Raw genomic sequence first — 454133 nt, forward strand, 5'->3', positions numbered from 1 at the left:
CAGAGCGCCCCGCCGCGCACGGCCCTGTCAGCGTTGCGTCTGGGGGTTGTCACGCAGCTGGCGAACCCGAAACCTGCCGTGTTGTTCAGTGCGATCTTTCTGGGCACGGTGCCGCAAGGCACTGGCGCAATCGCCTATGCGGCAATTCTGCTGGCGGTATTTCTGAACGAAACCTTGTGGAATATCGCGGTGGCGCGGATATTCTCGCTCAACCGCACCCGGCGGGGCTATATCAGCCTCAAATCGCTGATCGACCGCGCATTCGGGGCCACGCTCGCCCTGCTCGGACTCAAGATCGCCGCAACCTAATTGAATGACAGGACCATATGATGACCGACCGCCTGCCGCATGAAAAAGGCTTTCACATCTCCTGGGACCAGATCCACCGCGACAGCCGGGCGCTGGCCTGGCGGCTGGACGGGCACGGCCCCGATGACGGCAACTGGCGCGCTGTGGTCGCGATCACCCGTGGCGGCATGGCGCCAGCAATGATCGTCGCGCGCGAGCTGGATATCCGCACCGTCGATACGATCAGCGTGAAAAGCTACGACCATCAGGCCCAGTCCGAGGCCCGCGTACTCAAAGCCCCTGACGCCGCGCTGATGGGCGATGGCACCGGCATCCTGATCGTCGATGACCTTGTCGACAGCGGCAAGACGCTGGAACTGGTGCGCAGCCTTTATCCGAAGGCGCATTTCGCCACCGTCTACGCCAAGCCCAAAGGCCGCCCGCAGGTCCAGACCTTCATCACCGAAGTGTCACAGGACACATGGATCTTTTTCCCGTGGGACATGGCACTGCAATATGTCGAACCCTATCGCGGCAAGGACTGATCACCGCATCGTTCGAGCCCAAATATCCCCGCCGGAGGCCTAAAAGTTTTTCGGCGCAACCTGTCTGGACCGCCCATGACCCGATCCCGCACCGCCGCCACTTTCACGCCGCCCGTGATGGCGGCGCGGCGCTGGCTTGATGGCGTCACGCATCCGGCGGACAGGCCCCTGATCAACGTCAGCCAAGCCGCCCCCGTTGACGCCCCGCCGCTGGCCCTGCGCCAAGCCATCGCCGAGATCGCGGTAAACGAGCCCGAGGCACATCTTTACGGCCCCGTCCTTGGCCTACCGGCCCTGCGCGCTGAAATCGCCGCGCAATGGTCGGCGTCCTATGGCGGGCAGATCGATCCCGCGCAGGTCGGCATCACCTCGGGCTGCAATCAGGCTTTCGCTGCCGCCATCGCCGCGCTGTGCGGTGAAGGGGACGAGGTGATCCTGCCGATCCCCTATTATTTCAACCACCGCATGTGGCTCGATATGGCGGGTGTCGCCACGGTGCCGCTGGTCTGTGGTGCGGATATGGTGCCGACAGCGGACGCGGCGGCGGCGCTCATCACCGACCGCACCCGCGCCATCGTACTGGTCACTCCCAACAACCCCTGCGGTGTCGAATATCCCGCCGCGACCCTGCGCGCCTTTATGGACCTTGCCCGCAATCGGGGAATCGCGCTGATCGTGGATGAAACCTACCGCGATTTCGACAGCCGCACAGGTGCACCGCATGACCTGTTCAGCGATCCCGCATGGGACGACACGCTGATCCAGCTTTATTCCTTTTCCAAGGCCTACCGGCTGACTGGCCACCGTGTCGGTGCGATCCTGACCAACCCTGCCCGCATGGCCGAGATCGAGAAATTCCTTGATACCGTCGCGATCTGCCCCAACCAGATCGGCCAGCGTGCGGCCCTTTGGGGGATGCGGAACCTCGCGCAATGGTTGGCGGGAGAACGGGCCGAAATCCTCGACCGGCGCGCGGCGATAACCGACCATTTCCCGCAGCTCGGCGCGCAAGGCTGGAAACTTCTCGGCGTCGGGGCCTATTTCGCCTATCTGGAACACCCGTTTGCGCTGTCATCCACCGATCTGGCGCAGCGGCTGGTGGCCGAGGCGGGCATCCTGCTTTTGCCCGGCACGATGTTCATGCCCGAGGATATGGCAGACGGCGCGCGGCAGCTGCGCATTGCCTTTGCCAATATCGACCGCACAGGGATTGCCACGCTCTTTGACAGGCTCGCGAAGGTGACCGTCTGACCCTTGCACCCAAGGGCGCAGCCCCGTATTCATGCGCGACAAATTCAGGGCGGGACGGCTTCATGGCACAGAAGAAAAAAACACGGATTGGCGCATGGGTAATCGTCGGCGTCGTGCTGGTCGGGCTTGCGGGCTTTGGCACGGGCGGGCTGACCGGCACGATCCGCACGCTGGGCAGCGCGGGTGACAAGGACATCACCGTTGCCGCCTATCAGCGCGCATTGAATGACCAGATCCGTGCGCTGTCCGCGCAGTTCGGCAGCCAGATTTCATTCCAGCAGGCGCAGGCCTTCGGGATCGACCGCCAAGCGCTGAGCCAGGTCGTGCTGACCCGCACGCTGGACAACGAAGCCGCACAAATGGGCATTTCCGCCGGTGATATGGCCGTGTTCGAACGGATCAGCGCCATTCAGGCGTTTCAGGGTGCAGGCGGGTTCAACCGCGACACCTACCGCCTTGTGCTGCAACAATCCGGCCAGAGCGAATCCGAATTCGAGGCTGAAATCCGCGAGGATCTGGCGCGCACCCTGCTGCAAGCCGCTGTTGTCGCCGGTGTGCCGGGCGCTGCGGCGCCTGCCGATGCGCTGGTGCGCTATGTCTCCGAAGCCCGCGACGTGACCTTGCTGCGCGTCACACCCGAGATGCTGACAGCCCCCGTTCCGGGTGCCACGGACGAAGATATCGCCGCCTATTACGAGGCCAACCCCGACGAATTCATGCTGCCCGAAGCGCGCGAGATCACCTATGTCTGGATGACTCCGTCGATGATCGTGGACCAGATGGAAGTCACCGATCTGGCGATCGAGACGCTTTATCAGGACCGGATCGCGGATTTCGTGCAGCCAGAACGCCGCCTTGTCGAAAGGCTGATCTACACCGACCCTGCCAATGCGCAGGCCGCAGCCGACCGGATCGCCGCCGATGAGGTGACATTCGACGCGCTGGTCACCGAACGCGGGCTGACGCTGGCCGATGTGGACCTTGGGGATCTGGGCCGTGATGAACTTCCCGCCGAGACCGCCGATGCGGTGTTCACCGCCACACCCGGCACTGTTGTGGGGCCGTTTCAAACCCCGCTGGGCGCCGCCCTGTTTCGCGTGAATGCCGTGCTGGCCGCGCAGGAAACAACGCTCGAAGAAGCCGCCGTTGATTTGCGCGCCGAACTTGCCGCCGAAGCAGCACGCAGCGTCATCAACGATGATTTCAACCGGATCACCGACCTTCTGGCGGGGGGTGCCGCGCTCGAGGATCTGGTCCAGCAGACCGATCTGCAACTCGGCACGATCAGCTGGATGCCCGATATGACCGATGGCATTGCCGCCTACGAAACTTTCCGCAACGCTGCCGCAGCAGCGACCGAAAGTGCCTTTCCCGAGCTTCAAGTTCTGTCCGATGGCGGCGTCTTTGCGCTGCGTCTGGACAGCGTGACGCCCGCCAGCGTCCCCCCGCTCGATGATATCCGCGATGATGTCGCCGCCGCATGGCAGGTGCAGGCGCAGCAGGATGCCGTCCTTGCCCGCGCGGCGGAAATCGCGGCTGAATGGACAGCCGAGACCGATCTGGCCGCCTTGGGCCTCACGCCGCGCGTAGAAGCCGGCCTGACGCGCCGCAGCTTTGTCGAAGGCGCACCGCAAGGGTTTAACCAGACCCTGTTCGATCTGGCCACAGGCGAGGCCCGCGTCGTGGATGCAGGCGACAGCGCGCTGATCGTGCGGCTCGATGCCGTGACCGAGGCCGACCCCGCCGCCACCGATCAGGCCGCACAGCGCGAGGCGATTTCGGAATCAATCGCTGCGGGTGTCGCACAGGACCTCTTTGACGCCTTTGCCGTCTCCGTCCAGCAGAACACCCGCGTCACCATCAACCAGGCCACCGTTGACGCGGTCAACGCCCAGCTGCAATAGGTGCGCCATGGCATTATCGCCGGAGTATGACAGCTTTGCCCGCGGCTATGACGCGGGCCAAAATCAGGTGGTCTATACACGGATCGCCGCCGATCTGGACACGCCGGTATCCTTGATGCTCAAGCTGTCCGAGGCGGGCACCAATGCCTTCATGCTCGAAAGCGTGACGGGCGGCGAAATCCGCGGTCGCTATTCGATCATCGGGATGAACCCCGATCTGGTCTGGGACTGCCGTGGCACCACGTCGCGCGTCAACCGGTCTGCCCGTTTCGACCCCGACGCCTTCGAGGCGATGGAGGGCGATCCGCTGGCGGCGCTGCGCGCGATTTTGGCCGAATCGCGGATTGACCTGCCTGCCGGTCTGCCTGCGGCGTCTGCGGGGCTGTTCGGTTACCTGGGCTATGACATGATCCGGCTGGTGGAACATCTGCCCGATGTGAATCCCGACCCGCTTGGCCTGCCCGATGCGATCATGCTGCGGCCTTCGGTTGTTGCGGTGCTCGACGGCGTGAAAGGCGATGTGATCCTTGTGGCTCCCGCCTATGTGCGGTCCGGCCTGTCCGCCAAGGCCGCCTATGCGCAGGCCGCCGAACGGGTGATGGATGCGCAGCGCGCGCTGGACCGGTCCCTGCCCCAGCACAGCCGCGCTTTGGCCGATCCCGCACCTGTCGCGCCGCCTGTGTCGAATTTCACCCATGACGGCTATCTGGCGGCGGTGGAAAAGGCCAAGGAGTATATCCGCGCGGGCGATATCTTTCAGGTGGTGCCGTCGCAGCGCTGGACGCAGGAATTCCGCGAACCACCCTTCGCGCTCTACCGCTCCTTGCGGCGCACGAACCCGTCGCCGTTCATGTTCTTTTTCAACTTCGGTGGCTTTCAGGTGATCGGGGCAAGCCCCGAAATCCTTGTGCGGGTCTTTGGTAGCGAGGTCACGATCCGCCCTATCGCAGGGACCCGTCCGCGCGGTGCCACCCCCGCCGAGGATGACGCGAACGAAGCTGATCTGCTGGCCGATCAAAAGGAACTGGCCGAGCATCTGATGCTGCTTGATCTGGGGCGCAACGACACCGGCAAGGTCAGCAAGATCGGCACCGTACGCCCGACCGAGCAATTCATTGTCGAACGCTACAGCCATGTGATGCATATCGTGTCCAACGTCGTGGGCGAACTGGCCGAGGATCAGGACGCGCTGAGTGCCTTTTTCGCAGGCATGCCCGCAGGCACCGTCTCAGGCGCGCCCAAGGTCCGCGCCATGCAGATCATCGACGAGCTGGAGCCCGAAAAGCGCGGCGTTTACGGCGGCGGCTGCGGCTATTTCAGCGCGGGTGGCGATATGGACATGTGCATCGCGCTGCGCACGGCCGTGTTGCAGGACGAAAAGCTTTATATTCAAGCCGGGGGCGGTGTCGTTTATGATAGCGACCCAGAGGCCGAATATCAGGAAACCGTCCATAAATCGAACGCCATCCGCAAGGCGGCGGCCGATGCGCGCATGTTCAAGGGCGGCGGAAACTGACGGCTATTCCGGCATCTGTGCCTGCAGGATCGCAGACACAGGTGCCAGCGAAATCTGCGCCGGATCGCTGCGTGCCGCCCAGTTGCGGATCGCGGCCAGCGTGTCGGGTGTCGCCCGCCCCAGCAGGATAACATTGCCCGACTGGCGCGCCCGCAACGCCGCCTGTTGCAGCCCGCGCTCGATCGCGTCGCGGCTTTCGCCTGCGCCATCTAGCTCGCGCGCGATATTCGCGATCGGCACGCCATTTGCCGCGACATTGCGGAACGCCCCACCCAGCCCGCGCGGCAGGGTGACAAAACCGCGCCCTTCATCACCGACCAGTCGCAAAGCCTGATCGGCAAGCACACGGTCGGTTACTTCCGGCCCTGTGCCGTCGGAAAAGATCGCAATCGCCTCGGGGACAAGACCGAAGGCCGCGATATACGTCGTCTCGAGATCGGCAGGCTGCGCGCCTTGCGGCAGATCGGCCTGCAACAGAACCTCGATCCCTGCATCGCGATAGGCCCGCATCCGTGCGGTGACGTCAGGCGCAGATGCGTTCAGCACGATAGTCGGCACGAAAGGCAGACCGCTCAGGACCGCGGGCGCATCAATGATCATGGCGTTGTCGAGCAGGACCACCGCGATCATCGGCAGATCGGCGGCATAGTCGAAATCGGCGGCATAGCGCACCAGCGGGGACAGATCGTCGGTTTCAGGTGTAGCGTCAGGGGCATCTTCGGCCGCTTCCGGTGTTGTACCCGGACGATTGACGCGGACGGAAGGGGCTGATTGCGGCAGCGCCGTCGTGGTTTCTTGCGCCGGGGCAGGCATGGTGTCGACCTCGGGTTGCGGCAGGATGATGTCGTCTGTGATCTGCGGCAATTCGGGGGCTGGTGCTGACTCTGGCTGCAGCATTGGCATCGGCTCTGGTTCTTGGGCTGGCGCAGGCTGATCGACCGGCACTTCGGCCAGTTCAACTGGCGCTGCAGGAGCAGGTGCCGGGCGCGTCTCGATCAAAACATCAGGCTCCTGCGCGGGCATCGCGGGCGCCTGTGCGGCTTGTCGCGGCGATACCGGCGCATCGGTGGCCACGGCGGACGGAAGATCAAAGATCACATCGGGTGCTGCCAATGCTTCGGCAAGAATCGTGGCCTGGGGCGGTGCGCTATTGGCAGCGACGGCTGCAGGCTCTGCCGCTTCGGCCTCGGCGTCTTCAGATATAGGCACGGTTTCGGCCAAAGCTGGTGCCTCGGGGGCCGGTGTTGGTTCGGCCTCTGGCTCTGGCTCTGGCTGGACCGGTGCGACGGGGTCGGCCTCGACAGGATCAGGCGCAACAACAGGTTCAGGCGCGACTGCCTCGGACAACGCCTCCACAGGCGCGGTCGGCTGCACCTCTGCAAGCTCAGGCGGCGGCATATCGGACGGCTGGCGTCGCTCCGGTTGATCCACCAAGACCGATGTCGTGACGAGCGCGCCGCCCCCGATCAAGATAGCCCAGAAACCGCCTGCCAGAAATGCCCGCATATGACTGCCATCCTTGTTATCAATGTGCTCGCCGCCTTCGGCCTTGACGCGGCAATGCCCGTCGGCCCATGTATGGCCGTGCTTATACCGTCAGCTTTGCCCTCGGCGGTAGCCCCAAATTTCTTGTCCACGGGACTTATCCATGCTGCTTCTGATCGATAACTACGACAGCTTCACCTACAACCTCGTGCATTACTTGGGTGAATTAGGTGCTGATGTGGTCGTGCGCCGCAATGATGCGCTGGATGTGCAACAGGCGATGGCGATGAACCCGTCCGCCATCGTGCTGTCCCCCGGCCCCTGTGATCCCGCACAGGCGGGCATCTGCCTGCCGCTGGTCCATGCGGCCGCTGAAACCGGCATGCCGCTCTTGGGCGTCTGTCTAGGCCATCAGGCGATTGGCGAGGCGTTTGGCGGCAATGTCGTGCGCTGCCATGAGATCGTACATGGCAAGATGGGCCAGATGCGGCACACGGGTCAGGGCCTGTTCGCGGGCCTGCCCAGCCCCTTTGCCGCGACGCGCTATCATTCGCTGGTCGTGGACCGCGCCACCCTGCCCGATTGTCTGGAGATCACCGCCGATCTGGAGGATGGCACCATCATGGGCCTGCAGCACAGAACCCTGCCGATCCACGGCGTGCAGTTTCACCCTGAAAGCATCCGGTCCGAACATGGGCACGCCTTGCTGCGCAATTTCCTTGATCTGGCAAAGGTGCCCGCATGACCGAGGCGATGAAACCGCTGATCTATGCCGCCTCCGAAGGGCCGTTGTCGCGTGCGCAGGCCGAGGAGGCGTTCGGCTATCTGTTCGCGGGCGAGGCGACGCCTGCCCAGATCGGCGGCTTGCTGATGGCGCTGCGCGCACGCGGAGAGGCTGTGTCCGAATATGCCGCCGCCGCCGCCGTGATGCGCGCGCATTGTGTTCCTGTTAAAGCGCCAGAGGGAGCAATGGATATCGTCGGCACAGGCGGTGATGGCAAACATACGCTGAACATCTCGACCGCGACGGCCTTTGTCGTCGCGGGCGCGGGCGTGCCGGTGGCCAAACACGGCAACCGCAACCTGTCTTCGAAATCCGGCACGGCGGATGTTCAAGGCGCACTTGGCATCAACGTCAATGTCACGCCCGATGTGGTGGAACGCGCGATTGCCGAGGCGGGCATCGGGTTCATGATGGCGCCGCTGCATCATCCTGCGATGCGCCATGTCGGCCCCGTGCGGTTGCAACTTGGATGCAAAACGATCTTCAACATATTGGGACCATTGACGAATCCGGCAGGTGTGAAACGCCAGCTGACAGGGGCCTTTGCCATCGACCTGATTTTTCCGATGGCCGAAACCTTGCAACAGCTGGGCACCGAAAAGGCGTGGCTGGTCCACGGCGGCGATGGCACCGACGAGATCAGCATCAGCGGCCCGACCTCTGTTGCGGTGCTGGCGGATGGCAAGATCACCAGCCGCCAGATCCACCCCGAGGATGCAGGCCTGCCCGAACATGCCTTCCGCGACATCATCGGTGGCTCGCCGGAGGAGAACGCACAGGCGCTCCGTGCGCTGCTCGACGCTGCACCCGGTGCCTACCGCGACGCGGTGCTGTTCAATGCCGCCGCCGCCTTGGTCGTGGCGGACAAGGCTAGCACCCTGCCCGAAGGGGTGGAGATTGCCCGCGACAGCATCGACAGCGGCAAGGCCAAAGCTGCGCTGGCCGCATTGGTGCGCGTCACAAACGGGTGATGTTCGATCTTTCCCGCCTTGGCGATTGGCGCGACCTGCCGTTCTTTGCCGACGATCTGCCAAAGCTTGCGAACAGGATCGGCCGCGATGTCCTGCCGCCGCCCGCGCTGGCCTTTGCCGCGCTGGAACGCTGCCAGCCGGCTGCAATCAAGGTCGTGATCCTTGGACAAGACCCCTATCACACGCCCGACAAGGCCGACGGGCTGGCCTTTTCGATCAACCCCGCCTTTGCGGGCAATCTGGCAAGCCTTGGCAATATCTTCAAGGAAATACAAAGCGATACTGGCCAAAGCCGCAGCAAAACCAACCTGCATGACTGGGCCGATCAAGGCGTGCTGCTGCTGAACACGGCACTTAGCGTCGCACCCGGACAGGCGGGCGCACATAGCAAACTGGGCTGGGACGTGCTGGTGGGCCAAGTGCTGGCGCGACTTAACCCCGCCCCGCGTGCTTTCATCCTCTGGGGCGCGCAGGCGCAGAAATACGCAGGCCCGCTGGCCGCGCATCACCTGATCCTGACCTCCGCCCATCCGTCGCCCCTGTCAGCGCATCGGGGGTTTTTCGGGTCGCGCCCATTTTCAAAGGTGAACGACTGGCTTAAGGATCGGGGGGACATTCCAATCAACTGGGCGGACCCATGACCGACATCCTTGCCAAGATCAAAGACTACAAGCTGGCGGATGTGGCAGCGCGCAAAGCCGCCCTGCCCTTGGCCGAAGTCGAGGCACAGGCGCGCGCCGCCAGCCCCGTGCGCGGTTTCGCTGATGCGCTCGCCGATGCCAGCCGCGAAGGCTATGGCCTGATCGCCGAGATCAAGAAAGCCAGCCCCTCCAAAGGCCTGATCCGCGCCGATTTCGACCCTGCCGCCTTGGCACAAGCCTACGCACAAGGCGGCGCCACCTGCCTGTCGGTGCTGACGGACGCGCCGTCCTTTCAAGGCGACGACAGCTATCTGGTCGCCGCGCGCGACGCCTGCGCGCTGCCCGCTTTGCGCAAGGATTTCCTTTACGACCCATGGCAGGTCGCGGAATCCCGCGCCCTGGGCGCGGATTGCATCCTGATCATCATGGCCTCGGTCAGTGACGCGCAGGCGCAGGAACTGGAACAGGCCGCCATCGACTGGCAGATGGATGTGCTGATCGAGGTCCACGATCAGGCCGAACTTGAACGCGCGACGCTGCTGAAATCGCCGCTGATCGGGATCAACAACCGCAACCTCAAAACCTTCGAGGTGACGCTGGATACCACGCGCATCCTGTCCAAACGCGTGCCCGAAGACCGGCGCATCGTCTGCGAAAGCGGGCTGTTCACCCCCGAAGATCTGGCCGATATGGCCCGTTATGGTGCGCGTGCCTTCCTCATCGGCGAAAGCCTGATGCGGCAGGAGGATGTCGCCAGCGCCACCGCCCGCCTGCTGGCCAACCCCTCGACAGGGGCGATGCTGTGACGGGGCTCACCCATTTCGACGCGGACGGTCAGGCGCATATGGTCGATGTGTCGGACAAACCCGTCACCTCCCGGATCGCCGTGGCCGAGGCGCATGTCGTAATGACCGCGGCGACACTAGCGCTGATCACCGAAGGGCGCGCGAAAAAGGGCGACGTGCTGGGCATCGCGCGGATCGCGGGCATCATGGCGGCCAAGAAAACCGCCGATCTGATCCCGCTCTGCCACCCTTTGCCGATCACCAAGGTCAGCATCGACCTGACCCCTGACCCTGCCCTGCCCGGTGTGCGCATCAGCGCCACGGTCAAGACCAGCGGCCAGACCGGGGTCGAGATGGAAGCACTGACCGCGGCCAGCACCGCCGCCCTGACCGTCTATGACATGGTCAAGGCCGTGCAAAAGGACATGGTTATCGGCGGTTTGCGCGTCACACTGAAAGACGGCGGCAAATCGGGCCGGTTCGCGGCGCCATGATCACCGTCGAAGAGGCCCTGCGCGCCCTCTTCGCGCTTGTCACCCCGCTGCCGTCCGAAGAGGTGCCGCTGCGCCATGCCGCCCACCGCGTGCTGGCCCGCGATGTGACCGCCCGCCGCGACCAGCCGCCTTTTGAAGCCTCGGCCATGGATGGCTATGCGATCCATGCTGCCGATCACTGGCAGGGAGCGACGCTGACCGTGATCGGCGAATCCGCCGCCGGCCACGGCTGGCGGGGCACATTGGCGCAGGGTCAGGCTTTGCGCATCTTCACCGGCGCGCCGGTCCCGGACGGGGCCGGCCAAGTCGTGATTCAGGAAAACGTCACCCGCCACGGCGACCGGATCACGATCACCGATGCACAGGACAGCGGCAGCAACATCCGCCCCAAGGGGGGCGATTTCACGCAAGGCACGGCGATCACAGCGCCCCGCCGCCTGACGCCAACCGATATCGCCCTGCTCGCGGCGATGAACATCGCCCGTCTGCCTGTCACCCGCAAAACCGTCGTCGCGATCATCGCGACTGGTGACGAACTGGTCCAGCCCGGCGACAGCCCCGGCCCTGACCAGATCATCGCCTCCAACAGCTATGGCCTTGCCGCTCTGGTGGAGGCAGAGGGCGCGATCGCCCGCCTTCTCCCGATCGCGCGCGATACGGTGGCATCGCTGGAACAGACCTTTGCGCTGGCACAAGGCGCCGATCTGATCGTCACCATCGGCGGCGCCTCTGTGGGCGATCACGATCTGGTCGGACAGGTGGCGCAAAGCCTTGGCATGGACCGCAGTTTCTACAAGGTCGCGATGCGGCCCGGAAAGCCGCTGATGGCAGGCAGGCTCGGCAAGGCGGCGATGATCGGCCTGCCGGGAAATCCGGTCTCGGCCATGGTCTGCGGCCATGTTTTCCTGCTGCCCGTGATCCGCAAGATGCTGGGCCTTGGCGCGCATCCCGCACCGCTGCAAACCGCCACCCTTGCCCACGACATCGGCGCAAACGGCCCGCGCGCCCATTACATGCGCGCAAGCCTGACCGCCGCCGGTGTCACGATCTTTGACCGGCAGGACAGCAGCCTGCTGACCGTGCTGGCGCAGGCGAACTGCCTTGCCCTGCGCCCGCCACACGACCCCGCACGCAAGGCTGGCGAGAATGTGCAGGTCCTGCCGCTCTGACATCTTCTTTTTTCCAAAAATACTCCCGCGCGGCGCGCGTCAATCGCAAGGCGATTGACACAAAAGGGGAACATCGGTAGAACATAAGCAAAACCAGCCCAAGGATTTCGCTATGTTGACCAAAAAACAGCTCGACCTTCTGGCCTTCATCCACACGCGGGTGCAGCGCGACGGCGTGCCCCCCAGTTTCGACGAAATGAAAGAGGCGCTCGATCTGCGGTCGAAATCCGGCATCCACCGGCTGATCACGGCGCTGGAGGAACGCGGTTTCATCCGCAGGCTCGCGCATCGTGCCCGTGCGCTGGAAATCGTCAAACTGCCTGACAGTATGCTGGGCAGCGGGTTCCAGCCCCGCGTGATCGAGGGTGACAAACCCGCGCGCATACCCCCCGCCGCGATGATGGTCGAAGGGGGCTCCATGTCGCTGCCTGTGATGGGCCGCATCGCCGCCGGTGTCCCGATCGAGGCGATTTCCGAAGTCTCGCACCACGTCCATGTCCCGCAGAGCATGCTGGGCAAAGGCGAACATTACGCGCTCGAGGTCAAAGGCGATTCCATGATCGAGGCGGGGATCAACGACGGTGATGTCGTCGTGATCCGCGAAACATCGGTCGCCAACAACGGCGATATCGTTGTCGCTCTGGTCGAAGGGCAGGAAGCCACGCTCAAACGGTTCCGTCGCACCGGCAGCGCGATTGCGCTAGAGGCCGCGAACCCCGCCTATGAAACGCGCGTGTTCCGCGACGATCAGGTCAAGGTGCAGGGCCGTCTGGTCGGGCTGATCCGCACCTATTGACGCGATAGCATAACGACGTCATCGGGCGCACCGCTGCGCCCGTTCCACGGCCTGTTGCCGGCATGCGCCTTTGCCGTGTCGATGCGCAGATCGCCCGCCTCGGTCTGCCCCAGTGCCAGCGCGCCCGTATCGCGCAGCCGGACCATATCATAGACCAGACAGGGGCGCGGCACGTCATCCGCCTGATTGACAACCAGCACATCCGCGCCGCCACAGCCTTGCAAATCGGCCAGCGCGGTCTTGCCCGACACCTGCATGATGCGCCAGTCGCCCAAGCGGGCCGTTACAATGCGGCCTTCGCGCTGCAACCCTTCGCGCGCGGCGGCGATGTCTTGGGCGACAGGCGCGCCATCATTCTCGAGCCAGATCCCCGCCACGAAACTGCCGCCCGCGGGTTTCGACAGGCTGCGCCCTTCGGGCCCCATCAGGCCCATCAGCGCACCATCATCGGCGACCAGCAGATCTGGCCGCGTCCCCTGCTGCCAGATCACAAACGGCAGCACGGCCACCGCAAGCCCCGCAAACCGCGCCCGCCCCCGCCACAGGATCAGCCAGAGCAGCGCCAGCGTCAGCAGCGGCAGGACCGCATCGGGAGGCGCGATCACATGGCTGAGCGCGTTGGGTTGCGCGGCTGTCGTCTCGGCCACGAAGAGGATCCAGCGCAGCCCCGGTTCCATCAGCGCAAAACCGATCCATTCCAGCCCGATGGGCGCAAGACAGGCGGCCAGCACCGCCGCAGGCATGACGAGCACCCCCATCAAGGGTACGCTGACCAGATTGGCGATCAGCCCGTAATGCGACACAAGGTTGAAATGCGCCGCCGCATAGGGGGCCGTCGCCAGCCCCGCCACCAGCGAGGACATAAAGACCGACACCACGGGGCGCGTCCAGCGTGGCAATCGGTATAGATCGACGCCGCGCAAGGCCCGAAACACCGCCACAAGCGCGACCGTGGCCGAAAACGACATCTGGAACCCCGGTCCTGTCAGGGCATCGGGTTGCCAGACCAGCACGATGATCGCGGCAATGGCGACCGCCCGCAACGTCAACGCGCGCCGCCCCAAGAGCACCGCCACCAACATCACCGCCACCATGATAAAGGCCCGTTCGGTCGCCACATTCCCTCCCGACAAGGCCAGATAGAAGGCACCGACGATCAGCGCCGCGACAGCCGCGATCTTTTCCGTGGGCCAACGCAGGGCGACAAAAGGCACAAGGGCCAGCCCGTAGCGGACCACAGCAAAGACAAACCCCGTCAGAAGCCCCATATGCAGCCCTGAAATGGCCAAAAGATGCGCAAGGTTCGAGGCGCGCAGCGCATCCAGACTGGCCTGCCCCATGCCCGACCGATCGCCCGTCATGATCGCGGCGGCAAAGGCCCCCGGCTCTCCGGGGATTGCCTCCTGCACGGCGCGTGAAATGGCCATGCGCATTGCGAAAATCCGCATCATGGCATCGGGCACATCGGGCTGCGCCAGCCGCAGGACAGGTGTGCGGGTATAGCCGACCGCGCCCAACCCCAAAAACCACGCGTGGCGTTGAAAATCGAAACCGCCCGGTTCGGCAGGGCCTGCCGGGGGTGACAGATGGCCGGTCATGATCAGCACCTCGCCCGGGCGATAGTCGGTCAGCATCTGATCGCCATGGACCGATACGCGCACGCGGGCGGGTGTGCGGTCGGGTGCCATCCGTTCAAGCACCACGCGGTCCAGCGTCAGGCGCACAGCGTCACTGGCCGAGCGGTCGATATTGACCACGCGCCCTTCGATCGCACCGTAATAGCGGAATGTCAGCGCGGGGGCGGCGACCGCTTCGGTACGGTATTTGGCGACACCGGCCCCGATCAGCGCGATGATCAGCGCCAGAATGACAGGGCGCCAAGCGACACCGACAAAGCGAAAGGCCAACAGCAGCGCAAGAGCGACAGCCCCGCCTGCTACCAGCCCCGCTTGGGTGGGTTCCTGCATCTGTGCGAAATACCACCCGATCCCCAGCCCGAGACAAACCGGCACCCAGCACAACAGCCCCCCGCGCTGCGCCAAAAGCGCGTCTTCGACCAAGGCTCGCACTTGTTCTTCGTCCTTCGGCTGGCTATCCCCAAGGGGCACCGACAGATTATCCCAAAGTTGGTGAACGAAAGGTTAAAGCTCCTCATGTCCCGTCCCGTCGTCACACGTTTCGCCCCTTCGCCCACGGGTGCCCTGCATATCGGGGGCGCGCGCACGGCCCTTTTCAACTGGCTTTACGCGCGCGGGCGCGGCGGCAAATTCCTGCTGCGGATCGAGGATACCGACCGCGCGCGATCCACACCCGAAAACGCGCAGGCGATTTTGGACGGGCTGACATGGCTGGGGCTGGACTGGGATGGTGAGCCTGTCAGCCAGTTCGACAGCGCCGCGCGCCACGCACAGGTGGCGCATGAATTGCTGGCAGCGGGCAAGGCCTACAAGTGCTTCAGCACGCAGGACGAAATCGAGGCGTTCCGCGAAGAGGCCCGCGAACAGAAAACCTCGACGCTGTTCCGCTCGCCCTGGCGCGATGTGCCTGCGGCCGATCACCCCGACCTGCCTTTCGTCATCCGCATCAAGGCTGCGCGCGAAGGGACGACGACCCTGCATGACGAGGTGCAGGGCGATGTCACATGGTCGAACGACCAGCTTGACGACATGATCCTGCTACGCTCCGACGGCAGCCCTGTTTATATGCTGGCTGTGGTGGTCGACGATCACGACATGGGTGTGACCCATGTGATCCGCGGCGACGACCATCTGGCCAATGCCTTTCGCCAGAACCTGATCTATGAGGCAATGGGCTGGCCCAAGCCCGTGCTCGCGCATATCCCGCTGATCTATGGCCCTGATGGCAAAAAACTGTCCAAACGCCACGGCGCGACGGGGGCTGCGGAGTATCAGGCGCTGGGGTATCCGGCGGCGGGCATGCGCAATTATCTGGCCCGTCTGGGCTGGTCGCACGGTGACGCGGAATTCTTTACCGATGCGCAGGCGCGCGAGTGGTTCGATCTGGACGGGATCGGCAAATCACCGGCACGGTTCGACACGGCTAAGCTGGAACATCTGTGCGGCCAGCATATCGCTGTGGCCGAGGATGCTGCGCTGCTGCATGAATTGCAGGGCTACCTTGCGGCAACCGGCGCTGATCCGTTGAATGATACACAAAAAGACGGGCTACTGCGCGGCATGTACTGCCTGAAAGAACGTGCCAAGACCTTTCCAGAACTGATTGAAAAGGCGCATTTTATCCTGACCAGCCGCCCTATCGTCCCGGACGAGAAAGCCGCCGTGCAACTTACCGATGTATCCCGTGGTATACTGTCGGAATTGACGCCGCAGTTGCAAAATGCTAGCTGGACCAGAGATACTCTGGAAAGCATCGTCGCGACCACTGCCGAGGCACATGACACCAAGCTTGGCAAACTGGCGGGACCGCTGCGCGCAGCCTTGGCCGGGCGTTCGGTTTCCCCCAGCGTGTTCGATATGATGCTAGTTCTGGGGCAGTCCGAGACGATTGGCCGCCTGTCGGATGCCAGCGAATAAACCTGATCGTCACATGCTGTGATTATCCGGTAGTATGGAACAAGCACGCGCTGCGCGAATTGACGATGCGCCGCAGATGAGGGGAAGCACGATGGCTGAACAGACAGATACCGCGACACTGACGATCAAGGGCAAGTCCTACGACCTGCCGATCTATTCCCCGACCACCGGGCCGGATGTTCTCGACATCCGCAAGCTTTATGCGCAGGCCGATGTGTTCACCTATGACCCCGGTTTCACCTCGACCGCGGCCTGTGACAGCACGATCACCTTTATCGACGGCGACAAGGGCGAATTGCTGCACCGTGGCTATCCCATCGACCAACTGGCCAGCCAGTCGCACTATCTCGAAGTGTGCTATCTGCTGCTGTACGGCGAACTGCCGTCGGCGGCTGAACTGGAAAAGTTCGAATCCCTCGTGACCAATCACACGATGATCCACGAACAGATGCACAACTTTTTCCGCGGGTTCCGCCGCGATGCGCATCCGATGGCGACGATGGTGGGCGTGGTCGGCGCGATGTCGGCGTTCTACCACGACAGCACCGACATCAACGACGAACACCAGCGCGAGGTCGCATCCATCCGCCTGATCGCCAAGATGCCGACAATTGCTGCGATGGCCTATAAATATTCCATCGGCCAGCCTTTCGTCTATCCGCGCAACGATCTCGATTATGCGGCGAATTTCCTGCATATGTGCTTTGCCGTGCCTGCGGAAACCTATCATGTGAACCCGATCCTTGCCCGCGCGATGGACCGGATTTTCACGCTGCATGCCGATCACGAACAGAACGCATCCACCTCGACCGTGCGTCTGGCGTCGTCGTCGGGTGCGAACCCATTCGCCTGTATCGCTGCGGGCATCGCCTGCCTCTGGGGGCCTGCACATGGCGGGGCCAATCAGGCCTGTCTGGAAATGCTCAAGGAAATTGGCACGCCCGATCGCATCCCCGAATTCATCGCCCGCGCCAAGGACAAGAACGATCCTTACCGCCTGATGGGTTTCGGCCACCGCGTGTACAAGAACTTCGACCCCCGCGCGACCGTGATGAAACAGTCCGCGGACGAGGTGCTGGATCTGCTGGGCGTGGAAAACAACCCGATCCTGCAGGTCGCCAAGGAGTTGGAGCGTCAGGCACTGGCCGACCCCTATTTCGCCGAGAAAAAGCTGTTCCCCAACGTCGATTTCTATTCGGGCATCATCCTCGAAGCGATGGGTTTCCCGACCTCGATGTTCACGCCGATCTTTGCGCTGGCGCGCACCGTGGGCTGGATTTCGCAGTGGAAAGAACAGCTGGCCGATCCACAGCTGAAAATCGGCCGCCCACGGCAGCTTTATCTGGGCTCGACCGCCCGCGATTACGTCGATATCGAAAACCGCTAACCAAGCAAGGGCCGCCGCAAGCGGCCCTTTTGCTATCGCGCCTACAAGCCCGCGATCGATAGCAGACACCAGCCTGTATTAGCGTTTAACGCCGCCAAACTCTGTGCTGCGCAGTTTCCTCTTGTAATTGATCAAGAATGACCGCTGTAGTTCGACACAAATCGTTTTATCGCGGGTAAACCATTCAAATGTTGGACAAAGCTTCAGTATCTGCGGAAGCTTTGGCGCATGTGCTTGACCAAAGCATCGACTGCGTCAAACTTCTTGGGCTGGATGGCACATTGCGCTGGATGAACTCTAACGGGTTATGTGCGATGGAGATTGATGATTTCGCTTCTGTTGCAGGACAGCAATGGGGCAGCCTGTGGCCGGATAATATGCAAAAGCAGATTGCGGAATCGCTTGTTTCTGCAAGCGCAGGTCAGGATGTGAAATTTGACGCTTTTTGCCCGACTGCCAAAGGCACGCCGCGCTGGTGGTCTGTAACGGTGACCGCCGTTACAGGGATGGACGGGCAAGGTGCCGGATTTCTGTCAATTTCGCGCGACGTATCAGAGGCTGAAAACCAGCGCCGCGCACTGTCGATCGCCGCTGAAGAAATGCGCCACCGCTTGCGCAACACCTATGCGATGGTCGGCAGCCTGCTGAAGGGTTTTGCGCGCGGCAATGACGGCCACGAAGTATTCGCCCGCGACATGCAATCACGCCTGATCGCGCTGAGCGCCGCACAATCGCTATCCGCCACCGAAGACATGCCATGCGACGTTGCTGCGCTGTTACCGGCCCTGATTGATCCGTTTATCACGCCGCATTGCACGGTTTCGACCGACCGGATCGGTGACTTTTCCGTCCCACAAGGGCAGGCAGATGCCATTGCACTGGTGGTTGGGGAACTGGCGGTCAATTCAGCCAAACACGGCGCGCTGGCCAACGGCGGGTCAGTCGCGATCAGCGCGGAACTCGTGGACGGGCAGATCGTGATTGTCTGGACCGAACAATCCGCCATTGCTGTGACCGCAACGCACCGGTCGGGCGGTCAGGGACTTAACCTGATCACGCGCATTGTCGAAATCAGGCGTGGCACGGTTGACACAAACTGGCAGTCGCACGGGCCGACCGTCACGCTAACCTTCCCGCGCTACGACAACTGAGCCTGCCGCGCACGCATTTGGACTTGCCCGGTGCGCCGCTGGCGGGGTATCGTGGCCATGGTCATCAGTTCACCAAGGCGTCGCCGGTTCAAATGAACCTCGCTAAACCTGAGATTGGCACAACGATCCGCTGACCTTTCCAGCTGGACGACAAGGGCGACTATCGCACCCCGTTACGGGTCCGGCATCCAGACAAAGGCCAGATCATGCCACGCGATATTCATGCCATCACCATTGCCGACCTGTCGGCATTCACCAAGACGCTGCGCGCGGAACTGCTGCGTGCAGAGGCGATCCCCGGCCATGCCGCCATGCTGGGGATTGTCGCAAAGGCCGCAGGTTATGCCAATTTTCAGCATCTGAAAGCCGCGCCCAAACCCGCCACCTTCAAACCTTCGCGCCAGCTTGACCGCGCCTTGCGCGCATTCGACAGCGGCATCATGACCCGCTGGCCGCAGCAGACGGCAGTGCAGGGTCTGTGCCTCTGGGTGTTCTGGGCGCGCCTGCCCGCGCGGCAGGACCTGACCGAAAAGGACGTGAACGCGGTCCTGAAGGCCGGACATAGCTTTGGCGATCATGTCCTGCTACGCAGGTCGCTGATCGACCACCGGCTTGTTACGCGCACAATTGACGGCAAAACCTACCGGCGGATCGAACAGGCCCCACCGTCCGAGGCGCTGGCCCTGCTGTCAGCCGTTCAGCGCCCTTCGTAGACCGGCTTGCGCTTTTCGAGGAAAGCCACGACGCCTTCCTGAAAATCGCGGGTCTGGCCGCAGCGCCCTTGCAACCGCGCCTCCAGCGCAAGCTGTTCGTCGAGCGAGTTCTCGAATGATCCCCGGATCGCTTTTTTCAACTGCCGGTAAGCGACGGTCGGCCCTTGTGCCAGATGCGCGGCACGCGTCTCGATATGATCGGCAAAACCGGCGTCGGGCGCGGTTTCATAGATCATGCCCCAGTCGCTTGCTTGCTGTGCTGTGATCTTGTCGGCGAACAGGGCCGCCCCCATCGCCTTGGCCGCACCCACCTGACGCGGCAGCCAATAGGTGCCGCCCGCGTCGGGGATCAGCCCGATGCGGGTGAAAGCCTGCACGAAATAGGCGGATTCAGCAGCGATCACCACGTCGCAGGCCAGCGCAAGGTTGGCCCCCGCCCCTGCCGCAGGCCCGTTCACGGCGGCGATGGTCGGGATGCGGCAATCGAATATCGCCTTGAGCATCGGCACATATTCATCGCGCAAAGTACGTTCGAGGTCGAGCGAGGCCGCAGACCCGCCATCGCCAAGATCCTGCCCCGAACAGAACGACTTGCCCGCGCCGGTCATGACCAGCACGCGCGCATCCTTCTCGGCAGCTTTCACGGCATGGGCGATTTCGGCGCGCATCTGTGTGTTCAATGCGTTCATCACCGCCGGACGGTTCAGCGTCAGCGTGGCGACTGCATTGCGGATGGTAAGAGTGATGGCCTGATAATCCATTGCGCTGTTCCTGTGCGATTTGCCTGCCAGATTACGGAACCAAGTGGTTCACGAAAGCACGACATCACGTCAGGAGCGCAAAATCTTTTGCAACTCGGCTTTTTCAGCCTCGCTCAGGTCCTCAGGTGCCGCGGCAGGCCGCCGGATTACGGTCCAGCCGATGCCAAGCGCGATCAGCAGCATGACGGGGGCCGCATACCACAACACCACGTTGATGCCGCTGTTGTCAGGGCGCAGCAGGACGAACTCGCCATAGCGGGCGACAAGGAAATCCACGGCTTCCTGATCGGTGTCGCCATCGACCAAGCGTTCGCGCAGCAGGATGCGCAATTCGCGCGACAGTTCGGCGTTTGATTCGTCGATGCTTTCGTTGCGGCAGACGGGGCAGCGCAGACCCTGTGACAGATCGCGCGCGCGCTGTTCCAGCACCGGATCGTCCAGCACCTCGTCGGGCTGGACGGCAAAGGCAGCCGAGGCCACCAGCAGAAAGATCGCGACCAGCCGGATCATTCCGCAGGCACCGCGCGGCTGCGTGCAGGCTTGGCCGAGGCAGCACCCACCCGCAAACGGCGGTCCGACAGCGAGAAGATTCCGCCAAGCGCCATCAGGATGCAGCCCCCCCAGATCCAGTTGGCGAACGGCTTGTCATAGGTCCGCACGGCCCAGCCGCCGTTCACCTGCGGATCACCGATCACGACATAGACGTCACGGATGAACCCGTTGCTGATCGCGGCTTCGGTCGTGGGCATGTTGGCCACGGGATAGAACCGCTTTTCGGGCTGCAGGGTATAAAGTTCGCGGTCGCCGCGCCAGACCGACAGATCGGCCATCGTGGTCACATAATTCGGCCCCTGCAACTGGTTGACGGCGTCAAGCTGCACTTGAAACGCGCCCATGTCCCAACGGTCGCCGATATCGGCGATGCGGATATCCTCTTTTTCCCACGCCAGCATCGCGGCGACGGCAAAAACGGTGACACCCATGCCGATATGCGCCGTGGCTTTGCCCCAGTCAGCGCGCGGCAGGTTGCGGATGCGGCGCAGGCGCGTGCGCAGATCGTCGCGACCTGCGCGCAGCCACAGATCGGCAATCGCACCACCCACAACCCAGACACCCAGTGCCACACCCACAGGGCCAAGTGCGGAGTTGCCGCTTTGCACCGCATAGGCAAGGGCGGCAAGGGCGACAGCCAGGATCAGCCAGCCCGCCATTGCCTTGGACATCCGCTCCAGCGTGCCGCGCTTCCATGCCAGCATCGACCCCAGCGGCAAGGCAATCGCCAGCGCCACCATGAACGGCGTGAAGGCCGCGTCAAAGAAAGGCGGGCCGACTGACAGAGTCCGGTCGAACAGCATTTCCGCGACCAGCGGCCACATCGTCCCGATGAACACGACAAAGCAGCTGACGGCGAGCAGAATATTGTTCAGCACCAATGCGCTTTCGCGGCTGACGGTCGAGAAAACGCCTTTGGACTGCATGGCCGAGGCGCGGAACGCAAACAGCGTCAGCGACCCGCCAAGGAAGATGCCAAGGATGATCAACAGCAGGATGCCGCGTTCGGGATCCACGGCAAAAGCATGGACCGAGATCAGCACGCCTGACCGGACGATAAACGCGCCCAGAAGCGAGAAGCCGAAGGCAAGGATCGCCAGCAGGATGGTCCAGCTTTTCAGCGCTTCGCGCTTTTCCACGACGATGGCCGAATGCAACAGGGCGGCGGCGATCAGCCATGGCATCAGGCTTGCGTTCTCGACAGGGTCCCAGAACCAGAACCCGCCCCAGCCCAATTCGTAATAGGCCCACCATGACCCCAGCGCGATGCCCACGGTCAGGAACATCCACGCGGCAAGCGTCCAAGGGCGCACCCAGCGGCCCCATGCGGCATCGACGCGGCCTTCGATCAGGGCGGCGACAGCGAAAGAAAACGCCATGCTCAGCCCGACATAGCCGAGGTAAAGAAACGGCGGATGAAACGCGAGGCCGGGGTCCTGCAACAGTGGATTGAGGTCGCGCCCGTTCAAGGGTGGTACGTCAAGCCGCAAAAACGGGTTCGAGGTGAAGATCACGAAAGCCAGAAAGGCCACGCTGATCGAGCCTTGGACCGCCAGCACCCGCGCGCGCAGGCGCATTGGCAGGTTCTCTCCGAACCAGCCCGCACAGGCCCCGAACAGCGCAAGGATCAGCACCCAAAGCAGCATGGAACCTTCGTGATTGCCCCAGACGCCGGTGATCTTATAGATCATCGGCTTGTCGGTATGCGAATTCATATAGACCAGCTGCAGCGAGAAATCCGACACGACGAAGGCCCATGTCAATGCTGCAAAGGAAAACGCCAGCAGCAGGAACTGGATCGTGGCGGCGGGTTCGGCCAGGCTCATCCAGCCGACATTGCCACGCTGGGCGCCAATCAAAGGGACGATCATCTGGACGATGGCAACGCCAAAGGCCAGAATCAGGGCAAAATGCGCGAGTTCATTCAACATGGGCGAACAGATACCCTATCGCCCGCCCTGTTGGAACAACCACCTGCATCACATCACCGGTACAAATTGGCGCAGCTACAGCGTAAAACCGCCCTGCACCGCATAGCTGACAGCGGCCATCAGCATCCCCCCGATGATCAGCCGCACCAGCCATTTCAGCGTATCCTCGATCGCGCCAAGGCGGGTGGCCACGTTGTCGCGGTGGACCGCATCCACCGCATTGCGGGTTTCCAGAAGGCGTAGGCGCGATTCCAGCCGTTCCACGACGCTAGCTTCCATTTTGGGCCTGCCAGTCACGCAGGGCGGGGTTGGTGTCATCAGGTGCGGGGTCGGGCTTGCGCGCCACGACGGCGGCGGCCAGCACGCGCTGGAACTCTTGTTCCTTGGCCTGATGGCGCGCGCCGAAATAAAAGCTGACAATCGCCCCCATCAACCACCAGAGCGGCTCGGGCACCAGCGCCAGCCCCGTCATTCCGGCGGCGAACGCGTCAGGGTCGGCCATCGCCATGACGAACAACCAGATCGTCCCCAGCGCCAGCATCGGGCGCGGCAGACGGTTCAGCGCATCGACCATCCGGTCGAACAGCCCTTGGCGGGCATGGACGAATTCGGCGGCGAATTGTTGCAGGCTTTCGCTTTTGGCATCCGCGTCGCGCACGGCGGCTTGTTCGGCATTGGGCCTGAACACCTGCGCGGTTTCCACCAGCACATTGCGCCCGCTGCCAAAGAAAAAGCCCATGATCCCCGAAATCAACCCCATGCTGCTGTCCTTTGCTGATGCTGCGCCGCGCTCAGGTGATAGCGCGGTGAAATGAATTCCTCGGCCCGTGTGATCCAGCCGCCTTTGCCGCCGTCGCGCCTGCGGGCGAATTTGCGGCTGGCGGGGCGGCGATCCGCCAGATCATAGTAATAATTGCGCCGCGCGATCCCGTAGGCATCAGCCAGATGGTCGGGGGCCGCCGCGGCCGCGCGGGCGGCGGCGGCAATGGTCTGCGGCCCGATCACGCCATCGACGGTGACGGGGATGCGCATATCGACCAGCAGCCGTTGCAAGATGCGCACGGCATTGGCACCGGCGTTGACATACATGTCGAACACGCTCGACTGGATCACCTGCGGCAATCGGTCGATGCGGGGGCGCTGGTAGTAATGTTCTACAAAGATCGCCACCGCCTGCGCGCGGTCCAGCCGCTGCACGTCGGACGCATCGACCTTGCCGTCGCCGTTCAGGTCCAGGCCAAGCCTGCGCATCGTGTGGATGGTCACGCCGTATTTCGTGGCCCCGCCCGGATCATCGGGGTCGTGCACGTAACCGCCTTCGCGGGCGACGATTTCAGCGGCGATATCGGTGATGCTTTGCATGTCCTGCCCTCACTTGGGTGAGAGGACAGGCTATCAATGCAAGGTTAATACGAGATGCGGGCACCGTCCGGGTCGACATAGACCCCTTGCGCCTTCAGCGCGTCAAGCACCTCGGTCGGCATGTAGGTTTCGTCGTGTTTTGCAAGGATTTCAACGGCTTCAAAGCGGCCATCAATCAGGTTGCCTTGAGCAACAACGCCTTCGCCTTCGGAAAAGAGGTCCGGCAGGATGCCCGCATAGACGACAGGGATCGAGGCACCGCCATCGGTCACGGCAAAGGTGATTTCCTGCCCTTGCCCACGCACCAAGGTGCCGCGCTCCACCAGACCACCAAGGCGGAACCGTTCATTGGGCATGGGCGGCGCTTCTGCCACCTCGGAAGGTGAGCGGAAGAACTGGAAGCTATCCGCAGGCAGGAACCACAACAGCACCAGCACCAGACCGACGCAGGCCCCGGCAATCGACACCACCTGCACGCGGCGGCGTTTCTTGAGGTTTTTCAATCCGCTCATGGGAAAACCGGCACCAGCATCAGACCATCCGTTTCATTCAGACCCAGCATCAGGTTGGCGTTCTGCACGGCCTGCCCTGACGACCCCTTACATAGGTTGTCGAGGGTGGCCACGACAAGGGCGCGGCCCGAAATGCGGTCCGATGTCACACCGATATGACAGAAATTCGACCCCATCACATGGCCGGTGCCGGGACATTGGCCTAAAGGCAGGACATGGATGAACGGCTCGTCCGCATAGGCCGCTGTCAAGGCGGCATGGATCGCCTGCGCATCACCGCGCAGATAGCAGCTGGCCAGAATGCCACGGCTGATCGGCACCAGATGCGGGGTGAACTGGATTTCGACCTTGCGTCCGGCGAGGGCGCTGAATTCCTGATCGAATTCACCCAGATGCCGGTGCTTGCCGCCTTGGGCATAGCCCTGTGCATCGGTGCTGCGTTCGGTGAAGAGCATGTTTTCCTTGAGCGACCGCCCTGCCCCCGAAATCCCGTTTTTCAGATCGCAGATGATGTCATCAAGGTCGATCAGCTGTGCGGCAATCAACGGGCGCAGCGCAAATTGCACGGTGGCCGCGTTGCAACCCGTGCCAGCGACCAGCCGCGCGGATGTGATTTCGTCGCGGTAGAACTCGGTCAGACCGTAAACGGCGGTTTTCTGCAATTCGGTCGCGACATGGGCCGCGCCATACCATTTTTCATAGGCCGCAGGGTCTCGCAGCCGGAAATCGGCACCCAGATCGACGACTTTCACAGTCTCGGGCAGATCGCGTACCAGCGCCTGCGACAAGCCGTGCGGCAAGGCGGCGAACACCAGATCGATGCCGGAAAAGTCGATATCCTCCATCTTGACCAGCACAGGCAGGTCCAGATGGCGCAGATGCGGGAATACGTCGGCCATCTGCTGGCCGGCCTTGCGGTCGGCGGACAGGGCCGCAATCCGCAGATGCGGATGGGTGGCGATCAGGCGGACAAGTTCGGCACCGGTATAGCCGGACGCGCCCAGAATGGCGATATTGTAGGTCATGGCGAAGCCTTCCTCAGGCGGCAGTAAAGGTGATCTGGCGGCGCAGGAATTGCGTCGCGCGGGCTGACACGCGGGCCGGATCGCCCGTGGTCAGAAAGGCACTATCGCGGCCTGTGCCGATCATCTCTGGTCGTCGGGTCAGGTAATCGGCAAGGCTTTCGGCGACCAGATTGGCTTGGGAAAACACCTTTACCTGAGGCCCCAGCGCGTCCTGAAACGCCTTTTCCATCAACGGATAATGCGTGCAGCCCAGCACGGCGGCGTCGGGGTCCGGCATCTTGCGCTTGAGCGCATCGACATGGCTGCGCACCAATGCCTCGGCTAGGATCATGTCGCCGTCCTCGATCGCATCGACGACACCGCCGCAGGCTTGTGCTTCGACATCGACGCCGATGGCGCGGAAGGCCAGTTCACGCTGGAAAGCGCGGCTCGACACGGTCGCAGGGGTCGCGAACAGCGCCACATGCTTTACGGCCACCTCGCGGGGGGGGGAATTGTCGCCCCATTGCCGTTCGGTCAACGCCTCGATCAGCGGCACAAAGACGCCCAGCACGCGTTTGCCGGGCGGCACCCAGCCTTCCTGCATCCGGCGCAGGGCGGCGGCGCTGGCGGTGTTGCAGGCAAGGATTACCAGATCGCAGCCCGCATCGAACAGGCGCTGTGTCGCGGCGGTGGTCAGGTTGTAGATATCGTCAGGCGTGCGCACGCCGTAGGGCGCATGGGCGCTGTCACCCAGATAGACCAGCGGGACATCCGGCAGCCGTCTGGCCACCGCATCCAGCACGGTCAAACCACCCAATCCGCTATCGAATATCCCTACGGCCATCGCGCACCTTGTACCTGTCTTCGAATTCATGCCCGATCGCGGTCGGATCGAGCGGCTCGAGACTTAACTCATAGGTGGCTTTGCGCAGGAAATCCATGCATGCTTTGGGGTCTTTTTTCAGCCCCGCCAGCACATCGGCGGCAATAGGCTTGCCGATGACGACGCGCACGGGCTTGTTGATGCGCGCTTTGAATTCGCGGATCAGAAGGCCCATCCGCAGGGTGTAATGCAGGTGGCTGGCCAACTGGAACAGTCGGCTGTTGCGGCCTTCAAAGAAAATCGGGACAACCACAGCATCGGATTTTGCGATCATCTTGGCGGTGAAATTGCGCCAGCTTGGGTCCATCGGCTGCGAGAACATGCGCGCGGATGTGGACACCGTGCCGCCCGGGAAAATCCCGATTGCCCCGCCTGCCCCCAGATAGCGCACGGCCTCGGCGCGGGTTTCAAGGTTCAGCTTGGCGGCTTCTTTGGTTTCATCGAACGAAATCGGCAGGATCACCTTTTCCAGATCGGGCGAGGCGCGGAATATCCGGTGTGCCAGCACCTTGAAATCGCCGCCGCGCCGCTGCGACAGGATCAGCCCCATCATCAGCCCGTCCAGAATACCGTAAGGATGGTTGGACACCACGATCAGCGGGCCAGAGCTGGGGATATCGTCCAGCGATCCGCCAGCGATCTGCAAATCAAGACCGTAGCGCGCGGTCATCACCTGCCAGAAATCGGCCCCCTGTGCGACGTCGAGGTCGTAGCCACGCGCCTTTTTTATCAGGCGCAGACGGCCCGTCGCGTTTTCCATCACGCGGATCAGCGCACGGCCCCCGCGCCCTTTGGCCGATGTGGCATAGGTGATATCCCGCGCCACTTGCCGATCTTTCCCCATCGCTTACCCCTGCACCGCACTCGGGCGGATCTTTAGCAGGGTCATGCGAAGTTTAAATGACAAAGCTGTGCGCCCGCGCAATCACTCTGCCGCCTGCTGCATCGGTGCCGCACGCAGGCTGGCCAGCAGTTCCTCGCGCCGCTTGGCCGCCTTGCGGGCGTTCGCCTCCTTGACGGGGCCAAAGCCGCGAATGTCGAGCGACAGGCGCGCCAATGCCACAGCAGCATCACGCGTATCAGGGCGCAGGATGCGCAGCACTTCGGCCATGTCGCTCTCGTATTCCGCGATCAACGCACGCTCCATGCGCCGCTCGGGGTTGCGGCCAAAGGGGTCAAGAACGGTACCGCGCAGAAACTTGAACCGCGCCAGTTTCGGAAAGGCCCAGCCCATCCGCGCGCCGAATTCCCGCTTTACAGGCCGCCCGTCGCTCCCGGTTTTGGAAATGATTGGCGGCGCCAGATGATAGGTCAGCTTCAGATCGCCGTCGAATTCGGCGGCGGCCTTTGCGCGGGTCTGTGTCAGCAGGCGCGCCACCTCGTATTCATCCTTGTAGGACAAGAGCTTGTGATAACCTATCGCCACCGCTTCGCGCAAAGGCTGGTCCTGAAACTGGTCGACGAATTTGCGATACCGTTTCGCCAACCGTGCGCTTTGGTACTTGGTCAGGTGGTCCATGCGAAAGGCGATCTTGTCCTCCAGCGTCTGCGGGAAGGCCACGACATTGGGCGCAAGGATCGCCGCCGCATCCGCCGGATGCAAATAGGCCCAGCGACCCAATTCGAACGCGCGAATGTTCCGGTTGACCGCCGCGCCGTTCAGTTCAATCGCGCCCAAAATCGCCTCATAGCTAAGCGGAATCGCCCCCATCTGCCAGACTGCGCCAAAGATCATCATGTTAGAATAGATGCTGTCACCCAAGAGCGCCTTGGCCAGATCGGAGGCATCGAACAGGGTCACGCCATCGCCCAACCGCGCCTCGAGCGACAGGCGCAACGCATCGGCGGGCAGTTTGAATTCGGTGTTGCGGGTGAAATCGCCGGTGATGATCTCGTGGCTGTTGACCACGCCGCGGGTGCGGCCCGTTTTCATCAGGCCCAGTGTCTTGGCCCCCGCCGACACCACCAGATCACCGCCGATCAGCGTGTCGCATTCGCCGGTGGCGACACGGATCGCGCTGATATCGCGCGGGTTTTCGGCAATCCGGCAATGGATATGCACAGCCCCGCCTTTCTGGGCGAGCCCCGCCATTTCCATCATGCCGGCACCCTTGCCGTCGATATGCGCGGCCATGGCCATGACCGCACCGATGGTCACAACGCCCGTGCCACCCACGCCGGTGATGACGGTGTTATGCGTGCCTTGGATCGTCGGCAGAACAGGGTCCGGCATATCGGGCAGATCGACAGCGGCGGTCGCTTCCTTGCGGATCTTCGCCCCTTCAATGGTGACAAATGACGGGCAGAACCCTTTGACGCAGGAAAAATCCTTGTTGCAGGACGATTGGTCAATCGCGCGCTTGCGCCCCAGTTCGGTGTCCACCGGCACGATGCTGACGCAGTTGGACTGCACACCGCAATCACCGCAGCCCTCGCAGATATCGGTATTGATGAACACGCGCTTGTCGGGGTCGGGGAATTGCCCGCGCTTGCGGCGACGGCGCTTTTCGGCGGCGCAGGTCTGGACGTAAACGATGGCCGACACGCCTTTGTATTTGCTGAACTTCTCTTGCACGGCTTGGAAATCGGCGCGTTCGTTGATGTCCAATCCTTTGGGGAAAACCGACAGGTCCAGTTCCTCTTTCGCGTCATGGACCAGCGCGATGTTGCGCACCCCCATCGCCTGCAATTCGCGGCAGATCTGGTAGGCGGTCAGCCCGCCGTCGTTGCCTTGCCCGCCGGTCATGGCGACCGCGTCGTTATAAAGGATCTTGTAGGTGATATTGGTCCCCGCCATTAGCGCAAAGCGGATCGCCTGCACGCCCGAATGGTTGTAGGTGCCGTCGCCCAAGTTCTGGAACACATGGTCGCGGGTGGAAAACGGCGCCTCGCCGACCCAGTTGGCACCCTCACCGCCCATCTGGGTGAACCCGACCGTGTCGCGGTCCATCCATTGCACCATGTAGTGACAGCCGATGCCAGCATAGGCGCGCGATCCTTCGGGCACCTTGGTCGATGAATTATGCGGGCAGCCCGAACAGAAATAGGGCAGACGTGCCGCCAGTTCGGGCGCATTGTCGGCGCGCCGTGCCTCGGCCAGGGCGGCCATGCCCGCGCTGATCCCGTCCGATCCGCAGCCTTCCTCGACCAGTATCCCGCCAATTTTCTCGGCGATCCAGATTGGGTCGAGGGCCGCACGGGTCGGGAAAATCTCCTCGCGCCGCCCTTCGGAATGCTCGTCGCCCTTGTGCCAGCCGTAAACGCGGGTGCGGGTGTCGTCGAACAGGGCTTCTTTGACCTGCACTTCGATCAGCTTGCGCTTTTCTTCGACCACCACAACCAGATCAAGCCCCGCCGCCCATTCATGGAACGACGCCATATCCAGCGGCCAGACCTGCCCGATCTTGTAGGTGGTGATGCCAAGGCGTTCGGCGTCGCCTTCGGTGATATTCAGCAGTGCCAGCGCATGTTGCAGATCAAGCCAGTTCTTGCCCGCCGCGACAAAACCGATGCGCGCGCCTGCCTTGCCCCATTTGCGCTGGTCCATCTTGTTGGCGCGGCTGAATGCCTCGGCGGCGAAACGTTTGTAGTCGATCATCCGCGCCTCTTGCAGCTGCGGGGTATCGACCAGACGGATGTTCAACCCGCCTTCGGGCAGGGCCATGTCGGGAATGACGAAATCGGCGCGGAATGGATCGGCGTCGACGACGGATGTGACCTCGATCGTGTCCTTCATCGTCTTGAGGCCCACCCAAACCCCCGCATAGCGCGACAAAGCCCAGGCATAGAGGCCATAATCCAAGATTTCCTGCACGCCCGCAGGTGAGACGATCGGCATATAGGCATCGACCATCGCCCAGTCGGACTGGTGCAAGGTGGTCGAGCTTTCGCCGGTATGGTCATCGCCCATCGCCATGATGACGCCGCCGTGGGGCGACGTGCCCGCCATATTGGCATGGCGCATCACATCGCCCGACCGGTCCACGCCGGGGCCTTTGCCGTACCAAAGACCGAACACGCCATCGAACTTGCCTTCGCCGCGCAGTTCCGCCTGCTGGCTGCCCCATAGGGCGGTCGCGGCCAGATCTTCATTCAGGCCAAGCTGGAACACGATATCGGCAGGTTCCAGCACATTCTTGGCTCGAGTCATCTGCTGGTCGACCGCCCCCAAAGGCGATCCACGATAGCCTGTCACATAGCCCGCCGTGTTCAGCCCTGCCCTTGCATCGCGCGCCTTTTGCATCAGCATCAGCCGGACCAGCGCCTGCGTCCCGTTCAGCAGGACCGGCGATTTGTCCAGATCGTAACGGTCGTTGAGTGTGATTTCATGGCGGCTCATCTGACACCCTCCCAAGCGCTGACAGGATCAGTATAGGTCACAATTGCTGACCTACAAAGAACAAAATAATCTAAATCGTCGCCTGCAACCTTTTGCTGCGCGCGCAGCATAATTAGTATATGTCAGCGGTAACATGGGCAACGAAAGCAACAGATGGACTGGGACAAGCTAAGAATCTTTCACGCAGTCGCTGATGCGGGGTCGCTGACCCATGCGGGCGATACGCTGCATCTGTCGCAATCCGCCGTCAGCCGCCAGATCCGCGCGCTGGAAGAAGCGTTGAACACCACACTGTTCCACCGCCACGCGCGGGGGCTGATTCTGACCGAACAGGGCGAATTGCTGTTCGATGCCACCAAATCGATGAACAAGCGGCTTGAAACCGCGTCCGCCCGCATCCGCGACAGCGAAGAAGAAGTGTTCGGCGACCTGCGCGTGACCACCACAACGGGTTTCGGCACGCTCTGGCTGGCCCCGCGCCTGCCCAAACTGTTCGAAGCCTATCCCGACCTCAAGATCGACCTGATGCTGGAAGAACGCGTGCTGGACCTGCCCATGCGCGAGGCTGACGTGGCGATCCGCATGAAGGAGCCGTCGCAGGCCGATCTGATCCGCAAGCGGTTGATGTCGGTGCGGATGCGGCTTTATGCGTCGCCCTCCTATCTGGAAATGAACGGCACACCGGAATCGCTGGCCGATCTATCGGACCACCGCCTTGTGTGCCAAAGCCTGAATTCCATTCAAGTCTCGGCAGGGGCCACGCTGGTCCAGCATTTGCTGACCAGCGATATCCAGCACCTGTTCACGGTCAACAACTACTTTGGCGTGCTACAGGGTGTGCTGAACAATATCGGGATCGGCGTGCTGCCCGACTATGTGATCGAGGATTTCCCCGCCCTCGTGCGGGTATTGCCCGAGCTCGAAAGCGGCGAAGTCCCCGTGTTTCTGGCCTATCCAGAGGAATTGCGCCAATCCAAACGGATCGCGGCCTTCCGCGACTTTGTGCAGGAAGAGATTTTCGCCCATCGGCGCAAGATCCGTGAAACCGTCCCGCAATAGGGGCTGGCATTTGAGCTGATTTCGTAAAATTTGAATGGAATTTGTGAAATTCGGGCGGGTGCGACCGGTTCCCAAAGGCTGTATTTTGTAAATTTAATCAAGCACCAACGGACAAAACACTGCAACCTGCCGATGGGCAGGGACGGCCTGCCTACCGCCCAAAAATTTACCAATGTGTTAAGGACTGTCTCCCCCCATGGGGTTGCGCCAGCTATGACCTAACATAGCCGACCTGCGGGTCGCAGTGTCCTTTTTTGCGAGTGTTCATCATGGTGCTGTTGAAGATTGCCGTCATGGCTGTGGCCATGGCATTTGGAACTGTTGCGCAGGCTGATCGCCCGGGTCCCGACCGGATCACGATGCCGCTGGCCACCAACCACCTCAACAGTGCCGCGCGGCACCGGATGAACGAAACCAACCCCGGCCTTGCGCTGACCTGGGACGCGGCCCCCCTTGATGTGACGGTCGGTGTGGTGCGCAACAGCTTTTCCGAACCCGCCCCGTTTATCACTTTGTCGCGCGATTTTTGGCGCGGCGAGACCTGTCGTGCGGCGGCGTTCATCGGCACGGCGCATTATCCATCGCTGCGAAACCGCACCAGTTATGACATCAAAGGCTGGATCCCGCTGGGGGGGTTGCACCTCGAATGTGGCTTTGCCTTTGTGCAGATTATGCCGGGCAGCAGTTTCATGGACAAAGCCCCGAACGACAGCCATGCCGACGCGATCCTTGTGTTCGGCCTCACCTTCGACCTGTCCGATTGAAGAGAGCCATGCATACAACACATAGCGGCAATGCATAAGCGGCTGACATTTTTTCTTGAACGGCCAAAAAACGCGCCCTATCTGTCGTCTTGAAGGCAGATTGTGCAATCGCGCATCGCTTTCACCTCCCTGTTGGACTTCGCCGGGCCTTGTGCCCGGCTTTTTTTTTTGCCCGCGCCAGATGTTGGCGTCGGGGCGGCAGTGGCACGGTCATCACGATTGACGACACTGCACGCCCCGCCACAGATGCGCTGCCCTCTTGCGTTTTGCGTCTTTCACCTAAAGGCCTGCCTCTGTATGACAGGCGCAGGACCGAGGGGACACCATGACAGAGCCAGCCATCACGCCCGATCTTATCGCAGCCCACGGGCTGAAACCCGACGAATACCAGCGCATCCTCGACATCATCGGACGCACGCCGACCTTTACCGAGCTTGGTATCTTCTCGGCGATGTGGAACGAACATTGTTCGTACAAGTCGTCCAAGAAATGGCTGCGCACCCTGCCCACCACGGGTCCACAGGTCATCTGCGGCCCCGGTGAAAACGCGGGCGTTGTCGATATCGGGGACGGTCAGGCCGTGGTGTTCAAAATGGAAAGCCACAACCACCCCAGCTATATCGAGCCCTATCAGGGGGCCGCGACCGGCGTGGGCGGCATTCTGCGTGATGTTTTCACCATGGGCGCCCGCCCGATTGCAGCAATGAATGCGCTGTCGTTCGGCGAACCCGGCCACCCCAAGACACGGTCTTTGGTCAACGGCGTCGTGGCCGGTGTGGGCGGTTACGGCAACGCGTTCGGCGTGCCCACCGTGGGCGGCGAGGTGCGGTTCCATGCCGCTTATAACGGCAACTGCCTTGTGAATGCTTTTGCCGCAGGACTGGCGGATGCCGACAAGATTTTCTATTCCGCCGCCTCCGGCGTGGGCATGCCCGTCGTCTATCTGGGTGCCAAGACAGGCCGCGACGGTGTCGGCGGCGCAACGATGGCCAGCGCCGAATTCGACGACAGCATCGAGGAAAAGCGCCCCACCGTGCAGGTGGGCGATCCGTTCACTGAAAAGCGTCTGATGGAAGCGACGCTCGAACTGATGGCCACGGGTGCCGTGATTTCCATTCAGGACATGGGGGCTGCTGGCCTGACCTGTTCGGCCGTGGAAATGGGCGACAAAGGCGGGCTTGGCGTGCGGCTGAACCTTGATGCTGTCCCGCAGCGCGAAACCGGCATGACCGCCTACGAGATGATGCTGTCGGAAAGCCAGGAACGCATGCTGATGGTCCTTCGGCCAGAATTGGAAGCCGAGGCGCGAGCCGTGTTCGTCAAATGGGACCTCGATTTCGCTATCGTCGGCGAAACCATCCCCGAGGACCGCTTTATCGTCGTCCACAAAGGCGAGGTGAAGGCCGACCTGCCGCTGGCCACCCTGTCGGGTTCCGCCCCCGAATACGACCGGCCTTGGGTGCCGACCCCGCCACAGGCGCCTTTGGGCGATGTCGTAGGCGTCAACCCGATCGACGGGCTCAAGGCGCTGATCGGCAGCCCCAATTACGCGGGCAAGCAATGGGTCTATGAACAATATGATGCCCAGGTGATGGGCGACACCGCCCGCACGCCCGGTCTGGATGCGGGCATCGTGCGGGTGCATGGCACGGACAAGGCGCTGGCCTTCACCTCTGACGTCACGCCACGCTATGTCATGGCCGACCCTGTGGAAGGCGGCAAACAGGCCGTCGCCGAAGCCTACCGCAACCTGACCGCCGTGGGGGCAAAACCGCTGGCCACTACCGACAACATGAACTTCGGCAATCCCGAAAAACCCGAAATCATGGGGCAGTTCGTCGGTGCAATTCAGGGCATCGGTGAAGCGGTCAAAGCGCTCGACATGCCTATCGTGTCGGGCAACGTGTCGCTTTATAACGAAACCGACGGCAAGGGCATCCTGCCGACCCCCACCATCGGGGCTGTCGGCATCATCACCCATCCCGACCAGATCATCCGCGGCCATCTGCGCGACGGCCATGTGCTGCTGCTGGTCGGTGAAACGACTGGTCATCTGGGGCAATCCGCGCTGCTGGCCGAGGTCTATCATCGGGCCGAAGGGCCGCCGCCCCCTGTCGATCTCGACGCCGAGCGGCGCCATGGCGATTTCATCCGCGCCAATTGCGCGCTCATCACCGCCTGCACCGATCTGGGCGACGGCGGTCTGGCGCTGGCCGCGTTCGAACTGGCTGAATCCGCAGGTGTGGGCATCGCGCTTGATGCAGGCGACACGCCCACACTCTTCGGCGAGGATCAGGCGCGCTATCTGATCGGTTGCAATTTCGATCAGGCCGAGGCGCTGATGGTCGCCGCAGGGCAAGCCGGCGTGCCGCTTGCCACAGTGGGCAAGGCCGGCGGCGACATGGTCAGTCTGGGCGGCGAGAGCGCGCCTTTGGCCGACCTCGCCATGATCTTCCGCACCAGCTTTGAAAAAGCGCTGGCCTGATGGCTTCTTTTTTCCAAAAATACTCCCGCCGGAGGCAGCGCCTTGCTTGCCGCCCGCATCACACCTAACTTGTACATGACACGCCCGAAAAGGACCGCAAATGCCCATCACCGCCCATGAGATCGAAACGCTGTTGCGCGAAAGTTTCCCGCAAGCCCGGATCAGCGTGCAGGGCGATGACGGCGCGCATTTCGCGGCCGAGGTTATCGACGAAAGCTTTCGTGGCCTCAACCGCGTGCAGCAACAACGCGCGGTCTATGCCGCGCTCAAGGGCCGGATGGACGGCAGTCAGGGCGAATTGCACGCGCTGGCGCTGACCACCAAAGCGCCCGACTGAAACAGTTTCTCAAAGGACATGACACATGACCGCTAAAGATCAGATTCAAGAAACAATATCCTCGAATGATGTGGTATTGTTCATGAAGGGCACAAAATCCATGCCGCAATGCGGCTTCTCGTCCCGTGTGGCGGGCGTTCTGAATTTCATGGGCGTGGACTTCAAGGACGTGAACGTGCTGGCCGATGAAGAGGTCCGTCAGGGCATCAAGGATTTCTCCGACTGGCCAACGATCCCGCAGCTTTACGTCAAGGGCGAATTTGTCGGCGGTTGCGACATCATTACCGAAATGACTCTGTCAGGCGAGCTTGACACACTCTTCGCGGACAAAGGCGTGACCTTCGACAAGGACGCCGCCGACAAGATCCGTGAAGCCAACGCCTGATCAGGCCAGTTTCGCATCCACATGATCTGCCAGGGCTTCGGCTCTGGCAGCAAGTTCCGCCAGCGTTTCCACGACATCGGCAGGCACCACAGGCACTTCGATCCGCTGGGCCTCGGGGCGCGGGGCGGATTGCAGACGGTCAAGCTTGGCGCGCAGTTCCACCGCTTCGACCTGCGCCTCGCGCAGCTTGTCTTCCAACCCGGCCGTCTTGTCGGCCAGCAGCAGCCCTGCCATCAGCAGCATCCGCGCTTCGGGCAGACGGCCGATCTGTTCGGCCAGCGTCGCAGCCTCGGCATCCAGCATGGCGGCGGCGGAATGCAGGAAATGCTCCTCGCCTTCCTGACAGGCGACCTCGAAGGTTCGACCCCCGATAAAAATCTCAACCTGCGGCATGGGCGGCCTCCTCGATCAGGGGTTTGAGTTCGGCAAGGATGGCATCAACCTCGGCGGCGTCGGCGGCGCGCAAGGCCTGCAACGCCTCGACCTCGGCGGCGAGTGCTGTGTCGATCAGTGCAGGGTCAAGCCCCGCTGTCAGCGCATGGCGCAATTGCCCGTTCAGATCGCGCAGCTGCTGGGTCGCGGCGCGCAACCGTTGCAGATGGCCATCCATCGCCTGCAATTGCGCGGCCTGGGTTTCCACACGGCGTGTCAGGTCAACGGTGCCCGCACCTTGCGCATCCTGCAATTGCCGGATCTGGGCGGTCAGCGCAGCGGTCTGCGCCCGTTCGGCCTGCAAAGCGTCAAACAGGGACGCTTCTGCCGCATCGGCCTTGGCCTGCGCCTCGACACCTTGCCTGATCCGGTCAAGCGCCACCGTGATCCGATGACCGAGTTCCAGCACATCACTCATTGCCCGCCCTTTCACACATTCTAAACGCCGGATTGCCCTGATCCGGGCCTGAACTTCAACCCGTTCCGTCGTCCGGCGGCGGCGAAATTCCGCCTTGCCCCCGAATCGATCCGGCGTTTTCAAAGCCTATGCCATCGGCAGCAGCGCGGCAAACGCGATGACGCCAGCGATCAGAACAGCTTAGCTGTCGCGCTTGATCTTGGGGGCGACCCTGATATGACGCAGGCAAGAGAATTCAATCCCTTTGCCTGAAGGACTGCCCCCTTGGATATTGCCGCCCTGCGTTCCGCGCACCCCGATCACTGGAAAAAAGCCACCGCCATCCGCACCCTGACACTGGATGCGGTCGCCGCTGCCAATTCCGGCCATTCCGGCATGCCGATGGGCATGGCTGATGTGGCGACCGTCCTGTTCGAAAAGCACCTGAAATTCGACCCCAAGGCCCCCGCATGGCCCGACCGCGACCGGTTCATCCTGTCGGCAGGGCATGGGTCGATGCTGCTTTATGCGCTGATGTATCTGACCGGCTACGAGGATATCACGCTCCAGCAGATCAAGGATTTCCGCCAGTGGGGCGCGAAAACCGCAGGCCACCCCGAATACGGCCATGCCCGCGGCATTGAAACCACCACCGGCCCCTTGGGTCAGGGCATCGCCAATTCGGTGGGCTTCGCCATCGCCGAGGAAATCCAGCGCGCCCATTGGGGCGCCAAGATCGTCGATCACCACACCTATGTCATCGCCGGTGACGGCTGCCTGATGGAAGGTGTCAGCCAAGAGGCCATCGGCCTCGCAGGCATGCAGAAACTGGGGCATCTGGTCGTGTTCTGGGACAACAACAACATCACCATCGACGGCACAGTCGATATTGCCGATATCACCGACCAGCCTGCGCGCTTTGCGGCGTCCGGTTGGCATGTGCAGGAAATCGACGGCCATGATCCGGTCGCTATCGATGCAGCGATTGCCGCCGCCAAGGCCGATCCCCGCCCGTCGATGATTGCCTGCAAGACCCATATCGCACTGGGCCATGCTGCGCAGGACACGTCCAAAGGCCATGGCGCTTTGACCAATGCCGACCAACTTGCTGCCGCAAAAACCGCCTATGGCGCGCCAATGGGCGCGTTCGAAGTGGCCGCCGACGTGCTGGACGCATGGAAAGCCATCGGCGCACGTGGTGCCGCGACCCGTGCGGCATGGGAGGCGCGCTTTGCCGCGCTGTCGCCCGCAAAACAGGCCGAATTCACCCGCGCCTATGCAGGTGACGCGCCCAAGAAACTGGCCGCCACGATCCGCGCGCTGAAAAAGCAGATCTCCGAGGCCGCACCATCGGTCGCGACGCGCAAATCCTCCGAAATGACGCTAGAAGTCATCAACCCGATCATGCCGGAAACCATCGGTGGCTCTGCCGACCTGACAGGGTCGAATAACACCAAGACCGGTGATCTGGGCGTGTTCCACCCCGACACCCGCAAGGGCCGCTATATCTATTACGGCATCCGCGAACATGGCATGGCCGCCGCGATGAACGGCATGGCGCTGCACGGCGGCGCGCGCGCTTATGGCGGCACGTTCATGTGCTTCACCGATTACGCACGCGGCGCGATGCGCCTGTCCGCACTGATGGGCGTACCGGTCACCTATGTGATGACGCATGACAGTATCGGTCTGGGCGAGGATGGCCCGACCCACCAGCCGGTCGAGCATCTTGCGATGCTGCGCGCCACGCCGAACATGCACGTGTTCCGGCCCGCCGATACAATCGAGACAGCGGAAGCCTGGGAAATGGCGCTGACCAGCAAGACCACGCCATCGGTGCTGGCCCTGTCGCGCCAGAACCTGCCCACCGTGCGCAAGACCCACACCAACAAGAACCTGACCGCGCAAGGCGGCTATGTGTTGGCGGATGCCGAAGGCAAGCGGCAGGCGATCATCATGGCGACAGGGTCCGAGGTGGAAATCGCCCTTGCCGCGCGTGACCTGCTGCAGGCCGAAGGGATCGGCACACGCGTTGTGTCTATGCCCTGCTGGGAACTCTTCGAGGAACAGGACGACAGCTACCGCCGCAAGGTTCTGCCCGCAGGCCCCGTGCGCGTCGCGGTCGAGGCGGGGATCCGTTTCGGCTGGGACCGCTGGTTGTTCGGCGAAGGCGGCAAGCGCGAGAAATCGGGCTTTGTCGGCATGCACGGCTTCGGTGCCTCCGCCCCGGCGGAACGGCTTTACGAGGAATTCGGCATCACAGCGCAGGCTGTCGCCGCCAAGGTCAAATCCCTTATCAAGTAAAACACTGCGTAAGGTGGGTTCAAACCCACCTTACCCATCCGCCCGAATGTTGGCGCAAACGTTTAGCGGTAACAGCGGAAAAATCCGCATGTTACCGTTAACACCCTGACAAAGCGTCACTTTTTTCTGGACACCACGGCATACAATCTGCAGGACATCCCCAAACAGGGGGATGCCACATGACAATCACCATCGGGATCAACGGGTTTGGCCGCATCGGGCGCTGCACGCTCGCGCATATCACCGAAGCCGCGCGCAACGACGTGCAGGTCGTCAAGATCAACGCCACGGGGCCGATTGCCACCAATGCGCATCTGCTGAAATACGACTCTGTGCATGGCAGGTTCGGGCATCCGGTGACGGTCAAGGGCAACACGCTCGACCTCGGGCGCGGCCCGATCGACGTGATGTCGAGCTATGATCCCGCCACGCTGGATTGGGAGGGCGTCGATGTCGTGCTGGAATGCACCGGCAAGTTCAACGATGGTCACCGTGCCGCCGTGCATCTGGAGCGCGGCGCGCGCAAGGTGCTGATCTCGGCCCCTGCCAAGAACGTCGACCGCACCGTGGTTTACGGCGTCAACCACCGCGACCTGCGCTCGACCGAACGGCTGGTGTCGAACGGGTCCTGCACCACGAATTGCCTTGCGCCACTGGCCAAGGTGCTCAACGACGCCATCGGGATCGAAGCGGGGATCATGACGACGATCCACAGCTACACCGGCGACCAGCCCACGCTGGACCGGCGGCACGACGATCTCTACCGCGCGCGGGCAGCTGCCATGGCGATGATTCCCACATCGACGGGGGCGGCGAAGGCCTTGGGCGAGGTGCTGCCGGAACTGGCAGGCAAGCTCGACGGCACCGCGATGCGGGTCCCTACCCCCAACGTCAGTGCCGTGGACCTGACGTTTCAAGCGGGCAAATCCGTGACCGTGGCCGAGGTGAACGCCATCGTGAAAGAGGCGGCCAGCGGCTATATGGGCATGGTCATGGCCTATGACGCCGAGGCCAAGGTCAGTATCGACTTTAACCACACGACGCAAAGCTGCATCTTCGCCCCCGACCAGACCAAGGTTGTCGGCCGCATGGTGCGGGTGCTGGCATGGTATGACAACGAATGGGGCTTTTCGGCGCGCATGGCCGATGTCGCCGCCACCATGGGGCGCTTGCATTAAACGCAAGCGTCGCTAGACCATTGCCATGACGAATGGCATCGCGATATTCCTTCTTGTGCTGATCGGGGCGGCGCTGGCCTATGACGGGCTGGCGAACGACTGGCGGGCTTTCCTGTTCACGATGCGCAAATTCGTCGATCTGATCGAATATCTGGCGTTCTGGCGCTGACGCGTCCGGCATCGACGGTTGACCTTTTGCAATAAATCGCAATGTTAGCGCCAACATTCATCCCCAAGGAGGATCAAGCATGGCCGTCAAAGTAGCAATCAACGGATTTGGCCGGATCGGCCGCAACATCTTGCGCGCCATCATCGAATCCGGCCGCACCGATATCGAGGTGGTGGCGATCAATGACCTTGGGCCGGTGGAAACCAACGCGCATCTGCTGCGCTTCGATTCGGTGCATGGCCGTTTCCCCGGCACCGTGACCACGACCGAGGACAGCATCGACGCAGGCCGCGGCCCGATCAAGGTGACTGCGATCCGCAATCCTGCTGACCTGCCGTGGGGCGATGTTGATATCGTGCTGGAATGCACGGGTATCTTCACCAGCAAGGACGCCTGTCAGGCGCATCTGTCCACAGGTGCCAAGCGCGTGCTGATCTCCGCCCCCGGCACCAATGCCGACAAAACCGTCGTGTTCGGCGTCAACCACCAGTCGCTGACCAAGGACGATGTCGTCGTGTCGAACGCGTCCTGCACCACGAACTGCCTGTCACCCGTCGCCAAGGTGCTGAACGACGCCGTGGGGATCACCAAAGGTTTCATGACCACGATCCACAGCTACACCGGCGACCAGCCGACCCTGGACACGATGCACAAGGACCTTTACCGCGCACGCGCTGCTGCCTTGTCGATGATCCCGACTTCGACCGGGGCTGCCAAGGCCGTGGGTCTGGTGCTGCCGGAACTCAACGGCAAGCTTGACGGTGTCGCGATCCGCGTGCCCACGCCCAATGTGTCGGTCGTGGACCTGACATTCGAAGCCAGCCGCGCCACCAATGTCGAAGAGATCAACAACGCCATCATCGCCGCCGCCGATGGCCCGTTGAAAGGTATCCTTGGCTATACCGCCCTGCCGATGGTCAGCTCTGATTTCAACCACGATCCGCATTCGTCGATCTTCCATCTGGACCAGACCAAGGTGCTCGACGGCAACATGGTGCGCATCCTGTCGTGGTATGACAACGAATGGGGCTTTTCCAACCGCATGGCAGATACTGCCGTGGCGATGGGCAAGCTGCTGTAATCACACTCCTTTCAAAGCAGAAGACCGGTCCCTTGCGGGGCCGGTCTTTTTTTTGTGCATCCGGCAAACCCCGCCATGCAGCGAATGCATATCCGCTAGCGCTAACTGTCAGTTGTTCTGCGCCGCAGCATTGCTATTTGTAGGTCAAGACCAACGAAGCGAGAGCAAAAGGAGCACGCATATGACCGTCTTGACCAAAGTCCGCTCCGCCGTGCAGAAACGCGCCACCTATCTGCGTCTGAAGAACGAACTGGCCAGCATGCCGCAGGATGTGGCAATCGATCTGGGTATGTTCCGCGAGGACGCCGCCAAGATCGCAGCCAAGGCGATTTACGGCTAAACCCGCCGCTGCACGACCACCAAGCCGCGCCTTCGGGGGCGGCTTTTGCGTGTCTAGCCGCGCAACCGCGCGATCAATGCGGCATTGACGGCGGGGGTGACGAATTTCGACACATCGCCATCCAGCCGCGCGATTTCCTTGACCAGTTTGGACGCGATTGCCTGATGTTCAGCCTCGGCCATCAGAAACACCGTTTCGATCGAATCGTCCAGAATGCGGTTCATGCCGACCATCTGGTATTCATATTCGAAATCCGCGACCGCGCGCAGACCGCGGATGATGACATTGGCCCCAACGTCATGGGCACAGTTAATCAACAGGTTTTCGAACGGATGCACGACAATCTCGCAGCCGACGTCGCGACCTAGAGGCACACATTCCGCCTCGACCATGGCGACGCGTTCTTCCAGCGTGAATAGCGGGCCTTTGTCGCGGTTGATCGCCACGCCGATGACCAACCGGTCCACCAGTGTCGCGGCACGCCGCACGATATCAAGATGCCCCAGCGTGACCGGATCGAAGGTTCCGGGATAAAGACCTACGCGCATGACGCACCTCTTGAAATATTATTGCGCGCAAACAACAACATCGCGCGCAGGAATGCAACGGGGCTAGTGCCCCATAATCATCCCGGCCAGCGCGTCTTTTTCCATCGACAGCTCCGACAGCCGCGCTTTGACGACGTCGCCGATGGAAATCAGGCCGATCATCTTGCCGTTATCCATGACGGGCAGATGGCGGAACCGCCCTTCGGTCATCATTTCCAGCACCTGATCGGCGCTGTCGGCGGTGGTGCAGGTGGTCAGTTTGCTGGTCATCATCTCTGAGACGGGCGCCATCAGGCAGGACACGCCGCGCTTGCCCAATTCGCGCACGATGTCGCGCTCGGACAGGATACCGTCCAGCGTTTGCCCGTCGGAGGAGACAACAACCGTCCCGATCCGGTTCTGCGACAACAGAGCGACAGCCGCGGTCACCGTATCGGTCGGCTTGACCGAGACAACGCCCATATCGGCTTTGGATTTCAGGATTTGTCCGACGATCATGATGTATCTCCCCCCACGCGTTGGCGATGGTTCAGCCTGTCAAACCGCAGGCGTATCTGTCAAGCACGCGATACGTTCCAGCCGCGCGACCTCGGCCGTCAGCCCCGCGCTGATCGCGGCGGCGACACGCGTCAGCCGGTCCGATTGCCGCGCCGATTTGTGCCGCACCAGATAGAATGTCCGCGTCAGGGCCACTTTGTCGGTCAGCACGCGGCGCAGTTCAGGCGCAAAAGGGAGTGCGAAATCATGCACGATTCCGACACCCGCCGCGCGGATCATCTGCAACTGCACGGCGACCGAGTTGGAGGCAAGCTGCACGCCCCTTGCCCCCAAGGCCCCCAGATAATCCAGTTCCTTGTCGAAAATCATGTCGGGGATATAGCCCACGACAGGCCGCCCGCGCAGATCCTCCAGCGTGGCGACGGCGGGCGCATCGGCGCGCATGGCCAGGTGCAGCTGGTAATCAGTGATCTTCTGCACGATCAGTTGCCCCGCTGCGGGCGGGCTGACGGTGATCGCCATATCGGCCTCTCGCCGCGACAGGTTGACGACGCGGGGCAAGGCCAGCACCTGCATTTCCAGATCGGGGTTGTCGCGTTGCAAGGCGGCACAGACCTGCGGCAGCAGGAAATTCGCCACACCGTCAGGCGCACCGATACGGATTTGCCCTGTCAGCGCCGTGGCACCCCCGCGCGATTCCTCGACCGCCAGCGCGAATTGCGTTTCCGCATCGGCGGCGCGGTCGCGCAACCTCTCTCCCAGATCTGTCAAGGCATAACCCTGCGGCGATTTCACGAACAAAGCCGCCCCAAGGCTGCGTTCCAGCCGCGCGATCCGGCGGCCAAGGGTGGCAGGGTCCATCTTGGTCAAGGGCGCTGCGGCAGACAGGCTTTCGGTGCGCGCCACGGCCAGAAACACGCGCATGTCGTCCCAGTTGTCCATCTGCGTCCTGCGTTTATGCAAAATGATTTTGGCATATTGCCGCTTTTACCTGCAAAAACGCAAGCCTATAGTCCCCCCAACCCAATGGAGGATGCTATGCAGGAACTGACCCATTACATCGGCGGCGCACATGTCAAAGGCACGTCCGGCCGTTTTGCGGATGTGTACAACCCCGCCACCGGCGAGGTGCAGGCGCGTGTGCCGCTGGCCAATGCCGCCGAACTGGACAAGGCCGTCGAAATCGCCGCCAAGGCGCAGCCCGCTTGGGCCGCCGTGAACCCGCAGCGCCGCGCGCGGGTGATGATGGCGTTTGTCGGCCTTTTGAACCGCGACATGGACAAGCTGGCCGAGGCTTTGTCCCGCGAACATGGCAAAACCATCCCCGACGCCAAAGGCGATGTGGTCCGCGGGCTGGAGGTCGTCGAATATTGCATCGGCGCGCCGCAATTGCTGAAAGGTGAATTCACTGACAGCGCCGGCCCCGGCATCGACATGTATTCGATGAAACAGCCGCTGGGTGTCACCGCCGGCATCACGCCCTTCAACTTTCCCGCCATGATCCCGATGTGGATGTTCGCCCCCGCCATCGCCTGCGGCAATGCCTTCATCCTCAAGCCCTCCGAACGTGACCCCTCCGTGCCCCTGATGCTGGCCGAACTCATGGAAGAAGCGGGCTTGCCCAAAGGCATCCTGCAGGTCGTCAACGGGGACAAGGAAGCGGTGGATGCGATCCTCGACCATGACGTGATCCAGTCGATCGGCTTTGTAGGATCGACGCCGATTGCGGAATACATCTATGGCCGCGGCTGTGCCAACGGCAAGCGTGTGCAATGTTTCGGCGGTGCCAAGAACCACATGATCATCATGCCCGATGCGGACATGGACCAAGCCGCCGATGCGCTGATCGGCGCGGGCTATGGTGCCGCTGGCGAACGCTGCATGGCGATTTCGGTCGCGGTGCCGGTGGGCGAGGAAACCGCCGACCGCCTGATCGAAAAGCTGGTGCCGCGCATCGAAAAACTGAAAGTCGGCCCCTATACATCTGGCAATGACGTCGATTACGGCCCTGTCGTGACCGCCGCCGCCAAGGCAAATATCCTCAAACTGATTGAAAGCGGTGTAGCCCAAGGCGCCAATCTGGTCGTCGACGGCCGCGATTTCAAATTGCAGGGCTACGAGGACGGTTTCTTTGTCGGCCCGCATCTGTTCGACCGCGTGACCAAAGATATGGACATCTACACAAAGGAAATCTTTGGTCCTGTCCTGTCGGTTGTGCGCGCCAAGACCTATGAAGAAGCGCTGGGTCTGGCGATGGACCACGAATACGGCAACGGCACCGCGATCTTTACCCGCGACGGCGACGCCGCACGCGATTTCGCCAACCGGATCAATATCGGCATGGTTGGGATCAACGTGCCGATCCCCGTGCCTTTGGCCTATCACACCTTCGGCGGCTGGAAGAAATCCATGTTCGGCGACCTCAACCAGCACGGGCCGGATGCGTTCAAGTTCTATACACGCACCAAGACGATCACCTCGCGCTGGCCCTCGGGCATCAAGGACGGCAGCGCGTTCTCTATCCCGCTGATGGAGTAACACGAACGGCAAGGGCGCAAGCCGCCCTTGCCAAACCGCCCGCAGGCGCGCAATAATTAAACAGATGTTCATTTCTTGCTGGGGGGAGGCATCATGGACTTTGCGCTGACCGAAGAACAATCCGCGATTTTCGACATGGCGCTGGCCTTCGGGCAAGAGCATATAGCGCCTTTCGCGCGGGCTTGGGAAAGCGACGGCACCATCCCCAAAGACCTCTGGCCGAAACTGGCAGAGCTTGGTTTCGGCGGGCTTTACGTCTCCGAGGATAGCGGCGGCGCGGGCCTTTCGCGCCTAGACGCAACCTTGGTGTTCGAGGCTTTGTCATATTCCTGCGCGTCCGTGGCGGCATTTTTGTCAATCCACAACATGTGCGCGCGGATGATCGACAGCTATGGCTCGGATGATCTGAAGGCGCGTATCCTGCCGCGTGCTTTGTCGATGGACCTGATCCTGTCCTATTGCCTGACCGAACCCGGATCCGGTTCCGACGCCGCAGCACTGAAAACCCGCGCCAGCCGCAGCAATGAAAATTACCTGCTGACCGGCACCAAAGCCTTCATTTCCGGCGGTGGCTATTCTGACGCCTACATCGTCATGGCCCGCACCGGCGACGCAGGTCCCAAGGGGATCAGCGCGATCCTGATCGAGGCGGGCGCCCCCGGTCTGTCGTTCGGCGGGCTCGAGGACAAGATGGGCTGGCGGTCGCAACCCACCCGTCAGGTGCAGCTGGACGATTGCGCCACACCGCTGGCGAACCTTCTGGGCACCGAAGGCCAGGGGTTCAGCTATGCGATGGCGGGGCTGGATGGCGGGCGGCTCAACATCGCCGCCTGTTCCATCGGGGCGGCGCAATGCGCGCTGGAACAGACGCTGGCCTATATGAAAGACCGCAAGGCTTTCGGCCAATCGCTCGACCAGTTCCAAGGCCTGCAATTCCGGCTGGCGGATGCCGAAATCGCGCTGCAAGCGGCGCGGACCTTTCTGCGGCAGGCGGCATGGAAACTTGACACCGGAGCGCCAGACGCGACCAAATTCTGCGCAATGGCGAAAAAGCTTTGCACCGAAACCGGCAGCATGGTGGCCGATCAATGCCTGCAACTGCACGGCGGCTACGGCTATCTGGCGGATTACGGGATCGAAAAGATCGTGCGCGACCTACGGGTGCATCAGATCCTCGAAGGCACGAACGAGATCATGCGCCTGATCACCGCGCGTCAGATGATCCGATGAGCGATATCATCATCCGCAAGGACGGCCGCGCGGGGCTCATCACGCTCAACCGCCCCAAGGCGCTGAACGCGCTGACATGGGACATGTGTCTGGCGATCGAGGCGGCGCTCGACGACTGGCGCAGCGACCATCAGGTTGACCTGATCCTGATCGACGGCGCGGGCGAGCGTGCCTTTTGTTCGGGCGGCGACATTGCGGATATGTACGCCAGCGCGCAGCGCCGCGATTTCAGCTATGGGCAGCGGTTCTGGCGCGACGAATACCGTCTGAACCGGAAAATCCACCATTACCCCAAACCCATCGTCACCTTCCTGCACGGCTTCACCATGGGCGGCGGCGTCGGTATCGGCTGCCATGCCAGCCACCGGATCGTGTGTGAGGAAAGCCGCATCGCCATGCCGGAATGCAGCATCGGGCTGGTGCCGGATGTAGGCGGCTCGCTGATCCTCGCGCGTGCGCCGGGATATCTGGGGACCTATCTTGGCCTGACCGGTGACCGGATGGATGCAGGCGACGCGATCCACGCAGGTTTTGCCGACCATTTCATCCCCGCAGCCTATTGGGAGGCGCTGAAATCGGTCCTGATCACAACCGGCACTGTCGCCGCGATCAAGGCAGGCCCGCCACCGCCCAGCCGCCTGAAAGACTGGCAAAGCGCCATCGACGCCGCCTTCTGCGCGCCCGATGTGCCCGAAATCCGCGCACGGCTGGTGGCGCAGGATGGCCCGCTCACCGCGCATGCCCTGCCGCTTCTGGACTACAACGCCCCGCTTGCCATGGCAGTTGCGGCACGGATCATCGCGGCGGTCAGGCACGACCCGCGGATCGAAACAGCGCTGGATCATGAATTCCGCTACACATTCCGCTGCGCCGAACAGGGCGATTTCATCGAAGGCATCCGCGCCGCGATCATCGACCGCGACCGCGCCCCCCGCTGGCGGCCTCATACCATCGACGACATCACGGCAATGACCGCCCCCTTGGGCAAGGACGCACTGATCTGGGAGGATGAGACATGAAGATCGGCTTTATCGGGCTTGGCAATATGGGCGCGCCGATGGCCGCCAACCTTGCGCGCGACCATGATGTGACAGGCTTCGATCCGGTGGCGCGCCCTGACGGCCTGACACTCGCCAAAAGCGCGCAAGAGGCGGTGCAGACCGCCGATGTGGTCATCACCATGCTGCCCGATGGCGCGATCCTGCGCGCGGTCGCGGCTGACATCCATCCGGCGATGAAACCGGGGGCTATTCACCTCGATTGTTCGACCGTCGATGTGGACAGCGCGCGGCAGGTGGCCGCAGCGGCAGCGGCCCACGGGCTGCAGGCCATCGACGCGCCTGTGTCAGGCGGCATCGGCGGTGCGACAAACGGCACGCTGACCTTCATGGCGGGCGGGCCTCTGCCCGCCTTCGAGGCCGTCCAACCGCTTTTCGCCATCATGGGGCAAAAGGCCGTGCATTGCGGGGCTGCGGGCAACGGGCAGGCGGCCAAAATCTGCAACAACATGATCCTCGGCGTCACGATGATCGCCACTTGCGAAGCGTTTGCCCTGGCCGACAAGCTGGGCCTTGACCGGCAGGCGATGTTCGATGTCGTCAGCACCTCGTCGGGCGCGTCATGGTCGATGACCAGCTACTGCCCTGCCCCCGGTATCGGCCCAGTCAGCCCCGCCGACAACGGCTACACACCTGGCTTCGCCGCCGAACTGATGCTCAAGGACCTGCGCCTCAGCCAGCAAGCGGCAGAAGCCGCCCGTACCGACACGCCACTGGGCCAAGCCGCAACGGCACTCTACGCGCAATTCGTGGAAACCGAAGACGGGCGCGGCCGCGATTTCTCGGCCATGCTGCCACGTTTCGAGAAACGCCAGCGCCCCTGACTTCTTTTTTCCAAAAATACTCCCGCCGGAGGCCAGCGCCATCCCCAAGGATGGCGCTGTCACTACTCCGCCGCGACCTTGCGCGGCACCAGCATCGGCTTGAGATACCGCCCCGTATGACTTTCCGCCACCTCGGCCACCTCTTCTGGCGTGCCGACAGCGACGATCCGGCCACCGCCATCGCCGCCCTCGGGGCCAATGTCGATGATATGATCGGCGGTTTTCACCACATCCAGGTTGTGTTCGATCACGATCACAGAATTGCCCTGATCGACCAGTTCATGCAGCACTTCCAAGAGCTTGCGCACATCCTCGAAATGCAGGCCCGTCGTCGGTTCATCCAGAATATAAAGCGTGCGCCCCGTCGACCGTTTGGCCAGCTCCTTGGACAGTTTCACGCGCTGCGCCTCGCCACCTGACAGCGTCGTCGCCTGCTGGCCGACCTTGATATAGCCCAGCCCCACGCGCATCAGCGCATCCATCTTTTCGCGGATGGATGGCACGGCGGTGAAAAACTCCTGCGCATCTTCCACAGTCATATCAAGCACATCGGCGATGCTCTTGCCCTTGAACTTCACCTCCAGCGTTTCGCGGTTATAGCGCGCGCCCTTACAGGTCTCGCAGGTCACATAGACATCGGGCAGGAAATGCATCTCGATCTTGATGACGCCGTCGCCCTGACAGGCCTCGCAACGGCCGCCCTTGACGTTGAACGAAAACCGCCCTGGCTTATAGCCGCGCGCCTTGGCCTCGGGCAGGCCCGCGAACCAGTCGCGGATCGGGGTGAAGGCACCGGTATAGGTCGCAGGGTTCGACCGTGGCGTGCGCCCGATGGGGCGTTGGTCAATGTCGATCACCTTGTCCAGATGTTCGAACCCCTTGATCGTCTCGCAGGGTGCAGGCGTCTGGCGCGCGCCGTTGAGTTTCTGCGACGCGTTCTTGAACAGGGTTTCAATCGTCAGCGTGGATTTGCCACCGCCCGACACGCCCGTCACGCAGACGAACATGCCCAGAGGGAAATCCGCTGTCACGTCCTGCAGGTTGTTGCCCGTCGCCTTGACCACGGTCAGCTTCTTGCCTTTCCCCTTGCGGCGGGTCTTGGGCACGGCGATCTCGCGCTTGCCGGTCAGGTACATGCCGGTGATCGAGTTCTCATTGGCCATGATCTCGGCCGGTGTCCCTTTGGCAACCACCTGCCCGCCATGCACACCCGCACCGGGGCCGATGTCAAAGACGTAATCCGCCTCGCGGATCGCTTCTTCGTCATGTTCGACGACGATCACGGTATTGCCCTGATCGCGCAGGTTTTTCAGCGTGGTCAGCAAGCGGTCATTGTCGCGCTGGTGCAACCCGATACTGGGCTCGTCCAGCACGTAAAGCACGCCTTGCAACCCCGATCCGATCTGGCTGGCCAGCCGGATGCGCTGGCTTTCCCCACCCGACAGGGTGCCGGAATTGCGCGCAAGCGTCAGATATTCCAGCCCCACATTGTTCAGGAACCCCAGCCGTTCGCGGATTTCCTTGAGGATCGCGACGGCGATTTCATTCTTTTGCTTGCTCAGGCTGTCGGGGACGGTCAGGCACCAGTCATAGGCTTCCTTGATCGACATCTGCACGACCTGCCCGACATGCTGGCCACCGATTTTCACGGCCAGCGCCTCTTGCCGCAAGCGATAGCCGCCGCAGGTGCCGCAGGGGCGGTTGTTCTGATAGGCCTCGAATTCCTCGCGGATCCAGTTGCTGTCAGTTTCGCGATAGCGGCGTTCCATATTGGGGATCACGCCTTCGAAGGGGCGTTCCACCTGATAGACCCGCCCGCCTTCGTCATAGCGGAACTTGATTTCGTCGCTGCCGGAGCCGCGCAGGAACACCTCTTGCACCTTCGGGTCGAGGTCTTTCCAGCGGGCGTTCTTGTTGAACCCGTAATGTTTGGCGATGGCTTCGATGGTTTGCAGGAAATAGGGCGACTTGCCCTTGCGCCACGGGGCCAAGGCACCGTCCGCGATTTTCAGTGTCACATCGGGGACAACCAGTTGTTCGTCAAAGAACAGCTCTACCCCCAGCCCGTCGCAATCGGGGCAAGCGCCAAAAGGCGCATTGAACGAAAACAGGCGCGGTTCGATTTCAGGGATCGTGAACCCAGACACCGGACAGGCGAATTTTTCCGAGAATGTGATGCGTTCGGGTTCACCCTCCCCCTCGCCCGGCGCGGTTTCCAGCACGGTGATCCCGTCGGCAAGGTCGAGTGCCGTGCGGAAACTGTCGGCCAGCCGCGTTTCCAGCCCTGCACGCACGACAATCCGGTCGACGACCACGTCGATATCGTGGCGAAATTTCTTGTCGAGCGTGGGTGGCTCGTCCAACTCATAGAACTGCCCGTCCACCTTCACCCGCTGAAAGCCCTGCTTACGCAGGTCCAGAAATTCCTTGCGGTATTCGCCTTTGCGGTCGCGGATGATCGGGGCCAACAGATAGCCGCGCGTGCCTTCGGGCATCGCCATCACGCGGTCGACCATATCCTGCACCTGCTGCGCCTCGATCGGCAGGCCGGTGGCGGGGCTGTAGGGCGTGCCGGCGCGAGCAAACAGCAGGCGCAGGTAATCGTAAATCTCGGTGATCGTGCCGACGGTGGAGCGCGGGTTCTTGCTGGTGGTCTTCTGTTCGATGGAAATGGCAGGGCTCAACCCGCTGATGTGATCGACATCGGGCTTTTCCATCATATCGAGGAACTGGCGGGCATAGGCCGACAGCGATTCCACATAGCGGCGCTGCCCTTCGGCATAGATCGTGTCAAAGGCGAGCGACGATTTCCCCGACCCCGACAGGCCGGTGATGACCACAAGCTGATCGCGCGGAATATCCACGTCGATGTTCTTGAGGTTATGTTCGCGCGCGCCGCGCACTTCGATATGTTTCAGCTCAGCCATACGGACCCCCAGGGCAACGGTCTTTACATAGCGACGGTTACCGACACTGCCAGTGCGTATCTAGAACATTAACAGAACATTGGCAAAATAAATGCGCAGCCGCAGCGCGCCGGTTTGCGGCGCACGCAGAAGGATCATCGCTATACACGGATGTAGGCAGGTAATAGTTTCGCTATCACATTAAGTTTTAAACCGTTTACAAACAATAACTTAAGTCACACTTGTAAGAGCATCAAAGGCACATTGCCACACTCTTGAACAAGGACGCGACGATGAAAACCACCCTGATTTCCGCCACCGCCATTGCCCTGCTGGGCGCCCCCGTTTTTGCCGACGGCCACGGCCAGCCTGTGACCGGCTACGCGCTTGGCGCGGACGGTACCAGCCTTGTCACGCTGCCCGGCCTGATGGAAACCGGCGAAACCGTTACCTTGTCGGGCATTCTGGCCGCCATCGCCTATCGCCCTGTGACGGGTGAACTGATCGGGATCGCGCCGAATGCCGCTGTCTACACGATCGACACCGAAACAGGTGAACTGACGGCAACCGACAACCTGATCGGTGAAAACGTCGGGATTTCCGAAGGTGCGATGGTCGGTTTCGACTTCAACAACAATATCGACGCGATCCGCATCGTGGCGACAGACGGGTCCAACCACGTCTATTTCCCCGCAGGTTTCGGTGACAATGACGAGCGAGCCAATTCCGTGCGCCGCTTTACCGACCTGTTCTATGCCGATGGTGATGCCAACGCCGGTGCAACGCCTGCTGTCTTTGCCAGCGCCTATACCAACGCCATCAACGGCGCGACAGCGTCCGAGACCCTGCAATATGTGCTGGATGCCGAGACCGATTCCCTGCTGACCCTTGCCAATAACGAAGGCACGCTGACCACCGTCGCAGCCCTGACACTGGACGGCGCACCTGTGGACATCAGCGCAATGGGCGATCTCGAAATCGTATCCCCTGCCGAGGGCGAGAACATGGCCTATGCCGTGCTTATGATGGAAGGCGCCGATACTTCGGGCCTTTACGCCGTCGATCTGGAAACCGGCGCGCTGACCATGCAGGCCGATCTGGGAGCGATGGGCTTCAACGGCTTTGCCGCAATGCTGGCAGACTAAGTCCCCCCACCCGGTCTGTCTGTCCCCAGAACCGGGGGAAAATGGCCGCGCCGAGGCGCGGCCATTTTTTTCACATGTGGATCACACGGTCGTAGGCGTCCAGCACGCTTTCATGCATCATTTCCGACAGGGTCGGATGCGGGAAAACGGTGTTCATCAGGTCTTCTTCGGTGGTCTCCAACTGCCGCCCGATCACATAGCCCTGGATCAGCTCGGTCACTTCCGCGCCGACCATATGTGCGCCCAGCAGTTCGCCTGTCTTGGCGTCGAATACGGTCTTGATCAGCCCTTCGGGTTCGCCCAAGGCCACGGCCTTGCCGTTGCCGATGAACGGAAACTTGCCGACCTTGACGGTATAGCCGAGTTCCTTGGCCTTCGCTTCGGTATAACCAACCGATGCGACCTGCGGGTGGCAATAGGTGCAGCCTGCGATGCTTTCGGGTTTGACGGGATGGGCGTGCTTGCCTGCGATCAGTTCAGCGACCATGACACCTTCGTGGCTGGCCTTATGCGCCAGCCATGGCGCGCCCGCGATATCGCCGATGGCGTAAAGCCCTTCGACCCCGGTGCGGCAATATTCGTCTGTCACCACATGGGTGCGGTCGATCTTGACGCCCAAGGCTTCCAGCCCCAGCCCTTCGACATTGCCGACGATGCCGACGGCGCTGATGACGGTGTCAAAGTCACGCTTCTCGACTTTGCCGCCGCTTTCGATATGGGCGGTGACCTTGTCCTTGGCGCGGTCGAGCTGCTTGACCGTGGCCTTTTCCATGATCGTCATGCCCTGCTTGACGAACTGCTTTTTCGCAAATGCGCTGATTTCGGCATCCTCGACAGGCAGCACGCGGTCCATCACCTCCACCACGGTCGTCTCGGCACCCAGCGTGTTATAGAAGCTTGCAAACTCGATCCCGATGGCACCCGAACCGATCACCAGCAATTTCTTTGGCATATGTGGCGGGACCAGCGCGTGACGGTAGGACCAGACCCGTTCGCCATCCGCCTCGAGCCCGGGCAGGTTGCGGGCGCGCGCGCCTGTGGCCAGCACGATATTCTTGGCGGTTAATTCCTCGGTGCCGGCATCGGTCTTGACAGTGACCTTGCCCTTGGCGGGAATCGTCGCCTCGCCCATGATGACGGTGACCTTGTTTTTCTTCAGCAGATGCTTGACGCCGCCTTCCATCTGCTTGGCCACCCCGCGCGAGCGCTTGACCACAGCGTCCAGATCATAGCTGACCTTGTCCACGCTCAGGCCGAATTCCTTGGCGCGGTGCATCAGGTGGAACACTTCCGAGGACCGCAGCATCGCCTTGGTCGGGATGCAGCCCCAGTTCAGACAGATGCCGCCCAGATTTTCGCGTTCGATCACAACGACATTCATTCCCAGCTGTGACGCACGGATCGCAGCCACATAACCGCCGGGGCCTGCCCCGATGACGATCAGATCAAAGTTTTTCGCAGCCATCTGGCCCTCCCTGTTCAGAATTAGTTGAACGTTAAACTAATTTGACGGCGATCTCCAGTGACCTTGGGTCATATCAGCTATCGCGCGTATGCAAGGCAGGTCAGGCGGGCTTGTCCTGAAGGGATTTCAACGCGAAGCCATACCCGCCCGCGTCAAGAAACGCCTGTTCGGCAGGGCTGGTGCGCCGTCCGAGTGCATCGTTGCGGTAGGGAAAGCGCCCGAAATCGCGGATGATCCGGCGGTGCGCGCGGGCGTGGTCGCGGTTGTTATGGCCGGTATCGGGCATCCGCGCGTGGATCAGCCGCACGGCACGGTCCTGATCGGACAGCGTTTCGGAATGCATCAGCGGCAGATAGAAGAACTGCCGCGCGGGTTCGGCGATCTTCATGTCCCAGTTGCGGTCAATCGCCATCTTGGCGGCCGCAAGCCCCAGAAGGTCCGTCGAAAACGCCTTGGCAGAGCCGCGGAACATGTTGCGCGGGAACTGGTCCGTCAGGATGATATAGGCCAACGTGCCGGAGGCATGTGTCAGCCACAGCCCCAGCGACCCTTCGGTCGCGGCGACCCATGTATCCTCGAAACGGTCACGGATCAGGGCGTCGAACTCCGGTTCGGATTTGTACCAATCCGCCGGGGAACATTCATCCAGCCAAAAGGCCAGCACATCGTCTGCACGCACCACTGCCCCGATCCTCCCCGTGGGTTGTCCTTGGGTCAAAGGAACAGACAAAGCCTGACGTGACAAGAGCTTCATGTCAGCTTTGGCCGGATTTCGCACGGGTCTAATCGACGCGGGGCGCCGCTTCATCGGTGACGGCGTCCAGATAAACCTCTTGCGCGACGCCAACCGCGATCGCAGAGGACCCTGCCGAAACAGGCGCATAAGGCACCTGATCCAGATCCATCGCGCCGCGGTCGCGCTGCGTGGCGCGGACGATCCCGAAAACACCGACCCCCAGCATCAGAACAGCCGTGAACAGCCAGAACCCGTTGTCTCCGATCAGGTCCATCATCAGACCCACGATCAGCGGCCCCATGATCGCGCCCAGCCCGTTGATGAACAACAGCCCGCCAGAGGCGGCGGCCATATCCTCTTTTTCGAGATAGTCGTTGGTATAGGCGATCAACAGCGCATAAAGCGGGTTCGATGTGCCGCCGACGATGGCCCCGCTGAGAATGATCAACACAAAATAACCAGGGATCAGAAAGGCGATCAGCGACCCGATGCCGCCCAGCATGGCGATCCAGATGATCAGCACACGGCGGTCCATCCGGTCGGACAGCCAGCCGATGGGATATTGCAGCACCAACGCGGACACATAGATCGCCGAGATGAAGAAAGAGATTTCGCCCACGCTCAGCCCCACGCGGCTGCCGTAAACCGCCGACATGCCGAATTGCGCGGCAAAGACGCCCCCCAGCAGAAACATGCCCGCGCAGCCCAAAGGCGAAGTCTTGATCAGCGCGCGGATCTTCATCGGCTTGGTGGCCGAAAAGGCAGGCATCGGGCGCGCCGACAGCAAGACGGGTGCAAAGGCGAGCGAGACCAGCACCGAAGGGATGATGAAGATCACATAGCCCGACACATCCCCGATGCTGACGATATACTGCGCAAACACGATCCCCGCCATTTGCACGATCATGTAAAGCGACAGGGCCTTGCCACGGTTGGCATTGCTCGACGCATCGTTCAGCCAGCTTTCGGCCGTGATATAAACGCCGCAGAAACAGAACCCGATCACGATCCGTCCGATGGTCCATGCGATCGGATCCACCAAGGTAGGGTACAGGATCAGCACCGCCGAAATCATCGACCCCATCGCGGCAAAGACCCGCACATGCCCGACGCGCCGGATCAGTTCAGGGGTGAATCGCGACGAAAACAGGAAACCAAGGAAATAGGCCGACATCACGACCGACAAAGCCAGCGTGCTGAAGCCTTCCAGTTCGCCGCGCAGGCCAAGCAGCGTGCCTTGCAGCCCGTTGCCCACCATCAACAGGAACATCCCCAGAAAGAGAGCCCATGATCCTGTCAGTACCTGAAACATCCTGTCCCCCTTTCAGGGTTTGGTCCAAGCCCGTCGTCTGACCTGTTCATAACCGGATTGCAATGCAACCGGCCCGACAATCACGCGCGGTCAGGGATCAAAAGCGACGCATCACCGTATGAAAAGAACCTGTAGCGTTCCGCGATAGCATGGGCATAGATCGCCTTGACCCTGTCCATGCCCATCAGGGCCGATACCAGCATCATCAGCGTCGATTTTGGCAGGTGGAAATTGGTCATCAGCCCGTCCGCGATCTGGAACGCAAACCCCGGCGTGATGAAGATATCCGTGGGTCCGGTCCAAGGCTGCATCTGCCCGCCCGATGCGGCACTTTCGATCAGCCGCAGCGCGGTGGTGCCCACGGGGATCACGCGTTTGCCTGCGGCCTTGGTCGCGTTGATCTCGGCCGCGGCTTTCGCTGTCACCTCGCCCCATTCGGCATGCATCTTGTGGTCGCGCACATCGTCGACCTTGACCGGCAGAAAGGTGCCCGCGCCCACATGCAGCGTGACATAGGACATGGTCACACCGCGCGCGGCCAGCGCCTGCAAGAGCGGGCCGTCGAAATGCAGCGATGCGGTGGGCGCGGCCACAGCGCCTGCGTGCTTGGCCCAATAGGTCTGGTAATCATCCTTGTCGGCGGCATCCGCCGCGCGTTTGGCCTCGATATAAGGCGGCAGCGGCATGGCCCCCACGGCATTCAGCGCAGCATCGAAATCATCGCCCGCCAGATTGAACGCAAGCCGCGCCTGCCCGTCCGCGCGGCTGACCACGGTCGCAGACAGATCGGGGGAAAACACGATAACCTCGCCGTCGCGCACCTTTTTCAGCGGCTTGACCAATGCGGTCCAGTCGCCACCTGCCTGCGGTTCGAGCAAGGTCACCTCGACCTTCGCAGTCGTATCGCCTGCTTCGCCCGACCGCGCGCGGGTGCCGGTCAGGCGCGCGGGAATGACCTTGGTGTCGTTCAGCACCAGCCGGTCGCCCGGTTGCAATATCTCCACCAGATCGGTGACGATCCGGTCCGCAATATGATCGCCCTGCGCCAGCAACAGCCGCGCCGAGGATCGCGGACGCGCGGGGCGCGTGGCGATCAGGGCGTCGGGCAGGTCAAAATCGAAATCGCTCAGCTTCATTGTGTCAGCTCCGGTGGGGGTCGGCGGAAAATCTCGCGGAACATGCCGGGCGTCAGCGCGGACAGCGGGTTGACGCTGACACGCGGCGCATCCGACGTGCCCGCGATGGTGAAATTGAAGCCGATCAGCCCCTCGCCCTTGCGGGTCAGGAACGCGCCGATGCTGTTAACCAGATAGAACGGAGACACGACACCCTGCAAATCAAACCCCTTGCTGGCGAGCGTGTAAATCCCGTCGACCGAGATGCCAAGCCCCGGACCGACCGCACTGGCCTGCGTCACGATGACCTGATCGGGGGTCAGGCGGAACTGGGCATCGACTTCATCAAAGGCCAGCCCCTGCCCGTCGAGTTGCTGCAGCAAACCGACAACGCTGATCGCGTCGAGCAATCCCGCAATCGTCGGGGCATCACGGACCCGCAATGACCGTACTGCAAGCGTGCCATCAAACGTGCCTTCGCCCCCTGCGGGCAGCAAGGTCAAATCAAGCGTGCCACCAATCGCCGTGCGAAAGAACCCTGCCGCCTGCAAAACACTGCCCGCATCATCGCTACGAAGGCGCACGGCGGACCGCCCGTCGCGCGGTGCGACTGTTCCGGTCACCGCAGCCGCCCCGTTGATCGCGCCGCTGAACTGGCCGGTGAACCCTGCAACAGTCGTGAAATCACCGCGAAAGCTGTTCAGCGTTATGCCCCCCGTCACGACCAGACGGTCCAGTCTGATCTGCACAGGTCCGCCGCCAGCACCACCGCCGCCGCCGAACCGCGCGCGGCGCAAATCGATCATGCCGCCGCCAACCTCGACCCCAAGCGCCTGACCTGCCCCGCGCCCGCGCAGGGTAATCGGCGCATCCAGCCAGTCACCGATCCGGACGCGCGAAAACACCGCCTGCGTGAGACCACCCCCCGGCGCCAGATCTAGCCGCCCTTCGGCCTGCAGACCGCCGCCGCTGATCGTCAGGCGCGATATCTCGGGCACGGGGCCAAGCGTGCCTTCGACGCGCAGATCGCCGGTGGTGCCGGGGGCCTTGGCCCAGCCGATTGCAGGCACCGCGACACGCAGTCCTGCCAGATCCGAGGTCAGCACGAACCGCGGCGGCGCCCCCGCCTGTAGATCGACCTGCAACTGCCCGCGCCCCTGCCCGCTGATCATGCCGGGCGGAAGTGCGATATCAAATGCGCGCAGGGCCTCTTCGGAAAGCGTCACCTCGGCCAGCAGGCGGCTTGCGGTCTCGCCCGGTGCAAAGGCGCGCGTCCAGTTCGCGTCCGCCGCCACACCGTCAAGCTGCACAGGCCCGCTGATCGACAGCCCCGCGTCATCGACCGCGACCTGCATCGCCGCCGCCGTCAGGATACGGCCCGGCAAAAGCAGATCGCTGCGCACCTCTGCCAGATCGACGTCAACGTCAAAGCGGACTGCCTCGCGCGGGGCGCGCGGCTGCAGCGGCCATGTCACCGTGCCCGTCGCGCGCGCTGTGCCTTCGGCGATGGTGACGGGCAGATTGGCGCGGTCCATGAAGGTGAACGGCGGCTGGTTGATGACCGACAGCAAGTCCGGCAGGCTGCTTTGCGATTGCAGCATCAGTGTCGCGGGGCTGGGATCTTGGCGCAGATCCTCGATTGCAAAAGCCGTGCCATCCATCGCGACGGGACCCCCATGGGGGGCGGTCATCGTGCCTTCATCCACCGCGATCACAAAGCGGTGCTCGATCAAATGACCGGTCCCGCGCGCCTGCGCTACGGGTGGCAGATCCCGCATGACAAGGACGGACGCCTCGTCGAAACTGAAATGGCCCGCGACATCGGCGGGCAGGCCCGGCACAAGGCGCAGACCAAAATGCAGGTCGGTCAACTGTCCTGCCCGCACGTTGTTGGTGAACCAGTCCCGCGTGCCGGGCCGGAACCCGTTTGGCCAAAGCGCACGCAGCCGGGCGGGCGATATCTGGTCGATCACAGTATCGACACCCATCTGCCAGCCAGCATCGGTCGCCGCGATCCGGCCCTGCGCCATCATCCGCGAGGCGCCATCCATCACGACGGCCTGCCCGATATCGACGACAAAAGGATCAAGCCGCAGCCGCAGATCAACGCTTGCTGCGTCGATGAGGGGGGGCACGTCGAACAGGCCCGGCGGGTTCAGCGCTACATCGCTGAGCTGGAATTGCGCCAGCAAAGCGCGCGGCAGACCATCGGCAAAGTCCCGCAGATAGGCGTCACCGCGGGCGTGCAGGCTACCCCATTCGCTTTGCACCGCGATATCGCTGAACCGGATCAGATCGCGGATAGGGTCATAGCTGAGATCGGCACTGGCCGCCGAAAACGCCACCGGAGCCGCCGCAGGGGTCGGTTGTAGCACACCCGCCCCGATTTCGAGCCGCGCCTGCAACGGGCCGAGTGCGCCCGCCTCGTCCAGTTCGGTGCGTAACTCTGCCGACAGCGGTGCGGTCACATCGCGCAGCCAGTTCAGCGCGGGGGATTGGGCGGCGATGTCGCTCGCCTCGATATTGGTAATGCTGACGGCAAGTTCGGCCGCACGGCTGTCGCGCGGGCTGGCATAGGACAACAGCGCCGTCGTCACGTCGGCGCGGCCTGACAGAAGCGCAAGCTCGGCCTGCACCGTCACCTGCCTGCCGCGCATATCGAGCGCCACCTGTCCGCCATCCACCGTCCAGTTGCGCCGCGCGCGGGCGTCGTCGTAGTTGACGATCAGGCCGCTGACCTGCGCCGAGCGAAGCGCATCGAACACGGGGCGGTCAAGGAACAGGTCGATCTCGTCCAGCCATTCGGGCAGGGTCCGTGTGCGCCCTTCGGTGCCCGCCCCCAGCGCCAGCCGCAGGCTGCCGTCACGTGCACGGCGCAGGTTGATCTGCGCACCGATGATGCGCACATGCTGCACCAGCACATCGCGCTGAAAGATAACCCCGCGCGGGGACACATCCGCCTCGATCACGGGTATCCGCGTCACCAGCGCCCCGTTGCGGTCGATGAGCTGCGTGTCGATCAACCGGACCGTCGGGTGCAGGTCGCGCCCGATCCGCACCGAGATCGCGGCAAACCGCAGCCTGCCACCGTCCAGAACCTCGGTCCCGCGATCCTGCACCAGATCGGTGACCCAGCTGGGCGCGGTGATGTCGCGGTCGATGACCATGATCGCCGCCGCAAGGGCAAAGACAAGCGGCATCAGGCAAACAAGCAGCACGCCCCGCACCACCAGCCAACCACGGCGCAGACGCCGCTTTGGTCGGACAGGGGCTGCGCCCTCCGGCTGGTCTTGGGTTGGCTCTGGCAAGGATTCTCCGCCCTCGGGGTCACTGGTCCCTTTAACTTTGATACTATGGGACTAAAACAAGGCAATCAAAACCTCAGCGGAGATCAACAAGCCATGACCCACCCTGCGATCGGCGAAACCGCGCCTGCGATCAGCCTGCCCCGCGACGGCGGCGAAACCGTCAATCTGTCCGATTTTTCGGGCAAGAAAGTCGTTTTGTATTTCTACCCCAAGGACGACACCCCCGGCTGCACGACCGAAGCCATCGGTTTCACCGAGCACGCGGGTGATTTCGCCGCCGCAGGTGCCGTGGTGCTGGGCGTGTCCAAGGATTCCGTCAAGAAACACGACAAATTCGTCGCCAAGCACGATCTGAAAATCGCGCTGTTGTCGGATGAAAACGGCGATGTCTGCGAACGCTACGGCACTTGGGTGGAAAAGAGCATGTATGGCAAGACATACATGGGCATCGAACGCGCCACCTTCCTGATCGGGACGGATGGCAAGATCGCGCAGGTCTGGCCCAAGGTCAAAGTGCCGGGCCATGTCGACGAGGTGCTGGCGGCGGTGCGGGCGCTGTGACGCGCTTTGTTGGTGGCGCAGCAACGCCACCAACACGGCACAATAGACCCAGCTTGATGCCTTTCGGCGGAACTTTGCGCGTTCCGGCGCGTTTTAACCGATCCGCAAAAAAACCGGGCATTCGGTGTTGCGACATGGCGCTTGTCTGGCTAACACAGGCGAGCACTGTTTTTCTGGGTAAAGAACACGCAGTGCTGGTAGCCAAGCAAGGTGGATAACTGGTGCGTTCAAGACTGATGAAGCCGATCCATGCCACGCTCGAGCGTTGGTTCCCCGAACGGCGTCTTTTTCTGAGATCCGATACCGAAACACGGTTCATCCGCCTGACCTCTGAAACACAGCTGGTCGCCTGGGTCGGCAGCACCATCGTTGTGGGCTGGACCATCGTGGCCACTGCGATCCTGCTGATGGACAGCATCGGGGCGGGCAATTTCCGTGCACAGGCGCAGCGCGACCAGATGACCTATGAACAGCGGCTCAACATCCTGTCGTCGGACCGCGACACCAGCGCCGCCGAAGCCGCATCCGCGCATGCGCGGTTTGAAATGGCGCTGGAACAGATCTCGATCATGCAGTCCGAACTGCTGGCCACCGAGGAAAAGCGCCGCGAACTCGAAACCGGGCTGGAGGTGGTGCAGACCACCCTGCGCAACACGATGAAAGCCCGCGAAGAAGCCCGCCAACAGGTCGCCACCCTCACAGAAAACGGCGAGGACGGCACCCCGCTGTCGATGCCCGAAGAAGCGGTCGGCACCGTCAACCTGCTGGCCAGCGCCTTGGCCGAAACCGCCGCCGAACGCGACCAGATCGCCGAAGATGCGGGCATGGCCATCGAACAGGCCGCCGAGATGCAGCTTGAATTGCGCCTGCTACAGGAACGCAACGACCAGATTTTCCGCCAGCTGGAAGAGGCGATGCTGGTCTCTGTCGAACCGCTCGACAACGTGTTCCGCGCGGCGGGCATGGACCCAGAAACACTGATCGAACAGGTCCGGCGCGGCTATTCCGGCACCGGCGGCCCGCTTGCGCCGATCCGCTTTACCACCGCCACGGGCGAGCCTGACCCCGACAGTCTGCGCGCGAATGCAATTCTTGCGTCGATGGACCGGATCAATCTGTACCGTCTGGCTGCCAACAAACTGCCTTTGGCCATGCCGGTGCGGTCGAATTACCGCCTGACCTCGGGCTTTGGGCAACGCTGGGGGCGGCTGCATGCGGGCACCGATTTTGCAGGCCCTGTTGGCACACCGATCTATGCCACTGCCGATGGTGTCGTGGTGCAGGCTGGCTGGCAGTCAAGCTATGGCCGCCTGATCACCATCCGCCACGAGTTTGGCCTCGAGACCCGCTACGCCCATCTAAACACGATTGACGTGCGCGTGGGCCAAAGGGTATCGCGTGGCGACAGAATTGGTGCTATGGGGAATTCTGGTCGCTCGACCGGGCCCCACCTTCACTACGAGGTGCGCGTCAATGGCAACCCCGTCAATCCGATGACTTATATAAGAGCTGGACAGAATGTTTTCTAAATCCAAAATCAATGAGCCCGGGCCAAAGGTGGCCGACACTCCTGCACCCGCGACAGCGGATGCGAGCAAGACCGGCAGCCCGGTTCCTGATTTCAAGACATCCCCGCCCAAGGCCAAGCCACCGGCGTCTGTCCTGTCCTCGGATCTTCACATCACCGGCAACCTGAAAACGACCGGCGATATCCAGATCGAAGGTCAGGTCGATGGCGACATCCGCGCCCATCTGCTGACCGTCGGCGAAGGCGCCACCGTCAAAGGCGAAGTCATCGCCGATGACGTCGTGGTAAACGGCCGCGTGATCGGCCGTGTGCGCGGCCTCAAGGTGCGCCTGACCTCGACCGCGCGCGTCGAAGGCGACATCATCCACAAAACCATCGCTATCGAATCCGGCGCGCATTTCGAAGGCTCCGTGCAGCGTCAGGACGACCCGCTGTCTGCAGGCGGCAAGAAGATGCCCATCCTGCCCGCGCCCGACGCAGACACACCGGCCTAAGCACACGTCTGCTGGCTTTTTACACAAGCGCCCCGTTTCGGGGCGCTTTTTGTTTCTAAATGCTCTGCTTGATCAACACGCAGCGGGCGTTCTCCAAAATGCCCGACTATCGCCTCAATTGTCACCAAAATCGTGGATGATGTTCGCTCTAGCGAATTAAAACGCTCATTTTAGCGGAGAATCCGATGACAGTGATACAACCTTCCAAGGCCGGCGCTGCGTTTGGCGCAGCAGCGGCACTTGTTGCTTTTGGGGCAACCATGTCGCCCGCCCAGACAGGTCCGGTTTGCGGAACCACCTATAGAGTCGTCAGCGGCGATTCACTTTCCGTCATCGCTGCGCAGGTATACGGGTCTGCTGCGGCGTTCCAGTTCATCTACAGCGCCAATGCCGAAAAGATCGGTAGCAATCCCGGTCTGATCACAGCGGGGCTGGAACTGGACATTCCCTGTCTGGATGAAACCGGCACATCGGTCGCGGATGCCTCCGCGATCCGCAACGTCCAGACCACCGAACAATTACCAGCCCCCACCCCCGTCGCGATCCGCGTTGTGACGGCAACCGATTGGGCACCCTACTTTGACCAGCAGCAGGAACAGGGCGGCATGTTGACCGAACTGACCAATATCGCGCTGGCCGCTGCCGATGGCAGCCCCGATTACAAAATCGACTTCATCAATGACTGGGGCTCGCATCTGCAGCCATTGTTGACCGATCACGCCTATGACTTTGCGACAGCCTGGTATGAACCGAATTGTGACTTGTTCGATATTCTGGGTGAAGATGCGCAGTTCCGCTGCAGCAATTTCGTCTGGGCTGACCCGATGTTTGAAATCCTGTTGGGGTATTTCAGCCGTGCGGGCGAACCATTGCCGACGACGCATGCAGAGTTGGCAGGCAAAAGCATCTGCCGCCCCGCAGGTTACGAGACTTTCGTCCTTGAAGAGGACGGGCTGGTTGAACCGGTGATTTCATTCGGGCAGGAAATGCTGGTGACCGGCTGTATGGAAGGTCTGATGAATGGCACCTATGATGTCGTCGTCATCGCAGTTGACGTGGGTCAGGGCGCGATTCTCGAGCTCGATTCGCGTGATCGGATCATGCTGAACGAGCCCCTGACCAAAGTGATGAACATTTCCCCGATCATTGCCAAATCGCATCCCCAGCGCGACGAAATGTTGGCGATGATGAATAGCGGAATTGCGACAATCAAAGACAACGGCCAGTGGTTCAGCGTGATCAGCCGCCATCTGTCCGAACATCGCGCACAAACGCAGTAACACAGTCACAAAGGCGCCCTACGGGGCGCCTTTATGCTTCACTCCGGCTGCAGGTCGACAAAGATGCCATGTGGCCTGCCCCGACAGGGCAGCGGCGATGTGTGAACGCGGTTATTCGCGCTGCCGATCACTCGCCCTCTCTCTCCCATTTTCCGTTCGGTTTGGATGGATCCGTATAGGAACTGCGCTTGCCGCCAGGCCAGTCGATCCACGTGTACAAACCATCGTCATCCCGTTTCAAAGACTTGCGCCGCACCTTGTCGCGATGTCGGCTAAAGACGATTGCGGCGGCGATCACTGCAATCCCCATCAGCGGATAATGCAATTTCATTGCAAATAGCTGTTCCATGTCCAGCAGGCTCCAATCCGACAACAGGCGAACGTAGTGCTATCGAAACATCTGGCTGAACACCTTTGTCAACAGCGTTCGAAAGACCAGAGGTCGTCACACAATCCGGTATTCGGTTGGCGACTACCCCAACGCCCGCCGATACAAGTGCCATGTCGCGTGTCCCAGCACGGGCAGCACCACGATCAGCCCCAGAAACCACGGCAGCAGCGCCACCAGCGTCAGGGCGGCGATCAGGCCGGCCCAGCAGAGCATCACGACCATATTCTGCCGCACGACGGCAAGGCTTGTCAGCATCGCGGTGACGAAATCAACCTCGCGGTCCAGCACCAAAGGCAGGCTGACCACCGTCAGCGCAAAAAGCAGGAACGCCAGCACCGCGCCCACTGCCAGCTCGACCGCGATCATGGTCAGGCCGGTGGGGGTCAGGAACACCTCCCAGCTGTCTGACACGTTGGTCATCGTGCTGAGGCCCATGAACAGCGCAAAGATCATATGCGCGAGAAACGTCCAGAACAGGAAATAGATCACGATGATCGCGCCCAGCCACGGCAATTGCCGCGTGCGTTCCTGCCAGACGATGCCCAGCACCGCGCGCCATGTCAGGGGCTGGCCCATCTCGATGCGGCGGCTGACCTCGTACAGCCCTGCGGCGGCGAAAGGGGCGATCAGCGGAAAGCCCAAGGATGTGGCCAGTGTCCATGTCACATGCCCTGCCCCGAGCCAGAGCATCCCGAACCCGCCCAGCACATAAACCGCGCTGAAGAACAGGCCGAATTGCGGGGTTTTGCGAAAATCGGCAAGACCGGCACGCAGCGCCGCACGCAAATCCGCCAAGGCCAGGTCACGGACCTGCGGCGGGGCGGCGGCGATGATCGTCTCTGTCTGGGTCATGCGCAAAGCTTGCGCCCAAGGGCGGCTTTTGGCAAGCCCGCCTTATCAATCCGCGTTGGCCGCGTCGCGCCCTTTGCCGGACATATCCAGCGCCAGCGTCGCCCCCATGAACCCGTCGAGGTCCCCATCGAGCACGCCTTTGGTGTCGGAGGTTTCATAGCCCGTGCGCAGGTCCTTCACCATCTGGTAGGGCTGCAGCACATAAGACCGGATCTGGTTGCCCCAGCCTGCGTCGCCTGCGTTCTCATGCGCCTCGTTGACCAGCGCGGACCGCTTGTCGAGCTCCATCTGGTAAAGCCGCGATTTCAGCGCCTTCATCGCGATGTCGCGGTTCTGGTGCTGCGATTTCTCCGATGACGTGACCACGATGCCGGTGGGAAAGTGGGTAATCCGCACGGCGGAATCGGTCGTGTTGACGTGCTGGCCTCCGGCGCCGGACGACCGGTAGGTATCAAGGCGGATATCGCTGGGGTTCACCTCGATCTCGATATTGTCGTCGACAACGGGGTAGACCTTGACCGATGTGAAGGACGTGTGGCGTTTCGCGGCGCTGTCGAAGGGCGAGATGCGGACCAGCCGGTGCACGCCGCTTTCGGATTTCAACCAGCCATAGGCGTTGTGCCCCATGATCTTGTAGGTGACGGATTTGATCCCCGCCTCGTCGCCCGATTGCATGGATTGCAATTCAACCTTGTAGCCCTTTTTCTCGGCCCAGCGGACATACATGCGCGACAGCATATTGGCCCAGTCGCAGCTTTCAGTGCCGCCAGCACCAGCGTTGACTTCAAGGAAGGTGTCATTGGCATCTGCCTCGCCATCCAGCAGCGCCTCGAGTTCCTTTTGCGCTGCCGTTTCGCGCAGCGCTTTCAGCGCCGCTTCGGCCTCGGTGATGATGTCGGCATCGCCTTCCATCTCGCCCATCTCAATCAGCTCGATATTGTCGGCCAGTTCCTGCTTGATCCCGTCATGCATCGTCAGCGCATCGACCAGCACCTGCCGTTCGCGCATCAGCTTTTGCGCGGCTTCGGGGTCGTCCCACAGCGTCGGGTCTTCGACACGGGCGTCGAATTCTTCCAGGCGGTAGCGCGCGGTTTCGTAATCCATCCGCTGCGCGAGCAGGTTCAACGATTTCTGGATCGCATCGACATTGTTCTGCGTTTCAGCGCGCATGGGACACCCGTTCAGATTGGTTTTGTGGGGTCTTACAACCCGCACCCGCCAGCGGCAAGGCGGTCAGTAAAGACCGCCCGTCGACAACGTGCCGAATGTCGCGCGTTCGCCGACCGTGGCGGTGCCACCCGTTGACGTCGTCACCTCGCGCGATGCGCGCGGCACTTCGTCGTAAAGCGGCAGATCGGCGGCCATCGCGAAACCGCCGTCATACATGATGCCAAAGATCGGTTCCTCGCCTGCGCGGAAACATTCCGACACCACATTGTCGCCAGTGGCATCGTTGGACAGACGCGCACCGCTGAAGCGGTCGATCTTGATGAACTGGCACCCGCTCGGGACCGTGAAATTGGGTGCGCCGTACACGTCGATGGCTTCGCGCATGAAGCGGTTGAAGACCGGACCGCAGAACCCACCGCCCGACGCGCCGGACCCAAGGCTGCGTGGCGTGTCATACCCGATATAGCACCCCGCCACGATATTTGACGAAAAGCCTACGAACCACACGTCCTTGCTGTCATTCGTCGTGCCAGTCTTGCCTGCGATCTGCGCGGGCAGGTTCACCGACCCCGACGCCGTGCCGCGATCGACGACGCCCTGCATCATGGATGTCAGCTGATAGGCCGTGACTTCGTTCATCACACGGGTGCGATTGGACACGATTTCAGGGGCCTGTCCGGCGGGCAGGTTCGGATTGGCACAATCAGGACATTGGCGGTTGTCATGCAAATAAACGGTATTGCCGAAACGGTCCTGCACGCGGTCTACCAATGTCGGTTCGACCCGTTCGCCGCCATTGGCAAACATCGCATAGGCCGCGACCATCTTGAACAGGGTGGTTTCGTCCGACCCCAGAGAGGCCGCCAGCACAGGGTTCATCCGGTCATAGACGCCAAAGCGTTCGGCATATTCGGCAACACGGTCGATCCCGACCTCTTGGGCAAGACGGATCGTCATCAGGTTGCGCGACCGCTCGATCCCGGTGCGCAAGGGTGTCGGCCCGTAGAACTGGTTGGAGGCATTGGTCGGCCGCCAGAGCCCCTGCGGTGTCATGATCTCGATAGGCGCATCGACAACGATGGTCGCGGGCGAATAGCCACTGTCAAGAGCTGCCGCATAGACGAAAGGCTTGAACGACGACCCCGGCTGGCGCTGTGCCTGCGTGGCGCGGTTGAATACCGACGCCTGATAGCTGAACCCGCCCTGCATCGCGATAACGCGGCCTGTGTCCACATCCATCGCCATGAAGGCACCCTGCACTTCTGGCACTTGGCGCAGGCTCCAGCGGATGAACGCGCCGTCGCTGTCCTGCATCATGCGGCGGACATGGACGATATCGCCGGGGGTAAAATTGTCGAAGAAGTTGCCGCGCATCCATGCGATATCGTTGCGCGGCACGACATGGGGTTCGGCCTCTGTTTCGGTGACGCCTTCGATCCCGACGCGCAATTCGTTCTCGGCCACGTCCAGCACGACCGCCGGATACCATTGCGACTCCAGCGTCACATCGCGCGCAACCTCGGCAGCCCGCAGGGCGGCGCGCCATGCACCCTCATCGGCCAACGCCTCTTCTGGGATGGTCAGGCCTGTGCCGCGCCAGACGCCCGTATTGCGGTCGAATTCTTCCAAAGCCCGTTGCAACGAATGGGCAGCCACCTCTTGCAGATCGGGGTCAACGGTGGCGCGGATCGACAAACCGCCGGAAAAGAATTCCTCCTGCCCGAAGTCCTGGCTCAGCTGGCGGCGGATTTCGTCGGTGAAATAGTCGCGGTCGGGCAGGGTCGTGCGGAAATCCTCGTAATCGCCGCCCTGCACCGACAACAGCGGTGCGGCGGTTTCAGCTTCGAGCGTGGCATCGTCGATATAGCCGTTCTGATGCATCAGGCGCAAAGTGTTGTTGCGCCAGAAAATCGCCGCCTCGCGGTCGCGCACCGGATGACGGTTGCTGGGCGATTTCGGCAAGGAGGCAAGATAGGCCGCCTCGCCCGCCGTCAGCTCTGTCAGGGGCTTGTTGAAATAGGTCAGCGCCGCAGCTGTCACGCCAAAGGAGTTCTGGCCAAGGAAAATCTCGTTGAGGTAAAGTTCAAGGATACGCTCCTTGGACATCGCCTGTTCGATACGCACGGCAAGGATAATTTCCTTGATCTTTCGCTCCACCGAGCGCGACCCGTCGAGCAAAAAGTTCTTCATCACCTGCTGGGTGATCGTGGACGCCCCGCGCAGATCCTCGCCGCGCGACTGCACCGCGTCGATCACGGCGGACACCATGCTGGTCGCATCAAACCCTTGATGGGTATAGAAATTCTTGTCCTCGGCGGAAATGAACGCCTGTTTCACCAGATCGGGAATATCCTCGGCCGGGGTGAAAAGACGCCGTTCGACGGCGAATTCATCGATGATGCGGCCTTCGCGCGAATAGATGCGGCTGATCGTCTTGGGGGTATATTGCGACAGCGTCTCGTAGCTCGGCAGATCGCGGCCGTAGAGAAAGATGACACCCCCCAGACCCAGCGCAGCCATCACCAGCCCCAGCGTCAGGAACGTGAAGATACCGCCGAAGAAAGAGAGGATGAAGCGCAGCACGGTCTGGATGGTCCTTTCAGGATTCCTCGCGCTTATACGCGCTGCCCGACAAATGGTCAAAACCGCAAATGCCCCTGCCGCCGCCGTGGCAGGCACGACCGATCACAATCGGCTGATCCGGTCTATTGCAGCTCCGCGCGATACTGCGCCACGGCTGTTGCAATCGCGGCGACGAGCCGCGCGCGGCTGTCGGGATTGGTCAGGTTCTCGCGGTCGCGTGCGTTCGACAAGAACCCCGCCTCGATCAGCACACTGGGGAAATCGGCGGCCAGCAGCACCGAAAAGCGCCCCGCGCGGCGCGGTTTGGAATTCAGCCGCACGCCTTGCTGTTCCATCTCCAAGATAACGCTATCCGCAAAAGACGCCGCGCGCGGCGCTGTTGTCCGCCGTGCAAGGTCCATCAATACGCCTGTCACCCTGTCGTCTGTGACCGACAGATCGACCCCCGCCAACAGATCGCCGCGTTCATGCCGCTCGACCAGCCTGTCGACCGCCATGTCGCCGCTGTCCTCGGACAGGGTATAGACGGACGCCCCCCAGGCGTCGTCCTCTTCCAGCGCATCCGCGTGGAGCGAGATGAACAGGTCAGCCCCTGCCGCACGTGCAATGCTCATCCGCGCGAATAGCGGCACAAAGCTGTCATCGGTCCGTGTCAGCACCACCGCCACACCGTCCTGCGCGCGCAGGCTGGCCGCAATCTCTTGCGCGAATTCCAGCATCAGATGCGCCTCGGTGATCCCGCCGCGTTCGGCACCGGGGTCAATACCGCCGTGACCGGGGTCAAGCACGACGACGAACGCATCGCCAGCCTGCCGGTCCAGTCCCGAAAGCGCCTGTGCGGTCAGTGCATCCCAGCCCTGATCGGGCGGCGCACCGGCGGCGGCGGCGAAATCATCCGCCGAGGTGCGCGTCAGACGCAGCGTCAACCGCGCACCTTGCGCATCGCGCGTCATTCCCGCCTCGGCCAGCGTCAAAGGCTCGGCCAGATCCAGCACCATCCGCGTCCAGCCGGGGCGGTAGGGGCCGAAACGCACATCGGTGACACGCCGCGCCGCGTTGATCGGCGCGGCATCGGCACCGCCTGTGTCCAGACCTTGAAAATCGAGCACCAGACGGCGCGGATCATCCAGCGTGAAAATCCGGTACGGCACGATTTCCGACAGGCCAAGCACGATCTCGACTGACCGCCAGCCATCGCTGATCCCGGACCGGTCAGGGTCGAAGCGCGCCTCGGCACTGGCCGTCATGGCCGACAGGCAAAACAGCACGATCCAGCGGATCATGCTGCGCGCGCCTGCATGAATCGCGCGATCCGGGTCAGCCCTTCGGTGATATCGGCGGTGCTGCGCGCATAGGAAAACCGCAGCCAGTGATGCCCGCGTGCCGCGTCGAAATCGAGCCCCGGTGTCACGGCGACACCTGCCTCATCAAGGATCTGGGCGGCAAAGGCGCGGGCGTCGTCCGTATAGGCGGAGACATCGACATAGATGTAGAACGCGCCGTCAGGTGGCGCAAAGGCCCCCAGCCCCGCCGCGCGCAAGCCATCCATCATCAGGGCGCGGTTCGCGGCATAGACCGCTTTGTTGGCGTCCAGCTCGTCAGGGCAATCCATCGCATGCAGGGCCAGCCTTTGGGCGGCATGGGGCGCGCAGATGAACATGTTCTGCGCTAGCCGTTCGATCCGGCGGACATGGTCGTCCGGCACGACCATCCAGCCTACGCGCCAGCCGGTCATGGAGAAATACTTGGAAAAGGAATTGACGACATAGACCTCGTCCGTGACCTCGAGCGCGGACACAGGGCGCAGGTCATAGTCGATCCCGTGGTAGATTTCATCCGAGATGAAGGCGGCATCGCGGGCGGCACAGGCGTCGGCCAATGCGGATAGCTGCGATTTGTCCAGCATCGTGCCTGTGGGGTTGGCGGGCGAGGCGACGATCAGCCCCGCCAGATCATGCTGGGCCACATGCTGCGGCTGCGGCTGGAACCGGTCGGCAAGGCTTGTCGGGATATCGACGGGCGTCAGGCCCACGGCGCGCAAAATCTGGCGGTAGGACGGATAACAAGGCGTGCCCAGCCCGACACGTTCGCCATTGTCGAACAGCGCCGAGAACGCCAGTAGAAACGCCCCCGACGCGCCCGAGGTGATGACAACACGGGCGGGGTCAAGGTCCAGCCCGTACCAGTCGCCGTAATGGCGCGCGATGCGGGCGCGCAAGGCAGGCAGGCCAAGGCCCACGGTATAGCCCAAAGGGTCGGCCATATCCGCAATAAGCTTGGCACGCGCAGCGGCGGGGGCGCCGGTGCCGGGCTGGCCCACTTCCATGTGGATGACATGGCTGCCTGCGGCCTCGGCCTGACGGGCGGCCTCCATCACATCCATGACGATGAAAGGGTCCACGTCACCGCGGGTTGCGTGTCGCATTGTCTGCCTCTTGATAGGTTTTGTCAGGTGGACTGAAGTCCACCCTACTCGGCGGCCAGATCGCCTGCGGCTTCGATTTCGGCGGCGCGGCGTTCGACCTGTTCGACGATATGGTCGATCATGCCTTCATTCGACAGCTTGTGGCTTTGCTTGCCCGCCAGATAGACCATGCCCGACCCTGCCCCGCCGCCGGTGAAACCGACATCGGTCATCAGCGCCTCGCCCGGGCCATTCACCACGCAGCCAATGATCGACAGCGACATCGGCGTCTTGATATGTTCCAGACGCTTTTCCAGTGCCTCGACCGTCTTGATCACGTCAAAGCCCTGCCGCGCGCAGGACGGGCAGGAAATGATGTTCACCCCGCGATGGCGCAGGCCAAGGGATTTGAGGATCTCGAACCCCATCTTGACCTCTTCCACCGGATCGGCGGACAGGCTGACGCGGATCGTGTCGCCGATCCCCATCCAAAGCAGATTGCCCATCCCGATGGCAGATTTCACGGTCCCGCTGATCAGACCGCCCGCCTCTGTGATACCCAGATGGATCGGTGCATCGGTCGCTTCGGCGAGTTGCTGATAGGCGGCGGCGGCCATGAACACGTCGGACGCCTTGCAGGAAATCTTGAATTCGTGGAAATCGTTGTCCTGCAGGATCTTGATGTGATCGAGCCCGCTTTCGACCATCGCGTCGGGGCAAGGCTCGCCGTATTTGTCCAGCAGGTGCTTTTCCAGCGATCCTGCGTTCACGCCGATGCGGATCGAGCAATTGTGGTCGCGTGCGGCCTTGATGACCTCTTTCACGCGCGCCTCGTCGCCGATGTTGCCGGGGTTGATGCGCAGACAGGCGGCCCCCGCCTCGGCCGCTTCGATGCCGCGTTTGTAGTGGAAATGGATATCGGCCACGATGGGCACAGAAACATTGCGCACGATCTCGCGCAGCGCCTTGGATGATGCTTCGTCCGGCACTGACACCCGCACGATATCGGCACCGGCATCCGCAGCGGCCTGCACCTGCGCAATGGTGCCTTTGATATCGGTGGTCAGCGTGTTGGTCATGGTCTGCACCGAAATCGGCGCATCGCCACCGACAGGCACATTGCCCACCATGATCTGACGGGATTTGCGGCGGTAGATGTTCCGCCAAGGGCGGATGTGGTTCAGGGACATCGGATCGCTTTCACGAGACTGGCGTTCGCGGCCAACCTAAGCGTCCCCGCCCCTGTCGGCAAGCGGCTGCGGCTATTGGTCGGTGACGGCTTCGGCCACGCGGACGATTTCCGCCAGATCATTGTCGCGGCTCAGATCGGCCAAGGCATAAGTCTCGGTCAGGTTGTCAGCGGACAGGACGACATTCGACGTCACCACGCCACGTTGCCCGACAGGCCCGTAATGCACGCCGTTGACGGCGAAATACATCGCGCCGCTTTCGCCGACCCGCAGGCGTGCGGGTTCTTCGGTGGCGGGCACCACGAAATTCTGGCCGGGTTCCATGATGCCTTCGAACAGGATCACACCATCGGCGGCCTGCACGCGGACCCATGCGGGACGGGCTGCAACCAACTGCACCTCTGGCACTGGCGGTTCAACGACCTGAATGGCAGGCGCGGTCAGATCGCCCAACAAGTCAGTGCCAAGATCACCAACGATCTGCGTGGTTTCCAAATCTTGGGTTTCCGAAACTAGCGCACCGATCATCCGTGGCGTTAGCGTCGAAATCGGGGTGTCACGGGCGACCATCACCGGCACGTCCAGCGCCTGCGGGCGGTAGAGCCTGTCCAGCGCCTCGGGCGAGGGCAGCGTCATATCGGCAAGGGCATCATCCACGTCGATGGCATTCGACCCACCGGCCAATGGGTCAAGGTCGGACACCACGACGGGGGCCTGTTCCACCGGCGCAAACTGCACGCGCTGCACCTCTTGCAGGACGGTCCAGCCGCCAAAACCAAGCCCGCCGATCATGGCGACCAGCACAAGCACCGACCCCACGGCGCGTAGCTCGACCTGCGCAAAGAAGGATTCTTTCGCCGGAACAAACGGCGTGCGCGACGACAGGAAAATGTCCTTGCCCACAGGCGCACGGCTTGGGTCGGCGACACGGTTGCGCAACGAGGAGGCTTCTTCGGACATGCCATGCGCGGTGGCGAAACCGCTTTCCTTGCAGAAAGTAGCGAAAGCTTCGTCCGGGTTCATCCCCAGATAACGGGCGTAGGATCGCACATAGCCTGCGATGAAACCGGGCGTGTCAAAGGCAGAAGGGTCGGCGTTCTCGATCGCGGCGATATAGGCCGCCTTGATCTTCAGCTCGCGCTGTACATCCAGAAGGCTTTTGCCAAGGGTCGCGCGTTCGCCGCGCATAAGATCGCCAAGACGCAGGTCGTAGTCGTCAAACCCTTTGGTCTGAACGTCCTCCGCTGCGCTGGCACGCCTGAAGGTCTTTCCGATCATCGACTGTCCCGCCGCTCTCTGCCCCTAAGCGCGACCGGCCGAATCAATCGGTCAGGAACGCCTTTGAAACCAGTAGCATATCAGTGCCGCAGATGCACATCGACAATAGGCGTCAACCCGCCAATTCGGCACGGTTCAGCGCACAATGTGACCACAAACCATCCAAAGCGCCGACAAGCGCATTCATTTCGCGCGGTCCATGCACCGGCGACGGGGTGAACCGCAGCCGTTCGGTGCCACGCGGCACGGTCGGAAAGTTGATCGGCTGCACGTAGATTCCGAATTCGGACAGCAGCATGTCAGACAGTTTCTTGGTGTGTTTGGGGTCGCCCACGATCAGCGGCACGATATGGCTACCATGGTCGATGATCGGCAGGCCCAGCCCTTTCAGGCGCAGTTTCAGGATCTTCGCCTGCGTCTGGTGCTTGTCCCGCAATGCCTGATCGGTCTTGAGATGCGCAACCGATGCCGCCGCAGCCGCCGCCACCGCAGGCGGCAGGCTGGTGGTGAAAATGAACCCCGGCGCATAGGACCGCACGGCATCGCACATCTTGGGCGAGGCCGCGATATAGCCGCCCATCACGCCGTAAGCCTTGGCCAACGTGCCGTTGATGATATCGATGCGGTGCATGACGCCGTCACGTTCCGCCACCCCTGCCCCGCGCGGGCCGTACATGCCGACAGCATGGACTTCGTCGCAATAGGTCAGTGCGCCGAATTCTTCGGCCAAATCGCAAAAAGCCGCGATCGGCCCGAAATCGCCGTCCATCGAATAGATCGATTCAAAGGCGATCAGCTTGGGCGCTGCCGGATCGTCGGCCATCAGCAATTCGCGCAGATGCGCCACGTCGTTGTGCCGGAAAATCCGCTTGGCCCCGCCGTTGCGGCGCACGCCTTCGATCATGGACGCATGGTTTAGCGCATCGGAATAGATGATGAGCCCGGGAAACAGTTTGGGCAGCGTGCTGAGCGTGGCGTCATTGGCGATATAAGCGCTGGTGAACAGCAGCGCCGCCCCCTTGCCATGCAAATCGGCCAACTCGGCCTCGAGCCGCTTGTGATAGACGGTGGTGCCGGAAATATTCCGCGTACCGCCCGACCCTGCACCGGTCGCGTCAATTGCCTCGTGCATTGCGGCAAGCACAACAGGGTGCTGGCCCATGCCAAGGTAGTCGTTGCCGCACCACACCGTCACGGGCATTTCGGACCCGTCGGGTTTCATCCATGTCGCATGCGGGAACTGCCCGCGTTTGCGTTCGATGTCGATAAAGGTGCGGTAGCGGCCTTCGTCGTGCAAGCGGTTGATTGCGGTATCCAGTTGGGCGTTATAATCCACCAATCCGTCCTTCTTGTCGTATCAAAACACTCTCCTTTGGGGTGCCTTGAATCGTTCTAAGCTGCATATAGGGCAGAAACCGCCCGGACAAGACGCTACAAACTGTCGCCCCTTGCCGCCCTCCAGACCTAGGACGGCAGGCAGGGGCCGACCATGATCTGGATCAATAAACCCCAGTGCGGTCAATTTGTCCAACCGCAGGCGGTGCCACGTCGGCCATTGACCTCTGTTCCGATAGCGACAACGTTGCGTCAAAATACACAAGAAAGGCTGAACCCATGTCCCTTGATCCCGTTCTCGACCGTATCGACGCCGACCTGCCGCAGGCAGTCGAGCGCCTGAAGGAATTGCTGCGCATCCCGTCGATTTCGACCGATCCGGCCTATAAAGCCGACTGCGACACCGCCGCCGACTGGCTGGTGGCGGATCTGCTGGCGATGGGATTCACCGCGTCCAAACGGGCGACACCGGGGCATCCGATGGTGGTGGCCCATTCGGGCGGCGACGGGCCGCATGTTTTGTTCTACGGCCATTACGATGTGCAGCCCGTCGATCCGCTGCATCTGTGGGACCGCGACCCGTTCGATCCTCAGGTCGAGGAGACACCCCACGGCAAAGTGATCCGCGGCCGCGGCACATCCGACGACAAAGGCCAGCTGATGACCTTTGTCGAAGCCTGCCGCGCATGGATCGCGGTGCATGGGTCGCTGCCCGCCAACATCACCCTGTTTTTCGAGGGTGAGGAGGAATCAGGCTCGCCCTCGCTGGTCCCGTTCATGAAAGAGAACGCCAAGGAACTGACCGCCGATATCGCGCTGATCTGCGACACGGGGCTTTATGGCGACAGTACGCCTGCCATCATCACCCAGCTGCGTGGGCTTTTGGGCGAGGAGATCACCATCACCGGGCCCAACAAGGACCTGCATTCGGGCATGTATGGCGGTCTTGCCATGAACCCTGCCCGCGTGCTGGCCCGCGTGATCGCGGCGCTGCATGACGAGGACGGGCGCATCACCGTCCCCGGTTTCTATGACGGCGTGCCGGAGCTGTCGAACGAGCTTGCCGCCGCATGGGATGACCTGCGCTTTGACGAAAAGGCCTTCCTAGGCGATGTCGGCCTGTCGATCCCCGCTGGCGAAAAGGGGCGCCGCCCGCTGGAGATGATCTGGTCGCGCCCGACATGCGAAGTGAACGGCATGTGGTCGGGCTATACCGGCGACGGGTTCAAGACGGTGCTGCCCTCGCAGGCGCATGCCAAGATTTCGTTCCGCCTTGTCGGCACGCAGGACCCGCTGGCCATCCGCGAGGCGTTCCGCAAGATGGTGCAGGACATGATCCCCGCCGATTGCAGCGTGACGTTTCATCCGCATGGTGCCAGCGCCGCCGGCCAGATGACGACCACCCACCCCGCCTTTGACCAGGCGCGCAAGGCGCTGTCCGACGAATGGCCCAATGCGGCGGCCTATGTGGGCTGCGGCGGGTCGATTCCGATTGCCGCCTATTTCAAGAACATCCTCGACATGGACGCCATGCTGATCGGGTTTGGCAAAGACGACGACCAGATCCATTCGCCCAACGAGAAATACGACCTGTCGTCGTTCCACAAGGGAATCCGGTCATGGGCGCGGATTTTGCATGAGATGACTGTGAAGGGCTGAGGGGAGGTTACGCCGAAAGCCGGCCTTCGTGCGCTCTGGCGCGAAGGTCGGCTTCGAGCCCAGAGTGACCTATGCTGCGAGCGTGACGAATGACTGCATTCTCTGCGTTGATGGGAAACTGACGAAGCAAAATGATTACTTTTTTGCCTACCCAATTTGCTAAAATCGATAAGTAGATGTTGTTGGGTGGAGCACAATGAGCGGCAAGGTTTCTAAGGCAAGTTGGGACAGAGTTTTCATGTGCTCGCGAGAGCTTTGGAACAGGTTCGATCCTATCGGAGTGGCCGATCGGGTTTGCGACGAATATGATTTCTATGCAGGCGAAGCTGCGCTACTGGCGACAAGGTTTTCGGCAAGGGAAGAATTCTTGGCGAGTGCGAAGACCTCAGTTTATCAAAGAATGGGATTGAGTACGCCTATTGCATTGGTTGAGGATTTTGGCATTCTATTGCACCGAGAACTGTCTGAAGTTGTGCGTGAGATTTCAGACCATGGCGAGCTGTTCGACGAGTGAAAGTCTTTCGTTACGAACGCAGATAGCCGACATTAACGCATCCGCAGCGAAATGGCGCTCTGTCCGCATACCCGTCATTCAACATCCTTGCAGCCAATGTCAGCTCTACAAGCATCGCAAACCCACACGATCCGTGCGAGTCTCACTTCATCCTACTTGGGAAAATGGCGCGGTTGACGGGGCTCGAACCCGCGACCCCCGGCGTGACAGGCCGGTACTCTAACCGACTGAGCTACAACCGCGCGTAAGCGGCGGGATAATGCGGCCAAGGCGGGGCGTCAACGGCAAAAAGACGACGAGCCGCGCTTTTTGGCGCGGCGTTTCAGGTCGTCATCTGGAAGGGAAAGGCAGTGGCGCGGTTGACGGGGCTCGAACCCGCGACCCCCGGCGTGACAGGCCGGTACTCTAACCGACTGAGCTACAACCGCGCATCTGCATTCCCAGCATCGCTGCCGGTGTGGTGCTTCTAAGTGCGGTGCTGGGCGTCGTCAAGCGGTCTTACGGCTTGTCCGAAAATATCTTTGATCGGCGCGGCAAGCCAAGTTTGCGGCAGAAACTTTGAAACAAAATGGGGTCTCGCTGGTTTAGGCACCGTAGAGCCAATTCTACCAAACGGCAGCCCCGTGCTGCCTCAGAATGGAGAGACCCTTATGAAATGCGACTTCCGCCCGTTGATCGGTGCAGCCATCATCACATCCTTCGGCACGATGACCGTGGCCCAGACTGTTTTTTCCGGCACGAACGTGGCTGAAGACCGGTTCGAGGATCTGGTCGAGGATATCGAGGATGACGCCGACCGCGACCTTGACCGTTTCGGCAACGAAGGCCGTCCGCAGGGCTTTACCGGGTCCATCGCCGCGCGCGGCGAGTTCAATTCCGGCAACACCGACAATGCCACAGTGGGCATCGGGACCGACCTGAACTATGTGCAGGGCGTCAACGGCTACCAGCTGCTGCTGAGCTATACCTACGGCGCATCCGATGGCATGACGGACGAGGAAAGCCTGTTCTACGGGCTGGAATACACCCGTGATCTGTCGCCGACACTCTACGGCTTTGCCAAGCTGCAAGGGTCGATCGACGAATTCTCGTCCTTCCAGACGGACACATTCGCAAGCTTCGGCGCGGGCTACCGCATCATCAATGACGCCGATCACCAGTGGTCGGTGCAGGCCGGACCAGGATACCGCTTTGCCGAATTCAACGATGTCACATCGGGTGATATCAGCGAAGTCGCCTTCGGTGTCGGATCGGATTATTCGATCCGCCTGACGCCCACCACCGTGCTGACGAACGACACCGATCTCATCACGTCGGAATCGGATACGGTGATCTACAATGATCTGGCCGTCAGCGTCTCGGTCACCGATACGCTTGCGCTGCGCACAAGCCTGCTGACGGAATACCACACCGACCCCGAACCGGGGTTCAAGGATACCGACAATTCGCTTGGCATCTCGATGGTCTACAACCTGAACTGAGCCTGAACAACAGCGCCGCGTTGCAAAGCGCGGCGCTTTTTTGGCTGGAGATGAGGAAGTTGTGCGCCCTCGAAAGCGCGCATTCCCCACATCCTCGCGTCAGACGCGGCGGTCTGCACGCGAGACCTCTTCGTCTCGTTCTCTTTGTGTTCAAATGTCTTTTTACACCTTCTGTTCTTGTCCGATCAGGTCATCGCATAAGCGTCCGGCCCGTCGAATTCTTGCCGAACAAGGCATATCCTAGCTGACATGCCATACCTTCCAGTCGACAGTGTTCAAGCCGCAGCATGTCAGCGACCGACAAGCGATGGCCTCTACTACCAGTTGGTAGTTTCACGGGCGGTCGCGAACAAGCACACCGAGTTCAGGCTGGACCTTACCAAGCCTAACCGATGTTTAAGTGACAGGACCTCGCATGACAGCAAAAGTAATAAAAACCGTCTCGGTACTCGGCGTGGCGGCAACTCTTTCAGCCTGCGGTGGCAGCGGATCAACTGGCGGCGTGCCACAAGCTCCACAAAGTTTCGAACAGCTCGAAGCACAATCCGCTGCACTACTCAACAAGTACAGAATAGACTCGATTAACGATCCATCAACACTCCGCGTAACTGGTTCGTCGGACTACGCCGGAGTGATGACGCTCCATGGTGAAGATGCACGCCAGTTCAGGGTATCCGGCCAGATGAATCTGAACGTGAATTTTGCCACCAACGCTGTGGCCGGCACTGTGAGCAACTTCGTCGACCTGCAAGAGACGCGCTATACGGGAACCCTTGCCATCGGACGGGGCTCGATCGATCGCGCGTCAAATCCTGACGATGCGGAACCGACCTTTTCAGCGGCGCTGAATGGGGTCCTTACATCCGAGACTACTTCGCTCGACATCGACGGACTGATGAGAGGCTATTTTCAGGGCGAAGATGCAGCGGCGGTCCAGGGATTCTTGTCAGGCGACCTGAGCGTCGGCAGTGCCACCGTGCCTCTGTTTGGCGGGTTCATTGGCGAGCGCTAATCGCCCTGCCCGTTTCCAAGACTGAAATCTGCCGAGATTGCAAATCTGTCAAAAAGATTGGTGGGTGATGAGAGGCTCGAACTCCCGACATTTTCCGTGTAAACAATGCGGCCCCCACGCAACCTATTGAAATACAGTGTTGTGCGCGCTTTTTATTCCGTCTTGAAATGCCGTTTTCACCGTCTGTTCGCGTTCGGACAGGTTCAATGAACTGCCGCACGCTTCGTTGATTTGCGATCAATCACTTGGTCGTACCGTCGACGCTTTCACCCTAGCTGCTTGTCATCGAAGGTTTCGGGCCCTTGGCTAAACTAGTGATGTTTGGTCAATAAGATCCTGTCTCAGAGAGCGAGGTTCAACGACACAAGCGGGATCTGCCTCGACTAGTCACTGACTGGCGATCCCACGAGGACCACCATTTTTGTAGATTAAGAAACAAAAATTGCCGCAAATCTCAAAAACACCAGTTACCGGATATCAAGTGGTTGGCGAGAGCAATGCAAACGGTTTAACCCGCTCAAACCTGAGATGATCGCCAGACCAGAAGGCAGGGACCAGGCGGGCTCACCACCTCGAATGATCTGGCAATTTGATGGCCCAACAAGACTCGACATACAAAAAAGTCTCGCATAGGTAGAATGTCATCACGTACGGGACTTGTCTTATGTTCAAACTCTTCAGTGCTCGTTCTGAATTTCAAACAAAAGATGCGTCGCCCGCCGCAACCGCTTCAAGCCCGAGCCGTTTGGTGCGTCGCCCGGAACGAATTGCGGGTCAAGATGTCTGCTTGTTCTCGATTTATGCGCCCGGTGGCAAGATTTCACGTGCAACCGCTGCGTACATGGAGAGCTTAGCAGAAAACGGTTTCAACGTGATCGCCTGTGTTGCCTTGGATAATCCCGAGGGCGAGTTTGATTTGGAGAGCCTAGCTTCGGCAGCGGGTGTCGCAGTTCATAAAAATGGTGGTATGGACTTTGCCGCCTGGGCGGGAGCCTTGCGCCTTTTGCCGGACTGCTGGTCCGCATCGCGCCTGGTGTTCGCTAACGACAGCGTTTTGATGCTTCCAAACTTGATGGGTCCTTTTTTTGAAAGGCTACGCTTGGAGACTGCAGACTTTGTGGGAATCACAGATTCGCTTGAAATCGTCCCACACGTACAGACTTATCTCTTTCAGTTTCAGGGGGCTGCCCTATCAAATCCAAAGCTGCAAGAATTCTGGGCCTCTGTCCAAGTGTTTAAAGATAAGCAAGACATCATCAAAACATATGAAATCAAGCTGCTGCAGCATGTGACAGAGAACTGTGGTCTGACAAGCAGTGTAATGTTTTCGCTCAAGAAAGTATTGCCTTTAGCTTATGCCGACGATTGCAAAAGCTTTAACATCACCCATGCGTACTGGGATCACTTGGTCAGTCTTGGCATGCCCTTCGTTAAGGTCGAGCTACTTCGCGACAATCCGTTGCAAATGCACATTCTGCATTGGCGTTCTGTGTTTCGTGCGTATGGTGCGAGCGTCGAAATTGCCGAAGAACACATGCAAATCCGCAAAGGTATATCTACTAGTTCATCAGCGATGATGCCGCAGGATAGGTCAGAGTTGCGCATGATCTTAAAAGACATTAACCGCGTTCGCTTGAATTCTCGTAGACGGCGACAAGCGCGTAGCGTTGCTGACGCAGACAAAATCTAGGGTCAGGACCCATTGAAGCCAGCTCTTGAGCGTGATTCATCGTGCGAAACGGAGCGGTGAAACATCTAATCTTTTCTGGCTGATCGATGCGCAGATGGCGCGTCTGACGCACTACTTCTCGATGTCCCACGGCAAACCACGGGTGGATGACCGGCGTGTGTTGATCTGAATTTTCTTACTAAATCAAAATGGCTTGCGGTGGCGCGATGCCCCTCGGGAATACGAGCCGCACAAGACGCTCGACAACCTATGGAAGCGATGGATGGTTAGAGGTGTCTTTGCAAGGATCATAACCAGTCTGGCCACCGAGCATGGCGAGAGAAATACTGTGATGATTGGCTATGAGCCCTGCCCCTAGAAAGCCATTAGTTTCGATTTCTTCAAATGAGGAAACCGCTGAATCCTATCGATATAACCGTGATTAAATTCTATTTTACTTGCCAAGCTGATCACTTACCGGAACCGCATTGTGTAATGATTGATACTCTCGGCTGCTCATCCACAAGTGGAACGCGGCCCGTGGGCGCCCATCCGGCAACAGCACCCATTTCCGAAAAACGTCACGCGGCTTTCCGCTTTTATGAAAAAGTATCCGCCGAAATGCCTTTTTCGGCTTGCCAGATGGCCGAAAGATGGCTTTTGCCCAAAGCGGTCTAGACTGCAGTTGGACCACAACGGGCGGCAAAGATGTACTGTCATTGGCATCACCGGCGTCCGCTTGGAGTATGGGCAGAGCGTCGGCATCGGCAATCCACGCAGCCTTTCCAGCAGTGATTGCAGCAAGCTCGGCATTCAGCCTTGACAGGGTCCTGCCTTGCGAGATGTTCACCTCGATGAACGCGGCGACTTCCGCGGTGAGTATGTCGCGCTCGTTCCCGATGCTGTCCCGCTCGTCCCGCAGTCTACCCAACTCCGCATTTAGTGCCTCAATCGTCGCAATTTTCTCGGCTTCACGGGCGGCGAGGCTGTCTTTTTCATGACGCAGCGTATCCAGCGCCACCTTCATGCTTTCAATCTCAGTCAGACGATCGGCGTCTTGCGCCGCCAAGTTATCCCGCTCATCGGCCAGGGCGTTCATATTCGCGATTTGCGCATCGATCGTCATCTCGCGCTGCTTTAAGCTATGCGACAGAGTTTCCAGTCTTTCTGCGGTGACGCGTGCAGCTTTATATTTGCCCGAAAGCCCCACCACAGAACCGGCGAACAGCGCCGCTGAGGCGTCAAATTCGGTTGCGATGCGATCAAGTGTTGCGCGACCCGGCTCATCCTCTCCTTCACCTGCCCAACGCTCCATCACCTCAAGGCATTGTTTAATCAACTTTGGCACTGATGGATCTTGCCTCGGATCTTTGGCGGACGCGTCGTGATGCCGAAGGCTACGGTCGATCATGTCGCTCATCAGGTCGTGACGTACATTCCTTGCTACCGGCCAAGTAAAACCGAAAGCATCCTCAGCTCGGTCGGAAAACTCGGTCCAGTCCGAGAGCAACCGCACATAGCTGGTGAATATACGCGGCAGCCCCCTACTGCCGGCCTCAGCGTCAAGAATATGCCGCAACCACAAAAGCAGACCCACTTCTGGTTCGACGATAATCTCTTCTCTGGCTGCCAGTGACTGCAGAACCTCCAGTGGGTTGCGATACGTGTGAATACAGACGGGGGCATAGCCGGATTCAACCAGAGCCTCCCGCCAGATTGGGATCAGCCGACAAATCCGTGGATCTTTGAGATAGATCAGCGATGCATCGCCATACTCCGCAGCCATGGTCGTTTCTATGCGTTCGCGAAATTCGACGAAGCGAGGGAAGTCCTGCCAACCGTTCTCCAACTGCTGCCAGTCATCCCACCGCGACCCCAGCGCATCGAGGATCGCGTCATTCAGCTTCATGACTTCGAGAGATTCGAAGTAACCTTTCGAATTGTCGTCATTCGGGGGCATCGGCGATTTTGGCCGGCCGCAACCCAACCGGTCGAGCACGCCGCCCAGCATGGATGTTCCGGAACGGTGCATGCCCAAGACCAGGACGGCGACCTTCTGTCGGGATTTCTGTCTTTGGCTGCGGTTATTGGTCATGATCTTTCCGTCTGTGATGCTGATTGGTTGCGCGGAACGGATGCTCATGCAGCAGCCGCGTTCTTAGTGCGCTCGGCCTCAAGAAGTTTTTGTCGTTCATCGAGGCGGCGTTGAATTGCCCCACGATATATTGGGCGCGCCATGCGGAGCGCGCTTTGCCGTATCGCAATCGCCTGCTCGTGCCGTTCGATGGCACTTGCTCCGGTCCAAACACTTGTACTGTTCAGACGATAGGTCGACATCACCTCCGGGATGTACCCAATGCTCCCTATCCGGTCTAGATAGAAGGCAAGAGTGATCTCGTTCAGCCTTGGGCTGTAAACGGCGTCTGGAAGTCCTTTGGCTATGTCGCTGCGCATCATACAGCTTGAAAAATTGGCGATCACGTTAAGGTTCGCGTCTTCCGAGAAATGCTTTCCGGTAATGATCTTCGGCAAGCCGTCTTGGCGTTTCAACAACCGCCGCTTATGGGACTGCATGTCCAGCAATTCGATACGCGACATAACCATTTTGGCGTCAGGGTGTTCACGCAGAAACCGTGCTTGTTTGATGAGCTTCTCCGGATCGGTCCAGTAATCATCCCCTTCCAGAACGGCCACGAACTCGCCTTGCGCCTCTGCAAAGCAGTGGCGATAGCTCTCGGAAATGCCAAAGTTGCCACCGCGGCTTATGTTCCGGATGTTGGCTGGGTATTTTTGAACGTAATGTGCTATAATGCGGGCGGTGCCGTCGGTGGAACCGTCGTCAGACAGGAGGATTTCATGATGAAAGTCACCCTTTTGCGCCAAAGCGCTTTCGATCGCTTCGACAATAAACTCGAGGTGGTTATAACTCAGGATGACAGTCGAGATGGTCGGCTTCGGGCTGTGCTTACGCCTAATCTGCATCTCAGCTTTTAGAAACGACTCGCGCTTCGATATCCTGCTTTCACTTTCATCATCATAATCTAAAACAACCCAGCGAAGATAGGCTGGCGGGGCATGTTTTACCGCTCTGATACACATATCCCAGTCAACAAGACGACGCATTTTATCATCGAACCCCCCGACGGTGTTTACCAGATCACGCTTATGTGAGAATGTACCAATATCGATATAATTTGCATCCAGTAGATCTTCAATTTTGAAAGATCTACCGAGTACTTCACCTGACCCAAGATTTAAAATTCGACCATACGCTGAATGAAATTTCGGATCTTGAACTGTGATGTTGGAAGATAATGCCAAATAAAACGGACGTAGCTCATTGTCTGTGTCGGCGTAAGCAACCCAGTCAGCTTTTGCATACATTAATCCGATGTTTCGGGCCTTGCAGACTCCGACATTCTTTTCAAGCCGTACATAGACGATGCGCCCTGATTTGATATCATCAGGAAACCTACGGCGCACCTCACTCTCCGTACCGTCGGTCGACCCGTCATCAACTATAATCAGCTCGAAGTTCCTATGCGTCTGTGCTAACACCCCGCGAATAGCTCGGCTGATACACCATGCCCGATTATGGGTCGGCATAATAAACGAATATCTGATCTTGGATGCGTTTCTAGACTTAACAAGATCAAAATTCGTCGAGATCGCTTCAAATATCCGTGGGTCATTTTTCTCTAGCCAATCGACTGTTAAACTAGAACCATTCAAGTTTGTCCAAGGAGATATGAGCGCTTTGACCTTTAAAAGCGGCAATCCTGCTTCCATGAGGTAGATTGGGTATATTGAGATATTCCGATAAATTGAATCATTTTCACTAAGGCTGAGAAAGTTATTTGGCACCATTGCACCCGAACTGAAGCCCGCCTTCACCAACGTCTGAGTCATACCAATTTCGTATTTCATGATGACTTCCTGCACATTCGGCTGCTTTTCGATCCCGCTAATGAACCTTTGGAAATCGGCGGAAGAAAACACCTTGCGGGTCAGAACGACGAAATAGCTTTGCAGATGATAGGCAAACTCATCGCTGTCAGTGGCGCCCCAGAAATCGAGGGCCTTAGCCTCCATTTTTGCGAACATCGGCTCAAATGATCCGATTGGGCCATAGCAACTATCATTGCACAGGATCAGGTCGTCAGCTGACGTCATCAGACCGGCCTGTTCCAGCCAGACAACACCCCGTTTGTAGGAACCGAAATCATATTCACCGTGACGTCCCGTAATGACGTGCGCAGCGAGCCCAGAAAGCTTTTCCACCTCGCCCGGTTGCAGTTCGTTGTCGCAAACGACGACAATAGCCTCGGTCAAGTCCTGCAATCCCTCAAGATAAGGAAGCACTTGCGGCGGCAGGATTCCATCGCCCGTATATGATGCAAAAACAGCGACACGGCGGCGCGCTGCGGGCTGTGCTTTCGTGGCACGACGATAGGGCTTGATAAACAGATTGACCGCAAGCGGGCTCAAAATCTGAGCGATGTGCCGGGATTTTCGTGGCATGTCCGATGGAAAACCTGTTTCGCTCTCGGGCAGCCGCTCTACGAAACGGAGATCCTGTAACAGAATTGTGCCGTCGCACAAGGCGACCGCAAGGCCGAACATCCGTTCGGCAGCAAAGGTGAGTAAGCCATCGGCTGCGTCATCAGCAACAGGGAAATCGACGGCGCACGCGGCCATATCCAGCAGGATAGAAGTGCGTATCCAGAAACAGGTGCCTGCAATGAAGCCCCAGTCGCGCGTCTGCACGTCGAAATCGCCGATCAGCCGTGCATAGCTCGCAGCCAGCGTTTCGGCATTAGACTCCAGATAGGCTGGGCCATAGACGAACAGCTGCCGCGCCCCAGCAAGCATGACCTGCGGATCCGCCCGGAAGCGCGCTACGATATGATCCACCTGCCCTTGCGACCCCAGCACACCGTCGAGCAGCGCACGGCGCCATTCGTCGGGCATGAATGGGCCTTTTTTCGTGTGGATCTTGCAGATAAAATCATAGCTACCTAGGTCGACTTTCTGCATAAGTTGAAACAGCGCGCCAACGTCTTGTCCGCAATTTTCGACCGCGACGATCCGTGCCTTGGGGAAAGCAGCGGTTACACGGTCATGCTGTTCCTGCCCAAATGACGCGGGCAGCGTCACAAACTGGTCGGCGTCCTTGTGCAGGTATTGCAGCGCATCGGTCAGGTCATCAAGCACGTCCAGATGCCAGACATGAATAACGGCGGCGTAATCGATCGGCTGATCCACAGGATATGGCTCCAAGTCAATTCTACTTCTGAGTGCAGTAGCCGATTTTTAAGTTCGTGGCTATGTTACAAACTTAGCGTCAATCACCCTCTTGATCCAAGTGGCAGTTTTCAAAGTTCATATTGATGTTGATGACAGTTAGGGTCTCATGGGTTTTCATGGATCTTGTGCAACGGCATCGCCTACTCATTCAAAGCCAGCAGCCCATCAGCCAAAGGTCGCTGCATCGACTTTGCCACCTGCCATTCTGCGCACAGCCACATCTCCAAATCAGCTTCATCAGTAAGTATCACAGGCATTGCCTTTGGATGGATGGGCGCAACGACGCCGTTCGGCTCGCAGGTCAAAAAAGCAAACAGGTCATCGGTGGTCTCGCCGTCTTTCAGCTTCCGCATGCTGCGCCATTCGGGAACCCAGATTCCTGCAAAGAATGCCGGCTGATCTGTCTGTACCCTAAACCAGGCATTGCCTGCACCTTGGCCAACGCGTGGTTCAGCGAACCGATCCAATGGCACCAAGCACCGGTGCTGCGGCCCAAGCCAGCGCCGCCAGTGCGGTGAGCCTGTGTTGCGGACATTCGTGACGCCTCGGTCGATCCCGCTCTTGGTGTGAAACTGTGGCGGTGAGGGCAGGCCCCAGCGTGCCTTTCGCAGGACATGGCCCTGTCCGGCCCGCATAACGATCGGAGCAACGCGATCAGGGTAAACATCACCGCTCTCGATGTTGCCGGCGCGATTCTCCAGATCGATGAAGATCTGGCGCATCGCTTCGACTGCGGTCGTGTGATTATAGAGGTTGCACATCGCTCTGCCCGTCACTGCACTGGCGGAAACACCCGCTCGATGTGCCATCCCATCGAGCCTTTGTGCGGGCATTTCTTGCAGCGCATGCTGCGTTCCAGCTCTATGATTGGCATGAGCGCAGGGAAGCGCGCAAGGGACTCGTGCGGCGCGACCGAGAACGGATGCTCGCAAGACGGACAGCGATTGCGTAAAGCATCCAATGCCTCGAGGTGCGACAGACGGAGACCGAACTTTAGGCTGTGGACATGCGGGCGGTATGGCAAAGTGAGAGAATATGCTCACGCCTGTTGGTTTATTTTAATGCTCGCAACGTCACCTTTGCACCGCCTTGATCGCCCCCACGCCTGAGCCGACATAGAAGAGCCACTGGATCATGTCGCCCGCCCATTGCTGCATCTGTGGTGTCGGCAGGTCTGCGACACGCCAGCCGAACAGAAAGATGCTGTCGAGGATCACGGCCGCCCACCAAATGGCGAGCGGTACGACGAACATGGCTGCCATGATCCAAAACCACGGGAATGACAGCTTGGCTTTGTTGAATTCGGTCATGATCCGAGCCTCCTCCACGGCCGCACGCGCCAGCTCGGCCGTCGTCTGCGCATGGATGGCGGCCCGATCATTCGACGCAGCCGCGCGCGTCTCGATCAGCCTGATCGCACGGTCGGCCATACCGCCGAAACCGATGCGGATCAGGAAGGCCAGAAGCGCGCTCATGTCCAACCTGCCAGGCACAGCGCCTGCTCCTCTGTGCGGCGGTTCACCAGCCCGCGGATGACGCGCCCGCCTGCCTTGTTCCACCAGGTCAGCGCCTCGCAGGCGCCGGTGATGTCGCCCGCGTTCAACCGGCGCACGGCCGTCGATCCGCTGGCAGCGCTGACACCGACGTTGTAGGCGAGGCTGACGAAGGCCACATCGCGCAGCGGGGCGAGGTGCGCAGCCCGCGCCTCGGGCGTGATGGCCGGATGCAGTGCGCGCCGGTAGCTGAGCAGCTCGCGCGCCAGCATGGCGTCGCATTCCGCGCGGGTGTAGCTGTCCCCTACCCGCACACCCTTGGTCTCGCCATAGCAGACGGTCAGCACACCGACGATGTCGCGATAGGCCGTCAGCGACAGCCCTTCCCACTTCCCGACGAACGGGACGGCTACGGTCAGGAATTCCGCCTCGGGCACCGGTAGCATGCCTGATGGGCTGGCGATCTGCGCCGGTACATTGATCGACACATCCCCACCGCGGTCGCGCCAGTCGCCGGTCCCGATCGCGATCACCGCCACCAGCAACACCAGACCCACCGCCCAGGGGCTTTGCATCTTGTCAGTGTCGATCGCCTGGTCCTTCAGCCGGCCACAGATGCCATAGATCAGCAGCGCCAGCGCGAGGATCCACCACAGCCGCGGCGACGTGTCGATGCCGACCGCAAGGTAGATCGCGTCAGGCGCGATCAGCGCCACGACGCTCAGATAGAATGCCCACATCGAATGCGCGCGGCAGGCAATGTCGCGCCAGTTCTTCACAAGTTTCATGATCGGATGCTCCAATACAAAAAGCCCGCACAAAGCGGGCCGGTCAGGGTGGAATGTCGGTAGTGGTTAGGGTCGCGGGGCGAGGCGGTTGAGCGCGGCCTTGATCTCGTCGATCCCCGCCTGGATGGCGCGCAGGTCGCTGGACTGGCTGGCCTGCGCCACCTCGAGCGAGCGCAGCCGCGCGTCGACCGCTGCCGCCCGCGCATTGCTTTCCTGCACCTTCTCGCGGTGTGCCGTCTCCAGCATCTCCATGCGGCGCTCGAGCGCTTCCTGCCGCGCCTCAATGGTAGCCCAACCGATGGAAAGACCGACGACCATTGCGCCGATTGTCAGCAGGTTGCCCATCGTGACTCGATTGTCGAATGTAACGGCCATAGGTGTGCCTTTGCTTTTGGGGCCGATCTTGGCCCGCAGTGGGGTGTCGCGATCAGCGGGTGATCAGGTGGATGGTGGCAGGCGGTCGTCTCGGTCTGATCCCGGAACGCTTTGGCCACCTTTCTGACTTGCGAATGTGCGTCGAGGAACTCGACCTAGCGGTTTGTCGGGGCGTAGATCAGGACCACCACTTGTCATCTGTGATGTCATCAGGGACGGGGTCCATGGCCAGCAGAATGGTTGCCGCAGCCATGATCTGCCCTGTCGCGGTCGCAAAGACCGCGTTCAGGTCAAGTACGCGATCAGCCATCTGATCAACCGTGAGGCCGCGTGCCGCGGCAAGATGCGAAAGCATCGGTGTGACGGCGTCCGGATCGGCCTTTATCGCCTTCGCTTCCTCTACCTGCACCGGCCATGTCTCCCGCTCGATCGGGCTGTAGCCGCTGGCTATAGCGCTCATTCGCCTGTCGCGCTCTGCGATGATTGCTGCCATCCTGGCGGCGTGTTCCTCGGTGGCATCAGGCACGACCTTGACCCATTCGACGCCGTCCCATTCGTGGGTGCTGGACAGCTTGAGCGGAACTTCAACCGTGCCGTCTGGATAGCCATCAAGAATATCCTGCGGTGGCTGGTTCGTCGTCTGCCAGTACCCGCGATCAGGGTGGAAATATCCGTGTTCCATTAGCGCAGTTCCTGCCATGAATTGATGTTGCCGAGATACCGATACCAGTGGCCATGAGGCACGATGGCTCGATTTGTGCTGATCATTCCGGCGGCCAGACCGGATTGCGACGCCCGCACGGTGGCGGGATTAGATGGACCCACACGCAGTTCGTGGTTCCCCGACACTCCATTGGTGGTGACTGATACCTCGATCGGCTTACCTGTCGTGTTCTGGTAGTTTGTACCGCTCGATCGCGATGCCGTGACATCCTGCCATGTCTGGCCGACGCCGATTTCTGACAGCAGCGCAGGTACCTGCGCTGCAATCGTACCATCCACAAAAGTCTTGATTGTCCCCCGACGTGCGTACGAGTTTTCGTCAACAGTGAAGTTGGTGTTAAGCGAAGGTGTCAGTACCTGATTGAAAATACCCGAAACAGCTCTGACAGCGCCATCAGGATTGACCAAGTCGAGCGATCCAGTGCCAGTGTTTGTGATCTGGAAGCCGCCGTGCGCGCCCGCTAAGCGCAAGATGCGCGCAGAGAAATCACCAGAATCGTCGCTTGCATGAAAATCGTGGAAGACAGAGCGATTACCAGACAAAGCCTGCCCTTGCTCAATTCCCGTCACGTTTGTCAGCAATAACTGACCATCTAGGGCGGCACGTCCCGCTTCGGGACTAGTAGCCGTGAATACCGATGCGCCGACGGTCGTTGCACCCAACGCTGCCCGCGCGCCCGCCTGACTCGCCGCTGTGAATACCGCCCGCCCCGTCGTGGTACCGCCGAGGTTGGTCAGCGCCGTGGTGGTGTTCAACAGGCCCGCCAGATTGCCACTTTTCGGCAGGAACCCTGTCTGGATGGCCGCGACGGCATTGACCAAGGTTTCGCTGCCAGCAAGAGCAGCGTCGATAAAGTCGATCGCATCCTCGCTATAGCCCAGCAGATCGTCAAGATTGTTGAAACCCGGCCCTGTGACCCACGTCCAAAACAACGGTGTCCGCTCCGCCCAAGTGGCGGGGTTGTTCACGTCGGGCAATTGATGGGTATAGGGCGTGAGGTTCGGCGTGGGAGGTCTGGGCATTACTGCACCCCTTCTGTTTCAAGCGAGAAAAAATAGCCCGAGGGCATGCTGATCGGGACCGAGATATCGCGCACGATGCCAACGCCGGTCGTCACCGCGCGCCCGCGTTGGGCTTCGTAGACGATCCGGTCGCCAGACAGTTGGCGCAGTTGCCCCCAGAGCGTGTCGATAAACGCGCGCTCGCCGTAGATCTCGAAGGTCGAGTTCACACGGCTGGGGCGCTTGACGTAGCGGGGCACCCCGAATTCGTCGTCTTCATAGATCGACCGACTGGCGACACGGATTGTCGTGCCGTAAAGCGCACTGCCGACGTTATATCCGGTATCGACAATCGCGACCTCGCCAAGGCGGGTTGAATCCCCCCCGATCGTGACCCTGACCCAAACGCTGCTCACCGGAAAACTGTCAAAGATGTGGTTCGATTTACCAGAGGTAGGCTGGGTGAAAAGCCAGTCGTAATAGCTGTTCAGATTGAAGCCGAGGACATTGATCGTTTGGGTGTCCACCAGTACATCGGAAGCGTTGTAGAACTCGGCCGTCGCCGTGGCACCGAAGGCGTCGAAGATCGCAACGCCCGCGATGTTTGCGAAATTGCGGATCGTGAAGACGATGTTGCCGTTCGGGTTCTCGGTCAGCGTGGACAGCACCCCATCGACGGCCGCATATGCGTTGGTCGGGCCTTTGACCTGCCAATACTGCGGCGTCTGAAACCTGCTGGAAAACAAATCAGGCCGTCGATTGATGGTCCCATCGATCAGGCAGCCATAGATCACGTGGTCGTAGAGGACTTCATTGCCGATGACATAGGTCGTGGCCGGGTTATAGGCTGGTGCCTCCGTTTCCGGCAGGTTGGACGTCACGTCTGCCAGATCGAGCGTCTTGATCGAACCGATAAACATCAGACACCCTCCCCGTACAACCGCATGTCCCGCGTCTCACGCCGCAGTTCCTCGAGCGCGAGGCGCATGAGTTTGAGTTCGGTCAGCTGCGCGCTTTCGGCCTCTTGCTGGACCAGTTCGCGCCGATCCTGTGCAGCTTGCATGGTGGCGCTGAACCGGTCGGTGAACCGGTCACTGTTCAGGGCAAGCGGCGACCGGAACAGGTCCATCGTGCGCTGAACTGCGGCGTTGCCGGCGGCGGCTTGTTCTCCGGCACGACGTGCAGCCTCAGCAGCATCTTCCAGCGCGAATATCTGCTGCAGGATGGCTCGATTGACTTCGCTGACACCGTCCAGTTCCCGCGCCCGCAGTGCGACTGTGTCGCCCTGCAATTGGAGCAACCGGCCCTCGAGACCGAAACGCTCTTCCGCCACCCGCATCGCGGCGGCGGCTGCCGCCGCTGCCCGCTCCGATGCCTCCTGCGCCGCCTGCATCGCATCTTCGAGCGCGAAAATCTGTTCCAGGACGGCTATGTTGTACTCGTGGACGCCGTCCAATTCGCGCGCACGCAACGCAGCGGTGTCGCCCTGTAATTGCAGCAACCGGCCTTCCAGGTCGAAACGCTGCGCCATGACAGCGTTCAGTTCCTGCATGCTGTTGATTTGCGGAATGAGCGCCGCGAAGGTGTCACCCATCTTGGAGAGCTCGCCGTTGATCTTTTCCATCGCCTGCTCTTCGGACAGGCCCTTGAGCGAAAGGTTCAGCTCGTAAGAAAAGTCATCGAACGCCCCACCGGCGACGTTCAGCGCTTTGGCTGCATCCATGACGCTTGTCTGCATCTGTGTGACTGCGGCCTGGATGGGATCGGCAATCGCTGCTGATGCGGCACCGGTCTGCGTGCTGGTTCTGCGGCTTAGCCCGAAGAACCTTGATGTCTGCGTCCGGCTGAAGGTTGACACCGTCGCGGTCATACCATCGACCGCAACCTTGATGCCGCTGTCCAGCTCGGTCGTTTTCTTGCGCAGCGCACCAAAGGCCAGTGCGACGGCACCGATGACGGGGATCGCCGCACCCAAGGCGGTGCCAAGGCCCGCCGCGCCGCCCATGCCCAACCCGCCGCTGATGGCACCACCCATTGCCGTTGCAGCGCCCGAGAACCCGCCAGCAGCAAAGCCGCTGCCAACCACGGACAGCCCGGTGCCGACCGATGACCCGAAGGTCCCGAGCGCGCCCAGCTTGCCGCCCATCCCGCTGAGACTGCCCATCAAGCCTGTGCCCGCCGATGCTGCCGTGCCAGCAACCGATCCGCCGAAACCGAGGCTCAGCATGATACGGTTGCGTGCCGCCGCGACAACCATCTGTCGGATCATGTCCGTGAAGCTCGACAAAATGCTGTCGGTGAAGGATTTGAAATCGCTGAACCCGCGCATGACCAGATCCCCGAAGGCATCCGCGACGCCACCGACGCCGGAGGACAGTGGCCCTGACATCGTCTTGCCCAACTCTTCTGCCGCCTTGTCCAGATCCTCCATCGCGCCGCGCGCGGCACCGCCGATTGCGCTGGTCGCAAGATTGGCGGCCGTCTCGACATCGCCGAAGATCACCTCGCCCCGGTCGCCGAGGGTGATCAGGCTATCGCCCATGACGACGACATCACCGGTTGCGCTGGCAAGCGCATCTTCAAGGCGCTTGATCTGACGGCCGGCCTCTTCATAGGCGTCCGTCTCGATCTCAGCACCGGACAGCAAAGCCTCTTGCTCAAGTCTCGCGCGACGCAACACCTCTGCTGTTTGGGCAATGCTCTCGCGATATTCGTTCGGGATCGGCGCAAATTGCCCCCCGGCCATGCGCTGCGCCTGGTTGCGGTTCTCCGCCAAGGCTTCATTGGCGAGGTCAACTTCGACACCAAGGCTGCGGAACTCGGACGACGACAGAACCGCCTGACGCGCTTCCTGTCTTGCCGCTTCGATCTTGGCATAGATGGCGCTGGCCTCGCGCAGCTTTCCCTCGGCGGCGCGCCGGCTCAACTCGATACCCGGCGGCAAGGCTTGCGTCACCGCAGCGATCGCGGAGACCTCGTCAGCCAGCGACAGAACGATATTGTCGACGGCCTTCGACGTTGCTGATTGCGTCTCGCCGAACCCGACGAAAACGCTGATGTTGTTGGCGATCATCTGCGCAACAGCCGAGACCCCATTCACGAGATCCGTGATGCCGCCGACCAGGACCGTGACAAACCGGATCACGCCCCGAATGGCATCTGTCAGCCCTGCATCGCCAAACGCAAGGATCAGGCCGGAAACCGTCGATTGCAGCGTGGTGAGGTCGCCTCCGAGGTTGTCACGCATGGTGTTCGCCATGTCGGATGCTGCGCCATCGACGTTGCGCAGCTCGTTGCCGAATTCGGCAACCCGCGCCGCGCCATCAATCAACACCAACGCGCCAGACGCGGCCTCGCGCCCAAAGATTGTCATTGCGTCAGCCGTTGAAAGTCCGCGCTCACCAAGGGTCTGCATGACATCGGCAAGCCCGTTCGTGGCGGGATCAACGTCCTTCACCGTCAGTCCATAGTTGGACAGAGCCTCTTGCGCCGCCGCCGTTGGGCCGGCCAAAGCAGCCAGGATACCACGAAGCGCGGTACCGGCCCGTTCACCTTGGATACCCGCGTCGGACATCACACCGATTGCTGCGGCGGTGTCCTCCAGCCCGATGCCAAGGGCCGCGGAGATGGGCGCGACCGTGGACATGGCCTGCCCCAGCTGGCTGACATTTGTGTTCGCGCGGCTCGATGCAGCAGCCAGAACGTCAGACACATTCGCCGCATTGCCGGCCTCGATCCCGAAGCCGGACATGATGTTGGACGCAATGTCAGCGGTGCTGGCCAGGTCCATGCCAGACGCCGTGGCAAGGTCGAGAACGGACGGGATCGCGGCCAAAGCCTCTTTCGCGTTGAATCCCGCCATTGCCAGGAAGCCCAGACCGTCGGCGGCTTGCGCCGCCGAGAACTCGGTCGTCGCGCCCAACGTCCGGGCCGTGTCGCGCAGCGCCCGCAACTGGCTCTCGGTCGCACCACTGATCGCTGCGACCTTCGACATCGAGGCTTCAAATGTCGATATTTGCTGAACCAGTTGGCCGATCGAAAAGGCACCAGCTGCGGCAATCGCGAGGCCGCCAAGCGCCCGCGTGATCCCCCGTGTCGCTTTGACAGCGCTACTTTCCATGCGGGTGAGAGAGTTGGAAAAATCGCCCTGCTTGCGCTGCGCCTGCGACAGCCCGCGCGTGAATTCGGCACTGTCCAGCCCGAGGTTCACCCGCAGCGAACCGATGACACTTTTGCTCATTTTATGTCCTCATTGACTCACTGCATATGCACGAATAGCGTGTGAAGGCTTTGTAAAAGGGATATTCATGGCTCGAATTGCAATTTGCGCTTTTGCACTGTCAGTAATGATAGCCTGCGGGCCACCACCACCACCGACAGCCACGATGCTGATGAGACAGTCGCCGATCGCGCTTTGTCAAAGCTACTCAGCTGCGCGCGCGAACAACTGGGCCTCAGGCCGTCAGGCCGTTTTGGCCGAAATAGAGCGGCGGCAGCTGTTTAGTGCAGAAGAAATGCAAATGATCCTTCGCGGCCCATTAAAGATTGGCGCAAGCGAACTTGTAGCTATTTGCTCTTGGGGTCCTTATTTCGACGTCAATACAACGACGACATCCTCTGGTGTGAATAAACAGTATGTCATGGGGCAATTTGGCCCTTACGTTTACACACAAAACGGATTGGTCACTGCTCTACAACGGTAAGCAATCAAAACGTTAGCTGTGACGACAATGCTCATCTTTTACGCCGCAACGCCATCCCGATGAAAAACCCACGCACTTGCGCCTGATCCGCTTCGTCCGATTTTACTTTGCCTGCATCCGAACCCGCGCCGGCGACCGTCTGCTCGAACTTTGGCATCTTCTTGGGGTCGTGCTGCGCATAGATCAGCCAATGCGCCAGCTCATAGTTCCGGATCCGCGCATGATCGTGCTGGCTGATATGGCGCTTGTGCTCGCCTTCAAGCACCAGCAGGATTTCCGAGATCGTCAGCGGCCAGAACCGTTCGTACTGCAGGCCAGCGGCGCACCACTGGCCCAGCAGTTCCCTGATCGGGTCTACTTCTTCGAGAGGGACTTGTTCGCTGCCCCCGCGCCGTTTCCCACTGCATCCGCTGCAGCCTTGGGATAGGCAGCGGCGACGGCTTCGGACAGTTTGCCGATGGCCACCTCGATCCCCAGTTCGTCCATGATGTCACCGGCTGCATCTTCGGTCAGCCCGTCAACATGCGACAAGGCCGCCCAGATCAGGCGGCGCAGGCGCTCGGTGTCGGATGGGCTTTTCTCAATTGCTGCAAGGCCAGTGAGAAAGGTCTCGCCCGCAGCCCGTTGGTAGCGCACCTGCGCGTTGGTGCTGATCCGCATGGTTTGGACCTTGCCATCCAGTTCGAATTCGACGCTGCCGATCATGCTGCGGTCCCTTTCGTCCATTCCACATCGCCAGTGGTGCGGATGCTGATGGACATGCCGACCAGTTCGCCAAGCGCGCCGGTTTCCAGCATCGGGGTTGGAAAGCCCTTGAACTCGAAGATGTCGCCCGTCGTCTGCCCCACCGCCGCTTTCATCGTGGTGCGGTAGAAGATCGGCGCCTCCTCCGCTTGGTCTGCCAGCTGCTGCTCGTAGCCGTCCGCCGTATAGCCGCAGGGCACGCTGATCACGCCGGCATCCTTCATGCCTTTGACGTATTCGCGAAAGCCGTTCGGGCTGTCGAGGGACGTGGCGTCGAGATACTCGGTCTCGACCACCGGCACGGCGACGCCTTTGCATTCGGGGATCTTCTCCCAGGTCACGCCGTCGTTGGAACGCTCTACGGTTGCCCCGTAGGCGATGATTTGTTTGCTCATATGAGCCTCCGTCAGGTTGGGTTGTAGTGGGTGATGAAGTCGAGCGAGACGCGATAAGGCCGTTCGGCCTCGTTTGATCCGCCCTCGCGTGTGTCCCGCGACAGCGCGTGGAAAACACCTTGGAACCCGTCGCCCGCATATCCGTCGAGAACGGCACGCACAGCGCGGGAAAGCAGTTTGGCCTCGCCATAGGACAGGGCATAGCAATCGACCTGGACGCGGCCGACGGAGTGACCGTCCGGCCCGTCGAGGTTGTGGCCTTCGGCGTCGTCGATCGTGAACATCACGATCCGCGGATAGCGCGCGCCTTGGACATTGGCGCCGAAGTTGATCCGGTCACCCGCCATGTCAGTGACGGCCGCCGAGGCGGCGAGGATCGCGAGGATTGACTCTTCCATTTCGTCAGCCTTTCAGCGCCTTGCGACGGGCACGCCTAACGGCCTTGGTCACCTCGCCCGCCAGTTCCTCGCCCAACCGGTCGACCAGCGGCCCCGCATCTTGGTCGAAGGCTGGCCGCAGATAGGGCTGCGGTCCGTGATTGATGTTGCCGAACTCCTGCTGGATCGCCTGCGGCAACGGGCCGGGGCCGACAAAGACCTCGACCGAAGCGCGATCATCGCGGAACATCCTGCGGTGCGCCTTGGTCTGGGCGCGCGACAGCTTGGTGCCAGCGATGATCGAGGTCTTGAGATCGAAGCCGCCTGTGTTGGGATCGTCGGGCGCGTAGCTTTTCGCCAGGGCCGCCATCGGCTGTGCCGCGCTCAGGAGTGCGCGCCGCAACACGCCCTTGCCTGCCGCCCTGCTCAGTTCGCCAAGCGCGTCATCAAGTTCCTTGAACCCTTCAGTCTTCATCCGCATGGGCATCCACCTTTGCTGCTGTTGTGATCTCGAGCCACTGGCGGCGGCCCATCGGTTCCTTGATGCCGGTGATCTCGTAGGTGACGCCGCCGCAGACCAGCTGGTCGGTCGGGCGCAGCGCGGCCGTGAAGGCGGACCACCGCACGACGAACCGCGTGGTGATCTGGGCCGAGACTTCGCCCGCCCGCCACCGCTCGCCGTCCGAGAAATCCTGCTTGCTTGCCCAGACCGGAGATCCATGATCGGCGAATACACCTTCACGCGGGCCGAATGCCGTCGGGATCGTCGCCGCGCGCCGGAACTGCACCAGCCAATCGAGACTGGCCGCCATCAGCCATGCCCCCATTCCGCCGGCCGCTTGTACCGGTTCTGCTTGATCAGCCGCTCGACACCGAAGGAGACCTTGATCTCCGCTGTCTGCTCGACCGCGATGCCGGCGTCGTACCATTCCTTGGTCAGCATGATGATCGCCTGGCACATGCCCTTGCGCAGCGCGCCTGCGGGATACCCGACAGACGCCGTCACACGGACCGGCGCGCCGTCCCGCACACCGGCCAGTGTCGCCTCGCCGAACAGGATCTTCGGTTCATCGAAGGCGGATGCCAGCACGACATCGTCAGTGTCGCGCTCGGCCCAAGTCCCGTCACGTTCCAGCACCTCGATCCCCGTCAGCGCCTGGACAGGCGCCACTGGAAACCACCAGCAGGATCCGCCCTGGTATCGGGTCTCGATGATCACGTCGCGGGGCAGCAACGGGCGGCGGCAGGCGGTCTCGACCACCTCCTGCGCCGCAGCCAGATAGGCCTCGATCAGCGGATCCTCTGCCGCTTCGGTAATATGGACGGCACGGCGGACCTCTTCCGCCGTCACCGCCAGGCCGATCTCGCTTGTCGCTCTCATGCCGCTGCCCCGCGTTCGTGTTCAGTTATTGCCGATCAGCTGGTCGCTTCCTTGGTTTTGCCCTGCTGCGGCAGTGCGGCACCGCCAGCGGGCTTGGCATTAGCCAGCGCCGCCTCGCGGGCCGCCAGATCGGCTTCCTTAGCGGCCAGGGCTTGTTCGCGGGCGTCGAGGTCAGCCGTGGACGTGGTCGCCGCCTTGGCGATCTTGGCCTCGGCCTTGGCGTCATAGGCCACGGCCACAGCATTTTCGCCGGAGGTCAGGCGCTTGGCGACGTCAGCCTCGAACCCTGCGATGTCGCCGGGATTGTAGCGGTCATAGTGCCTGGTGAACTTGATTGCGGTTTTCATAGGGGTGTCTCCGTCAGAGATTATTGAAAGGGTCACGCCCCCGCGTCATGCGGAGGCGTCGGGTTTCATGGGTTGGGTCAGAGCGACCAGCCCGCGCCACGAAAGCCAGCAATCGCCGCGTCATGCGCGGGTGCCAGATCGTGCTCGGCGACCGTGCGCATCAGCGTCTGGTCCTTCTGGAATGCCGACTTCGTCTCGCCGCCTTCGACATAGGCCGCCTCGGTCGAGCTGCTGATGGTGACGACAAGGCTGTCACCGATCATGATCTCGTCGAAGTCGGCAAATATGACTTCGGTCTCGTCGGTGCCGACACCGAGGTTGTTGGGCAGTTGCGTCGTGGTCTGGATCGCAAAGCCGCGCAGCGTGCCGTTCTGGTCGATGCTGGGGAACAGCAGATTACCGTTCGCATCGCGCAGGTTCGCGAGCCAGTTCTTGGCCGATGGCCGCATGATCCAGCCCGGACGCACCATGGCGACATTGCCTTCCTCGACGCGGTCAACGGCGCGGCGCACGGCTGCTTCGGCGGCTGCCGCCGTGGCCGCGACACCCGTCTCGAAGTTCGCAGCCGGCATCCAGGACAGCAGACCTTTGGGCAGATCGCCGGTCCCGTCATTGCGCAGAAAGGCCAGATCCTCGCGCAGCGCCATAACGCGCAGCATGTCGTCGCGCACCAGCATCGCCATGGCCACACTGGACTGGCGCAGCAGGGTGTTCGAGATCGGCACCAGGCTGGTCAGCTTCTTGAAGTTCTGCTGGACGGCATCAAAGCCAGGCTGGCTTGGCGCGCTCGGCGCGAGCTCCGCGCCATAGGATGCGGTCGCGGCCGAGGACTGCCGCGCATGGCGCAGCTGACCGGCGGGCATGTCGATAGTCCGCGCACCCGAGGCGCGAACCGTCACGCGGGCGCGCAGCAGGCCAATGATGTCGGTCGCCTGCGCGCGCGGGATCGTCACGCCGCCTGCCCCTTCGGTCGCGCCGCTGAGCGAGGCACTGATCCCGCTATGCCCGTCCTTTTCAAGTTGCTTGACCGCCTTGTCCTTGTCACCCTTGGTGTTGGCGAGAGCCGACATCATGAAGCCGATCTCGATCCCCGCATGTTCAGGGTTTTTCGCTGTGGCGGCAGGACGTGGTGCTGGCGGGTCCTGCACGTCACCATCACCGGCAGCGGCGGCCTGTGCCGCCTCGACGGCTTCCGCACGGGCAACGCGGGCGCTGACATCTTTGAACGCGGCTTCCGCGGTTTCGAACTCCGCGACAGCCGCTGCGATCGCGGTGGCATCGGGCTTTTCCGCCGCCTCGAGTGTGGCGATCTTATCGGCGCAGGTCTGCATGGCTGCGGCGGCAGCTTTCCGGTCGCGGCGCAGGTCGTTGAGGTCTTTAGGCATGGTGGCTTCTCCATTGAAATGGCCCGCTCTCGCGCGGCACGACAAAAACCCCGCCGGATGGCAGGGCCGATAAACACGCGGGCGGCGTGGTTCAGGTAAGGGCGAGTGCGGCGGATGCGGCCGCGCGGGCTGCAAAAGCGCTTCTGGCTTGGCCCTTCGGGGCGGGCGCGTGTGCGGACATCACGCGGTCGTAAAATGCGGCGCGGGTTTCCTGGCTGTCGGCAAGGCCGCGCGTGATGGCCTCTTCGGCATAAAAGATCGCACCGCCATCCGCCGGATCATCGGTGACCGACAGCTGCGCGGTCAGCGCCGCCGGATCAATGCCACGGCCCGCCGCGACATTCGCATGGAACCGCGCCTCGCTTTCATCCAAGGAACGCGCAATCTCGCGCTTGCCCGCTTCAGTCGTCGGGTTCGGCCATTTGGCGCGGGCATGGGTGGACAGATCGATCGACCATGCCTCGCCGTATATGTCCGGCTGCACCGGCCAAGACCCCGCGCGCACCACGCCGATCGATCCGACCACGCCGCCCGGTGCTACCGTGATCGAGGTGCATTGGCTGGCGATGTGATAGGCGGCGGAAGCGGCCAGCGGGTTCACCATCGCGTAGACCGGCTTGACCTTTGCCAAGGCAGCGACCGCCGCAACCGCCGCGTCCATGCCGATGACCAGACCGCCGGGGCTGTCGAATTCCAGCACCACGGCTGCGACCTCGTCGGACGCCGCCAGTAGCGCCGCCGTGTCCTCGATCCCCACATAGGTGGACCAGCCAAGATACCGCTCGAGGATCTCGGAGTTCGGCGTCAACATCCCGCGCACCGGCATGACACCGACCCCCCGCGAGACCGCAAAGCGTTCGCCGCGCTGGATCGTGACGCCAGCGGCGCTGAAGGCCGCGACGGGAACCTCCGCCGTGGGCAGCGCCATGCCCAGAAGGCCGGTGCCGAACCCGACATCGACCGCCATCGCCTGCGCGCCGATATAGCTTGCAATCGTGTTTCTCATGTCTCGCCTTCCTCTTTTGTGTCGTCGTCCCGCGTCATGTTGGGCGGCGGATAGGGCGTCTCGCCCGCGGGCAGTTCGGGAAGCCCGTCGAGTTCGCGCGCTTCCTTCCAAGTCATAAAGGGGCCGCCCACCGCCTTGATCAGCGCGTCGTAGCGTTCCTTGGTCGTCGACTGCAGCAGCGCGTTGAAGTCGTGCCGAAAGAACAGACCGCTGCGCCGCTCGGCCTCGGTCAGCAGTCCCATGCGCATCTGGCCTTCGATGAAGCCTGCCCAGTGCAGCAGACAGTCCGACTTGTAATCGATCGCCTGCTGCTGGCCGTTGGCTTTGACGCCATGCTCCAGGAGCTGCAGTTTCGACGGCGGCACGCGGTAGATCGCCGCGATCTGTTCGCGGTCGAACTTGCGCGACGACAGCAGCTCCTGATCGGCGGCCGACAGATCGAGGCTCGTGATGTCATCGCCCGACCCGATGATCGGGATCCCGTTCGCCTCAGGATCGTTCAGCGCATTGCGGACCCGCAGCGCGTTGCGGCGGAAATCCTCGTCGTCCTCGTAGACATCTTCCATTTTCAGAAAGGCGCGCATCTGCGTGCCCGATGCCGCCCGCGCCGCCGCCTCCTGCCCCGCCAGCGCCAGCCCCATGCTTTCGGCCGCGACCTCGAGCGGGCTGCGCCCTGTCCAGCCATCCTCGGCCATGTAGCGCATATGCAGCATCGACCGGCTGGGTGCGCGACGCTGGATGCCGTCGCCATCCTCGAAGTCGTAAAACCAGCTGCGGCCATAGTTCAGCTCGGCAACCTTCTGCTGCTTGATCGTGTCGATCATCACCAGCTCGCCCGCACCGTCGCGCGGCGCAAAGGCATAGGCCCGCCCGCGCAGGCAGAAGGCATAGTTCAGCGCGAACCGCGCCGTGATCGCCGCAACGCCGGGGCTGCTTTCGACGTTCAGCAGATAGGCGGCCGGATGCTCGCGCACCCGCGTTTCCTTGCCGTCCAGATCGCGCTGGTAGAGCTTGACCGGCACCTTGGACATGTCGCCCGCGATGATGTTGCAGCAGGCAAAGACCGTCGCGTGCCGCTGCATGATGTCGGGCGAGACATGCGGCAGCGATTTGACACGGCTCTGCCCGCCGAACCCGGTGTTGCGCAGCCAGGTCTCGGGCTGGGCCGTGCCGGATACTGGCGTGGCCGAGGCCGACAGCTGCGGCTCGATCCGGGCGACGGGCCGCTCTTGCGCGCGCGCCGTGCGTCCGGTGATGCGGTCGAGGATCTTCATACCGTTTCAATCTCCCGCGCCTTGCGCTTGCCTTCGTTTGCTTCAGCCCGCCCGACCGCCATGATGGCCGCGACCGCGGCGTCGATCCGTCCGCTGGAGCGTTTCTTGTTCGGTTTCACGTTCTCGGCCGCATCCTCGTCGCGATGCACATTGCCGACCTGCCAGGCCAGCACCGGATTGCCGCCATGCCGGATCCGGTTCTGCGCGACGCGTTCTTCGAAACGCTTCATCGGGTTCGACATCGAGGCATAGCCCTGCCGGTGCTCGACCATCGGAAAGCGCCGCTTGTCGAGCTGCTGCGCCAGATATTTCATGCCCCAAGGGTCATAGGCCACTTCTTGCAGGTCGAACTTCTGCCGGATCATCTCGAGCCGGTTGACCAGCTGCTGCTCGTCGATGCTGCCGCCGGTGTGGATCTCGAGCCAGCCATCGTCGCGCCAGCCGACATATTCGCGCTTTTCCGACTGCGCCCGCGCGATGAACCCCTTCGGGCCTTCGGGCAGGAACGTGTAGGCGATCAGGTAGATCAGCCCGTCCACCGGCACCGCCACCACGATCGCCGTGGTGTCGACCTTGTTCGACAAATCCAGCCCGACCCACGCCTTGCGACCATAGAGCATTTCGACATCGAAGGGTGCGGCCGCCAGCCCCTGGTCCCATACATCCCGCGCGATCCAGCTTTCCGCGCCTTCGGTCCAGAGGTTCAGGTGGAACCGCCGGAAGTTCGGCATCTGCCCCTGAATCGCCAGCGCCCGGTTAAGGCTCTTTTCCATCGCACCCCGCTGCTTGCTCACACCGAGGTTCGGATTGCCCATTGCCCAGGAGCGCGGATCCGTCGGATCGCAATCCGCAGGCGGCTCCGCGATATAGGCAAAGAAGCTGTCATCCTTCACATCGCCGCGCAGGACGCTTTCGCCATAGCCGCGCAGCTCGCCACAGAGCGATCCGCGATCATGGCCCGCCGTCGTGATAACCCAGTCGATCGGTTGCGCCCGCGCGATCATCGATTCCACAATCGTCTCGGCCAGCTCGCGGTCGGTCCAGCGGTGCATCTCGTCGCGCGCCAGAAACGACGGGTTGATTCCGTCCGAACTGTCGCCCTCGCGCGAGAGACAGGCGATCTGCCCGTCGAACTTCGGCGTGACAATCGAGGTCCGCCAGACCTTCATCATCGCGCCCAAGAACGGCGAGCGGCGGATGATCCGCTTGATGCCCTTGAAGAGCAGCCCCGCCTGGTCGCGCGTGGTCGCTGCGCAATAGCCTTCCGGCGCTTCCTCGCCGTCAAAGAGCTGCGTGAAGATCATCGGCACTGCCGTGTCAGTGGTCTTGCCGTTCTTCTTGCCCACCTGGTGATAGGTGGACTGGAACCGCCGAAGCCCGGTCTCCGCGTGCTTCCACCCGAAGACCGAGCCATGCCGGAACACTTGCCATGGTTCGAGGTGCAGCGGCTTGCCTGCCATCGGCCCTGCCGTGTGCTGCAGCATCGAGGCAAAGCGCGTGACCATCGTGGCCGCATTGCAATCAAAGTAGAGGCCCCGGTCCTTGGCGGTTTCCAGATCCAGCAGATGCCGCTCGCAGGCCATGCGCACTAGATCGCCTGCGATGATGTCGCCCGCCACCACGCCGGTGGCGTAGCGCGAGACGGGGTGATCAATCGGTTCCATTCTTCAACTGGTCCAGCACATCGGCGAAGAGGTCCCCCTGCGCGCCGGATTTGAGACGGGCATCATCGACAGGCGACAGCCCGAACAGCGCCCCGTTCTGGCGCATCGTCGCCATCGCCCCTTCCTGCAGCCTGCTGGCCGCAGTGATCTTCTGCTGCTTTCCGTTGCGGGTGATCGTGTCGTAATACATCCCCTCGCAGGCCAGCGCATGGGTCGCCGCGATGAAGTTCGACACGCTCTCGCAATAGGCCGCGAACTGGTAGACGTGGTGCGGCTCGAGCCGGTCCTTCATGACCATGACGGGTGCCAGCTCTTCCCAAACCTTGCGGCCCTGCTCGCTGAGGAATTCGGGCGCCTCGGGCGCATGGCGCGGTGCGGCCCCTTTCATCGGGATCACGTTGCTTGGTTGTGGCTTGCGACCCTTCATCTTGCTGCCTCCTCTGGCTTATTCCTTGTGGCTTTTTCTCCCAATTTCGCGGCCGTGAAAGAAAAGGTAACCCCGCCGGTCTTCTGTTTGCCGCCCTGATTTTTCGACCACCCCCCTCTTGGGCGGCGGTCGCATTGGTCAGCCTTTCGCCGTGCTGCGCAGCACTTCGCCAGCCGTCTTGCGGCTGTGGCAGGACTTGCAAAGCCCTTGCCAGTTGGTCCGGTCCCAGAACTTCACCGGATCGCCACGGTGCGGCACGATGTGATCGACCTCGCGCGCCTCGACCAAGGCACCAAGCTCCTCGCAGTCGCGGCACAGCGGATGACGCCGCAGATGCGCCTTGGCCGCCTCGCGCCACCGCTCGGTGCGATAAAGCGCGATGCCGGCCCGCGCGACCTCTGAACCTTTCGCTGCCTTGCGACTGGCCGCGAGCTTGGCCTGCCGCGCAGCCTCGTGCTCCTCGCAATGCGCGAGATCAGGCACCGCCATGTCATCGCAGCCAGGTGCTGCGCAGACCTTGCGGATCGCCATGGCGGCCCCTTCCGGATGAAGCGGGTGCAGCCGGCCTAAAGCAGACCGGTCCGCACCTCGCGGTTGATGATGATCAGCTCGGACGCTTCTGTCGCACCCTTGGACGAGACCGTGTAGCGCAGCGTCACCTCGTGCATCTCCAACCCATCGAACAGCGCGCGCACCTCGGGCCGGTCGTTGATCGACACGATGGCTGCACCCTTCATGTCACGTAAGGATTGCGCGATGCGGCCGAACTGGTCGCGGTCGAACAGGCCTTTGCCATAGTCGTTCTCGCCGCCCAAATAGGGTGGGTCGAGATAGAACAGCGTCTGGTCTGTGTCGTAACGCGCGATGACGTCGCACCAGTCGAGGTTCTCGAACACCACACCGTCGAGGCGCGCATGCGCCGCATCAAGTAGCGGCTCGAGCTTTGCCAGGCTGAACCGCGGCGCGGTGCTTGGCGCGACACCGAACACCCCGTTGACCTGCCCGCCGAAGGCCAGCCGTTGCAGAACCAGGAACCGCGCGGCCCGCTCCAGATCGGTCAGCATGGACGGATCGGTCTCGCGCAGCCGTTCGAAGTCACGCCGCGAGGCGATCTGGTATTTCATCACGTCGATGAACTGCGGATAGTGCCGCTGCAGGATCCGGAAGAGATTGGTGATCTCTCCGTTGCGGTCATTGGCGACCTCGAGGCGGGGCTGCCAGGTGCGGCGCAGGAAAACGCCGCCCATGCCCACGAACGGTTCCACATAGGTCTGATGCGGAATGGCGTCGATGAATTGAATGATCTTCTGATGCAGTGCTTTCTTGCCACCAAGCCATGCGGCCACCGGGGCGGCGGCCCGGACTTTAGTCATTGTCATAGGTTCTGATTCCAGAATAGCAGGGCGCCACTCTCGCGAGAGTCGGGCGACATATTCTGAACACGATGTCGGCGCAGCTGGGTTCCAATCACGCTGCGTGGTGGTGGTCAAACGCCACCCCCGCCCGAACGGGACGGGCAGTTGCGCAGGGCCTTCCCCTGCCTGGTGCATGCGGCACTCCATCGATGTCGGGTAGATCAAACACAAACGCCCGCAGCGGTGTGATCCGGCGGGCGCAACTTAAGATGATGACAATAGATGTAGTTTCTGTGGACTGCTTTTGTCAACTACATCTTGTACACTGATGCTTGGAAATAATCTGTCAAACGAAGGTAAAGATCATGTCAAAGAAAGAGCCGACAAAAGCACCAGGCTGGGATTTAATGTTTGAGGCGGTTAGCGACGTATATGATGCGCAGCGTGCGCGTAGGGCGTTAGAATCGGAACTCGAAGAACTTGAGTTGTCGGAGCCAAGTGCAGAAACAGGTGCAAGCGAAGAGCAGTTGGAAAGATACGAAGCTAAACGCCAGGAACTCTTAAAGGCACTGGACGTCGCTAAACAAAACGAAAAAATAGCGCACGAACGTTCAAACGCCGCGAAAAAAATATACGATGACCTCGGCCGAGAGGACGCGCAAAAAGAACGCCTCATGGAACAGTTCCTGAAAGATCGGCAAAAATGGGCAGAAACCCGTGCCAAGTCGTTTAAAGTCCCGATCAGGCACTGATCTCAGACCTACCAATAGCCGAGAACGGAAACATTGATCATCATTCGTCAAGGTATCCTTGCATCCTGTCCAGCGCAGCACACAGACCTGTCCTTGCGGCTTTGACCGCAGCGGGAGTTCGCGGCCATCCGTACCTGTTCAAGGTTTGGCTGATCGTGAGGTTTTCGACGCAGACAGCGAGCACCAGATCCGACGCACGCACAACCCGGCGACCGCGATCAGCTTGCGCCTGCGCGCCGCGGGGCGACAACACTACCTCATTGCCAACTGAGCGATCGAGCGCGGCAAGACGACGACTGTCTCGGATCACGGCATCAATGAATGACCCTTGCCCGCCACCGCCGCCCAGTGCTTCGACCGAGGAACAGCGAACGCCAGCTGCAGCGCACCGCTCATGCAGCGCGGCATAGTCACGGCCCGCGCTGATCTGGCCAGCTGTGAATAGTGGCGGAGCATCCTTGCCAGCACGTCCCCGCGCTTTCTCCATCATCACGTCGAAGGCGTCGCCACGGCGCAGCGCGTCATGCCCGTTATGCCCCGATCGCGTGACCCGAACATTCCCCGCCTCGGTCATCACCACTTCACGCGGCTGGAAGCGCTGCACCGGCCCGCGCGCCGGCGCGACATCGACGATCTCGGGGCCACAGCCATCTGGCCGAGCCGACCGCGCCTTGATCTGGGCGATGCGGTCTACTTCGTCCGCCAGATAGCTGCGAACAACGGCGCTCTCCTTGCGCTGCGCACTCATGCCACCACCTCGCCATCCGTGTGCCCACGCTTGGCCCGTTCGCTGCGCATCAGCGCCTCGCACCGCGCCTGCTGGTCGCGGTACCAGCGTTCAAATTCCAGCTCACCCGCGTCGATCGCCATCTCGGCCGCGCGGCGCTCGGCGATGATCTGCAGGCGGCGGGCATTCTCGGCAGCCTTGGACGCCACCTGCCGACGCGCGCCGTCGGTGACGGGCGGCATCTTGCGGTCGGCGATGAACAGGAACGTCTCGACCAGAATGCCCTGCATCGCAGCGCGCGGCCCCTCGATCGAGCCGAACCAGCTGGACAGCGCGGGCAGGTCCTCGATCGGGCGGCGCTGGATGACCTCGGCAAAGCCGATGAAGGTGGCATGATCCGGCCAGAAGTTCCGTGAGGATCCTTCGCCTTTGGTCCGCATGATGTCGCGCAACGCGGTCAGGCTCGCATCGCTCAGATAGGCCAGATCATCGGCGATCCGGTTCAGCGCCTTCTTGGCGGCCTCCGCATCGATGAAGCGTGGAAACCGGAAGCCCAGCGGATCGAACAGCAGCCACCGCACCCGGTCACGGTTGTTCTGCGCCACGCCGCCCTCATTGTCCGGTACCGGCCCCTTCTGGCCCGCCACCTGTTCGCTCTCTGTCACTGTCGTCTGCATCTGCCCACCTTCCTTTTTCTCAGCCTGACCCGCTCTCTGTCAGGCGCTACACCAGCCATCGTTCTGTTCCGTTCTGTGTTCTTTCTTTTGATTTTCTTTTCTTTTCTTTTCTTTATGCAGAACTGTTCCAAACTGTGTAAAACTCAGTTGGAACTGTTCTGGAACAGATCAAAGTATGGAAAATCAACGCGTTATCGCGTGGCCCCGGACCCTCCAAACCATTGCATCTTTGATGCGTGCAAAATTGCAGCGTCATATGCAGGCCGGCGGCGCTGGCCTTTGACGTTCTCGAGCATCCAGGCATCGATCCGCTCGACCAGTCGGTCATCACGGATCACGTCCTTGGACAGGCCCATGTCCCGCATCGCGCTGCGCAGGCGTTGTAGCCGCTGATAGACGGCCTTTTCGGCATTGCTAGCCTCGCGCGCCTCGCGCCGGCCGAGCGCCTGCAACAGGACCTCGGTCACGACAGGATGCATCAGCCTGATTTCGTCGCCGCACCGGCAGCGTCGCCACTTGTGCAGAGGGCTGAGCACCCGCGCGCGCAGGTCCTTCCAGAGCTGAAGGTCAATCCGCAGCAGGCGGGCGAGGATAGCGTTGTTATCCGGCAGCGTGCCGACAGGCGTCTGCTTTTGAGCAATGAAAAACAGGTTCAACGCACAGGCTTGCACCTCGAGCGAGCCAGTCAGATGCAGCTCACTGTTCAGCCAGCGGTCGTGATAGAACGTGGTGAAGTAATGCGCTGCCATGCTGGCATCCGTGTCGATCGGATAGTCCGGCAGGTCAGCCACATCGACCACCTGCAATGCGGGTGCAGCCACCATCACATCCTCCCCAGCCGCGTCTTGTCGATGTTCTTGTGCATCAGCATGCGCATGACTTCGGGCCGCCTCTCAGGATCTGACAGCCGCTCGGCGCAGGCGGGACCGTCGAGGCCGGCCAGGGCACACATCGTGTAAAAGTCCCTGCTCCGGAACCATGCCGTTGACCGCAGGCGGGCGTCGTTCTGGCCATAGCGGCGGGTGTACTCGCCATCGATGCCGAGGGCTGTCTTGATGCAGGCTGTCAGGGCAGCGGCCCAAAGCGCGCGGCAGGCGGCGATCTGGCCGCTGTCGGTGGTCTCGAACCAGTCTTTCGGCCAAGGCAGGCGGTCCGACTGATCCGCATGCTGTTCCGCGATCATCGATCGCAGCTTTGGCCGCGGCGCGTCAAAGCCTGTGGTGTCATGTTTCATGCAGCACTCCCCAGTTTGCCTGTCTCGTTGCCCCAAGCAGCCCAGCCCGTGCGCGTGGTGCGGCTGAACAGCTCCAGCCTGCGCGCATGCGGCATCAGCGCCTCGCAGGCGGCGAAGCCTTCCTCAGGCTTTTCTGAATGCGCGCGCACGCGCCCCTCGATCGTGATCGATCCGGCCGGCCAGTCGCTACCCTCGGCCAAGGAATGGAACCCGTCGTCATAGGTCGGCAAGGTAGATCTGGTCGCGCGGGTGGTCTTCGGCGCGCCGCGCGTGGCGATCAGGAAAGGCTCGTTCGATGACCGCAGGATGTAGCCCATGCCGAAGGCATCCTTGCCCCGCGTCGTGCGCTTGACCCATGTGCCGGCCGTCTTGAAGGTAAAGCCCCAGGCATCGACGCAGGCTAGCGCCTCGGGCAGCATCGGGTTCGTGGCCCAGAGCCACAGCAGGCAGTCAGGTGCTGCCAGCGCAGACACTGGCAACGCCTTGATCCAGTCGATCCCTTCGCAGCCATAATGCGCTGTTGCGTTCTTCTCCTCGCCTGCCTCGGACCAGTTGTCAAAGCGCCAGGGCGGGTCCGCCATGATAAGATCAAATCCGCCCGAAGGGCGCAGTTCGATGAAGGATTGCAGGACGGTCATGCGGCCACCCCCGAAAAGACGGGGACAGGCACCGCCCGCCCCCGCAGTTCAACAGGGAGGTCGGGGGGCACATCACAGGGCCAACCACGCCCCCCCGGTATGGCCATCCAGGGGAAAGGATCAGACCCCGGCCCGATGTTCAAAAAAGCGGGTCCAACCGATAAGGTCGGACCCGCAGGTGGCCGCGCGGCGGTGGCGGCGCGACGGACAGAACCGGACGCGCCGCCTCGGAAAGAGGAAGGGCGCCGGTTATTGGTGATCCCGATCGGGGCAGTCATCACCGGCCCCCACCCTGAACTCTCTCGGAAAGTTTTCTCAGCCGACGGGCTGCAGATGCAGCCCACCAGTCGCCGACGGTGCCAAGATGCATCGCCGCCAGCAGTTCGATCCGCGTGATCGCGCGCAACATGGCCCACATCAGGACCCCCGCAACATGGCCACGGCCCTGTCCTGAAACTCGACAATGGCAAGGCCAACGACGAACCCGCTGGGCGAATGACTGCCCGCCCACCATTTCTTGGCCGTCGTGCCATCAACGCCAAACAGCGCCGCGGCTTCCTCGGGCGAGGCGAACTCCTCATGCAGAAAATCCGCCCACCGGCGGGCAAAGTGTTCGCGGTACGTCAGCGCGCGCGTGCGGCTGGAAAACTTTCGTGGAGACATTCCTGATTTCCGATCCCATGTTTCACCTTGTGAGAGCGAACATGGAATCGAAGCAGCACATGAAAGGCAGGGGGACGCGGTCATGCCGCGTCCTCTTGGGTTTGGGCACCTTCGACACCAGCGGTTTCTGCTTCTATCCAAGATGCAGCCATAATCGATCCCGAGGTCTGCCGCTCAATCGCTACAGCAAGATCAAGACTTGGACGCATGGTGCGCCCTACCAATCGCGAGATGATGCTTGGGTCGACGCCAACGCTGCGTGCAAACGCTCGCTGACTGATCTGCCGCTCTCTCAGGTACTCAAGAAGTTCGCTCATAGCCGCATCTGTTGCACATCATGCAACAAGCCGTCAACTGACTTGTTGCACATCACGAATTTGCCAGACGACTTTGCCTGTTGCACACTGTGAATATGAACTTGGCAAGAATTCGAGAATTGCGCGGACTGACCCAGAGGGAACTCGGGGAGATGGTGGGGCTATCGGCCGCAACTATTCAAAGAGCTGAGGTTGGCGCTGCGACAGCAAAGCTAGAGACCTATAAAAAATGCGCTGAGGCGCTAAAAGTGTCACTTTCAGACATCTTTAGTGAAGATATGACGCCGGTTGAACGAGAGCTTATTCAGATATTTCGTCAGATTCCCGCGAGCAAGCACGCTCAGCTTCTGGGCCTTCTCGAGTTAGCTCAGGAAGGTGATCTCGCAAGAGACTGAGGAAGGCATCCATCTGCTGAGGCGTCAGAACTCGGATTTTTCTTATGAATTCACCCTCGGTCATCACACCTCACAATTGAATATTTAGAACGTAACCAGAACATCCGCCTTTTTCCAGAGCAAATCGGCCCTCCCTCGCGCCGTCTGGAGGCTCTTGCCCAGCCCGCTTAAAACGCGCAAAAATTCAGGTACTTAGATTGAAGACGGTTTACAGAGGTCGGAGACTGAGCATGGCTTGTTGCACAAAGTGCAATAACTATATTGACCGCATGTTGCACATTGTGAAACAGATTGCCCCATCAGCCACCTGATGGAGCGTCACAATGTCGAACCTCTGCCCTTTCCCCCAGCACGCGGCCCGCGTCTCCGACGCTGCCGCTGTCGTCCTGTCCCCCGGTGAATACACCCGCCAGCAGCGCCTTTTTGCTTGGGCCTGCCTGAAGACAGCCCGCGGCCAGACGATGCATCAATCCCGCGTCGCTGCGATGGCGCCGCAGGAGCGTGATGCCGCTGCGATCTACCACCCTGCACTGATCGGCGGTGCCGCATGATCGGCGCGATCGATCTGGTGCTGATTGGCGCGCTGGCGCTCGTCATCGCGCATGGGCGCAAAGGTGGTGACGTATGAGGGCCCGCACCGATACAATGCCCGCCCGCTTTTCCAACCTGCGCAGCGAACTCGATAAGCGCGACCGGCGCGACAGGATGTGGTCTCGCGCAGGTCACGCGGCCCTGTTCGCCAGCGGCTTCCTGATTGGCGTCGCCTATGCCGGCGCATCCGACCTTGCCACAGTGTGCGCACAGATCGGCGGTGCAGCATGGTGATCCTGCCTGCAAATGCCGACGCCGCCTTTATCGCGCACCTGACCCAGACCAGCCCCATCGTCGCAGCCCGCTTCCGCGCCCAGATCATGGAACTGCTGCTCAGCGCCAAGCCCGATCAGGCCGAAACGATCATCCGCAACGCAGTCGTCGGCTTCGGCGGCACATTGATCGAACCGTCGCGCATCGATGCCGAAGGCGGGCGCATTTCGAACTGGGGTCCTGCCGACTATCAGCTCGACATGCTGCAATGCTCCGCCACCGGTGCGACATTCGACGAGCTGGCCGCGGACTGGGCCAAGGCTGCGTGGCGGATGACGCCTGCCGATGCCTTGGCCGCTGAGTGACCGAGGTAGGTAATCAGCCTCGACAGCAATCGGAGCCTGAAACACAGGATGGATAACATGCCAGAAGTGACGATGACCCTGACCACGCCCGATGGCCAGACGAAGCCGCCATTCACGATGGAGATGCTCGGGAAGGTGGTCGACCAGGTGAAAGACAAGAAAGGCCGGATGAAGGAAACAGCCGCCGACGAAGCCGTACGCGATCAGGCGACGTCTGTCGCCGCCGAAGAGTTGCGGCAATTCATCGAGCGCTTCGAGCGCCTCGAGGCCGAAAAGAAGGACATCACCGACGGACAAAAAGAGGTCATGGCCGAAGCGAAAGGCCGTGGCTACGACACGAAGGTCCTGCGCAAGATCATCGCCATTCGCAAGCGCGACGCTAACGATCTGGCCGAAGAGCAGGCCGTGATGGATCTCTACATGACCGCACTGGGGATGGCATGATGCAACAGCCCAAACGCATTCAGTTGCGCCGCACCGTCGGATGGCGCAAGCCCGAGGGCGCTGTCGTCGTGACGCGCGGATCGGGCAGCCGGCCTTTTGCCAACCCCTACCAGGGCGACGGCGCCAACCCTGACCACGCCTATCTGGTGCAGCTCTACCGCGCTTATCTGGCACGCCCCGAACGGGCCGAACTGGTGAAGCGTATCAAGCGCGAGCTGCGCGGCAAGGATCTCTGCTGCTGGTGCGCCCTCGATAAGCCATGCCATGCCGATGTGCTGTTGGCGATCGCGAACGCAGAACGCACACCCCGCGAACGCGGCATTTTCACAGGAGGCGTGTGATGACCCAACAACGTCCCTTCACACCCGAAACCCTTGCCATGCGGTGGGAAGTCAGCGCTACTACGATCCGCAACATGTGCCAGGCGGGCGAGCTTGCGCATTTCAGGCCGGGGGGGCGGCTATATCGCATACCGGCACAAGAAGTGGAAAGGATCGAAGCATGCCAGAAATCAGCATCGGAAGGCTGCGAGGCGGCTTCTGCGCCTATTGGCGCGTTGATGGAAAACGCACACGTCATCAGCTTAAGGCACGCACCCGAGAGGAAGCAGGGCCAGAGGCGCTAGATCTCTATCGGCGACATACCTTCACGCCCGGCCTCTGCCGTGTGTCCGAGATTTGGGAAGCCTATCGCCTCGATCTGGGTTCCAAACCGATGGCGACGACGATGAGCTATACCGGAAAGGCGATTCTGCCGGTTTTCGGACAATATCGGCCCGACCAGATCACGCGCGAAATGTGCCGTGACTATGATCGCAAACGTCGCGCGGCGGGGAAATCACAAGGGACGGTGCACACAGAGTTGGGCCATCTGCGTGGCGCATTGAATTTCGCTGTAAAGGTTTCGATGCTTGAGAAGGCTCCTGCCATTTGGCGACCAGAGAAGCCCCAGACGGATATGCGGATCCTTACGCCTGCCGAGATGAACAAACTTGTCGACGGCTGCCATGATCCGCACGTGCGGCTGGCTGTGATCCTGCTTCTCGGCACAGCTGCGCGGGTCGGCGCGATCCTCGATCTCACTTGGGATCGGGTGGACATTGAGGGTGGAATCATAAACCTGCGCCTGGGAGACAGTGTCACCCGCAAGGGCCGCGCTGTGCTGCCAATGAACGGTTCTACCCGAGCAGCGCTGGCGACGGCGCGCGAGGTGGCGTTGACGGACTATGTGATCGAGTACCAAGGCGGGCCGATCAAATGCATTCGTAAGGGCTTCACGGCCGCGCTGGAAAGATCAGGAATCGGCCACATGCGGATCCACGACTGCCGGCACACTGCGGCTGTTACAATGTTGGCTGCCGGGGTCCCAATGCAGAAGATTGCCCAGGTGCTTGGGCACAGCAACACGTCTACAACCGAGCAGGTCTATGGGCGGTTCAGGCCAGAACATATGCAAGACGCGGTCAATGTGCTGGATTTCATCACGCTAAAAGCTGTGTACAACTCACCTAAATAGAACTGATCAGCACATAACCGATTTACAATCAGCTTAAAACTTAAGACTGCTAGTATCTGCGGCAGATCTTGTGCAACCGTACGCCGTAAATTCTGTCAGTTCGAATCGCGGGTGTATTAATTTGCCAATTTTAAAAATCGACCTCGCTACAAGGGTGCTTGACGACCATATGGAGGTCAACTTAATTCACCCAGGGGCTCGGTATGCATTTTACGAAGATGTAAGTCAGCGTTCGCTTCTTCCTGTCGATTTGCCTTTTTTGGACGTTCCTGACGGGCAAGGTCTGCCTGAAGCCGATCAGATCGCGGCCATGCTTGAGAGAGCAAGGGTTATGCGAAGATGGGCAAAACGACCAAAGTCTAAGGCTCGGGCACCACGCCCGCCCGAAAATTTGGATCACTACCGAACGGGTCAAGATTTTGAGGCTGGGGCACAAGGTGCGCGGACGAGGCTTAGAAACGCCGCGAATGAAATCCTCTGGGAGTTGCCAGAAGATAGCTTGGTTGTAATTCCCGAGAGGGCGATCACGGGTAAAGCAGTTTTAGCTGAACTTGGTTCAAGAACTGCTAACAGGGTCCGCGTTCAAGGCCGTGGGCACTATACTGGACTAAATTTCCTTTCTCGCCCGGTCAAAATTGTCAGCAAGGTTCCTATGTTGACCCTCCCTGCTGATGTCGTTGCTGCAGCTCGGTCGACAAGCGCGATACAGGCTATTGGGGGGCATTCAGAAGACAGGATACTTCGCCTCGCGTATGGCGATTACCAGCGAGACAAAGACTTCGTGGCGGGCGTGATGGCAAACACGGCTGACTTTGACGCCCTTGTCTTAGGTCAGATGATTGACCTACACATAGCTATTGAGCATTTTCTTGAGACAGGCGAAGTTCTCGAGCCTGGGCGCGTCACATGGGCGCGACGAGTGAAAAACGCACCATATCTTCATGCAACGATCAACAGCCCTGATGGTCGCGCATCTCTCGAGTCTAGGGGCCTTGCAACTTTCAGCGTCAAATTGCTCGGGATCGTGGCGGCCAGCGGCATTTCCCTTGCGACTGCTGGCAGTCTGATCGCTCAAGGCTATGTTGATGTCGCAAACAGCAAAGAACCAAGTGGAAATACGGAGATTATTCAGGCCAGCGCAACCGCACTGACAGATTTTTTCGCGACATCTGGATATCCGAGCTATAGTGAGTATCTAGAGGGGCTTCAGGACGGCCTCCAACGGAACCAGACAAAACCACAAGGAACAGCTCGTATTTTGCAATGACACCCATGGCAACTGAACAGCAGCAAGACCTAACAAAAAAGTACTCTGCCGCATGGCGGTGGATCCAAGGGACTTGGCTATTTCGTTGGGTCGTCTGGGCTAGGTGGATACTGAGCATAAGCCTTACAGTTGCGGCGTTGCTCTGGTCAGCGTATGTTTTAGGTCAAGACATCAGTGAAAATTTGACTAGAGATTACAATAACTTACAGAATGCGCAAGGAACTCTCTTACAAGACGCTCAACAATTTAGGGACTCACTCTTAAATCCAAACACTCCTATGGTTTTGGACGAAGAGTTGGGAGCATTAAGACTTAAGGCTCAACAGGCGATTTCGTCATTAGCTGGTCTGCGCTCACCTAGCAATCGTATCGAAAACGCAAAGCATGAGTATCGTGAAGCTCTAGAAGGTCTCATCGCCGTGACGAATCGTCTCTCACGCGGCGAGATCGAGGATATGTCTATACCTCTCCACAATGCCTTGCAGTCGGTGGCAAACGAAGGTGGAGAGTTTAATGCTGAGGTGAGTTACTTCCAAGGAGGTATGTGGCCTCAGCTTCAAGCTGCTATTTTTTAATAATTAGTGATGAAACGAGTGTTGCTCAGTGCACCGATGTCAAAAGCACATTCGTAGAATGTGAAGCTGGCCATGATTGACAAGGCTTCTGCGATGTAGCGATTGGAGAAGCCCGAGCCGGTTATGAGAATTCTGACGCCGGCTGTGACCAACAAGCCTGTCGGTGGCTATAAAGACCAGCATGTGTGGCTAGCAGACATCCTGATCCTCGGCAACTCTGCGCGGATCGGCGCGATCCTCGACCTGATTTGGGACCGATGCGACATAAAGAAGGGGTGATCAGCCTGCGCTCCGACGATAGCCTCACCCTCAAAGAACGCGCTGTGCGACAGATGAACAGCTCTACCCGTGCTGCACTCACTACAGAGCGCAAAATGCCTCTTACCGACTAAGTGATCGAGTACCAAGGCGGGCAGATAAAATGCATTCGTAAGGGCTTCATGGTCGCGCTGGAAAGATCAGTAATCGGTCACATGCGGATCCACTACTGACAGTACACTGCGCCTGTCACAATGCTGGCTACCGGCATCCTGATGCAGAAGATTGCCCAGGTGCTTAGCCACAACTATACGTCGACTACTTAGAAATTCTATGAGCGGTTCGAGCGAAAGCTCACGTAGGGTGCAGTCAATTTGTTGAATTTTGTAAGGGCACGAGGTGTCCGGTCATGAACGCTAGCTGATGCGAGACGAGTAAAGTTTCCTGACGTTCGAGTTAACAAAACTGTTTAGTCCTCGGCCTTCTTTTGCGAGTCGGAACATGGTTTCTAGATTAAGCATCCCCACTGACATCGATGTATAACGGTAGGTGGCACCACCCGTGAACCGGACATCGATATGGTGATCACCAGTTTCGTATGCCACGATATTTGAGGAACCAGTCAAATTTTTGTAAGGCGTCATGTCAAGTGCAAAGCCTTCCCTGAGCTTGCTAGGTCCGACTGGCAGAAGGTGATCTGGGCCGCAACGCACGCAAAAGATTGGCGAGTTGCACACCAGCGTCAAATGATGCAACCTTACCTAGAATATTGATGCCTTGCCTACCCGGTTCATCACAAGTTTCGAAAACGAAGAAGCCGTCAAAACCGAGATGCTCCGCCTCACACTCAATGATGGCCTGCCTCGACAAGCTGGCTATGTGAAGAGATCGGCCGTCGCCAATTTTTTTTGTCGTCAGAAAGTCATCCATGTCAAAGCCTCCCAAAATTTCCGCTAACGAGCTTGCCCGATTTCTGGTTTCTAAGCCCACCACGCAAATCAGCATCGTCAAAAATGCGAAGCACCCGCAAAAATCACCGATTATTCGTTATAGTGACGCGCGGCGAGCAATTGTCGAGCACCTCTGCGATCTGACACGGTCCAATGCGCCACTTATTGCTGCAGAGCAAATGCTAATGCAGCGATCAGCTGATCCCGCCGAAAGTTCCCTACGTCAAGATGACGCGGTGAAATCGATCGAGGTCATGCAATCTCTTCAAGGTATGTCAAATCAGACAAGCGGGTATCTCTTCTTAGCAGCGCCGTCAAAGCAGCTGAAGCTGTTGATCGGCGGAGTTGAAGTGTCTGTTTATGCGGACATGCTAGTCCATGGACATGAGAAAGGTTCTGACCAAATTGGAGCCGCAATACTGCGCATGACCCAAGACGACTCTGCGACTGAGGCAGCGAAAGAAAAGCGGCGAAACATGGGCCTGTATGTCGCTACTCTCTTAATACTGCACATTGATCAGAATTTAAAGGGGTTGCGAGAGCCAGCAAACCGGCTTTGCATGTCGATTGATGTCCAACATGGTGAAGTATTCATAGCCCCCAAAGCAATGACTCAGCGCGCAAAGGACATTAAATCGGCTTGCCAAGTCATCTCAGCGCTCTGGTCAACGGTGTAGGGTTTGAGGCATAGGTTCAAAGAACCGCTGCACACTTAGCCCATTGACGCTAACATATTGAAAATACTGGTGGGTGATGAGAGGCTCGAACTCCCGACATCTTCCGTGTAAAGGAAGCGCTCTACCAACTGAGCTAATCACCCGTCCGCGATCCTTTAAAAGATCGTTTCCGCCGATGCAAGTGGCCTCGGGGGCCAGCCCCCGGACCGCCGGGATATTTAGGCTCAAGCGATGGGGCAAAGCCCCGTCTCAGGCGTCGAGCAGGGTCTGCACGCCGTTCTGGATATGGTAGACATGCCCCTGTCCGCCATGCGCGGCGGGCACGGCGATGGCCGCGTCACCGGCAAGGATGCGCCGCAGCACGCGGCTGGTGATCCCGTGGGTGACCAGAACCGCAGGACCGCGCAGATCGGCCAGAAAGGCCTCGCAGCGCGCCTCGAGCGCTATGAAACCTTCCCCGTTCGGGGCCATCGCATATTGCGCTGCCACCGGATCGGGACCGTCCGGCTGTGGCAGCGTATCGCGCAAAAGCCCTGCCCAATCGCCCACGCCGATTTCGCGCAACCGGTCGTCGGTGCGGATATGTGCCGCGATCCGGCCGAGTGCGATGCCCGCCGTCTGCACCGCACGTCCCTGCGGGCTGCACCAGAACTGGAAACCGGCCAAATCGCGGCGGGCGAGGATCGCGGCCTGCCGCGCAGCATCCGCCTCGCCCTTGGGCGTCAGCGGCGAGTTGAGTGCGCCCTGCATCCGGTTTTCGGCGTTCCATTCGGTTTCGCCGTGACGAAGGATGTAGATTTCGGGAAATGTCATAGGGGGCCTGTGGAGCTGGACCTGTGCAGTGCTGTCAGGCCGGAACCATATCAATTGCAGGGAAATGGTGGGTGATAAGAGATTTGAACTCCTGACATCTTCGATGTGAACGAAGCGCTCTACCACTGAGCTAATCACCCTCTGCGGTGTGATTTAGACGTCCTCGGCATCAGTTGCAAGACCGGTTTTGCCGCTTTGTGACGCATCTTTTCCGCGGCGCAGTTTCAATGTCAGAAGCTGCGCGCCCTCGCCCAGATCCTTGGCCTTGACCACGCGTATCTTGCCAAGCGGGGGCAGGATCAGGTCGTCGCCGCGGGCCAGCGCCTCGCCGATCAGGGCAAGGGCAGCGTCAAGCGCGGGTTTGGCGTCGCGTTTCTTGATTGGCCCGCGAGCGACCATCTGGTCGAGCAGATCGGGCTTTTTCAGCTGTGTTGCGGCCGGCGATGCGGGGGTGTCGGAAGAAGCGGCGGTTTTGCGGGCCATGATCTGTCCTCTTGCTGTCGCGCGCAGTCTAGCGGATTGCGCAGGCGACGCCAGCGCCTTGCCACGCAAAAGGCGCGCCCCTTGCGGGACGCGCCTTTCGTTTTTCTCTTGCACGGGATCAGTGCGCGCGCGCGGCCTCTGGTGCCGTGCCTGATTTGATCGCGGCGGCGGCTGCAGCCTCTTCGGCGGCCTCGTCCCATTCGATCGGTTCGGGTTTACGCACAAGCGCGTGTTCGAGCACCTCGGACACGTGGGTCACCGGGATGATAGTCAGCCCTTCTTTCACGTTGTCGGGAATCTCGGCCATATCCTTGAGGTTTTCCTGCGGGATCAGCACGGTTGTGATGCCGCCGCGCAAGGCTGCCAGCAGCTTTTCCTTCAACCCTCCGATCGGCATGGCATTGCCGCGCAGTGACACCTCGCCTGTCATGGCGATATCGCGGCGCACGGGGATCTGCGTCAGCACCGACACGATGGAGGTGACCATCGCGAGGCCAGCTGAAGGCCCGTCTTTCGGTGTTGCCCCGTCGGGGACGTGAACGTGGATGTCGATCGTGTCGAATTTCGGCGGTTTCACCCCGATTTCCGGCGCGATGGAGCGGACATAGCTGGACGCCGCATCGATCGATTCCTTCATTACATCGCCCAGTTTGCCGGTCGTCTTCATCCGGCCTTTGCCCGGCAGGCGCAGGGCTTCGATGTTCAAAAGCTCACCGCCCACCGATGTCCAGGCCAGACCCGTCACGACACCGATCTGGTCGGTTTCTTCGGCAAGCCCGAAGCGGTGTTTTTCCACGCCAAGGAAATCGGACAGGTTGGCCGCAGTCACGGTCACCACTTCGGCCTCTTTCTTGACGATCTGGGTCACCGCCTTGCGCGCAACCTTGGCCAGTTCGCGTTCAAGGTTCCGCACGCCCGCCTCGCGGGTATAGACGCGCACCATCGCCAGCAGCGCGTCATCGGCCACGCTGAATTCGCGCGCTTTCAGCCCGTGGTTCTGCATGACCTTGGGCAGCAGGTGCTGTTTGGCGATCTCGACCTTTTCATCTTCGGTATAACCCGAGAGCGAAATGATCTCCATCCGATCCAGAAGCGGCCCCGGCATGTTGTAGCTGTTGGCGGTCGTCAGGAACATCACGTTCGACAGGTCGTATTCGACCTCCAGATAGTGATCGACGAAGGTCGCGTTCTGTTCGGGATCGAGCACCTCGAGCATTGCCGATGCGGGATCACCACGGAAATCCTGCCCCATCTTGTCGATTTCATCGAGCAGGATCAGCGGGTTGGTGGTTTTCGCCTTTTTCAGCGCCTGAATGATCTTGCCGGGCATGGAGCCGATATAGGTCCGACGGTGGCCGCGGATTTCAGATTCGTCACGCACGCCGCCAAGCGAAATGCGGATGAATTCGCGTCCTGTCGCTTTCGCCACGGATTTGCCAAGGCTGGTCTTGCCCACGCCGGGAGGGCCGACCAAGCACATGATCGGGCCTTTCAGCTTGGCCGAGCGCTGCTGCACGGCCAGATATTCGACGATCCGTTCCTTGACCTTTTCCAAACCGTAATGGTCGGCGTCCAAGATCGCCTGCGCTTTATGCAGGTCTTTCTTGGTGCGCGATTTCACGTTCCACGGCAGGCCCAGAATCCAGTCCATGTAGTTGCGCACCACGGTCGCCTCGGCGCTCATGGGGGACATGGATTTCAGCTTCTTCAGTTCGGCATCGACCTTTTCGCGAGCCTCTTTCGACAGCTTGGTCTCGGCGATCCGCGCTTCCAGCTCGGCGACCTCGTTCTGGCCATCCTCGCCGTCGCCCAACTCCTTCTGGATCGCCTTCATCTGTTCGTTCAGATAGTATTCGCGCTGTGTGCGTTCCATCTGTGATTTGACGCGGGTCTTGATCTTGCGTTCGACCTGAAGCACGGACATTTCGCCCTGCATCATGCCGTAAACCTTTTCCAGTCGTTCCGCGACGGACAGCGTTTCCAGCAGGCCCTGTTTCTGTGCGACTTCAATGCCCAGATGCCCTGCCACCAGATCGGCAAGCTTCGCAGGCTCGGTCGCGTCGCTGACGGCGGCCATGGCTTCTTCGGGGATGTTTTTCTTGACCTTGGCGTAACGCTCGAATTCGGCGGCGACGTTGCGCACCAAGGCTTCCACCTCGGTCGGATCGCCGGGCTCTTCGGTCAGGTATTCGGCGCTGGCCTCGAAGAACGAGTCGTTGGGCACAAAACCTGTGATCCGCACACGGCTGCGCCCTTCGACCAGCACCTTTACGGTGCCATCGGGCAGTTTCAGCAGTTGCAGCACATTGGCCAGTACGCCGGATTTGTAGATGCCGTCCTGATCGGGGTCGTCCTGACCGGGGTCGATCTGGCTGGACAGCAGAATCTGCTTGTCGTCCTGCATGACTTCTTCCAGCGCGCGCACGGATTTGTCGCGGCCCACGAAGAGCGGCACGATCATATGCGGGAACACCACGATGTCACGCAACGGCAGGACGGGATAAGACGAACTCAATGGTTCTTGCATGGAATTTTCCTTTTCTGGCAGAACGCCCCGGCCCCGGTCCATCGGCAGCATGGCGCGTCCCCTCTTGGAGACTACAAATGGGGCCGACCTAGAGGGCTGTCAACTGGCCAGCGTTCACAGCGGGTCGATATCGCCCTGCGCGCGCTGGCTGTGGAATTCTGCTTCCCAATCGGCAAAGGTGCCTGCGGAAATGGCGGCGCGCATCTCGGCCATGATCTGCTGGAAGTAATGCAGGTTGTGCCATGTAAGCAGCATGCCCGAAATCATCTCGTTCGCGCGGAACACATGATGCAGATAGGCGCGCGAATAGCCACGGCAGGCGGGGCAAGTGCAGGCCTCGTCCAAGGGGCGCGGGTCATCCTGATGGCGGGCGTTCTTGATGTTCACGACACCGTGCCGCGTGAAGGCCTGACCCGTCCGGCCGGACCGTGACGGCAGCACGCAATCCATCATGTCGATGCCGCGCTTGACCGCGCCCACGATGTCATCAGGCTTGCCCACGCCCATCAGGTAGCGGGGTTTGTCCACGGGCAACTGGTCGGGCGCATAGTCGAGCACGCCGAACATCGCCTCCTGCCCTTCGCCCACAGCCAGTCCGCCCACGGCATAGCCGTCAAATTCGATGGCCTGCAGCGCTTGCGCAGATTCTTCGCGCAGGTCCTGTTCCAGCCCGCCTTGCTGGATACCGAAAAGTGCGTGGCCGGGCCGGTCGCCAAAGGCATCGCGTGATCTTTGCGCCCACCGCATCGACAGATCCATGCTGGATTTGATCCGGTCGCGGTCGGCGGGCAGCGCGGGGCATTCATCAAAACACATCACGATGTCGGACCCGAGCAGCGCCTGAATTTCCATCGACCGTTCCGGCGACAGATGGTGGCGCGATCCGTCGATATGGCTTTTGAAGGTCACGCCTTCCTCGGTCAGTTTGCGCAATCCGGCCAGCGACATGACCTGAAACCCGCCGCTGTCGGTCAGGATCGGCTTGTCCCAGTTCATGAATCTGTGCAGCCCGCCCAGACGCGCGATCCGTTCCGCCGTGGGGCGCAGCATCAGGTGATAGGTATTGCCCAGCAGGATATCCGCGCCTGTTGCCGCCACGCTTTCGGGCAACATCGCCTTGACCGTGGCGGCGGTGCCCACGGGCATGAAGGCGGGGGTGCGGATTTCGCCGCGCGGCGTGTTGATCGCCCCCGTGCGGGCCTTGCCATCGGTGGCATCCAGTCGAAACGAAAAACGGTCGGTCATCGGGTTTCCTCTTGCTGGCAAGGCATATGCCGCAAGGGCGCGGGATTGGAAAGACCACCCTGCCCCTCGCCCCCTTTACGCCCCCTGCGGCAAACCCTATATGTTCTATCAGGAATGCAGGAACCGATCACATGACAGATGCAAACGCTCAATTGGAAGGCGCGCCCTTGATCGCGCCATCGACGACGGATCATCCGTTGTACGAAGATGTCGTTCAGGCGTGCCGGTCGGTCTATGACCCTGAAATTCCGGTGAATATCTACGACCTTGGCCTGATCTACACGATCGACATCAAAGAAGATAATGCGGTCAACATCGTCATGACGCTGACAGCCCCCGGTTGCCCCGTCGCGGGCGAGATGCCCGGTTGGGTGGCAGACGCCATTGAACCTCTGCCCGGCGTCAAACAGGTGGATGTCGAAATGACGTTCGAGCCGCAATGGGGCATGGACATGATGTCCGACGAAGCGCGGCTGGAACTGGGGTTCATGTAAGCACTGCGCTTGTGCCGCGCGGTTGCCTGACCTATCTTGATACCAGCACAAGGAGCATGACATGTTCGGCATTCCCGGCAAACAAGCCGTCACGATCACCGACAAGGCCGCCGCACAGATCGCGCGCCTGATGGAGAAGGACGGCCATCAGGGTTTGCGGATCGGCGTCAAAAAAGGCGGCTGTGCGGGCATGGAATATACCATGGCCTATGTCACCGAAGTCGATCCGCTGGACGAGGTGGTCGAACAGGATGGTGCGCGGGTGATGATCGCCCCCATGGCACAGATGTTCCTGTTCGGGACCGTCATCGACTATGAGACATCCTTGCTCGAATCCGGCTTCAAGTTCCGCAATCCCAATGTGGTTGATGCCTGCGGTTGCGGGGAATCGATCAAATTCGCGGATAACATCGCGTCCCGCTGACGCGCATCAAAGGACATCCCATGCGACGCAAACTTGCCGCCGGCAATTGGAAGATGAACGGCCTGCGCGCTGATCTGGCCGAGCTTGGCACACTTGCCGAACAGCGCGGCTCTGATGTCGATGTGCTGATCTGCCTGCCCGCGACCCTGATCGGGTCCTGCGCCGGACTGCCTATTGCCATCGGCGGGCAGGATTGCCACGCCGCCACGCATGGCGCGCATACAGGCGACATTTCGGCAAAAATGCTGGCCGATGTGGGGGCAACCTACGTCATCACCGGCCATTCCGAGCGCCGCCATGACCATGGGGAAACCGACGCCACCGTCGCCGCCAAATCCCGAACTGCCCATGACGCGGGCTTGACCACGATCATCTGCATCGGCGAGACGCTGGCACAGCGCGAGGATGGCACAACGCTTGACGTGATCGACGCACAACTGGCCGGATCGGTGCCCGATTGTGCGACCGCCGATAACACCGTGATCGCCTATGAACCCGTCTGGGCCATCGGCACGGGCAAGGTGCCTACGACGGACCAGATCGCCGAAGTCCACGCCCATATCCGCGCGCGTCTCGCCGCTCGCTTTTCCGACGGGGCAGAATTCGGCATTCTCTACGGTGGGTCGGTCAAGGCCGACAATGCGGCGGCGATTTTTGCCGTCCCGCATGTGACCGGCGCTCTGGTTGGCGGGGCCAGCCTGAAGGCGGCCGATTTCACCCCGATCATCGCGGCCCTTGCCGCCAGCTAGGGCTGGACGGGGCCAAGGACCTTGCGCAGCGTCTCGACCGCGGTGTCGAGGTCGGGCATCACGGCCTCTGCGCCCACCAGTTGCAGAATGTCGGGATGGTGGTCAAGGATACTGCCCGCCACGATGATATGCGCAAGCGGTTGCGTAATCCGCAGCGCAAGGCTGAGACGCGTCAGGGGTTCCAGCATCCGGTCGGAATTGGCGACCAGCACAATCGCCTCGTAATGATGCTCGTCGGCTTCGGCGATCAGCGTGTCATGGTCGAGCCCCACCAGCAAATCGATATCCCAGCCTTCGCGACGGAAATGGTCTGCTGCAATCTCGATCCCCAGCGTATGGGTTTCGCCCGGTACAAGCGCAAAGACGGCGGGCCGCATTTCGCGGCCTTGGGTGATCTGGGGAGCCAGCACATGGCGCAGGCCACGGATGATGCCGTACAGCTTGCCGCAGGCCAGCGTCACGTCGACGAATGAAATGCGGTCGTCATCCCACATCTGGCCCAGTTTGCGGGCAGCGCCTGCGACATAGCCGCGGCTGATGGCTCCGATATCGACACCGTCGCGACGGGCGGCAAGGATGAACTTGTCCGCTGCCGTGTCATCCGCCGACAGCAAGGCCGCGCAGAGCAGGTCGATGTCGGACTGCGTAGGCAAATCCGCCGCATTCTCGTGGCGCGGCATGCGGAACGCAAGGCGGCGCACGACCTCGCGTGCAAGGCTGGACACCGCGTTTTGCGGCAGTTCCGTTTCGACCAGACGCAATTGCCGCGTTGCGTTCTGATACGCCGAACGGTCGAACAATCCGTCGTCCAAAGACGATTTCGCCATGAACACCCCTCCCCCGTTGGCTGATTGGCGACCGATTGACGACTCTGTGGCCTGCCTGCGGTATCCAATCGCATGCAGCCTAACACAGCGGCACGGCGCTGTGCCGCGTCAGAACGTCGCGGTTTCGTGATCGGATGTGTCAGGCCCCCATTGCAAAGATTGCGGCGGCGCGGCAAAGCTGCGCCATGCAACATCTGAGCCAGTCCCCCACCGACCCCGCCTTTGTCCAGAACCCCTATCCGTTCTATGACCGTGCCCGCCAGACGGGCGATTTTTTCTGGTGGGACGATTACGCCATGCCCTGTGCCGTGTCGCACAAGGCGGTCCATGCCGTGCTGCGCGACCGCCGCATGGGGCGCGAATGCCCGCCCGAACTGGCGCCCGCGATCCCCGACAGGCTGCGCCCGTTCTATGACATCGAGGCGCATTCGATGCTGGAACTGGAACCGCCGCGCCACACCCGCCTGCGCGCACTTGTCCTGCGCGCCTTCACCAGCCGCACCATCGCAGCCCTTGCCCCGCAGATCACGCAGCTTTGCCACGACCTGATCGACCGCTTTCCATCCGAGCCTTTCGATCTGCTGACGGCCTATGCCCAACCCGTGCCGGTGATCACCATCGCCCGCCTGCTGGGCGTGCCAGAGGACCGCGCCGACGATCTGTTGCGCTGGTCGAACGCCATGGTCGCCATGTATCAGGCCCGCCGCACGCCGGAAATCGAGGCTGCGGCCATCGCGGCATCGACGGATTTTGCCGACTTCATGCGCGGCTATATCGAAACCCGCCGCAAGACACCCGCGACCGACCTGATCTCGACCCTGATCGCGGCCGAGGAACAGGGCGAAAAGCTGACGACCGACGAGCTGATCACCACCTGTATCCTGCTGCTGAACGCAGGCCACGAGGCGACAGTGCATACTTTGGGCAACGGTACCAAAACGCTGCTCGAACAGAATATCCGCGGGATCACAGATGCTTGCGTCGAGGAAATCATCCGCCACGACCCGCCGCTGCATATGTTCACCCGCTGGGTTTACGAGGATGTGCAGATCGGCGACCAGCCGTTCAAACGCGGCGACCAGATCGCCTGCCTTCTGGGGGCGGCGAACCGCGACCCTGCGGTTTATGCCGACCCCGCGCGGTTCGACCCTGCCCGCAGCGGCCCGCAGAACACCAGCTTCGGCGGCGGCATCCATTTCTGCGTCGGCGCGCCGCTGGCGCGACTGGAGTTGAAGATCGCGCTCGATGTGCTGTTCGCGCGCTGCCCCGAACTGCGTCTGACAGCGCTGCCCGGCTATGGCGATGTTTATCATTTCCACGGGCTGACGCGTCTGATGGTGTCCACGCGCTAGGCCCGTGTTTCCGCCGGTATAAGCCCGTTTGCGTTGTCAGAGCGGTAGTTGTGCCCTATCTGGACGGCATGTTCGACAAAAAAGCCGCCTCTGCGCCCCGTACCGCCTTGCTGACGACCCTTTGGTCGGTGGCCTTCGTCGTGATGACTTCGGCTTTGCCCGCGCTTGCACAGGACCAGGTGCAGGATTGGGTGCCTGCCGAATTGAAGATGCCCGCAGATTTCGAGGTTTTGACCGACCGCGAGATCGGATCATCCTTGCGGATGTTTTCATTCCGCACCGAGGAGGATGTCGACACGCTGTTGAACGAATGGGAAGCCGCGCTACAAGCTGCAGGCTATACGATCCTTCAAGGTGAAGGCGATCTGCTCGAGCGTGCGATCGAATTTTCGGGTCAGGGGATCAGCAACGCCAAGATCGCCGTGGCCCCAGCGTCAGCCGACGACAGCAAGGTGATCGAGATCGATGCAACGCTGCAATAGCCTGTGACTGCGCAGCAAAAGGCCCGCCGCAGATGAACCGCGGCGGGCTTTGTCGTTGGTGAGGTGGTTACTGTTCCAGCCGTTCGACGATCTGGGCTGTCAGCGCGGGGTCAGCCTGTGCCAGCGTCAGGATCTCGACATAGCGGTCCACGTCGATCCCGTCTGTCGCCTCGACCGCTTGAACCTTGGCGATCTGGGCCTCTTCCAGCAGCAGTTGCTGCGCCTGCGGATCGGCGGCCTGTTCCATCTGTGGCGCATATTTCGCGTCGATCGCGATCACGCTTTCATAGGCGGCGGCAAAGGCGTCCAGCTCTTCGCTCGAAACCTCTTGCGTCATCGGCGCAGGTGCGGCCTGCGCGATGACGGCGGCAGGGGCGGTTGCGGCAAGCAGGGCGGCCAGTGTGATGGCGCCGATCTTGGTGGGACGGGTCATTTCAGTCTCCTTCGGTTTGTCTGGCCACGCGGGTGTCCACGCGGTCAGACGTCACCTAAGCTCCCGCCCCGCATCTGCCAAAACCACCGGCGAGGCCTTGCCGAAACGCGGGTTCCTGTCGGCAGCATCCTGCTGGCCTAGAACCGGACAAAGCGGTCGGGTGTGATGCGATAGACCTCGGCGGCAAGGTCATGGCTTTGCATGAACCGCGCGATCGACCCGAATGTCGCGGTTGCCACCTGCGGGCCATGATCCACCGTGGTCAACGCCTGCGAGGCGGCGGGCGCGAACAGGCGCTGCAAAGCGTTCAAGCGCACAGGCTGCGGGGTGAAATGGGCCGCGATATTGGCCTTGATCTGCGCAGGATCGGAGGTGTCGTAAAGGGCCGCCATCAGCACATCAAGCGTGTGTTCGGTGCAGTTCTGGAACTGCGACGTGGCGGGATTGGCCAGCACCGAATAGGTCGGGTTGTGCAGTGCCGCATAAGTCGGGCTGGCGATCACTTCGAGCAGTTTTTGCTGCAGGCGCGGATCGGGGATGATGACACCGGCATCAAGGCTATGGGCGGCGGCAAAGAAATCCGCAGGCATATCGCGCACCAGATCGCTGCGCGTCAGATCGCCGTTGCGCTGGTAAAGGTTATAGACCTGATACCCCATCCCCACCGACCCGTCCGCGCGGGTGATGCGCGAATAGACCCAGAAGGCCACATGGGTATAGTCGATGCCTTCGGGCAAAAGCGAAGGATCACGCCCGACCCGCGCCACGATGGCGACATTGGCGCCCCGCGCTGCAAGATCCTGCTGCACGCGGTTGGAAAAGGCCGCGACCTGATCGACAGGCAGGATCGCGTCAGCGGCGGCACTGCTACCCGCATGGACAGGCGCGGACATCAGCGCGGTCAGCGACAGCGCGGCGATGGCAAGAAAGCGTTTCATCGGTCTGACTCCTATTGCAAACGCGGTGCGGGGCCAGCGACCACGCAAGGGGCAGCTGCCCTGCCCGGCTGGACAGTGCAAGGCGCGGCAGTCCCGCTCAGCACGGTTGCGGCGGCGGCGACCGATCCGGTGCCAACCTCTTCCAGCGCGGCACCGGACACGGCCAGAACAGCCCCTGTCGCCATGACAGGCACGGCCGCAACGCTGACGGCGCCATGCGCTACGGCGGCGGACCCGTGGGCCGAGGCATTGGCGCTATGGCCGACCGCCTGCCCCGAATGCTGTGCGGCAGGGCTGGCGCAGGCAGCGAGCGTTGCAGCGGCGGCAATCAAGGTCGTGATCTTGAGAATGTTCATCGGAAATCTCCATTCGTGAACGTTGCTCACGTTTGGTAGACCCAGCCAGATCATCCGTCAAGGATTATTTTGAACATCGTTCATAACTACAGCGGCAACGCCACCGTCGACTTGATTTCCTCCATCGACAAAAGCGCTGTCACGTTGTGCACCTTCACCTCGGAAATCAGCGCCTGATAGAAGGTGTCATAGGCGCGCGCGTTCTTGACCCGCACTTTCAGGATATAGTCGATATCGCCCGCCAGACGGTGCGCCTCTTGCACTTCGGGGCGTGATTTCAACGCCTTGAGGAAACGCGCCTGCCAGTCCTTGTCATGTTCGGACGTACGGATCAGGACGAAAAAACACGCCTCGAACCCCAGCTTTTCGGCGTCCAGAATGACGGTCTGATGACCGATCACGCCCGCCTCTTTCAGCTTGCGGATGCGATTCCACACAGGCGTCTTGGACGACCCCACCGCCTTGGCGATATCGTCAAGAGATTGGGCCGCATCCGCTTGCAGGGCCGCTAAAATCTTCCGGTCGGTCGCATCAATCCGCAAAGCCATTCCTGTTTTCCGATCATTCGAGGACATACGGTCTGTTTTCGGGACACCATGGAACATACGTCCTTTAATGCCGCTTGGGGGCAGCAAATAGCAGAATAATGTTCTATGTTGAAGGCAAGAAATCAAAAGGTGCGCCATGCAACATTTTCCCATCTTCCTTGCTGTCGCCGGTCGGCGGATCGTGCTTTCGGGTGGCGGCGATGCGGCCATGGCCAAATTGCGCCTGCTGATGAAGACCGAGGCACATCTGACCGTGATCGCCCCCGAGGTCACCCCCGAAATCGCGGCTTGGGCCGCGGCCGGCAAGCTGCGCATCATCGCGCGGCCGATGGAACCGGGCGATACGCTTTGCGCAGCACTTTTCTATGCCGCCAATGAAGACGATGCCGAGGATGCCCGCGTCGCCTCCATCGCCCATGCGGATGGTGCGCTGGTCAATATCGTGGACAATCTGGCCGACAGTCAGTTCATCACCCCCGCCATCGTCGACCGCGACCCTGTCGTCGTGGCCATCGGCACCGAAGGGGCCGCACCTGTGCTGGCCCGCGCGATCAAGGCCGATATCGAAGAACGCCTGCCCGTGTCGCTGGGCGTGTTGGCGCGGATCGGCAAGACATTCCGCCATGCGGTCGATGTGCTGCCGATGGGCCGCAAGCGGCGCGATTTCTGGGCCGATTTCTATTTCCAGCGTGGCCCCAAGGCGATGGGTGCCGCTGGCGAAGCCGGGATCATCCCCGCGCTGGAAGCCCTGCTTGATGACCACATCACCGCGCGCAGCAAGGCGGGCCATGTCGATCTGGTCGGCGCAGGCCCCGGCGACCCCGAACTCTTGACGCTGAAGGCTCGGAACGCGCTCGACAAGGCCGATGTCGTGATCCACGACAACCTTGTGACGGCTGAAATCCTCGAGCTCGCCCGCCGCGAGGCGATCATCATCGACGCAGGAAAGCAGGGTTTCGGCCGTGCGATGCCGCAGGACGAGATCAACGCGCTGATCGTGCAGCATGCGCTGGACGGACACCATGTCGTGCGGCTGAAAGCGGGCGATCCGACCGTTTTTGGCCGACTGGACGAGGAAATCAGCGCCATCATCGACGCCGGCGTCAGCTATACGATCGTGCCGGGGATCACCGCTGCCTCTGCCGCTGTCGCCGCCATCGGGCAAAGCCTGACGCAGCGTGGGCGCAATTCGGCGGTGCGGTTCATCACCGGCCACGACACCAAGGGCTACGCCGATCACGACTGGCGCGCGCTGGCCGCCCCCGGTGAAGTCGCGGCGATCTATATGGGCAAGCGCGCCGCGCGGTTCATCCAAGGCCGGTTGCTGATGCACGGGGCCGACCCCGCAACGCCCGTGACCATCATCGAAAACGTCAGCCGCGCCGACCAGCGCGTGATCGCCACTTGTCTGGCGGAACTCGAACCCACCCTGACCCGCGCGGCTCTGTCCGGCCCTGTCATCACTTTCTACGGCCTCGCCTCGCGCGCGGCCTTGGCGGAAGCCATCAAGATCAAGGAGTTTGCATAATGCCCCCGCGTTTCACCCCGAAGGTTGTAACAGCCAACGCGCTTCTCAACGGTGACGCCGTGTGGCTGACCGAGGATGACCGCTGGTCGCCGCTGATGTCGGAAGCAGAGCTTATCACCGACGAGGCGCATGCCGATCTGCGACTGCTGCAGGCCAAGGCGCGGGCGGCGGAAATCGCAGGTGTCTATCTAGCCGACGCCAAGCCCGGCGCGGACGGACCGGAACCCGTGCATTTCCGCGAAGCATTCCGCACGCGCGGCCCGTCCAACTATCCCCACGGGAAACAAACAGAGACCCCGTCCCGGACCTGATCCGGGACCTCCACGCCACCCAAGAGGTCCCGGATCATATCCGGGACGGCGACAGGACAAAGCAGATGTATGTATACAACGATTTCGACGAAACCTTCGTGCGCGCCCGCGTCGCGCAATTCCGTGGTCAGGTGGAACGCCGGATCGATGGGTCCTTGACCGAGGATGAATTCAAGCCCTTGCGCCTGATGAACGGCCTTTATCTGCAACTGCATGCCTATATGCTGCGCGTGGCGGTGCCTTATGGCACGCTGAACCCCGCGCAGATGCGCCAACTCGCATATATCGCCGACCGCTGGGACAAGGGGTACGGCCATTTCACGACCCGTCAGAACATCCAGTACAACTGGCCCAAACTGGGTGATGTGCCCGATATGCTGGAGGCTTTGGCCGATGTGGGCATGCATGCGATTCAGACCAGTGGCAACACGATCCGCAACGTGACCGCCGACCATTTCGCCGGTGCCGCCGAGGACGAGATCGAAGACCCCCGCGCCATTGCCGAGCTTTTGCGCCAATGGTCCACAGACCACCCCGAATTCCAGTTCCTGCCGCGCAAGTTCAAGATCGCCGTGACAGGGGCCGCCGCCGACCGTGCCGTCACCCGCGCCCATGACATCGGGCTGGTCGTGGTGCGCAATGACGCGGGCGAGATCGGGTATCAGGTCATCGTCGGCGGTGGTCTTGGCCGCACGCCGATGGTGGGCAAGGTCTTGCGCGATTTCGTGTCCAAGGCGGAACTGCTGCCTTACGTCGAGGCGATTGTCAGCGTGTACAACCTGCTGGGCCGCCGCGACAACAAGTACAAAGCGCGCATCAAGATCACGCTGCATGAAAACGGGATCGAAACCATCAAAGCGATGGTCGAAGATCGGTTTGAAGCGATCCGCGCAGGCTTTGGCGGCTATGACCAGAGGCTGCTGGCCGAGATCGAGACATCCTTTGCCCCGCCCGCCTTTGTCACCAAAGCCACCGACGGGTATGAGGCCGCGCGTCTGGCCAACCCCGCTTTCCGGTCATGGACCGACACCAATCTGTCCGCGCACAAGGCGCCCGGCTATGCCATCGTGTCGATCAGCATCAAGAAACATGGCGCGACACCCGGTGACGCGACCTCCGACCAGATGCGCGTCATGGCTGATCTGGCGGAAACCTATGGCCACGGCGAATTGCGCATCAGCCACGAACAGAACGTGATCTTGCCGCATGTCCACCAGTCCGACCTGCCTGCCGTCTATGCCGCCTTGCGCAATGCCGATCTGGCGACGGCGAATATCGGGCTTGCGTCCGATATCATCGCCTGCCCCGGCATGGATTACTGCGCGCTGGCCACGGCCCGGTCGATCCCTATCGCCCAACAAATCGCCACGCGGTTTGACGAATTGAAGATCGAGCATGACGTTGGCCCGCTCAAGATCAAGATCTCCGGCTGCATCAATGCCTGCGGGCATCACCATGTCGGCCATATCGGGATTTTGGGCCTCGATCGCGCGGGCGTCGAAAACTATCAGATCACGCTGGGCGGCGACGGCACCGAAACGACGACCATTGGCGAACGCGCAGGCCCCGGTTTCAGCGCGGAAGAGATCGTGCCTGCCATCGAACGGCTGGTCATGGGTTATCTCGACCTGCGCAGCGACCCGTCCGAGACGTTCTTGCAAACCTATCGCCGTCTGGGGCTCGCCCCGTTCAAAGCCGTTCTTTACCGCGAGGATAAAGCCGATGCCGCGTAACGATCTCGTCGCCCTCAGCAACGCGCTCCACCACGACTCGGATGCGCTGACCGTGCTGGATCATGCATTGAACACAACCGCGCTTGGTCCAGTGGCGCTGGTGTCGTCGTTCGGTGCCGAAAGTGTTGTGCTGCTGCATCTGGCCGCCCAAGTGAACCCCGCTGTGCCGGTGATCTTTCTGGACACCGAAATGCTGTTTCCGGAATCTTTGGCCTATCAGCGCGAGGTGGCCGAGGCCTTGGGCCTGCGTGATGTGCGCGTCATCACCCCCGACCGCAATGCCGTGCTGCGCGAGGATGTGGACGGCCTGCTCCATCAGGCCGATACCGACGCATGCTGCGATCTGCGCAAAACACGGCCGTTGGAACAAGCGCTGCAAGGCTTCGGCGGCTGGATCACCGGGCGCAAGCAATTCCAAAACGGCCAGCGTGCCAGCCTGCCTTTGTTCGAGGCGGACGGCGCGCGTATCAAGATCAATCCGCTGGCGCAGTGGTCTTCCGACGATCTGCGCGGCTACATGGCAGACCACAACCTGCCGCGTCATCCGCTGGTGGCCCAAGGGTACCCTTCCATCGGCTGCATGCCCTGCACGACCCGCGTCGGCGCAGGTGAGGACCCCCGCGCAGGCCGTTGGCGTGGCAGTGAAAAAACCGAATGCGGTATCCATTTTGAAAACGGGCGCATGGTCCGGGAAGGCAAGGCAGCATGAGTATCATCGTCACCGACAAAGGCTTTGCCGCCGACGACTGGACCGGCCCGTTCCGCGATGCCGCACAGGCGATTGCCAATGATTCCGCCTACGCGGTGGATCTTGCCTCCGACACCGACCCCGCCACACTGGCCCGCCTGACCAATGCGCCGATGATCCGCATCGATTTCCCCAGCTTTGCGGACGGGCGCGGTTTCACCCTGGCCGCGATGCTGCGGCGCGCGGGCTTCAAGGGCCGGTTGCGCGCGCGCGGTCACGTAATTGCCGATCAATACGCCATGGCCCGCCGGTCCGGTTTCGACGAGGTCGAGATTGACGACGCCTTGGCCGCCCGCCAGCCGCAGGACCAGTGGCTTGCCCGTGCCGACTGGCAGCAGAGCCACTATCAGGCCCGTTTGCGCGGCTGACCCTTTCCCTGACCCAGATCAAAGACTAGACAGAGGATGGCCCCTAGGGTCACAGATGAACCTATGACAGAGCAGACAGCCGTGAACCACGCCAGCGCCAAGATCGTCCCGCAATTGCCCGACATGCAGACCGTGACGGAGGTAAAGCACTACACCGACCGTCTGTTTTCGTTCCGCGTGACGCGGCCTGCCAGCCTGCGGTTCCGGTCGGGCGAATTCGTCATGATCGGGCTGATGGGCGACGAGGACCCCGAGACGGGCAAACGCAAACCGATCATGCGCGCCTATTCCATCGCCTCGCCGTCGTGGGACGAGGAATTGGAATTCTATTCGATCAAGGTGCAGGACGGTCCGCTGACATCAAAGTTGCAACATATCCAGCCCGGCGACAGTCTGATCCTGCGGCCCAAGCCCGTAGGCACGTTGGTGCATGACGCGCTTTTGCCCGGCAAGCGCCTGTGGTTTTTTGCGACCGGCACCGGCTTTGCGCCGTTTGCCAGCCTACTGCGCGAACCGCAGACCTATGAGGATTACGACGAGATCATCATCACTCACACCTGCCGCGAGGCGGGCGAGTTGACCTATGGCCGCGACCTGATCGAAGGGCTGAAAACCGATGAGCTTCTGAACGAGGTGATCGGCGAAGGGTTCTGGAAAAAGATCAAATACTACCCGACCACCACCCGCGAAGAGAGCCCCAAGATGGGCCGCATCACCGACCTGATGCGCAGCGGAGAGGCGTTCACCGACCTTGGCGTGCCGCCCCTGTCGCCCGAAACCGACCGCGCGATGATCTGTGGCAATCTGGCATTCAATCTGGAACTGAAGGAAATGCTGGAAAGCTACGGGTTGAACGAAGGGGCCAATTCCAATCCGCAGCAATATGTTGTGGAAAAGGCGTTTCTGGACTGATCTTGCGATCCCCCTGAATCAAAAAGGCCGCCCTGACAGGGCGGCCTTTGTCGTTTCTGCGGGGCCTTATTCGCCCAGCAACTGGTTCACGCGCTCCAGCACCGGCTGCAACAGTGCGGGGCTGTTCTGGGCGGCGGTCACGGCGGAAATCAGCGTGGTCTTTTCCTCGGCTGCCAGATCAGAGCCTTCGATCAGCGCGATAACCTGATCGGCGTTGAAGCCGTCAACGGTCAGCAGATCGGCGGTCGATGTAACAACGCTCTCGACGGCATCAGATGCGGCATCGGCCGCTTCGGTTGCCGCATCTTCAACAACTTGTGCAGCTTCGGCAGCAGCAGCTTCAACAGCAGCAGCAGCTTCGGCAGCGGCAGCTTCGGCAGCAGCGGCTTCGGCAGCGGCAGCTTCGGCAGCAGCGGCTTCGGCGGCGGCAGCTTCTGCGGCAGCGGCTTCTGCGGCAGCAGCTTCAGCAGCGGCAGCTTCTGCGGCAGCGGCTTCGGCAGCAGCAGCTTCAGCAGCGGCGGCCTCTGCGGCAGCAGCAGCTTCGGCTTCAGCGGCGGCGGTCGCCCCTGTCAGCACACCGATCGCGGCATTGGGGCCGCGGCCTTCAACGGCATACTGGTAGCCGAAAAAGCCGGCAACGGCGAGGATGATCAAGATTGCAAGCGCTCTCATAAGCGTGGTCCTTCATTGAAAACTCGGGCGGTTGTTGGCCCTCGCCGCGCGATATGTCAGAAATATGACCAAAGGGAAAGACCCAAGCGTCCCCGAAAATACCTGCGAAACTGCGTGATAGCGGGTTGAAGCGCGGCCCAAGCAGGTTTAGTTTCCGCTGCAGCATTACGCAACAAACAAAGGATCAAGACCATAGGACGCAGACCCCACAACGCGCCACCCCAGCGCGAAACCGGCCCTCGGATCAACGAACGGATCAGGGCAGCCGAAATCCGGCTTATCGGTGCAGACGGCGAAAACGTAGGCGTTGTATCGCCGGACCGGGCAATGCAGATGGCCGAAGAGGCCGGGCTTGACCTTGTCGAGATTTCGCCCAACGCCGTTCCTCCGGTCTGCAAGATCATGGACTTCGGCAAGTTCAAATACGAAACCCAGAAAAAAGAAGCCGAAGCGCGCAAGAAGCAGAAGATCATCGAGATCAAGGAAATCAAGTTCCGTCCGAACACCGATTCCCACGATTACGAAGTCAAGATGCGCAGCGTCTTCAAGTTTCTGGAAAACGGCGACAAGGTGAAGGTCACCCTGCGTTTCCGTGGCCGCGAGATGGCGCACCAGGAACTGGGGCGCAAACTGCTGGAACGCGTGGCCGAGGATACCAAGGAAGCCGGCAAGGTCGAAAACTTCCCCAAAATGGAAGGCCGCCAGATGGTCATGCTGATCGGGCCATTGTCGAAGTGATATGTCCGTAGGATGGGTGATCTCACCCATCCTGCCAACGGCAAAAGGGCGGCTCGATGAGCCGCCCTTTTTTGTTGATGCACCGAGGATCGTTACCGCAGCAGTGATGACACGTTGCGGATCGCGACGCGGCGGTTGGCGCGTTCGGCCTCCAGCGTCGGCACTTTCAAGAAGCGCTCGCCATAGCCTTGCGTGATCAGGTTTTCCGGTGGCACACCAAAGAACTCTGTCAATGCAAGGGCGACCGTTTCGGCGCGACGGTCCGACAGCGCAAGGTTGAAGGCCGCACTGCCCACCGCATCTGTATGCCCTTCGACAAGGAACACCTGCGACGGATCGTTGTTGACGATGGCCGCAATCGCAAGGCCAAGATCGGTCAGCGCCGCCGTTTGCGTCTGGTCAATTGCCGCCGACCCGCTTGCGAATGTCAGCGTGTCAAGATCGACCGCAGGCGCCAGATTGCGCACCTCGGGGATGGTCCGGATCTGGTTGAGAGAGAACGTGCGCCCGATCTCGGACCGGTCACGCGCGGCCAGTGCCTCGCGCAGGGTCGCCACATTGGCGCCGCTGGCCCCTTGTGCAAAGAACACAGGCGCAGGTGGCAGTTCGGACACAATGACCGGCGCGCTGCCGACAGTGTCGTTGAACAGTTCGATCTGCGTGCCATCCGCCAGCACACGCGCACGGCGCTGGACAGTGCCATCCGCACCGCGGATCGTGATGACGCGCGTGCCGTCTTCACGCGTGACGATGGTACGGGTCGAGCCGTCATTGAAGGTCTGGGTTTCAACCTGCGATCCGGGCTGGCGCAGCAGAACGTCGTCATCTTTCAGCACAACGAAGTTGTCGCCGCGCTGCACGACCACGCGGTCACCCGAGTTCGAAACGACCTGATCGCCATTGCGCAGAACCGAACCGACAACCACAGCGCCAAGCCCGACAAGCAGCGCCTTTTGGAAGTTCGACAATCCATCGCGATCATTCGACCCCGCCACCAGGGGGGCAGGTTCCGCGTTCACGCGGTTGTCGAAATCCTCGGTGCTGGAACGCACGTCTTCGACGGTGACGGTTTCCTGTTCGACGACCACATCGTCGGCGGTAGGCTCGCCTTCGAGGTCAGCCAGCGCTGCGGCGGATTCCACGGGGGCTTCCTCTGCTGTCTCTGCAGGCGTCTGTTCACGGGCAAGCTGTTCTTCGACGGTTGTTGCTTCGCTAATGATGGGGGCAGGCTCGGCCACAGGCTCTGCGGTCTCATCGCTCGTGATGGCGTCGGCTGGTGCTTCGGCCTCCTCGGCGGCGGCAGCTGCAGCGGCTTCTTCTTCGGCTGCAGCTTGTGCGGCTGCCTCGGCCGCAGCGGCATCAGCAGCGGCGGCTTGCGCGTCGGCGGCAGCGGCTTCGTCTGCGGCGGCTTGCGCGGCGGCGGCAGCAGCTTCATCTGCGGCAGCAGCTTCTGCATCGGCAGCAGCTTGTGCATCAGCGGCAGCGCGTGCCTCTTCTTCCGCGGCGGCTTCTGCATCGGCAGCGGCTTGTGCGTCAGCGGCAGCTGCAGCTTCTGCGGCGGCTTGCGCTTCTGCGGCAGCGCGTGCTTCTTCTTCAGCGGCAGCTTGTGCAGCGGCCTCTTCGGCGGCTGCTTGTGCTTCGGCTTCAGCAGCAGCCTGTGCTTCGGCGGCAGCAGCCGCGCGGGCCTCTTCTTCAGCGGCAGCTTGAGCGGCAGCCATTGCCTCTGCTTCAGCGGCTTCGGCGGCAGCAGCGGCTTCGGCGGCAGCGGCGGCTTCGGCGGCAGCGGCTTCAGCAGCCAAAGCCGCATCAATCTCGGCCTGACGCGCAGCCATGTCGGCTTCTTGCTGGACCCTGTCAAAGGCAGCGCGATCCTCGATCAGCTCGCCTTCGATGCTCAGGCAGGGGAATTCCGGCGCATCGCCGCAGGCCTGCAGGTCGGCCTCTTGTGCAAACACAGGGGCCGTGACCATCGCCAGACTGACAACGAGCGACGTGGTATTCTTGAATTTCGAGTGACGCATTTTTAACCTCTTGGAAACAGCCGCCCGACAGGACGATGTTGACGTCTATAACAGCCCAGAGGTAGGAATGTTCCGCCCGACAACAAGGTCGGGCGGAAATGTGCCGAGCGTATCAGGCCGCGCTGACTGCCCGTCCGGTCATCACTTTTACGAGATGCGCCCGGTAGTCCGGCGTGCCATGCAGATCGCCGATCATGCCGTCCGCATCGACGGACAGACCGTCCAGCGCCTTGGCCGAGAAATCAGCCGACAATGCGGCTTCAGCCTCGGACCAGCGGAATACACCGTCTTCGGATGCGCCCGTCACGGCGACCCGCACGCCGTCTGCGTATTTCGCCACGAAAACGCCCACCAGCGCGAAACGGGACGCGGGCTGGACGAATTTCATGTAATGCGATTTCTGCGGGATGGGGAAACGGACCTCGGTGATGACCTCGCCACCATGCAGCGCGGTGGTGAACATCCCCTGAAAGTAGTCATCCGCCGCGATCTGGCGGGTGTTGGTGATGATCACAGCCCCCGTGCCCAGCGCTGCCGCCGGATAGCAGGCCGCGGGGTCGTTGTTGGCGAGCGATCCGCCGATTGTGCCACGGTTGCGCACGGCGGGGTCGCCGATATGGCTGGCCAGATGCGCCAGCCCCGGGAAATGCGCCGCTGCCTCGCGGGCGACGGTGGCATGGGTCGTGGCCGCCCCGATGCAGAGCATCCCGTCATCGGACAGGCAGACGCCCTTCATCTCGCCTATGCCTGTCAGGCTGACCAGCACATCGGGCGCGGCAAGGCGCGCCTTCAGCGTCGGGATCAGCGTCTGCCCGCCGCCCAAGGCCTGCGCCCCGTCATGTTCCATGGCCTTGACCGCATCCGCGATGGTGGTGGGCCGTTCGATTTCAAAAGCATACATGACAGCTCTCCCTTACGCGTTCTGCATGGCTTCCCAGACGCGCAGCGGCGTCAGGGGCATGTCGATATGGGTGACGTTCTTGCCTGCCGATTGCAGCGCATCGACGACAGCGTTGACGATTGTGGGTGGCGACCCGATTGCCCCCGCCTCGCCACAGCCTTTCACACCCAGCGGATTGTGCGTGCAAGGCGTGCCATTGGCGTGGTCCACGGTGTAGAACGGCAGGTCATCCGCGCGCGGCATGGTGTAATCCATGTAGCTCGCCGACAAAAGCTGGCCGTCATCATCGTAGCGCGCGCCTTCCAGCAGCGCCTGACCGATGCCTTGGCCAAGCCCGCCATGCACCTGCCCCGTGACGATCATCGGGTTCATGATGTTGCCGAAGTCGTCCACCGCGACGAACCGGTCCACGCGCACCTTGCCGGTGTCAGGGTCCACCTCGACCTCGCAGGCATAGGCACCCGATGGATAGGTAAAGTTGGCCGGATCGTAGAACGCCGTTTCCTCAAGCCCCGGTTCGATATCCTCGATGGGGAAGTTGTGGGGGATATAGGCCTTGAGCGCGACCTCGCCGAAGCTGACGGATTTGTCAGTGCCTTTGACGGTGAACTGGCCATCCTTGAAATCCACGTCATCGGCGGAGGCTTCCAGCATATGCGCGGCGATCTTCTTGGCCTTGGCGATGATCTTTTCCGTGGCCCGCACCATAGCCGATCCGCAGACCGCCAAGGACCGCGACCCGTAGGTGCCCATCCCGAAGGGGATTTTCGACGTATCGCCATGCACGATGTCGATGCTTTGCGGATCAATCCCCAGCATTTCGCCCACGATCTGGGGAAACACAGTCTCATGCCCCTGCCCGTGACTATGCGCGCCGACCATGACGCTCAGGTTGCCGGTGGCATTCACCCGCACGGTGGCCGCGTCATAAAGGCCTACACGGCTGCCCAGCACACCCACAAGGTTCGACGGCGCGATGCCGCAAGCCTCGATATAGGCGTTCAGGCCCAGACCGCGCAGCATGCCACGGGCTTCGCTTTCCTTGCGCCGCGCCTCGAAACCTTTGCGGTCGATGTGCTTTTCCAGCGTGTCCATCAGCGCGTCGTAATTACCGGAATCGTATTGCAGACCGGCAGCACTGGTGAACGGATACTGGTCCGGCTTGACGAAGTTCTTGCGACGGATGGCAATCGGGTCGATCCCCAATTCGCGCGCCGCCTTGTCGATGACGCGTTCGATGGAATAGGTCGCCTCTGGCCGGCCCGCGCCACGATAGGCATCAACCGGGGCGGTGTTGGTGAACACGGCTTTCACGTTCACATAGACGTTGGGGACGGTGTAGTTCCCCGCCATCAGCGTGCCATGCAGGAAGGTCGGCGTCGCGGTCGAGAAGTTCGACAGATACGCGCCCACATTCGCCATGGTTTCCGTACGGAAGGCGATGAAGGTGCCGTCCTTTTCACAGGCCAGTTCGATCTTGGTCACATGGTCGCGGCCATGCGCATCGGTCAGGAACGCCTCGGTCCGGTCAGCGGTCCATTTCACCGGGCGGCCGATCTTGCGCGCGGCGGCGAGCACAAGGGCTTCTTCGCCATAGTGATAGATCTTGGACCCGAAACCGCCACCCACATCGGGGGCGATCACAGTCAGCTTGTTTTCGGGAATGCCCATGACGAAGGCCGAAATGAGCAGGCGCGTCAGATGCGGGTTCTGCGATGTGGTCTGCAAGACGTAGGAATCATTGCCCGCATCGTAGTTCCCGATGGAACAGCGCGGCTCCATCGCATTGGGCACCAGACGGTTGTTGACCAGCTCCAGCGTCGTCACATGCGGTGCGGCCTTGATCGCGGCATCGGTGGCGGCGCGGTTATCCTCGATCCAGCCCCAGTCGAAACACTGGTTGGTGCCGATCTCGTCATGCACGAAGGCATCACCTGCCAAGGCTGCGGCCATATCGACGATGGCGGGCAGTTCCTCGATCTCGGCCACAATCGCCTCGGCCGCGTTGCGCGCCTGCAATTCGGTTTCCGCGATCACGGCGGCATAGGCGTCACCGACATGGCGCACCTTGCCATGCGCGAGCACGGGGCGTTTGGGTTCCTTCATCGGCGTGCCGTCGCGGCTGTTGATCAGCCAGCCCGCAGGGTTGCCGCCCACATCGGCGAAATCGGCCCCCGTGAACACGGCCAGCACGCCGGGCATGTTTTCCGCGCGCGATGTGTCGATGGATTTGATGATCCCGTGCGCCACGGTCGAGCGGCAAAAGATCGCCGTGGTCGCGCCGTAATGCTTGATGTCGTCGGTGTAATGCCCTGCCCCCGTCAGAAAGCGGACATCTTCGCGGCGCTTGTCACTGGCGCCGATTCCATGGTCTTTTGGCATTGAAATTCCTCCCGGTTGGGACGGCGGCAGGATAGCTGCGTCCCGTTGCTCCCTGAATTCTTATTCGGCGGCGATGGCTGCTACGTCCTGACCGGATGCGGCCATGATCGCCTTGACGATATTGTGGTAACCCGTGCAGCGGCAGATATTCCCCTCCAGATAACTGCGCACTTCGGCCTCGGTCGGCTTGGGGTTCTCCTTCAACAGCGCCGCCGCCGACATCACCATGCCGGGCGTGCAGAACCCGCATTGCAGGCCGTGGTGATCCTGAAACGCCTGCTGGATCACGTTGAGCGATCCGTCCTTGTTGGCCTGCCCTTCGATAGTGGCAACCTCTGCCCCGTCCAGTTCGACCGCAAAGACCGTACAGGCCTTGACCGCCTCGCCGTTCACATGCACCACGCAGGCTCCGCATTGCGATGTATCGCAGCCGACATGCGTGCCTGTCAGGCGCAGGTCATTGCGCAGGAAATCCACCAGAAGCGTGCGGCCTTCCACCTCCCTCGTGACGGATTTTCCGTTCACGACCATTGCTACAGATGCCATTCGTTCCTCCCGATACATCGTTGCTATGGAATGAGTTAAGCACGGCTGAAACCACTTGAGAACAACGATCTTTCGCTGCTTTGCAGCATCAGCCAATCTCGCGGCGCGGTTGGGGGCGGTCGGGGATTTCCTTGAGCAGGCCACCCACACCCATCGCGGCGAAATCGGAAGGCGCAGGCGTGCGTCCGCAAATCACCCGTTCCAGCACCCAATCGGCGCCGTTGAGCGCGGGCGAGCGCGCACAGCCCGGCAGGCCGATGACAGGTCTGCCGCGCAACTCACCCAGAAACAGCAGATTGCCGGGATCGACAGGCATGCCGAATTGGCTGACCGTGCCGCCCGCAGCGCGTACGGCAGCGGGGCCGACATCGTCGATATCGGATGTGGCCGAGGCGGTCAGGATAAAGATCACCTCGCCCTTTGCATTATCAAGTGCAGCAGACAAGCCGCTGATTTCATGAGATGAAAGGCAGCGTTCATCAAGAGCGATATCAAAGCGCCCAAGCCGCTTGGCCAGCGCCTCGCGTCCTTTCTCGGACGGCACCTCGCCCAGTTGCGTCTCGATCAGCGTGGCCGTGTGATACAAAGGCGGCAGGACGCGCAGCGCAGCCCCGATGCTTGCCGCACGGTCCACATCGGCCCCCGGCACGGCATAGGAAATGATCTTGATTGTCGCGATCATATTGCCTGCCGCGATGCGGGCATATTGCGGCAGGGTCGCCACAGTGATCATCGGATTGACCGCATTGAAGCGTCCGATGGCCGCAGCATCCAAACAGACGATCCCTGCTGCATCTGCAAACAGGTTGACGCGACCCGTCGCCGCAGCACTGACGGAGACGTGATTGCCCGCCAGACTGCGGGCGAGTTTTGCTGCGGCTGCATTCTCGTCCAGATCGCTGGCATCGAGCTGTGCGACAGTCACCTGCGGCACGCATGCCCCTTGCAAGGCCGCGATATCGGCGGCGGTCAGCATCTGGCCTTTGCGCAGCACCTTGCCGCCCGCCTGCACCGCATGGGCAAGGATCGCACCCAACGCCTCTGCCACGGGAACGGGGCCGAATTTCATCTGGCTTGCCGCAGGACTTGCGTGATCTGCGCCATGATGCTGAGCGCGATTTCCGCAGGCTGGCGGCCACCTATATCAAGGCCGACGGGGGCATGGATGCGCGCGATCTGGCCTTCGGTGAACCCCGCCGCCTGCAAGCGCGCGACGCGTTTGGCATGGGTGCGGGTGGACCCCAGACAGCCCAGATAGAACACATCGCTGCCCAAGGCCGCCATGATCGCGGGATCGTCGAGCTTGGGATCATGCGTCAGCGTCACGATGGCGGTGCGGGCGTCTGGTTTCAGCGCGGCCAGCGCCTCGTCCGGCCAATCCTCGACAATCGTCTCGCCCGGAAACCGTGCGGCAGAGCCGAAGGCTCCGCGCGGATCGATCAGCACCGGCGCATATCCGCAAGCGCGTGCCATACCCACCAGCGGCTGCGCGATATGGACAGCCCCCACGATGATCAGGCGCAAGGGGGGATTCTGCAGGGTGATGAAGGTGCCATCCTCCTCCAGCCCCGCACGGTCGAGGCGGAAACGGTCGGGCGCATCCTCAGCGGTAATGATCCGGCTGCTACCGGTCGCAAGATCGGTGGCCAGCCCAATGGGGCGGGCGGCGGCGCGGGCCTCGGCCAAGGCTTGCAGGGTCGCAAGCGTCAGGCCGTCGCCCACAGGCTGCACCAGCACGCGGATTTGCCCGCCGCATGCAAGGCCCACGGCAAACGCCTCGTCATCGCTCACGCCGAAATCAAGAATTGCGTGTTTGCCCGCTGCGATGGCGTCGATGGCCGCGACGACGACAGCGCCTTCGACGCAACCGCCCGAAACCGACCCTTCCATCGCGCCATCTGCGTCGATGACCAACTGGCTGCCGACACCGCGCGGGGCGGACCCCCATGTTTCGACCACAGTGGCCAGCGCCACCTTGCGGCCTGCCTGCGCCCAGTCAAGCGCCAGTTGCGCGGGTTGCGTTGTCATGTCCGTGATCCCCCCTGCAAGGCCGCCAGCATCCGCCGTTTTTCGCCGCCGTCATCGGGGCGCGTCAGGGCCTCGGCCAGTCCTGCCAATGATGCCACGTTATGGGCGGCACGGAAACTGGTGCAATGCGGCAGCATCTGTGCGATTCCACGCGCAAGCGGCGCAAATCCGTCCCAGCGCAAAAGCGGGTTGAGCCAGATCACTTGGCTGAAGGTCAGCTGCATCCGCTCCATCTCGCGCCCCAGATCATGGGTGGCGTCGCGGTCAAGGCCATCGGTGATCAGCAGGACAACCGCGCCCTGCCCCGCAACCCGCCGCGCCCAGTCGCGGTTGAAATCATGCAGGCAGGCGCCAATCCGCGTCCCGCCTTCCCAATCCTGCGCCTGCGCGCCTGCCGCCGCCAGTGCGGCATCCACATCGCGCCTGCGCATGTGGCGGGTGATATTGGTCAGCCGCGTCCCGAAGGTAAAGGCATGGACCTGCGCCCAGCCCTGGCCTTCGCGGTTGGCGACAGCATGCACGAAATGCAGCACGGCGCGCGAATAGGAGGACATGGAGCCCGAGATATCACAGAGCACCACAAGGTTGGGATAGCAGATGCGCTTGCGCGCGGTCGCAAGCTTGCCAATCTCGCCCCCCTGCCGCGCGGCGCGGCGCATGGTCTGTTTCCAGTCCGCCAGAGGCCCCGGCAAAGCCTGCCTGCGCCGCGTCAGGATGGGTGGGACCGGCAGGCGCAAGTCAGCCAGCATCCGCGTGGCGGCGGCCATTTCGGCCGTGCTCATCTGTTCGAAATCGAGCTGGCGCAGGCGTTCCTCGGCCGATGCGGTGTGGCTTGCGTCGATGTCGATCTCGACCTCGTCCTCGCGGGCCTGTGCCTCTGGCGCGGGCGGTTCGCGCCCGTCAAGCAAGGCTTGGGCCGCGCGTTTTTCCGCCGCCTCTGCTGTGCGATCCTCTTGCACGCCGTGGACCATCGGGGTCAGCAGCGACATCATCTGTTCCATATATTGCGGGTCGCGCCAGTAGAGCCGGAACAGCTGCGCGAAAACGGCGCTGTCCTCGGGTTTCGAGACGAAACAGGCATGCAGCGTCCAATAGAAATCGGCGCGCTGCGTGAATCCCACCGCCTGCACCGCATTGATCGCGTCGATCACCCGTCCGGGGCCGAGTTTCACGCCCGCCTTGCGCAAGGCGCGAGCGAAATGGGTGATGTTGCCTGCCAGCTTTGGGTCATCGGGTAAGAGCAGCGGGGCGTAAGCTGGGGATTTCACATCCCCAGACCCCTGTGGGATATTTACACTCGGAAGATGGGAGGTCATGGGGTCAGGCTGGCACGGGCGTCGTCGAGGATGCGTTTGGCCTGTGCGTTCTGCAGTTTCTGGATGTCGTCCTGATATTTCAGCAATGCACCCAACGTGTCGCTGATGACCTCGGGCGAGAGGTTGACGACGTCAAGCGCCAGCAGGCATTTTGCCCAGTCGATGGTTTCAGCCACGCCGGGTTTCTTATAGAGATCCTCGTCGCGCAGGCGCTGGACGAAGGCCACGACTTCAGCCGACAGCGCGGCGCTGGCTTCGGGGGCGCGGGCGTGCAGGATCGCGATTTCGCGGTCGAAATCGGGGTAGTCGACCCAGTGGTACAGGCAGCGGCGCTTCAGAGCGTCGTGGACTTCGCGCGTGCGGTTCGAGGTCAGGATCACGATGGGGGGCTCAGTTGCCTTGATCGTGCCGAGTTCGGGGATCGTCACCTGAAAATCCGAGAGCGCCTCGAGCAGAAAGGCCTCAAACGGGGCGTCGGTGCGGTCAAGCTCGTCGATCAGCAAAACAGGCGCGCCGCCGGGCTGCGGGCGCATGGCCTGCAAAAGCGGGCGTTCGATCAGGTAGTCTTCGGTGAAAAGTTCCGATTTGAGCGCGTCGCGGTCGGCGCCGCCTGTCGCCTCGGCGGTGCGGATCGCGATCATCTGTTCGGCGAAGTTCCATTCATAGACCGCAGAGGAGGCATCAAGCCCTTCGTAGCATTGCAGCCGGATCAGGCGGCGACCCAAGGCGGCAGCGAGCGCCTTGGCGATCTCGGTTTTGCCGGTGCCGGCCTCGCCTTCGAGAAACAACGGGCGGCCAAGGCGCAGCGCAAGGAATACCACGGTGGCGAGCGGCCTGCCGCAGATATAGCCTTCATCGCCCAAGGCGGCCTGCACCGCGTCGATTGTGTCAAATGCCATGTGATCCTCCCCGTCGGCCTATAGCTGCATTCGCCGCGCCCTGCGTCAAGGCATGCATTGCCCCCGTGCCTGCCGCGGCCTAGACTTGGACCAACAAGGAGACTGCGCCATGAATCAGAATGCCCCCATCACCGCCACAGGCTTTGGCCCCGATCTTGGACCGTTCGACTGGGCCGATCCGCTGCGCCTCGAGGATCAGCTGACCGAGGATGAACGCATGTTGCGCGATGCCGCGCGCCAGTTTGCCCAAGGCACGTTGCAGCCGCGGGTGACCGCCGCCTATCGCGATGCGCTGGTCGAGCCCGAGATTTTCAGCCTGATGGGCGAGGCCGGATTGCTGGGCCTGACGATCCCCGAGGAATACGGCGGATTGGGCGCGGGCTATGTCACCTACGGCCTTGTCGCGCGCGAGATCGAGCGCGTGGACAGCGGCTATCGGTCGATGATGTCGGTGCAATCGTCCTTGGTGATGTATCCGATCCATGCCTACGGGTCCGATGCGCAGCGTGCGAAATATCTGCCGGGGCTGGCGGCGGGCACGCTCATTGGCTGTTTCGGGCTGACCGAACCCGATGCGGGGTCCGACCCTGCGGGGATGAAAACCACGGCGAAAAAGACTGCCGGTGGCTATGTGCTGAACGGGTCCAAGATGTGGATCAGCAATGCGCCGATTGCCGATGTGTTCGTGGTCTGGGCCAAGTCCGAGGCGCATGGCGGCAAGATCCGCGGGTTCGTTCTGGACAAGGGCACCAAGGGGCTGAGCGCGCCGAAAGTGGGCGGCAAGCTGAGCCTGCGGGCGTCTGTGACGGGCGAGATCGTGATGGACAATGTCGAGGTCGGCGAGGACGCGCTTTTGCCCGGCGTGCAGGGGTTGAAAGGGCCGTTCGGCTGTCTGAACCGTGCGCGATACGGCATCGCCTGGGGTGTCATGGGGGCGGCTGAAGCCTGCTGGCATGCGGCGCGGCAATATGGCCTTGATCGCAAGCAGTTCGGCAAGCCTTTGGCGCAGACGCAACTGTTCCAAAAAAAGCTCGCCGATATGCAGACCGAGATCGCGCTTGGCACGCAAGCCGCCCTGCAACTGGGCCGTCTGATGGAGACGGGGCGCGCCGCGCCCGAGATGATCAGCCTGATGAAGCGCAACAACTGCGGCAAGGCACTCGATATCGCGCGGGCGTCGCGTGATATGCACGGCGGCAACGGCATTTCGGAGGATTTCCAGATCATGCGCCATATGGTCAATCTGGAAACGGTCAACACCTATGAAGGCACGCATGATGTGCATGCGCTGATCCTTGGCCGCGCGCAGACGGGATTGCAGGCGTTTTTCTAGGCCGCAGGAAAGGGATGGTCAGCGCAATCGCGATTGTGTAATTGCTCTGCCATGCCTGATAAAAACCTGACCAGCCTCACGATCCGCCGCCCAGACGACTGGCATCTGCATCTGCGCGATGGGGCCATGCTGCGCGCGGTCCTGCCGGAAACCGCGCGTCATTTCGCCCGCGCGATCGTGATGCCCAATCTGGTGCCGCCTGTGGTGACGGCTGCGCAGGCCGCTGCCTATCGCGACCGGATCATGGCGGCGCTGCCCGATGGGATGACATTCACGCCGCTCATGACGCTCTATCTGACCGAGGCGACGGACCCCGAGGATGTGCGCGCGGCCCATGCGGCCGGGATCGCCACGGCGCTCAAGCTTTATCCCGCAGGGGCCACGACCAATTCGGCGTCCGGTGTGCGCGATTTTGAAAAGGTCCGCCCTGTGCTGGAGGCGATGGCCGAAATCGGGATGCCGCTGTGTGTGCATGGCGAGGTCACCAACCACGATATCGACATTTTCGACCGCGAGGCGGTGTTTATCGACAAGATCCTGAACCCACTGCGCAAGAGGGTGCCGGACCTGAAGGTCGTGATGGAACATGTCACCACGCAGGATGCGGTCGATTATGTCCGCGACAACCCCAAAAACCTTGCCGCCACGATCACCACGCATCACCTGATTATCAACCGCAACCATATTCTGGCAGGCGGGATCAAGCCGCATTTCTATTGCCTGCCCGTCGCCAAGCGTGAAACGCACCGGATTGCCTTGGTGCAGGCGGCCGTGTCGGGGGACAAGCGGTTTTTCCTTGGTACGGATTCGGCACCCCATACAGATGGCGCGAAACTGCAAAGCTGCGGCTGCGCGGGGATATTCACCGCGACCAACACCATGTCCTGTCTGGCGGAAGTGTTCGATGTCGCGGGCGCGTTAAAGAAACTCGAGGCGTTCACTTCTCTCAACGGGCCGATGTTCTATGGCCTGCCTGCGAACGAGGCGACGATCACCCTGACCAAGGGCGATCCTGTCCCCTATCCCGACAGGATCGACACCGGCGACGGTCCCGTGACCCTGTTTAACCCCGGGTTCGATCTGCACTGGCGCGTGACGGGCTGACGCCCGGCGCTCCGCGCGGGGGATATTTATACTCGAACGATAAGAAAGCGACTGCCATGATCCCCTCCTCCTATCCTGACAAGGCTGAAATCGCGCGGTTGAGCGCGGGCATGTTGCTCGAAATCGGTGCCATCACCTTCAACGCGCGCGAGCCTTTCACCCATGCCTCGGGCAAGAAGGCGCCGACCTATGTGGATTGCCGCAAGCTGATTTCCTATCCGCGCATCCGGTCCACGCTGATGGATTTTCTGAGCGTCACCATCATGCGCGAGGCGGGGTTCGAGGCGTTCGACAATATCGCAGGCGGCGAGACGGCGGGCATTCCCTTTGCCGCACTGGTTGCTGAACGGCTGGCGCTGCCGATGACCTATGTGCGCAAAAAACCAAAAGGTTACGGGCGCAATGCCCGCATCGAAGGCGTGATGACCGAAGGCCAGCGTGTGCTCTTGGTCGAGGACCTGACCACGGATGGCGGATCGAAACTGTCCTTTGTCGATGCTATCCGCGAGACGGGGGCGACCTGTTCGGCAACGGCGGTGATCTTCTATTACGGCATTTTCGAAGGTGTCGAGAAAACGCTGGCCGATCATGGCGTGCAACTGCTGCATCTGTGCACCTGGTGGGACGTGCTGGCCGAGGCCAAGGCGCGCGGTGCCTATGACGCCGAAACGCTGGCCGCAGTCGAGGCTTACCTGCGCGATCCGGCAGTGTGGCAGGCTTCCGCCTGATCTTATCCACAGGCAGGCGGGGAAGAATCGCGCGCGCCCGATATCTGGGGAACACCACTGCGGCACCTGCCCCATCTGGTAGGCAGAGGCTGGGCTGCGGGTTTTTGCACGGGCTTATCCCGCCGTTCGTCCACAGAGTTATACAAGGTGAAGTCCTCGCCAAGGCCTGCTATGACACTGCGACATGCGAGGTAAGTGATGAACGAAATAGCGACCTTCAACGCGTCCGGTACGACCGAGACAAGTGTCGATCTGATGCCGCATTCCATCGAGGCTGAACAACAGCTTCTGGGGGCGATCCTGACCAACAACGATATCTTCGACCGTGTGGCGGCGATCATCGGGCCGAAACACTTCTATGACCCCGTTCATGCCCGCATCTTCGAGACGGCGGCGACGCGGATTTCCAAGAATGCGCTGGCCAGTCCCGTGACGCTGAAAACCTTTCTGGAGGATGACGAGGGGCTCAAGGAACTGGGCGGGCCCGCCTATCTGGCGCGTCTGGCGGGGGCTGCGATTTCGGCCTTTGCCGCGCGCGATTACGCGCAGATGATCTATGATCTGGCGGTGCGGCGTGAACTGATCCAGGTGGGCCGCAACATCGCCGACAAGGCCGCCAAGGTCGATGTGGACAGCGAACCCAAGGACCAGATCGTCGAGGCTGAACAGGCGCTTTATGCGCTGGCCGAACAGGGCACGACCGATCAGGGGTTTCAGTCCTTCCTGCGCGCCGTCACCGATGCCGTCAACGTGGCCAATGCCGCCTATCAGCGCGAGGGGGGTCTTGCGGGTGTCTCAACGGGGCTGATCGATCTCGACAAGAAGCTGGGGGGGTTGCACAAATCCGACCTTCTGATCCTTGCGGGGCGTCCGTCGATGGGCAAAACCTCGCTTGCGACGAACATCGCGTTCAATATCGCCAAAGCCTATAAGAAAGGCATTCTGCCCGATGGCAGCGAAGGGGCGGTCGATGGCGGCGTCGTGGGGTTCTATTCGCTCGAGATGAGCGCCGAACAGCTGGCAGCCCGTATCCTGTCGGAAGCCGCCGAAGTGCCGTCCGAACAGATCCGCCGTGGCGACATGACCGAAACCGAATTCCGCCGCTTCGTCGATGCCGCCAAATCGCTGGAAGCCTGTCCCCTGTTCATCGACGACACGCCTGCCCTGCCGATTGCGCAGCTGGCGGCGCGCGCGCGCAGGCTCAAGCGGACGCATGGGCTTGATGTGCTGATGGTGGACTATCTGCAACTGGTGCGCGGCACGGGACGGTCTGAAAACCGTGTGAACGAAATTTCCGAGATCACGATGGGCCTGAAGGCTATCGCCAAGGAACTCAACATCCCCGTGGTCGCCCTGTCGCAGCTGTCGCGTCAGGTCGAAAGCCGAGAGGACAAGCGCCCACAGCTGTCGGACCTGCGCGAATCCGGGTCGATCGAGCAAGACGCCGACGTGGTGATGTTCGTGTTCCGCGAGGAGTATTACAAGGAACGCGAAAAGCCCGGCGATCACGAGATGGAAAAGATGGCCGCATGGCAGGAAGAGATGGAACGCCTGCATGGCAAGGCCGAGGTCGTCATCGGCAAACAGCGGCACGGGCCGATCGGGACGGTAGAGCTGAGCTTTGAGGGCCGCTTCACGCGCTTTGGCAACCTTGTCAAACCGTGGCAGCAAGGCGCGGAGGATCAGTATTGATCCGCCTGACCTCTCAGTGCCTCGCCATGGCCTTGCTGGCCGCTCCGGTCGCCGCGCAAGAGATCATGCGCTTTGACGGCGGTGGTCTGGGCTTTGACCTGCCCGTTTCGGGTGTTCAGGCCGAACCGATGCAGGCGGAAGAGGGTGACAAGCGGCTGGCACTGGCGATGGATGGCGACAACCGTCGCGGCTTTGCCGCGTTTTCCGCACAGGTTGTCGGGCAGGATATCACGGCGACCTTATGCGGGCACCAGATCGTGGCTGCACGCGTGCAAATCCCCATCGAAAGCGGCTATATCATGTCGGCACCGCTGGCGCCTGCTTTGGCGCAGGAACTGGCCGATGTGGTCAACGGCTTGCGCGATTGCGCTGATTGACCTTGCCGCCTCTTGCTGCTGCTGCCAAAAGGACCCCCATGAGCACCGGACGCCTGACCATCGACCTTGACGCCGTCGTCGCCAACTGGCGCGCGCTGGACGCCATGACCAATTGCAAGACCGCCGCCGTGATCAAGGCCAATGGCTATGGTCTGGGGTCGGTCAATGTCGCCAAGGCACTGTTCAAGGCAGGCGTGCGCCAGTTTTTTGTCGCCGTCGCCGAAGAGGCAGCACCTATCCGCGAAGAACTGGGCCCGCGCCCCGAGATCAACGTGTTTTCAGGGCATATGAAAGGCGACACGGGGCTGATCCGCGATCTGAACCTGACGCCCATGCTCAATTCCGTGGAACAGGTGACGCATCATTTCGAAACCCTGCCCGGCCATCCGTTCGGCATCCAGCTTGATACCGGCATGAACCGGCTGGGGCTCGAAATGCAGGAATGGGCGGCGATTGCGGGTCTGGCGCTGGAACAGAACCCAACGCTGGTGATGAGCCATCTGGCCTGTGCGGATGAACCCGACCACCCGATGAACCCGCACCAGCTCGCGAATTTCCACCTGATGACTGACGGGATCGGAGTGCCACGGTCCTTGTCCGCGACGGGCGGTATCCTGCTGGGTCCCGATTATCATTTCGATCTGACCCGTACGGGGATCGGGCTATATGGTGCGGAACCTTTCGCCCAAGGCACGCCTGCCATCGAGCTGGAATTTCCCGTCGTCCAGATCCGCGATGTCGCACAGGGCGAGGTCGTGGGTTACGGCAACAGCTGGCAGGCCGAGCGCCCTTCGCGTATCGCCACGATTTCGGGCGGCTATGCCGATGGCATCATCCGGTCGCTGTCGGACCGCGCGATTTTCTATCACGGCAAGACGCCGTGCAAACTGGTGGGCCGCGTGTCAATGGACCTGATGACTGTCGATGTGACCGACCTGCCCGAGGACCCCAAGGCCCTGTCGCTGATCTGCGCCGAACAAAGCGTCGATGATGTCGCCCGCCGCGCAGGCACCATCGGGTATGAACTGCTGACGCAGCTTGGCGGGCGCTATACCCGCCGGACCTATGGCAAGTGATGCAGCGGGCGCTGGTTTACGCCAACCTGTCGCTGCTGATCCTGTTTCCTGTTGCATGGTTCGCACCGCTGATGCGCGCGGGGCTGTTGCCGCTGTTCGGGCTGTCTGAGATTTCGGTCGTGACGGGTCTGCAATCGCTCTGGGGGAGTGACATTGCATTGGCGCTGCTTGTCACGATGCTGGCGGTTTTCGTGCCCTATCTGAAAACCATCGGGTTGGCGTTGGTGCATTTCGGGCTGCTGGCCGACCGGACGCTGCCCGTGCTGGCATGGCTGGGTAAGCTCGCAATGGCGGATGTGTTCCTGATCGCGCTTTACGTCGTCGTGTTCAAAAGCATGGGGCTGGGGCGGGTGGAAACGGCTTGGGGGCTTTATCTGTTCACCGCCTGTATTCTGGCGTCGATCCTGATCTCGGGGCTGACGGCGCGGGACGGGTTGCATGGCACCTCCGATAAGTCCAAAAGGTGAACATGGCAAAAGACCTTTCCTTCACCTGTTCCGAATGCGGTGCCGCCTATTCCAAATGGTCGGGCCAGTGCGATGCCTGCCAGTCGTGGAATACCATCCACGAAACCAAGGCCTTGGCCAGCGGTCCTAAAGGCAAGTCTTTAGGTGCCCTGCGCGGCAAACCGATCCCGCTGATTGATCTGGACACGCACGAACCCGAACCGCCGCGTACGCAGGCCGGTGTGGCCGAACTTGACCGCGTGCTGGGCGGCGGGCTGGTCAAGGCCTCGGCCCTGCTGGTGGGTGGCGATCCAGGGATCGGGAAATCCACGTTGCTGTTGCAGGCCGCGGCACGGTTCGCGCGCAACGGGCTGAAGGTGATCTATATCTCGGGCGAGGAATCGACCGCACAGGTGCAGATGCGCGCCCGCCGTCTGGGGCTGGAGAAAAGCCCCGTCAGGCTGGCCGCTGAAACCAACCTGCGCGACATCCTGACCACGCTGGAGGCGGAAAAACCCGATCTGGCCATCATCGATTCGATCCAGACGATGTGGGCGGATAACGTCGACTCTGCCCCCGGCAGCGTGTCTCAAGTGCGGTCGTCGGCGCATGAACTGACGACATTCGCCAAACGCAACGGTATGTCGGTCATCATGGTCGGCCATGTCACCAAGGACGGCAGCATCGCAGGCCCACGCGTTGTGGAACATATGGTCGATACCGTGCTGTATTTCGAAGGCGAGCGTGGCCACCAGTTCCGCATCCTGCGCGCGGTGAAAAACCGCTTTGGCCCCGCCGACGAGATCGGCGTGTTCGAGATGACCGGCAAGGGCTTGGCCGAGGTCAAAAACCCCTCGGCGCTGTTTTTGTCCGAACGTGGCGCCCCTGCCCCCGGATCGGTCGTGTTCGCGGGCATCGAAGGCACCCGTCCGATGCTGTGCGAGATTCAGGCGCTTGTTGCTCCATCGCCACACAGCCAGCCGCGCCGGTCGGTCGTCGGTTGGGACGGCGGGCGGCTGGCGATGATCCTTGCCGTGCTCGAATCGCGCTGCGGTGTGCCGTTCACCGGATTGGACGTTTACCTTAACGTCGCAGGGGGTTTGCGCATCTCGGAACCTGCTGCTGACCTTGCAGTTGCAGCCGCCCTCGTGTCTGCACGCGAAGACGCGGCCGTGCCGTCCGAGGCGGTTATTTTCGGGGAAATCAGCCTGTCGGGTGCGCTGCGTCCGGTGGTCCAGACAGAAAATAGATTGAAAGAAGCCGAGAAACTTGGTTTTACCTCTGCGATCACGCCGCGTCAGGCCAAGCAGGTCGCGGTCAAGGGGATAAATTTGCGCCAATCACATGATTTGGCCGCATTTGTAGAAGACGTATTCGGCGCGCGCTAAAGCGTCACTGGCAGGAGAGACGGAGCATGGACGGTTTCACACTCGTCGACGCAGGCGTGGCAATCATTGTGTTGCTTTCGGGGGTGCTGGCCTACAGCCGTGGCCTTGTGCGCGAGGCGATGGCGATCCTCGGCTGGATCGGGGCGGCGATTGTCGCCTTTATTTTCGCGCCACAGGTCGAACCGCTGGTGCGGCAGATCCCGATTGTCGGCGATTTTATCGGCGACAGTTGCGAACTGGCGATCATCGCGGCCTTTGCGGCGGTCTTTGCGCTGGCGCTGGTAATCGTGTCGATCTTCACGCCGCTGTTTTCCAGCGTGGTGCAACGCTCGGCCCTTGGCGGCGTGGATCAGGGGCTAGGGTTCTTCTTTGGCGTGCTGCGCGGCATCCTGCTGATCGCGGTCGCGTTCTTTGTCTATGACACGATCTTTGCGACGCAGGCGATCGCGCAAATTGATGACAGCCGGTCGGCAGGTGTTTTCGCCCAGTTGACCGCGCGGATCGAGGCGCAGAACCCCGAACAGGCGCTGGGCTGGATCACCCAGCAGTATCAGGATCTGGTCGGCAACTGCGGCGCGCCCGCAACTGAAATCACCCCGATCACAGACCCCGCACCCGTCACCGAGTAAACGGTCGGTCAATGCAAACGAACAAAGCCACCGCAGCCTTGCGGTGGCTTTTTCATTGCCGGATGCGCTTTGATGCAGATCATCATGATCGTTTCGTGACACCTGCGCCGACAGCGACTAAGTAGAAGCAAATCGCCCTCCCACGGATTCGGAGCAGCCCATTGTCTTGCAAAGACCTTCCCGCCCATCCCTTTGACGACGACAAACTGCGCGAGGAATGCGGCGTCTTCGGTGTCGTGGGTGTCACCGATGCGTCGAACTTTGTGGCCCTTGGCCTGCATGCGCTGCAACATCGCGGACAAGAAGCGGGCGGCATCGTCACCCATGATCCCGCCACAGGGTTCAATCAGGCCCGCCGCATGGGGCTGGTGCGCGACAATTTCACCAACCAGAAAGTCATGGAAACCCTGCCCGGCACCATCGGGATCGGGCATGTGCGCTATTCCACCGCCGGATCGAAAGGCCAGACCGCGATCCGCGACGTGCAGCCGTTCTTTGGCGAATTCTCGATGGGCGGTGCGGCCATCGCGCATAACGGCAATCTGACCAATGCCCGCGCCCTGCGCAAAGAGCTGATCGAACGCGGTTCGATCTTCCAAAGCTCGTCGGACAGCGAATGCATCATCCATCTGATGGCACGCTCCATGGGCCGCAACATCCCCGACCGCATGGAAGAAGCCCTGCGCAAGGTCGAAGGCGCGTTTTCCATCGTTGCCATGACCCGCACGAAACTGATCGGCTGCCGCGACCCGCTGGGCGTGCGCCCGCTGGTGCTGGGGCAATTGGGCGATGGCTGGGTGCTGAGTTCGGAGACCTGCGCGCTCGATATCATCGGGGCCGAGTTCATCCGCGAGATCAAGCCGGGCGAAATGGTCGTCATCACCGAAAAGGGCGTGCAAAGCCATTTCCCCTTCCGCCCTGCCAAGTCGCGGTTCTGTATCTTCGAACATGTCTATTTCAGCCGCCCTGATTCGATACTTGGTGACCGGTCGGTCTATGAAACCCGCGAAAACATCGGCCGCGAGCTGGCCAAAGAGGCCCCTGTCGAGGCTGATCTGGTCTGCCCCGTACCTGACAGCGGCACGCCGGCGGCCATCGGCTACAGCCTGCAATCGGGGATTCCTTACGCGATGGGGATCATCCGCAACCAGTATATGGGCCGGACCTTCATCGAACCCTCCGAGCAGATCCGCAACATGGGCGTGCGGCTGAAACTGAACGTCAACCGTGCGCTGGTGCGCGGCAAGCGGATCATTCTGGTCGATGACAGCGTGGTGCGCGGCACCACCAGCCAAAAGATCAAGGACATGATCCTTGATGCGGGTGCCGCCGAGGTGCATTTCCGCATCGCCAGCCCGCCCACCGCCTGGCCGTGTTTCTACGGGGTCGATACACCACAGCGCGACAAGCTGCTGGCCGCGACCATGACCGAAGAGGAAATGCGCGTGCATATCGGTGTGGACAGCCTGAAATTCATCTCGCTCGACGGGCTTTACCGCGCCGTGGGCCAGAAGAACGGCCGCGACCCTGCCTCGCCTGCCTATTGCGACGCGTGTTTTTCGGGGGAATATCCCGTGGCCCCATCCGACATGATCGAACAGGGGTTCCAGACCAAGACGGCGGCGGAATAACGCCCGTCACGCGGTCTGCGCGGTTTTGACCCCGGCTTTCGGGTTTCATCGGCTTGTGTTCTGTGGCACCCCGACGCCAACAAGAGCAAGCAAAGATGACCCATGTCCCAACCTGACACGTCCCCTGCCGCAGTACAGGCCACCACTCCTGATGCGCTGGCGCTCGACCGGCTGACGCTGATCGGGCTGTTCAGCACCACCGAAGGTCCTGCCGCCCTGCTCCGTGCCGCAGACGGTCAGGTCGCGCGGATTGTGCCGGGGATGCAGACCATGGGGCTGACGGTGACCGCCATCGGCGATACGCAAGTGTTGATCACGGACAGTGCCGGTGTCACCTTTGCCATGCAACTGCCCCCGCGCGACTGATCCCTCTTGACGTGGGCCTGCGTTCGTCGGACAGACGCGCCATGACACAGATTGCTTTGATCACCGGCGCATCGCGCGGCTTGGGCGCGGCCCTTGCCCGCCAATTGGCACCAACCCATCACATCATCGCCGTGGCGAAAACCGTCGGCGCGCTCGAGGAACTCGACGATGCGGTGCAGGCCATTGGCGGGGCTGCGACGCTGGCGCCGATGGATATCACCGTCGATGCCGCCATGCAGCAACTGTGCCGCGGGATTTTCGATCGCTGGGGCAAGCTTGATCTTTGGCTGCACACGGCCGTGCATGCCGCCCCCTTGGCCCCTGCGGGGCACATCGGCCCCAAGGACCTGAGCAAATCCATGACGATCAACGTCGAGGCGACCGCCCGCCTGATCGCCTATGTCAGCCCACTATTGGGCCAGACCGGCAAGGCCGTGTTCTTTGACGACCCACGCGGCGGACAGCAGTTTTTCGGCGCCTATGGCGCAACCAAGGCTGCACAAATCGCTCTGGCGCAAAGCTGGCAGGCGGAATCGGTCAAGACCGGCCCGCGCGTCCAGATCCTGACCCCCGCGCCGATGCCAACCGCGACCCGCGCGCGGTTCTACCCCGGCGAGGACCGCAGCACGCTTGCCGATCCGGCAACAGAGGCGGCCCGTCTATTGCCGCTGATCCTGGGTCACTGATCCGGCGCAGCGATCATGTCGATCAGTCGCAGCACGGCCGTGACCGGATCGTCATCCGTGGTCAGCGACAGATGTTCCAGACCCAGATGGGCGGCATAGATCAGCGCGGCATCCTGCGGCTGTGACGGCCCCATGTCCGCAAGACAGGCGCGCAGGAAATCCATGCGCTGCGCATCCACGCGCATGACGGCCTCGCGCGCGGGGGCATAGGCCTGCGCCCAGCCACGGATTGCGGCATCTTCCCAATAGGTCAGCATCGCGGTTTTCAGATCGGCAAGGTCCTTGAAACGCCATTAGAACGACCCTTCGGTCATCCCCAGATCCGTGGCGATGGGTTCCACCCCCAGCCCCTGCGCACCCTTCGCCACCAAGGCGTGAAAGCCCGCGTCGATCCATTCCTGCCGCCAGAGGCGCTGTGTCTTCTTTGCCATCCGCAAACCATACGCCAGCGTATTGACTGCTGCAATGTGCGGCACCATACGGTTGCGTATAGAAAAATGGAGCCTCGCATGAACTTCCCTCTTATGGTCGCGACCGTCGTGATGGGCCTGACGGTCCTGCTGCATATCTTCGGTGGCGGCCCGCAATATCACGACGCCTATCAGCAGGTGCTGACCTCGCCCGAGCTTGCCGCGATGGCGGCGGTGTTGTGGCATGCGGTGACGGTCTGCCTGATCGTCTTTGCCGTCGCTTTGGCCTGGCTTGCGCGCCACCCGAACAGACCGCTGGCTATCGCCCTTTCGGCCTTGCAATTCGGCTGGGCCGTCTTGTTCGTGTTCTACGGGATCACGATGCTGGGAACGTTGTGGATCATGCCTCAATGGGTGATCTTTTGTGCGATACCGTTGCTGACTCTCTACGGTAGCCGACAACCTCGCACCACATGACCACATGCGCTTGCCGCGCCGCCCCTGCTCGCTTAGGTACGGGCAGGGATAAAAATGGCGGCACATGCGTATTCTGATCACCAATGACGACGGCATCAACGCCCCCGGCCTGCAGGTTCTGACACGGATCGCGCAGGATATCGCAGGCCCGAAAGGCGAGGTCTGGACCGTGGCCCCCGCGTTCGAGCAATCAGGCGTTGGCCATTGCATCAGCTATACCCATCCCACGATGATCGCCGAACTGGCTCCCCGCCGCTTTGCCGCCGAAGGCTCGCCCGCCGATTGCGTGATCGCAGGCATCTATGACGTGATGATCGACGCGCGGCCCGATCTGGTGCTGTCGGGGGTGAACCGCGGCAACAATGCCGCTGAAAACACGCTCTATTCCGGCACGATCGGCGGCGCGATGGAAGCGGCGCTGCAGGGCATTCCCGCCATCGCCCTGTCGCAATACTATGGCCCCCACAACCGCGATCTGGACGATCCTTTCGATGCCGCAGCCACGCATGGTGCCGATGTCATCCGCAAATTGATGGCGCGCGATCTGTGGGATGACGCCGATTACCGGCTGTTCTATAACGTGAATTTCCCCCCCGTTGCCGGATCAGCCGTCAAGGGGATCAAGGCCGCCGCCCAAGGTTTCCGGCGCGGCACGCATTTCTCGGCCGAGGCGCAGACATCACCCAGTGGACGGCGGTTCCTGTGGGTGCGGGGCGGCGCGCAGGATGTGGCGACCGAACCCGGCACTGACGCCGCCGTCAATCTGGACGGCTATATCTCGGTCACGCCGATGCGGGCGGATCTGACCGACCGCGCGATGCTGGCCACCCTGCAAGAGGCGCTGGCGTGAGCTTTGACGCGGATACCAAGATGCAATTCCTCTATGCCCTGCGCAGCAAGGGTGTCACCGATACCCGCGTCCTGACCGCGATGGAACAGGTGGACCGCGCGGCCTTTGTGCGGGGCCTTTTCGCGGACCGCGCCTATGAGGACATGCCGCTGCCCATCGCCTGCGGGCAGACCATATCGCAACCCTCTGTCGTGGGGCTGATGACGCAGGCGTTGCAGGTCAATCCGCGTGACAAGGTGCTCGAGATCGGGACCGGCTCGGGCTATCAGGCCGCGATCCTGAGCAAGCTTGCGCGGCGGGTATATACCATCGACCGCTACCGCAGTCTTGTCGAGGATGCGCGCGCGATCTTCGCCCACCAGCAGATCGCCAATATCACGACCTTCACCGCCGACGGCAGCTTCGGCCTGCCCGATCAGGCCCCGTTCGACCGCATCCTGCTGACCGCCGCCGCCGAGGACCCGCCGGGACCGCTGCTGGCGCAACTGCGCGTGGGCGGCATAATGGTGCTGCCGGTCGGACAATCAGACGCTGTGCAAAGCCTGATCCGCGTGACAAGGCTTGACACCGGCTATGATTACGACGAATTGCGCGCTGTCCGGTTTGTGCCCTTGCTAGAAGGGCTCGGACAAGAGTAAACTGCCACAAAATATGGTATCGTCGAGGGAACAAGCGACGACCCGGCACAAGGAGCGGTAGAATGGCCCAAGGACAAAGCACCATCAGGACGGTACTGCTGGCCGGCGTGGCCTTCACAGCCTTGGCGGCATGCGACACCATGGATTCCGATCTGCGCGATCTGGGTAACGGGTTCAGCACAGCGGGTGCCGTGCAGGAACTGCCCAACCGCCCCCGCCCCGATGATCGTGGCGTGATTTCCTATCCGACCTATCAGGTTGTGGTCGCCCGGCAGGACGATACAATCCGCGGTATCGCCATCCGGCTGGGTCTGGATGCCAACGAGCTTGCACGGTTCAACGGGATCGAACCCGATACGATCCTGCGGCGCGACGAAATCGTAGCCCTGCCAAACCGGCTGCCCGATGGCACCGTCGCGCCCGGTGGGCCTGCGACGCAACAGCCCTTTGATGTGGCCGCTGTTGCGACATCGGCGCTGGACCGTGCGGATGCCGCAGGCGGACCGATCACGGCGTCTGAATTGCCGCCTGCGGGTGGTGGGATCGTGCCTGCGTCAGCCCCCCCCGCCCCTGTCGCCGCGACACCCGCGCCCGGTGCGGAACCGATCCGCCATCAGGTCGCGCGCGGAGAGACCGCGTTTTCGATCTCGCGGCTATACAACGTGCCGGTAACGTCAATCGCGGAATGGAACGGGCTGAATGCGCAGTTCACGATACGTGAAGGCCAGTTCCTGCTGATCCCCCAAGGCGGGGCCGCCCCTCAGCGCACAGCCGCTCCCGCCGTGACCGCACCCGGTGCCGGCAGCGAGACACCCGTCCCGCCAAGTGCCGCCACGCCGCTGCCCGCGCCCCCAGCACCCGTTGCAGCGCCCGCAGCGCCCGATATCGGCACACCTGCCCCACCTCCGCCACCTGCTGCCAGCGCCAGCAGGCTTGCCGCCCCTGTCCAAGGCAGCATCATCCGCGCCTATGCGCCCGGCACCAATGAAGGCGTCGATTTCGGCGTACCAGCGGGCACGGATGTGCGCGCTGCCGATGCTGGCACCGTTGCTGCCGTCACGACCGACACGTCGGGCGGATCCATCGTTGTGATCCGGCACGCGGACGGACTGCTGACGGTCTATACCCAGATGGACAATCTGACTGTGCAGAAGGATGCAAGCGTCAGCCGTGGCCAGGTCATCGGCAAGGTGCGCGCAGGCAACCCGAGCTTTTTGCATTTCGAGGTGCGCCGCGGACTGCAAAGCGTCGATCCGATGGATTTCCTGCCGTAAAGATTACGGCAGGCGCACGCCCTGCCGTCCTGCCAGATCGGTGAAATACTGCCAGGCCACGCGGCCTGACCGGCTCCCGCGCGTCGCCTGCCATTCGATCGCCTCGGCGCGCAGGGTGGCATCGTCGATGGTCACGCCATAAGCATCGCAATAGCCGCGGATCATCGCGAGGTATTCATCCTGATCGCAGGGATGAAACCCGAGCCACAGCCCGAACCTGTCCGATAGCGACACTTTTTCCTCGACCGCCTCGGAGGGCGAAATGGCACTCGAACGTTCGTTCTCGATCATGTCGCGCGGCATCAGGTGACGGCGGTTCGATGTGGCGTAAAGCACCACGTTGTCGGGCCGCCCTTCGATCCCGCCATCCAACACCGCCTTGAGCGACTTGTAATGCGCATCGTCATGGCCAAACGACAGATCATCACAGAACAGGATGAACCGCGCGTCGGATTTGCGCAGCAGGTTCAGGCAGCGGTTGATGCTGGGCAGATCCTCGCGCTGGACCTCGACCAGTTTCAGCGCCGGATGATCCGCCTGAACAGCGCCGTGGATCGCCTTGACAAGGCTCGATTTCCCCATGCCCCGCGCGCCCCAGAGAAGGGCGTTGTTCGCAGGCAAACCCGCCGCAAAGCGCTGGGTATTGGCCAGCAGCGTATCGCGCGACCGGTTCACGCCGACCAGCAGCGCCACGTCGATCCGGTTGATCCGCGCTACGGGTTCCAGCCGGTCAGGCTGCGTATGCCAGACAAAGGCCGCAGCGGCGCCGAAATCGGGTGCTTTCTGCGGCGCGGGATGCATCCGTTCCAGCGCGCGGGCGATCCGTTTCAGCGTGTCCTTGGTCATGCCTTTGGCTCGTCGTCCATCGCGGCATCGCCGTGCAGGTCGTCATCCCACAGCCCTTCGGCGCGCAGCTTTGCCTCGCGCTTGCGCTCGACGCGGGCGACCAGCTGGATCGACACCTCGTAAAGACCGTAGACCACCACGAACAGGATGACCTGCGAAATCACATCCGGCGGTGTCGCAAGGGCCGCAACGATCAGGATGCCGACGACCGCATATTTACGTGTTGCCCGCAGACCGCGTGCCGAAACCAGCCCCGCCTTGCCCATCAGCGTAAGCAGGACCGGCAACTGAAAGCACAGACCGAAGGCCACGATGAACTTGATCGTCAGGCTCAGATAGGCCTTGGCCGAACCTTGGAACAGGATACCTGCCGCCTGCGTGCTGCCTTCGGTGCCCGTCATCAGGGTGCCGGGTTGCTGGAAGCCAAGGAAGAACCCAAAGGCCAGCGGCGTAATGATGTAATAGGCAAAGGCCGCGCCCAGAAAGAACATGAACGGCGAGGCGACAAGAAACGGCAAGAACGCCCCTTGTTCGCTTTTGTAAAGCCCGGGCGCCACAAAGCGCCACAACTGGTAGGAAATGATCGGAAAACCTAAAATCAAGCCGCCCAGAAGCGAGATCGAAATCGCGACGAAGAAGCCTTCTTCGAGCGCGATGAACTGCAAATCACACGACTGGTCGCGCGCGACCAGCGCGTCGCACAAAGGCAGCGTCAAGAAGTTGAACAACGGGTTCCACATCGTGAAGCTGATGATCATGCCGACGATAAAGGCCAGCACCGACCGGATCAGCCGGGTACGCAGTTCCGCCAGATGTTCGATCAACGGGGCGGAACTGTCGTCGATCTCGTCAGGGTGGCTCATGCCTTGTCCTCGGGTTTGTCAGCCACGGGTTTGGGAGGGGCGGCCTTGCGCGGCGCCGGCTTTTTCGCAGGTGCCTTAGCTGTTTCCGGCTTGGCAGGGGCGGCTTTGACAGCGGCGCGGGCCGCTGTTTCAGCTTGGGTCTTGGCCAGATCATCCGTCATTTTGGCCTTGGCGGCCTTGCGCTGTGCCGCCAGTTCCTGCGTCGCCGGTCCTTTGGAAAAGCTTGTGGCATCCTTCAGCGCGTCTGCACCGAATTTCTTGGGATCGGACGCAGCACGGATCGTGTTGGACATTTCCTTGATCCCGGATTCGTCTGCGGCCGCTTCCATCGCACGGGAAAATTCGCGCGCCATACCACGGGCCTTGCCGGTGAACTGGCCCAAGGCACGGAACATGCCGGGCAGGTCCTTTGGCCCGATCACGATCAGGGCCACGATGCCGATCAGCACCATTTCGCTCATGCCGAGACCAAACATGGCTGGCTATCCCTTCGGGGTGTTGATCAGACTTTGTCTTTGGTTTTTTCGTCTTCGGGCGTCACGTCGCGTGCCTCGGCAAGACTGTCGTCGAGTTCTTTCTTGCTGTCATCGACGCCGCGCTTGAAGGCGGTAATACCTTTGCCAACCTCGCCCATGAGGCTGGAAATCTTGCCGCGCCCGAACAGGACCAGCACGACAACGGCGATCAAAATAAGGCCGGGAAGGCCGATGTTATTGAGCATGTCTCTCTCCTCTGGCGGGATGCGCCTATATCTGTGTCCCCATCATCTATGCCGATAGAACGCCCGAGGAAAGGGATCATTCCAAAGATTTGTTCCTGCCTCGCCCCTTTTTTCTATGACAATTTGCCAATTTGTGCCAAAAAACTGTCAGTTGCCAGAAAACTGGCAAAATCACGCCGACCAACAGGGAATCATCATGCGCCGTGCCGACAGACTGATGCAGCTGGTCCAGATCCTGCGCGATGGCAGCCTGCACCGTGCGCAGGACCTTGCAGATGCAGTGGGCGTATCGTTGCGCAGCATCTACCGCGATATGGAAACGCTCGCCGCCTCGGGCGTGCCGATTTCGGGCGAACGCGGGGTCGGCTATCATGTGACGGCGGCGATCACCCTGCCCCCGTTGAACCTGACCCTGACCGAGGTCGAGGCACTGCATCTGGGCCTGTCCGCCGTGGGCGAAGCCGAGGATGCAGACCTAGCGCAAGCCGCGCGCCAGCTTTTGGCGAAACTGGATGCGGTGATGCCCGAAAACCCCGCCAGCACGCCCGTGCAGGGGTTCGCAATCTACCCCTTTGCGGATGCCGCGCGCGGGTTCCAGCACCTGCCCCGCCTGCGGCAGGCCGTGCGCACACGCCAGAAACTGGAACTGACCTTGCAAGGCGAGGTCCGCACCGTGCGCCCGTTGCAGCTGGATTACTGGGGGCGGCTGTGGACCTGCGTCGTCTGGTGCGAAAAACGGCGTGATTTCGACGTGATCCGCGTGGATCAGGTGACCGCCCTGCGCGTCTTGCCCAGCCTTTTCGTGGCCGAAGCGGGCAAATCGCTGGATGATTACAAGGCGCGCCGGAAAGACGGCGACAGCCAGTCCGCAACAGCCCCCAGCGGGCGGAAATAGGCGACCTTGCGGCATTGATCGGTGATCGCCGCATCCCAAGGTGCCACACCGTGCAGCAGGTGCCGGTCAAGGATCACGACCTGCCCTGGCAGCGCCGTCACCGCAACCTGCGGGCAGGTGGCAAATACCCGGCGTCGCGCCTCTTGATAGGTGGCGGCGACATCGACATCGCCCCATGCCTCAGGCGGCACGCCGTGATAGCAGGCAGCAAAGGCTGCGCGCATCACGGCATGACTGCCCGCCCAGACGACCAGCGGACTTGCCGCACTGGCATTCAGCGGCAGGCCGAGGATAAAGGCGTGCGGTTCGCGCAAATGGCGGCGCTGTGGGGTGCCTTCGGCATGCAGCCCGTCAACATGCGCGGCGCAGCGGGTCACGCGATAGGCATGGGCCGCATCGGTGTCGCCCGCATCCTGCGCGGGATAGCCCGGAAACACGACCGACAGCTGTGCGCGGTGCCAGTGGTCGGGCAGTGGCACCAGATCGCGCCATGCGCCGCCAAGCGGGACACCATCCACCGACCCGTCGGGTGCATTGTCCAGCGCATCGACACCCACGCACCATGTCCCGCCATGGCGCAACGGCGGGCCGTTTTGCAGCATCCGGTCGCAGGCAGCATTGGCAGCAGCGGCCCAACGTGCGACCGCCGGATCATGGGGCAGCACAGCGAACCCGTCGCGGTGCAGAGCCTGTGTCACCAGCCGACAGCCTTGCGCAGCATGTTCAGCGCCACAAGGATCAGGAACACGCCAAAGATGCGTTTCAGCGGGCCGGGGTCCATCCGGTGCGCCAGTGCCGCCCCCCAAGGGGCCGTGATCAGCGTCATCGCGATGACCAGTACAAAGGCCACAAGGTTGATCGCCCCGATTGTGAAAGGCGGGGCAACCGCCATGTCAACAAACAGGAAGCCTGCGACAGATGGCACCGCGATGATGACGCCAAAGCCCGCCGCCGTCGCCACCGCGCGGTGAATCGGCACGTTGAACAGGGTCATCGTCGGCACGCCGAACGACCCGCCCCCGATGCCCATCAGCACCGACAAAAACCCGATCATCGGCGACAGGACCGCACGCAGCACGCCGCCCGGCATGAAAGCACCCAACCGCCAGTGGCTTTTGCCAAAGGTCATGTAGATCGCGACGATCGCCGCCAGAATCCCGAAGATCGCCTGCAAGGTCCCAGACCGCAGGGACGACGCCACCAGCACCCCGATCACCGCGCCAATGGCGATCCCGGGGGCCCATGTCTTGAGGATCGCCCAATCCACGGCCCCCTTGCGCTGATGGGCGAGCATGGACCGCGCCGAGGTCACGATGATCGTGGCCAGTGAGGTTGCCAGACACATCTGCATCAGCTGCGGGCTATCAAAGCCCAGCGCCGAAAAGACGTAGAAAAAAGCAGGCACCAGCACGATGCCCCCACCGACGCCCAGCAATCCGGCCAGAACCCCCGCAAAGGCCCCGATCACCAGCAGGAACACGGCCATCTGGACCAACAACATCGTCTCGGGCATTGCGCGCTCTCCCGCCTGATTTGGCGCTATCGCTACACCCCGCTTTGGGGAATGACCAGAGGTCAGGCGGCCTCTTGCGTCACATGCGCAAGCGCTGCCAGCACGGTCTGCGGCCCTGCCCCGTCCTGATGCGCATGTTCGGACAAATGCCGCCGCCACGCCTTGGCACCCGGACGCCCTTGGAACATGCCCAGCATATGCCGCGTGACCTGCCCCAACCGCCCGCCGTTTTGCAGATGGTCCGCAATATAGGGCAGCATCAGATGCACGACCTCTTCGGCACTGCGCCCCATAGGGTTGCCGTAGATGCGGGCATCGGCGTCAAGCAGGATATCGCAAGGCGTATGATAGGCCGCGCGCCCTATCATCACGCCATCAAGCCCCCGATCAAGGAATTCCTGCGCCTGATCCAGCGATGTGATCCCGCCATTCACTGACAGGTGCAGATGCGGAAACAGCGCCTTCATCGCGATCGCAAGGTCGTAGTCGAGCGGTGGAACATCGCGGTTTTCCTTGGGGCTGAGCCCCTGCAACCACGCCTTACGCGCATGAATCGAAAAACGGTCCACCCCCGCCGCCGAGACGCGCGCGATGAAATCGGGCAGCACGTCCTCTGGCGTCTGGTCATCCACTCCGATCCGGCATTTGACGGTTACAGGAATATCGACCGCCGCGATCATGGCCGCCACACAATCGGCAACAAGGGCGGGATTTTCCATCAGGACGGCCCCGAAGAACCCCGATTGCACGCGGTCGGACGGGCAGCCGCAGTTCAGATTCACCTCGTCATAGCCCATATCCACCGCGATCCGCGCCGCCTGCGCAAGCAACGCAGGATCGGACCCCCCGAGTTGCAGCGCCACGGGATGTTCCGCCGGATGATACCCGATAAGCCGGTCACGATCCCCGTGGATCACGGCAGGTGCCGTGACCATTTCGGAATAAAGGAGCACATGACGCGACATCAGCCGATGCAGATAGCGGCAATGACGATCGGTCCAATCCATCATGGGTGCCACAGACAGGCGCGCGGCTTTTGTGGCTGCATCATATGGCATGCAATACTCTCTCCTCGGGGTCGGTCGTATTCGTAACCGTCCTGCACGGCGTATCATATACGCACGACACCTGGTCTGCCAGCCTGCCAAGACGCGCTGTGATCCTCTGCATGGGCAACAAACGGTCAGGGTCCGCGCACCGCGTATTTGCCAGAAATTCAGTCGACCAAATGGGTCTGCCATCCATTTCAAAAGCCAATCCGCAGGGTGCGATTTTTCAGGCTCAGTCATGTCCGAAAGACCAGATCGTCGCTTTATCTGCTTTCACAAGCACAGCATCCGCAGTAGGCATCCCAATCTTTGACCGTCTGGAACACGTCATGGCGCAAAATGCCACCATCTACAAAGTTGAACTTTCCGTCTCTGACATGGATCGTCACTATTACGAGACCCATAAACTGACGGTTGCCAAGCATCCTTCAGAGACGGATGAACGGCTGATGGTGCGCCTTGTCGCTTATGCACTGAATGCGCATGAGCATCTGGAAATGACCAAGGGCCTGTCCACCGACGACGAGCCCGACATCTGGCAAAAAAGCCTGAGCGGAGAACTTGACGTCTGGGTGGCGCTGGGGCTTCCCAGCGAAAAAGTGGTCCGGCAATCCTGTGGCAAAGCCAAAAAAGTGGTTGTCTATGCTTACGGAGGCAGACCAGCCGAGATGTGGTGGGACAAGATCAAAAACAGCGTCACCCGATTTGACAATCTGCAAGTCAGCGGTTTTTCCGAAACAGACACAGGCGCGCTGGCGCAACTGGCAAGCCGCGCGATGAAGCTGCAGATCAATATACAAGACGACGAAGTGATGGTCGGTCTTGGTGACAGCATCGTCTACCTGACCCCGCTGGCGTGGAAGACGTCGGCGTAACACACAGGTCTGCGCGCCAAGATGATGGCTTGCGCCTGACCCGTGGTCTTGCGCCTCCTCGCTGGAGCGCGCCCTAACGCACAACTAACGGTAGTTGATTCACAAAGGGCCCTGAGACAGTATCAGGGCACTTCGGCAGTTCATGTACCTTTATCGCAACCTGGGGCCCGACGGGGGCAAGACGAGCAGTGCAGCGCATCGTCCTTTGCCGGATCGGTCGGTGTCTTCCTCCAGGCTTGGGGAGTGTGGTCCTATGGCGTCTTCGTCACCATCAAAACCGCTGTTACATCTGTATCTGATCGGCCCGATGCGCATCACCGACGCCGATGGCCGCAAGATCGTCATCCGTGGTCGCAAGGCGCTGGCGCTTCTGGCGCTGACGGCGCTGGGGCCACAGATGCAACGCAGCCGCGCATGGCTGCGCGACAAACTCTGGAGCGGATCGGACGAAATCCGTGCGGCCACATCGTTGCGCCAATCGCTTTTCGAATTGCGCCGCGATCTGGGCGCTCTTGGCGAACAGGTGCTTGAGATTACCGCGGATGCCATCGCCCTTGATCCGGCACGGGTCTGGGTGGACCAGATCGCACTGGCGGGCGATGCCGCGCTGTTTCGCAGGCTGGGCCTGACCGAGGACAGCGACCTGCTTGAAGGCTTCGACATCAACGATCCCGAATTCGAGGATTGGCTGCAAGCGGCGCGGATGCAATGGGCCGATCAGGCCGAAGACCTTGCCGCTTGCCAGCCCGCGCGACTGATGCCGTCGACCAGCGCATCGCATGACCCCGTCCGGCTGGCGCTTTTGCGCAGCGTCACCCACGGCGGCGACGAACTGACAGCGCATCTGTCGGACCATCTGATCGAGCGCTTCAGCGACAACCTGTGCGAGATCATGCCCCTGCGGGTCCATGACCTGCGCCATGCCGCAGCCCCGATCGAGGAACTGGCCCAAGCCGCCGAAGCGCAGTTCTTTTGCCGGATGCGCGTGCTTTGCGTGGGCAAATCGGTCACGCTGACCTTCTTGCTGTATCGGGCCGCTGAACTGACGCTGGAATGGAGCCAGTCGATCCAGTGCAGCATCGACGAATTGCGCAACGGGGACTCGCTGGTGCTGCTGGGGTTTGTGGCGCAAAACGTGGACCGCAGCGCAAAGACACTGGCCGCCGCCAGCGCGCTTTCCGCCACGCCCATGCCCTCGCAGATGGCGGGATATGCGGCGATGAACCTGATTTTCCGTCTGGACGATGGCGCATTGGACAAGGCGTTGGCGCTGTTGGCACGCGCCAGCGGCGATCCGGCAAACAGCACGCCTGGACATTCGGTGTTTCACGCCTTGCGCGCCTATACCGCCTCTTTTGCTGTGGGCGAGAATCTGGGCGTTCTTGGCCAGCAGGATCGCGCCAAGCTGCGGCAGGAAATCACCACGGCGCTGTCCGAAAACCCGTTCAATGCGGTGGCGCTGGCCTGCTACGGCCATGTGCTGGGCTATGTGTTTCATGAACATGCGCTGGCGGGCAAAGTGCTGGAACGTGCGGTGGCGCAAAACCCCTCGCAGGCGTTTGCATGGGATCATCTGGCGCTGCACAAGCTCTATTGCGGCCAGTATGATACGGCGCTGCGCTATGCGCAAAAGGCGACCCAACTCGGCGCTTATAGCCCGCTGTCGTATAGCTATGACACTACGCTTGCGATGACCGCGACCCTAGCGGGCGATTTCGGCCGTGCGACGCAGGCAGGCCAGAGTGCGGTGCAAAAACAGCCCCGGTTCAAGGCCGCGCTGCGCTATCTGATGGTCGCGCAAGCAGCCACGGGGCGGCGCGATGCGGCCGAACAGACCCGCGACCGGCTTTTGCTGGTCGACCCCGAATTCATCCAGCCCGACGTGCGGTTGATGCGTTTTGGCATCCGCGACGCCAAGTCCGGGCACCCGCTTTTGTCCCATTTAAAAAACCTGATGGAGTAATGCCGAAATGGCCGATTTTTCGATCCTGCGATCTTTTTCTTTCATGGTCAGCGCCGATGATCTCGACCTTGTCGAACGCGAACAGATGCCGCTGGCAAGCGCGATGTCGGCTATGTCCGCGATGTCGGTCATGTCGGCGCGCACCGCGCTGAACCGCAATCGCAACAGGAACCGCAACCGGAACAGAAATCGCAACAGGAACCGTAACCGTAACCGCAACGACACCGCCAACGCAGCGGCGACTGGTGGTATTCTGGAACCCTGGGAAGAACGCGCCGCGCTTTACGCCCTGCGCGATGAATGGATGAACCTACCTCTGGCGCTACCGCCGTCCTTGCCCGAACTGCGCACACAGGCCGTGGAACTGCTGCATAAACAGGTGCTGCTGGCGCAGGCCCCGCATGCGATCCGCCGTGAGGAGATCCTGATCGAGGCCGAACTGGAACTGTCGCGCTATCTGCGGCCTTACGGCATCGAAACCCATGGCGGCTATGATGCGACGATCGCGCTGATGCTGACCGTTCTGGCGCTGACCGACGAGATCGGGCTTTATTACAAGGCCCGCTGGAACGTGCCACGGCCCAATCAGGTCGAACCACGGTTGCGCCCGTTCCTGCCCGCGCCCGCCCATGCAAGCTACCCCAGCAACCACGCGTTTCAATCTTTCGCCGTGGCTTTTGTGATGTCGCGGATCATTCCCGAACATCCTGGCAGCAGTGAATTGTTCCAATCCGCGCGCCGGATCGCGGAAAACCGTGAATGGGCGGGGGTGCATTACGCCTGCGATACTGCGGCGGGTCACAGCCTTGCGCGAATGATCCTGCCGGTTCTGGAAAAGGTGCTGGAGCGGCAGATGCTGGCCGCGCAGGCCGAATGGTTGTGAAAAGGAGACTGCAAATGACCGAGACACGCTATGACAGCCTGTGGCATCTGGTAGCACTGGGGGTGCTGACACCCGACCATGACCCCGACGGCTGGTGGCCGGATGATGTGACGCGGCCCTCGCGGGTGGTGATGATCGACACTTCGGTGGCGATGGACCATCCCAATCTGCAAGGCGCGATCAACCGCGATCTGGCATTCGATCTGTTTTCGACACGGCTTGGCGCTTTTGCCGGCCTGCGCGACGCGGACCGGATCGGCGATCTGAGCTTTGGCAATGCCACGGCGCTGGTCGCGGGCTTGCCCGGCTGCGAAGCGCTGCTGGCGGAACTGATGCAGCGCCTGTGCCCCGACCAGCCGCCTTTGGTCGACGGGGTGCAACCGGCCACCGGCCCGGTGTTTTCCGCCCATGGTACGGCTATCGCCGGGCTGATCGGCGCGCGTCCCGCGGTCGTCGACCGCGCCGCCGCGCATCTGGAGGATGATGACGATCCGACAGTCCCGCTGCCCTATTGCGGGATCGATCCGACCTGCGAGATCGTGCCCGTTTCGACCAATTTCGACGATGATCCCGAACAGCTGATCCTTGCCTTTCTCTATGCCGATCTGGTGCGGGCGGATGTGATCGTGCTGCCCCGCGGGATCCCCGACCCGTTCCGGCGCACACCCGAACTGTTTGCGACCGACCTTGGCAGCGCAACTTTGGGGCAGATGGTTCTGCCTTGCCCTGTGCCGGACCGCGACCGCGCGCTTTGGGCGGAACTGGCGGAACTGATTGTCAAACTGTCCTTGCGCCGCCCCATCGTCTGCGCCGCCGGCAACGAGAACGAGGACTACGGTATCTATCCTGCCAGCCTCGCCTCTGACGACAATGGCGTGATCGCGGTGGGCGCGGTCAATGCCAAAGGCTGGCCTTGCAGCTATTCGCCCGGATCGGGGCTGACGGTCTGGGCCCCCAGCAGCGACGGCACCCGTTTTGACAGCGCCGAAGTGCGACTGGACCCCACAGAGTCGCGGTATGACGACCACGGGATACCGGCCACCCATCAGAATGCCCGCTTTTCGCATTATCAGATCATCTCGACCGATGTGCCGGGGCAAGGGGGCTATGCCGCCTCGCCTTATACCGGGCCGGAACCGGAGGATGGTGTGCGCGAATACGGATCCTATTTCTGCCGCTTTGGCGGCACATCGGCGGCGTCTGCGATTGTCGCAGGGCTGATTTCGCTGGCGCGCGGACTGGGCCAGATCGCTGGCAACGCCGACGGGGTCGAGGCGAAGGCATGGCTCTTGGCGCAGGCACAGGCACCCAACCCCGCCTATCCCAACCTGCTGGTGCCCAGCCTTGGCGGGCGCGGCTATCAGGCGGTGGGCCAATAACCAAAGGCCGGACAGTCACCTGTCCGGCCTTTTTGCGCAATAGCATGGGTATCACGCCAAGGCGCGTGCCAAAGCATCCGAGACAGCGCGCAACTGCGCGACAAGCCCCTCTTCAGCGCGCGAGGCATCCCCCCAGACCGGCAGGCCATGCCCTTGATAGGGCCGCGGCAGACCAATATCGGTGCAACGCGCCAACAGCGCAGATTTGACTGCCTGCACCCGTCCTTGCCCGCGCGGCAGCGCCTGCAGATCAGGGCGCGTCGCCAGCAGACGCGCGACAAAGCCCGCGACATAGGGCGATGCCATCGAGGTGCCGCTCATCGCGGCGTAGTCCTTGTTGGTGGCGGATGGCACCGCAGAGATCACCGCGACACCGGGGCCGGCCACGTCGATTTCAGGGCCAAAGCAGGTAAAGGCGGCACTGAAAAAATCCCCCGCACGATGCGGGCCGATATGCGCGGTCTCTGGGCTGGTGGCGGGAAAACTGCCGGTCTTGCCGATCGCCGCGACGGCGATCACCTCGGGGTAGGCTGCGGGATACATTACCGGCCGCGCGGCATTGCCTGCGGCGGCGACCAGCGTGATCCCTGCCGCCACGGCGCGGATCACGGCCTGATGCAGCGCATTGGTGCCCTGCGCGCTGCCAAGGCTCATGTTCACAACGTCGATCTGGTGCGTGACGCACCAGTCCAGCGCGGAAATCAGGCTGCTGGCGCGGCCACCGGGAAAGACCGACAGGCCATAGACCTGCGCCTCTGGCCCTGCAGCACCACAGATACCGCGCCCGTCGAACCGCGCCGCGCAGGTGCCCGCGACATGCGTGCCGTGACCGCTCAGATCGTCGCGCCATGCATTGGCAGGATCACCGCGATTGGTGAAATCATGCCCGCCTGCGGGGTCAAGATCGTCGTGGCTGGCCGACAGACCGGAATCGATCACAGCGATCCGCACCGGCTGTGCGGCAGGGGTCGGCTGGTCGAGCTGCATGGCGCGATACCCCCAGACATCGGTTTCCCCGTTGGCCAAGCTGATCGGCGTCAGCGTCAGCGCCAGTTGCGCCACCTTGCGGGTCACCGGCACACCCGACAGATCGGGCCGCTTGATGACAAGGCCCCAATAGCCCGCCGAGGGTTTGACCTTGATCTCGCGCAGGCTGTCGGAGGTTTCGCCATAAAGTGTCAACCGGGCCTTGCCGCGTGCGTCGGTCACGGCCTGTGCGATACCGTAGATCTGACTGCCCTGCGCTGTCACTTCGGCGCGTGGCACGGGGGTGCCATCGCTGCCGGTAAGCGTGACGTCGATGACCAGTTCGCCCTCTGCTGCGGCAAAAAAATTCAGCGGGGACATCGCGGTCGTGGCAAAGGCCGTATCGAACAGGTCCAGCTCGATATCGGGTTCGATCACGATTGCATCGCCATAGCGGGCCGCCAGCGCCGCGCGGTCGTCATCGGACAGCGTGACCAGCAGCGTGTGCGGATCATCCGCAGCAACCCCCAGCGTTTCGATCACAGGATCATCGGCGGGCCCATCCGCCATCATGCGCAAACTGCCGGCCTGCGCGGTGATGGTTGCTGCGACGTCCTGCAAGGTGACGGCGGGGTCCGACAGCGTGGCGATATGGTCAGGATTGAGCGTCACCAGAAAAGAGGCGGGGCGGGAGGGAATATCAGGCATGGAACTTTCTCCTTCAAAAGGGCGGGTTAGCCGCCTGTGGCAGGGAAATGCGGGGCGATCAGGTCAATTGCCTGATCGATCAGCGCTTTGGCGCGGGCGAGGTCCGCTTTGCGCCCTGCCGGTGCTGGCGGGTCGGGCAGTACCTCTGGTGCCGCGGGCGGGGTCGGCGCAGGGTCAAGCGTTCTGACGAAATCTTCGAGCGCACGGATCTGATCGTCGATCGACGCGCCCGCATCGGTCAGGGCATCAAAGTCGGGCATGGGATCATCCTTTCATGGGAAAGCGGGCGGCAGCGCATGGCCCTGCCGCCCGTGACTGGGCTGCCCTAGCGGGCACAGCTGCGGAAACAGGCCACCGCCTGAATCCCCGAAACGATCGCCTGGGGATATTTGCCTGCCTTGAACAAGGCGGCGGTCTTGGCGACCAGCAGGATGCACTTGGGGCAGTTGCGATAGCGTTTGGCCAGCTTGACCAGATCCTGCAGGATGCGGCGGGCGCGGTTCTTGATGATGTTGAAGATCAGCTCTTCCATCATCGGATCGCCGTCGACATCCAGCATCGACATCAGGCTGGTTTCGGGGCCGAAGCCGAATTCGGTGCCGTCCAGTTCGGCCGACAGTGCGGCGAAAGCCTCTGTGCTGCCGTCCTCGCCAGTATCAAAGGCCAGTTCGCCCAGGATTGCGTCGAGTTCTGCGTTGAATGTGTCTTTTTCGGTTGGCATGGTTATTCTCCTTGAAGGGGTTGGTTGCAGGGCCAAGGTCTGTTTGCCTTGGTGCCCTGACCCTAGGAGCCAGCCGTCTGCCCGCTGTTACCCCCGCCCCACAGCGCAAGGGTGCCTGCCATCATGTTGATCGGGTTGGGTGTTTTGCAGGAGCAATCACGGGTCCTAACGCGAATCCGCCGCGCGGCAGGGCGCGAATTGACGTAAGGGTAACGCACGGCGCAACGCAGATGCCGCTGGGCGCGTCCCGTTGTTTTGCGCAGATTTGTATGAAGGCGGCCCTTGGCGCAGGGCCGCGCGCGAACCGCCGGTCTTAGCCCCGACCAGCGGCCTCAAGGCCGGAGATCGCCTGAATGAGGTTGTCTTCGGTCACTTCCTCGGAGGTGAATTCACGCATCACCCGACCCGCAAACATCGCGACGATCCGGTCCGAGACATGCAGCACCTCCGGCATTTCCGAACTGATCACGATCACGGCAAAGCCCTGTGCCGCCAGATCGCGGATCAGGTTGTGGATTTCGGATTTGGACCCGACATCGATGCCGCGCGTGGGTTCATCCACGATCAGCACCTCGGGATGCATCGACAGCCATTTGCCGATCACGATCTTCTGCTGGTTGCCCCCCGACAGGTTGCCCACCGCCTGCCGCCAGCCCGGCGTGCGGATATCAAGCTTTTCGCGGTACTTGTCGAAAATCGCGATCTCTGCACCGTGGCTGACAAATGGCCCCTTGGTCAGACGGCCCACCTGCGGCAAGGACATGTTGTCCTTACAGTTCATCCCTAGCACCAGCCCCTGATCCTTGCGATCCTCGGGTACCAGCGAAATGCCAAGGCGGATGGCCTCGATGGGGGACGTGATCTCCACCTCCTGCCCGTTCAGCAATATCTGTCCGGCAGAGGGCGTGCGCAGGCCAAAGATGGTTTCGGCAATCTCGGTCCGGCCTGCACCGACAAGGCCGTAAAAGCCCAACACCTCACCTTTGCGGACGGTAAAGCTGACATCCTCGAACAGGCGCCCGCAGCTGAGGCCCCGCACCTCCAGTGCCGTGTCACCCATCTGGTGGTGGCTGGCGTTGCGCGACAGATCAAGGCTGCGCCCGATCATCAGCTGCGTCACCTCATCCTCGTTGGTTTCGGACGTGATCAGGGTGCCGCGATACTGCCCGTCGCGCAGCACGCTGATCCGGTCGGTGATCTTGAAGATCTCCTCCATCCGGTGGGAAATATAGATGATCCCGACACCGCGCGCCTGCAGATCGGCGATCACCTTGAACAGCACAACCTTTTCGGCATCGGTCAGCGACGCGGTGGGTTCGTCAAAGATCACAGCGCGGGGGTTCACCGTCAGGGCGCGCCCGATTTCGACCATCTGCTGGTTGGCGATGGACAGATCACCGACACGGGTTCTGGCGTCAAACCCGACATTCAGGGTTTCAAGGATACGGTCGGTCGCAGCATAGAGTTTGGCCCAATCGACGCGGCCAAAGGATTTCAGCGGCAGTTCCCCCAGAAAGATATTCTCGGCCACGCTGAGTTCGCCCGCAAGGCTGAGTTCCTGATGGATGAACATCACCCCCATCGCCTTGGCTTGTTTGGGTGATGTCATCACGACCGGATCATCCCCGATGAAAATCTGGCCTTCGTTCGGGGCAAGCACCCCGCCCAGTACCTTCATCAAGGTGGATTTGCCGGCACCGTTTTCGCCCATCAGGGCATGCACCTCGCCGGGGCGGACATCGAAGGACACACCATCCAGCGCGCGCACACCGGGAAAGGTCTTGACGATGCCTTCCAGCCGCAGGGCGGGTTTGGGACCGGTCATATCTTCAGCTCCTCTTTGCCCTGCCGGTTCAGCTGGCGGTCCAGCACCAGCACCGCGATCAGGATCAGGCCGATCACAAGGTTCACGGTCTGGGTATCGGCCCCGATATGGCCCAAGCCCTTGCGCAACAGCTGGATCGCGATGACCCCGCCAAGGGTGCCGATGATCGACCCGTATCCCCCCGCCAGCTTGGTCCCGCCCAGCACGACGGCGGTGATTGCCCAGAGTTCGTACAGCATCCCGTCATTGGGGTTTACCGATCCGCTTTCGGAATAGAAAACGACGGCGGATAGGGCGGCCAGAAACCCGATCAGCATGAAATTCCACATGATATGCGGTCCGACACGGATGCCCGCATTGACAGCCGCATCGCGGTTGTTGCCGATGGCATAGGCATTGCGGCCATGATTGGTGCGTGTCGTGACCCACCACAGCACAAGGGCGGTGCCCAGCAAGAACCATGTGGCGGTGTGCAGGCCCAGAAACTGTGCCTCGGCGAAATCGACAAGGGTCCAGTTGAGATGGCTGGTCGGCTGTTCGCCGTTGTACATGAACACAAGCCCGCGAAAGCCCAGCATCGACCCCAGCGTGACGATGAAGGCATCGACACCGGTCTTCCACACGATCAGCCCGTTGATGGCCCCCAGCACGATCCCCGTCATCAGCGCAAAGCCCCAGGCCAGCGGGATCGCCCAGTCGCCAAGGTTCTGCATGAAGGGCCATGTCATACTGTCGAGCAGCACAATGGCGGCAAGCGCAAAGGTCGCCCCCACGCTCAGGTCGATATTGCCGTTGATCATGATAATCGTCATGCCCAGCGCGATGATCCCGATGGGGGCCGATTGCTTGAGCAACAACAGCATGTTGTCAAAATCCATGAAGGCCTGGCTGGACGCCGACAGGTAATTGCCCGCGATGGAAAAGAACGCGAGTTCCACGGCGATAAAGACCCAGATGCCGCCCTGCTTAATCAGGTCCCTGCGGTTTTGGCTTGTCATAGCAGCCGCTCCTTACGCGATGGGGGACCACAGACGGCCCCGCTTGGCCGCGACATCCAGCCAGACGGCCAGAATGATGATCGCCCATGTGACCATGTATTGAACGTAGAAATCGAGCCCCATCAGCAGCAGCCCATTCTGGATAAACCCAAGGATCAGCACACCGATCACCGTCTTGAACACGGTGCCGGACCCGCCCAGCAAGGACGCGCCCCCCAGAATGACTGCCGCCAACACAACCAGTTCCTGCCCCTGGCCCACGGTGTTCTGGCTGCCAAGGCTGCGGCTGGCCTGCAACAGCCCCGCCACCGCCACGCAAAAGGCCGACACCAGATAGGTCATGAACACGATCCGCGCGCGCGGGATGCCCGAAAACGTCGCCGCCTGCCCGTTGCCGCCGACCGCATAGACCTGCCTGCCAAAGGCGGTCTTGGACAAAAGCATGTGCAGCAGCACGGCAAGCAGCGCAAAGATCAGGATCGGCACGGGGATGCCCAGCACGCGGTCCTGACCGAAAAACGAAAACCAAGTGCCGGATTTGTCGGCAATATCCATGTTCTTGCCCCCCGACCAAGTCAGCGTCAGACCGTGAATGGCCGACAACATGCCCAGGGTGACGATCAGGGAATTGAGCTTCAGATAGCCCACCAGAAACCCGATGAAGGCGCCCAAAAGCAGCGTCAGCGCGAACATCGCGGGGATCGCCATCGCGGGGCCGATCTTGTCATGCAGGTCGAGCACGACAATGGTGGAAAACGACATCATCGACCCCACCGACAGATCGAGATTGCCGCCGATCACAACAAAGGTGACGCCCAGCGCCATCACTCCGATGATCGCGGATGACCGCACCACGCCAAGGATATTGTCCATCGCGATAAAGCGCTGGTTGGCAATGGCAAAGACGATCATGAACAGCACAAAGGCCACCAGAATGCCTTGCTTGGCCAGAAAAGTGCCGACATTCTGTCTTGTCATACTGGACATCATTTCCCCTCCCGTAACGGTGGTCGCGACAGGCGGGACGGGATATGTCCCGTGTCTCTGCCTGCAAAAGGTATCACATAAAGCGCGCAGGGCAGGCAAACCCGCCCCGCGCCGTCTCTGGGGGAGAGATCAGAACACCGGCTTAGTGAAATCGCCCATGTTGTCCTGTGTGATTTTGGGTGTGTCAAAGTAGTTCAGGAACGGCACCTCTTCGCCGTTCAGGATGTCGATGGCGGTTTGCAGCGCCGCTTCGGCATCATCGACGGGGGACTGATAGATCGAGCCCCAGTAATCGCCTTCGGTCATTGCGTCATAGCCCACGGCAAAGTTGGTGGCGCCAACAAAGACTATCCCTTCGCGGCCAGCCGCACGCGCCGCGTTCAGCGCGCCGATACCCATATTGTCGTCACCGGAATAGACGCCATCGATGTCGTCATACTTGATCAGGAAGGCTTCCATCACCTGCTGCGATTTTTCACGGTTCCAGTCGCCCGGCTGGGTTTCGACCAGCGTCACGTTCGGGCAGACCTCTGGCAGGCGGTCATCGAACCCCTGCTGGCGTTCGATCGCGGTGGTGTAGCCGGGCTGGCCGGAAATCTGCACCACGCGGGCTTCGTCCTGAATGCCCATCGCGGTAAACCGCTCGCACATGATTTCCGCCGCACGCGATCCTTGGGTCACGTTGTCGGGGCCGGAAAACGACCGGATGAAATCGAACCCCTGTTCGGCAATGTTGGAATTGGTCACGACGACCGGGATGCCCGCGTTATGCGCACGGCGGACGGCAGGGATCACAGCCTCGCCATTGGTGGGCCAGATGATGATGGCATCAACCTGCTGCTGGATCAGGTCTTCCATCTGCGCAAGCTGCCGGGCGACATCGCCGCCGGCATCCAGCACGATGGCGTTGACATCGGGGTTGGCCTCGGCAGCGGCGATAAAGGCGCGCTCATAGGTTGTCTGATAGCTGTCGACGCCGACGTTGTTCTGGGTGATGCCGATTGTCATCGTCTGGGCAGCGGCAGCCGCACCGAACATGGCGGTCGAACAGGCAAGCGCTGCGGTGATTGTCATTTTCATTTTTAAATCCTCCCGTGGATCAATGTGTTCCGACTAAAGGCAACCTCCCTGCCCCGGGACTGTGCCCCGTCTAGCCGACCCCGTCAAAAAGCGTGATTCCGAGGCGAAAAGGCCCCGAAATAATATCTAAAGCGGATATAATTTTATCCATTATGGATTTTATGCCAATATCCCCCCTAACCATTTTGGCTAATTTGCAAAGGGAACACCATGAAGCAATCGAACAGGCGGTCCGCCGCCCCTCAAAACCCAGGTCCAATGCAACAGAGCATCGCACGAAATATCCAGTCCGGACATACGGCCCCCTCGGGGCCCGCGATCCTGTCAGGCATGATGCCAGCCGCCGATCTGGACCGTGTGACGCAGTTTTTATCCAATCTGACGATGGAGATCGACAACGCGATCGATCCCAATACCGCCAACCCGCATCTGAACATGATCCTGCATCTGCTGCAAAGCCATTCGGCGGGGCGGATCGTCTCACCCTCGTCGATGGTATCGGCGGCGGGTGTGCCCTATGCGACCGCGACGCGCAAACTGGCCGAGATCCAGGATGCCGGGCTGATCGAACGGCGCGCGCGGACCAAGACTGGCAAAAGCTTCTCTTTGCATCCCAGTTCCGATCTGCTGGAAGGGTTCAGCCAGCTCGCCGACCGGATTGACCGGCTGGTGCGGGCGTCGTTCGAGGTGACGGACCCGTCGCCCGAAACCACCGACTATTATTTCGGGGGCTCTTACCAGCCGGGGCGCGCCGCGATCCCGCCGCTCAGCGCCCTACCCCAGCCGCTGAAGCTGGCGGGTGGTTTGCGTATTCTTGTGCATGGCGACCCGACTTTCATGGTCATGGAGGGCCTCAAGCGCCAGTTCGAACAGATCGTCGGCACCAATATCCACCAGCGCGCCTTTTCCATCGACCGGCTGCGCGAAGAGGCTTTGCGCAATGCCGAACGCCCCAAAAGCCGCTATGACCTGATCGCCATCGACCTGCCCTGGGTCGGGGAATTTGTCGAAAAAGGCGTGATCCGGCCCTTGGACGAGGTCATGGATATCGCCCGCCTTGATCCGGCGGATTTCCACACCGCAGGCTGGCGTGCTGCACATTGGGACGGGCGCCCTTACGGTGTGCCCAGCCAGACGACTCCGGAGCTGTTGTTCTACCGCAAGGACTGGTTCGCCACCGACAATATCGAACCGCCGACCACGACCGCCGCTGTCATCGACGCCGCCCGCCATTTCCACAATCCGCAGCGTGGACGGTACGGCGTGGCATGGAACGCCGCACGCGGCACCGCGCTTGGGCATACATTCATGATGACCTGCGCGGCCTTCGGCCAGCCGATTATCGACATCCCCAAGATCGCGGGCGGGTTCGACACCGACAACCTCGCCAAGGGCGGGTTCACGCCGACGCTGAATACCGACCGCGCGCTGGAGGCGGCCGATTACCTGATGCAGCTGTTGGATTATTCGCCCCCCGATATCCTGTCGATGTCGTGGTACGAACGGGTGCGCCCCTACGGCGCGGGCCATGTGGCGATGGCCTACGGATATACCCTGCTCGCCCCCTATTTCGAGCTGGACCCGAACAGCCCCGCGCATGGCAACACCGGCTATCTGCCGCATCCGCACGGACCACAAGGCGCGCCGATTGCGCCGGTGGGCGGCTATGTGCTTTGCGTGCCGACCAACCTGCCCGATGACCGCATCGACGACACGGTCGAGGCGCTGGTGACCTTCACCTCGCCCGGTGCGCAAAAACTTTACGCCCAGAACGGCAGCCGGACCGAACCGCGTTATTCCGTCGGTGCCGACCCCGAAGTGCGGCGGCTGTCACCGATCTTTGGCCTGCTCGACCAGATGTCTTGGCGCGACGAGCTGCAATTCTGGCCGCGCCCGCCGATCCCGCAGGTGTCGGAGATCATCAACATCTGCGGCCATGAATTGCACGACATGCTGCGCGGGATCGTCAGCCCGCGTCACGCGCTCGACCGGGTGCAGGCCCGCGCCGAACAGATCTTACGACTTTAGAACACCCAAGGGAGGAAACCATGGACCCCAATCGCCTCGAAGGCAAAAACATCCTGATCACCGGTGCCGGTCGCGGCATGGGTGCCGCCAATGCCGAAAGCTTTGCTGCCCAAGGCGCGAATATCTGCCTTGGCGATCTGGATCTGGACGCCGCACAAGCCGTCGCCGACAAGATCAACGCGGCCGGCAATGGCCGCGCAATCGCCGTGCGCATGGATGTGACCAAGCGCGAAGACAATGCCGCCGCCGTTGCAGCCACGGTAAACGCCTTCGGGTCGATCAATGTGGGTGTTTTCAACGCCGGTCTGAACAAACCCCGTTTCTTCATGGATATCGATGAGGATAACTGGGACCTGATCATGAACGTCAATACAAAGGCGATGTGGCTGGGCATGCAGGAAACCGCCCGCCAGATGATCGCGCAAGGGCCGATGCCGGATCATCCCTACAAGCTGATCAACGTGGGTTCCATCGCGTCGCGCAAACCGCTGGTCGATGTGACGGTCTATTGCACCAGCAAATACGGCTGCCTGGCGCTGACCCATTGCGGGGCCATTGGCCTCGCCGAACACAACATCACCGTCAACGGCTATGCGCCGGGTGTGGTGGTCACGCCGCTCTGGGAACAGCTCGACAAGGATCTGGTCGAGATCGGTTTCAAGGATCACGAAGGGCAGGCCTATGACGATATCGTGCGCGACGCGCTGCATATCAAACGCGTCTCGTATCCCCGCGACATCACCGGCACCGCGTCTTTCCTTGTCAGCGACGACAGCGATTACATGACCGGTCAGATGATCCATATCGATGGCGGCTGGTGCATCCAGTAACCTGATTTTAATACATTTTTTCAACCGCATTGGTGCGCATCCCGCACCATGAAGGAGTAAGCCATGTCGCGCGCATTAATGCCCAACCTGCTGACACCACAAGACCTTGAACCCAACTGGGAATGGCGCGAACGCATCCCCGCCTGGGGCCATACCACGGTGGATTTCGAACGCCGCATCGACCACGACCGCCTGCGCCGCTATCGCCTTGCCCGCACGCGGCAGGCGTTGCAGGCGTCCAACGCAGGCACGCTGTTGCTGTTCGATGTGAACAACATCCGTTATGTGTCCGCCACCAAGATCGGCGAATGGGAACGGGACAAGATGTGCCGCTTCTGCCTGCTGACCGGCGACGACAGCCCCTATGTCTGGGATTTCGGATCGGCGGCGATGCACCACAAGCGGCACGCCGACTGGCTGGAGCCGGATCATTGTCTGGCCGGTGTCGTCGGCATGCGCGGCACGATCCCGCCAGAATTCGGGCTGATGCAGAAATACGCCAAGCAGATCGCCGGACTGATCCGCGATGCGGGCATGGCCGATATGCCCGTGGGTGTGGACTACGCCGAAACCGCAATGTTCCATGCGCTGAAGGAAGAAGGCATCAATGTCGTCGATGGGCAGCAGATCATGCTGGCTGCGCGCGAGATCAAGAACTGGGATGAAATCCAGCTTCTGACGCAGGCGGCAGCGATGGTCGATGGCGTCTATCACATGATCTATGAAGAGCTGAAACCCGGCGTGCGCGAGAATGACATCGTCGCACTCTCGAACAAGATGCTCTATGAAATGGGATCGGACGATGTCGAGGCGATCAACGCGATCTCAGGCGAACGCTGCAACCCGCATCCGCATAACTTTACCGACCGGCTGATCCGGCCCGGCGATCAGGCGTTTTTCGACATCCTGCAAAGCTATCAGGGCTATCGCACCTGTTATTACCGCACCTTCAACGTGGGCCGCGCGACCCCGTCGCAGACCGACGCCTATACCAAGGCGCGCGAATGGATCGACGCCTCGATCGCGATGATCAAACCGGGGGTGACCACCGACAAGGTCGCCGCCGTCTGGCCCACCGCCGAAAGCCTTGGCTTTGCCAATGAAGATCAGGCCTTCGGGCTGCAATTCGGCCATGGTCTGGGGCTGGCACTGCATGAACGCCCGATCATCAGCCGCGCGATCAGCATGGATCACCCGATGGAAATCAAGACCGGCATGGTCTTTGCGCTGGAAACCTATTGCCCCGCCACCGACGGCTATTCCGCCGCCCGGATCGAGGAAGAAGTGGTCGTGACCGAAACCGGCTGCGAGGTGATCAGCCTGTTCCCCGCCGAAGAACTGCCCATCGCCAACCGATATTGAACATGGGTGAAATCACCCATCCTACGCCGCACTGTAGGATGGGTGCTTTGCACCCATCTTGATTGGAGACCTTTCCATGACCAAAACCAACACCGAAGATTACCTGCGCATGTACCGCCAGATGGTCCGCATCCGCACGTTCGAGGATAACGCCAACCAGCTGTACCTGTCCGCCAAGATGCCAGGCCTGACGCATATGTATTCCGGCGAAGAGGCCGTGGCAGTGGGTATCTGCGAGGCGCTGACCGACGACGACCGCATCACATCCACCCACCGCGGCCACGGGCATTGCGTCGCCAAAGGTGCCAATTTCAAAGAAATGTTCTGCGAACTTCTGGGCAAGGAAGAAGGCTATTGTCGCGGCAAGGGTGGGTCGATGCACATCGCCGACCAAAGCCACGGCAATCTGGGCGCCAATGCCATCGTCGGCGGGTCGATGGGCATCGCCACAGGCTCTGCCCTGCGGGCAAAACTGCTAGGCCAGAACGATGTCACCGTCTGTTTCTTCGGTGACGGGGCCACAGCGCAGGGCCTGCTTTACGAGGTGATGAACATGGCCGCCCTTTGGCATCTGCCCGTCATCTATGCCTGCGAAAACAACGGCTATTCAGAATACACCAAGACCGAGGAAATCGCCGCAGGCTCCATCACCGCCCGCGCCGAAGCCTTCGGGATCGAGGCGTTCAAGATCGACGGGCAGGACGTGCTGGCCGTCAATGAATTGACCCAAACGCTGGTCGCCCGCTGCCGCAAGGGCGAAGGGCCGTTCTTCATCGAATTGATGACCTACCGCTATCACGGCCACCATGTCGGCGACATCAACCGCGAATATTACCGGTCCAAAGACGAAGAAAAGGACTGGAAGGAAAACCGCGACCCTATCGTGCGGTTCCGCGCATGGCTGGTCCACCAAGGCATCGCCACCGAGGCCGAGATCGAGGCGATGAACGCCGAGATCGAAGAAGATGCGGCCGCCGCCGTCGCCTATGCCGAGGCTGCCAAATACCCAGATGTGTCCGAAGTGGACATGCACGTTTACGCGGATTGAGGAGACACCATCATGCGCGAAATCACCCTGTCCCAAGCCGTCAACGAGGCCATCGCCGAAGAAATGCGCCGCGATCCGACCGTGTTCATCATGGGCGAGGACGTGGCCGAGGCGGGCACCCCCTTCAAGGTACTGTCCGGTCTGGTCGAGGAGTTCGGCACATCCCGCGTCATCGACACGCCTATCTCCGAACCCGGCTTTGTCGGTCTGGCCGTGGGTGCCGCCATGACCGGCGCGCGGCCCATCGTCGATCTGATGTTCGGCGATTTCATCTATCTGGTCATGGACCAGCTCTGCAATCAGGCCGCCAAACAGCATTACATGTCAGGCGGCAAACTGAAGGTGCCGATGGTCCTACGAACCAATATGGGGGCCACCCGCCGGTCCGCAGCACAACACAGCCAGTCCTTGCAGGCTTTGGTCGCGCATATTCCGGGCCTGAAGGTGGCGATGCCGTCATCGGCTTACGAGGCCAAAGGCCTGATGAAAACCGCGATCCGCGACAACAACCCGGTCGTGATTTTCGAAGACAAGCTGATGTATCAGGACAAGGCCCCCGTGCCGGAGGAAGAATACCTGATCCCCTTCGGCGTGGCGAACATCAAACGCGAAGGGACAGACATCACCTTCATCGCCACGTCCTCGATGGTGCAGGTCGCCGAAAAAGCCGCCGACATTCTGGCCAAGGAAGGGATCAGCGTCGAGGTCATCGACCCCCGCACCATCGTGCCTTTGGACGAGGAAACACTGCTCGCCAGCGTGCGCAAGACCAGCCGCGCCATCGTGATCGACGAAGGGCACCAGAGCTATGGTGTGACCGCGGAAATCGCCAGCCGCCTGAATGAAAAGGCGTTCTATCACCTCGATGCCCCTGTCTTGCGCATGGGCGCGATGGACGTGCCGGTCCCCTTCTCGCCCGCACTCGAAGATGTCACCGTCCCTACCCCCGAAACCGTCGCCGCCAACGCCCGCAGGCTTTGCGCGGGGGAGATGATAGATGCCGCGTGATGTGACAATGCCCCAGCTTGGCATGGCGCAGGACGCGGGCAAGATCGTCGCCTGGCTGAAAGCGCCGGGCGATGCCGTGACCAAAGGCGATGCCTTGTTCGAGGTGGAAACCGACAAAGCCACGATGGAGGTCGAGGCGCAGGCCAGCGGCTTTCTGACAGGTGTAACAGCGGGCGAAGGCGAGGATGTGCCTGTCGGTGCCGTGATCGCGCAGATTTCCGACAGCGCCGATGATGACACCCCTGCCCTGCAGCCAGCCCCCGCCAACAGCGACGACCTGCCCACCGGCAAATCCGTCACCATGCCGCAACTTGGCATGGCGCAGGACACGGGCCTCTTGGTCAACTGGCTGAAATCCCCCGGCGATGCGGTGGCCGCCGACGATCTGCTGTTCGAGGTGGAAACCGATAAATCCACGATGGAAGTCACCGCCGGTTTCGACGGCTATCTGGCCGCCACCTTGGCCGAGGCCGGCCAAGAGGTGCCGGTCGGGGCGCAGGTTGCGATCATCAGTGCTGACAAGCCCGCCAATCCGGTCGCCAGATCGGTGCAAGCTACGGCCGCAGCTGCACCTGCGCCGGAACCAGTTGCCGAAAAACCGGCCTCTCAGCCGGCAGAGAAGAAACCCACACCACCGCCCACCGCCGCGACTGGCGGACGCATCCTCGCCTCGCCCAAGGCGCGCAGGCTGGCGCTGGAACAGGGGCTTGATCTGGCGCTTCTCGTCAAGGCGGGCCATCCGCAGCCGTTCCATGTCGCCGATCTGGACACATTGCGCGCGATTCCCACGGAAACGCCGGTTGCGACAGCCGCCGCCGCAGCCATGTCCTTGACCGCCGAGATTGCCAGCGACGGTTTCACCGACTTCGCAGCTTGGGCCGCCACAAACGGCCTGATCGACGCCGATGCCCTGTTGGCGGGGCTCGCCGGTGCCAGCATGACCGCGCGTTGCGTCATCGGGATCGACCGTTCCGGTCAGCCACGCCACTTTGCCGTACCTGCGGGGCGGTCGCTATCAAGTGTGACGCAAACAGACGCCACCCCCGACCTGATCCTGCGCGATCTGCGCGGCACAGCTTTGCGCAGCGTCTCGCTTGGCGCGACCGATACGCCGGTTCTGACGCTGATGGCCGGCGCGCAAGGCCTGACGCTCACGCTCGAATGCACACACGCGCAAATGGACGGCCCTACCGCGATCCACCTTTTGACCACTTTCGCAGACCGGATGGAACATCCGCTGCATCACCTGCTCTGACCCTTGGGGGGACACATGGACCACACCGATCTTTACATCAACGGCACATGGCACAAGACCGCTGACCGTTTCGACGTCATCAATCCCGCGACCGAACAGGTGATCGCCTCTGTCGCCAGCGCCGATATTGCCGATGCGGACAAGGCGCTGGACGCAGCCGAGGCCGCGATGGCCGAATGGGCTGCCCGAACCCCGCGCGCGCGGTCCGAAGTCTTGCGCAAAGCGTGGGAGCTGATGACCGCACGGCTGGATGAATTCGCCCATCTGATCACGCTGGAAAACGGTAAGGCCAGCAGCGACGCCAAGGGCGAGGCCGCCTATGCCGCCGAATTCTTTCGCTGGTTCGCGGAAGAAGCCGTGCGCGCCGACGGCATGATCACCCACGCCCCCGCATCGGGCGCGCGGATCATGGTGCAGCATAAACCGGCAGGCCTCGCCGTGCTGATCACGCCGTGGAACTATCCCGCCGCGATGGGCACCCGCAAGATCGCACCCGCCTTGGCCGCAGGCTGCGGCGTCATCATCAAACCAGCCTCCGAAACGCCGCTGACGATGCTCGCGCTGATGCCGCTGCTAGAAGAGGCAGGCGTGCCGCCCGGGCTGGTCAATGTCCTGCCATCGCGCAAAACGGGCGCTTTGGTCGATCACCTGCTGCACGATCCGCGCGTGCGGGTGGTCAGTTTCACCGGATCAACCGGCGTTGGCCGCAAGCTCTTGAAATCCGCCGCCGATCAGGTGCTGAAACCTGCGATGGAACTGGGCGGCAACGCCCCCGTCATCGTGTTCGACGATGCGGATATGGACACCGCGATCAACGGCACCATGCAAGCCAAGATGCGCAATCTGGGCGAGGCCTGCACCGCCGCCAACCGGATTTACGTGCATGAAACCATCGCAGCCGAATTCACCAAGCGATTGACCGCGCGAATGGCCGCGTTGAAAGTCGGCGACGGCACCGATCCAAGCGTCGACGTGGGCCCCTTGGTCAACGCCGACACCCGCGACAAGGTGGCCGCTTTCGTCGCCGATGCCGTGGCAAAGGGCGCAAAGGTGGAATGTGGCGGGGTCACGCCTGATGGCACCGGCTATTTCTATCCGCCCACTGTCCTGTCAAACGTGTCAGAGGACGCCGATTGCGTGCATGACGAAATCTTCGGACCCGTCGCCGCGATCCAGACCTTCACAGATCAGGACGATGTCATCCGGCGCGCCAATGCCACCGAATACGGGCTGGTCGCCTATGTTTTCTCGGGTGATTTCAAACGCGCCCTGCAGGTCTGCGAAAGGCTTGACTACGGCATGGTCGGTCTGAACCGCGGCCTTGTCAGCGACCCCGCCGCCCCTTTCGGCGGCACCAAGCAATCGGGGCTGGGGCGTGAAGGCGGGCATGAAGGCATGCTGGAATTCATGGAAACACAGTATATTTCGGCAAGTTGGTAGGAGTGAGGAAATGACAGAGATTATCGCCAGCCCCTCGACCCGCCGCATGGCCCGTGACCAACAGGTCGATCTCGACGATCTGGCGAAAAAGCTGGGGCGCACCACCATCGGACCAGAGGATATCAGCGCCAAGGCCCCTGCCCCCGCCGCTGGCGACACCGACTATTGGAATGTGGATCACAGCCAATACGGGCCGGTCACGACCGAGCCGATGTCCCGCTTTGCCCAAGTCGCAGCCCGCAACATGGCGGCGGCGCAATCGTTGATCCCCGCCGTGACCCACCACGACCGCGCCGATATCCGCGCCATTGAAGGGCTGCGCGCCAGCCTGAAACCGCAGGCACAAGCGCGTGGTGTCAAGCTGACCGCACTGGCGTTCCATGTTGCCGCCCTTGCGCGGGCTTTGCGCAAGTTTCCCCGCTTCAACGCGTCGCTGTCGGCGGACGGGCAGACACTGGTCCTCAAGGACTACGTCCATATCGGGATCGCGGTGGATACCCCGCACGGGCTGATGGTGCCGGTGATCCGCGATGCGGACCGCAAGGGCCTGTGGGATATCGCGGCGCAAATCGCGGATCTCGCATCGCGCGCGCAGGCCCGCAAGATCGGGCCTGACCAGATGGGCGGCGCGTCGATGACGATCACCAATCTGGGCGGGATCGGCGGCACCGCCTTTACCCCCATCGTGAACCCGCCGGAGGTCGCGATCCTTGGCATCACGCGCACCGAAACCGTCACAGTCTGGGATGGCGGCACCCCGCAGCCGGTGCCGATGGTGCCGCTGGATTTGTCTTACGATCACCGCGTGATCAACGGCGCGGATGCGGCGCGGTTCATGGCGCATTACTGCGCCCTGCTCGGCGATCCACGGCACATGCTGCTTTAGGGGGTCATGTCGCCTGCAGCGCGTGCATGACCCCGCGCAATTCGGCCAGCCCGCGCAGCCGCCCGATCAGCGGATAGCCAGGCACAAGGTCGCGGTCGAAATCCGACAAGAGCACATGGCCGTGGTCCGGCCGGAACGGGATCAGATGATCGGGGCGGCCTGTCGCGCGGCGGTGGGCCTCTTCGTCCAGCAGCACGCGGATCAGCGCGACCATATCGGTGTCACCTTCCAGATGGGCGGCTTCTTCAAAGCTGCCGTCTGGAAACTTGCGCACGTTGCGCAGATGCACGAAATGGATACGCGCGGCCACCATCCGCGCGATCGCGGGCACATCATTGGCAGGATTGGCCCCGAGCGAGCCTGAACACAGCGTGAAGCCATTAGCCGGATCATCATAGGCCTGCGCGATCCACTCTAGATCGTCCCCATCCGACACGATCCGCGGCAGCCCCAGAATATCGCGCGGCGGATCGTCGGGATGTACGCACATGCGGATACCAAGATCGGCGGCGGCAGGGACCACCTCGGACAAAAAGCGCTGGTAGTTGGCGCGCAGGGCCGTGCGGTCGATCCCGTCATAAGCCCGCAGCGCGCGCCGCAGCCCGTCGATATCATAGCGGTCGAACGCCCCCGGCAGACCGGACATGATCGCCTTGAGCAGGTCGTCGCGATCCTGCTGGCTGGCCTGCTGGAACCAGGCCGCGGCCTTGGCGCGGACATCGTCGGGGTAATCATCCGCAGCGGCTGCGCGCCCCAGCATATGCAACTCGAACGCGGCCATGCGGTCGGCCGAGAACCGCAGGCAGGTGCCGCCGCGCGCCACGGGAGCGGCCAGTTCGGTGCGGGTCCAGTCCAGCAAAGGCATGAAATTGTAGCAGACCACCTGCACGCCTTCAGCGGCCAGATTGGCCAGAGACTGGCGGTAATTGGCGAAAAGCCGTGGCAGATCGCCGGTTCCGCGCTTGATATCCTCGTGTACGGGCAGGCTTTCGACGACGGACCATGCGAAACCGGCCTCCATGATCTGTGCCTTGCGCGCGGCGATGGCGTCGCGCGGCCAGACCTCGCCATAGGGGATTTCGTGCAGCGCCGTGACGATGCCTGCCGCCCCTGTCTGGGCGACCTCGGGCAGGGTGATCCCGTCGAATTGCCCGTACCACCGCCATGTTTCAAGCATGTCTCACCTGTGTCTTGTTCTTTTGCATTACATCACCGCGCCAATCTGCCACGGCAGGAATTCGTTATCGCCAAGCCCCAGCGTCTCGGATTTGCTGGGCGTGCCAGAGGCGGTGGCGATGATCAGATCAAGGATCTCCGCGCCTTTTTGCGACAGGCTGACGCCACGCGACACCACATCGCCGCAGTTCATATCCATGTCGTCCGTCATGCTGGCGAACAGCTGGTCATTTGTCGCGAGCTTGATCGTCGGCGCAGGTTTGGACCCGAAGGCAGACCCCCGCCCGGTGGTAAAGACGATGATCTGCGCACCCCCCGCGATCTGGCCGGTGGCAGACACCGGGTCATAGCCGGGGGTATCCATGAACACGAAACCGGGGGCGGTCACCTGTTCGGCGTAATCATAGACCGCCGTCAGCGGCGTGGCGCCCGCCTTGGCCACCGCGCCCAAGGATTTTTCAAGGATCGTCGTGATCCCGCCCTGCTTGTTGCCGGGGGACGGGTTGTTGTCCATCGACCCGCCGCCTTGGGCTGCGTAGTCTTCCCACCAGCGCAACTGGCCGATCAGTTTGCGTGCCACCGCATCGCTGCTGGCGCGGCGCAGCAACAATTGTTCCGCGCCGTAGATCTCGGGGGTTTCCGACAGGATCGCCGTGCCACCCAGCCCGACCAGCAGGTCCGAGGCCACCCCGAGTGCCGGATTGGCCGTGATCGCAGAAAACCCGTCCGACCCGCCGCATTGCAGCCCGATACGCAGGCTTGCGACAGGACAGGGGCTGCGCCGCGCCTGATTGACCTGCGGCAGGATCGACAGCACATGCGCCTTGATCCGGTCGATCGTGGCACGGGTGCCGCCGCTGTCCTGAATGGTCAGCGCATGGAACCTGTCGGTGCCGTCATCGCCCGCCTTGGCGCGCATCCGCGCGATCTGCATCACCTCGCAGCCCAGCCCGACAAAGACGGCGGCGCCCACATTGGGATGGGTCGCATACCCCCAGAGCACGCGGTCCAAGATATCGAACCCTGTCCCCGCGGCGGCCATGCCGCACCCTGTCCCATGCGCGAGCGCAATCACCCCGTCGATATTGGCGTAACCGCGCAAGCCGCCTTCGGCCTCGATTTCAGCAGCGGCACGCCGGATGACGGTGGCTGAACAATTCACCGTAGCGAGAATGGCGATATAATTGCGCGTGCCGACCCGCCCGTCCGCGCGGCGGTAGCCGTCAAAGCTGCGGGGCGCGCAAACCGGCACAGAGGCCTGCGCCGCCGCCAGATCGGCACCGACCGCATAATCCTGATCATGGGCGGAAAAGGCGCAATTGTGGCTATGCACATGATCGCCCAAGGCGATATCGGCGGTCGCCTGCCCGATCACCTGCCCGAATTTCAGAACCGACGCCCCCTGCGGGATCGCCTGCGCAGCCAGCTTGTGGCCCGCCGCGATGGAGGCAGGCAGCGGCTGGCCGCACCCCAGCGGATCAGCGCCCGCCACCGCGCGCGCCGTCAGGACCGCAACATTGTCCGAAGGGTGCAGGCGCAGGACCGGTGCTGCGGGTGTCATGCCACTACACTTTGCGCAAATGCGGCCACCGCCCGCTTTGCCCCGTGCCGCGCGAGGTCTTCGGCGGCAGCGACCACAGGGCCCTCGATCCGCGCGGCGAGCGTTGCGGGAAACACCGCCCTGACCGCCAGCAACCCGCGCACCCTGTCTGCCACGCTGTCCGCGGCATCGCAGATCGCGCGCAGTTCGGCGGCAAGCGGGTCTTTCACCTCAATCGCTGCGCCCTGTTCGTCCTTGCCCGCCACATAGTGCATCCAGCCTGCCACAGCGAGGCAGAGGCCGGGTGCCGCGCGGCCCGCCTCCAGATTGGCGGCCAACGTGCCCAATATCCGCTGCGGCAGTTTCTGGCTGCCATCCATCGCGATCTGCCACGTCCGGTGCCGGATCGCGGGGTTGGCGTAACGGTCGAAAAGCGCATCCGCGTAATCGGGCAGGCTGACACCCACGGGGGCCTCGACGACAGGTGCGATTTCATCCGTCCACAAGGCGCGCACGAAAGCCGCAAAATCGGGGTCCGCCACGGTTTGCGCAATCGTTTCATGGCCCGCCAGATAGCCCAGATAGGCCAGCGCCGAATGGGTGCCGTTCAGCATGCGCAGTTTCATATGTTCATGCGCGGTCACATCCGCCACAAGTTCGGCCCCTGCGGCAGCGAAATCGGGGCGGGCGCCACCGACGAAATCATCCTCGATCGCCCATTGGCGGAAATCTTCGTGCAGCACAGGGGCGGCGTCATGGCGGCCCGTAAGGCTTGCCACGCGCGCGATGTCGTCTTGTGTTGTCGCAGGGGTGATCCGGTCCACCATCGTCGCCGGAAACCGCCCCTGTTGCGCGATCCAGTCTGCCAATGCCGGATCAATCCGGCGTGCCAAATCCAGCACGACACCGCGCACCAGCTTGCCGTTTTCGGGCAGGTTGTCACAGGTCAGCACGGTAAAAGGCGCATGCCCCGCCATCCGCCGCAATTGCAGCGCGCGCACGATATAGCCCGGTGCAGAGCGCGGCAGATCATGGGCCAGATCATGCACGATATCGGGATGATCGGGGTTCAGCGCACCGCTGACGGGCGCATGGCAATAGCCCTTTTCGGTCACCGTCAGCGACACGATCCGCACGGCAGGGTCCACCATCGCGCGTAACACGGCGGCGGGGTCTTCAGGGGCGACCAGCACATGGTCCAGCACTTCGATGACTTGCGTGGCCTCGCCTGCGGGGCGCAAAGTGACAGAAGTATAGGCCCAGTCCTGCGGGGCCAGCGCATCGCGGGTGCCGGGGCTTTGCAGCGATACGCCGATCACACCCCAATCACCGCCCGAGGCCCGCATCGCCTCGGCAACATAGATCGCGCCAAAAGCACGATAGAACGCGCCCAGCCCCAGATGGACGATGCCGACACCGGGGCGCGGGGTTTTGCTGCGGGTCAGACGGTCAACGGGCAAGCCAGCCTCCATCGACGTTCAGAACGGCACCATGGACATAAGCGGCAGCAGGCGTGCACAGATAGACCGCCGCCCCCGCGATATCGGCAGGGTCGCCCCAGCGTCCGGCGGGTATCCGGTCAAGGATCGCCTTGTTGCGGTCGGGATCGGTGCGCAAAGCCTCGGTGTTGTTGGTTGCGATATAGCCGGGGGCGACGGCATTCACGTTGATGCCCTTGGCGGCCCATTCATTGGCCAACAGCTTGGTCAGCCCTGCGACCCCGTGTTTGGACGCGGTATAGGACGGCACGCGGATGCCCCCCTGAAACGACAAAAGCGAGGCGATGTTGACCACCCTGCCCGTCGCCTTGCGTGCCAACAGGTCGCGCGCAAAGGCTTGGGTGGTGAAAAACAGCGCCTTGAGGTTGACGTCCATCACCGCGTCCCAGTCATCTTCGGAAAAATCGACCGCATCGGCGCGGCGGATGATGCCCGCATTGTTGATCAGGATGTCATAGCCTTGGCCCGCGAACAGGCCTTGGCCCGCCATCGGATCGGTGAAATCGACCAGCACCGACGACGCGTTGCCGCCTGCGGCCGCGATCAGCGCTTCGGTTTCGTCACAGGAGCGGCGGCCTGCGCAGACAACCTCGGCCCCCGCCTGCGCCAGCCCCACTGCGATGGCCTGCCCGATGCCGGTATTGGCCCCCGTTACCAGCGCGCGTCGGCCCATCAGGGAAAACGCCCCGGTCACAGCAGGGCCTCGGCGGGCAGCATGTCCATATCTTTGTAGTCGATATTGTCGCCCGCCATCGCCCAGATGAAGGTGTAGGACCCGATCCCCGCCCCCGCATGGATCGACCAAGGCGGCGACAGCGCGCCCTGTTCATTGGCGATGAACAGGTGGCGGGTCTCGGTCGGAGCGCCCATCAAGTGCAGCACGCGCGCCTCGGGCGTCATGCCGAAGTAAAGGTAGGCCTCCATCCGGCGGTCATGGACATGGGCGGGCATCGTGTTCCAGACCGACCCGTCGAGCAATGTGGTATAGCCCAGCACCAGCTGGCAACTTTCCATCACCAGCGGATGGATGAACTGGCGGATCGTGCGCTTGTTGGATGTTTCGGTCGCGCCCAGATTGACCTCGACCGCGTCATCCACGGTGATCAGGCGGGTCGGACAGGTCCGGTGCGCCGGTGCCGAGGTAATGTAGAACCGCCCCTGCCCGCCAAAGGTCACGGGACCAGCGCCCATGCCCAGATAAAGCACATCGCCTTTGTTCATCGCATGGGTCTGGCCAGCGGCGGTGACGGTGCCCGTCTCGCCGATATTGACGATGCCCATCTCGCGGCGGTCCAGAAACGACGGCGTGCGGGTTTCATCGACATGATCCAGTGTCAGATCACTGCCATCCGGCACGGCACCACCCATGACGAAACGGTCGTAGTGGGTATAGACCAGCCGGATCTGGCCTTGCAGGAACATATCCGAGGTCAGGAAGTGCTGGCGCAGCGTGGCCGTATCCATGCCTTTCGCGTGGTCTTGGTGGATGGCGTGGCGGGTCTCGACATGCAGCATGGGCTAGGTCCTTTACAGAAAATCGTCGCGGCGGGGGGTGAAGCTGTCGATCAGCGCGCCGGGGTCAAGACAGACGACCCCGTGCAACGCATCCGACGGGATGATGAAACTGTCGCCGGGGCCAACCTCGGTCACCCTGTCGTCGATCGTGAACCGGAACCGGCCAGAGGCGACATATGTGGCCTGCACATGCGGGTGCCGGTGCAGCGCGCCCGTGGCACCGGCCTTGGCAAAACGGAAGGCGACCACCATCAGATCGGGCGCATCGGCCAGCACCTGTCGGGTCACGTCTGCGCCTGTCGGGATCACGGGATAGGGCATCGTCTTTCCTTCAGCGGAACAGCGCGGGCAGCCAGAGCGACAGCGCGGGGATATAGGTGACCAGCATCAGCGTGACGAAAGCCGCCAGATAGAACGGCCAGATCGTGCGCACCGCGTCCCAGATCGAGATCCGGCCAACGGCACAGCCCACAAACAGCACGGCCCCCACAGGCGGTGTGCACAGGCCGATGCCAAGGTTCAGGATCATGATGATCCCGAAATGCACCGGATCGACACCGAACGCCTGCGCCACCGGCAGAAAGATCGGCGTAGTGATGACGATCAGCGGCGACATGTCCATGAAAGTACCCAGCACCAAGAGCGCGAGATTGATCATCAGCAAGATCAGGATCGGGTTGTCCGACACACCCTGCATAAAGGTCACGATGGCCGCAGGCACCTGCAGATAGGCTAGAAGCCACGCAAAGGACGCCGCACAGCCGATGACCAGCAGCACCATTGCGGTCGTGCGCACGGCCCCCATGGTGGCGGCGACAAACTCGCTCCACGGCAGGGACCGATAGACAAAGATCGTGATGAACAGCGCATAGACAACCGCGATGTTGGAGCTTTCGGATGCGGTGAACACCCCCGACCGGACCCCGCCAAAGATGATCGCTACAAGGATCAGCCCCGGCAGTGCCGCCACCAGCAGCACCCCGACCATCCGCAGACCGGGGAAAGGCTCGGTCGGGTAGCCGCGCTTGCGTGCCACGATCCATGCTGCCACCATCAGCGACAGCGCCAGCAGCAGGCCCGGAATGATCCCCGCCGTGAACAGATCCGCGATGGACAAGCGCCCGCCCGCAGAGATCGAATAGATGATCAGGTTATGCGACGGCGGCAACATCAACGCGATGATAGATGAAACGACCGTGATATTCACAGCATAATCAGCGCCATAGCCACGTTCCTTCATCTGCGGCACCATCAGGCCGCCCACGGCAGATGCATCGGCCGCCGCCGACCCCGAAATGCCGCCAAACATGACGGAAGCTACGATATTCACCTGCCCCAGCCCGCCGCGCAGATGTCCGATTAGCGCGCCCGCCAGCGCCACGAGCCGACGCGCGATATCCCCGCGCACCATCAGATCGCCCGCATAGATGAAGAACGGGATCGCCATCAGCGCAAAGACCGAAATGCCGGAATTGAGCCGCTGGAACACCACTAGCGGCGGCAGCCCCATATAGACGACCGTGGCGAAAGACGACACACCCAGACAAAAGGCGACCGGCGTGCCGATCAGCAAAAGAAAGACGAATGTGCCAAACAGGACGTAAAGTTCCATCGTCTATTCCTCTGTCACTTCATCGCCGAAACGCGCGGTCTTGAGCCCCGCCGCGCGGCGCGCCAGCCTTTCGGCGGAAAAAATCACGATCAGCACACCGCTCAGCGTCAGGGGGATGAAGGCGACACCCCCGGGCAGGCCCAACGTGGGCATCCCCGCTGTCCATGTCCGGGACACAAGTTCGAAACCGTACCAGGCCATCCCCGCTCCGAAACCGCCGACGACGACATCGGACACCGAATGCAGGACCAATACGATGCGCTGCGGAAGAACCATCAGCAGCACGTCAAAGCTGAGATGATAGCCTTCGCGGGTGCCGACAGCCGCGCCAAGCAGGATGAACCAGCCCATCAGCAGGATCGACATCGGTTCGGTCCACGTCAACGGCGACCCGACCACATACCGCGCAAAGACCTGTGCGGCGACCAGCGCCGTCATCGCCACCAGCGCAATGCCCGCGACCCACAGCGCAAGCCGCGCCAAAAGGCCAAGCACGACCGCGACGCCTAGCAACCGTTGCTGCATGACGCGGCCCCCCTGAAAGCGATGTGATGATGGACCATCCTGAGGAAACCCTGTCTGCCCGCGCCGCACCTGTCGGCCCTGTTGTTGTCCGGCACGAACGGGTCAGCGCCCGTGCCGGAACCTTGTCTGCTTGCTTGCGCGTTATTCGGTCGCCTGAATCCGCTCGACCAGATTACGCAATTCGTCGGTGGTCACATGCTTTTCATAGACAGGAACCATCGCTTCGATGAACGGGGTCTTGTCGATGTCGGTAATGATCTGCACACCGGCAGCGCGCACCTGTTCTTCCGACTGACGCTCGCGCTCGACCCACATCTCGCGCATCACCGGCACGGAATCGCGGGCCGCCTGACGGACAAGTGCCTGATCCTCGGCGGACAGACCGTCCCAGCTTTGCTTGGACATGACCAGCACTTCGGGCACGATCAGGTGTTCGTTCAGCGTGTAATAGCCCGCAACCTCATAATGCCCCGAGGATTCGAACGACGGCCAGTTGTTTTCCGCCCCGTCGATGACGCCAGTCTGGATCGAGGAATAGACCTCGCCGAAAGGCAGCGGCGTGGCGCTTGCGCCCATCGCGCTCATCATGTCCACGAAGATGTCGGACTGCATGACGCGCATTTTCAGACCTGCCATATCCTCGAAGGATTCGATGGGGCGCTGGCTGTTGTAGAAACTGCGCGATCCGCCGTCGTAATAGGCCAGACCGATCAGGTCATGCGGCTCGAAGGCGGCAAGGATTTCCTCGCCGATGGGGCCATCCATCACGCGGTGCATGTGATCGACCGACCGGAAGATGAAGGGCAAGGAAACGACCTTGGTCTGTTCGACAAGATTGTTGAACGGCCCCATGCTGACGCGGTTCATGTCGATCACGCCAAAGCGGGTCTGTTCGATCGTGTCGCGCTCCTCGCCCAGCTGCGCGGAATGGAACACCTCGACGCAGATCCGCCCGCCCGAGCGTTCCTGCAGCAATTCGCCCATATGTTTGACGGCCTCGACCGTGGGATAGCCGTCCGGATGCGTATCGGACGACCGCAAGGTGATTTCGCAAGCCATCGCTTGCCCGACGAAGGCCGCGCTGGCCAGCAGTGCCGCTGTCAGTGTCTTTGTGATTGTCATGGTTTCTCCTCCCGTTGGTGGCCCTGTCAGAGCCGATAGGCTTGTTTGGCAAGCCGGTATGCGAGGTCATGTGCGACCTCGAATGCGTCATCCTCGGTCATGCGCCCGCTGGCGCAGAGCGTGGCGAGATAGGCGCAATCCACACGCCGCGCGACATCATGGCGGGCGGGGATCGAACAAAAGGCGCGGGTGTCGTCGTTGAACCCGACGGTGTTGTAAAAACCCGCCGTTTCGGTCGTCAGCTCACGAAACCGGCGCATCCCTTCGGGGCTGTCGAAAAACCACCACGGCGGCCCCAATTTCAGCGCGGGATAGACGCCTGCCAAAGGGGCGAGTTCGCGCGACAGTGTCGTTTCATCCAGCATGAACACGATGACCGACAACCGCGGATCGGTGCCATAGGCATCAAGCAACGGCTTGAGATTGCGCACGAAATCGGTGCGCGTCGGAATGTCGAAACCTTTGTCGCGCCCGAAGGCTGCGAACATCGGGGCGGAATGGTTGCGCCATGCACCGGCATGGATTTGCAGCACCAGCCCGTCATCCACGCTCATCCTTGCCATTTCGGTCAGCATCTGGCCGCGGAACGCATCGGCCTGTTCGGGGCTGGCGCGGCCGGTCTTGACGATATCGTACAAGGCGGCGGCGTCCTGCGCGGACAGGTTTTCGGTGCGCGCGGTCGGATGGCCGTGGTCGGATGATGTTGCCCCGAAGCCGATGAAATAGGCGCGCCTTGCACGGTGTGCGGCCAGATATCCGGCCCATGTCATCGTATCCTCGCCGGTCAGTTCGCCCAATTTGTGCAGGTTTTCAACAAAACCGGCAAATTCGGGGTCAACCACCGCATCAGGCCGATAGGCGGTGATCACCCGCCCCTGCCAGCCGCTGTCGCGGATCATCCGGTGCCAGCGCAGGTCATCCAGCGCACTTTCCGTGGTGGCCAGCACCTCGATATTGAACCGCTCGAACAAGGCGCGGGGCCGGAACGCGGGCTGCGCAAGGCTGTCGGTGATCCGGTCATAGATCGCATCGGCAGTCTGCGGGGTCAGGCGGTCGTGGATGCCGAACACCTCGGCAAAAGCATGGGTCAGCCACATCCATGACGGCGTGCCGCGCAAAAGGTGAAAGTTTTGCGCAAACAGCCGCCAGATCGCGCGCCCGTCCTTTTCTGCGGCGTCCCCATCGGCGCGCGGCACGCCCAGCGCGTCAAGATCGACACCTTGGGAAAACAGCATCCGGAACACATAGTGATCGGGTGTGACAAACAGTTGCGCGGCATCGGCAAAGGCGGTGTTTTCGGCAAACCAGCGTGGATCGGTATGGCCGTGCGGACTGATGATCGGCAGGCCGCTGATCTGGTCGTAAAGCGCACGGGCCAATCCGCGCGCACCCGATTCCAGAGGGAAAAGGCGGTTGTCGTCCAGCAGCATAAAGTGATCCCCCCGGTCTGAAAGCAGCCTCCCCGCCGCCTCCGATAGACTAATATTCTAGATTACCAACCTTGTCAACGCGGGTTCTTTGCGGCTAAACTCGCAAAGAAAGCACAAGCGGGAGATCGTCGCATATGGCAGCCTCATCGGCACTGCGGGCCCTGACCCCGCCTGACCGGCCTTCCATCGCCGATCAGGTATTCGAGACATTGCAGGCAGGCATCCTGTCGCTGGAACTGCCGCCCGGCGCGAAACTGTCCGAAATCGACGTGGCCAGCCAGATGGAAGTGTCGCGCCAACCCGTGCGCGACGCATTCTACCGTTTGTCGAAACTGGGGTTTCTGGTGATCCGGCCACAGCGGTCCACGACGGTCAGCCTGATTTCGGAATCCGCCGTGCTGCGCGCCCGCTATATCCGCACCGCGATCGAGGTGGAAAACATGCGCACTGCGGCTGCCCGCCTGACCGAGGTCGATCACGCCGCATTGGCCGACATGCTTGTCGCGCAGGAACAGGCCCATGCCGCACAGGACAAACGCCTGTTCCACCGGCTTGACGATGAATTCCACCATGAAATCTGTCGCCGGTCGCAGGTCGGTTTCGCATGGGACCTGATCACCGAAAACAAGGCCCATATGGACCGCGTGCGGATGCTCTCGCTCAGCTTTGCCTCGCCGCAGGTGATCAAGGATCATCGCGACATCTTTGACCATCTGGTGCGCCGCGACGGTGCGGCGGCGGCCGACGCGATGCGGGTGCATCTGTCGCGCATCGTCGATCTGATCGAAAGGCTCCGGTCCGAAAAACACGCCTGGTTCGAAAGCGAACCTTCATCGTGACCCGGATTGTCGCGATCGGCGAGGCTATGGTCGAGCTGGCCCCCGCAGGTGGTGCCGATCTGTACCGCGCGGGCTTTGCAGGTGATACGCTGAACACGGCATGGTATTTGCGCAAGCTGATGCCAGCCACGGATGCCATCGCCTATTTCACGGCCACAGGGCAGGACGACATATCGGCAAAGCTGCTGGCCTTCATCCGCGCGGCGGGGCTGGAAACCGGCCATATCATCCAGCGCGACGACAGCACTGTCGGGCTTTACATGATCAGCCTGAACAACGGGGAACGCAGTTTCAGCTACTGGCGCGGGCAAAGTGCGGCGCGGCGGATGCTGGACAGCGACGCGCCCTTGCACGCGGCCTTGCAGGGGGCGGATCTTGCCTATCTGTCGGGGATCACGCTCGCAATCCTGCCCGACGACGACCGTGCGCGCCTGCTCAACGTGCTGCGCAGCTTCCGGCAAGGGGGTGGCAAGGTCGCCTTTGACCCCAACCTGCGCCCGCGTCTTTGGCCCGACGGCAAGGCGATGACCGATGCCGTGATGCAGGCCGCAGCCCTGAGCGATATCGCTTTGCCGTCGTTCGAGGACGAAGCGGGCTGGTTCGGTGATCCGTCGCCTGAGGCAACCGCGCGCCGCTACCGCGATGCGGGGGCGGGTGTGGTCGTGGTCAAGAACGGGCCGGACCAGATGATCTTGGCGACACCGGATCGCATGGTGACACTGACACCGGCGCCTGTGGCCAAGGTGGTGGACACGACGGCAGCCGGTGACAGTTTCAACGCGGGATTTCTGGCCAGCTACCTGCGACACGACGATCTGGAACAGGCCGGCCGCGCAGGTGCCGCCATTGCCGCAGGTGTAATCCAGCAGACCGGCGCGCTTGTCGCGCTGGATCAGGTCGACTGACCCGTCCGCTCAGGCAAAGGTCAGCGCGGCCTGCATCTGCAACTGGCGCGCATGGGCCATCATAAGGGGGCCGGTGCCTTTGGCATCGTCGCTGACCCGCGCCTCGCTCAGGTAATATGCGGGGGTGCCGTCCCGATAGACGCCCTCGAAGCCGCCCAGACCTGCGACATGGCAGATATCGGTCAGCCGGACCTGCCCTTTGTCCGTCTTGAGGCGGCTTTGCAGAAAGACAAAGGCACGCTTTTCCGCCTGCACCATCTGGTCGGTGCCAAGCGCAAGCCCCCGCGCGCTTGCCAAGGTATAGGCGAACATCGCGGTGGCCGAAGTTTCGGTGTAATTGCCGGGCAGTCCCGGCATGTCGATGACCTGCCACCAGCCGCCATCCCCGGCCTGCAACCGGCAGAGCTGCGCCAAAAGCGCCTGCGTCGGCTGCAAAAGGTCGGCCTGTGCAAAGGCCGTCATACCCACCAATTCGGCGCAATCGACCAAGGCCATCGCCTGCCAGCCCAAGGCGCGCGCCCAGACGCTGGGCGACCGGCCGGTCGTTGGATCGGCCCATTCCTGCACGCATTCGGCATCCGCCCCATGCGCATAAAGCCCGTCCTCGCGGATCGTCAGGTCCAAGGCACCGCGCAGTTGCGCAAGCGCGTCCTGCACGCCCGAGGCGTCATTGGTGCGCTGCGCGTATTCGATCTGAAACGGCAGAGCCATGTAAAGCCCATCCAGCCAGACCTGATGCGGATAGCGCAGCTTGTGCCAGTAATTGCCGGTGCGCGTGCGTGGATGGGTAGCCAGCTGGCGCGCCAGAAGATCTGCCGCCACCATCCAGCGCGGATCACCGGACCAGCGGTCCAGCGCGAACAGGACCCGGCCGGCCAGAATGTTGTCGATGTTGTATTCGTCGATCCGGTAGCCTTGCAACGCTCCGTCGGGGCTGACCTGCGCGCGGGCCATGCGTTCCAGATGCGCGCGCCAGCGGTCCTCGCCCGTCGCCGCATGCAGTAAAGCCAGACCACGGTAGATGCAGCCATCCTCATAGCACCATGCCCCGCCCTTGTAAGGCTGATAGTGGGCGGCGAAAGCGTCGAAATAATTTAGCATGAGGCAAGGTCCTTTTGCGGCAGCGGGCTTTGGGGCAGACTGGCAAGGCTATGCAGATCGCAATGCGCGACAAGCAGGCCCGCCCCTGCGACGGGCAGCAGGCCATCGGCCATCAGCGGCACTTCGGGGGTGATGCCCGTCGCGAACCCGATCTCGACCTGCCCGATCCGCAAGCCGGTTACCGGGCTTTCGGGCAATCCCAGACAGGCGGCAAAGGCGATACGCACATCATGGGCGATGATCCGGTCCATCGTGACATTGCGAATTCGTGGGGTCAGAGCCGTGACAGGGGCTGCCTTGCGCGATTGCACCATGTCTGAATGGCCGTCGTGATCGCAGAAATAATGCATGTTGATCGCAAGCACCGTGCCGACATCGGCGAAATCGACATCACTCATGTGGATGTTTTCGACGACACCGCCACGCCCGCGGCGCGACTTGATGCGCAGACCTCGGTCGGTGCCGATCATCTCGCACTGGCTGATATGCACGTCGCGCACGTCGCCGGACATTTCCGACCCGATCACGACGCCGCCATGGCCTGCGGCCATTAGGCAATGCCGGATGCGGATGTCGCTGGTGGGCGACAGATGCGCGCCGCCGCCATCGTCGTCGCGCTTGCCCGCCTTGATCGCGATGCAATCGTCGCCCGTCGAGAATTGGACGCCTTCGATCACGACGGACTGGCAGCTTTCGGGGTTCAGCGCATCGGTATTGGGGCTATCGGGCGGATTCTGAATCGTGAGACCGATAAAGGCAAGGTTGCGCGACCGGTAGGGATGCACCGTCCAGCTGGGCGAATTGGTCAGCGTCGGGCCCAGCACGGTCACATCCGAACACCCGACAAGATGCAACAGCCTTGCGCGGCGCGCGCCGTTGCGGGTGCCCTTGGGCCAGTCCCACCAATCGCCGCGCGCACCGCCGCCATCGACAAGACCGGGGCCCGCGATCGTGATCTCTGTCGCGTTGATCGCTGTCAGGATCGCGCGGTAACAGCTGTCGGGCAGTCCTTCCCAGCTGCCGCCGTCCTCGGCGCGCAGGATGGGAAAGGCGTCACGGTTGGAGGGTGCCATCAGCCGCGCGCCCTTGGCCAGATAAAGATGCCGGTGCGAGGGGATCAGCAAAGGTGTGACGACCCAGTCGCCCGCAGGCACGATCAGCGTTCCGCCATCAGGCAAAGCATCCAAAGCCGATTGCGCACTGGCCGCATCTGCCAGCACATGCACACCCGCACAGGCCGGCGTGGTGAAATCCAGCGCACCCGATCCTGCGATCTCGATCCGCAGCAGGGTCGCAGGCGGCAGGTCATGCAGCACCAGCACCGCGCGGTCGGTGGTGCCGCTGCGCGTGAAACCCGGCCCGCGCAGAAACCAATCGCGTTGCTGTGACAGGAAATAGCGCGCCTCGGGCACGGCCAAGCGCAGGGCCGCGGCGCGCGGCGTGGCTGACAAAAGTTCGATCTGGGTCATGGGACTGACGTTGTGTGTATGGGTCAAGGCGCGCGCGACCGCGCACGCCTTGGCGATTGAGGTCAGGAGCGGAATTCGCGCAAGGCGCGGTTCACGCTGTTGATGATCTCGGCGGCGGCCTCTTCGGCGGTGATGATGCCATAAGCCACCCCTTCGAGGTTGTCGGCAAAGGCATCACGCACACGGGGATGTTCGTTCAGTGGCGACACGGTCGGGCCGGACCCGTTCAGCACCAACGCATTGGCGGCGGCGACGTTAGGGTTGATCAGATCACCTTCCTGCAACAGATCGAAAGCCACCTTGCTGGCAGGCACGCCACGGGAATCGGTCAGGATCTCGATCGCGGTCGGATCGTTCAGCAGACAGTTGATGATCTCTGCCGCGGCTTCGGGATGGTCCGAATGACGCGAGATCGAGAACAGCATCGACGGCTTGCTGTAGGTCCCTTCGGTCACGGCCCCTTCGATGGTCAGCATCGGCACCGGAACCAATTCCTGTTCAGCGCCCAGCGGATCGGCATATTTGGCATAGGCCGAATCCCATTCGAACGTGCCACCAATCCGGCCTTCGGCCCATGGGCGCATTTCGAACAATTCGATGTTCCCCTCGCCCGCGACATCGCGCCAGCTGCGGATCGCGCCTGCTTCGACCAGACCTTCGTAAAAGCGGATGCCCTCCAGCAGCTCTTCTTCGGTCCATGCGACGGTCATTGTCTCGGGGTCGATCATGTCCTTGCCGGTCGCCTGCGTCACGGCGATAGACACCAGAAAGATCGCGTTCAGGCCGGATGCCTCGAACGGATAATGCCCCTCGCCCAGCTGTTCGCGGAACACGGGAGCTGCGTCGACGACATCCTGCCATGTCTGCGGTACGGGCAGGCCCGCCTTGTCAAAGACCGTCTTGTTGAAGAAATAGACGCGCCCCGTGGTCGAGACCGGAATCCCGTTCAGCATACCGTTGATTTCGCCACCGGCAAGCTGTGCCTCGGTGAACTGGCTGAGATCGATGATGTCGGCATGGTCGCGCAGATCGACAAAGCCCGTGCCATCGCGCGAAAACAGCGGCAGCCACGGCCAGTTGATCTGCATGATATCGGCCTCGGTCCGGCCCGCGATCTGCGTCGTGATCCGTTCCTGATGACCCGACCAGCCAGTGAATTCAGCCTGAATTTCGTGCCCCAGTTTCGGCCCGCAGTAGTTCAGCGCCTCTTGTGTCTGGGCGTGGCGCGCATCGCCGCCCCACCATGACATGCGCAGGGTTTCGGCCTGTGCGCTTGTGGCCAGAACACCGGCTAGAATAGTGGTTGTCATCAGTTTCATTTGGTCGTTCCTCCCTTAGTGATGTTGCAGCAGCGAGATGTTGTCGCCGCTTTGGTCAAAAACATGCGCCTTGCCCGGCTCAAGGGTCAGCGTCACCGCCGTCCCGCGATCCAGATCGACGTAATCGGCAGCGGGCAGAACCGCGACGAGGCGCTCTGCACCCAGCGACAGGTGCAGCACCACCTCGTGACCCATGAATTCCGCGCCAGTGACATGGGCCTTCAGCCCATGTCCTGCCTCGGCCCCGACCCGCAGATGCTGCGGGCGGATACCCAGCGTCACATGGCCTGCCGGATCGCGCAGGCGTGCCATCAGTTCGTCAGGCAAGGCCAGCGCCTGATCGCCGATGTGAAAGCTGTTCCCGGCAAGCCGCCCCGCGATCAGGTTCATTTCGGGACTGCCGATGAACCCCGCGACAAAGGCGTTGGCAGGCCGGTCATAAAGCGTCTTGGGATCGGCCACCTGCATGATGTGGCCATCCTTCATCACGCAGATCCGGTCGCCCATGGTCATCGCCTCGGTCTGGTCGTGGGTGACGTAGATCACGGTCGAGGACATGCCTTCGTGTTTCAGCCGCTTGTGCAGGTCCGTGATGCGCACCCGCATCGAGGCGCGCAGCTTGGCGTCGAGGTTGGACAGGGGTTCGTCGAACAGGAACACTTGGGGTTCCTTGATCAGCGCGCGCCCCAAGGCCACGCGCTGCGCCTGACCGCCCGACAACTGCTTGGGCAGCCGGTCGAGCAGTTCCTCGATCTCCAGAATACGCGCGACATCCATCGTCTTGCGTTCGATCTCGGCCTTGGACGCCCCTTGCAGGCGCAGGCCGAACGACAGGTTCTTGCGCACCTTCATATGCGGGTAAAGCGCATAGTTCTGGAACACCATCGCGATGCCCCGTTCGCCGGGTTGCAGCCGGTTGACCACGCGGTCGCCGATCACGACCTCCCCGCCAGAGATGCTTTCCAGCCCCGCGATCATCCGCAAGGTCGTGGATTTGGCGCAACCGGACGGGCCGACAAGGACCATGAACTCGCCGTCGTCGACATCGAGGTTGATGCCATGCACCGCCTTGAAGGCATTGGCGTAGATCTTTTCAAGGTTTCTGATTTGCAGGCGGGCCATGGGTTATCCTTTCACTCCCCCCACCGAGATGCCCTCGATGAAGTAGCGTTGTGCAATGAAGAAAACGATCAGCGCTGGCAGCAGGGCGAACACGGACATCGCAAGGATGCGGTTCCAGTCGAAGGCCTCGGTCGTGTCGATCGACAGTTTCAGCGCAAGGCTGACGGGGAAACTGTCGACCGAGGACAGATAGATCAGCGGACCCAGAAAATCGTTCATCGTCCACATGAACTGGAACAGCGCGACCGAGATCAGCGCCGGTGTCAGCATCGGCACGACGATATAGATCAGCGTCTGGAAACTGTTGGCCCCATCGACGCGCGCGGCCTCTTCCATGTCGCGTGGAATGGCGCGCAGGAACTGGATCAGCATGAAGACAAAGAACGCATCCCCCGCAAAAGCCGAAGGCACCCAAAGCGGCAGGTAGGTGTCCAGCCAGCCCAGATCACGGAACAAGATGTACTGCGGCACCCGTGTCACCACGTTGGGCAACAGCAGCGTGGCGATCAGGCTTGCGAACAACAGTTTTTTGTAGCGGAACTCGAACCGCGCAAAGCCATAGGCCACCAGCGCGCAGGAAATCACCGTGAAAACCGTTTTCGGCAGGATGATCAGGAACGTGTTCCAGAAGAACCGCCCGAAGGTGTAGGGCGTCGATGTCTCCCAGCCTTTGCGATAGCCTTCCAGCGTCGGTTCCTGCGGGATGAACCCGATTGAGCTGAAAATCTCCTGATTGGACTTGAACGAGGCCCCCACCAGCCACAACAGCGGATAGAGCATCAGAAAACCCACGAAGATCAGCAGCGAATACCGCAGGAAGGCGGACAGCCGCTCTGCACGCCGGTCCTCGGGCTTGAGAATGATGGTGCGTGCGGGACCTGCGGGCGTGAAGGTTGTGTCAGGCGTGCTCATGCGCTCAGCTCCTCTTGTCGCCAGCGTAATAGACCCACTTTTTCGACGACCAGAAGGCGACGAGGGTCAGGACCATGATGATGACGAACAGAACCCAGGCGAGCGCAGAGGCGTAGCCCATGTTGAAATTCTTGAACGCTTCGTCATAGATGTAGAGAGGCAGCAGATAGGTGGACCGCAGCGGCCCGCCGCCGGTGATCACATAGGGTCCGTTGAATTCCTGGAACGCCTGCACCATCTGCATGATCAGGTTGAAGAAAATCACAGGCGTGATCAGCGGCATCGTGATGTGCCAGAAAATCTGCCATTTGTTGGCCCCTTCGATCGCCGCCGCTTCGTAAAGCGATTTGTCGATCGACTGCAAAGCCGCCAGAAAGATGACCATGGCCGATCCGAACTGCCATGTCCGCAGCAAGGTGATCGTGAACAGCGCGTTGACCGGATCGCCGAACCAGTTGACCGGTTCCAGCCCGATCGTCGTCAGCACCAGATTGATCAGCCCCGCATCCGCGAATATGTAGCGCCACAGCACCGCGATCGCGATGGACCCGCCAAGGATGGACGGGACGTAATAGGCGGTGCGGAAGAAGCCGATCGCGCGCAGCCGGTAATTCAGGATCACCGCGATGAACAGGGCGAAGGCCAGTTTCAGCGGCACCGTGATCAACACATAAAGCAAGGTCACGTTCAGCGACCGCTGGAACGTCCGGTCCGACATCATGTCGCGGAAGTTTTCCAGACCGATCCAACTGGGGCTGTTGATCAGGGAATAATCCGTGAAACTCAGATACAGTGACGCCAGAAACGGGATCATGGTAAAGACCAGAAGCCCGATGATGTAGGGTGACAGATAGGCAAGCCCCAAGAAACGGCTTTCCATGGCTCCTCCAGCTCAGATGATGCAGCCCGGCTTGAACACAGCCGCGCGGACAGATTGGTTGCGATCTTCGGGAAGCCGAGGGCCGTGATGACCGGTGCGCCCGAATACAGGGCAGATACCACCAATGGTTGCGATCACACAGGCCATCAAATCGCTCCTCCCTCGATCTGATCGGGTGCCACAAGCTTTCACTTGTCGCGTGTTCGACTAATATGCCAGACTGAAAGCCTGCGAGGGAATTGACAAACAGGCACGAAAAGATGGACGAAATGGAATACGCCAGCCAAAGCCTTTCGCACCGTGCGACACAGGGAAATGGTGTGTTGTCGGGTATTCCCTTGCGCGCGCTGGACCTGACGCTGACAAGGTCTGCGATCCGCATGCGCCATTCGCACAGCTGGTCGATCGAAAAAGTGAACGCATCGCATGATCTTGTGGTCTGCCTGTCGGGGACAGGGCAATACCGGATGGATGGGCAGACCATCCACCTGACCCCCGGCATGGCCATGTTGATCAGGGCAGGCATGCCGTTTGAAGGCTGCAATCCCGATCCCGACACCGTTTATACCGGCCTTGCACAGCATTTCCGGCTCGACCTTTTCGGTCGCCACGACATGCTGGAGCGGATGAAGACCCGCCCCGTCGTACGGTTGGGAAACTGGCCGATGTTGGCCCCGCTGGTCGCGCATTACCGCGCCACAGCACCGGCCAGTTCGACCACACCCGTGATGCATCATACGTTCATGGTGATCCTCAACCAGTTCATCGAGGATGCTTTTATGGGCTGGCAAAACGTGCAGGAAACCGGGCTTGACCAGCCAGAAGGCCTGCCGATGGCCGTGATGATCGCCGCGACACAGATCGCGGCAGACCCGCTCAAGCCCGACCTCGCCGACGATGTGGTCGCCGAGGCCCCCTATAACGACATCTATTTCCGGCGCGAGTTCCGCAGGCGCATTGGCATGACCCCCGCGAAATATCAGGAATTCAAGCGGATGGAGATTGCGATGCAGCTGCTCGAGGCAGGCTACAGCGTCGCGGAAACCGGCCAGCGGCTGGGCTTCGCCGACAGCTATTACTTTTCGCGCCTGTTCAAGCGGCATATCGGCATCAGCCCGCGCGGCTGGCAGGATCAGGTGCGCCGCCGCCGCGACGGCGCATGGCCGCGCGGCGAGGAAGACGGCGAAATCATCTATCCCCTGCGCCCCGATGCGATGCCGCATGTGCCGTGAAAGGCCGCCTGCGCCGCAGAGAGGCACGCGCGTGACATGGGGGGCGCCTGTCGCCGCGCAGGGACCGCTGCAGGAATTGCCGTTGAACGATCCCCTTGTGCGCGATAGCTTCGGGGCGGAACGGGTCGCCGGTGCGGCAGCGGCGCAGATGGGCTGAGTAACGAGCATGACAGGTCACATGCCCATCGCGGTTTACGGCACGGGACGCGCGACCCCTGCCCTGCGCCTGCCGACATCCAAGATCGAAACCGACCGGCACCTTGCGCCGGGCAGTCTGGCGCAGGCAACAGGTGTTCTGTCCCGCCACGTTTGCAATACCGAGGACCAGATCAGCCTTGCCGTTACCGCCTGCCAATTGGCGCTGGAGGATGCAGATACAACGCCCGACCAGATCGACCTTGTCGTCTTCGGCGCGGCTGTCCCCTATCAGCCGATCCCCGCGACAGCCCCTTTGGTGATGCGCGCGCTTGGCATGGCGGACGGGTCCGCCGCCGCCTTTGACGTGAACGCGACCTGCCTGAGCTTTATTGCCGCGTTCGATCTGGCCGCGCGCCAGATCGCCACGGGGGCGGCCCGCCGCGCGCTGGTTGTCTCGTCCGAGATCGCCTCGCGCGCACTGCCGTGGGAGGATGATATCGAGACCGCCGCCTTGTTCGGCGACGGTGCCGCCGCGATGGTACTGGGGGCCGCACCGACAGGGTCGGCCGCCTGTCTTGCCGCGATGCAACTGCGCAGCTATCCCTCCGCCTATGATGCCTGCACGCTGGGCGCGGGCGGCACGCGGTTCGATTTCCACAATGATCCGGCAGGTTTCGCCGCCCACGCCAGATTCGCCATGGATGGCAAGGCGCTGTTCCGCCTGACAGCCCAGCATTTCAAAGGCTTCGTCGCCGACCTTCTGGCTAAGGCGGACTGGCGGCAAGGCGATGTCGCACTGGTCGTGCCGCATCAGGCGAGCCCTGCAGGGCTGGCGCATATGATCCGCCAGACGGGTTTCGCGCCTGCACAGGTCGTCGATATCGCCGCCGATTACGGCAACCAGATCGCGGCCTCGATCCCTTTTGCCTATGACCTTGCCCGCCGCGAAGGCCGGATTGGGGCGGGCGACAAGGTGCTGCTGCTGGGGACCTCGGCGGGGGTGTCCTTTGGCGGTCTGGCGCTGGTGGCCTGACGCATGGCGGTGCTGGTCACAGGGGCGACGGGGTTTCTGGGCGGCGCGCTGTTGCGCCATCTGGCGGACAGCGGACAGCCCGCCATCGGACTGGGGCGCGATGCCGCACGGATCGCAGACTTGCGCGCCCAAGGGCTCGATATGCGCACCCATGACCTGACCCGCCCGCTTGATCCTGCCGCTTACGCAGAGGTGACGGCGATTGTGCATAGCGCAGCCCTCTCCGCCCCTTTCGGGCCAAGGCGGGATTTCATCGCTGCCAATGTCATCGCGACGCGCAATGTGGACGCTTTGGCGCAGGCGCTGGGGGTGGAGCGGCTGGTGCATATCTCCAGCGCATCGGTCAGTTTCGCGCCGATGGACCAGTTGAACGTGGCCGAGGATGCGCCCCTGCCGCGCCCCTTCAACCCCTATGCCGCAACCAAGGCAGAGGCTGAACGGATCGTGCTGGCCGGTCCCACCTCTGCCATCGTGCTGCGCCCGCGCGGGATTTACGGCGCAGGCGACACAGCGCTTTTGCCGCGTCTGTTGCGGGCCGCCGCGCGTGGCCCGCTGCCGCTGCTGCGTGACGGGCGGGCGCGCATCGACCTGACCCATGTCGATGACGTCGTCAGCGCCGTGATGGCAGCTTTGCAGGCCGGACCCGCCGCGAGCGACCAGATCTTCAACATCACCGGTGGCGAGGTGATCCCCGTGACCGAGATCGCGACCCGCGCCTGTGCCGCCGCAGGCCAGCCGCTGCGCTGGCGCAAAATGCCGCTTCGCCCTGTGATGGCCGTGGCCGGTGCGGTCGAGATGGCAAGCCTGCTTTTGCCGCACCGCCCCGAACCTGCTGTGACGCGCTATGGTCTGGCGCTGTTCGCCTATGCGCAAAGCCTTGATATCAGCAAGGCGCGTGACGTGCTGGGCTGGTCGCCGCAGGTGTCATTTGCGGACGGACTTGACCGCACGTTTCGAGGGCAGCCATGACCGCGCCCGTCTTTGCCAACAGCGCGCTGGTCAAGGCCCCCGAAAGGCTGGTCCTGCGCGGCGCACCTTGGCGGCAACGTGCGCTGTGGGTGCGCTATGGGCTCTATCTCAGCCCCGTTGCGGGGCCGGTCCTGATCGACACGGGCTATACCGCCCATGCCCTGCAAGCGGCAGGGCGCAGTGCGGCCTTGCGGTTTTATGGCCGCGCGCTGGGGGCGCATCTGCTGCCCGACGGACAGCCAGAGCCGTTTCTGGCGCGCCACGGGTTGCGGGTTGACGATATCACAACCGTGATCGTCACGCATTTCCATGCCGATCATGTCTCGGGCCTGCACCTGTTCCCCAAGGCGCGGTTCATCGCAGGCCGCGCGGGATGGGACGCGCTGCGCGGCGCCGGCAGATGGGGCAACCTGCGCCATGCGGTGTTTCCCGAACTGCTGCCGCCCGATTTTGCAGAAAGGCTCGACCTGATCGAAGACAAGCCGCTGGTGCAGACAGACCTTGGCATGGCCCATGATCTGCTGGGCGACGGGGCGCTGCTGGCCCTAGCCCTGCCCGGTCATGCGGTCGGGCATCTGGGGCTTTTGTTCGCGGCCTTGAAAAAGCCGCTGCTTTACGCGGTCGATACACAATGGATGCTGGCTGCCCTGCCTGCGGCGCGGCGTCCGGGGCTGCCTGCGATGCTGGTGGCGACCGACCGCGCGGCGCATGCAGGGTCCTGCGATCTGGTGGCGGGCGTTGCGGCATCGGGCGGTGATGTGGTGCTGTGCCACGACCCCGCGCCCACCCGCTATGACGAGCCGGACCCATGCGCCTGATCCGCGAGGCCTTGGGCAGCTACCTGACCACCCGCCGCCTGTCCGCCCTGTCGCGGACGGATTTCGAGACGGCGCAAGCCCAAGCGCTACGGCACTGGCTGGACCACGACCTGCCGCAAGTCCCAGCCTTTGCCCGCGCCCCGCGCGATCTGGCCCTGCTGCCGGTGATGGACAAGGCCGCGCTGATGGCCGATTTCGCCAGCTACAACCGCGCAGGCATTACAGCCGATCAGGTCCGCGCGGCACTGGCGTCGGAGTGCAAGGTCGGACCGTTCACCGTGGGTGCGAGCACCGGCACCAGCGGCAACCGCGGCTATTTCGTGATCTCCGATCTGGAACGCTATCGCTGGCTGGGCGCGCTATTGGCCAAGGCGATGGCGGGGCTGTTGTGGCGGCCGCAGCGCGTGGCGATCATCCTGCCGCAGGACACGCGGCTGTACAGCAGCGCGCGGTCGGTGCCGTTTCTGCAACTGCGGTTCTTTGCCCTGACCCAAGGGGTGGAAGCATGGCGCGACACGCTTGCCGCCTATGACCCCACGGTGATCGTGGCCCCGCCCAAGGTCCTGCGCCACTTTGTCGAACACGGCCCGCGCCTTGCCCCGCGCCGCATTTTCAGCGCAGCCGAAACGCTCGACCCCGTGGACCGGCATGTGATTGAGGATGGTTTTGGCCTGATGCTGGGCCAGATCTACATGGCGACTGAAGGGCTGCTGGGTGTGACCTGTGCGCATGGCCATCTGCATCTGGCCGAAGATTCGGTTGCTTTCGCGTTCGAGCCTGTGGGGGATGGTCTTGTCTCGCCGCTGATCACCAGTTTTCGCAGGCAGGAACAGATCCTTGCCCGCTACCGGATGAACGACCTGTTGCGCCTGTCAAACGAGCCCTGCCCCTGCGGATCGCCCTTGCAACGGGTGGAAGAGGTCGTGGGGCGCATCGACGATTGTTTCCGTTTTGGCGCGGTGCTGGTGACACCCGATGTGCTGCGCAATGCCGTGGTGCAGGCGGATGCACGGATCACCGATTTCCGCGTGATCCAGACTGCGGATGGCGCGGTGACGCTGGTCCTGCCACATAGCCTTGCGCCTGATGCTGTCGGCGCGGCGCAGGCTGGCGTGCAGGCGGCACTGGCGCGCCTTGGGGTGCAGCCTGTCATCACCGTGACGCGCGACGGGCTGGCGCTGGACGTCAGCCGCAAATTGCGCCGCGTGGAATGCCGTTTGGGTGCTGGCGCATGACCCCCGAACGGGTGGCGAACACGCCAGAGATGGTTGCGGCCTTCGTCGCCCTGTTTCAGGCCCATCCCGTGCCGGACCTGATCGCCAATCTGGACACAACCGTGGACCTGATCACCGTTGCGGGGCGCGCCTATCCGCTGACGGTCAACGACCGCGCCCAGCGCGGCAATTGCTATATTTGCAATCCGGTCACCGCCTATATCGACTATGCCATCGACGAGACCCGCCATTTCCGGTCGCATCCCGCGCTCAAGCTTGCGGTTACCGCGCTGATCCGCGCCTGCGCGCCCGTGGTCCGCGCCAGTGGCATCGACCATCAGGTGCAGATCAACAACTGGCTGTTTTCGACCAATCCGGTCCCGACGCTGACACCAGAAGCGGTGACCGACCTGCGCGACAGCCTGACAGCAATCCATCCCGACCGCGCGCTGGTGCTGCGCTCGCTCAATCCCGTGGCGGACGGGGCCACGATAACGGCGCTGCGTGCGGCGGGGTTTCAGTTGCTGCCCGCGCGGCAGATCTATCTGTTCGACGGTGCAGCCTTTGCGCATCACAGCGCCAATATGAAACGTGACCGGCTGGTGCTGGCGCGGACCGATCTGCAGCTTGTTACTGATGACGAGTTTACAGAGGCTGATTACCAGCGTGCAGCCCGGCTTTATGACATGCTCTATATCGACAAATATACGCCGCTGAACCCGCGCTACAGCGCGCTTTACCTGCGCCGGATGCACCGCGCGCGGCTGATGCGGCTGCGTGGCCTGCGGGCGGCAGATGGCGCACTGGTCGCCGTGACAGGGCTTTTTGCCAACGGGCGCACGCTGACCCAGCCCGTGGTCGGCTATGATACCGCGCGTCCGCAGCAGGACGGGCTTTACCGGATGGTCATGGCATTGGCGCAGGATATCGCGATCCGCGAGGGGTTGTTTTTCAACATGAGCGCGGGGGCCGCCGCCTTCAAGCGGCACAGGCAGGCGGTGCCGGTGATCGAATACACGGCTGTCTATGCCGCCCATCTGCCGCGCCGTCAGCGCATTGCGGTCGGTTTCATGGAAAAGGTGCTGCGCCGGGTCGGCATCCCCCTGTTGCAAAGGTTCGGGCTATGAGCGGCGATCACTGGCAGGCCGTCGCTTTGTCGCGCGATGTAGGCAAGCGCCCTATACGGGTGATGCATGAAGGCGCGGCAGTGGTGCTGTTTCGCGCGGATGGCAAGATCAGCGCACTGGCGGACCGTTGCCCGCACCGGATGGTGGCGCTGTCGGGCGGGCGCGTGGTAAATGGCGCGCTGGAATGCCCCTATCACGGCTGGCGGTTCGGCGCGGATGGGGCTTGCATGGCGATCCCCGGCCATATCGGTGATCTGCCGCGCGCCCGTGTTGCGCGCTATGCCGCGCTCGAGGCGGAGGGGGCGGTTTTCATCGCGCGCGGCGTGCCTGATATGCCGCCCTATACCCATGTCATGGCGGGCCAGTCGCCGGTCCTGCGCCTTGTCAAAAGCAGCGCGCGGGGGCGGCTGGTGGATGTGGCCGAAAACATCCTTGATGCGACCCATACCCATTTCACCCACAAGGGCCTGTTGCGTGGCCTGTCCGCCAAACGCCAGCGCGTGCAGGTCACGGTCACGGGCGGGCTGGACTGGGTCGAGGCCAGCTATTCCGGCGAGGAGAAACAGGACGGGCTTGTCAGCCGCCTGCTGGACGGGGCGCGGGTGCGCACCGTAGGCCGCTATCGCCACCCCGGTATTGCCGAACTGGAATATTGGGGGCCGCGCGGGCTGGTGCTGGCCACGACCTTTCATCTGCGGCAGGCGGATGAGGACATGGTCGAAGGGATCGGCTGGCTTGCCGGACCAAGGCAAGGGTTGTTGGGGCAGATCAAGGCGCTGGCCTTCAAGCCGCTATTCAACATCGCACTGGCGCAGGACCGTCGCGTGCTGGCGTCAGCCCATGACAACGCGCGGCTGGCCGGATTTCCGGCGCCGGTGATCGGCCCGCTCGATTTTCTGCGCCGCGACATTGCGGCGATGGTGGCGGGCGACCCACCCGCCGCAGCGACAGCGCCACGGCAGTATCAGATCGACCTTTGATCCGGTCCGTCCCATTCGATATCACGGGTCGCGGCCTTTTGCAGGCTGACGCGGTCCCGCAGCGCGATGCGGGCGATCTCGGCCAAGGGGCGTAGTTGCTTGGCAATGCCGAAACGGTCGCCTGGCCAGTCCATCACATCACCGACCGTCGCGCGCGCGTGGCGCAACGCCTGCCAGCCGCCTTTGCGCATAACCTGCGGCAGGCCGTAAAGCCAGACGGCCAGCGGCACGCCTTGCGGCTGCGTCACATCCGGCACCGCTGTGCCTTTGCCGCTGATCGCCGCCGCAATGGGTGCGGGATCGCGGAAAAAATGCAGCCCGCTGGTCGCACGCGGGTTGCATTCGATGGGCAGGACCGTGCCATCGTCCCGCCGGATCAGATCAAAGGATATCTGGCCGGTCCAGCCTGTGCCTGCCACGAACCGCGTGACGAAATCGGTGACACCCGCGTCCTGCACCGCCGCAAAACAGACTGACGCACCCAGACCCGCGCGGATCAGCCCGCGATAGGCCGACAGCGCTGTGACCTTTCCTGCATGGGCCACGGCATAGACGCACAGTTCCTGCCCCGCGATGAAATCCTGCGCGACCCAAGGGGCGGCAGGGCTGGGGGCGATCCGGTCAAGCCGCGCAGGACGGATCATCGTCTGGGTTGCGAAACGGGACCAGACGGGTTTGAACACCAGGGCCTGCGCTTCTGGCACAAGGGCGGTCACATCTGCCTTGGATTGTAACAGCCGGGTGCGCGGCGCGGGCAGGCCGAGCGCCTCGCAGAGCATGATGAAGCGGTGCTTGTTGTGGACCTGTTCCAGCAGTTCAAACGATGGGGCGAACAAAGGGGCGGGCATCGGGTGATCGCGCCAGATTTGCCCCAGATAGAGCACCTCTTCGCAGGTCGGGATCACGTAGTCGATGCGCTGGTCGCGGAGCAGCCGCTGCAAAGCCTCTGCCGCCGCGCCCATCTCAGCCCGCAGCGATGGCAGCAGATGACAGCCCTGATGCAGCACGGATGCCGCAGACAAGGGCTGGCGCAGGCTGTCGGCCAGATGCACCTCATGGCCCGCCCCCGCCAGAAGGCGCAACAGATGCAGCGCGACGGGTGCGCGCGCGCCGGTGATCAGGACGCGCAAAGCCTTTAGCCCCCCGCGACGGTGAAGGCGGGCGTACCGTTCCAGACCAGCCGCCAACTGGCACCCGGACGCACGTTCTGGATGATGCCAGGGTCGAAGGCCACAAAACAGCGCCCGCCCGGATGTCGCACGGACGGATAGATCAACCCGCGATGCCCATCGGCGCGCAAGGTCGCGGCAAGGCGTTGGCCTGCGGGATACCCGCGCGCTGTGTCGGCATCGAGGGCGGGATGCGCCTGCCCGTGCAGATCGGGAAAATCACCGATGAAATCGGCCAGCAATTCGACATAGCGCGCTTCGTCCTCGTACCGCCCGATGAACCCCAGTTCGCGCGAGCGGTGATACCCAACCTCTTGCGCGCTGGTCAGCATGTCCCAAGCACAATACCACGCGCCGCGGTCGCCGGTATTGAACCGGTTGCCCGTCGGGCGGGTATAGGTGAAAGCCGCGTTGATATGGCTTTGGCCGTAGAGTTTCAGGTCCTGCGACCGGCGTGCAAAAGCTAGTTCGCGCCGGTCAAGCGCGGCGCTGCCCTCGCGTTCCGCGATCAGGCGGGCGCTGGTCTCGCCCTCGATGGTGGCAAGAACGGCGGCCTCGTCGTCCGTATCGACCAGCCCGCGCAGGACGGGGGGCTTATGATGCGTTTGCGAAATCAGCCGCACAAGGGCGCGGTCGTTGATGGCGGTGATCCTCACACCCCGCCCCGCAAGGCATCGAGATAGGCCCGCACCCGCAGGATTTTCGGCAAACCGCCCGCGATCATCGCATCCACAGGGCGCGCCCCGTCGAATTCCGGCCCGCGGTTGGGCAGTCTGACCCAGTCATCGGCAATAGGCGCGCTGAAATAAAGCTGGAGCGCCTTGTAAATCCCGATCAGCGCGCTGAGCCGCAGCATCTGGTCATGCGTCAGATCACCCGCAAAATCGGGCTTTTTCGCACGCTTCCATGTAGAATCGGACAGATCAGCAAGCCCCGCCGCCTCGCGCAGGGTCAGCGACCAGCCATCGGCGATCCGCCCATAGGCTTTCAGCGCGACCCCCTGCCGATCAGGGGCGGCACGGTCCAGAACAAGGTTTTCCATCACACTCTCCCGATGATCTACGCCATCAGAATAGGATCATATGGACCGAAATTCAAGTCCATATGATCTAATCGAGCAGAACTAGCCGATCCGCCCTTCCTCGACCGCGTGACAGGCGACGCCGTTGATCACCTTTGGCACATCGCGCTTGCAGCGGTCATTGGCAAAAGGACAGCGCGGGTGGAAGGCGCACCCGGACGGCGGGTCGATAGGCGACGGAATTTCGCCTTCGACCTGTTTGCGCCGCCGGCCTGTCATCTCGATATCGGGCACGGCATCCAGCAGCATCCGCGTATAGGGATGTTTGGGCGCATCGAACAGCGCGCCCGCCTCGGCGACTTCGGCCAGACGGCCCAGATACAGCACGCCGATGTCGTTCGCCATGTGCCGCACGACCTGCAGGTTATGCGAGATGAACACATAGGTCAGGCCGAAATCCTTTTGCAGGTCCTTCATCAGGTTCAGGATCTGCGCCTGCACCGACACATCAAGCGCCGATGTCGGCTCGTCGCAGACGATGAAATCGGGGTTGGCGGCAAGCGCGCGTGCAATCGCGATGCGCTGGCGCTGGCCACCCGAAAACTGGTGCGGGAATTTCACGCCATCCTCGGGGGCAAGGCCCACAAGGGTCAGCAATTCGCCCACGCGCAGGCGCTGGTCGCGGTTGCTCATCCCGCGCTCGAACACGCGCAAGGGTTCGGCCACGATATCGACGACCCGCCAGCGCGGGTTGAGGCTGGCCAGAGGGTCCTGAAAGATCATCTGGAACCGGCGGCGCAAGGCGCGCGCCTTGGCCCCTTTCAGCCCGTCCTTGAGCGAGGTGCCGTCAAACACGATATCGCCCTTGCTGGGGGCGAGAAGACCCACGATCAGCCGCGCGATGGTGGATTTGCCTGACCCGCTTTCGCCGACAAGGGCAAAGGTTTCGCCCTGCTTGACGGTGAAGCTGACGTCATCAACGGCGTTGACATAAAGCTTGCCGGTGCCTTCGATCTTGCGGTTCAGCCAGGGCTGCGACACGTCAAAGCGGCGCGACAGGCCGCGGACATCCAAAAGCGTCTTGGTCATTCTGCGCTCTGCCTTTCTGCGGCTGCGGTCGTGCCGTCCTGCGGCGGATAAAGCCAGCAGGCCACGCGGCGGCCGGGGGCTGTTTGCACGGCCTGCGGCTGGTCGATGCGGCATTTGTCCATCACATGCGGGCAGCGCGGGTTGAAGGCGCAACCGCGCGGGATGGCCGACAGGCGCGGCATCGATCCGGGGATCTGGGTCAGACGCTCAAGGTTCGCGCCCAGACGCGGGATGGCACCCATCAGGCCGGATGAATAAGGATGCTGTGCGTCCTTGATTACGTCGCGCACGGGGCCGATTTCCGCGATCCGGCCCGCATACATGACCGCCACACGGTCCGCGGTTTCGGCGATCACACCCATGTCATGCGTGACCAGCATGATCGCCGCCCCGTTTTCAGCGCAAAGCCGTTTCATCACGTCAATGATCTGCGCCTGCACCGACACATCAAGGGCGGTCGTCGGTTCATCCGCGATCACCAGATCAGGCCCTGCGCAAAGTGCAAGCGCGATCACGACGCGCTGGCGCATACCGCCCGAAAACTGGTGTGGATAATCATCGATCCGGCGGGAGGCATCAGGGATGCCCACGTCGTCCAGCAATTGGACCGCCTTCTTGCGTGCCTCGGTTTCCGACAGCGGCAGGTGGGTGCGGATCGTCTCGATCAACTGTTCGGAAATCCGGTAGAGCGGGTTCAGCGATGTCAGCGGGTCCTGAAAGATCATCCCGATCTTGCGGCCACGGATCTTGCGCATCTCGGCATCGGGCAGGTTGTCGATGCGGCGGCCTTGCAGGATCACCTCGCCGTTTGCGATGCGGCCCGGTCTGTCGATCAGGCGCATGATGGCGGCCCCTGTCATCGACTTGCCGGCACCCGATTCACCCACCACGCCCAGCACCTCGCCGGGCATGATGTCGAACGAGATATCCTGTACGGCGGTCAGGATGCCGCGGCGCGTGGGGAATTCCACCGTCAGGTTGCGGACGGACAATAGCGGTTCGGTCATAACGTGTCCTATCGCAGCTTGGGGTTCAGCGCGTCGCGCAGCCAGTCACCCAACAGGTTGACCGACAGCGCCAGCGCGATCAGCGTCATGGCAGGGAAGAACAGGATCCACCATTCGCCCGAGAACAGGAATTGCTGCCCGATACGGATCAGCGTGCCCAAGGATGGCTGTGTCGGCGGTACACCCACGCCAAGGAAGGACAAGGTTGCCTCTTCGATAATCGCCAGAGCAAGGCTGATCGTGCCGATCACCAGCACCGGCCCCAGCACGTTGGGCAGCACATGGCGCAAAAGGATCAGGATGGGATGCACGCCCATGATCCGCGCGGCGGAAACGTAGTCTTTCTGCCGTTCCACCATCGTCGCCCCGCGCACAGTGCGCGCGAATTGCGCCCAGTTCGACAGGCCGATGGCAAGGATCAGCACCCAGACCGCCATGCTTTCCTGCTGGCTGGCGGGGATCAGGCCCCGCGCGATCCCGAAGATCAGCAGCGCGATCAGGATCGCGGGAAAGGACAGCTGGATATCGGTGACACGCATGATGACCGCATCGATCACGCCGCCATTATACCCCGCAATCAGCCCCAAAGACACGCCCAGCGTCATCGCGAACAGCGTGGCCAGCACGCCCACGAACAGCGATACACGGCTGCCGTACATGATCGTGGACAGCACGTCGCGGCCTTGGTTGTCGGCGCCCATCAGAAAGTAGTTGTCTGTGAAAGCCCCCGTGCTAGCAGGCGGGGTGAACCCGTCCATCAGGTTCAGGCTTGCGGGGTTGAACGGATTGTAGGGCGCGATCCAAGGGGCCAGAACGGCCATAAGGACCAGCGACAGCGCCACCAGCGTGGCCACGACTGTCACAGGCGAGGTGCGCCACGAATAAAAGATGTCACTGTCGAGCGCACGCGCCAGTCGGCCCTGCGCCTGAACGGGCACGATCAGGTCCTCGGCGGGGACGTCTTTGACAAGGTTGGGGTTTTCCATGGTTTACTTCCCTGCCCCGCCATCGACGCGCAGACGCGGATCGACAACGTAATACAGAATATCGACGACAAGATTGATCAGCACGAACACAAGCGCGATGAACATGAGATACGCGGCCATCACGGGCACGTCCACGACCTGCACCGAGACGATGAACAGCGACCCGACACCCGGCCATTGGAACACGGTTTCCGTCACAATCGCAAAGGCGATGACCGACCCCAGTTGCAGGCCGGTGATGGTGATCACGGGCACCATCGTGTTCTTGAGCGCATGGCCGAAATTGATCGCGCGCTGGGTCAGGCCGCGCGCCTTGGCAAAGCGGATATACTCGGTGCGCAGCACTTCCAGCATCTCGGCCCTGACCAGCCGCATGATCAGCGTGAGCTGGAACAGCGACAGCGTGATCGCGGGCAGGATCAGCGATTTCAGCCCGCTTTCAGTCAGAAAGCCGGTGCGCCACCAGCCCAGATCCACGACCTCGCCGCGCCCGAAGGACGGCAGCCAGCCAAGTTCGACCGCAAAGATATAGATCAGCCCGATCCCGATCAGGAAGGTCGGCAGGCTGACGCCGACCAGCGACAGCGCCATGATCCCGGCCGAGGACCAGGCTTTGGGCCGCAGCGCGGTATAGACGCCGAAGATCACACCGAACACCAGCGCGATGGTGGCCGACACCAGCGCCAGTTCGATCGTGGCGGGCAGACGGCTCAGGATCAGCTCGGTTACGGGTTGTTGCAGGCGGTAGGAAATGCCGAATTCGCCTTGGGCGGCATTGGCGATGAACCGGAAGAACTGCACGATCACGCTGTCGTTCAGGCCCAGCCTTTCGCGCATGATTTCCTGATCTTCCAGCCGCGTGTCCACGCCGACCATGCTGGCGATCGGGTCACCCACATAGCGGAAAACGATAAACGCGATCAGCGCCACAAACAGCATGACGACAACGGATTGCGCAAGCCGTCGAATGATGAAGGCCAGCATCGGGCGACCCCTTCTTGAATGAAAGAACCGCCCTGCACCGGTTGCCCGAGCCAAGGCGGTTCATGGTAACGTGACGGATCAGTCTGCGAACGTGACGCTGGTCAACAGCGGCTGGTTCTCAGGGTGAACCGGCAGGGTGATGCGGTCGTTCATCGCGTAAGCCAAGACCTGATTATGGATCGGCAGCAGCACACGGTCCGCTTTGACCACTTCCCAGATTTCCGCGACCACAGCAGCCCGCGCTTCCAGATCTGTCTCGGTCCCCAGCGACTTGATCATCGCGTCCAGTTCGGGGTTGGAATAAAGACCGCCGTTATAGGCGCCATAGCTGCCTTCTTTCGAATGCACCAAGTCGTTGAAGACATAGGCGGAATCAAAGGTCGGCACGCCCCAGCCCAGCATGTAGAAATCGGTCTCGTTGCTGGTCACCAGCGGCGAATGCTGTGCCACAGGGCGCGAGGCCAGTGTCACGTTGATCCCGATCCGGCCAAGCATGCCGACAACGGCTTGGCTGATCGCCTCGTCGTTGACATAGCGGTTGTTGGGTGTGTCGAGCGTGACGCTGAACCCGTCGGGATAACCTGCCTCGGTCAGCAATTCGCGCGCGCGGTCCAGATCGACGGCGGGATAGGCGTTCAGCTCTTCGGTCCAGCCATCCACGAAAGGTGGGTTGGCTACGCCTGTCGGGATCGACTGGCCGCGCATCACGACCGCTTGGATCGCGTCACGGTCGATCGCCAGTTCCATCGCCTCGCGCACGAGCGGGCTGTTGAACGGGTTGCTGTCGGTGATGTTGGACGACGCCAGCGGCTCATCCCCGAACTTGTAGCCGAAATAGATCACGCGGTTCTCGGCACCGGTTTCGATCTTGATGCCATCGGTGCCAGCCAGACGGTCGATGTCCTGCACGGGCACGTCCTGCACGATGTCCACTTCACCCGACAACAGCGCCGCAACGCGCGTCGCGGCATCGGTGATCGGCAGATAGATGATCTCGGTTACTTCAGGCTTGGTTTCAGCCCAATGGTTTTCGTTGATCGTCAGCACAGAGCGCACATCGACTTCACGCGATTGCAGGATGTAAGGGCCGGTGCCATTGGTGTTACGCACGGCGAAATTGTCTTCACCGGCGGCGTAATCCTGCACTTCGACCACGTTGTTCGCCTCGGACCAGTCTTTGTCCATGATGAAGGTGTTGGTCAGGTTGTTGGGATAAAGCGGCGACGGGCCGGTCATGCGGACCTCGACAGTGTAATCGTCAACGGCGGTGACTTCGGCCACGTCCACATGCAACTGGCGCATGTTGGATTTTTCCGACCGCGCGCGGTCGAGCGAGAACACGACATCTTCCGCCGTAAAGGCCGCACCGTCATGGAAGGTCACACCTTCACGCAGAGTGAATACCCAAGTGTCCGGCGCACCCTCCTTGATCGCCCAAGAGGTCGCAAGACGTGGCGTCAACGTGCCTTCGACATCGCGGTCCATCAGCGTTTCATAGACGTGATGGGCAAAGTTATGCGTGACACCCTGGTTTTGCGAATGCGGGTCCAGCGTCAACGCGTCAGAGGCGCGCGCCCAGCGGATCGTTTCCGCCGATGCCTGCGACACGATCAGTGTCGAGGACAGTAACATAGCGGAAAGACTGAGGATTTTTCTGGTCATGTCGAGAATTCCTATTGGATGATTTTCATGCCCGCATCAGACGGCGGTGCTTGGTATCGCGCAACAAAGATGATTCAGCCGCCATTTGCAATGCAAAAGGACAAAGTTACTGACCAATTTTAGGCCGTGCCGCGGTACCGTTGAGCGGGCATCGGGCGCGCAATCCAAGCAGCACAGGGCGATAGACCGCCCTCTGCGCGGTCAGGGGCGACCGACGAATTCGAAGCTGAAAGCGGTTTGCGCCCCTGCGGGCGGCGGCGGGAACGGGGCTGCGCGGCGGATATGGTCCAGCGCCAGCGCGTCGAGCACCGCCGACCCCGAGGAACGCGCGACGCCGACTTCTGCCAGCGCGCCCGAACCCGCGATGGCAAAGCTGACAAGGACCGTGCCGCGTGCGGTCGCGCGTTGCGGGCGCAGGCGCGTGATCTGGCGCAGCACCTGACCGGGATAGGCCGCCGCTGCCGCCTGCCCGCCTGTCGTGTCCGCCGCTGCTGCCGCACCCGCCGCTGCCGCCTGCCCTTGCGCCTGACCTTGCGTACTGCCGCGCGTGGCGTCCGTTTCGGCATTGCCTGCGGGACGTGGGGTAGCTGCCTGTTGCACTGGCGCAGGCCGTGGTGCGGGGCGGGCGACCGGGCGCAGAGATGAAAGAGGCGCCGTGTCAGGCACGGCGCGGGTGACCTCGGGCGCAGCTGGCGGCGCTGTCTCGCGCACTGCAACCGTGGTTGCGGTTGTCGGGACAGGGGCGCTGGCGGGCTGGTCGGGTGCAACCGGCACGGCGAGATCGGCCACGGATGAGGCGGGCAAGACAAGGCTGCGTTCCGCCACCGTCGCTGGCACGGCTGATTGTGCGACCGGGGTAACAGGCACGGCGCCTGCGACGAAATCCTCGAACGCCGCGCCGAGGGCGGCGATTTCAGGCGCACCACCGCCCGCGATCTCGGTCGTCGGGGCCTGCGGCACGACGATCAGCAGGCCCGCTGCATGCAAGGCCCCGGACAACGCAAGTGCCGCCAAACCGCCGCCCATGACGCGCAGCCGGATCATTGTGCCAGCCCCCGTTCGGTGATCAGCCGCACATCCCGACCCGTTTGCGCGCGCAAGGCAGCCGCGACAGCGATCAGGTCGCGTGCGGGCAGGTTGCGGTCGGGCAGGATGCGCAAAGGCCCCTCATCCGCGGCCCGTGCGGCGGCGAATTCTTCCGGCGTGGTTGTCTGGCCGCGCCACAGCACCGCACCATCCGCGCGCAGCACCAGCGCATCGTCGGGCACGCGGGCGCTGGCCAGGTCGGCATCAACCAGCCGCACGTCTGGGTCCACGGGCTGGGCCACCTGCCCTGCGATCAGGAAGAAGACTAGCATCAGGAACACGATATTGATCAGCGCGATGGTGGGTTCGGGCTTGGCGCGGGGCGTTGGGGCAAGGCGCATCAGGTCAGCCTCCGATCAGGCGCAGGCTGACGCCCGGCACTGTCTGGGCCGCGACCAGCACATCGACCAGCCGTTGCGCTGTCACGTCCTCAGACGGGGCAACCAGCACCAGCGCGCCGTCCAGCGTGCCAAGGGCGGCTGGCAATCCGGCCAAAGTGACCTCGGCCACATTCAGCGTGATGGCATCCGCGCTGATGCGCAAAAATGCAGGCGGCGTGCCGTCGGCGGTGGCCCCGCCGGTCGCGGCCATGAAGGGCAGGTCACCGAACCGCGTAAAGGTCGATGACAACATGAAGAACAAGAGCAGCAGAAAGATCACATCGATCAGCGAGGTGAGCGACAGCCGCCGTCTTTGCCGCACGGGTCTAGGCATGGGCCAGACCGCGCGGCACGACGGCATCCCCTTGCGCTGCCACCAGACCGGGGCGCAGCGCACCTTCGATCAACGCCTCGGCCATGCGCCGTTCATGCGCCATGCGGCCTTCGAACCACGACAGGATCGCGCTGACCGGCATTGCCACGGCCAGCCCTGCTGCCGTTGTCATCAAGGCGACCCAGATCCCGCCTGCCAGCACGGACGGATCGACAGTCTGCCCTGCCTCTTGCATCGCGCGAAAGGCCGCGATCATGCCCAGCACGGTGCCGAAGAGCCCCAGCAGCGGGGCCGTCTGCGCCACGGCATCAAGCAGACGAAACCCAGCCTCTAGCCGCGCCAGCCGTCCTTCGGCGTAGGAATAAAGCCTTTCGCGGGCGTCGCGCGCCTGGAAGGCCAGCGCAAGCACAGGCCCAAGATGCGACGGTGCCGCCTCGGCCAACGCCAGCGCGCGGGCGTGTTGGCCCGCATCGGACGCGGCCAGTGCAGCCAGCAAGGGCGCGTGCCGCCCGACGCCTGCGGTATAGAACTGCACCAGTTTCCACAGCACGACCGCGCCTGACAGCACGGACAGCCCGATGATCAGCGCGACGACCCAGCCGCCAAGGTCGATGAAACCCAGCAACGCATCGCGCGCCTGATGAAGATGGATCATTGCATCACCTCCACACCCTCGACCGACCCCGAAACGCGCAGCGCCTGCGCGCAGGTCGCGGCATCATTCGCCCCTGTGCAGGACGCGACACCGTTGACCAGCACCTGCGCGATATCCCCGCAGGCGATCCCCGCCACATCGAATTGCCGCACGCGGCGCGACCCGAGCGGCAGGTCGCCCAGATCGAACAGCGTCAGCGCCGCGACCCGCCCCGCCTGATCGAACAGCACCGTTTCCAGTGCGAGCGCGGTCAAAGGCACCAGCGCATTATCCGCGACAAAGGTCAGGCGGCAGGCGTTGTCCACCGGATCAAGCCGGTTGAGATCGAGCACGATCCCGCCCGTATCCTGTGCCGCCGCAGAACCTGCGACGGCAAGGGCAAGGCCAAGAGTAAAGAAACGCATCCTTACCATGTGAAGGTCCGCGCAAGACTGACCTTGAAGGTGCGCCCGCGCCCTTCGTCCAGCGACAGGTTGTTGCGGTATTCCGTGTCAAACAGGTTTTCGACGGCAAGCTGCACATCGAACCCGTCCAGCGCGCCATTCTCGGGCCGCCAAGTCACAAAGACATCCTGCGTCGTGTAGCCGTCAAACGTGGTCTCGGTAATCGCGCCGGTCGTGCTGCTGCGGGTCGCGGTGGTGATGTCATCGACAAATGTGCCGCGCCAGCCGAACTCCAGCCCCTGATCGGGCAGCCGCCCGCCCAAGGTCAGCGCCAGCGTATCGGCAGGCGTTGTGGGCAAGGTATAGTCGAACGTCCGGTCGGTGCCGCGCACGGTGGACAGGGCAAGCCTGCCGAACACGCTTTGCATATCATAACCGGCCTCGATCTCGGCACCTTCGAATTCGGCCTCGGACAGGTTGGTGAAGAATACCGTGTCGCTGGGGGCGGTGACGCTGACCAGCCCGTCGATCCGGTTGCGGAAGGCGGTCAGTTTCAATTGCAGACTGTCATCCGCCGCAAACAGCCCGTCACGGCTGTAGGTCAGACCCAGTTCGACATTGGTGGCTTCTTCCTTGTCGAGATCAAGTGCAGGGGCCTTGGTGGTCGAGAAGGAATAGAGCTCGTCCAGCGTCGGCAGCCGTTCGGTCCGCGCGACCGACCCGAAAACGGACAGATCATCAGTCACGTCGTAAAGGGCGGCCAGCGTCAGCGCGCTTGCTTCGTCACTCACGTTCTCGCCGCCCGGCACGCCTGCGCCTGCCTCGCGTTCGGCAAAGTCGATGCGCGCGCCGGGGATGATGGTCAGGCGGTCACCGATCACGAATTCGGACTGCGCATAGACGCCGATCTTGCGGTCGGTGCCTTCGGGGTGGAACCCGAGGATACCGGCACTGTCAGCGACACGGTCCTGCGCTGTTGCCTGTACCCCGAAGGTCAGGAAGTTCTGCCAGCCCGCGCCGCTGAAATCGGCGGTGTTTTCGGCCTTCAGCATCGTCGTGCGATAGGCGTAGGTCACGTCGCAGAATACGTTGATGTTGGACGGCGTGCCAAAGCAAGGCTGCGGGTTGCCTGCGCTATTGCGCGCATCCGATTGTTCCACGGTCGTATCCGAATAGGCCAGTTGCACGCGCGGATTAAACCAGCCGCCGCCGAGATGTTCCCATTCCACGCTCAGCGTGTCGTCGCGCACGGACCTGTCCACATTGCCAAAGGCCCCTGCAATCGGATCGCCGCCGCCGGTTTGCGCCAGCGTCGTATCATCCGCGTCCGACGAGAACCGCTGCGCCGACAGCCGCAGGGTCTGCGCGTCGTTCAGCCGGAACGTGCCCTTGAGCAAGGCGGATGGGGCTTCGAATTCACTTCCGACAACCGGATTGCCCGCCCCATCCTCGAAATCCTCGGAACTGCGATAGCCGAGCGCGGCAAGGAATTCGGCCCCCTCGGTCGGCCGTGCGGCATAGATCAGCGACCCGAGCTGGCCGTTGCCGTTGCTTTCAAACCCGTATTTCAGACGCAACGCGCCGGTGCCGTCTGCGGGGATGAAATCGCCCGCATCCTTGGTTTCAAAGTTCACCACACCGCCGATAGCGCCAGAACCGTACAATGTGGCCGACCCCGGCCCGCGCAACACCTCGACGCGGCGGTAAAGCTCGGGGTCCGAAAAGAACGACCCCAACCGGTATTGTTCATAGAATTTCGGCACGCCATCGACGTTCACGATGATCCGTGCCTCTGATGCGGATTGTTCGGTTGCGCCAATCCCGCGGATGTTAAAGGCAAAGCCTAGCGGCCGGTCCGACCCTGCGGTCTGCGCGCCGGGTACGTTGCGCAGGATCTGGCCCACATTCGCCGCCTGTTCGCGGTCAATGTCCTGCTGGTCCAGCACGCTGACCGCCTGAGGCGTGTCGATCGCGACTTTCTGCTGGCCAGCACCAAAGATCAGCCGCCCCAGAAAGGTGCCACTGTCCAGTTGTGTCTGTTGGGCGGCGGCTGTGCCCGCCGCAAGGATCGCTGTTGTCGTCAAAAGGCAGGTCAGGCCCAGCCTGCGGGGGCGCATGCGCAATGTCATTCCGATTCTCCATCCGGATAAAGTGTTTTCGGCTGGCTGTTCGGCTGGCATGTCTCAAGGTGTCTTGACCCCCGACGAGCGGTGTTCTAGTGATCCCGATAGAAACAGTCAAGTACTGCGCCAGATCTTCCAGCCATGCCCTTTGCGGCAACGCCAGATCCGGGACCTCGCGCTTCCACGCCTGCCCCATGCAGGCCCAACGGAGGTCAAACCCATGATTCTATCCCCCGTCCGCGCCGCGGCGATTGCCACCGCCCGTGCCGACAAACCGAAAATGCGCGAACGCGATCTGGCCGATGTGCTGGGCATCCGCGAGGCAGAGATTCTGGCCGCCGATCTGGGGCACGGCGTGCGCCGCATCATCGCGGACCCTGACCAGCTTTTGCCGCGTGTGGCGGCGTTGGGTGATGTGTTGGCGCTGACGCGCAATGATTTCTGCGTGCATGAAAGGCGCGGCCAATACACGGATTTTCATGCAGGCGCACATGCGGCGATGGTGCTTGGCCCCGATATCGACCTGCGCATCTTTCCGCGCCACTGGGTTCACGGTTTTGCGGTGGAACGCACGGGGGCAGACGGCACACGGCGCAGCCTGCAGGTGTTCGATGCTGCGGGCGATGCGGTCCACAAGATCTATCTGGGGCCGGACTCGGACCTTGCCGCCTTTGAGGCGCTGGTCACCGATCTGGCCGTGGCCGATGACGCGCCTTTCGACCTTGCGCCGCGCGCCTTGCCCGAAGCTGTCCGCGTGAACGACGCCAAGCTGGGCGAATTGCGCAGTGCGTGGGAAAAGATGACCGATACCCACCAGTTTCTCGCGCTGACCAGTCGTTTGAAATTCGACCGTCTTGGCGCGAACCGGTCCATCGGTGCGCCTTGGGCTGTGCCGCTGCCGGTCAACGCTGTCGAACAGGCTTTGCGGCAGGCGGGTGCGCAGGGCCTGCCGATCATGGTTTTTGTCGGCAATCGCGGCTGCATCCAGATCCATTCCGGTCCCGTGACACGACTGGAACCGATGGGCCCGTGGTTCAACGTGCTGGACCCGCGTTTCAACCTGCATCTGCGCGCCGACAAGGTGGCCGAGGTCTGGCTGGTGCGCAAACCCACCAAACGCGGCGATGCCATCTCGGTCGAGGCGTTCGACAAGGACGGTCGCCTTATCCTGCAGATTTTCGGCAAACGCAGCGAGGCCGCGACCGATACCGGCGCTTGGGATGCTTTGGCCGAAGCCTTGGCGGGCGAGGTGGTGGCATGATCCGCCAGATCGCAGCCAGCCTTGCGGCGGTGGTGGCACTGGCCCCCGCAGCCTTTGCCGATACCCCGTCGCGCGTTGTCGCTGCGGGCGGGTCGGTCGCAGAAATCATCCATGCGCTTGGCGCGGGCGACCGTCTGATCGCGCGCGATACCACGTCATCTTTCCCGCCCGAGGTCGAAGCCTTGCCCGATATCGGCTATGTGCGCGCGCTGTCGGCGGAAAACCTGATCGCAATGGACCCCGACATGATCCTAGCCGAACATGACGCTGGCCCGCCCGAAGTGCTGGATATGCTGCAGCGGTCGGGCATTCCACTGGTGATGGTGCCCCAAGCGCTCGACCCTGATGGTGTGGCCGCCAAGATCGCAACAGTAGCCGCAGCACTTGACCTGCCCGAGGCAGGCGCCGCCCTGCAAGCCGAGGTCGCAGCACAGCTGGAGGCGGCACGGATCGCGGGCGATGCTTTGCCGACCGCCCCGCGCGTGATGTTCATCCTGTCGATGCAGGGGGGCCGCTTGCTGGTTGGCGGGGAAGGCACTTCTGCCGAGGCGATGATAACGCTGGCCGGTGGCAGCAATGCCGTCACGGGGCTGGAGGGCTACAAGCCGCTGACAGACGAGGCCGCCATTGCCGCGAACCCTGACCTGATCCTGATGATGGACCGAGGCGGGGATCACGCCGTGACATTGGCGGATATCACCGCCCATCCTGCCTTGGGGCTGACCGATGCCGCCCTCAATCGGCGTGTCGTCACGATGGACGGGCTCTATCTGCTGGGCTTTGGCCCGCGCACAGGCGCTGCGGCGCTGGAGCTGAACAGCCACCTGCGCCTGCTGGTAGATGAGGTGAAAGGCTGATGGTCGCCCTTGCCGATACCCCCGTGATGGCGGGCGACCGGTCCCAGCGCGCGCGGCGCGTGGCCTTCGGGCTAGCGGGGCTGTTGGGGCTGACCGGCCTTCTGAGCCTGTCGCATGGCGCGTCGGGCGTGCGCCTCGACCTTGTGCTGCAAAGCTGGCTCGCGGGCGAGGATGTTCCCGCGCGCGACTGGCTGATCCTGTGGGAAATCAGGCTGCCACGGATGCTGACCGGCGTGCTGGTCGGCGCGTCGCTGGCCGTGGGCGGTGCGGTGATGCAGGGCCTGTTCCGCAATCCGCTGGCCGATCCCGGTCTGGTCGGGGTTGGCGCAGGAGCGGGTCTGGGCGCGGTGCTGGCCATCGTGCTGGGCGGTCAGGCGCCTGCATGGGTCGCTGCTTGGCTGGGCTGGAACATGGTGCCGGTTGCGGCCTTCATCGGTGGCTGGCTGTCCACCATGGTGCTTTACCGCGTATCGACCCGCGCGGGGCGCACCTCGACCGCCACGATGCTGCTGGCGGGGATCGCGCTTGGCGCGCTGGCGGGGGCGGCGACGGGGATCCTCGTCTATATCGCCGACGACCGGCAATTGCGCGACCTGACCTTCTGGGGACTGGGGTCGCTGGGCGGCGCATCATGGCCCAAGATCGCGGCGGCGGGGCCCGTTATGCTGCTGGCGCTGCTGGCGGCACCCTTTCTGGCGCGCGGGCTGAACGGGCTGTCGCTGGGCGAGGCTGCGGCCCATCACATCGGGCTGCCGGTGCAAAGGGTCAAGCATGTGGCCATCCTGACCGTCGCCGCCGCGACAGGGGCCGCCGTGGCGGTATCGGGTGGCATCGGGTTTATCGGGATCGTGGTGCCGCATCTGCTGCGGCTGGCGACAGGGCCGGACCACCGCTATCTGCTGGTCAATGCAGCGCTTCTGGGGGCGACCCTGTTGTTGCTGGCGGACCTGATCGCGCGCAGCATCATCGCACCGGCCGAATTGCCCATCGGGATCGTGACGGCCGTGATCGGTGCGCCGGTATTCCTGTGGATCCTGCTGCGCCGCCGTGGATTGGTGGATTTGTGATGCTGACCATCCGCTCTTTACGCGCCTCACTGGGCCGCAGCCCCGTGCTGCACGGGATCACCGCCACCGCCGCCCCTGGCCGGATCGTCGCCGTGATCGGACCGAACGGGTCGGGCAAAACGACGCTCTTGCGCGCTATTTCAGGCGATGTGGCCTATGACGGGCAGATCGCGCTCGACGGGGATGATCTGGCCGACCTCAAACCATGGGAGCTTGCCGCGCGGCGCGGCGTGCTGCCACAAGCGGCAACGCTGGCCTTTCCTTTCACTGTGGCCGAGGTTGTGCGCCTTGGGCTGACCAGCGGCACGCAGGCGGACCGGTCCGACCTGATCGGGCGCGCGCTGGCCGAGGTTGATCTGACCGGTTTTTCAGGGCGGTATTATCAGGAATTGTCAGGCGGCCAGCAGGCGCGCGTGCAACTGGCCCGGGTGCGCGCGCAGGTCTGGGAGCCGGTCGTCGCAGGCCGCCCCCGCTGGCTGTTTCTGGATGAACCTGTCGCCGCACTGGATATCGCGCACCAGATCGGCGTGATGCGCGTGCTGCGCCGCTTTGCCGATGCGGGGGGTGGTGTGGTGATCGTGCTGCACGACCTGAACCTTGCCGCGATGGTGGCCGATGATGTCTGGTTGGTCCATGATGGCCTGTTGCTGGACGCAGGATCGCCCGCGCGGGTGATCGGCGGGCCAGCCCTGGCCGAGGCTTACGGCTGCCCCATCGTCGCAAACCGGCTGCCCGGACCGCAGGCGACCTTTGTGCTGCCGCATGGGCTATGGGCGGCGGCGGGCTGATCTTCAGCAACCTCTGACCGGACTTGCGGTTGCAAACGGTCATGGCACCACAAGACCACACCAGCCCCAAACACGGCACGTTGGACCGCCTGCGCGCCGTCACCAGCCACTTGCCACGCCCGCGCCGCGAATTGCTGCGCATCGGGTTGCAGACGGCGGCGGCGACGCTGGCGACCTATCTGCTGATCGCGGGTATCGACGCGCTCGATCTATCATGGGCGATCATCTCGGCGCTGCTTACCATCGGGATGAGCGCGGATCTGTCCTATACCAATGCGGTGAACCGCACGGCAGGGGCCTGCCTTGGCGCGGTGATCGGCCTGCTCCTCGGGCTGTTGATCGGGGGGGCCGCGATCTATGCGCTGCTGGTGGCGGTGATCCTTGCCAATATGATCGCGACGATCTGGCCAAGCCTGCAATATGGTGCCGTCACCGCCGCGATCGTGGCGCTTGAGCCGGACCCTGAACTTGCGGCGGCCGTGTCGCGGACGGGGGCAATCGTCGCAGGCACGGTGATCGGCGCGGTGGCGAGCTTTCTGGTCTGGCCCGTGCGAGGCCGCGACCGGGTGGAAATCGCGCTGCTGGACACGTTAGGCGATTGCAAAGACCTTCTGACGTTGATCGACCAAGGCGTCAGCACGGATGAGCACGAGGACCGCGACGCCGTGCATCGTCGGTTTCTGCAACATCTGGAAATCGCGCGGTCGCGGGTGGACGAAGCACGCGGGTCGTCTGCGCTAAGGACCGGCACCGGCTTGCGCTCCGCCGTGCGCGGCGTCGAAAGCCTGTGGCACGCGCTTGTGATCCTCGACCGTGCCGTTACCGCCGAACGTGGCGACATAAGCGATAGTGCCCTGAAGTCGCTGGCGCCGGCGGTCGATGCGGTGCAGGACAGCGCGAAACGCCAGATCGACAGCATCATCGCCGCAATGAAAGGGCTGCACGGCGCTGCCCGCGTGCCGGACGATCTGCGCGATGCGGTGGCGCAGGCACGCGATCATGCCGCCGGTCTTGCAAGCAGGAACGCGACGGACTGGCCGCATCAGGCCCGCGCGCTGCATGCGGTGATTTTCGGATTGAACGAAACCGAACGCCAGATGGATCAACTAAGACGCCGTTTGGCACCACCCGACGTCAGGTGAAGGCCAAGGCCGCCACAACGCCAGCCCCGGCGGAGACTGCGCTCAGCACCGTGCCCCATGCCATATCGACAGCCACCATGCGGGCGTGCCAGTCACGCATGACCGTCCAGCTGACCAGCTCATAAGTGCCATAGGCCACCAGCCCAAGCACCGCGCCGTTCAGAAAGGCCAGCGCCGGCGCGCCTGCGACAAGGGCGGGCCAGCCGGCGAACCAGATTATCCCCGCCACATAGAGCAGATAGAACAGTGTCGCAGGCAGTGGGCGTGGCTTGGCAAGCATGGTGCGCCCCAATTGGCGCTCGAAAAGCGGTTTGATGACCTTGGGCAGCATGATCGCATCCGCGATCAGAAAAACGCCGCCAGTCACCAGCACCAGCACGATCATATCCATAAGACTTTCCTTTGGTTGGTCTGTCCGGTTCCAATCCCCGAGCACCCAAGTTGGTTCCGCCAGCCATCACAGGAACCAAATCCGCGACGACGCGTTTGCACACCAAGTCGCCGCGCCCGTTGGCGCAGGTGTCGCACCAGAACGGGAGAGAGCCATGTCGCAAATCAGTCAGGAAGAAAAACGCTATCGCGGGATCGGGGTGGCGGTGGCCGTTGTCGCGCTGTTGGGCTGGCTTTTCGGGGCTTACTTCTGGTCGGTTGCGAACGAGGCCGAGGAGCGGTTGGCGCAGCATGTGGCCCTGCAAGGCACGGCGGAGGAAGTGACGCAGCAGATCGCCATCCTGCGCGACGAGGCCGACGAGGCTCTGGTGATCCGTGATGCGAACGTGGGCGAACGCGACACTGTCGCGGCCGAGCTGGACCAGATGCGCACCGATTTCACGACGCTGGATGAAGATACAGGCGCCCTGCGCACCGAGCGGGAAACCCTGCAGACCGAGCTTGAGCAAGGCCGTACAGAGCTGGCCGAGATCGAAACCGCGCTGTCGGACACCGCAGACCGTACGACGGAGGCCACGCAAGAGCTGTCAGCCATCGGCGAACGGCTTGAAGCTGCCCGCCAGCAGGAAGCCGATCTGCAAGCGACCTTGTCCGCCTTGAATGCAGAGGCTTCCGAGCTGACCGAACAGGCGGCAGGTGCCGAAGCACGTGTGCAAGCGGCCCGCGATGCCGAGGCTTCGCTTGAACAGCGGCTGCAAAGCGCGCGTGACGATCAGGACCAGATCGAAACCGCACGCGACGCATTGCAACAATCTGTCGATACATTGTCGCAGCAGCGCGATGCTCTGGCCGAGGACACGCTGGCTGCCGAGACGCAGGTGCAGGCGCTGCAAAGTATGACGAGCGAGTTGACCGACCTTCTCGCACAGCGCAGCGCAGACCTGCAGGCCATCGAGGCACGGATCGGCGAGATGCAGGCCGCGTCAGGCACCACGATCCGCAGCACCGCCTCCGGCCTCGCCTTGGACACGCCCTACGAACATGAGAATACGCGTGCCGTTTTCTCGGATGACGGTACGTTCGAGATGACGAGGATCAACACCGACCGCAGCGTGACCGGACGGTACAGCATGAACGACGGCAGCATTACCTTCGATGAGGTGGATGGCGACACAGGCTCTGCAGATTTTCCGATGACCTGCGCGATCGCAATCGCCGATGACGGGTTCGATCTGCAGGACGACGACGGATCATGCCCCGTGCTGGATGGCGTGGCGTTCAGCCGCGCTGGCGACTGACCCCTAACGCCCTGTCAGGTAATCGGCCGAAACATAGCCTGTCACGCTTGGGGCATCAGCCAGCGCCACGCGGCACCAGCGCTGCCCCAGTTCGGTCACGCAATTCTGCCGGATCAGTTCGGTCCCATCGGGCAGGCCCATGATGATGTTGAACGCCAGCCCCGGCCCCGCGCGCAGTTTCAGCAAGTCATCGGGGCCTGCACCGGTGACGACCGCATTGCCGTTTGCGCATCCGGCGACCAGAAACAGGGCTGTCACGGAAAGGGCGATTGTCCGGCGCATGATATATCCTCGACTTGACGTGATTGCCGCCCTGTATCGCACCCGCATCTTCGCGGGTGAAGTCCAAAAAGCCGGACCTGCGCGATTACCAGCGCAACAACCTTGGACCAGCCAGCGCACCGATGGCAGCGACGCTCAGGATGGCGGCCCCATAGGCAAGGATGACGTAAAGCACCATGTCGGTATCGCAATAGGCCGAATAGACCGCAGCCGAGACACCGCCCGCCATCAGCCCCGCAATCGCCCCTGTCAGGCGCGGGCGCAACACGGCACCCGTTGACAGCGACCACAAGATTGCAACCAGCAATGGCAGGCCAAGCAGGGGGATCGACACAAGGCAGATCAGCAGACTGGGCTTGGTCAGGGCCATAACCACCCCCGCGACACCGCCGCGCGCAAGATAGACGACCAGCACGACAGCCAAAGCACCGATGAAAAGGCCGATCACCCCCAGACGCCGGTCTGTGCGCATACCGGGATGGGCCAGCGCCATGACACCCGCCCCTGCCAGAACCGCCAGCAGCGCGGGCAGCACGGTTTTCAGAACCGACGCGGATGCCAGCGCTGCGCTAAGGTCGGGACGCGTCCCCCAGAAAGCGATGAACGCCGCCACGCAGATCGCAAGCGCCACAGGAAAGGACCGCGCAAGCCTGTGCGCGACCGTCGGTTGCGGCAGGGTGTCGGCGGCAAGGGCCGCAATCAGGTCGTCGGTCTTCATTCGATCATCCTTTCGCGCATTTGCGCCAGCGTCCGCAGCGCGCGGTGCAAGGCCACGCGCACGGCCCCTTCGGTCATGCCCAGACGCGCCGCCGTCTCGGCCGTGGTCTCGCCGCGCAGGCCGAAGCCTCGCACGATTTCCGCCGCACGCGGGTCAAGCCCGCCCAAAAGCCGCTCGATATCGCGGCCTTCCAGCGGGTCGGGACCCTGCGGCGCGGCAAGCCCGTCCGCGAAATCGTCGATCGCAACCTCGACACGGCGGCCACGGGCGCGGAACGCATCAACCACCTTGTGCCGCGCGATCGCATAGAGCCACGGGCGCAGCGGGGCGGTCTCGACCCATGTATGCCGCTTGGTGTGGATTGCCAGCAGCACGTCCTGCAACACATCCTCGCAGGCATCCTGCCCCAGCCCGCCGCCGCGCGCCTGCACGACGCGGCGCAGCACAGGCGAAATCGCCTGCAGCAGCTGCCGGTAAGCGACGGTATCTCCGCGGATGGCTGCGCGCATCAGGTCTTCCCAAGGGTCTTTGGTTTGCAAGGTCTGATCCCTATTCGCCGCGCGTCCGGCGAATGTTACAGCCACCGACAGCATTTTGCCCAGAAACAATTGGCGCAGCCTTTCAGCCGTTCACGTGCGCGTGACCGCCGTAACAGATCGCCCCCGTCGTGCGAACTGCTTTGCGGGACTGCACTGACGCAGCCCGACAACAGGAGTTTTCTCTCATGACGACCAAAACGCTTTCGCTTTCTCTTGCCGCTTCGCTCGCCTCTGCGCTGACCCTGTCCGCCGGGCATCTGCACGCACAAGAGGCCACCATGGAAAAGTGCTTCGGCATCTCTCTGGCCGGTGCCAATGACTGCGCCGCCGGTCCGGGCACATCCTGTGCAGGCACATCGACCGTCGATTACCAGGGCAACGCCTGGACTCTGGTCGCGACCGGCACCTGCGGCGACATCGAGCTGCCCGCGATGGCCGACGGCTCCGCGCGCATGGGTTCGCTGGAAGAGCTGGACCGCGATCTGCCACCTGCATGATCTGACCTGTCGGGGCGGGGATATCTCCCCGCCCACCTCATCACAAGGATTTCGCCATGCCATCGCTTCCCCGCACCGCCGGCCTCGGTTTCAAGCCGCAGCATTTCACCGAGATGATGGCCACCGACACAATCGGGTTCATCGAGGTTCACGCCGAAAACTACATGGGTGACGGCGGCGCGCCGCATGCGATGCTGGCCGCCCTGCATGACCGCCATGCGGTGTCGATCCATGGGGTCGGGCTGTCCATCGGCAGCGCGGGCGGGCTGGACCCCGACCACCTTGCGCGGCTGCGCAAACTGATCGACCGCTATCAACCCGAAAGCTTTTCCGAACATCTGGCATGGTCCAGCCACGGTGCGGCCTGGCTGAACGACCTGTTGCCCCTGCCCTATACGCCCGAGACGCTGGCCACGATCTGCGCCCATGTCGATCAGGTGCAGGATACCTTGGGCCGCCGGATGCTACTGGAAAACCCCGCGACCTATGTGACCTTTGCCAGTTCCACCCTGTCGGAAACCGATTTTTTAACAGAACTGGTGCGCCGCACGGGCTGTGGCTTGCTGCTGGATGTGAACAATGTCTTTGTCTCGGCTACCAACCACCGTTTTGATGCCCGCGCTTATCTGGCCGATTTCCCACTGTTTGCCGTGGGTGAAATCCATCTGGCCGGTCACGACAGCGAGGAATTGCCATCGGGCACGCTGCTGATCGACAGCCACGGTGCGCCTGTCGCGGACCCTGTCTGGACCCTTTACGCCGAGGTGCTGGCCCGCACCGGCCCTGTGCCCACGCTGATCGAATGGGACAATGACGTGCCCGATTTCACCACCCTGCTGGCCGAGGCCACCCGCGCGAATGCGATCCTGCACGCCGCAGAAAGGCAGCAAACCGATGCAGCCTGACACCCATGCCGCCCAGCAAGAGGCTTTTCAGGCCGCCATCTGGCGGCAGGACCCGCCCGCAGGCCTGACAGCCCCCGCGATGGAAGAGGTGGCACAGCGTTTCGCCGTCTATCGCAACAACGTGCAGCACAGCCTGACCCGCGCGCTGGCGGGGCGGTTTCCGGTTGTCGAACAATTGGTTGGCACGGCTTTCTTTACCGCGATGGCACGTGTGCACATTGCGCAGGAGCCGCCGCAAAGCCCTGTTCTTTTGGGCTGGGGGGCGGCCTTTGGCGATTTTCTGGACGGCTTCGCCCCCGTGGCGCATCTGGCGTATCTGGGGGATGTCGCGCGGCTCGAATATGCGCGCGGTGTTGCCTATCATGCGGCCGACGCGGCCCCTGTCGCAGCCGATGCACTGGCGGTAGCGGAGCTCGCGGCGTTGCGGCTGACCCTGCATCCGTCCGTGCAACTGTTCACGTCACCCCACCCTGCGCTGCAAATCTGGCAAACCCACCAGCCCGGCGCGGGGCGCCATGCGCTGACCGATGGACCCGACCACGCGCTGATCGGGCGCGCGCCGGATTTCAGCATCATCGTCGCCCCTGTCGATATCGGCACCTTTGCCGTGCTGCGCGCACTGGCGGCAGGCGAGACATTGGCGAGCGCCGCGCAACATGCAGACCCCACCGCCGCGCTGACGCTGCTTTTGCGTCACGGGCTGATCACCGCGACACACACAGGAGTTTCCCCATGACCGATGCCACCACCGCCCCGGCCCGCACACCCGCCACGCGCCTGCGCGACATGATCCGGCAGGTCAACAGCCTTGCCGACCATGTGCCCCACGATGTCGTGGCCTTTGCCGCACGGCTGTTTCCGGCGGTCGTATTCTGGCAATCGGCGCGCACCAAGGTCGATGGCTTCACGATCAAGGATTCCACCTATTTCCTGTTCGAACAGGTCTATGCGCTGCCGCTTATCCCGCCTGTGCCCGCCGCTGTGCTGGCGACGGTGGCCGAACATGTGCTGCCCGTCCTGTTGATCCTTGGCCTGTTTTCGCGGTTCTCGGCACTTGGCCTGCTGGTGATGACCGCCGTCATCCAGATATTCGTCTTTCCAGGCGCGTGGGTCACGCATGGTCTGTGGGCGGCAGCCTTGCTTGTCGTACTGGCACAGGGACCTGGCCGGCTGTCGGCCGATTACCTGCTGGGGCTGGATCGCGGGCGGGGGCAGCGCGACGTGGCGTTCTGACGCCTCAGGCGGGAACATTTTCGCGCAAGATGCGCCAAGGGATTGACACTCAAAGGTTGTTATAGCCTACGCTGGCAGCTTAACGGCGGTCAGGATGGGTGGCGGGCGATGGCGATCGGGCAGACGGGCGAGCATCCTGCGGTACATGATGTCCGCGCAGGGTCTGCCGAGACGTTGCAACGTGAAATCAGGATCATGGCGCTGGCGGCCCTGCTGATCTGGGTGGCCATCGGGCTTGTCGTCGCGCTGATCGGCAAAAAGGAATGGGACAGCATCACATCGGTTGTCCAGTACAATGCTGCGACCGTTTCGCGGCTTCTGGCCGGCGAGTCCGACCAATTGCTGTTGTCGGCCGATCTGATGCGCGATCACGCCGCGCGCGTCGTGGGCGACACGGGGCCGTTCATCGCTGACCGCGCAGCGCAAGAAGCGTTGTCGCGGATGATTACCCGCAGCCGCGCCATCGTGTCGATCTGGGTCGGCGACGCGGAAGCAAACGCGATCTTGACCACTCGCGAGTTTCCCACACCAAATCTGAACGCCGCAAGCCGCGACTATTACACCACCGTGCGCGATGATCCCGACCGCTTGTTCATCGGCAACCTGATCGACAACCAGTATCCAGCCGAAGCCTTGCTGATTAACACCAGCCGCAGGCTGTCCGCCGCTGACGGAACGATGCGCGGGTTCATCCAGATCTCGCTTGATCCAGCGACGATCAGCCGGACGTTCCAGCAGGTCGAGATCGGGTTCGATGCCTCGCTGTGGTGGATCGGACCGGATGGTCGCGCGCTGATCCGCGAACCTGCCCTGCCGCCCGAAGATCTTGACGCGCAGATGCCGCAAGGTGCGGCAGACTGGCCCAAAAACTGGCCCAACGACCGCGCCTATGGCATCAGCTCTGCCGAAGCGCTGACAGGACGATCCGGCATCGACGATACCGAGCGGCTGTTCTTCTGGAGCGATGCCCCGCTTTACGGCAGCCGGATCGTCGTCGGCGTCTCGCGCGAGGCGATGGCGGCGCGCTGGATGGCGCAGATGATCTGGACGACGGCGCTGGCCCTTGCCGTGGGGCTGGCTGGCACGGTCATCCTGTGGTTGCTTTACCGGTCGCGCCTGCGCAGCAAGATCTATGCCGCGCGTCTGGAAAACGACGTGCGCGACCGGACCCGCGCACTGGCGCTCGCAATCGAGCAAAAAGACGTCACGATGCAGGAACTGAGCCACCGTGTACGCAACGCCTTTGCGACGATCATTGCGCTGACGCGGCTGATGCTACGCTCAAGCGACACGATCGAGGATTTCCGCAAGGATTTTCCGGCCCGGCTCGAGGCGCTGGCGCGCTGCCATCTGGTGCTGGTCGATGCGCGGGTCCGCGACAAGGCCGAGATCGGCGATCTGGTGCAAGCCTCGCTTGCGCCTTACGAAAACGGGGGCACCGCCGTTACCCTGTCCGGCCCTTCCATCGCCTTGTCGTCGGACGCGACCTTGGGTGTCGGGTTGATCCTGCATGAACTGGTCACCAACGCGGCCAAATACGGCAGCCTTTCGGTGCCGGGTGGTGCGGTCAGCGTCGGATGGGAGATGCAGGATAACGGTATCCGGCTGACATGGCAGGAAACAGGCGGGCCGGCCGTCGCGGCCCCCACGGACAGCGGATCAGGCACACAAATCATCGACCGCGCAGCGGCGATGTTCGGCGGGGCGTTCGAACGCGATTTTGCGACCAAGGGCGTGCAGGCGGTATTGACGATCCCCGCGACATGACAAGCTGGCTGCACGAGGACCGCCTGCAGGCCGTGCTGGCCGCAATCAGCGCGAGCGGCGCGCGGCGCGTGCTGGATCTGGGCTGTGGTGACGGTGATCTGTTCGTGCGGCTGGCGGCGATGCCCGCGCTTGACGATCTGGTGGGGATCGACATCTGCAAAGCCTCTCTCGACCGGCTGCGCGCGCGATTGGCGCGGATGGATGTGACGGCGGGCAAGGTCGATGTGCGCCACGGGTCGATGACCGACCCCGCAAGCGATCTGGCAGGCTATGATTGCGCGGTACTGCTGGAGACGATCGAACATATCGACCCCGATCAGTTGTCGCGACTGGAACGCGCGCTGTTCACGGTGCTGCGCGCGCGCACGGTCATCATCACGACACCCAATGCCGAGTTCAACACGCTGTTGGGCGTGCCTGCGCACCGGATGCGCCACCCCGACCACCGTTTCGAATGGGACCGCGCGCGGTTTCGCACATGGTGCGCGCGCGCGGCCAAGGCGGCGGGATACACGCCTGCGTTTCACGATATCGCAGGCGCGCATCCCACTTTGGGCGGTGCCAGCCAGATGGCGGTCTTTACACGGCCTGCGACTTAGCCGAGGGCTGCACGCACAGCCTCGGCCAGCGGCGTCGTTGGCCTGCCGATCAGCTGACGCAGGGTGCCGGACGTATCGGCCAGCCAGCCTTCACCGGCTTTGAGGTCCACATCGACCAGCACCGCGGCGAAACCGGCAGGCAGCCCGAAGCTTTCCAGAATGCCCTGATACACATCGCCCGGCAGATCGCTATAGGGAATGTCCTTGCCAGTCTGGCGCGACACTTCGGCAGCGATATCGGCAAGCGTGATCGCCGTATCGCCACCAAGTTCGTAAACTTGCCCCGCATGGGCAGCATCCGCCGCGACCACCGCCAGCGCCTGCGCGTAATCGGCGCGGGTCGCGGGGGTAAAGCGGGCCTCGCCCGCAGCGCCGATCATCGCACCGGCGCTGATCGCACCGGCAAGAGTGCCGGTCCAGTTTTCGGTATACCAGCCATTGCGCAGGACCGTGGCGGTCAGGCCCGCATCCTTGATCGCGGCTTCGGTCATGCGATGGTCGGCGGCAATCAGCATAGGCGAGGCATCTGCCTGCTGGATCGAGGTATAGACGATCCGGCCCACGCCCGCCGCCTTGGCCGCGGTGATGACATTGCGGTGCTGGCCGACTCGATCGTTGAAATCGCTTGATGAAATCAGCACCAGCACATCGACGCCTTGCAGCGCTTCGGCCATCCCCTGCGGCGCGGTATAGTCAAAGGCGCGCGCAGCGACGCCAAGGTCGGCCGCTTTGGCAGGATCGCGGACAAGGGCTGTGATCTGGGCAGGATCGGTCAGGGTCTTGAGATGGGCAATGGCCAGACGGCCCAGTTGGCCGGTGGCTCCGGTGATGGCAATGGTCATGAAAAGCTCCGTTCGTTGATGTTGACGGGGCACAGATAACGCGATACGCACGAAACGGAAGTACACACATTTTTGTAAGTATCAAAAACATGGACCATGACCTGATCCCCGATGTTCTGAACGACCGCTGCCCGTCGCGCGCGGTGCTCAACCATGTGACCAGCCGTTGGGGTGTGCTGATCCTGATCGCCTTGCAGGACGGCACCTTGCGGTTCAGCGCACTGCGCCGCCGGATCGGAGGCGTGTCCGAACGGATGCTGGCACAATCGCTCCGCCTGCTGGAGGATGACGGTTTTGTCCGCCGCACAGCCCATCCCGTCGTGCCGCCGCATGTGGATTACGACCTGACGCCGTTGGGGCGCGAGGTTGCGCAAAAGGTGCATGCACTGGCGGCCCTGATCGAAGGCAATCTGGGGCAGATCCTTGCCCAGCGCAAAGCCTGACTTTGGCCCTGCGGTTGAATCTTGGGCCCTGATCGGCGCATAAGCGCGGGACAGCGACAGGAAAGGCAGGACCATATGACCAGAACAGCCATCATCACAGGCGGATTATCGGGCATGGGGCTGGCCGCCGCGCGCAGATTGCATGCGCAGGGGATCACCGTCTGCATCGGGGCGCGGCGCGGGGCGGATGAGGCCGCGATCAAGGCACTGCATACGGCCATCGGTGCGCCGGTGATGACAGGCGCGCTTGATGTGCGGTCCACCGACAGCGTGACCGATTTCGTCGCTTCGGTCGAGGCGGCGCACGGCAAGGTCGATATCCTGATCAACACCGCCGGCGTCTATGAAGAAGCCGCAGTCATCGACCACACAGACGCCCTGTGGGATGCCACCATCGACACCAACCTGACCGGCACGTTCAAGATGATCCGCGCCGTGCTGCCCGGCATGAAGGCGCGTGGCTGGGGACGGATTGTCAATCTCGCCTCGGTCGCGGCCCATCAGGGAATGCCCAACAACGCCGCCTATTGCGCGTCAAAGGCGGGGCTTTTGGGGCTGGGGCGCTGCGTCAGCCTTGAAGGGGCCGCGCATGGCGTAACCTGCGTCAGCATCAGCCCGACATGGGTCGAAACCGAAATGCTCAAGCAGTTCATCGATCAGGAAATCGCGGACACCGGTGCCGACCGCGCCACCGTGCGCGCCAAATACGAGGCGTCCAACCCGCAAGGCGCGCTGGTCCAGCCCGAAGAAATCGCCGATCTGATCGCATTTCTGGTCAGCGACGCAGGCCGCGCGATCACGATGGAGGACATTCAGGTCAACGCCGGATCGCTTTGGTAAGCATTGGCGTCGTCCAGTCGTGTCCGCATCAAGGCGGCCGGGTCCGATAGCGCGGCGAACGGCAGGCGGGTAATCTGCGCCCACATCGCGCTTGCTGCGTCATGCGCGAGCATGGCGGTGGCGTGCAGGACCGACAGGTCGCTTGCTATCAAGGCGCGCTCGGCCTCCGACAGCGGCGCACGGCGCAGCCAATCCGCCACGGGCAAGATCTTCAAGCCCTGCGGCGGTGACGTATAGCTGTCAGGGGTCAGGTTGTAATAGGTCGCGCCTTCCGGCGGTGTCAGCCCCGCCAGAAACCGTGCCGCCGCCTGCACATCGATCATCCGGAAAGTCAGCCCTTCTGGCACTGCCCCCATCCGCGCACAGGCCGCCATGATGATCTCATAGATGTCGTTGGGGTTGGGCGCGCTCAGGTCATAAAGCGAGGGCAGCCGCACGATGGCCGCAGGCACGCCTGATGCCGCGATCTGCGCCTCGGCTGCGATCTTGGCCGCGCCATAGCCGGAACAGTGAGGGTAGATGGTCGTCGGCCCTTCGGGATACCGCCCGCCCTGGTCGGGAAAAACAGCCGAAGAAGACGAGAACCGCAGATCGGCCCCCGCATCGGTGCAGAATTGCAAGACATTGGCGATTCCCGCCCGCGACCAGCTTTCCATATGGTCGCGATCAACCGCCAGATTGACCATCGCCGCGCAGTGGATCACTTGCCGGACGTTTTTTGCCAAGGCGCTGTAATCCGCATCACCCAGCGCAAAACGTGCATCGTCGATGCCTGCAGGCACCAGCACCAGCCGCGCGGGATCAACGCCTTGCTCGGCAGCGATGGCCTGCAAACGGTCCAGCGGGTCGCGGCGCTTGGGCCGGATCAGGCAATAGATCACCTCGTCCTGCGGCAGGACCTTTGCCGCTGCGGCCAACACGCGGCTGCCCAGAAAGCCTGTCGCGCCCGTCAGCAAGATACCTCGGCGGTCAAAGCGGCCCTGCACCTGCGCACTTGGGGTGGTGCCGGACAACAGGTCGTGCAAGCGGCCCAGCGGCACATTCAACGCGAAATCGAAATCGACCGAGCGGCCATAATGCTGTTCCAGCGCCAGCAGAAAGGTCACGGCCATCAGCGAATCCCCGCCTTGGTCGTGAAACGACAACTCGGGGTCGAGTGACGCCGCACCGCAGCCCATGACCAGCGCCGCCTGCACCACTGTCGGCTGCACATCGGTCCCGCCATCATCCTCGGTCGCGGCAGCGCTGATCGGCGGCAACGCCTTGTAATCATACTTGCCCGACACCGGATGCAGCGGCATCGTGTCCAGCCGCACCAGATAGGCAGGCACGCAATAGGCGGGCAGTTCGGCGCGCAGCGCCTGCGACAGGCCCGCAGGCATCCGCACCTGCCCTGTCCCAATCCCCCAGCGATCATGGTTCGCAGCGGTCTGACCGGCATCGGCGCAGTAATAGAACACCAGCGCCTTGCCCTGCCCCGCCACATCCTGCACCCACGGCACCGCCGAGGCGAAGTGCATGAACCCGCGCAGCGAATCCGTCAGCTCGCGCGTCTGGATCGAATGGCCGCGCAGTTTGAGCATATGCGCCACGCGACCCATGACGTGGATCATGCCGTCCTCGGTCACATAGCCTTGATCGCCGGTGTCATAAAGCCGTGTCGCCTGCCCGTCGATGGTCAGGTCACGAAAGCGCAGGGCGGTTTCCTCGGGCCGGTTGACATAGCCGGGGCCAAGCATCCGCGCGCCTTCGAAATGCAACAGGCCGGGGGTGTCGGGCGGGCAAGGCTGGTCATGGTCGTCCAGCACGACCGCGCGCAGATAGGGCATCGCCTTGCCCACGGCGCCGGCGTTGCGCGGACCTGACTGGCCTGACACCTGCGTCATGCAGATATCATGCGTTTCGCAGATCGAATAAAGATTCCAGAGCGTTGCCTGCGGCAGTTTATCCTGTGCCGCAGCGATCAGGTCATCATTCACCACCTCGCCGTTCAGGATCACGCGGCGCAGGGCAAGGCCCGAGGCGGCCCCCGCCGTCCAGCCTTGCAGCGTCTTGTCGAAGGCCGAAGGCGTGAACAGCATCTCGGTCACGCGGTGGCGGAGCAGGAAGGCCAGCAGCGCCTCGGGGTTCATCAATTCGGCAAAGCGCGGGAAACACAGCTGCGCGCCGTCCCGCAGGGGGCGGAACATTTCCCAGATCGCGAAGATGTAGACGCCGACTGTCTGGTCCGGTCCATAAGGCGTATAGGCGTCGCGCCACATATACGACAGATAGGCCGCGTCCTGCGTCACGGGGATGCATTTGGGCTTGCCCGTCGTGCCGGAGGTCGCGACCAGATAGATGATATCGTCAGGGGCGACGTCGCCCGCGCGCACCGGTTCGGGCGGCGCAGCGGCAAAACCCGCAATGACCTGCCCCGCATCGACGCACTTACAATGGTCGGGCAGCTGGCCGGGTCCGGCAGGCTCTGCCAGCAGCACCACGTCGATGGCGAGTTCCGACAGGATGTTGCGCAGCACCTCATGCGGCATCGCGGGGTCCAGATGAACGAAAGGCCGCCCAAGCACGACGCAGGCCGTCACCGCAGCCCCGAACAGCGCACCGGGTTTGCCGAAAACCGCGACCGGCCCGTCCGGCAGATGCGCGGCCAGCCTGTGGATGCAATCGGCCAGTTGGCCATAGGTCAACGACAGGTCGGCATCGGTGATCGCTTTGCGCGCGGCATATCTTTGTAACGCAAGCGCCAGTTGCGCGGGCACGGTCTCGGTCCGGTGGTCATGCATTAAAAGCGCCTCTTTCCCTGTCATTTGCGACAGGGGCAAGGTATCGGGGCCGGGCGGCGGAAGGTCAAGTCAAGTTCAGGTGCGTTTCAGGATAAGGAGTGCAACCAGCGCGGCCATGCCGATCCCCGCCGTCAGCCAGACAGCATTGACGCCCCAGCCTGTTAGTGCGGCGCCAAAGATTAGAGGTGCGGCCGCCTGCGTAACCCGCGCGGGCGCGTTCAGCCAGCCAAGGCGCGCGCCATAGCCTGCCGCCCCGAACAGCGACAGCGGCAAGGTGCCTTTGGCGATGGTCATAATCCCGTTGCCCGCGCCATGGACCAGCGCAAAGACATAGGCCGCAGGCCCGCCCACGCCGATCAGCGCGACAGCCGCAACCGGATGCGCCGCCGCCGCAAGCCGGGTCGAAACCAGCGGATGAAACCGCCGCAGCAGGCTGAATTCCAGCACGCGCGCGGCGACCTGCGCAGGCCCGATCAGCGCACCGGCGGCGATGGCTGTGGCGGTGGTCGCGCCTGCGGCCTGCAACAGCCCCGGCAGATGCGCGGCCATCGCTGTCGAATTGAACCATGTCGCGGCAAAGACAAACGCCAGAAGCCACAGCGCGCGGCGTGACGGCGGCGGGCCTACAGGGTCTGGCGTCGCGGGTTTGGGCAAAGCCTCGCTTCCGCGCGGCAGCCATGCGTTCAGCGGCAATGCCACCAGCAGATGGATCAGCGCCCAGCCCAGACAGGCCTCACGCCAGCCCCATGTCGCCAGCATGATGCCGGACAACGGCCAACCCACCGTGCTGGCAAAGCCTGCGATCAGCGTGATGCCGGTGATCGGGCCGCGCGCATCCTTGCCATAGATGCCTGCCAGCGTGGCGAAGCCTGCCTCGTAAAGCCCGATGCCCATGCCGAAACCGATCACCGCCCAGCCCAGAAACAGCATTGCAGGCACCGGCGCCGCTGCCAGCAGGCAAAGGCCCAGCGCAAAGATCAGGTTGGACAGCATCAGCACGCCGCGCCCGCCTTTGCCGTCGATCCGCGCGCCCGCCCAAGGCCCGACGATGGCCGACACCACCAGCGCCATCGAAAAGGCCCCGAACACCCAGACCGGCGACAGCCCGAAACTCTCCGCCATCGGCACGGCCAACACGGCGGGGATGTAATAGCTCGACGCCCAGCTGACGGTCTGCGCGGTGCCAAGCGCCGCGACAGTCAGGCCGCGCCGCGCGGGGGCAAGTCTGGTGATCATGTGCGGTCTGCTTGCCTGCTAAAGGGTGGTCCACAACTGGAACACTAGCCCTGCCGTAAAGGCCCCCGTCAAGGACAGCCCGATGTAAAGCGCAAAGACCTGCGGTTTCGCCAGCGCCCAGACCGCCATGGCCGCCGGGATCGACGTCACACCGCCTGCGACCAGAAACGCCATGCCAGCACCCGGTGCCATGCCCTGCCCCATCAGCCCGCCGACCAGCGGAAGTGCTGCATAGCCGTTCAGATAGGCAGGCACACCGACCAGCGTGGCGGTCAGGATCGGCAGGATCCCGTCGCCGCCCAGCGCCGCTGTCACCGTCTCTGCCGGTATCCAAGCCAGCATCAGGCTTTCGAGGATGAACGCGAGCACCAGCCATTGCGCCAGAAACAGCGTTGTCGTGCGCGCGGTTTTGGCGAATTTCGCGCGCCGCTCGGCCTCGTGCCAGAACCGCCAGACCACAGGCTTGGGCGCGCGCACCCGCGCCCCGCCGCAGCCGCCATTGCCAATGCCCTCCCGCAACGGATCGGCAAAGGCCCCGCCGCGTGCCATCAGATGCACCACCAGCCCGCCAAAGACGCCAAGGCCAACGGCGGCCAGCGTCTTGGCCACAGCAAATTCCAGATCAAGCACGCCTGCCGTCAGCACAAACATCGACGGGTCCATGATCGGCGAGGCCAGCCAGAACGCCATGACCGCCGACAAAGGCACCCCCATTGCAAGCAAGGCTGCGATCAGCGGGATCACTCCGCAGGAACAGAATGGCGACAGGCCCCCCGCCAGCGCCCCCAGCCCGATCATCAGCAAAGGCGCGCCAGTGAAGGCCTTGGCGATCAGGTTATCCGCCCCCGTCGCCCCCGCCCAAGCCGCGATTCCGATCGACAGGATCAGGAACGGCGCTGTGTTGAGCAGCGCGCTGCCCGCGAACAGGGCCGAGGTTCGCGCCTGTGCGGGGTCAACCACCGCCAGCACCAGCAGGATCAGCGCAGATGCGAGCCAGACACGCTGGTCGCGCCACAGATGCGCCAGCGCGGCACGCGGTGCGGAGGGCGGCAGGGTCGCGTCAGTCATATCTACACCTCTAGCATTATAGTTGTTTTTATCCGAAAAAATCACGCGACATCGCGAGTGACCTGCACCGCCACGCCGGAACAGCATTCCGATGTCAGAAACCCGACCAACCGGTTCATCGCGGCGAAATCCACGCGGTTGAACACCTCGCGGCCTTGCTTGTCCTGCACCACCAGCCCCGCAGTGGTCAGCGTTGACAGATGATGTGCGAGGGTCGAGGCCGCCAGCCCCAGATGATCGCCGATCTCGCCCACGCGCAACCCGTCCGGCCCTGCCTTCACCAACAGGCGAAAGATCGCAAGGCGAGCATCATGGCCAAGGGCGGCAAGAGCGCGGGCATGAGGATTCGTATCTGTCATGTGGTCAATATAACTACAAAATTAGTTTTATAAAGATTTTATTTCGGCAGGTCACGATAGGGGCAAACATCATCCGCGAATGGCACGTGACGCTTGCGGAATGTGCGCCCTGCGACGGTTTCGGGCTGGCTGATCCGGTCCATCCTGAAATGGCGGAACCCGTCGCGCGTCGGGTCCCATGCCACCAGATACCACAGTGGCGGCAGGATCAGCACCGCCTGCGGTTCGACCTCGCGCGCGGTCTGCGCCCCCCGCGCGTCGCGATACTGGAACCGGAGCGGTGAGCGCTGCAAAAAGGCCGTTTCGAAAGCAGGCAGCACCGCGGGGTCCATCGGCCGCAGATCCGACAGGTCCTGTTCCGGCGACAGTTTCCCGACATGCAGGCAATCCAGAAAGCGGCGCAGGTCGCGCACCTTTTCAGGCGGCAGGGCCTTTTCGATCTTGGCAAGACCCGCATCGGCAAGGGCTGCAAAAGGCAGGTTGCCGCCCGCGCGCATGGCCGCGACGCTGATGAGCAGGGCGAACACTTCGGGCACGGACAGACGCGGGCTGGTCTGTACGGAACTGGGGTCAAGCTGTACGCCGCCCCCCGGCCCGGCCTCGGCGTGAATGATGAATCCCTGCGCGCGCAAGGCAGCAAGGTCGCGCAGGATCGTGCGCCGCGACGCGCCGACCATGCTGGCAAGCGCGCCGACAGTCAGCATCCCGTTGCGGCGCAGGCTGCGCACGATGGCATCATGGCGAAGAACGACGGTCATGGCGCGATCATAGCATGATTGGTGACAAATAATGGCACCATTTGATCCCAGACAGGTGATGCAAACGTCAACAAAAGGAGAGACCGACAATGCAACGCATCGCTGTAAACCCGTGGGACTGGTCGATAGCACTTGGCTACAATCAGGCCGAAATCGTCACCGGGATATCCCGCCACCTTGTCTGTGCAGGCCAGACCGCCGTGGATGCGACAGGTGCGCCGCAGCATGCAGGCGACATGCGGGGGCAGATCGGGCTGGTGCTCGACAATCTGGAAAGCGTGCTGGCCAAGGCGGGCATGGGTCTGGGCAATGTCATTCGCCTGACCATTTACGCGACTGACGTTGATAGCGCCTTGCAGAACTTCGACCTGTTGGGCGCGCGCTTTGGACCGACCGGAAACGCACCACCGATGACCCTGCTGGGTGTCACGCGCCTTGCGATCCCGACGCTGATGATCGAGATCGAGGCAACTGCCGCCGACTGACCGGCGCAAGAGACCCTGCCATGCAGGGTCTCTTGACCAAGGGCTAGCCCACCGTCTTGCGCCGCACCAGCGACTGGACCGTATAGACAAGGATCGCCGCCCCTACTGCACCCATCACAGCGATGCCGAGAAAGACGATCAGGTCCACAGGCCCGCCCAGATCGCGCAGGTGCGAATTGGTAATCGCCAGCACGAAGAGGACAGCCGCAACCGCGCCAAATGGCATGGCAATCTGCGCCACCAGATATTTGCGCATCGACAGCGACCGGTCACGGACCAGCACATAGATGTAGGCCACCGTCACGACCACAGCGGCCACAACCAGCGTCCAGAACAGGCCGCGCCCGAACATTTCCTCGAAAACGGCGATCATGGTGCCGAATGTCAGTTCTTCCATTTGTTCTCTCCCTTAGGCGCGGCCACGCAACATGGCGTTGTAGGTGGCTTTCAAGGCGACTTCCTTCATCAGCCAGCTGATCCACAATTCCTCGAGAGGGGCGATCAGGCCGGGGAAGGACGGCACCAGATTGTTGTTGTAATCGAACTCGACCAGCATGGCGCGGCCGACGCGGGTAATCAGCGGGCAGGAGGTATAGCCGTCATAAGCGGCGGTGCCTTCTTGCCCCTGAATAGCCGCGACCAGATGATCCTCGACCACCGGCACCTGCCATTTGACCGATGCCGCCGTCTTGCCCTTGGGCACACCCGCAACATCGCCCAGCGCGAAAATCTCGGGATAGCGCAGGTGGCGCAGGGTCTGCATGTCGCATTCGACCCAGCCCTGATCGGTCCATTTGTCGGCCCAGCTGAGCCCCGACTGCCGGATCACCTCGGGCGCGCGCTGCGGCGGGATGACGTGCAGGTAGTCATAGGGCAGCTCGGCGTCGCCATCGGGCGTGGTAAAGGTGGCCAGCTTGCGGCCCGGATCAATCGCGCGCAGCACATGGTTGTAATGCGTCGCGATCCCGCGTTCGCCGAATAGCATGCGCACCTTTTCCGACACGATTGGCACCCCGAACAAGGCCGGCCCGTTCGAGGCGTAATGCATTTCATGCTTGCCGGGGCCTGCGGTGCGGGTGGCGATATCCTCGATCAGAAACGCGTGTTTTAAGGGAGCGCCCGCGCATTTCATTTCGGTGGCAGGACGTGTGCCCAGACCGATCCCGCCTTCTTCGGCAAAGCGTGCCACGGCTTGCCACGTCTTGGCGGCATATTCCGGCCCCGCGTAAAGCGCGCCGATCCCGTTTTCGCCGACCATATCCAGCGAGAAACCTTCGATTGCGTCGTGATCCAGCACCAGACCGGGGGCCACGATCAGGAAATCATAGGCCAGCGTTTCACCCGTGGTGGTATCCACCGTCTTGGTGATCGGGTCGATGGCAGCAGCGGCAGCAGAGACAAGGGTCACACCGCGCGGCAGCCAGTCGGTCGTCATCGACTGGGTGTAGGAGGCAGGCTTCAGCCCTGCGGCAACCAGCGACAGGCCGGGCTGGTACCAATGTTCAACCCTTGGGTCGAGGATGGTGATCTGCGCACCGTCCAGCCGTTCAACCAACCGGTTGACCAGCGCGGTCCCCGCAGCCCCTGCCCCGATGACGACGATGCGCGCTTGTGTTTGCACCATGGCGGCGCGGGCCGGCTGCACGGCGGCGGCTGTCGCCAGACCACCGGCAAAAAGCCCCATAAAGGCGCGGCGTGACGCGGTGAATTGCTGTTCGTTTTCCAACTGGGTCCCTCCCTTGGAATGGCTGGGGTCATGCTCCCAAACACATTTCCACATAACGATATTTCAATGTATGCTGCAGTCTACCGATGCGGACTTTGATCTGGATCAAGGACGACCAGATTGGTGGCCGCACGCGAATCAAGTCCCCGGCCCAGTGTCACCGGGCCGGGGACTGAAGGGTCATTCCGCAGGCACCAGCGTGCCGGATGCGGCCGGTTGGCCGAAATGCTGCCGGTGCAGGCGGATCACCAGCGCGATCATCACGATTTGCGCGGCGATGGCTACGGCCGTCAGGCTCCAATAGGCGACGCCGAACTGCGCCATCAGACCGGCGGCCACGAGCCCTTTGTTCACGAAGAACTGGACCATGACCGACAGGGCCACGCCCGGACAGACCAGCGCATAGGACCCGGGCGAGGTTTTACTGCCCAGAACGAAGTCGTTGAAATAGCCCTGCTTGCGCAGCACCAAGAGCCCCAGCAGCACGAACAGCACTTGCACCGCCAGAATACGCGCCATGAACATCATCGTCTCGGCGGCATGGGTGGCGGTGTCAAAGCCCATGTGCAGACCGTGGGACTGACGCATCGACAGGATACCCAGAATGGTGAGCAAAGGCACGACAACCATCAGGGTGGGCGCGGCTTCCCGTGCGGTGCCATGTTGCAGCATCGCGGACATGCCGGTGATCGCGGCAAAGACGGCATAGACGACCGAAGCCACGCCAAAGAACGTCGACAGCATCAGCGCGATGCCCACAACAGCGGCATTCCCGCTCATCGCGGCTGGGGCGGCAAGGCCGACGGCCACCATCGCCAGCGCAAAGGCAGGCAGCATCTGCGCAAAGGAGTTATGCGCCTTGATGTCAAACCCTTCAGGCTTGGACAAAACCCGCCCCAGAAAATCGCCGATCAGGCGCAGCGCCCAGACACCCACCGCAAGAAAGGCCAGCATCGCGAAGGGAAAGAGGTATTCCACCACGCTCCACAGGCCCGGCACAAAGACCAGCCCGACGATGAACAAGCCGTTGATTGTCATAGCCGTAGCCAAGGGGGCAGCCAGCAAACTGGTCTCGGCGTTCGAGGATTTGAGCGCAGTATAGGCGGGTGTCTTGCGGAAACGCGCCAGGGCGCCAAAGTTCCAGACCAAAAGCTTGATGTTGAAAAACGCCATCACCGCGATCCCCGCCATCGCGACGGCGACGGCTACCTTCAGGGCCAACGGGCCGGAGGCAAAGACCGCCGCCAGATCCTCGAACACGGGCACGGGCCGTCCGGTGAAGGGTACCCAGAACATCAGATACATGAAGAAAGTGACGGATAGCCCGCCTGCCCCCAGCGAGGCCAGAAAATAGAGCGGCGAATAGCTGTCCGCCGGGCGTGTGTGTGTAGGTGTCATGATGGCGTCTCCCAATATTACATTGTGCCTCACCCTAATACATTTCATTTTTGGAATGTTTCTTTGATCTGGATCAAACCCTGCGTGGCGGCGTTGGAAGAAACATGTCGCGCCACGACGACAACCGCGCTAGGCTGCTGAAAAATGAACGAAGAAACGACAGGCCCCGTCTTGACCATGATCACGCACCACGTCTTTGCGCTGGCCGATCACTTGCTGGAAAGCGATGCGCCGCGCAGGATCGTGGCCATCGCCGGCGCGCCGGGATCGGGGAAATCGACCTTTGCGGGCGAGCTTGCGCGCAGGCTCAATGCGCGCGGGCGGCGCAGCGTCGTGGTGCCGATGGACGGCTTTCATCTGGACAACGCCGTGCTGGAGGCGCGCAGCCTTCTGCCGCGCAAAGGCGCACCCGAAACCTTTGATGCAGGCGGTTTCATCCGGCTGATCCGCGCGATCAAGGCGGGCGAAGAGGTGTTCGCCCCGACTTTCGACCGCACACGCGATCTGTCCATTGCAGGCGCGGTCGCGATCCCCGCCGATGCGCGGTTCGTCATCGCCGAAGGCAATTACCTGATGTTCGACGAGGCGCCGTGGTCGGAGCTTGCGGGTCTTTGGGATGTGTCCGTCAGACTTGACGTGCCGATGCCGGAACTGCGCGCCCGCCTGATCCAGCGCTGGCTGAGCCAGAACCTGTCGCGCGCGGTCGCCACACGCCGCGCCGAAGGCAATGACATTCCCAACGCGCAGCGCGTTGTCGCCAAGGCGCTGGTCTGCGATTTCACATTCGACGGCCAGCCTGCGCGCGCCTGACCGATCAGCACGAGGTATCCGATGCAAATCCGCGACATCCCCACCGCACCGATCGCAGGGCAAAAGGCCGGTACGTCCGGCCTGCGCCGCAAGACGCGCGAGTACATGGCGCCGCTCTTTCTGGAAAACTACGTGCAGGCGATCGTCGACGGCACTGGCGGGGCGCAGGGTAAGACCTATGTGCTGGGGGGCGACGGGCGATATTTCAACGCGGACGCGATCCAGATCATTCTGCGCATTCTGGCGGGCAATGGCGCGGCCCGCGTGATCGTGGGGCAAGGCGGGCTCTTGTCCACGCCCGCCGCCTCGCATCTGATCCGCAAGACCGGCGCGGATGGCGGGTTCATCCTGTCCGCGAGCCATAATCCGGGCGGCATCGACGAAGATTTCGGCCTGAAATACAACATGGCCAATGGCGGGCCTGCGACCGAAACCATGACCGCAGCCATCGTCGCGGCCAGCGAAAAGATCACCCGCATCCGCATGGCCGACAGCGCGGATATCACGCTGGACGCCTTGGGCGAGGAGACGATCGGTGCGATGCAAGTCCGCGTGATCGACCCCGTGGATGATTATTTGGCATTGATGGAGGAATTGTTCGACCTTGACGCTATCGCGGCGCTGATCGCGGGCGGGTTCACCCTGCGGTTCGACGCGATGCATGCCGTGACCGGCCCCTATGCGCGCGCGCTGCTGGTGGACCGCTGTGGCGCCAGCCCCGACAGCGTGATGAACGCAACCCCCCTGCCCGATTTCGGCGGCGGCCACCCTGACCCCAACCCCGTCTGGGCGGCGGACCTGATGGGTTTGATGATGGGCCCCGACGCGCCCGATTTCGGCGCGGCCAGCGATGGCGACGGGGACCGCAACATGATTGTCGGGCGCGGCTGCTATGTGACGCCCTCTGACAGTCTGGCGCTGATCGCGGACCGCGCGCATCTAGCGAAAGGCTATGCCCGCGGCTTGGCGGGTGTGGCGCGGTCGATGCCGACCTCGGGCGCGGTGGACCGCGTGGCGGCGGCCAAGGGCATCGCCTGTTACGAGACGCCAACAGGCTGGAAATTCTTCGGCAACCTGCTGGATGCGGGCAAAATCACGCTTTGTGGCGAGGAAAGTGCGGGCACCGGATCGGACCATATCCGCGAAAAAGACGGGCTTTGGGCGGTGCTGATGTGGCTGAACATCATCGCGGTGTCAGGACAATCTGTGGCCGAGCTGATGGCCGCGCATTGGCGGACCTATGGGCGCAATTACTATTCGCGGCACGATTACGAGGCTGTGGACAGTGGTGTCGCCGCCTCGCTGATCAACGATCTGCGCGGGCGATTGGACAGCTTGCCGGGGCAAAGCTTTGCTGGGCTGACCGTGATGCAGGCGGATGATTTCGCCTATACCGATCCTGTCGATGGCAGCGTCAGTGCAGGCCAAGGCGTGCGGCTGTTTTTCAAAGGCGGCGCGCGGGCCGTTCTGCGCCTGTCGGGCACGGGCACCAGCGGGGCGACCTTGCGTGTTTATCTTGAACAACTGGTGACGGACGGGGACCTGCATCAGGAAGCAGGTGACGTGCTGGCCCCGCTGGCGGCGGCGGTCGATGCAGTGGCCGGGATTGCGGAGCGGACGGGACGCACAGCGCCGGATGTGAAGACGTAAAAACTTTTATGCCTCCGGCGGGGATATTTGGGCTCGAACGATGATCAGATCAGGATCAGCGTGATGATTGGGAACATCAGCAGGATCACCACGCGGATGATGTCGGAGGCGACGAAGAACACCACAGCCTTGTAGGTCGCAGTGATTTTTGTGGTCCGGTCCATGCTGTTGATGATGAAGAGATTCATCCCCACGGGCGGCGTGATCAGCCCGACCTCGACCACGATCAGCACAAGGATGCCAAACCAGATCGCAAGCTCGTCCGGCGTCATGCCGAAATCGAGCGCCGAGATCACCGGCCAGAAGATCGGCACCGTCAGCAGGATCATCGACAGGCTGTCCATCAGGCAGCCCAGGATCAGGTAGAAGATGAGGATCATCACCATGATCGTCATCGGGCTGAACCCCTGCCCCGCGACCCAGGCCGAAAGTTCCTGCGGCACCTGCGTCAGCGCGAGAAACCCGTTGTAAAAGGCCGCCCCCAGCACGATGAAAAAGATCATGCCAGTGCCTGTTGCGGTCTGCATCGCGCTGTCGCGCAACGCGCCCCAGCCGAGCTTGCCAGCGGCCAGCGCGATCAACCCTGTGCCTGCCGCGCCCACGGCGGCCCCTTCGGTGGGGGTGAACCAGCCGTTGTAGATACCGCCGACCACAAGCCCGAAAACCACAAGGACAGGCCAGACCGGAAGCAAGGCGTGCAGGCGTTCTGCCATGGGCAACCTTTCCTGTGTGCCTGCCTGATCGGGGTAAAGCCGCACATAGATCGCGATGGTCAGCATGTAGCCGAGTGCGGCCAGCACACCTGGGATGATGGCGGCGGCGAAAAGCTTGGCGATGTTCTGTTCGGTCAGGATCGCATAGATCACAAGGATCACCGATGGCGGGATCAGGATGCCGAGCGTGCCGCCCGCTGCCAGCGTCGCCGTGGCGAACCCGCCTGCATAGCCCGACCGGCGCAATTCGGGCAGCGCCACCTTGCCCATCGTTGCGGCTGTCGCGAGCGACGATCCACAGATCGCGCCGAACCCCGCGCAGGCACCAACAGCCGCCATGGCCATACCGCCTTTGCGGTGGCCCAGAAAGGCCCCTGCTGCGCGGAACAATGCCTGCGACATGCCCGAATGTGTGGCGAACTGTCCCATTAGCAAGAACAGCGGGATGATCGACAGGCTATAGCTGGAAAAGGTGGAATAGGTCTCGGACTTCAGCCGTGCCATGAACACGGTTGTCCCGTCAGTGGCCAGCCACAGCCCGCCGATCCCGCAAAGCAACATGGCAAGGCCGATCGGCGCGCGCAGGAAGATCAGCCCCAGCAGGACGGGGAACGACAGAAAACCGAGTGCGAGATCGCTCATTCCCCGCGCTTTCCGGTGAGGTTCAGGGCCGCGCAGTAGAGGCTGACGATGCAGGCGATGCAGGCCGCGGCAAGGCAGGCCGCATAGCCCCACCAGACCGGAAACTGCAACAGAAAGGTGGTTTCGCCATAGCGCAGCTTGTCTTGCAACCCTGCGAACAGCCGCCATGTGATCAGCAGGATCACCAGCGCCATCACCACAGACCAGAACGCGGACAGCGCTGCATTGGCCCGCGGCCCCAGCCCCGCGGTAAAGATATCGACCCGCGCGTGGGCCCCGTTCAATTGTGTCAGCGGCAGAAAGCTGAACACGGCAAACGCCATGCCCACCTCGACCAGTTCGTAGTCACCTTTGACAGGACCAAGTCCCACTCCGCGCACCAGATCACCAAAACCCGCCGCCACAGCCAGCGCGCCGATCTCGCGCCCGAAGATGCTGGCGCAGACCAGACAGACCAGCGCGATCAGGACAAGCCCGCCCAGAAGTGCCGTGCCTTGGGCAAGGCGGGTGATCAGCAGATGGAACACGAGCTTCCTCGGGGTTGGTGCGCCCGCGCTGTCTAGTCGGTGCCTGCGTGCTTGGCAATCAAGGCCGTGGCCGCAGCATACAGCCCCGTGCCGTCGATGCCTGCGGCGTCAGCCTCGGCGATCCATGCGGCAGTCGTGGCAGCGGCGGCATCGCGCCAGGGAGCAACCTGGTCAGGCGTCAGGGTGATGATGGTGTTGCCAGCCTGTTCGGCAAGCGCGCGGGCATCGGCGTCACCCGCCTGCTGGGTGCGTCCGGCGAAGGCGGAGAATTCAAGGCCGGAATTGGCGTCGATCACAGCCTTCAAATCATCCGGCAAGGCGTTGTAACTTTTGGTATTCATCGCCAGAATGAAGGTCGCGGCATAAAGCGCCTCACCCTCGAATTCGGTGTGGTTGGTGACCAGTTCCTGCACGCGGATCGAAGGGGCGACTTCCCACGGGATTACGGCCCCGTCGATCACACCGCGCGACAAAGCCTCGGGCACGGCAGGCACGGGCATGCCCACGGCGGTGGCGCCCAGATCGGTCAAGAGGTTGGTGATCACGCGGGTGGGGCCGCGCAGTTTGAGCCCTTCAAGGTCGGCAATCTGTGTCACCGGACGGCTGGCGTGGATGACGCCGGGGCCATGCACCCAGAGGCCCAGGGGTTTGAAAGCGGCAAAATCGCTGTCCATCATCCGTTCCTCGGCCAGTTCCCAGAAGGCGCGGGATGTCGCCTCGGCATCTGGCGAGATGAAGGGCAGTTCAAACACTTCAAGCTGCGGGAAACGACCCGGCGTATAGCCCGGTAGCGTCCAGACGATATCGGCGACACCATCGATCACCTGATCGATCAGTTGCGGCGGCGTGCCGCCCAGTTGCATGGACGGAAAACGGTCGATCCGGATGCGCCCGTTGCTGTCAGCCTCGACCCTGTCGGCCCAGACATCAAGGATATTGGCGGGCACATTGGCCTGCGCAGGCAGGAACTGGTGCAGGCGCAAAGTGACCTCTTGCGCGCTGGCGGCAGAGCCGATGGCGGCAGCGACAAGGCCAGCGAAAAGACGGCGGGTGATGGTCATGAAAGCCTCCCTTGGGAAAATTCACCGCAGCTTTGCGTCAAGCTTCGTCGCTGTGCAAGCGTATTGACGTCACACCACACGCGCGACAACGGGGGCCAGATCACCGATCCGCCCTTCCATCTGATCGCCGCGCACCACGGCGCCGACGCCCGCAGGCGTCCCGGTCATGATCAGATCGCCGGGCAGCAGCGTGTAAAGCGTGGACAGATCCGCGATGATTTCCGGCACCGACCAGACCATGTCGGACAAAAGTGCGCTTTGCCGGATCTCCCCGTTGACCGCCAGCGTGATCGGCAGGCTGGCAAGGTCGGGAGCATCCACCGCAGGGGTGATCGGCGCGATGATCGCGGAATGGTCGAAATCCTTGCCGGTGTCCCACGGGCGGCGCTTGTCCTTGGCCTGCGCCTGAAGGTCTCGGCGGGTCATGTCGAGCCCGCAGGCATAGCCCACCACGATGTCCAGCGCATCACCAATGGCGATGTCGCGGGCTTCTGCCCCGATGGCCACGACCAGTTCCATCTCGTGATGCAGGTCGTTCGTGCGCGGCGGATAGGGCATGTCATGGCCCGAAAGCAGCACGGCATGGGCGGATTTGGTGAAATAGAACGGCGCTTCGCGGTCGACCTCGTGGCCCATTTCGGCGGCATGGGCCGCGTAGTTGCGCCCGACGCAAAAGATGCGCCCCACGGGGAAGCCCGCCGCACCGGTGACAGGAACCAAAGGTGCGGGGCGGGATGGAAACAGGGTGTTGGTCATGCTGCTCTCAGACTGGTGAATTGATTTCGCGGCGGGTTGCGGATAACCGCACCCGACGTGGTACGATCACCCGGTTCGCCGGGCGAAGGCAATGCCCCGCAGTCGTCGGAGACCGAGTTGAGAGTTGATTTGCCCCACCTGGACGATCTTGTCGCCTGTCCGCAGTGTGACACGCTGCATCTGGCGGCTGATCTGCCCGAGGGGACACGGGCCTGCTGCCAGCGTTGCGGGCATGTCCTGATGTCGGCGCAAAAGACTGCTGTCGCGCGGATCATCTCGCTGGCGCTGACGGCCTTTGTGCTGATGATCGCCGCCGTCAGCTTTCCGTTTCTGGCACTTGATGCGGGCGGCGTGCGCAACGCGACTTCGGTCATCGACGCGGTCCTTGCGTTTCGCAACGGGCTGGCCTTTCCGCTGGCCATCGCGGTGGCTTTTTTCATCGTGGTGCTGCCATTGATGCGGCTCAGCGCGCTGATCTATGCGCTGGGGCCGCTGGTGACAGGCCGCAAGCCCCGTCCGGGTGCGCGGGTGGCCTTTGGCCTTGCTGAAAAGCTGCGCCCGTGGAGCATGGCCGAGATCTTTATCGTCGGCGTGACCGTGGCGCTGATCAAGGTCGCGGGCATGGCCGCCGTCACGATCGGCCCGGCCTTCTGGGCCTTTGCAGGAGTTGTTGTCATCACGATCCTCAAGGATCAACTGATTTGCAGGTATTCGATTTGGGAAGCACTGGACAAAGCACGGGCCTGATGTCGGCACGCACGGCGGGTCTTGTGGCCTGCCGGAACTGCGGACAGGTCCATCAGATCGACACGGCGCGCTGCAAACGCTGCGACAGCCCCTTGCAAAGCCGCGACGCCCAGAGCCTGCAAAAGGTCTGGGCCTGGCTGATCGCGGGGATCATCGCCTATATTCCCGCCAATACCTATCCGATGCTGCTGACCTCGACCCTGACGGACCGCAGCGAAAGCACGATCATCGGCGGCGTGATCGAATTGGTGGACTATGGCGCAATCGGCATCGCGCTGGTGGTCTTTGTCGCATCGGTCGTGATCCCCGTGGGCAAGTTCGTGGCGATCATGTATCTGGCGATTTCCGTGCAACGCGGGTCATACCGCAACCAGCACGGACGGCACCGCGCCTATGACGTGGTCGAATTCATCGGCCGCTGGTCGATGATCGACGTGTTCGTCGTGGCCATCCTTTCGGCCTTGGTCCAGCTTGCGACCATCGCCACGATCAACCCCGGTATCGCCGCTGTCAGCTTTGCGCTATCGGTCATATTCACCATGCTGGCCGCGCAATCCTTTGACCCGCGGCTGATCTGGGACGCGGACAGGACAATCCATGACTGACACACCCCCGAGCGGCCCTGCGCCGATGAACATTCGTCCCGCAAAAACGCCGGTCATGCAGCGGCTGGCGCTGGTCTGGATCGTTCCTATCATCGCGCTGGCAGTATCGCTTGGGGCGGCATGGCAAAGCTACAGTGACCGCGGCGTGCGGATCACCATCGCGTTTGACAATGCCGCTGGCGTGCAGGCGGGTGCCACCGAAATCCGCTATCGCGATATCCGCGTGGGTCTGGTCGAGGCTGTGGAATTCGACGAAGGCCTGAGCACGATCCTTGTGCATGCGCGCGTCGATCAGGACATCGCGCCCTATCTTGATGCGGATGCACAGTTCTGGGTCGTGCGGCCCGACGTATCCGTGCGCGGGATCAGCGGGCTCGATACCGTGCTGTCGGGTGTCTATATCGAAGGCAACTGGAACACGACCGCCGATGTGGCGCAGACCAATTTCACCGGCCTCAACCGGCCCGTGCTGACACGCGCCAACCAGCGCGGCACCACGATCCTTTTGCAAAGCGACAACGCAGGCTCCATCGCCGCAGGGGCACCCGTGCTGCACAAGGGTCTAGAGGTGGGTTATCTGGAAGAACCGCAGCTGAATTTCGACGGCAGCGGCGTGGTCGTGCAGGCCTTTATCGAAGCCCCCTTTGACCGCCGGATCACCAGCAGCACAAGGTTCTGGGACGTGTCGGGCTTTAGCGTCAGTTTCGGCGCGGGCGGGGTCGCGCTCAACGTCAATTCGCTGGCCTCGCTGATCGAAGGCGGGGTGGAATTCGACACCATCGTGTCGGGTGGCGATCCGATCACCGATGGGCAGTCGTTCACGATCTATAGCTCCGAACAGGTCGCCCGCGACAGCCTTTTCGTTGACCCCTCCGCCGAAGTCCTGCGTGTCGCGGTCCTGTTCGAAGAGGCGGTCACGGGGCTTGTGCGCGGGGCCGATGTGCGGTTCCAAGGCATTCGCATCGGTGAGGTCAGCGAGATCAGCGCCATCGTCGTCGGCGAAGGCAACGAGGCCGAGGTGCGGCTTCAGGCCGTTCTCGACATCCAGCCATCGCGCCTTGGGCTCGGGGCGGATGCAACGGCGGATGCGGCCATGACGCTGCTGTCGGATTTCGTCCAGCGCGGCCTGCGGGCGCGTATGGTCACAGGCAATATCCTGTCGGGCTCGCTGTTCGTGGAACTGGCCCAGATCGAAGATGCGCTGCCCGCGATCATGGCGCGCACATCGGGGCGCTATCCGGTGATCCCGACGACAGAGTCCAACATCTCGGACGTTGCCGCGACTGCCGAAGGGGTGCTCGCACGGATCAACGCGCTTCCTGTCGAGGAATTGATGAACGGGGCCATCGACATGATGGACAGCATCGAACGGCTGGTCGACAGTGACGACACCCGCGCCGTGCCATCCTCTGTCATAGCGCTGCTGGACGAGGCACGCGGGCTTGTCGGCTCCGAGGACCTGCAAGCCGTGCCCGCCGAACTGCGCAGCGTGATCGCCGAAATCGACGCCATCGTGGCCAGCGCCAACGACGCCGATCTGGTCACATCGCTGGACAATGTGCTTGCGGTCGCTGCCAGCGCCATCGGCAATATCGAGGTCGCGACGCGCAACCTGCCGCGGATCACCGCCGAGATCGAGGCCCTGACGATCCGCGCCAACCAGCTGGAACTGGACGCGCTGGTGACCTCCGCCGCCAGCACGCTTGACGCCATCGACGCCTTTGTCGCCTCCGAGGACACCCGCGCCCTACCGGGCAGCCTGAATGGCGCGCTGGACGAATTGCGCGCCGTGATGGCCGACCTGCGCGAAGGCGGCGCGGTCGGGAACGTGAACACCTTGCTGGCTTCGGCCAATGCCGCCGCACGCGCGGTCGAGGATGCGGTCAGCACCCTGCCGGAACTCTCTGCACAGGCCGGCCGGCTCGTCGCGCAATCGGAAACCGTGGTGGCCAGCTTTGGCGAAAGATCGCGCTTCAACGCCGAAACGCTGGCAACCTTGCGCGAAATTCAGGCGGCGGCGAATGCCGTGTCGGCCTTGGCCCGCGCAATCCAGCGCAACCCCAATTCACTGCTTACAGGACGGTAAAGATGCACAAGACACTGATGATCATGGCCGCAATCAGCCTTGCCGCCTGCGGCGCGCAGCCCGACCGGCTGGCGCTGACACCCGCCGCATCGACCCTGCAGCTGCAACCTGCCGTGCGCAGTGCGGTGGTGCGCACCGTGTCCTTGCCGACCTATGCCGCGGTCGAGGAAATCCCGCTACAGACAGCTGACGGGCTGATCACGACGACCAGCGACATTCTCTGGGCGGATGATCCGCAGCGCGCCATCACGCTGGCCATCGCCACGACGCTTGGCACGATCACCGGTGCCGATGTGGGGCCGGAGCCATGGCCGTTCATCGACCTACCCGATGTGGCCATCGACATCCGCGTGGCCCAGATGATCGCGGGTGCGGATGGTCTGTTCCGGCTGTCGGGGCAGTATTTCGTCGGCGGCGACGGGATCGACTTCCGCAACACCGCGCACCGGTTCGATATCCGCCAACCGATGGCCGACCAGTCCCTTGGCAGCATCAGCGCCGCCCAATCCGCCGCCGTGCTGACCCTGGCCGAGGATATCGCCCGCCGCATCGCGCGCTGATCTAGCACCATCTTCCGAGCCCAAATATCCCCGCCGGAGGCCGCAACTGCGTCGCAGACGCAGGCAGCTCCGGCGAGGTCTCTACTGGATCTTGACCCATCCGGCATTACGCGCCGATGACCGCACGCAGGCATCAACGAACTGCATCCCCTTCAACCCGTCGGTGATGGTCGGATAGACCGCGTCCGGTGCGGTCTTGCCGGCACGATGCGCGACAATCGCCGCTGCCGCCTCATTATAGATCGTCGCAAAGGCTTCGAGGTATCCTTCGGGATGCCCGCCCGGCGTGCGCGTCACACGCGCCGCATCTGCCGTGCTGCCCGCCCCGCCGCGCGTCAGCAGGCGTTTGGGTTCGCCGTAAGGCGTGAACCACATCTGGTTGGGGTTTTCCTGCGCCCAGTCGATCCCGCCCTTGTCGCCGTAAACCCGCAGGCGGAGCGCGTTTTCGTTGCCGGGGGCCACTTGCGAACACCAAAGCATCCCGCGCGCGCCACCCACAAAGCGCATCATGACATGCGCGTTGTCATCCAGTTGCCGCCCACCGACAAAAGCCTGCAAATCCGCCGACAGGCTTTCCAGTTCAAGACCTGTCACGAAACTGGCCAGATTGAACGCATGGGTCCCGATATCGCCCGTGGACCCGCCCGCCCCCGATTGTGCGGGATCGGTGCGCCATGCGGCTTGTTTGCCGGTCGTGGCCTGTGTCAGCCAGTCCTGCGCATATTCGACCTGCACCACACGGATCTTGCCCAGATCACCCTGCGCGATCATCTGCCGCGCCTGCCGGATCAGCGGATAGCCTGTGTAGTTATGCGTCAGCACGAACAGCGCGCTGCTGCGTTCGGCGGCCTTCATCAACTTGCGGGCATCGGCCATCGTCGATGTCAGCGGCTTGTCGCAGATGACATGGATGCCGCGCTTCAGAAACGCCATCGCCGCCGCCGCATGGACATGGTTCGGGGTGACAATGGCGACCGCCTCGATCCCGTCTTTCAGCCGCGCCTCGCGCGACGCCATCGCGTCGAAATCGTCATAGGTCCGTGCCGGGTCCAGCCCCAAGGCAGCACCAGAGGCGCGCGCCTTTTCGGGCGTGGACGACAGCGCCCCCGCCACGAGCCGGAACCGCCCGTCGATGCGCGACGCGATCCGGTGGACCCCGCCGATAAAGGCGTCATTGCCGCCGCCGACCATACCAAGGCGGATAGGTGTCACGTCAGTCATGTCAGATCCCCAGCATCTTGCGGTTGGTCGCATCATCCACGCCGCCGCCCGCGAAATCGTCGAAGGCGCGTTCGGTCACGCGGATGATATGGTCGGTGACGAATTGCGCCCCTTCACGCGCACCGTCCTCGGGATGTTTGAGACAGCATTCCCATTCGACCACGGCCCAGCCGGAAAAATCATTCGCCGCCATCTTGGAAAAGATCGCCCCGAAATCGACCTGTCCATCGCCGAGGCTGCGGAACCGCCCCGCGCGGTCGACCCAGGACTGATAGCCACCATAGACGCCCTGCCGCCCCGTCGGGTTGAATTCGGCATCCTTGACGTGGAACATCTTGATGCGGTCTTTGTAGATGTCGATATTGTCAAGATAATCAAGGCATTGCAGCACGTAATGCGACGGATCGTAGAGCATGTTGGCGCGGGGATGGTTGCCCACCCGTTCCAGAAACATCTCGAAAGTCACGCCGTCATGCAGGTCTTCGCCGGGGTGGATTTCATAGCAGATATCGACCCCGCACTCCTCGGCATGGTCCAGAATGGGCCGCCAGCGCGCGGCCAGTTCGTCGAACGCCGCCTCGACCAGACCGGCAGGGCGCTGCGGCCAAGGATAGACATAGGGCCATGCGAGCGCGCCCGAGAAAGACGCCATTTCCGTCAGCCCCATGTGGCGCGACGCGCTTAGCGCCAGTTTGACCTGATCGACCGCCCAAGCCTGCCGCGCTGCGGGATTGCCGCGCACTTCAGGTGCCGCAAACCCGTCGAAGGCCACATCATAGGCGGGGTTCACCGCAACCAGCTGACCCTGCAGATGGGTGGACAATTCGGTGATCGCGACACCGTTGTCGGCTGCCTGCCCGACCAACGTGTCGCAGTAATCCTTGGACGCGGCCGCCTGCGCCAGATCGATGAACCGCGCGTCCCAGCTTGGCACCTGCACGCCTTTGTAGCCGCAATCGGCAGCCCATTTCGTAATCCCATCCCATGTGTTGAAAGGGGCCGCGTCACCGGCGAATTGCGCCAGAAACAGGCCCGGACCTTTGATCGTTTTCATGATGTCTCCTCCAGTTGGAGGAAACTATAACGATTTAGAATTACCGTTCCAGCCCCTTTCGCGCAGTTTTCAATTGGGCGTGGCGTTGAAAGTAAAGACCTGTTCGCCCGCAACGCGGTAGCCGTCGATCAATGTGCGGGCGCGGTCCGACACCAGCCAGTCCTCGACCTGCGCGACAAGCGCAGGTTCGCGCGCCGCTGTCACCGGCAGATAGGCATATTGGTTGAACAGGGCCGGATCGCCGTCGAACAGCAGCGCAAGACCGGCTTTGTTGCCGAATTTCAGCCATGTCGCGCGGTCCGCGAGGATATAGGCATCAAGCCCCGCCGCCGTGTTCAATGCCGCGCCCATGCCCGATCCCGTTGACCGATACCAGCCGCCTGCGGGGACGATGCCCGCCTTGTCCCAAAGCGCCAGTTCCAGCTGATGGGTGCCGCTGTCATCGCCACGGCTGACGAAAACGGCCTCGGCGGCCGCAAGGGCCGTCAGCGCGGCGGTGACATCGCTTGCGCCTGCGACACCTGCGGGATCAGCGACAGGGCCCACCAGCACAAAATCGTTGTACATGATCTCGCGCCGGTGGGGGGCATGGCCTGCGGCGACAAAGGCCTCTTCGGCGGCACGGGCATGGACAAGCACCGCATCGACGTCACCTGCCGCGCCCAGCCGCAGGGCCTGGCCGGTGCCGACAACCAGCAACTGCACCGTAATGCCTGTCTCCTCGGCCAGCGCGGGCAATAGCACCTCGGCCAGACCGGAGTTTTCAAAGGAGGTCGTAACAGCCATCCGCAACGTATCGGCAGCGGCGGCAGAGCCGATCAGTCCCAGACAAAGTGTCAGGATGCGGATCATTCGACGATATCTCCATCCAGAAAGGCGCGCGCTTGCGCGGTTTGGGGGGCCGTGAAAAAGCTTTGCGGATCAGTGTGTTCGACGATCCGGCCACGCGCAAGGAAGACGACCTCGCCCGCCAGCCGCCGCGCCTGCCCGATCTGATGGGTCGCCATGACGATGCGGGTGCCGCCCGCGATGGCCGCTTGCAGGATCGCCTCGATCTCGCGGGTGGCGGTGCCGTCCAGACTGGCGCAGGGCTCGTCCAGAAACACGATCTCGGGGTCGCGGATCAGCGCGCGGGCCAGCGCCAGTTTCTGCTTTTCCCCGCCGGAAAGCGACAGCGCATTCTGATGGCGCAGATCCTGCAACCCGACCTTTTCGGCCCAGACCTCGGCCAGATCGCGCGCCTTGGCCTTGGCCATGCCCTGCACCAGCAAAGGATAGGCAAGATTGTCGCGCACATTGCGCCGCAGCATGACCGGCGCCTGAAACACAAAGGCCTGCCGCGCGCGGGTCGCGGGTTCGGGCAGCGCCCAGCCCACCTGCCCTGCCGATGGCCGTTCCAACCCATGCATCATGCGCAAAAGCGTCGTCTTGCCCGACCCGTTCGGCCCCATGATGATCGTGCAGCCCTGCCCTGCAATCGTCAGGTCCACCGGCCCCAGCAGGGTCTTGCCACGCCGCGTGACGCGGGCACCTTTTAATTCCAGAGGCAGGATCGTCACCATCGCCCGTCGCTTTCGGTGCGGCTGACCATATGGATCGCGATATTGACCGCCAGTGCCAGCCCGATCAGCACAAAGCCGAGGCCGAGCGCCAGCGCGAAATCGCCTTTGCCGGTTTCGAGCGCGATGGCCGTGGTCAGCACGCGGGTCGCGTTGTCGATGTTGCCGCCCACGATCATGATCGCACCGACCTCGCCGATGGCACGGCCGAAACCTGCGAGGGATGCGGTCAATAGCGCGCGCCGCCCGTCCCAGACCAGCGTGGCGATGCGCTGGCGGCGGCTGGTGGACAGCGAAATCAACAGATCATGATAATCAGCCCACAACTCGCGGATCGCCTGATGCGCGATAGACGCGATCAGCGGCGTGATGATGATAACTTGCGCGATAATCATCGCCGTGGGCGTGAAGAGCAGCCCGAGCACGCCGAAAGGACCAGACCGCGACAACAGCAGATAGACGATCAGCCCGACAACCACGGGCGGCAGCCCCATCAGCGCGTTCAGCGCGGCGATCACCAGACGCCGGTAACGGAACCGCCTTATCGCAAGCCAGGCCCCCAAGGGCAGGCCGATGGCGGATGCGATCACGACCGCTGTCAGCGTGACCTGCAGGGACCGCAGGGTGATGTCCATCAGCGCCGGATCAAGCGTCACGACAAGTCGGACCCCCGCCAGCAGCCCTGCCCAGATTTCACCCATCAATCCCGCCCCGTCCGGTTTTGGCGCAGGGTTTCACGGCACACGATGCCGTGCAATCGGCAAAAACGACCTGTCGGGTGTGTTTTCGGCACGGAAACAATCAGACCCGCCCGACAGGCAATTTGTTCTCATCAGAAACCGGCCTTGTGCGCGCAGAGGAACCGTTTTTGCACAAGTTGCCCATCAAGGGATCGTCACGCACAATCGTTGCGCTTTTGGGGTGTGATTGCGCAACATGTCGGTTTTGTCGCGAAAAGGTGCCCTTTCGCGTTGCATCTCGGGGCCTGCGGCGTTTTAGTTAGGGAAAATAAATAGCCAAAACCGGGGAGGTTTGGGGTTGCAACAAGTCAAGAACGACGAGGCATTCGTCGCGTTCGAACGCGTGCAAAAAAGTTACGATGGCGAAACACTGGTCGTCAAAGATTTGAACCTGACGATACCCAAGGGTGAATTTCTGACCCTGCTTGGCCCGTCGGGATCGGGCAAGACCACATGCCTGATGATGCTGGCCGGGTTCGAAACCGCGACGCATGGCGACATCCGGCTCGACGGGGTTTCGGTCAACAACATCCCCCCTCATAAGCGCGGGATCGGCATGGTGTTCCAGAACTATGCGCTTTTCCCGCATATGACCGTGGGGGAAAACCTGTCCTTCCCGCTGGAAGTCCGCAAGATGGGCAAGTCCGACCGCGAGGCGAAGGTCAAGCGCGCGCTCGACATGGTGCAGATGGGCGATTTCGCCGCGCGCCGTCCCGCGCAGATGTCGGGTGGCCAGCAGCAACGCGTTGCACTGGCGCGCGCGCTGGTGTTCGAGCCCGAACTGGTGCTGATGGATGAACCGCTGGGCGCGCTGGACAAGCAATTGCGCGAAACACTGCAATTCGAGATCACCAATCTTGCGCACCAACTCGGCATCACCGTGGTCTATGTGACCCACGACCAGACCGAGGCGCTGACGATGTCGGACCGCGTGGCCGTGTTCAACGATGGCCGCATCCAGCAACTGGCGACACCGGACGATCTTTACGAAAGGCCGCTGAACAGCTTTGTGGCGCAGTTCATCGGCGAGAATAACACGCTGACCGGCGTGGTACAGGAAATCGGCAACGGACGCTGCGCCGTGCGGCTCGATAGCGGCGACATCATCGACGCGATGCCTGTCAACGTCAAAGCCGTGGGCGACCGCACCAAGGTGTCGATCCGCCCCGAACGGGTCGAGATCGACAAGACCCGCCTGCAACCCGGCGCACATACGCTCAAGGCCGAAGTGCTCGAATTCATCTATATGGGTGACATTTTCCGCACCCGCCTGCGCGTTGCCGGAACAGACGATTTCGTCATCAAGACCCGCAACGCCCCCGATCAGGTCCGTCTTACCCCCGGCACCCAGATCGAGATCGGCTGGCTGGCACAGGATTGCCGCGCGCTCGACGCGTGACGGCTTTTGCAGGGGCACCGCCGCCCGGTGGGTGCCTCTCATGACAAGACGAACCGGGCGTGACAACGGGAGATTTACTATGAAACTGACCAAAGCAATGCTGGCAACGACAGCGCTGACGCTGGCCGGAACCACTGCCTTTGCCCAAGAGATGGCCAATGACATGACCATCGTCAGCTGGGGTGGTGCCTATCAGGCCAGCCAGGACAATGCCTATCTGCAACCTTATCTGGCAGCGAACCCCGAGGTGCGCGCCAACTGGGACGAAAGCTCGCCCGAAGCTGTGGCACGTCTGCGCGCCATGAACGAGGCCGGCAACCTGACTTGGGATCTGGTCGATGTGGTGGCCGCCGATGCGCTGCGCCTGTGCGACGAAGGTCTGGCGATGGAAATCGACCATGACGCAATTCTGGCTGCAGCCCCCGATGGCACCCCTGCCACCGAGGATTTCGGCGACCTGATCGTGTCGGACTGCTTTATCCCGCAGATCGCCTATTCCACGACCAACGCCTATCGCACCGATGTCGCGGCATGGAACGGTGCCACACCATCCGACATCTGCGCCCTGTTCGATCTGGAAACCTTCCCCGGCACCCGCACATTGCAGCGCCAGCCCATCGATAACCTCGAATGGGCTCTGATCTGTGACGGCGTGGCTTTCGAGGATGTCTATGACACGCTGGAAACCACCGAAGGCCAGGACCGCGCCTTCGCTAAGCTCGACACGATCAAGGGTAGCACGATCTGGTGGACATCCGCCGCCGAAAGCATCCAGTCGCTGGCCGATGGCGAGGCCGTGATGGGGTCGTCCTACAATGGCCGTTTCTTCTCGGCGATCGTGGAACAGAACCAGCCGCTGGAAATGCTCTGGGATGCGCAGGTCTATGACCTTGACGGCTGGATCATCCCGACCGGTCTGCCCGAGGACCGTCTGGCCCGCGTGCTCGACTTCCTTTTCTTTGCCACGGACACACAGCGTCTGGCGGATCAGGCGGCTTATATCTCCTACGGTCCGGCACGCGCGTCTTCGGCGCCATTGGTTTCGACCCATGCCACATTGGGGATCGAGATGGCACCGCATATGCCGACAAACCCCGACAACGCCACCAATGCCTTTGTGCAGAACTACCTGTGGTGGGCGGATTACCGCGACGATCTGGACGCACGTTTCCAGGCATGGCTCGCACAGTAACCGATTGACGGATCGGGCGGGGATTTCCCCGCCCGCACCCCTTTGACATTTTGCCGGTGATGGGTGCCCCCGCGCCCCCGGCCCCGCTGATTTCGACTGAAAAGGTCTTCCCATGGCAGAACAGATGATGGCCGCCGATGGCCGCACGCTCAAATCCAGCCTGAACCGTGCCCTGCGCCGCCAGAAACTGCGCGCGCTGTTGCTGATCGCGCCGCTGTTGCTGTTCATCATGATCACCTTCGTCATCCCCATCGGGCAGATGCTGTTCCGGTCGGTCGAAAACCAGATCGTCAGTGATACAATCCCGCGCACAGTGGTGGCCCTTGCCGATTGGGATGCCGCCACCGACCCCGTCCCGGACGAGGATGTGTTCCGCGCCTTTGCCGCCGATATGATGGTCGCGGTGGAACAGCGTGTCCACACCCGCCTTGGATCGCGGCTGAACTATGAGGCTGCAGGCATTTCATCGCAATTCCGCCGCTCGGGCCGCGATGTCGCGGATATGGGCGAAGAGCTGACCGAGCAATTCGCAGCCCTTGATCCCGCATGGGAAGACCCTGCCACATGGATCGCACTGATGGCCGATCCCGACTGGATCGCAGATCTGGCCAGCGCAGAGGATGAACCCGCCTTCGTGGTCTCTGACGCGGCGCGCGACGCCCTGCCGCGCACAGCCGATATCTATGCCGATTTCGCCCGCGTCACACAGGTGACCAACAACGACAGCCCCACCGAAGAACAGCCGTGGAACGTTGTCTACGTAGCACTTTACGAAGACCTGATCGCCAACCCTGCGCCCCAGATCGCGGGCGCGCCCGACGGCCTGCTGGCTGCCGCAGGTACTGCCGTTGGTGGCTTTACCGCCCCTGACATCCGTGCCGCCTTTCTCGACAGCGACAATGGCTGGGGCAGCACAAGGACGTGGCAGACGATCCAGACCTATAGCCCGCCTTACACGGCCAGCTACTTCCTGAACGCGGTCGATTTGAAACAGACGCCGGAGGGTATCGAAAGAGCGCCCGAAAACCAGCAAATCTATGTGCGGCTGTTCATCCGCACGCTGATCATGTCGCTGACGATCATGGTGTCGTGCATCCTGCTGGGCTATCCGGTGGCATGGATGCTGGCGAACCTGCCATCACGGCAGGCCAACCTGATGCTGATCCTTGTGCTGCTGCCATTCTGGACCTCGCTTCTGGTGCGGACCTCGGCGTGGAAAGTCCTGCTGCAACAGCAAGGCGTCATCAACGACCTGCTGGTCTGGATCGGGCTCGTGGCCGATGACAACCGCCTGACCATGATCAACAACGCGACGGGCACGATCATCGCGATGACGCATATCCTGCTGCCTTTCATGATCCTGCCGCTTTATTCAGTGATGAAAACCATCCCGCCGAGCTATCTGCGCGCGGCGAAATCGCTGGGAGCGACAAACTGGACCGCGTTCTGGCGGGTGTATTTCCCGCAATCGGTGCCGGGGATCGGGGCGGGATCAATCCTCGTGTTCATCTTGTCGATCGGCTATTACATCACGCCCGAGATCGTGGGCGGCACGTCCGGTATCTTCATCTCCAACCGGATCGCCTATCACATTTCCAGCTCGCTCAACTGGGGGCTGGCCGCCGCACTCGGGACGATCCTGCTGGTCGTCGTGCTGGCGCTCTACTGGGCCTATGACCGCATCGTCGGCATCGACAACGTGAAACTCGGAGGATAACGCCATGACCTCGCTGCCCATCTACGCCACCACGGGCCAGAAGATCTGGCACTATACCTTCCGCGTCATCGTCGGGCTGATCCTGTTCTTTTTGGTCGCCCCGATCATCATCATCATCCCGCTTTCGTTCAACGCGCAAAGCTTTTTCACCTTCACGCCGGAAATGCTGGCGCTGGACCCCGAAGGTTATTCACTACGCCATTACCGCGATTTCTTTACCAACCCCGACTGGATCAGGCCGTTGCAGAACTCGCTGATCATCGCGCCTTTCGCGACGATCATTTCGGTCAGCCTTGGCACGCTTGCCGCAATCGGGCTGTCGCAATCGCATGTGCCTTACCGGCGCACGATCATGGCGATCATGATTTCGCCGATGATCGTGCCGTTGATCATTTCGGCCACGGGCATGTTCTTTTTCTACAGCCAGCTGGGGCTTTGGATGGAAGATGCGCTGGGTTTCTCGCGGTCATTCACGGGCTACGTCAAAGTGATCCTCGCCCATGCGGCCCTTGGCATTCCGTTTGTGATCATCACGGTGACCGCAACGCTGGTGGGCTTTGACCATTCGCTCACGCGGGCTGCCGCCAATATGGGCGCGACGCCGACGCAGACATTCTTCAAGGTGCAAATGCCGCTGATCCTGCCCGGTGTGGTGTCGGGCGGGCTGTTCGCCTTCATCACGTCGTTTGACGAAGTTGTGGTCGTGCTGTTCGTCGGGGCGGCGGCGCAAAAGACATTGCCGTGGCAGATGTTCACTGGCTTGCGCGAACAGATCAGTCCGACAATCCTTGCGGCGGCAACGGTGCTGGTGGCGGTGTCGATTGTCCTGCTGACCACGGTGGAACTGTTGCGCCGCCGGTCAGAAAGGTTGCGGGGCCTGTCGCCGAGCTAGGGCAGGATCGCAAGCCAGCCCCAGACCGTCAGGATCGACAAACCCGTCGCAAGTAGCACCGAGGATGCAGCAACGCGGCGGGCGCGGCCATACATATTGGCGAAGATATAGGCGTTCACGCCCGGTGCCATCGCCGCTGTCAGCATCGCCGACCGCGTGCCCGCGACGCCCAGCCCGCCTGCCTGCGCCAGCACCCAGACGATGGCCGGATGCAGGAGCAGCGACACACCGACGACATACATGATCGTGCGCATGTCGCCTTCGGGGCGGTAGCGGTAGAGAACGCCGCCCAGCCCGAACAGCGCCGCAGGCAAGGCCGCCCGCGCGATCAGGTCCAGTGCATCGGTCAGGACGGCGGGGGCTGGCACGCCTGACAGGTTCACCACGAACCCCAAGGCAATCCCGATGATCAGCGCGTTCTGGAACATCGCCCGCAGCACCTTGCCCGGGAGCGCCGTCAGCGACGCGCCTCGGTTGCGCGCGATCTCCATCGCGGTGATGCCGATGCCGTAGCAAAACGGTGAATGGATCGCGATGATGGCGTAGTTGGCCTCGAGCGCCGCTGCCCCATACGCCCGTTCCGTGATCGGCAGCCCCAGCAGCAGCGAGTTGGAGAACAAACAGCAGAACCCGATGGCGACGCTGTCTTCCCAGTCGCGCCCGAAGATGAAGCGCGCGCCCAGAAGCCCTGCCAGAAACCCGGTGAACGCCCCTGCATAGAAGCTGCCGAGCAACACGAGATCAAAGCTTTGTTGCAGATCCAGCGTGGAAATGGCGCGGAACAACAGGCAGGGGATCGCGAAATTCTGGGTGAACTTCATCAGCCCGTCGACGCCTGCATCGCTGAAATAGCCTTTCCAGACAGCCAGATAGCCAAAGCCAATCACGAAGAAAACGGGCAAGATGACGTCGATCAGCGCGGCCATAGGCGGGGTCCTTGAAAAACTTTGATGCCTCCGGCGGGGATATTTATCCTCGAACGATGACCGGAAAACGCAGCGTCAGGCCGTCATAGGCGGGCAGGACATGGGCGGGGGTTTCGGCGGCGACGGTGGCGTAGTCCAGATCGACATGCATGTTGGTCAGCACGGCTTGGCGCGGCGCGACCTTGGTGATCCAGCCAAGGGTCTTTTCCAGATGGGCATGGCTCGGGTGCGGTTTGCGGCGCAAAGCATCGACGATCCAGCAATCAAGCCCTGTCAGCACGGGCCAGACCGCATCGGGGATGTCCGAGACGTCGGGCAGATAGGCGACATCGCCAATCCGGAACCCCAGCGCGTCGATATTGCCATGCGCGACCTTGAACGGCGTCAGCGTCACAGGCCCGCCTGCCCCGTCGATGGTCACATCGCCGTCGATCAGGTTGAGATCGCAGATCGGCGGGTAATCGGACCCCGCAGGCTGCACAAAGGCATAGCCGAAGCGTGACAGCAGCGCATCGCAAGTGTCGCCATCGGCCCAGACCTGCAAGCGCGCCCGCGTCTGGAACACAATCATCCGCAGATCGTCGATTCCGTGGACGTGATCGGCATGCGCATGGGTATAGACGACCGCATCCAGCGTGCTGACGCCAGCATCGAGCAGCTGGCTGCGCATATCAGGCGAGGTGTCGATCAGCACGCGGGTGACACCGTGGTTGCCCTGCCGCGTGATCAAGAGAGAACAGCGCCGCCGCGCGTTGCGCGGATCGGCTGGGTCGCAATCGCCCCAGTCATTGCCCAGCCGTGGCACCCCGCCGGATGATCCGCAGCCAAGGATGGTAAAGCTGATCATGTCGCTCATGCTGCTGCTTTCCAGAAAAGCCGGTCGAAATTGGCATTCGTCGCGGCGGCGAAATCGGCATAGTCGAGACCATAAAGCTCTGCCCCCACAGCAGCAGTATGGGCTGTATAGGCGGGCTCGTTGCGCCGCCCGCGGTATGGTGGCGGGGCCAGATAGGGGCTGTCGGTTTCAAGCAGTATCCGGTCAAGTGGGGCGCTGGCGAAGATGTCGCGCAACTCCTTGCTTTTGGGAAAGGCCGCGATGCCCGACATCGACAGATAGAACCCCAGATCAAGCGCGGCCTTGGCCAATGCCGCCGAACTGGAAAAGCAATGCATCACGCAAGTGTAGGCACCAGCGCGATATTCTTCGGTCAGGATGCGGGCCATGTCGTCATCGGCGTCGCGCGCATGGATGATCAGCGGCAGGCCGGTTTCGCGGGCCGCCGCGATATGGATGCGCAGGCTGGCTTGCTGGATAGCCTTGCTGTCAGCGGTGTAATGGTAATCAAGACCAGTTTCGCCAATGCCCACGAATTTGGGGTGCTGCGCCAGTGCCACAAGGTCATCCACACTCACCGGCGGATGGTCTGCCGCCGACATCGGATGCACACCGGCGGCATAGAAGACAGGCGCATATTTTTCGGCAATCGCGCGCACGGCAGGTTCGTTGTGCAGCTTTGTGCAGATCGTCACCATCCGCGTCACTCCTGCTGCCAGCGCGCGGGCGATGATGTCATCGCGTTCGCCGTCGAAATCGGGGAAATCCAGATGGCAGTGGCTGTCAGTGATCGGGCTTTGGGTCATGGCGCGGCTTTCAGGCTGCGGCGACGCCTTGCGCCGTCTCTTCAATCTTGAAGATCATATCAAGGATCAGCGCGGCAGGGTCAAGGTTCACCGCGCGCCCGTGGCGCGACCGGTCCGACAGGTCTTGCTGCACCTGCGCCCAAGCTTGTGCGGCGCGGGGGTCGGGCGCGATTTTCGCCAAGAGCAACGCCTCGCCCGCCGCGCCTTGGGTGGCGGGTGCGCCCAGCAGGCCCGCCCGCGCCGCACGTGCCAGAAAGAGGTCGATGAGGTCGAGCGTCAGGCCAAAGCGCGTCTCTGCCCCCCGCCCGCTGCAGGCCTCGGCCAAAGCCAGCGCCGCCTGCCGGTCGATCCGGGGCAAGGTGCCGAACAGCCGGACCAGATCGGCGTAAAGCGCCATGCCGCCGCTGCCCAACAGCCGGATCGCGTCGCCGACCGACCCGCCTGCAAGCGCGGCAAGGCCCGCCGCATTGTCGCTGCTGTGTCCCGCCTGCGCCAGCGCGCGCGCCAGATCTTCGGGCGACAGCGGGCCGCAGCGCAATTCGCGGCAGCGCGACCGGATCGTGGGCAAAAGCCGCGAGGGTTGATGCGCCACGAGCAGAATGACCGCCCCCGCTGGCGGTTCTTCCAGCTCTTTCAAAATCGCATTGGCGGCGTTGCGGTTCATCTCGTCGGCGGCATCGACGATCACGACGCGCCGCCCGCCGTCGGCGGATGACATCTGAAAGAAATGCTTGAGGCTGCGCACGGCATCGACGGTGATCTCGCTGCGCAGCTTGCCAGCCTTGTCGTCCCAAGGCCGCCGGATAAGGGCAAGGCGCGGATGCGCGCCGGACTGGATCAGACGCGCGTCGGGGTGATCCGGTGGCACGGCAAGCGTGACCTCTCCCAGCATATCGGGCGGCGCATCGGCCAGCAGGAAAGTCGCGATCTTCCATGCCAGTGTTGCCTTGCCCACGCCGCGCGGGCCGGTGATCAGCCAGCCTGAATGCATCCGCCCTGCGCTGAACGCATCCAGAAACGCCGCCTCGGCCGCGTGCTGACCGTAAAGCACGGCGGTTTCGCGCGGATGCGGGGCACCGTCCAGCCGGTCGGGTTCGGGGATGGTGTCATCGCTCATAGATGGGCCGCCACGTCGCTGGCGATCTGGTCCATCGTGCGGTTGCCGTCGATCAGCACACAGCGCTGCGGCTCCGCGCGCGCCAGCGCCAGAAAGCCGTGGCGCAGGGTTTCCTGAAACGGCAGGCCGAAATCCTCGAACCGGTCCTCGCCCGACTGGCGGGCAAGGCCGCGTTCAAGCGCGGTGGCGGGGTCCATGTCGATGATGAAGGTCAGATCAGGTTCGCGCCCGATCATCAGCGCGTGCAGCACATCAACCTTGGCACGCAGATCGCCGCGCGTGGCCCCTTGATAGACGCGGGTGCTGTCGGCGAAACGGTCGGAGACAACGGTCTTGCCAGCCTCCAAAGCGGGCAGGATCGTTTTCTCCAGATGGTCGCGGCGCGCGGCGGTGAACAGCAGGATTTCGGTTTCCGCCGACCAGCGGTCAGGATCGCCGGTCAGCAAAAGCTGGCGGATTTCCTCGGCACCGGGGCTACCGCCCGGTTCGCGGGTCAGCACGACATCCTGCCCGTGATCGCGCAGCCGGTCTGCGAGGCGGCGCGCCTGTGTCGATTTGCCCGATCCGTCTATCCCCTCGAAGGTGATGAACCTCGGCTGGATCATGCGCCGTCAGGCTCTGCGTCGGGGGCGATGCCGTATTTGTTCCACAAAACCAGCGCCGCCGTACGCATCCTTGCGCTGAAACCGCCCAAGGGCACATCGGCATCCGCCACGAGCGGCACGCGTTTTTCGGGCAGACCGTCCAGCGTGACGATCAATTCGCCCACAGGCTGGCCCGCCGTGATAGGTGCCTGCAACGGCCCGTCGAACACGACCTGCGCATCGACCGCGCCCTGATGCAGTACAGGCACGAGCAGGCGCAGGTCTTCGGCCACGGTCAGGCCCACGGTCTGCTGCGCCCCCATCCAGACATCGGCCGTCGCGATCTGGGTGCCCGCTGTGGCGACATCGCGTTCGGCGAACTGGCGGAAGGCCCAGTTGACGATACGTTCGGATTCGACAGCGCGCTCGCGCGCGGTATCAAGGCCGGTGATCACAAAGACGACTCGGCGGTCACCCTGTACGGCAGAGCCTGCCAGCCCATAGCCTGCCTCTTGCGTGTGGCCGGTCTTGAGCCCGTCGGCACCGATCCCCATGCCAAGGACCGGATTGCGGTTCTGGCTGTTGGAGGGCACGCGGTTGTCGAAGGGGAATTCGGTTTCGGCAAACAGCGGATAGAAAGTCGGGAAATCGGTGATCAGCCTGCTGGACAGGATGCCCAGATCCTCGACCGACATGCGGTGCCCCGCAGCGGGCCAGCCGCTGGCGTTCATAAAGACGGAATTGGTCATGCCCAACTGGCGCGCGCGTTCGGTCATCATCCGCGCGAAACCGGCCTCGGTGCCGTCGGGCGACAAGGCTTCGGCCAGCACGACGCTGGAATCGTTGCCCGACAGAACGATCACGCCGCGCAAAAGATCCTCGACACGGACGCGATCGGTTGTGTCCAGAAACATCGACGAGCCGCCGAAACTGGCAGCATGAGCAGACACCGGCAAGACGTCATCCACCGACAAACGCCCATCGGCAATCGCCTCGAAGGCCATGTAGATCGTCATCAGCTTGGACATTGACGCAGGCGGTAGCGGAATGTCGGCATCCTTGGCCAGCAGGACCGTGCCGGTGGTCTGGTCATAGACATAGGCCGCGCGCGCGCTGGTCTCTAGCGTCTGCCCGTGAACGATGGTCGCGCAGACCGTCATCAGACCGGCAACAAGAGTATGTCCTAACGCTTTCATCGGCAGTCCTTTTGTCATTCGCTTGTCATTACGAAGGCATCCACGAAGCCCAGCGCCCTGATCCGCGCAAGCGCCTCCTGATCCGGCACCGGCCCCGCGACGACGCGCCAGACGGTCCGGCCACCGGCCTCCAGATTGATGACGCTCGCCCCGAATCCGGCGGCTGTCAATGCGGCTGCGGCCCCATCGGCGTTAGCCCGCAGGCTGAAGACACCGATCTGCGCGATCGGAGCTTCGGGCAGAGACGTTGACGCAACAGGCGCGGCACCCTCAGCAGAGGCCACGGGTGCAGGCGGCAGCACGACCTCTACCGGGCCTTGGTCTGACAGCGTGGTCGCTGTATCAGTCACTGTGGCCGCTGCGTCGGCGGTGACATCAACCGGATCAAGCGGGGATGCCTCGATCGCCGCAGGAGCCGCAAGGCCCTCTACCTCGCCGGTGTCTTCAGGTGGAGGCGGCGCAACCTCGATCTCTACACGGCGCAGCGCGACCACGCTCAGCTCGGCGGGCGCTCCGGCAAGCAAGCCAAGTTCTTCGGCCGCATCCGACGACACCTGCAAAGCCGGACCCGGATTCTCGCGTTCGCGCCGGAACAGGGCGCCTACGGTGGACTGCCCGTTCGCAGGGTTGCGGATCACGACCCGCTCGGGATCGCGTACATCGGGATGTGCCACCCAGATACCGCCCAGCGATGGTCGACCATCCCACAGGCCCCGGTCGGTCACCGAAAATACATCGGGCCGCTCGACATCCTGTTGCGTCCGCACCGGACCCCGTGATTGCCCGACAACGTTCATTGTCGAGTCATTGCGCGCGCCGGATGCGCCAAAGCCGCCATCCTCGCCACATGCCGCCAGCGCGAATGCGCCGCACAGCGCGTAGGACAGCACTGCTGCGCGCCTGCGTCCCTCAGGTTTGCCTGTCATTCTCAGCCCCCTTAGATCCACGTCTTGCGCGTGGACATCAGCCCCGATGTGTTGTTCTGCGTTGCCTTGCCACGCCAGCCAGCCCGTCTTGCCCAGCAAATGTCTGCACCACCCGCAGGATTTTCGCGAAGGATAGCGGTCTGCGCCACACAATGAAAGTGGCTACACGGAAAGGCAGGCATTTTTCGCCCAGTCTGATCGCGCTTTTCGAATCGTCCGACACCCGCTAACACGACCCCGTCGGAGGAGTGGCAGAGTGGTTGAATGCACCGGTCTTGAAAACCGACGTAGGTGAAAGTCTACCGTGGGTTCGAATCCCACCTCCTCCGCCATCAGGCCGTAAACTGATACATTCGTCAAAGACGCAACCGCTTTTTCAGCGGCCATATTTTTGACGTGGCTGTGACTACGGCGCCGCGTTGCTGACATCAGGCGTGATCCCCTCTTAGAACCGCACAAATGCCGCTTTGGGCACGGCTCGGGCTGCCGGTCAAAGCTGTCGTCTGCAACTGCGACCGCCTGCTCTTTGGCGGTGGTTTCCATCGGTATTTCGCACTAGGCAGGCAAGGCTGCGTTGATCGCAAAACTGAGGAGGCTATCGTGCATTTCTGGACCACCATCGGGCTGATCCTTGTTCTGTCCACGCTTGGGCTGACCTATGAAATCGCGGCCGGCCGCGTGCTTGCGCCCTTTTTCGGCACGTCCTTGCTGACATGGACGACCGTGATCGCGACGATCCTTGCGGGGTTTTCGCTGGGCAATGCGATTGGCGGCTTTGTAGCGGAACGACCCCGCGCCCGCGCTGTCGCAGGCGTGCGCATGGCATTGATCGCGACGGCGGTGCTGATGGGGCTGTCACCCATCGTGCTTGCCTTCGTCTATGCATCCGGCGCACGCGAGACGGGTGGGATGTTGCTGGCGGTCTTCGTGACCTTCTTTCCCGCCTCCGTGCTGGTCAGCCTGCCGTCGCCTTTCCTTGCCAAACTTGCGGTCGAGGCACGGCCGGGGCGCGAAGGGTCCTCGCTCGGAATGGTGCTGGCGGCAGGGTCGGTTGGCGCGATCTTTGGCGCCATCCTTGCGGGGTTCGTGGCATTGCCGCTGTTCGGGTCGGTCGCGACCTTTGCCGCCTGCGGGGCAGCAGCACTGCTCTGTGCGCTGTTCGTCGGGAAAGGCGACGGATCAAGCGGGCTTGGGACCACGCTGTCGATGATCGTCGCAGCATTGGCGGTCGCGGCAAGCCCCTTTGTCGGCGCACTCTGCCGCTATGAATCGGGCCTGTCGTGCATCGATGTCGTGCGGCAGAATGGCGTTGTCTATCTGATCGCCGACCGCACGCAGCAGGCCGCGGAACGGACCGACCAAGCCGAAGCAGACAGCCTTGTGATGCCCTATGTCCAGTGGATCTGGGCACGTATGGACCGCGATCTTGGCCCCGCGCCTGCGGTGCTGTTCATCGGTGGCGGGGGTTACACCCTACCCACCAAACTGCTGCAGGAGCGCCCGTCAGCGCAAGCCGTCACCGTCGAGATCGACCCGCTGGTGACGCAAGTTGTGCGCCAGCAGATGCCTTGGGCAAGTGCGATGATCGCACAGGATGGCTATGACGCAAGCAAGGACAGTGCTGCGCCCGGCCGCTTGGGGATCGTGCATGCCGATGGCCGCGTCTTTCTGAACGAAACCGGTCTGCGGTTCGATGCGGTCGTGATGGATGCTTTTTCGTCCGGGTCGGTGCCTGCGCATCTGGCCACGCGCGAGACCTATGCGCGCCTGAGCGACATCGTCACCGGTCCTGTGTACCTGAACCTGATCGACGCGCCGGATGGCCCGCTTGTGCGGGGTCTGCACGCGATCCTGACCGAGATCTACCCGCATGTCACCGCCGTGCAGGGACCGGTCAGCGAGCGTGATATCGCGAATGTCCTGCTGGTGGCGTCGCGCGACCCGCTGTCCGCGCTTGATGCGCTGCCGGACGGGTATGAGTCAGTACAGGTCACGCCCGGGCGGGCATTCACAGATGACCGTGGGTGGGTAGGTCATCGTTAGGGTGTGCCTGACCGCCCCGCCAACTTGCTAAAAACCGCGCGGCCTGACGCCGCGCGGTGAGCGCCGCGTCAGTTGGCGTTTTCAGCCAGCCAGTTGCTCATCTCTTCCATCTCGGCCACCTGTGCCGCGATGATCGCATGCGCAAGGGCGAGCATCTGCGGGTCCTCGCCATGCGCGATCAACACCTGCGCCATGTCGATAGCGCCCTGATGGTGGGCGATCATCCCGCAGGCAAAGGCCACATCGGCGTCCTCATTCATCATGCCGTCGTGCATTGCGGGCATGCTGATCATCATACGGCGCATGTTTTCCTGCACATGTTCCGGCATGGATTCAAGATCGGCATCTCCCATGCCCATCATCCCCATCATGCCACCGGAGGCATTGCCGTGCATGGCACCGTGCCCCATTGCCCCGTGGTCCATTCCGCCCATCGCCGGGGCGGTTTTACACTGTTCGGGAAGCTGGAACGCAGGTTCCTGGGCGGATGCCGCAAAGGCGAAAGTGGTTGCTGCAACTGCGGTCGCAAAGAGTGTTTTAGCGTTGTTCATTTGTTATCTCCTGATTTTCGGAATGTCTTGCGTGGTCAAACGAACAACCGTCGGGGTGGCGGGGTACTGGTTGGGGGATGACGACCGGAACTGTCTGCAACAGGTGGCGCGGCCGGATCGTTCACATTTGATATGACCGGCATGACCAGCAGGGTCGGTGACAGAGCCGGATGGCACAGGCCCATCATCGCGCAGAAAAACGCGGACCCGGCGCAATCGGCGGGTATCTGGTGGCCATCTGCGGCAACAGGACCGTGGTGCATCAGATGGGACGCATGGCCGGCCCCGTCATGACCAGGTGACGCACCGGCGTCGCCAGGGAGCCATGCGAACAGTGCGACCAGCAACAGGACCGGCAGTATCGCCAGCCGCAAGACACGGTCTGACCGGTCAATGCTTGTCATGCGATGCGCTGCGGCGGAAAACCGGCTTGCGACAGGGCCTGCTCGATCGCTGTTTGGGCAGCCTTCGACGTCACGGTGACGCGCTTTGTCGGCAGGTCGATGACGACATCAGCTGCCGGATCAAGCACTTGGATCGTGTTGGTGATGGATCTGGCACATCCGCCGCACCCCATCTTGTCGATCTGATACTGCATGATTGGTCCAATCTCGATGATCTGCTTTAGGCCAACATGGGCGTTCCAGTTACGGGAAGGTCAAGGACCATGACGAAAACATTTCTTTGCATGACGGTGTTGGCCTATCGGTTCCCGGCTTGCCAATCGGTTTGCCCGGCATGGAAATGGGGGAACGGGCCGACATTGTCCTGTGGCGCGGATCGGACACAGACATCTTCTCTATCTGGTCAGGTCACGCCATGCAGAAAACACGCTGGTAGAGTTCGATTGGATGCAGAAGGATCGGTCGGAGACGTGCTTTCGACCGCTGCTCTGCTGTATGCAGAGTCGTCGGCCAACGCGGCGCAATCGTCGTCCCGCCGCCTGCCGGCTCGCAAGAGTGGCATCAACAAATTCACCTGATCCACAACCGCTGCCTGCGCAGGATCAGCGGCACACACCCGTGCCTGCTGCAGGACAAGATCTGTCGGATAGTGCCTGCCCTTCCTCACCGGAGTACCCCATACGCCGCCGCAGAACCGCTTCGATTGGCCGACCTGGCGGGACATCGCAAAACCAGTGAGGCGTCTGGACGCACCCGACTTTCCGATCGCGGAAACAGCCAAGAGCCTCGGTCAGGAAATCAGGAAAAGGGCGGGTATCGGCGTCAAAAATGACAATGAAACCAGCGACGGTGTGGTCCATGGCGTTACGCAGGTTTCCTGACTTATCGCCGATGTTGCCAGTGCGCGTGACGTAGGTGGCACTTTCCTGTGCTACGACTGCCGCCATATCGGGCCGGCGACCGCCATTCAACACATGCACCCGCACAACCATCGGATGCGGACAGACCGTCTTTTGCGCACCACAAAGGCCCAGCCGGACAAGCTCTGGAACCTCGCTGTAGGTGGCAAAGACCACGTTGCCACTTATGGGCCGGTGCCGGTGTTTCTGGGTAGATTCGGCGTGGTGTGCGACGCTGGAACCGCAAGTCGGAATGCGTGGATTGAAACGGTGGGGCGCGCCACCGAGCGCAACGGGATCAGCCGGTGGTATTGGGCTTATGGCGCAGGTTTCGATCTGTGCGATTACGGCGGATACGACTGGTATCCGGGGCTCTATGCAGCACTGAAGCGCGAGCAGCCCGTTGGATGGAGCGTGACCAAAGTTCGGTGATCCGGCTGGTGCCTGCGCGAATCTGACAACTGTGCAACTTGTTCTCCCCGCCACAACATCGTGGCGGGGTGTTCCAGCGTGCCAAGGTCCAGCTTGCGACGCTCACATCACCGCTGGTCAGCCTCCAAAGTCTCGAAGGTCAGGCCGGCCGCCGTGCGTGGTGCAAAACCCCGCCAGTAGCTGTGTTCGGGCTGTTGTGTGCCATCGTCATTCAGCGCAACAACGCCATCGGTGGCCACCTGCACCAGATCAAGATAGCCCGCCTTGTCGGCATCTCCTTTTAAATGCAGGTCCAGAAACGCCGTGATAAAATGCTGGGCGATGTTGTTCATGCGCAACGTGTCCCAGACCGGATCGGCGTAATGGTCGAACGTGACCACGTCCGATCCCGCCGTTGGCTGCCAGCTTTCGCGCGGGGCAGGCATCGGGGCGGCGGCGTTGTGGTTGGCATTCTGAAAGGTCAGCAAGTGACGCGTTGTGCCGCTGGCCTGTTCGAAAATCTGGCGCATCGCAGGGTAATCGGACACATCGTCAAGCGAGCCTGCCATAATCAGTGCCGGTTTGCGCAGGTTGGCCAGACCGGTCTCGTCCCAGAACCCGTGCTGGCGGCCCCATGGCCCGATGGCGACCACAGCTTTCAGGCGGTCATCGACAATGGCTTCATGGCTTTCCGAGCCAGCGAGATTGGCGGCAAGCAGCCCCTGCGGCGTGCCCCATGGCAGATCGACCGCCGTCTGCGTCACACCTGCCCCGCCAAAGATCAGTGCGCCATAGCCGCCCATCGAATAGCCGATCACGCCGGTGTTGTCAGCGTCGGTGATCGCGGCCAGATCGGGGGCCACATCGTCCAACTGTGCCATCCGGTCCAGCACGAAGTGCTGATCGCGCGGCCGGTTCAGCAAGGTCGAACCAAAGGCCGCCTGATCGGAATAGGTGCTATCGGTATGGTCGATGGACGCGACGACATACCCCTTGGACGCCAGATTCTCTCCCAGATGTGCCATCAGAAAGCGGTTACCCGGATAGCCGTGGCTGATAATCACCAAGGGAAATCGGCCTTCGGTTGCGGCATCGGCATCCCGGCTCGCGCGTCCGGATAAAACGGTCGGCGTGGTGCCGTCGCGGATCACGGTGTCATAACGCGTACCCGCCGCGCTGGTGTCGGCGGCGGGATACCAGACCTCGACCGTCAAGGGGCGGTCATAACGCGGGGTTTCGGTATCGGTGATGCCGAGGATATCGATCTGGTCGGCATGGCTGAACGTCAGCGTCCGCACACCGATGGCAAGCGCGCCAAAAGCGGCGAGTTCAGGTGCATCGGGGCGCGTCTGATCAATCGGGTGTGGCGTCGTCATTTGCGCCGATACTGGGCCCGATATCACGGGACTTGCAAGCAGCCCAAGAGCAAGCGCAGCGGTTTTGAGCGGGGTCATCGACATCTCCTGTTGTTGCTGGCGGAGTGCAACCCAGGATTGGTTCGCTTGCAACCGTTTATCGGCGTGCCCTAGCGTCAGATCGCTCAGACACCGTGATCAAAAGACCCGCCGTCCCGCACTATAGGTCTGTTGCACCATCGCGGTATCATCAAGCAGGCTGAACACAACCAGATCGGCCCGTTGCCCGCAGGCAAGCCTGCCGCGGTCCTGCAATCCGGCCGCCTGCGCGGGTGCCGTAGTGACCGTCGCCATCCCGCGCGGCAGATCGTCCCAGATCAGCCCAAGCCTAACCGCCGCCAGCAGCAAGGACGCGGGCACATAGTCAGATGACAAGATGTCCAGCCGATCGCGCGCCGCCAGATCGGAGGCCGCCACATTGCCCGAATGCGACCCGCCGCGGATCAGGTTCGGCGCGCCCATAATCGTGGCGATCCCGTGTGCGTGGCATGCGTCCGCAGCCGCGACGCTGGTCGGGAACTCGGCCAAAGTCACGCCATGGGCGTGGCTGGTCGCGACCTGTGCAGGTGTCGTGTCGTCGTGACTTGCCAGCACCGCGCCAAGGCGGTTTGCCGCCGCAACCGTCGCCGCCTCATGCGCGGGGCCGAACTGTTCCTGCAAGCCATAGAGGAAATCGACATAGCCACGAAAGTCGTCTTCGCTCAGGTTGTGTTTGCCGCGCACATAGGTTTCGAACTTGGCGATGTCGGAAAACTGCCGCTGGCCGGGCGTGTGGTCCATCATCGAGATGATGCCGATCCGGTCGCTGTCGGAAAATTCGGCCAGCTCCTCGGCCAGCGTTTCCGAACAGATTTCCGCCCGCAGGTGCAGGTGGTGGCTGATCCGCAGGTGGCCCGCCGCGCGCATGGCAAGGATTTCATCCGCCATCTGGCGGGCATATTTGCCATAGCGCTTGCCATTGTTCGACAGGATCGACCCGACCCTGATCGCATCATAGACGGTCGTGATCCCGCAGCCTGCCAGTTCGCGGTCATGCGCCATGATCGCGGCGCGGTAGGGCCAGTCCACCTTTGGCCTTGGTACCAGATGCCGTTCAAGGTTGTCGGTGTGCAATTCGACCAGACCGGGGGCAAGGTAATCGCCGCCCAGATCGACCGCCCCTTTGGGCACGCCAGCCCCTTGGGCCAGATCGACGATGATGCCATCCTTGATGGTCAGCGATCCGGTGACCACCTCGCCTTCTAGGATCAGGCGGGCGTTGGCAAGAATGATGGGCTCTGTCATGTCGGTGTCACGATACTGTTGCTAGGGGTTTGGTCATGTTCGAAAGATTTGCCATTTTCTATACACCCACCGGCCCGCTGGCCGATTTCGGCGCAGCTTGGCTGGGCTGGGACAGTGCGGCGGGACGCGCTGTGCCGCATCCCCCGATCGCGGGGATCAATGTGGCGGCGGTCACGGACACCCCGCGCAAATACGGGTTGCATGCCACGATGAAAGCACCCTTCCGCCTGTCCGCCGACAGCGGCCCTGCGGCGTTGCAGCAGGCCGTGGCTGATTTTGCGACACGGCATGCGCCAGTCGAGATCGGGCATCTCGCCTTGGGGCACGATCACGGCTTTGTCGCCTTGCGTCCCGTGGCGGCCCCCCCTGCCCTGCAGGATCTGGAACGTGCCATTGTGACCGAACTCGACCCCCACCGCGCGCCGCTGACCGAGGCCGATATCGCCCGCCGCCGCAAAGCACCGCTGACCCTGCGGCAGGACCGGCAGATGCTGGACTGGGGCTATCCTTATATTTTCGACGACTTTCATTTGCACCTGACGCTGAGCGGGCAGTTGCCCGACGCACAGGCGGCGGAGGTTGTCGCCGCCTTGCAGCCGATGGTCGCGCCGCTGATCGCGGCACCCTGCACCATCGATGCTGTCACGCTGATGGGGCAGGATGTGGGCGGCCTGTTTCACCAGATCCACCGCTACACCTTGACCGGATAAAGCAGGCGCAGCACTGCCTGAACGGTGGTGTCCAGATCGCCGCTGTTGTCGATGGTCACGGCCGCAACCCCCGCAGGCAGCGCATAATCGGCACGGTCCAACCGGCGCGCGATATCCTGTGCCGTTTCGCGCCCGCGCGCGGCAAGGCGCTGCGCCAGCACGTCGCGCCGCGCGGTCAGGTTGATGATGAGGCACGGATCGAACCGCGCCTGAGCCGCTGGCAAGACACCGCGAGACAGGTTCGCCAGCACATCCCGCCCTGCCGCCAGATCGGTGCCGACCGTCGCGGGGATACCATAGCGCAAGCCATGCGCCGCCCAGTGCAAGGCAAAGGCACCTTGGGCGGCCAGCCTGTCGAAGGTCGCGTCGTCTACACCGTCGAAATCCTCGCCCCCGGCCTCTGACGGCCGCGTGATGACACGGCGCACAAGCCGCAGACGCGCGTCGCGGGCCACCAGCCCCGCCATCACCGAATCCTTGCCGACACCGGACGGCCCGACAATAGCGATAAACCGTCCGGTCATGCCGCAAGGCCGGGGGTAAAGCGGGTCACGTCCACCTGCCGGTCGCATAATGCCTCGCGCGCGGCGCGGTCGTGGAAGATGCCGATGATCGCGGCGCTGCGTGCCTTGGCCTCCTGCACCATCGCGAGCACCGTGGCGCGGTTGACGGGATCGAGGCTGGCGGTCGGTTCATCCAGCAATAGCGCGGGATAGGGGAACGCGAACCCCCGCGCGATATTCACCCGCTGCTGTTCGCCCCCCGAAAAGGTCGTTGGGCTAAGACCCCAGAGCCGCTCGGGGATGTTCAGCCGCGCCAAGAGATCGGCTGCCTTGGCTCGCGCCTCGTCAGGCGCGGTGCCTGTGATCAGCAAAGGTTCGGCCACCACGTCTATCGTCGGCACCCGTGGCACCACGCGCAGGAACTGGCTGACATAGCCCAATGTCCGGCGGCGCAGCGCAATGATGTCACGCGGCGGGGCGGTAGCCACATCGACATCGCCCACCATGATCCGGCCCGCGGCGGTCAGGTAATTGCCATAGATCATCCGCATCAGCGTGGATTTCCCCGCGCCAGAGGCCCCGACCAAGGCCACACATTCGCCCGCCGCCACCTGCAGGCTGGCCCCCGCCATAACAGGAATTTCGGTGCTGCCCTGATTGTGCAGGGTAAAACTTTTCGACACGTTTTCGACGCTGATCATCTTCACACCTGCAAGACAGAGGACACAAGAAGCTGGGTATAGCCATGCTGCGGATCATCCAGCACCTGATCGGTCAGGCCGGTTTCCACCACATGACCATCCTTCATCACCATCAGCCGGTCGGCAAGCAGCCGCACGACGGCGAGATCATGGGTGACGATAATGGCGCTCAGCCCCATGTCGCGCACGAGGCCGCGCAGCAGGTCCAGCAGACGCGCCTGCACGGACACATCAAGGCCGCCTGTCGGTTCGTCCATGAACACCAGCCGCGGCCCCGTGACCAGATTGCGCGCGATCTGCAGGCGCTGCTGCATTCCGCCGGAAAACGCCGTGGGGCGGTCGTCGATCCGGTCCTCGGTGATCTCGACCCTTCCCAGCCAGTCGATTGCCTGCGCGCGGATGTCACCATAGTGCCGCGCGTTCACGGCCATCAGGCGTTCGCCGACATTGCCGCCCGCACTGACATTCATGCGCAGCCCGTCGCGGGCGTGCTGGTGGACGAAGGCCCAGTCGGTGCGCCCCAGCATCCGGCGTTCGGGCTCGGACATCGTCACCGTGTCGCGCAACCCGTCGGTGCGGGTATCGAACCGCACCGCGCCGTGATCGGGCTTCAGATGCCCCGCCAGACAATTCAGCAAGGTGGATTTGCCCGACCCGCTTTCACCGACGATGCCCATGACCTCGCCGGGGTAGAGATCAAAGCTCACATCCGCGCATCCGATGCGCGCGCCGTAGTATTTGGCAAGGTTTTCGACCTGCAACAGGGGGGTCATGCGGCCTCCTCCACGCGGGTTGCGCAATAATCGGTGTCCGAACAGATGAACATCCGCCCGCCTGCGTCATCGGTGATCAATTCATCCAGATAGCTGGTCGTCGATCCGCAAAGCGCGCAGGCATGATCCGCCTTGGTGGGCTGGAACGGGTAGTCGTCGAAATCGAGACTGACGACTTTTGTGTAAGGCGGCAGCGCATAGATCCGCTGTTCGCGGCCCGCGCCGAACAGCTGGATCGCGGCCATATCCAGTTTGGGATTGTCGAATTTCGGGATCGGGGACGGGTCCATGACATAGCGGCCTTCAACCTTGACCGGATAGGCATAGGCGGTGGCGATGGCCCCGTGCTGGCTGATATCCTCATAAAGCTTCACATGCATCAGCCCGTAATCCTCAAGGGCGTGCATCTTGCGGGTTTCCACCTCGGAGGGTTCCAGAAACCGTAAAGGTTCGGGGATCGGCACCTGATAGACGATGATCTGATCCTCGCGCAGCGCCTGTTCGGGGATGCGGTGGCGGGTCTGGATCACGCTGGCATGCGTGGTTTTCTCGGTTACGGCGACCCCTGCCGTGCGCTGGAAAAACCGCCGGATCGACACGGCGTTAGTGGTGTCGTCGGCGCCTTGGTCGATCACTTTCAGCGTATCGTCGGGCGTCAGCACGGCGGCCGACACCTGCACGCCACCCGTGCCCCAGCCATAAGGCATCGGCATTTCGCGGCTGGCAAAAGGCACCTGATAGCCGGGGATGGCAAGACCCTTCAGGATCGCGCGGCGGATCATGCGTTTGGTCTGTTCATCGAGATAGGCAAAGTTATACTCGGTCATGATTTTGCCCTGCTTTCCTTGGAAAATGGCATGGGTAAGTGAAAGAGGATGTGCCGATGGACCCGTTGCTGTCTGCCGAATGCGTCGAGACGGTCAGCATCCTTTACGCCGTGATCTTCGGCGCGGGGGAAGCGTGCGTGCTGGTCAGCGCAGGGTCGATCCTGACGGCTTTTGCCGCCTTCATGGTGCTGGTCGTGCTGGCGCAATACATCGCGCGCAGGCTCTGGGCGCGGGTCACAGGCACTGCCGCGCCGCCCGAGGCCACGCCGCAAAAGCCGTTCTCGCGCCATCCCGATTATGACGGCGGGCCGATCAGGTCGACACGGCGGCGCAGGGACTAGATCACCGGCGCAGGCCGTCATGCAAATGTCACAATGCGCGCCTAGCGTCAGGGCATGGAAACAATTCTGACCGCCGTTGATTTCATCCGCACCAACGCGACGGCAATTGCAATATGTATCGGTTTTCCGATCGCGCTTGCGCTTGTTTTCCGAGGTGACGGTCCCAGCGTGAACGGATCTTACAACGACGACGGGGACGGCGGCGACTGATCTCATTCCGCGGCCTCCTGCATCGGCACTTGCACAGCCTCGCGGCGCAGTTTGCGGATCAGTTCCAGTTCGGACTGGAAATCGACGTAATGCGGCAGCTTGATATGTTCCAGAAACCCCGTCGCCTGAATATTGTCGCAGTGATACAGCACGAATTCCTCGTCCTGCGCGGGCGCGCCAAGGTTGTCCTCGCCCAGTTCCGCCCAGCGGAGCGCACGGTCGACCAGCGCCATGGAAATCGCCTTGCGTTCAGTCATGCCGAAGACAAGGCCATACCCGCGCGTGAATTGCGGCGGCTGGGTTTTGGAGCCTTGAAACTGGTTGACGGTTTCGCATTCGGTTAGAATGATCTCACCGATTTCGATGCTGAACCCCAGTTCGGGGATGTCCATTTCCACGGCCACCGTGCCGATCCGCAATTCGACGACAAAGGCGTGGTTACGCGCATAGCCGCGCTGCGTGGAATAGGCCATGCCAAGGGTAAAGCCTTCGTCCGCCCGCGTCAGCGCTTGCAATCTCAGCGCGCGGGATGCGGGCAGTTCCAGCGGCGCGCGGGTCAGGTCGGGCGGCGTGGCCTCGCCCGCCGGTTCCGGCTGGATCAGGTCCTCGCGGTCCAGAAACCCCATGATATGCGGGGTCGGGCCTTGCAGCGGTGCGGCCTCGGCCACCTGCCCCGCCTCACCATCGGCGGTGAGTTTGAAATCCAGCAGGCGGTGGGTGTAATCGAATGTCGGCCCCAGAACCTGCCCGCCGGGGGCGTCCTTGAACGTGGCTGATACACGCCGGTCGCAGGCCATCGCCCCTGTGTCCACCGGCAGCGATGCGCCAAAACGCGGCAACGTGGTGCGATAGGCGCGGATCAGGAAAATCGCCTCGATCAGATCGCCGCGCGCCTGTTTGATCGCCAAAGCGGCGAGGTCGGGGTCGTAAAGCGAGCCTTCGGCCATCACGCGGTTGACGGCCAGCGCCAGCTGTTCGCGGATTTGCGCGACACTGAGTTCCGGCACCGACAGATCGCCGCGCCGTTCCTCGGCGAGCCAGGCATGGGCATTGTCGATGGCGCGCTCGCCACCTTTGACGGCAACATACATCAGCTGACCCTCGTGCTGCGCGGCAAGGCGGCCAAGCGGTCGCCGCAGGTGAAGATGAAATCGAGTCCGCGCGGGAAAAGTGCTGCATTGCGCTGGAAGGTGGCAATGTCGGGCAAAGACAGATGCGCCTGATCCTTGATCCCCGGCCCGCGCAAGACAGCACCTGAATTGGACAGTTGCGGTAGCTCAACGATCAACGTGGCGGACCTGTCGGGATAGTCCGATGTGCCCAGCGGGAAGGCCTCCAGCGGCAGGGCGTCCCAAGTGCCATAGGCGAATTGCGCCGTCTGTGCGCTCACGAAAGGTGCTGCGCAATGAAAGGTGATCCAGTCGCGCAAAGCGGCTGTGTCATGCCCCGCCCCCAGAAACAGCGGCGTCTCAGGATCACACAGCGTCAGCAGCGCGACACCGGCGGCGACCGACACCGGCGCAGGCGGCAGCGCGCCTGTGACTGTCACGATCTTGGCGGGCTGCGCCATCGCCGTCATGATCGCGCGAAAGGCATGGGCGGCATCCACCGGCGGTGCGGCGAACCCGCCGTCAAGCGTTTGGATCTGCATCAATCCTCTCCTCTCACCAGCGTGAAGAAATCGACCTTGGTGGCGGCGGCCTTGGCGGCGCGGGTGGCTTTCCGGTCGGCGGCGGCGGCGCGCAAAGGGGCCAGCACGGCGATTTCGACCTGCCCCGCCGCTTCCGTCTGCATCAGCGCGTCGATCAGCGCAGTTTGCAACGCATGGGTGCGGTCGCGCCCCTGCACATAGCCATGCCCGACCGTGCCATCCGCCAGCCGGATCGAGGCGCGGGTCACCGACATCTCGCCCAGATTGAAGGCGGCACCCACCGCCCCTGCCCGCCCGCGCACCATGACGGCGCCAATCTCGGGCGCGCGCAGGACGCTGTGGGCAGGCGTCATATCCGCCGCCGACCAGAGTGCTGCCACCTCGGCTGCAGGGGCCCTGGCCAGCAGGCCAAGCCAGGCCTTGCGCGCCGTTTGGGAATCGTCTGTCGCCTGCATCTAGACACCTGTCGTCGGTTACTATACAACTAGACAAATCATAGCCGAACCACCTCGCCCTGCCAATCCCTGCAAATGTGAAACTTCCATGACACGCACCCCGATCTGGCAAGCCATCGCCGCCGCCTTGCGCGATGAAATCGCGGACGGCATCCACCGCCCCGGCAACAAGCTGCCTACCGAAGCCGCGCTTGCCACGCGCTTTGGCGTGAACCGGCACACGGTCCGGCAGGCGCTGGCGGGTCTGGCTGCCGAAGGTCTGGTGCGCCCAAGGCGTGGCGCGGGCGTGTTCGTGACCGCGACCCCCACCGATTACCCCATCGGGCCGCGCGTGCGGTTTCACCAGAATCTGCGCGCCGCAGGGCGCAGCCCCGCCAAACAGGTGCTGGCGCTGGATACCCGCGCACCGAGTGCTGCCGAACGCGACGCGCTGGCGCTGCAGGACGGGCTTGTGCATGTCTATGAAGGGCTGTCGCTGGCCGATGGACAGGTTATCGCGCTGTTCCGCTCGGTTTTTTCCGCGGCGCGGTTTCCCGACCTTCTGACCTATCTGCGCGATGACCCCAGCGTCACCGCCGCCCTGCGCGCCTGCGGGATCAGCGACTATACCCGCGCCAGCACGCGGATCACCGCGAAACTCGCCAGTGCGACGCAGGCGCTGCATCTGGGCATCAATGAGGGTGCGCCGATCCTGCGCACCAGCAGCATCAACGTCGATGCGGGCGGCCTGCCCGTCGAGGCGGGGCTGACATGGTTCGCGGGCGACAAGGTCACGTTGACGCTATCCGATCTATGAAACGTCACAAGGGTGACATACTCGGCGGTTATCCACAGCAAAACATCGCAGGTTGAGCAGCATCATGACACGCACGCACACGCTGCGCCTTACCGGGGCGCTGGTTCTTGACAACGGCGCTTTGACACAAGGCGACATACTCGTCGACGGTTCGGTGCTGGCGCAGCCCTCGGGGCCTGCCGACCGGCAGATCGACCTGTCGGGCTATCTGGTCCTGCCCGGCATTATCGACCTGCATGGCGATGCGTTTGAGCGGCATCTGGCCCCACGCCCCTCGGCGCCTTTTCCCGCCCGCATTGGTCTGCAATCGGTCGACCGTGACGCCGCCAGCAGCGGCGTGACCACCGCCTGGATGGCGCAAAGCTGGGGCTGGGAAGGCGGGTCGCGCGGCCCCGATTTCGCGGTGCAATTCATGCGCGATCTGGCGGCTTACAAACCCCGCGCCCTGACCGACCTGCGCATCCAGCTGCGCTGCGAGACCTATACCGTCAATACCGCCGACCAGCTGATCGCCGCCGTGCGGGACCACGGCATCGACTATGTGATCTTCAACGACCACCTTGGCGAAGCGCTCGACATGATCAAGACCGACCCCGAGGGGCTGTCGGTCTGGGGCAAACGCGGCGGGCGTGATTTGGCGGGGTTCATCCGGCTGTTGCAAGAAACCAAGGCGCTGTCGGCGCGCGTGCCACGTTACCTGTGCACGCTGGCGGCGGCTTTTGACGAGCTGGGCGTAAAATACGGCAGCCATGACGACCATGACGCCGCAACGCGCGATTACTATGGCATGATCGGTGCCAAGGTCTGCGAATTTCCGACCCGCCATGCGCCCGCCAGCGTCGCCAAGGCCAACGGCGATCCGGTGCTGATGGGCGCGCCTAATGTCGTGCGCGGCGGGTCGCAATCGGGCAATATCGCTGCGACCGACCTGATCCGCGCGGGGCTATGCGATGCGCTGGTGTCCGATTACCATTATCCGTCGCTGGCCAACGCGGCCTTCACGCTGGCGGACAAGGACATCCTGCCGCTGGGGCGTGCGTGGGAAATGATCTCGACCAATCCTGCGCGGATCATGGGCCTGGAGGATCGCGGCGTCATCGCGCCCGGCAAGCGCGCCGATCTGGTGATCTGCAATGCCCAAACCCGCGAGATCGAAGGCACGCTGGCCGCTGGCCGCTGGTCGCATCTGTGTGGCGATCTGGCCGACCGCGTCAGCAGCGCACCGGTCCGCATGGCCCATGCGGCCGAGTGATCATTCGTAAAGGTCGAGGAACTCTTCGGCGCGCAGCTTGCGGAAATCATCCAAGGCTGCGCGCAACCGGTCGTGCGGCCAGTCCCACCATGCCAGCGCCATCATCCGGTCGGCGACAGGCGCGCTGAACCGCGAACGCAATGGTGTCGCAGGAATGCCCGCGACGATCATGTAAGGCGCCACATCCTTCGTCACGATGGCCCCGCCCGCAATCACTGCGCCGTGGCCGATCGTCACTTCTGGCCGGACCTGCGCGCCGTGGCCGATCCAAGTGTCATGGCCGATCACCGTGCGGCGGGTGCGTCTGTGCGCGAACCAGTCGGCATCGTCAGACGCATCGTCAAAATAGGACGCGGACCGATAGTGAAAGTGATGCAGGCTGGCCTTGTCCATCGGGTGGTCGGTCGCGCCGATCCGCACGAAGGCCGCGATATTGGCGAATTTGCCCAAGGTGGTATTGGCAATGTCGGCATAGCGGTCGCAATAGCTGTAGTCGCCGATTGTGCTGTGAGCGACGCGGCTGCCCTGCCCGATCTCGACATAGGCACCGAATGTGCTGTCATCGATGCTGCATCCGTCGTGGATGAACGGCGCATCCGCCCGCAACCTTGCCATCAATGCCCGCCTTCATCGCCCTTGATCAGCTTGCGCCGCAACCAGCCAGAGATCGTGTCCATCACCATCACCATGATGACAATCAGGATGATGTAATAGGTCACCTTTTCCCAATCGTTCTGGGTCTGCATCGCCTGTGTCAGGAACAACCCGATCCCGCCGCCCGTGATCGCGCCGATGATCGTGGCACTGCGGGTGTTGGATTCGAAGTAATAGAGTATCTGGGACAAAAGGATCGGTGTCACCTGCGGGATCACCCCGAACCGATAGCGTTGCACGGGTTTTGCCCCTGTCGATTGCACGCCTTCGATCTGCTTTTCATCGACGTTTTCCAGCGCTTCCGAAAAGCTTTTGCCGAAACTGCCGGTGTCGGTCACAAGGATCGCCAGCGCCCCTGTCAACGGGCCGGGGCCAAAGGCGCGGCTGAGCACGATGGTCCAGATCAGCCCGTCCACCCCGCGCACGAAATCGAACACCCGCCGCACCGCAAAGCGCAAGGCCACGACAGGGGCAAAGTTCTTGGCGGCAAGGAAGGCCAGCGGCAGCGCGATGATGGCCGCGCCAAAGGTGCCAAGGAAGGCCATCAGCACCGTTTCGCCCAAGGCCCAGAACACATCCGTGTGCCGCCAGAGCGAATTGCTCCAGAAATCGGCCCAAGCGCCTGCGATATTGCTGCGTGCAGGATCGATCTGGTCGCCGAACAGGATATCGCCCAGACCAGCGCCGTAATAGGGGCTCGCTAGCGTGAAAAAGAACAGCTCCCAGCCGTTGGAATACCGGAAAACTTCGGCCTTTGATCGGGTATAGGTCAGCCGCCCTGCGTCCGTCGTGATCGCGACGCGCGTATCGGATGCGTTGACCCAGTCGGGCGCCGGATCGGGCAGGTTCGTCACCACCACGTCATCCACAAGCTGCAGGGTGATTGTCTCGAAATCGGGGCTTTCGTAGGTGACCAGCGTATCGTCGAGATAACGCACGATATGCCCGCCCCCCAGATCGACGACCATGTTGGTGCCCTCGACTTGCACCCACTCGGGGTTCTCGCCTGCTGGATAGGTGCCAGCGCGCGATCCTTCGATAGCAAAAGACAATTCCGCATCGCGGTTGTCGCGCGCGACATGGGTCTTGTAGCTATAGGCATCGGCCACCAGCGTGCGGGCATTGTCCATCCGCGCGCGGTCGGCAAGGCCCGCCACATCGAAGGCGATGAAGACATAGACCAGATAGGCGAAGATCACGGCAGGCACGGCAAGTGCAATGCGTTTCTTGCGGATGAACAGATCGGCGGTTTGCTGGCGCAGGTCGCCATTGGTGGACAGCATCGTCATGCCTGATACCCCTTGACCAGTCGGTTACGGTAATGGCTGGAAATCTGGTCGAAAAACACGATTGTCAGGAACAGCAGCACGAAAATCGCCGCCGCCAGATCGAACCGGCCCATGCCGAATGTCATCGCATTGCGCAGCTCGTAGCCGATACCGCCAGCGCCCACGAATCCAAGGATGGCCGAGGCGCGGATGTTGATCTCGAACCGCATCAGTGTGTAGCTAAGATAGTTGGGGGCCACCTGCGGGATCACGCCCAGCAGCATCCGCTGCGACCAGTTCGCCCCGACCGACGCAAGACCCTCGACAGGTTTCAGATCGGCGTTTTCGGCGACTTCGGAAAACAGCTTGCCCAGTGCGCCTGCGGTGTGAAAGGCGATCGCAATCATCGCGGGGATCGGCCCGCCGCCAAGGATAAAGATCAGTACCAGTGCGATCACGATTTCAGGCAGCGCACGCATAATATCCATCATCCGGCGGAACACAGGGATCAGGCGCGGCCATTTCGCCAGCCCGCGCGTCGACAACAGCGACAGGATCAGCCCGAGGATCGCACCCACCAGCGTGGACACAGCAGCGATATTGATCGTCTCGATCAGCGCAGGAAAATAGGTGGCCAGATTGGCAGGCATCCGGTCGATCCGGTCCCATGCCTCGCTGACAACACCCGCGGGAAAGTCGAAAATGCGCGGCAAACCTTCCCAGAAACCGCCCGCGCTGCGCGCATCCACGGTCTGAAATCCGGTCACCATCAGCAGAATGAACACGGCCAATATGATTCCGCCATAGGCCCGTTTGCGGCGGGTCATCGCCATGTAATTGTCACGCGTTGACTGCGTGCCCAAAGATGTGGATGCGGAAATTTCTGCCATGTCCCTGCCCTGTCACAAAAAAGGCGGGCCCGGCTGGTGCCGGACCCGCTTTTGGTTCGTTCTGCCTTAGTTCATCTGGCTGCGACGGACCGCGATGATGGTCTCGTAGGCATCATGGCCAATGGGGGTGAAACCTGCGGTCTCACCAGCGGCGACGCCATAGGCGCAGGCCTCGTCGACTTCATGCAGGTTGGCTGTCAGATCAAACATGGTCTGCTTGACGTCATCGGGCAGCGCCTGACGGATCACGATGGGGCCTTCGGGGATCGGCTTGGACCGCCAGATTTCGACCAGATCGTTCATATCGACTAGACCGCTGTCGGACGCACGGCGCAAAGCACCGGAGTTATAGCCGTCTTCCCAGTCACCCAGACCGTCAGCCCAAGTCACCCCAGCAGCGATATCGCCATTGGCCACCGCGACGATGGTCTGCTCATGCCCGCCGGTGAACACAACGTCAGAGAAATATTCGCCGGGTTCCATCGAGAAGCCTTCCTCGGGGATCTCGACCAGCGGGATCAGATAGCCGGAGGTCGAGTTCGGGTCACCAAAGGCGAAAACCTGACCTTCCATGTCTTCCAACGAGGTGATGCCGCTGTCCGCACGGGCAAAGCCGATGGAGAAATAGGTGAACGAGCCATCAAGGTTGGTCTTGACGAGGATCGGCTCCACCGCATCGGGGTCTTCGACGTAAACGGCGGCATAGGCAGAGGCACCCAGCCACGCCATGTCGAGCGTGCCACCGATCAGGCCCTGAATGACGCCGTTATAGTCAGCGGCGGTGAACAAGCGTGTTGGGACGCCCAGTGCTTCTTCGGTATAGGCGCGGAAACATTCGTTGGACGCCAGACGGTCCTGCGCGTTTTCGCCGCCCAGCAGGCCGATGCGGAATTCGGTGATCGTGTCCTGCGCAAAGGCAGGGGCCACAAGGGCAGTCGTCATCAAGGCAGTTGCAATCAACTTTTTCATATCGGTCTCTCTTGGTTGGATGCGCCCCGTGACGGGGCACGGGGGAAAGGGTCAAAGAGCGGCGGCTTTTTCCATCAGGGCCGTGGCCGCAGCGCTTTGTTCGATCTGGGTCGAGGTCATGCTTTCGGAAAAGCTGTCGTCGGCGCCGTAGATGTCGCGGGCGACACCCGTGGTCAGCTGTTCGGGCGTTCCGTCGAACACGATGCGCCCATCGCGCATGCCGATGACGCGGTCGCAATAGCGGCGCGCAGTGTCCAGCGTGTGCAGGTTGGCGATCACCATGCGCCCGTCCTCTTCGTGGATGTCGCGCAGGGCCTGCATGACGACCTGTGCGTTCATCGGATCAAGCGAGGCGATGGGTTCATCCGCCAGAATGATGCGCGGGTCCTGCATCAGTGCGCGCGCGATGGCGACGCGCTGCTGTTGGCCACCCGACAGGGCCTCTGCCCGCTTGGGCGCATGGGCGGCCATGCCCAGACGGTCGAGGATATCGATTGCTTTGTGGATGTCAGCAGTCGGGTAAAGGTTGAACATCGTGGCCAGCGTGGACTGGCGGTTCAGCGTGCCGTGCAGCACGTTGGACACAACATCCATGCGCGGCACCAGATTGAATTGCTGGAAGATCATCGCGCATTGCGATTGCCAACTGCGCTTGGCGGCACCGCGCAGGGCTGTCACGTCCAGCCCGTCAAATGTGATCTGGCCTGACGAGGCATCAGACAGACGGTTGAGAATACGCAACAGTGTCGATTTACCCGCACCGGACCGCCCGATGATGCCAATCATCATGGGCTTGTCTACCGCGAAACTGGCGGCGTTCACGGCTGTGTTCGCACCAAAAGTCTTTGTCACTTTGTCAAATGTCAGCATGTCCAACCCCTCGTGTTGGGCGAACGGATAGAGCCGCTGCGATTCACATTTGTGTAGGTTTGACGAATTTTATGTGACGCTGGGTCATCGCGCCGCCCGATGTCTGCGTTCGCGCAACAAAGGCACACATAAGGTCATATTATTGCCATTTATCTTGCCTAACCGACACAGAACGCCCGATGAAGGCTTGACTCGAGGGAGATACAGATGACCGCAGCGTTGATGGCCCGCTATTCAGACCTGCCGTGGATGCGCAATGCGCAGTTCGATACATGGTTCATTCTGGGCCTGATCGGTATCCCGCTGACGGTTCTGGCGGTGCTGACACTGGAACCCGCGCTGTTCATGCCGATCCTGCTGCTCGACCTGTGGCTTTTGGGCTATCACCACGTCATCTCGACCTTCACACGGCTGACCTTCGACAAACAAAGCTACCGCGAAAACAAGTTCATCATCTACGGGATCACGCCGATTGTGGCGGTTGTGACGGGTTTGATCGTCTGGGTCACGGGTATCTGGGCAATCGTGACGATCTATTTCTACTGGCAATGGTTCCATTACGCGCGCCAGAGCTGGGGCATTTCGCGCACCTATCGCGGCAAGGATCCCAAGGCCGCCTATGAAAACGGCTGGTTCGACCAGACGATTTTTTATGCCGTGCCGGTGGCGGGTATCCTGTCACGTTCGGCCGAACAAAACGACCGGTTCCTCGGGCTGGAATTGTGGTCCATCCCCGTGCCGCAACTGATCGCCGATCTCTCGCTCTGGGTGGCGCTGGGGCTTGTGCTGGTCTGGGTCGGGCTGCGGGTGCGCGCCGCGATGGAAGGGCGGCTTGCCATTGTCCACACTCTGTACATGGCCAGCCATTTCTTCATCTTCGGCCTTGGCTATATCTTCATCACCGATATCAACGTCGGCTGGCTGATGATCAACATCTGGCACAATGCGCAGTACATCCTGTTTGTGTGGATGTTCAACACCAAGCGGTTCAAGAACGGGATCGACCCCGACGCCAAGTTCCTGTCCTACATCAGCCAGCCCGGCAGGCTGCTGCATTACCTGCTGGTCTGCGTCGCGATCACGGGCGTCGTTTACTGGGGAATCCTCGGAACGATCGACTGGCTGTTCTTTGCAGGCGTATCGGCGACGATCGTGTTGTACCAGATCGTGAATTTCCACCATTACGTTGTGGATTCCCTGATCTGGAAGGTTCGCAAGCCCAAGATGCAGGAAACGCTTGGCCTGTCATCCGCACCGGGTGAGTAAACATGGCGCGGGCGACCGGCTGGCTGGCCGCCTCTTTTGCGCAACGGCACGGCGACAACCCTTGGCTTGACCTGCTACGGACGGTCGCGATCGTATTGGTGCTTTTGCGGCATGGACAGCGGGCGTTGCTGCATGGCGTTGATCCGGCCACCTACAGCTTCTTCGATTATGTAGCGCTGAACGGCTGGGTCGGCGTCGATCTGTTCTTTGTGCTTTCAGGGTATCTTTTGGGGGCAAAACTGCTCGGCCCGCGCAGGGGTGCGGGGGTGAGCCTGTATTTGCAGGATCGCGCAAGGCGCATTCTTCCGGCCTATCTGGCAGTGCTGACGCTGACCGTTGCAGGCGTCTTTCCGGGCTTTGCCGTGGCGGGGCAAGACCTGACATGGCGCGTGATCTATCACCTGCTGTTCCTGCAGGACGTGCTGCCAAGCAACATCAACGTCGTCTTCTGGTCGCTTGGCGTCGAGGTGAAATACTATCTTGCGCTGCCCTTGCTGGTCTGGAATTTGCTACGGCTGGACAGTCTGGGCGCGCGGGTTGCGATGCTAGCGGGGATCCTTGGCGCAGGTGTAGCGCTGCGGTCCGGGCTTTATATGCAGATGGGTCAGCCTGTCGCTTATCCGACCTTCTGGCAGGACCTGCGCAGCCCGTTCTATGCCTCGCTGGATGCTTTGCTGATCGGCACGGGCGTCGCGTTGCTGACGACAGCGGGCAGGCAACTTGCGCCAGCCAACGCGCGGCGCCTGCTGGCGGTGGTGACGCTGGTAGCGGTGATCTGGCTCGCCTCGGGCGATTTCATGGGGACCATCACGATTTGGGACGTAAGCGCGCAGCCCGTCGCGGTTGCCCTGCTGTGCGGCGCGGCGGTCTGGGCGGCGGCGTCACTGCGCGGCCTGCCCTTGTTTGCAGAGCCCGTGTTCCGCATCGGCGCGCGGCTGTCCTATAGCCTTTATCTCGTACATTTCCCGCTGATCCCCCTTGCGCTCGGTCTCAGCGCCGCGGACAGAGGTCTACTTTTCTGGCCAGTGTTTCTCGGCCTGTCTCTGGGTGTGTCGGCGCTGATCTATCTGGGCATCGAACGCCCGTTTCTGGCACGGCGCGCAGGTGCTGCAACCGGCGATGTTGCGGCACAGCGCTAATGGCTGATCGCAGGTCAAAGGACATTGCCCTTGGCGCGGCTTTGTCCGATGCTGGCGGCACATATGGCAGGTAAGACCCGATGAAGCGTATCACGATGACCCTTGACGATGATCTGTTGGCCGCACTCGATGCGCATATGGATGCATCCGGTGCCACCAACCGGTCAGAGGCGATCCGCGATCTGGTCGCCCGCAGCCTTGCACCCGAAGCGCCTGACGACGCCGCTTGCCTTGGCATCGCCAGCTATACGATCGAGCCCGAAATCCGCGATCTGGGCCGCAAGATCCCGCAGGTCCGCCAGAACCATCACGACCGTTTTGCTGCTGCCCTGTCGGTGCCGGTGGATCATTCGACGTCGTTGGAAGTCGCGGTGCTGAAAGGCACCGTGGCCGAGGTCGCGGCCATCGCCAATGCGCTATTCCTTGAACGCGGCGTGCGGCACGGGCGGCTGGCGCTGGTGCCTGTCGTGGTCGAGGATCACAGCCACGCCCACGGCAACGGCGCGCCGCACCGTCATGCCAAGGTCGTTAACCGGTTTCAGTAACGCGGCGGTCCAGCCGTCCTGCCGCCAGCGCGGACAGCGCCACCATGACCGTCGCCGTGCCCAGCATCAGCGCCAGCCCGCCCGCCTGATAGGTCAGCCCCGACAGCAAGGTGCCCAAAAGCCGCCCGGCCGCATTGGCCATGTAGTAGAACCCCACATCCATCGTGACCCGTTCCGCCTTGCTGAAGGACAGGATCAGATAGGAATGCAGCGCCGAATTGACTGCAAAGACCGCGCCAAAGACCAGCAGTCCCAAGACCAGCGTCACCGTGAGCCAGACCTGCGGACCCGTTGACAGCACCGCCGCCGAGGTCAGGATCGCAGGCACTGCCGCCAGCGCCCAGGCCCATTGCCGCGCAGCCCCGATGAGTTCCGCCGCTGGCCGCGCGTCAGCGCGCAGAACCTTGGGTGCCGCCGCCTGCACCGCGCCATATAGGATGATCCAGATCGCCATGAACGTCCCGATCATGAAGAACGCGGTGCGGTTGCTCGCGACGGTCCCGTCCGACAGCACGGCATAGAAATAGATCGGGATGCCCACGACGAACCAGATATCGCGCGCGCCAAACAGGAAGACGCGCGCCGCACTCAGCCAGTTGACGTTGTGGGATTTGGAAAAGACCTCGGTGTATTTGGCGCCCTTGCGCCCTTTGGGCAGACCGGAGGGCATGAAGGCCAGCACCGCGCACAGGATCACGGCCAGCACCGCCGCCATGGCCAGCACCGCCGCAGTGAATCCCAACGTCGCCAGCAGCACCGCCCCCAGCAGAAAGCCGCAGCCTTTGACCGCGTTCTTCGATCCGGTCAGCAGCGCGACCCAGCGGAACAGTCCACCATCGGGGGCCAGTATCTTGACGGCGGACTTTGATGCCATCTTGGCCAGATCCTTGGCCACCCCGCTCGCCCCTTGCACCAGCATGACGAACACGACCGAGGCACCGATGGCCCACGTCGGATCAAGCTGCGCCAGCGCCAGCAGCGCCAGCACCTGCAAGCCCAGCCCCAGATACAGCGTCAGGGTTAACCCGAACCGTGCCGCGATCCAGCCTGCGGACAGGTTGGTGACGATCCCCGCGATTTCATAGAGGACAAAAAGATAGGCCAGCTGCACGGGCGAAAAGCCCAGCGTGTGAAAGTGCAACAGCACCAGCATGCGCAGCGCGCCATCCGTCAGCATGAACGCCCAATAGGATGCGGTGACAGCGATATAGGCGTTCAGCCCTGCGGGTCTGACCGTCACAGCGACGCCCCGACCATCAGCGCGACATCGGCCAGACGGTGCGCATAGCCCATCTCGTTGTCATACCAGACGTAAAGCTTCACCTGCGTGCCGTTCACCACCATCGTGGACGGCGCATCGACGATCCCCGACCGCGTATCGTTGGTATAATCGGCCGACACCAGCGGGCGTTCCTCATAGCCGAGGATGCCTTTCAGCGGGCCTTCGGCGGCGGCTTTCATCAGGGCGTTGATTTCCTCGACCGTGGTCGGGCGCGGCACCTCGAACACGCAATCGGTCAATGATCCGTTCAGCAAAGGCACGCGGACGGCATGGCCGTTCAGCTTGCCCATCAGTTCGGGATAGATCAGCGTGATCGCGGTGGCACTGCCGGTCGTCGTGGGGATCAGCGAATTCAGCGCTGAGCGCGCGCGGCGCAGGTCCTTGGCAGGACGGTCCACGATGGTCTGGGTGTTGGTGACGTTATGGATCGTCGTGATCGACCCATGCGTGATGCCGATCCCGTCCAGCAGCACCTTTACCACGGGCGCAAGGCAGTTCGTGGTGCAGGACGCCGCCGTGACGATCCGGTGCAGGGCAGGATCATAGGCGCTATCGTTCACGCCATAGACGATATTCGCCGTCGGCCCGTCTTTGACCGGCGCGGACACCACGACCTTTTTCACGCCCGCCGCGAAATAGGGGGCCAGCTTGCTTTCCGTCTTGAACACGCCGGTGCAGTCGATCACCACATCGACACCGTCCAGCGGCAGTGCCGTCAGGTCCTTTGTCCCGATAAAGGGCAGCCGGGTGCCATTAATCGTGACGCTGTCCGCATCATGCGCGAAATCGGCGGCCCAGCGGCCATGCACCGTGTCGAATTCCAGCAGATGCGCATGCATCGCGGGATCGCCCACGGCGTCGTTGATCCACGCAATCCGCGCGCCTTTCTCCAACAGCGGTTTCAGTGCGAGTTTTCCGATGCGGCCAAGGCCGTTGATCGCATAGGTGGTCACAGCGATACCTCCGACGGGGCTTGCGCGATGTCATCCACCGCCTTTTGCAGCGACATCCGGTCAAGGCTGGCGATGGGCAGCGCCGTAAACAGCTTGATCCGGTTGGCAAGCCCCCCGTATGCGCGATGGAAGGCAAGGCTTTTCTCGGCCTCGGTGCCTGTCGCCTTGACCGGATCGGGCATGCCCCAATGGGCGCTGACGGGCTGACCCTGCCATGCGGGGCATTCCTCGTTGGCGGCCTGATTGCAGACGGTAAAGACGAAATCGAAGGCGGGCGCATCGGGGCCGGTAAAGACGTTGACGTTCTTGGAGGATAGGTCCGAAACGTCATGCCCTTTGGCGCGCAACACGTCGAGCGCGAAGGGGTTCAGTTCGGAGCGGGGCAAAGTGCCCGCCGAATAGGCGTTGAAGCGGTCGCCTGCTTCTTTGCGCAGGATCGATTCCGCAAAGATCGAGCGGGCGGAATTGCCGGTGCAGATAAAAAGCACGTTGTATCTGGGCTGCGTCATGGGGTTTTTCTCGAAAAGCGCGGGCGCGCAAAGGTCGGGCCTGCCCCGACAGCAATCGTTGAAAAGATAGTCAAAGGTCTGACTGACCGCGTCGATAGCGACGGTATATTGCAGGGATGTGGCAACGCGGTCCTGTGTGACCAGACCGGCCTGCATCAGCGCCGACAGATAGGCTGACAGGGTCGATGGCTTGATATCCAGCGCCTGCGCCAGTTCGCCTGCTGGCACACGGTCGGGATAGCGACGCATCAGCAGGCGGAACACGGCCAGCCGCTGCGGATGGCCAAGGGTCGTCAGGCGGGCGCAAATATCATTTTCCATATTTCACGAATATACGAAATATAGAAGCTGCCAAGCCGGTTTTCTTGGTTTTACAATAATTTCACAAAACTTCGGTCAGGCGCTGGCCAGCACCCAATCGGCCATCGCGGGCAGCAGGCTGTCCACCAGCGCCTGAAACCCCGCGACGATAGCGGCAGAGCTGTCATTTGCCACCGGCACCGACTGGCTGAACCGGCGCGTGGCAAGCACACGCTGGTCGCGGTCGTTCAACACGGTCAGCGTCATGTCGATGGCGGCGACGGGGATGCCATCCGCCCCGATGGTCACATCGAACGCATCCACGCGCGTCAAAAGCGCGCTGTCGGGGACCGGCCCGCCTTCGGCGGGTCCGACATAGCCGATCCGCCCCGTGGCCGAAATGCTGCGCACCAGCAGCGATTGCACGACACGGGGCAGTTCGGCCGTCCAGCGCCCGTCGGGCAGATAGGTGATCGCCGCGGCATTTGGGCGGACCAAAATGCGGTCGGTATTGATCGCCGCTGTCGCATCCGGCAGCGCGACCAGCAGCGTCCGCTGTGTTTGCCGCCCTGTCACACTACCGCTTGGCGGGATCAGGTCATAGGTGTCGCGCGCGGTTCCGGCAGAGTTCAGCGCGGACACGGCGCTGCATCCGCTCAGGGCCACGGCCCCGCCAAAAATGGCCAGTCTGCGGGTCAGTCGGGTTGGGGTCATGATATCACCTCCGGTATTCGGGAACGCGGTTGTCCAGGATGAACCCCGCAGGGTCGTTTTCGATCCGCCGTGTCAACGAGTTAAGTGTGGCGATCAGGCCGCGCGCCTCGGTCGCAAGACGGCTGAGTTCGGTCAGGCCACCGGTCGAAAAATTGCTGATCCCCGGAGCCGATTGCGCGACGGCGGTTTGCACTTGGGCGACGACCGCATCCGCCCGCGCGATCAGGGCACGCAGGTCGGCGGCGATGGCCGGCACATCGCCCGTCACATCCTCGACCGCGATGCTGATGCGTTCGGCGGATGTGCGCAGGTCGGACAGGACGGGGCCAAGATCGGACTGCAACACATCGTTGGCCGTATCAAAGGTCGTCTGCGCCGACCCCAGCGCCCCGTCTACAACGACAAGCGTGGTGTTCAGCGCCGCGAGCGAGGTCTGGGCCTGCGCGATCAGGTCGGTGGCGGCAGTCACTGCCTCTTGCGTGTCATCGGCCAGCGGTGTCAGGCGGCTGGTAAAGCCCGTCACATCGGCGGCGACATCTTCGACCGCAAGCGACGCTGTCTGCACCGCGGTGCGCACATCGGCCACGATCAACGGCAGATCGGTGTTGACGACAGTTTCGACGGTGGCAATGGCGGCGCGCGCCTCGGCGATGAATTCCGCGCCGTCGCCTTCGACCAGCACCTCAAGGCTTTCAGACGCCGTGGTCACCGCGTCAAAGGCGATGGTCGCATCGGCAAGCGTCGTTTCCAGCTCGACCAGTCGTGCGTTCAGCAAATCGGCAGTATCGCCGAACCCGTCCAGCGTCCGGCCTGTGCGCGTCTGGATATCCTGCACCGCCGCATTGGCCTGCGTGACCGTATCGGACACCTGCGCCAGGATCGTGGGGATCTGGTCGCGCAACAAATCCTCGGCCAGCGCAAAGGTGCTTTCGGCCCGTTCCAGCGCGGGGCCGGTCGTGTTCAGCACGGCATCGGCGGAGACAAACGCCTGCTGCACGGCGACCAGCGCACTGTCGGTGCTGCGCAGCGTGGTTTCAACCGCCTCGCCGATGGTATCGAGCCGTTCGGTGAACAGCGTGATCTGGGATGTGGCATCGCGGACCGTACCGCTGATCTCGGAAAAATCGCTGAGCGCCTGATCAAGCTGGCCACTGGTGCGGGCAAGATTGCGCAGGATATCCGCAACCAACGCCTGATTTTCCGACCCCGCAAAGACCTGCGCCTGTTGCAACAAAAGCCGTGCTTCGGCCAGAAGGTCGGGCGCATCCTCGACCAGCGCCTGCACGGTGGACCGGCGCGACGCGATGACCGGCAGGCCGCTTGCAAAGGTCTCGATCGGTGCGGCCTCTGTCTGCGAGACCGAGAGCGAGATAAAGGCCACCCCTGTCACCCCCTGCGATTGCAACTGCGCGACGGTGGCGGTGCTGACGGGGGTGGCTGCATCGACTTCGATGATGGTGAAGACCTTGGACGGATCATCCTCGAAAATCCGCAGCCCGATGACCGACCCCACCGCGATCCCGTTGTAGGTCACGGCACCGGATGCATCGAGGCCGGTCACATCGTCGAACAGGATGCCATAGGTCGCATATTGCCGGTCAAGCTGGACCGACGCGAGCCAGATGAAAAACCCCAGCGTGCCAAGGATGGCGGCAAGCGTAAAAGCCCCGATCAGGACAAAATTGGCACGCGTTTCCATCAGTCAGTCTCTTTCCGGTCTGCCACGGGGGTGGCGGCCCGTGCACGGGGCCCATGAAAATATTCGTGCACCCAAGGGTGGTCGAGTGCCAGCATCTCCTGCATGGTGCCGACGGCAAGCACTTTCTTGTCGGCCAGAACAGCGATCCGGTCACAGATCGCATGCAGGCTGTCCAGATCATGCGTCACCAGAAACACCGTCAGCCCCAGCGACTTCTGCAACTGCTTGATCAGGGTATCGAACGCCGCCGCCCCGATGGGGTCAAGCCCTGCCGTGGGTTCATCCAGAAACACGATTTCGGGATCAAGCGCGATGGCGCGCGCGAACCCTGCCCGTTTGCGCATCCCCCCCGACAATTCGGACGGATAGTTTTCCAGCGCCCTGTCAGGCAGCCCCACCATGCGCACCTTGATCCCTGCCAGCAGCGCGCGCAGGTCGTCGTCAAGGTCGAGCTGTTCGCGCATCGGCGCTTCGACGTTCTGGCGCACGGTCAGCGATGAAAACAGCGCGCCGTCCTGAAACATCACCCCCCAGCGCCGCCGCAGGGCGCGATACTCATCGGCGTCGGTGTCGCGCACGCTTTGGCCGAACACCTCGATCTGCCCTTCGGCGGGTTTCAACAGGCCGACGATGGACCGCAGCAGCACCGATTTGCCGGTGCCCGAGCCGCCCACAACGCCGATGATCTCGCCGCGTTTGACGTCAAGGTCCAGCCCGTCATGCACGGTTGTCGTGCCAAAACGGGTGACCAGCCCCCGCACACGGATGATCGGATCAGTGTTGGGATCGTAGGTCATCACACCCCCACAATCGCGAAAAAGATCGAAAACAGCGCATCCGCCACGATCACCATGAAAATCGCCATCACGACCGAGGCCGATGTCAGCCGACCAAGGCTTTCGGCATCGCCGCCGACTTTCATGCCTTGGTAGCAGCCGATGATCCCGATGATCAGCGCAAAGAACGGGGCTTTGATCATGCCGACGTTGAAATGCCAGACATCGGTATTGCTGACCAGCCGCGACTGGAACACCGCAGGGGACACGCCAAGTTCGATCCACGACATGATCGCGCCACCGATCAGGCCCGAGATATTCGCGATCAGCCCCAAGGCGGGCAGCATGACGATCAACGCCAGCACGCGCGGCACGATCAGGATCGCCACCGGATCAAGGCCCAGCGTGCGCATGGCGTCGATTTCCTCGCGCATTTTCATCGACCCGATGGCGGCGGTAAAGGCCGACCCCGACCGCCCCGCCACGATGATCGCGGTCAAGAGAATCCCAAGCTCGCGCAGGATTGAAATGGCGATCAGATCGACGACGAATACCTCGGCCCCGAACTGGCGCAGTTGCGCGGACCCCTGAAACGCCAGCACGACCCCGATCAGAAAGGCCATCAACGACACGATGGGCACGGCCTGCAGGCCGACCTCCTGACAATGATGCACCACCGAGGTCAGGCGAAGCTGGCGCGGATGGCGGATCACGCGGCCCAAGGTTGCCATGACCTGACCCAGAAAGGACACGATTTCGAGCGCGTTGCTGCCCGCCAGCGCAACACGGCGGCCCAGCTTGTCAAGATACTCTGCCCACATCTTGGGTGCCGCGTCGCCTGCATGCTCGGGCGGAAGATTGTCGCGCACAGTGTCGATCAGCTGGGTCTGCGCGTCGCTGGCCCCGGTGATCCCCGTCGCTGCACCCGCCGCTGTGCGCCCCGCCAGATCAAGCAGGAACCACGCGCCGGCGGTATCAACGTGGGCAAGATCACTGATATCAACCGCCTCGGCCGTTGCTGCCTGCGCGCGGATCGCATCAAGGTCGAGATGTTCGAAATTGTCGATCGTCAGCCGCCCCTGCACCGACAGCCGCGCGCCATCGCTGTCAAAGCGGGCTTGTCCGGACGGGTCCGGCGCGGTTCGGGTCAGAGTGGCGGACATGTCTTCCTCGGATCACGGGGCGGCGCGCGGTCTTTGTCCTTGGGTCGCACATCGACAAGGCCACGGCAAGCGCGGGTTGATTTGCGTCAAGGCATTGGGCGCGCCTTTGTGCGATGAACCCGCAACGCGCGACATTCTGCCCGCGTGCAAACAAAGGATATGACCCATGGACCGTTTGACAGCCCTGATCGTCGTTGATGCCGCCTGTTCCGATGACCGCATTCGCCATTACATCAGCAGCGTGCCCGCCGCGGGCGTGCATCTGTCGGTGCTGGTGGTTGGCGCGGCCCCGTCCCTGCCTATGTGGGCTTACGGGTCCGCGCCCTATGGCCCGATCATCTTTCCCGAGAACTGGCACGAGACCTATCAGGCCGGCGGCACCGAAGTCGCCGACCGCGCCGATGCAATCGAGAAGCTGTTGCAGGCGGCAGGTGTCGCCGGTGACGTGACATCCGCCTACGGCGAAGCCTCGGTTCTGGATGAACAGGTCGCCGCCCGTGCGGCGCTTTGCGATGTCGTACTGATCGATCCGGCGCTGTCCGCGACCGCGCTGACCTTTCAGCAGACGCTCGAAGGGGTGCTTTTCAAGACGCCGGTCGGTGTCGCGCTGAATGCCAAAGGGGTCGATGCCCTGCTGCAAGCCAAACGCCCGATGATCGCATGGGACGGCAGCCTGCCCGCGATCCGTGCGCTGCACCGCGCCTTGCCCATCCTGCGACAGGCCGAACAGGTGACGGTGCTTGTCGTCGATCCCAACCCGCATGGTCCCGAAGGCCAGAACCCCGGCAGCGATGTGGCCACGTGGCTGACGCGGCATGGCTGCGCTGTCACCGTGCAACAATCGCCCAGCGCAGGGCAGGATATCGGCACCTGCATCCTTGCCCGCGCGAGCGAGATCGGCGCTGACCTGATCGTGATGGGCGCTTATGTCCGGTCACGCGCGCGCCAGCGCATTCTGGGCGGCACAACACAGATCATCGTCGGCCAGAGCGACCACACCGTCCTGCTGGCGCATTGAAGTGGCAGCGCCGGGTCTTGCGGCCCGGCGCTGGTCCTTGCCGTATCAGTCAGCCTTTGGCGCCGGATGCAGTTCTGCCGCCATCTTGCCGGTGATCTCGATCAGCTTGCCGGTTTCGGCCTGATACTGGTCCAGCGCCTTCTGGAAGAACTCGGCCTGCACATGCGGCACTTCGGCCAAGGACCGGCACCGCAGCAGGGCCTGCTGCAACTCGATATCCTGCCGGAGCCTTTCGGCCACAAAGGTGGCAAGTTCGCTGCCTACCTCTGTCATGGCCTCGATCCATGCGGTGTTCATCCAGGTTGCGGCAGGCGTGACAGCGGCAAGCGTGTCCAGCACATCGGGGGCAAAGCAGTCTTTGTCGGTGTCTTGGGTCATCGCGGGTCCTCCTAGGCCATCGGGATGTGCCATCATGCCACAAACCACAGGCCGGTCCCTTGACCTGCGTCAATCAGGCGGCGCGGTCGATCAGCACATCGCCCCAGATCGGCAGATGGTCCGAGGCCCGCAGGCTTTGCGGTGTCTGCACGACACCGCCATCGCGAAGCTCGATATTCTGGCTGAGCGCGATCCGGTCGAGCGCGGCTATCGGCATCGCGGCATGAAAGGACTTGCCCGGCGCGTAGACCGTGAAATCCGCGCGCAACGGTTCCAACCCACGCGAGGGCGACCATTCGTTGAAATCCCCTAAGATCGCCGTGGGCCGCCCGTCGCTGGCCACAGCATCGCGGATCGCGGCCAGTTGGTGCTGGCGGTGAAACCGCGTCAGCCCCAGATGGGTGGCAATGACGCTGAACGGCCCGCCTGCGTCCAGATCGATCCGCAAGGCGCCACGCGGTTCCAGTCCCGGCAAGATCAGGCGTTTGACATCGGTCACGACACTGCCGCGCCGGACCAGCACCGCATTACCGTGCCATCCCAGACTGTTATCATTCGTAGAGACCGGAACCAGATCGTAATCCGTGTGTTCCCTGATGACATCGGACGACAAGGCCCCCGGCCTGCCGCGCCAGCGAAAATCGGCTTCTTGCACGGCGACAACATCGGCGTCGAGACCGGCGAGAATGTCCACGATCCGGCCCGGATCATAGCGCCCGTCGACGCCTTTGGCCTTGCGGATGTTATAGGACGCCAACCGCAAGAGCCGTGGCTTGTGAGGAACGCTTGTCATCCCCATCATATAGGTATCCCCCCGCGCGGATGAAAGAGACGGAACAATGACCCAAGCATCGCAGCATAACAACACCCGCCTGCGCCTTCTGGCGCCGATCTGGATCGCGCTGATGCTGGCAGCGGTCTGGGCGATCTGGGAAGGCTGGTGGCCGCTGGCTGCGATGTCGGCGCTGACGCTGATCCTGTCGATGGCGCCCATCGTGCTCGCCTCGCGGTACAATATCGCGCTGCCGCTGCCGTTTCTGGTCGCAACCGTCGCTTTCATCATCGCCTCGCTGATCTTCGGCGAGGTTTTTGACGTCTATTACCGGATCTGGTGGTGGGATATGGCGCTGCATGCCTCGTCTGCCGTCGCACTGGGGATGATCGGTTTTCTGTTCATCTACATGCTGTTCGAAGGCGACAGGTTCGCCGCGCCGCCTAGCGCGATTGCCTTTCTGTCCTTCACCTTCGCGCTGAGTATCGGTGCCTTGTGGGAAATCTTCGAGTTCGCGATGGACCAGACCTTTGGCACCAACATGCAGAAAAGCGCCAATGACACGATGATCGACCTGATCATGGATGCGGTCGGGGCGGTGATCGGCGCGCTGGCAGGCTATGCCTATCTCAAGGGGCGGTCTGCCGGATTGCTGGGGCGGCTGATCCGTGATTTCATCACGTTGAACCGGCACCTTTACGCCAAAGGCCGGTCACGCCACGACAAATAGGACCTGCCCTTGGCCAACCTGCTTTATGATGCGCTGATCGCACCCCATGCGGCCAATACGGCCCCTTTCCTGATCGGTGACGACGGGCGAAGCCAGAGTTACGCGGAATTCGTGCGCCGCGCGGCGCAGGTCGCGAATGTGCTGGCCGCACATGATCTGCGTCCCGGTGACAGGGTTGTCGCCCAAGTACCCAAGCTGCCGGATGCGGTCGCCCTTTACGCGGGCACTGTGCAGGCGGGGGCGGTCTATCTGCCGCTCAACACCGGATACACGCAGGCGGAACTTGCGTATTTCATCGCCGATGCGGCCCCCAAGGTCGTGGTCTGCGACAGCAAGGACGCAGAGACCCTGCGTCCGCTTTGCCCCCAAGGTGCTGTGCTTTTGACACTGGGCGCGGATGGAGGCGGCACCCTGCCCGCCGCCGCCGATGCCGCGGCAGACCGTTTCGCCACCGTGCCGTGCGGGCCGGATGATCTGGCAGGGTTGCTTTATACCTCCGGCACGACAGGGCGGTCCAAAGGCGCGATGATGAGCCATCGCAATCTCTTGTCCAACGCGCAGGCGCTGACCGACCTCTGGCAGATCACGGCGCAGGACCGGCTGATCCATGCGCTGCCGATCTTTCACACGCACGGGCTGTTCGTGGCGCTGAACACGTCGTTGCTGGCGGGGGCGCAGGTCCGGTTCATGACGGCTTTCACCCCTGACGCGGTGATCGCGGAACTGCCGCAATCCACGCTGATGATGGGTGTCCCGACCTTCTACACTCGCCTGCTGGCCGATCCGCGCCTGACGACGGAGCTGTGCGCCGGTATGCGGCTGTTCATCTCCGGCTCGGCCCCGCTGCTGGCGGAAACGCATGACGCGTTCGCGGCGCGCACGGGTCATAAGATCCTTGAACGCTACGGCATGACCGAAACCAATATGATTACCTCGAACCCTTACACGGGTGACAGGGTCGCAGGCACCGTCGGTTTCCCCCTGCCCGGCACCGAGGTCGTCATCACCGACCCCGCGACAGGCGCACCCCTGCCCCAAGGCGCCATCGGCATGATCGAAGTGCGTGGCCCCAATGTGTTTTCCGGCTATTGGAACATGCCCGACAAGACGCGCGAAGACCTGCGCGACACGGGCTTTTTCATCACCGGCGATCTGGGTGTCGCGGATGCCGACGGACGGATCAGCATCGTGGGCCGCATGAAAGACCTGATTATCGCGGGCGGCTACAACATCTACCCCAAAGAGGTCGAGGATGCGATCAACGCGGTGGCGGGCGTGCTGGAAAGCGCGGTGTTCGGCGTGCCGGACGCGGACTTGGGCGAACAGGTGGTAGCAGGGGTGGTGCTGGAGGCGGGCGTCACGCTGACCACCGCGGATATCGCCGCACAGGTCGCAGCCACCCTCGCCCGCTTCAAGCAACCGCGCCGCTATGTGCTGCTGGACACCCTGCCGCGCAACACGATGGGCAAGGTGCAGAAGAATGTGCTGCGGCGGGATTTCAGCGCCTAGTAGGGGTTGCTCCGGTCTGCCCAGCCCGCAAAGGTCTTTTCCAGCGCCACCACGATGTAATAGAGAAAAATCCCCAGCAGCGCCAAGGCGATCAGCACCGCGAACATCAGCGGATAGTCGGAGTTGGTCTTGCCGCTGTCGAACAGCGCCCCAAGGCCGCGCCCGTGGGGAGAGACGATCTCCATCAGGTTGGTGCCGATAAAGGCCAGCGTGACCGACACCTTCAGCGCGCCGAAGAATTCGGGCAGGGTCTTGGGCAGCGCGATTTTCCAAAAGATCGTGGATTGTGATGCACCCAGCGACCGCAGGATATCGCGGTATTCGGGTTCGAGCGTGGACAGGCCGATGGAGACGGAAACGGCGATGGGGAAGAAACTAATCATGAAGGCGATCAGCACCGTGTTGAAATCGTGCCAGCCCACGAACATCAGCGCCACGATAGGCACCACGGTCGCCTTGGGCACGGCGTTGAAGCCGACCAGCAGCGGGTAAAGCGCATCGCGCATCGTGCGGGAAAAGCCCATCACCATGCCCAGCGCCGTGCCGAACACGACGGCCAAAAACAGACCCGCCACCGTACGCCACAATGTCTGCCAGCCCATCGTCAGGAAAAGTTCCCAGTATTTGGCATAGGCAGGGGGCAGATCACTGGGGGCGGCCATCTTGAAGGTGGGCCAGCCCATGACCCAGACCAGCGCCTCCCAAGCCGCCAGAAAGATCAGCAGTGCCGCGACCGGCACATAGACCTGCCGCGCGGTCATGCGGCGTCTCCCGCAGGGACGCGGCCTTGGGCGACCTCGATCTGGTGGCGCAGGATGTTGAGCATGTTCGCGGCCTCGGGTGTGTAAAGATGGTCCAGCGTGCGCAGGCCGGTGTCGGGGATATCCAGCACATATTGCGTGCGCGCAGGCCGGCCCGACAGGACGACGACCTGATCGGCCAGAAAGATGGATTCGCGCAGATCATGGGTGATCAGCACGCCGGTAAAGGGTTCTTCGGCCTTCACGCGGTGCATGATCTGCCAGAGGTCCTCGCGGGTGAAGGCATCAAGCGCGCCGAAAGGCTCATCGAGGATCAGCACTTCGGGCGCGTGGATCAGCGCACGGCACAGCGACGCGCGCTGTTTCATGCCGCCGGACAGTTCGGACGGGCGCTTGTTCTCGAACCCTTCCAGCCCCACCAGTGCAAGCAGTTTGCGCGCTCGTTCTTCACCTTGCGCCTTCGACAGCTTTGTCGGGACAATTTCCAATGGCAGCAGCACGTTCTGCAGGATCGTGCGCCATTCCAGCAGCACGGGGTTCTGGAAGGCCATGCCGACATTCGACCTGGGTGCTGTGATGCGCGTGCCATGCACCCGCACCTCGCCCAGATCGGGGATGAGCAGCCCCGCGATCAGCCGCGTCAGGGTGGATTTCCCGCACCCCGACGGGCCGACAACGGCGACAAAGCCCCCTTCCGGCACGGACAGTTCCAGACCATCGAGCACCGGCAGAGGGCCAGAGGCGGTGCGATACGCATGCCGCACCCCCTTTATATCAATCAGGTTCTCCAAGGTCATTCGGCCAGAGAAAATCCGCCCTCGGGCAGATAGGCGCTGGTGAAATACAAGGATGCGTCGGGTTCGTTGACGAAGTCATAGGTCGTTGCAATCTGCGTGATCGCATTGGCCATCCGTGCGTCGTCGATGATGCCGAACCCGTTTTCCATAACCCAGTCGGTCGCCACATTGTCATCAATCGACAGCTGCAGGCGGCGCAGTTCGAGGTCCGCATCGGCGGCGGGGTTGCGTTCGATCAGCAAGGGGATCACGGCTGCGGGGTCGGCAATGGCGGTGGCCCAGCCTTCGGCGACACCTTGCAAGAAGCTGCTGACCACCTCGGGGTTGGCGGCGGCGAAATCGGTGTTGACGATGATGACGTTGCCATAAAGATCGACGCCGTGATCGGCCATCAGCAGCGTGACCAGATCATCCTCTGGCACGCCCAGACGGGCGGTGTTCAGATAAGATGTGAAGGAAAAGCCGGTGATGGCTGCGACATTGCCTTCGGCCAGCATCGGTTCGCGTGTGGGAAAGCCCACGGGTTCCACGGTGATCATACCCATGTCGAGCCCGTTTTCGGCGGCAAAGATCGGGAATTGCGCCCAAGCGCCGTCAGGCGGCGGCGCGCCGAGGATCTTGCCCTCAAGGCTTTGGGGCGTGTCGTCGATGCCCAGCGACCGACGTCCGATGACGGCAAAGGGCGGTTTGTCATAGATCATCATCGCGCCGATCACGGGCGCGCCGGGGTTCTGGTCCAGAAACTTGATCAGGCTGTTGATGTCGGCCATGCCCACGGGGAAGGCGCCCGTCGCCACCTTGGGAATCGCATCGAGCGATCCGTCACCGGCGGACACCGTGACATTCAGATCAAGGGCCGCGAAATTGCCGTTGTCGATGGCCGCGAAATAGGGGGCTGCGGGCCCTTCAAAGCGCCAGTCGAGCGTAAAAGGCAAGTCGGTCTGTGCGTGAACAGCCGATGCGCCCGTCAGCGCGACAGCCAGAAGTGTACGATTGAACATTGGTGTTTCCCCGTTGGTGGTTTGATCCTGTCGGCGACCACAATTCATCCGCGTCGGGCAAAGACTCCAGCCGCTCGGTCATCTGCCGGGGGACTCTGCGTCAGAACAGTCATCATTTGCCCGATTGTTGTGCAGTTTGCCACAAAAGCAAGCGAATTTTCTGGATGCGGACAGACAACGCCCATGTAGAAAAATCTCGGATAATGCACGGTCCCTGTTGCGCATTCGTCAAGGTGCTGCCACTCACGCAAGGGTCAAAGGGGCTTTGGCCACGCAAAACTGGAGAATACAGATGAATATTCGGTCGAAACTGTTGCTGCTGGCTGGCGTGTCACTGGCCGCCTGCACCGAGATGCCCGCGACAGAGGCTGCACCAAACGGGTCGCCGTTCCTGGCTGAACTGCCCGAAAGCGTGCGCGCGATTGCGGCACCCAACCAGAACCTCGACAGGGTTGTCTTTGTGCAAGAGGACAACTGTTACTGGTACGAACATATTGGTCCGGTCGAGACCACATTGCTGCCATTGCGCACGGCGCGCGGCAACACGATCTGTGCCGAGGCGCCTGCACCGGCACCAACCGCGGAACCTGCTACGACCTGATCATAGCCCAAAGGCTGCGCCGCAACGGGCGCAGCCAATCAGCTTCGCGCAGTGACCTCGGTGGGATAGAGAATCGCGCTGCTGCCGGTGTTCACATCTTCGTACAGCCCGATGATATGGGCCATGACCATCCGCACGCAGCCGGAACTGGCCCGTCCGCCGATGGACCGCGGGCTTGGGGTGCCGTGGATGCGCAGATAGGTGTCGCGGTTGCCTGTGAACAGATAGAAGGCACGCGATCCCAAAGGGTTGGACGGACCGCCATCCATGCCATCTGCATGCTGGGCATAGACTTCGGGTTCGCGGGCGATCATTGCGTCCGTGGGGCGCCATGTCGGCCATTTCGCCTTGCGGCGGATCGTATAGGTGCCGGGTTCGTAAAGATTGCCCCGCGCGATGGCCACGCCATAGCGCATCGCGGTGCCGTCGCCGCGCACATGGTAAAGATAGCGCGCAACCGCATCGACGTGGATGTCGCCGGCACGCAACCCGTCATTGGCCTGCACCAGCGTCGGCAGGAACCGTGGGTGGAAGCCCCAGGGGTTCGACGTCATCGGGTCGTAGTTCGCAGGCGTCACGCGGCGGTCCCAGACCGGCCACATCGACGGCGGCGAGACGGGCGCGCGCGGTGCCACAACCTCTGCGACTTCGGGCAGATCGGTCGTGATCTCGCCGCCGGTCAAGGTGTCGGTGGCCGCATCCTCGAGGGTTTGTGCCGCAATCGGCGTGGAAAACAGGGCAGCGCCCGAAACGATGAAATGGCGACGGTTCAACATAGGATCACTTCCAACTCAGGCATCAACAGGTTTTTTCCATCTCTAGGCAGCACACATGCGTCTGACAAGCATTTTGCGTCAGGCCCACATACACAACCTTGTGGCGTGGTGTTCCAGAAACACCCGCCGGTCAGAATTGTTCCAGAACGATCTTGCCTTTGGCCGTCCCCGCCTCGATCAGCGCATGCGCCTTGCGCAGGTTTTCGGCGTTGATCGGGGTCAGCACGGTATCAAGCGTCGTGCGCAAACGGCCCGCGTCGATTTCACCCGCGACATAGGTCAGCAGATGGTGCTGTGCGATCATGTCGGGGGTCTGGAACATCGCGCGGGCGAACATGAATTCCCAATGCAGGCTGGCGGCCTTGGTCTTCATCCCCGCCATCGGCATCGGGACATCGGTGTTGTCGATGGACACGATCCCGCCTTGCGGGCGGATCAGCTCGACAGCCGCATCCCAATGGCGCATGTCGTTGAAAACGGCGATGTGATCGACGTGATGGATGCCACGCGCGCGGACCTGTGCCACCATGTCCTGCCGATGGTCGATGACATGATCGGCCCCCAGTTCGGTCACCCAGGCGATGGTTTCAGCCCGCGACGCCGTTGCGATCACCACGAGCCCCGCCGCCTTGGCAAGCTGGATCCCGATGGACCCGACACCGCCCCCTGCCCCGATGATCAGGATGGTTTGGCCTGCATCCGCCCCGTCGCGGTCGATGCGCAGCCGGTCGAAAAACGACTCGTAAGCCGTGATCGTCGTCAGCGGCAGGGCGGCGGCCTGCGCAAAGCCCAAGGTCGCAGGTTTGCGCCCGACGATGCGTTCATCGACCAGCTGGAATTCCGCATTCGAGCCTGACCGCGTGATGTCGCCGGAATAATAGACCTCGTCGCCCACGGCGAAGAGTTCCACATCCGGCCCCACGGCCTCGACCACGCCGGCGGCATCATAGCCCAGCACGCGGGCTGGGTTTTCGACCACATCGGCACCTTTGGACTTGCGCACCTTGGTATCGACCGGATTGACCGACACCGCCTTGACCGCCACCAGAATGTCGCGCCCCGCCGGCACAGGCTTGGGCAGATCGACATCGACAAAACAGGCAGGGTCGGTCACCGGCAGGTAACGGGTCAGGGCGACGGCTTTCATGGATTTATCCTTTGGTCAGTCTTCAAGGGTCAGTCGGGCGAGTATCTCTTCGCTGTCCTGACCGCAATGCGGCGGCGGCAGGCGGTAGCTGACAGGCGTGCGCGACAGTTTCAGCGGATTGCCCAGCAGGCGCACCTGCCCTTTTTGCACATCTGCGCGCGGCATCGCCACGACCATGTCGCGCGCCTGCGCCTGATCGGACCCCAGCGCCAGATCAATCGTGTTGACAGGTCCGACAGGCACCTTGCGCGCCTCGAGAGCCGCGATCACCTCGGCCAACGGACGGGCAGCAAGCCGTGGTCCGATCACCGCGAGCAAGGCATCGCGGTTTTGCGTCCGCGCAAGGTTGGTGGTGAAACGCGCATCCTGCACGATTTCGGCGCAGTCAAGAAAGTCGCAGAACCGCGCGAACTGGCTGTCGTTGCCGACCGCGATGATCGCATGGCCATCGGCCACGGCAAAGACGTGATAGGGGACGATATTGGGGTGACCGTTGCCGCGGCGCTGCGGCAGGTCGCCCGATTCAAGGTAATTCGTTCCTTCGTTGATCAGCCACGCCAACTGGCTATCCACCAAGGCGATGTCGATATGCTGGCCTTCGCCGGTGCGTTCCTTGTGACGCAGGGCGGCGAGGATACCGACGGTCGCATACATGCCGCACATCACATCGGCGATGCCAACGCCCACCTTCATCGGCGCGCCGTCCGGTTCGCCGGTCAGGCTCATGATGCCGCCAAAGCCTTGGGCCATCAGATCATAGCCCGGCTTATCGCGGTTCGGGCCGGTTTGGCCAAACCCCGAGATCGAGCAATAGATCAGCCCCGGCTGCCGCGTCAGCAGATCATCCGGCCCCAGCCCGTATTTCGCAAGACCACCCGGTTTGAAATTCTCTACCACGATGTCAGCGCGGCGGGCCAGCGCGCGGACCTGCTGCTGGCCAAGCTTTGTGCTGATGTCGATGGCAACGGACTTCTTATTGCGGTTGGCGGCCATGAAATAGGCCGACAAATCCGTGGGCTGGCCGTCCGTGTCACAGACATTGGGTGGCCCCCAGCCGCGTGTGTCGTCACCGCCCGTCGCGGGGTTTTCGACCTTGATGACATGCGCGCCCAGATCGCCCAGCAATTGCGTGCAGGTCGGCCCCGCCAGAATGCGGGTCAGGTCCAGCACCGTGATCCCGTCAAGTGCGCCCGCCATGCCTATCCCTCCGCTGCGATGTGACCGGGCCGACTGTTTCGGGCAGGCAGCGCGGCGTCAAGGGCTGGCGGTTCTGGTGTCACCAGATCAAGGGGAACGGAAATCGCGGCAGCGACCGCGCGCCCGATCGCCGCGGTGCTGAACTTCTCCTCTACGAAAGCTTTGCCATTGCTGACAAGCGTTGCGGCCAGCCCCGCTTCCTGCACCACGCGCAGGGTCGCACGCACGAAGTCTGCGTCAGACCGCGCCTCCAGATAGTGCAGGCCCGGCACAAGCCCGATCCCCTCCACCGCCTTGGCGCTTGCAACGACGGGCAAACCGACGGACAGCGCTTCGAGCACTTTCAGACGCGTGCCGCCGCCTTCGGTCAGCGGGATGACGGCGACCGTGGCCGCCGCGTAATGCGGGGCCAGATCTGCCAGATCGGCGTGCAGGGCGGCATTGGGGGTCACATCTACCAGCGCGCGCAACTTGGTGTTTGGCCTGCGTCCACAGATTTCCAGCGAAACATCCGGCACGGCGCGTGCGATCACCGGCAGTATCCGTGTCAACAGGCGGTGCGCCGCCCTGATGTTGGGCGCATATCCCAGGTGACCGACAAACAGGATGCGGCATCCATGGTCGCTGGAAAGATCAGGCACCCGCCCGTCGCGACACCATGCCGGAACCGGATTGGGCACAACGTGATACGAGATCGCCCGTCCGGCCAGTGTCGCAGCACGCTGTCCGTCCTTGTCGGAACAAACCATCACACGCATGGCCCCGGTGACGACGGCCGCCTCGGCACGGCGCGCGGCCTGCCAGCGGCGGCGATACCGGACATGCGCCCACAACCCGCGCCTTGCCCTGTCGATCTGCCGGCAAAGATCCGATTCGACGTTGTGCATATCAAGCACATACCCATGCCCCGCCACGCTCAGCGCTTGCGCGACATCTGCCAGAAATACGCCATCCAGCACGATCAGGTCCGGCATCAAGGACTGCACCTTTTCCACGACACCATGGACGGTGCTTGCAGGCAAATCCGCTTCGATCCCCGAAGGTTTGCGCTGCGGATAAAGGCCCGGTTCGGGCAGAAAGTCATCGACCGCCACCAAAACAGCTTTGCCTTGTTCTGCCAGCGCCCGATGCACTGCAAGGTTGCGAATATCTGCGCCAGCGCCCAACGGGTCGGGTCGGGTCAGAACGATATGAACGATCTTCTTGTGCAAGGATGGCCCTTTCGCTGACGGCATGTGCCGATCTGCCATGGGCGGCCATCATAGCACCCCGTCTGCCGGTTCGCGACCAATTTACACCAAAACAGAGAAGGTCGTCCAAAAGCGAATCCAAAGCGCTTCGAACGGACAGTTTGCGCCGACAGCGCGTTTTTTCCTGCTTTGAAAAACCGTCCTGTTGACTGTGACGGAGCGTTATATCCGCGAACCTGTCCTTTAGGTAAGGTTTGGATGGATGGGCACGAAAAATGTATTGACGCAAAGAAATGTAACGGACTAAAGCACAACTAACCCGCGTGTACAGAGTGTTTGTTTATCAAGTTTTGCGGATTGCAGACGCCGGGTCGGCGGAGGCAATATTGCTGGCAGGATCACGGTCCTGCCAGCAACTTCACCACAGAATTGGCAACTATAGCCCCACAACTTTTGCCGAAGCGCTGCTTGGCGCGATCAGGCTAACTGCTTGCCCCGTCCGCGCGCTTTCCTGTGCGGCCATCCCGATGGCGACGGCCTTGGCGCCGTCCTGTACCGTGACTTCGACCGCACCCTCGCCGCGCAGAACCGCGTTGAACCGCTGGTGCTGGTAGAATGTCGATCCGTTGTGATCGCCCGCCTCAAGCAAAGTCGGATCTACCGGAATTTCCGACACAAACGGTCCCTTGGGATCACGCGGGCTGATGATGAGCTGCGGCACGGGTGGTTCACCCAGCGCCATCGGCCAGAACCGGCCCGGACCGGGGACCAGCGCCTCGATCTTGCCGCGCGGTCCCACAGCGCTGATTTCTTCCTGATAGCGCGACCCTTCGGCGAACATACACAGTTCCAGCATCGCGCGCGCACCGCCTGCGAAATCGACGATCACATAGGCATTGTCCCAGATATCGGGCGCCTGCCCGTCATAGCGTTCGTCGATATGGTTCACCGCCTGCCCCGCGCTGGCCATCACGCGCACAGGTTCGTCTTGCAGGATCAGGCGCATCAGGTCGAAGAAATGGCAGCATTTCTCGACTAGTGTTCCGCCCGTCTTGGCGTTGAAGCGGTTCCAGTCGCCGACCTTGGGCAGGAACGGAAAGCGGTGTTCGCGGATCGTCAGCATCTTGACGCCACCCGTGGCCGCCTCGGCCTGCGCGATCAGGGCGGCGACGGGGGGCATATAGCGGTATTCCATCGCGACCCAGACGGGATGCGGGTAGCCTGCGAACAGGTCTTCGACCAGCGCCGCCTCGGACGGGTTGGTGAACAGCGGCTTTTCGCACAGGATCGGCAGAGGCCGCGTCGCCGCGATCTGCTGCAATTGCGGGACATGCAGGTAATTCGGGCTGACGATGACAATGGCGTCCAGATCGGGATAGGCCAGCAGCGCATCCAAACTGTCCGCGACCTGCGCGCCGCCCGCCAGCACCGCCGCCCCCTGCGCAAGGTCCGGCACCGGATCATAGACCACAGACACCCGCCCATGCGGCAACAGGTTGATATTCATGATATGTTCGCGGGCCATCATACCGCAGCCGACCAGCCCGTAGTTCACCATTTGCACGTCGTTCACCCTTTTCCCATGCGCGAGATATACTGCGCCCGGTCCGCATCGAACCAGGTGCGCGAAAATTCGACAGGCACGCGGCCTGCCAGATATGAATTGCGTTCGATGTATCCTGTCACCGCCCCCACCCGCAGATGGAACGCAGGCGGCGTCCAGTCGGGCAGATGTGCGATCCCGATCCGGTCCTCGGCCGCGGCGATCACCAGACCCAGCCGATCGCGGTAAAACAGATAGAGCGAATCGAGCAGGTCCTCGGGCCCGATCGCAGGCGCATAGCCGCCGTCGAGCCAGATTTCCTCCAGCCCGACCAGAACCCCGCCCAGCCAGCGCAACCGCCTGATCCGGTGGCCTTGCGGATGATCCCCGAAGGGCTGTGCATCCGCAGGCTTGGGCAGCAGATCGACCGACAGCACCTGTGCGGTGGGCAAACCGCCGCCGCGTTTCAGCTCCAGCCGGAAAAAGGCATAGACGGAATCGACCGCCTCCAGCCTGCGCACGTAATTGCCCGACCCTTGCACGCGCTGCAGCAGCCCCTTGGCCTCGACATCGGCCAGCGCCTTGCGCAGGGTGCCGACAGCGACGCCCAAGGTCTCGGCCATCTCGCGTTCGGGGGGCAGGCGTGCGCCATCGGCCAGATGTCCGGCGGCGATTTCACGGATCAGCATTTCGCTCAGCTGCACGAATTTCGGCAAGGCAGAGGGTGTCGCCATGGCCCTGCCCCTCCCCGGCGCGCCCAACGAATTGATACACTATTGTTGCACATATCCGACCGTGCTACGCAAGTGCAATCAGCAAGTCCTTGGGAGGGGAATCAATGACCGTCGTGCCCGTCACCAGCGCCGACCTTGATGCGGCAGAGGTGTCCTGGTTTTCCGCCCTGTGTTCGGATGACTACCAGTTTCTGGGCGTGCCTGATGGCGATCTGCGCTCGTCTTGGGAGCATTGCCGCGATATCGCCCTGACGGCCGAGGCACAGGGGTTCCGCAACATCCTTGCACCCTCCTCCTATCAGGTCGGTCAGGACACGCTGTCTTTCGTCGCGGGCATGGCGCCCTTGACGGAAAAGATCAATTTCCTTGCTGCCATCCGCTGTGGCGAGGTCCAGCCCATCATGCTGGCGCGCACCATCGCCACGCTCGATCACATGCTCAAAGGGCGGCTGACGCTGAACGTCATCAGCTCCGATTTCCCCGGCGAAGTGGCCGACAGCAAATACCGCTACAAGCGCAGCCACGAGGTCGTGGAAATCCTGCGCAAATGCTGGACGCAGGACGAGGTCAGCTATGACGGCGAGATCTACCAGATCAGCAAGCTGACCACCGACCCTGCCCGCCCTTACCAGCAGAACGGCGGCCCGCTGCTCTATTTCGGCGGCTATTCGCCCGACGCGCTGGAACTTTGCGGCGCGCAATGCGACGTCTATCTGATGTGGCCCGAGACGGTGGACGTGCTGGAACAGCGCATGAAAGACGTCCACGCCCGCGCCGCCGCCCATGGCCGCACGCTGGATTACGGGCTGCGCGTGCACATGATCGTACGCGACACCGAAGCCGAGGCGAAAGACTATGCCGATTACATCGCAAGCAAGCTGGACGACGAATACGGCAAGCTAATCCGCGACCGCGCCCATGACAGCATCAGCCTTGGCGTCGCCCACCAATCGCGCGCGCGCGAACTGGCGGATCAGTTCGGATACACCGAACCGGGGCTTTGGACGGGGATCGGCCGCGCCCGGTCGGGCTGCGGGGCGGCCCTTGTGGGGTCGACCGACCAGATCATGACCAAGATCGAAGCCTACCAGAAAATGGGCATCCGTGCTTTCATCTTCTCGGGCTATCCGCATATCGCCGAGGCCGAACATTTCGGCGCGCGTGTCATGCCGCATCTGAAAACCTGCTCGCTGCCGCATGCCTACGGGCGCGTGCCGATTGAAACTCCAGCCACGCCCTTGGGCACAGGACCACGCCGCTAATGCAACGTATCACCATCACCGACGACCTTTCCTTTAGCCGCATCGTCTATGGCATGTGGCGGCTGGGCGATGACGCCGACACCAGCCCCAAACACGTGCAGGCCAAGATCGAGGCGTGTCTGGCCCAGGGCATTACCACGATGGATCAGGCCGATATCTACGGCGGCTATATGGCCGAAGAGATCATGGGTAACGCGTTGCGCGCGGCCCCCGCGCTGAAAGACCAGATCGAGATCGTGACCAAATGCGATATCGTCGTGTCTGCGGGGCGCTATGCAGGGGCCAGCGTCAAGTATTACGACACCTCTGCCGCGCATGTGACCGCCTCGGTCGATCATTCGCTGCGGCTGATGGGGGTCGACCGGATTGACACTTTGCTGGTCCACCGGCCCGACCCGCTGATGGACCACCACGACACAGGTGCGGCGCTCGATGCGCTGGTCGCGTCCGGCAAGGTGCGCAGCGTCGGCGTGTCGAACTTCAAGCTGCACGACTGGACCCTGCTGCAATCGGCGATGCAGACGCCGCTGATTACCAACCAGATCGAACTGTCGCTGGCGGCACATCAAGGCTTCACCGACGGCGACGTCGCCTACTTGCAGGAACGCGGTGTGCCGGTCATGGCCTGGTCGCCTTTGGGCGGCGGCGCGTTGATGACGGGCAATGGTGCGGTGCAGGACACGCTTGCAGCCATCGCCGCCGAACAGGGTGTGGACATGGGGGCCGTCGCCGTCGCATGGTTGCTGGCACATCCCGCGCGGATCATGCCGGTGATGGGCACCAATGCGATTGCACGGATCAAAACCCTTTCTGACGCATTGAAAGTCACGATGGACCGTGAGACGTGGTTCAAGCTCTATACCGCAGCCCTTGGCCAGGAAGTCCCGTGATGCCCCAGACATTCGACCCTCAAACCGACAGCACCAGTTTCCGTGCAGCCCTCGGGACCTTTACGACCGGCGTGACGGTCATCACCACCGACAGCCCCGAAGGACCCATCGGGATCGTCGCCAACAGCTTTGCCAGCGTCTCGCTCGACCCGCCGCTGGTGTTGTGGTCGCCTGCCAAATCGTCCAAACGCTTTGAACATTTCGTAGGCGCGCGCCGCTTTGCGATCCATGTGATGGCCGCCGACCAGCGCGATATATGCGCGGCCATTCTCGCCTCCAAGACCGCGATCCGTAACGTGCCGACCCATCTGTCGCATTGCGGCATGCCGATCATCGAAGGGGCACTTGCCACCTTCGAATGCAATCTCGAAACCAGCCACGACGCGGGCGATCATGTCATCATCGTCGGCCGCGTGACCAAAGCCCATCACACCGATGGCCAGCCCTTGACCTTTCACGGCGGCCAATACGGCACTTTCGCACCACACCATCCATCGTCCGAGTAAAAATATCCCGGGGGAATTGCCCCTTGGGGCAAGGGGGCAGCGCCCCCAAAGGGCCGAAGGCCCGCAACATGAACAGGGGAGGAGCCGATGTCGGTCCTGTTTGGTATCTTGTGGCCGCTCGAGCGGTTCAACACCGCCGTGCTGGCGATCGGCAAGCTGATTGCTGTGACAGCGCTTGCCGTGATGGTGGCCTTGATCCTCGGACAGGTGTTTTTCCGCTATGTGCTGAACGCAGCCCCCAACTGGACCGAAGAAGGCGCGCGGTTCGGGATGCTCTGGATGACAGGTCTGATGGCGCCGCTGGCCTACCGGGTGGGCGGGTTCGTGGCCATCGACATGCTGGAACGCGCCCTGCCCCGGATGGTCGCGGGACTACTGACCCTGCTGATCTTGGCGATCTCGCTCTGGGTGCTGGTGATCGCGTGGGAACGGGGGCTGAACAACCATCTTGATACGCTCTCGGGGCGCGGCTGTTCATCGTCGCTGCGCTGGCCTTTCGGGATCGAGATCGGCAAATGCGGTGCGCGGTTCCAGAACAATTACCAATATGCCTCGCTTTGGGTCGGGGTAAACCTGCTGATCGTGGTCAATGTCGAACTGATGTTGCGGCAGGTCATCACCCTGCTGGGTCACGGTGACCGCCTGACATCGTTCAAACAAGAACAGATGGCGGGGGCTGAATAATGCTGATCCTGTTCCTGCCGCTGTTCCTGATCCTCATCCTGATCGGCCTGCCCGTCGTCTTTGCGCTGATGGCCGCCCCTTTTGCGATGATCATGGCCGAGGGCGACACCCGCAACGTGGTGGCCGGCCTTTACCGCAACCTTTACAACGGCATGGACAGTTTTCCCCTGATGGCGCTGCCCTTCTTCATGCTGGCGGGCGAGATTATGAACCGTGGCGGCATCACCATGCGGCTGGTGGAATTCGCGCAAGCTTTCATGGGCCATCTGCGCGGCGGTCTGGCGCATGTGAATATCCTGTCGTCGATGCTGTTCGCGGGCCTGTCGGGGTCGGCCGTGGCCGATACATCCGCCATCGGGTCCACCATGATCCCCGCGATGGAAAAGAACGGCTATACCCGCCGTTTCGCCGCCGCGATCACGGCGGCGAGTTCTGTCATCGGGCCGATCATTCCGCCTTCGGGCATCATGATCATCTATGCCTATGTGATGGGCGAAAGCGTCGCCTCGCTGTTTCTGGCAGGGATCGTGCCGGGGATTCTGGTGGGCGTCGGACTGATGGTCATGGTCCGGCTGATGGCCGACCGCTATGACCTGCCCAAGGCGGAACGGATCGTCACCAAGAACCAGACGATCACGGCGGTCGAATACTGGGTCAGCTTTGCCCTGCTGCGGATCAATCTCGCAGGGCTGCTGATCGCGCTTTATTCCTTTATCGCGACCCCTGTCGGATTGGCGCGCGTGAATGACGCGGGCGATACAGTGCATGCGCTGAGCCTCTGGGTCGTGTTCGCGGCGCTGCTGGTCGCGTCGCATTTCATATTGATGGGCTATCGCAAACGGGTCACGTCCGATTTCCGTATGGTCTGCAAAAAGGCCGTGGCCCCCCTGCAGACGCCGATCATCATTCTGGGCGGCATTCTTGTCGGCGTGTTCACCCCGACCGAAGCGTCGGCTGTGGCTGTCGCCTATGCGCTGATCGTATCGTTCTTCGTGCTGCGGTCGATGAAACTGCGCGATCTTACGGGCGTGCTGACGCGCTCGGCCATCGCCACATCCGCCGTGCTGCTGCTGGTGGGGGCGGCAGTCGCGTTCAAGACTGTCGTGGCCTTGTCATATGCACCGCAGATACTCTCAGACTATATCCTGTCGCTATCCGAAAACCCGCTGATCCTGCTGTTTTTGATCAATATCTTGCTGTTCATCGTCGGCATGTTTCTGGATGCGGGTCCGGCGATCATCATTCTGGGGCCGATCCTTGGACCAATCTTCGTCGACATGGGCGTGCATCCCGTGCATTTCGCCATCATCATGAGCGTGAACCTGACCGTGGGGCTGGCAACGCCCCCCATGGGGCTTGTCCTTTTTGTCGCCTCTACCGTATCGGGCGAACGCGTCGAAACCATCGCCAAAGCGATCCTGCCGTTTCTGGCGGTCGAGATCCTCGTGATTTTCCTGATTACCTATGTCCCCGCCATTTCGATGACGGTGCCATACCTGGCCGGTTTTCTGGGCTGTGCCCCGGACGTCGGCTTTTCCGCCTGTATCAGCCCCGCGCCGGTACTGAACTGAACAGCATCCATAGGGAGGATAAAATGCTGAAATCAATCACAAAAGTCGCCGCGACAGCCGCCATGCTCGTCACGCCGATGGCCTTGGCCGCACAGGATTTCACAATCCGCGCGACCGCCAATTCCAACACGGACGACGAAGACTACGACGGTCTTGTCGTGTTCAAGGATTATGTCGAGGCGGCCTCTAACGGGCGCATCGCTGTGGAATTGTTCATCGGCACGCAGCTCTGCGCCACCGGCGAGGAATGCCTCGAGGGTGTCTCCGAAGGCTCGATCGACGTCTATATCTCCACCTCTGGCGGTGCGGCGGGGATTTTCCCCTATGTGCAGGTGCTTGACCTGCCCTATCTGATGAGCAGCGACCGTGTGGCCGAGGCCGTCCTGTCAGGCGATTTCGTCCGTACCATGCGTGACATGGCGCTGGCCGACAGCGACAACACGATCCGCCTGATGACCATCGGCAATACGGGGGGCTGGCGCAACTTTGCCAACACGCAGCGCCGCGTGACGACCCCTGCCGATCTGCAAGGGCTGAAACTGCGCACGGTTGTGGCCGACCTGCCGATCCAGCTGGTGGAATCGATGGGCGCATCTGCCACCCCGATCCAGTGGCCCGAGCTGTTCACATCGCTGCAAACCGGCGTCGTGGAAGGCACCGCCAACGGGATCACCGACATCATGAACATGAAGTTCCCCGATGCCGGCCTGCAATACCTGACGCTGGACGGGCATTCCTACATGGGTGCGATCTGGTGGATGAACAACGAAAAGTTCCTCGCCATGCCAGAGGATCTGCGCCGCATCGTGGTGGATGGTTTCTATGCGCTGCAACAGGCGACATTCGCCTCGCCCAAGCGCAAGTCCATCGAAGCCTATGAAGCCTTCGTTGCGGGTGGCGGTGATCTCTATGTGCCATCGCCAGAGGAAAAGGCGCTCTTTGCCGAGGCCGCAGCGCCCGTCTATGACTGGTTCAGCGCCAATGTGCAGGGCGGGCCGGAAATCCTTGCCGCGCTGCAAGCAGCCGTGGCCGAGGTCGAGGCTGATCTGGCAAATGCCTATGCTGCCGATCTGAACTGATCGCAAAGCAATCATAGAACTAGAAGGGTCATCCAGTTTGGATGGCCCTTTTTGTTTGGCAGAACTTTTGTCTCGGTGAGTTCTTGTGGTGTGAAAGAAACCGGTTATGGTTAATTAGTTATTAGCAGAGGCCGATCATGTTAGCACGTTATCTTTATCGCCTTGCAACGGAGTATACCTATGAGCGCGGAAAGCCGTTCTCGAACTCCGCATTTGGCGACTTTGTTCGTCACGATATTGCTACCGAGGCCAAGAAGAAGATTTTGTATTGGTCGTTCGATCTCAAGGTGAAGGCAAGTGTGGGGCAAGGTGGCTGGGCATCTATTCCTTGGCTTGCATTTTTTGATCCAATAATCACTGAGTCAGCCACTCAAGGATTTTATGCTGTCTATCTTGTAAATCCATACACAAACTCAGTAACTCTATCAATGAACCAAGGCACAACTGCGATTTACGCTGAGTACGGCCAATCACGCGGGCGCGAAGTCCTAAAAAGACGTGCAAGGGACATTGCGGATAGAATTCCTGATTTTGTTCAATATTTCTCTGAAGCACCTATTGATCTTAATTCGGACGCTGGATTACCGAACGGCTACGAGGCCGGCCATTCATTTGGTAAAACGTACTCTGCAGACGATCTGACAGATGAAATTATAACTGCTGATCTCCATAAAATGTTGCTCGCCTATGAAGCACTAGTTGATCGTGGCGGAACGACGCCAAGCGAAGTTATGCAAGAAACAGCAGGTAGCAAAGATGTCGAAGAAACCAGACGCTACATTTTATCAAACCGCATTGAACGGTCGCCAAAGGTTAGAAGAGACGTATTACGACGAAAGCCACCAATTTGTGAGGGTTGTGGCATGGACCCCAAAAGAGATTATGGCTTTGTTGGACTAGCGCATGAAGTACCTCTAGACGTCCACCACTCTAAACCTCTCAGTGGACTCGCTCAAGGCGAAACGCGCCGATACCGAATTCCTGAAGATTTTTTGGTCCTCTGTCCAACTTGTCATCGAATGATACACAAATGCAGTAATCCAGCTGACCTTTCAGAGCTGAAGAAAAAAATCCGGTTCAAAATCGCCCGTGAGGTCGCGTACTTCGGATCATAAACATCCAACTTAGCTTTCAACAGCCGGACCCAACACCCCCTGCACCGCGTCATATTGCGACAAGAACACGCGGCCGGTCAGCTGGTGCAGGAAATGCTGTTCCGTCAGACGGTCCATCACGGGGCCTTTCACCTCTGACAGATGCAGTTTCACGTCCATCTCGCGCAGCCGCTCGTTAATCGCCTCGAGCGATTCCAGCGCGCTGAAGTCGATCTCGTTGATGGCGGAACATTGCAGGATCACGTGCCGCACCTCTTTGTCCCCCGCGACGCGCGCCTGAATCCGGTCCTCCAGATAGCGGGCATTCGCGAAATAGAGGCTTTCATCCACCCGCAGCGTCACGATGCTGGGATGGGTGATGACCTTGTGGCGCAGGATATTGCGGAAATGTTCGGTCCCCGGCACCTGCCCCACTTCGGCGATATGGGGCTTGGACGAACGGTAAAGATGCAGCAGCACCGACAGTAGCACGCCTGCGGAAATCCCCGCCTCCACGCCCAGCGCCAAGGTCAGCAGGATCGTGATGGCGACGGCTGCGAAATCACCGCGGTTATAGGCCCAACTGCGTTTGAGGATCGAGAAATCCACAAGGCTCAGCACCGCCACGATGATCGTCGCGGCCAAGGTCGCAGTCGGCAGGAAATAGATCAGCGGCGTCAGAGCAACAGCCGCAATCGCAAGCCCGACGGCGGTGAACGCCCCCGCAGCCGGTGTCGCCGCCCCTGCGTCGAAGTTCACGACCGAGCGGGAAAAACCACCCGTCACCGGAAAACCACCCGTCAGCGATGCGCCGATATTGGCGGCCCCCAGCCCGATCAACTCCTGATCGGGGTCGATGCGCTGGCGTTTCTTGGCGGCGAGCGTTTGCGCCACGGAAATCGATTCCACAAAGCCGATGATCGAGATCAGGAAAGCGGGCAGCAGCAACTGCCCCAGCAAAGCGGGCGAAAAGGATGGCAGCGTGAACGGCGGCAGGCTTTGCGGCACATCGCCCACGATCTTGACGCCGCGCGCGTCCAGCCCCCAGTACCAGACCGCCGCCGTGGTCGACACGACCACCACGATGGGGCCGAGTTTCACCAGAAACCCCGTCAGCCCCGCGCCAAGGCCAAGCTTGGTCAGCACTGGCTTCAACCCCTTGCGTACCCAGAACAGGAATGCGGTCGCCAGCACGCCGATCAGCGCGGTGATCCAGTTGATGCCACCCAGATTTGTCGCCAACGAGATCAACAGGTCCAATAGGTTATGCCCGTCCGCACTGATGCCCAAAATATGTTTCAACTGGCTTGCCGCAATGATGATGCCCGACGCCGTGATGAACCCCGCGATCACCGGATGCGACAGGAAATTCGCTACGAACCCCAGCCGGAACAACCCCATCGCCACCAGAATGACACCGGACAAGCCCGCCAAGGACAGGGCGGCCACGGCATAGCCCATGGTGCCTTGCTCGACGATATTGCTGAGTGCGGCCGCCGTCATCAGCGACACAACCGCGACGGGACCCACGGCCAAGCTGCGGCTGGTGCCGAACACGGCATAAAGCATGATCGGCACGATCGAGGCATAGAGCCCCGCCTCGGCCGGAAGCCCCGCCAGCAGCGCATAGGCCAGCGATTGCGGGATCAGCATGATCGTGACGATAAAGGCCGCGGTCAGGTCGTTGCCAAGGTTGGAACGGGTATAATCCCGCCCCCATGACAGGATGGGCAGGTAACGGGTCAAACGGGTATTCATCAGTTTCTGGCCAGTTGGGCCGCTTGCAGGGGCTGCAAGCGGACAGGTTTATCGCAAGATCAGACCTTGCAGGTGCGCACACCCAGAACGGAATAGAGCGGGCAGGACCGCGTCGCTGCGACCCCCAGCATCACCAAGCCTACCACGACAGAGATGATCGTGGCGAGCGTGCTGTCGAACAGCGCCATGCCACTGACGAACGGCAGGGCCAAAAGGACGATTCCCACGATACCGCGGATCATCCGGTCGATATTGCCAACATTTACAGTCATTTCAGAGGCTCCTTCATCAAGCTGCCCCCTCTCTACCGCGACCCTGCGCCCTGCGACGGTGACAATGTCACCAAGCCGCGTCAGCTATGATGCCGCGCCAGTTGTTCCAGCCCCGCGCGGTCGCTGATCGCAACCGACCCGCGCGCCTGCGCGATCCAGCCACGGCGCTGGAATTCCTGCAACTGGCGCGACACGACCTCGCGCGCGGTGCCCAGTTCAACGGCAAGTTTCTGGTGCGTCGTGGCGACGGTATCTTCGCCATGGGACAGCTTTAGCAGGGTATCGGCCAGACGGACGTCAATGCGCTGGAAGGCCACGGTGTCGATCATCAAAAACAGGTCAGTGATCCGCTTGGAAAAGGCGGCAAAGACAAAGCTGCGGAAAGACTTGGATTGCGCGACCAGATCGTCGAACACGTCGCGCGGGATGGCGGCGGCTTGCACATCGGTTTCGGCGATCCCTTCGGCAGCATAATCGTCGTAGGCCAAAAGACACGCCGTGGTCAGCACACAGCTTTCGCCCGCGGTGATCCGGTAAAGCACGATATCATGCCCGCTTTCGGACACCTGTTGCACCCGCACCACCCCGTCGAGCAGGAAGAGCATGTTTTCCGGAGATTTACCGGGGCCGAAGATCACGCTGCCTTCGGGTGCCGCGATGATTGCGCTGCGCGCAAGCAGCAGGTCGCGCACGGGCTGTTCCAGCCGCGCGAGCCCTGCAAAGCGGTCAAGCCATGTCTCAGCCATCCACCTGCCCCCGGATCAGCACACCCAGATCGGCAACATTCGTGCCTGTGGCCCCTGTCATCAGCAACCCATCCGCCTGCGCCAATGCGGCATAGCTGTCGTTGTTGGCCAAAAGCCCTTCCAGATCGTCGATCTTCGCCAGCGTGTCCTGATCGACGATCCCGCCTGCGGCATCGGTCGGCCCGTCGCGCCCGTCGCTGCCGCCTTGCAGGCAGGTCCAGTCGCGCCAGCCACGTCTTTGTGCCTCCAGCGCGATGCGCAAAGCCAGTTCCTGATTGCGCCCGCCGCGTCCCGTGCCTTGCAGCACCACCGTGGTTTCCCCGCCCCAGAGCGTGATACCGGGGCGCGCCTGATCGCAGATCAGCGTCGCGGCATCCGACACGTCGCCTGTGACAGGTTCGGGGATGACAAAGGCCCCACCTGCTGCCTGCGCCATGGCGGCGACGCTTTGGCCATTCGATCCGATCAGGATGTTGCGCGCGGCGGGCAGGTCCGGCACGGGTCGGGCCTGCCCCAGATGGTCGCGCACGGCGGGCGGCACGCGGTCCCAGAGGTCCGCATTCCGCAACAGCGTCACCGCCTGCGCCGCTGTGCCGATGGGTGGTGCTGTCGGCCCGCTGGCAATCGCGCTCAGATCGTCGCCCACCACATCGGACAGGATCAGCGCCGTGACAGGGTGCGGGGCCGCATGGCGCAGCATCCCCCCGCCCTTGAGGTCCGAGAGTTGCTGGCGGATCAGGTTCATGTCGCGGATATCAAGGCCCGATCCCAGCAACAGCTCGTTGACCGCGATCTTGTCGGCCAGCGTCAACGAACCGCCAGGCGCAGGCAGCAAGGCAGACCCGCCGCCCGAGATCAGCGCCAGCACCGGACCTTTCGCATCACGCAAGGCTGCGATCACGGCCTTCGCAGCGGCTGCGCCGTTGTCATCCGGCACCGGATGCCCTGCGGCAAGCACCTGCGCCCCATCAAGCGGCTCGGCGTTTTCGTAATTGGTGACAACGATGGAAGGCACGCCCGCAAACCGCGCCAAGGCCGCCTGAGCCATGCCCCGCGCGGCCTTGCCCACGGCGACGATCAGCGCGGGCTTTGCGACCTGATCCAGATGCCGCGTGACCGCCCCGACAGGATCGGCCGCCCGCACCCCAGCCGCGAAAATCCGCCGCGCAGTATCTTGCCTGTCATCCATCCCTTGCCTCCGCCTTGCGCGCCAGCAGCGCCGCCATCCGCTGGACGACCTGCAATTCCAGTTCCGCCGCAGGCGACAGACCCAGTGACGGCATTGAAAGCGCAATCAACACCTTCGGGCGCGGCATGGCAAGGATGACATGGGTTGCGGCATAGCGGTCGAACAGCCATGCGATGTGATCGTCGGCCACAGGGCCAAGGGCGGGCGGATCGTTGCGCCGCAACACGGGCGCTGCGGCAAAGATCCGGTCCAACACATCATCCTGCAGACCCGACAGGCTCGCCTCGTTGACAACAACCGCGCCTTCGACCAGCGGATGGCTTTGCAGATCGCGCAGGAACACCATCGGATCGTCGGTCTGCGCGGTCGCCAGATAGCGCAGCAGGACAAGGCTCTGGTCTTCCTGCAGCAAGGCACGCGCGTCGTTCAGGATTGCCACGACAAAAAGGGTCGTCATGATCGCCGCGATACATAAAATGCTGCCGTCCCAGCCCAGTTGCGCCAGAAAGCCGATCATGCCGCCCACGGCCACGGCAGCGGCGATCATCACACCCAGATTGGTCAGCGTCGCCGCATGGCCCTGATGCGTGCGCCCCAGCCCGATGGCAAGCCAGCACAGGATCAGCACCCCAAGGGCCGAAAACTGGATCGGCAGGCCGATGTAAAGCAGCAGGAAATCCCCCGCAGCCAGCGGGATGAACAACAAAAGCGACAGGCCCAACCGCACGACCATGGCATTCTCGGACCGTGACAACTGGCTTTTGTCGCGGGTAAGAACCATCCAGCCCGACAGAAGGAACCCGAGGGTCTGGAACCCCAGAAGCGCAAACAGGCGCGCGGGGTCGATGGTATCGGCATACCACAGCGACGACAGGCCGAACACGACCGCCCCGCCCCCGATCACCAGCTTGATCGCGGGTGGCGCATGGCGGCGCAGCAGACCTTCGGTCAGCAACAGCACACCCAGCGGGATCAGCGCGGCGGCCAGCAGCACAAGGATGCGGAAGGCCTCGATCCCCGTCATGGCGACAAGGATACGGCCGATGAACAGCAACATCGTCGCGCGGATGCCGAACAGGAACCGGCGGTTGATCGGGTCCCACGGGTCGCGGCGGACCAGCACCCCTTGCAGCACGAACAATCCGACAAGGGCGGCTGCCGACAGGAATAGCTGGATCATGACGGTGGCGGCGACAATCACGGCGCGCGGTCCTTATAGGGGCGCAGCGTGGCCCAAGCCCGCGTGCTGTCGGCCCAATAGACGGCAGGCAGGATCACACGCCGCAGACCGACCAGAGCCGCCGTCACCAAGAGGCCCAGCACGGCGGATTTCGGCACTTCGCGTGACAGGTAGGTCCGCATCGCGGCAAGGTCCATCCGCCCCAGTTGCAGCACGTCATCGCCCCGGTCGTAATCCAGCATCGCGGCGCAAAAGGCGTTATAGCTGTCGTCGCGGTGTTTCGGTGCGGCGTCCCATGTCTTTTTGAGATCATCCGATCCGCCGGTATAGGCGTTCTCGATCACAAAGCGGTCCTCGTCGAAGGTGGCATCGGGGCCGACACCGAACACATGCCGCTGCCCGTCCATGATCTGACGCGCCAGCAGCAGGTGATTCAGCGTGCGCCGCCCCGCCTGCGGTCCGGGCCAGACGTCGGAAAACATGCCCGACACCATGCCGACAACGGCGGGCACCTGCGTGACGTTGGATATCCAGACAGGCCGGAACTGGCGGCGGAAGAACACCAGAAAACAGGTCAGACCATAGAGAACCCACGACAGGTTCTTGGACCGCTCGTCAGGGTCGACCATGACAAGGCCCAGATGCAGCACCTCGGTCGGATGCGGGCCTGTGTCGATCTGCATGATGGCAAGCGCGTTGAACGCGATGGGAGTGCCGTCCGCGCGGCAGACCAGCGTGATGATGACATCGCCCATGCGGGCCTTGTCGCCGGAAAAGACGCCGTATGTCAGCCCGCCCGCAGGCAGGGTGCGGGCGGCGATGGTGCGCAACTGGGCAGAGAGATCAGCCAGCGCCCCATCTTCCATCCAGCGCCCCGGCCGTTCGACAATCCGCACGTTATGGCCTGCGCCGGTGCGCAGGGACACATCCATGAAGCTGCGCCCAAGCGCCTTGAAAATCGTGCGGATCATGCTGTTACGCCTGCAAGGGTGCCGCTGACACTAGCAGCACCCCGCAGGCGCACAAGGTTTTTACAGGTAGCGATTGACCAGATTTTCCAGCCGTTCCTGACGGCCCGAGCGTGGTTCGGGGTTGATCCCTTCGGACTGGACCTTGGCGGTAATGCTGTCGAGATCGCTGGACAAAAGCGCCTTGCCAGCCTCTGTGTCCCAGCCGGCGTAACGGGCGTTGCGCGCGGCTTCCAGCTTGCCATCTTCCAGCATCCGAGCGGCGGCTTTCAGACCCGCAGCACAGGCATCCATGCCGCCGACATGCGCAAGGATCAGATCCTCGGCATCAAGGCTCTGGCGGCGCAGTTTGGCGTCGAAGTTGGTGCCGCCCGTGGTGAACCCGCCTGCACGCAGCACCTCGTAATAGGCCAGCGCCATTTCGGGTACGTTGTTCGGGAACTGGTCGGTATCCCAGCCGGACTGGTAATCGTTGCGGTTCATGTCGATGGACCCGAAAATCCCCAATTCCCGCGCCATCGCCAGCTCATGTTCAAACGAATGGCCCGCCAGAATGGCGTGACCCTGTTCGATGTTCATCTTGACCTCGCCTTCCAACCCGAATTCCTTGAGGAACCCGTAAACGGTGGCGACATCGTAGTCATACTGGTGCTTGGTCGGTTCCTGCGGCTTGGGTTCGATCAGGATCGCGCCTTTAAAGCCCATCTTGTGCTTGTAATCGACGACCATCTGCAGCATCCGCCCCGCCTGCGCGCGTTCGCGGCCCATGTCGGTGTTCAAAAGCGTCTCATAGCCTTCGCGCCCGCCCCACAGGACATAGTTTTCGCCGCCCAGTTTCATGGTCGCGTCCATACAGGTCTTGATCGTCGCGGCCGAAAACGCGAACACATCAGGATCAGGGTTCGTCGCCGCCCCCGCCATGAACCGGCGGTGCGAAAACAGGTTGGCCGTGCCCCAGAGCAGCTTGACGCCGGTCGCTTCCATCTTGGCCGCGAAGTACTCGACGATTTCTTCCAGATTGCGGGTATTTTCCGCAAAGCTGTTCCCTTCGGGGCGCACATCGGCGTCGTGGAAACAGAAGTAAGGCACGTTCAGGATCTGGAACATCTCGAAGGCGGCATCGGCCTTCATCTTGGCCGCATCCATGCTGTCGCCGAACCAAGGGCGGTCAAAGGTCTGCCCGCCGAACGGGTCACCGCCCGGCCATGCAAAGGAATGCCAATAGGCGGCGGCGAAACGCAGGTGATCCTTCAGCGTCTTGCCCATGACCACTTCGTCGGGGTTGTAATGGCGGAAGGCGAAGTCGTTGTCGCTGTCCGGCCCTTCGTAGGTGATGGCGGGGATGCCTTTGAAGAAATCGGTCATGATAGTCCTTTCAGAGCGGTATAGCTCGCGCGGTAGCGCGCATGGGCCTCGGCAAAGGCCGCGGTCAGTTTGGTGTCGGGGTCAATCGTGCGGGCGATTTTGGGAGCCGTGGCAATCTCGGCCCCTGCCCCCGTTGCGGCCATCAGGCCAAGGCGGGCAGCACCAAAAGCGCCGCCGAAATCACCCGCGACAGGCAATTCGATCGGCAGGTCGAGCGATGTGGCAATCGCCTGCACCCAGTAATCCGACCGCGACCCGCCACCCACGGCGATCAGGCGGTTGATTTTCGTGCCGGTGCTGGTCAGCGCATCATGGCAATCGCGGATTGCATGGGTCACGCCTTCCAGCACAGCCCGCGCCATCGCCTTGGTATCTGTCGCGTGATCCAGATGCAGGAACGCACCACGGATTGCTGCATCGTTATGCGGGGTCCGTTCGCCGCCCAAGTACGGCAGGAACAGCGGCTTGCCGGGGGCCTGCAACGCGCCCAGACTGCCGGTCAGCGTCGCGGCGGGTTTGTCCGCAACCTTCGCAAACCAGTTCAGCGCATCGGCAGCGGCAAGGATCACGCCCATCTGGTGCCATGTGTCGGGCAAGGCATGGCAGAAGGTATGCACGGCACTGGCGGCATCGGGGTTATAGGCATCGCTTGCGGCGAACAGCACACCCGATGTACCAAGCGAGACGAAAGCGTCGCCCGCCTTGACCACACCCACACCGACCGCACTGGCCGCATTGTCGCCACCGCCACCCGCCACGACCACGCCACGCGGCAGGCCCCAACGGGTTGCCAGCGCATCACGGACCTGCCCCGACACTTCGGACCCTTCCACCAGACGCGGCATCTGCCCACGGCTGAGGTTCGTCGCGGCGAGCAGGTCATCCGACCAGTCGCGTTTGGCGACATCAAGCCAGCTAGTGCCTGCGGCATCCGACATTTCCGCGACAGCCTCGCCCGTCAGCCAGAGGCGCAGGTAATCCTTGGGCAACAGCACGCGGGCGACACGCGCAAAGATCGCGGGTTCATACTTAGCCACCCAGGCAAGTTTTGGCGCGGTGAAGCCCGGAAACACGATATTGCCCGTCAGCGCGCGGAACCGTGGGTCGGCGTCCAGTGCGGCAGCCTCGACTGCAGAGCGGGTGTCGTTCCACAGGATGCAGGGCCGCAGCACCTGATCCTCGTCATCCAGCAAGGTCGCGCCGTGCATCTGGCCGGACAGACCGATGGCCTTGACCCCCGCCAGCGGCACCTGCGCACCAAGCTCGCGCATCACTGCATCGGTGGCGTCCAGCCATGTGGCAGGCGCCTGTTCGGACCAGCCGCTTTCGGGGCGTACGGCCTCCAGCGGTGCGGAGGCTTCTGCCAAAATCGCCTGATCGTCACCGATCAGAACAGCCTTGAGGCCCGATGTCCCCAGATCAAGCCCGATATACATCAGGCGGCCTGTTTCGGGTTCTTGCCCAGAATGATCATCGACAGGATGTCATCCTCGGTCACATCCTCGACCCGTTCGGTGCCGACGACCTGCCCGTTCTTCATCACGGACACACGGTCGCAAAGCTCCATCATCTCGCGCGTGTCGTGGCTGATCAGGAAGATGCCCAGACCCTGCGCTTTCAGTTCCTTGATGAGGTCCGCAACCATCTTGGTCTCATGCACGCCCAATGCGGCGGTCGGTTCGTCCATGATGAGGATCTTGGCCTGGAAATAGACCGCCCGCGCAATGGCGACCGACTGGCGTTGACCGCCCGACAGGGCCGACACGGGTTCTTTCAGCTTTTTGAAATTCGGGTTGAGCCGCGCCATGATCTCGCGCGTCTCTGCCTCTTGCCGCCCGTCATCGACGAAACCGAATGGCGTGGTCAGTTCACGGCCCAGAAACAGGTTCGATGCCGCATCAAGGTTATCGGCCAGTGCCAGCGTCTGGTAGATCGTCTCGATATTGTGGTCGCGGCTGTCGCGGGGCGACTGGATATTGGCCTTTTTGCCGTCGATCCAGATCTCGCCGCTATCGGCCTTGTAAGCGCCCGACAGGATCTTGATCAGCGTCGATTTGCCCGCACCGTTGTGACCCAGAAGCCCAACAACTTCACCCGGGTACAGGTCGATACTGACATGGTCCACCGCCTTGATCCCGCCGAACGAGATCGAGATATCTTTCATCTGCACCAGAGGTGTCATGTTATTTCGCTCCCGAATATTTGCGGTACTGGATGTCGATCCAGACGGCGAGGACCAGCACAAGGCCCACAACAATGTTCTGATAAGGTGCGTCCACACCGACCATCGCCATGCCCGATTGCAGCGACTGCATGATCAGCGCGCCGATGATCGCCCCGTAGATCGTGCCGATCCCGCCCGCGAGTGCTGTGCCACCGATGACGGCCGCCGCGATGACGCGCAATTCGTCCAGCGTGCCGATGTCGTTGGTGTGATACCCCAGACGGGCCGAGGCGACGATGCCGCCCAGCGCGCAAAGCATGCCGACGATGGCGAAAATCTTGACGGTCAGCAGCTTCGTGTTGATGCCCGATAGTTCCGCCGCATCAGGGTTTCCGCCCGTGGCAAAGATATAGCGGCCAAGGCGCGTGCGCTGCGCGATCACGGTCATAACGACGGCAACGGCAATCAGCAGCAGCACGGAGTAAGGGATACCGTATCCGGCGGTGCAGCCGTCAGCGGCGGCACAGCCCCAGCGTTCGAATTCACGTGCGATCACGCGGTCGGGCACGGCATAGGCGTTCAGCACGGCAACAAAGCCGAGGATTGCCGCGACCACGACACCGATCACGACGACTTCGGCCCACATCGGCTTGACCGCGAAGCCGTGGCCGATCTTGGTCCGCCGCGCGAGCAGCAGCCCGATTGCGGCAGCAGCCGCGGCCAGCAGACCGACAACCCAGCTCCAGAAGATGCCCAAGGTGCCGTTGATGCCGCCGAAGAGCATATAGGTCTGGTCCAGCGGCCCGATGGTCTGCCCGTTGGTCAGGTGCCACGCGACGTTCCGCCAGATCAGCAGACCGCCCAGCGTCACGATAAAGGCAGGGATCATCTGGTAGCCGACCAGATAACCCTGAAACGCCCCGATCAACGCGCCGGTCAGGATGCCCGCAGCGATTGTGATCCAGGGGATCATCGGATGCCCGATTTCCAGCCCGAATATCTGCGGCAGGATTTGGGTCTGGGTGATCGCCATGACCGCCGTGGTCGTGGCCAGCAGTGCGCCGACCGACAGATCAATGTGACGTGTCACGATCACGAACACCATGCCGGTCGCCATGATCGCCACGGATACGGTCTGGATCGAGAGGTTGAAAATGTTGCGCGGTGTCAGGAACCGCTGGTCCGACCACAGATGGAACACAACCCAGATCAGGAGCAGCGCCCCGATCATGCCAAGCAGGCGGGTATCCACCTCGAGCGTTTTGAGCAGAGACCGGCGCGCGGCGGGCGCAGTGGTCGCGGTTTGATCAGACATAACTTTGCTCCATCGCAGCCAATTGCGCAGGGTCAGCGGCCAACGGTTTGCATGAAAAGGAAAAGGGGAGGCCCCTGCATCCACGGCAGGGGCCAGAGGCGGCGGGACAGGCCCGCCACCATCATCTTAGTTACAAGGTGCCGGACCTGCGGTCACACCCTGGCACAGGGCCTCGACAGTGATCCAGCCCGCGTCGGTGACGTCGGTCAGGTTGTCAGCGGTCACAGGGACAGGTGCCAGGAAGATCGCCGTCATCTCGGTGCCGGCAGGCGATGTCCATGTCTGGCTGCCTTCGACAGCGGACATGTCGCCGTCATTACCGGCCAGTGCGACAGCGATTTCACCTGCAGCACGGCCCAGATCACGGGCGTCTTTCCAGACCGACACGGTCTGCGTGCCAAGGGCCACACGGTTCAGTGCGGCATGGTCGCCGTCCTGACCGGACACGGGGATGCCTTCGAGACCCTGTGCTGTCAGTGCCGCCACAACACCACCGGCGGTGCCGTCGTTGGAGGCGACAACCGCGTCAACCGCGTTGTCGTTGGCGGTCAGGATCTGTTCCATGTTGCGCTGTGCGTTCGCAGGCAGCCAGCCATCGGTATAGGCTTCGGCCACAATCGTGATCGCACCGCTGTCGATGGCTTCCTGCAGCACTTCCTGCTGGCCGCCACGCAGGAAATCCGCGTTCGGGTCGGTGGGCGAGCCTTTGATCATGACGTAGTTGCCGCTTGGTGCCTGTTCCAGCACGGCGCGGGCCTGCATCCGGCCAACTTCGACGTTGTCGAAAGTCAGATAGAAGGCGCGGCTGTCCTCGATCAGACGGTCATAGGCCACGACAGGGATGCCTTCGTTGGCGGCAGCTTCGATTGCTGGCCCGATAGCGGCGCTGTCCTGTGCCAGGATGATCAGCGCGTCAACGCCTTGGGCGATCAGGCTTTCGACATCCGACAACTGCTTGGCCGAGGACGACTGCGCGTCGGCGGACACATAGGTCGCGCCAGCGGCTTCAAGCGCTGCGCGAATCGCGGCTTCGTCAGTCTTCCAGCGCTCTTCCTGAAAGTTGGACCAGCTGACGCCGACCGTCAGGTCCTGTGCCAGTGCGGCAGAGTTGAAGCCAGCGACAGCAATCGCGGCAGCGATAATGGATTTATGCATGTTTTCCTCCCAGAAATGCGGCCCTCATGCAGTGAGGGTGTGGGCTTGCGAGCCCTACGGTATTCAAAATGCCATATTAAATTCAGTTGTCAAAATAAAAATCGCGCAGTTTGTGAAAAATCAGGCTTGATACAGCGCAATATTCGGGCAGTCTGTGAACACCCCGGGTTTTGGCGCGCCGATCGCCCGTTAATAATTCAAGGGCTGAACTATGTATGATGAAATCTCGGCCAGCGGCGACGAATCGCCAGTGGTATCAGGCTGCGGCCCATTGTTGCCGACCGCCAGCGCCTCTGCAAAGCCTCTGCGCCAGCAGATTTTCGAACATGTCCGCGGAGCGGGACGCGCTGCGCGCACCGACGTCACCCGCGCTTTGGGAATCAGTGCAGGGTCCGCCACGACGTTGACAGCCGACCTGATAGCCGCAGGTTTCCTGCGCGAGGTTGAAGGCCTGCCGCGCGAAACAGGGCGCGGCCGCCCCCCTGTGGCGCTCGAGGTTGTGTCAGAGGCCTGCCATGTCATCGGCATCAAACTGTCCGACGAAGTGCATTCCGCAGTGCTGACCGATTTTTCGGGGCAGATGCTAGCCGATGCCACCTTACCCACACCCCCGACCCGCAAAAACCTTGATGATCTGCTGGATGAGATCGGCGTGCTGGTCGGGCTTGTGCTGCAAGGCAGCGGCAAGGGTATGTGCAACATCGCTGCCGTGGGGATCGGCCTGTCGGGGATCGTGGATCACCACACCGGCACCGTGCCGTGGTCGCCGCTGCTGGCGGATCGCGACATGGACATCGCCACTGCCTTTTGCGCGCGCTTCGGCGTGCCGCTCTATCTCGACAATGACGCGAACGTGTTGACGCTGGCGGAACTCTGGTTTGGCGCGGGTAGGTCAATGACCGATTTCGCGGTCGTGACCATCGAACACGGTGTCGGCATGGGGCTGGTGCTGGACAACCGGCTGTTTCGCGGATCCCGCGGCATGGGGCTGGAACTGGGCCACACCAAGGTGCAGCTTGACGGAGCGCTTTGCCGTTGCGGCCAGCGCGGCTGTCTGGAAGCGTATCTGGCCGATTACGCCCTAGCCCGCGAAGCCGCGACAGCCCTGCACCGCAACCCGCGCAACCTGCAAAGCCCCAATGCGATGCTGGATGCCCTGTTTGCACAAGCCAAAGGCGGCAACGAGGCCGCGCGCACGATCTTCCGCCGTGCAGGGCGGTATCTGTCGGTCGGGCTGGCCAATGTGATCCAGCTGTTCGATCCCGAACTGATCATTCTGTCGGGCGAGCGGATGCAATACGACTACCTTTATTCCGACGAGGTGCTGGCCGATATGCGCAAGCTGACGTTGAATGACGGGCGCGAGGCTTGCCGGATCGAGATTCACGCCTGGGGCGATCTGGTCTGGGCGCGGGGCGCATCGGCGTTGGCGCTGGCGGCGGTCACCGACAAGATCATGGGCGAGGCGCGGGCATGATCCGTGCGCTGGTGCTGTGCCTGCTGGCGGGTCAAGCGGCGGCTAGCCCCGTGTTCGAGGACCGCTCGGACGCGCTTCCCACCCATATCTACGACGGTGGGTGGGAACATTTCGTGGGCGGCGGCGTGGCTGTTTTCGACTGCGATGACAATGGCTTGCCTGATATCTTTGCCGCTGGCGGTGAAAACGCTGCCATCTTGCTGCGCAACGAGGGTGATTTCACCTTTACCCCAGTCCCGATCCCCGCGTTGACCGGCGTGACAGGCGCTTATCCCATCGACATCGACGCCAACGGCGCGATGGACCTGTTCGTGATGCGCGTCGGCCCGAATGCCGTGCTGCGCGGCGATTTCGACTGCGGCTTTACTGATGCCACCGCCGACTGGGGGATTCCCGCAGGCGATCAGTGGACCACGGCCTTTACCGCGTGGTGGGACTACGACGGCAGGCCGATGATGGCCGTCGGCAATTATGTGGACCGCACCAACCCCGACGGCCCGTTCGAGGCTTGCGACACCAACCAGATCCTGACCCCCGTGGCGGATGGTTACCTCAGCACGGACCTGACGCCGGGGTTCTGCCCGCTGTCGATGCTGGCGGCGCAGGATGCGCGCGGGCGGCTGACGCTGCGGCTGTCGAACGACCGGCATTACTATGTGCGCGGCGGGCATGAGCAGATGTGGGACAACGCTGATGCGCGGTTTCTGGGGGCCGAGGACGGCTGGCAGAACGTCTCTCTGTGGGGGATGGGCATTGCCAGCCGCGACCTGACAGGCAATGGCCGCGATGACGTGATGCTGACCTCGATGGGGGACCAGTTGCTGCAACTGGCGCAGGAAGATGGCACCTATGCCAATGCGCCCTACAGTATCGGGACCTATGCCCAGCGCCCGCATACCGGCGATGACGGGCGGCCGTCGACCGGCTGGCACGCGGAATTCGCCGATGTGGACAATGACGGCCGCGCCGATCTGTTCATCGCCAAAGGCAACGTCGACCAGATGCCGGGGCTGGCGATGGCGGACCCTAACAACCTGTTGATGCAGCAGGCCGATGGCACTTTTGTCGAGGCCGCGCTGACCGCAGGCATTGCCACCACCGCGCGATCACGCGGGGCGGCCTTGGCCGATTTCGACGGCGACGGGCGGCTGGACCTGATCGTCGTCAACCGCCGTGCGCCCTTGGAGATTTACCGCAACGTGACCGAGAACGCGGGCAATTGGGTCAGTCTTTCTCTGGTGCGCTCGGGCGGCAACCGCAATGCGATCGGCGCTGTCGTGACGGTCACAACCGACAGCGGGGTGCAAAGCCAGCAGAACACCATCGGCGGCGGTCATGCGGGCGGCAAGGCGCTGCCGCTGCATTTCGGGCTGGGCGATGCGGACCGCGCGACCGTTACCGTGACATGGCCCGATGGCAGGCTAAGCACACATGAGGTGCAGGCGAATACCGCCTCAACCCTCTGGCATCCGCGCGACCGTTAGGCCGCTTGGCACCGCATCGGGGATGCCCAGAACGCCGGTCTTGGCGTTGGGGTCGGTCAAACTATCCAGAAAGGCTAACAATGCGGCCAGACCTTCATCGTCGCGTGTGACCGGCACAACCGTCACCGCCGCCGCAATCGCCGCATTGTCGGCCAGCCCGCGCGTGTCATCGACCGGCAGGTCGGGCAGCAGCGCAAGGTCAAGGCTGTAAGCCTCCAGCGCCGCCACCGGATCAAGATGCGCGATCAGGAAATCACGCAGATCGGCATAGGCGCCGGAATGCCCGTAAGGGCCGGTCAGCGCCACATTGCGCAGGCTGGGCGTGCGGAAGGCGTAAAGGTCTGCCGGATTGCCCGTCACACGGTAGCGGCCAAGGTCGCTGGCGTGGCTTTCGAACCGTTCGGCCTTGCCCGGCCCGATCTGCGGAACGCCCATCGCGTGAAACTGGTGGTCGGTCAGGAAAGGACCGGCATGACAGGACACGCAGCCTGCCTCGCCGTAAAACAGCGCCATGCCGGTGGCGGCGGGCTCGGGCAAGGTCGCCTCGCCGCGCAGCACGGCGTCAAAGGGCGCATTGTCGGACCGCCATTCCAGTTCCATGAATGCCGCGACTGCGTTGGAAATGTCGGTGAACCCGATCTGGTCGGGCGTTTCGATATGGTCATAGACCGCGATGAAACGATCGGCATAGGCCGGAATATCCGCGACACGTTTGGCGATGATGTCCCAAGCTCCGCCCTCGCCGGTAATCGTGCCGCGCCGGACAGCCTGGGCCACGTCGTTTTCACTGTAATGGCCCGCCATCTCATCGGCGGACAGCACCGGAAACATCGTTTGCGCCGACAGAAGCGAGGCAAAGCCTGTCACCATATCGTCCGCCAGCGGCGTGCGCAGACCGCCAGGGCGGTCGGGGTCCACCTCGATCCGGCCATCGTGGAAGAGCACGGTGAATTCACGCGCCCCGAGGTTGAACAAGGCGGGCGAATTGCGCGGGATGCGCTGTTCGGGCCGGTTGGCTGGGTCGGCCACGCGGTCGGGGCCCAGCCCCTTGCCGCCATCGCCCAACCCCAGCGACAGCCCGTCGCTGGTGCCAAGGGCGGGATGATGGCAGGTCGCGCAAGATACGTCGCGGTTGCCCGACAGGATCGGATCATAAAAGAGCAGCTGGCCCAGTTCCGCCTCGGCGCGGTTGACGGGCATGAAATGCGCATCCGTCAGGGGCGGCGGCAAATCCTGCGCAGCGGCACTGCCCGCCATCACGGCAAAACCTATAACCAGACGCATGTGATCCCCCCTGTTCGCAAGGCGGATCGTATCACGTGCCAAGGCTCTGGCAAGCCGGCGTCATTCCATCCGCTTGCGAATCCGGCGCACCATCAGCCACACAAGCACCAGCACGACAGGCGTAGCAACGGCGGTCATCACAGGTTTGGTGATGCCAAATGCCTCTTCCAAGGGTGCGGCCATGTAAAGGGCGAGGTTTACGGCGTAATAGCTGATCGCGACGACGGACAGCCCTTCGACCGTGCGTTGCAGGCGCAGTTGCAGATCGGCGCGCTTGTCCATGCTGGTGAGCAGTTCCTGATTCTGCGCCGAGCGTTCCACATCGACCCGCGTGCGCAAGAGATCCCCTGCCCGCAGCGCGCGTTCGGACATGGCGTAAAGCCGCGCCTCGGTAGATTTGACGGTACGCATGGCGGGATCGAACCTGCGCATCATGAACTCGCCGAATGTCTGCCGCCCGCCGAACCGTTCCTCGCGCAGGACCGTGATCCGCTGGTTGACGATGGTCTCATACGCCCCCGCTGCCCCGAAGCGGAAAGTCGTCTGCGCGATGGTGTTTTCAATCTCGGCCGAGACCTGCAGCAGCGATTGCAGCACCTTGGCGGGGTCCGCCACCGACAGGCGCATATCCTCAAGCAGGCTGGTCAGGGTCTTGTCGAACTCCGCCATCTTCGGCCCAAGCGAGCGCGCCTTGGACAAGGCCAGCATCGACATCGCCTTGTAGGTCTCGATCTCGCACAGGCGCTGGACAACACGCCCGATCCGGCGGTCATCGACATTCGGGCGGGCAAAGACGGCAAAGCGCATGTGTCCAGCCGTGTCGATGCGGAAATCGCCCGCAATCACCAGATCGTTTTCCACAACGCGGCTGATGGCAAGGCTTTCGGGCACGAACCAGTCGTTTGCCTTGTCGAGGATACCGTCATCGGTGGCCACGACCTCGATCCGGATCAGGGCCGAGGTGACGCGGGTGCCCGGTGCTTTGGACAGCCAGTCATCGGGAAAGACCTCGAACGTGGCGGCATCAAAGGGGCGCTGCGCGACACCGTCTCCAAAGACCGTATAGGTCACAAATTCGGTATGGCTTTCCCATTTCAGCTGATGCTTGCCGATAGTGCCAAAGTAATGCGTTGCATCGGGCTGCGGGTGCTGCGCACCGAACCTGTCCAGAAGGTCCAGCAGATGCGCACGGTCCGCCGCACGGTCGCGGCCTGCGGCATTACTGGCGGGCTTGATCGCCAGATAGGCAGCACGGCTGGGCGCGCCCACAGCCGGAAACGGCCGCGCGTGCAGTTCATTCGCCAGCGTATAGCGCAGGGGATGGTCGGCAATCGGCGGCATGGCAAAGCGCTTTCACAAAAGGGTCAGGGGTACACTAGCGCACCGATCTGTTCTGTAAACCATAAAAGTGTTGATTTATAATTACTTAGTGGCACACCAAGGTATACGGTGGACGGCGGCGCACGCCGCGGGCTAGAAAACGCCATGTCGCGCATCCTGCTTTTCAACAAACCTTACGGCGTGCTGTCGCAATTTACTGACCTGCGCAGCCCCTCGCCACGCCCGACGCTGTCGGCTTTTGTCGATGTGCCGGGCGTCTATCCCGCAGGCCGGCTTGACCGCGACAGCGAAGGATTGCTGGTCCTGACCGATGACGGCGCTTTGCAGGCGCGGATCGCGGACCCGCGCCACAAATGGCCCAAAACCTATCTGGTGCAGGTCGAAGGCGCACCCACCGACGCCGATCTGGCCCCTTTACGCCAAGGTGTGACACTGAACGACGGCCCAACGCGTCCCGCGCAGGTCCGGCTGATCGCGCCTCCTGTGCTGTGGGACCGTGACCCGCCTGTGCGGTTCCGCAAATCGGTGCCGGACCAGTGGATCGAGATCACGATCAAGGAAGGTCGCAACCGGCAGGTGCGCCGGATGACCGCGCATATCGGCTTTCCCACACTGCGGCTGGTGCGCTGGCGGATCGGAGACTGGTCTGTAGAGGATGTGCCATCCGGTCAGTGGCGTGACGCCTGACCTTGTGACAGTCTTGGTGCGGTCGGGGGGACTCGAACCCCCACGAATGTTACTTCACAGCGACCTCAACGCTGCGCGTCTACCAATTCCGCCACGACCGCAATGCCAAGGCTGGTGCGCTCGTCTTTAGTCAAAGGTCTGGTCCTTCTCAAGGGCAAAAACGCGGAGGTCGCCGGAATGCCGTGTCCGGAACGGGCGCGGTGTGAGCCGCGCCAGCAACAGGACCGCCACGATACCCGCGCCGATCACGATCACAGCCGCAAGAGTGCCGCCCGCCAGCAGCAATTCGTTCATCAACCGCCCCGGCGCCAGCGTGAACAGCCCCGCGATGCCCAGCGCCCAGAACCAGACTGCGCGCATCGCCTGTTGATGGGCCTGCACCCGTCCCTGCCGCGCGAACCAGACCCCCTGCCCGATCCCCCAGAAGGTCATCAGGCTAAGCAGATGGATCGGCCCCAGCGGCCCGATAACCGCAAGACCGTGCGACGGAATGAACAGCCCCGACCCCGCCAACAGCGCCATGCTCGCGACCCAACCATAGCCCAGCCGCTTGTGCCAGCGCTGTGGCAGTCGCCCCCAGATCACCACAGGCCCCAGCAACAGCGCGGGCAAGGCGGCGGCAAGGTGGAACTGGATGATGGCAGAAGCGTCCAGAATGGGTCCGAGTGGCATGGCAAAATCCCCGCAAAATGATAGAACGGGATGCGGATGCCTTTTTCTGCGCCAAGGACCAACGAAAGATGCGTGAAACCGGCGAAAACTTCGTGAATGACGCTCGCCCGCAATCCACGCTGCGCGAATTGCGCGCTCATGTGGCGCAGCCGCTGGCGCTTGTGCTGATGGTCGGGGTGGCGATGATTCTGACGCTGATCCTGCCGCAGCGGGCGGAAAGCACTGCTATGCGGTTCGTCTTCTGGCATCTAGTCGTCGTCCTGACCTATGCGGCGGGGTTTCTGGCACATCGCATTGCCGAGCAGCGGTTCACCCGCCGCCCCGCACGGATCGCGGCAGGAGCCGTCCTGACGGCCACCGGCGCGACACTTGTCGTGCTGGGGCTAAGCTGGGCTCTCCTGTCGGATCTGCCTGCGGGGCGCGATCTTTTGGCGGCCGTTTTCAATACCGCCGCCATCGCGGTGATCATCTCGGTCATGTTCCATCTGCTGCATGATCAGCCCACGCCCCCTGCGCCACAGCGCTGCCTGCTCCTGGATCGGCTCCCGCTGGAGAAACGCGGCGCGCTGGTGGCGCTTTCGGTCGAGGACCATTATGTCAGGGTGCGAACCACAAAGGGGGAAGATGTGCTGTTGATGCGCCTGTCCGATGCGATCAGGGAAACCGGCGACCTGCGCGGGTTGCAGGTCCACAGGTCGCACTGGGTGGCGCTGGACCATGTCACCTCGGCCCGCCGCAAAGGTGACGGCGCGGTACTGTCCTTGCGCACCGGCACCGATATTCCTGTCAGCCGCGCGAATGTGCCCGCGATCAAGGAGGCGGGGCTGTTGCCCCGTTAGCCATGGTCGACTGGATCATCAGCGACGGGCTAACCGGCTATGACGAGGCGCTGGCCTTCATGGAAACCCGCGTCAACGCGATCATCGCGGGCGAGGCGGATGAATGTATCTGGCTACTCGAACATCCCCCGCTTTATACCGCCGGCACCTCCGCCAAGGCGGCGGACCTGATCGCGCCTGACCGCTTTCCGGTGCATGACGCGCGGCGCGGCGGCGAATATACCTATCACGGGCCGGGCCAGCGGGTGGTCTATGTCATGCTCGACGTAGGCAAGCGCGGGCGCGACGTGCGCCGTTTTGTGCAGGATCTGGAAAACTGGGTGATCGGCACGCTGGAGGCGTTCAACATCAAGGGCGAAATCCGGCCAGGCCGCGTCGGTGTCTGGGTCCAGCGTCCCGACAAGCCACGCGGGCCGGATGGAACGCTGGCCGAGGACAAGATCGCGGCCATCGGCATCCGCATGCGCAAATGGGTGTCATTTCACGGCCTTGCGATCAATCTTGACCCCGAGCTGTCGCATTTCGACGGCATCGTGCCCTGCGGCATCCGCGACCACGGTGTGACGTCGCTGGTGGACCTCGGCCTGCCTGTCAGCATGGCCGATCTGGATGTGGCCTTGCGGCAAAGTTTTGTGGCAACCTTCACCCCCCCTGCGCCAATATAACCCAGCGTCTGCGCCGCATCCGCAGTTGCCCCTTGCGGTGCAAGCGATTAGAACGCTGGACAACGACCGCCCTTCGTTGAATCGGCGGCGTCGATCTGTAGCCAATACGAGGAGAGCCACATGGCGGACGCAGCCATCCACGGCGACGCACATCAGGACAACCGGAGCTTCTTTACCCGGTGGTTCATGTCGACCAACCACAAGGACATCGGGATCCTGTACCTGTTCACGGCAGGTTTCCTTGGGTTCATTTCGGTCGCGTTCACCGTCTATATGCGCCTCGAGCTCATGCATCCGGGCGTGCAATACATGTGCATGGAAGGGTTCATGACCGATCCTTGCACACCCAACGGGCACCTCTGGAACGTCCTGATCACCTATCACGGCGTGCTGATGATGTTCTTCGTCGTCATTCCCGCACTGTTCGGGGGCTTCGGCAACTATTTCATGCCGCTGCAGATCGGCGCACCTGACATGGCGTTTCCGCGCCTGAACAACCTGTCGTTCTGGATGTTCGTCGCGGGTGGCGCGATGGGTGTGGCCTCGATGCTGGCACCGGGCGGCAACGGCCAGCTCGGGTCGGGCGTGGGCTGGGTCATGTATCCTCCCTTGTCCACCAACGAGGCGGGTCTGTCGATGGACCTTGCGATCTTTGCCGTCCACCTGTCGGGCGCGTCGTCGATCCTGGGTGCGATCAACATCATCACCACCTTCCTGAACATGCGCGCGCCGGGCATGACACTGCACAAAGTGCCGCTGTTCGCTTGGTCGATCTTTGTCACCGCCTGGATGATCCTGCTGGCGCTGCCGGTTCTGGCCGGTGCCATCACCATGTTGCTGACCGACCGCAATTTCGGCACGACCTTCTTCCAGCCTGAAGGCGGCGGCGATCCGGTCCTTTACCAGCACATCCTGTGGTTCTTCGGACACCCCGAAGTGTACATCATCATCATCCCCGGTTTCGGCATCATCAGCCACGTCATCGCCACCTTCAGCCGCAAGCCGATCTTCGGCTATCTGCCGATGGTCTATGCGATGGTCGCGATTGCTGTTCTGGGCTTTGTCGTCTGGGCGCACCACATGTACACCGTGGGCATGTCGCTGACCCAGCAAAGCTATTTCATGCTGGCCACGATGGTCATCGCGGTGCCGACAGGCGTCAAGATCTTCTCTTGGATCGCGACGATGTGGGGCGGGTCGATCGAGTTCAAGACACCGATGCTCTGGGCGTTCGGTTTCCTGTTCCTGTTCACCGTCGGTGGCGTGACCGGCATCGTACTGAGCCAAGCCGCTGTGGACCGTGTGTATCACGACACCTATTACGTCGTCGCCCACTTCCACTATGTGATGAGCTTGGGTGCGGTCTTCGCCATCTTTGCAGGGATCTACTTCTACCTGCCCAAGATGTCGGGCCGCATGTATCCTGAATGGGCCGGCAAGGTCCACTTCTGGACCATGTTCATCGGTGCGAACCTGACATTCTTCCCGCAGCACTTCCTTGGCCGTCAGGGCATGCCACGCCGCTACATCGACTATCCTGACGCTTTCGCGCTGTGGAACCTTGTGTCGTCCTGGGGTGCATTCCTGTCCTTCGCGTCGTTCCTGTTCTTCATCGGCGTGATCGCATGGACCCTGCTGCGCGGCCGCGTTGTCACGGAAAACAACCCGTGGAACGAATATGCCGACACGCTGGAATGGACCCTGCCCTGCCCGCCGCCCGAGCATACGTTCGAGCAGCTGCCCAAGCGCGAAGACTGGGACAAGCAACACGCGCACTAGCGGCGCGAAAGATCAAAAGCCCCCGCCATGCGGGGGCTTTTTGCTTTGGGCGATGGGCGGCTGAGCTAAATGTCTTGCGACAGAGAGACTGGAGTGGACAAAGACTCGCAGAGATTTCTACGGAAGTTTTTTGCAGGCTGGATGTCTGCTGTGCGGGACTTTGCGGTCATCGTTCAAACGGAACCCAAAGTCTGCTTTATGGAGCACATCACGGAATGTCGCTCATCTAGCCTACCTGTAGATCATGAACTATTATCAATCAGGGTAAGTCCAGAGCTTTGTGTCCGCTTGGATAGCTTCTACAACTTTTTCAGCACGAGCCAATGCCGTTTGGAACGGGCCGCCCAAGCCTATGTAATCAAATTCGATTTTAGCCAGATAACTTGCAACATCCGACGCGGCTTCGCCTCTCCGAAGTCGGCCTGCTGCCTGCATTAAATAGCTATCATACTCGTCTGCGAACGGCAGGCAATCTTCGTCGCTCCACTTTTGATCAGCGCCGATCAGTCCAATTGGGTCCCAAACGGACCACCCAATATCTCGCAGTCGGGATAGCTTAAGTTTAGGTGGAGGTGTTAGTGGCGGATCAAGTAGCGGCATAAGACTTCTCAAGATTTGAATGATGCGGATTATCCATGGATTAGGGGCGATTGGAAGAACCGAAACAAGGTGATGCAGTCATTCGCTGCGTTGCAGAATATCTGAACTATGGGCTCAAAGCAGCCGTCGCACCAAGATTTCGCGCACCTGCGTTAATTGCTATAAAAAGCTAACCCTTACGGGCAATTTCTTGCCTTCGGTCCACCGCTACGGCGTCTTACGGGGGTGACAGTTTCACGCATGGCTCTAGCTCCGCGCAAAGACCACACTCCGCCGCAAGGAGACGACATGCCCTACGAATGGACCCCCGACCACCCCGATACGCAGACCGGCTGGCAGCTGAGCCTCTGGCCATACCGGTCCTTGTTGCGCAAGGATTTCGTGCTGTTCATGGGGGCGACGGCTGCGCTGGTGGCGCTGCCGCTGATCTCGCTGCTGGGGTCGGTGGTCGTCTGGGCCTTGCTGCCGTTTTTTGCGCTGATGTTCTGGGGGCTATGGACCGCGATCAGCATCAGCTACAAGCGCGGCGAGGTGCTGGAGGAACTGGTCGTGGACGACACATCTGCACATCTGACGCGCTACAACCCCAAGGGCGACCGGCAGGAATGGCATGCCAACCGCTATTGGGTGACCGTGCACCTGCACCCCAAAGGCGGGCCGGTCGAGAATTACATCACCCTGCGTGGCGGCGACCGCGAGGTCGAGATCGGGGCGTTTCTGGATGTGTCCGAACGACTCGCACTTTACGGCGATCTCAAGCGCGCCTTGCGCGGCGACGCAGCACCCTAGCGGGTGCAAAAACTTTTATGCCTCCGGCGGGGATATTTGGGCTCGAACAATGATGAAGGGGATTATCCCAGTCGCGATTTGACCAAGGGTCCGGCCTTGGCGAAATCCATCTGGCCGGTGTAGCGCGTCTTTAGTTCGGCCATGACCTTGCCCATGTCGCGGATACTGGTCGCACCCACGGCGGCGATGGCGGCATCGACAGCGGCCTCGGCTTCAGTCTCGGACAGCTGGCGGGGCAGGAATTCCTCGATCACCTTGATTTCGGCCAGTTCCTTTTCCGCCAGTTCCAGCCTGCCGCCTTCTTCATAGGCGCGCGCGCTTTCCTGTCGTTGCTTGACCATTCGGCCCATGATCGCAAGGACATCGGCATCCGACAGGCCAGCGGCCTCGTCGGCAGTGCCGCGCATGGCGATGTCGCGGTCCTTGATCGCGGCGTTGATCAGGCGCAGCGTGGACAGCCTGTCGGCTTCCTTCGCTCTCATCGCATCGGTCAATGCGGTGGTGATCCGGTCGCGCAACTGCATAAAAAGTCCTGTTTCTGTCCCGACAAAGAACCCGCACCTTACCGCCTTGGCCGTGGTCTGACAAGCGGACCTGACGCCACGGTATCCCTTGTTTGCAAGGCGGCACTCCGGCCTTGACCCTGTGGCCGCACCCCCGTAAACCCGCACCAATTTGACCAATGGAGATCGGCTCATGACGCAGAAACCAACGGCGTGCCTTGTACTGGCGGATGGCACGGTCTTTTACGGCATGGGCTTTGGGGCGGCGGGCGAAACCGTGGCCGAGCTGTGTTTCAACACCGCGATGACCGGCTATCAGGAAATCATGACCGACCCGTCTTATGCTGGTCAGGTGATCACCTTTACCTTTCCCCATATCGGCAACACGGGCGTGAACACCGATGACGACGAAACCGCCGATCCGGTCGCGGCGGGCATGGTCGTCAAATGGGACCCGACCGACGCGTCGAACTGGCGCGCCACCGGAGAGCTGAAAAGCTGGCTTGCCGCGCGCAACCGGATCGGGATGGGCGGCGTCGATACCCGCCGCCTGACCCGCGCGATCCGCCAGCAGGGCGCGCCGCATGTCGCCCTTGCCCATAACCCCGACGGCGTATTCGATCTGGAAAAACTGGTCGCCAAGGCCCGTGCCTTTGCCGGTCTTGTCGGGCTTGACCTTGCCAAGGACGTGACCTGCGCCCAGTCCTACCAGTGGAACGAGATGCGGTGGGCCTGGCCCGAAGGCCACCTGCCGCAGACGCAGGCCCGCCACAAGGTCGTGGCCGTAGACTACGGCGCCAAGCGCAATATCCTGCGCTGTCTGGCCTCGGCTGGCTGTGACGTCACCGTCCTGCCCGCCTCCGCCACGGCCGAGGATGTGCTGGCCCTGAACCCCGACGGCGTGTTTTTGTCCAACGGTCCGGGCGATCCGGCGGCCACGGGTGTCTATGCTGTGCCGATGATCAAGGGCGTGCTGGAAACCGATATTCCGGTCTTTGGCATCTGTCTGGGCCATCAGATGCTGGCGCTGGCTTTGGGCGCGCGCACGGTCAAGATGAACCACGGCCACCACGGCGCCAACCATCCGGTCAAGGACCGCGAAACCGGCAAGGTCGAGATTACCTCGATGAACCACGGCTTTACCGTGGACAGCCAGACCCTGCCTGCAGGCGTGATCGAAACGCATATCTCGCTGTTTGACGGCTCTAATTGCGGCATCCGCGTCGATGGCCGCCCCGTGTTCAGCGTGCAATACCACCCCGAGGCCAGCCCCGGCCCGCAGGACAGCTATTACCTGTTCGAACGCTTTGCCGAGGCGATGGATGCCCGCGCCGCGCGCTAAGTCCGGTTAACACCATCTTAACCATGCGGCGCGATACCTGACCCGTTCACGGGGCGGGGTGCCGCATGCTTGATTTCATCGCCGATAGAGCCTTTGCCGGCCTGCCCCCGCAGGACGCTTCTCTGGTGCGGTCGCTACTGGCCAAGCGGGTGCTGGACCAGCGGCAGGCCGACCGCGCCATCGCGGCTGCGTTGCGCATGGATGTGCCGCTGACCGACGTACTGCTGCGCGATTGCAGCCTGCCCGCCGATCTGGTCGCGCGCCATCTGGCAAAAGCCTATGCTGTGCAGGTGATCGACCCTGCCCGCCGCCCGCCAGATGCAGCTCTTGTCGCGATATGGGGTGCGCGCGACTGCCTGCGCCGTGGCCTTTTGCCGTGGCGGAGCACGCAAGGCACGGTCACTGTCCTGACAACCTGCCCTGCCCGCTTTGCGCTGGCGCGGGCCGATCTGGAACAGCGTTTTGGCGCGGTCCGGATGGGCATCACGACCGAAGCGAAACTGACCGATGCGGTCACGACCCTTTACGGCCCCAGCTTGGCGGCCGCGGCGGAAAGCTGCGTGCCCGCCGCTGAAAGCTGCCGGAACTGGAACGCAAGGCGCGCGGCGGTGGTGGCATCCGCGCTGCTGGCTGTCGTCGTGGCATGGGCGGCGGTCGATCCCTCCAGCCTGATCGTCGCGCTTTCGCTTTGGGCGATCGGGGTGCTGTCTGTGACGACGCTGCTGAAAGTCACCGCCGCGATCATCGGGCTGCGGGCCGCGCCCCGTCAACTCCCCCCCGTGGCCGAAGCTGACCTGCCTGTCATCACCATGCTGGTCCCTCTTTACCGCGAAAAAGCCATCGCCTCGCATCTGCTGGTCCGTCTTGCGGCTGTGCGCTATCCGCGCGCCTTGCTCGACGTGTGCCTTGTGCTGGAAGAGGATGACGCCACCACCCGTGCGACACTGGCGCGCACCACCCTGCCCGGCTGGATCAGGGCCATCACCGTGCCGCCCGGTCGGGTCAAGACCAAGCCGCGCGCCCTGAACTATGCCCTGCCCTTTGCGCGCGGCAGCATCATCGGCGTCTGGGATGCCGAGGATGCCCCCGCCCCCGACCAGTTGCATGTCGTCGCCCGCTATTTCGCCCAAAGCCCCCCGCAGGTTGCCTGCCTGCAAGGGGTGCTGGATTACTACAACACCGGCACCAACTGGCTGACGCGCTGTTTCACCATTGAATATGCGGCGTGGTTCCGTGTCGTGCTGCCGGGGCTGGCACAGTTGGGCCTTGTGGTGCCGCTGGGCGGGACAACGCTGTTTTTCCGCCGTGCCGTGCTAGAGGACTTGGGCGCATGGGACGCGCATAACGTGACCGAGGATGCCGATCTGGGCCTGCGACTGGCGCGGCGCGGCTATACGACCGAACTGATCCCCACCGTGACGATGGAAGAGGCCAATGGCCGCGCCTGGCCTTGGGTCAAGCAACGCGCGCGCTGGCTGAAAGGTTACGCGATCACCTACGGCGTCCATATGCGCAACCCTGCCCGCCTGCTGCACGATCTGGGGCTGTGGCAGTTCATCGGGGTGCAGGTGCTGTTTCTGGGCACGCTCAGCCTGTTTGCCCTGATGCCACTGTTCTGGTCGCTGTGGCTGATCCCGCTTGGCGTTGCGCATCCGCTGCACGGCTGGCTGTCTGCAGGGGCGTTCTGGGCGATGACATATGCGTTTTTCGCAGCCGAGGTGCTGGCCTTGCTGGTCAATCTCGTGGGGCTTCACAAGGCGGGCAAGCTGCGGCTCTGGGGCTGGGCGCTGACATTGCCTATCTATTTTCCGCTAGGCACGCTGGCTGCTTATCGGGGGCTGACGGAACTCGCGACACGCCCGTTCTATTGGGACAAGACCGCGCATGGCGTTGTGCTGACAGGATTGCAGCCGCCCGCTATTCCGCCGCCTCGACCTTTGCCGCATCCAGTTTCAGCCGCGTGACAAAAGCGGCAGAGATATGGTCGCGCAGCGCCTTGTAGGCTGCATCGCCATCACCTGCAGCGATCGCCGCGACAATATCGGCATGTTCCTGCAAGGTCTGCGCGCCGCGCCCTTCGGCGGCCAGCGATGTCGTCGCAAGCAAGGCCATCGACCGATGCACAAGGTCCAGTTGCTGCACCAGAAAGCGGTTGTGCGACGCCAGATGGATCTGTTTATGAAACCGCCGGTTCGCACGGCTGAGTGCTGCTGGATCGTTGATCAGCCTCTTGTCGGCCTCCAGCATATCCTGCAGGACCTTGACCTCTTCAGGCGCGGCATGGCGGGCGGCCAGACGCGCGGCCAGCCCTTCCAACTCGCCACGCACGACGTAAAGCTCGGACAATTGCGAATGATCCAGCGAGGCCACGATCAAGGACCGCCCGTCGCGGGTCAGCAGCGACTGGGTTTCCAGCCGCTGCAGCGCCTCACGGATCGGGGTGCGCGACACGCCGAACCGTTCGGCAAGCTCGCTTTCGACCAGCCTGTCACCCGGTTTATACAGGTGGCTGTCGATCGCCTCCAGTATCAGGGCATAGGCGTCTTTCTGGGATTGGCGGGGGTCTTGCATCGGTAAACCTGTCGTTGATCCCAAGACCTTACGCCGCATGCCCCGTCGCAGGCAAGCCAAAGCGGTTGCACCCACCTTTGCCCCATATTACCCAAGGCGCATGGTCACGCAGCATTTCGCACATGTCGATACATGGGTCTTCGACCTCGACAATACGCTTTATCACCCCTCGGCGGGGCTGTTCGCGCAGATGGATGTGCGCTTTGCGGCCTATGTGATGCGGATCACGGGGCTGGATCAGGCCCGCGCGCTGCGGCTGGCGCATGACTACTGGCTGCACCACGGGTCCACCCTGGCGGGGCTGATGGCCGAACACGCAATCGACCCCGACGAATTTCTGGCCGAGGTGCATGACATCGACATCGCCCATCTGACGCCCGATCCGCTGCTAGGGGCGGCCATCGCGGGCCTGCAAGGGCGCAAGGTCGTCTATACCAACGGGACGGAGAACCACGCCAAACGCGTCTTGGCCGCGCGTGGTCTGACGCGGCACTTCGATGCGGTTTACGGGGTCGAACACGCCAATTACCGCCCCAAACCCACGGCAGAGGCCTTTGCCGCGATCTTTACCCGCGACGGGATCACCCCGACCAAAGCCGCCATGTTCGAGGATGAGGCGCGCAATCTGGCCGTGCCGCATGATGTGGGGATGCGGACGGTGCATGTGCATGAAACCCCCGAAAGCGCGCTGCATATCCACCACGGCGCAACTGACCTCACGGCTTTCTTGTCGCAGCTTGCGCGCTGATCCTTCTCAAGCCCCGCATGGCAGACTATGTCCTGCACATGGAACGCAAAAACGCTGATATACTGATCGCAGGCGGCGGTGTCGCGGGGCTGGTCGCCGCAGCCGCCTTTGGCACGGCCGGTTTTTCGGTTGTGATCGTCGATCCCGCGCCGCCTGTCACCGATGCCCATAGCGACGGCGCCGATCTGCGCACAACCGCGTTTCTGCAACCCGCACAGGCGTTTCTGCAAACGGCGGGCGTCTGGCCGCGTCTGGCGGATCACGCGACGCCGTTGCAGATCATGCGCATCGTCGATGCCGCAGCCGACCCCCATGTGGTGCGCGATTTCGACGCAAGCGACATTTCTGACCAGCCCTTTGGCTGGAACCTGCCCAACTGGCTGCTCCGGCGCGAGATTGTCGCGCGCCTGCACGATCTGCCCAACGTCGATTTCCGCCCCGGTACGGGCTTTGCAGGTATGGTGCCGCGCCTGAACGCAGCCTTGGTCAACCTGACCGATGGCACGCAAGTCGCGGCCAAGCTGGTCATCGGGGCCGACGGACGCAATTCCGCCGTGCGCCGTGCCTTGGGGATCAGTGCCACGACCACGCGCTACGGGCAAAAGGCCGTGACCTTTGCCGTCACGCATGACGCGCCGCATGACAATGTCTCGACCGAGATTCACCGCGCGGGCGGGCCATTCACGCTGGTCCCGCTGCCCGATCACGACGGCAAGCCTTGCTCCGCCGTGGTCTGGATGGATCACGGCGCGGAATGTCTGCGGCGTGCGGCGCTGGATACTGAGGCCTTCGAGGCCGAGGCGAACGACCGCTCCGCCCTGCACTACGGCCCGCTGAAACTCGCGTCCAAACGCATGGTCTGGCCGATCATCTCTCAGGTGGCTGACCAGATCACCGGCCCTCGCACAGCACTGGTGGCCGAGGCCGCGCATGTCATGCCGCCGATCGGCGCACAGGGGCTGAACATGTCGCTGCGCGATCTGGCCTGCCTGCTGGATCTTGCCACAGCTGATCCTGCGAACCTTGGCAGCCCTGCGATGCTTGACAGCTACGCCCGCCAGCGCCACCCCGATATCAAGCTGCGGGTCGCGGGTATCGACGCGCTGAACAAAACGTCCATGCTGGGCAATGCGATGGCGCAGGATATGCGCGCGCGGGGCATTGCGGCGCTTTACGGCATCACGCCGGTGCGCCGCACCTTGATGCAATTGGGGCTGGGCGCGCGTTAAAGCACGCGGTCCAGCACCGGCACCAGCCGCGCGAGCGTGCCTTGCACGTCGTAAAGCTTGTCCAACCCGAATAGCCCCAGCCGGAAGGTGCGGAAATCCGCAGGCTCGTCGCATTGCAGCGGCACACCGGCGGCGATCTGCATGCCTTCGGCCATGAATTTGGACCCGTTCTGGGTTGCCGGATCGTCCGTATAGCTGACGACGACGCCAGGCGCACCAAAGCCTTCCGCCGCAACCGACCGTACGCCCTTGTCCGCCAGAACGCGGCGCACGGCGTTGCCCAATTCCCATTGCGCAGCCTTCAGCCTGTCGAACCCGTAGTGCTTGGTTTCCAGCATCGTATCGCGGAACGCGCGCAGCCCGTCCGTCGGCATGGTCGCATGATACGCATGGCCGCCGTTTTCATAGGCCTGCATGATCGCGTGCCATTTCTTCAGATCGACGGCAAAGGAATTGGACGTGGTCCCCGCCATCCGGTCCGCCGCACGCTGCGACAGCATCACAAGGCCCGCTGACGGGGTGGAGGACCACCCCTTTTGCGGTGCGGAAATCAGCACATCAACGCCCGTCGCCTTCATATCAACCCAGACGCAGCCCGAGGCGATGCAATCCAGCACCATGATCGCCCCCACCTCATGCGCGGCCTCGGCCAGCGCTGTCAGGTAATCATCGGGCAGGATGATGCCTGCGGATGTTTCCACATGCGGCGCAAAGACGACATCAGGGCGCGCCGCACGGATTGCGGCAACCACATCGTCAATCGGCGCCGGCGCAAATGGCGCGCGGCTGTCATTGCCGGCCTGCCGTGCCTTCATCACCGTGGTCTGGGCGGTGAACTGGCCCGCATCGAAGATCTGCGACCAGCGATAGGAAAACCAACCGTTGCGCACGACAAAGGCATGCGCGCCGCTGCCGAACTGGCGCGCCACGGCTTCCATGCCATAGGTCCCGCCGCCCGGCACGATGGCGACGTGATCGGCGGCATAGACCTCTTTGAGCATGGCCGAAATATCGGTCATCACGCCTTGGAATGCCTTGGACATATGGTTCAGGGACCGGTCGGTGAACACGACCGAAAATTCCATCAACCCGTCAGGGTCCACACCACGTGCTGCACCGTCCATCATCGTCCTCCTCAACTGTTGCTTCACAGCTAAGGCGCGGCTGGCCTGAAATCAAAGTCTATCTGGGCATACAAAGACCAATATGCCCGCCCCGCGTTTCCGATCGGCGTCAAAGCGGCCCCGGTCTGCGCTCTTCTGACAACAGCACATTGGCCTCGACATTGCCGACACCGGGCAGGGTCATCAGGCGGCGGCGCAATACGCGTTCGAAATCCGCCAGATCACGGGCGACAACCCGCAGGCGGTAATCGTAAAGCCCCAGCACATGATCGACCGTCTGCACCTCGGGGATGGCCCCCACCGCGCGCTCGAAATCCTCCAGACTGACGCGACCCTTGGTGGCCAGCTTTACCCCCAGAAACACCGTCACGCCGAACCCCGCCTTGGCGGCATCCAGCTGCAACTGTCGCCCCGCGATGATCCCTGCCTCCTGCAACCGCTTGATCCGGCGCCATGTGGCAGGCTGGCTCAACCCCAGTTTGGCGGCCAGCTGCGTGGTGGACTGGTCGGCATTGGCCACCAGCGCGCGCAGGATCATGCGGTCCAGATCATCAAGGCTCATAGCGGCAGGCTTTCGTCGCCCTTGACGGTAGCAACCGTCATCAGCGCCTCGATATCCGCGATATGCGGCAACTCAAGGATCTGCTCGCGATAGATCCGCTGGTAATCCGCCAGATCGCGCGCGATCAGTGACAGGCGCACATCGACACGGCCCAGAAAGGTCTGGATCTCGATCACCTCCGGCACCAGCCGCGCCGCCGCCAGAAACTCGTCGAACGCCCGCGATTGCGTCTTGTCGAGCGTGATGCGCAAACTGACCGCCACGGCATAGCCCAAGGCGCGCCAGTCGATCAGGGTCCGGCTTCCCGTGATCACCCCCGTCTCGCGCAGGGCGTCCAACCGCCGCGCGACCCGCGCAGGCGTGCTTCCCGCTGCCTCGGCAAGGTCCGGCACCCCACGGCCCGGGTCGGCCTGCAACAGGCGCAACAAACGGCGATCAAAGTCATCCAACATAAAATCGGCTATATTTGACAAAACGACGCATAACAAACTTCTTTTTTCCAAAAATACTCAAAGAACCCACCTCACATTTCGGCAGGGCGGCGCTATAAACACGGCAGCTTCAACAAAGGAATACGAAGATGCGCGTTTATTACGACCGTGATTGTGATGTGAACCTCATCAAGGACAAGAAAGTCGCCATTCTGGGCTACGGCTCCCAAGGCCACGCCCATGCGCTGAACCTGCGCGACTCTGGTGCCAAAAACCTCGTCGTTGCCCTGCGCGAAGGCTCGCCTTCCGCGAAAAAGGCCGAAGGCGAAGGGCTGAAGGTCATGGGCATCGCCGAAGCCGCAGCATGGTGTGATGTCATCATGTTCACCATGCCCGACGAATTGCAGGCCGAGACCTACAAGAAATACGTCCATGACAACCTCAAAGAAGGCTCTGCTATCGCTTTCGCCCACGGCCTGAACGTGCATTTCGGCCTGATCGAACCCAAACCCGGCGTTGACGTCATCATGATGGCCCCCAAAGGCCCCGGCCACACCGTGCGCGGCGAATATACCAAAGGCGGCGGCGTGCCCTGCCTTGTGGCTGTCCACAACGATGCGACCGGCAAAGCGATGGAAATCGGCCTGTCCTATTGCTCGGCCATCGGTGGCGGGCGGTCCGGCATCATCGAGACCAACTTCCGTCAGGAATGCGAAACCGATCTCTTCGGTGAACAGGCCGTGCTCTGTGGCGGTCTGGTTGAACTGATCCGCATGGGTTTCGAGACGCTGGTCGAGGCAGGCTACGAGCCCGAAATGGCCTATTTCGAATGTCTGCACGAGGTCAAGCTGATCGTCGATCTGATCTATGAAGGCGGCATCGCCAACATGAACTATTCGATCTCGAACACCGCCGAATATGGTGAATATGTCTCCGGTCCGCGCATCCTGCCCTACGAGGAAACAAAGAAGCGCATGAAAGACGTGCTGACCGACATCCAGACCGGCAAATTCGTGCGTGATTTCATGCAGGAAAATGCCGTGGGCCAGCCTTATTTCAAGGCGACCCGCCGGATCAACGACGAACACCAGATCGAAAAGGTCGGTGAAAAGCTGCGTGCAATGATGCCGTGGATTTCCGCAGGCCGCATGGTGGACAAGGCCAAGAACTAAGCGCCCGTAGGGCGGGGCTCGCCCCGCCTCACCCGCACAAGGCCCGGACACGTTCCGGGCCTTTTTGCCCTTTGGACAGCACCCCATGCCACAGCAGCCGACACCGTTGAACTGGATCTCGATCCTGCTCTTGGGCCTGATCTGGGGGGCAACCTTTATGGTCGTGTCCATCGCCCTTGAAGGCTATGGCCCCCTGACCGTCGCCTGCGCGCGCACCTCGCTGGGGGCTGTTGCGATGCTGGCGCTCATGGTCGTCTTGCGCCGGCCCCTGCCGCAGTTCACGCCGCAGATGCGGGCCTATCTGCTGGCTATCGGCATTTTCAACACCGCCGTGCCGTTTGCCCTGCTCAGTTGGGGGCAGCAATATGTGCCGTCGGCCTTTGCGGGGATTTCCATGGCGGCGCTGCCTTTGTTCGTGCTGCCGCTGGCGCATGTGTTTTCGGATGAAAAACTGCGCCTGCGCAGCGCACTGGGTGTCGTGATCGGCTTTTGCGGCGCGGTCGTCCTGATCGGCCCCGGTGTGTTGCAGATCGGGACAGGGTGGGAACCTTTGGGCCAATTGGCCTGCCTTGCCGCTGCCCTGTCCTATGCAGCATCCAGCGTCATGACCCGCCGCTGCCCGCCCATCGACCCGATCACGATGACCGCGCTCTTGCTGAGCGTGGGTGCCGCAGCCCTGATCCCCGCGATGCTGATCCTCGAAGGTATCCCCGGCGCGGCAGCCCCCCGTCCGATGGCGGCGATCATTTTTCTGGGCGTCGTGCCGACAGCGCTTGCAGCACTTTTGCGCGTGGCGACCATCCGGAGCGCGGGGGCGGTGTTCATGACGCTGGTGAATTATCAGGTGCCGGTCTGGTCGATGCTCTTCGGCGTGTTGGTCCTGAACGAGGTCCTGCCTTTGCGGTTCTTTGCCGCGCTTGCGCTGATCCTGCTGGGCCTTGCGATCAGCCAATGGGCGGGGCTGAAGCGGCTGTTCGCCGCTGCAAGAGCCTCCGGCGGGGATACTTAGGCTCGAACGATGGGCAAGATCAGGACGCCGCCGCGACCTCGGCGACGATCTGGTCCACGACCTGTGCCAGAAGCGTATCATCCTCGCATTCCGCCATGACGCGGATCAGCGGTTCGGTGCCGGATTTGCGGATCAAGAGGCGGCCTTTGCCGTGCAATTTGATTTCAGCATCTGCGATCGACGCCGCGACGCCTTTGGTCGCCAAGGGGTCTGTCCCTGCGGTGAAACGCACATTCTTCAGCATCTGCGGCACGGTGTCGAAATTGCGGGCAAGCACGCTCGCCTTTTGCCCCGTGTCGATCATCGCGGCCAGAAACTGCAATCCCGCCAGCAGACCGTCACCCGTTGTGGCATAATCGGTCATCACGATATGGCCCGATTGTTCCCCGCCAAGGTTGAACCCGCCCGCGCGCATCGCCTCGACCACATAACGGTCGCCGACGGCCGTGCGTTTGAGGTGCAGCCCCTTGGCCCCAAGGAACCGTTCCAGCCCCAGATTGGACATGACCGTCGCCACCAAAGTGTCACCTTGCAACCGCCCCTGTGCGGCCCAGCGCGCGGCCATCAGCGCCATGATCTGGTCGCCATCGGCAACAGCGCCGGTTTCATCCAGAATCATCACGCGGTCCGCGTCACCATCCAGACAGATGCCCACATCGGCCCCCGTCTCGCGGATCACCTGTGCGGCGCGCTCGGGGTGCGTTGATCCGCAGCCGTCGTTGATGTTGAACCCGTCAGGATCCACGCCCACCTTGATGACGGTAGCGCCGAGTTCCCACAGCACTTCGGGCGCGACCTTGTAGGCGGCACCATTGGCGCAATCCACGACGACCTTCAGTCCGTCGAGCCGCATGCCCGCCGGAAAGGTCGCCTTGAGCCGTTCGGCATAGCGGAACCGCCCGTCGTCGATCCGCTTGGCGCGCCCGATATTGGCGGCCTTGGCGGGTTCGATGTCGGAAGCGATCAGCGCCTCGATCTGTTCCTCGGCGGCATCCGACAGTTTGAACCCGTCAGGGCCGAAGAACTTGATCCCGTTATCGTGGTGCGGATTGTGGCTCGCGGAAATCATGATGCCGACATCCGCACGCATCGAGGTGGTCAGCAACCCGACCGCCGGTGTCGGCACGGGCCCCAGAAGCAACACGTTCATGCCGGTGCTAGTCAGCCCTGCCGTCAGCGCGTTTTCGAACATATAGCCCGACAGGCGCGTGTCCTTGCCGATCACCACACGGTGGCCGTTCGATCCGTCATTGCGGAAATAGCGCCCTGCCGCCGCCCCGATGCGCAGCGCCATATCGGCGGTCATCGGATATACGTTCGCCGTGCCGCGCACCCCGTCGGTGCCAAAGAATTTGCGTGTCATCTGCTGTCTGTCCCGTTGATCGCCGACCAGAGTGCCAGCGCCTGTTTTGTGGCGAAGGTATCATGCACCCGCAGGATCTGCACCCCCTGCGATACGGCATGCAGCGCCACTGAGACAGAACCCGCCACCCTGTCCTTGGCATCCTGCCCGCCGCCAATCGTGCCGATGAACCGCTTGCGCGAGGCACCTAGCAGGATCGGGCAGCCAAGGGCATGGAACAGCGACAGGTTCTTGAGGAGGGTGAGGTTATGCGCTTGCGTCTTGCCAAAGCCGATACCGGGGTCGATCACGATGGCGTCGCGCGCAATGCCAGCGGCCTCGGCCAGCGCGATACGGTCTGCGAGAAAGTCGTAGACGTCCAGCAACACATCATCATAGCGCGGGTCGTTCTGCATCGTCGCGGGATCGCCCTGCGCATGCATCAGGCAGACAGGCAGCCCCGCAACGGCCGTGACCTGCGCCAAGGCGGGGTCATGGCTGAAAGCGGCCACATCGTTGACCATGCTCGCCCCCGCCGCGATGGCCGCTTGCGCCACATCGGCCTTGCGCGTGTCGATGGAGATGGCGGCCGCAGACTGCGCCCTGATCGCGGCAATGACAGGGGCGGTGCGGCGGATTTCCTCGGAATTGGGCACGGTCACGGCACCAGGCCGCGTGCTTTCGCCGCCGATGTCGATGATCTCGGCCCCGTCGGACTGCATCGCCAAGGCGCGGGCTGTGGCAGCGGGAAGGTCCGCGTAATCGCCACCATCCGAAAAACTGTCAGGTGTGACGTTCAGGATGCCCATGATGCGCGGGCGGTCCATCGCGAGCCCCACAATCGCAGGTCGCGGCGCGGTCAGGCGGGCGAGGATCGTGGCGGGCACGTCGCTTGCCGGAATGATGCGGCTCGATAGCCCCCGTTCCAGAACGGCGACCTCGCGAAAATGGCACGAGCCCCCGGCCAGCGGGAGCGTATCGCTGGTCGGTTCTGCCAGCACAAGTGGCCGGTAATAGAGCGTCATGCCAACGCCACCTGATCGACAGGCAGGACCCGCACGGGAAGGTCGGTCAGAGGGGCTTCATGGCCAATGAACACCAGCTCAGCCGCTTTCATCTGATCTGCAAACCACGCGACAAGTGCTGCGGCATCGGCAGGGCTCGCGGAAGGTCCGTCCACCGCATCCAGCACGATCTTGGACGGCGCCCAGACGCTGATCTGGCCGTTCTTCATCGCCCAGTCGAGCTCTGTCCGCGTTTGCACCACGACGCAGCGCGCATCGCGCACGGCCAGCGTCCATGCGTTCTGTTCGATGGCCAGCAGGTCGATGCGGCGCTGTGCGAGCTTGTTGCCCACCTGGGGTGCCTCTGTGTCGCCTGCACCGACGCAAATGATGACGGGGGCAGACATGGCGGCAAGCTGGTTGATCCAGCCCGACAGCAAAGGCGAAGCAATGGCGGCATTCGACAGAAACACAACGCGCGGATGCGGCACGGGGATATGCGCCTGCCCGCCGGGGGCGTGACCATCGCGGGCGCGCACGATCTCGACGCCCAAGGCAAAGGGGCCGCGATCCAGCTTTTCGATCCGCACGAAAACGCGCTGCGCTTGCGGTTCCAGCAGGATGCGGTCGGCCACACGCGCGGCGAGGGTTTCGAGCAGGTTCAGCCGTTCGGCATGCAGTTCGATCCCGATGGCTTCGGTCACGCGGTCATAGGACAGGATGCGGTCGACATCGTCGTCGATCGGGCCGGACAGGCGCGGCACTTCGACCACGACGTTAAAGCGCACCCGCTGCAGAGTGCCGCGTTCCTGCTGGAAAGCGCCGATTTCCACGCTGACGACATAGTCGCGCAGGGAAATCCGGTCGCAGGGCGTGGTGGTGCTTGCCTCGGCCCTTTCGCTGGGATGGGCAAAGGCAAGGCGGATGTCATCGGTCATCAGGTCGTCCGGTCAGCGGGCAAGTTGCCGACAGCGATACCCCGCCCCCGCCCGCAGGACAAGGACGCCCGCGACAGGGTGGCGGGCGGTTGCGACCTTAGTTCGACGCGGTGCGCACAGGCTCGCGGTAGAACAGATGCGCGCCGATGGTGGCGGTCCGTGTGAAACGGCGCGACCACGACGGGTTCACAGCATGGGTATGGAAATGCGTGGCACCGCCCGTCAGGTCGCGCGAGGTGCCATCCAGCAGGATCGCGGCGATTTTGCCCACGCGTTCCCATGCGTCCTGTTCGCGGATCACATTGGCATTGCCGTCACAGTTATAGCTGAACTGGCAGGCGTATTTGCGCCCCGTTCCCTGGGTGACAACCCCGCAAAGCGACTGCGGATAAGATGCGCTGTCCACGCGGTTCAGGATGACTTCGCCTACGGCGAACTGGCCGCGCACGGATTCACCGCGGGCCTCGAAATAGAGCGCCTCTGCCAGGCATTGCCACTGGGCGTCGCCCGAAGCGACAGGCAGGGCATCAAGAAAATCGGTATCATAGATCACGACGGGTTGCGTCGGAATGCCCCGCTCGCTGGCGGGGGGAAGGCTGGTCAACTGCGCCATACGCGCATCGGGGACCACGGCGAGCGCTGCACGCTCATCACCCAGAACACTGGCCAAACGGCTGGCCATGTCACTTTCCGCAACTGCGGCGCCTGCCACGAGGGTCAGATTTGCCGCCAGAAAAGCGGCGGCGATATGTTTCAAAGGCGTCATTTTTCAAACCAGAGCAACCACGCGGAAAGCCCCGCGGAGGCACGGTGGTGGTTAGGGCAATCTGAACCTCAGGTCTACCCCTAGTAACCCCTGCGGCGGAAGATTGCCCAAATTCAGTGAAAATATGATAAAATCGCACCAGATGGTGCCCGCACCCAAAAATCAGACACTATATCTAGTGGCTCACGACTTCGTGATACCATCCTTCAAGGCCAGTTGCGCGGCCATCAACCGCGCCCCCGGCACCCGGAAAGGCGAGCAGGAGACGTAGTCGAATTTGTGATCGCGACAAAACGCGATAGCACTGCGGCTGCCGCCATGTTCACCGCAAATCGACAACACGACATCGGGCCGCCCGCGCCGTCCGCGTTCCGCGCCCATCGCCACCAGTTCGCCGACACCTTCGATGTCAAGCGTGTGGAACGGGTCCTCGGCATAGACGCCCTGCTGGACATAGGTGGACATGAACCGCCCCGCATCGTCGCGCGACAGCCCATAGGTCATTTGCGTCAGGTCGTTGGTGCCAAAGGACAAAAACGCGGCATGAACGGCAATGTCCTGCGCGCGCAGCGCCGCGCGCGGCGTTTCCACCATGACGCCCAACCGGTAATTCAGCGTGGCACGTGCTGGCCCTGCGACCTTAGTTGCAACACGTTCGATGCGCGATTTCATCAGCTCGACCTCGCGCATGGCGGACACCAGCGGGATCATGATATCGACGGCAGGCGCGATACCCTTGGCACCGACGGCGACCATCGCCTCGAAGATCGCCTGCGCCTGCATGTCGTAGATTTCGGGAATGGCGATTCCCAAGCGCACGCCACGCATCCCCAGCATCGGGTTATATTCGCTGAGTGCGGCAACCCGTTCGGTCACTTCAGGTAAAGGCAGCGCCAGTTGTTCGGCTAGATCGCGCAGTCCCGCCTTGTCGGAAGGCAGAAACTCATGCAGCGGCGGGTCGAACAGGCGCACACAGACGCTGCGCCCTTCCATGATGCTGAACAGCTCCGCAAAATCCGCGCGCTGCATCGGCAACAGGCGGTCCAGAACGGCGCGGCGGTCCTTGCTGCTTTCGGCAAAGATCATCTCGCGCATCACACCCAGACGGTCGCCTTCGAAGAACATATGTTCCGTCCGGCAGAGCCCGATTCCCTCGGCCGCAAAATTGCGCGCGGTCTGGGCGTCGGCAGGTGTGTCGGCATTGGCGCGCACGCCGATATCGCGGAACATATCGGCCCATTCGAGCAGCGTCTGGAACGCGCCGTCCAAAGACGCCTCAAGCATCGGCGGCGCACCGGCCAGCACCTGCCCCGTGGTGCCATCCACGGTGATGATGTCACCGGCGGCAAAGGTACGCCCGTCGGGGGCCACAACGCGGCCTGATTTGCGATCGATCAGCAAGTCGGACGCACCCACAACGCAAGGCACGCCCAATCCCCGCCCGATCACGGCGGCATGGCTGGTGATCCCACCCCGCATCGTCAGCACGGCGGATGCGGCATGCATGCCGCGGATATCCTCGGGCGTGGTTTCGCGGCGGACCAGCACGCAAGCCTCGCCCCGCGCGGCACTGGCCTGCGCTTCGTTGGCGGTCAGCACGATACGGCCACTGGCTGCACCGGGGCTCGCGGCGATGCCTGTCACAAGCACATCGCGCGGCGCGGTCGGGTCCACCTGCCGGTGCAGCAATTCCGACAGCGCCACAGGTTCGACCCGCATCACAGCCTCTTGCCGCGTGATCACGCCATCCTCGGCCAAGGCCACGGCAATCCGCACAGAAGCCCGCGACGAGCGCTGCACGCGAACCGCATCAAGGATGTGCAGCCGCCCCGCGTCGATGGTAAATTTGACCTGCATTTCCTCGCGCAGGTGTTTGCGGCACAGCGCACCGCAGTCCAAGAGTTGCGCGAATGTCTCGGGGCAGCGGTCCTGCAAGGACGCGCCACGCGGATCGCTGGTCAGATAAAGCGCGCCTTCGGCATCGGTCTTGTCCATCTGCGGGACGTTCTGCGCGACATAGCGGCCCGTGATCCGCGGCGCGCCTGTGGTGCTGTCCACGAACTGCACCGTGCCCGACCCGCATTCGCCCTGCCCCACGCCCAGCGCCATCGCCTGCACAACAAGCCCAAGCCCCGCATTGGCAGGCGCACCCTTGGCCTGCCGCAACAGCCGCGCACTCGTGCCATCCCAAGCACGCGCCATGGACCGCAGCACCTCGGCAAGTTGCACGGCGGGGTCTTGCGGAAAAGGCTCGTCGGTTTCGGCCTCGTAGGCGGCCAGCAGCCTGTTCAGGCTGTCCGCATCGGCGATATCGGGCAGATGGAATTCGTCGGGGTCCAGCCGTGCGACATGCACCGCATAAGATTGCACGAAACGCAGGTAAAGCCGCGCTGCCGCCGCCTCGCCCATCGCCTGCGCCATGGTGACGAAACGCGCGTCATTCATGCCCACGTTCAGGATCGCGGATGGTCCGCCCCAATCGGCATTCTCGCTCGACGGGCGCACGGACAGCAAAGGCTGCGGGCCGAACGGCGCCATCAGGGCGGCCATATCGGGCAAGCTGCCAAGGGCCGCGTCGCGCACCGCATCAAAAGACAAAGCCACCGTGACAGGCACGGGCATATCGAGCCGGATCAGCCGTTGCAGGCATTTGGCGCGGTCACCATGGACCGCCACCGACATGCGGGCGTCGGGCGTGATCTGCGTCACGGGCGGGGACATCATCTGTTGCTGCACTGCGGCATCGCTCCTTGCGTAGGTGCAGCATAGAGCAGGAAAAGCCTTCGCGTAAAGCAAAGTTGACAGTTGCGTGAGCTAGCCTTCGATTTTTGTGAGGTCAGCGACGGAAAGGCAGATTTTCCTGATGCGTGACAGAAGGTTAAGCCGGTTGCGGCGGATCACCTGCCGGTCGTCGTTGACCTGCACAGCGGTGAAAAAAGCATCAATCGGCCCGCGAAGTGCCGCCATAGCGGTCATCGCGGTGCTGAAATCTTCGTCTTTCATCGCGGGCGCGATCTTTGCATCTGCAGCATCGAGGGCAGCAAACAGCGCCTTTTCGGCATCGTCTTCGGCGAATTTCAGGTCCGCGCCGTAGGAGTATTCGACGCCGTCCTTCTCCTCGGCCTGCGTGAGGATGTTGTTCGCGCGCTTGAACCCCTGAATCAGGTTTTCGCCGTCATCGGTGGCGAGCGTCTCCGCCAGCGCACGGGCGCGTTTGACGAGCAGGGTCAGGTCGTCATTTCCCGGCATTGCGATACAGGCGTCAATGATGTCGTGGCGGATGCCCTGGTCACGGAGGTAGACCTTGAGGCGGTCGTGGAAGAAGGCGAGGAGGTCTGATGCTGTTTCTTTCGAACGCCCATACCAATTGTTAACACTTGCTCCGATAGCCGTATATTCAGCAGCTTGGCTTTCCAGCTTGGACATCGAATCAATGTAAGATTTCCATTCTGTATAGCTGCTGTGTTCAGGGCGCTGAATTCCAGATCCAATCATATCTGTATGTAGGGCTACAGCTTCGGTGAGGTTTTCAATCTCTTCTAAATCATATTTATGCCTGAAAGCCGCATCTACAAATGTTTCTGTCAAAGTCATCCCTTGGAATGGACGATCTAACACCAACCGAATAACTCCCAGCGCCGCTCTGCGCAGCGCAAAGGGGTCCTTGCTCCCTGTCGGTTTCTCGTCAATCGCCCAGAAACCCGTCAGCGTGTCGATCTTGTCGGCCAGCGCCACGGCCACCGATACGGGTGCGGTCGGCACGGCGTCCGATGGTCCCAGCGGCGAATAATGGTCTTGGCAGGCGGCCGCCACCGCCGGATCCAATCCGGCGGCTCTTGCATAGTAAGACCCCATCAGCCCCTGCAATTCGGGGAACTCATTCACCATTTCCGATTGCAGATCGGCCTTGGCGACCTTTGCCGCCTGTTCTGCCAGATCGGGATCAGCGCCCACATGCGGCGCGATTTCACGCGCAAGGGCGGCGATCCGCGCGATGCGGTCGGCTTGTGATCCCAGCTTGTTGTGGAAGGTGACATTGGCCAGCCCCGCGCCCATGCCTTCCAGCCCCTCGGCCTTGACCGTGCGCAGGTCGTTTTCCCAGAAGAATTTCGCATCCGACAACCGCGCTGCCAGCACCTTTTGATTGCCCGCCAGAATGGTCGCGCCGTGATCGGCGGTGACCATGTTCGCGACGGTCACAAAGCGTTCGATCCGGGCTGTCTTGGGGTTGCGGACCGAAAAGAATTTCTGATGTTCTTTCATCGAGGTTTGCAGCACCTCGGGCGGCAAGCCCAGAAAGGCCTCGTCAATCCGGCCCAGCAGCACGACGGGCCATTCGACCAGCCCCGCAACCTCGGCCAGAAGCCCGCGATCCTCGACCAGTTCCAGACCCGATGCAAAGGCCTGCTGTGTCGCGTCGTTCCAGATCACCTCGGCGCGTTCATCCGCGCGCAGGATCACATGGGCGCGTTTCAGTTTGGCCTCGTAGTCGTCGAAACCGTTGACGGTGAAGGCGTCAGGTGACAGGAAACGATGCCCGCGCGTGCTGCGCCCTGCGGTGATCCCGTCGATGGTCAGCGGCACGACCTCTGCCCCTGCTTCATCCGACAACAGGCAGATGATCGATTGCAACGGACGCACCCATTTGAGCGACCCCGTGCCCCAGCGCATCGACTTGGGCCACGGAAAATTGCGCACGGTGGCGTCCAGCACTTCCGCGATGATGTCGGCGGCCTTGCGCCCCGGCTTTTCGATCACGGCGAAATAGGTCTGGCCCTTCTTGTCGTCACGGATTTCCAGCGCCTCGCGGGTGATCCCCGCGCCCCGCAGGAACCCGTCGATGGCGGCATCGGGCGCGCCGACCTTTGGCCCTTTGCGTTCTTCACGCTGGCTGCGGCTTTCGCCCGTCAGCCCGTCAATCGCCAGCGTCAGGCGGCGCGGCGTGGCAAAGGCGGCGGCACCGGCATAGGTCAGCCCCGCTTCGACCAGACCGTCGGTGACCAGCTTGCGCAGGTCATCGGCGGCGCGCGCCTGCATCCGGGCCGGAATTTCCTCGGAGAAAAGTTCAATCAGAAGATCAGGCATTATTGCAGGCTTTCGGGTGCTGGGGGGCAGGTGTCAGGGGCGGGATAGCGGTTGAACACGGCTTCGCCACAGGCGTTGATCTCGTGCCAGATATAGGCGCGCCCGTCGGGATAGACGGCGAACACGCGGTCGATGCCGTATTGCAAGTTGGCGGTGCCCATATAGGCGGTGGCCAGCCCTTCGCGCAGGTCCGCGCCGATTTGGCGGGCGTCGAAACAGTCAAACCAGCGCGGCGCGATGCGCGGTTCGGCAAAGGGCAACGGTATGGCCGTGGCCAGCGTGCCTGCGTCGATATCCGTGGTCAGGCAGGCGCGATAGCGCAGCGGGCTGGAAATCGCGTCGATGCCGGTGAAGGCGCTGAACGGCACCGTGATCGGATCGCCACCATCGGCGGCGGTCAGGGTAATGTCGCCTTCGGTCGCGACCACATCTTCGTAATAGGCATAGACCTGCAGATAATACATCGCCGCACCGACAACGACCGCCAGCACCAGCATCGCCACGATCAGCACGCGCGCCATCAGGCTGCGGCCCCCGCAGCGGGGGTCTGCACAAATGCATCCGCGCAGGCCTTGGCCAAGGCGCGGACCCGCCCGATATAGGCCTGCCGTTCGGTAACGGAAATCACGCCGCGCGCATCCAGCAGGTTGAACAGGTGGCTGGCCTTGATGCACTGGTCATAGGCGGGATGCGCCATGATGATCTGCATATCTTTCTTGGGGTCCTGCGCGGCGGTGGACAGGATGCGGTGGCATTCGGCCTCGGCATCCTTGAAATGCTGCAGCAGCATGTCGGTATCGGCCACGTCGAAATTCCAGCGCGCATATTCCTGTTCGGTCTGGCGGAAGATATCGCCATAGCTCAGCGGGATCGGTGTGTCAGGGTCGTTGAAGGGCATGTCCATCACATGATCCACGCCCAGCACATACATCGCCAGCCGTTCCAAACCGTAAGTCAATTCGCCCGACACAGGGCGGCAGTCATGCCCGCCAACCTGCTGGAAATAGGTGAACTGGCTGACTTCCATCCCGTCGCACCAGACCTCCCAGCCCAGCCCCCATGCGCCAAGGGTCGGGCTTTCCCAGTCATCCTCGACAAAGCGGATGTCATGCAGATGCGCGTCGATCCCGATGGCAGCCAGCGAGCCAAGATAGAGATCCTGTAGATCGGGCGGGCTGGGTTTGATCAGCACTTGATACTGGTAATAGTGCTGCAGACGGTTGGGGTTTTCGCCATAGCGCCCGTCGGTCGGGCGGCGCGACGGTTGGACGTAGGCGGCAGCCCAAGGTTTCGACCCCAGCGCGCGCAGCGTGGTAGCGGGGTGGAAGGTACCCGCGCCGACTTCCATGTCATAGGGTTGCAGGATCGCACAGCCTTTGGCCGCCCAATAGGACTGAAGCCGCAGGATGATTTCCTGAAAACTGCGCGGTTTGTCGGACATGGGCACCCTCGTTTGCATCTTGGGCGTCACATAGGCCCCGCCGCCCCAAGGGTCAATCAGTTGCGCCAGAACCGGACCGACAGAATGGTCAGCACGACCATCACTTCGAGCCTGCCCACGAACATCGCGATGGCCAGAATCCATTTCGCGGGATCGTTGATATTCGCGTAATTGCCCGCCGGTCCGATTTCAGGCCCAAGGCCGGGGCCGATGTTGCCGATGGCCGAGGCGGCACCCGACATCGCGGTGATGAAATCCAGACCCGTCAGCCCCAGCAGCACCGTGACTATCCCCAGCAGCGACACGAAAGCCACGAAGAAAGCGATTACCGAATTCAGCACATCGTCGCCCACGGGCTGCCCTGCATAGCGCGGCGTGAAAATCCCGTGAGGACTGTGGATCTGGCGGATCTGGCTTTTGATGGCGGCGAACAAAAGCTGGTAGCGGAACACCTTGATCGAACAGGAGGTGGACCCGGCGCAACCACCGATCAACCCGACGAAGAAAAAGGCGACCACCGGGAACGTGCCCCATGTCATGTAATCAGCGCTGGCATAGCCGGTCCCGGAAATCACCGAGACGACGTTGAACATCGCTTCGCGAAAGGCGCGTTCGGTCATCTCGCCTTCACGGCTCCAAAGCCATGCCGTCATCAGCAGGATTACGAAGGCAAGCACGCCAAAGAACGTATGCACCTGGCTGTCGCGCAACAGCGGCTGCGCCGTTCCCGCCATCAGCTGGATGAACCGCACGAAAGGCAAGGCCGACAGGAACATAAAGAACGCCGCCGCATAGTGGATGCTGGGCCCGTAAAGCGTGAAGGACGCATCCGAGGTCGCCATCCCCCCCGTCGAAACGGTGGTCAGTGCATGCACGAAGGCGTCAAAATTCTCCATCCCGAGCGCGGCATAGGTTAGCGCGCATACGACGGTCATCGCGACGTAGATTTCGGAAATTTGCTTTGCGATCTGACCTGCACGGGGCAGGATTTTCCCCATTGTATCAAAGGCTTCCGAGCGAAAAATCTGCATGCCCCCGACCCGCAGTTCGGGCAGGAACACCATCGCCACAACGATGATCCCGATGCCGCCCAGCCATTGCAGCACGCCGCGCCACAACAGTAAGCCTGCAGGCAAAGTTTCAAGCTGGGTAAAGGTCGTGGCCCCCGTCGTCGTCAGCGCGGACATGGACTCAAAGAACGCATCCGTCAGCGTCGCCTCGGTCGCGCCAAGGATAAAAGGGATCGCGCCGAACAGCGGCAGCGTGAGCCAGACAAGCGATGTCAAAAGGAAGGTCTGGCGCAGCGTCAGCCCCGCCGTCACACCATTAGAACAGGCCAGTGCCAGCAATCCGCCCGTCAGGATCGTGACCACCGCGCTTTCGAAAAAGACGAACCAATGCGGATCACCCGCAAGCAGATCAGCCGCCAGCGGCACCAGCATCGTCACACCCAACGAGGCGACAAGCAGGCCGATCACATATCCGACGGGGCGCAGATCAAACATGCGGCAGCGTTGGCCCGCGCCCGCGACACTGTCAAGAACGGGCGCCATTGAAAGCCGCGCGCCGCGGGTTAATTGCCACGCATGTTGACACCGACACGCCACGATGCGCTGACCCGCCTTGCCGATTTCACCCCCCGCGCAGGGCGCGATTACGCGGCGATGCGCAACTTTGACGACCTGGCCCATGTCTCGGTCCTGTCGCCCTATATCCGCCACCGGATCATTACCGAAGAAGAGGTGCTGCGCGCCGTGCTGTCACACCACAGCCCGCAGGCGGCCGAAAAGTTTATTCAGGAAGTGGTCTGGCGCACCTATTGGAAAGGCTGGCTGGAGCTGCGCCCCACCGTCTGGGCCGATTACCGGCGCGATCTGGGGGCAGCACTGAACGAGGTCCAGACGCAGGCGGGGCTGCGTCAGCGTTGGGAAGCCGCCTGTCTGGGCCAGACCGGCATCGACGGTTTCGACCATTGGGCGCGGCAACTGGTGCAGACGGGCTATCTGCACAACCACGCGCGGATGTGGTTCGCCTCGATCTGGATTCACACGCTGCAACTGCCGTGGGTGCTGGGTGCGGATTTCTTTCTGCGGCATCTACTGGACGGTGATCCTGCGTCCAATACGCTGTCATGGCGCTGGGTCGGGGGCATCCAAACGCTGGGCAAAGCCTATCTGGCGCAGCCGGACAATATCGCCAAATACACCCAAGGCCGCTTCCGGCCCGAAGGGCTGGCACAATCTGCGGCCGCACTCCCCTGCCCGCCGCATCCCGACCGTGGGCCTCTGCCTGTCAGCGGGACGATTGATCCCGCCAAGCGCACCGGATTGATCCTGACCGAGGATGACCTGTCGCCTGACTGGGTGCTGGACAAGGTGACACCCGTCGCCACGGCTTTTGTGCAAACAACAGACCAGCGTAGCCCGCTGCAGGTGGCCCCCATGGTAACGGACTTCGTCGCGGGCGCGATGCGGGATTGTCACGACCGGTTTGCAGGCCAGCTTGGCCGCGTCAACATCATCAGCGCCGATGCCTTGGCCGACTGGCGCAAGGCCCAAGGGCTGGAGCAGGTGGTGATGGCCTGCCCGCCTGTCGGCCCTGCCGCCGATGCCTTGCGGCAAGTCGATGCGGTGCGGGTGCTGCACGTCTATGATCTGGACGCTTGGCCGCACGCGACCCACGGATTCTTCCGCTTCAAGGATGCGATCCCCAAGCTGCTGGGGCAGATCAAGGGGCTGGCGGTGCTGTGACCGCAGCAAGCTGCAGTCGCCTCCGGCGGGGAGCGCGTCACATCGCGCATCGCGCAAATTGACGCGCTCGGAAGTTGATGCAGGCTTGATCTGAACAGAGCCGCCGCCTAAACTAAACGGAACAGTTCAGAATACGAGGTGCAAGATGGCAGTTTCCCTGACGATCAATGGCACGGCGCATAGCGTCGATCTTCCTGATGATGTGCCCCTGCTGTGGGTGTTGCGCGACGAGGTCGAGTTGACCGGCACCAAATTCGGCTGCGGTGTCGCCGCCTGCGGTGCCTGCACCGTGCATATCGACGGTCAGGCTGTGCGGTCCTGTCAGGTGGCGCTGGCCGATGTCTGGGGCGAGGTCACGACGATCGAAGGGCTGGGCCAGCCCGACAATCTGGCGGTGATCCAGCAGGCCTGGATCGACCATCAGGTCGCGCAATGTGGTTACTGCCAGTCCGGCCAGATCATGAATGCCGCAGCCTTGCTGGCCGAAACCCCTGCCCCCACGGATGACGACATCGACGCCGCTATGCAAGGCAATCTGTGCCGCTGCGGGACTTATCCGCGCATCCGTGCCGCGATCAAGGACGCGGCCCAGCGTCTGGCAGAGGTGTAATCATGGCCAATATTCGCAAGATCGCCCGCCGTACCTTCCTGATCGGGTCCGCCGCCATCGTGGGCGGGGTCGCGTTCGGGGTCTACCAGATCCGCAAGGATGCGCCGAACCCGCTGGTCGCAGATGCGGGCGAAGCGGTGCTGACCCCGTTCATCCTGCTCAATCAGGACGGGGTGACCGTCATCGCGCCGCGCGCCGAAATGGGGCAAGGCGTGCAGACCACGCTGGCAGCCCTTGTCGCCGAAGAGATGGATGTCGCATGGGAAGATATCACCGTTCTGCACGGCCCGCCCGCGCAGGCCTATTACAATCAGGCGCTGCTCGGTCTTGCCTTGCCGTTCCGTCATTACGCCGACACCGAATTCCGCAACAGCCTGCGCCACACCATCGGGCAGGTGGGCAAGCTGCTGCATCTGCAGGTGACGGGCGGGTCCACATCCATGAAAGACGGGTACGAGCGGATGCGCCATGCCGGGGCCAGCGCCCGCGAGGCGCTGAAACTTGCGGCGGCGGCGCAATTGGGCGTTGCGGCCAGCGACCTGCGCACCGAGGACAGCCATGTCATCGCGCCCGACGGCACCCGCATCGCCTATACCGCGCTGGCCGAGGCGGTGCGTGACATTGCCCTGCCCGATGTGGCGCTGCGGCCCAAATCTGAATGGAAATACTTGGGCAAATCCATGCCGCGCGTCGATATGCTGGCCAAGGCGACCGGCACCGCGCAATTCGCGGGCGATGTGCAGCTCGCGGGGATGAAATTCGCCACCGTGCGGATCAACCCCAAACGCGCGGGCATGGTGTCTTATGACGACACTGCCGCGCGCACGATGGACGGGGTAGAAGCCATCATCGATCTGGGCGACGGGATCGCTGTTGTGGCCTCGAACACCTGGCTTGCGATGCAGGCGGCAGAGGCGGTGGATATCGTCTGGGAAGATGCGGCCTATCCGGCCGATACCGCAGGCATGATGGCCGCGATTGCTGCGGCCTTTGACACCGCGCCGAACAGCACCGTGCGTGACGATGGCGACGTAAGCGCGGAAATTGCAGGGACCGAGGTGGTGGCGGAATATACCGTGCCTTTCCTTGCCCATGCCACGATGGAACCGATGAATGCCACAGCGCTTTATACTGACGCGGGTCTGGAGATCTGGACAGGCAATCAGGCCCCGGTGATGACGCGCGACACATGTGCGGCAGCGGCAGGCCTGACCCCTGAAGCCGTGACCGTACATACGACACTGATGGGTGGCGGTTTCGGCAGGCGCGCCGAGACGGATTACTCCGTGCAGGCGGCACGGATCGCCGCAAGCCTACCTGGCACGCCGATCCGCATGACTTGGACGCGCGAAGAGGACATGCGCCACGATTTCTATCGCCCTGCGGCGATGGCGCGGTTCCGGGGTGTGGTGGCGGATGGCGCGGCGCAACTGATCGACGGCAAGATCGCCGCCCCTTCGGTGTTCCAGCAATCCAGCTTTCGCCAGATGGGGCAGGTCCCCCCCGGCCCCGACCGCGCCCATGTCGAAGGCGCGGCAGACCAGCCCTACGGCGTGCCGAATTTCCGCATCACCGGGCATCTCGCAGATCTGAGCGTGCCGGTCGGATTTTGGCGGTCGGTGGCGGCGTCGTTCAACGGGTTCTTTCTGGATACCTTCATCGACGAGATGGCCCATGCCGCGGGCACTGATCCGTTGCAGTTCCGCCTGATGCTGGCAGAACGTGAACATGCGCCATCCGCTGGCGTGATCCGTGCCGTGGGTGAGATGTGTGGCTGGACGGGCGAGACGCCCGCCAATATCGGGCGCGGTGTCGCGTTCTGCCATTCCTTCGGCACCGCCACCGCACAGGTGGTCGAGGTCGAGGATACAGGCCGCGGCATCCGCATCAACCACTGCTGGATCGCCTGCGATCCGGGCACAGCGCTTGATCCGTCGATCATCGAGGCGCAGATGGTGTCTGGCGCGATCTATGGCTTGTCAGCAGCGATGCTCGAAGAGGTGACCTTCACCGACGGGGCTGCCGATCAGGGCAATTTCACCGATTACGATGCGCTGCGGATGCATACGACACCGCGGTTCGATGTGCGCATTCTGGAAACCAGCGCGCATCTGGGCGGGATTGGTGAACCGGGCACGCCGCCTGCGATGCCGGCACTTGGCAACGCTCTGTTCGATCTGACAGGTGTCAGGGCGCGGGAATTGCCGCTGATCAAGACCTTTGATCTGATCTTGTGAACGGCCAGGAGGCAAAAATTTTCGGCGAAAATTTTTGGCGCGCCGAAATTTTTTGACAAAAAATTTCTACGCGGACAGCCAGTCCGCGTAGTCGCTGACCAGCAGATGGGTGGGCGGCACATCTTCCTCGATCTGCGCAAAACGCCCGATCGGCTCTCGGAAGATGTTGTCAGTCTCGTCGTCGTTGACGGTTGAAACCTCGCCGATCAGCACATCGCCCCCCTCGCCCCAAAAGGCATGCCAGTCGCCGGGCATCAGGGTCACGCTTTCGCCGGGGGCAAGGCGCAGTTTGTCGCCGGGGGCGAAGGCCCGCGTGATCCCGTCGCACATGACCACGCCACCCGCCGTTTCGTCGAAATGACCATCAGGGTCAGAGCCGTAAAGCTCGACGACCAGAGTCGCGCCACCACGGTTAATGATATCCTCGGCCTTGATGACATGGGTGTGCATCGGCGATAGCTGGTCCTGTTTCGAGATCAGCAGCTTTTCGGCATAGCACATGCCTCCGCCGCGCTGCAGGTCGGCCAGCCGCCCGTTGCGCAGGGTGAACAGGAACAGGCCCATCTGATCGTACCGCCCTGCGCCGTAATCGGTGATATCCCAGCCGCAGCGCGCGTCGATGACGGCGCGGGCATCGTTGGCGCGGGCTTTGAACTGGTCGGGCGACCAATAGGCAAAAGGTGGCAGGGTGAAGCCGTGCGACCGGATCATCTGATCCGCCTCGGCCATGATGTCATTGATGCGCGAACGTTTCATGCGCAAAGGCGTAATCGTTTACGAAACCTTGCGCAAGGCTCCTGCCGCCCAGTCGCGGCAGGCGTCGCCAAAGGCGGTGAACAGCGGGCGCGACACCGGATCGGCATCAGCGTTCCATTCGGGATGCCATTGCACCGACAGGGTGAAACCGGGCGCATCAGCGATATAGATCGCTTCTGGCGTGCCGTCGGGCGCGTGGCCGTCGACGATCACACGGGGGCCAGGTTGCTTGATCCCCTGCCCGTGCAACGTGTTGGTCATCACGCTGGGCGCTCCCATCAGCCGGTGGAACACGCCACCCGGGCGGAAGGTCACGGTATGGCGCAGGGCGAATTTCTCCTCCAGCGACCCGTCGGGGGGCATCCGGTGGTTGTCGCGTCCGGGCAGGTCACGGATTTCGGGGAAGAGCGTGCCGCCCATCGCGACATTGACCTCCTGAAACCCGCGGCAGATGCCAAGGATCGGCTGGCCGCGCGCGACACAGGCGCGGATCAGCGGCAGGGTCAGGCGGTCACGGTCGCGGTCGAATGAGCCATGGGCGGGGGTTTCCTCCTCGCCGTATTCCTCGGGATGGACGTTCGCCCGCGCGCCGGGGAAGACAAAACCGTCACAGATATCCAGCAAGGTATCGATACAAACCAGCCCCGGATGCGATGGCACGATCAGCGGCTGGCAGCCCGACACTTCGGCCAAGGCCTGCGCGTTCATCGTGCCGGCGGCATGGGCGGGGTATTCGTCATTGATCAGATAGCTATTGCCGATAATCCCGATCACTGGTCGGCGCATGTCATTCTCCTGCAGGGTTGCTCAGAAGATAGCCGTGCCGCGCACAAAGCGGAAGGGATGTCGCGCGCACAAGGGGGCATGCGCTGACGCACATGCCCACCAAAACGGCAGTTGGCCGCCCTGTCGCAGGGAAATCGGGCTTAGGCTTCGCCCGTCAGCCCTGCCGCTTCGATCCCCGCCATCGCCGCGATGACGTCATTGTCGGAGGTATCGCCTGTGACGCCGACGGCACCGATGACAGCACCTTTCTTGTCGCGCACCAGCACGCCACCCGGGACAGGCACGACCTGTCCGCCATAGACGCCGTTGATCGCGGCCATGAAAAACGGCTGCGCCTCGGCGCGGGCCATCTGCGCCTTGCCCGCCATGCCCAGCATGACCGATCCGTAAGCCTTGCCATGCGCGATCCCGAACCGGCCGGGCGATGCGCCGTCTTCGCGTTCAAACGCCTTCACATGGCCGCCCGCGTCCAGCACCACGACCGACAGCGGCTTCAGCCCCAGCTCGCGCCCTGTGGCCAGCGCCTTGCGAATAATCGTGCGGGCCTTGCTGATCGAAATCTCTGACATTTTCGTCTCCTTCGCGGGGGTCGCCGCCTTAGTGGTTGCGTTGCGCTTTCAGTTCCAGACGGCGCTGGTGCAGCACGGGTTCGGTATAGCCCGAAGGCTGTTCGCGCCCTTTGAACACCAGATCGCAGGCCGCTTGAAAGGCGATGCCGTTGAAATCGGGGGCCATGGGGCGATAGGCGGGGTCGCCTGCGTTCTGGTCATCCACGACGCGGGCCATTTTCTGCATCGCTTCCATCACCTGATCGCGGCCGACCACATCGTGATGCAGCCAGTTCGCCAGCGCCTGCGACGAGATCCGGCAGGTGGCGCGGTCTTCCATCAGGGCGACGTTGTTGATGTCGGGCACCTTGGAACAACCGACACCCTGATCGATCCAGCGGACGACATATCCAAGGATGCCTTGCGCGTTGTTTTCCACCTCGCGCATTTTCTGCGCCTCGGTCCAGCGCTGGTATTGCGCCAGCGGAATGTCGAGGATCGAGGACACATAAGCGCGCCGCCCGCCTTTGCGCAGCCGCGCCTGCACTGCCATCACGTCGATCTTGTGGTAATGCAGCGCGTGCAACGTCGCCGCTGTCGGGCTTGGCACCCAGGCGCAGTTCGCACCCGATTGCGGATGGCCGATTTTCTGTTCCAGCATCGCGGCCATCAGGTCGGGCATGGCCCACATCCCCTTGCCGATCTGGGCGCGCCCGGAAAATCCGCATTCCAGCCCGATATCGACGTTCTGATCCTCGTAGGCACCGATCCACTGCTTGCGCTTGATGAAATCCTTGCGGCTGAAGGGGCCTGCCTCCATCGAAGTGTGGATTTCATCGCCGGTGCGGTCCAGAAAGCCCGTGTTGATGAAAGCGACACGCGATTTCGCGGCGCGGATACATTCCTTGAGGTTGACGGTCGTGCGCCGTTCCTCGTCCATGATGCCGATCTTGACGGTGTGGCGCGGCAGGCCAAGCGCATCCTCGACATGCGCGAAAATGTCGTTGGTAAAGGCCACTTCTTCGGGGCCGTGCATCTTGGGTTTGACGACATAAACCGACCCATGCGCCGAATTGCCGCCATCTTGTTTGAGGTCGTGCAGCGCGATCAGCGTGGTGACCATCGCGTCCATCAACCCTTCGAACACTTCCTCGCCACCCTCATCAAGGATCGCGGGGTTGGTCATCAGATGGCCAACATTGCGAATCCAGAGGAGCGCGCGGCCTTTGAGCGTGATCTTGCCGCCATCCGCCGCGGTATAGTCACGGTCAGCGGCCAGTTTGCGGGTCATCGTCTTGCCGTTCTTGACCAGATCGGCGGTCAGGTCGCCCTTCATCAGGCCCAGCCAGTTGCCATAGGCCAACACCTTGTCCTCAGCATCAACGCAAGCGACCGAATCCTCGCAATCCATGATCGCGGAGACAGCACTTTCCAGCCGCACATCGGCCAACAGCGCCTGATCGCGGCTGCCGATGGGATGGGCGCGGTCGAACACCAGTTCGACATGCAAGCCATTGTTGACCAGCACCACCGCATCGGGGGCCTTGGGGTTGCCGCGATAACCCACGAATTTCGCAGGGTCACGCAGGGGCGCATCGTCGATCAGCAGCTGGCCGTCCTGCACGTGATAACGCGCGACATCGGCGTGGCTTTTGCCTTCGATGGGAAATGCCTCGTCCAGAAACACCCGCACGCGGGCGACGACGCGGGCGCCATGCCCGCGGTCATAGCCGCCCGAGGGTGGCTGCACGCCCATGGCATCGGTGCCGTAGAATGCGTCATAAAGGCTGCCCCAGCGCGCGTTGGCGGCATTCAGCGCAAAACGGGCATTGGTGATCGGCACGACAAGTTGGGGTCCGGGGATCTTGGCGATCTCGGGGTCCACGTTGGCGGTATCGATCTCGAAATCATCGCCTTCGGGGACAAGATAGCCGATGTCCTTGAGGAAGTTTTCATAGGCCACACGGTCATGGACCTTGCCGCGCTGCCCGACATGCCATGCGTCGATGGCCGACTGCAGATCATCGCGTTTTTGCAAAAGCGCGCGGTTGCGCGGCGTCATGGTGGCGACCAGACCAGCAAAACCCTTCCAGAAGGTGTCGGCGTCGATGCCAGTGCCGGGCAGCGCCTGCGTGTCGATAAACGCCGCCAGTTCGCTGGCGACCTGAAGCCCGTGTTTTGCAACGCGATCGGTCATGGCTGAAATTCCTTCTATCCCGGCATGCGGCGGCATACCTGTGCCTTGCATCACGAATTAGAACACAAGTTTCCGATAGGCAACAAGCGCGGGCCGATTCAGTTGCGCGTCCCGCGACACTTGTCTGAGCAATAGCGCACAGAGTCCCAGACCTTGGCCCATTTTTTGCGCCAGACGAACGGCCTGCCGCAGGTCGCGCAGGTCTTTTGGGGCAGATCGGATTTTTTGCGCATCTTGGGCATGGTCGGAACTTAGCCTCCGCAGGCCTAAATTCAACGCTAGACTCCTCGCAAAAAACAGCCGATTTCTCGCGTAGTTTATGACGACAGTCGCTTTTTTTCAAAAAAGGAACACTGTCGTGGAACCGTTACAGAACTCTGGTGTTTGGTGTCTTATGGAAGAGCGTATCACGCCATTGATTGCCGAGCGCGCGCCGTGGCTTTATGCGGACCGGCCCGGCACAGGTTACGTTCGCAGGGCCCTGCACGCCATGCTCGGCTACGAAAAGACCCTTCAAATCGCACGAAAACTCGAACATGCCGATGCAGCGCAGATCATGCAGGACATGGCGGACCGCCTTGCGCTGATGGTGCAAAGCAAGGGGCTTGGTAATTTGCCCGCCCATGGGCCTGCGCTGATCGTGGCGAACCATCCGACGGGAATCGCCGATGGAATCATCCTCAACCACCTGATCGCGCGCACACGACCCGATGCCTATTTCTTTGCCAACCGCGATATCCTGCGCGTGTTTCCGCAGATGGACAGCATGATCGCACCTGTTGAATGGCGCAAGGAACTACGCAGCCATGCTAAGACGCGCGAGACGATGAATTTTGTCCGTCAAGCGACCGAAGCCGGACGGCTTGGCGTGATCTTCCCGTCGGGGCGGCTGGCCAAACGGCGCTGGCTGTCGCTGCATGAACGGCCGTGGATGGCCTCGGCGGCGATGCTGGCGCGCAAATTCGACCTGCCGGTCATTCCGGTGAACATTCAGGCGCGCAATTCGGCGCTGTTCTATATTTTTGACCGCATCCACCCGACCCTGCGTGACATCACCCTGTTCCACGAGACACTGAACAAGGACCGCCAGCCGTTCATCGTGACCATGGGCGAGCCGATTTCCGCATCGGCCATTCCCCGCGACCCCGAGGAAGGCATCGCGCTGCTGCGCGCGGCGACGCTGGCCTTGGGCGGGGAATATGCGCCGGTGGTCAATCTGATTGCGACAACGCGCCCTTGGCTGTCCAAAGACGCGCCCAGCGCACCTTGAAGCGGGGCCCGCGTTCTTTTAGACATCGCGCAAACCTGCGCTTTTCGTTAAAGATCGTCAGGACCTGAACCAAGGATGCGTTGATGCTTGATCTGACCTATGACACCCCCGCCCCCAAAGTCATTTCCGGTGCGACCGGCGATTGGGAACTGGTGATCGGGCTCGAAGTCCATGCGCAGGTCGCCACCAATGCCAAATTGTTCTCCGGTGCCTCGACCCTGTTCGGTGCCGAACCCAACAGCAATGTGGCCTTTGTCGACGCGGGCATGCCCGGCATGTTGCCTGTCATCAACGAGGAATGCGTGGCCCAAGCCGTGCGCACGGGGCTGGGGCTGAAAGCGCAGATCAACCTTTTGTCGGCCTTTGACCGCAAGAACTATTTTTATCCCGACCTGCCGCAGGGCTATCAGATCAGCCAGCTCTATCACCCCATCGTGGGCGAAGGCGAAGTGCTGGTGGAAATGGGAAATGGCATCGCGCGCCGCGTGCGGATCGAACGCATCCATCTGGAACAGGATGCGGGCAAGTCGATCCATGACATGGACCCTGCAATGTCCTTTGTGGACCTGAACCGCACCGGCGTTGCATTGATGGAAATCGTCAGCCGCCCCGATATCCGCGGGCCAGAGGAAGCCGCCGCTTATGTGCTGAAACTGCGCCAGATCATGCGCTACTTGGGCACCTGCGACGGCAACATGCAAAACGGCAATCTGCGCGCCGATGTGAACGTGTCGGTCTGCCGTCCGGGCGATTACGAGCGTTATCAGGCGACGCAGGATTTCAGCCACCTTGGCACGCGCTGCGAGATCAAAAACATGAACTCCATGCGGTTCATCCAGATGGCCATTGATTACGAGGCCCGCCGCCAGATCGCCCTGCTGGAAGACGGCAAGTCTGTCACGCAGGAAACGCGGCTTTATGACCCCGACCGGAACGAGACACGCTCCATGCGGTCCAAGGAAGAAGCGCATGATTACCGCTATTTCCCCGACCCCGACCTGCTGCCCTTGGAGATCGAACAGGCGTGGGTTGATGACATTGCGGCCAAGCTGCCCGAACTGCCCGATGCGAAGAAAGCGCGGTTCATCGCGGATTTCGGCCTTTCGGAATATGACGCCTCTGTTCTGACCGCCGAAGAGGAAAACGCGAGCTTCTTTGAAAAGGTGGCCGAAGGCCGCGATGGCAAGCTGGCTGCCAACTGGGTGATCAACGAGCTTTTCGGCCGTCTGAAAAAGGACGACCGCGATATCACCGACAGCCCGATTTCCGCCGAACGTCTGGGCCAGATCATCGGGCTGATCAAATCCGACACGATTTCGGGCAAGATCGCCAAGGACGTGTTCGACATCGCCTATACCCAAGACCGCGACCCCGAAGAGATCGTGGAAACCGAAGGCATGAAACAGGTCACCGACACTGGCGCCATCGAAGCGGCGGTTGACGAGATCATCGCCGCCAACCCCGATCAGGTCGAAAAGGCCAAGGCCAATCCGAAACTGGCCGGCTGGTTCGTGGGTCAGGTGATGAAGGCGACAGGCGGCAAGGCCAATCCGGCGGCGGTCAACCAGATCGTCGCGGCACGGCTTGGGCTATAGGATGATTGGACATCCCCGCCGGTCTTGCTATGGTCCGGCACTGGATCAGGGAACAGCACGATGACATATGAATACAAGGTCATACCGGCCCCCATGCGCGGTACGAAAGCGCCCGGCGTCAAGTCGGCCGAGGATCGCTTTGCCCTGTCGCTGGAAACCGCGATGAACGATCTGGCGGCGGATGGCTGGGAATATATCCGCGCCGACACCCTGCCCTGCGAACAGCGCGAAGGGCTGATGAGCAAGACAACCGTTTATCAGAACATGCTGGTCTTCCGCCGCGCCAAGGTGGTCAACACCGCCCCCAAGATGAAACCGCAGCGTCCCGCACCTCCGGTGGCACCTCCTGCCGAGAAGGTGCAGAAAAAGGTCGTCGTTTCGGACGAGACCCCCAGCGCGCAGACAGCCGAAAAAGACTGATCAGCGCAGGTTGATCGCCAGCGCGTGAATCCGGCCCATCAGGTCAGGGCCAATGGCGGCATGGATAGCCCGGTGCCGCGCGATGCGCGACATATCATCCAGTGACGCGGCCTTGATCACGACACGCCAGTGGCTTTCGCCTGTCCCGTCGTCACCCGCATGGCCCGCGTGTTTGTGGCTTTCGTTGATCACATCCAGCGTCTGGGGGGCGAGCGTCATCAGTCTTGCGTGAATTTCAGCCTGCAATGCCATTATTTTCCCTCTGCCCTCTTCTCTCTGTCGCTCAGGGGTCTACAGTCTGTCGCCTGAGTCGGAAAGAAGAGATGCACCATGAAAAAAGACGACCCCTTCGGTTTCGATATGTCTGTATCGGGTTCCAAGAAAAAGAACCCGCGCGGGCGGCGTGGTATGTCGGGGGCGTCGGAAACATCAACACGCGTCTGCGATCATGAAGGCTGCTCGCTTGCCGCACCATTCCGCGCGCCCAAATCGCCCGATGTGCTGGATGATTATTTCTGGTTCTGTCAGGAACATGTCCGCGAATACAACCTGAAATGGAACTTCTTCGACACCACGTCAGAGGCCGAACTGGCAGCACAGATGGACAAGGACCGCGTCTGGGACCGTCCCACCAAGCCGTTCAAGCGGTCGGTGGAAGAGCGTGCATGGGCGCGGCTTGGCGTGGATGACCCGCATCAGGTGCTTGGGGCCAATGCCACGCGCAACCCTGGCCGTGGCGCCGCTGTCGGGCGCAAGCTGCCCCCGACCGAACGCCGCGCCATCGAGATCTTGGAAGCGAAAGATAACTGGTCCAAGCAGGAAATCCGCAAGGCCTATAAATCGCTGATCAAGGTGCTGCATCCCGACATGAACGGTGGTGACCGCAGCCAGGAAGAACAGCTGTCCGAGGTCGTGTGGGCCTGGGACCAGATCAAGGTCAGCCGCAACTTCCGCGACGCGGACTAGTCACTTGCGATAGAAATAGGCCTGCGACAGCGGGCTGAGCGAGGATTGCGCCTGTTGTTCCTGTTTCGACAGGATCGCCAGCCTTCTGCGTTCGGCCTGCGACAGAACGGCATGCGCCACACCCACACCGCCGCACCACAGCACGGCCCACAACGGGTTTGCGATGAACGCGGACAGAACGACGAACGGGGCATAATAGGTGCCGTAGACGGGCATGATGAGGCTGCCGCCGATCAGCGCGGCCAAAATGGCCATGACCAGCGCGCCAAAGCACGCCCTGATGGCCCCCAGCACACCGGGCATCCCCAGCCAGCCGCGCGCGATCACCATCGCAGCAAGCCCGGCAAGTGCGCCCGCTAGGATCATCCACGCGTCATAGACCCCGATTGTGCCTGCAACATTTGGCCACAAGGCCGCGCCCGACATGACCAGATACCCGACAACACCCGTCACGCCAGTGACGCCGGCATAAGCCGACAAGGTGGTTTTCGTATCTGGCGCCACAAGGGACGCTTTCGATATGCGCGCCGACATTGCGCTACTCCTGAAACAACGACACTCTTGAAATGCGTAAGCCGTCAAAACCTGCGACGAACACGCCGACAAAGCCGACAGCCTTCGCGCAACATTCTTACAATGTGACATGGTTAAAAGCAACGATTCCAGCGTTGCTGCGGCTGTGGCGGACTGGCGCAGCATGCAACTGACCTGATCCCGCCCTACGGGGTGGCGCTTGCCGTGGGCTGCGTTATGTTGCATGCGAGATTTGATTGCGACCTATCAACCGAAAAGGCAAGGCACATGGCCGACGGCACCACAGACATGCATGCGAAACCGACCGAAGACATCTCCGTCAAGGACGTGTTTGGCATCGACAGCGACATGAAGATCAAGGGGTTCGCCGAACGCAGTGACCGCGTGCCCGAGATCGATAGCACCTACAAGTTCGATCCCGAGACGACTTTGGCGATCCTTGCAGGTTTCGGCTATAACCGCCGCGTGATGATTCAAGGCTATCACGGCACCGGCAAATCAACACATATCGAACAGGTGGCCGCACGGCTGAACTGGCCTTGCGTGCGGGTGAACCTTGACAGCCACATCAGCCGGATCGACCTGATCGGCAAGGATGCGATCAAGCTGCGCGACGGCGTGCAGGTCACCGAATTCCACGAAGGCATCCTGCCTTGGGCCTTGCGCAACCCCGTCGCCATTGTGTTCGACGAATATGACGCAGGCCGCGCGGATGTGATGTTCGTGATCCAGCGCGTGCTGGAAACCGACGGCAAGCTGACGCTGATGGACCAGAACGAGATCATCACGCCCAACCCCTATTTCCGCCTGTTCGCCACCGCGAACACCGTGGGTCTGGGGGATACTACGGGGCTGTATCACGGCACCCAGCAGATCAACCAGGCGCAGATGGACCGCTGGTCGATGGTGGTGACACTGAACTATCTGTCGCATGACGCCGAGGCCGCGATCGTGCTGTCCAAGTCACCGCATTACAACACCGAAAAAGGCCGCCGGATCATCAGCCAGATGGTCACTGTCGCAGACCTCACACGGACAGCCTTTATGAACGGCGATCTGAGCACGGTGATGTCGCCGCGCACAGTGCTGGCCTGGGCGGAAAATGCGCGGATCTTTGGCAATGTGGGCTATGCGTTCCGGCTGTCGTTCCTGAACAAATGCGACGAATTGGAACGCCAGACGGTAGCGGAGTTCTATCAGCGCTGTTTCGACGAGGAACTGCCGGAAAGTGCGGCAAGCCTGAGCTTGCGGTAAAAAAACAGGCCGGGGAAAACCCCGGCCTACGGAGGTGATGAAGGTCGGGGTTCTCCCCGACCTTTTGCGTTCAGCCGCGTGCGGCTTTGGTCGCATTCGCCCACCAGACGATATCGTCCAGCGTAGCGTTGACCGATGGCATCAGGTGATCGGCGATGGTGTCGATCTCGGCATTGGCGCCCAGCGGGTGCACCCCGAAGAAATCGCCGCCACCGATGTGGACCGCGTTGCGCACGGGCACCATCTGCAATTCCACGGCGATGTTGCGCAGGTGTTCCAGCGCGCGTGTGCCGCCGACCGAACCGTAAGCGATGGCCGACATCGGCTTGCGGTTCCATTCGTTATAGGCCTGATCGAGCGCGTTCTTCAGCGCGCCGGTGATCGAGCGGTTGTATTCGGCGACAACAAAGATGTAGCCGTCGAATTCGCCGATCTTCTGCTGCCATTTCACGGCGCGTTCGTCGCTGGATGGCATCCAGAGGTTGCTGGCGGCTTCGTCGAACAGCGGCAGGTCGAAGTCGCGCAGATCGACCAGTTCCACATCCATATCGGTGCGGGCCTGAGCCTGTTTCAGCATCCATGCGGCGGGTTTATCGGCAAAGCGGGTGGCGCGGGTCGATCCGATGATCAAAGCGATCTTTGGTTTCGTGGTCATGTCATCTCTCCAGAATGGGGTATGCGATGGACAGTAGATGCGACATGATGCGTTTTGTTGCTACGGGCACCACGGCGCAGGGTCTGTGCAAAAATACGCAAGGCGCGCAGGCCCCCTTGCCCCTGCCCTGATCCGGTGGTTTATCTTTGGCATGCAAAAACCATCCGACAATCCCGCCGATCCGTTCAAAAAGGCGCTGGCCGAAGCGACCAAGGTCATGGCCGACGATCCCGATCTATCGGTGACGTTCTCGGTCGATCCATCCGGCCAGACGGCGGATACGATGCGCCTGCCGCAGGTCTCGCGCCGTATGACCCGTGACGAGGTGTTGTTGGCGCGCGGCACGGCGGACAGTTTCGCGCTGCGCCACAGGTTCCACGACGCCGCCACCGCCGCGCGCTATATGCCCCAAGGCCAGATGGCGCGCGATCTTTACGACGCGATGGAAACCGCCCGGATCGAGGCTGTCGGCGCGCAATACATGCCCGGCACTGCCGGAAACATCGACGCCAAGATCGGCAACGACGCCAAGCGCAAGGGCTATGACCAGATCACCCAGGCCTCGGACGCGCCTTTGGCGGTCGCAGCGGGCTATCTGATCCGGCATCTGGCGACAGGGCGCGACCTGCCTGCGGGGGCGGATAATGTCATGCAGCTGTGGCGCGGGTTCATCGAGGATCATTGCGGCGGCACGCTTGAAAACCTCAACGCCACGCTGAACGACCAGAAAGAATTCGCCCGCTTCGCGCGGCAGCTGATTTCCGATCTGGGCTATGGCGACCAGCTGGGCGACGACCCCGACCAGCTCGACGACGATCAGGACGAGGCCGCCGAGGACGGCAGCGACGATCAGGACGAACCCGACAGCAGCGGCGACGATGACGGCGACAGCGAGGAGGCCGAAGCCAGCCCCGAACAAAGTCAGGAAAGCCAGCAGGACGCCAAACAGGCGCAGGTCAGCATGGACGACCAGGCCGATGCCGAAATGGGCGAAGAGGTCGAGATGCCCGAAGGCGAGGCCCCGATGGACCCGCCGCAACCTGCGCCCGTGTCGGACGCCGACCCCGATTACAAGGTCGCCTATACCGCCTTTGATGAAGAGATCGGCGCGCAGGATCTGGCCGAACCGGTCGAGCTGGAACGGCTGCGCGCCTATCTGGACCAGCAGCTTGAACCACTGAAAGGGGCCGTGTCGCGGCTGGCCAACAAACTACAACGCCGCTTGCAAGCGCAGCAGAACCGGTCGTGGGAATTCGACCGCGAAGAGGGTATCCTCGACGCCGGACGCCTTGCGCGTGTTGTGGCCTCGCCCACCACGCCGCTCAGCTTCAAGGTCGAAAAAGACACCGATTTCCGCGACACGGTGGTGACGCTGCTCTTGGACAATTCCGGCTCAATGCGCGGCCGCCCCATTTCCATTGCCGCGATCTGTGCGGATGTGATGGCGCGCACGCTGGAGCGGTGCGATGTGAAGGTGGAAATCCTCGGGTTCACCACCAAGGCGTGGAAAGGCGGCCAAAGCCGCGAGAAATGGCTGGCCGATGGCCGCCCCGCGACTCCCGGCCGTCTGAACGATCTGCGCCATATCATCTATAAATCCGCCGATGCGCCCTGGCGGCGGACGCGGCCCAACCTCGGGCTGATGATGAAGGAAGGGTTGCTCAAGGAAAACATCGATGGCGAGGCGCTGGAATGGGCGCACCGCCGGATCACCGCGCGCTATGAGCAGCGCAAGGTCCTGATGGTGATTTCCGACGGCGCGCCGGTCGATGACAGCACCTTGTCGGTGAACCCCGCCAATTATCTGGAAAAACACCTGCGCGACGTGATCGCGATGATCGAACGCCGCCGCGCGGTCGAACTTGTCGCGATCGGGATCGGCCATGACGTGACGCGCTATTACGAACGCGCGGTGACCATCACCGATGTCGAGCAACTGGCGGGGGCGATGACCGAACAGCTTGCGAGCCTTTTCGACAATGATCCGCGCAAAAGGGCGCGCGTCTTGGGGATGCGCAAGGTCGGCTGATCCGGTTCTGGCGAACCGGAGGCCTTCGGCGAGAGTATTTTTGGAAAAAAGAAGTGGGGGCGCGATGTTCCAGAGTTTCGAAGCCCAATCGAGCCCTGATCAGGGGCCAGCGCGGCTGGCTGATCTGCGGGCAGAGATGCAGGCCGTGGGTGTGGATGCTTTCCTTGTGCCGCGCGCCGATGCGCATCAGGGGGAATATGTGGCGGCCCGCGATGCGCGGCTGCGCTGGTTGACGGGGTTTTCCGGCTCGGCAGGGTTTTGCGTGGCGTTGCAGGATCGCGCGGGCGTGTTCATCGACGGGCGCTATCGTGTGCAGGTGCTGTCAGAGGTGGCAGACTGCTACACGCCCGTCCATTGGCCCGAGGTGCAACTGGCAGACTGGTTGAAAGAGGCGCGCCCTGCGGGCGGTGTGCTGGGCTATGACGCCTGGCTGCACACGGTGGACGAGATCGCAAAGCTGCGCGCGGCCTTGCCCGCATGGCAGCTGCGCGCGGTGGACAATCTGGTAGACGGGATCTGGCAGGACCAGCCTGCCCCGCCGGATGCGCCTTTCACAGTGCAACCGCTGGAACTTGCAGGCGAGGATCATGCCGCCAAACGCACGCGGCTGGCGGCGGCGCTGGGGGCGGATGCCTGCGTGCTGACCTTGCCTGATTCCATCGCCTGGCTTTTGAATATGCGTGGCAGCGACATTCCCCTCAATCCGGTGCCGCAGGGCTTTGCCATTCTGCACCGCACGGGGGCGGTTACCCTCTTCGCGGGTGCAGGCAAGGCAGACGGGATCGTGGACCATCTGGGCCCTGACGTGACCTTGCGCGATGTGGCGGATTTCCTGCCTGTCTTGCAGGGCATGACCGGCACGGTGCAGATCGACCCCAAGACCTGCCCCGATCTGGTGGCCAGCACGCTGGCGGGGGCGCAGGTCGTGCATGCGCCTGACCCTTGCATCCTGCCCAAGGCCTGCAAGAACGCAACCGAGATCGTAGGCGCGCGCGCGGCCCATGACCGCGACGCTGTGGCGATGGTGCGGTTTCTGGCCTGGCTTGATGCCACGGCCCCCACGGGCGGGTTGACCGAGATTGACGTCGTGCGCGCGCTGGAAGGGTTCCGGCGCGAGACCAATGCGCTGCGCGACATCAGTTTCGAGACGATCTGCGGGTCCGGCCCCAATGGCGCCATCGTGCATTACCGCGTGAGCGAGGCGAGCAACCGCTCCCTGCGGCAGGACGAATTGCTGCTGGTGGACAGCGGCGGGCAGTATCAGGACGGCACCACCGATATCACCCGCACGATCGCCATCGGCACACCGAACGCCACGCACCGCGCCTGTTATACCCGCGTGTTGCAGGGGATGATCGCGGTCAGCCGCATCCGGTTTCCACGGGGCGTGGGCGGGCAGCATCTGGATGCGCTGGCGCGCGCGCCTTTGTGGCTGGCGGGGATGGATTACGATCACGGCACGGGGCATGGCGTGGGCAGCTACCTGAGCGTGCATGAAGGCCCGCAGGGGATTTCGCGCCGGTCCGAGGTTGCCTTGCAAGAGGGCATGATCCTGTCGAACGAGCCGGGCTATTACCGCCCCGGCGATTTCGGCATCCGCATCGAGAACCTGATCGTCACGGTGAAGGCCCCGCCCCTGCCCGGTGCGGATGCACGCGACATGCTGGCCTTCGAGACGCTGACGCATGTGCCGTTCGACCGTCGCCTCATTGACAGCGATCTGTTGACGGGCGCAGAACGGGACTGGATTGATCGCTATCATGCCGATACGTTGGCGCTTGTTGGCCCGCGCGTTGATCAAGCTACTTCTGCATGGCTGGTGGCCGCCTGCGCGCCTTTGTAACCCGAAATTCTTGTCCCCGAAGGATCGTTTCATGTCTGATCACATCACAATTCGCCCTGCGACCGGCACATGGGTCGTGCGCGCCGGTGGCGCGGTGCTTGGCGAATCCACCCAAGCGCTGGAACTGGTCGAAGGGGATTATCCGCCCGTCATCTATTTTCCGCGCGCCGACATCGCCATGGCGTTTCTGGAACCTTCGGATACGACATCGACCTGTCCGCACAAAGGCAGCGCGTCCTATTACGGGATCGCCGCGAAAAGCGGGCTGATCGCGGATGCCGTCTGGTCCTATGAAGACCCCAAGCCTGCCGTTGCCGCGATCAAAGGCTATCTGGCGTTTTACAAAAGCAAGGTCGCGGTCGAGGAAGTCTAGGAATGTTCCTCGGCGGCGGTGTCCGATAGCGCGCGGTTCATCGCGCGCAGGGCATCGATCTGGTAAAGCACGCCCAGTAAGGCGGGGCGGTCGGCATTTTCCGCAAGCGCCACAATGGGCAGGAACGCTTCGCCACTACGGTCGAACAGGGGCATCGCCTGTTCCAGCGTCGCTTTGCGGTCAAGAAAAAGGCCCTGCTGGATCAAGGATTTGCAGCCATCCTCGGGCGCGGGGCGCAGATGGGCTATGACGGGGATCGTGGCCAGCAGATAGGCTTGCGGTCCCGCCGCCAGATGCACGCCGCGGCGTTCGAGCTGGGTCAGAAAGAACGACCGGTCCACCAGCCGCGAGGCAAGCGCGGTGGACAGCGACACTGCGACCATCACCGCCAGCCCTGTCTGCCAGTCGCCTGTCAGTTCGAACACGATCAGCGTGGTCGAAATCGGCGCGCCCAGCACGGCCGCCGCCACGGCCCCCATGCCTGCCAGCGCATACAGCGACCCTTCTCCGGACACGTTGGGAAACACGGATGTCGCGATCAGGCCAAAGGCCAGCCCCGTCAGCGCCCCGATCATCAAGGATGGCGAAAACACACCCCCGCCCATCCGCCCCCCGATGGTGATCGCGACAGCCAGCACCTTGAGCGCGACAAAGACGATCGCCTCGTGCAGCAACAGCGATCCGGTCAGGGCGGCCGTCGTCGTTTCATAGCCAACGCCGATGATATGGGGAAACCAGATCGCCAGACCGCCGAGCATCGCGCCGGCCACCGCCGGGCGCAGATAACGCGGCAGACGCAGGAAGGTCTGGACGAAATTGGCAAAATCCTCGGCCCAGAAGATGGATTTCATCAGCACGACGGCGACAAGGCCGCAGACCAGCCCGAGGATAAGGAAGGCGGGCAGTTCCACATAGAAGGCCAGCGCATTCTGGACCGGCAGCACGAATTCGGCCACATCGCCGAACACGGTCCGGTTGATGACGGTTCCCACGGCGGATGCGATGACGATAGGCGCAAAGGCATGGACCGCAAAGTGGCGCAGCACCACCTCAAGCGCGAACAAGGCCCCCGCGATGGGCGCGTTGAAGCTGGCCGATACGGCTGCGGCGACCGCACAGCCCAGCAGATCGCGCCCTGTGATTCCGCTCGCCTTGATCCAGCGGCAAACGATGGTGGACAGAACCGCAGCCAGATGCACCACGGGGCCTTCGCGCCCGCTCGACCCGCCAGTCGAAAGCGTGATCAGCGAGGCGGCAGCCGAGGCCAGCCCGCGCCGCACCTCGACCCGCCCACGCGCAAGGGCCGCGCCTTCGATCACATCCGCGACGGACCGCACACGGCCATCATCGGTAAACCGGTGCAGGATCAGCCCCACAACAAGGCCGCCGCAGATCGGGACGGCCAGAACATGATACCATGCAAGACCGGCCGCGACCGTGTGCAGTTTCAGAAAATCATCCGTGCCATAGACGCTGGACTGGATCAGCGAAATCCCCAACCGGAAGAGTACGGCCGCCCCTCCTGCGGCGATGCCGATGGCCAGCGCGATGAACCAGAACTGTATCTGGGTCGGCCCTTTCGTTTTGATCACCTGCAGCGCGTCGCGGCTGGCCAATCGCAGGCGGGCAATGCCTTGGTCGAAGGTAGATCTGACGGATGCGCGCATCTGATGTCCGCTGTCTAGGAGGTTTGCCCGCCGACCGGACGTTGCCGTTCGGTGATAGTGATAACTTGACGACAGCGCCGGTCCAACCCCCGATATGGCCGCGCGCGCCGGCACCACAGCGGGGAGGTCAGTCCGCAGGTCTGTACTTTCGTCTAGGTTGCCTAGATCGTTACCGGACTGTTAATTTGCCCTCAAGAGCCTGGCTCTTGTGTTGTAGAGGGTGTGCTGGGACAGATCGGTTTTGTGACTGGGCTGCCCGGATTTAAGGGATCGGACGTTTGCGTCCGGTTTCACGTAATAGCTTTGACTGTTCCGGAGGTGAGTGGCCGGGGTGGCAAATGTGAATGAGTGGGTACGGTAACCCGTATGGTCTGGGGGTAGTGTCGCTGGCATGGTCACATGACAGTTAGCGCTGCCCCTAATTTTTTCAGGCTCTTATCAAGGCTTTCGCCGCTTCGCGCGCCGCCTCGGTGATCGTGTCGCCCGACAGCATCCGCGCGATTTCGTCGATCCGCGCGCCAGCATCCAGCGGCACAACCGTTGATAGTGTCGCGTCCGCATGCTGGTGTTTTTCCACGCGCCAATGATGCCCGCCCAAGGCTGCGACCTGCGGCGAATGGGTCACGACCAGCACCTGCCCGCCCCGTGCCAGTTCGGCCAGCCGCCGCCCCACGGCATCGGCCGTCGCCCCGCCGACGCCACGGTCGATTTCATCGAAAATCATCGTCAGACCGTCAGCGCCTTGGGTCAGGCAGACCTTGAGCGCCAGAAGAAACCGGCTGAGTTCACCGCCAGAAGCGATCTTGTTGATCGGGCCGGTCGGCGCACCGGGGTTGGTCGCGACGGTGAAGGCCACGTTGTCGATCCCTTCAGGGCCGGGGTCGGCCTGGGTGATTTCGGTCGTGAACACGGCGCGTTCCATCTTGAGCGGGGCGAGTTCAGCCGCCATCGCCGCATCAAGGCGCTGCGCCGCCGCCTGCCGCTTGGCGCGCAGGTCTGCCGCCGCCGCGTCATAGCCTGCCTGTGCGGCCTGCACCTGCCCTGCCAGCGCCTGCAGATCGCCTGATGATCCATCCAGCACGGCAAGCCGTCCGCGCAGATCATCGGCAAAACCGCGCAGATCGTCGGGCAGTACGTCATGTTTGCGCGCCAGACCCCGGATGGCGAACAGCCGCTCCTCGGTCTGTTCCAGCGCGTAAGGATCGAATGTCAGTGCATCAAGACAGGTTTCGATCCCGCGTTGCGCATCGTCCAGCGCCAGCATCATCGCCTCGATCGCGGTCAGCGCGGCATCAAGCTGCCCTTCGGCCTTGTCGGCGGCCCCCTGCAGCCAGCGCGACGCATCATTGATCAGCCCTTCGGCGCCTTGCAGGCCCAGTGCCTCATGCGCGCGGGCGATGTCGGTGCGGATCTTTTCGGCGCCCTGCATCAGACGGCGCTGCGCATCAAGCGTCGCCTCCTCGCCCGCCTCGGGCGAGAGCGCGTCAAGCTCGGCCACGGCATGGCGCAGGTAATCTTCCTCGGCGCGGGTTTCGGCGACCTTGGCTTCGGCGGCGGCCAGCGCCTTGCGCGCGGCGGACAGCGCACGCCAAGCGGCCTGTGTGGCGGCCAGTTCACCTTCCGCGCCCGCGAAAGCATCGAGCATCTGGCGATGCCCGCGGGGGTTCAAGAGGCCTCGATCATCATGCTGGCCATGCAGTTCGACCAGTGTTTCGGACAAGGCCCGCAGCACATCGCCACTGACGCGGCGGTCGTTGACCCAAGCGGTCTTGCGCCCGTCGCGGGTGTTGATGCGGCGCAGGATCAGCTCATCCTCGACCTCGAGCCCCGCATCCTGCAGGATCGCGCGGGCCGGATGATCGGCGGTCAGGTCGAACCATGCCGTAACCTCGCCCTGTTCGGCGCCTTGGCGGACCAGTTCGGCACGTCCGCGCCAGCCCAGCACAAAGCCCAGCGAATCAAGCAGGATCGACTTGCCCGCGCCGGTTTCGCCTGTCAGCACGTTCAGCCCGGGCTGGAACGCCAGTTCCAGCCGGTCGATGATCAGCATGTCCCTGATGTCTAAGCCGCGCAGCATGTCGCACCCCGAAGGGCGGGAAAACCCCCGCCGTGGTTAGAGCCACTCACCCCGGATCACCTGCCGATAGATCGACGCCAGCCAGTTGTCGCCCGCCGACTCTGCGGCAAGGCCACGGCCCGTCAGCAAGGCAAAGCTTGCCGCGTACCATTCGCTGGACTGGTAGTTATAGCCAAGGATGGCACCCGCCGTCTGCGCCTCTTGGGTCAGGCCCAGCGACAGATAGGTTTCCACCAATCGGTGCAAGGCTTCGGGCGTGTGGGTCGTGGTCTGGAAATCCTCGACCACGGTGCGGAAACGGTTTGCGGCGGCGGCGTAATTCGCGCGCTTGAGATAGTAACGCCCGATTTCCATTTCCTTGGCAGCCAGCTGGTCAAAGGCCAGATCAAATTTCGCAACCGAGGCGGCCGCATATTCGCTGTCGGGATAGGTTTCGATCACGCGACGCAAGGCTTGCAACGCCTGAAAGGTCAGACCCTGATCGCGCCCGATATCGGAAATCTGGTCGTAATAGGACAAGGCCAACAGGTAGGCGGCATACGGCGCATCCTGTTCAGCAGGGTAGAAATCAAGGAAACGCTGGGCGGCGGCGCGGCTGTTGGGATAGTCGCGGTCGCGGTGATACGCGAAGGCCTGCATGATCAGCGCGCGCTGCGCGAGCTCGGAATAGGGATAAAGACGTTCGATCTCGCCAAAGGTGAAGGCGGCATCATCGGGATTTCCCGCCTCGATCTGGCGTTCGCCCAGTTCAAAGATCTGTTGTGCGTTCAGGTCTTCCAGCGGGACATTGCTGCCCCCGCCGCCGCAAGCCACCAGCAACATCAGGGCGGCAACCGCGCCCAGAACGCGTTTGTTTTTCATGTTGCTTGTCACGTCTGCTGTCCTCTTGCCTGACTGCCGCCGCACGGCACGCGGCGCACTGCGGTCCCGAAGGGGTCTAGCATACAAAATTCGGGGGCAAAATGCCTTTTGATCCCCGTGCGATCAACACGGCGACAACTGGTGTCAGGCAACCGCCACCAGATCGGCCTGACTGACACCCACACCGGGCAGACGGGCTGCAATATTGCTGTCGCAGCGTACAAAGCGCCAAGCGTCCGGCTGTGCAAACAAAGCGCGCAGCAGCATGTTCGTCATCGCATGCCCCGCACGCGACCCTGTATAGCGCCCCAGAATTGGCGCACCGGCCGTGTAAAGGTCGCCCAAGGCATCCAGCATCTTGTGGCGCACAGCCTCGTCCGGGTGGCGCAGGCCACCGGGGGTCAGGATCTTGTCGCCATCGACCACCACCGCGTTGTCGATGGTTCCGCCAAGGGCAAGGCCCTGCGCGCGCATCGCCTCTACGTCGGACGACCGGCAGAATGTGCGGCTGTCGCACAATTCACGCACAAAAGCGCCATTGGCCATGTTCAGCGTCTTGTGCTGGCGACCGATTGCCGCGTCAGCGAAATCAATCTCGAAATCGATCTGCAAGGTCGTCGCCGGGCTGAGCGTTGCAGTCGCCGCACCTTGGGTCACGGAGATCTCGCGCAGAACCTCGATCGCTTGCAGAGGTGCGGCGTCGCTGTGCAATCCGGTTGCGACGATCCCGCGCACGAAGGCTGCGGCACTGCCATCAAGGATCGGCACTTCGGCAGCATCGACATCGACCAGCGCGTTGTGCACGCCACACCCAGCCAAAGCGGCCATCAAATGTTCGATCGTGGACACGGATACGCCATCCGCATTCGCCAACCGCGTGTTCAGTGGCGAGACAATGACATTCTGCCACAACGCGGGGATCACCGGGCTGCCTGCCAGATCGACACGCCGGAACGCGATACCGGCCCCTGCCGGTGCAGGACGCAGCACAACGCGCGCAGGCACGCCGGTGTGCAGGCCGACACCTTCAAAGACGATGGGGGATTTTACGGTATTCTGCACCTGAGAGAGCCATCTTCGCCGTTCATGATTATCACCAATCTAGGTAGTGTGCAGGTGCAGCATGCTCAATTCACTCTTTGCGACGGACTGAAACATCGTGATTCACTGGCGTGTTTCCGCCTCAACCCCCTGATAAAAAACAAAAAGGCCGCATCGCTGCGGCCTTTTTTTCCGTATGTAACCGCCATGTAACAGCGGCGGATCGCGTGATCAGTTGGCCTGACGGCGCAAGAAAGCGGGGATTTCGATTCGATCCTGATCGCCTTCGGCCTCTTGCTCGGGACGCAGCGCGGTGACTTGCGGCTGCGTGCGCGAAGGCTGCGGCGCGGGGGCTTCGGCCTGCGCACCGGTCATGCGATTGATCAGCGAATTGATCCCGAAACGCTGCTTTTCCGGCTCTGGCGCACGGGCGGCGGGGCGCTGCTGTTCGGCAGGCTTCGGCGCGCGGTTGACGGCGGCCTGCAAGCGGGCCAGCGCCTCTGGCGACGGGGTGCCGGGTGCGGGCGCGCGGGGTGCGACGAAGGTGTCGGCATCCGACAGCGTCGGTTCAGGGCGCGGCGTGTAGGCTGGTGGCGGCAGATCGTCTGCGGCGCGCGTCTGCGCAACGGGTGCTTCGCGGCGTGGCTCGAAGGCAGGGGCAGGTTCCTGCTCGAAATCCTCGAACAGGCTTGGTTCCTGCCGTGCGGGAGCAGCAGCAACGCGTTCGGCAGCAACAGGCGCAGGCGCCGGTGCTGGCGCTGCCGGGGCCTGATGGGCCTGCGGCAGTGGCGCGGACATCGACCGGCGCGGTGTCGCATCCTCGGCGCGCTTGGCCTTGGCGTCGATGCCGGTGGCGACGACGGACACGCGCATGCGCCCTTCCATGCTGGTGTCCAGCGTGGAACCGACGATGATATTCGCCTCGGGATCGACCTTTTCGCGGATCTTGTTGGCGGCTTCGTCCAGTTCGAACAGCGTCAGGTCATAGCCGCCGGTGATGTTGATCAACACGCCGCGCGCGCCTTCGAGGCTGATTTCGTCCAGAAGCGGGTTCGCGATGGCCTTTTCGGCGGCCTGAATGGCGCGGTTCTCGCCTTCGGCCTCGCCGGTGCCCATCATGGCCTTGCCCATCTCGTCCATCACGGCACGCACGTCCGCAAAGTCGAGGTTGATGAGGCCCGGACGGACCATCAGGTCGGTCACACCCTTGACGCCCTGATACAGCACGTCGTCCGCCAGCGCGAAGGCTTCGGTGAAGGTGGTGTTTTCATTGGCCAGACGGAACAGGTTCTGGTTGGGGATGATGATCAGCGTATCGACGACCTTTTGCAGGGCTTCGATGCCGTCATCGGCCTGACGCATGCGTTTGCCGCCTTCGAACTGGAAGGGTTTGGTCACAACGCCGACGGTCAGCACACCCAGTTCGCGCGCAGCCTGCGCGATGATCGGGGCAGCCCCCGTCCCGGTGCCGCCGCCCATACCGGCGGTGATGAAACACATGTGCGCGCCGGCCAGATGGTCGACGATCTGTTCGATGCTTTCCTCGGCAGCGGCCGCACCCACGCTGGCACGCGCACCGGCACCCAGACCTTCGGTCACTTTCAGACCCATCTGGATTTTCGAGGTCGCCCGCGATTGCGCCAGCGCCTGCGCGTCCGTGTTGGCCACAACGAATTCAACCCCGTCGAGTTGCTTCTCGATCATGTTGTTGACTGCGTTGCCACCAGCGCCGCCGACGCCGAAAACGGTGATGCGCGGCTTCAGTTCGTCGTGCCCGGGAAGGGAAAGGTTCAGTGTCATAACTCTGTCCGCCTGTTTTTGTTTTAGCCCGTCCCACCGGGCGACTGCTGCCAATTAACCCCTAGCATAGCCTTCTGGTGCCGAAAGGTCACGGAAAAAACACAAAATGGCTACCAAATCTTGACGGATATTTCATCTTTTCCGCTCGATATCGACCGATCGGCAAGATGTTGCGCATCACCAGTTGTCCCTGAACCATTTGACGGCCCGTTTCAGCGACCGTGCCGGATAGCGGTCGGCGGGAATTTCGAAATCCCACCATTCGTCCTGCGGGTTGGCTGCAAACAGCGACAGCCCGACAGCCCCCGAAAACGCGGGGCCGATCGCGGCCTGCGGCAGGCCCTGCACCCGCAAGGGGCGGCCCAGACGCACCTGCTGGCCCAAAATCTTGCTGGCCAGCCCGTCAAGACCGGGGATCTGGCTGCCGCCACCTGTCAGCACGATCTGCTGGCTGGGCAAATGCTCGAACCCGGCCGCATCCAGACGGGCGCGCACCTCTTCGAGGATCTCCTCGACACGCGGGCGCATGATGCCGATCAGCTCGGCGCGGCTGACGGTGCGGCGGTCGCGTTCCCAATCGCCGGTGTCGCCGCCGATCTCGATCATCTCGCGGTCGTCCATGCCGGTGGCGACGACACCGCCATAGAAGGTTTTGATCCGTTCGGCGGTGGCGGCGGGAATCTGCAACCCCATCGAGATGTCAGAGGTGACGTTGTCGCCCCCCATGCGCACGGAATCCGCATAGATCATGTGCTTTTTCATAAAGACCGAAATGCCGGTGGATCCGCCCCCCAGATCGACACAGGCAGCACCCAGTTCCTGTTCATCCTCGACCAGCGTGGACATGCCCGACACATAAGCCGAAGACGCTAGCCCCGCGAGTTCGAGATCACAGCGCTTGATGCAGTAAAAGATGTTCTGGATCGCGGCCGCATCGACTGTCAGCATATGCATGTCGGTTGTCAGCCGGTTGCCCATCTGCCCGCGCGGATCGGCAAGGCCGGAACGGTTGTCGAGCGCGAAGTTGACGGGCTGGGCATGCAGCACTTCGCGGTCAGACCCGTAGTCGGGCACATCGCAATTGGCCATGACCTGGCTGATATCCTGTTCGGTGACGGTGCCGCCCGATACGTCCAGTTCACCGGCAAGGCCGTAGGACCGCGGGCGCGCGCCGGACAGGCAGGCGATGACGTGATCGACGCGGACATTGGCCATTTTCTGCGCGGCCTGCACCGCCGTGCGGATCGCGCGTTCGGTTTCCTGCATCGCATCGACTTCGCCGTAGCGGACACCGCGCGAGCGCGTCGTTGCAGCCCCGATCACGCGGAACTGCGATTGCCCCGCCATCGACCCCACACCATCGACGCTGCGGAACCGCTCTGGCCCGTCGAAGCGCAGCACAAGGCAGGCGATCTTGGAGGTGCCGACATCCAGCACCGCCACCACGCCCCGCTGCATCGCGGCCTTCCGCATCTGCCGCATCGCCCGTTGACTGTCGTAGAGATCGCCCATCAGTTGCCCGCCCCGGTTGTTGTTGTATTCACGCGGCGCAATGCGGCCGCGGCATCTTCGTTCATCCGCAAGGTCGGCCGTTCGGCATTGCGCATATCCACAATCGTCACGTCCCGTTCCAGCATGTCCTGCGCGAGGTTCAGCGCGATCACACGGTCGAACGCCGCCACCGCCCCGTCGCCGGGCAACAGGATGCGCTGGTCCCGGTCGAGCACGATATCCCAGCGCCTCTCGCCCATACGGACCAGCCCGCGCACGCGGTCGCGCAAAGGACCAGCACCTGCATAAAGATCGAGCGCTTCCTGAATATGCTGTTCAGCCCCGTCGCCTGCGATCAACGGCAGGTCAGGCCGGTCGCCGCGTGACGCCACGGTGCCCGATTGCACGCTTTCGGCGTCGATCAGCCGCAACACCGGCCCGTCGCGCCACAAAGCGACGGGTTCGCGCGGGGTCACATCGACCTGCAACGTCCCACCCGGCCCGACCCGGACACTGGCAGTTCGCACGGCATCAAGAGCCTCGATCTCGGCACGGATCGCTAGCAGGTCCAGATCGAACGACGACAGCGGGAAGGTCTTGGGCAAAAGCTCCATCACCGCCGCACGGACGGCATCATCGCCACCCGTGACATCCATGGATTGCACCATGAATTGCGGGCGTTCCTGAAAACTGCGGATTGTCTCGGCGATCTTTGTGTCCAGCATGGTGCGGTTCTCGGGTTTGGAAAACCACGACCCTGCAATCACCGCGATAAGCAGGATCGGCACGCCGATACGCACAGTCGCGCGGAACCCCGGCGTCAGCATCAGCCGCTGATAGCGATAGCCCCATTTCGACGGGGCCGGATCATGCGGCATATCGGCGATGGCGCGGCGGCGGATCAGCGATCGCATGAGGCATCCTCCACCAGCCAGCGGCAGAGTTCGGGAAAGCTGATCCCGACCTTGGCCGCCTGTTCGGGCGCAAGTGAGGTGGGCGTCATGCCGGGCTGGGTGTTAGTTTCCAGCAGGATCAACCCGTCAAGGCCACGGCTTTCGTCCCAGCGGAAATCGGTCCGGCTGATCCCGCGACAACCTAGCGCCTGATGCGCGCGCAGCGCGTAATCCATGCAGGCATCGAAAATTTCCGTGGGAATCTCTGCCGGCACCACATGACGCGACCCGCCGGGGGCGTATTTGGCATGATAATCATACCAGCCATCGGTGATGATATCGGTGACGGTGAGCGCACGGTCGCCCATGACGGTCGTCGTCAATTCGCGCCCCGGGGCATAGGTTTCCACCATCACCCGCGCGGGCATGTCGTCCGACAGCTGCGGCGGGCCGTTCGCGGCCTCCTGCACGATATAGATACCGACGCTGGAGCCTTCGTTATAAGGCTTCACCACATAGGGCGGCGGCATGACATGGCGCGCGCGCACGTCGTCGGCATCGGCCAGAATGCTGTGCATGACCGGCAGACCGACCGCGCGGTAGATATCCTTGGTGCGTTCTTTATCCAGCGTCAGCGCCGAGGCCAGAATGCCCGAATGGGTGTAAGGAATGCGCAACCACTCTAGCAGACCTTGCACGGCGCCATCCTCGCCCCAACGACCATGCAGCGCGTTGAACACGGCATCGGGGGCGATCTCGGTCAGACGCGTGGCAAGGTCGGGGCCGGCGTCGACCTCGATCACATCACATTCTGCTGCCCGCAAAGCCGCTGCACATTCGCGGCCAGAGCTGAGCGATACCTCGCGTTCAGCCGATGGACCGCCCATCAGAACAACAACTTTCGGGTTTGCCCTGCTCGACATACCCACCGCCTCTTTCGCGGGCCGTTTGCGGCCCGTCATTAGTTGTGCCCCTGTGCGGGGCGCCGGTCTTTGCGACCTTTAATCCGCGTGCCGCAAACCGACCCGCATAATTTCCCACTCTAGCGTGATCCCTTGGGAATCGTAAACCTTTTTCCGCACCAGCTCGCCCAGATCTTCCAGATCGGCGGCGGTTGCCCCGCCCGCATTGGTCAGAAAGTTGGGGTGCATCGTGTTCATCACCGCCCCGCCAAGGGTTGCACCCCGCATCCCGGCGGCATCGATCACGGCCCAGGCTTTCAATTCATGCGTATCATCGGCGCGCCCCGTGGATGAAAACCCCGCGGGATTTCGGAATGTCGACCCCGCCGTGCGGTCCTTGGTCGGCTGGGTCGCATCGCGTTTGGCCAGTTGGTCGTCCATCCGCGCGGCAAGGTCGTCGTGATCGCCCGCGGGCGGCGCAAAAGTCGCGCCCAGAATGATCGCGCCCTCGGGCAAAGTGCTTTGACGATAGGCCAGATTCAGGTCGGCGGCTGGCACATCCTGCACTGTGCCGTCGCGCAGAACGACCTGCACCGAAGTCAGCACATCGGCCACATAGGACCCATAGCAGCCCGCGTTCATCCGCACCGCCCCGCCGATGGTGCCGGGGATGGTGCGCAGGAAGGTCATGTCCAACGCCGCCTCTGCCGCGCGGCGGGCGACATGGGCGTCAAGTGCTGCCGCCCCTGCCGTGACGGTGCCGCCGTCGATGGCGATGCCGTTGAAACCCCGCCCCAAGCGCACCACGACACCCGGTATCCCGCCGTCGCGCACGATCAGGTTGCTGCCGACCCCCATCGGGAACACCGGCACGGACGGGTCGAGTGCGGCCAGAAACGCCGCCAGATCATCTGCATCGGCGGGCTGGAACAAAACCTCAGCGGGGCCGCCCACGCGCATCCATGTCAGATCGGCCAAGGCGCGCTGCGGGGTCAGGGTGCCACGGACGCTGGGTAAGTCACGCATGGGGCCGGTCTCCTTTTGCTGCCTACCGATCTGCCGTTGCTGGCCTGATAGGCGCAAACGGCCAGCCCTGTAAAGCCGACCGCTGGCTTGTCGTCAGGCCTGCTGCGCGTCAGGCGGGACAGCGTCTTTGCGCTGCCAGCCAACGATGCCGCCCAGCAGCACGCCCAGCCCAGCAGGAGCCACGATCAGCATCAGACCGGCAAGGTAGACCAGCCCGTCAAGACCGCGCGCAACCTCAAGGCCGACGAGCATTGCGACGGCCAGCCCGACAAGTGCAAGTGACAAACCGATGATCCCCCACCGCAGGCGCCGGCGTCCACACCAGAACGACAGCCAACCGGCAAGTGCGGCCACACAGGCGGGCAAGACGACAAAAAACATAAAGGCTTCGGCTTCCATGATTCGCTCCTGTAAATGAACTATGTTCATTTCTTAGCAAATACGTGAACGCCGTTCAATGTAATTCTACACCCGCCTGTCATCGCGGTTGCGCAGCAGCTTGCCGAGCAACGCGCCTGCCCCGCCGCCAATACCCGCAGGCACCAAGCCCAGCAGCAGGATCGCCATAGCCCGCACGGGGTCGATGCCGAAGGGCTTGGCTGTGGCATAAAGCAGGATCACCGCGACCGCGCCCAGAACCGACAGCACCGTCAGTACCAGCCCGAACCTGCCCGCCCGCGCCCAGCGCACCAGCACGAAGAACGGCACGAAAGCACAAACGCTCATACCCGCGATGATCTCGAGACCGTCCATCAGCGCGCCCGCCGGAGCCAGCGCCACAAGTAAATGACAGGCCAGCGCAGGACCAACCCACCGACAACCAGCCCCAGCGCGCCGACCATTGGACCCGCCTGCCACGTCACCCAAGCAAGCAATGGCAAGCCAATCGCGATCAGCACATAGGCGCGCCGCCAGTGATTGTCGGTCGATGGAAAAGCGGCCAGCACAAAGGCCAGCACAACCCAGAGGCTGATGGCGATCAGGCTTTGGGTCATGCGCGTGCCGTCATTGCGGGGTCAGCCCTGCAATCTTGCAGGCAGCCCGTTCGCCCAAGTGCTGATCGTGCCAGCGCCAAGACAGACGACCATATCGCCCGGTTTGGCCTGTTCGCGGACCAGCCGTTCCAGATCATCCTCGGAATTGACGATGCGGGCGTGGCGGTGGCCGTGGCGGATCAGGCCTGCGACCAGATCGGTGTGGCTCGCACCTGCAATCGGGTCCTCGCCTGCGGCATAAACTTCCGAGATGCCGACAACATCGGCGTCATTGAAGCAGGAACAGAAATCCTCGAAATGATGCGACAGGCGGCTGAAACGGTGCGGCTGATGCACGGCGATCACGCGGCCTGTGGTGGCCTGACGCGCGGCCTTGAGCACAGCAGCGATTTCCACCGGATGATGGCCGTAATCGTCGATGATGGTGACGCCGCCCACCTCGCCCACCTTGGTAAAGCGGCGATTGACCCCGCCAAAGCCCTTCAGCGCGGCGCGGATCTCGTCCTTTTTCATCCCCAGATGCCGCGCCACGGCGACAGCGGCCAAGGCATTGGACACATTGTGATCGCCGGGCATCGGCAGGCTGCAGCCTTCGATCACCTGATCCTCGGATTGCAGGGCAATGTCGAAATGCGCGACACCCGCCTTGTAGGTCAGGTTGATCGCGCGCACATCGGCCTGCGCGTTGAAACCGAAGGTCACGACGCGACGGTCGGTGATCTTGCCCACCAGCGCCTGCACCTCGGGGTGATCGGTGCAGCAGACAGCAAGACCGTAAAACGGGATGTTGGAGACGAAATCATAGAACCCTTTGCGCAGGTTCTCGATGCTGCCCCAATGTTCCATATGTTCGGGGTCGATATTGGTGACGATGGCAATCGTTGCGGGCAGGCGGTTGAAGGTGCCGTCGCTCTCGTCCGCCTCGACCACCATCCATTCGCCCTGCCCCATGCGGGCGTTGGACCCGTAAGCGTGGATGATCCCGCCGTTGATGACCGTGGGGTCGATGCCGCCTTCGTCCAGCAATGCCGCGACCATCGTGGTTGTCGTCGTCTTGCCATGCGTGCCTGCAACAGCGACGTTGGATTTCAGGCGCATCAGTTCGGCGAGCATTTCCGCGCGGCGCACTACCGGCAGTCCGTTCGCGCGCGCGGCGTCCAGTTCGGGATTGCCCGGTTTGATCGCGGAAGAAATCACGACCACCTCGGCCCCTGTCAGGTTCTCGGCGCGCTGGCCTTCAAAGATGACAGCCCCCAGAGCCTTGAGCCGGTCGGTGATCTTGGTTGCTTTCAGGTCGGACCCTTGGACGCGGTAGCCGTGGTTCAGCAGCACCTCGGCGATGCCGGACATGCCGATGCCGCCGATGCCGACGAAATGGATCGGGCCCACATCAAGGGGCAGTTTCGTTGCAGCATTCATCACCGGGGTTCCATCCATCATCTTTTGCGCGCCTCTGCCAGATTTTCAACCAATTGCACAAGCCGGTCCGTGGCGTCCGGCACGCTGCAGGCGACCGCCTTGGTCGCCATACCCGTGGCCATGGCGTCATCCGACAGCAGGTTCTGCAGCGCCATCGTCAGGTTGGATGCGTCGAACTGCGCCTCGGTCATCATCAATGCGGCCCCTGCCTCGACCAGTTGGCGGGCGTTGGCGGTCTGTTCGTCACGCACGGCCGCCGCGAAAGGCACCCAGATCGCGGGCCGCCCGATCACGCTGACATCGGCCACCGTGGACGCACCAGAGCGGGAAATCACAAGCTGCGCCTCGCTCATCCGCGCGGGGACATCGGCGAAAAAGGTCTGCACATCGGCGGAAATGCCCGCCTCGGCATAGAAGGTCGCGACGCGGTCCATATCCTCGGCACGGGCCTGATGGCTGACGCGGATATTGGCGCGCAAATGGTCCGGCAAGGCGGCGATGGCAGCAGGCACCACATCGGACATGATCCGCGCGCCTTGCGATCCGCCCAGCACCAAAAGCGCCATCGGGTAGTCCCCGGGCGGGATATAGGGCGCGCCCGCACGGTCCAGCACCGCCCTGCGGACCGGATTGCCTGTGTGGATGCCGGTCACGCCAGCTGGCAGGTCGGTCGGCCATGTACCGCAGGCGACCTGATCGACGCGCTTGGCAAAAATCTGGTTCACACGCCCCAAGACACCGTTCTGTTCATGGATCATGCGCGGCACACGCAAGGCCCAAGCGGCTGTCATCGCGGGGATCGCAGGATAGCCGCCGAAACCGACGACCACCGCAGGCCGGTCGCGCAGCATCCGCCATTTTGCGGCCGCGATGCCACCCGCGATGCGGAACGGCACGGCGAGTTTCTGCGCCAGCCCCCCACGGGCAAAGGTGGCGCTGCCGACGGTGCTGACCTCGACCGCCGCCGGAAAGCCGCCCGTGTAACGCGCGCCGCGCGCATCGGTGGACAGTTTCACGCGCCAGCCACGGGCCAGCATCGCCTCGGCCAAGGCTTGTGCAGGGAACATATGCCCGCCCGTGCCACCCGCGGCGATTATCAAAAGCGGCGCGGTCACCGGTTGGCCCTGCGCAGCAGGATATCGCCGATTTCGCCTTGCGGACGCGACCGCGTGAAGGCCAGCAGCATCCCGATCGCGATGCCCCCCGCGATCAACGACGATCCGCCATAAGACACAAACGGCAGCGTCATCCCCTTGGCCGGCAGCAGACGCACGGCCACGCCCATGTTGATCATCGCTTGCGCGCCAAAGATACAGGCAAGGCCGGTGCCTGCCAGCCGGATGAACGGGTCGCGTTCCTTCATCAGCCGCAAAAGCGAGCCCACAACGATGGTGGTATAAAGCGCGATGATGACCAGCACGCAGACCAACCCGTATTCCTCGGCAGCGACGGCGATGATGAAATCGGTATGCGCATCGGGCAGTGACCATTTCACCTGCCCCTCGCCCACGCCGACGCCGAAAAAGCCGCCTTCGCGGATCGCGTTGGTGGCAAAGCCAAGCTGTGTCGTCGGGTCGACATCCGGCGACAGGAACCCGTCGATCCGGCGCGCGAAATGTTCGGAATTGGAATAAAACAGGGTGCCGAGGAAAAACACGGCCACGGCCAGCCCGATCAGCAAGGTCATCGGCGCACCTGCGACGAAATACATCACACCCCAAGCAAACATAATCAGCGCCGCCTGCCCGAAATCAGGCTGGAAAGCGAGCAGCATGGCCACCGCCATCGTCAGGATAAACGAATAGAGCTTGCCCGGAGGGCCGCCCAACTGGGTCGAGGCGGCCAGCAACCAAGCCGTCATCACGATGAAGCCGGGCTTGAGGAACTCGGATGGCTGCACGGATGCGAACCCCAGCGAATACCACCGCGTCGCCCCCTTGCCAAAATCGGTGCCAAAGAAGGGCAAGAACAAAAGCGACACGAATGCCGCGAAGAACCCAAGGATCGCCAGCCTGCGCACCATCGTGGGCGACATCATCGACACGGCGATCATCACGACAATCGCGGCCCCGCCGAACACGGTCTGGCGGATGACGTAATGAAACGGCTCCAGCCCGTTTTTGGCAGCCAGCGGTGGCGATGCGGCAAAGCCCAGCAATAGCCCGATCCCGAACAGGACCATCACGCAGGACAGCGTCCATTTATCGATCGTGCGCCACCACCGTGGAAGAACAGGGTCGCCGGATTGCACCGGAACCGCACCATAGACCATTTCCGTCATGGATCACCGCCAATTTGCCTCAACCGCCCGTTTACCGGGTCTCGCAGTCAGCATAGACCGGCTTGGGCTGCGATTCCACAGGAAATCTGCACCTTGCGCCCGCCCACGATCCGCGCCACATCGCGGCTTATGAAAGTGCAGACACTGATCATCGGCGCAGGTGCCGCAGGCATGATGTGCGCGGCCCATGCCGGACCGGGCGTTCTGGTCGTCGACCATGCGCGCGCGGCGGGCGAGAAAATCCGCATTTCGGGCGGCGGGCGCTGCAATTTCACAAATCTGCATACAAGCGCCGCCAATTTCATCAGCCAGAACCGGCATTTCGCGAAATCGGCGCTGGGGCGCTATACGCAGTGGGATTTCATCGCCCTTGTCGATGCGCATGGTATCCCGTGGCATGAAAAGACGCTGGGGCAGTTGTTCTGCGACATCTCGGCCAAGGATATCATCGCCCTTTTGCGCACGGAAATGGCGCGCGCGGGCGCCGATCTCTGGCTTGAGACGCAGGTGGGCGAGATCGGGCATGACGGGACCGATTTCACTGTTCTGCTGACGCGGGATGGGCGCGATATCGCCGTAACAGCCCGCAATCTGGTGGTGGCCAGCGGCGGCAAGTCGATCCCCAAGATGGGGGCGACCGGCCTTGGCTATCAGATCGCGGACCATTTCGGCCTACCGGTGGTGACACCCCGCCCGGGCCTTGTGCCACTGACCTTTTCGGACGAGCGGTTCAAATCGCTGGCGGGCGTCGCGGCACCCGCGCGCGTCACGGCAGGTGGTACGGCCTTTGACGAAGCGCTGTTGTTCACCCATCGCGGGCTGTCGGGGCCAGCGGTGCTGCAAGCCTCGTCCCATTGGGAGGAAGGCGAACCGATCAGCATCAACCTGATCCCTGGCACGGACCTGATGGGCGCCTTGCAGGGGCATCGGCACAGCGATGCGCGCAAGGCGCTGACGACGATCCTGTCGCTGTATCTGCCGGGGCGGCTGGTCGATTACCTTGCCGAAGGCTTCGCCCTGACCGGAACCATGGCAGACCAAAGCGACGCACGGCTTGCCGCCATCTGCGCCACCCTGCAAGACTGGCTGGTGACACCGTCAGGGTCCGAAGGCTACCGGACCGCCGAGGTCACGCTGGGCGGCATCGACACATCGGCGCTGTCATCGCAGGCAATGGCGGCCAAGACCGTCCCCGGACTTTACTTCATCGGTGAATGTGTCGACGTGACCGGATGGCTGGGGGGCTACAACTTTCAATGGGCCTGGTCGTCGGGTTGGGCGGCAGGACAGGCCATCCGGCAAGGATAAGCCGGGGCGGGCCCCACCCTACGCTGCGCGCGACATTGGCTTACGTCCATGTGCCACATCCGTCAACACGAATTCATTGACAAGCTGCGTCAGCGCGCGCGCGGACTGCTGCATCGATGTGATCGCCGCCACCGTTTCTTCGGCCATCGCCGCGTTGTGTTGTGTCACCTGATCAAGCTGGGCAACACCGGTCGCAATCTCGCTGAGGCCGGTCGATTGTTCCTGAGACGAGCTGGCGACCTGCGACATCAGGACTGTGGCCCTGCCGACCTCGGTCACGATCCTGCCCAGCGCGTCGCCCGCCTGATCGGCCAAGTGGACGCCGTGGTCGACGAGTTCGGTGCTTTTCTGGATCAGGATTTTGATTTCCTTGGCGGAATCTGACGCCCGCTGCGCAAGATTGCGCACCTCTGACGCGACGACCGCAAAGCCCCGCCCTGCATCGCCGGCGCGCGCGGCTTCTACACCTGCGTTCAACGCCAGCAGGTTTGTCTGGAAGGCCATGTCATCAATCACGGTAACAATCTCGGCGATCTGGGCGGAAGCCTTGGCAATGTCGCGCATCATCTGGACGCTTTGCTGCACTACGTCGTTGCCGCGTTCGGCATTGTGCTGGGCCTGTGAAACAACCTGATCGGTTTCGCGCGTGGCCGCAGCCGATGACTTGACGGTCACGGTAATCTCCTCGACCGCCGCAGCCGTCTGTTCGAGGGTTGCGGCCTGCGTTTCGGTGCGGCGCGACAGATCCTCGGCCGCGACGGTCATTTCCTGTGCATGCTGGGTAATCCCTGCGCTGGTTGTCTGGATCTGTTCGAGTAGCCCGCGGAACGTTCCCATCAGCGCATTGAGCGATTGCCGGATGCCATCATATCGCGCTGGATAGTCGCTTGTGTCGGGGCTTGGGACAGGCCGTGACAGATCGCGCGCGGCCATCCGTCCCATCCCGTCCTGAATATGGCGGAACGCTGTGTTCTGTTCTTCCATCTGGGCGGAAAAATACGCCTTGATCACGAAATGCATGTCGAGGCCGAATACCCGCGTCAAAAGCGGCAAGGCCCTGTCCACCTGCGTGCGGCGACCGACACCGGTCAATCCCCGCGCCTTTTTCAGCAGAAGGTCCTGAATCTGCGACGTCGCGTGGCTATAGCCCGACAGATATAGGAGAAACGGCAGCTGGATTTTGAAATGCACCCGCCCCAGACGGTCCGCCGAGGTCAGATAGGCATCATCGAAGCGGGCCGCCAACAGCAATTCCCAATGCCGTTTCTGTTCATGCCGCGCATGGTCCATCATCGCCTGATCGGGGAAGAACCGCATGCTGTCAGCATCCGAGGTCGCGAAATTGTAGAAATGGTCCAGAACATGGTCCATCAGCGGCATCACCACGGCACCGGCGGCCCTGACGCTGTCGCGGTCAAGATCGAATTTTGCGAGCACCTGTTCGATTGTATCGGGCATACGGGCAACCTGCAATTATGGAAGGCGCACCCGATCTACAGGCCAACTCGTAAAGATTCCGTTGCCACTGGAGCGATTTAAGCGGAAGTCCCCGACATCGTTGCCGTCACGCAGACGATGAAATCCGCGCCGCGCTGTTCGAAATTGTCGTATTGATCGAACGACGCCGCCGCAGGCGCCAGCAGCACGACATCGCCCGGTTCGGCCTCGGATGCGGCAAGGGCCACGGCACGTGCCATCGTGGTGCAGACTTCGGCTGCAATGCCGGGCAGCTGGCGGGCAAAACCGGCAGCCTCCCGCCCGATGACATAGGCCTTGGCGACATGCGGCAGATGCGGCAGCAGCGCGTCAAGCCCGCCTTCTTTCTGCAAGCCACCGCAGATCCATCGGATGCGGGGAAAGGCTTGCAGCGCCTTGGCGGCACTGTCGACATTCGTGGCCTTGCTGTCGTTGACGAACCGCACGCCGTCCCGTTCCGCGACCAGTTGGCTGCGGTGCGGCAGGCCGGGGTAGGATTGCATCGCCGCCTCGATGGTGCGGGGGCCAAGCCCCAGCGTGCGGCAGACCGCATAGGCGGCACAGGCGTTCTGGTGGTTATGCGCGCCGGGCAACCCCGCGATGGGGCGCAGGTCGATGGACCCGACCTGCCGGCCATGCCGGTATTCCGACAAGAACCCCTTGCGCGCAAAGACAGACCATGCGGCTTCGGTCAGCTTTTGCCCCGATGAGATCAGCAGCACGCGGTCATCCCCTGCCCCTTCGGACAACTGGTTGGCCAGATACCGGCCTTCGTTTTCATCAACGCCGATCACGGCGCGGTCGGGCCCCCCTTCGGCGAAGAGCCGCCGTTTGGCTGCGAAATACCCGCCATGCCCTGCATGCCGGTCCAGATGATCCGCCGATAGATTGGTCAGCACGGCCACGTCAGGCGTCATCGCACGCGCCAGATCGGTCTGGTAGGAGGAGAGTTCCAGCACGACAACCTCGCCATCGCGCGCGGGGTCGATGTCAAGCACGCCGCGCCCGATATTGCCTGCAAGCTGCGCAGGCCGCCCGCTTTCGGCCAAGATGTGGTGGATCAGTGCCGATGTGGTCGATTTCCCGTTCGATCCGGTCACGGCCACGACGCGGGGGGTGGTCTCGAACCCGTCCCAGTCGTCGGTGGCGAAGGACTTAAAGAACAGCCCGATGTCGTTGTCTACCGGCACGCGTGCGGCCCAAGCAGCGGCAATGGCGGCGTGTGGTGCAGGATAAAGATGGGGTATGCCGGGACTGACGATCAGCGCCGTGACACCTGCGTAGGATGCGGGCTTGGTCAGGTCGCGCTGTTCCAACCCTGCCGCTTCGGCCGCCGCGCGGCCAGCAGGCCCATCATCCCAGACGACAACCTGAGCACCACCTGCCTGTAACGCCGCTGCCGCCGTCAGCCCTGACCGCCCGAGCCCGAGAACGGCGACGGTCTGGCCGGTATATCCCTGCACAGGAATCATGAACTGCCTCTTTCTATAGATCGCCACAAAGTGCATTTTGTGGCCTGCACACGCAAGGGAATGAAGCCGACATTATCGCCACAGACCGCAGGCTTACCGCAGCCAAGAGGCCCTGCGCGCACATGAAAAAAGCTATGGCAAAGCAGCGGTCTGGCGTCGCAGCTTTTGCCTAGCGCAGGATGGCGCGCTTCATTTCGGCAACTGCATCAGCTTGCCTTGGGGACAGTACGTCTCCCACCAGCGCCATCAAGATGTCCTGCAGCGCAGCCCATGATGCGCTGCCGTCAATCTTGTAAAGCCTGCGCGACAGCTTGGCGATGGCAGCCTCCGGGGTGCCGCATTGGGCGACAAGCCAGCGCCCCAACACTTGGATCTCTTCGGCTTCGGCTGGACTGCACCGCTTGCGCAACATCTTGTCCAATCGGCTGCGTTGTTCCGCCGTCGGCAGGTTATCCAGTTCGATAAATGCCTGAGCCAAGGCGCAGATGGCGATATTGGGATCATCGATGCCTTCGACAGGATGCGCCTTGGTTTGCCTGCGAAAGGCAAGCTTGCGTGGCGCATTGCGCGCGACGGTCACCGCATCGGCGGCCACATCCAAAGCCTGACGCGGATTGGACCGGACCCAAAACCAGATTGCACCCCCGACCGCTGTCAGGATTAAAATCACAATCGGCATTTTGAACCTCGTGCCCGCGCTACATTACACAATGCAGCAATACGTCGCACCTCGAGCAAATGCAACGCAGAGTTTAACGCACCTTCAGCGTCGCAAGCCCGATCATCGCAAGGATCAGCGCGATGATCCAGAACCGGATCACGATCTGTGGTTCGGACCAGCCTTGCTTTTCGTAATGGTGGTGGATCGGGGCCATCAGGAACACCCGTTTGCCGGTGCGTTTGAAATAGAGCACCTGAATGATGACCGACAAAGCCTCGACCACGAACAGGCCGCCGACGATGGCCAGCACGATCTCGTGCTTGGTGGCGACAGCGATGGCACCCAATGCGCCGCCCAAGGCGAGCGATCCGGTGTCGCCCATGAACACGGCAGCAGGTGGCGCATTATACCAGAGAAACCCGAGGCCCCCGCCGATCAGCCCCATCGTGAAGATCAGCAATTCGCCGGTGTCGGGAACGTAATGCACATCTAGATATTGTGTGAAATCGACGCGCCCCACGGCGTAGGCGATGACCCCGAAAGTGCCTGCCGCGATCATCACCGGCATGATCGCCAGCCCGTCCAGCCCGTCGGTCAGGTTCACCGCATTGGCAGAGCCCACGATCACGATGATTGCAAACGGCACGAACAGCAGGCCGAGGTTGATCAATGTGTCCTTGAAAATCGGCACAGCGAGCTGGTTGGTCAGATCGTCAGGGTGGTACTGCGCCGCCCAATAGGCCGCGATGCCCGCAATGGTGATGCCCAGCAAGATGCGCACCTTGCCCGACACGCCGGATGTGTTTTGCTTGGACACTTTGGCATAATCGTCGGCAAAACCGATGGCGGCAAAAGACAGGGTGACAAACAGGACCATCCAGACGAACGGGTTATCCAGCCGCGCCCACAACAGCGTGGACACCGTCAGCGCCCCCACGATCAGCAGACCGCCCATCGTGGGCGTGCCCGCCTTGACGAAATGCCCTTCGGGGCCGTCGCTGCGGATCGGCTGGCCCTTGCCCTGCTTGCGGCGCAGCACGTTGATCAGCGGCCGTCCGAAAATGAAGCCAAAGATCAGCGCCGTCAGAAAGGCTCCACCGGCACGGAAGGTGATGTAGCGGAACAGGTTGAAGACGTCGCCGCCATCCGAAAGTGCCGTCAGCCAGTAAAACATGATTTGGTCCTGTTATTCGTCACCGCGGCGATGCCCGAGTTTGCGGATCGCGTCAACGACCAGCGACACTTTGCTGCCTTTTGATCCCTTCACCAGCACCACATCGCCGGTATCCACCAGACGCGCGGCCTGCACGGCAAGTTCGGCCGCCGTGGCGGCCCATTGCCCGCGCTTGCCCTGCGGCAAAGCCTCCCACAGATGCCGCATCAGGGGGCCTGCGCAATGGATCAGGTCCAGCTGCTGCAAATGGGGGTTCTGCGCCATGGCGGCATGCATCGCGACCTCGTCCGTGCCAAGTTCGAGCATGTCGCCCAGAATGGCCACCCTGCGTCCCTTGACGATCCGCCCCACACCGTCGCGCGGCTGGCCTGCTGCGATCACCTCGAGCGAGGCGGCAAGCGATGTGGGATTGGCGTTGAACGCATCATCCATCAGGTCGAGCGTTTCGAATTCGTTGGCCGGATCAAGCTGGAGGATCTCGCGCGTGCCGCGCCCCGCAGGCGGCACCCAGAGCGCCAGATCAAGCGAGGCGGCAACAGGGTCCGCCCCAAGCGCTGCCACCACCGCCAGCACACCCACCGCGTTCAGCCCGAAATGCCGCCCCGGCACCGAGAGTTTGAACAGGTAATCATGCCCGGGGGATGTCGCACCGATCACCGTCACATCCTGCGATATCCGCAAATCGCTGATCCGCCATGCGCCTGCGGTTTCACCAAACAGCACGATCTGCGCGCCGATCTCGCGCGCGCGGTCTTGCAGGATCGCTGTGGTTTCAACATCGGCGTTCAGCACCGCGATGCCACCCGGTTCCAGCCCGTCGACGATGGTGGCCTTTTCAGCCGCGATCCCCGCAAGGCTTTCGAACGACGCCAGATGCGCCGCCGCCACGGTCGTGACCATCGCCACATGGGGTCGCGCCATGCGCGACAGGGGTGTGATCTCGCCCGGATTGCTCATCCCGATCTCGATCACGGCGAAATCGGCATCGGCGGGCATCCGCGCCAGCGTCAGCGGCACGCCCCAGTGGTTGTTGTAGGACGCCTCTGCCGCGTGGCATTTGCCTTGGCGGCTCAGCACGGTGCGCAGCATTTCCTTGGTCGAGGTCTTGCCCACCGATCCGGTAATCGCGGCGATGCGGGCCGTGCTGCGCGCGCGTGCGGCAATGCCCAGCGCCTCCAGCCCCGCCAGCACGTCAGGGACGACCAACAAGGGCGCATCGGGTGAGACACCGTCGGGGCGGTGGCTGACGAGGGCTGCCGCAGCCCCTTTTTCTAGCGCCATGGCGACGAAATCATGCCCGTCGCGCGCATCCTTTAGTGCCACGAACAGATCACCCGGCTGCAAGGTGCGGGTGTCGATCGACACGCCTGTGGCGGTCCAGTCACCGCTGGTGGCACCGCCCGTCGCGGCAGCCGCATCAGCGGCGGTCCAAAGCGCGGTCATATCCGCCCCTCCAAAGCCGCGACGGCGACGCTGGCCTGTTCCACATCGTCAAACGGCATCACCGTATCGCCGATGATCTGCCCGCTTTCATGGCCCTTGCCCGCGATCAGCAGCGCGTCACCCGGTTGCAGCATGTCGATGCCGCGCAGGATCGCCTCGGCGCGGTCGGCGACTTCGCTCAGGCTGTCGCACCCTTGCGCACCTGCCAGAACGGCCGCGCGGATGCTGGCGGGGTCCTCGGAGCGGGGGTTGTCGTCGGTCACGATCACCGAATCCGCGAATTTCGCTGCCGCCTCGCCCATCAGGGGGCGTTTCGCACGGTCGCGGTCGCCGCCTGCGCCGATGATCGCCACGATCCGGCCCATGACATGCGGGCGCAGCGCTTTCAGCGCGGTTTCCACGGCGTCCGGCGTATGGGCGTAATCGACGAACACCGCCGCCCCGTTCGCGCGTGTCGCGGCCAGTTCCATCCGGCCCCGCACGGTGCCAAGATGCGGCAAGGCCGCGAATACCTCGAGCGGATCAGCCCCTGCGGCGATTACCAATCCGGCCGCCAGCAGCACGTTTTCCGCCTGAAACCCGCCGATCAGCGCAAGGCGTGCATGGTGCGGACGCCCCTGCCATGTGAACAAAAGATCCTGCCCCGTCGCATCGAACCGCTGTCCGGTTAGACGCAGGCGGGCATCGTCGCTGCGCCCAACGCCGATCACCTCTTGCCCGCGCTGGGTGCAGAGTGCGGCGACGATAGGCCCCTTGGGATCGTCAAGGTTGACGACGGCCACGCCATCCTCGGCCAGAACGCGGGTGAAAAGGCCCATCTTGGCCGCGAAATAAGCCTCGAACGTGCCGTGATAATCCAGATGGTCCTGCGTGAAATTGGTAAAAGCCGCCGCTGCCAGCACCACGCCATCCAAGCGGCGCTGGTCCAGCCCGTGCGAGGAGGCTTCCATCGCGACATGGGTGACGCCCTGCGCCGTGGCCTCGGCCAGCACGCGGTGCAGCGTGATCGGTTCGGGGGTCGTGTGTTTCAGCGGATAGGCCCAGGCGCCTTCGACACCCGTGGTGCCAAGGTTCACGCCCGCCAGCCCCATCACTTCCCAGATCTGGCGGCAAAAGCTGGACACCGATGTCTTGCCGTTGGTCCCCGTCACGGCCACCACCGTCCCCGGATGCGCCCCGAACCAGAGCGAGGCCGTCTGCGCCAGCGTCTGGCGGGGGTCTTCGGCGACGATCAATGCGGCATCACTGGCTGCCAGCACATCGGCGGCGATCCGCGCGCCGGCGGCATCGGTCAGCACGGCGGCAGCGCCCATGCGCAAAGCATATTGGATGAACTCCGCGCCATGCACCTTTGCCCCCGGCAAGGCGGCGAAAAGACTGCCCTTGGTCACATCGCGGCTGTCTACGGCCAGTGATGTGATGGTCGCATCGCGCCCCTGCGCTGCCGTCAATCCCAGCGCCGTCAGTGTCGTCATCACATGCCCCCTTAGTTCGAGGTGAGTGTTACACCGACAGGTTCGCCCATGTCCATCTGCGGGCGCAGGCCCAATAACGGCGCTGTCCGGCGGATGATCTCGGCGGCCACAGGCACGGCCGTCCAGCCAGCGGTGCGGCGCGGTTCGGTCCCCGAGGTTTCGACCGGTTCATCCAGCGTCGTGATCAGCACATATTGCGGATCGCTGGCCGGAAATACGGCTGCGAAGGTCGAAATGACCTTGTCCGGATAATAGCCGCCACCCGCCGCACGCGGCTTGTCGGCGGTGCCGGTCTTGCCGCCGACCTCGTAGCCTGCGACATCGCCCATAGAGGCGGTGCCTTCGGTCACGGTGTCGCGCAGCATGCTGACCATCGACCGGCTGACCGCCTCGCTGATGACGCGGGGGCCGGGCTGGGGGTTGGGGTTGGGCAAAAGCGTGGGCTGCACCGCGGTGCCGCCGTTGACCATCGCCGCATAGGCCGCCGCCAGATGCAAAGGCGAAGACGACAGGCCGTGGCCATAGGAAATCGTCATCGTCGAGATTTCCGACCAGTTGCGCGGCAACAACGGCGCGCCGGTCGGGGCTTCGATCATTTCGACAGATGTCGCCCGCAGCAGCCCAAGCTGGCCTAGGAAATCACGTTGCCTTTCTGCGCCGATCTGGATCGCGATCCGCGCCGTCCCGACGTTCGAGGATTTCACGATCACGTTGGTGACGCTGTTCTGCGGCCCGTAATTTCGAAAATCGCGGATGCGGAAACGCCCCCACGTCAGCGGGCTGGTCGTATCGATCATGGTATTGGCGTTGACAAGGCCCAGTTCCATCGCCTGCGCGATGGTGAAAAGCTTGAACACCGACCCCAGCTCGTACACTCCCTGCACCGCGCGGTTGAACAGCGGGCTGTCCGACTGGTCGCCGGTGGTGGCGACCTGCGGGCGGCTGTTGGGGTCGAAATCGGGCAAGGACGCCATGGCGATGATCTCGCCGGAATGGATATCCATCAGGACGGCTGTGGCCCCTTTGGCGTTCATCAGCGCCATGCCCCCTGCCAGCACCTGTTCGGTGGCGGCCTGGACGGACAGGTCGATCGACAGTTGCAGCGGCGCACCTTCATTGGCGGGGTCGCGCAGGAAGGTGTCGAACTGCCGTTCCACGCCGGCCACACCGATCACCTCGGCGCTGGACACACCTTCGCGGCCATAGCGGGCACCGCCCAGAATATGCGCGGCCAGCGATCCATTGGGGTAAAGGCGCATCTCGCGCGGGCCGAACAGCAGACCGGGGCTGCCGATGTCATGCACGGCCTGCATCTGTTCGGGGCTCATCTGGCGGCGCAACCACAAAAAGCGCCGTTCACCAGTGAAATCGGCCAGCAACCTGTCGGCATCCATTTCCGGAAAGATCGCGGCAAGCTGCGTCGCCGTGCGCGCAGGATCGACCATCTGGCGCGGATGCGCATAAAGCGAGAATGTATCAAGGTTCGTCGCCAAGAGCCGCCCGTTGCGGTCCACGATATCGGCGCGCTGGCCGATGATCGGGTTGCCTTCGGCGGCGGCGCGCGGTTCTTCGGGGACCGAGGACGCCAGAGTGCCCATCCGCCCACCGATCACGATGAAAGCGCAAAAGAACATCAGCCCCAGCAAAAGCAACCGCCCTTCGGCGCGACTGCGCGCCTTGTCCTGTTCGGCAGCATGGCGGCGGGCGCGGTTTTCGGCCTCGATCACATCGGGGTTTTCGCCCTTTTCGCGGGCCTTGAGGATACGGGCCAGAGGCCGCAGCGGCGTGCGCATCACAAAGGGTCCTCTTCCAGAGCGAGCGTGTCGCTCGACAATTCGATCGGGTCGGTGATCGGCAGGATCGGCGGGATCGGATAGATGATCTGGCCCACCTGCCCGAAGGCTTCTGGCCGCAGCGGCAAAAGGCCTAGCCGGTCAAAATTCAGATCCGCCAGATCCGCCAGCCTGTCGGGCCGGTTCAGATAGGCCCATTCTGCACGCAGCATCTGCAAGCGGTCGTGGGCCGCGCCGATTTCACTGTAAAGCCCGCGCACTTCGCGCACGGCGGTCTGGGTGGTATAGTTTTCCTGATAGGCCCAGAAGGCCAGCCCGATCACGGCAAGTGCTGCGAAAACATACAGAAAACCCCGCATCAGCGGCCTCCCTTCTTACGCATCATCGGCATGCCCAGATCGGCCGGATCAAGGCTTTGCGCCGGAGCCTCGGTGCGGATCGCGACCCGCAGTTTGGCCGACCGCGACCGTGGATTTTCGGCCAGTTCCTGATCGTCCGGCCCGATGGCCTTGCGCTTTTCAATGCGAAAGGCGGGCGTGATCTGGGTGGTTTCGGGCGCATAGCGGTTGGCGTTGGCATTGTTGCCTGATCGCGCCTGCAGGAACCGTTTGACCATCCGGTCCTCGACGGAATGAAAGGTCACGACGGCCAGTTGCCCGCCCGGCTTGAGCGCGCGTTCGGCGGCCATCAAGCCTTCGGCCAGTTCGCCGTATTCGTTGTTCACCGCAATGCGCAGCGCCTGAAAAGTGCGGGTGGCGGGGTGCGACTGGTTCGGCTTGGCGCGTGGCAAGCAACTTTCAACGATCTTGGCCAGTTGGCCTGTCGTCGTCAGCGGACGGCCTGCGACAATCGCCTTGGCGATGCGGCGGGACGCGCGTTCTTCGCCGTAAAGATAAATGATATCGGCCAGTTCGGCCTCGTCTGCGGTGTTACAAAGATCAGCCGCCGACACGCCCGACTGCGACATCCGCATATCAAGCGGCCCGTCGCGCATGAACGAAAAGCCGCGTTCGGCAAGATCAAGCTGCATGGAGCTGACCCCAAGGTCCAGCACAACGCCGTCAAGGTCCTGCGCATAGGTATCAAGCTGCGAAAACACGCCTTCCTGCATCACGATCCGGTCGCCGTAATCACCGACCCATCCTGCCGCCATCTGGAATGCCAGCGGGTCACGGTCCACGGCGATCACCTTGTCCGCACCTGCCGCCAGCAGCGCACGGGTATAGCCGCCGTTGCCAAAGGTGCCATCCAGCCAGACGCCCGTCACAGGGCTGACCGCCCCGATCAAGGGCCGGATCAGGACGGGAATGTGCGGGGTTTGATCTGCGGCAGCGGACATGGCGGGCCTACCCGTCCAGCAGGATCAGCGGATCATAGCCATCGGGCTTGTCCGCCAGATAGGCTGTCATCGCGTCGGAGACGTCACTGTCGTATTGCTCGGCTTTCCAGATCTCGAAATGGTCGCCAAGGCCGCTGAAGGTCAGCTCGCCATCGGTGATCCCGAGTTTCTGACGCTGTTTGATCGGCATGACGGTGCGCCCGTCCTTGTCCACGTCCAGACGGATCGACTGGCCAATAATCAGGCGCGACAGGATCTGCTTGCGTTCCGACCCGCGCGGGAGCGCGTTGATCTGGGCGACAACCTTGTTGAATTCAGCAACGGTATAGCCGTGCAACTGGTTCTTCAGATGCTCGCCATACAAAAGATACATGCGCGGTGTGCGGTCGGGGGTCCATTCGGGATCACCGGTTTCAAGCACGCGACGAAAATCAGCCGGGATCGACATGCGCCCCTTGCTGTCCACCTTTTGGGTGTGTTCGCCGGTAAAACTCAGATCCACTGCCCTCTGCCTTCACTGTCCGCCGGACCGGGGCCCGGATATGAAAACGGCGGATTGTGCTGCTGCCACTGCACAATCCGCCGCCCTCGTCCCATTTCTGGGAAAGTCCGACTGCGCGTGCCACCTGGGGGGATGTCTGCTCGCTCACGCGCCGGATCGTTTTTGGAGTGATGCCGAAGCCTGTATGAAACCTGCTTTTGCCGGTCGGGGTTCTTGATTTGCCCCTTTGAAGTCGTGTCCGTCATCACCGTGCTACACTTGTGCCATCGCGCGATGCCGTGATCAACAGTTTTCTGGGAATTCATGGAACTTGGTGGGCCAACACTGGAACCATCGGGCGGCTTCGCAGCAGAAATTTCCGCCTCTCAGCCACACATATAGAGGTCTGGTAAATTCAGAATACTACATGGAGTGTAGAAATTCCCTGCCCGCCTGATGCGAAAAAACCGCACTTTTGGCGCGAGCTCTGCCTCGGAAACGCTACCCGGACCAAGGATTGCCACAGAATCCTCACGATCCGCTCACGAAAACGATTCGGATGCGTGATCGATTCCATGAATTCCCGACTGGGTGCTAGGTCAGCCGCTTGTGCATCACATGCGCGGCGACGAATCCCTGTTCAGGGTGCCGGAATGCGTCGGGTATGGTGCCGATCGTCGCAAAGCCAAGGCGATGCCACAGGCGCACCGCACCCGCATTGCTGGCCAGCACGAAATTGAACTGCATCGCCAGATAGCCCATCGCGCGGGCCTGATCCTGACTGTGCATGCACATCTGCGCGGCAATCCCCTGCCCGCGCGCGGCAGGGGCGACAATATAGCCGCAGTTGCAGATATGCGCGCCGCCGCCGGGCTGGTTGGTGCGGATGTAATAGGTGCCCAGCACCGCATCGCCCGCCACAGCCACATAGGTCGCGGCAGGCTGCTGCATCCAATAGGCGAAAGCGGCCTCGCGGCTGATCGCGGGATCGACGGCATAGGTCGTGCCCGCGCGGAAGACATCGCGCAGGACCGGCCAGAGCGCGTCGAAATCCGCCTCGGTCGCCAGCCTGATTATGATCACGCCATCCCGCCCTCGACCAGACGGCGCGCGATGGTCGCGTAAGCCTCGGCCATAGGCGACGATCCTGTCGCGATCGGTGTGCCCGCATCTCCCGCCAGCCGCGTATCAAGATCGATCGGCAACGCGCCAAGGAAGGGTACGCCAATCTTGTCGGCCTCCAGCGCCACGCCGCCATGCCCGAAGATATGCGCCTCGTGCCCGCAATTGGGGCAGATGTAAGTGGACATATTCTCGATCAGGCCCAGAACGGGCGTGTTCAGCGTCTTGAACATATCCAGCGCCTTGCGCGCATCTAGCAGGGCCACATCCTGCGGCGTGCTGACCACAATGGCCCCCGTTAGTTCGGTGCGTTGGCACAATGTCAGCTGCACATCGCCCGTGCCGGGGGGCAGATCGACGATCAGCACATCAAGTTCGCCCCAGGCCACCTGCCCCAGCATCTGCTGGAGCGCGCCCATCAACATTGGACCACGCCAGACGACCGCCTTGTCGGGGTCCATCATCAGACCGATGGACATCATCGTGACGCCATGCGCCTGCAGGGGGATGATCGTCTTGCCGTCGGGGCTGCCGGGACGTTTGTTCACGCCCATCATGCGCGGCTGGCTGGGGCCATAGATATCCGCGTCAAGCAACCCGACCCGCCGCCCCTGCCGCGCCAGCGCCACCGCCAGATTGGACGAGACCGTGGACTTACCCACGCCGCCTTTGCCCGAGCCGATGGCAAGGATGCGGTCCACACCGCTGACCTTGGCGGGGCCTGCCTGCGGCGTCGGGTGCCGCCCGATCTTGAGCGAGGGAGGCTCGGCCGGTTTGGGGGCCGGACCATGCGCTGTCAGCACCGCAGAGACGCTGTCGACCCCGGGCAAGGCGTGTACAATCTGTTCGGCGGCGCGACGCAGGCCGTCCATGCGCGCCGCTTCGGCAGGGTCGGCAGCCTCGATCACGAAGCTGACCTTGCCATCGTCGATCCGCAGGGCGCGGATCATGTCGCGGGCAACAAGATCACCGCCATCGGGCAGCGCGATGCGGGCCAGCGCGGACAAAATGTCTTCTCGGGTTACAGCCATAACGACGGCTCCTTTTAAATTTCGCCTGTTTTTCCACCAACTTCTGGCACGTTTTGGGCAATACGCAAGGGTGCGCGCTGCCCTGCCTAAAATTGCAACAGACAGATGACATTAGGTCAGCACAACTTATGCATTTTCTGCATAGCAGCATTGACCAACGGACCATTGTGCAAGTGCAGCATTATCCTACATGATGGTCACAAGCGAACGGCACATCTGCCGCGAACACTAGATTAAAACGAGTATAGACATGACAACCTTCAACATCACACTGCCGGCGAACCTGCCCTTTGCAGACCGCGTCTCGGGTTTCCGCGTCAGCCTGTCCGAAAAGATGGCCAAGCGCAAAGTGTATCTGACAACCCTGCGCGAACTGCAGTCGCTGTCGAACCGTGACCTTGCCGATCTGGGCCTGTCGCGGACCGAACTGCGCAGCATCGCCCTCGAAGCCGCTTACGGCAAGTAATTCAAGAATCGGATCTGCCGCCTCCTCCCTGAAAAGGCAGATCTGAAAGACCCCAAGCCTTACCTCCTCCCAAGGCACGGGGTCATGATTAAGGTGGCGGCATCCACCTCCTCCCGGATGCCGCCGCTTTATGACACGAGTTTCGGAACCGCCCACCTCCTCCCGGGTTGGTACCGATGATACCGCCAGCGGCGCCCACCTCCTCCCGGGCAAAGTTGGCGAGGACGCGCCTTGCTTCTTCTCCTCCCGAGACGCAAGGAGGCGCTGATAATAAGAACGGTCATGCCCACCTCCTCCCGGGCATGGCCGTTTTTTTATGCGCGGTTGTAGGGGCGCTGCCCCACCCCCGGATCAAGTCCGGGGTCACCCCGGAGTATTTGGGGAAAAAAGAAGTCGACAGGCTCAGGCCCGCGTATCTTTTGGTGATCCCATGACCATATAGCTCGTGATCGAGCGGACATGCGGCACGGTGCCAAGGATATCGGTGTGGAACGCCTTGTAGGCAGGCAGATCAGCCACCTCGACCCGCAGCATGTATTCGAACGCGCCCGCGACATTGTGGCATTCCGTCACCTGATCGGCACCCTGCATTGCGCGTTCGAACCCAGTCTGCGCGGCTTTGGTATGTTCCGACAGCCCCACCGCGACATAAACGACATAAGCGCGGCCCGTCTGCGCGGGATCGAGCCGTGCGCGATACCCGGTGATGACACCGCTGCGTTCAAGGTCCTGCACCCGCCGCAGGCAGGCCGAAGGCGACAGCCCGACCTTTTCGGCCAGTTGCAGGTTGCTGATCCGGCCATCGCGGGACAGAATGCGCAATATCTGCGCGTTGATCTGGTCAATCTGGGTCATGGATTGCACAGATAGTCTATTCCCGCACAACTTGGCAATTTCATTGCGCAATCTGCCCACTATTGTTGCGCGATGACCTATGAAATCCTGATCGCTCTTGTGGGCTTTGCCTTTGCCTCATCCATCACACCGGGGCCGAACAACGTGATGCTGATGGCGTCGGGGGCCAATTACGGGCTGCGCCGGACGGTGCCCCATATGCTGGGCATCTCGGTCGGCCATGCGTTCATGGTGTTCATGGTCGGGGTGGTTCTTTTGGGTGTGTTCCTGACCTATCCCGCGCTGAACATCGTGCTCAAGGTGGTCAGTGCCGCCTATATGCTGTGGCTGGCGTGGAAGATCGCCAATGCCGTGCCACCCGAGGCAAAAGCGGTCACAGGCAAGCCTTTTACCTTTCTGCAGGCCGCCGCCTTTCAATGGGTCAACCCCAAAGCGTGGTTCATGGCGATCACCGCGATCAGCGCCTATGCGCCGCAGGATCGCGGGCTGGTGGTGGGGTCGCTGATGGTGGCAGGGGTTTTCGCCGCAACCAACCTGCCCGCCGTCACCGTCTGGGCCTGGATCGGGGTGCAGGTCCGCCGCTGGCTGGGCACGGCGCGGCGGTTGCGGATGTTCAACATCACCATGGCGGTGCTGCTGGTCGCTTCGCTCTGGCCGATGCTGGTGGCCTAGAACGGCACGTCATCGGCCGCATCGGCGCTGACGATGAAACGGCCCACCACATGTTTTGTGCCCGCCTTGTCAAAGGCGATTTCCAGCTTGTCGCCTTCGATCGCGAGCACGTTCCCATAACCGAATTTCTGGTGGAACACGCGGTCATCCACGCTGAAGGCCGACACGGCGGTCGCGTCGATCGTCATGTTGCGCGCCTCGGACGGAACGCCCAAGCCGCGCTGCTGGCTGCGCCCCTGCAACCGCCGCCAGCCCGGCGAATTATAGACATCGGCATCATGCGCCTTTTGATGCAGGTCAGACCCCATCGCCCCCATGATCGCAGGGGACGCACTGGCCGCCATGCCCGCCGCCCCGTAACCGCCGCCATAAAGGCCAGGCGGGGTCAGCACCTCGACATGATCCGCGGGCAATTCGTCGATAAACCGCGACGGCATCTGCGACTGCCACTGGCCGTAAACCCGGCGGTTGGCGGCGAAAGAGATGGTGCAAAGCTCTTCGGCCCGCGTGATGCCGACATAGGCAAGGCGGCGTTCTTCCTCCAGCCCCTTCAGCCCGCTTTCATCCATAGAGCGTTGCGAGGGGAACAGCCCGTCCTCCCAGCCCGGCAGAAACACGGCAGGAAATTCCAGCCCCTTGGCCGCGTGCAGGGTCATGATGCTGACTTTTTCGCCTTGCTCTTCCGTTTCATTGTCCATGATCAGGCTGACATGTTCGAGAAACCCTTGCAGGTTCTCGAAATTCTCCAGCGCCTTGACCAATTCCTTGAGGTTTTCAAGCCGCCCCGGCGCCTCTGGCGTCTTGTCGTTCTGCCAAAAGCCGGTGTAGCCGCTCTCGTCCAAGATCATCTCGGCCAGTTCCACATGGGTATCCGCCTCGGCGCGGACCTGCGCATGCCAACGGTCCAGCCCCCCGACCAGTTCGGTCAGTTCCTTCAACCCCTTGCCACCCAGCAGACGCCCTTGGCAAACCAGCCGCGCCCCTTCGACCAAGGACACGCCATTGCTGCGCGCGGTGCGCTGAATGGTCTGGATCGCCTTGTCGCCCAAGCCGCGTTTGGGGGTGTTCACGATCCGCTCGAAGGCGAGATCATCGGCAGGCGACACGGCCAGCCGGAAATAGGCCATCGCATCGCGGATTTCCATGCGTTCATAGAATCGCGGCCCCCCGATCACGCGGTAGGGCAGACCGATGGTCAGAAAACGGTCCTCGAAAGCGCGCATCTGGTGGCTGGCGCGCACGAGAATCGCCATGCTGTCCAGCCCCAGAGGCGCCATGCCGCGGGTGCCGCGCTGGCTCGCCTCGATTTCCTCGCCTATCCAGCGTGCCTCTTCCTCGCCATCCCAATGGCCGATCAGACGGACCTTTTCACCTTCCTTGACAGAGGTGAACAAGGTCTTGCCCAACCGCCCCTTGTTGGCGGCAATCACGCCGGAGGCGGCAGCCAGAATATGCGGGGTAGAGCGGTAATTCTCCTCCAGCCGCACCACATGCGCGCCCGGAAAATCAGCCTCGAACCGCAGGATATTGCCCACTTCGGCCCCGCGCCAGCCATAGATCGACTGGTCGTCATCGCCCACACAGCAGATGTTCTTGTGCCCGGCCGCCAGCAGGCGCAGCCACAGATACTGAGCGACGTTGGTATCCTGATATTCGTCCACAAGGATATAGCGGAACCGCGTCTGGTACTGCCGCAGCACATCAGGGTACTTCTGGAAAATCGTGACCATATGCAAAAGGATATCGCCAAAATCGACGGCGTTGAGGTCGATCAGACGGCGCTGATAGGCGGCGTAAAGGTCCACGCCCTTGCCATCGAAGGCCCCGCTTTCAGCGACAGGCACCTTGTCGGGCGTCAGCGCCTTGTTCTTCCACCCATCGATGATCCCCGCCAGCATGCGTGGCGGCCAGCGTTTTTCGTCGATATCGGATGCCACAACCAGCTGCTTGAGCAGCCGCAACTGGTCGTCGGTATCCAGAATCGTAAAGCTGGATTGCAGCCCCACCAGTTCGGCATGGCGGCGCAACAGTTTCGCGCTGACCGAATGGAAGGTGCCCAGCCACGGCATCCCCTCAACCGCCTCTCCCATCAGGGCGGAAATCCGGTTCTTCATCTCGCGCGCGGCCTTGTTGGTAAAGGTGACGGCCAGCACCTCTTGCGGGCGCGCGGACCGTGTCGCCAGCAGATGCGCAATGCGGCTGGTCAGCGCCTTGGTCTTGCCGGTCCCCGCCCCCGCCAGCATCAGCACTGGCCCGTCCAGCGTTTCCACCGCCTGCCGCTGTGCGGGGTTCAGCCCGTCGAGATAGGGCATCGCAGGCCGCGCCATCGCGCGCTGGCTCAACGGCACGGCCGCCTCGAAGGCGTCATCTTCGGAATAATCACTCATCCCCCAGACATAGCGCCAACGCCGCCCCATGAAAAGCCTTGTTCTACTTCCGTTCCACCCCATCGTTCGAGCAAAAATATCCCCGCCGGAGGCCTCCCGGCCATTGCAAATGGCGGGAAATCCCCCCTAACGTCCGGGCATGAACGCTCATGCCCGATATCCCGCGATCTCTGACCTGAAAACCCGCGCGCGGGCCCGTATCCCGCATTTCGTCTGGGAATACCTCGACAGCGCCACAGGGGTCGAGGCCACGCAAAGACGCAACCGCACCGCACTCGATCAGGTGCTGCTGAACCCCTCGATCCTGCACGGCGAGTTCACACCCGATCTGTCCACAACCCTGCTGGGGCGCGAACATCCGCTGCCCATCGGGATCGCGCCCTTGGGCATGTCGGGGTTGATCTGGCCGGGCGCGGAGCAGATGCTGGCGCGCACCGCCGCGCGCGAGACTATCCCCTACACGCTCTCCACCGTCGCCAGCCAACTGCCCGAGGATGTGGGGCCGCATGCGGGCGATCAAGGCTGGTTCCAGCTTTACCCCCCGCGCGATCCGGTGATCCGCGACGATATCCTGAACCGCGCCAAGGGTGCGGGGTTTCATACGCTGGTGCTGACGGTCGATGTGCCCGTCGCCTCGCGCCGCGAACGCCAGACGCGGGGCGGGCTGACGCAGCCGCCGAAACTGACGCCGCGGCTGGCCATGCAGGCGGCGCGCTGCCCCGCCTGGCTGATGGGGATCCGGCAGACCGGCATGCCGCGCCTGCGGCTCATGGAAAGCTATAGTCAGGTCAAAGGCTCGCTGCCGTCCAACCAGCATGTCGGCTACCTTTTGCGCACCTCGCCGGATTGGGATTATTTCAAGGCCCTGCGCGATGCATGGGACGGCCCGCTTGTGGTCAAGGGCGTCGGCCGCGCCGATGATGCCGCACGCCTGACCGACGAAGGCGCGGATGCGATCTGGGTCAGCAACCACGCTGGCCGCCAGTTCGACGGCGGTCCCGCCAGTATCGAAACCCTGCCTGCGATCCGTGCGGCGACCACCTTGCCCGTGATCTTCGACAGTGGCATCGAAGGCGGACTCGACATTTTGCGTGCGCTGGCCTTGGGCGCGGATTTCGTGATGCTGGGTCGCGCCTTCCATTACGGCCTTGCCGCCTTGGGGGAACCGGGGGCGGCGCATGTGCTGGATATCCTGCGGCAGGACATGATTTCCAATATGGGCCAGCTGGGCGCGCGCAGCCTGAAAGACCTGCCCGCCTGCCTGCGCCAGTCATCGTAATCGTCCTAGACGCCTCGCAATTTGCCGCTTACCAATGCTGCAACTGCGAAGGAGACGACAATGGCCGATTTCAAGAAAATCCTGATTGCCAACCGTGGCGAAATCGCGATCCGCATCATGCGGGCCGCCAACGAGATGGGCAAAAAGACCGTCGCCGTCTTCGCCGAAGAGGACAAGCTCGGCCTGCACCGCTTCAAGGCGGATGAAGCCTACCGGATCGGCGAAGGCATGGGGCCGGTTGCTGCCTATCTTTCGATCGACGAGATCATCCGCGTCGCCAAGATGTCGGGCGCTGACGCGATCCACCCCGGCTATGGCCTTTTGTCGGAAAACCCCGATTTCGTGGATGCCTGCACCGCGAACGGGATCACCTTTATCGGTCCCAAGGCCGAAACCATGCGCCAATTGGGCGACAAGGCCAGCGCGCGGCGCGTTGCAATGGAAGCGGGCGTGCCCGTCATCCCCGCGACCGAAGTGCTGGGCGATGACATGGATGCCATCCGCAAGGAAGCGGCCGAGGTCGGCTATCCTTTGATGCTCAAGGCGTCATGGGGCGGCGGCGGGCGCGGGATGCGCCCGATCATGAACGAAAAGGAACTCGAGGAAAAAGTCCGCGAAGGCAGGCGGGAGGCTGAAGCCGCATTCGGCAACGGCGAAGGATACCTTGAAAAGATGATCATGCGCGCCCGCCATGTCGAGGTGCAGATATTGGGCGACAGCCACGGCAATATCTATCATCTGTGGGAACGCGATTGTTCGGTCCAGCGGCGCAATCAAAAGGTCGTCGAACGCGCCCCCGCCCCCTATCTGTCTGCCGCCCAGCGCGAACAGATCTGCAATCTGGGCAAGAAAATCTGTTCCCATGTGAACTACGAATGCGCAGGCACCGTCGAATTCTTGATGGATATGGAGTCAGGCGAATTCTATTTCATCGAGGTGAACCCCCGCGTGCAGGTCGAACATACCGTGACCGAAGAAGTCACCGGCATCGACATCGTGCGCGCGCAAATCCTGATCGCCGAAGGCAAATCACTGGTCGAGGCGACAGGTTGTGCCAGCCAGTATGACGTAAAACTCGACGGTCATGCCCTGCAATGCCGCGTGACAACCGAAGACCCGCAGAACAATTTCATCCCCGATTACGGGCGCATCCAGATGTATCGCTCGGCCACGGGTCCGGGCATCCGGCTTGACGGCGGGACCGCCTATTCGGGGGCCGTCATCACGCGCTATTACGACAGCTTGCTGACCAAGGTCACAGCCCGCGCGCCCACGCCGGAAATGGCGATTGCGCGGATGGACCGCGCCTTGCGCGAATTCCGCATCCGTGGGGTGTCCACCAACATCGCCTTTGTCGAAAACCTGCTGAAACACCCGACCTTCCTGAACAACGAATACCACACCAAGTTCATCGACGAGACGCCGGATCTCTTCAACTTCACCAAACGCCGCGACCGCGCGACGAAGATCCTGACCTATATCGCCGATATCACCGTGAACGGGCATCCCGAAACCGCAGGCCGGCCGCGCCCTGCCGCCGATGTCCGCCTGCCCCGACCGCCCGTCAAACCCACGAGCAACCTGACCCCCGGCACACGCAATATCCTCGACGCCCAAGGCCCAGAAGCCGTGGCGCAATGGATGCGCGACCAGAAACAGGTACTGGTCACCGACACGACCATGCGCGACGGGCACCAGTCCCTGCTTGCCACGCGGATGCGGTCGATCGACATGATCAACGCGGCCCCCGCCTATGCCGCGAAAATGCACGGGCTGTTCAGCGTCGAATGCTGGGGTGGTGCGACCTTTGATGTGGCCTACCGGTTTTTGCAGGAATGCCCGTGGCAGCGCCTGCGCGATATCCGCGCCGCTATGCCCAATATCATGACACAGATGCTGCTGCGTGCCTCGAACGGCGTGGGCTATACCAATTACCCCGACAATGTGGTGCAGAGCTTTGTGGCCCAGGCCGCGACATCCGGCGTCGATGTGTTCCGCGTGTTCGACAGCCTGAACTGGGTCGACAACATGCGCGTGGCCATGGACGCGGTAATCGACGCGAACAAGGTCTGCGAAGGCACGATCTGCTATACTGGCGACCTCTTGGACCCTGCGCGCAGCAAATACGACCTGAAATACTACATCGGTATGGCCAAGGAACTGGAGGCCGCGGGCGCGCATGTGCTGGGGCTCAAAGACATGGCGGGGCTTTTGAAACCCGCCGCCGCGACCGTGCTGATCAAGGCGCTGAAGGACGAGATCGGCCTGCCCGTACATTTCCACACGCATGACACCTCGGGGGCGGCGATTGCGACAGTGCTGGCCGCCGCAGCCGCAGGTGTGGATTGCATCGATGCCGCGATGGATTCTTTCTCGGGCAACACATCGCAGCCGACGCTTGGGTCCATCGTCGAGGCGTTGCGCGGCACCGACCGCGACACCGGCCTCGACATCGCTGCGATCCGCGAGATCAGCAATTACTTCGAACAGGTCCGCGCGCATTACGCCGCCTTCGAATCGGGGCTGCAGGCCCCCGCTTCCGAAGTCTACCTGCACGAAATGCCCGGCGGCCAGTTCACCAATCTCAAGGCGCAGGCGCGGTCCTTGGGGCTGGAGGACCGCTGGCACGAGGTGGCACAGACCTATGCCGACGTGAACCAGATGTTCGGTGATATCGTCAAGGTCACGCCATCGTCCAAGGTGGTGGGCGACATGGCACTGATGATGGTCAGCCAGAACCTGACCCGCGCGCAGGTTGAGGACCCCAAGACGGATGTGTCCTTCCCCGACAGCGTGATCGACATGATGCGCGGCAATCTGGGCCAACCGCCGGGCGGCTGGCCTGCCGCCTTGCAAAAAAAGATCCTCAAAGGCGAAAAGGCGCAGACCGAACGCCCTGGAAAATCGCTGCCACCCGTCGATCTGGCCAAGACCAAGGCCGAATTGCAGGCGAAATTCGAGGATGTCATCATTGATGACGAAGATCTGAACGGGTATCTCATGTATCCGAAGGTCTTTCTTGATTACACCGCGCGGCATGAAATCTATGGCCCCGTGCGCACCCTGCCGACGCGGACCTTCTTTTACGGGATGGAACCGGGCGAGGAAATCGCCGCCGAAATCGACCCCGGCAAGACGCTCGAAATCCGCATGCAGGCTGTGGCCGACATGAACGAGGATGGCGAGGTCAAGGTGTTCTTCGAGCTTAACGGCCAACCCCGCACGATCCGCGTGACGAACCGGCTTGCCGCCGCCGACAAGGTCAAGCGCCCCAAGGCGGAACTCGGCAATCCGGGCCACATTGGCGCGCCGATGCCCGGGGTTGTGGCCAGCGTGGCAGCCGTCGCAGGCAAAGAGGTCAAGGCGGGCGATCTGTTGCTGACGATCGAGGCAATGAAGATGGAAACCGGCATCCATGCCGAACGCAATGCGGTGATCAAGGCCGTGCATGTCCATCCCGGCAGCCAGATCGACGCCAAGGATCTGCTGGTCGAGTTGGAGTAATGGGCATACCGCATTTGCTGACACCGGCAACATAAGCGACCGGGAACAGGACACCCATGCCACAGCACCTGTCCCTCGTCGCCCTGATTGTCCCCGACTACGACAGCGCCATCGCCTTCTTTACGGGGGCGTTGGGCTTCGATCTGCTGGAAGACACCGATCTGGGCCATGGCAAGCGCTGGGTCAGGGTTGCCCCCAAAGGCGCCCAGACGGCCTTCCTGCTGGCCCGCGCGGTCGATGACCGGCAGCGCGCCGCGATCGGCAACCAAGGCGGCGGGCGCGTCTGGCTGTTCTTGCAGACAGATGATTTCGACAAAGATCACGCAAAGATGCAGGCCTGCGGTATCGCGTTCGAGGAATCGCCGCGCGATGAACCCTATGGCCGCGTTGCCGTTTTTTCTGATCCGTTCGGCAACCGGTGGGACCTGATCCAGTTCGTGCGCTGACATCTGCACCGCTCGCTGCCGCAGTGCAGCCACGACAAGCGTGATAAGACACAAACGCCAGGCGGGTCAGGCTGGACTGCTGCAAGCAAGGTGCAGGACCCGCTTGCGCCCCTTCCCGCTTCTTTTTTCCAAAAATACTCCCGCCGGAGGCCCCCCTTACCGCAAGGCACCCCGCCACGGGGTGTCTGCCGTAGGGCGGGGTTCACCCCGCCAAACCTGCCTGCCCGACAAACGAGAGAAAAACACCAGGCGTTGCAATTTTGGCCTTGCGGACCGCGCCAAGTGTTTGTAATTCACGCCTCACCAACGGATGCGGGCGTAGCTCAGGGGTAGAGCATAACCTTGCCAAGGTTAGGGTCGAGAGTTCGAATCTCTTCGCCCGCTCCAATTGGTTCACTGGCCCAGCGGGCCGTTTGCAAAGGCCGCCTTTCAGGGCGGCCTTTTGCATTGGGATCAGGCGCAGACCTTGACGGCAGCGTCACGCGGCGGCAGGGCGGGCGGCGTCATCACCAGATGCGGGCGCACGTCGGCGAAATCGCCCCAGCCACGGCTGCGGTTCTGTCCAATTTCATCCAGCGCTGGCGCGGCAAAGATCACGTCGGCTGTGTCGTCGTGATCTTCATCCTCGTCGTCGGCCTCGTCCCAGATCGAGACGTCGTCGTCTTCGGCCAGCAGATCGAAATCATCCTCTGGCAAGGCCAGTTCGGCGGCTTCCGCGGCAAGGTGGCGGTCGATGCGGCGCGCGACCTCTTCGGTGTTGGCGATGGCGGACAGGACGATCTTGCCCAAAATATCAGGCCCGGTGCGGGTGCCGACCAAGGCATAAAGACTGGGGATCAGACCATAAAGATCATCGGTCGCCTCTGCGCCCTTGTCGGTCATGATGATGGTGCTGACGAAAGGATTGCGCCGTTCGGCCGACAGGGCCAGCGTATGGGTCAGTTGCATGCCAATCCGTTCGTCCATCACCATCAGGTCGATCACATCGGCGCGGATCATCGCCTGCGCGATGTCGCGGCTGGTCACACACAGGGTCTGGAACCCTTTGTTGGCCAGAATATGGGCTGTCTGCACCGCATCGGCGGCGTCGTCGCGCAAGATCATTGCTTTCATCGGATTCTCCTGACAAGGCTTCACGTCGTCCTGCATGACAGCAAATCTTTAAAACTTGCTGAAAAGCGCTGGCAGTGGGCCTGCGGACTTGGCGGTCGTGCCGGATGCCCCTATAGACATGGCCAACAAGACGAGGGACGCCAGCAGATGCGCACAGCCACCATCACCCGCAAGACTGCGGAAACCGATATCGCGGTGACCATCAATCTCGATGGCAGCGGCACCTATGACAACGACACCGGCGTCGGGTTTTTCGATCACATGCTGGACCAGTTGTCGCGCCACGCGCTGATCGACATGACCATCCGCGCCACGGGCGATCTGCATATCGACGATCACCACACGGTCGAGGATGTGGGCATTGCCCTTGGTCAGGCGCTGACACAGGCGCTGGGCGACAAGCGCGGGATCAAACGCTACGGGTCGTGCCATCTGGCGATGGATGACGCACAGGTGCGCGCCGCCCTCGATCTGTCGGGGCGGCCTTACCTGATCTGCAATCTGGACCTGCCCTTTGGCAAGATCGGCACCTTCGACACCGAACTGGTACGCGAATTCTTTCAGGCTTTGTCCACGCATGGCGGCATTACCCTGCACATCGACCGGCTGCACGGGTTCAACGCGCATCACATCACCGAAGCCGCGTTCAAGGCGGTCGCCCGCGCCTTGCGTGACGCGGTCGAAGCCGACCCGCGCAAGGGCGATGCGATTCCATCGACCAAGGGCAGCCTATGACCACCGCACTGGTCGATTACGACAGCGGCAACCTGCATTCGGCGCAAAAAGCGTTCGAACGGATGGCGGCAGAGGTGGGCGCAGGCCCGATCATCGTGACCGCCGACCCCGATGTCGTGGCCAAGGCTGACCGGATCGTGCTGCCCGGCGACGGGGCCTTTCCGCATTGTCAGGCGCAACTGCATGCCCATTCCGGTCTTGCCGAAGCGATCACCGACGCCGTGACCCGTCGCGCCGTGCCGTTCTTTGGCATCTGCGTCGGGATGCAGATGCTGGCGACCATGGGCCATGAATACGAGGATACGCCGGGTTTCGGGTGGATCGCGGGTGATATCCGCCGCATCCCCCCCGCCGATCCCGCGCTGAAAGTGCCGCATATGGGCTGGAACGATCTGGTGATCGACAACCCCCATCCCGTGCTCGACGGCATTGCGACCGGCGAACATGCCTATTTCGTCCATTCCTATGCGATGCAGGTCAGCAACCCTGCCGAACGGCTGGCCCATGTCGATTACGGCGGCGATGTCACCGCCATCATCGGACGCGACAACATCATCGGCACACAGTTTCACCCCGAGAAGAGCCAGCATGCGGGCCTGCGCATGATCGCCAATTTCCTGCAATGGAGACCCTGAGAATGACAGCCATCCGCCTATCCCGACGCATGATGCTGCTTGGCGCAGCAGCCAGCCTTGCCGCCTGTGCGCGCGGTGGCGAAGAAGTGGTCAGCCGCGCCGCCTTTGACACCAGCAACATCCCGCTGCATCCCAACGAGACCCCCGAACTGCGCGCATTGATCAACAAATACGCCGAGATACACGATATCCCCGTGACCTTGCTGCACCGCGTGATCATCCGCGAAAGCACCCATAACCCCGCCGCACGCAACGGCCCCTATTACGGGCTAATGCAGATCCTGCCACAGACAGCACGCACCATGGGGTTCCGCGGCGAACCGCGCGACCTGCTCGATGCGGAAACGAACCTGCGCTATGCGGGCCGCTATCTGCGCGGCGCATGGCTTTTGTCGGACGGGGACGAGGCGACAGCCGTCGGCTGGTACGCGCGCGGCTATTACTACGAGGCGAGGCGGCGCGGCATGCTGGTCGAAACCGGCCTGCGCGCGGCCTGAGGTCAAATGGCCCCGCACTGCGGGGCCATCCGTTTCACTCGATCCGGACCCAGTTCTGGCTGGCGCAGATCAGACCACCGGCCACACAGCCGCGCAGGCGCAGGGCATTGCCCTCGACATCCATCTTGCCCACATAGATGCGGTCGTTGGACGGACGCCAGACCTGCCCCTGATAGGACCCGTCACCGTTCGGTGCCATGTTGATGACGATCTGGCGGCCGATGTTGGGGGACGCATATTCGCCTTCGGTGTTGAAGGTGCGCGCGATGGTGCCGCAGACCGCCGCACCGCATTGGTCCATCGTGACATAGGCGAAAGCGCCGTCATCGACTTCGGTCTGCCAGGTGCCAAGGGCGGCATCCTGTGCGCTGGCGGCACTGGCCAAGGCAAAGGCCGCAGCTGCGGCCAGGATTAGGTGTTTCATTTGGATCTCCTCCCTGAAGATGCGGACAGTTTGATCCTGACGCATTTGCGCAATCAAGTCTGACGTTGGGTCCGGTGCCTGCGTTGCATTCCCGCGCGCGCCATGCATAACGGGCGCGAACATGCGAAAGGCTGCGACGATGATCCTTTACCCTGCCATTGACCTCAAGGACGGACAGGCCGTGCGGCTTGTGCATGGCGACATGACCCAGACCACCGTGTTCAACGACGACCCTGCCGCACAGGCGCGCGCCTTTGTGGATGCAGGCTGCGCATGGTTGCATCTGGTCGATCTGAACGGCGCTTTTGCAGGCACGCCTGTCAACGCCGCCCCGGTCGAGGCGATACTGAAAGCCTGCCCCGTCCCTGCGCAGCTTGGCGGCGGCATCCGCGACATGGCCACTATTGAGGCTTGGCTCGACAAAGGCCTCGCGCGGGTGATTCTGGGCACGGTGGCAGTGGAAAATCCCGATCTGGTGCGAGAGGCGGCGCGCGCCTTTCCGGGGCAGGTCGCTGTGGGCTTGGACGCCCGCAACGGGCGTGTGGCCACCCGTGGCTGGGCCGAGGAAACCGATGTCATGGTCACCGATCTGGCGCGCAGCTTCGAGGATGCAGGCATCGCCGCGATCATCTACACCGACATCCTGCGCGACGGCGCGATGAAAGGGCCGAATATCGCGGCCACTGCCGATCTCGCCCGCGCGGTCAGCATCCCCGTCATCGCCTCTGGCGGGGTGTCGTCACTGGCCGATCTGACGGCGTTGCGGGATACCGGCGTCATCGCGGGGGCGATTTCGGGCCGCGCGCTCTATGACGGCGCACTTGATCTGGCAGAGGCACTGCGCGTGCTTGCCGAACCCGCATCGCAGGCCTAAACAAAGCCATGCTCAAGGTCCGCATCATCCCCTGCCTCGACGTCGCCGAAGGGCGCACCGTGAAAGGCGTCAATTTCGTCGATCTGGTCGATGCGGGCGATCCGGTCGAGCAGGCGATAGCCTATAACGCGGCTGGCGCGGACGAGCTGGTGTTTCTCGATATCAAGGCCACGCATGAAAACCGCGGCACGATGTTCGATCTGGCCACGCGCACGGCCGAGCAATGTTTCATGCCGCTGACCATCGGCGGCGGCGTGCGCACGCATCACGATGTGCGCGATCTGCTGCTGGCAGGCGCGGACAAGGTCAGCTTCAATTCCGCCGCCGTTGCCAACCCCGACGTGGTGGCCGAAGCCGCGATGCGGTTCGGCTCGCAATGCATCGTCGTGGCGATTGACGCCAAAACAGTCAGCCCCGGCAAATGGGAGATTTTCACCCATGGCGGCAGGCGCGCGACCGGCATCGACGCTGTGGAATTTGCGCGCACGGTCGTCGCCAAAGGCGCGGGCGAAATCCTGCTGACCTCGATGGACCGCGACGGCACCAAGACGGGGTTCAACCTGCCGCTGACGCGCGCCATCGCGGATGCCGTCGATGTGCCGGTGATCGCCTCGGGCGGGGTCGGCACGCTCGACCATCTGGTCGAAGGCGTGACGCAAGGCGGGGCTTCGGCGGTGCTCGCCGCCTCGATCTTCCACTTCGGGACCTACACAATCGCGCAGGCCAAGGCGCATATGGCCGCAGCCGGTATCGCGGTGCGGCCATGACGCTCGACGATCTCGCCGCCCTGATTGCATCGCGCAAGAACGCCGATCCCGCCAGCAGCTGGACAGCACAGCTGCTGGCCAAAGGCCCCGAAAAATGCGCCGAGAAATTCGGCGAGGAAGCCATCGAAGCGATCATCGAAGCCGTCAAAGGCGACCGTGACAAGCTGACGTCAGAAGCGGCGGATGTGCTCTACCACCTTCTGGTCATGCTGACCGCGCGGGATGTGACACTGGCCGATGTCGTGGCCGAACTCGCCCGCCGCCAAGGCACATCAGGCATCGCCGAAAAAGCCGCCCGCCGCCCCTGATCCTGCAACTTCTTTTTTCCAAAAATACTCCGGGGTGAGCCCCGGACTTGATCCGGGGCGAGGGGCAGCGCCCCTTACAGCTTCGAGGAAATAATTCCCGTCGCAAAGCCTCCCATACGCAATTCGCCAAACAGCCGCTGGTATTCGATCTTGGGGCAACGGTCCTGCACCACCGTCACGCCACGCGCCTCGGCTGCGGCTGCGGCCTCCGGATGGGTGACACCGATCTGCATCCAGATCGTCTGCAGCTTGGGCCAGCGCGCCAGCGCCTCATCGACCAGCGCGGGCACGGCATCGGGTTTGCGAAAGATATCGACCATATCCACGTCATCCGGAATATCGGCCAAGCTGGCATAGACCGTTTCGCCGAACAGGCGCTCACCCGCCAGCCCCGGGTTGACGGGGATCACCCGAAACCCTTTCAACCCCAGATAACGCGCTACGAAATAGCTGGGGCGCACCGGATTGGCCGACACCCCCACCACCGCGATAGTGCGGGTGCGTTTGAAAATAGTGCGCAAGGTATCGTCGCTGATCATCATGCAAGCACCCTAGCGCAAGGCCCGACAAGAAAAAAGCGCCCAAGGAAGCCTTGGGCGCCAGTTATGGAACGAGGGACAGTGAGTTTGGCACGACCGGTTCCAATGACCGCACCACACTACATAGATGGTAAGCCGCTTCGGCAACAAAAGGTTCCCTCAGCAAGACGTGATAAATGCGTGATCCGGTCTTTTTCAGTCGAAGACATCTTCGATGATGTCCCACAGCTCGGAAAACACCTTGTGGCCAAGACTTTTACCCTTGCGGCGTTTCTTCGGGCGGGCGACCTTGCGCTGCACCGGTACCGGACCTGCGGGACGTTGGGTGAGCGCAGGCGTGGCGGTCAGGGGCAGCATCTTGAGCTTGCGCAAAGGTGCGCCACAGGTGCCACAACTCAGCTCGTGTCGCTCGCGCCCGCGCAAGATCAAGGTTGCGCGTGTCCCGCAGTAACAGCAGGTCGCGATCTTCGTTCCAGCCATGGCAGATCCCTATGTCAGCCTCTGGCTGCATATAGGGCGACGGCGGCCGCATTTGAAACGTTGAGCGAGCCGAAATCCGCGCTCGCGTCGATCCGCACCAAGATGTCGCAGGTCTCGCGCGTCTTGTCGCGCAGCCCCGGCCCTTCGGCACCCATGACCAACGCCACGGCGCGGTCGCGCTTGCCCTCGACAGCGGCTTCGATCGTGGTCTCAGCCTCGCCATCCAGCCCCAGCACCAGATAACCCATCTGTTGCAGTTCCACGATGGCATCGGCCAGATTGCGCACCCGCAGATAGGGCTGGCGTTCCAGCGCACCACTGGCGGTCTTGGCCAGCGCCCCTGTTTCCGGTGCCGCATGACGCTGCATCGCGACCACAGCGCGCGCGCCGAACACTTCCGCCGACCGCAGGATCGCGCCCACGTTATGCGGGTCGGTCACACGGTCGAGCAGCACGATGCGCGGCGGCATCGGCCCTTCGCGCAAGGCCACATCCTGCAAGCTGCCCCAGTCGAGCGGTTTGACCTCCAGCGCGGCACCCTGATGCACCGATTGTGGATCAAGGGGTGCCGCGAATTTGCGCGGATCGCTGATTTCAGGCTCCATGCCGCTGGTGGCCACCGCCTCGCCCAGACGTTCGAGCGCATTGCGCGTCACGATCAGGCGCAATTTCTCGCGCGCGGGGTTTTCCAGCGCGTCGCGCACCGCATGCAGGCCGAACAGCCAGACGGTTTCATTTGCCGCCACCCGCTTGGCCTGTTCCTTGGCGATCACCCATGTCGGCTTTTTCATTCTGGCATCCGTCCTCGCTTTTCCTAGCCGATACGCGACATTGCCCGCGCTGTGAAGAGGCAGCCCGAAAGGGGCGACTTTTGCTGTTGACGCCAATCGGGACCGCAGGTAATCACCCCCGCAGTGGGCGACAGGCCGCAAGGTGTGGCAGGGGACTGTAACTCCCTCGCGGAGACGCACGCCAGGTTCGATTCCTGGGTCGCCCACCACTTACTTACCTGACACTTTAATATTTTTCCGCGATTTGCGCCATGAACGTGAATGGGTGCGACCCCGGTGCTTGGCTTCAAGTCTTGGCCTGTTTATGCACTTTTTTAGCGATTTTTGGGCCGTGACAGAAATAGCCTTGTGGTTGGCCCCAGCGCGAAATCCGGTCATTTACAGTAGCATATTCAAGCGGCACGTCACATCTTCCGCGCTATCTGCCGCGTTCAGCGCCCGTTTCTTTGGCGGAATATGAACTCCGGCAGAACAGTCTCCCACTCGCTGCGCTTGATGTAGGTCTGAAAAGCTTCCTCGTTATCGGCCTTACGCCACCTGACGATGGCCCCGACCTTGCCAGAGACCAGGTCTGTGCCTTCTGGCGGCACCCAGTTTGCCGCCATACGGCCGAGGACACGGCCCTGCCTGTCGAGGATCATCCATTTGTCCTTGCGCCGCTCCAGCGTTACCGCGTCGTCGATTTCGGCCTCGGTGATGGCGGCGAGCGTTTGGCTGTCCCCGGGGAGGCGTCCGGCATAAGAAAGATCGACAGAGCCCATATCCGGCAGGTGATATTGGTCAGGCGCGGGCAAGTCGGACGCTTGCGGTGCTGCGACTTGGCGCAACAGCTCGCTTTCGCTGTCAGCAAGGACGAACGCATGCGCCCCGCGGGTCACCACGGCAAGGCTGCGGCGCGCGCGTGTCATGGCGACGTAGAAAAGCCGCCGCGGCGCCTCGCCGTCCTCGCCCTTCGAGATCGCCTGCCAGCCACCGTTCAGGATCACCACATGGTCGAATTCCAGACCCTTGGACCGGTGCGCGGTCAGCAGCAAAAGCCCGCGCTGCGTGCCTCTGACATCCTGCGCCCATTCGGCCAGCCATTCGATCGCGTCGGGAACCGGGATCGTCTTGGCGCCAAGCTCGCGTGCGAGGTCCGCGATGCCTTCAGCAATCAGATCAACCCAGCGCGTCAGCCGCTGCCTGTTCAGAACATCAAGGATGTCCTGAATGGTGAGCATCGCCGCAGGCCGCGCCCGCAAGCCCGCGACCAGTTTTTGCATTTCACGCAGGCGCCAGATACTTGGCAGCTTTTCATTGGCCATCTCGACCGGAAGCCCCAGCTTTTCGGCGTAAGCCCGCACCGGCCCAAGCCGCCGCCAATCGCGCGAGATGATGGCCGCGCGCGACCAAGAGAAATCGGGGTCCAGATGGGATATCCTGACCAGTTCGTCCACCGCGGCCACCCCTTGGGCCACGTCATCCCCCTGCACGTCGAGGAATTGGGCACGCCCCTTTCCGACCGGGTCATAAGTCGCCATCGCCCCGCCACCCGGATGCAGGCTGCGCAGCTTGTCCACAGTGATCAGGTGGCCGGCCTTCATGCGCCCTTGGGCAGGCTCGATCACCTGATTTGACGCGTCGATGATGAAGCGGGTTGAACGGTAATTCTCGGTCAGGAATTTCGGCTTGGCGCGGTAATCCTCTTCGAAGCGACGGATGAACGAGATTGAGGCACCGGTGAAGGCATAGATGTTCTGGTCGTCATCCCCCACAGCAAAGAGGCTGAGGCGCTGGTCAGGATCGTCAAGCGACCGCCCTGCCACGGCAGCGATCAGCGCATATTCTTCGGGGCCGATGTCCTGATATTCATCAACGAGAATCCACCGATAGCCCTGGATCAGGGCCTCGCGCTGGGCCTCGGCCTCGGCGCGGCTGAGCCCTTCACCGGTGATCATGTGCACGGCATCACGCAAGATGGCGTCAAAGTCGCGGGTCTCGGTGGAACCACCGGCAAAGCTTGCCCCCACCAATCGCATGGCGAGCGCGTGACAGGTCGAAACGGTGACCCAAGCGGCATCCTCGCCGACAAGACGGCGCAGGCGGGCACGGATTTCGGCGGCGGCATGGCGGTTGTAGGTCAGCACGAGGATGCGCTGCGGGTCCTCGCGCCGGACACGCAGAAGATAGGCGATACGGTGAACCAGCACTCTTGTTTTGCCCGATCCGGAGCCGGCCAGCACAAGGACATTGGTTTCCTCACGGTCGTCCGCCACGATATCCTGCTGGGCAGGGTTGCCAAGATCCTCGACAATCTCCCTCCAGGCGCGTCCCGTGGTCTGGCGGCGTATCTCGACACTGCGCCCGGGCATCCAGCGACGCAGGAAACGATCCTGATCCAGCGTGAAATAATCCTGCGTGAGACTTTGCGCCTCTGCGATCCGCTCCAGCCCTTTTTCGGCGTAGGCGGCCATGACATGGGTCTGCAACGTCTGCTCGCGGTAGTGTTCCTGCAGCGGCAGGAAATCCTTGGCCGAGAAAGGCGCGCGTTCGGGGTTCAGATGAATGGTCATGGCCGAACGGAAGACTGTCAGCCCCTTGCCAAGCGTCAGCACCTGCTGTTCATGCAGCCAAAGGAGCGTGCGCTCCATCAGCTTGGTCATGTTCTTGACGCCGGACATCTTGATGACCGCATCACCGTTCAATTCGGCCAAAAGGTCGCCAAGCGTCGTCTCGACCTGAATGTCCTTGCCTCTTGTGCCGGTTGGCACCTTGGCGATCAGGAATTCAAGAAGTCTTTCGGCAGCCGTCCAGCGCAAGGACGCTGTCTGGTCCACCGCCCGCCACGAACGCTGCAGCACGATTTCGAGCGTTTTGGAAGAAAGCTTTCGCAGTCGGATATTGCCTTGGCTGCCGTCCTCATCGCGCCCGTCCCGTTCGATACTGCGCAAGAGGCGTTCGAGGATATGAGGGCCTGCGCCGGCATTGCCCATCTCTCTCATTTTCTGGCTGGCGACTGTCAGGTCAAGCTGGCAACCACCACCGCTATCGGCGTCGGGGGCCATCTCTCGCATTGTGCCCAGCAGTGCCCCCTCTAAAGTCCGCGCGGCCGCGAACCGCTGGCGAGAGCTGTTCTCGATTCCGACATGGACCTGGACTGTGATGGCAATATCGTTCCGGGCAAGGCCGATAGTCTCGAGGTCTGCCATAGCCTTGGCAAGCCCGCGATGGGTCATACCCGCAAGCCCCGTCAATTCATCGGTCGAAATGCCCTGATCGGCGGGCGTATTCATCAGGTGGCGCACGATATCGAGAAGTTGCTTGCGCCGTGCGCCGGTGATCTGCGTCTTTTCGAGCCGCGCATTCGCCTCTTCAAGCGTGCGCACCATCAGCGAGGACGGAAAAACCTGCACCCGGTTCTCTTCGCGAGAGACAAGCGTGGCCTCTTCCAGCCATGACACGGCCGTCTTGACCCGCGTGTCATCTGTTGCGCTGTCGCGCATGTATTCGCGGTCCTTTTCTTCGCGCACGATCTCTCCGGTGGTCGCGACCACCATGCCACCGTTCCGGCCCTGCTCGTCGATCCGGCGCAGCGCCTTGAGGATCGCCCCGATCTCGTGCCGCTCCAGCCGCGAGCGGGCGGTCAGGGTAAACTGACGCTCGACGTCATCGTTGTGATACAACAGAACGCAATCGGCGGGCATCCGGTCGCGGCCTGCCCTACCTGCCTCTTGCAGGTAGTTCTCCAGCGAGCCCGGGATATCGGCATGGACAACCAGCCGGATGTCGGGCTTGTCGATCCCCATGCCAAAAGCATTTGTGGCCGCAATGACCCGCAAGTCGCCCACCCGAAAGGCTTCCTGCACGAACCGCTTGTCATCGACCGTCAGCCCTGCATGAAAATGCGCTGCGGCCAGACCTTGGCCTTCGAGGAAGGCTGCGACCCGTTCAGTTTCCTTGCGCGTGGCGCAATAGACGACGGCACCGGATCGACCCTCTGGCAAGTGATCGTGGATGGCGGTCAGGATGTCTCCTAGCTTGCTCTCCTTGCGCGTCGGCAGCACCGAAAACGACAGGTTCGTCCGCGACGAACCTCCGTCGAACAGGTTCAGTTCGATGGCGAGCTTCTGTTGAAAATGGTCGATGATATCGCGCACGACCTCTGGTTTGGCGGTGGCTGTCAGGCACAGGATCGGGGCTGGTGGCGCGTCACCCGAGAATTCACGGATGAAGCGACCGATGTAGCGATAATCGGGCCGGAAATCATGCCCCCATTTCGAGACGCAATGCGCCTCGTCCAGCACCCAGAACCCCACCTCTCGTTGCTTGAGGACCGAACGCACCGATACAGAGCGGAGTTGTTCGGGCGATATCAACAGGATTGCCGCCTGACCAAGCCTGACGCGGTCCAGCGCGTCCTGCCGCTCGGGCATCGACAGCATGCCGTTGATCGTCACCGCCGAGGAAATTCCCGTGCGCTCCATTCCCTGCACCTGATCGGCCATCAGTGCGACGAGAGGCGAGATAACCACCGTCAGCGCACCGGTCTTGTCGTAAAGGCTTAACGCCGGAACCTGATAGCAGACAGACTTGCCCGTGCCGGTGGGCAAGATGCCAAGCACATGGGAATGCGCCATCGCATTCGCAACGATGACTTCTTGCAGCGGGCGACCTTCGGCATCGGCTGGTTCGGCGCGGAAGGCCGGAAAGCCGAACCACTTTTGCAGCGCGCCTTTGGGGTCGTTCATCGTCGCGCACCAGACACACGAGGGCCTGCCACAGTTGGTGTCGCGCAACTGCCGGACGATCAGCGCTGCCTGCGGAAAAGACGCCCTGACCCAAGGCGGCATGACAGATTCCCCGCCCGAGACAGAGATCCATGCCAAGGCATAGGCCATCGGCCAAGCCATCCGCGCATCACCTAGCGCATCCAGCGCAGGACCGACCTGTTCACCGCAAGCCTGACCCTCCAGAATATCGCGGATCGCGGCCAGAGCTGTGACTTGGTCCGGCGCGCCCGCATTGCGGATGTACTGAAAGACCGCATCAAACCCGTCGGCGCGATCCGTGCGCGTGACAAGGTGATGCCACGCCAAAAGCAGATCGGGCGACTGTCCTTTCAGGGCCTCGATCTGGTTGCTCAAAACATCGAACACCAGACGGGCATCAAGCTCGGGGTCATTCACATGTCCCGCCTGCAGCCGCCCGTCGTGATGATGTTTGACCAGATGATGATAGGGGTTGCGCGGAAAGGCCAAGGGGTTCAGCCAAAGCGTATCGATGGGCGCCATCATCCTGTCGCGCAGCCTTGGCCTTGCTGCCAGCAAATGCTCGATATCATGGCGCAGAATGTTGTGCCCGATGATGTAGCTGGTCGTTTTCAGGGCCGCTTCCAGCTTGTCGAGCGATTGCTGAAGTCTGCCTTTGCCTGCCACGACCGCCGGGCCGGGACCAAAGCGCACTGCGGCCAAGTCGAAGATTTCTGCCTTGCTGGGATCAACTTCCAGATCAACCGACAGGCACCGCTCCAGAAGGGGTGCCTTGTCATCGGTTTTTGGACGCAGGAAGCTCAGAAAAGGCATACAGTCCAGTCACATAATATGCGGATCATTCAACTGTTAAGGTACCTCTTGCCACCCTACAACACAAATGCCCTGTAGTGAGACCGCGCTGGAACCGTCACTGATCGTATCCTTCAGGCGCAACCAGAGGCCATCGCCACATGCAACGTCGGTGGCGGACCATCACCGCGCATTGATGGCCTACCCCTACTAAGAGTCCCGTTCATGAATTAGCTTTGGACAGGTTTGGGTTCTGCAAGGTCTTTAAGCGGCCAGCAGAAGACGCACCTGGATAAGAAGTAAGTTCAACCAGTGCCAAGGCGCTGAGGATCGATGACGATGCCAGTGGCGTCAAACCATGTGCAGCGTGATGACATGGCGCCCAATTTAGCGGCAAATGCAGAATTTACTGCAAATCCAGATAGAAAACACTGATCCTTCCGGCGCAAAGCTGCCAGCAATCAGTTGGGGGTTGGTGGCGCCCTTCGCTATGTCGGGTTCGGTTGCTGCCATCTGGTAAGGGGTTGTATCATGGCCCGTCGCAGTCAATTGAATGCCCTGAACGAGATAGACATGCGCAACATGCGCATATTCCGGCAGATTGTTGATGCCGGAGGAGTTGCCTCTGCTTCGCAATCTTTCGGTGCCGAAAAATCGACTTTCAGCCGCGCATTGAAAGCACTCGAAGAAAGATTGAATGCGCAGTTGTGTTTCCGTGGACCGGGTGGTTTCTCTCTGACGGAGTTCGGCGTTGTCGTCTATGAAACGTCGGTGGCGCTTGACGAGGCGCTTTCTTCGGCGCGGGCGCGGTTGAACGGAACGCGGGAAGCCTTTTCAGGCAAGCTTACACTCGGTATCTCGGACAATCTGATTAGCAACGTGGATGCCAAACTGTCTGACTCCATCGAAGTGCTGTTCAAGCTGGCACCAGAGGTCATGGTCACGGTCTCGATCCTTGCGCCCGATCAATTGGCCGAGGCTTTGGAGGAAGACAGGGTCGATATCGCGATCATCGCGCAAAAGCATCTGGATTCCGGTTTTCTGCTGACGCCGCTCTTTTTCGAGAAGTTCAAGTTGTTTGGCGCCGTTCCCGATGGGCACACGCAGCCTTACCACTATGCGACGCTGGCCGAAAACGGGGTCGGAACCATTCACAGAACCTTCACGCGGCCAGGAGTAAGTGCGGAATCGCTCAAGCTGAAAGGCGCATGGACCGCAAAGGCAAGCGGGCTGGAGGCTGTTGCAACACTTATCAATACCGGCCGCTGCGTCGGGTTTCTTCCGACCCATTACATCCGGTCCATCCCGATGCGCAGACCGATCAAGGAAGTGCCCGGCGCAGAGCATTTGCGGCACGCCCTGCTGTCGGGGGCTGCAACAAAACGAAATACAAGACGCAGCATGCAGGCCCAATTGATGCTGGATATACTGAATTCGAAAATGGGACCCTCTTTGGCCACCGCTGCGGAATAGCCGCTATCTACCAGATATCAAAAGCGCACAGCGCGTGACCCACGTCTATCGTGGGTTGCATCTGCCGCTGTT

Annotated in this window: 450 protein-coding genes, 8 tRNA genes and 2 pseudogenes (1 of these 460 cut by a window edge); 191 read left to right on the top strand and 269 right to left on the bottom strand. The window is 62.3% G+C overall.

All coding sequences use genetic code 11. The annotated features are described in order from the left end of the window. The 5 genes from VCK47_RS02920 to trpE all read left to right on the top strand — a co-directional run. On the top strand, nucleotides 1–309 hold the 3' portion of the coding sequence (locus VCK47_RS02920) for a LysE family translocator (RefSeq protein WP_322889224.1). 306 nt of this gene lie to the left of the window's left edge; the window shows 309 of its 615 coding nt (coding positions 307–615); its start codon lies beyond the left edge, outside the window; the stop codon is at nucleotides 307–309. 20 nt (nucleotides 310–329) lie between these two features. Further along, complete coding sequence (gpt, locus tag VCK47_RS02925; protein WP_322889225.1) at nucleotides 330–833, top strand: xanthine phosphoribosyltransferase; 504 nt, start codon at nucleotides 330–332, stop codon at nucleotides 831–833. Nucleotides 834–908: 75 nt separating this feature from the next. After that, on the top strand, nucleotides 909–2084 hold the full coding sequence (locus tag VCK47_RS02930) for an aminotransferase (protein WP_322889226.1): 1176 nt from the start codon (nucleotides 909–911) through the stop codon (nucleotides 2082–2084). A 62-nt stretch (nucleotides 2085–2146) separates the two neighbouring features. Then, nucleotides 2147–3988, top strand: a complete 1842-nt coding sequence (locus VCK47_RS02935) for a peptidylprolyl isomerase (protein WP_322889227.1) — start codon at nucleotides 2147–2149, stop codon at nucleotides 3986–3988. 7 nt (nucleotides 3989–3995) lie between these two features. Beyond that, nucleotides 3996–5504 (top strand): anthranilate synthase component I, encoded by a 1509-nt coding sequence (gene trpE, locus VCK47_RS02940; RefSeq protein ID WP_322889228.1) that lies wholly within the window; start codon nucleotides 3996–3998, stop codon nucleotides 5502–5504. Between the two features lie 3 nt (nucleotides 5505–5507). Here the strand turns inward: trpE and VCK47_RS02945 are convergent, their stop codons facing one another. Beyond that, on the bottom strand, nucleotides 5508–7010 hold the full coding sequence (locus tag VCK47_RS02945; protein WP_322889229.1) for a divergent polysaccharide deacetylase family protein: 1503 nt from the start codon (nucleotides 7008–7010) through the stop codon (nucleotides 5508–5510). 142 nt (nucleotides 7011–7152) lie between these two features. Between VCK47_RS02945 and VCK47_RS02950 the strand changes: the two genes are divergently transcribed. The 7 genes from VCK47_RS02950 (at nucleotide 7153) to lexA (ending at nucleotide 12629) form a co-directional block, all read left to right on the top strand. Continuing rightward, complete coding sequence (locus VCK47_RS02950; RefSeq protein ID WP_322889230.1) at nucleotides 7153–7734, top strand: aminodeoxychorismate/anthranilate synthase component II; 582 nt, start codon at nucleotides 7153–7155, stop codon at nucleotides 7732–7734. Continuing rightward, nucleotides 7731–8744, top strand: a complete 1014-nt coding sequence (gene trpD, locus VCK47_RS02955) for an anthranilate phosphoribosyltransferase (RefSeq protein ID WP_322889231.1) — start codon at nucleotides 7731–7733, stop codon at nucleotides 8742–8744. Before VCK47_RS02950 ends, trpD begins: the two co-directional genes overlap by 4 nt. Beyond that, the gene (locus VCK47_RS02960; RefSeq protein WP_322889232.1) at nucleotides 8744–9385 is read left to right on the top strand and encodes a uracil-DNA glycosylase; all 642 of its coding nucleotides are present in this window, start codon (nucleotides 8744–8746) and stop codon (nucleotides 9383–9385) included. Before trpD ends, VCK47_RS02960 begins: the two co-directional genes overlap by 1 nt. Further along, a complete protein-coding gene (trpC, locus tag VCK47_RS02965) occupies nucleotides 9382–10191 on the top strand; it encodes an indole-3-glycerol phosphate synthase TrpC (protein ID WP_322889233.1) in 810 nt (269 codons plus the stop codon). The genes VCK47_RS02960 and trpC overlap by 4 nt, the downstream gene beginning before the upstream one ends. Further along, nucleotides 10188–10664 (top strand): cyclic pyranopterin monophosphate synthase MoaC, encoded by a 477-nt coding sequence (moaC, locus tag VCK47_RS02970; protein WP_322889234.1) that lies wholly within the window; start codon nucleotides 10188–10190, stop codon nucleotides 10662–10664. Before trpC ends, moaC begins: the two co-directional genes overlap by 4 nt. Beyond that, nucleotides 10661–11833: a gephyrin-like molybdotransferase Glp gene (gene glp / locus VCK47_RS02975; RefSeq protein WP_322889235.1), complete on the top strand. Its 1173-nt coding sequence runs from the start codon at nucleotides 10661–10663 to the stop codon at nucleotides 11831–11833. Before moaC ends, glp begins: the two co-directional genes overlap by 4 nt. Before the next feature lie 112 nt (nucleotides 11834–11945). Beyond that, the gene (lexA, locus tag VCK47_RS02980) at nucleotides 11946–12629 is read left to right on the top strand and encodes a transcriptional repressor LexA (RefSeq protein WP_322889236.1); all 684 of its coding nucleotides are present in this window, start codon (nucleotides 11946–11948) and stop codon (nucleotides 12627–12629) included. Here the strand turns inward: lexA and VCK47_RS02985 are convergent. Beyond that, nucleotides 12623–14689, bottom strand: a complete 2067-nt coding sequence (locus tag VCK47_RS02985; protein WP_416236660.1) for a ComEC/Rec2 family competence protein — start codon at nucleotides 14687–14689, stop codon at nucleotides 12623–12625. The genes lexA and VCK47_RS02985 overlap by 7 nt on opposite strands. A 93-nt stretch (nucleotides 14690–14782) precedes the next feature. On the opposite strand from VCK47_RS02985, the gene gltX reads away from it, so the two are divergent. The 4 genes from gltX to VCK47_RS03005 all read left to right on the top strand — a co-directional run bounded on the left by gltX (nucleotide 14783) and on the right by VCK47_RS03005 (nucleotide 19434). Next, nucleotides 14783–16183, top strand: coding sequence for a glutamate--tRNA ligase (gltX, locus tag VCK47_RS02990; protein WP_322889238.1), 1401 nt, complete (start codon nucleotides 14783–14785; stop codon nucleotides 16181–16183). A gap of 91 nt (nucleotides 16184–16274) precedes the next feature. Further along, nucleotides 16275–17570 (top strand): citrate synthase, encoded by a 1296-nt coding sequence (locus VCK47_RS02995; protein WP_322889239.1) that lies wholly within the window; start codon nucleotides 16275–16277, stop codon nucleotides 17568–17570. A gap of 188 nt (nucleotides 17571–17758) precedes the next feature. Then, nucleotides 17759–18721: a sensor histidine kinase gene (locus VCK47_RS03000; RefSeq protein WP_322889240.1), complete on the top strand. Its 963-nt coding sequence runs from the start codon at nucleotides 17759–17761 to the stop codon at nucleotides 18719–18721. A 206-nt stretch (nucleotides 18722–18927) separates the two neighbouring features. Further along, nucleotides 18928–19434, top strand: coding sequence for a DUF2087 domain-containing protein (locus VCK47_RS03005; RefSeq protein WP_322889241.1), 507 nt, complete (start codon nucleotides 18928–18930; stop codon nucleotides 19432–19434). Here VCK47_RS03005 and VCK47_RS03010 read toward each other — a convergent pair. The 11 genes from VCK47_RS03010 to VCK47_RS03060 all read right to left on the bottom strand — a co-directional run bounded on the left by VCK47_RS03010 (nucleotide 19419) and on the right by VCK47_RS03060 (nucleotide 30781). Next, nucleotides 19419–20195, bottom strand: a complete 777-nt coding sequence (locus VCK47_RS03010; protein WP_322889242.1) for an enoyl-CoA hydratase-related protein — start codon at nucleotides 20193–20195, stop codon at nucleotides 19419–19421. The two genes, VCK47_RS03005 and VCK47_RS03010, sit on opposite strands and share 16 nt — an antisense overlap. 69 nt (nucleotides 20196–20264) lie before the next feature. Then, on the bottom strand, nucleotides 20265–20705 hold the full coding sequence (locus VCK47_RS03015; RefSeq protein ID WP_322889243.1) for a cytochrome c-type biogenesis protein: 441 nt from the start codon (nucleotides 20703–20705) through the stop codon (nucleotides 20265–20267). After that, nucleotides 20702–22678, bottom strand: coding sequence for a heme lyase CcmF/NrfE family subunit (locus VCK47_RS03020; protein ID WP_322889244.1), 1977 nt, complete (start codon nucleotides 22676–22678; stop codon nucleotides 20702–20704). Before VCK47_RS03020 ends, VCK47_RS03015 begins: the two co-directional genes overlap by 4 nt. A 75-nt stretch (nucleotides 22679–22753) precedes the next feature. Further along, the gene (locus VCK47_RS03025; RefSeq protein WP_322889245.1) at nucleotides 22754–22957 is read right to left on the bottom strand and encodes a pseudouridine synthase; all 204 of its coding nucleotides are present in this window, start codon (nucleotides 22955–22957) and stop codon (nucleotides 22754–22756) included. Next, entirely contained in the window at nucleotides 22947–23438 is a 492-nt protein-coding gene (locus VCK47_RS03030) for a holin family protein (RefSeq protein ID WP_322889246.1), read from the bottom strand. Before VCK47_RS03030 ends, VCK47_RS03025 begins: the two co-directional genes overlap by 11 nt. Further along, complete coding sequence (locus tag VCK47_RS03035) at nucleotides 23429–24040, bottom strand: holin-associated N-acetylmuramidase (protein ID WP_322889247.1); 612 nt, start codon at nucleotides 24038–24040, stop codon at nucleotides 23429–23431. Before VCK47_RS03035 ends, VCK47_RS03030 begins: the two co-directional genes overlap by 10 nt. Nucleotides 24041–24084: 44 nt before the next feature. Beyond that, nucleotides 24085–24552, bottom strand: coding sequence for a cytochrome c maturation protein CcmE (gene ccmE, locus VCK47_RS03040; protein ID WP_322889248.1), 468 nt, complete (start codon nucleotides 24550–24552; stop codon nucleotides 24085–24087). Beyond that, complete coding sequence (argC, locus tag VCK47_RS03045) at nucleotides 24549–25577, bottom strand: N-acetyl-gamma-glutamyl-phosphate reductase (RefSeq protein ID WP_322889249.1); 1029 nt, start codon at nucleotides 25575–25577, stop codon at nucleotides 24549–24551. The genes ccmE and argC overlap by 4 nt, the downstream gene beginning before the upstream one ends. A 13-nt stretch (nucleotides 25578–25590) precedes the next feature. Further along, entirely contained in the window at nucleotides 25591–26403 is an 813-nt protein-coding gene (locus VCK47_RS03050; protein WP_322889250.1) for a glutamate racemase, read from the bottom strand. After that, nucleotides 26381–27286: a lysophospholipid acyltransferase family protein gene (locus VCK47_RS03055; RefSeq protein ID WP_322889251.1), complete on the bottom strand. Its 906-nt coding sequence runs from the start codon at nucleotides 27284–27286 to the stop codon at nucleotides 26381–26383. The genes VCK47_RS03050 and VCK47_RS03055 overlap by 23 nt, the downstream gene beginning before the upstream one ends. A gap of 81 nt (nucleotides 27287–27367) precedes the next feature. Beyond that, a complete protein-coding gene (locus VCK47_RS03060; RefSeq protein ID WP_322889252.1) occupies nucleotides 27368–30781 on the bottom strand; it encodes an indolepyruvate ferredoxin oxidoreductase family protein in 3414 nt (1137 codons plus the stop codon). Nucleotides 30782–30934: 153 nt separating this feature from the next. On the opposite strand from VCK47_RS03060, the gene VCK47_RS03065 reads away from it, so the two are divergent. From VCK47_RS03065 to grxD, 5 genes are all read left to right on the top strand, one after another. After that, nucleotides 30935–31840 (top strand): LysR family transcriptional regulator, encoded by a 906-nt coding sequence (locus VCK47_RS03065; RefSeq protein WP_322889253.1) that lies wholly within the window; start codon nucleotides 30935–30937, stop codon nucleotides 31838–31840. 305 nt (nucleotides 31841–32145) lie between these two features. Continuing rightward, nucleotides 32146–32604, top strand: a complete 459-nt coding sequence (locus VCK47_RS03070; protein WP_322889254.1) for a hypothetical protein — start codon at nucleotides 32146–32148, stop codon at nucleotides 32602–32604. 325 nt (nucleotides 32605–32929) lie between these two features. Further along, nucleotides 32930–35089: a phosphoribosylformylglycinamidine synthase subunit PurL gene (gene purL / locus VCK47_RS03075; protein WP_322889255.1), complete on the top strand. Its 2160-nt coding sequence runs from the start codon at nucleotides 32930–32932 to the stop codon at nucleotides 35087–35089. 100 nt (nucleotides 35090–35189) lie between these two features. Then, complete coding sequence (locus VCK47_RS03080) at nucleotides 35190–35426, top strand: BolA/IbaG family iron-sulfur metabolism protein (RefSeq protein WP_007204542.1); 237 nt, start codon at nucleotides 35190–35192, stop codon at nucleotides 35424–35426. Between the two features lie 25 nt (nucleotides 35427–35451). Next, on the top strand, nucleotides 35452–35811 hold the full coding sequence (gene grxD, locus VCK47_RS03085; RefSeq protein WP_322889256.1) for a Grx4 family monothiol glutaredoxin: 360 nt from the start codon (nucleotides 35452–35454) through the stop codon (nucleotides 35809–35811). On the opposite strand, the gene zapA is transcribed toward grxD, so the two are convergent. Beyond that, the gene (gene zapA, locus VCK47_RS03090; RefSeq protein ID WP_322889257.1) at nucleotides 35812–36204 is read right to left on the bottom strand and encodes a cell division protein ZapA; all 393 of its coding nucleotides are present in this window, start codon (nucleotides 36202–36204) and stop codon (nucleotides 35812–35814) included. Further along, entirely contained in the window at nucleotides 36191–36661 is a 471-nt protein-coding gene (locus tag VCK47_RS03095) for a hypothetical protein (RefSeq protein WP_322889258.1), read from the bottom strand. Before VCK47_RS03095 ends, zapA begins: the two co-directional genes overlap by 14 nt. Nucleotides 36662–36925: 264 nt before the next feature. On the opposite strand from VCK47_RS03095, the gene tkt reads away from it, so the two are divergent. From tkt to VCK47_RS03120, 5 genes are all read left to right on the top strand, one after another. Beyond that, complete coding sequence (gene tkt / locus VCK47_RS03100) at nucleotides 36926–38944, top strand: transketolase (protein WP_322889259.1); 2019 nt, start codon at nucleotides 36926–36928, stop codon at nucleotides 38942–38944. A gap of 179 nt (nucleotides 38945–39123) precedes the next feature. Next, nucleotides 39124–40122 (top strand): type I glyceraldehyde-3-phosphate dehydrogenase, encoded by a 999-nt coding sequence (gene gap, locus VCK47_RS03105; protein WP_322889260.1) that lies wholly within the window; start codon nucleotides 39124–39126, stop codon nucleotides 40120–40122. 25 nt (nucleotides 40123–40147) lie between these two features. Then, nucleotides 40148–40291 carry a hypothetical protein gene (locus VCK47_RS03110; protein WP_322889261.1) on the top strand — a complete coding sequence of 48 codons (144 nt, stop codon included), beginning with the start codon at nucleotides 40148–40150 and terminating at the stop codon, nucleotides 40289–40291. Nucleotides 40292–40370: 79 nt separating this feature from the next. After that, complete coding sequence (gap, locus tag VCK47_RS03115) at nucleotides 40371–41372, top strand: type I glyceraldehyde-3-phosphate dehydrogenase (protein WP_322889262.1); 1002 nt, start codon at nucleotides 40371–40373, stop codon at nucleotides 41370–41372. 181 nt (nucleotides 41373–41553) lie between these two features. Further along, nucleotides 41554–41712, top strand: coding sequence for a hypothetical protein (locus tag VCK47_RS03120; RefSeq protein WP_322889263.1), 159 nt, complete (start codon nucleotides 41554–41556; stop codon nucleotides 41710–41712). 53 nt (nucleotides 41713–41765) lie between these two features. On the opposite strand, the gene coaD is transcribed toward VCK47_RS03120, so the two are convergent. The 3 genes from coaD to VCK47_RS03135 form a co-directional block, all read right to left on the bottom strand. Further along, nucleotides 41766–42260 (bottom strand): pantetheine-phosphate adenylyltransferase, encoded by a 495-nt coding sequence (gene coaD, locus VCK47_RS03125; protein WP_322889264.1) that lies wholly within the window; start codon nucleotides 42258–42260, stop codon nucleotides 41766–41768. Nucleotides 42261–42323: 63 nt separating this feature from the next. Then, on the bottom strand, nucleotides 42324–42758 hold the full coding sequence (locus tag VCK47_RS03130; RefSeq protein WP_322889265.1) for a CBS domain-containing protein: 435 nt from the start codon (nucleotides 42756–42758) through the stop codon (nucleotides 42324–42326). A gap of 39 nt (nucleotides 42759–42797) precedes the next feature. Next, on the bottom strand, nucleotides 42798–43700 hold the full coding sequence (locus VCK47_RS03135) for a LysR family transcriptional regulator (RefSeq protein ID WP_322889266.1): 903 nt from the start codon (nucleotides 43698–43700) through the stop codon (nucleotides 42798–42800). A 96-nt stretch (nucleotides 43701–43796) separates the two neighbouring features. Here VCK47_RS03135 and VCK47_RS03140 point away from each other — a divergent pair, with 96 nt between their 5' ends. The 4 genes from VCK47_RS03140 to mmsB all read left to right on the top strand — a co-directional run bounded on the left by VCK47_RS03140 (nucleotide 43797) and on the right by mmsB (nucleotide 48408). Further along, on the top strand, nucleotides 43797–45296 hold the full coding sequence (locus VCK47_RS03140) for a CoA-acylating methylmalonate-semialdehyde dehydrogenase (protein WP_322889267.1): 1500 nt from the start codon (nucleotides 43797–43799) through the stop codon (nucleotides 45294–45296). A 93-nt stretch (nucleotides 45297–45389) separates the two neighbouring features. Next, nucleotides 45390–46526: an acyl-CoA dehydrogenase family protein gene (locus VCK47_RS03145; protein WP_322889268.1), complete on the top strand. Its 1137-nt coding sequence runs from the start codon at nucleotides 45390–45392 to the stop codon at nucleotides 46524–46526. Further along, complete coding sequence (locus VCK47_RS03150; RefSeq protein WP_322889269.1) at nucleotides 46523–47545, top strand: enoyl-CoA hydratase/isomerase family protein; 1023 nt, start codon at nucleotides 46523–46525, stop codon at nucleotides 47543–47545. The genes VCK47_RS03145 and VCK47_RS03150 overlap by 4 nt, the downstream gene beginning before the upstream one ends. Further along, nucleotides 47542–48408: a 3-hydroxyisobutyrate dehydrogenase gene (gene mmsB, locus VCK47_RS03155; RefSeq protein ID WP_322889270.1), complete on the top strand. Its 867-nt coding sequence runs from the start codon at nucleotides 47542–47544 to the stop codon at nucleotides 48406–48408. Before VCK47_RS03150 ends, mmsB begins: the two co-directional genes overlap by 4 nt. A gap of 62 nt (nucleotides 48409–48470) precedes the next feature. On the opposite strand, the gene uvrA is transcribed toward mmsB, so the two are convergent. After that, complete coding sequence (gene uvrA / locus VCK47_RS03160) at nucleotides 48471–51335, bottom strand: excinuclease ABC subunit UvrA (protein ID WP_322889271.1); 2865 nt, start codon at nucleotides 51333–51335, stop codon at nucleotides 48471–48473. Nucleotides 51336–51607: 272 nt separating this feature from the next. On the opposite strand from uvrA, the gene VCK47_RS03165 reads away from it, so the two are divergent. Beyond that, nucleotides 51608–52459, top strand: coding sequence for a DUF4394 domain-containing protein (locus tag VCK47_RS03165; protein ID WP_322889272.1), 852 nt, complete (start codon nucleotides 51608–51610; stop codon nucleotides 52457–52459). 70 nt (nucleotides 52460–52529) lie between these two features. Here VCK47_RS03165 and lpdA read toward each other — a convergent pair whose 3' ends face one another. From lpdA to VCK47_RS03190, 5 genes are all read right to left on the bottom strand, one after another. After that, nucleotides 52530–53924, bottom strand: coding sequence for a dihydrolipoyl dehydrogenase (gene lpdA / locus VCK47_RS03170; protein ID WP_322889273.1), 1395 nt, complete (start codon nucleotides 53922–53924; stop codon nucleotides 52530–52532). Nucleotides 53925–54024: 100 nt separating this feature from the next. Then, the gene (locus VCK47_RS03175; protein ID WP_322889274.1) at nucleotides 54025–54606 is read right to left on the bottom strand and encodes a DUF924 family protein; all 582 of its coding nucleotides are present in this window, start codon (nucleotides 54604–54606) and stop codon (nucleotides 54025–54027) included. Between the two features lie 100 nt (nucleotides 54607–54706). Then, nucleotides 54707–55972 (bottom strand): MFS transporter, encoded by a 1266-nt coding sequence (locus VCK47_RS03180; protein WP_322889275.1) that lies wholly within the window; start codon nucleotides 55970–55972, stop codon nucleotides 54707–54709. An 80-nt stretch (nucleotides 55973–56052) separates the two neighbouring features. Beyond that, a complete protein-coding gene (gene queA, locus VCK47_RS03185; protein ID WP_322889276.1) occupies nucleotides 56053–57108 on the bottom strand; it encodes a tRNA preQ1(34) S-adenosylmethionine ribosyltransferase-isomerase QueA in 1056 nt (351 codons plus the stop codon). Beyond that, nucleotides 57105–60395, bottom strand: coding sequence for an AsmA-like C-terminal region-containing protein (locus tag VCK47_RS03190; RefSeq protein WP_322889277.1), 3291 nt, complete (start codon nucleotides 60393–60395; stop codon nucleotides 57105–57107). Before VCK47_RS03190 ends, queA begins: the two co-directional genes overlap by 4 nt. Before the next feature lie 93 nt (nucleotides 60396–60488). On the opposite strand from VCK47_RS03190, the gene bcp reads away from it, so the two are divergent. The 4 genes from bcp (at nucleotide 60489) to VCK47_RS03210 (ending at nucleotide 64258) form a co-directional block, all read left to right on the top strand. Next, complete coding sequence (gene bcp, locus VCK47_RS03195) at nucleotides 60489–60956, top strand: thioredoxin-dependent thiol peroxidase (RefSeq protein WP_322889278.1); 468 nt, start codon at nucleotides 60489–60491, stop codon at nucleotides 60954–60956. A 236-nt stretch (nucleotides 60957–61192) separates the two neighbouring features. Next, on the top strand, nucleotides 61193–62485 hold the full coding sequence (locus VCK47_RS03200) for a M23 family metallopeptidase (RefSeq protein WP_322890013.1): 1293 nt from the start codon (nucleotides 61193–61195) through the stop codon (nucleotides 62483–62485). Further along, entirely contained in the window at nucleotides 62475–62978 is a 504-nt protein-coding gene (locus VCK47_RS03205; RefSeq protein WP_322889279.1) for a polymer-forming cytoskeletal protein, read from the top strand. The genes VCK47_RS03200 and VCK47_RS03205 overlap by 11 nt, the downstream gene beginning before the upstream one ends. Before the next feature lie 185 nt (nucleotides 62979–63163). Continuing rightward, nucleotides 63164–64258, top strand: a complete 1095-nt coding sequence (locus tag VCK47_RS03210) for a peptidoglycan-binding protein (protein ID WP_322889280.1) — start codon at nucleotides 63164–63166, stop codon at nucleotides 64256–64258. Nucleotides 64259–64385: 127 nt separating this feature from the next. On the opposite strand, the gene VCK47_RS03215 is transcribed toward VCK47_RS03210, so the two are convergent. The 9 genes from VCK47_RS03215 to hemA all read right to left on the bottom strand — a co-directional run bounded on the left by VCK47_RS03215 (nucleotide 64386) and on the right by hemA (nucleotide 75462). Then, a complete protein-coding gene (locus VCK47_RS03215; RefSeq protein ID WP_322889281.1) occupies nucleotides 64386–64607 on the bottom strand; it encodes a hypothetical protein in 222 nt (73 codons plus the stop codon). A 123-nt stretch (nucleotides 64608–64730) separates the two neighbouring features. Then, nucleotides 64731–65501 (bottom strand): DUF2189 domain-containing protein, encoded by a 771-nt coding sequence (locus VCK47_RS03220; protein WP_322889282.1) that lies wholly within the window; start codon nucleotides 65499–65501, stop codon nucleotides 64731–64733. 45 nt (nucleotides 65502–65546) lie between these two features. Continuing rightward, a complete protein-coding gene (prfB, locus tag VCK47_RS03225) occupies nucleotides 65547–66671 on the bottom strand; it encodes a peptide chain release factor 2 (protein WP_322889283.1) in 1125 nt (374 codons plus the stop codon). A 63-nt stretch (nucleotides 66672–66734) separates the two neighbouring features. Then, a complete protein-coding gene (locus VCK47_RS03230; RefSeq protein ID WP_322889284.1) occupies nucleotides 66735–69254 on the bottom strand; it encodes a PBP1A family penicillin-binding protein in 2520 nt (839 codons plus the stop codon). A 122-nt stretch (nucleotides 69255–69376) separates the two neighbouring features. After that, on the bottom strand, nucleotides 69377–70537 hold the full coding sequence (locus tag VCK47_RS03235; RefSeq protein ID WP_322889285.1) for an N-acetylmuramoyl-L-alanine amidase: 1161 nt from the start codon (nucleotides 70535–70537) through the stop codon (nucleotides 69377–69379). After that, nucleotides 70534–71679, bottom strand: coding sequence for a pyridoxal phosphate-dependent aminotransferase (locus VCK47_RS03240; protein ID WP_322889286.1), 1146 nt, complete (start codon nucleotides 71677–71679; stop codon nucleotides 70534–70536). The genes VCK47_RS03235 and VCK47_RS03240 overlap by 4 nt, the downstream gene beginning before the upstream one ends. A gap of 44 nt (nucleotides 71680–71723) precedes the next feature. Further along, entirely contained in the window at nucleotides 71724–72848 is a 1125-nt protein-coding gene (gene ispG, locus VCK47_RS03245; protein WP_322889287.1) for a flavodoxin-dependent (E)-4-hydroxy-3-methylbut-2-enyl-diphosphate synthase, read from the bottom strand. 72 nt (nucleotides 72849–72920) lie between these two features. Then, complete coding sequence (locus VCK47_RS03250; protein ID WP_322889288.1) at nucleotides 72921–74126, bottom strand: helix-turn-helix domain-containing protein; 1206 nt, start codon at nucleotides 74124–74126, stop codon at nucleotides 72921–72923. A gap of 112 nt (nucleotides 74127–74238) precedes the next feature. Next, nucleotides 74239–75462 carry a 5-aminolevulinate synthase gene (hemA, locus tag VCK47_RS03255; RefSeq protein ID WP_322889289.1) on the bottom strand — a complete coding sequence of 408 codons (1224 nt, stop codon included), beginning with the start codon at nucleotides 75460–75462 and terminating at the stop codon, nucleotides 74239–74241. A gap of 278 nt (nucleotides 75463–75740) precedes the next feature. Here hemA and VCK47_RS03260 point away from each other — a divergent pair, with 278 nt between their 5' ends. Beyond that, entirely contained in the window at nucleotides 75741–77120 is a 1380-nt protein-coding gene (locus tag VCK47_RS03260; RefSeq protein ID WP_322889290.1) for a M20/M25/M40 family metallo-hydrolase, read from the top strand. Between the two features lie 196 nt (nucleotides 77121–77316). Next, on the top strand, nucleotides 77317–77634 hold the full coding sequence (locus VCK47_RS03265; RefSeq protein ID WP_322889291.1) for a hypothetical protein: 318 nt from the start codon (nucleotides 77317–77319) through the stop codon (nucleotides 77632–77634). Between the two features lie 165 nt (nucleotides 77635–77799). Here the strand turns inward: VCK47_RS03265 and VCK47_RS03270 are convergent. Continuing rightward, nucleotides 77800–77876: transfer RNA gene (locus VCK47_RS03270), tRNA-Asp, on the bottom strand. A 109-nt stretch (nucleotides 77877–77985) separates the two neighbouring features. Next, nucleotides 77986–78062 (bottom strand) — tRNA-Asp (locus VCK47_RS03275). Between the two features lie 222 nt (nucleotides 78063–78284). On the opposite strand from VCK47_RS03275, the gene VCK47_RS03280 reads away from it, so the two are divergent. The 4 genes and pseudogenes from VCK47_RS03280 to VCK47_RS03295 form a co-directional block, all read left to right on the top strand. Beyond that, entirely contained in the window at nucleotides 78285–79115 is an 831-nt protein-coding gene (locus VCK47_RS03280; RefSeq protein WP_322889292.1) for a DUF481 domain-containing protein, read from the top strand. Nucleotides 79116–79530: 415 nt separating this feature from the next. Then, the gene (locus tag VCK47_RS03285; RefSeq protein ID WP_322889293.1) at nucleotides 79531–80127 is read left to right on the top strand and encodes a hypothetical protein; all 597 of its coding nucleotides are present in this window, start codon (nucleotides 79531–79533) and stop codon (nucleotides 80125–80127) included. A gap of 664 nt (nucleotides 80128–80791) precedes the next feature. Continuing rightward, complete coding sequence (locus VCK47_RS03290; RefSeq protein ID WP_322889294.1) at nucleotides 80792–81817, top strand: rhamnan synthesis F family protein; 1026 nt, start codon at nucleotides 80792–80794, stop codon at nucleotides 81815–81817. Nucleotides 81818–81911: 94 nt separating this feature from the next. Then, nucleotides 81912–82154 (top strand): annotated as a pseudogene (locus VCK47_RS03295) (transposase); the annotation flags it as partial. 96 nt (nucleotides 82155–82250) lie between these two features. On the opposite strand, the gene VCK47_RS03300 reads toward VCK47_RS03295, so the two are convergent. The 10 genes from VCK47_RS03300 to VCK47_RS03345 form a co-directional block, all read right to left on the bottom strand. Beyond that, complete coding sequence (locus tag VCK47_RS03300; RefSeq protein WP_322889295.1) at nucleotides 82251–83891, bottom strand: hypothetical protein; 1641 nt, start codon at nucleotides 83889–83891, stop codon at nucleotides 82251–82253. A 44-nt stretch (nucleotides 83892–83935) separates the two neighbouring features. After that, complete coding sequence (locus VCK47_RS03305) at nucleotides 83936–87061, bottom strand: rhamnan synthesis F family protein (RefSeq protein ID WP_322889296.1); 3126 nt, start codon at nucleotides 87059–87061, stop codon at nucleotides 83936–83938. A 182-nt stretch (nucleotides 87062–87243) separates the two neighbouring features. Then, a complete protein-coding gene (locus tag VCK47_RS03310; protein ID WP_322889297.1) occupies nucleotides 87244–87912 on the bottom strand; it encodes an SOS response-associated peptidase in 669 nt (222 codons plus the stop codon). 264 nt (nucleotides 87913–88176) lie between these two features. Next, complete coding sequence (locus tag VCK47_RS03315) at nucleotides 88177–88578, bottom strand: hypothetical protein (RefSeq protein ID WP_322889298.1); 402 nt, start codon at nucleotides 88576–88578, stop codon at nucleotides 88177–88179. Continuing rightward, nucleotides 88575–89384: a lysozyme gene (locus VCK47_RS03320; protein ID WP_322889299.1), complete on the bottom strand. Its 810-nt coding sequence runs from the start codon at nucleotides 89382–89384 to the stop codon at nucleotides 88575–88577. The genes VCK47_RS03315 and VCK47_RS03320 overlap by 4 nt, the downstream gene beginning before the upstream one ends. A 66-nt stretch (nucleotides 89385–89450) precedes the next feature. Continuing rightward, nucleotides 89451–89759, bottom strand: coding sequence for a hypothetical protein (locus VCK47_RS03325; protein WP_322889300.1), 309 nt, complete (start codon nucleotides 89757–89759; stop codon nucleotides 89451–89453). 178 nt (nucleotides 89760–89937) lie between these two features. Further along, the gene (locus VCK47_RS03330; RefSeq protein ID WP_322889301.1) at nucleotides 89938–90441 is read right to left on the bottom strand and encodes a hypothetical protein; all 504 of its coding nucleotides are present in this window, start codon (nucleotides 90439–90441) and stop codon (nucleotides 89938–89940) included. Further along, nucleotides 90441–91505: a hypothetical protein gene (locus VCK47_RS03335; RefSeq protein ID WP_322889302.1), complete on the bottom strand. Its 1065-nt coding sequence runs from the start codon at nucleotides 91503–91505 to the stop codon at nucleotides 90441–90443. The genes VCK47_RS03330 and VCK47_RS03335 overlap by 1 nt, the downstream gene beginning before the upstream one ends. After that, nucleotides 91505–92404 (bottom strand): hypothetical protein, encoded by a 900-nt coding sequence (locus VCK47_RS03340; protein WP_322889303.1) that lies wholly within the window; start codon nucleotides 92402–92404, stop codon nucleotides 91505–91507. Before VCK47_RS03340 ends, VCK47_RS03335 begins: the two co-directional genes overlap by 1 nt. Next, nucleotides 92404–95724 (bottom strand): phage tail tape measure protein, encoded by a 3321-nt coding sequence (locus tag VCK47_RS03345; protein WP_322889304.1) that lies wholly within the window; start codon nucleotides 95722–95724, stop codon nucleotides 92404–92406. Before VCK47_RS03345 ends, VCK47_RS03340 begins: the two co-directional genes overlap by 1 nt. A 67-nt stretch (nucleotides 95725–95791) precedes the next feature. Here VCK47_RS03345 and VCK47_RS03350 point away from each other — a divergent pair, with 67 nt between their 5' ends. Further along, nucleotides 95792–96187: a hypothetical protein gene (locus tag VCK47_RS03350; RefSeq protein ID WP_322889305.1), complete on the top strand. Its 396-nt coding sequence runs from the start codon at nucleotides 95792–95794 to the stop codon at nucleotides 96185–96187. 31 nt (nucleotides 96188–96218) lie between these two features. On the opposite strand, the gene VCK47_RS03355 is transcribed toward VCK47_RS03350, so the two are convergent. From VCK47_RS03355 to VCK47_RS03425, 15 genes are all read right to left on the bottom strand, one after another. Further along, a complete protein-coding gene (locus VCK47_RS03355) occupies nucleotides 96219–96452 on the bottom strand; it encodes a hypothetical protein (RefSeq protein WP_322889306.1) in 234 nt (77 codons plus the stop codon). Nucleotides 96453–96541: 89 nt separating this feature from the next. Next, nucleotides 96542–96892, bottom strand: a complete 351-nt coding sequence (locus VCK47_RS03360) for a hypothetical protein (RefSeq protein ID WP_322889307.1) — start codon at nucleotides 96890–96892, stop codon at nucleotides 96542–96544. Further along, nucleotides 96889–97326, bottom strand: coding sequence for a phage tail tube protein (locus VCK47_RS03365; RefSeq protein ID WP_322889308.1), 438 nt, complete (start codon nucleotides 97324–97326; stop codon nucleotides 96889–96891). The genes VCK47_RS03360 and VCK47_RS03365 overlap by 4 nt, the downstream gene beginning before the upstream one ends. An 11-nt stretch (nucleotides 97327–97337) precedes the next feature. Continuing rightward, a complete protein-coding gene (gene gp17, locus VCK47_RS03370; RefSeq protein WP_322889309.1) occupies nucleotides 97338–97724 on the bottom strand; it encodes a tail completion protein gp17 in 387 nt (128 codons plus the stop codon). Between the two features lie 4 nt (nucleotides 97725–97728). Then, complete coding sequence (locus VCK47_RS03375) at nucleotides 97729–98184, bottom strand: HK97 gp10 family phage protein (protein ID WP_322889310.1); 456 nt, start codon at nucleotides 98182–98184, stop codon at nucleotides 97729–97731. Further along, nucleotides 98168–98530 carry a head-tail adaptor protein gene (locus VCK47_RS03380; protein ID WP_322889311.1) on the bottom strand — a complete coding sequence of 121 codons (363 nt, stop codon included), beginning with the start codon at nucleotides 98528–98530 and terminating at the stop codon, nucleotides 98168–98170. The genes VCK47_RS03375 and VCK47_RS03380 overlap by 17 nt, the downstream gene beginning before the upstream one ends. Then, nucleotides 98515–99084 carry a head-tail connector protein gene (locus VCK47_RS03385; RefSeq protein WP_322889312.1) on the bottom strand — a complete coding sequence of 190 codons (570 nt, stop codon included), beginning with the start codon at nucleotides 99082–99084 and terminating at the stop codon, nucleotides 98515–98517. Before VCK47_RS03385 ends, VCK47_RS03380 begins: the two co-directional genes overlap by 16 nt. A gap of 35 nt (nucleotides 99085–99119) precedes the next feature. Further along, nucleotides 99120–99431 (bottom strand): hypothetical protein, encoded by a 312-nt coding sequence (locus tag VCK47_RS03390; protein ID WP_322889313.1) that lies wholly within the window; start codon nucleotides 99429–99431, stop codon nucleotides 99120–99122. A 77-nt stretch (nucleotides 99432–99508) separates the two neighbouring features. Further along, complete coding sequence (locus tag VCK47_RS03395) at nucleotides 99509–100816, bottom strand: phage major capsid protein (protein WP_322889314.1); 1308 nt, start codon at nucleotides 100814–100816, stop codon at nucleotides 99509–99511. Nucleotides 100817–100907: 91 nt separating this feature from the next. Continuing rightward, complete coding sequence (locus VCK47_RS03400; RefSeq protein WP_322889315.1) at nucleotides 100908–101822, bottom strand: S49 family peptidase; 915 nt, start codon at nucleotides 101820–101822, stop codon at nucleotides 100908–100910. Further along, nucleotides 101819–103096, bottom strand: a complete 1278-nt coding sequence (locus VCK47_RS03405) for a phage portal protein (protein ID WP_322889316.1) — start codon at nucleotides 103094–103096, stop codon at nucleotides 101819–101821. The genes VCK47_RS03400 and VCK47_RS03405 overlap by 4 nt, the downstream gene beginning before the upstream one ends. After that, on the bottom strand, nucleotides 103093–104760 hold the full coding sequence (locus VCK47_RS03410; protein ID WP_322889317.1) for a terminase large subunit: 1668 nt from the start codon (nucleotides 104758–104760) through the stop codon (nucleotides 103093–103095). The genes VCK47_RS03405 and VCK47_RS03410 overlap by 4 nt, the downstream gene beginning before the upstream one ends. Next, nucleotides 104747–105187 carry a P27 family phage terminase small subunit gene (locus tag VCK47_RS03415; RefSeq protein ID WP_322889318.1) on the bottom strand — a complete coding sequence of 147 codons (441 nt, stop codon included), beginning with the start codon at nucleotides 105185–105187 and terminating at the stop codon, nucleotides 104747–104749. Before VCK47_RS03415 ends, VCK47_RS03410 begins: the two co-directional genes overlap by 14 nt. A gap of 138 nt (nucleotides 105188–105325) precedes the next feature. Further along, on the bottom strand, nucleotides 105326–105718 hold the full coding sequence (locus tag VCK47_RS03420; protein ID WP_322889319.1) for an HNH endonuclease signature motif containing protein: 393 nt from the start codon (nucleotides 105716–105718) through the stop codon (nucleotides 105326–105328). Between the two features lie 35 nt (nucleotides 105719–105753). Next, on the bottom strand, nucleotides 105754–106560 hold the full coding sequence (locus VCK47_RS03425; RefSeq protein ID WP_322889320.1) for a DNA adenine methylase: 807 nt from the start codon (nucleotides 106558–106560) through the stop codon (nucleotides 105754–105756). Nucleotides 106561–106907: 347 nt separating this feature from the next. Between VCK47_RS03425 and VCK47_RS03430 the strand changes: the two genes are divergently transcribed. Continuing rightward, entirely contained in the window at nucleotides 106908–107294 is a 387-nt protein-coding gene (locus VCK47_RS03430; protein WP_322889321.1) for a hypothetical protein, read from the top strand. A gap of 40 nt (nucleotides 107295–107334) precedes the next feature. On the opposite strand, the gene VCK47_RS03435 is transcribed toward VCK47_RS03430, so the two are convergent. From VCK47_RS03435 to VCK47_RS03465, 7 genes are all read right to left on the bottom strand, one after another. After that, a complete protein-coding gene (locus VCK47_RS03435; RefSeq protein ID WP_322889322.1) occupies nucleotides 107335–108042 on the bottom strand; it encodes a hypothetical protein in 708 nt (235 codons plus the stop codon). Next, a complete protein-coding gene (locus VCK47_RS03440; RefSeq protein ID WP_322889323.1) occupies nucleotides 108039–108698 on the bottom strand; it encodes a hypothetical protein in 660 nt (219 codons plus the stop codon). The genes VCK47_RS03435 and VCK47_RS03440 overlap by 4 nt, the downstream gene beginning before the upstream one ends. Nucleotides 108699–108889: 191 nt before the next feature. Next, nucleotides 108890–109489: a hypothetical protein gene (locus tag VCK47_RS03445; protein WP_322889324.1), complete on the bottom strand. Its 600-nt coding sequence runs from the start codon at nucleotides 109487–109489 to the stop codon at nucleotides 108890–108892. A gap of 32 nt (nucleotides 109490–109521) precedes the next feature. After that, nucleotides 109522–109932: a hypothetical protein gene (locus tag VCK47_RS03450; protein ID WP_322889325.1), complete on the bottom strand. Its 411-nt coding sequence runs from the start codon at nucleotides 109930–109932 to the stop codon at nucleotides 109522–109524. Further along, nucleotides 109929–110570: an MT-A70 family methyltransferase gene (locus VCK47_RS03455; RefSeq protein WP_322889326.1), complete on the bottom strand. Its 642-nt coding sequence runs from the start codon at nucleotides 110568–110570 to the stop codon at nucleotides 109929–109931. Before VCK47_RS03455 ends, VCK47_RS03450 begins: the two co-directional genes overlap by 4 nt. A 417-nt stretch (nucleotides 110571–110987) precedes the next feature. Next, entirely contained in the window at nucleotides 110988–111233 is a 246-nt protein-coding gene (locus tag VCK47_RS03460; protein ID WP_322889327.1) for a hypothetical protein, read from the bottom strand. A gap of 80 nt (nucleotides 111234–111313) precedes the next feature. Continuing rightward, nucleotides 111314–111550 carry a helix-turn-helix transcriptional regulator gene (locus VCK47_RS03465; RefSeq protein WP_322889328.1) on the bottom strand — a complete coding sequence of 79 codons (237 nt, stop codon included), beginning with the start codon at nucleotides 111548–111550 and terminating at the stop codon, nucleotides 111314–111316. 95 nt (nucleotides 111551–111645) lie between these two features. Here VCK47_RS03465 and VCK47_RS03470 point away from each other — a divergent pair, with 95 nt between their 5' ends. The 10 genes from VCK47_RS03470 to VCK47_RS03510 all read left to right on the top strand — a co-directional run bounded on the left by VCK47_RS03470 (nucleotide 111646) and on the right by VCK47_RS03510 (nucleotide 116915). Further along, on the top strand, nucleotides 111646–111945 hold the full coding sequence (locus VCK47_RS03470; protein ID WP_322890014.1) for a helix-turn-helix transcriptional regulator: 300 nt from the start codon (nucleotides 111646–111648) through the stop codon (nucleotides 111943–111945). A gap of 323 nt (nucleotides 111946–112268) precedes the next feature. Next, nucleotides 112269–112496 (top strand): hypothetical protein, encoded by a 228-nt coding sequence (locus VCK47_RS03475; RefSeq protein WP_322889329.1) that lies wholly within the window; start codon nucleotides 112269–112271, stop codon nucleotides 112494–112496. Between the two features lie 73 nt (nucleotides 112497–112569). Further along, nucleotides 112570–112770 (top strand): hypothetical protein, encoded by a 201-nt coding sequence (locus VCK47_RS03480; RefSeq protein WP_322889330.1) that lies wholly within the window; start codon nucleotides 112570–112572, stop codon nucleotides 112768–112770. Next, on the top strand, nucleotides 112764–113114 hold the full coding sequence (locus VCK47_RS03485; protein WP_322889331.1) for a hypothetical protein: 351 nt from the start codon (nucleotides 112764–112766) through the stop codon (nucleotides 113112–113114). Before VCK47_RS03480 ends, VCK47_RS03485 begins: the two co-directional genes overlap by 7 nt. 168 nt (nucleotides 113115–113282) lie before the next feature. Next, nucleotides 113283–113558, top strand: coding sequence for a DUF2312 domain-containing protein (locus VCK47_RS03490; protein WP_322890015.1), 276 nt, complete (start codon nucleotides 113283–113285; stop codon nucleotides 113556–113558). Continuing rightward, a complete protein-coding gene (locus VCK47_RS03495; RefSeq protein ID WP_322889332.1) occupies nucleotides 113558–113899 on the top strand; it encodes a DUF4326 domain-containing protein in 342 nt (113 codons plus the stop codon). The genes VCK47_RS03490 and VCK47_RS03495 overlap by 1 nt, the downstream gene beginning before the upstream one ends. Further along, entirely contained in the window at nucleotides 113899–114183 is a 285-nt protein-coding gene (locus VCK47_RS17975) for a helix-turn-helix domain-containing protein (RefSeq protein ID WP_416236640.1), read from the top strand. The genes VCK47_RS03495 and VCK47_RS17975 overlap by 1 nt, the downstream gene beginning before the upstream one ends. A gap of 101 nt (nucleotides 114184–114284) precedes the next feature. Beyond that, nucleotides 114285–115073 (top strand): tyrosine-type recombinase/integrase, encoded by a 789-nt coding sequence (locus VCK47_RS03500; protein ID WP_416236641.1) that lies wholly within the window; start codon nucleotides 114285–114287, stop codon nucleotides 115071–115073. A 169-nt stretch (nucleotides 115074–115242) separates the two neighbouring features. Further along, nucleotides 115243–116340 (top strand): hypothetical protein, encoded by a 1098-nt coding sequence (locus VCK47_RS03505; protein ID WP_322889334.1) that lies wholly within the window; start codon nucleotides 115243–115245, stop codon nucleotides 116338–116340. A gap of 5 nt (nucleotides 116341–116345) precedes the next feature. Further along, the gene (locus tag VCK47_RS03510) at nucleotides 116346–116915 is read left to right on the top strand and encodes a hypothetical protein (protein ID WP_322889335.1); all 570 of its coding nucleotides are present in this window, start codon (nucleotides 116346–116348) and stop codon (nucleotides 116913–116915) included. A gap of 930 nt (nucleotides 116916–117845) precedes the next feature. Here VCK47_RS03510 and VCK47_RS03515 read toward each other — a convergent pair. Next, complete coding sequence (locus VCK47_RS03515; protein ID WP_322889336.1) at nucleotides 117846–118103, bottom strand: hypothetical protein; 258 nt, start codon at nucleotides 118101–118103, stop codon at nucleotides 117846–117848. Here VCK47_RS03515 and VCK47_RS03520 point away from each other — a divergent pair. Further along, nucleotides 118102–118800 (top strand): hypothetical protein, encoded by a 699-nt coding sequence (locus VCK47_RS03520; RefSeq protein WP_322889337.1) that lies wholly within the window; start codon nucleotides 118102–118104, stop codon nucleotides 118798–118800. The genes VCK47_RS03515 and VCK47_RS03520 overlap by 2 nt on opposite strands. 67 nt (nucleotides 118801–118867) lie before the next feature. Here VCK47_RS03520 and VCK47_RS03525 read toward each other — a convergent pair. From VCK47_RS03525 to tgt, 6 genes are all read right to left on the bottom strand, one after another. After that, nucleotides 118868–118943, bottom strand: a tRNA-Val gene (locus VCK47_RS03525). Nucleotides 118944–119049: 106 nt separating this feature from the next. Beyond that, nucleotides 119050–119613: a histidine phosphatase family protein gene (locus VCK47_RS03530; protein ID WP_322889338.1), complete on the bottom strand. Its 564-nt coding sequence runs from the start codon at nucleotides 119611–119613 to the stop codon at nucleotides 119050–119052. Between the two features lie 65 nt (nucleotides 119614–119678). Next, nucleotides 119679–119753 (bottom strand) — tRNA-Val (locus tag VCK47_RS03535). Nucleotides 119754–119766: 13 nt separating this feature from the next. Then, complete coding sequence (locus VCK47_RS03540; RefSeq protein ID WP_322889339.1) at nucleotides 119767–120096, bottom strand: HU family DNA-binding protein; 330 nt, start codon at nucleotides 120094–120096, stop codon at nucleotides 119767–119769. A gap of 118 nt (nucleotides 120097–120214) precedes the next feature. Further along, nucleotides 120215–122623 carry an endopeptidase La gene (gene lon, locus VCK47_RS03545; protein ID WP_322889340.1) on the bottom strand — a complete coding sequence of 803 codons (2409 nt, stop codon included), beginning with the start codon at nucleotides 122621–122623 and terminating at the stop codon, nucleotides 120215–120217. A gap of 114 nt (nucleotides 122624–122737) precedes the next feature. Continuing rightward, nucleotides 122738–123868, bottom strand: a complete 1131-nt coding sequence (gene tgt / locus VCK47_RS03550) for a tRNA guanosine(34) transglycosylase Tgt (protein WP_322889341.1) — start codon at nucleotides 123866–123868, stop codon at nucleotides 122738–122740. Nucleotides 123869–123999: 131 nt separating this feature from the next. Between tgt and VCK47_RS03555 the strand changes: the two genes are divergently transcribed. The 3 genes from VCK47_RS03555 to tpiA all read left to right on the top strand — a co-directional run bounded on the left by VCK47_RS03555 (nucleotide 124000) and on the right by tpiA (nucleotide 125535). Then, complete coding sequence (locus VCK47_RS03555) at nucleotides 124000–124362, top strand: SUF system Fe-S cluster assembly protein (RefSeq protein WP_322889342.1); 363 nt, start codon at nucleotides 124000–124002, stop codon at nucleotides 124360–124362. Between the two features lie 61 nt (nucleotides 124363–124423). Next, entirely contained in the window at nucleotides 124424–124786 is a 363-nt protein-coding gene (locus tag VCK47_RS03560; RefSeq protein WP_322889343.1) for an iron-sulfur cluster assembly accessory protein, read from the top strand. Nucleotides 124787–124806: 20 nt separating this feature from the next. Continuing rightward, nucleotides 124807–125535 carry a triose-phosphate isomerase gene (tpiA, locus tag VCK47_RS03565; protein WP_322889344.1) on the top strand — a complete coding sequence of 243 codons (729 nt, stop codon included), beginning with the start codon at nucleotides 124807–124809 and terminating at the stop codon, nucleotides 125533–125535. Here tpiA and VCK47_RS03570 read toward each other — a convergent pair. After that, on the bottom strand, nucleotides 125532–126362 hold the full coding sequence (locus VCK47_RS03570) for a cobalamin-binding protein (protein ID WP_322889345.1): 831 nt from the start codon (nucleotides 126360–126362) through the stop codon (nucleotides 125532–125534). The two genes, tpiA and VCK47_RS03570, sit on opposite strands and share 4 nt — an antisense overlap. Nucleotides 126363–126547: 185 nt before the next feature. On the opposite strand from VCK47_RS03570, the gene VCK47_RS03575 reads away from it, so the two are divergent. Beyond that, a complete protein-coding gene (locus tag VCK47_RS03575) occupies nucleotides 126548–127714 on the top strand; it encodes a cytochrome P450 (RefSeq protein WP_322889346.1) in 1167 nt (388 codons plus the stop codon). 68 nt (nucleotides 127715–127782) lie between these two features. After that, entirely contained in the window at nucleotides 127783–128196 is a 414-nt protein-coding gene (locus VCK47_RS03580; RefSeq protein WP_322889347.1) for a hypothetical protein, read from the top strand. Between the two features lie 67 nt (nucleotides 128197–128263). Here the strand turns inward: VCK47_RS03580 and VCK47_RS03585 are convergent, their stop codons facing one another. From VCK47_RS03585 to VCK47_RS03600, 4 genes are all read right to left on the bottom strand, one after another. Then, nucleotides 128264–128629 carry a DUF4168 domain-containing protein gene (locus VCK47_RS03585; RefSeq protein ID WP_322889348.1) on the bottom strand — a complete coding sequence of 122 codons (366 nt, stop codon included), beginning with the start codon at nucleotides 128627–128629 and terminating at the stop codon, nucleotides 128264–128266. Between the two features lie 137 nt (nucleotides 128630–128766). After that, nucleotides 128767–129567 carry a DUF2145 domain-containing protein gene (locus tag VCK47_RS03590; RefSeq protein ID WP_322889349.1) on the bottom strand — a complete coding sequence of 267 codons (801 nt, stop codon included), beginning with the start codon at nucleotides 129565–129567 and terminating at the stop codon, nucleotides 128767–128769. Between the two features lie 11 nt (nucleotides 129568–129578). Continuing rightward, a complete protein-coding gene (locus tag VCK47_RS03595; RefSeq protein WP_322889350.1) occupies nucleotides 129579–129923 on the bottom strand; it encodes a hypothetical protein in 345 nt (114 codons plus the stop codon). Nucleotides 129924–130009: 86 nt separating this feature from the next. Beyond that, nucleotides 130010–130471 carry an Lrp/AsnC family transcriptional regulator gene (locus VCK47_RS03600; protein ID WP_322889351.1) on the bottom strand — a complete coding sequence of 154 codons (462 nt, stop codon included), beginning with the start codon at nucleotides 130469–130471 and terminating at the stop codon, nucleotides 130010–130012. Nucleotides 130472–130607: 136 nt separating this feature from the next. On the opposite strand from VCK47_RS03600, the gene cysG reads away from it, so the two are divergent. From cysG to VCK47_RS03630, 6 genes are all read left to right on the top strand, one after another. Next, a complete protein-coding gene (gene cysG, locus VCK47_RS03605) occupies nucleotides 130608–131999 on the top strand; it encodes a siroheme synthase CysG (RefSeq protein ID WP_322889352.1) in 1392 nt (463 codons plus the stop codon). Then, nucleotides 131999–132310 (top strand): DUF2849 domain-containing protein, encoded by a 312-nt coding sequence (locus tag VCK47_RS03610; protein WP_322889353.1) that lies wholly within the window; start codon nucleotides 131999–132001, stop codon nucleotides 132308–132310. Before cysG ends, VCK47_RS03610 begins: the two co-directional genes overlap by 1 nt. Nucleotides 132311–132375: 65 nt before the next feature. Next, on the top strand, nucleotides 132376–134043 hold the full coding sequence (locus VCK47_RS03615) for a nitrite/sulfite reductase (RefSeq protein ID WP_322889354.1): 1668 nt from the start codon (nucleotides 132376–132378) through the stop codon (nucleotides 134041–134043). Beyond that, nucleotides 134033–134752 (top strand): phosphoadenylyl-sulfate reductase, encoded by a 720-nt coding sequence (locus VCK47_RS03620; protein ID WP_322889355.1) that lies wholly within the window; start codon nucleotides 134033–134035, stop codon nucleotides 134750–134752. The genes VCK47_RS03615 and VCK47_RS03620 overlap by 11 nt, the downstream gene beginning before the upstream one ends. Beyond that, nucleotides 134749–135159, top strand: a complete 411-nt coding sequence (locus tag VCK47_RS03625) for a DUF934 domain-containing protein (protein WP_322889356.1) — start codon at nucleotides 134749–134751, stop codon at nucleotides 135157–135159. Before VCK47_RS03620 ends, VCK47_RS03625 begins: the two co-directional genes overlap by 4 nt. Nucleotides 135160–135222: 63 nt before the next feature. After that, nucleotides 135223–136071, top strand: coding sequence for a ferredoxin--NADP reductase (locus VCK47_RS03630; protein WP_322889357.1), 849 nt, complete (start codon nucleotides 135223–135225; stop codon nucleotides 136069–136071). 66 nt (nucleotides 136072–136137) lie between these two features. Here VCK47_RS03630 and VCK47_RS03635 read toward each other — a convergent pair whose 3' ends face one another. Further along, a complete protein-coding gene (locus VCK47_RS03635; protein ID WP_322889358.1) occupies nucleotides 136138–136743 on the bottom strand; it encodes a hypothetical protein in 606 nt (201 codons plus the stop codon). 192 nt (nucleotides 136744–136935) lie between these two features. Here VCK47_RS03635 and infC point away from each other — a divergent pair, with 192 nt between their 5' ends. Further along, nucleotides 136936–137481 (top strand): translation initiation factor IF-3, encoded by a 546-nt coding sequence (gene infC, locus VCK47_RS03640; RefSeq protein ID WP_416236661.1) that lies wholly within the window; start codon nucleotides 136936–136938, stop codon nucleotides 137479–137481. A gap of 92 nt (nucleotides 137482–137573) precedes the next feature. Here infC and VCK47_RS03645 read toward each other — a convergent pair whose 3' ends face one another. The 8 genes from VCK47_RS03645 to VCK47_RS03680 form a co-directional block, all read right to left on the bottom strand. Further along, nucleotides 137574–139502: an OmpA family protein gene (locus VCK47_RS03645; RefSeq protein WP_322889359.1), complete on the bottom strand. Its 1929-nt coding sequence runs from the start codon at nucleotides 139500–139502 to the stop codon at nucleotides 137574–137576. 112 nt (nucleotides 139503–139614) lie between these two features. Continuing rightward, nucleotides 139615–140403, bottom strand: a complete 789-nt coding sequence (locus VCK47_RS03650) for a xanthine dehydrogenase family protein subunit M (RefSeq protein WP_322889360.1) — start codon at nucleotides 140401–140403, stop codon at nucleotides 139615–139617. 12 nt (nucleotides 140404–140415) lie between these two features. Beyond that, entirely contained in the window at nucleotides 140416–142785 is a 2370-nt protein-coding gene (locus tag VCK47_RS03655; protein ID WP_322889361.1) for a xanthine dehydrogenase family protein molybdopterin-binding subunit, read from the bottom strand. 60 nt (nucleotides 142786–142845) lie between these two features. Next, a complete protein-coding gene (locus VCK47_RS03660) occupies nucleotides 142846–143331 on the bottom strand; it encodes a (2Fe-2S)-binding protein (protein ID WP_322889362.1) in 486 nt (161 codons plus the stop codon). 88 nt (nucleotides 143332–143419) lie between these two features. Further along, complete coding sequence (locus VCK47_RS03665) at nucleotides 143420–144400, bottom strand: molybdopterin-binding protein (RefSeq protein WP_322889363.1); 981 nt, start codon at nucleotides 144398–144400, stop codon at nucleotides 143420–143422. Beyond that, on the bottom strand, nucleotides 144397–145359 hold the full coding sequence (locus VCK47_RS03670; protein ID WP_322889364.1) for an XdhC/CoxI family protein: 963 nt from the start codon (nucleotides 145357–145359) through the stop codon (nucleotides 144397–144399). Before VCK47_RS03670 ends, VCK47_RS03665 begins: the two co-directional genes overlap by 4 nt. After that, nucleotides 145356–146627, bottom strand: a complete 1272-nt coding sequence (locus VCK47_RS03675) for a VWA domain-containing protein (protein WP_322889365.1) — start codon at nucleotides 146625–146627, stop codon at nucleotides 145356–145358. Before VCK47_RS03675 ends, VCK47_RS03670 begins: the two co-directional genes overlap by 4 nt. Before the next feature lie 44 nt (nucleotides 146628–146671). After that, the gene (locus tag VCK47_RS03680; RefSeq protein WP_322889366.1) at nucleotides 146672–147574 is read right to left on the bottom strand and encodes a MoxR family ATPase; all 903 of its coding nucleotides are present in this window, start codon (nucleotides 147572–147574) and stop codon (nucleotides 146672–146674) included. Nucleotides 147575–147683: 109 nt separating this feature from the next. On the opposite strand from VCK47_RS03680, the gene VCK47_RS03685 reads away from it, so the two are divergent. The 12 genes from VCK47_RS03685 to VCK47_RS03740 all read left to right on the top strand — a co-directional run bounded on the left by VCK47_RS03685 (nucleotide 147684) and on the right by VCK47_RS03740 (nucleotide 159030). After that, nucleotides 147684–148907 carry an acyl-CoA dehydrogenase gene (locus VCK47_RS03685; RefSeq protein ID WP_322889367.1) on the top strand — a complete coding sequence of 408 codons (1224 nt, stop codon included), beginning with the start codon at nucleotides 147684–147686 and terminating at the stop codon, nucleotides 148905–148907. Nucleotides 148908–148958: 51 nt separating this feature from the next. After that, nucleotides 148959–150011 (top strand): dihydroorotase, encoded by a 1053-nt coding sequence (pyrC, locus tag VCK47_RS03690; protein ID WP_322889368.1) that lies wholly within the window; start codon nucleotides 148959–148961, stop codon nucleotides 150009–150011. 56 nt (nucleotides 150012–150067) lie between these two features. After that, on the top strand, nucleotides 150068–150739 hold the full coding sequence (locus VCK47_RS03695) for an orotate phosphoribosyltransferase (protein ID WP_322889369.1): 672 nt from the start codon (nucleotides 150068–150070) through the stop codon (nucleotides 150737–150739). A 198-nt stretch (nucleotides 150740–150937) separates the two neighbouring features. Next, nucleotides 150938–152431: a replicative DNA helicase gene (locus tag VCK47_RS03700; protein WP_322889370.1), complete on the top strand. Its 1494-nt coding sequence runs from the start codon at nucleotides 150938–150940 to the stop codon at nucleotides 152429–152431. Continuing rightward, nucleotides 152428–152808: a hypothetical protein gene (locus VCK47_RS03705; RefSeq protein ID WP_322889371.1), complete on the top strand. Its 381-nt coding sequence runs from the start codon at nucleotides 152428–152430 to the stop codon at nucleotides 152806–152808. Before VCK47_RS03700 ends, VCK47_RS03705 begins: the two co-directional genes overlap by 4 nt. Before the next feature lie 38 nt (nucleotides 152809–152846). Continuing rightward, nucleotides 152847–153884 carry an alanine racemase gene (alr, locus tag VCK47_RS03710; protein WP_322889372.1) on the top strand — a complete coding sequence of 346 codons (1038 nt, stop codon included), beginning with the start codon at nucleotides 152847–152849 and terminating at the stop codon, nucleotides 153882–153884. Further along, nucleotides 153884–154351, top strand: coding sequence for a paraquat-inducible protein A (locus tag VCK47_RS03715; protein WP_322889373.1), 468 nt, complete (start codon nucleotides 153884–153886; stop codon nucleotides 154349–154351). The genes alr and VCK47_RS03715 overlap by 1 nt, the downstream gene beginning before the upstream one ends. Nucleotides 154352–154353: 2 nt before the next feature. Further along, nucleotides 154354–155718 (top strand): DNA repair protein RadA, encoded by a 1365-nt coding sequence (gene radA, locus VCK47_RS03720; RefSeq protein WP_322889374.1) that lies wholly within the window; start codon nucleotides 154354–154356, stop codon nucleotides 155716–155718. Nucleotides 155719–155744: 26 nt separating this feature from the next. Next, a complete protein-coding gene (locus tag VCK47_RS03725; RefSeq protein WP_322889375.1) occupies nucleotides 155745–156347 on the top strand; it encodes a CvpA family protein in 603 nt (200 codons plus the stop codon). A 161-nt stretch (nucleotides 156348–156508) separates the two neighbouring features. Then, nucleotides 156509–157978 carry an amidophosphoribosyltransferase gene (gene purF / locus VCK47_RS03730; RefSeq protein ID WP_322889376.1) on the top strand — a complete coding sequence of 490 codons (1470 nt, stop codon included), beginning with the start codon at nucleotides 156509–156511 and terminating at the stop codon, nucleotides 157976–157978. A 102-nt stretch (nucleotides 157979–158080) separates the two neighbouring features. Then, nucleotides 158081–158344, top strand: coding sequence for a hypothetical protein (locus VCK47_RS03735; protein WP_322889377.1), 264 nt, complete (start codon nucleotides 158081–158083; stop codon nucleotides 158342–158344). Between the two features lie 41 nt (nucleotides 158345–158385). Next, nucleotides 158386–159030: an SDR family NAD(P)-dependent oxidoreductase gene (locus VCK47_RS03740; RefSeq protein WP_322889378.1), complete on the top strand. Its 645-nt coding sequence runs from the start codon at nucleotides 158386–158388 to the stop codon at nucleotides 159028–159030. Here the strand turns inward: VCK47_RS03740 and VCK47_RS03745 are convergent. Together VCK47_RS03745 and VCK47_RS03750 are read right to left on the bottom strand one after the other, a co-directional pair. Further along, a complete protein-coding gene (locus VCK47_RS03745) occupies nucleotides 159024–159287 on the bottom strand; it encodes a hypothetical protein (protein ID WP_322889379.1) in 264 nt (87 codons plus the stop codon). The genes VCK47_RS03740 and VCK47_RS03745 overlap by 7 nt on opposite strands. Before the next feature lie 36 nt (nucleotides 159288–159323). Next, the gene (locus tag VCK47_RS03750) at nucleotides 159324–159461 is read right to left on the bottom strand and encodes a hypothetical protein (protein WP_322889380.1); all 138 of its coding nucleotides are present in this window, start codon (nucleotides 159459–159461) and stop codon (nucleotides 159324–159326) included. A 78-nt stretch (nucleotides 159462–159539) separates the two neighbouring features. Here VCK47_RS03750 and VCK47_RS03755 point away from each other — a divergent pair, with 78 nt between their 5' ends. The 4 genes from VCK47_RS03755 (at nucleotide 159540) to VCK47_RS03770 (ending at nucleotide 162679) form a co-directional block, all read left to right on the top strand. After that, entirely contained in the window at nucleotides 159540–159917 is a 378-nt protein-coding gene (locus VCK47_RS03755; RefSeq protein WP_322889381.1) for a hypothetical protein, read from the top strand. Between the two features lie 64 nt (nucleotides 159918–159981). Beyond that, entirely contained in the window at nucleotides 159982–160767 is a 786-nt protein-coding gene (gene surE / locus VCK47_RS03760; protein WP_322889382.1) for a 5'/3'-nucleotidase SurE, read from the top strand. Beyond that, nucleotides 160764–161405 (top strand): protein-L-isoaspartate(D-aspartate) O-methyltransferase, encoded by a 642-nt coding sequence (locus tag VCK47_RS03765; protein ID WP_322889383.1) that lies wholly within the window; start codon nucleotides 160764–160766, stop codon nucleotides 161403–161405. Before surE ends, VCK47_RS03765 begins: the two co-directional genes overlap by 4 nt. A 62-nt stretch (nucleotides 161406–161467) precedes the next feature. Next, entirely contained in the window at nucleotides 161468–162679 is a 1212-nt protein-coding gene (locus tag VCK47_RS03770) for a LysM peptidoglycan-binding domain-containing M23 family metallopeptidase (RefSeq protein ID WP_322889384.1), read from the top strand. A gap of 3 nt (nucleotides 162680–162682) precedes the next feature. Here the strand turns inward: VCK47_RS03770 and VCK47_RS03775 are convergent, their stop codons facing one another. From VCK47_RS03775 to VCK47_RS03790, 4 genes are read right to left on the bottom strand one after another with little or no spacing between them, the layout of a single operon-like run. Next, on the bottom strand, nucleotides 162683–163525 hold the full coding sequence (locus VCK47_RS03775) for an ATP-binding protein (protein WP_322889385.1): 843 nt from the start codon (nucleotides 163523–163525) through the stop codon (nucleotides 162683–162685). Then, nucleotides 163522–164388: a twin-arginine translocase subunit TatC gene (tatC, locus tag VCK47_RS03780; protein ID WP_322889386.1), complete on the bottom strand. Its 867-nt coding sequence runs from the start codon at nucleotides 164386–164388 to the stop codon at nucleotides 163522–163524. The genes VCK47_RS03775 and tatC overlap by 4 nt, the downstream gene beginning before the upstream one ends. Beyond that, nucleotides 164385–164864 carry a Sec-independent protein translocase protein TatB gene (tatB, locus tag VCK47_RS03785; protein WP_322889387.1) on the bottom strand — a complete coding sequence of 160 codons (480 nt, stop codon included), beginning with the start codon at nucleotides 164862–164864 and terminating at the stop codon, nucleotides 164385–164387. Before tatB ends, tatC begins: the two co-directional genes overlap by 4 nt. 26 nt (nucleotides 164865–164890) lie before the next feature. Next, nucleotides 164891–165109 (bottom strand): twin-arginine translocase TatA/TatE family subunit, encoded by a 219-nt coding sequence (locus VCK47_RS03790; RefSeq protein WP_322889388.1) that lies wholly within the window; start codon nucleotides 165107–165109, stop codon nucleotides 164891–164893. Nucleotides 165110–165305: 196 nt separating this feature from the next. Here VCK47_RS03790 and VCK47_RS03795 point away from each other — a divergent pair, with 196 nt between their 5' ends. Further along, entirely contained in the window at nucleotides 165306–166004 is a 699-nt protein-coding gene (locus tag VCK47_RS03795; protein WP_322889389.1) for a helix-turn-helix transcriptional regulator, read from the top strand. Here the strand turns inward: VCK47_RS03795 and VCK47_RS03800 are convergent. The 3 genes from VCK47_RS03800 to dusA all read right to left on the bottom strand — a co-directional run bounded on the left by VCK47_RS03800 (nucleotide 165941) and on the right by dusA (nucleotide 168575). After that, nucleotides 165941–166702: a hypothetical protein gene (locus tag VCK47_RS03800; protein WP_322889390.1), complete on the bottom strand. Its 762-nt coding sequence runs from the start codon at nucleotides 166700–166702 to the stop codon at nucleotides 165941–165943. The genes VCK47_RS03795 and VCK47_RS03800 overlap by 64 nt on opposite strands. After that, on the bottom strand, nucleotides 166699–167517 hold the full coding sequence (locus VCK47_RS03805) for a sulfite exporter TauE/SafE family protein (protein ID WP_322889391.1): 819 nt from the start codon (nucleotides 167515–167517) through the stop codon (nucleotides 166699–166701). The genes VCK47_RS03800 and VCK47_RS03805 overlap by 4 nt, the downstream gene beginning before the upstream one ends. A gap of 62 nt (nucleotides 167518–167579) precedes the next feature. Further along, the gene (gene dusA, locus VCK47_RS03810; protein ID WP_322889392.1) at nucleotides 167580–168575 is read right to left on the bottom strand and encodes a tRNA dihydrouridine(20/20a) synthase DusA; all 996 of its coding nucleotides are present in this window, start codon (nucleotides 168573–168575) and stop codon (nucleotides 167580–167582) included. 320 nt (nucleotides 168576–168895) lie between these two features. Here dusA and VCK47_RS03815 point away from each other — a divergent pair, with 320 nt between their 5' ends. The 4 genes from VCK47_RS03815 (at nucleotide 168896) to VCK47_RS03830 (ending at nucleotide 173666) form a co-directional block, all read left to right on the top strand. Next, the gene (locus VCK47_RS03815; protein WP_322890017.1) at nucleotides 168896–169441 is read left to right on the top strand and encodes a YaeQ family protein; all 546 of its coding nucleotides are present in this window, start codon (nucleotides 168896–168898) and stop codon (nucleotides 169439–169441) included. 307 nt (nucleotides 169442–169748) lie between these two features. After that, nucleotides 169749–171404, top strand: coding sequence for a transcriptional regulator (locus tag VCK47_RS03820; protein ID WP_322889393.1), 1656 nt, complete (start codon nucleotides 169749–169751; stop codon nucleotides 171402–171404). Between the two features lie 7 nt (nucleotides 171405–171411). Further along, on the top strand, nucleotides 171412–172287 hold the full coding sequence (locus tag VCK47_RS03825; RefSeq protein WP_322889394.1) for a phosphatase PAP2 family protein: 876 nt from the start codon (nucleotides 171412–171414) through the stop codon (nucleotides 172285–172287). Nucleotides 172288–172301: 14 nt separating this feature from the next. Beyond that, nucleotides 172302–173666: a S8/S53 family peptidase gene (locus VCK47_RS03830; RefSeq protein ID WP_322889395.1), complete on the top strand. Its 1365-nt coding sequence runs from the start codon at nucleotides 172302–172304 to the stop codon at nucleotides 173664–173666. Nucleotides 173667–173717: 51 nt separating this feature from the next. Here the strand turns inward: VCK47_RS03830 and VCK47_RS03835 are convergent, their stop codons facing one another. The 7 genes from VCK47_RS03835 to VCK47_RS03865 form a co-directional block, all read right to left on the bottom strand. Continuing rightward, a complete protein-coding gene (locus VCK47_RS03835) occupies nucleotides 173718–175340 on the bottom strand; it encodes a S8 family serine peptidase (RefSeq protein WP_322889396.1) in 1623 nt (540 codons plus the stop codon). Nucleotides 175341–175366: 26 nt separating this feature from the next. Next, nucleotides 175367–175600, bottom strand: coding sequence for a hypothetical protein (locus VCK47_RS03840; protein ID WP_322889397.1), 234 nt, complete (start codon nucleotides 175598–175600; stop codon nucleotides 175367–175369). A 65-nt stretch (nucleotides 175601–175665) separates the two neighbouring features. Continuing rightward, nucleotides 175666–176061 (bottom strand): hypothetical protein, encoded by a 396-nt coding sequence (locus tag VCK47_RS03845; RefSeq protein ID WP_322889398.1) that lies wholly within the window; start codon nucleotides 176059–176061, stop codon nucleotides 175666–175668. 313 nt (nucleotides 176062–176374) lie between these two features. After that, nucleotides 176375–177886: a sugar ABC transporter ATP-binding protein gene (locus tag VCK47_RS03850; RefSeq protein ID WP_322889399.1), complete on the bottom strand. Its 1512-nt coding sequence runs from the start codon at nucleotides 177884–177886 to the stop codon at nucleotides 176375–176377. Beyond that, nucleotides 177883–178884 carry an ABC transporter permease gene (locus tag VCK47_RS03855; RefSeq protein WP_322889400.1) on the bottom strand — a complete coding sequence of 334 codons (1002 nt, stop codon included), beginning with the start codon at nucleotides 178882–178884 and terminating at the stop codon, nucleotides 177883–177885. Before VCK47_RS03855 ends, VCK47_RS03850 begins: the two co-directional genes overlap by 4 nt. Before the next feature lie 12 nt (nucleotides 178885–178896). Continuing rightward, complete coding sequence (locus tag VCK47_RS03860) at nucleotides 178897–179862, bottom strand: ABC transporter permease (protein ID WP_416236642.1); 966 nt, start codon at nucleotides 179860–179862, stop codon at nucleotides 178897–178899. A 138-nt stretch (nucleotides 179863–180000) separates the two neighbouring features. Further along, complete coding sequence (locus VCK47_RS03865; protein WP_322889402.1) at nucleotides 180001–180951, bottom strand: sugar ABC transporter substrate-binding protein; 951 nt, start codon at nucleotides 180949–180951, stop codon at nucleotides 180001–180003. Nucleotides 180952–181209: 258 nt separating this feature from the next. Here VCK47_RS03865 and VCK47_RS03870 point away from each other — a divergent pair, with 258 nt between their 5' ends. The 8 genes from VCK47_RS03870 to VCK47_RS03905 all read left to right on the top strand — a co-directional run bounded on the left by VCK47_RS03870 (nucleotide 181210) and on the right by VCK47_RS03905 (nucleotide 190808). Beyond that, a complete protein-coding gene (locus VCK47_RS03870) occupies nucleotides 181210–182979 on the top strand; it encodes an extracellular solute-binding protein (protein WP_322889403.1) in 1770 nt (589 codons plus the stop codon). Nucleotides 182980–182999: 20 nt separating this feature from the next. After that, nucleotides 183000–183809, top strand: a complete 810-nt coding sequence (locus tag VCK47_RS03875) for an SDR family NAD(P)-dependent oxidoreductase (protein ID WP_322889404.1) — start codon at nucleotides 183000–183002, stop codon at nucleotides 183807–183809. A gap of 63 nt (nucleotides 183810–183872) precedes the next feature. After that, entirely contained in the window at nucleotides 183873–185171 is a 1299-nt protein-coding gene (locus tag VCK47_RS03880; protein WP_019954964.1) for a M24 family metallopeptidase, read from the top strand. Between the two features lie 76 nt (nucleotides 185172–185247). Next, nucleotides 185248–186219, top strand: a complete 972-nt coding sequence (locus VCK47_RS03885; protein ID WP_322889405.1) for a thiamine pyrophosphate-dependent dehydrogenase E1 component subunit alpha — start codon at nucleotides 185248–185250, stop codon at nucleotides 186217–186219. A gap of 12 nt (nucleotides 186220–186231) precedes the next feature. Then, nucleotides 186232–187227 (top strand): alpha-ketoacid dehydrogenase subunit beta, encoded by a 996-nt coding sequence (locus tag VCK47_RS03890; RefSeq protein WP_322889406.1) that lies wholly within the window; start codon nucleotides 186232–186234, stop codon nucleotides 187225–187227. Beyond that, nucleotides 187217–188482, top strand: a complete 1266-nt coding sequence (locus tag VCK47_RS03895; RefSeq protein ID WP_322889407.1) for a biotin/lipoyl-containing protein — start codon at nucleotides 187217–187219, stop codon at nucleotides 188480–188482. Before VCK47_RS03890 ends, VCK47_RS03895 begins: the two co-directional genes overlap by 11 nt. Before the next feature lie 15 nt (nucleotides 188483–188497). Beyond that, entirely contained in the window at nucleotides 188498–189922 is a 1425-nt protein-coding gene (locus VCK47_RS03900; protein ID WP_322889408.1) for an NAD-dependent succinate-semialdehyde dehydrogenase, read from the top strand. A 10-nt stretch (nucleotides 189923–189932) separates the two neighbouring features. Beyond that, complete coding sequence (locus tag VCK47_RS03905; protein WP_322889409.1) at nucleotides 189933–190808, top strand: 2-oxo acid dehydrogenase subunit E2; 876 nt, start codon at nucleotides 189933–189935, stop codon at nucleotides 190806–190808. 4 nt (nucleotides 190809–190812) lie between these two features. Here VCK47_RS03905 and uxuA read toward each other — a convergent pair whose 3' ends face one another. The 10 genes from uxuA to uxaC all read right to left on the bottom strand — a co-directional run bounded on the left by uxuA (nucleotide 190813) and on the right by uxaC (nucleotide 201227). Next, a complete protein-coding gene (gene uxuA / locus VCK47_RS03910) occupies nucleotides 190813–191985 on the bottom strand; it encodes a mannonate dehydratase (protein WP_322889410.1) in 1173 nt (390 codons plus the stop codon). 27 nt (nucleotides 191986–192012) lie between these two features. Then, nucleotides 192013–193545 carry an altronate dehydratase family protein gene (locus VCK47_RS03915; protein ID WP_322889411.1) on the bottom strand — a complete coding sequence of 511 codons (1533 nt, stop codon included), beginning with the start codon at nucleotides 193543–193545 and terminating at the stop codon, nucleotides 192013–192015. Beyond that, the gene (locus VCK47_RS03920) at nucleotides 193542–194996 is read right to left on the bottom strand and encodes a mannitol dehydrogenase family protein (protein WP_322889412.1); all 1455 of its coding nucleotides are present in this window, start codon (nucleotides 194994–194996) and stop codon (nucleotides 193542–193544) included. The genes VCK47_RS03915 and VCK47_RS03920 overlap by 4 nt, the downstream gene beginning before the upstream one ends. Then, nucleotides 194974–195696: a 2-dehydro-3-deoxy-D-gluconate 5-dehydrogenase KduD gene (kduD, locus tag VCK47_RS03925; RefSeq protein ID WP_322890018.1), complete on the bottom strand. Its 723-nt coding sequence runs from the start codon at nucleotides 195694–195696 to the stop codon at nucleotides 194974–194976. The genes VCK47_RS03920 and kduD overlap by 23 nt, the downstream gene beginning before the upstream one ends. Before the next feature lie 17 nt (nucleotides 195697–195713). Beyond that, entirely contained in the window at nucleotides 195714–196538 is an 825-nt protein-coding gene (kduI, locus tag VCK47_RS03930) for a 5-dehydro-4-deoxy-D-glucuronate isomerase (protein ID WP_322889413.1), read from the bottom strand. 12 nt (nucleotides 196539–196550) lie between these two features. After that, nucleotides 196551–196859, bottom strand: coding sequence for a cupin domain-containing protein (locus VCK47_RS03935; protein WP_322889414.1), 309 nt, complete (start codon nucleotides 196857–196859; stop codon nucleotides 196551–196553). 10 nt (nucleotides 196860–196869) lie between these two features. Beyond that, on the bottom strand, nucleotides 196870–198150 hold the full coding sequence (locus VCK47_RS03940) for a TRAP transporter large permease (RefSeq protein ID WP_322889415.1): 1281 nt from the start codon (nucleotides 198148–198150) through the stop codon (nucleotides 196870–196872). Nucleotides 198151–198153: 3 nt separating this feature from the next. Beyond that, nucleotides 198154–198675 (bottom strand): TRAP transporter small permease, encoded by a 522-nt coding sequence (locus tag VCK47_RS03945; RefSeq protein ID WP_322889416.1) that lies wholly within the window; start codon nucleotides 198673–198675, stop codon nucleotides 198154–198156. A gap of 141 nt (nucleotides 198676–198816) precedes the next feature. Continuing rightward, complete coding sequence (locus VCK47_RS03950; protein ID WP_416236643.1) at nucleotides 198817–199797, bottom strand: TRAP transporter substrate-binding protein; 981 nt, start codon at nucleotides 199795–199797, stop codon at nucleotides 198817–198819. Between the two features lie 26 nt (nucleotides 199798–199823). Then, complete coding sequence (gene uxaC / locus VCK47_RS03955; protein ID WP_322889417.1) at nucleotides 199824–201227, bottom strand: glucuronate isomerase; 1404 nt, start codon at nucleotides 201225–201227, stop codon at nucleotides 199824–199826. A gap of 134 nt (nucleotides 201228–201361) precedes the next feature. Here uxaC and VCK47_RS03960 point away from each other — a divergent pair, with 134 nt between their 5' ends. Both VCK47_RS03960 and VCK47_RS03965 read left to right on the top strand, forming a co-directional pair. After that, on the top strand, nucleotides 201362–202066 hold the full coding sequence (locus VCK47_RS03960; protein ID WP_322889418.1) for a GntR family transcriptional regulator: 705 nt from the start codon (nucleotides 201362–201364) through the stop codon (nucleotides 202064–202066). Next, nucleotides 202063–202971: a sugar kinase gene (locus VCK47_RS03965; protein ID WP_322889419.1), complete on the top strand. Its 909-nt coding sequence runs from the start codon at nucleotides 202063–202065 to the stop codon at nucleotides 202969–202971. The genes VCK47_RS03960 and VCK47_RS03965 overlap by 4 nt, the downstream gene beginning before the upstream one ends. 9 nt (nucleotides 202972–202980) lie before the next feature. On the opposite strand, the gene VCK47_RS03970 is transcribed toward VCK47_RS03965, so the two are convergent. From VCK47_RS03970 to VCK47_RS03995, 6 genes are all read right to left on the bottom strand, one after another. Then, complete coding sequence (locus tag VCK47_RS03970) at nucleotides 202981–204072, bottom strand: glycoside hydrolase family 88/105 protein (protein WP_322889420.1); 1092 nt, start codon at nucleotides 204070–204072, stop codon at nucleotides 202981–202983. Beyond that, complete coding sequence (locus VCK47_RS03975) at nucleotides 204066–205541, bottom strand: glycoside hydrolase family 28 protein (protein ID WP_322889421.1); 1476 nt, start codon at nucleotides 205539–205541, stop codon at nucleotides 204066–204068. Before VCK47_RS03975 ends, VCK47_RS03970 begins: the two co-directional genes overlap by 7 nt. Before the next feature lie 62 nt (nucleotides 205542–205603). Continuing rightward, entirely contained in the window at nucleotides 205604–206860 is a 1257-nt protein-coding gene (locus VCK47_RS03980; RefSeq protein WP_322889422.1) for an ABC transporter substrate-binding protein, read from the bottom strand. Nucleotides 206861–206875: 15 nt separating this feature from the next. Next, complete coding sequence (locus VCK47_RS03985; RefSeq protein ID WP_322889423.1) at nucleotides 206876–207982, bottom strand: sn-glycerol-3-phosphate ABC transporter ATP-binding protein UgpC; 1107 nt, start codon at nucleotides 207980–207982, stop codon at nucleotides 206876–206878. A gap of 3 nt (nucleotides 207983–207985) precedes the next feature. Then, entirely contained in the window at nucleotides 207986–208894 is a 909-nt protein-coding gene (locus VCK47_RS03990; protein ID WP_322889424.1) for a carbohydrate ABC transporter permease, read from the bottom strand. 4 nt (nucleotides 208895–208898) lie between these two features. Further along, complete coding sequence (locus VCK47_RS03995) at nucleotides 208899–209774, bottom strand: sugar ABC transporter permease (RefSeq protein ID WP_322889425.1); 876 nt, start codon at nucleotides 209772–209774, stop codon at nucleotides 208899–208901. Between the two features lie 260 nt (nucleotides 209775–210034). Here VCK47_RS03995 and VCK47_RS04000 point away from each other — a divergent pair, with 260 nt between their 5' ends. Genes VCK47_RS04000 through VCK47_RS04035 form a run of 8 tightly spaced genes read left to right on the top strand, consistent with a single transcriptional unit; the run spans nucleotide 210035 to nucleotide 217285 of the window. Continuing rightward, nucleotides 210035–211006: an AraC family transcriptional regulator gene (locus tag VCK47_RS04000; protein WP_322889426.1), complete on the top strand. Its 972-nt coding sequence runs from the start codon at nucleotides 210035–210037 to the stop codon at nucleotides 211004–211006. 31 nt (nucleotides 211007–211037) lie between these two features. Continuing rightward, nucleotides 211038–211163, top strand: coding sequence for a hypothetical protein (locus VCK47_RS04005; protein WP_322889427.1), 126 nt, complete (start codon nucleotides 211038–211040; stop codon nucleotides 211161–211163). 21 nt (nucleotides 211164–211184) lie between these two features. Beyond that, nucleotides 211185–212177 carry a 3-oxoacyl-ACP synthase III family protein gene (locus VCK47_RS04010; RefSeq protein WP_322889428.1) on the top strand — a complete coding sequence of 331 codons (993 nt, stop codon included), beginning with the start codon at nucleotides 211185–211187 and terminating at the stop codon, nucleotides 212175–212177. Nucleotides 212178–212180: 3 nt separating this feature from the next. Further along, on the top strand, nucleotides 212181–213146 hold the full coding sequence (locus VCK47_RS04015) for an NAD(P)-dependent oxidoreductase (protein WP_322889429.1): 966 nt from the start codon (nucleotides 212181–212183) through the stop codon (nucleotides 213144–213146). After that, a complete protein-coding gene (locus tag VCK47_RS04020) occupies nucleotides 213143–213964 on the top strand; it encodes an MBL fold metallo-hydrolase (RefSeq protein WP_322889430.1) in 822 nt (273 codons plus the stop codon). The genes VCK47_RS04015 and VCK47_RS04020 overlap by 4 nt, the downstream gene beginning before the upstream one ends. Further along, complete coding sequence (locus tag VCK47_RS04025; protein ID WP_322889431.1) at nucleotides 213955–215199, top strand: CoF synthetase; 1245 nt, start codon at nucleotides 213955–213957, stop codon at nucleotides 215197–215199. The genes VCK47_RS04020 and VCK47_RS04025 overlap by 10 nt, the downstream gene beginning before the upstream one ends. After that, nucleotides 215196–216305, top strand: a complete 1110-nt coding sequence (locus VCK47_RS04030; protein ID WP_322889432.1) for a GNAT family N-acetyltransferase — start codon at nucleotides 215196–215198, stop codon at nucleotides 216303–216305. The genes VCK47_RS04025 and VCK47_RS04030 overlap by 4 nt, the downstream gene beginning before the upstream one ends. Continuing rightward, nucleotides 216302–217285, top strand: a complete 984-nt coding sequence (locus tag VCK47_RS04035; protein ID WP_322889433.1) for a Rieske 2Fe-2S domain-containing protein — start codon at nucleotides 216302–216304, stop codon at nucleotides 217283–217285. Before VCK47_RS04030 ends, VCK47_RS04035 begins: the two co-directional genes overlap by 4 nt. Here the strand turns inward: VCK47_RS04035 and VCK47_RS04040 are convergent. The 14 genes from VCK47_RS04040 to VCK47_RS04105 form a co-directional block, all read right to left on the bottom strand. Then, a complete protein-coding gene (locus tag VCK47_RS04040; RefSeq protein WP_322889434.1) occupies nucleotides 217270–218415 on the bottom strand; it encodes an ATP-grasp domain-containing protein in 1146 nt (381 codons plus the stop codon). The genes VCK47_RS04035 and VCK47_RS04040 overlap by 16 nt on opposite strands. 5 nt (nucleotides 218416–218420) lie before the next feature. Next, nucleotides 218421–219110, bottom strand: coding sequence for an RES family NAD+ phosphorylase (locus VCK47_RS04045; protein WP_322889435.1), 690 nt, complete (start codon nucleotides 219108–219110; stop codon nucleotides 218421–218423). After that, nucleotides 219107–219496 carry an antitoxin Xre-like helix-turn-helix domain-containing protein gene (locus VCK47_RS04050; protein ID WP_322889436.1) on the bottom strand — a complete coding sequence of 130 codons (390 nt, stop codon included), beginning with the start codon at nucleotides 219494–219496 and terminating at the stop codon, nucleotides 219107–219109. Before VCK47_RS04050 ends, VCK47_RS04045 begins: the two co-directional genes overlap by 4 nt. A gap of 81 nt (nucleotides 219497–219577) precedes the next feature. Further along, nucleotides 219578–220564, bottom strand: a complete 987-nt coding sequence (locus tag VCK47_RS04055; protein ID WP_322889437.1) for an oligopeptide/dipeptide ABC transporter ATP-binding protein — start codon at nucleotides 220562–220564, stop codon at nucleotides 219578–219580. Next, on the bottom strand, nucleotides 220561–221571 hold the full coding sequence (locus VCK47_RS04060) for an ABC transporter ATP-binding protein (protein WP_322889438.1): 1011 nt from the start codon (nucleotides 221569–221571) through the stop codon (nucleotides 220561–220563). The genes VCK47_RS04055 and VCK47_RS04060 overlap by 4 nt, the downstream gene beginning before the upstream one ends. 8 nt (nucleotides 221572–221579) lie before the next feature. Continuing rightward, on the bottom strand, nucleotides 221580–222557 hold the full coding sequence (locus VCK47_RS04065) for an ABC transporter permease (protein ID WP_322889439.1): 978 nt from the start codon (nucleotides 222555–222557) through the stop codon (nucleotides 221580–221582). 3 nt (nucleotides 222558–222560) lie between these two features. Next, complete coding sequence (locus VCK47_RS04070) at nucleotides 222561–223541, bottom strand: ABC transporter permease (protein ID WP_322889440.1); 981 nt, start codon at nucleotides 223539–223541, stop codon at nucleotides 222561–222563. Nucleotides 223542–223619: 78 nt separating this feature from the next. Then, entirely contained in the window at nucleotides 223620–225203 is a 1584-nt protein-coding gene (locus tag VCK47_RS04075) for an ABC transporter substrate-binding protein (RefSeq protein ID WP_416236644.1), read from the bottom strand. A 201-nt stretch (nucleotides 225204–225404) separates the two neighbouring features. Further along, nucleotides 225405–226247, bottom strand: coding sequence for a TonB family protein (locus VCK47_RS04080; RefSeq protein WP_322889441.1), 843 nt, complete (start codon nucleotides 226245–226247; stop codon nucleotides 225405–225407). Then, nucleotides 226244–226630 (bottom strand): ExbD/TolR family protein, encoded by a 387-nt coding sequence (locus tag VCK47_RS04085; RefSeq protein ID WP_322889442.1) that lies wholly within the window; start codon nucleotides 226628–226630, stop codon nucleotides 226244–226246. The genes VCK47_RS04080 and VCK47_RS04085 overlap by 4 nt, the downstream gene beginning before the upstream one ends. 4 nt (nucleotides 226631–226634) lie before the next feature. Beyond that, nucleotides 226635–227003 carry an ExbD/TolR family protein gene (locus VCK47_RS04090; RefSeq protein WP_322889443.1) on the bottom strand — a complete coding sequence of 123 codons (369 nt, stop codon included), beginning with the start codon at nucleotides 227001–227003 and terminating at the stop codon, nucleotides 226635–226637. Beyond that, a complete protein-coding gene (locus VCK47_RS04095) occupies nucleotides 226996–227658 on the bottom strand; it encodes a MotA/TolQ/ExbB proton channel family protein (protein ID WP_322889444.1) in 663 nt (220 codons plus the stop codon). Before VCK47_RS04095 ends, VCK47_RS04090 begins: the two co-directional genes overlap by 8 nt. Further along, nucleotides 227655–228062 (bottom strand): hypothetical protein, encoded by a 408-nt coding sequence (locus tag VCK47_RS04100; RefSeq protein WP_322889445.1) that lies wholly within the window; start codon nucleotides 228060–228062, stop codon nucleotides 227655–227657. Before VCK47_RS04100 ends, VCK47_RS04095 begins: the two co-directional genes overlap by 4 nt. Before the next feature lie 2 nt (nucleotides 228063–228064). Next, nucleotides 228065–230170: a TonB-dependent receptor domain-containing protein gene (locus VCK47_RS04105; protein WP_322889446.1), complete on the bottom strand. Its 2106-nt coding sequence runs from the start codon at nucleotides 230168–230170 to the stop codon at nucleotides 228065–228067. Between the two features lie 214 nt (nucleotides 230171–230384). On the opposite strand from VCK47_RS04105, the gene VCK47_RS04110 reads away from it, so the two are divergent. The 5 genes from VCK47_RS04110 to VCK47_RS04130 are packed head-to-tail and all read left to right on the top strand — an operon-like array spanning nucleotide 230385 to nucleotide 235279. Beyond that, entirely contained in the window at nucleotides 230385–231425 is a 1041-nt protein-coding gene (locus VCK47_RS04110; RefSeq protein WP_322889447.1) for a hemin-degrading factor, read from the top strand. Continuing rightward, the gene (locus VCK47_RS04115; protein WP_322889448.1) at nucleotides 231422–232282 is read left to right on the top strand and encodes a heme/hemin ABC transporter substrate-binding protein; all 861 of its coding nucleotides are present in this window, start codon (nucleotides 231422–231424) and stop codon (nucleotides 232280–232282) included. Before VCK47_RS04110 ends, VCK47_RS04115 begins: the two co-directional genes overlap by 4 nt. Further along, a complete protein-coding gene (locus VCK47_RS04120) occupies nucleotides 232282–233349 on the top strand; it encodes an iron ABC transporter permease (protein WP_322889449.1) in 1068 nt (355 codons plus the stop codon). Before VCK47_RS04115 ends, VCK47_RS04120 begins: the two co-directional genes overlap by 1 nt. After that, a complete protein-coding gene (locus VCK47_RS04125; RefSeq protein ID WP_322889450.1) occupies nucleotides 233349–234137 on the top strand; it encodes a heme ABC transporter ATP-binding protein in 789 nt (262 codons plus the stop codon). Before VCK47_RS04120 ends, VCK47_RS04125 begins: the two co-directional genes overlap by 1 nt. Before the next feature lie 41 nt (nucleotides 234138–234178). Next, a complete protein-coding gene (locus VCK47_RS04130; protein ID WP_322892267.1) occupies nucleotides 234179–235279 on the top strand; it encodes an FUSC family protein in 1101 nt (366 codons plus the stop codon). On the opposite strand, the gene VCK47_RS04135 is transcribed toward VCK47_RS04130, so the two are convergent. Next, nucleotides 235272–235670: a DUF2177 family protein gene (locus VCK47_RS04135; RefSeq protein WP_322889452.1), complete on the bottom strand. Its 399-nt coding sequence runs from the start codon at nucleotides 235668–235670 to the stop codon at nucleotides 235272–235274. The genes VCK47_RS04130 and VCK47_RS04135 overlap by 8 nt on opposite strands. A 154-nt stretch (nucleotides 235671–235824) precedes the next feature. Here VCK47_RS04135 and VCK47_RS04140 point away from each other — a divergent pair, with 154 nt between their 5' ends. After that, nucleotides 235825–236967 (top strand): hypothetical protein, encoded by a 1143-nt coding sequence (locus tag VCK47_RS04140; protein WP_322889453.1) that lies wholly within the window; start codon nucleotides 235825–235827, stop codon nucleotides 236965–236967. 3 nt (nucleotides 236968–236970) lie between these two features. Here the strand turns inward: VCK47_RS04140 and VCK47_RS04145 are convergent, their stop codons facing one another. The 3 genes from VCK47_RS04145 to VCK47_RS04155 all read right to left on the bottom strand — a co-directional run bounded on the left by VCK47_RS04145 (nucleotide 236971) and on the right by VCK47_RS04155 (nucleotide 238506). Beyond that, nucleotides 236971–237249 carry an SH3 domain-containing protein gene (locus tag VCK47_RS04145; RefSeq protein ID WP_322889454.1) on the bottom strand — a complete coding sequence of 93 codons (279 nt, stop codon included), beginning with the start codon at nucleotides 237247–237249 and terminating at the stop codon, nucleotides 236971–236973. Between the two features lie 85 nt (nucleotides 237250–237334). After that, nucleotides 237335–237967, bottom strand: a complete 633-nt coding sequence (locus VCK47_RS04150; RefSeq protein WP_322889455.1) for a DUF1109 domain-containing protein — start codon at nucleotides 237965–237967, stop codon at nucleotides 237335–237337. Continuing rightward, complete coding sequence (locus VCK47_RS04155; RefSeq protein WP_322889456.1) at nucleotides 237964–238506, bottom strand: sigma-70 family RNA polymerase sigma factor; 543 nt, start codon at nucleotides 238504–238506, stop codon at nucleotides 237964–237966. The genes VCK47_RS04150 and VCK47_RS04155 overlap by 4 nt, the downstream gene beginning before the upstream one ends. Nucleotides 238507–238691: 185 nt before the next feature. On the opposite strand from VCK47_RS04155, the gene VCK47_RS04160 reads away from it, so the two are divergent. The 6 genes from VCK47_RS04160 to VCK47_RS04185 all read left to right on the top strand — a co-directional run bounded on the left by VCK47_RS04160 (nucleotide 238692) and on the right by VCK47_RS04185 (nucleotide 243507). After that, a complete protein-coding gene (locus VCK47_RS04160; RefSeq protein ID WP_322889457.1) occupies nucleotides 238692–239003 on the top strand; it encodes a DUF2282 domain-containing protein in 312 nt (103 codons plus the stop codon). Between the two features lie 56 nt (nucleotides 239004–239059). Continuing rightward, entirely contained in the window at nucleotides 239060–239908 is an 849-nt protein-coding gene (locus VCK47_RS04165; RefSeq protein WP_322889458.1) for a DUF692 domain-containing protein, read from the top strand. After that, on the top strand, nucleotides 239898–240644 hold the full coding sequence (locus tag VCK47_RS04170) for a DNA-binding domain-containing protein (RefSeq protein ID WP_322889459.1): 747 nt from the start codon (nucleotides 239898–239900) through the stop codon (nucleotides 240642–240644). Before VCK47_RS04165 ends, VCK47_RS04170 begins: the two co-directional genes overlap by 11 nt. Continuing rightward, on the top strand, nucleotides 240641–241141 hold the full coding sequence (locus VCK47_RS04175) for a DoxX family protein (protein ID WP_322889460.1): 501 nt from the start codon (nucleotides 240641–240643) through the stop codon (nucleotides 241139–241141). Before VCK47_RS04170 ends, VCK47_RS04175 begins: the two co-directional genes overlap by 4 nt. Nucleotides 241142–241249: 108 nt before the next feature. Next, nucleotides 241250–242908: a sensor histidine kinase gene (locus tag VCK47_RS04180; protein ID WP_322889461.1), complete on the top strand. Its 1659-nt coding sequence runs from the start codon at nucleotides 241250–241252 to the stop codon at nucleotides 242906–242908. Then, on the top strand, nucleotides 242905–243507 hold the full coding sequence (locus VCK47_RS04185) for a methyltransferase domain-containing protein (protein WP_322889462.1): 603 nt from the start codon (nucleotides 242905–242907) through the stop codon (nucleotides 243505–243507). The genes VCK47_RS04180 and VCK47_RS04185 overlap by 4 nt, the downstream gene beginning before the upstream one ends. Here the strand turns inward: VCK47_RS04185 and VCK47_RS04190 are convergent. Continuing rightward, nucleotides 243504–244349: an SDR family oxidoreductase gene (locus tag VCK47_RS04190; protein ID WP_322889463.1), complete on the bottom strand. Its 846-nt coding sequence runs from the start codon at nucleotides 244347–244349 to the stop codon at nucleotides 243504–243506. The two genes, VCK47_RS04185 and VCK47_RS04190, sit on opposite strands and share 4 nt — an antisense overlap. A gap of 89 nt (nucleotides 244350–244438) precedes the next feature. Here VCK47_RS04190 and VCK47_RS04195 point away from each other — a divergent pair, with 89 nt between their 5' ends. Together VCK47_RS04195 and VCK47_RS04200 are read left to right on the top strand one after the other, a co-directional pair. Next, a complete protein-coding gene (locus VCK47_RS04195; RefSeq protein WP_322889464.1) occupies nucleotides 244439–244792 on the top strand; it encodes a helix-turn-helix domain-containing protein in 354 nt (117 codons plus the stop codon). A 75-nt stretch (nucleotides 244793–244867) separates the two neighbouring features. Continuing rightward, complete coding sequence (locus tag VCK47_RS04200; RefSeq protein ID WP_322889465.1) at nucleotides 244868–245632, top strand: SDR family oxidoreductase; 765 nt, start codon at nucleotides 244868–244870, stop codon at nucleotides 245630–245632. Here the strand turns inward: VCK47_RS04200 and VCK47_RS04205 are convergent. The 5 genes from VCK47_RS04205 to VCK47_RS04225 all read right to left on the bottom strand — a co-directional run bounded on the left by VCK47_RS04205 (nucleotide 245605) and on the right by VCK47_RS04225 (nucleotide 251836). Beyond that, nucleotides 245605–248415 carry an AMP-binding protein gene (locus tag VCK47_RS04205; protein ID WP_322889466.1) on the bottom strand — a complete coding sequence of 937 codons (2811 nt, stop codon included), beginning with the start codon at nucleotides 248413–248415 and terminating at the stop codon, nucleotides 245605–245607. The genes VCK47_RS04200 and VCK47_RS04205 overlap by 28 nt on opposite strands. 75 nt (nucleotides 248416–248490) lie before the next feature. After that, complete coding sequence (locus tag VCK47_RS04210; RefSeq protein WP_322889467.1) at nucleotides 248491–249651, bottom strand: MFS transporter; 1161 nt, start codon at nucleotides 249649–249651, stop codon at nucleotides 248491–248493. A gap of 18 nt (nucleotides 249652–249669) precedes the next feature. Further along, complete coding sequence (locus tag VCK47_RS04215; protein WP_322889468.1) at nucleotides 249670–250719, bottom strand: permease; 1050 nt, start codon at nucleotides 250717–250719, stop codon at nucleotides 249670–249672. Between the two features lie 41 nt (nucleotides 250720–250760). Further along, nucleotides 250761–251078, bottom strand: a complete 318-nt coding sequence (locus VCK47_RS04220; RefSeq protein ID WP_322889469.1) for a metalloregulator ArsR/SmtB family transcription factor — start codon at nucleotides 251076–251078, stop codon at nucleotides 250761–250763. Nucleotides 251079–251116: 38 nt separating this feature from the next. Continuing rightward, the gene (locus VCK47_RS04225) at nucleotides 251117–251836 is read right to left on the bottom strand and encodes a helix-turn-helix transcriptional regulator (protein WP_322889470.1); all 720 of its coding nucleotides are present in this window, start codon (nucleotides 251834–251836) and stop codon (nucleotides 251117–251119) included. Between the two features lie 89 nt (nucleotides 251837–251925). Here VCK47_RS04225 and VCK47_RS04230 point away from each other — a divergent pair, with 89 nt between their 5' ends. Beyond that, a complete protein-coding gene (locus VCK47_RS04230; RefSeq protein WP_322889471.1) occupies nucleotides 251926–252321 on the top strand; it encodes a RidA family protein in 396 nt (131 codons plus the stop codon). 43 nt (nucleotides 252322–252364) lie between these two features. Here the strand turns inward: VCK47_RS04230 and VCK47_RS04235 are convergent, their stop codons facing one another. The 3 genes from VCK47_RS04235 to VCK47_RS04245 form a co-directional block, all read right to left on the bottom strand. Next, nucleotides 252365–252718: a DUF5368 domain-containing protein gene (locus tag VCK47_RS04235; protein ID WP_322889472.1), complete on the bottom strand. Its 354-nt coding sequence runs from the start codon at nucleotides 252716–252718 to the stop codon at nucleotides 252365–252367. Nucleotides 252719–252730: 12 nt separating this feature from the next. Beyond that, complete coding sequence (locus VCK47_RS04240) at nucleotides 252731–254047, bottom strand: FAD/NAD(P)-binding oxidoreductase (protein ID WP_322889473.1); 1317 nt, start codon at nucleotides 254045–254047, stop codon at nucleotides 252731–252733. 180 nt (nucleotides 254048–254227) lie between these two features. Beyond that, nucleotides 254228–255445, bottom strand: coding sequence for a TsoY family (seleno)protein (locus VCK47_RS04245; RefSeq protein WP_322889474.1), 1218 nt, complete (start codon nucleotides 255443–255445; stop codon nucleotides 254228–254230). Nucleotides 255446–255622: 177 nt separating this feature from the next. On the opposite strand from VCK47_RS04245, the gene VCK47_RS04250 reads away from it, so the two are divergent. Further along, a complete protein-coding gene (locus tag VCK47_RS04250; RefSeq protein ID WP_322890021.1) occupies nucleotides 255623–256255 on the top strand; it encodes a sugar transporter in 633 nt (210 codons plus the stop codon). Between the two features lie 21 nt (nucleotides 256256–256276). Beyond that, nucleotides 256277–257905 (top strand): alpha-D-glucose phosphate-specific phosphoglucomutase, encoded by a 1629-nt coding sequence (locus VCK47_RS04255; RefSeq protein WP_322889475.1) that lies wholly within the window; start codon nucleotides 256277–256279, stop codon nucleotides 257903–257905. 44 nt (nucleotides 257906–257949) lie between these two features. On the opposite strand, the gene VCK47_RS04260 is transcribed toward VCK47_RS04255, so the two are convergent. From VCK47_RS04260 to VCK47_RS04275, 4 genes are all read right to left on the bottom strand, one after another. Next, complete coding sequence (locus tag VCK47_RS04260; RefSeq protein ID WP_322889476.1) at nucleotides 257950–259260, bottom strand: TRAP transporter large permease; 1311 nt, start codon at nucleotides 259258–259260, stop codon at nucleotides 257950–257952. Continuing rightward, nucleotides 259257–259787, bottom strand: coding sequence for a TRAP transporter small permease (locus tag VCK47_RS04265; RefSeq protein WP_322889477.1), 531 nt, complete (start codon nucleotides 259785–259787; stop codon nucleotides 259257–259259). The genes VCK47_RS04260 and VCK47_RS04265 overlap by 4 nt, the downstream gene beginning before the upstream one ends. Nucleotides 259788–259819: 32 nt before the next feature. Further along, complete coding sequence (locus VCK47_RS04270; RefSeq protein ID WP_322889478.1) at nucleotides 259820–260848, bottom strand: TRAP transporter substrate-binding protein; 1029 nt, start codon at nucleotides 260846–260848, stop codon at nucleotides 259820–259822. Between the two features lie 69 nt (nucleotides 260849–260917). After that, entirely contained in the window at nucleotides 260918–261604 is a 687-nt protein-coding gene (locus VCK47_RS04275; protein ID WP_322889479.1) for a fumarylacetoacetate hydrolase family protein, read from the bottom strand. A gap of 129 nt (nucleotides 261605–261733) precedes the next feature. Here VCK47_RS04275 and VCK47_RS04280 point away from each other — a divergent pair, with 129 nt between their 5' ends. The 4 genes from VCK47_RS04280 to VCK47_RS04295 are packed head-to-tail and all read left to right on the top strand — an operon-like array spanning nucleotide 261734 to nucleotide 265602. Next, complete coding sequence (locus VCK47_RS04280) at nucleotides 261734–262351, top strand: paraquat-inducible protein A (protein ID WP_416236645.1); 618 nt, start codon at nucleotides 261734–261736, stop codon at nucleotides 262349–262351. Beyond that, entirely contained in the window at nucleotides 262351–262956 is a 606-nt protein-coding gene (locus tag VCK47_RS04285) for a paraquat-inducible protein A (RefSeq protein ID WP_322889480.1), read from the top strand. Before VCK47_RS04280 ends, VCK47_RS04285 begins: the two co-directional genes overlap by 1 nt. Continuing rightward, a complete protein-coding gene (locus VCK47_RS04290; protein WP_322889481.1) occupies nucleotides 262949–265042 on the top strand; it encodes an intermembrane transport protein PqiB in 2094 nt (697 codons plus the stop codon). The genes VCK47_RS04285 and VCK47_RS04290 overlap by 8 nt, the downstream gene beginning before the upstream one ends. A 2-nt stretch (nucleotides 265043–265044) precedes the next feature. After that, nucleotides 265045–265602 (top strand): PqiC family protein, encoded by a 558-nt coding sequence (locus tag VCK47_RS04295; protein ID WP_322889482.1) that lies wholly within the window; start codon nucleotides 265045–265047, stop codon nucleotides 265600–265602. A gap of 81 nt (nucleotides 265603–265683) precedes the next feature. Here VCK47_RS04295 and VCK47_RS04300 read toward each other — a convergent pair whose 3' ends face one another. The 5 genes from VCK47_RS04300 to VCK47_RS04320 all read right to left on the bottom strand — a co-directional run bounded on the left by VCK47_RS04300 (nucleotide 265684) and on the right by VCK47_RS04320 (nucleotide 270137). Beyond that, complete coding sequence (locus tag VCK47_RS04300) at nucleotides 265684–266823, bottom strand: Gfo/Idh/MocA family oxidoreductase (protein WP_322889483.1); 1140 nt, start codon at nucleotides 266821–266823, stop codon at nucleotides 265684–265686. A 1-nt stretch (nucleotide 266824) separates the two neighbouring features. Continuing rightward, nucleotides 266825–267877 carry a sugar phosphate isomerase/epimerase gene (locus VCK47_RS04305; protein ID WP_322889484.1) on the bottom strand — a complete coding sequence of 351 codons (1053 nt, stop codon included), beginning with the start codon at nucleotides 267875–267877 and terminating at the stop codon, nucleotides 266825–266827. Nucleotides 267878–267946: 69 nt separating this feature from the next. Continuing rightward, on the bottom strand, nucleotides 267947–268729 hold the full coding sequence (locus VCK47_RS04310) for a substrate-binding domain-containing protein (protein WP_322889485.1): 783 nt from the start codon (nucleotides 268727–268729) through the stop codon (nucleotides 267947–267949). Continuing rightward, nucleotides 268726–269439 carry an ATP-binding cassette domain-containing protein gene (locus VCK47_RS04315; RefSeq protein ID WP_322889486.1) on the bottom strand — a complete coding sequence of 238 codons (714 nt, stop codon included), beginning with the start codon at nucleotides 269437–269439 and terminating at the stop codon, nucleotides 268726–268728. Before VCK47_RS04315 ends, VCK47_RS04310 begins: the two co-directional genes overlap by 4 nt. Beyond that, nucleotides 269433–270137, bottom strand: coding sequence for an ABC transporter permease (locus tag VCK47_RS04320; protein ID WP_322889487.1), 705 nt, complete (start codon nucleotides 270135–270137; stop codon nucleotides 269433–269435). The genes VCK47_RS04315 and VCK47_RS04320 overlap by 7 nt, the downstream gene beginning before the upstream one ends. Before the next feature lie 337 nt (nucleotides 270138–270474). Between VCK47_RS04320 and VCK47_RS04325 the strand changes: the two genes are divergently transcribed. The 4 genes and pseudogenes from VCK47_RS04325 to VCK47_RS04340 form a co-directional block, all read left to right on the top strand. After that, complete coding sequence (locus VCK47_RS04325) at nucleotides 270475–271575, top strand: ABC transporter ATP-binding protein (RefSeq protein ID WP_322889488.1); 1101 nt, start codon at nucleotides 270475–270477, stop codon at nucleotides 271573–271575. A 79-nt stretch (nucleotides 271576–271654) separates the two neighbouring features. Next, nucleotides 271655–272767: an extracellular solute-binding protein gene (locus VCK47_RS04330; protein WP_322889489.1), complete on the top strand. Its 1113-nt coding sequence runs from the start codon at nucleotides 271655–271657 to the stop codon at nucleotides 272765–272767. Nucleotides 272768–272879: 112 nt separating this feature from the next. Further along, nucleotides 272880–274484: an ABC transporter permease gene (locus tag VCK47_RS04335; RefSeq protein ID WP_322889490.1), complete on the top strand. Its 1605-nt coding sequence runs from the start codon at nucleotides 272880–272882 to the stop codon at nucleotides 274482–274484. Between the two features lie 13 nt (nucleotides 274485–274497). Beyond that, a pseudogene (locus VCK47_RS04340) lies at nucleotides 274498–275376 on the top strand (ABC transporter permease); the annotation flags it as partial. On the opposite strand, the gene VCK47_RS04345 reads toward VCK47_RS04340, so the two are convergent. The 7 genes from VCK47_RS04345 to VCK47_RS04375 are packed head-to-tail and all read right to left on the bottom strand — an operon-like array spanning nucleotide 275373 to nucleotide 281766. Beyond that, nucleotides 275373–276302: an AEC family transporter gene (locus VCK47_RS04345; protein WP_322889491.1), complete on the bottom strand. Its 930-nt coding sequence runs from the start codon at nucleotides 276300–276302 to the stop codon at nucleotides 275373–275375. The pseudogene VCK47_RS04340 and the gene VCK47_RS04345 overlap by 4 nt on opposite strands. A gap of 43 nt (nucleotides 276303–276345) precedes the next feature. Beyond that, nucleotides 276346–277158 (bottom strand): MBL fold metallo-hydrolase, encoded by an 813-nt coding sequence (locus tag VCK47_RS04350; protein WP_322889492.1) that lies wholly within the window; start codon nucleotides 277156–277158, stop codon nucleotides 276346–276348. Beyond that, the gene (locus tag VCK47_RS04355; RefSeq protein WP_322889493.1) at nucleotides 277155–277943 is read right to left on the bottom strand and encodes a TatD family hydrolase; all 789 of its coding nucleotides are present in this window, start codon (nucleotides 277941–277943) and stop codon (nucleotides 277155–277157) included. The genes VCK47_RS04350 and VCK47_RS04355 overlap by 4 nt, the downstream gene beginning before the upstream one ends. 10 nt (nucleotides 277944–277953) lie before the next feature. Further along, the gene (locus VCK47_RS04360) at nucleotides 277954–279060 is read right to left on the bottom strand and encodes a DNA polymerase III subunit delta' (protein WP_322889494.1); all 1107 of its coding nucleotides are present in this window, start codon (nucleotides 279058–279060) and stop codon (nucleotides 277954–277956) included. Further along, on the bottom strand, nucleotides 279057–279665 hold the full coding sequence (gene tmk, locus VCK47_RS04365) for a dTMP kinase (RefSeq protein WP_322889495.1): 609 nt from the start codon (nucleotides 279663–279665) through the stop codon (nucleotides 279057–279059). Before tmk ends, VCK47_RS04360 begins: the two co-directional genes overlap by 4 nt. Next, a complete protein-coding gene (locus VCK47_RS04370; RefSeq protein ID WP_322889496.1) occupies nucleotides 279662–280840 on the bottom strand; it encodes a D-alanyl-D-alanine carboxypeptidase family protein in 1179 nt (392 codons plus the stop codon). Before VCK47_RS04370 ends, tmk begins: the two co-directional genes overlap by 4 nt. A 14-nt stretch (nucleotides 280841–280854) precedes the next feature. After that, nucleotides 280855–281766: an SPOR domain-containing protein gene (locus VCK47_RS04375; protein WP_322889497.1), complete on the bottom strand. Its 912-nt coding sequence runs from the start codon at nucleotides 281764–281766 to the stop codon at nucleotides 280855–280857. 242 nt (nucleotides 281767–282008) lie between these two features. On the opposite strand from VCK47_RS04375, the gene VCK47_RS04380 reads away from it, so the two are divergent. Both VCK47_RS04380 and VCK47_RS04385 read left to right on the top strand, forming a co-directional pair. After that, a tRNA-Ser gene (locus VCK47_RS04380) sits at nucleotides 282009–282098 on the top strand. A 268-nt stretch (nucleotides 282099–282366) separates the two neighbouring features. Then, on the top strand, nucleotides 282367–283809 hold the full coding sequence (locus tag VCK47_RS04385) for a fused MFS/spermidine synthase (protein WP_322889498.1): 1443 nt from the start codon (nucleotides 282367–282369) through the stop codon (nucleotides 283807–283809). Between the two features lie 68 nt (nucleotides 283810–283877). Here the strand turns inward: VCK47_RS04385 and VCK47_RS04390 are convergent, their stop codons facing one another. Further along, nucleotides 283878–284360 carry a DUF305 domain-containing protein gene (locus tag VCK47_RS04390; protein ID WP_322889499.1) on the bottom strand — a complete coding sequence of 161 codons (483 nt, stop codon included), beginning with the start codon at nucleotides 284358–284360 and terminating at the stop codon, nucleotides 283878–283880. Nucleotides 284361–284760: 400 nt separating this feature from the next. Beyond that, nucleotides 284761–284958 carry a heavy-metal-associated domain-containing protein gene (locus tag VCK47_RS04395; protein WP_322889500.1) on the bottom strand — a complete coding sequence of 66 codons (198 nt, stop codon included), beginning with the start codon at nucleotides 284956–284958 and terminating at the stop codon, nucleotides 284761–284763. A gap of 819 nt (nucleotides 284959–285777) precedes the next feature. Here VCK47_RS04395 and VCK47_RS04400 point away from each other — a divergent pair. Continuing rightward, nucleotides 285778–286095 (top strand): hypothetical protein, encoded by a 318-nt coding sequence (locus VCK47_RS04400; RefSeq protein ID WP_322889501.1) that lies wholly within the window; start codon nucleotides 285778–285780, stop codon nucleotides 286093–286095. Nucleotides 286096–286202: 107 nt separating this feature from the next. Here VCK47_RS04400 and VCK47_RS04405 read toward each other — a convergent pair whose 3' ends face one another. Both VCK47_RS04405 and VCK47_RS04410 read right to left on the bottom strand, forming a co-directional pair. After that, a complete protein-coding gene (locus tag VCK47_RS04405; protein WP_322889502.1) occupies nucleotides 286203–287450 on the bottom strand; it encodes an alpha/beta hydrolase family protein in 1248 nt (415 codons plus the stop codon). Nucleotides 287451–287627: 177 nt separating this feature from the next. Next, the gene (locus VCK47_RS04410; protein WP_322889503.1) at nucleotides 287628–288773 is read right to left on the bottom strand and encodes an alpha-D-ribose 1-methylphosphonate 5-triphosphate diphosphatase; all 1146 of its coding nucleotides are present in this window, start codon (nucleotides 288771–288773) and stop codon (nucleotides 287628–287630) included. 35 nt (nucleotides 288774–288808) lie between these two features. Between VCK47_RS04410 and VCK47_RS04415 the strand changes: the two genes are divergently transcribed. After that, nucleotides 288809–289483: a DUF1045 domain-containing protein gene (locus tag VCK47_RS04415; protein ID WP_322889504.1), complete on the top strand. Its 675-nt coding sequence runs from the start codon at nucleotides 288809–288811 to the stop codon at nucleotides 289481–289483. Here the strand turns inward: VCK47_RS04415 and phnN are convergent. From phnN to VCK47_RS04435, 4 genes are read right to left on the bottom strand one after another with little or no spacing between them, the layout of a single operon-like run. Continuing rightward, a complete protein-coding gene (gene phnN, locus VCK47_RS04420; RefSeq protein WP_322889505.1) occupies nucleotides 289465–290007 on the bottom strand; it encodes a phosphonate metabolism protein/1,5-bisphosphokinase (PRPP-forming) PhnN in 543 nt (180 codons plus the stop codon). The genes VCK47_RS04415 and phnN overlap by 19 nt on opposite strands. Beyond that, the gene (gene phnL / locus VCK47_RS04425) at nucleotides 290004–290687 is read right to left on the bottom strand and encodes a phosphonate C-P lyase system protein PhnL (RefSeq protein ID WP_322889506.1); all 684 of its coding nucleotides are present in this window, start codon (nucleotides 290685–290687) and stop codon (nucleotides 290004–290006) included. Before phnL ends, phnN begins: the two co-directional genes overlap by 4 nt. Nucleotides 290688–290689: 2 nt before the next feature. After that, complete coding sequence (phnK, locus tag VCK47_RS04430) at nucleotides 290690–291460, bottom strand: phosphonate C-P lyase system protein PhnK (RefSeq protein WP_322889507.1); 771 nt, start codon at nucleotides 291458–291460, stop codon at nucleotides 290690–290692. Further along, nucleotides 291457–292287: an alpha-D-ribose 1-methylphosphonate 5-phosphate C-P-lyase PhnJ gene (locus VCK47_RS04435; RefSeq protein WP_322889508.1), complete on the bottom strand. Its 831-nt coding sequence runs from the start codon at nucleotides 292285–292287 to the stop codon at nucleotides 291457–291459. Before VCK47_RS04435 ends, phnK begins: the two co-directional genes overlap by 4 nt. 56 nt (nucleotides 292288–292343) lie before the next feature. On the opposite strand from VCK47_RS04435, the gene VCK47_RS04440 reads away from it, so the two are divergent. Together VCK47_RS04440 and VCK47_RS04445 are read left to right on the top strand one after the other, a co-directional pair. Next, on the top strand, nucleotides 292344–292628 hold the full coding sequence (locus tag VCK47_RS04440) for a hypothetical protein (protein ID WP_322889509.1): 285 nt from the start codon (nucleotides 292344–292346) through the stop codon (nucleotides 292626–292628). 54 nt (nucleotides 292629–292682) lie between these two features. Further along, entirely contained in the window at nucleotides 292683–292838 is a 156-nt protein-coding gene (locus VCK47_RS04445; RefSeq protein ID WP_322889510.1) for a hypothetical protein, read from the top strand. Nucleotides 292839–292840: 2 nt separating this feature from the next. Here the strand turns inward: VCK47_RS04445 and VCK47_RS04450 are convergent, their stop codons facing one another. The 3 genes from VCK47_RS04450 to phnG are packed head-to-tail and all read right to left on the bottom strand — an operon-like array spanning nucleotide 292841 to nucleotide 294944. After that, on the bottom strand, nucleotides 292841–293929 hold the full coding sequence (locus tag VCK47_RS04450) for a carbon-phosphorus lyase complex subunit PhnI (RefSeq protein WP_322889511.1): 1089 nt from the start codon (nucleotides 293927–293929) through the stop codon (nucleotides 292841–292843). Continuing rightward, nucleotides 293929–294489 (bottom strand): phosphonate C-P lyase system protein PhnH, encoded by a 561-nt coding sequence (gene phnH / locus VCK47_RS04455; RefSeq protein WP_322889512.1) that lies wholly within the window; start codon nucleotides 294487–294489, stop codon nucleotides 293929–293931. The genes VCK47_RS04450 and phnH overlap by 1 nt, the downstream gene beginning before the upstream one ends. Next, the gene (gene phnG / locus VCK47_RS04460; protein ID WP_322889513.1) at nucleotides 294489–294944 is read right to left on the bottom strand and encodes a phosphonate C-P lyase system protein PhnG; all 456 of its coding nucleotides are present in this window, start codon (nucleotides 294942–294944) and stop codon (nucleotides 294489–294491) included. The genes phnH and phnG overlap by 1 nt, the downstream gene beginning before the upstream one ends. 88 nt (nucleotides 294945–295032) lie before the next feature. Between phnG and phnF the strand changes: the two genes are divergently transcribed. After that, nucleotides 295033–295740 (top strand): phosphonate metabolism transcriptional regulator PhnF, encoded by a 708-nt coding sequence (gene phnF / locus VCK47_RS04465; RefSeq protein WP_322889514.1) that lies wholly within the window; start codon nucleotides 295033–295035, stop codon nucleotides 295738–295740. A gap of 64 nt (nucleotides 295741–295804) precedes the next feature. After that, entirely contained in the window at nucleotides 295805–296992 is a 1188-nt protein-coding gene (locus VCK47_RS04470) for an alpha-D-ribose 1-methylphosphonate 5-triphosphate diphosphatase (protein ID WP_322889515.1), read from the top strand. Here the strand turns inward: VCK47_RS04470 and VCK47_RS04475 are convergent, their stop codons facing one another. From VCK47_RS04475 to phnC, 5 genes are all read right to left on the bottom strand, one after another. Further along, nucleotides 296993–297607 (bottom strand): chloramphenicol acetyltransferase, encoded by a 615-nt coding sequence (locus tag VCK47_RS04475; protein WP_322889516.1) that lies wholly within the window; start codon nucleotides 297605–297607, stop codon nucleotides 296993–296995. Further along, complete coding sequence (phnE, locus tag VCK47_RS04480) at nucleotides 297607–298935, bottom strand: phosphonate ABC transporter, permease protein PhnE (protein WP_322889517.1); 1329 nt, start codon at nucleotides 298933–298935, stop codon at nucleotides 297607–297609. Before phnE (VCK47_RS04480) ends, VCK47_RS04475 begins: the two co-directional genes overlap by 1 nt. Beyond that, nucleotides 298932–299804 carry a phosphonate ABC transporter, permease protein PhnE gene (phnE, locus tag VCK47_RS04485; RefSeq protein ID WP_322889518.1) on the bottom strand — a complete coding sequence of 291 codons (873 nt, stop codon included), beginning with the start codon at nucleotides 299802–299804 and terminating at the stop codon, nucleotides 298932–298934. The genes phnE (VCK47_RS04480) and phnE (VCK47_RS04485) overlap by 4 nt, the downstream gene beginning before the upstream one ends. A gap of 66 nt (nucleotides 299805–299870) precedes the next feature. Then, the gene (phnD, locus tag VCK47_RS04490) at nucleotides 299871–300773 is read right to left on the bottom strand and encodes a phosphonate ABC transporter substrate-binding protein (RefSeq protein WP_322889519.1); all 903 of its coding nucleotides are present in this window, start codon (nucleotides 300771–300773) and stop codon (nucleotides 299871–299873) included. A gap of 51 nt (nucleotides 300774–300824) precedes the next feature. Continuing rightward, nucleotides 300825–301643, bottom strand: a complete 819-nt coding sequence (gene phnC, locus VCK47_RS04495; protein ID WP_322889520.1) for a phosphonate ABC transporter ATP-binding protein — start codon at nucleotides 301641–301643, stop codon at nucleotides 300825–300827. 207 nt (nucleotides 301644–301850) lie between these two features. On the opposite strand from phnC, the gene VCK47_RS04500 reads away from it, so the two are divergent. The 3 genes from VCK47_RS04500 to nikR all read left to right on the top strand — a co-directional run bounded on the left by VCK47_RS04500 (nucleotide 301851) and on the right by nikR (nucleotide 304593). Further along, nucleotides 301851–302909 carry a hypothetical protein gene (locus VCK47_RS04500; RefSeq protein WP_322889521.1) on the top strand — a complete coding sequence of 353 codons (1059 nt, stop codon included), beginning with the start codon at nucleotides 301851–301853 and terminating at the stop codon, nucleotides 302907–302909. A gap of 2 nt (nucleotides 302910–302911) precedes the next feature. Next, nucleotides 302912–304048: an acyltransferase gene (locus tag VCK47_RS04505; protein ID WP_322889522.1), complete on the top strand. Its 1137-nt coding sequence runs from the start codon at nucleotides 302912–302914 to the stop codon at nucleotides 304046–304048. An 80-nt stretch (nucleotides 304049–304128) separates the two neighbouring features. Continuing rightward, nucleotides 304129–304593, top strand: coding sequence for a nickel-responsive transcriptional regulator NikR (gene nikR, locus VCK47_RS04510; protein WP_322889523.1), 465 nt, complete (start codon nucleotides 304129–304131; stop codon nucleotides 304591–304593). Here nikR and arsJ read toward each other — a convergent pair. From arsJ to VCK47_RS04545, 7 genes are all read right to left on the bottom strand, one after another. Next, nucleotides 304577–305833, bottom strand: coding sequence for an organoarsenical effux MFS transporter ArsJ (arsJ, locus tag VCK47_RS04515; RefSeq protein ID WP_322889524.1), 1257 nt, complete (start codon nucleotides 305831–305833; stop codon nucleotides 304577–304579). The two genes, nikR and arsJ, sit on opposite strands and share 17 nt — an antisense overlap. Beyond that, a complete protein-coding gene (locus VCK47_RS04520) occupies nucleotides 305830–306828 on the bottom strand; it encodes an ArsJ-associated glyceraldehyde-3-phosphate dehydrogenase (protein WP_322889525.1) in 999 nt (332 codons plus the stop codon). Before VCK47_RS04520 ends, arsJ begins: the two co-directional genes overlap by 4 nt. Next, nucleotides 306825–307658 (bottom strand): helix-turn-helix domain-containing protein, encoded by an 834-nt coding sequence (locus VCK47_RS04525; RefSeq protein WP_322889526.1) that lies wholly within the window; start codon nucleotides 307656–307658, stop codon nucleotides 306825–306827. The genes VCK47_RS04520 and VCK47_RS04525 overlap by 4 nt, the downstream gene beginning before the upstream one ends. A 75-nt stretch (nucleotides 307659–307733) precedes the next feature. Further along, nucleotides 307734–308351 (bottom strand): ABC-type transport auxiliary lipoprotein family protein, encoded by a 618-nt coding sequence (locus VCK47_RS04530; RefSeq protein ID WP_322889527.1) that lies wholly within the window; start codon nucleotides 308349–308351, stop codon nucleotides 307734–307736. A 4-nt stretch (nucleotides 308352–308355) separates the two neighbouring features. Further along, nucleotides 308356–310050, bottom strand: coding sequence for an MlaD family protein (locus tag VCK47_RS04535; RefSeq protein WP_322889528.1), 1695 nt, complete (start codon nucleotides 310048–310050; stop codon nucleotides 308356–308358). Continuing rightward, the gene (locus VCK47_RS04540) at nucleotides 310050–310847 is read right to left on the bottom strand and encodes an ABC transporter ATP-binding protein (protein WP_322889529.1); all 798 of its coding nucleotides are present in this window, start codon (nucleotides 310845–310847) and stop codon (nucleotides 310050–310052) included. Before VCK47_RS04540 ends, VCK47_RS04535 begins: the two co-directional genes overlap by 1 nt. After that, nucleotides 310847–311989, bottom strand: a complete 1143-nt coding sequence (locus VCK47_RS04545) for an ABC transporter permease (protein WP_322889530.1) — start codon at nucleotides 311987–311989, stop codon at nucleotides 310847–310849. Before VCK47_RS04545 ends, VCK47_RS04540 begins: the two co-directional genes overlap by 1 nt. 166 nt (nucleotides 311990–312155) lie before the next feature. Between VCK47_RS04545 and VCK47_RS04550 the strand changes: the two genes are divergently transcribed. Then, nucleotides 312156–313007, top strand: coding sequence for a universal stress protein (locus VCK47_RS04550; protein WP_322889531.1), 852 nt, complete (start codon nucleotides 312156–312158; stop codon nucleotides 313005–313007). A 45-nt stretch (nucleotides 313008–313052) separates the two neighbouring features. On the opposite strand, the gene VCK47_RS04555 is transcribed toward VCK47_RS04550, so the two are convergent. Both VCK47_RS04555 and VCK47_RS04560 read right to left on the bottom strand, forming a co-directional pair. Then, complete coding sequence (locus VCK47_RS04555; protein ID WP_322889532.1) at nucleotides 313053–313385, bottom strand: phasin family protein; 333 nt, start codon at nucleotides 313383–313385, stop codon at nucleotides 313053–313055. A gap of 73 nt (nucleotides 313386–313458) precedes the next feature. Further along, nucleotides 313459–314178, bottom strand: a complete 720-nt coding sequence (locus VCK47_RS04560) for an endonuclease/exonuclease/phosphatase family protein (RefSeq protein WP_322889533.1) — start codon at nucleotides 314176–314178, stop codon at nucleotides 313459–313461. A gap of 46 nt (nucleotides 314179–314224) precedes the next feature. Between VCK47_RS04560 and VCK47_RS04565 the strand changes: the two genes are divergently transcribed. Continuing rightward, complete coding sequence (locus VCK47_RS04565) at nucleotides 314225–314887, top strand: hypothetical protein (RefSeq protein ID WP_322889534.1); 663 nt, start codon at nucleotides 314225–314227, stop codon at nucleotides 314885–314887. A 9-nt stretch (nucleotides 314888–314896) separates the two neighbouring features. Beyond that, a complete protein-coding gene (locus VCK47_RS04570; protein WP_322889535.1) occupies nucleotides 314897–316396 on the top strand; it encodes a malonyl-CoA synthase in 1500 nt (499 codons plus the stop codon). Here VCK47_RS04570 and VCK47_RS04575 read toward each other — a convergent pair. From VCK47_RS04575 to VCK47_RS04585, 3 genes are read right to left on the bottom strand one after another with little or no spacing between them, the layout of a single operon-like run. Then, nucleotides 316393–317157: an ABC transporter permease gene (locus VCK47_RS04575; protein WP_322889536.1), complete on the bottom strand. Its 765-nt coding sequence runs from the start codon at nucleotides 317155–317157 to the stop codon at nucleotides 316393–316395. The genes VCK47_RS04570 and VCK47_RS04575 overlap by 4 nt on opposite strands. Next, entirely contained in the window at nucleotides 317154–317954 is an 801-nt protein-coding gene (locus tag VCK47_RS04580) for an ABC transporter ATP-binding protein (RefSeq protein WP_322889537.1), read from the bottom strand. Before VCK47_RS04580 ends, VCK47_RS04575 begins: the two co-directional genes overlap by 4 nt. Next, the gene (locus VCK47_RS04585; RefSeq protein WP_322889538.1) at nucleotides 317951–318955 is read right to left on the bottom strand and encodes an ABC transporter substrate-binding protein; all 1005 of its coding nucleotides are present in this window, start codon (nucleotides 318953–318955) and stop codon (nucleotides 317951–317953) included. Before VCK47_RS04585 ends, VCK47_RS04580 begins: the two co-directional genes overlap by 4 nt. A gap of 292 nt (nucleotides 318956–319247) precedes the next feature. On the opposite strand from VCK47_RS04585, the gene VCK47_RS04590 reads away from it, so the two are divergent. Next, nucleotides 319248–319556: a hypothetical protein gene (locus VCK47_RS04590; protein ID WP_322889539.1), complete on the top strand. Its 309-nt coding sequence runs from the start codon at nucleotides 319248–319250 to the stop codon at nucleotides 319554–319556. A gap of 38 nt (nucleotides 319557–319594) precedes the next feature. Here VCK47_RS04590 and VCK47_RS04595 read toward each other — a convergent pair whose 3' ends face one another. From VCK47_RS04595 to VCK47_RS04620, 6 genes are all read right to left on the bottom strand, one after another. After that, nucleotides 319595–320332 carry a L,D-transpeptidase gene (locus VCK47_RS04595; RefSeq protein WP_322889540.1) on the bottom strand — a complete coding sequence of 246 codons (738 nt, stop codon included), beginning with the start codon at nucleotides 320330–320332 and terminating at the stop codon, nucleotides 319595–319597. A 130-nt stretch (nucleotides 320333–320462) separates the two neighbouring features. Then, the gene (locus VCK47_RS04600; RefSeq protein ID WP_322889541.1) at nucleotides 320463–321479 is read right to left on the bottom strand and encodes a zinc-binding alcohol dehydrogenase family protein; all 1017 of its coding nucleotides are present in this window, start codon (nucleotides 321477–321479) and stop codon (nucleotides 320463–320465) included. A gap of 15 nt (nucleotides 321480–321494) precedes the next feature. Further along, a complete protein-coding gene (locus tag VCK47_RS04605; RefSeq protein ID WP_322889542.1) occupies nucleotides 321495–322676 on the bottom strand; it encodes a CoA transferase in 1182 nt (393 codons plus the stop codon). Nucleotides 322677–322678: 2 nt separating this feature from the next. Beyond that, nucleotides 322679–323887: a glycosyltransferase family 4 protein gene (locus tag VCK47_RS04610; RefSeq protein ID WP_322889543.1), complete on the bottom strand. Its 1209-nt coding sequence runs from the start codon at nucleotides 323885–323887 to the stop codon at nucleotides 322679–322681. 415 nt (nucleotides 323888–324302) lie between these two features. Beyond that, nucleotides 324303–325424 (bottom strand): Gfo/Idh/MocA family oxidoreductase, encoded by a 1122-nt coding sequence (locus VCK47_RS04615; RefSeq protein ID WP_322890023.1) that lies wholly within the window; start codon nucleotides 325422–325424, stop codon nucleotides 324303–324305. Between the two features lie 11 nt (nucleotides 325425–325435). Next, nucleotides 325436–326143, bottom strand: a complete 708-nt coding sequence (locus VCK47_RS04620; RefSeq protein WP_322889544.1) for a GntR family transcriptional regulator — start codon at nucleotides 326141–326143, stop codon at nucleotides 325436–325438. A gap of 104 nt (nucleotides 326144–326247) precedes the next feature. Here VCK47_RS04620 and VCK47_RS04625 point away from each other — a divergent pair, with 104 nt between their 5' ends. From VCK47_RS04625 to VCK47_RS04655, 7 genes are all read left to right on the top strand, one after another. Further along, nucleotides 326248–327405 carry an LLM class flavin-dependent oxidoreductase gene (locus VCK47_RS04625; protein WP_322889545.1) on the top strand — a complete coding sequence of 386 codons (1158 nt, stop codon included), beginning with the start codon at nucleotides 326248–326250 and terminating at the stop codon, nucleotides 327403–327405. Beyond that, a complete protein-coding gene (locus VCK47_RS04630) occupies nucleotides 327405–328295 on the top strand; it encodes an aldo/keto reductase (RefSeq protein ID WP_322889546.1) in 891 nt (296 codons plus the stop codon). Before VCK47_RS04625 ends, VCK47_RS04630 begins: the two co-directional genes overlap by 1 nt. After that, nucleotides 328295–328801, top strand: coding sequence for a flavin reductase family protein (locus tag VCK47_RS04635; protein ID WP_322889547.1), 507 nt, complete (start codon nucleotides 328295–328297; stop codon nucleotides 328799–328801). Before VCK47_RS04630 ends, VCK47_RS04635 begins: the two co-directional genes overlap by 1 nt. 87 nt (nucleotides 328802–328888) lie before the next feature. Beyond that, nucleotides 328889–329485 carry a TRAP transporter small permease gene (locus VCK47_RS04640; RefSeq protein ID WP_322889548.1) on the top strand — a complete coding sequence of 199 codons (597 nt, stop codon included), beginning with the start codon at nucleotides 328889–328891 and terminating at the stop codon, nucleotides 329483–329485. Continuing rightward, nucleotides 329485–331056 carry a TRAP transporter large permease gene (locus VCK47_RS04645; protein WP_322889549.1) on the top strand — a complete coding sequence of 524 codons (1572 nt, stop codon included), beginning with the start codon at nucleotides 329485–329487 and terminating at the stop codon, nucleotides 331054–331056. The genes VCK47_RS04640 and VCK47_RS04645 overlap by 1 nt, the downstream gene beginning before the upstream one ends. A 23-nt stretch (nucleotides 331057–331079) precedes the next feature. Next, nucleotides 331080–332135 (top strand): TRAP transporter substrate-binding protein DctP, encoded by a 1056-nt coding sequence (gene dctP / locus VCK47_RS04650; protein ID WP_322889550.1) that lies wholly within the window; start codon nucleotides 331080–331082, stop codon nucleotides 332133–332135. Between the two features lie 137 nt (nucleotides 332136–332272). After that, on the top strand, nucleotides 332273–333250 hold the full coding sequence (locus tag VCK47_RS04655) for an MrcB family domain-containing protein (protein ID WP_322889551.1): 978 nt from the start codon (nucleotides 332273–332275) through the stop codon (nucleotides 333248–333250). Between the two features lie 9 nt (nucleotides 333251–333259). Here VCK47_RS04655 and VCK47_RS04660 read toward each other — a convergent pair whose 3' ends face one another. The 11 genes from VCK47_RS04660 to xylF form a co-directional block, all read right to left on the bottom strand. Next, nucleotides 333260–334987, bottom strand: a complete 1728-nt coding sequence (locus VCK47_RS04660) for a SulP family inorganic anion transporter (RefSeq protein WP_322889552.1) — start codon at nucleotides 334985–334987, stop codon at nucleotides 333260–333262. Nucleotides 334988–335046: 59 nt separating this feature from the next. Next, the gene (locus tag VCK47_RS04665) at nucleotides 335047–335259 is read right to left on the bottom strand and encodes a DUF2892 domain-containing protein (protein ID WP_322889553.1); all 213 of its coding nucleotides are present in this window, start codon (nucleotides 335257–335259) and stop codon (nucleotides 335047–335049) included. An 80-nt stretch (nucleotides 335260–335339) separates the two neighbouring features. Then, nucleotides 335340–336005: a Crp/Fnr family transcriptional regulator gene (locus tag VCK47_RS04670; RefSeq protein ID WP_322889554.1), complete on the bottom strand. Its 666-nt coding sequence runs from the start codon at nucleotides 336003–336005 to the stop codon at nucleotides 335340–335342. Continuing rightward, entirely contained in the window at nucleotides 335998–337194 is a 1197-nt protein-coding gene (locus tag VCK47_RS04675; RefSeq protein WP_322889555.1) for a glycerate kinase type-2 family protein, read from the bottom strand. The genes VCK47_RS04670 and VCK47_RS04675 overlap by 8 nt, the downstream gene beginning before the upstream one ends. Further along, a complete protein-coding gene (locus tag VCK47_RS04680) occupies nucleotides 337187–338395 on the bottom strand; it encodes a hypothetical protein (RefSeq protein WP_322889556.1) in 1209 nt (402 codons plus the stop codon). Before VCK47_RS04680 ends, VCK47_RS04675 begins: the two co-directional genes overlap by 8 nt. Next, a complete protein-coding gene (locus VCK47_RS04685; protein ID WP_322889557.1) occupies nucleotides 338392–339345 on the bottom strand; it encodes a hypothetical protein in 954 nt (317 codons plus the stop codon). Before VCK47_RS04685 ends, VCK47_RS04680 begins: the two co-directional genes overlap by 4 nt. Before the next feature lie 60 nt (nucleotides 339346–339405). Next, nucleotides 339406–340707, bottom strand: a complete 1302-nt coding sequence (gene xylA, locus VCK47_RS04690; RefSeq protein WP_322889558.1) for a xylose isomerase — start codon at nucleotides 340705–340707, stop codon at nucleotides 339406–339408. Beyond that, on the bottom strand, nucleotides 340704–342143 hold the full coding sequence (xylB, locus tag VCK47_RS04695; protein WP_322889559.1) for a xylulokinase: 1440 nt from the start codon (nucleotides 342141–342143) through the stop codon (nucleotides 340704–340706). The genes xylA and xylB overlap by 4 nt, the downstream gene beginning before the upstream one ends. Then, nucleotides 342143–342889, bottom strand: a complete 747-nt coding sequence (locus tag VCK47_RS04700; RefSeq protein WP_322889560.1) for an ATP-binding cassette domain-containing protein — start codon at nucleotides 342887–342889, stop codon at nucleotides 342143–342145. Before VCK47_RS04700 ends, xylB begins: the two co-directional genes overlap by 1 nt. Nucleotide 342890: 1 nt before the next feature. Then, the gene (locus VCK47_RS04705; RefSeq protein WP_322889561.1) at nucleotides 342891–344186 is read right to left on the bottom strand and encodes a sugar ABC transporter permease; all 1296 of its coding nucleotides are present in this window, start codon (nucleotides 344184–344186) and stop codon (nucleotides 342891–342893) included. A gap of 126 nt (nucleotides 344187–344312) precedes the next feature. Further along, a complete protein-coding gene (xylF, locus tag VCK47_RS04710) occupies nucleotides 344313–345341 on the bottom strand; it encodes a D-xylose ABC transporter substrate-binding protein (protein ID WP_322889562.1) in 1029 nt (342 codons plus the stop codon). Between the two features lie 211 nt (nucleotides 345342–345552). On the opposite strand from xylF, the gene VCK47_RS04715 reads away from it, so the two are divergent. Further along, nucleotides 345553–346818, top strand: coding sequence for an ROK family protein (locus tag VCK47_RS04715; RefSeq protein WP_322889563.1), 1266 nt, complete (start codon nucleotides 345553–345555; stop codon nucleotides 346816–346818). Beyond that, nucleotides 346815–348302, top strand: coding sequence for a CRTAC1 family protein (locus VCK47_RS04720; RefSeq protein WP_322889564.1), 1488 nt, complete (start codon nucleotides 346815–346817; stop codon nucleotides 348300–348302). Before VCK47_RS04715 ends, VCK47_RS04720 begins: the two co-directional genes overlap by 4 nt. Here the strand turns inward: VCK47_RS04720 and VCK47_RS04725 are convergent. Together VCK47_RS04725 and VCK47_RS04730 are read right to left on the bottom strand one after the other, a co-directional pair. Continuing rightward, a complete protein-coding gene (locus tag VCK47_RS04725; protein WP_322889565.1) occupies nucleotides 348273–349586 on the bottom strand; it encodes a cytochrome-c peroxidase in 1314 nt (437 codons plus the stop codon). The two genes, VCK47_RS04720 and VCK47_RS04725, sit on opposite strands and share 30 nt — an antisense overlap. Nucleotides 349587–349646: 60 nt before the next feature. Beyond that, complete coding sequence (locus VCK47_RS04730; RefSeq protein WP_322889566.1) at nucleotides 349647–350927, bottom strand: DUF3422 domain-containing protein; 1281 nt, start codon at nucleotides 350925–350927, stop codon at nucleotides 349647–349649. 144 nt (nucleotides 350928–351071) lie between these two features. Here VCK47_RS04730 and VCK47_RS04735 point away from each other — a divergent pair, with 144 nt between their 5' ends. Continuing rightward, on the top strand, nucleotides 351072–351614 hold the full coding sequence (locus VCK47_RS04735; RefSeq protein WP_322889567.1) for a pseudouridine synthase: 543 nt from the start codon (nucleotides 351072–351074) through the stop codon (nucleotides 351612–351614). Between the two features lie 14 nt (nucleotides 351615–351628). Here the strand turns inward: VCK47_RS04735 and VCK47_RS04740 are convergent. Together VCK47_RS04740 and VCK47_RS04745 are read right to left on the bottom strand one after the other, a co-directional pair. Continuing rightward, nucleotides 351629–351715, bottom strand: a tRNA-Leu gene (locus tag VCK47_RS04740). A 25-nt stretch (nucleotides 351716–351740) separates the two neighbouring features. Beyond that, a complete protein-coding gene (locus VCK47_RS04745) occupies nucleotides 351741–352286 on the bottom strand; it encodes a DUF2306 domain-containing protein (RefSeq protein ID WP_322889568.1) in 546 nt (181 codons plus the stop codon). A 68-nt stretch (nucleotides 352287–352354) separates the two neighbouring features. On the opposite strand from VCK47_RS04745, the gene VCK47_RS04750 reads away from it, so the two are divergent. From VCK47_RS04750 to VCK47_RS04765, 4 genes are all read left to right on the top strand, one after another. Then, a complete protein-coding gene (locus VCK47_RS04750; RefSeq protein WP_322889569.1) occupies nucleotides 352355–353125 on the top strand; it encodes a LytTR family DNA-binding domain-containing protein in 771 nt (256 codons plus the stop codon). A gap of 2 nt (nucleotides 353126–353127) precedes the next feature. Further along, nucleotides 353128–353790: a lipoyl(octanoyl) transferase LipB gene (lipB, locus tag VCK47_RS04755; protein WP_322889570.1), complete on the top strand. Its 663-nt coding sequence runs from the start codon at nucleotides 353128–353130 to the stop codon at nucleotides 353788–353790. A gap of 120 nt (nucleotides 353791–353910) precedes the next feature. Further along, the gene (ctaD, locus tag VCK47_RS04760; RefSeq protein WP_322889571.1) at nucleotides 353911–355569 is read left to right on the top strand and encodes a cytochrome c oxidase subunit I; all 1659 of its coding nucleotides are present in this window, start codon (nucleotides 353911–353913) and stop codon (nucleotides 355567–355569) included. Nucleotides 355570–356457: 888 nt separating this feature from the next. Beyond that, a complete protein-coding gene (locus tag VCK47_RS04765) occupies nucleotides 356458–356958 on the top strand; it encodes a DUF2244 domain-containing protein (protein WP_322889572.1) in 501 nt (166 codons plus the stop codon). A 62-nt stretch (nucleotides 356959–357020) separates the two neighbouring features. Here VCK47_RS04765 and VCK47_RS04770 read toward each other — a convergent pair whose 3' ends face one another. Beyond that, the gene (locus tag VCK47_RS04770; protein ID WP_322889573.1) at nucleotides 357021–357482 is read right to left on the bottom strand and encodes a GatB/YqeY domain-containing protein; all 462 of its coding nucleotides are present in this window, start codon (nucleotides 357480–357482) and stop codon (nucleotides 357021–357023) included. A 172-nt stretch (nucleotides 357483–357654) separates the two neighbouring features. Here VCK47_RS04770 and carA point away from each other — a divergent pair, with 172 nt between their 5' ends. Both carA and VCK47_RS04780 read left to right on the top strand, forming a co-directional pair. Then, nucleotides 357655–358803 (top strand): glutamine-hydrolyzing carbamoyl-phosphate synthase small subunit, encoded by a 1149-nt coding sequence (carA, locus tag VCK47_RS04775; RefSeq protein WP_322889574.1) that lies wholly within the window; start codon nucleotides 357655–357657, stop codon nucleotides 358801–358803. Nucleotides 358804–358868: 65 nt separating this feature from the next. Then, complete coding sequence (locus VCK47_RS04780; protein WP_322889575.1) at nucleotides 358869–360767, top strand: glycosyltransferase; 1899 nt, start codon at nucleotides 358869–358871, stop codon at nucleotides 360765–360767. Here VCK47_RS04780 and VCK47_RS04785 read toward each other — a convergent pair. Then, the gene (locus VCK47_RS04785) at nucleotides 360721–361374 is read right to left on the bottom strand and encodes a GntR family transcriptional regulator (protein ID WP_322889576.1); all 654 of its coding nucleotides are present in this window, start codon (nucleotides 361372–361374) and stop codon (nucleotides 360721–360723) included. The two genes, VCK47_RS04780 and VCK47_RS04785, sit on opposite strands and share 47 nt — an antisense overlap. 100 nt (nucleotides 361375–361474) lie before the next feature. On the opposite strand from VCK47_RS04785, the gene VCK47_RS04790 reads away from it, so the two are divergent. Further along, on the top strand, nucleotides 361475–362122 hold the full coding sequence (locus VCK47_RS04790) for a pyrimidine 5'-nucleotidase (RefSeq protein ID WP_322890024.1): 648 nt from the start codon (nucleotides 361475–361477) through the stop codon (nucleotides 362120–362122). Between the two features lie 17 nt (nucleotides 362123–362139). Next, nucleotides 362140–363351 (top strand): UbiH/UbiF family hydroxylase, encoded by a 1212-nt coding sequence (locus VCK47_RS04795; protein WP_322889577.1) that lies wholly within the window; start codon nucleotides 362140–362142, stop codon nucleotides 363349–363351. Here VCK47_RS04795 and VCK47_RS04800 read toward each other — a convergent pair. The 3 genes from VCK47_RS04800 to VCK47_RS04810 form a co-directional block, all read right to left on the bottom strand. Continuing rightward, nucleotides 363348–364475: an aminotransferase class V-fold PLP-dependent enzyme gene (locus tag VCK47_RS04800; protein ID WP_322890025.1), complete on the bottom strand. Its 1128-nt coding sequence runs from the start codon at nucleotides 364473–364475 to the stop codon at nucleotides 363348–363350. The genes VCK47_RS04795 and VCK47_RS04800 overlap by 4 nt on opposite strands. Nucleotides 364476–364584: 109 nt before the next feature. Then, nucleotides 364585–365037 carry an Lrp/AsnC family transcriptional regulator gene (locus VCK47_RS04805; RefSeq protein WP_322889578.1) on the bottom strand — a complete coding sequence of 151 codons (453 nt, stop codon included), beginning with the start codon at nucleotides 365035–365037 and terminating at the stop codon, nucleotides 364585–364587. Then, nucleotides 365034–365489, bottom strand: coding sequence for an Lrp/AsnC family transcriptional regulator (locus VCK47_RS04810; RefSeq protein ID WP_322889579.1), 456 nt, complete (start codon nucleotides 365487–365489; stop codon nucleotides 365034–365036). Before VCK47_RS04810 ends, VCK47_RS04805 begins: the two co-directional genes overlap by 4 nt. A gap of 128 nt (nucleotides 365490–365617) precedes the next feature. On the opposite strand from VCK47_RS04810, the gene ilvC reads away from it, so the two are divergent. Together ilvC and VCK47_RS04820 are read left to right on the top strand one after the other, a co-directional pair. After that, entirely contained in the window at nucleotides 365618–366640 is a 1023-nt protein-coding gene (ilvC, locus tag VCK47_RS04815; RefSeq protein WP_322889580.1) for a ketol-acid reductoisomerase, read from the top strand. Between the two features lie 85 nt (nucleotides 366641–366725). Next, nucleotides 366726–367649 (top strand): DMT family transporter, encoded by a 924-nt coding sequence (locus VCK47_RS04820; protein ID WP_322889581.1) that lies wholly within the window; start codon nucleotides 366726–366728, stop codon nucleotides 367647–367649. A gap of 19 nt (nucleotides 367650–367668) precedes the next feature. Here VCK47_RS04820 and glmM read toward each other — a convergent pair whose 3' ends face one another. The 9 genes from glmM to VCK47_RS04865 form a co-directional block, all read right to left on the bottom strand. Continuing rightward, complete coding sequence (gene glmM, locus VCK47_RS04825) at nucleotides 367669–369012, bottom strand: phosphoglucosamine mutase (RefSeq protein WP_322889582.1); 1344 nt, start codon at nucleotides 369010–369012, stop codon at nucleotides 367669–367671. Then, complete coding sequence (gene folP / locus VCK47_RS04830; RefSeq protein WP_322889583.1) at nucleotides 369009–370016, bottom strand: dihydropteroate synthase; 1008 nt, start codon at nucleotides 370014–370016, stop codon at nucleotides 369009–369011. The genes glmM and folP overlap by 4 nt, the downstream gene beginning before the upstream one ends. After that, on the bottom strand, nucleotides 370013–370933 hold the full coding sequence (locus tag VCK47_RS04835) for a dihydroneopterin aldolase (RefSeq protein ID WP_322889584.1): 921 nt from the start codon (nucleotides 370931–370933) through the stop codon (nucleotides 370013–370015). Before VCK47_RS04835 ends, folP begins: the two co-directional genes overlap by 4 nt. A gap of 97 nt (nucleotides 370934–371030) precedes the next feature. After that, the gene (locus VCK47_RS04840) at nucleotides 371031–371699 is read right to left on the bottom strand and encodes a cell wall hydrolase (protein WP_322889585.1); all 669 of its coding nucleotides are present in this window, start codon (nucleotides 371697–371699) and stop codon (nucleotides 371031–371033) included. Between the two features lie 183 nt (nucleotides 371700–371882). After that, the gene (locus tag VCK47_RS04845) at nucleotides 371883–374420 is read right to left on the bottom strand and encodes a putative PEP-binding protein (RefSeq protein ID WP_322889586.1); all 2538 of its coding nucleotides are present in this window, start codon (nucleotides 374418–374420) and stop codon (nucleotides 371883–371885) included. 93 nt (nucleotides 374421–374513) lie between these two features. After that, entirely contained in the window at nucleotides 374514–376784 is a 2271-nt protein-coding gene (gene glyS / locus VCK47_RS04850) for a glycine--tRNA ligase subunit beta (protein WP_322889587.1), read from the bottom strand. Continuing rightward, complete coding sequence (locus tag VCK47_RS04855) at nucleotides 376784–377305, bottom strand: DUF6446 family protein (protein WP_322889588.1); 522 nt, start codon at nucleotides 377303–377305, stop codon at nucleotides 376784–376786. The genes glyS and VCK47_RS04855 overlap by 1 nt, the downstream gene beginning before the upstream one ends. Next, nucleotides 377305–378225, bottom strand: coding sequence for a glycine--tRNA ligase subunit alpha (locus tag VCK47_RS04860; RefSeq protein WP_322889589.1), 921 nt, complete (start codon nucleotides 378223–378225; stop codon nucleotides 377305–377307). Before VCK47_RS04860 ends, VCK47_RS04855 begins: the two co-directional genes overlap by 1 nt. A 56-nt stretch (nucleotides 378226–378281) precedes the next feature. After that, nucleotides 378282–379730: a TrkH family potassium uptake protein gene (locus VCK47_RS04865; RefSeq protein ID WP_322889590.1), complete on the bottom strand. Its 1449-nt coding sequence runs from the start codon at nucleotides 379728–379730 to the stop codon at nucleotides 378282–378284. 81 nt (nucleotides 379731–379811) lie between these two features. Here VCK47_RS04865 and VCK47_RS04870 point away from each other — a divergent pair, with 81 nt between their 5' ends. From VCK47_RS04870 to VCK47_RS04880, 3 genes are all read left to right on the top strand, one after another. Beyond that, a complete protein-coding gene (locus VCK47_RS04870) occupies nucleotides 379812–380975 on the top strand; it encodes an FAD-binding domain-containing protein (protein ID WP_322889591.1) in 1164 nt (387 codons plus the stop codon). 145 nt (nucleotides 380976–381120) lie between these two features. Continuing rightward, nucleotides 381121–381585 (top strand): (2Fe-2S)-binding protein, encoded by a 465-nt coding sequence (locus tag VCK47_RS04875; protein ID WP_322889592.1) that lies wholly within the window; start codon nucleotides 381121–381123, stop codon nucleotides 381583–381585. A gap of 2 nt (nucleotides 381586–381587) precedes the next feature. Continuing rightward, nucleotides 381588–383822: a xanthine dehydrogenase family protein molybdopterin-binding subunit gene (locus VCK47_RS04880; RefSeq protein ID WP_322889593.1), complete on the top strand. Its 2235-nt coding sequence runs from the start codon at nucleotides 381588–381590 to the stop codon at nucleotides 383820–383822. A gap of 66 nt (nucleotides 383823–383888) precedes the next feature. Here VCK47_RS04880 and VCK47_RS04885 read toward each other — a convergent pair whose 3' ends face one another. The 5 genes from VCK47_RS04885 to VCK47_RS04905 all read right to left on the bottom strand — a co-directional run bounded on the left by VCK47_RS04885 (nucleotide 383889) and on the right by VCK47_RS04905 (nucleotide 388351). Continuing rightward, entirely contained in the window at nucleotides 383889–384578 is a 690-nt protein-coding gene (locus VCK47_RS04885; RefSeq protein ID WP_322889594.1) for a D-lyxose/D-mannose family sugar isomerase, read from the bottom strand. Between the two features lie 18 nt (nucleotides 384579–384596). Beyond that, the gene (locus VCK47_RS04890; protein WP_416236646.1) at nucleotides 384597–385364 is read right to left on the bottom strand and encodes a gamma-glutamyl-gamma-aminobutyrate hydrolase family protein; all 768 of its coding nucleotides are present in this window, start codon (nucleotides 385362–385364) and stop codon (nucleotides 384597–384599) included. 140 nt (nucleotides 385365–385504) lie between these two features. Further along, complete coding sequence (locus VCK47_RS04895) at nucleotides 385505–385933, bottom strand: GlcG/HbpS family heme-binding protein (RefSeq protein WP_322889595.1); 429 nt, start codon at nucleotides 385931–385933, stop codon at nucleotides 385505–385507. Nucleotides 385934–385961: 28 nt separating this feature from the next. Continuing rightward, complete coding sequence (locus VCK47_RS04900) at nucleotides 385962–388109, bottom strand: malate synthase G (RefSeq protein ID WP_322889596.1); 2148 nt, start codon at nucleotides 388107–388109, stop codon at nucleotides 385962–385964. A 98-nt stretch (nucleotides 388110–388207) separates the two neighbouring features. Beyond that, nucleotides 388208–388351 carry a DUF2256 domain-containing protein gene (locus tag VCK47_RS04905; RefSeq protein WP_322889597.1) on the bottom strand — a complete coding sequence of 48 codons (144 nt, stop codon included), beginning with the start codon at nucleotides 388349–388351 and terminating at the stop codon, nucleotides 388208–388210. Between the two features lie 152 nt (nucleotides 388352–388503). Between VCK47_RS04905 and VCK47_RS04910 the strand changes: the two genes are divergently transcribed. The 3 genes from VCK47_RS04910 (at nucleotide 388504) to VCK47_RS04920 (ending at nucleotide 391394) form a co-directional block, all read left to right on the top strand. After that, complete coding sequence (locus tag VCK47_RS04910) at nucleotides 388504–389379, top strand: 1-acyl-sn-glycerol-3-phosphate acyltransferase (protein ID WP_322890026.1); 876 nt, start codon at nucleotides 388504–388506, stop codon at nucleotides 389377–389379. Between the two features lie 83 nt (nucleotides 389380–389462). After that, nucleotides 389463–390974: an Asp-tRNA(Asn)/Glu-tRNA(Gln) amidotransferase subunit GatB gene (gene gatB / locus VCK47_RS04915; protein WP_322889598.1), complete on the top strand. Its 1512-nt coding sequence runs from the start codon at nucleotides 389463–389465 to the stop codon at nucleotides 390972–390974. 60 nt (nucleotides 390975–391034) lie between these two features. Further along, entirely contained in the window at nucleotides 391035–391394 is a 360-nt protein-coding gene (locus VCK47_RS04920) for a DUF4177 domain-containing protein (RefSeq protein WP_322889599.1), read from the top strand. Here VCK47_RS04920 and VCK47_RS04925 read toward each other — a convergent pair whose 3' ends face one another. Then, a complete protein-coding gene (locus tag VCK47_RS04925; RefSeq protein ID WP_322889600.1) occupies nucleotides 391395–391646 on the bottom strand; it encodes a BolA family protein in 252 nt (83 codons plus the stop codon). 78 nt (nucleotides 391647–391724) lie between these two features. On the opposite strand from VCK47_RS04925, the gene VCK47_RS04930 reads away from it, so the two are divergent. Further along, a complete protein-coding gene (locus tag VCK47_RS04930) occupies nucleotides 391725–392360 on the top strand; it encodes a DnaJ domain-containing protein (RefSeq protein ID WP_322889601.1) in 636 nt (211 codons plus the stop codon). On the opposite strand, the gene VCK47_RS04935 is transcribed toward VCK47_RS04930, so the two are convergent. After that, nucleotides 392361–392894 carry a hypothetical protein gene (locus VCK47_RS04935; protein ID WP_322889602.1) on the bottom strand — a complete coding sequence of 178 codons (534 nt, stop codon included), beginning with the start codon at nucleotides 392892–392894 and terminating at the stop codon, nucleotides 392361–392363. It lies immediately after the preceding gene. 267 nt (nucleotides 392895–393161) lie between these two features. Here VCK47_RS04935 and cobS point away from each other — a divergent pair, with 267 nt between their 5' ends. Continuing rightward, a complete protein-coding gene (cobS, locus tag VCK47_RS04940; protein WP_322889603.1) occupies nucleotides 393162–394148 on the top strand; it encodes a cobaltochelatase subunit CobS in 987 nt (328 codons plus the stop codon). 70 nt (nucleotides 394149–394218) lie between these two features. Here the strand turns inward: cobS and VCK47_RS04945 are convergent, their stop codons facing one another. Then, nucleotides 394219–394803 (bottom strand): NAD(P)H-dependent oxidoreductase, encoded by a 585-nt coding sequence (locus VCK47_RS04945; RefSeq protein WP_322889604.1) that lies wholly within the window; start codon nucleotides 394801–394803, stop codon nucleotides 394219–394221. A 151-nt stretch (nucleotides 394804–394954) separates the two neighbouring features. Between VCK47_RS04945 and cobT the strand changes: the two genes are divergently transcribed. The 3 genes from cobT (at nucleotide 394955) to VCK47_RS04960 (ending at nucleotide 399048) form a co-directional block, all read left to right on the top strand. Further along, on the top strand, nucleotides 394955–396832 hold the full coding sequence (gene cobT, locus VCK47_RS04950) for a cobaltochelatase subunit CobT (RefSeq protein ID WP_322889605.1): 1878 nt from the start codon (nucleotides 394955–394957) through the stop codon (nucleotides 396830–396832). Between the two features lie 64 nt (nucleotides 396833–396896). After that, complete coding sequence (locus VCK47_RS04955; protein WP_322889606.1) at nucleotides 396897–398675, top strand: aminopeptidase P family protein; 1779 nt, start codon at nucleotides 396897–396899, stop codon at nucleotides 398673–398675. 31 nt (nucleotides 398676–398706) lie between these two features. Then, nucleotides 398707–399048: a DUF427 domain-containing protein gene (locus VCK47_RS04960; protein ID WP_322889607.1), complete on the top strand. Its 342-nt coding sequence runs from the start codon at nucleotides 398707–398709 to the stop codon at nucleotides 399046–399048. Here VCK47_RS04960 and VCK47_RS04965 read toward each other — a convergent pair. From VCK47_RS04965 to VCK47_RS05035, 15 genes are all read right to left on the bottom strand, one after another. Beyond that, a complete protein-coding gene (locus tag VCK47_RS04965; protein WP_322889608.1) occupies nucleotides 399045–400715 on the bottom strand; it encodes a chloride channel protein in 1671 nt (556 codons plus the stop codon). The genes VCK47_RS04960 and VCK47_RS04965 overlap by 4 nt on opposite strands. Before the next feature lie 427 nt (nucleotides 400716–401142). Then, nucleotides 401143–402792, bottom strand: coding sequence for a DNA repair protein RecN (gene recN / locus VCK47_RS04970; protein ID WP_322889609.1), 1650 nt, complete (start codon nucleotides 402790–402792; stop codon nucleotides 401143–401145). 36 nt (nucleotides 402793–402828) lie between these two features. After that, on the bottom strand, nucleotides 402829–403653 hold the full coding sequence (locus VCK47_RS04975) for an outer membrane protein assembly factor BamD (RefSeq protein WP_322889610.1): 825 nt from the start codon (nucleotides 403651–403653) through the stop codon (nucleotides 402829–402831). A gap of 144 nt (nucleotides 403654–403797) precedes the next feature. Beyond that, entirely contained in the window at nucleotides 403798–404715 is a 918-nt protein-coding gene (gene lpxC / locus VCK47_RS04980; RefSeq protein WP_322889611.1) for a UDP-3-O-acyl-N-acetylglucosamine deacetylase, read from the bottom strand. 210 nt (nucleotides 404716–404925) lie between these two features. Next, nucleotides 404926–406494 (bottom strand): cell division protein FtsZ, encoded by a 1569-nt coding sequence (gene ftsZ, locus VCK47_RS04985; protein WP_322889612.1) that lies wholly within the window; start codon nucleotides 406492–406494, stop codon nucleotides 404926–404928. Nucleotides 406495–406671: 177 nt separating this feature from the next. Further along, a complete protein-coding gene (gene ftsA / locus VCK47_RS04990) occupies nucleotides 406672–408006 on the bottom strand; it encodes a cell division protein FtsA (protein WP_322889613.1) in 1335 nt (444 codons plus the stop codon). Continuing rightward, nucleotides 408006–408899 carry a cell division protein FtsQ/DivIB gene (locus tag VCK47_RS04995; RefSeq protein WP_322889614.1) on the bottom strand — a complete coding sequence of 298 codons (894 nt, stop codon included), beginning with the start codon at nucleotides 408897–408899 and terminating at the stop codon, nucleotides 408006–408008. The genes ftsA and VCK47_RS04995 overlap by 1 nt, the downstream gene beginning before the upstream one ends. Further along, nucleotides 408887–409765 (bottom strand): D-alanine--D-alanine ligase, encoded by an 879-nt coding sequence (locus VCK47_RS05000; protein WP_322890027.1) that lies wholly within the window; start codon nucleotides 409763–409765, stop codon nucleotides 408887–408889. Before VCK47_RS05000 ends, VCK47_RS04995 begins: the two co-directional genes overlap by 13 nt. 114 nt (nucleotides 409766–409879) lie before the next feature. Next, nucleotides 409880–410806 (bottom strand): UDP-N-acetylmuramate dehydrogenase, encoded by a 927-nt coding sequence (murB, locus tag VCK47_RS05005; protein ID WP_322889615.1) that lies wholly within the window; start codon nucleotides 410804–410806, stop codon nucleotides 409880–409882. Nucleotides 410807–410899: 93 nt separating this feature from the next. Continuing rightward, the gene (locus VCK47_RS05010) at nucleotides 410900–411205 is read right to left on the bottom strand and encodes a hypothetical protein (protein WP_322889616.1); all 306 of its coding nucleotides are present in this window, start codon (nucleotides 411203–411205) and stop codon (nucleotides 410900–410902) included. A 66-nt stretch (nucleotides 411206–411271) separates the two neighbouring features. Continuing rightward, nucleotides 411272–411559 carry a UDP-N-acetylmuramate--alanine ligase gene (locus VCK47_RS05015; RefSeq protein ID WP_322889617.1) on the bottom strand — a complete coding sequence of 96 codons (288 nt, stop codon included), beginning with the start codon at nucleotides 411557–411559 and terminating at the stop codon, nucleotides 411272–411274. Continuing rightward, complete coding sequence (locus VCK47_RS05020; RefSeq protein WP_322889618.1) at nucleotides 411559–411801, bottom strand: DUF2484 family protein; 243 nt, start codon at nucleotides 411799–411801, stop codon at nucleotides 411559–411561. The genes VCK47_RS05015 and VCK47_RS05020 overlap by 1 nt, the downstream gene beginning before the upstream one ends. 21 nt (nucleotides 411802–411822) lie before the next feature. Continuing rightward, on the bottom strand, nucleotides 411823–413220 hold the full coding sequence (gene murC / locus VCK47_RS05025; protein WP_322890028.1) for a UDP-N-acetylmuramate--L-alanine ligase: 1398 nt from the start codon (nucleotides 413218–413220) through the stop codon (nucleotides 411823–411825). 17 nt (nucleotides 413221–413237) lie between these two features. Next, entirely contained in the window at nucleotides 413238–414335 is a 1098-nt protein-coding gene (locus VCK47_RS05030; RefSeq protein WP_322889619.1) for a UDP-N-acetylglucosamine--N-acetylmuramyl-(pentapeptide) pyrophosphoryl-undecaprenol N-acetylglucosamine transferase, read from the bottom strand. After that, on the bottom strand, nucleotides 414332–415501 hold the full coding sequence (locus tag VCK47_RS05035; RefSeq protein ID WP_322889620.1) for a putative peptidoglycan glycosyltransferase FtsW: 1170 nt from the start codon (nucleotides 415499–415501) through the stop codon (nucleotides 414332–414334). The genes VCK47_RS05030 and VCK47_RS05035 overlap by 4 nt, the downstream gene beginning before the upstream one ends. A 129-nt stretch (nucleotides 415502–415630) precedes the next feature. Here VCK47_RS05035 and VCK47_RS05040 point away from each other — a divergent pair, with 129 nt between their 5' ends. Further along, on the top strand, nucleotides 415631–416809 hold the full coding sequence (locus tag VCK47_RS05040; RefSeq protein ID WP_322890029.1) for an NAD(P)/FAD-dependent oxidoreductase: 1179 nt from the start codon (nucleotides 415631–415633) through the stop codon (nucleotides 416807–416809). A gap of 18 nt (nucleotides 416810–416827) precedes the next feature. Here VCK47_RS05040 and VCK47_RS05045 read toward each other — a convergent pair whose 3' ends face one another. The 12 genes from VCK47_RS05045 to VCK47_RS05100 form a co-directional block, all read right to left on the bottom strand. Further along, nucleotides 416828–418267, bottom strand: coding sequence for a methyl-accepting chemotaxis protein (locus tag VCK47_RS05045; protein ID WP_322889621.1), 1440 nt, complete (start codon nucleotides 418265–418267; stop codon nucleotides 416828–416830). Nucleotides 418268–418344: 77 nt separating this feature from the next. After that, entirely contained in the window at nucleotides 418345–419757 is a 1413-nt protein-coding gene (murD, locus tag VCK47_RS05050; RefSeq protein WP_322889622.1) for a UDP-N-acetylmuramoyl-L-alanine--D-glutamate ligase, read from the bottom strand. A gap of 169 nt (nucleotides 419758–419926) precedes the next feature. Further along, entirely contained in the window at nucleotides 419927–420352 is a 426-nt protein-coding gene (locus tag VCK47_RS05055; protein ID WP_322889623.1) for a hypothetical protein, read from the bottom strand. A gap of 157 nt (nucleotides 420353–420509) precedes the next feature. Further along, complete coding sequence (mraY, locus tag VCK47_RS05060; RefSeq protein ID WP_322889624.1) at nucleotides 420510–421592, bottom strand: phospho-N-acetylmuramoyl-pentapeptide-transferase; 1083 nt, start codon at nucleotides 421590–421592, stop codon at nucleotides 420510–420512. 12 nt (nucleotides 421593–421604) lie between these two features. Beyond that, the gene (locus VCK47_RS05065) at nucleotides 421605–423035 is read right to left on the bottom strand and encodes a UDP-N-acetylmuramoyl-tripeptide--D-alanyl-D-alanine ligase (protein ID WP_322889625.1); all 1431 of its coding nucleotides are present in this window, start codon (nucleotides 423033–423035) and stop codon (nucleotides 421605–421607) included. After that, nucleotides 423032–424510 (bottom strand): UDP-N-acetylmuramoyl-L-alanyl-D-glutamate--2,6-diaminopimelate ligase, encoded by a 1479-nt coding sequence (locus tag VCK47_RS05070; protein ID WP_322889626.1) that lies wholly within the window; start codon nucleotides 424508–424510, stop codon nucleotides 423032–423034. Before VCK47_RS05070 ends, VCK47_RS05065 begins: the two co-directional genes overlap by 4 nt. 11 nt (nucleotides 424511–424521) lie before the next feature. Next, entirely contained in the window at nucleotides 424522–426303 is a 1782-nt protein-coding gene (locus VCK47_RS05075) for a penicillin-binding protein 2 (protein WP_322889627.1), read from the bottom strand. After that, nucleotides 426303–426662, bottom strand: a complete 360-nt coding sequence (ftsL, locus tag VCK47_RS05080; protein WP_322889628.1) for a cell division protein FtsL — start codon at nucleotides 426660–426662, stop codon at nucleotides 426303–426305. Before ftsL ends, VCK47_RS05075 begins: the two co-directional genes overlap by 1 nt. Next, complete coding sequence (gene rsmH, locus VCK47_RS05085) at nucleotides 426662–427642, bottom strand: 16S rRNA (cytosine(1402)-N(4))-methyltransferase RsmH (RefSeq protein WP_322889629.1); 981 nt, start codon at nucleotides 427640–427642, stop codon at nucleotides 426662–426664. The genes ftsL and rsmH overlap by 1 nt, the downstream gene beginning before the upstream one ends. A gap of 7 nt (nucleotides 427643–427649) precedes the next feature. Continuing rightward, nucleotides 427650–428144, bottom strand: a complete 495-nt coding sequence (locus VCK47_RS05090; protein WP_322889630.1) for a cell division/cell wall cluster transcriptional repressor MraZ — start codon at nucleotides 428142–428144, stop codon at nucleotides 427650–427652. A gap of 573 nt (nucleotides 428145–428717) precedes the next feature. Continuing rightward, nucleotides 428718–429206 (bottom strand): N-acetyltransferase, encoded by a 489-nt coding sequence (locus VCK47_RS05095; RefSeq protein ID WP_322889631.1) that lies wholly within the window; start codon nucleotides 429204–429206, stop codon nucleotides 428718–428720. Next, nucleotides 429203–430276 carry an Mrp/NBP35 family ATP-binding protein gene (locus tag VCK47_RS05100; protein ID WP_322889632.1) on the bottom strand — a complete coding sequence of 358 codons (1074 nt, stop codon included), beginning with the start codon at nucleotides 430274–430276 and terminating at the stop codon, nucleotides 429203–429205. The genes VCK47_RS05095 and VCK47_RS05100 overlap by 4 nt, the downstream gene beginning before the upstream one ends. Before the next feature lie 250 nt (nucleotides 430277–430526). Here VCK47_RS05100 and VCK47_RS05105 point away from each other — a divergent pair, with 250 nt between their 5' ends. Beyond that, complete coding sequence (locus tag VCK47_RS05105) at nucleotides 430527–430742, top strand: DUF1127 domain-containing protein (protein WP_322889633.1); 216 nt, start codon at nucleotides 430527–430529, stop codon at nucleotides 430740–430742. Between the two features lie 402 nt (nucleotides 430743–431144). Here the strand turns inward: VCK47_RS05105 and VCK47_RS05110 are convergent, their stop codons facing one another. Then, a complete protein-coding gene (locus VCK47_RS05110) occupies nucleotides 431145–431597 on the bottom strand; it encodes an Lrp/AsnC family transcriptional regulator (protein ID WP_322889634.1) in 453 nt (150 codons plus the stop codon). A gap of 72 nt (nucleotides 431598–431669) precedes the next feature. Here VCK47_RS05110 and VCK47_RS05115 point away from each other — a divergent pair, with 72 nt between their 5' ends. After that, nucleotides 431670–432269, top strand: coding sequence for a LysE family translocator (locus tag VCK47_RS05115; RefSeq protein WP_322889635.1), 600 nt, complete (start codon nucleotides 431670–431672; stop codon nucleotides 432267–432269). Here VCK47_RS05115 and VCK47_RS05120 read toward each other — a convergent pair. Further along, nucleotides 432266–434656: an ATP-dependent helicase gene (locus VCK47_RS05120; protein ID WP_322890030.1), complete on the bottom strand. Its 2391-nt coding sequence runs from the start codon at nucleotides 434654–434656 to the stop codon at nucleotides 432266–432268. The genes VCK47_RS05115 and VCK47_RS05120 overlap by 4 nt on opposite strands. Before the next feature lie 139 nt (nucleotides 434657–434795). On the opposite strand from VCK47_RS05120, the gene VCK47_RS05125 reads away from it, so the two are divergent. The 4 genes from VCK47_RS05125 (at nucleotide 434796) to VCK47_RS05140 (ending at nucleotide 440272) form a co-directional block, all read left to right on the top strand. Then, a complete protein-coding gene (locus tag VCK47_RS05125) occupies nucleotides 434796–435935 on the top strand; it encodes an alpha-hydroxy acid oxidase (protein ID WP_322889636.1) in 1140 nt (379 codons plus the stop codon). A gap of 60 nt (nucleotides 435936–435995) precedes the next feature. Continuing rightward, nucleotides 435996–439439, top strand: a complete 3444-nt coding sequence (gene pyc, locus VCK47_RS05130) for a pyruvate carboxylase (RefSeq protein WP_322889637.1) — start codon at nucleotides 435996–435998, stop codon at nucleotides 439437–439439. A 56-nt stretch (nucleotides 439440–439495) separates the two neighbouring features. After that, a complete protein-coding gene (locus VCK47_RS05135) occupies nucleotides 439496–439885 on the top strand; it encodes a VOC family protein (RefSeq protein WP_322889638.1) in 390 nt (129 codons plus the stop codon). A gap of 312 nt (nucleotides 439886–440197) precedes the next feature. Beyond that, nucleotides 440198–440272, top strand: a tRNA-Gly gene (locus VCK47_RS05140). Nucleotides 440273–440338: 66 nt separating this feature from the next. Here VCK47_RS05140 and VCK47_RS05145 read toward each other — a convergent pair. Beyond that, on the bottom strand, nucleotides 440339–440998 hold the full coding sequence (locus VCK47_RS05145; RefSeq protein ID WP_322889639.1) for an imidazoleglycerol-phosphate dehydratase: 660 nt from the start codon (nucleotides 440996–440998) through the stop codon (nucleotides 440339–440341). 147 nt (nucleotides 440999–441145) lie between these two features. On the opposite strand from VCK47_RS05145, the gene hisB reads away from it, so the two are divergent. Genes hisB through VCK47_RS05160 form a run of 3 tightly spaced genes read left to right on the top strand, consistent with a single transcriptional unit; the run spans nucleotide 441146 to nucleotide 442865 of the window. Beyond that, nucleotides 441146–441733 (top strand): imidazoleglycerol-phosphate dehydratase HisB, encoded by a 588-nt coding sequence (hisB, locus tag VCK47_RS05150; RefSeq protein ID WP_322889640.1) that lies wholly within the window; start codon nucleotides 441146–441148, stop codon nucleotides 441731–441733. Then, the gene (gene hisH, locus VCK47_RS05155) at nucleotides 441730–442368 is read left to right on the top strand and encodes an imidazole glycerol phosphate synthase subunit HisH (protein ID WP_322889641.1); all 639 of its coding nucleotides are present in this window, start codon (nucleotides 441730–441732) and stop codon (nucleotides 442366–442368) included. Before hisB ends, hisH begins: the two co-directional genes overlap by 4 nt. 2 nt (nucleotides 442369–442370) lie before the next feature. Then, the gene (locus tag VCK47_RS05160; protein WP_322889642.1) at nucleotides 442371–442865 is read left to right on the top strand and encodes a lytic transglycosylase domain-containing protein; all 495 of its coding nucleotides are present in this window, start codon (nucleotides 442371–442373) and stop codon (nucleotides 442863–442865) included. A gap of 34 nt (nucleotides 442866–442899) precedes the next feature. On the opposite strand, the gene VCK47_RS05165 is transcribed toward VCK47_RS05160, so the two are convergent. Further along, complete coding sequence (locus tag VCK47_RS05165) at nucleotides 442900–443289, bottom strand: DUF2147 domain-containing protein (RefSeq protein ID WP_322889643.1); 390 nt, start codon at nucleotides 443287–443289, stop codon at nucleotides 442900–442902. A gap of 139 nt (nucleotides 443290–443428) precedes the next feature. Between VCK47_RS05165 and hisA the strand changes: the two genes are divergently transcribed. The 3 genes from hisA to VCK47_RS05180 are packed head-to-tail and all read left to right on the top strand — an operon-like array spanning nucleotide 443429 to nucleotide 445238. Further along, entirely contained in the window at nucleotides 443429–444163 is a 735-nt protein-coding gene (hisA, locus tag VCK47_RS05170) for a 1-(5-phosphoribosyl)-5-[(5-phosphoribosylamino)methylideneamino]imidazole-4-carboxamide isomerase (RefSeq protein ID WP_322889644.1), read from the top strand. 8 nt (nucleotides 444164–444171) lie between these two features. Further along, nucleotides 444172–444930: an imidazole glycerol phosphate synthase subunit HisF gene (gene hisF / locus VCK47_RS05175; RefSeq protein ID WP_322889645.1), complete on the top strand. Its 759-nt coding sequence runs from the start codon at nucleotides 444172–444174 to the stop codon at nucleotides 444928–444930. Continuing rightward, a complete protein-coding gene (locus tag VCK47_RS05180; RefSeq protein WP_322889646.1) occupies nucleotides 444927–445238 on the top strand; it encodes a phosphoribosyl-ATP diphosphatase in 312 nt (103 codons plus the stop codon). The genes hisF and VCK47_RS05180 overlap by 4 nt, the downstream gene beginning before the upstream one ends. Nucleotides 445239–445312: 74 nt before the next feature. On the opposite strand, the gene VCK47_RS05185 is transcribed toward VCK47_RS05180, so the two are convergent. The 3 genes from VCK47_RS05185 to rlmB form a co-directional block, all read right to left on the bottom strand. After that, complete coding sequence (locus VCK47_RS05185; protein ID WP_322889647.1) at nucleotides 445313–445780, bottom strand: CoA-binding protein; 468 nt, start codon at nucleotides 445778–445780, stop codon at nucleotides 445313–445315. A gap of 192 nt (nucleotides 445781–445972) precedes the next feature. Further along, nucleotides 445973–446257, bottom strand: a complete 285-nt coding sequence (locus tag VCK47_RS05190) for a hypothetical protein (RefSeq protein ID WP_322889648.1) — start codon at nucleotides 446255–446257, stop codon at nucleotides 445973–445975. Between the two features lie 14 nt (nucleotides 446258–446271). Beyond that, nucleotides 446272–447048, bottom strand: a complete 777-nt coding sequence (gene rlmB, locus VCK47_RS05195) for a 23S rRNA (guanosine(2251)-2'-O)-methyltransferase RlmB (RefSeq protein ID WP_322889649.1) — start codon at nucleotides 447046–447048, stop codon at nucleotides 446272–446274. Nucleotides 447049–447173: 125 nt separating this feature from the next. On the opposite strand from rlmB, the gene VCK47_RS05200 reads away from it, so the two are divergent. After that, nucleotides 447174–447257 (top strand) — tRNA-Tyr (locus VCK47_RS05200). A gap of 222 nt (nucleotides 447258–447479) precedes the next feature. Here VCK47_RS05200 and VCK47_RS05205 read toward each other — a convergent pair. Then, nucleotides 447480–452498 carry a RecQ family ATP-dependent DNA helicase gene (locus VCK47_RS05205; protein WP_322890031.1) on the bottom strand — a complete coding sequence of 1673 codons (5019 nt, stop codon included), beginning with the start codon at nucleotides 452496–452498 and terminating at the stop codon, nucleotides 447480–447482. 555 nt (nucleotides 452499–453053) lie between these two features. Here VCK47_RS05205 and VCK47_RS05210 point away from each other — a divergent pair. Continuing rightward, the gene (locus VCK47_RS05210; RefSeq protein ID WP_322889650.1) at nucleotides 453054–454061 is read left to right on the top strand and encodes a LysR family transcriptional regulator; all 1008 of its coding nucleotides are present in this window, start codon (nucleotides 453054–453056) and stop codon (nucleotides 454059–454061) included. Nucleotides 454062–454133 lie beyond the last annotated feature (72 nt).

It is taken from the genome of Yoonia sp. 72 (assembly GCF_034652275.1).
GTDB lineage: Bacteria > Pseudomonadota > Alphaproteobacteria > Rhodobacterales > Rhodobacteraceae > Yoonia.

Coding starts and splice junctions, on each gene's coding strand:
- gpt (WP_322889225.1), top strand. CDS start 330: ATGACCGACCGCCTGCCGCATGAAAAAGGCTTTCACATCTCCTGGGAC.
- VCK47_RS02930 (WP_322889226.1), top strand. CDS start 909: ATGACCCGATCCCGCACCGCCGCCACTTTCACGCCGCCCGTGATGGCG.
- VCK47_RS02935 (WP_322889227.1), top strand. CDS start 2,147: ATGGCACAGAAGAAAAAAACACGGATTGGCGCATGGGTAATCGTCGGC.
- trpE (WP_322889228.1), top strand. CDS start 3,996: ATGGCATTATCGCCGGAGTATGACAGCTTTGCCCGCGGCTATGACGCG.
- VCK47_RS02945 (WP_322889229.1), bottom strand. CDS start 7,010: ATGCGGGCATTTCTGGCAGGCGGTTTCTGGGCTATCTTGATCGGGGGC.
- VCK47_RS02950 (WP_322889230.1), top strand. CDS start 7,153: ATGCTGCTTCTGATCGATAACTACGACAGCTTCACCTACAACCTCGTG.
- trpD (WP_322889231.1), top strand. CDS start 7,731: ATGACCGAGGCGATGAAACCGCTGATCTATGCCGCCTCCGAAGGGCCG.
- VCK47_RS02960 (WP_322889232.1), top strand. CDS start 8,744: ATGTTCGATCTTTCCCGCCTTGGCGATTGGCGCGACCTGCCGTTCTTT.
- trpC (WP_322889233.1), top strand. CDS start 9,382: ATGACCGACATCCTTGCCAAGATCAAAGACTACAAGCTGGCGGATGTG.
- glp (WP_322889235.1), top strand. CDS start 10,661: ATGATCACCGTCGAAGAGGCCCTGCGCGCCCTCTTCGCGCTTGTCACC.
- lexA (WP_322889236.1), top strand. CDS start 11,946: ATGTTGACCAAAAAACAGCTCGACCTTCTGGCCTTCATCCACACGCGG.
- gltX (WP_322889238.1), top strand. CDS start 14,783: ATGTCCCGTCCCGTCGTCACACGTTTCGCCCCTTCGCCCACGGGTGCC.
- VCK47_RS02995 (WP_322889239.1), top strand. CDS start 16,275: ATGGCTGAACAGACAGATACCGCGACACTGACGATCAAGGGCAAGTCC.
- VCK47_RS03000 (WP_322889240.1), top strand. CDS start 17,759: ATGTTGGACAAAGCTTCAGTATCTGCGGAAGCTTTGGCGCATGTGCTT.
- VCK47_RS03005 (WP_322889241.1), top strand. CDS start 18,928: ATGCCACGCGATATTCATGCCATCACCATTGCCGACCTGTCGGCATTC.
- VCK47_RS03010 (WP_322889242.1), bottom strand. CDS start 20,195: ATGGATTATCAGGCCATCACTCTTACCATCCGCAATGCAGTCGCCACG.
- VCK47_RS03015 (WP_322889243.1), bottom strand. CDS start 20,705: ATGATCCGGCTGGTCGCGATCTTTCTGCTGGTGGCCTCGGCTGCCTTT.
- VCK47_RS03020 (WP_322889244.1), bottom strand. CDS start 22,678: ATGTTGAATGAACTCGCGCATTTTGCCCTGATTCTGGCCTTTGGCGTT.
- VCK47_RS03025 (WP_322889245.1), bottom strand. CDS start 22,957: ATGGAAGCTAGCGTCGTGGAACGGCTGGAATCGCGCCTACGCCTTCTG.
- VCK47_RS03030 (WP_322889246.1), bottom strand. CDS start 23,438: ATGGGGTTGATTTCGGGGATCATGGGCTTTTTCTTTGGCAGCGGGCGC.
- VCK47_RS03035 (WP_322889247.1), bottom strand. CDS start 24,040: ATGCAAAGCATCACCGATATCGCCGCTGAAATCGTCGCCCGCGAAGGC.
- ccmE (WP_322889248.1), bottom strand. CDS start 24,552: ATGAGCGGATTGAAAAACCTCAAGAAACGCCGCCGCGTGCAGGTGGTG.
- argC (WP_322889249.1), bottom strand. CDS start 25,577: ATGACCTACAATATCGCCATTCTGGGCGCGTCCGGCTATACCGGTGCC.
- VCK47_RS03050 (WP_322889250.1), bottom strand. CDS start 26,403: ATGGCCGTAGGGATATTCGATAGCGGATTGGGTGGTTTGACCGTGCTG.
- VCK47_RS03055 (WP_322889251.1), bottom strand. CDS start 27,286: ATGGGGAAAGATCGGCAAGTGGCGCGGGATATCACCTATGCCACATCG.
- VCK47_RS03060 (WP_322889252.1), bottom strand. CDS start 30,781: ATGAGCCGCCATGAAATCACACTCAACGACCGTTACGATCTGGACAAA.
- VCK47_RS03065 (WP_322889253.1), top strand. CDS start 30,935: ATGGACTGGGACAAGCTAAGAATCTTTCACGCAGTCGCTGATGCGGGG.
- VCK47_RS03070 (WP_322889254.1), top strand. CDS start 32,146: ATGGCATTTGGAACTGTTGCGCAGGCTGATCGCCCGGGTCCCGACCGG.
- purL (WP_322889255.1), top strand. CDS start 32,930: ATGACAGAGCCAGCCATCACGCCCGATCTTATCGCAGCCCACGGGCTG.
- VCK47_RS03080 (WP_007204542.1), top strand. CDS start 35,190: ATGCCCATCACCGCCCATGAGATCGAAACGCTGTTGCGCGAAAGTTTC.
- grxD (WP_322889256.1), top strand. CDS start 35,452: ATGACCGCTAAAGATCAGATTCAAGAAACAATATCCTCGAATGATGTG.
- zapA (WP_322889257.1), bottom strand. CDS start 36,204: ATGCCGCAGGTTGAGATTTTTATCGGGGGTCGAACCTTCGAGGTCGCC.
- VCK47_RS03095 (WP_322889258.1), bottom strand. CDS start 36,661: ATGAGTGATGTGCTGGAACTCGGTCATCGGATCACGGTGGCGCTTGAC.
- gap (WP_322889260.1), top strand. CDS start 39,124: ATGACAATCACCATCGGGATCAACGGGTTTGGCCGCATCGGGCGCTGC.
- VCK47_RS03110 (WP_322889261.1), top strand. CDS start 40,148: ATGACGAATGGCATCGCGATATTCCTTCTTGTGCTGATCGGGGCGGCG.
- gap (WP_322889262.1), top strand. CDS start 40,371: ATGGCCGTCAAAGTAGCAATCAACGGATTTGGCCGGATCGGCCGCAAC.
- VCK47_RS03120 (WP_322889263.1), top strand. CDS start 41,554: ATGACCGTCTTGACCAAAGTCCGCTCCGCCGTGCAGAAACGCGCCACC.
- coaD (WP_322889264.1), bottom strand. CDS start 42,260: ATGCGCGTAGGTCTTTATCCCGGAACCTTCGATCCGGTCACGCTGGGG.
- VCK47_RS03130 (WP_322889265.1), bottom strand. CDS start 42,758: ATGATCGTCGGACAAATCCTGAAATCCAAAGCCGATATGGGCGTTGTC.
- VCK47_RS03135 (WP_322889266.1), bottom strand. CDS start 43,700: ATGGACAACTGGGACGACATGCGCGTGTTTCTGGCCGTGGCGCGCACC.
- VCK47_RS03140 (WP_322889267.1), top strand. CDS start 43,797: ATGCAGGAACTGACCCATTACATCGGCGGCGCACATGTCAAAGGCACG.
- VCK47_RS03145 (WP_322889268.1), top strand. CDS start 45,390: ATGGACTTTGCGCTGACCGAAGAACAATCCGCGATTTTCGACATGGCG.
- VCK47_RS03150 (WP_322889269.1), top strand. CDS start 46,523: ATGAGCGATATCATCATCCGCAAGGACGGCCGCGCGGGGCTCATCACG.
- mmsB (WP_322889270.1), top strand. CDS start 47,542: ATGAAGATCGGCTTTATCGGGCTTGGCAATATGGGCGCGCCGATGGCC.
- uvrA (WP_322889271.1), bottom strand. CDS start 51,335: ATGGCTGAGCTGAAACATATCGAAGTGCGCGGCGCGCGCGAACATAAC.
- VCK47_RS03165 (WP_322889272.1), top strand. CDS start 51,608: ATGAAAACCACCCTGATTTCCGCCACCGCCATTGCCCTGCTGGGCGCC.
- lpdA (WP_322889273.1), bottom strand. CDS start 53,924: ATGGCTGCGAAAAACTTTGATCTGATCGTCATCGGGGCAGGCCCCGGC.
- VCK47_RS03180 (WP_322889275.1), bottom strand. CDS start 55,972: ATGTTTCAGGTACTGACAGGATCATGGGCTCTCTTTCTGGGGATGTTC.
- queA (WP_322889276.1), bottom strand. CDS start 57,108: ATGAAGCTGAGCGATTTCGATTTTGACCTGCCCGACGCCCTGATCGCC.
- bcp (WP_322889278.1), top strand. CDS start 60,489: ATGACCCACCCTGCGATCGGCGAAACCGCGCCTGCGATCAGCCTGCCC.
- VCK47_RS03200 (WP_322890013.1), top strand. CDS start 61,193: ATGAAGCCGATCCATGCCACGCTCGAGCGTTGGTTCCCCGAACGGCGT.
- VCK47_RS03205 (WP_322889279.1), top strand. CDS start 62,475: ATGTTTTCTAAATCCAAAATCAATGAGCCCGGGCCAAAGGTGGCCGAC.
- VCK47_RS03210 (WP_322889280.1), top strand. CDS start 63,164: ATGACAGTGATACAACCTTCCAAGGCCGGCGCTGCGTTTGGCGCAGCA.
- VCK47_RS03215 (WP_322889281.1), bottom strand. CDS start 64,607: ATGGAACAGCTATTTGCAATGAAATTGCATTATCCGCTGATGGGGATT.
- VCK47_RS03220 (WP_322889282.1), bottom strand. CDS start 65,501: ATGACCCAGACAGAGACGATCATCGCCGCCGCCCCGCCGCAGGTCCGT.
- prfB (WP_322889283.1), bottom strand. CDS start 66,671: ATGCGCGCTGAAACGCAGAACAATGTCGATGCGATCCAGAAATCGTTG.
- VCK47_RS03235 (WP_322889285.1), bottom strand. CDS start 70,537: ATGATCCGCTGGATCGTGCTGTTTTGCCTGTCGGCCATGACGGCCAGT.
- VCK47_RS03240 (WP_322889286.1), bottom strand. CDS start 71,679: ATGCGACACGCAACCCGCGGTGACGTGGACCCTTTCATCGTCATGGAT.
- ispG (WP_322889287.1), bottom strand. CDS start 72,848: ATGTCCCTGAACCACATCCGCCCTTGGCGGAACATCTACCGCCGCAAA.
- VCK47_RS03250 (WP_322889288.1), bottom strand. CDS start 74,126: ATGATCGGAAAGACCTTCAGGCGTGCCAGCGCAGCGGAGGACGTTCAG.
- VCK47_RS03260 (WP_322889290.1), top strand. CDS start 75,741: ATGTCCCTTGATCCCGTTCTCGACCGTATCGACGCCGACCTGCCGCAG.
- VCK47_RS03265 (WP_322889291.1), top strand. CDS start 77,317: ATGAGCGGCAAGGTTTCTAAGGCAAGTTGGGACAGAGTTTTCATGTGC.
- VCK47_RS03280 (WP_322889292.1), top strand. CDS start 78,285: ATGAAATGCGACTTCCGCCCGTTGATCGGTGCAGCCATCATCACATCC.
- VCK47_RS03285 (WP_322889293.1), top strand. CDS start 79,531: ATGACAGCAAAAGTAATAAAAACCGTCTCGGTACTCGGCGTGGCGGCA.
- VCK47_RS03290 (WP_322889294.1), top strand. CDS start 80,792: ATGTTCAAACTCTTCAGTGCTCGTTCTGAATTTCAAACAAAAGATGCG.
- VCK47_RS03300 (WP_322889295.1), bottom strand. CDS start 83,891: ATGACCAATAACCGCAGCCAAAGACAGAAATCCCGACAGAAGGTCGCC.
- VCK47_RS03310 (WP_322889297.1), bottom strand. CDS start 87,912: ATGGCACATCGAGCGGGTGTTTCCGCCAGTGCAGTGACGGGCAGAGCG.
- VCK47_RS03315 (WP_322889298.1), bottom strand. CDS start 88,578: ATGAGCGCGCTTCTGGCCTTCCTGATCCGCATCGGTTTCGGCGGTATG.
- VCK47_RS03320 (WP_322889299.1), bottom strand. CDS start 89,384: ATGAAACTTGTGAAGAACTGGCGCGACATTGCCTGCCGCGCGCATTCG.
- VCK47_RS03325 (WP_322889300.1), bottom strand. CDS start 89,759: ATGGCCGTTACATTCGACAATCGAGTCACGATGGGCAACCTGCTGACA.
- VCK47_RS03330 (WP_322889301.1), bottom strand. CDS start 90,441: ATGGAACACGGATATTTCCACCCTGATCGCGGGTACTGGCAGACGACG.
- VCK47_RS03335 (WP_322889302.1), bottom strand. CDS start 91,505: ATGCCCAGACCTCCCACGCCGAACCTCACGCCCTATACCCATCAATTG.
- VCK47_RS03340 (WP_322889303.1), bottom strand. CDS start 92,404: ATGTTTATCGGTTCGATCAAGACGCTCGATCTGGCAGACGTGACGTCC.
- VCK47_RS03345 (WP_322889304.1), bottom strand. CDS start 95,724: ATGAGCAAAAGTGTCATCGGTTCGCTGCGGGTGAACCTCGGGCTGGAC.
- VCK47_RS03350 (WP_322889305.1), top strand. CDS start 95,792: ATGGCTCGAATTGCAATTTGCGCTTTTGCACTGTCAGTAATGATAGCC.
- VCK47_RS03360 (WP_322889307.1), bottom strand. CDS start 96,892: ATGATCGGCAGCGTCGAATTCGAACTGGATGGCAAGGTCCAAACCATG.
- VCK47_RS03365 (WP_322889308.1), bottom strand. CDS start 97,326: ATGAGCAAACAAATCATCGCCTACGGGGCAACCGTAGAGCGTTCCAAC.
- gp17 (WP_322889309.1), bottom strand. CDS start 97,724: ATGGAAGAGTCAATCCTCGCGATCCTCGCCGCCTCGGCGGCCGTCACT.
- VCK47_RS03375 (WP_322889310.1), bottom strand. CDS start 98,184: ATGCGGATGAAGACTGAAGGGTTCAAGGAACTTGATGACGCGCTTGGC.
- VCK47_RS03380 (WP_322889311.1), bottom strand. CDS start 98,530: ATGGGGGCATGGCTGATGGCGGCCAGTCTCGATTGGCTGGTGCAGTTC.
- VCK47_RS03385 (WP_322889312.1), bottom strand. CDS start 99,084: ATGAGAGCGACAAGCGAGATCGGCCTGGCGGTGACGGCGGAAGAGGTC.
- VCK47_RS03390 (WP_322889313.1), bottom strand. CDS start 99,431: ATGAAAACCGCAATCAAGTTCACCAGGCACTATGACCGCTACAATCCC.
- VCK47_RS03395 (WP_322889314.1), bottom strand. CDS start 100,816: ATGCCTAAAGACCTCAACGACCTGCGCCGCGACCGGAAAGCTGCCGCC.
- VCK47_RS03400 (WP_322889315.1), bottom strand. CDS start 101,822: ATGAGAAACACGATTGCAAGCTATATCGGCGCGCAGGCGATGGCGGTC.
- VCK47_RS03405 (WP_322889316.1), bottom strand. CDS start 103,096: ATGAAGATCCTCGACCGCATCACCGGACGCACGGCGCGCGCGCAAGAG.
- VCK47_RS03410 (WP_322889317.1), bottom strand. CDS start 104,760: ATGGAACCGATTGATCACCCCGTCTCGCGCTACGCCACCGGCGTGGTG.
- VCK47_RS03415 (WP_322889318.1), bottom strand. CDS start 105,187: ATGAAGGGTCGCAAGCCACAACCAAGCAACGTGATCCCGATGAAAGGG.
- VCK47_RS03420 (WP_322889319.1), bottom strand. CDS start 105,718: ATGGCGATCCGCAAGGTCTGCGCAGCACCTGGCTGCGATGACATGGCG.
- VCK47_RS03425 (WP_322889320.1), bottom strand. CDS start 106,560: ATGACTAAAGTCCGGGCCGCCGCCCCGGTGGCCGCATGGCTTGGTGGC.
- VCK47_RS03430 (WP_322889321.1), top strand. CDS start 106,908: ATGTCAAAGAAAGAGCCGACAAAAGCACCAGGCTGGGATTTAATGTTT.
- VCK47_RS03435 (WP_322889322.1), bottom strand. CDS start 108,042: ATGAGTGCGCAGCGCAAGGAGAGCGCCGTTGTTCGCAGCTATCTGGCG.
- VCK47_RS03440 (WP_322889323.1), bottom strand. CDS start 108,698: ATGCAGACGACAGTGACAGAGAGCGAACAGGTGGCGGGCCAGAAGGGG.
- VCK47_RS03450 (WP_322889325.1), bottom strand. CDS start 109,932: ATGAAACATGACACCACAGGCTTTGACGCGCCGCGGCCAAAGCTGCGA.
- VCK47_RS03455 (WP_322889326.1), bottom strand. CDS start 110,570: ATGACCGTCCTGCAATCCTTCATCGAACTGCGCCCTTCGGGCGGATTT.
- VCK47_RS03460 (WP_322889327.1), bottom strand. CDS start 111,233: ATGTCTCCACGAAAGTTTTCCAGCCGCACGCGCGCGCTGACGTACCGC.
- VCK47_RS03465 (WP_322889328.1), bottom strand. CDS start 111,550: ATGAGCGAACTTCTTGAGTACCTGAGAGAGCGGCAGATCAGTCAGCGA.
- VCK47_RS03470 (WP_322890014.1), top strand. CDS start 111,646: ATGAACTTGGCAAGAATTCGAGAATTGCGCGGACTGACCCAGAGGGAA.
- VCK47_RS03475 (WP_322889329.1), top strand. CDS start 112,269: ATGTCGAACCTCTGCCCTTTCCCCCAGCACGCGGCCCGCGTCTCCGAC.
- VCK47_RS03480 (WP_322889330.1), top strand. CDS start 112,570: ATGAGGGCCCGCACCGATACAATGCCCGCCCGCTTTTCCAACCTGCGC.
- VCK47_RS03485 (WP_322889331.1), top strand. CDS start 112,764: ATGGTGATCCTGCCTGCAAATGCCGACGCCGCCTTTATCGCGCACCTG.
- VCK47_RS03490 (WP_322890015.1), top strand. CDS start 113,283: ATGAAGGAAACAGCCGCCGACGAAGCCGTACGCGATCAGGCGACGTCT.
- VCK47_RS03495 (WP_322889332.1), top strand. CDS start 113,558: ATGCAACAGCCCAAACGCATTCAGTTGCGCCGCACCGTCGGATGGCGC.
- VCK47_RS17975 (WP_416236640.1), top strand. CDS start 113,899: ATGACCCAACAACGTCCCTTCACACCCGAAACCCTTGCCATGCGGTGG.
- VCK47_RS03500 (WP_416236641.1), top strand. CDS start 114,285: ATGAGCTATACCGGAAAGGCGATTCTGCCGGTTTTCGGACAATATCGG.
- VCK47_RS03505 (WP_322889334.1), top strand. CDS start 115,243: ATGGAGGTCAACTTAATTCACCCAGGGGCTCGGTATGCATTTTACGAA.
- VCK47_RS03510 (WP_322889335.1), top strand. CDS start 116,346: ATGGCAACTGAACAGCAGCAAGACCTAACAAAAAAGTACTCTGCCGCA.
- VCK47_RS03520 (WP_322889337.1), top strand. CDS start 118,102: ATGTCAAAGCCTCCCAAAATTTCCGCTAACGAGCTTGCCCGATTTCTG.
- VCK47_RS03515 (WP_322889336.1), bottom strand. CDS start 118,103: ATGGATGACTTTCTGACGACAAAAAAAATTGGCGACGGCCGATCTCTT.
- VCK47_RS03530 (WP_322889338.1), bottom strand. CDS start 119,613: ATGACATTTCCCGAAATCTACATCCTTCGTCACGGCGAAACCGAATGG.
- VCK47_RS03540 (WP_322889339.1), bottom strand. CDS start 120,096: ATGGCCCGCAAAACCGCCGCTTCTTCCGACACCCCCGCATCGCCGGCC.
- lon (WP_322889340.1), bottom strand. CDS start 122,623: ATGCAAGAACCATTGAGTTCGTCTTATCCCGTCCTGCCGTTGCGTGAC.
- tgt (WP_322889341.1), bottom strand. CDS start 123,868: ATGACCGACCGTTTTTCGTTTCGACTGGATGCCACCGATGGCAAGGCC.
- VCK47_RS03555 (WP_322889342.1), top strand. CDS start 124,000: ATGACAGATGCAAACGCTCAATTGGAAGGCGCGCCCTTGATCGCGCCA.
- VCK47_RS03560 (WP_322889343.1), top strand. CDS start 124,424: ATGTTCGGCATTCCCGGCAAACAAGCCGTCACGATCACCGACAAGGCC.
- tpiA (WP_322889344.1), top strand. CDS start 124,807: ATGCGACGCAAACTTGCCGCCGGCAATTGGAAGATGAACGGCCTGCGC.
- VCK47_RS03570 (WP_322889345.1), bottom strand. CDS start 126,362: ATGGCGAAATCGTCTTTGGACGACGGATTGTTCGACCGTTCGGCGTAT.
- VCK47_RS03575 (WP_322889346.1), top strand. CDS start 126,548: ATGCAACATCTGAGCCAGTCCCCCACCGACCCCGCCTTTGTCCAGAAC.
- VCK47_RS03580 (WP_322889347.1), top strand. CDS start 127,783: ATGTTCGACAAAAAAGCCGCCTCTGCGCCCCGTACCGCCTTGCTGACG.
- VCK47_RS03585 (WP_322889348.1), bottom strand. CDS start 128,629: ATGACCCGTCCCACCAAGATCGGCGCCATCACACTGGCCGCCCTGCTT.
- VCK47_RS03590 (WP_322889349.1), bottom strand. CDS start 129,567: ATGAAACGCTTTCTTGCCATCGCCGCGCTGTCGCTGACCGCGCTGATG.
- VCK47_RS03595 (WP_322889350.1), bottom strand. CDS start 129,923: ATGAACATTCTCAAGATCACGACCTTGATTGCCGCCGCTGCAACGCTC.
- VCK47_RS03600 (WP_322889351.1), bottom strand. CDS start 130,471: ATGGCTTTGCGGATTGATGCGACCGACCGGAAGATTTTAGCGGCCCTG.
- cysG (WP_322889352.1), top strand. CDS start 130,608: ATGCAACATTTTCCCATCTTCCTTGCTGTCGCCGGTCGGCGGATCGTG.
- VCK47_RS03610 (WP_322889353.1), top strand. CDS start 131,999: ATGCCCCCGCGTTTCACCCCGAAGGTTGTAACAGCCAACGCGCTTCTC.
- VCK47_RS03615 (WP_322889354.1), top strand. CDS start 132,376: ATGTATGTATACAACGATTTCGACGAAACCTTCGTGCGCGCCCGCGTC.
- VCK47_RS03620 (WP_322889355.1), top strand. CDS start 134,033: ATGCCGCGTAACGATCTCGTCGCCCTCAGCAACGCGCTCCACCACGAC.
- VCK47_RS03625 (WP_322889356.1), top strand. CDS start 134,749: ATGAGTATCATCGTCACCGACAAAGGCTTTGCCGCCGACGACTGGACC.
- VCK47_RS03630 (WP_322889357.1), top strand. CDS start 135,223: ATGACAGAGCAGACAGCCGTGAACCACGCCAGCGCCAAGATCGTCCCG.
- VCK47_RS03635 (WP_322889358.1), bottom strand. CDS start 136,743: ATGAGAGCGCTTGCAATCTTGATCATCCTCGCCGTTGCCGGCTTTTTC.
- VCK47_RS03645 (WP_322889359.1), bottom strand. CDS start 139,502: ATGCGTCACTCGAAATTCAAGAATACCACGTCGCTCGTTGTCAGTCTG.
- VCK47_RS03650 (WP_322889360.1), bottom strand. CDS start 140,403: ATGTATGCTTTTGAAATCGAACGGCCCACCACCATCGCGGATGCGGTC.
- VCK47_RS03655 (WP_322889361.1), bottom strand. CDS start 142,785: ATGCCAAAAGACCATGGAATCGGCGCCAGTGACAAGCGCCGCGAAGAT.
- VCK47_RS03660 (WP_322889362.1), bottom strand. CDS start 143,331: ATGGCATCTGTAGCAATGGTCGTGAACGGAAAATCCGTCACGAGGGAG.
- VCK47_RS03665 (WP_322889363.1), bottom strand. CDS start 144,400: ATGAAATTCGGCCCCGTTCCCGTGGCAGAGGCGTTGGGTGCGATCCTT.
- VCK47_RS03670 (WP_322889364.1), bottom strand. CDS start 145,359: ATGACAACGCAACCCGCGCAACTGGCGCTTGACTGGGCGCAGGCAGGC.
- VCK47_RS03680 (WP_322889366.1), bottom strand. CDS start 147,574: ATGGCATTTGACACAATCGACGCGGTGCAGGCCGCCTTGGGCGATGAA.
- VCK47_RS03685 (WP_322889367.1), top strand. CDS start 147,684: ATGAATCAGAATGCCCCCATCACCGCCACAGGCTTTGGCCCCGATCTT.
- pyrC (WP_322889368.1), top strand. CDS start 148,959: ATGCCTGATAAAAACCTGACCAGCCTCACGATCCGCCGCCCAGACGAC.
- VCK47_RS03695 (WP_322889369.1), top strand. CDS start 150,068: ATGATCCCCTCCTCCTATCCTGACAAGGCTGAAATCGCGCGGTTGAGC.
- VCK47_RS03700 (WP_322889370.1), top strand. CDS start 150,938: ATGAACGAAATAGCGACCTTCAACGCGTCCGGTACGACCGAGACAAGT.
- alr (WP_322889372.1), top strand. CDS start 152,847: ATGAGCACCGGACGCCTGACCATCGACCTTGACGCCGTCGTCGCCAAC.
- VCK47_RS03715 (WP_322889373.1), top strand. CDS start 153,884: ATGCAGCGGGCGCTGGTTTACGCCAACCTGTCGCTGCTGATCCTGTTT.
- radA (WP_322889374.1), top strand. CDS start 154,354: ATGGCAAAAGACCTTTCCTTCACCTGTTCCGAATGCGGTGCCGCCTAT.
- VCK47_RS03725 (WP_322889375.1), top strand. CDS start 155,745: ATGGACGGTTTCACACTCGTCGACGCAGGCGTGGCAATCATTGTGTTG.
- VCK47_RS03735 (WP_322889377.1), top strand. CDS start 158,081: ATGTCCCAACCTGACACGTCCCCTGCCGCAGTACAGGCCACCACTCCT.
- VCK47_RS03740 (WP_322889378.1), top strand. CDS start 158,386: ATGACACAGATTGCTTTGATCACCGGCGCATCGCGCGGCTTGGGCGCG.
- VCK47_RS03745 (WP_322889379.1), bottom strand. CDS start 159,287: ATGCTGACCTATTGGGAAGATGCCGCAATCCGTGGCTGGGCGCAGGCC.
- VCK47_RS03750 (WP_322889380.1), bottom strand. CDS start 159,461: ATGGCAAAGAAGACACAGCGCCTCTGGCGGCAGGAATGGATCGACGCG.
- VCK47_RS03755 (WP_322889381.1), top strand. CDS start 159,540: ATGAACTTCCCTCTTATGGTCGCGACCGTCGTGATGGGCCTGACGGTC.
- surE (WP_322889382.1), top strand. CDS start 159,982: ATGCGTATTCTGATCACCAATGACGACGGCATCAACGCCCCCGGCCTG.
- VCK47_RS03770 (WP_322889384.1), top strand. CDS start 161,468: ATGGCCCAAGGACAAAGCACCATCAGGACGGTACTGCTGGCCGGCGTG.
- VCK47_RS03775 (WP_322889385.1), bottom strand. CDS start 163,525: ATGACCAAGGACACGCTGAAACGGATCGCCCGCGCGCTGGAACGGATG.
- tatC (WP_322889386.1), bottom strand. CDS start 164,388: ATGAGCCACCCTGACGAGATCGACGACAGTTCCGCCCCGTTGATCGAA.
- tatB (WP_322889387.1), bottom strand. CDS start 164,864: ATGTTTGGTCTCGGCATGAGCGAAATGGTGCTGATCGGCATCGTGGCC.
- VCK47_RS03790 (WP_322889388.1), bottom strand. CDS start 165,109: ATGCTCAATAACATCGGCCTTCCCGGCCTTATTTTGATCGCCGTTGTC.
- VCK47_RS03795 (WP_322889389.1), top strand. CDS start 165,306: ATGCGCCGTGCCGACAGACTGATGCAGCTGGTCCAGATCCTGCGCGAT.
- VCK47_RS03805 (WP_322889391.1), bottom strand. CDS start 167,517: ATGCCCGAGACGATGTTGTTGGTCCAGATGGCCGTGTTCCTGCTGGTG.
- dusA (WP_322889392.1), bottom strand. CDS start 168,575: ATGCCATATGATGCAGCCACAAAAGCCGCGCGCCTGTCTGTGGCACCC.
- VCK47_RS03815 (WP_322890017.1), top strand. CDS start 168,896: ATGGCGCAAAATGCCACCATCTACAAAGTTGAACTTTCCGTCTCTGAC.
- VCK47_RS03820 (WP_322889393.1), top strand. CDS start 169,749: ATGCGCATCACCGACGCCGATGGCCGCAAGATCGTCATCCGTGGTCGC.
- VCK47_RS03825 (WP_322889394.1), top strand. CDS start 171,412: ATGGCCGATTTTTCGATCCTGCGATCTTTTTCTTTCATGGTCAGCGCC.
- VCK47_RS03830 (WP_322889395.1), top strand. CDS start 172,302: ATGACCGAGACACGCTATGACAGCCTGTGGCATCTGGTAGCACTGGGG.
- VCK47_RS03835 (WP_322889396.1), bottom strand. CDS start 175,340: ATGCCTGATATTCCCTCCCGCCCCGCCTCTTTTCTGGTGACGCTCAAT.
- VCK47_RS03840 (WP_322889397.1), bottom strand. CDS start 175,600: ATGCCCGACTTTGATGCCCTGACCGATGCGGGCGCGTCGATCGACGAT.
- VCK47_RS03845 (WP_322889398.1), bottom strand. CDS start 176,061: ATGCCAACCGAAAAAGACACATTCAACGCAGAACTCGACGCAATCCTG.
- VCK47_RS03850 (WP_322889399.1), bottom strand. CDS start 177,886: ATGACCGGTCCCAAACCCGCCCTGCGGCTGGAAGGCATCGTCAAGACC.
- VCK47_RS03855 (WP_322889400.1), bottom strand. CDS start 178,884: ATGACAAGCCAAAACCGCAGGGACCTGATTAAGCAGGGCGGCATCTGG.
- VCK47_RS03860 (WP_416236642.1), bottom strand. CDS start 179,862: ATGACAAGACAGAATGTCGGCACTTTTCTGGCCAAGCAAGGCATTCTG.
- VCK47_RS03865 (WP_322889402.1), bottom strand. CDS start 180,951: ATGAAAATGACAATCACCGCAGCGCTTGCCTGTTCGACCGCCATGTTC.
- VCK47_RS03870 (WP_322889403.1), top strand. CDS start 181,210: ATGCAACAGAGCATCGCACGAAATATCCAGTCCGGACATACGGCCCCC.
- VCK47_RS03875 (WP_322889404.1), top strand. CDS start 183,000: ATGGACCCCAATCGCCTCGAAGGCAAAAACATCCTGATCACCGGTGCC.
- VCK47_RS03880 (WP_019954964.1), top strand. CDS start 183,873: ATGTCGCGCGCATTAATGCCCAACCTGCTGACACCACAAGACCTTGAA.
- VCK47_RS03885 (WP_322889405.1), top strand. CDS start 185,248: ATGACCAAAACCAACACCGAAGATTACCTGCGCATGTACCGCCAGATG.
- VCK47_RS03890 (WP_322889406.1), top strand. CDS start 186,232: ATGCGCGAAATCACCCTGTCCCAAGCCGTCAACGAGGCCATCGCCGAA.
- VCK47_RS03895 (WP_322889407.1), top strand. CDS start 187,217: ATGCCGCGTGATGTGACAATGCCCCAGCTTGGCATGGCGCAGGACGCG.
- VCK47_RS03900 (WP_322889408.1), top strand. CDS start 188,498: ATGGACCACACCGATCTTTACATCAACGGCACATGGCACAAGACCGCT.
- VCK47_RS03905 (WP_322889409.1), top strand. CDS start 189,933: ATGACAGAGATTATCGCCAGCCCCTCGACCCGCCGCATGGCCCGTGAC.
- uxuA (WP_322889410.1), bottom strand. CDS start 191,985: ATGCTTGAAACATGGCGGTGGTACGGGCAATTCGACGGGATCACCCTG.
- VCK47_RS03915 (WP_322889411.1), bottom strand. CDS start 193,545: ATGACACCCGCAGCACCGGTCCTGCGCCTGCACCCTTCGGACAATGTT.
- VCK47_RS03920 (WP_322889412.1), bottom strand. CDS start 194,996: ATGGAGGCTGGCTTGCCCGTTGACCGTCTGACCCGCAGCAAAACCCCG.
- kduD (WP_322890018.1), bottom strand. CDS start 195,696: ATGGGCCGACGCGCGCTGGTAACGGGGGCCAATACCGGCATCGGGCAG.
- kduI (WP_322889413.1), bottom strand. CDS start 196,538: ATGCTGCATGTCGAGACCCGCCACGCCATCCACCAAGACCACGCGAAA.
- VCK47_RS03935 (WP_322889414.1), bottom strand. CDS start 196,859: ATGCCCTATCCCGTGATCCCGACAGGCGCAGACGTGACCCGACAGGTG.
- VCK47_RS03940 (WP_322889415.1), bottom strand. CDS start 198,150: ATGGAACTTTACGTCCTGTTTGGCACATTCGTCTTTCTTTTGCTGATC.
- VCK47_RS03945 (WP_322889416.1), bottom strand. CDS start 198,675: ATGCAGCAACGGTTGCTAGGCGTCGCGGTCGTGCTTGGCCTTTTGGCG.
- VCK47_RS03950 (WP_416236643.1), bottom strand. CDS start 199,797: ATGACAATCACAAAGACACTGACAGCGGCACTGCTGGCCAGCGCGGCC.
- uxaC (WP_322889417.1), bottom strand. CDS start 201,227: ATGCTGCTGGACGACAACCGCCTTTTCCCTCTGGAATCGGGTGCGCGC.
- VCK47_RS03960 (WP_322889418.1), top strand. CDS start 201,362: ATGGCAGCCTCATCGGCACTGCGGGCCCTGACCCCGCCTGACCGGCCT.
- VCK47_RS03970 (WP_322889420.1), bottom strand. CDS start 204,072: ATGCTAAATTATTTCGACGCTTTCGCCGCCCACTATCAGCCTTACAAG.
- VCK47_RS03975 (WP_322889421.1), bottom strand. CDS start 205,541: ATGACCCAGATCGAACTTTTGTCAGCCACGCCGCGCGCCGCGGCCCTG.
- VCK47_RS03980 (WP_322889422.1), bottom strand. CDS start 206,860: ATGAAACTGATGACAACCACTATTCTAGCCGGTGTTCTGGCCACAAGC.
- VCK47_RS03985 (WP_322889423.1), bottom strand. CDS start 207,982: ATGGCCCGCCTGCAAATCAGAAACCTTGAAAAGATCTACGCCAATGCC.
- VCK47_RS03990 (WP_322889424.1), bottom strand. CDS start 208,894: ATGAGCACGCCTGACACAACCTTCACGCCCGCAGGTCCCGCACGCACC.
- VCK47_RS03995 (WP_322889425.1), bottom strand. CDS start 209,774: ATGGAAAGCCGTTTCTTGGGGCTTGCCTATCTGTCACCCTACATCATC.
- VCK47_RS04000 (WP_322889426.1), top strand. CDS start 210,035: ATGGACGAAATGGAATACGCCAGCCAAAGCCTTTCGCACCGTGCGACA.
- VCK47_RS04010 (WP_322889428.1), top strand. CDS start 211,185: ATGCCCATCGCGGTTTACGGCACGGGACGCGCGACCCCTGCCCTGCGC.
- VCK47_RS04015 (WP_322889429.1), top strand. CDS start 212,181: ATGGCGGTGCTGGTCACAGGGGCGACGGGGTTTCTGGGCGGCGCGCTG.
- VCK47_RS04020 (WP_322889430.1), top strand. CDS start 213,143: ATGACCGCGCCCGTCTTTGCCAACAGCGCGCTGGTCAAGGCCCCCGAA.
- VCK47_RS04025 (WP_322889431.1), top strand. CDS start 213,955: ATGCGCCTGATCCGCGAGGCCTTGGGCAGCTACCTGACCACCCGCCGC.
- VCK47_RS04030 (WP_322889432.1), top strand. CDS start 215,196: ATGACCCCCGAACGGGTGGCGAACACGCCAGAGATGGTTGCGGCCTTC.
- VCK47_RS04035 (WP_322889433.1), top strand. CDS start 216,302: ATGAGCGGCGATCACTGGCAGGCCGTCGCTTTGTCGCGCGATGTAGGC.
- VCK47_RS04050 (WP_322889436.1), bottom strand. CDS start 219,496: ATGGAAAACCTTGTTCTGGACCGTGCCGCCCCTGATCGGCAGGGGGTC.
- VCK47_RS04055 (WP_322889437.1), bottom strand. CDS start 220,564: ATGACCAAGACGCTTTTGGATGTCCGCGGCCTGTCGCGCCGCTTTGAC.
- VCK47_RS04060 (WP_322889438.1), bottom strand. CDS start 221,571: ATGACCGAACCGCTATTGTCCGTCCGCAACCTGACGGTGGAATTCCCC.
- VCK47_RS04065 (WP_322889439.1), bottom strand. CDS start 222,557: ATGGAAAACCCCAACCTTGTCAAAGACGTCCCCGCCGAGGACCTGATC.
- VCK47_RS04070 (WP_322889440.1), bottom strand. CDS start 223,541: ATGCTGGCCTTCATCATTCGACGGCTTGCGCAATCCGTTGTCGTCATG.
- VCK47_RS04075 (WP_416236644.1), bottom strand. CDS start 225,203: ATGACCAGAAAAATCCTCAGTCTTTCCGCTATGTTACTGTCCTCGACA.
- VCK47_RS04080 (WP_322889441.1), bottom strand. CDS start 226,247: ATGATCCGGCTGCGCGTCATGGGCGGCGGTTTGGCGGCACTTGCGTTG.
- VCK47_RS04085 (WP_322889442.1), bottom strand. CDS start 226,630: ATGCGCCTTGCCCCAACGCCCCGCGCCAAGCCCGAACCCACCATCGCG.
- VCK47_RS04090 (WP_322889443.1), bottom strand. CDS start 227,003: ATGCCTAGACCCGTGCGGCAAAGACGGCGGCTGTCGCTCACCTCGCTG.
- VCK47_RS04095 (WP_322889444.1), bottom strand. CDS start 227,658: ATGATCCATCTTCATCAGGCGCGCGATGCGTTGCTGGGTTTCATCGAC.
- VCK47_RS04100 (WP_322889445.1), bottom strand. CDS start 228,062: ATGCGTTTCTTTACTCTTGGCCTTGCCCTTGCCGTCGCAGGTTCTGCG.
- VCK47_RS04105 (WP_322889446.1), bottom strand. CDS start 230,170: ATGACATTGCGCATGCGCCCCCGCAGGCTGGGCCTGACCTGCCTTTTG.
- VCK47_RS04110 (WP_322889447.1), top strand. CDS start 230,385: ATGATTCTATCCCCCGTCCGCGCCGCGGCGATTGCCACCGCCCGTGCC.
- VCK47_RS04115 (WP_322889448.1), top strand. CDS start 231,422: ATGATCCGCCAGATCGCAGCCAGCCTTGCGGCGGTGGTGGCACTGGCC.
- VCK47_RS04120 (WP_322889449.1), top strand. CDS start 232,282: ATGGTCGCCCTTGCCGATACCCCCGTGATGGCGGGCGACCGGTCCCAG.
- VCK47_RS04125 (WP_322889450.1), top strand. CDS start 233,349: ATGCTGACCATCCGCTCTTTACGCGCCTCACTGGGCCGCAGCCCCGTG.
- VCK47_RS04130 (WP_322892267.1), top strand. CDS start 234,179: ATGGCACCACAAGACCACACCAGCCCCAAACACGGCACGTTGGACCGC.
- VCK47_RS04135 (WP_322889452.1), bottom strand. CDS start 235,670: ATGGATATGATCGTGCTGGTGCTGGTGACTGGCGGCGTTTTTCTGATC.
- VCK47_RS04140 (WP_322889453.1), top strand. CDS start 235,825: ATGTCGCAAATCAGTCAGGAAGAAAAACGCTATCGCGGGATCGGGGTG.
- VCK47_RS04145 (WP_322889454.1), bottom strand. CDS start 237,249: ATGCGCCGGACAATCGCCCTTTCCGTGACAGCCCTGTTTCTGGTCGCC.
- VCK47_RS04150 (WP_322889455.1), bottom strand. CDS start 237,967: ATGAAGACCGACGACCTGATTGCGGCCCTTGCCGCCGACACCCTGCCG.
- VCK47_RS04160 (WP_322889457.1), top strand. CDS start 238,692: ATGACGACCAAAACGCTTTCGCTTTCTCTTGCCGCTTCGCTCGCCTCT.
- VCK47_RS04165 (WP_322889458.1), top strand. CDS start 239,060: ATGCCATCGCTTCCCCGCACCGCCGGCCTCGGTTTCAAGCCGCAGCAT.
- VCK47_RS04170 (WP_322889459.1), top strand. CDS start 239,898: ATGCAGCCTGACACCCATGCCGCCCAGCAAGAGGCTTTTCAGGCCGCC.
- VCK47_RS04175 (WP_322889460.1), top strand. CDS start 240,641: ATGACCGATGCCACCACCGCCCCGGCCCGCACACCCGCCACGCGCCTG.
- VCK47_RS04180 (WP_322889461.1), top strand. CDS start 241,250: ATGGCGATCGGGCAGACGGGCGAGCATCCTGCGGTACATGATGTCCGC.
- VCK47_RS04185 (WP_322889462.1), top strand. CDS start 242,905: ATGACAAGCTGGCTGCACGAGGACCGCCTGCAGGCCGTGCTGGCCGCA.
- VCK47_RS04190 (WP_322889463.1), bottom strand. CDS start 244,349: ATGACCATTGCCATCACCGGAGCCACCGGCCAACTGGGCCGTCTGGCC.
- VCK47_RS04195 (WP_322889464.1), top strand. CDS start 244,439: ATGGACCATGACCTGATCCCCGATGTTCTGAACGACCGCTGCCCGTCG.
- VCK47_RS04200 (WP_322889465.1), top strand. CDS start 244,868: ATGACCAGAACAGCCATCATCACAGGCGGATTATCGGGCATGGGGCTG.
- VCK47_RS04205 (WP_322889466.1), bottom strand. CDS start 248,415: ATGCATGACCACCGGACCGAGACCGTGCCCGCGCAACTGGCGCTTGCG.
- VCK47_RS04210 (WP_322889467.1), bottom strand. CDS start 249,651: ATGATCACCAGACTTGCCCCCGCGCGGCGCGGCCTGACTGTCGCGGCG.
- VCK47_RS04215 (WP_322889468.1), bottom strand. CDS start 250,719: ATGACTGACGCGACCCTGCCGCCCTCCGCACCGCGTGCCGCGCTGGCG.
- VCK47_RS04220 (WP_322889469.1), bottom strand. CDS start 251,078: ATGACAGATACGAATCCTCATGCCCGCGCTCTTGCCGCCCTTGGCCAT.
- VCK47_RS04225 (WP_322889470.1), bottom strand. CDS start 251,836: ATGACCGTCGTTCTTCGCCATGATGCCATCGTGCGCAGCCTGCGCCGC.
- VCK47_RS04230 (WP_322889471.1), top strand. CDS start 251,926: ATGCAACGCATCGCTGTAAACCCGTGGGACTGGTCGATAGCACTTGGC.
- VCK47_RS04235 (WP_322889472.1), bottom strand. CDS start 252,718: ATGGAAGAACTGACATTCGGCACCATGATCGCCGTTTTCGAGGAAATG.
- VCK47_RS04245 (WP_322889474.1), bottom strand. CDS start 255,445: ATGACACCTACACACACACGCCCGGCGGACAGCTATTCGCCGCTCTAT.
- VCK47_RS04250 (WP_322890021.1), top strand. CDS start 255,623: ATGATCACGCACCACGTCTTTGCGCTGGCCGATCACTTGCTGGAAAGC.
- VCK47_RS04255 (WP_322889475.1), top strand. CDS start 256,277: ATGCAAATCCGCGACATCCCCACCGCACCGATCGCAGGGCAAAAGGCC.
- VCK47_RS04260 (WP_322889476.1), bottom strand. CDS start 259,260: ATGAGCGATCTCGCACTCGGTTTTCTGTCGTTCCCCGTCCTGCTGGGG.
- VCK47_RS04270 (WP_322889478.1), bottom strand. CDS start 260,848: ATGACCATCACCCGCCGTCTTTTCGCTGGCCTTGTCGCTGCCGCCATC.
- VCK47_RS04275 (WP_322889479.1), bottom strand. CDS start 261,604: ATGACCAACACCCTGTTTCCATCCCGCCCCGCACCTTTGGTTCCTGTC.
- VCK47_RS04285 (WP_322889480.1), top strand. CDS start 262,351: ATGTCGGCACGCACGGCGGGTCTTGTGGCCTGCCGGAACTGCGGACAG.
- VCK47_RS04290 (WP_322889481.1), top strand. CDS start 262,949: ATGACTGACACACCCCCGAGCGGCCCTGCGCCGATGAACATTCGTCCC.
- VCK47_RS04295 (WP_322889482.1), top strand. CDS start 265,045: ATGCACAAGACACTGATGATCATGGCCGCAATCAGCCTTGCCGCCTGC.
- VCK47_RS04300 (WP_322889483.1), bottom strand. CDS start 266,823: ATGACTGACGTGACACCTATCCGCCTTGGTATGGTCGGCGGCGGCAAT.
- VCK47_RS04305 (WP_322889484.1), bottom strand. CDS start 267,877: ATGAAAACGATCAAAGGTCCGGGCCTGTTTCTGGCGCAATTCGCCGGT.
- VCK47_RS04310 (WP_322889485.1), bottom strand. CDS start 268,729: ATGATCCGCATCCTGACACTTTGTCTGGGACTGATCGGCTCTGCCGCC.
- VCK47_RS04315 (WP_322889486.1), bottom strand. CDS start 269,439: ATGGTGACGATCCTGCCTCTGGAATTAAAAGGTGCCCGCGTCACGCGG.
- VCK47_RS04320 (WP_322889487.1), bottom strand. CDS start 270,137: ATGGGTGAAATCTGGGCAGGGCTGCTGGCGGGGGTCCGACTTGTCGTG.
- VCK47_RS04330 (WP_322889489.1), top strand. CDS start 271,655: ATGAAACTGACCAAAGCAATGCTGGCAACGACAGCGCTGACGCTGGCC.
- VCK47_RS04335 (WP_322889490.1), top strand. CDS start 272,880: ATGGCAGAACAGATGATGGCCGCCGATGGCCGCACGCTCAAATCCAGC.
- VCK47_RS04345 (WP_322889491.1), bottom strand. CDS start 276,302: ATGGCCGCGCTGATCGACGTCATCTTGCCCGTTTTCTTCGTGATTGGC.
- VCK47_RS04350 (WP_322889492.1), bottom strand. CDS start 277,158: ATGAGCGACATGATCAGCTTTACCATCCTTGGCTGCGGATCATCCGGC.
- VCK47_RS04355 (WP_322889493.1), bottom strand. CDS start 277,943: ATGACCCAAAGCCCGATCACTGACAGCCACTGCCATCTGGATTTCCCC.
- VCK47_RS04360 (WP_322889494.1), bottom strand. CDS start 279,060: ATGAGCGATGACACCATCCCCGAACCCGACCGGCTGGACGGTGCCCCG.
- tmk (WP_322889495.1), bottom strand. CDS start 279,665: ATGATCCAGCCGAGGTTCATCACCTTCGAGGGGATAGACGGATCGGGC.
- VCK47_RS04370 (WP_322889496.1), bottom strand. CDS start 280,840: ATGAAAGCGTTAGGACATACTCTTGTTGCCGGTCTGATGACGGTCTGC.
- VCK47_RS04375 (WP_322889497.1), bottom strand. CDS start 281,766: ATGACAGGCAAACCTGAGGGACGCAGGCGCGCAGCAGTGCTGTCCTAC.
- VCK47_RS04390 (WP_322889499.1), bottom strand. CDS start 284,360: ATGAACAACGCTAAAACACTCTTTGCGACCGCAGTTGCAGCAACCACT.
- VCK47_RS04395 (WP_322889500.1), bottom strand. CDS start 284,958: ATGCAGTATCAGATCGACAAGATGGGGTGCGGCGGATGTGCCAGATCC.
- VCK47_RS04405 (WP_322889502.1), bottom strand. CDS start 287,450: ATGACGACGCCACACCCGATTGATCAGACGCGCCCCGATGCACCTGAA.
- VCK47_RS04410 (WP_322889503.1), bottom strand. CDS start 288,773: ATGACAGAGCCCATCATTCTTGCCAACGCCCGCCTGATCCTAGAAGGC.
- VCK47_RS04415 (WP_322889504.1), top strand. CDS start 288,809: ATGTTCGAAAGATTTGCCATTTTCTATACACCCACCGGCCCGCTGGCC.
- phnN (WP_322889505.1), bottom strand. CDS start 290,007: ATGACCGGACGGTTTATCGCTATTGTCGGGCCGTCCGGTGTCGGCAAG.
- phnL (WP_322889506.1), bottom strand. CDS start 290,687: ATGATCAGCGTCGAAAACGTGTCGAAAAGTTTTACCCTGCACAATCAG.
- phnK (WP_322889507.1), bottom strand. CDS start 291,460: ATGACCCCCCTGTTGCAGGTCGAAAACCTTGCCAAATACTACGGCGCG.
- VCK47_RS04435 (WP_322889508.1), bottom strand. CDS start 292,287: ATGACCGAGTATAACTTTGCCTATCTCGATGAACAGACCAAACGCATG.
- VCK47_RS04440 (WP_322889509.1), top strand. CDS start 292,344: ATGGACCCGTTGCTGTCTGCCGAATGCGTCGAGACGGTCAGCATCCTT.
- VCK47_RS04445 (WP_322889510.1), top strand. CDS start 292,683: ATGGAAACAATTCTGACCGCCGTTGATTTCATCCGCACCAACGCGACG.
- VCK47_RS04450 (WP_322889511.1), bottom strand. CDS start 293,929: ATGTATGTTGCCGTCAAAGGTGGCGAGCGCGCCATCGACAATGCCCAT.
- phnH (WP_322889512.1), bottom strand. CDS start 294,489: ATGCAGATCCAAACGCTTGACGGCGGGTTCGCCGCACCGCCGGTGGAT.
- phnG (WP_322889513.1), bottom strand. CDS start 294,944: ATGCAGGCGACAGACGATTCCCAAACGGCGCGCAAGGCCTGGCTTGGC.
- phnF (WP_322889514.1), top strand. CDS start 295,033: ATGACACGCACCCCGATCTGGCAAGCCATCGCCGCCGCCTTGCGCGAT.
- VCK47_RS04470 (WP_322889515.1), top strand. CDS start 295,805: ATGACACGCACGCACACGCTGCGCCTTACCGGGGCGCTGGTTCTTGAC.
- VCK47_RS04475 (WP_322889516.1), bottom strand. CDS start 297,607: ATGGCAAGGTTGCGGGCGGATGCGCCGTTCATCCACGACGGATGCAGC.
- phnE (WP_322889517.1), bottom strand. CDS start 298,935: ATGACGATGCTGTCCACCAATGGCGACCTGCGCCAGCAAACCGCCGAT.
- phnE (WP_322889518.1), bottom strand. CDS start 299,804: ATGGCAGAAATTTCCGCATCCACATCTTTGGGCACGCAGTCAACGCGT.
- phnD (WP_322889519.1), bottom strand. CDS start 300,773: ATGAAAAAGTTGATTGCAACTGCCTTGATGACGACTGCCCTTGTGGCC.
- phnC (WP_322889520.1), bottom strand. CDS start 301,643: ATGCTGACATTTGACAAAGTGACAAAGACTTTTGGTGCGAACACAGCC.
- VCK47_RS04500 (WP_322889521.1), top strand. CDS start 301,851: ATGACCGCAGCGTTGATGGCCCGCTATTCAGACCTGCCGTGGATGCGC.
- VCK47_RS04505 (WP_322889522.1), top strand. CDS start 302,912: ATGGCGCGGGCGACCGGCTGGCTGGCCGCCTCTTTTGCGCAACGGCAC.
- nikR (WP_322889523.1), top strand. CDS start 304,129: ATGAAGCGTATCACGATGACCCTTGACGATGATCTGTTGGCCGCACTC.
- VCK47_RS04525 (WP_322889526.1), bottom strand. CDS start 307,658: ATGGAAAATGATATTTGCGCCCGCCTGACGACCCTTGGCCATCCGCAG.
- VCK47_RS04530 (WP_322889527.1), bottom strand. CDS start 308,351: ATGACCCCAACCCGACTGACCCGCAGACTGGCCATTTTTGGCGGGGCC.
- VCK47_RS04535 (WP_322889528.1), bottom strand. CDS start 310,050: ATGGAAACGCGTGCCAATTTTGTCCTGATCGGGGCTTTTACGCTTGCC.
- VCK47_RS04540 (WP_322889529.1), bottom strand. CDS start 310,847: ATGACCTACGATCCCAACACTGATCCGATCATCCGTGTGCGGGGGCTG.
- VCK47_RS04545 (WP_322889530.1), bottom strand. CDS start 311,989: ATGTCCGCCACTCTGACCCGAACCGCGCCGGACCCGTCCGGACAAGCC.
- VCK47_RS04550 (WP_322889531.1), top strand. CDS start 312,156: ATGGACCGTTTGACAGCCCTGATCGTCGTTGATGCCGCCTGTTCCGAT.
- VCK47_RS04555 (WP_322889532.1), bottom strand. CDS start 313,385: ATGACCCAAGACACCGACAAAGACTGCTTTGCCCCCGATGTGCTGGAC.
- VCK47_RS04560 (WP_322889533.1), bottom strand. CDS start 314,178: ATGACAAGCGTTCCTCACAAGCCACGGCTCTTGCGGTTGGCGTCCTAT.
- VCK47_RS04565 (WP_322889534.1), top strand. CDS start 314,225: ATGACCCAAGCATCGCAGCATAACAACACCCGCCTGCGCCTTCTGGCG.
- VCK47_RS04575 (WP_322889536.1), bottom strand. CDS start 317,157: ATGACCGCGCGGCAGGTCTATGTGCCGGTCGCGGCACTGCTGATCTTT.
- VCK47_RS04580 (WP_322889537.1), bottom strand. CDS start 317,954: ATGACCTTGGAGAACCTGATTGATATAAAGGGGGTGCGGCATGCGTAT.
- VCK47_RS04585 (WP_322889538.1), bottom strand. CDS start 318,955: ATGTTCAATCGTACACTTCTGGCTGTCGCGCTGACGGGCGCATCGGCT.
- VCK47_RS04590 (WP_322889539.1), top strand. CDS start 319,248: ATGAATATTCGGTCGAAACTGTTGCTGCTGGCTGGCGTGTCACTGGCC.
- VCK47_RS04595 (WP_322889540.1), bottom strand. CDS start 320,332: ATGTTGAACCGTCGCCATTTCATCGTTTCGGGCGCTGCCCTGTTTTCC.
- VCK47_RS04600 (WP_322889541.1), bottom strand. CDS start 321,479: ATGAAAGCCGTCGCCCTGACCCGTTACCTGCCGGTGACCGACCCTGCC.
- VCK47_RS04605 (WP_322889542.1), bottom strand. CDS start 322,676: ATGGCGGGCGCACTTGACGGGATCACGGTGCTGGACCTGACCCGCATT.
- VCK47_RS04615 (WP_322890023.1), bottom strand. CDS start 325,424: ATGGTGAACTACGGGCTGGTCGGCTGCGGTATGATGGCCCGCGAACAT.
- VCK47_RS04620 (WP_322889544.1), bottom strand. CDS start 326,143: ATGGCGACACCCTCTGCCTTGCCGAAATTCGTGCAGCTGAGCGAAATG.
- VCK47_RS04625 (WP_322889545.1), top strand. CDS start 326,248: ATGACCGTCGTGCCCGTCACCAGCGCCGACCTTGATGCGGCAGAGGTG.
- VCK47_RS04630 (WP_322889546.1), top strand. CDS start 327,405: ATGCAACGTATCACCATCACCGACGACCTTTCCTTTAGCCGCATCGTC.
- VCK47_RS04635 (WP_322889547.1), top strand. CDS start 328,295: ATGCCCCAGACATTCGACCCTCAAACCGACAGCACCAGTTTCCGTGCA.
- VCK47_RS04640 (WP_322889548.1), top strand. CDS start 328,889: ATGTCGGTCCTGTTTGGTATCTTGTGGCCGCTCGAGCGGTTCAACACC.
- VCK47_RS04645 (WP_322889549.1), top strand. CDS start 329,485: ATGCTGATCCTGTTCCTGCCGCTGTTCCTGATCCTCATCCTGATCGGC.
- dctP (WP_322889550.1), top strand. CDS start 331,080: ATGCTGAAATCAATCACAAAAGTCGCCGCGACAGCCGCCATGCTCGTC.
- VCK47_RS04655 (WP_322889551.1), top strand. CDS start 332,273: ATGTTAGCACGTTATCTTTATCGCCTTGCAACGGAGTATACCTATGAG.
- VCK47_RS04660 (WP_322889552.1), bottom strand. CDS start 334,987: ATGAATACCCGTTTGACCCGTTACCTGCCCATCCTGTCATGGGGGCGG.
- VCK47_RS04665 (WP_322889553.1), bottom strand. CDS start 335,259: ATGACTGTAAATGTTGGCAATATCGACCGGATGATCCGCGGTATCGTG.
- VCK47_RS04670 (WP_322889554.1), bottom strand. CDS start 336,005: ATGGCTGAGACATGGCTTGACCGCTTTGCAGGGCTCGCGCGGCTGGAA.
- VCK47_RS04675 (WP_322889555.1), bottom strand. CDS start 337,194: ATGGATGACAGGCAAGATACTGCGCGGCGGATTTTCGCGGCTGGGGTG.
- VCK47_RS04685 (WP_322889557.1), bottom strand. CDS start 339,345: ATGATCCGCACGATTTTCAAGGCGCTTGGGCGCAGCTTCATGGATGTG.
- xylA (WP_322889558.1), bottom strand. CDS start 340,707: ATGACCGATTTCTTCAAAGGCATCCCCGCCATCACCTACGAAGGGCCG.
- xylB (WP_322889559.1), bottom strand. CDS start 342,143: ATGTATATCGGGCTTGATCTGGGGACATCGGGCCTCAAGGCTGTTCTG.
- VCK47_RS04700 (WP_322889560.1), bottom strand. CDS start 342,889: ATGACACCTCTGGTGCAGATGAAAGATATCTCGATCTCGTTCGGCGGG.
- VCK47_RS04705 (WP_322889561.1), bottom strand. CDS start 344,186: ATGTCTGATCAAACCGCGACCACTGCGCCCGCCGCGCGCCGGTCTCTG.
- xylF (WP_322889562.1), bottom strand. CDS start 345,341: ATGCATAAATCCATTATCGCTGCCGCGATTGCTGTCGCTGGCTTCAAC.
- VCK47_RS04715 (WP_322889563.1), top strand. CDS start 345,553: ATGTATGATGAAATCTCGGCCAGCGGCGACGAATCGCCAGTGGTATCA.
- VCK47_RS04720 (WP_322889564.1), top strand. CDS start 346,815: ATGATCCGTGCGCTGGTGCTGTGCCTGCTGGCGGGTCAAGCGGCGGCT.
- VCK47_RS04725 (WP_322889565.1), bottom strand. CDS start 349,586: ATGCGTCTGGTTATAGGTTTTGCCGTGATGGCGGGCAGTGCCGCTGCG.
- VCK47_RS04730 (WP_322889566.1), bottom strand. CDS start 350,927: ATGCCGCCGATTGCCGACCATCCCCTGCGCTATACGCTGGCGAATGAA.
- VCK47_RS04735 (WP_322889567.1), top strand. CDS start 351,072: ATGTCGCGCATCCTGCTTTTCAACAAACCTTACGGCGTGCTGTCGCAA.
- VCK47_RS04745 (WP_322889568.1), bottom strand. CDS start 352,286: ATGCCACTCGGACCCATTCTGGACGCTTCTGCCATCATCCAGTTCCAC.
- VCK47_RS04750 (WP_322889569.1), top strand. CDS start 352,355: ATGCGTGAAACCGGCGAAAACTTCGTGAATGACGCTCGCCCGCAATCC.
- lipB (WP_322889570.1), top strand. CDS start 353,128: ATGGTCGACTGGATCATCAGCGACGGGCTAACCGGCTATGACGAGGCG.
- ctaD (WP_322889571.1), top strand. CDS start 353,911: ATGGCGGACGCAGCCATCCACGGCGACGCACATCAGGACAACCGGAGC.
- VCK47_RS04765 (WP_322889572.1), top strand. CDS start 356,458: ATGCCCTACGAATGGACCCCCGACCACCCCGATACGCAGACCGGCTGG.
- VCK47_RS04770 (WP_322889573.1), bottom strand. CDS start 357,482: ATGCAGTTGCGCGACCGGATCACCACCGCATTGACCGATGCGATGAGA.
- carA (WP_322889574.1), top strand. CDS start 357,655: ATGACGCAGAAACCAACGGCGTGCCTTGTACTGGCGGATGGCACGGTC.
- VCK47_RS04780 (WP_322889575.1), top strand. CDS start 358,869: ATGCTTGATTTCATCGCCGATAGAGCCTTTGCCGGCCTGCCCCCGCAG.
- VCK47_RS04785 (WP_322889576.1), bottom strand. CDS start 361,374: ATGCAAGACCCCCGCCAATCCCAGAAAGACGCCTATGCCCTGATACTG.
- VCK47_RS04790 (WP_322890024.1), top strand. CDS start 361,475: ATGGTCACGCAGCATTTCGCACATGTCGATACATGGGTCTTCGACCTC.
- VCK47_RS04795 (WP_322889577.1), top strand. CDS start 362,140: ATGGCAGACTATGTCCTGCACATGGAACGCAAAAACGCTGATATACTG.
- VCK47_RS04800 (WP_322890025.1), bottom strand. CDS start 364,475: ATGGACGGTGCAGCACGTGGTGTGGACCCTGACGGGTTGATGGAATTT.
- VCK47_RS04805 (WP_322889578.1), bottom strand. CDS start 365,037: ATGAGCCTTGATGATCTGGACCGCATGATCCTGCGCGCGCTGGTGGCC.
- VCK47_RS04810 (WP_322889579.1), bottom strand. CDS start 365,489: ATGTTGGATGACTTTGATCGCCGTTTGTTGCGCCTGTTGCAGGCCGAC.
- ilvC (WP_322889580.1), top strand. CDS start 365,618: ATGCGCGTTTATTACGACCGTGATTGTGATGTGAACCTCATCAAGGAC.
- VCK47_RS04820 (WP_322889581.1), top strand. CDS start 366,726: ATGCCACAGCAGCCGACACCGTTGAACTGGATCTCGATCCTGCTCTTG.
- glmM (WP_322889582.1), bottom strand. CDS start 369,012: ATGACACGCAAATTCTTTGGCACCGACGGGGTGCGCGGCACGGCGAAC.
- folP (WP_322889583.1), bottom strand. CDS start 370,016: ATGACGCTCTATTACCGGCCACTTGTGCTGGCAGAACCGACCAGCGAT.
- VCK47_RS04835 (WP_322889584.1), bottom strand. CDS start 370,933: ATGACCGATGACATCCGCCTTGCCTTTGCCCATCCCAGCGAAAGGGCC.
- VCK47_RS04840 (WP_322889585.1), bottom strand. CDS start 371,699: ATGACGCCTTTGAAACATATCGCCGCCGCTTTTCTGGCGGCAAATCTG.
- VCK47_RS04845 (WP_322889586.1), bottom strand. CDS start 374,420: ATGTCCCCGCCCGTGACGCAGATCACGCCCGACGCCCGCATGTCGGTG.
- glyS (WP_322889587.1), bottom strand. CDS start 376,784: ATGCCTGATCTTCTGATTGAACTTTTCTCCGAGGAAATTCCGGCCCGG.
- VCK47_RS04855 (WP_322889588.1), bottom strand. CDS start 377,305: ATGGCGCGCGTGCTGATCGTGGCGATGCTGGTGCTGGCGGTCGTTGTC.
- VCK47_RS04860 (WP_322889589.1), bottom strand. CDS start 378,225: ATGTCCGACAAACCGCGCAGTTTTCAGGAAATCATCCTGCGGCTTCAG.
- VCK47_RS04865 (WP_322889590.1), bottom strand. CDS start 379,730: ATGTTTGATCTGCGCCCCGTCGGATATGTGATCGGCCTGCTTGTCGCC.
- VCK47_RS04870 (WP_322889591.1), top strand. CDS start 379,812: ATGTTGACACCGACACGCCACGATGCGCTGACCCGCCTTGCCGATTTC.
- VCK47_RS04875 (WP_322889592.1), top strand. CDS start 381,121: ATGGCAGTTTCCCTGACGATCAATGGCACGGCGCATAGCGTCGATCTT.
- VCK47_RS04880 (WP_322889593.1), top strand. CDS start 381,588: ATGGCCAATATTCGCAAGATCGCCCGCCGTACCTTCCTGATCGGGTCC.
- VCK47_RS04885 (WP_322889594.1), bottom strand. CDS start 384,578: ATGAAACGTTCGCGCATCAATGACATCATGGCCGAGGCGGATCAGATG.
- VCK47_RS04890 (WP_416236646.1), bottom strand. CDS start 385,364: ATGCGCCGACCAGTGATCGGGATTATCGGCAATAGCTATCTGATCAAT.
- VCK47_RS04895 (WP_322889595.1), bottom strand. CDS start 385,933: ATGTCAGAGATTTCGATCAGCAAGGCCCGCACGATTATTCGCAAGGCG.
- VCK47_RS04900 (WP_322889596.1), bottom strand. CDS start 388,109: ATGACCGATCGCGTTGCAAAACACGGGCTTCAGGTCGCCAGCGAACTG.
- VCK47_RS04905 (WP_322889597.1), bottom strand. CDS start 388,351: ATGCCCAAGATGCGCAAAAAATCCGATCTGCCCCAAAAGACCTGCGCG.
- VCK47_RS04910 (WP_322890026.1), top strand. CDS start 388,504: ATGGAAGAGCGTATCACGCCATTGATTGCCGAGCGCGCGCCGTGGCTT.
- gatB (WP_322889598.1), top strand. CDS start 389,463: ATGCTTGATCTGACCTATGACACCCCCGCCCCCAAAGTCATTTCCGGT.
- VCK47_RS04920 (WP_322889599.1), top strand. CDS start 391,035: ATGACATATGAATACAAGGTCATACCGGCCCCCATGCGCGGTACGAAA.
- VCK47_RS04925 (WP_322889600.1), bottom strand. CDS start 391,646: ATGGCATTGCAGGCTGAAATTCACGCAAGACTGATGACGCTCGCCCCC.
- VCK47_RS04930 (WP_322889601.1), top strand. CDS start 391,725: ATGAAAAAAGACGACCCCTTCGGTTTCGATATGTCTGTATCGGGTTCC.
- VCK47_RS04935 (WP_322889602.1), bottom strand. CDS start 392,894: ATGTCGGCGCGCATATCGAAAGCGTCCCTTGTGGCGCCAGATACGAAA.
- cobS (WP_322889603.1), top strand. CDS start 393,162: ATGGCCGACGGCACCACAGACATGCATGCGAAACCGACCGAAGACATC.
- VCK47_RS04945 (WP_322889604.1), bottom strand. CDS start 394,803: ATGACCACGAAACCAAAGATCGCTTTGATCATCGGATCGACCCGCGCC.
- cobT (WP_322889605.1), top strand. CDS start 394,955: ATGCAAAAACCATCCGACAATCCCGCCGATCCGTTCAAAAAGGCGCTG.
- VCK47_RS04955 (WP_322889606.1), top strand. CDS start 396,897: ATGTTCCAGAGTTTCGAAGCCCAATCGAGCCCTGATCAGGGGCCAGCG.
- VCK47_RS04960 (WP_322889607.1), top strand. CDS start 398,707: ATGTCTGATCACATCACAATTCGCCCTGCGACCGGCACATGGGTCGTG.
- VCK47_RS04965 (WP_322889608.1), bottom strand. CDS start 400,715: ATGCGCGCATCCGTCAGATCTACCTTCGACCAAGGCATTGCCCGCCTG.
- recN (WP_322889609.1), bottom strand. CDS start 402,792: ATGCTGCGCGGCTTAGACATCAGGGACATGCTGATCATCGACCGGCTG.
- VCK47_RS04975 (WP_322889610.1), bottom strand. CDS start 403,653: ATGAAAAACAAACGCGTTCTGGGCGCGGTTGCCGCCCTGATGTTGCTG.
- ftsZ (WP_322889612.1), bottom strand. CDS start 406,494: ATGACACTGAACCTTTCCCTTCCCGGGCACGACGAACTGAAGCCGCGC.
- ftsA (WP_322889613.1), bottom strand. CDS start 408,006: ATGGGCGATCTCTACGACAGTCAACGGGCGATGCGGCAGATGCGGAAG.
- VCK47_RS04995 (WP_322889614.1), bottom strand. CDS start 408,899: ATGCGATCGCTGATCCGCCGCCGCGCCATCGCCGATATGCCGCATGAT.
- VCK47_RS05000 (WP_322890027.1), bottom strand. CDS start 409,765: ATGGGCGGTCCATCGGCTGAACGCGAGGTATCGCTCAGCTCTGGCCGC.
- murB (WP_322889615.1), bottom strand. CDS start 410,806: ATGCGTGACTTACCCAGCGTCCGTGGCACCCTGACCCCGCAGCGCGCC.
- VCK47_RS05010 (WP_322889616.1), bottom strand. CDS start 411,205: ATGGAAGCCGAAGCCTTTATGTTTTTTGTCGTCTTGCCCGCCTGTGTG.
- VCK47_RS05015 (WP_322889617.1), bottom strand. CDS start 411,559: ATGGACGGTCTCGAGATCATCGCGGGTATGAGCGTTTGTGCTTTCGTG.
- VCK47_RS05020 (WP_322889618.1), bottom strand. CDS start 411,801: ATGACCCAAAGCCTGATCGCCATCAGCCTCTGGGTTGTGCTGGCCTTT.
- murC (WP_322890028.1), bottom strand. CDS start 413,220: ATGAATGCTGCAACGAAACTGCCCCTTGATGTGGGCCCGATCCATTTC.
- VCK47_RS05035 (WP_322889620.1), bottom strand. CDS start 415,501: ATGACGGAAATGGTCTATGGTGCGGTTCCGGTGCAATCCGGCGACCCT.
- VCK47_RS05040 (WP_322890029.1), top strand. CDS start 415,631: ATGAAAGTGCAGACACTGATCATCGGCGCAGGTGCCGCAGGCATGATG.
- VCK47_RS05045 (WP_322889621.1), bottom strand. CDS start 418,267: ATGCCCGATACAATCGAACAGGTGCTCGCAAAATTCGATCTTGACCGC.
- murD (WP_322889622.1), bottom strand. CDS start 419,757: ATGATTCCTGTGCAGGGATATACCGGCCAGACCGTCGCCGTTCTCGGG.
- mraY (WP_322889624.1), bottom strand. CDS start 421,592: ATGTTTTACTGGCTGACGGCACTTTCGGATGGCGGCGACGTCTTCAAC.
- VCK47_RS05065 (WP_322889625.1), bottom strand. CDS start 423,035: ATGACCGCGCTTTGGACCGCCGCTGATGCGGCTGCCGCGACGGGCGGT.
- VCK47_RS05070 (WP_322889626.1), bottom strand. CDS start 424,510: ATGACGACACTGACGGCGCTGGGATTGACGGCAGCGCAGGGGCGCGAT.
- VCK47_RS05075 (WP_322889627.1), bottom strand. CDS start 426,303: ATGCGCACGCCGCTGCGGCCTCTGGCCCGTATCCTCAAGGCCCGCGAA.
- ftsL (WP_322889628.1), bottom strand. CDS start 426,662: ATGCGGGGTTTTCTGTATGTTTTCGCAGCACTTGCCGTGATCGGGCTG.
- rsmH (WP_322889629.1), bottom strand. CDS start 427,642: ATGTCCGCTGCCGCAGATCAAACCCCGCACATTCCCGTCCTGATCCGG.
- VCK47_RS05100 (WP_322889632.1), bottom strand. CDS start 430,276: ATGGCTGTAACCCGAGAAGACATTTTGTCCGCGCTGGCCCGCATCGCG.
- VCK47_RS05105 (WP_322889633.1), top strand. CDS start 430,527: ATGACAACCTTCAACATCACACTGCCGGCGAACCTGCCCTTTGCAGAC.
- VCK47_RS05110 (WP_322889634.1), bottom strand. CDS start 431,597: ATGACCCAGATTGACCAGATCAACGCGCAGATATTGCGCATTCTGTCC.
- VCK47_RS05115 (WP_322889635.1), top strand. CDS start 431,670: ATGACCTATGAAATCCTGATCGCTCTTGTGGGCTTTGCCTTTGCCTCA.
- VCK47_RS05120 (WP_322890030.1), bottom strand. CDS start 434,656: ATGAGTGATTATTCCGAAGATGACGCCTTCGAGGCGGCCGTGCCGTTG.
- VCK47_RS05125 (WP_322889636.1), top strand. CDS start 434,796: ATGAACGCTCATGCCCGATATCCCGCGATCTCTGACCTGAAAACCCGC.
- pyc (WP_322889637.1), top strand. CDS start 435,996: ATGGCCGATTTCAAGAAAATCCTGATTGCCAACCGTGGCGAAATCGCG.
- VCK47_RS05135 (WP_322889638.1), top strand. CDS start 439,496: ATGCCACAGCACCTGTCCCTCGTCGCCCTGATTGTCCCCGACTACGAC.
- VCK47_RS05145 (WP_322889639.1), bottom strand. CDS start 440,998: ATGAAAGCAATGATCTTGCGCGACGACGCCGCCGATGCGGTGCAGACA.
- hisB (WP_322889640.1), top strand. CDS start 441,146: ATGCGCACAGCCACCATCACCCGCAAGACTGCGGAAACCGATATCGCG.
- hisH (WP_322889641.1), top strand. CDS start 441,730: ATGACCACCGCACTGGTCGATTACGACAGCGGCAACCTGCATTCGGCG.
- VCK47_RS05160 (WP_322889642.1), top strand. CDS start 442,371: ATGACAGCCATCCGCCTATCCCGACGCATGATGCTGCTTGGCGCAGCA.
- VCK47_RS05165 (WP_322889643.1), bottom strand. CDS start 443,289: ATGAAACACCTAATCCTGGCCGCAGCTGCGGCCTTTGCCTTGGCCAGT.
- hisA (WP_322889644.1), top strand. CDS start 443,429: ATGATCCTTTACCCTGCCATTGACCTCAAGGACGGACAGGCCGTGCGG.
- hisF (WP_322889645.1), top strand. CDS start 444,172: ATGCTCAAGGTCCGCATCATCCCCTGCCTCGACGTCGCCGAAGGGCGC.
- VCK47_RS05180 (WP_322889646.1), top strand. CDS start 444,927: ATGACGCTCGACGATCTCGCCGCCCTGATTGCATCGCGCAAGAACGCC.
- VCK47_RS05185 (WP_322889647.1), bottom strand. CDS start 445,780: ATGATGATCAGCGACGATACCTTGCGCACTATTTTCAAACGCACCCGC.
- VCK47_RS05190 (WP_322889648.1), bottom strand. CDS start 446,257: ATGGCTGGAACGAAGATCGCGACCTGCTGTTACTGCGGGACACGCGCA.
- rlmB (WP_322889649.1), bottom strand. CDS start 447,048: ATGAAAAAGCCGACATGGGTGATCGCCAAGGAACAGGCCAAGCGGGTG.